Source organism: Vibrio sp. B4-6, from assembly GCF_963888245.1.
GTDB classification, from domain to species: domain Bacteria; phylum Pseudomonadota; class Gammaproteobacteria; order Enterobacterales; family Vibrionaceae; genus Vibrio; species Vibrio anguillarum.
In genome coordinates this window covers 115,344-572,497 of the sequence record NZ_CAWPIM010000011.1, presented here as the reverse complement: position 1 = coordinate 572,497, position 457,154 = coordinate 115,344, and the positions used below count along the sequence as shown (strand labels likewise).

407 protein-coding genes, 20 tRNA genes, 1 other RNA gene, 4 pseudogenes and 1 other annotated feature (1 of these 433 only partly in view) are annotated in these 457,154 nt (G+C 44.8%); of the genes and pseudogenes, 160 read left to right on the top strand and 272 right to left on the bottom strand.

Annotation, left to right across the window (positions count from 1 at the left end; translation table 11 throughout):
• Positions 1–132: 132 nt before the first annotated feature.
• Entirely contained in the window at positions 133–2,469 is a 2,337-nt protein-coding gene (locus tag AACV20_RS05620) for an AAA family ATPase (RefSeq protein WP_170907017.1), read from the top strand.
• Between the two features lie 12 nt (positions 2,470–2,481).
• Positions 2,482–4,371 (top strand): nuclease domain-containing protein, encoded by a 1,890-nt coding sequence (locus AACV20_RS05615; RefSeq protein ID WP_170907016.1) that lies wholly within the window; start codon positions 2,482–2,484, stop codon positions 4,369–4,371.
• A gap of 435 nt (positions 4,372–4,806) precedes the next feature.
• Here the strand turns inward: AACV20_RS05615 and AACV20_RS05610 are convergent, their stop codons facing one another.
• The 3 genes from AACV20_RS05610 to AACV20_RS05600 all read right to left on the bottom strand — a co-directional run bounded on the left by AACV20_RS05610 (position 4,807) and on the right by AACV20_RS05600 (position 7,841).
• Entirely contained in the window at positions 4,807–5,670 is an 864-nt protein-coding gene (locus AACV20_RS05610; RefSeq protein ID WP_170907015.1) for a DMT family transporter, read from the bottom strand.
• Positions 5,671–5,829: 159 nt separating this feature from the next.
• A complete protein-coding gene (locus AACV20_RS05605; protein WP_170907014.1) occupies positions 5,830–6,438 on the bottom strand; it encodes a bifunctional 4-hydroxy-2-oxoglutarate aldolase/2-dehydro-3-deoxy-phosphogluconate aldolase in 609 nt (202 codons plus the stop codon).
• A 26-nt stretch (positions 6,439–6,464) separates the two neighbouring features.
• The gene (locus tag AACV20_RS05600; protein WP_026027816.1) at positions 6,465–7,841 is read right to left on the bottom strand and encodes a GntP family permease; all 1,377 of its coding nucleotides are present in this window, start codon (positions 7,839–7,841) and stop codon (positions 6,465–6,467) included.
• Between the two features lie 160 nt (positions 7,842–8,001).
• Between AACV20_RS05600 and AACV20_RS05595 the strand changes: the two genes are divergently transcribed.
• A complete protein-coding gene (locus tag AACV20_RS05595) occupies positions 8,002–8,535 on the top strand; it encodes a gluconokinase (RefSeq protein WP_013856467.1) in 534 nt (177 codons plus the stop codon).
• Positions 8,532–10,343 carry a phosphogluconate dehydratase gene (edd, locus tag AACV20_RS05590; RefSeq protein ID WP_094125134.1) on the top strand — a complete coding sequence of 604 codons (1,812 nt, stop codon included), beginning with the start codon at positions 8,532–8,534 and terminating at the stop codon, positions 10,341–10,343. The genes AACV20_RS05595 and edd overlap by 4 nt, the downstream gene beginning before the upstream one ends.
• 70 nt (positions 10,344–10,413) lie before the next feature.
• Here the strand turns inward: edd and AACV20_RS05585 are convergent, their stop codons facing one another.
• Positions 10,414–11,421, bottom strand: a complete 1,008-nt coding sequence (locus AACV20_RS05585) for a substrate-binding domain-containing protein (protein WP_026027817.1) — start codon at positions 11,419–11,421, stop codon at positions 10,414–10,416.
• A gap of 322 nt (positions 11,422–11,743) precedes the next feature.
• On the opposite strand from AACV20_RS05585, the gene AACV20_RS05580 reads away from it, so the two are divergent.
• Positions 11,744–12,232 carry a hypothetical protein gene (locus tag AACV20_RS05580; RefSeq protein WP_010319103.1) on the top strand — a complete coding sequence of 163 codons (489 nt, stop codon included), beginning with the start codon at positions 11,744–11,746 and terminating at the stop codon, positions 12,230–12,232.
• 69 nt (positions 12,233–12,301) lie between these two features.
• On the opposite strand, the gene AACV20_RS05575 is transcribed toward AACV20_RS05580, so the two are convergent.
• Complete coding sequence (locus tag AACV20_RS05575; RefSeq protein WP_094147482.1) at positions 12,302–12,868, bottom strand: phosphoribosyl-AMP cyclohydrolase; 567 nt, start codon at positions 12,866–12,868, stop codon at positions 12,302–12,304.
• Between the two features lie 176 nt (positions 12,869–13,044).
• Here AACV20_RS05575 and AACV20_RS05570 point away from each other — a divergent pair, with 176 nt between their 5' ends.
• The 5 genes from AACV20_RS05570 (at position 13,045) to AACV20_RS05550 (ending at position 22,315) form a co-directional block, all read left to right on the top strand.
• Positions 13,045–14,640: a sensor histidine kinase gene (locus tag AACV20_RS05570; protein ID WP_170907013.1), complete on the top strand. Its 1,596-nt coding sequence runs from the start codon at positions 13,045–13,047 to the stop codon at positions 14,638–14,640.
• A complete protein-coding gene (locus AACV20_RS05565; RefSeq protein ID WP_170907012.1) occupies positions 14,637–15,338 on the top strand; it encodes a response regulator transcription factor in 702 nt (233 codons plus the stop codon). The genes AACV20_RS05570 and AACV20_RS05565 overlap by 4 nt, the downstream gene beginning before the upstream one ends.
• A gap of 215 nt (positions 15,339–15,553) precedes the next feature.
• A complete protein-coding gene (locus AACV20_RS05560; protein ID WP_170907011.1) occupies positions 15,554–19,375 on the top strand; it encodes a PAS domain-containing hybrid sensor histidine kinase/response regulator in 3,822 nt (1,273 codons plus the stop codon).
• Positions 19,365–20,309 carry a diguanylate cyclase domain-containing protein gene (locus tag AACV20_RS05555; protein ID WP_170907010.1) on the top strand — a complete coding sequence of 315 codons (945 nt, stop codon included), beginning with the start codon at positions 19,365–19,367 and terminating at the stop codon, positions 20,307–20,309. The genes AACV20_RS05560 and AACV20_RS05555 overlap by 11 nt, the downstream gene beginning before the upstream one ends.
• Positions 20,310–20,656: 347 nt before the next feature.
• Positions 20,657–22,315 carry a putative transporter gene (locus tag AACV20_RS05550; RefSeq protein WP_026027818.1) on the top strand — a complete coding sequence of 553 codons (1,659 nt, stop codon included), beginning with the start codon at positions 20,657–20,659 and terminating at the stop codon, positions 22,313–22,315.
• A gap of 107 nt (positions 22,316–22,422) precedes the next feature.
• On the opposite strand, the gene AACV20_RS05545 is transcribed toward AACV20_RS05550, so the two are convergent.
• A complete protein-coding gene (locus AACV20_RS05545) occupies positions 22,423–23,007 on the bottom strand; it encodes a LysE family translocator (RefSeq protein WP_013856459.1) in 585 nt (194 codons plus the stop codon).
• A 105-nt stretch (positions 23,008–23,112) separates the two neighbouring features.
• Here AACV20_RS05545 and AACV20_RS05540 point away from each other — a divergent pair, with 105 nt between their 5' ends.
• Both AACV20_RS05540 and AACV20_RS05535 read left to right on the top strand, forming a co-directional pair.
• Positions 23,113–23,556 (top strand): Lrp/AsnC family transcriptional regulator, encoded by a 444-nt coding sequence (locus AACV20_RS05540; RefSeq protein WP_019280913.1) that lies wholly within the window; start codon positions 23,113–23,115, stop codon positions 23,554–23,556.
• Positions 23,557–23,719: 163 nt separating this feature from the next.
• Positions 23,720–25,357 (top strand): phosphoethanolamine transferase, encoded by a 1,638-nt coding sequence (locus AACV20_RS05535; RefSeq protein WP_170907009.1) that lies wholly within the window; start codon positions 23,720–23,722, stop codon positions 25,355–25,357.
• Between the two features lie 29 nt (positions 25,358–25,386).
• Here AACV20_RS05535 and AACV20_RS05530 read toward each other — a convergent pair whose 3' ends face one another.
• The 7 genes from AACV20_RS05530 to AACV20_RS05500 are packed head-to-tail and all read right to left on the bottom strand — an operon-like array spanning position 25,387 to position 31,747.
• Positions 25,387–26,799: an ATP-binding protein gene (locus AACV20_RS05530; RefSeq protein WP_017047058.1), complete on the bottom strand. Its 1,413-nt coding sequence runs from the start codon at positions 26,797–26,799 to the stop codon at positions 25,387–25,389.
• Positions 26,789–27,445 (bottom strand): response regulator, encoded by a 657-nt coding sequence (locus AACV20_RS05525; protein WP_013856454.1) that lies wholly within the window; start codon positions 27,443–27,445, stop codon positions 26,789–26,791. Before AACV20_RS05525 ends, AACV20_RS05530 begins: the two co-directional genes overlap by 11 nt.
• Positions 27,446–27,448: 3 nt before the next feature.
• Positions 27,449–28,078: a tetratricopeptide repeat protein gene (locus AACV20_RS05520; protein WP_170907008.1), complete on the bottom strand. Its 630-nt coding sequence runs from the start codon at positions 28,076–28,078 to the stop codon at positions 27,449–27,451.
• 27 nt (positions 28,079–28,105) lie between these two features.
• On the bottom strand, positions 28,106–28,903 hold the full coding sequence (locus AACV20_RS05515; protein WP_170907007.1) for an SDR family oxidoreductase: 798 nt from the start codon (positions 28,901–28,903) through the stop codon (positions 28,106–28,108).
• Complete coding sequence (locus tag AACV20_RS05510) at positions 28,893–29,627, bottom strand: TenA family transcriptional regulator (RefSeq protein WP_017047062.1); 735 nt, start codon at positions 29,625–29,627, stop codon at positions 28,893–28,895. Before AACV20_RS05510 ends, AACV20_RS05515 begins: the two co-directional genes overlap by 11 nt.
• Position 29,628: 1 nt before the next feature.
• Positions 29,629–31,128, bottom strand: coding sequence for an AMP-binding protein (locus tag AACV20_RS05505; RefSeq protein ID WP_170895374.1), 1,500 nt, complete (start codon positions 31,126–31,128; stop codon positions 29,629–29,631).
• 10 nt (positions 31,129–31,138) lie between these two features.
• Positions 31,139–31,747: a thermostable hemolysin gene (locus AACV20_RS05500; protein WP_371319555.1), complete on the bottom strand. Its 609-nt coding sequence runs from the start codon at positions 31,745–31,747 to the stop codon at positions 31,139–31,141.
• A 377-nt stretch (positions 31,748–32,124) separates the two neighbouring features.
• Between AACV20_RS05500 and AACV20_RS05495 the strand changes: the two genes are divergently transcribed.
• Entirely contained in the window at positions 32,125–32,610 is a 486-nt protein-coding gene (locus AACV20_RS05495; protein ID WP_170895372.1) for a VOC family protein, read from the top strand.
• 127 nt (positions 32,611–32,737) lie between these two features.
• Here the strand turns inward: AACV20_RS05495 and AACV20_RS05490 are convergent, their stop codons facing one another.
• Both AACV20_RS05490 and AACV20_RS05485 read right to left on the bottom strand, forming a co-directional pair.
• On the bottom strand, positions 32,738–33,637 hold the full coding sequence (locus AACV20_RS05490; RefSeq protein ID WP_017045111.1) for a LysR family transcriptional regulator: 900 nt from the start codon (positions 33,635–33,637) through the stop codon (positions 32,738–32,740).
• Positions 33,638–34,243: 606 nt separating this feature from the next.
• Positions 34,244–35,455 carry an alpha/beta hydrolase gene (locus AACV20_RS05485; protein WP_170907006.1) on the bottom strand — a complete coding sequence of 404 codons (1,212 nt, stop codon included), beginning with the start codon at positions 35,453–35,455 and terminating at the stop codon, positions 34,244–34,246.
• Positions 35,456–35,601: 146 nt separating this feature from the next.
• Between AACV20_RS05485 and AACV20_RS05480 the strand changes: the two genes are divergently transcribed.
• Complete coding sequence (locus AACV20_RS05480; protein ID WP_170907005.1) at positions 35,602–37,266, top strand: mechanosensitive ion channel family protein; 1,665 nt, start codon at positions 35,602–35,604, stop codon at positions 37,264–37,266.
• 21 nt (positions 37,267–37,287) lie between these two features.
• On the opposite strand, the gene AACV20_RS05475 is transcribed toward AACV20_RS05480, so the two are convergent.
• Together AACV20_RS05475 and AACV20_RS05470 are read right to left on the bottom strand one after the other, a co-directional pair.
• Positions 37,288–37,932: a transglycosylase SLT domain-containing protein gene (locus AACV20_RS05475; RefSeq protein WP_170907004.1), complete on the bottom strand. Its 645-nt coding sequence runs from the start codon at positions 37,930–37,932 to the stop codon at positions 37,288–37,290.
• A complete protein-coding gene (locus AACV20_RS05470) occupies positions 37,904–38,671 on the bottom strand; it encodes a transporter substrate-binding domain-containing protein (protein WP_170907003.1) in 768 nt (255 codons plus the stop codon). Before AACV20_RS05470 ends, AACV20_RS05475 begins: the two co-directional genes overlap by 29 nt.
• 141 nt (positions 38,672–38,812) lie before the next feature.
• On the opposite strand from AACV20_RS05470, the gene AACV20_RS05465 reads away from it, so the two are divergent.
• The 3 genes from AACV20_RS05465 to AACV20_RS05455 are packed head-to-tail and all read left to right on the top strand — an operon-like array spanning position 38,813 to position 40,589.
• On the top strand, positions 38,813–39,370 hold the full coding sequence (locus tag AACV20_RS05465) for a DUF2589 domain-containing protein (protein WP_170907002.1): 558 nt from the start codon (positions 38,813–38,815) through the stop codon (positions 39,368–39,370).
• Between the two features lie 32 nt (positions 39,371–39,402).
• Positions 39,403–40,284 carry a DUF2589 domain-containing protein gene (locus AACV20_RS05460; protein ID WP_170907001.1) on the top strand — a complete coding sequence of 294 codons (882 nt, stop codon included), beginning with the start codon at positions 39,403–39,405 and terminating at the stop codon, positions 40,282–40,284.
• 20 nt (positions 40,285–40,304) lie between these two features.
• Positions 40,305–40,589, top strand: coding sequence for a hypothetical protein (locus AACV20_RS05455; RefSeq protein ID WP_170907000.1), 285 nt, complete (start codon positions 40,305–40,307; stop codon positions 40,587–40,589).
• Positions 40,590–40,697: 108 nt separating this feature from the next.
• Here the strand turns inward: AACV20_RS05455 and AACV20_RS05450 are convergent, their stop codons facing one another.
• Both AACV20_RS05450 and AACV20_RS05445 read right to left on the bottom strand, forming a co-directional pair.
• Complete coding sequence (locus tag AACV20_RS05450; protein WP_170906999.1) at positions 40,698–41,081, bottom strand: Mor transcription activator family protein; 384 nt, start codon at positions 41,079–41,081, stop codon at positions 40,698–40,700.
• Positions 41,082–41,387: 306 nt separating this feature from the next.
• Complete coding sequence (locus AACV20_RS05445) at positions 41,388–41,780, bottom strand: hypothetical protein (protein WP_170906998.1); 393 nt, start codon at positions 41,778–41,780, stop codon at positions 41,388–41,390.
• A gap of 900 nt (positions 41,781–42,680) precedes the next feature.
• Here AACV20_RS05445 and AACV20_RS05440 point away from each other — a divergent pair.
• Positions 42,681–43,307 (top strand): hypothetical protein, encoded by a 627-nt coding sequence (locus AACV20_RS05440; RefSeq protein ID WP_170906997.1) that lies wholly within the window; start codon positions 42,681–42,683, stop codon positions 43,305–43,307.
• Between the two features lie 173 nt (positions 43,308–43,480).
• Here the strand turns inward: AACV20_RS05440 and AACV20_RS05435 are convergent.
• The 4 genes and pseudogenes from AACV20_RS05435 to AACV20_RS05420 all read right to left on the bottom strand — a co-directional run.
• A pseudogene (locus AACV20_RS05435) lies at positions 43,481–43,678 on the bottom strand (TnsA endonuclease N-terminal domain-containing protein); the annotation flags it as partial.
• Positions 43,679–43,797: 119 nt separating this feature from the next.
• Positions 43,798–43,894: signal recognition particle sRNA small type (gene ffs / locus AACV20_RS05430), an RNA gene on the bottom strand.
• 173 nt (positions 43,895–44,067) lie between these two features.
• Positions 44,068–46,134, bottom strand: a complete 2,067-nt coding sequence (locus AACV20_RS05425; protein ID WP_094123714.1) for a GGDEF domain-containing protein — start codon at positions 46,132–46,134, stop codon at positions 44,068–44,070.
• Positions 46,135–46,217: 83 nt separating this feature from the next.
• Positions 46,218–46,961: a hypothetical protein gene (locus AACV20_RS05420; protein WP_017045285.1), complete on the bottom strand. Its 744-nt coding sequence runs from the start codon at positions 46,959–46,961 to the stop codon at positions 46,218–46,220.
• Between the two features lie 69 nt (positions 46,962–47,030).
• Between AACV20_RS05420 and AACV20_RS05415 the strand changes: the two genes are divergently transcribed.
• A complete protein-coding gene (locus AACV20_RS05415) occupies positions 47,031–47,333 on the top strand; it encodes an MGMT family protein (protein WP_010319991.1) in 303 nt (100 codons plus the stop codon).
• Between the two features lie 115 nt (positions 47,334–47,448).
• On the opposite strand, the gene AACV20_RS05410 is transcribed toward AACV20_RS05415, so the two are convergent.
• Positions 47,449–47,880: a YbaY family lipoprotein gene (locus AACV20_RS05410; protein WP_026028281.1), complete on the bottom strand. Its 432-nt coding sequence runs from the start codon at positions 47,878–47,880 to the stop codon at positions 47,449–47,451.
• A gap of 146 nt (positions 47,881–48,026) precedes the next feature.
• On the opposite strand from AACV20_RS05410, the gene tesB reads away from it, so the two are divergent.
• Positions 48,027–48,887, top strand: a complete 861-nt coding sequence (gene tesB, locus AACV20_RS05405; protein WP_017045284.1) for an acyl-CoA thioesterase II — start codon at positions 48,027–48,029, stop codon at positions 48,885–48,887.
• Between the two features lie 19 nt (positions 48,888–48,906).
• Here tesB and AACV20_RS05400 read toward each other — a convergent pair whose 3' ends face one another.
• A complete protein-coding gene (locus tag AACV20_RS05400; RefSeq protein WP_010319994.1) occupies positions 48,907–49,368 on the bottom strand; it encodes an Lrp/AsnC family transcriptional regulator in 462 nt (153 codons plus the stop codon).
• 119 nt (positions 49,369–49,487) lie between these two features.
• On the opposite strand from AACV20_RS05400, the gene AACV20_RS05395 reads away from it, so the two are divergent.
• Positions 49,488–50,555: a PLP-dependent cysteine synthase family protein gene (locus AACV20_RS05395; RefSeq protein ID WP_013856440.1), complete on the top strand. Its 1,068-nt coding sequence runs from the start codon at positions 49,488–49,490 to the stop codon at positions 50,553–50,555.
• A gap of 57 nt (positions 50,556–50,612) precedes the next feature.
• On the opposite strand, the gene AACV20_RS05390 is transcribed toward AACV20_RS05395, so the two are convergent.
• Positions 50,613–51,482, bottom strand: coding sequence for a Tim44 domain-containing protein (locus AACV20_RS05390; RefSeq protein ID WP_170906996.1), 870 nt, complete (start codon positions 51,480–51,482; stop codon positions 50,613–50,615).
• Between the two features lie 178 nt (positions 51,483–51,660).
• Here AACV20_RS05390 and AACV20_RS05385 point away from each other — a divergent pair, with 178 nt between their 5' ends.
• From AACV20_RS05385 to AACV20_RS05370, 4 genes are all read left to right on the top strand, one after another.
• Positions 51,661–52,257 carry a TetR/AcrR family transcriptional regulator gene (locus AACV20_RS05385; RefSeq protein ID WP_013856438.1) on the top strand — a complete coding sequence of 199 codons (597 nt, stop codon included), beginning with the start codon at positions 51,661–51,663 and terminating at the stop codon, positions 52,255–52,257.
• Between the two features lie 9 nt (positions 52,258–52,266).
• Entirely contained in the window at positions 52,267–54,138 is a 1,872-nt protein-coding gene (locus AACV20_RS05380; RefSeq protein WP_170906995.1) for an MFS transporter, read from the top strand.
• A gap of 98 nt (positions 54,139–54,236) precedes the next feature.
• Positions 54,237–54,635, top strand: coding sequence for a thiol-disulfide oxidoreductase DCC family protein (locus AACV20_RS05375; protein WP_017045280.1), 399 nt, complete (start codon positions 54,237–54,239; stop codon positions 54,633–54,635).
• A 5-nt stretch (positions 54,636–54,640) separates the two neighbouring features.
• Positions 54,641–55,351, top strand: coding sequence for an SDR family NAD(P)-dependent oxidoreductase (locus tag AACV20_RS05370; RefSeq protein ID WP_170906994.1), 711 nt, complete (start codon positions 54,641–54,643; stop codon positions 55,349–55,351).
• On the opposite strand, the gene menE is transcribed toward AACV20_RS05370, so the two are convergent.
• The 6 genes from menE to AACV20_RS05340 form a co-directional block, all read right to left on the bottom strand.
• Complete coding sequence (gene menE, locus AACV20_RS05365; protein WP_170907023.1) at positions 55,298–56,809, bottom strand: o-succinylbenzoate--CoA ligase; 1,512 nt, start codon at positions 56,807–56,809, stop codon at positions 55,298–55,300. The genes AACV20_RS05370 and menE overlap by 54 nt on opposite strands.
• On the bottom strand, positions 56,800–57,798 hold the full coding sequence (gene menC / locus AACV20_RS05360; RefSeq protein WP_170906993.1) for an o-succinylbenzoate synthase: 999 nt from the start codon (positions 57,796–57,798) through the stop codon (positions 56,800–56,802). Before menC ends, menE begins: the two co-directional genes overlap by 10 nt.
• 93 nt (positions 57,799–57,891) lie before the next feature.
• On the bottom strand, positions 57,892–58,758 hold the full coding sequence (menB, locus tag AACV20_RS05355) for a 1,4-dihydroxy-2-naphthoyl-CoA synthase (protein WP_026027256.1): 867 nt from the start codon (positions 58,756–58,758) through the stop codon (positions 57,892–57,894).
• Between the two features lie 45 nt (positions 58,759–58,803).
• Complete coding sequence (gene menH / locus AACV20_RS05350; protein ID WP_170906992.1) at positions 58,804–59,592, bottom strand: 2-succinyl-6-hydroxy-2,4-cyclohexadiene-1-carboxylate synthase; 789 nt, start codon at positions 59,590–59,592, stop codon at positions 58,804–58,806.
• A complete protein-coding gene (gene menD, locus AACV20_RS05345; protein ID WP_170906991.1) occupies positions 59,582–61,297 on the bottom strand; it encodes a 2-succinyl-5-enolpyruvyl-6-hydroxy-3-cyclohexene-1-carboxylic-acid synthase in 1,716 nt (571 codons plus the stop codon). The genes menH and menD overlap by 11 nt, the downstream gene beginning before the upstream one ends.
• The gene (locus tag AACV20_RS05340) at positions 61,294–62,601 is read right to left on the bottom strand and encodes an isochorismate synthase (RefSeq protein WP_170906990.1); all 1,308 of its coding nucleotides are present in this window, start codon (positions 62,599–62,601) and stop codon (positions 61,294–61,296) included. The genes menD and AACV20_RS05340 overlap by 4 nt, the downstream gene beginning before the upstream one ends.
• Before the next feature lie 217 nt (positions 62,602–62,818).
• Between AACV20_RS05340 and AACV20_RS05335 the strand changes: the two genes are divergently transcribed.
• The 3 genes from AACV20_RS05335 to AACV20_RS05325 all read left to right on the top strand — a co-directional run bounded on the left by AACV20_RS05335 (position 62,819) and on the right by AACV20_RS05325 (position 66,123).
• Positions 62,819–64,033 carry a pyridoxal phosphate-dependent aminotransferase gene (locus AACV20_RS05335; protein WP_170906989.1) on the top strand — a complete coding sequence of 405 codons (1,215 nt, stop codon included), beginning with the start codon at positions 62,819–62,821 and terminating at the stop codon, positions 64,031–64,033.
• Between the two features lie 121 nt (positions 64,034–64,154).
• On the top strand, positions 64,155–64,739 hold the full coding sequence (yfbR, locus tag AACV20_RS05330) for a 5'-deoxynucleotidase (RefSeq protein ID WP_170906988.1): 585 nt from the start codon (positions 64,155–64,157) through the stop codon (positions 64,737–64,739).
• Between the two features lie 58 nt (positions 64,740–64,797).
• Positions 64,798–66,123, top strand: coding sequence for an anti-phage deoxyguanosine triphosphatase (locus AACV20_RS05325; RefSeq protein WP_170906987.1), 1,326 nt, complete (start codon positions 64,798–64,800; stop codon positions 66,121–66,123).
• Between the two features lie 49 nt (positions 66,124–66,172).
• Here AACV20_RS05325 and AACV20_RS05320 read toward each other — a convergent pair whose 3' ends face one another.
• Complete coding sequence (locus AACV20_RS05320) at positions 66,173–66,781, bottom strand: tRNA-uridine aminocarboxypropyltransferase (protein ID WP_013856425.1); 609 nt, start codon at positions 66,779–66,781, stop codon at positions 66,173–66,175.
• A gap of 3 nt (positions 66,782–66,784) precedes the next feature.
• Between AACV20_RS05320 and rrtA the strand changes: the two genes are divergently transcribed.
• Positions 66,785–67,378, top strand: coding sequence for a rhombosortase (rrtA, locus tag AACV20_RS05315; RefSeq protein WP_017048557.1), 594 nt, complete (start codon positions 66,785–66,787; stop codon positions 67,376–67,378).
• 65 nt (positions 67,379–67,443) lie between these two features.
• On the opposite strand, the gene sohB is transcribed toward rrtA, so the two are convergent.
• On the bottom strand, positions 67,444–68,505 hold the full coding sequence (sohB, locus tag AACV20_RS05310) for a protease SohB (protein ID WP_170906986.1): 1,062 nt from the start codon (positions 68,503–68,505) through the stop codon (positions 67,444–67,446).
• A 90-nt stretch (positions 68,506–68,595) separates the two neighbouring features.
• On the opposite strand from sohB, the gene AACV20_RS05305 reads away from it, so the two are divergent.
• Positions 68,596–69,339 carry a YciK family oxidoreductase gene (locus AACV20_RS05305; RefSeq protein ID WP_170906985.1) on the top strand — a complete coding sequence of 248 codons (744 nt, stop codon included), beginning with the start codon at positions 68,596–68,598 and terminating at the stop codon, positions 69,337–69,339.
• 131 nt (positions 69,340–69,470) lie between these two features.
• Here AACV20_RS05305 and AACV20_RS05300 read toward each other — a convergent pair whose 3' ends face one another.
• Both AACV20_RS05300 and mlc read right to left on the bottom strand, forming a co-directional pair.
• Positions 69,471–70,415 (bottom strand): chemotaxis protein CheV, encoded by a 945-nt coding sequence (locus AACV20_RS05300; protein ID WP_013856421.1) that lies wholly within the window; start codon positions 70,413–70,415, stop codon positions 69,471–69,473.
• A 90-nt stretch (positions 70,416–70,505) separates the two neighbouring features.
• The gene (mlc, locus tag AACV20_RS05295) at positions 70,506–71,723 is read right to left on the bottom strand and encodes a sugar metabolism global transcriptional regulator Mlc (RefSeq protein ID WP_170906984.1); all 1,218 of its coding nucleotides are present in this window, start codon (positions 71,721–71,723) and stop codon (positions 70,506–70,508) included.
• Positions 71,724–72,002: 279 nt separating this feature from the next.
• On the opposite strand from mlc, the gene pyk reads away from it, so the two are divergent.
• Positions 72,003–73,451 carry a pyruvate kinase gene (gene pyk / locus AACV20_RS05290; protein ID WP_170906983.1) on the top strand — a complete coding sequence of 483 codons (1,449 nt, stop codon included), beginning with the start codon at positions 72,003–72,005 and terminating at the stop codon, positions 73,449–73,451.
• 18 nt (positions 73,452–73,469) lie between these two features.
• Here the strand turns inward: pyk and AACV20_RS05285 are convergent, their stop codons facing one another.
• Together AACV20_RS05285 and cydH are read right to left on the bottom strand one after the other, a co-directional pair.
• A complete protein-coding gene (locus AACV20_RS05285) occupies positions 73,470–74,669 on the bottom strand; it encodes a patatin-like phospholipase family protein (protein WP_170906982.1) in 1,200 nt (399 codons plus the stop codon).
• Between the two features lie 18 nt (positions 74,670–74,687).
• Entirely contained in the window at positions 74,688–74,777 is a 90-nt protein-coding gene (gene cydH, locus AACV20_RS05280) for a cytochrome bd-I oxidase subunit CydH (RefSeq protein WP_094123948.1), read from the bottom strand.
• 134 nt (positions 74,778–74,911) lie between these two features.
• On the opposite strand from cydH, the gene AACV20_RS05275 reads away from it, so the two are divergent.
• The 3 genes from AACV20_RS05275 (at position 74,912) to AACV20_RS05265 (ending at position 77,529) form a co-directional block, all read left to right on the top strand.
• Positions 74,912–75,496, top strand: coding sequence for an outer membrane beta-barrel protein (locus AACV20_RS05275; protein WP_170906981.1), 585 nt, complete (start codon positions 74,912–74,914; stop codon positions 75,494–75,496).
• A gap of 477 nt (positions 75,497–75,973) precedes the next feature.
• Entirely contained in the window at positions 75,974–77,434 is a 1,461-nt protein-coding gene (locus AACV20_RS05270) for a sodium-dependent transporter (protein ID WP_017045264.1), read from the top strand.
• Positions 77,434–77,529, top strand: a complete 96-nt coding sequence (locus AACV20_RS05265; protein WP_010319106.1) for a MetS family NSS transporter small subunit — start codon at positions 77,434–77,436, stop codon at positions 77,527–77,529. The genes AACV20_RS05270 and AACV20_RS05265 overlap by 1 nt, the downstream gene beginning before the upstream one ends.
• A gap of 363 nt (positions 77,530–77,892) precedes the next feature.
• Here the strand turns inward: AACV20_RS05265 and ptsG are convergent, their stop codons facing one another.
• The 14 genes from ptsG to yceD form a co-directional block, all read right to left on the bottom strand.
• A complete protein-coding gene (gene ptsG / locus AACV20_RS05260; protein ID WP_013856413.1) occupies positions 77,893–79,323 on the bottom strand; it encodes a PTS glucose transporter subunit IIBC in 1,431 nt (476 codons plus the stop codon).
• Positions 79,324–79,750: 427 nt separating this feature from the next.
• Positions 79,751–80,536, bottom strand: a complete 786-nt coding sequence (locus AACV20_RS05255; protein ID WP_017049100.1) for a TatD family hydrolase — start codon at positions 80,534–80,536, stop codon at positions 79,751–79,753.
• Positions 80,527–81,513 (bottom strand): DNA polymerase III subunit delta', encoded by a 987-nt coding sequence (gene holB / locus AACV20_RS05250; protein ID WP_170906980.1) that lies wholly within the window; start codon positions 81,511–81,513, stop codon positions 80,527–80,529. The genes AACV20_RS05255 and holB overlap by 10 nt, the downstream gene beginning before the upstream one ends.
• A 9-nt stretch (positions 81,514–81,522) precedes the next feature.
• Positions 81,523–82,167, bottom strand: a complete 645-nt coding sequence (gene tmk, locus AACV20_RS05245; RefSeq protein ID WP_017049102.1) for a dTMP kinase — start codon at positions 82,165–82,167, stop codon at positions 81,523–81,525.
• The gene (gene mltG, locus AACV20_RS05240; RefSeq protein ID WP_170906979.1) at positions 82,164–83,180 is read right to left on the bottom strand and encodes an endolytic transglycosylase MltG; all 1,017 of its coding nucleotides are present in this window, start codon (positions 83,178–83,180) and stop codon (positions 82,164–82,166) included. Before mltG ends, tmk begins: the two co-directional genes overlap by 4 nt.
• Positions 83,177–83,974 (bottom strand): aminodeoxychorismate lyase, encoded by a 798-nt coding sequence (pabC, locus tag AACV20_RS05235; RefSeq protein ID WP_170906978.1) that lies wholly within the window; start codon positions 83,972–83,974, stop codon positions 83,177–83,179. The genes mltG and pabC overlap by 4 nt, the downstream gene beginning before the upstream one ends.
• A gap of 77 nt (positions 83,975–84,051) precedes the next feature.
• Entirely contained in the window at positions 84,052–85,296 is a 1,245-nt protein-coding gene (fabF, locus tag AACV20_RS05230; RefSeq protein WP_170906977.1) for a beta-ketoacyl-ACP synthase II, read from the bottom strand.
• A 90-nt stretch (positions 85,297–85,386) separates the two neighbouring features.
• The gene (gene acpP, locus AACV20_RS05225) at positions 85,387–85,620 is read right to left on the bottom strand and encodes an acyl carrier protein (RefSeq protein ID WP_014204679.1); all 234 of its coding nucleotides are present in this window, start codon (positions 85,618–85,620) and stop codon (positions 85,387–85,389) included.
• Positions 85,621–85,854: 234 nt separating this feature from the next.
• Positions 85,855–86,589 carry a 3-oxoacyl-ACP reductase FabG gene (fabG, locus tag AACV20_RS05220; RefSeq protein ID WP_026027249.1) on the bottom strand — a complete coding sequence of 245 codons (735 nt, stop codon included), beginning with the start codon at positions 86,587–86,589 and terminating at the stop codon, positions 85,855–85,857.
• A gap of 19 nt (positions 86,590–86,608) precedes the next feature.
• Complete coding sequence (gene fabD, locus AACV20_RS05215; protein ID WP_115339171.1) at positions 86,609–87,532, bottom strand: ACP S-malonyltransferase; 924 nt, start codon at positions 87,530–87,532, stop codon at positions 86,609–86,611.
• A gap of 63 nt (positions 87,533–87,595) precedes the next feature.
• A complete protein-coding gene (locus AACV20_RS05210; RefSeq protein ID WP_010319117.1) occupies positions 87,596–88,546 on the bottom strand; it encodes a beta-ketoacyl-ACP synthase III in 951 nt (316 codons plus the stop codon).
• A 5-nt stretch (positions 88,547–88,551) separates the two neighbouring features.
• On the bottom strand, positions 88,552–89,577 hold the full coding sequence (gene plsX / locus AACV20_RS05205; protein ID WP_170906976.1) for a phosphate acyltransferase PlsX: 1,026 nt from the start codon (positions 89,575–89,577) through the stop codon (positions 88,552–88,554).
• A 9-nt stretch (positions 89,578–89,586) separates the two neighbouring features.
• The gene (gene rpmF / locus AACV20_RS05200) at positions 89,587–89,757 is read right to left on the bottom strand and encodes a 50S ribosomal protein L32 (RefSeq protein WP_010319119.1); all 171 of its coding nucleotides are present in this window, start codon (positions 89,755–89,757) and stop codon (positions 89,587–89,589) included.
• A 33-nt stretch (positions 89,758–89,790) separates the two neighbouring features.
• The gene (gene yceD, locus AACV20_RS05195) at positions 89,791–90,315 is read right to left on the bottom strand and encodes a 23S rRNA accumulation protein YceD (RefSeq protein ID WP_010319120.1); all 525 of its coding nucleotides are present in this window, start codon (positions 90,313–90,315) and stop codon (positions 89,791–89,793) included.
• A 146-nt stretch (positions 90,316–90,461) separates the two neighbouring features.
• On the opposite strand from yceD, the gene AACV20_RS05190 reads away from it, so the two are divergent.
• A complete protein-coding gene (locus tag AACV20_RS05190; protein WP_170906975.1) occupies positions 90,462–91,046 on the top strand; it encodes a Maf family protein in 585 nt (194 codons plus the stop codon).
• Positions 91,047–91,141: 95 nt separating this feature from the next.
• Here the strand turns inward: AACV20_RS05190 and rluC are convergent, their stop codons facing one another.
• Complete coding sequence (rluC, locus tag AACV20_RS05185; RefSeq protein ID WP_029189776.1) at positions 91,142–92,089, bottom strand: 23S rRNA pseudouridine(955/2504/2580) synthase RluC; 948 nt, start codon at positions 92,087–92,089, stop codon at positions 91,142–91,144.
• A 615-nt stretch (positions 92,090–92,704) separates the two neighbouring features.
• Here rluC and rne point away from each other — a divergent pair.
• Both rne and AACV20_RS05175 read left to right on the top strand, forming a co-directional pair.
• Positions 92,705–95,797 (top strand): ribonuclease E, encoded by a 3,093-nt coding sequence (gene rne / locus AACV20_RS05180; RefSeq protein WP_170906974.1) that lies wholly within the window; start codon positions 92,705–92,707, stop codon positions 95,795–95,797.
• A gap of 122 nt (positions 95,798–95,919) precedes the next feature.
• Positions 95,920–96,795: a DMT family transporter gene (locus tag AACV20_RS05175; protein WP_170906973.1), complete on the top strand. Its 876-nt coding sequence runs from the start codon at positions 95,920–95,922 to the stop codon at positions 96,793–96,795.
• A 122-nt stretch (positions 96,796–96,917) separates the two neighbouring features.
• On the opposite strand, the gene adhE is transcribed toward AACV20_RS05175, so the two are convergent.
• On the bottom strand, positions 96,918–99,590 hold the full coding sequence (gene adhE, locus AACV20_RS05170) for a bifunctional acetaldehyde-CoA/alcohol dehydrogenase (protein ID WP_013856398.1): 2,673 nt from the start codon (positions 99,588–99,590) through the stop codon (positions 96,918–96,920).
• 628 nt (positions 99,591–100,218) lie between these two features.
• Between adhE and AACV20_RS05165 the strand changes: the two genes are divergently transcribed.
• The gene (locus tag AACV20_RS05165; protein WP_010318853.1) at positions 100,219–100,857 is read left to right on the top strand and encodes a YchE family NAAT transporter; all 639 of its coding nucleotides are present in this window, start codon (positions 100,219–100,221) and stop codon (positions 100,855–100,857) included.
• A 113-nt stretch (positions 100,858–100,970) separates the two neighbouring features.
• Here AACV20_RS05165 and asd read toward each other — a convergent pair whose 3' ends face one another.
• A complete protein-coding gene (gene asd, locus AACV20_RS05160) occupies positions 100,971–102,101 on the bottom strand; it encodes an aspartate-semialdehyde dehydrogenase (protein WP_170906972.1) in 1,131 nt (376 codons plus the stop codon).
• Positions 102,102–102,523: 422 nt separating this feature from the next.
• Here asd and nhaC point away from each other — a divergent pair, with 422 nt between their 5' ends.
• The gene (gene nhaC / locus AACV20_RS05155) at positions 102,524–103,960 is read left to right on the top strand and encodes a Na+/H+ antiporter NhaC (protein WP_017048541.1); all 1,437 of its coding nucleotides are present in this window, start codon (positions 102,524–102,526) and stop codon (positions 103,958–103,960) included.
• 109 nt (positions 103,961–104,069) lie between these two features.
• Here nhaC and AACV20_RS05150 read toward each other — a convergent pair whose 3' ends face one another.
• Entirely contained in the window at positions 104,070–105,266 is a 1,197-nt protein-coding gene (locus tag AACV20_RS05150; protein WP_170907022.1) for an Hpt domain-containing protein, read from the bottom strand.
• A 173-nt stretch (positions 105,267–105,439) separates the two neighbouring features.
• On the bottom strand, positions 105,440–106,441 hold the full coding sequence (gene yejK / locus AACV20_RS05145) for a nucleoid-associated protein YejK (protein ID WP_017042553.1): 1,002 nt from the start codon (positions 106,439–106,441) through the stop codon (positions 105,440–105,442).
• Between the two features lie 84 nt (positions 106,442–106,525).
• Between yejK and AACV20_RS05140 the strand changes: the two genes are divergently transcribed.
• The 3 genes from AACV20_RS05140 to AACV20_RS05130 all read left to right on the top strand — a co-directional run bounded on the left by AACV20_RS05140 (position 106,526) and on the right by AACV20_RS05130 (position 108,719).
• Positions 106,526–106,750 carry a YejL family protein gene (locus AACV20_RS05140; protein WP_013856392.1) on the top strand — a complete coding sequence of 75 codons (225 nt, stop codon included), beginning with the start codon at positions 106,526–106,528 and terminating at the stop codon, positions 106,748–106,750.
• 24 nt (positions 106,751–106,774) lie between these two features.
• Positions 106,775–108,580: a DUF3413 domain-containing protein gene (locus tag AACV20_RS05135; RefSeq protein WP_017049110.1), complete on the top strand. Its 1,806-nt coding sequence runs from the start codon at positions 106,775–106,777 to the stop codon at positions 108,578–108,580.
• Positions 108,581–108,642: 62 nt separating this feature from the next.
• Positions 108,643–108,719 (top strand) — tRNA-Pro (locus AACV20_RS05130).
• Positions 108,720–108,772: 53 nt separating this feature from the next.
• Here the strand turns inward: AACV20_RS05130 and AACV20_RS05125 are convergent.
• Complete coding sequence (locus tag AACV20_RS05125; RefSeq protein ID WP_170898681.1) at positions 108,773–111,082, bottom strand: FdhF/YdeP family oxidoreductase; 2,310 nt, start codon at positions 111,080–111,082, stop codon at positions 108,773–108,775.
• A gap of 10 nt (positions 111,083–111,092) precedes the next feature.
• Positions 111,093–111,983, bottom strand: a complete 891-nt coding sequence (locus AACV20_RS05120; protein WP_170906971.1) for a formate dehydrogenase accessory sulfurtransferase FdhD — start codon at positions 111,981–111,983, stop codon at positions 111,093–111,095.
• A gap of 585 nt (positions 111,984–112,568) precedes the next feature.
• Between AACV20_RS05120 and AACV20_RS05115 the strand changes: the two genes are divergently transcribed.
• A tRNA-Ser gene (locus AACV20_RS05115) sits at positions 112,569–112,659 on the top strand.
• A 225-nt stretch (positions 112,660–112,884) separates the two neighbouring features.
• A complete protein-coding gene (locus AACV20_RS05110; RefSeq protein ID WP_026027246.1) occupies positions 112,885–113,112 on the top strand; it encodes a hypothetical protein in 228 nt (75 codons plus the stop codon).
• A gap of 74 nt (positions 113,113–113,186) precedes the next feature.
• Here AACV20_RS05110 and AACV20_RS05105 read toward each other — a convergent pair whose 3' ends face one another.
• Together AACV20_RS05105 and AACV20_RS05100 are read right to left on the bottom strand one after the other, a co-directional pair.
• Positions 113,187–115,139, bottom strand: coding sequence for a DNA topoisomerase III (locus AACV20_RS05105; RefSeq protein WP_170906970.1), 1,953 nt, complete (start codon positions 115,137–115,139; stop codon positions 113,187–113,189).
• 84 nt (positions 115,140–115,223) lie between these two features.
• Entirely contained in the window at positions 115,224–115,556 is a 333-nt protein-coding gene (locus tag AACV20_RS05100; RefSeq protein ID WP_010318865.1) for a Grx4 family monothiol glutaredoxin, read from the bottom strand.
• A gap of 241 nt (positions 115,557–115,797) precedes the next feature.
• Here AACV20_RS05100 and sodB point away from each other — a divergent pair, with 241 nt between their 5' ends.
• The 3 genes from sodB to AACV20_RS05085 all read left to right on the top strand — a co-directional run bounded on the left by sodB (position 115,798) and on the right by AACV20_RS05085 (position 117,868).
• Positions 115,798–116,382, top strand: coding sequence for a superoxide dismutase [Fe] (gene sodB / locus AACV20_RS05095; RefSeq protein WP_010318866.1), 585 nt, complete (start codon positions 115,798–115,800; stop codon positions 116,380–116,382).
• Between the two features lie 122 nt (positions 116,383–116,504).
• Entirely contained in the window at positions 116,505–117,008 is a 504-nt protein-coding gene (locus tag AACV20_RS05090; protein ID WP_026028396.1) for a VC2046/SO_2500 family protein, read from the top strand.
• Positions 117,009–117,241: 233 nt separating this feature from the next.
• The gene (locus AACV20_RS05085) at positions 117,242–117,868 is read left to right on the top strand and encodes an SDR family oxidoreductase (protein WP_370685854.1); all 627 of its coding nucleotides are present in this window, start codon (positions 117,242–117,244) and stop codon (positions 117,866–117,868) included.
• A 33-nt stretch (positions 117,869–117,901) separates the two neighbouring features.
• On the opposite strand, the gene AACV20_RS05080 is transcribed toward AACV20_RS05085, so the two are convergent.
• The 23 genes from AACV20_RS05080 to sixA all read right to left on the bottom strand — a co-directional run bounded on the left by AACV20_RS05080 (position 117,902) and on the right by sixA (position 139,349).
• Positions 117,902–118,666 carry an MlaA family lipoprotein gene (locus tag AACV20_RS05080; RefSeq protein ID WP_013856383.1) on the bottom strand — a complete coding sequence of 255 codons (765 nt, stop codon included), beginning with the start codon at positions 118,664–118,666 and terminating at the stop codon, positions 117,902–117,904.
• Positions 118,667–118,735: 69 nt separating this feature from the next.
• Positions 118,736–119,953, bottom strand: coding sequence for a c-type cytochrome biogenesis protein CcmI (ccmI, locus tag AACV20_RS05075; RefSeq protein WP_013856382.1), 1,218 nt, complete (start codon positions 119,951–119,953; stop codon positions 118,736–118,738).
• A complete protein-coding gene (locus AACV20_RS05070; RefSeq protein ID WP_094133616.1) occupies positions 119,953–120,450 on the bottom strand; it encodes a cytochrome c-type biogenesis protein in 498 nt (165 codons plus the stop codon). The genes ccmI and AACV20_RS05070 overlap by 1 nt, the downstream gene beginning before the upstream one ends.
• Positions 120,450–121,001 carry a DsbE family thiol:disulfide interchange protein gene (locus tag AACV20_RS05065; protein WP_013856380.1) on the bottom strand — a complete coding sequence of 184 codons (552 nt, stop codon included), beginning with the start codon at positions 120,999–121,001 and terminating at the stop codon, positions 120,450–120,452. Before AACV20_RS05065 ends, AACV20_RS05070 begins: the two co-directional genes overlap by 1 nt.
• Entirely contained in the window at positions 121,002–122,957 is a 1,956-nt protein-coding gene (locus AACV20_RS05060) for a heme lyase CcmF/NrfE family subunit (protein WP_088732737.1), read from the bottom strand. It lies immediately after the preceding gene.
• Entirely contained in the window at positions 122,954–123,439 is a 486-nt protein-coding gene (ccmE, locus tag AACV20_RS05055; protein ID WP_170906969.1) for a cytochrome c maturation protein CcmE, read from the bottom strand. Before ccmE ends, AACV20_RS05060 begins: the two co-directional genes overlap by 4 nt.
• A complete protein-coding gene (gene ccmD / locus AACV20_RS05050; RefSeq protein WP_013856377.1) occupies positions 123,436–123,642 on the bottom strand; it encodes a heme exporter protein CcmD in 207 nt (68 codons plus the stop codon). The genes ccmE and ccmD overlap by 4 nt, the downstream gene beginning before the upstream one ends.
• Positions 123,643–123,644: 2 nt before the next feature.
• Positions 123,645–124,397, bottom strand: coding sequence for a heme ABC transporter permease (locus AACV20_RS05045; protein ID WP_019280903.1), 753 nt, complete (start codon positions 124,395–124,397; stop codon positions 123,645–123,647).
• A gap of 111 nt (positions 124,398–124,508) precedes the next feature.
• Entirely contained in the window at positions 124,509–125,177 is a 669-nt protein-coding gene (gene ccmB, locus AACV20_RS05040) for a heme exporter protein CcmB (RefSeq protein WP_013856375.1), read from the bottom strand.
• The gene (gene ccmA, locus AACV20_RS05035; RefSeq protein ID WP_029189773.1) at positions 125,174–125,797 is read right to left on the bottom strand and encodes a cytochrome c biogenesis heme-transporting ATPase CcmA; all 624 of its coding nucleotides are present in this window, start codon (positions 125,795–125,797) and stop codon (positions 125,174–125,176) included. The genes ccmB and ccmA overlap by 4 nt, the downstream gene beginning before the upstream one ends.
• A gap of 211 nt (positions 125,798–126,008) precedes the next feature.
• Positions 126,009–126,509 (bottom strand): DUF2802 domain-containing protein, encoded by a 501-nt coding sequence (locus AACV20_RS05030; RefSeq protein ID WP_202598892.1) that lies wholly within the window; start codon positions 126,507–126,509, stop codon positions 126,009–126,011.
• The gene (locus AACV20_RS05025) at positions 126,509–127,003 is read right to left on the bottom strand and encodes a chemotaxis protein CheW (protein WP_013856372.1); all 495 of its coding nucleotides are present in this window, start codon (positions 127,001–127,003) and stop codon (positions 126,509–126,511) included. Before AACV20_RS05025 ends, AACV20_RS05030 begins: the two co-directional genes overlap by 1 nt.
• Positions 127,004–127,043: 40 nt before the next feature.
• Positions 127,044–128,033, bottom strand: coding sequence for a chemotaxis protein CheW (locus AACV20_RS05020; protein WP_017048525.1), 990 nt, complete (start codon positions 128,031–128,033; stop codon positions 127,044–127,046).
• Positions 128,023–128,799 (bottom strand): ParA family protein, encoded by a 777-nt coding sequence (locus AACV20_RS05015; protein WP_026027244.1) that lies wholly within the window; start codon positions 128,797–128,799, stop codon positions 128,023–128,025. Before AACV20_RS05015 ends, AACV20_RS05020 begins: the two co-directional genes overlap by 11 nt.
• A gap of 10 nt (positions 128,800–128,809) precedes the next feature.
• Positions 128,810–129,925 carry a protein-glutamate methylesterase/protein-glutamine glutaminase gene (locus AACV20_RS05010; protein WP_094125773.1) on the bottom strand — a complete coding sequence of 372 codons (1,116 nt, stop codon included), beginning with the start codon at positions 129,923–129,925 and terminating at the stop codon, positions 128,810–128,812.
• A gap of 25 nt (positions 129,926–129,950) precedes the next feature.
• Positions 129,951–132,245 (bottom strand): chemotaxis protein CheA, encoded by a 2,295-nt coding sequence (locus AACV20_RS05005; RefSeq protein ID WP_170906968.1) that lies wholly within the window; start codon positions 132,243–132,245, stop codon positions 129,951–129,953.
• A gap of 9 nt (positions 132,246–132,254) precedes the next feature.
• Positions 132,255–132,971: a protein phosphatase CheZ gene (locus AACV20_RS05000; RefSeq protein WP_017045236.1), complete on the bottom strand. Its 717-nt coding sequence runs from the start codon at positions 132,969–132,971 to the stop codon at positions 132,255–132,257.
• A gap of 57 nt (positions 132,972–133,028) precedes the next feature.
• Positions 133,029–133,397 (bottom strand): chemotaxis response regulator CheY, encoded by a 369-nt coding sequence (cheY, locus tag AACV20_RS04995; RefSeq protein WP_033197405.1) that lies wholly within the window; start codon positions 133,395–133,397, stop codon positions 133,029–133,031.
• Positions 133,398–133,441: 44 nt separating this feature from the next.
• The gene (locus AACV20_RS04990) at positions 133,442–134,176 is read right to left on the bottom strand and encodes an RNA polymerase sigma factor FliA (RefSeq protein ID WP_010318887.1); all 735 of its coding nucleotides are present in this window, start codon (positions 134,174–134,176) and stop codon (positions 133,442–133,444) included.
• Positions 134,169–135,056, bottom strand: a complete 888-nt coding sequence (locus AACV20_RS04985; protein ID WP_170906967.1) for a MinD/ParA family protein — start codon at positions 135,054–135,056, stop codon at positions 134,169–134,171. The genes AACV20_RS04990 and AACV20_RS04985 overlap by 8 nt, the downstream gene beginning before the upstream one ends.
• A gap of 13 nt (positions 135,057–135,069) precedes the next feature.
• Positions 135,070–136,557, bottom strand: coding sequence for a flagellar biosynthesis protein FlhF (gene flhF / locus AACV20_RS04980; RefSeq protein WP_170906966.1), 1,488 nt, complete (start codon positions 136,555–136,557; stop codon positions 135,070–135,072).
• Between the two features lie 52 nt (positions 136,558–136,609).
• On the bottom strand, positions 136,610–138,703 hold the full coding sequence (flhA, locus tag AACV20_RS04975; RefSeq protein ID WP_170906965.1) for a flagellar biosynthesis protein FlhA: 2,094 nt from the start codon (positions 138,701–138,703) through the stop codon (positions 136,610–136,612).
• A gap of 181 nt (positions 138,704–138,884) precedes the next feature.
• Complete coding sequence (sixA, locus tag AACV20_RS04970; RefSeq protein ID WP_017049124.1) at positions 138,885–139,349, bottom strand: phosphohistidine phosphatase SixA; 465 nt, start codon at positions 139,347–139,349, stop codon at positions 138,885–138,887.
• 214 nt (positions 139,350–139,563) lie between these two features.
• Between sixA and AACV20_RS04965 the strand changes: the two genes are divergently transcribed.
• Positions 139,564–142,341 (top strand): insulinase family protein, encoded by a 2,778-nt coding sequence (locus AACV20_RS04965; RefSeq protein ID WP_170906964.1) that lies wholly within the window; start codon positions 139,564–139,566, stop codon positions 142,339–142,341.
• A 26-nt stretch (positions 142,342–142,367) separates the two neighbouring features.
• On the opposite strand, the gene AACV20_RS04960 is transcribed toward AACV20_RS04965, so the two are convergent.
• Positions 142,368–142,964, bottom strand: coding sequence for a VOC family protein (locus AACV20_RS04960; RefSeq protein ID WP_013856361.1), 597 nt, complete (start codon positions 142,962–142,964; stop codon positions 142,368–142,370).
• A 205-nt stretch (positions 142,965–143,169) separates the two neighbouring features.
• Here AACV20_RS04960 and argS point away from each other — a divergent pair, with 205 nt between their 5' ends.
• Both argS and AACV20_RS04950 read left to right on the top strand, forming a co-directional pair.
• Entirely contained in the window at positions 143,170–144,906 is a 1,737-nt protein-coding gene (argS, locus tag AACV20_RS04955; RefSeq protein WP_170906963.1) for an arginine--tRNA ligase, read from the top strand.
• Between the two features lie 83 nt (positions 144,907–144,989).
• A complete protein-coding gene (locus tag AACV20_RS04950; protein ID WP_013856359.1) occupies positions 144,990–145,418 on the top strand; it encodes an HIT family protein in 429 nt (142 codons plus the stop codon).
• Between the two features lie 112 nt (positions 145,419–145,530).
• Here AACV20_RS04950 and AACV20_RS04945 read toward each other — a convergent pair whose 3' ends face one another.
• The 5 genes from AACV20_RS04945 to znuA all read right to left on the bottom strand — a co-directional run bounded on the left by AACV20_RS04945 (position 145,531) and on the right by znuA (position 153,449).
• Complete coding sequence (locus tag AACV20_RS04945) at positions 145,531–145,761, bottom strand: FeoC-like transcriptional regulator (RefSeq protein WP_013856358.1); 231 nt, start codon at positions 145,759–145,761, stop codon at positions 145,531–145,533.
• Positions 145,758–148,031 carry a Fe(2+) transporter permease subunit FeoB gene (gene feoB, locus AACV20_RS04940; RefSeq protein ID WP_013856357.1) on the bottom strand — a complete coding sequence of 758 codons (2,274 nt, stop codon included), beginning with the start codon at positions 148,029–148,031 and terminating at the stop codon, positions 145,758–145,760. The genes AACV20_RS04945 and feoB overlap by 4 nt, the downstream gene beginning before the upstream one ends.
• Complete coding sequence (locus tag AACV20_RS04935; protein WP_013856356.1) at positions 148,031–148,258, bottom strand: FeoA family protein; 228 nt, start codon at positions 148,256–148,258, stop codon at positions 148,031–148,033. Before AACV20_RS04935 ends, feoB begins: the two co-directional genes overlap by 1 nt.
• Before the next feature lie 777 nt (positions 148,259–149,035).
• Complete coding sequence (locus AACV20_RS04930) at positions 149,036–152,398, bottom strand: AraC family transcriptional regulator (RefSeq protein ID WP_170906962.1); 3,363 nt, start codon at positions 152,396–152,398, stop codon at positions 149,036–149,038.
• A 172-nt stretch (positions 152,399–152,570) separates the two neighbouring features.
• On the bottom strand, positions 152,571–153,449 hold the full coding sequence (gene znuA, locus AACV20_RS04925; protein WP_170906961.1) for a zinc ABC transporter substrate-binding protein ZnuA: 879 nt from the start codon (positions 153,447–153,449) through the stop codon (positions 152,571–152,573).
• Between the two features lie 84 nt (positions 153,450–153,533).
• Here znuA and znuC point away from each other — a divergent pair, with 84 nt between their 5' ends.
• Positions 153,534–154,316 carry a zinc ABC transporter ATP-binding protein ZnuC gene (gene znuC, locus AACV20_RS04920; protein WP_013856354.1) on the top strand — a complete coding sequence of 261 codons (783 nt, stop codon included), beginning with the start codon at positions 153,534–153,536 and terminating at the stop codon, positions 154,314–154,316.
• On the top strand, positions 154,309–155,088 hold the full coding sequence (gene znuB / locus AACV20_RS04915; protein WP_170906960.1) for a zinc ABC transporter permease subunit ZnuB: 780 nt from the start codon (positions 154,309–154,311) through the stop codon (positions 155,086–155,088). Before znuC ends, znuB begins: the two co-directional genes overlap by 8 nt.
• Before the next feature lie 77 nt (positions 155,089–155,165).
• Here znuB and sucD read toward each other — a convergent pair whose 3' ends face one another.
• The 8 genes from sucD to sdhC form a co-directional block, all read right to left on the bottom strand.
• Entirely contained in the window at positions 155,166–156,038 is an 873-nt protein-coding gene (gene sucD / locus AACV20_RS04910; protein ID WP_013856352.1) for a succinate--CoA ligase subunit alpha, read from the bottom strand.
• Complete coding sequence (gene sucC / locus AACV20_RS04905) at positions 156,038–157,204, bottom strand: ADP-forming succinate--CoA ligase subunit beta (protein WP_013856351.1); 1,167 nt, start codon at positions 157,202–157,204, stop codon at positions 156,038–156,040. The genes sucD and sucC overlap by 1 nt, the downstream gene beginning before the upstream one ends.
• A 201-nt stretch (positions 157,205–157,405) precedes the next feature.
• Positions 157,406–158,614 carry a 2-oxoglutarate dehydrogenase complex dihydrolipoyllysine-residue succinyltransferase gene (gene odhB / locus AACV20_RS04900; RefSeq protein WP_088729033.1) on the bottom strand — a complete coding sequence of 403 codons (1,209 nt, stop codon included), beginning with the start codon at positions 158,612–158,614 and terminating at the stop codon, positions 157,406–157,408.
• Between the two features lie 30 nt (positions 158,615–158,644).
• A complete protein-coding gene (sucA, locus tag AACV20_RS04895) occupies positions 158,645–161,455 on the bottom strand; it encodes a 2-oxoglutarate dehydrogenase E1 component (protein WP_094129031.1) in 2,811 nt (936 codons plus the stop codon).
• Between the two features lie 89 nt (positions 161,456–161,544).
• A complete protein-coding gene (locus tag AACV20_RS04890) occupies positions 161,545–162,258 on the bottom strand; it encodes a succinate dehydrogenase iron-sulfur subunit (protein WP_013856348.1) in 714 nt (237 codons plus the stop codon).
• Positions 162,259–162,273: 15 nt separating this feature from the next.
• Positions 162,274–164,040 carry a succinate dehydrogenase flavoprotein subunit gene (sdhA, locus tag AACV20_RS04885; RefSeq protein WP_013856347.1) on the bottom strand — a complete coding sequence of 589 codons (1,767 nt, stop codon included), beginning with the start codon at positions 164,038–164,040 and terminating at the stop codon, positions 162,274–162,276.
• Positions 164,041–164,388 carry a succinate dehydrogenase, hydrophobic membrane anchor protein gene (gene sdhD, locus AACV20_RS04880; protein ID WP_010318675.1) on the bottom strand — a complete coding sequence of 116 codons (348 nt, stop codon included), beginning with the start codon at positions 164,386–164,388 and terminating at the stop codon, positions 164,041–164,043.
• A complete protein-coding gene (sdhC, locus tag AACV20_RS04875; protein WP_170895551.1) occupies positions 164,382–164,774 on the bottom strand; it encodes a succinate dehydrogenase cytochrome b556 subunit in 393 nt (130 codons plus the stop codon). Before sdhC ends, sdhD begins: the two co-directional genes overlap by 7 nt.
• A gap of 396 nt (positions 164,775–165,170) precedes the next feature.
• Here sdhC and AACV20_RS04870 point away from each other — a divergent pair, with 396 nt between their 5' ends.
• Complete coding sequence (locus tag AACV20_RS04870) at positions 165,171–166,460, top strand: citrate synthase (protein WP_017042719.1); 1,290 nt, start codon at positions 165,171–165,173, stop codon at positions 166,458–166,460.
• 85 nt (positions 166,461–166,545) lie between these two features.
• Here the strand turns inward: AACV20_RS04870 and AACV20_RS04865 are convergent, their stop codons facing one another.
• Entirely contained in the window at positions 166,546–167,301 is a 756-nt protein-coding gene (locus AACV20_RS04865) for a Nif3-like dinuclear metal center hexameric protein (protein WP_170906959.1), read from the bottom strand.
• 86 nt (positions 167,302–167,387) lie between these two features.
• On the opposite strand from AACV20_RS04865, the gene AACV20_RS04860 reads away from it, so the two are divergent.
• Positions 167,388–168,146: a DUF1853 family protein gene (locus AACV20_RS04860; RefSeq protein ID WP_170906958.1), complete on the top strand. Its 759-nt coding sequence runs from the start codon at positions 167,388–167,390 to the stop codon at positions 168,144–168,146.
• 68 nt (positions 168,147–168,214) lie between these two features.
• Here AACV20_RS04860 and pgm read toward each other — a convergent pair whose 3' ends face one another.
• Together pgm and seqA are read right to left on the bottom strand one after the other, a co-directional pair.
• Positions 168,215–169,861, bottom strand: coding sequence for a phosphoglucomutase (alpha-D-glucose-1,6-bisphosphate-dependent) (gene pgm / locus AACV20_RS04855; protein WP_026028060.1), 1,647 nt, complete (start codon positions 169,859–169,861; stop codon positions 168,215–168,217).
• A gap of 110 nt (positions 169,862–169,971) precedes the next feature.
• Positions 169,972–170,517 (bottom strand): replication initiation negative regulator SeqA, encoded by a 546-nt coding sequence (seqA, locus tag AACV20_RS04850; protein WP_010318681.1) that lies wholly within the window; start codon positions 170,515–170,517, stop codon positions 169,972–169,974.
• Positions 170,518–170,609: 92 nt separating this feature from the next.
• Between seqA and AACV20_RS04845 the strand changes: the two genes are divergently transcribed.
• The 3 genes from AACV20_RS04845 (at position 170,610) to fldA (ending at position 172,292) form a co-directional block, all read left to right on the top strand.
• Entirely contained in the window at positions 170,610–171,380 is a 771-nt protein-coding gene (locus AACV20_RS04845) for an alpha/beta fold hydrolase (RefSeq protein ID WP_017045728.1), read from the top strand.
• Positions 171,381–171,488: 108 nt separating this feature from the next.
• Positions 171,489–171,710 (top strand): DUF2788 domain-containing protein, encoded by a 222-nt coding sequence (locus tag AACV20_RS04840; protein WP_010318683.1) that lies wholly within the window; start codon positions 171,489–171,491, stop codon positions 171,708–171,710.
• Positions 171,711–171,758: 48 nt separating this feature from the next.
• Positions 171,759–172,292 (top strand): flavodoxin FldA, encoded by a 534-nt coding sequence (fldA, locus tag AACV20_RS04835; RefSeq protein ID WP_013856340.1) that lies wholly within the window; start codon positions 171,759–171,761, stop codon positions 172,290–172,292.
• Between the two features lie 66 nt (positions 172,293–172,358).
• On the opposite strand, the gene AACV20_RS04830 is transcribed toward fldA, so the two are convergent.
• Together AACV20_RS04830 and AACV20_RS04825 are read right to left on the bottom strand one after the other, a co-directional pair.
• A complete protein-coding gene (locus AACV20_RS04830; RefSeq protein ID WP_017048877.1) occupies positions 172,359–173,060 on the bottom strand; it encodes an LrgB family protein in 702 nt (233 codons plus the stop codon).
• A complete protein-coding gene (locus AACV20_RS04825; protein ID WP_013856338.1) occupies positions 173,057–173,503 on the bottom strand; it encodes a CidA/LrgA family protein in 447 nt (148 codons plus the stop codon). Before AACV20_RS04825 ends, AACV20_RS04830 begins: the two co-directional genes overlap by 4 nt.
• Positions 173,504–173,619: 116 nt before the next feature.
• Here AACV20_RS04825 and AACV20_RS04820 point away from each other — a divergent pair, with 116 nt between their 5' ends.
• Positions 173,620–174,504 carry a LysR family transcriptional regulator gene (locus AACV20_RS04820; protein WP_026028359.1) on the top strand — a complete coding sequence of 295 codons (885 nt, stop codon included), beginning with the start codon at positions 173,620–173,622 and terminating at the stop codon, positions 174,502–174,504.
• Here the strand turns inward: AACV20_RS04820 and AACV20_RS04815 are convergent.
• Complete coding sequence (locus tag AACV20_RS04815; RefSeq protein ID WP_010318688.1) at positions 174,501–175,019, bottom strand: DUF4442 domain-containing protein; 519 nt, start codon at positions 175,017–175,019, stop codon at positions 174,501–174,503. The genes AACV20_RS04820 and AACV20_RS04815 overlap by 4 nt on opposite strands.
• Before the next feature lie 214 nt (positions 175,020–175,233).
• On the opposite strand from AACV20_RS04815, the gene fcrX reads away from it, so the two are divergent.
• The gene (fcrX, locus tag AACV20_RS04810) at positions 175,234–175,683 is read left to right on the top strand and encodes a ferric iron uptake transcriptional regulator FcrX (RefSeq protein ID WP_010318689.1); all 450 of its coding nucleotides are present in this window, start codon (positions 175,234–175,236) and stop codon (positions 175,681–175,683) included.
• Between the two features lie 115 nt (positions 175,684–175,798).
• On the opposite strand, the gene AACV20_RS04805 is transcribed toward fcrX, so the two are convergent.
• The 3 genes from AACV20_RS04805 to fabB all read right to left on the bottom strand — a co-directional run bounded on the left by AACV20_RS04805 (position 175,799) and on the right by fabB (position 179,379).
• On the bottom strand, positions 175,799–176,812 hold the full coding sequence (locus AACV20_RS04805; protein WP_013856334.1) for an aspartate-semialdehyde dehydrogenase: 1,014 nt from the start codon (positions 176,810–176,812) through the stop codon (positions 175,799–175,801).
• Positions 176,796–177,941 carry a 4-phosphoerythronate dehydrogenase gene (locus AACV20_RS04800; RefSeq protein ID WP_026028062.1) on the bottom strand — a complete coding sequence of 382 codons (1,146 nt, stop codon included), beginning with the start codon at positions 177,939–177,941 and terminating at the stop codon, positions 176,796–176,798. The genes AACV20_RS04805 and AACV20_RS04800 overlap by 17 nt, the downstream gene beginning before the upstream one ends.
• Before the next feature lie 226 nt (positions 177,942–178,167).
• A complete protein-coding gene (fabB, locus tag AACV20_RS04795; RefSeq protein ID WP_017047845.1) occupies positions 178,168–179,379 on the bottom strand; it encodes a beta-ketoacyl-ACP synthase I in 1,212 nt (403 codons plus the stop codon).
• 127 nt (positions 179,380–179,506) lie between these two features.
• Here fabB and mnmC point away from each other — a divergent pair, with 127 nt between their 5' ends.
• Positions 179,507–181,534 (top strand): bifunctional tRNA (5-methylaminomethyl-2-thiouridine)(34)-methyltransferase MnmD/FAD-dependent 5-carboxymethylaminomethyl-2-thiouridine(34) oxidoreductase MnmC, encoded by a 2,028-nt coding sequence (gene mnmC / locus AACV20_RS04790; RefSeq protein ID WP_088732752.1) that lies wholly within the window; start codon positions 179,507–179,509, stop codon positions 181,532–181,534.
• A gap of 114 nt (positions 181,535–181,648) precedes the next feature.
• On the opposite strand, the gene AACV20_RS04785 is transcribed toward mnmC, so the two are convergent.
• The 3 genes from AACV20_RS04785 to AACV20_RS04775 form a co-directional block, all read right to left on the bottom strand.
• The gene (locus AACV20_RS04785; protein WP_026028358.1) at positions 181,649–182,173 is read right to left on the bottom strand and encodes an NADPH-dependent FMN reductase; all 525 of its coding nucleotides are present in this window, start codon (positions 182,171–182,173) and stop codon (positions 181,649–181,651) included.
• Positions 182,174–182,290: 117 nt separating this feature from the next.
• Positions 182,291–182,554: a YfcL family protein gene (locus tag AACV20_RS04780; protein WP_013856329.1), complete on the bottom strand. Its 264-nt coding sequence runs from the start codon at positions 182,552–182,554 to the stop codon at positions 182,291–182,293.
• A gap of 32 nt (positions 182,555–182,586) precedes the next feature.
• Positions 182,587–183,117 (bottom strand): elongation factor P hydroxylase, encoded by a 531-nt coding sequence (locus AACV20_RS04775; RefSeq protein WP_129532663.1) that lies wholly within the window; start codon positions 183,115–183,117, stop codon positions 182,587–182,589.
• A 234-nt stretch (positions 183,118–183,351) separates the two neighbouring features.
• Here AACV20_RS04775 and AACV20_RS04770 point away from each other — a divergent pair, with 234 nt between their 5' ends.
• The gene (locus AACV20_RS04770; protein ID WP_170906957.1) at positions 183,352–183,975 is read left to right on the top strand and encodes a trimeric intracellular cation channel family protein; all 624 of its coding nucleotides are present in this window, start codon (positions 183,352–183,354) and stop codon (positions 183,973–183,975) included.
• 152 nt (positions 183,976–184,127) lie between these two features.
• Here the strand turns inward: AACV20_RS04770 and aroC are convergent, their stop codons facing one another.
• Positions 184,128–185,213 carry a chorismate synthase gene (gene aroC / locus AACV20_RS04765; RefSeq protein ID WP_026028357.1) on the bottom strand — a complete coding sequence of 362 codons (1,086 nt, stop codon included), beginning with the start codon at positions 185,211–185,213 and terminating at the stop codon, positions 184,128–184,130.
• Between the two features lie 184 nt (positions 185,214–185,397).
• The gene (gene prmB, locus AACV20_RS04760) at positions 185,398–186,330 is read right to left on the bottom strand and encodes a 50S ribosomal protein L3 N(5)-glutamine methyltransferase (protein ID WP_170906956.1); all 933 of its coding nucleotides are present in this window, start codon (positions 186,328–186,330) and stop codon (positions 185,398–185,400) included.
• A gap of 63 nt (positions 186,331–186,393) precedes the next feature.
• On the opposite strand from prmB, the gene smrB reads away from it, so the two are divergent.
• Positions 186,394–186,924, top strand: coding sequence for an endonuclease SmrB (gene smrB, locus AACV20_RS04755; RefSeq protein WP_170906955.1), 531 nt, complete (start codon positions 186,394–186,396; stop codon positions 186,922–186,924).
• A gap of 56 nt (positions 186,925–186,980) precedes the next feature.
• On the opposite strand, the gene flhB is transcribed toward smrB, so the two are convergent.
• The 27 genes from flhB to AACV20_RS04620 form a co-directional block, all read right to left on the bottom strand.
• The gene (gene flhB / locus AACV20_RS04750; protein WP_013856323.1) at positions 186,981–188,111 is read right to left on the bottom strand and encodes a flagellar biosynthesis protein FlhB; all 1,131 of its coding nucleotides are present in this window, start codon (positions 188,109–188,111) and stop codon (positions 186,981–186,983) included.
• A gap of 9 nt (positions 188,112–188,120) precedes the next feature.
• Positions 188,121–188,903: a flagellar biosynthetic protein FliR gene (gene fliR, locus AACV20_RS04745; protein ID WP_013856322.1), complete on the bottom strand. Its 783-nt coding sequence runs from the start codon at positions 188,901–188,903 to the stop codon at positions 188,121–188,123.
• An 8-nt stretch (positions 188,904–188,911) separates the two neighbouring features.
• A complete protein-coding gene (fliQ, locus tag AACV20_RS04740) occupies positions 188,912–189,181 on the bottom strand; it encodes a flagellar biosynthesis protein FliQ (RefSeq protein ID WP_013856321.1) in 270 nt (89 codons plus the stop codon).
• Between the two features lie 11 nt (positions 189,182–189,192).
• Positions 189,193–190,092 (bottom strand): flagellar type III secretion system pore protein FliP, encoded by a 900-nt coding sequence (gene fliP, locus AACV20_RS04735; protein ID WP_038170156.1) that lies wholly within the window; start codon positions 190,090–190,092, stop codon positions 189,193–189,195.
• Positions 190,079–190,459, bottom strand: a complete 381-nt coding sequence (gene fliO, locus AACV20_RS04730; RefSeq protein ID WP_170906954.1) for a flagellar biosynthetic protein FliO — start codon at positions 190,457–190,459, stop codon at positions 190,079–190,081. The genes fliP and fliO overlap by 14 nt, the downstream gene beginning before the upstream one ends.
• 33 nt (positions 190,460–190,492) lie before the next feature.
• Complete coding sequence (gene fliN, locus AACV20_RS04725) at positions 190,493–190,903, bottom strand: flagellar motor switch protein FliN (RefSeq protein WP_013856318.1); 411 nt, start codon at positions 190,901–190,903, stop codon at positions 190,493–190,495.
• Between the two features lie 17 nt (positions 190,904–190,920).
• Positions 190,921–191,973, bottom strand: a complete 1,053-nt coding sequence (fliM, locus tag AACV20_RS04720) for a flagellar motor switch protein FliM (RefSeq protein WP_013856317.1) — start codon at positions 191,971–191,973, stop codon at positions 190,921–190,923.
• 7 nt (positions 191,974–191,980) lie between these two features.
• On the bottom strand, positions 191,981–192,481 hold the full coding sequence (gene fliL, locus AACV20_RS04715) for a flagellar basal body-associated protein FliL (RefSeq protein ID WP_017045735.1): 501 nt from the start codon (positions 192,479–192,481) through the stop codon (positions 191,981–191,983).
• Between the two features lie 33 nt (positions 192,482–192,514).
• Positions 192,515–194,560, bottom strand: coding sequence for a flagellar hook-length control protein FliK (locus AACV20_RS04710; protein WP_170906953.1), 2,046 nt, complete (start codon positions 194,558–194,560; stop codon positions 192,515–192,517).
• Between the two features lie 172 nt (positions 194,561–194,732).
• Positions 194,733–195,185: a flagellar export protein FliJ gene (gene fliJ / locus AACV20_RS04705; protein ID WP_013856313.1), complete on the bottom strand. Its 453-nt coding sequence runs from the start codon at positions 195,183–195,185 to the stop codon at positions 194,733–194,735.
• A 3-nt stretch (positions 195,186–195,188) separates the two neighbouring features.
• Positions 195,189–196,511: a flagellar protein export ATPase FliI gene (fliI, locus tag AACV20_RS04700; RefSeq protein ID WP_013856312.1), complete on the bottom strand. Its 1,323-nt coding sequence runs from the start codon at positions 196,509–196,511 to the stop codon at positions 195,189–195,191.
• Positions 196,511–197,314, bottom strand: a complete 804-nt coding sequence (fliH, locus tag AACV20_RS04695) for a flagellar assembly protein FliH (protein WP_094131604.1) — start codon at positions 197,312–197,314, stop codon at positions 196,511–196,513. The genes fliI and fliH overlap by 1 nt, the downstream gene beginning before the upstream one ends.
• Before the next feature lie 30 nt (positions 197,315–197,344).
• Positions 197,345–198,394 (bottom strand): flagellar motor switch protein FliG, encoded by a 1,050-nt coding sequence (fliG, locus tag AACV20_RS04690; RefSeq protein WP_013856310.1) that lies wholly within the window; start codon positions 198,392–198,394, stop codon positions 197,345–197,347.
• A complete protein-coding gene (gene fliF / locus AACV20_RS04685) occupies positions 198,387–200,129 on the bottom strand; it encodes a flagellar basal-body MS-ring/collar protein FliF (RefSeq protein ID WP_013856309.1) in 1,743 nt (580 codons plus the stop codon). Before fliF ends, fliG begins: the two co-directional genes overlap by 8 nt.
• A gap of 14 nt (positions 200,130–200,143) precedes the next feature.
• Positions 200,144–200,455, bottom strand: a complete 312-nt coding sequence (gene fliE, locus AACV20_RS04680) for a flagellar hook-basal body complex protein FliE (protein ID WP_026028064.1) — start codon at positions 200,453–200,455, stop codon at positions 200,144–200,146.
• An 84-nt stretch (positions 200,456–200,539) separates the two neighbouring features.
• Positions 200,540–201,949: a sigma-54-dependent transcriptional regulator gene (locus AACV20_RS04675; protein WP_170907021.1), complete on the bottom strand. Its 1,410-nt coding sequence runs from the start codon at positions 201,947–201,949 to the stop codon at positions 200,540–200,542.
• On the bottom strand, positions 201,949–203,007 hold the full coding sequence (locus tag AACV20_RS04670) for a sensor histidine kinase (RefSeq protein WP_013856306.1): 1,059 nt from the start codon (positions 203,005–203,007) through the stop codon (positions 201,949–201,951). Before AACV20_RS04670 ends, AACV20_RS04675 begins: the two co-directional genes overlap by 1 nt.
• 129 nt (positions 203,008–203,136) lie before the next feature.
• Positions 203,137–204,603, bottom strand: coding sequence for a sigma-54 dependent transcriptional regulator (locus AACV20_RS04665; RefSeq protein ID WP_017045739.1), 1,467 nt, complete (start codon positions 204,601–204,603; stop codon positions 203,137–203,139).
• A 248-nt stretch (positions 204,604–204,851) separates the two neighbouring features.
• Positions 204,852–205,262 (bottom strand): flagellar export chaperone FliS, encoded by a 411-nt coding sequence (gene fliS / locus AACV20_RS04660; protein WP_010318718.1) that lies wholly within the window; start codon positions 205,260–205,262, stop codon positions 204,852–204,854.
• A gap of 10 nt (positions 205,263–205,272) precedes the next feature.
• Complete coding sequence (locus tag AACV20_RS04655) at positions 205,273–205,578, bottom strand: flagellar protein FliT (protein WP_013856304.1); 306 nt, start codon at positions 205,576–205,578, stop codon at positions 205,273–205,275.
• Position 205,579: 1 nt separating this feature from the next.
• A complete protein-coding gene (gene fliD, locus AACV20_RS04650; protein WP_017047852.1) occupies positions 205,580–207,580 on the bottom strand; it encodes a flagellar filament capping protein FliD in 2,001 nt (666 codons plus the stop codon).
• Positions 207,581–207,602: 22 nt separating this feature from the next.
• Entirely contained in the window at positions 207,603–208,031 is a 429-nt protein-coding gene (gene flaG, locus AACV20_RS04645) for a flagellar protein FlaG (RefSeq protein ID WP_013856302.1), read from the bottom strand.
• A gap of 74 nt (positions 208,032–208,105) precedes the next feature.
• On the bottom strand, positions 208,106–209,236 hold the full coding sequence (locus tag AACV20_RS04640) for a flagellin (protein ID WP_047687803.1): 1,131 nt from the start codon (positions 209,234–209,236) through the stop codon (positions 208,106–208,108).
• A 285-nt stretch (positions 209,237–209,521) separates the two neighbouring features.
• Positions 209,522–210,655 (bottom strand): flagellin, encoded by a 1,134-nt coding sequence (locus AACV20_RS04635; RefSeq protein WP_170906952.1) that lies wholly within the window; start codon positions 210,653–210,655, stop codon positions 209,522–209,524.
• Positions 210,656–210,897: 242 nt separating this feature from the next.
• The gene (locus AACV20_RS04630; RefSeq protein ID WP_170906951.1) at positions 210,898–212,031 is read right to left on the bottom strand and encodes a flagellin; all 1,134 of its coding nucleotides are present in this window, start codon (positions 212,029–212,031) and stop codon (positions 210,898–210,900) included.
• Between the two features lie 125 nt (positions 212,032–212,156).
• Positions 212,157–213,059 (bottom strand): Dyp-type peroxidase, encoded by a 903-nt coding sequence (locus tag AACV20_RS04625; protein ID WP_170906950.1) that lies wholly within the window; start codon positions 213,057–213,059, stop codon positions 212,157–212,159.
• A gap of 65 nt (positions 213,060–213,124) precedes the next feature.
• Complete coding sequence (locus AACV20_RS04620; RefSeq protein WP_170906949.1) at positions 213,125–213,592, bottom strand: DUF2919 domain-containing protein; 468 nt, start codon at positions 213,590–213,592, stop codon at positions 213,125–213,127.
• A gap of 179 nt (positions 213,593–213,771) precedes the next feature.
• Here AACV20_RS04620 and AACV20_RS04615 point away from each other — a divergent pair, with 179 nt between their 5' ends.
• Both AACV20_RS04615 and AACV20_RS04610 read left to right on the top strand, forming a co-directional pair.
• On the top strand, positions 213,772–214,113 hold the full coding sequence (locus AACV20_RS04615) for a DUF2956 domain-containing protein (protein ID WP_170906948.1): 342 nt from the start codon (positions 213,772–213,774) through the stop codon (positions 214,111–214,113).
• 3 nt (positions 214,114–214,116) lie between these two features.
• Positions 214,117–214,470, top strand: a complete 354-nt coding sequence (locus AACV20_RS04610) for a DUF4156 domain-containing protein (RefSeq protein ID WP_170906947.1) — start codon at positions 214,117–214,119, stop codon at positions 214,468–214,470.
• Positions 214,471–214,490: 20 nt separating this feature from the next.
• Here AACV20_RS04610 and AACV20_RS04605 read toward each other — a convergent pair whose 3' ends face one another.
• Positions 214,491–214,778: a winged helix-turn-helix domain-containing protein gene (locus AACV20_RS04605; RefSeq protein WP_010318729.1), complete on the bottom strand. Its 288-nt coding sequence runs from the start codon at positions 214,776–214,778 to the stop codon at positions 214,491–214,493.
• A 203-nt stretch (positions 214,779–214,981) separates the two neighbouring features.
• Here AACV20_RS04605 and AACV20_RS04600 point away from each other — a divergent pair, with 203 nt between their 5' ends.
• Genes AACV20_RS04600 through AACV20_RS04585 form a run of 4 tightly spaced genes read left to right on the top strand, consistent with a single transcriptional unit; the run spans position 214,982 to position 217,347 of the window.
• Positions 214,982–215,329, top strand: a complete 348-nt coding sequence (locus AACV20_RS04600; protein ID WP_170906946.1) for an ArsC family reductase — start codon at positions 214,982–214,984, stop codon at positions 215,327–215,329.
• 16 nt (positions 215,330–215,345) lie between these two features.
• Positions 215,346–216,479, top strand: a complete 1,134-nt coding sequence (gene dapE, locus AACV20_RS04595; RefSeq protein ID WP_017045749.1) for a succinyl-diaminopimelate desuccinylase — start codon at positions 215,346–215,348, stop codon at positions 216,477–216,479.
• A 3-nt stretch (positions 216,480–216,482) separates the two neighbouring features.
• Positions 216,483–217,166 carry a M15 family metallopeptidase gene (locus AACV20_RS04590; protein WP_019281605.1) on the top strand — a complete coding sequence of 228 codons (684 nt, stop codon included), beginning with the start codon at positions 216,483–216,485 and terminating at the stop codon, positions 217,164–217,166.
• A gap of 1 nt (position 217,167) precedes the next feature.
• Positions 217,168–217,347: a DUF2897 family protein gene (locus AACV20_RS04585; protein WP_170906945.1), complete on the top strand. Its 180-nt coding sequence runs from the start codon at positions 217,168–217,170 to the stop codon at positions 217,345–217,347.
• Positions 217,348–217,390: 43 nt separating this feature from the next.
• Here AACV20_RS04585 and bamC read toward each other — a convergent pair whose 3' ends face one another.
• Both bamC and dapA read right to left on the bottom strand, forming a co-directional pair.
• Entirely contained in the window at positions 217,391–218,410 is a 1,020-nt protein-coding gene (gene bamC / locus AACV20_RS04580; protein ID WP_170906944.1) for an outer membrane protein assembly factor BamC, read from the bottom strand.
• A 51-nt stretch (positions 218,411–218,461) separates the two neighbouring features.
• Complete coding sequence (dapA, locus tag AACV20_RS04575) at positions 218,462–219,340, bottom strand: 4-hydroxy-tetrahydrodipicolinate synthase (RefSeq protein ID WP_026028067.1); 879 nt, start codon at positions 219,338–219,340, stop codon at positions 218,462–218,464.
• Positions 219,341–219,622: 282 nt separating this feature from the next.
• On the opposite strand from dapA, the gene AACV20_RS04570 reads away from it, so the two are divergent.
• The 8 genes and pseudogenes from AACV20_RS04570 to AACV20_RS04535 all read left to right on the top strand — a co-directional run bounded on the left by AACV20_RS04570 (position 219,623) and on the right by AACV20_RS04535 (position 228,393).
• Positions 219,623–220,165 (top strand): glycine cleavage system protein R, encoded by a 543-nt coding sequence (locus AACV20_RS04570; RefSeq protein WP_170906943.1) that lies wholly within the window; start codon positions 219,623–219,625, stop codon positions 220,163–220,165.
• 13 nt (positions 220,166–220,178) lie between these two features.
• A pseudogene (bcp, locus tag AACV20_RS04565) lies at positions 220,179–220,517 on the top strand (thioredoxin-dependent thiol peroxidase); the annotation flags it as partial.
• A 91-nt stretch (positions 220,518–220,608) separates the two neighbouring features.
• Entirely contained in the window at positions 220,609–222,012 is a 1,404-nt protein-coding gene (locus AACV20_RS04560; RefSeq protein WP_017048856.1) for a tyrosine-type recombinase/integrase, read from the top strand.
• Positions 222,012–224,360 (top strand): hypothetical protein, encoded by a 2,349-nt coding sequence (locus tag AACV20_RS04555; protein ID WP_170906942.1) that lies wholly within the window; start codon positions 222,012–222,014, stop codon positions 224,358–224,360. The genes AACV20_RS04560 and AACV20_RS04555 overlap by 1 nt, the downstream gene beginning before the upstream one ends.
• An 11-nt stretch (positions 224,361–224,371) precedes the next feature.
• Positions 224,372–226,567 carry a tyrosine-type recombinase/integrase gene (locus AACV20_RS04550; RefSeq protein WP_017048854.1) on the top strand — a complete coding sequence of 732 codons (2,196 nt, stop codon included), beginning with the start codon at positions 224,372–224,374 and terminating at the stop codon, positions 226,565–226,567.
• Positions 226,567–227,070 (top strand): hypothetical protein, encoded by a 504-nt coding sequence (locus tag AACV20_RS04545; RefSeq protein ID WP_017048853.1) that lies wholly within the window; start codon positions 226,567–226,569, stop codon positions 227,068–227,070. The genes AACV20_RS04550 and AACV20_RS04545 overlap by 1 nt, the downstream gene beginning before the upstream one ends.
• A 166-nt stretch (positions 227,071–227,236) precedes the next feature.
• Complete coding sequence (gene bcp, locus AACV20_RS04540; protein ID WP_017048852.1) at positions 227,237–227,701, top strand: thioredoxin-dependent thiol peroxidase; 465 nt, start codon at positions 227,237–227,239, stop codon at positions 227,699–227,701.
• Between the two features lie 38 nt (positions 227,702–227,739).
• Positions 227,740–228,393 carry a recombinase family protein gene (locus AACV20_RS04535; protein WP_017048851.1) on the top strand — a complete coding sequence of 218 codons (654 nt, stop codon included), beginning with the start codon at positions 227,740–227,742 and terminating at the stop codon, positions 228,391–228,393.
• A 73-nt stretch (positions 228,394–228,466) separates the two neighbouring features.
• Here the strand turns inward: AACV20_RS04535 and AACV20_RS04530 are convergent, their stop codons facing one another.
• Genes AACV20_RS04530 through AACV20_RS04520 form a run of 3 tightly spaced genes read right to left on the bottom strand, consistent with a single transcriptional unit; the run spans position 228,467 to position 235,669 of the window.
• Positions 228,467–229,189 (bottom strand): hypothetical protein, encoded by a 723-nt coding sequence (locus AACV20_RS04530; RefSeq protein ID WP_236732773.1) that lies wholly within the window; start codon positions 229,187–229,189, stop codon positions 228,467–228,469.
• Positions 229,092–235,382, bottom strand: a complete 6,291-nt coding sequence (locus AACV20_RS04525) for a hypothetical protein (protein ID WP_170906941.1) — start codon at positions 235,380–235,382, stop codon at positions 229,092–229,094. Before AACV20_RS04525 ends, AACV20_RS04530 begins: the two co-directional genes overlap by 98 nt.
• Before the next feature lie 14 nt (positions 235,383–235,396).
• The gene (locus tag AACV20_RS04520) at positions 235,397–235,669 is read right to left on the bottom strand and encodes a hypothetical protein (protein WP_017048848.1); all 273 of its coding nucleotides are present in this window, start codon (positions 235,667–235,669) and stop codon (positions 235,397–235,399) included.
• A 482-nt stretch (positions 235,670–236,151) separates the two neighbouring features.
• On the opposite strand from AACV20_RS04520, the pseudogene AACV20_RS04515 reads away from it, so the two are divergent.
• Positions 236,152–236,292 (top strand): annotated as a pseudogene (locus AACV20_RS04515) (thioredoxin-dependent thiol peroxidase); the annotation flags it as partial.
• Between the two features lie 81 nt (positions 236,293–236,373).
• Here AACV20_RS04515 and AACV20_RS04510 read toward each other — a convergent pair.
• From AACV20_RS04510 to AACV20_RS04500, 3 genes are all read right to left on the bottom strand, one after another.
• Positions 236,374–238,245 (bottom strand): methyl-accepting chemotaxis protein, encoded by a 1,872-nt coding sequence (locus AACV20_RS04510; protein WP_017048845.1) that lies wholly within the window; start codon positions 238,243–238,245, stop codon positions 236,374–236,376.
• Between the two features lie 213 nt (positions 238,246–238,458).
• The gene (locus tag AACV20_RS04505; protein WP_017042765.1) at positions 238,459–239,535 is read right to left on the bottom strand and encodes an AI-2E family transporter; all 1,077 of its coding nucleotides are present in this window, start codon (positions 239,533–239,535) and stop codon (positions 238,459–238,461) included.
• The gene (locus AACV20_RS04500; protein WP_013856280.1) at positions 239,536–239,763 is read right to left on the bottom strand and encodes a sulfurtransferase TusA family protein; all 228 of its coding nucleotides are present in this window, start codon (positions 239,761–239,763) and stop codon (positions 239,536–239,538) included. It lies immediately after the preceding gene.
• A 194-nt stretch (positions 239,764–239,957) separates the two neighbouring features.
• Between AACV20_RS04500 and AACV20_RS04495 the strand changes: the two genes are divergently transcribed.
• From AACV20_RS04495 to AACV20_RS04480, 4 genes are read left to right on the top strand one after another with little or no spacing between them, the layout of a single operon-like run.
• Positions 239,958–241,415, top strand: a complete 1,458-nt coding sequence (locus AACV20_RS04495) for a beta-barrel assembly-enhancing protease (protein ID WP_170906940.1) — start codon at positions 239,958–239,960, stop codon at positions 241,413–241,415.
• Between the two features lie 23 nt (positions 241,416–241,438).
• Complete coding sequence (gene arsC / locus AACV20_RS04490) at positions 241,439–241,789, top strand: arsenate reductase (glutaredoxin) (RefSeq protein WP_088732765.1); 351 nt, start codon at positions 241,439–241,441, stop codon at positions 241,787–241,789.
• A complete protein-coding gene (gene wrbA / locus AACV20_RS04485; protein ID WP_017042769.1) occupies positions 241,786–242,358 on the top strand; it encodes an NAD(P)H:quinone oxidoreductase in 573 nt (190 codons plus the stop codon). Before arsC ends, wrbA begins: the two co-directional genes overlap by 4 nt.
• A gap of 8 nt (positions 242,359–242,366) precedes the next feature.
• A complete protein-coding gene (locus AACV20_RS04480) occupies positions 242,367–242,792 on the top strand; it encodes a DUF2069 domain-containing protein (RefSeq protein WP_026028353.1) in 426 nt (141 codons plus the stop codon).
• A 101-nt stretch (positions 242,793–242,893) separates the two neighbouring features.
• Here the strand turns inward: AACV20_RS04480 and AACV20_RS04475 are convergent, their stop codons facing one another.
• On the bottom strand, positions 242,894–244,039 hold the full coding sequence (locus AACV20_RS04475; protein ID WP_170906939.1) for a DUF2066 domain-containing protein: 1,146 nt from the start codon (positions 244,037–244,039) through the stop codon (positions 242,894–242,896).
• 189 nt (positions 244,040–244,228) lie between these two features.
• On the opposite strand from AACV20_RS04475, the gene AACV20_RS04470 reads away from it, so the two are divergent.
• Entirely contained in the window at positions 244,229–245,488 is a 1,260-nt protein-coding gene (locus tag AACV20_RS04470; RefSeq protein ID WP_010320498.1) for a uracil-xanthine permease family protein, read from the top strand.
• A gap of 45 nt (positions 245,489–245,533) precedes the next feature.
• On the opposite strand, the gene ybaK is transcribed toward AACV20_RS04470, so the two are convergent.
• The 8 genes from ybaK to hemA form a co-directional block, all read right to left on the bottom strand.
• Positions 245,534–246,010, bottom strand: coding sequence for a Cys-tRNA(Pro) deacylase (gene ybaK, locus AACV20_RS04465; protein ID WP_026027304.1), 477 nt, complete (start codon positions 246,008–246,010; stop codon positions 245,534–245,536).
• Positions 246,011–246,116: 106 nt separating this feature from the next.
• On the bottom strand, positions 246,117–247,778 hold the full coding sequence (ushA, locus tag AACV20_RS04460; RefSeq protein ID WP_069212142.1) for a bifunctional UDP-sugar hydrolase/5'-nucleotidase UshA: 1,662 nt from the start codon (positions 247,776–247,778) through the stop codon (positions 246,117–246,119).
• A 361-nt stretch (positions 247,779–248,139) separates the two neighbouring features.
• Positions 248,140–248,991, bottom strand: a complete 852-nt coding sequence (kdsA, locus tag AACV20_RS04455; protein ID WP_026028071.1) for a 3-deoxy-8-phosphooctulonate synthase — start codon at positions 248,989–248,991, stop codon at positions 248,140–248,142.
• Between the two features lie 22 nt (positions 248,992–249,013).
• Positions 249,014–249,823, bottom strand: a complete 810-nt coding sequence (locus AACV20_RS04450; protein ID WP_170906938.1) for a SirB1 family protein — start codon at positions 249,821–249,823, stop codon at positions 249,014–249,016.
• 18 nt (positions 249,824–249,841) lie between these two features.
• Positions 249,842–250,225: a SirB2 family protein gene (locus AACV20_RS04445; protein ID WP_013856268.1), complete on the bottom strand. Its 384-nt coding sequence runs from the start codon at positions 250,223–250,225 to the stop codon at positions 249,842–249,844.
• Positions 250,210–251,091: a peptide chain release factor N(5)-glutamine methyltransferase gene (gene prmC, locus AACV20_RS04440; protein WP_017045760.1), complete on the bottom strand. Its 882-nt coding sequence runs from the start codon at positions 251,089–251,091 to the stop codon at positions 250,210–250,212. Before prmC ends, AACV20_RS04445 begins: the two co-directional genes overlap by 16 nt.
• A 4-nt stretch (positions 251,092–251,095) precedes the next feature.
• A complete protein-coding gene (prfA, locus tag AACV20_RS04435) occupies positions 251,096–252,184 on the bottom strand; it encodes a peptide chain release factor 1 (RefSeq protein WP_013856266.1) in 1,089 nt (362 codons plus the stop codon).
• A gap of 30 nt (positions 252,185–252,214) precedes the next feature.
• Entirely contained in the window at positions 252,215–253,474 is a 1,260-nt protein-coding gene (gene hemA, locus AACV20_RS04430) for a glutamyl-tRNA reductase (RefSeq protein ID WP_170906937.1), read from the bottom strand.
• 161 nt (positions 253,475–253,635) lie between these two features.
• Here hemA and lolB point away from each other — a divergent pair, with 161 nt between their 5' ends.
• The 21 genes from lolB (at position 253,636) to AACV20_RS04325 (ending at position 260,212) form a co-directional block, all read left to right on the top strand.
• Positions 253,636–254,268 (top strand): lipoprotein insertase outer membrane protein LolB, encoded by a 633-nt coding sequence (gene lolB, locus AACV20_RS04425; protein WP_094146826.1) that lies wholly within the window; start codon positions 253,636–253,638, stop codon positions 254,266–254,268.
• The gene (gene ispE / locus AACV20_RS04420; RefSeq protein ID WP_019280893.1) at positions 254,265–255,137 is read left to right on the top strand and encodes a 4-(cytidine 5'-diphospho)-2-C-methyl-D-erythritol kinase; all 873 of its coding nucleotides are present in this window, start codon (positions 254,265–254,267) and stop codon (positions 255,135–255,137) included. Before lolB ends, ispE begins: the two co-directional genes overlap by 4 nt.
• 29 nt (positions 255,138–255,166) lie before the next feature.
• Positions 255,167–256,111 (top strand): ribose-phosphate pyrophosphokinase, encoded by a 945-nt coding sequence (locus AACV20_RS04415; protein ID WP_010320509.1) that lies wholly within the window; start codon positions 255,167–255,169, stop codon positions 256,109–256,111.
• Positions 256,112–256,260: 149 nt separating this feature from the next.
• A complete protein-coding gene (gene pth, locus AACV20_RS04410; protein WP_013856262.1) occupies positions 256,261–256,851 on the top strand; it encodes an aminoacyl-tRNA hydrolase in 591 nt (196 codons plus the stop codon).
• 10 nt (positions 256,852–256,861) lie between these two features.
• Complete coding sequence (ychF, locus tag AACV20_RS04405) at positions 256,862–257,953, top strand: redox-regulated ATPase YchF (RefSeq protein ID WP_170906936.1); 1,092 nt, start codon at positions 256,862–256,864, stop codon at positions 257,951–257,953.
• A 282-nt stretch (positions 257,954–258,235) separates the two neighbouring features.
• Positions 258,236–258,312: transfer RNA gene (locus AACV20_RS04400), tRNA-Met, on the top strand.
• Between the two features lie 40 nt (positions 258,313–258,352).
• A tRNA-Leu gene (locus tag AACV20_RS04395) sits at positions 258,353–258,437 on the top strand.
• 25 nt (positions 258,438–258,462) lie between these two features.
• A tRNA-Gln gene (locus AACV20_RS04390) sits at positions 258,463–258,537 on the top strand.
• 81 nt (positions 258,538–258,618) lie between these two features.
• Positions 258,619–258,703 (top strand) — tRNA-Leu (locus AACV20_RS04385).
• A 25-nt stretch (positions 258,704–258,728) separates the two neighbouring features.
• Positions 258,729–258,803: transfer RNA gene (locus AACV20_RS04380), tRNA-Gln, on the top strand.
• A 78-nt stretch (positions 258,804–258,881) separates the two neighbouring features.
• Positions 258,882–258,958, top strand: a tRNA-Met gene (locus AACV20_RS04375).
• A 45-nt stretch (positions 258,959–259,003) separates the two neighbouring features.
• Positions 259,004–259,088, top strand: a tRNA-Leu gene (locus AACV20_RS04370).
• Positions 259,089–259,107: 19 nt separating this feature from the next.
• Positions 259,108–259,192, top strand: a tRNA-Leu gene (locus AACV20_RS04365).
• A gap of 24 nt (positions 259,193–259,216) precedes the next feature.
• A tRNA-Gln gene (locus AACV20_RS04360) sits at positions 259,217–259,291 on the top strand.
• A 72-nt stretch (positions 259,292–259,363) separates the two neighbouring features.
• Positions 259,364–259,448, top strand: a tRNA-Leu gene (locus AACV20_RS04355).
• A gap of 25 nt (positions 259,449–259,473) precedes the next feature.
• Positions 259,474–259,548: transfer RNA gene (locus AACV20_RS04350), tRNA-Gln, on the top strand.
• Between the two features lie 81 nt (positions 259,549–259,629).
• Positions 259,630–259,714 (top strand) — tRNA-Leu (locus AACV20_RS04345).
• 25 nt (positions 259,715–259,739) lie between these two features.
• A tRNA-Gln gene (locus AACV20_RS04340) sits at positions 259,740–259,814 on the top strand.
• An 80-nt stretch (positions 259,815–259,894) separates the two neighbouring features.
• Positions 259,895–259,979: transfer RNA gene (locus AACV20_RS04335), tRNA-Leu, on the top strand.
• Positions 259,980–259,998: 19 nt separating this feature from the next.
• Positions 259,999–260,075 (top strand) — tRNA-Met (locus tag AACV20_RS04330).
• Between the two features lie 52 nt (positions 260,076–260,127).
• A tRNA-Leu gene (locus AACV20_RS04325) sits at positions 260,128–260,212 on the top strand.
• Positions 260,213–260,384: 172 nt separating this feature from the next.
• On the opposite strand, the gene AACV20_RS04320 is transcribed toward AACV20_RS04325, so the two are convergent.
• The 15 genes from AACV20_RS04320 to AACV20_RS04250 form a co-directional block, all read right to left on the bottom strand.
• Positions 260,385–261,518: a flagellin gene (locus tag AACV20_RS04320; protein ID WP_026027393.1), complete on the bottom strand. Its 1,134-nt coding sequence runs from the start codon at positions 261,516–261,518 to the stop codon at positions 260,385–260,387.
• Positions 261,519–262,024: 506 nt separating this feature from the next.
• Complete coding sequence (locus AACV20_RS04315) at positions 262,025–263,164, bottom strand: flagellin (protein ID WP_017047296.1); 1,140 nt, start codon at positions 263,162–263,164, stop codon at positions 262,025–262,027.
• Positions 263,165–263,559: 395 nt separating this feature from the next.
• Complete coding sequence (gene flgL / locus AACV20_RS04310; protein ID WP_013856259.1) at positions 263,560–264,753, bottom strand: flagellar hook-associated protein FlgL; 1,194 nt, start codon at positions 264,751–264,753, stop codon at positions 263,560–263,562.
• 10 nt (positions 264,754–264,763) lie between these two features.
• Positions 264,764–266,638, bottom strand: coding sequence for a flagellar hook-associated protein FlgK (gene flgK, locus AACV20_RS04305; RefSeq protein ID WP_170906935.1), 1,875 nt, complete (start codon positions 266,636–266,638; stop codon positions 264,764–264,766).
• Positions 266,639–266,780: 142 nt separating this feature from the next.
• Positions 266,781–267,704 (bottom strand): flagellar assembly peptidoglycan hydrolase FlgJ, encoded by a 924-nt coding sequence (flgJ, locus tag AACV20_RS04300; protein ID WP_017045946.1) that lies wholly within the window; start codon positions 267,702–267,704, stop codon positions 266,781–266,783.
• 9 nt (positions 267,705–267,713) lie between these two features.
• Positions 267,714–268,805 carry a flagellar basal body P-ring protein FlgI gene (locus AACV20_RS04295; RefSeq protein ID WP_013856256.1) on the bottom strand — a complete coding sequence of 364 codons (1,092 nt, stop codon included), beginning with the start codon at positions 268,803–268,805 and terminating at the stop codon, positions 267,714–267,716.
• A gap of 47 nt (positions 268,806–268,852) precedes the next feature.
• On the bottom strand, positions 268,853–269,632 hold the full coding sequence (flgH, locus tag AACV20_RS04290) for a flagellar basal body L-ring protein FlgH (protein ID WP_017045947.1): 780 nt from the start codon (positions 269,630–269,632) through the stop codon (positions 268,853–268,855).
• A gap of 23 nt (positions 269,633–269,655) precedes the next feature.
• Complete coding sequence (gene flgG / locus AACV20_RS04285) at positions 269,656–270,444, bottom strand: flagellar basal-body rod protein FlgG (protein WP_010319379.1); 789 nt, start codon at positions 270,442–270,444, stop codon at positions 269,656–269,658.
• Positions 270,445–270,465: 21 nt separating this feature from the next.
• Positions 270,466–271,215 carry a flagellar basal-body rod protein FlgF gene (flgF, locus tag AACV20_RS04280; protein WP_026027903.1) on the bottom strand — a complete coding sequence of 250 codons (750 nt, stop codon included), beginning with the start codon at positions 271,213–271,215 and terminating at the stop codon, positions 270,466–270,468.
• A gap of 198 nt (positions 271,216–271,413) precedes the next feature.
• Positions 271,414–272,718, bottom strand: coding sequence for a flagellar hook protein FlgE (gene flgE / locus AACV20_RS04275; RefSeq protein ID WP_026027395.1), 1,305 nt, complete (start codon positions 272,716–272,718; stop codon positions 271,414–271,416).
• A gap of 43 nt (positions 272,719–272,761) precedes the next feature.
• Positions 272,762–273,469 (bottom strand): flagellar hook assembly protein FlgD, encoded by a 708-nt coding sequence (gene flgD / locus AACV20_RS04270; RefSeq protein ID WP_013856252.1) that lies wholly within the window; start codon positions 273,467–273,469, stop codon positions 272,762–272,764.
• A gap of 16 nt (positions 273,470–273,485) precedes the next feature.
• Complete coding sequence (gene flgC / locus AACV20_RS04265; RefSeq protein WP_010319383.1) at positions 273,486–273,902, bottom strand: flagellar basal body rod protein FlgC; 417 nt, start codon at positions 273,900–273,902, stop codon at positions 273,486–273,488.
• Positions 273,903–273,906: 4 nt separating this feature from the next.
• The gene (flgB, locus tag AACV20_RS04260; protein WP_013856251.1) at positions 273,907–274,302 is read right to left on the bottom strand and encodes a flagellar basal body rod protein FlgB; all 396 of its coding nucleotides are present in this window, start codon (positions 274,300–274,302) and stop codon (positions 273,907–273,909) included.
• Between the two features lie 266 nt (positions 274,303–274,568).
• A complete protein-coding gene (locus AACV20_RS04255; protein ID WP_013856250.1) occupies positions 274,569–275,396 on the bottom strand; it encodes a protein-glutamate O-methyltransferase in 828 nt (275 codons plus the stop codon).
• 10 nt (positions 275,397–275,406) lie between these two features.
• Positions 275,407–276,333: a chemotaxis protein CheV gene (locus AACV20_RS04250; RefSeq protein WP_013856249.1), complete on the bottom strand. Its 927-nt coding sequence runs from the start codon at positions 276,331–276,333 to the stop codon at positions 275,407–275,409.
• Positions 276,334–276,410: 77 nt separating this feature from the next.
• Here AACV20_RS04250 and flgA point away from each other — a divergent pair, with 77 nt between their 5' ends.
• The 3 genes from flgA (at position 276,411) to AACV20_RS04235 (ending at position 278,064) form a co-directional block, all read left to right on the top strand.
• Positions 276,411–277,157 (top strand): flagellar basal body P-ring formation chaperone FlgA, encoded by a 747-nt coding sequence (flgA, locus tag AACV20_RS04245; RefSeq protein ID WP_081245274.1) that lies wholly within the window; start codon positions 276,411–276,413, stop codon positions 277,155–277,157.
• Positions 277,158–277,286: 129 nt separating this feature from the next.
• Complete coding sequence (gene flgM, locus AACV20_RS04240) at positions 277,287–277,607, top strand: flagellar biosynthesis anti-sigma factor FlgM (protein WP_013856247.1); 321 nt, start codon at positions 277,287–277,289, stop codon at positions 277,605–277,607.
• Between the two features lie 31 nt (positions 277,608–277,638).
• Positions 277,639–278,064: a flagella synthesis protein FlgN gene (locus AACV20_RS04235; protein WP_013856246.1), complete on the top strand. Its 426-nt coding sequence runs from the start codon at positions 277,639–277,641 to the stop codon at positions 278,062–278,064.
• Between the two features lie 97 nt (positions 278,065–278,161).
• On the opposite strand, the gene flgP is transcribed toward AACV20_RS04235, so the two are convergent.
• Positions 278,162–278,593 (bottom strand): flagellar assembly lipoprotein FlgP, encoded by a 432-nt coding sequence (flgP, locus tag AACV20_RS04230; RefSeq protein ID WP_017043110.1) that lies wholly within the window; start codon positions 278,591–278,593, stop codon positions 278,162–278,164.
• 9 nt (positions 278,594–278,602) lie between these two features.
• On the bottom strand, positions 278,603–279,238 hold the full coding sequence (locus AACV20_RS04225) for a FlgO family outer membrane protein (protein WP_013856244.1): 636 nt from the start codon (positions 279,236–279,238) through the stop codon (positions 278,603–278,605).
• A 161-nt stretch (positions 279,239–279,399) separates the two neighbouring features.
• Between AACV20_RS04225 and AACV20_RS04220 the strand changes: the two genes are divergently transcribed.
• The 3 genes from AACV20_RS04220 to AACV20_RS04210 all read left to right on the top strand — a co-directional run bounded on the left by AACV20_RS04220 (position 279,400) and on the right by AACV20_RS04210 (position 281,336).
• Positions 279,400–280,533: a flagellar assembly protein FlgT gene (locus AACV20_RS04220; RefSeq protein WP_170906934.1), complete on the top strand. Its 1,134-nt coding sequence runs from the start codon at positions 279,400–279,402 to the stop codon at positions 280,531–280,533.
• Between the two features lie 54 nt (positions 280,534–280,587).
• Positions 280,588–280,664, top strand: a tRNA-Arg gene (locus AACV20_RS04215).
• Positions 280,665–280,829: 165 nt separating this feature from the next.
• The gene (locus tag AACV20_RS04210; RefSeq protein ID WP_026027396.1) at positions 280,830–281,336 is read left to right on the top strand and encodes a Fe3+-citrate ABC transporter substrate-binding protein; all 507 of its coding nucleotides are present in this window, start codon (positions 280,830–280,832) and stop codon (positions 281,334–281,336) included.
• 104 nt (positions 281,337–281,440) lie between these two features.
• Here the strand turns inward: AACV20_RS04210 and AACV20_RS04205 are convergent, their stop codons facing one another.
• Entirely contained in the window at positions 281,441–282,427 is a 987-nt protein-coding gene (locus AACV20_RS04205; protein ID WP_170898768.1) for an OmpA family protein, read from the bottom strand.
• A 259-nt stretch (positions 282,428–282,686) separates the two neighbouring features.
• Positions 282,687–284,114 carry a glutamate--tRNA ligase gene (gene gltX / locus AACV20_RS04200; RefSeq protein ID WP_017047302.1) on the bottom strand — a complete coding sequence of 476 codons (1,428 nt, stop codon included), beginning with the start codon at positions 284,112–284,114 and terminating at the stop codon, positions 282,687–282,689.
• Positions 284,115–284,352: 238 nt separating this feature from the next.
• Here gltX and AACV20_RS04195 point away from each other — a divergent pair, with 238 nt between their 5' ends.
• Both AACV20_RS04195 and AACV20_RS04190 read left to right on the top strand, forming a co-directional pair.
• The gene (locus AACV20_RS04195; protein WP_170906933.1) at positions 284,353–286,878 is read left to right on the top strand and encodes a heavy metal translocating P-type ATPase; all 2,526 of its coding nucleotides are present in this window, start codon (positions 284,353–284,355) and stop codon (positions 286,876–286,878) included.
• A gap of 13 nt (positions 286,879–286,891) precedes the next feature.
• Entirely contained in the window at positions 286,892–287,332 is a 441-nt protein-coding gene (locus tag AACV20_RS04190; protein WP_170906932.1) for a DUF411 domain-containing protein, read from the top strand.
• A 66-nt stretch (positions 287,333–287,398) separates the two neighbouring features.
• Here the strand turns inward: AACV20_RS04190 and AACV20_RS04185 are convergent, their stop codons facing one another.
• Both AACV20_RS04185 and AACV20_RS04180 read right to left on the bottom strand, forming a co-directional pair.
• The gene (locus AACV20_RS04185; RefSeq protein WP_170906931.1) at positions 287,399–290,050 is read right to left on the bottom strand and encodes a beta-N-acetylhexosaminidase; all 2,652 of its coding nucleotides are present in this window, start codon (positions 290,048–290,050) and stop codon (positions 287,399–287,401) included.
• Between the two features lie 699 nt (positions 290,051–290,749).
• Positions 290,750–290,826 (bottom strand) — tRNA-Pro (locus AACV20_RS04180).
• A gap of 275 nt (positions 290,827–291,101) precedes the next feature.
• Here AACV20_RS04180 and AACV20_RS04175 point away from each other — a divergent pair.
• Together AACV20_RS04175 and rluF are read left to right on the top strand one after the other, a co-directional pair.
• A complete protein-coding gene (locus AACV20_RS04175; RefSeq protein WP_010319399.1) occupies positions 291,102–291,242 on the top strand; it encodes a DUF3149 domain-containing protein in 141 nt (46 codons plus the stop codon).
• Positions 291,243–291,633: 391 nt separating this feature from the next.
• The gene (gene rluF / locus AACV20_RS04170; protein WP_170906930.1) at positions 291,634–292,611 is read left to right on the top strand and encodes a 23S rRNA pseudouridine(2604) synthase RluF; all 978 of its coding nucleotides are present in this window, start codon (positions 291,634–291,636) and stop codon (positions 292,609–292,611) included.
• A gap of 138 nt (positions 292,612–292,749) precedes the next feature.
• Here the strand turns inward: rluF and upp are convergent, their stop codons facing one another.
• Positions 292,750–293,376: a uracil phosphoribosyltransferase gene (upp, locus tag AACV20_RS04165; protein WP_026027908.1), complete on the bottom strand. Its 627-nt coding sequence runs from the start codon at positions 293,374–293,376 to the stop codon at positions 292,750–292,752.
• Between the two features lie 168 nt (positions 293,377–293,544).
• On the opposite strand from upp, the gene purM reads away from it, so the two are divergent.
• Positions 293,545–294,585: a phosphoribosylformylglycinamidine cyclo-ligase gene (gene purM / locus AACV20_RS04160; RefSeq protein ID WP_010320092.1), complete on the top strand. Its 1,041-nt coding sequence runs from the start codon at positions 293,545–293,547 to the stop codon at positions 294,583–294,585.
• Between the two features lie 3 nt (positions 294,586–294,588).
• The gene (gene purN, locus AACV20_RS04155; protein ID WP_013856233.1) at positions 294,589–295,230 is read left to right on the top strand and encodes a phosphoribosylglycinamide formyltransferase; all 642 of its coding nucleotides are present in this window, start codon (positions 294,589–294,591) and stop codon (positions 295,228–295,230) included.
• Positions 295,231–295,341: 111 nt separating this feature from the next.
• On the opposite strand, the gene AACV20_RS04150 is transcribed toward purN, so the two are convergent.
• Both AACV20_RS04150 and lpcA read right to left on the bottom strand, forming a co-directional pair.
• On the bottom strand, positions 295,342–296,175 hold the full coding sequence (locus AACV20_RS04150) for a class II glutamine amidotransferase (RefSeq protein ID WP_170906929.1): 834 nt from the start codon (positions 296,173–296,175) through the stop codon (positions 295,342–295,344).
• A 63-nt stretch (positions 296,176–296,238) separates the two neighbouring features.
• Positions 296,239–296,814 (bottom strand): D-sedoheptulose 7-phosphate isomerase, encoded by a 576-nt coding sequence (gene lpcA, locus AACV20_RS04145; RefSeq protein ID WP_010320095.1) that lies wholly within the window; start codon positions 296,812–296,814, stop codon positions 296,239–296,241.
• A 347-nt stretch (positions 296,815–297,161) separates the two neighbouring features.
• Here lpcA and fadE point away from each other — a divergent pair, with 347 nt between their 5' ends.
• Positions 297,162–299,606, top strand: a complete 2,445-nt coding sequence (gene fadE / locus AACV20_RS04140) for an acyl-CoA dehydrogenase FadE (RefSeq protein ID WP_017049704.1) — start codon at positions 297,162–297,164, stop codon at positions 299,604–299,606.
• Positions 299,607–299,699: 93 nt separating this feature from the next.
• Here fadE and AACV20_RS04135 read toward each other — a convergent pair whose 3' ends face one another.
• Positions 299,700–300,950 carry a TIGR03503 family protein gene (locus AACV20_RS04135; protein WP_170906928.1) on the bottom strand — a complete coding sequence of 417 codons (1,251 nt, stop codon included), beginning with the start codon at positions 300,948–300,950 and terminating at the stop codon, positions 299,700–299,702.
• Between the two features lie 8 nt (positions 300,951–300,958).
• Positions 300,959–301,702 (bottom strand): DNA polymerase III subunit epsilon, encoded by a 744-nt coding sequence (gene dnaQ, locus AACV20_RS04130; protein WP_013856229.1) that lies wholly within the window; start codon positions 301,700–301,702, stop codon positions 300,959–300,961.
• 56 nt (positions 301,703–301,758) lie between these two features.
• On the opposite strand from dnaQ, the gene rnhA reads away from it, so the two are divergent.
• Positions 301,759–302,226, top strand: a complete 468-nt coding sequence (gene rnhA, locus AACV20_RS04125) for a ribonuclease HI (protein ID WP_013856228.1) — start codon at positions 301,759–301,761, stop codon at positions 302,224–302,226.
• Here rnhA and AACV20_RS04120 read toward each other — a convergent pair.
• Positions 302,211–302,975, bottom strand: a complete 765-nt coding sequence (locus tag AACV20_RS04120; protein WP_013856227.1) for a methyltransferase domain-containing protein — start codon at positions 302,973–302,975, stop codon at positions 302,211–302,213. The genes rnhA and AACV20_RS04120 overlap by 16 nt on opposite strands.
• 36 nt (positions 302,976–303,011) lie before the next feature.
• Between AACV20_RS04120 and gloB the strand changes: the two genes are divergently transcribed.
• From gloB to AACV20_RS04105, 3 genes are all read left to right on the top strand, one after another.
• Positions 303,012–303,770, top strand: a complete 759-nt coding sequence (gloB, locus tag AACV20_RS04115; RefSeq protein WP_026027910.1) for a hydroxyacylglutathione hydrolase — start codon at positions 303,012–303,014, stop codon at positions 303,768–303,770.
• A 72-nt stretch (positions 303,771–303,842) separates the two neighbouring features.
• A complete protein-coding gene (locus AACV20_RS04110) occupies positions 303,843–305,414 on the top strand; it encodes a lytic transglycosylase (protein ID WP_170906927.1) in 1,572 nt (523 codons plus the stop codon).
• Positions 305,411–306,097 carry a YIP1 family protein gene (locus AACV20_RS04105; RefSeq protein ID WP_170906926.1) on the top strand — a complete coding sequence of 229 codons (687 nt, stop codon included), beginning with the start codon at positions 305,411–305,413 and terminating at the stop codon, positions 306,095–306,097. Before AACV20_RS04110 ends, AACV20_RS04105 begins: the two co-directional genes overlap by 4 nt.
• A 7-nt stretch (positions 306,098–306,104) precedes the next feature.
• Here the strand turns inward: AACV20_RS04105 and AACV20_RS04100 are convergent, their stop codons facing one another.
• The 21 genes from AACV20_RS04100 to rpsB all read right to left on the bottom strand — a co-directional run bounded on the left by AACV20_RS04100 (position 306,105) and on the right by rpsB (position 328,656).
• On the bottom strand, positions 306,105–306,947 hold the full coding sequence (locus AACV20_RS04100; RefSeq protein ID WP_170906925.1) for an endonuclease/exonuclease/phosphatase family protein: 843 nt from the start codon (positions 306,945–306,947) through the stop codon (positions 306,105–306,107).
• An 80-nt stretch (positions 306,948–307,027) separates the two neighbouring features.
• Positions 307,028–307,366 carry a nitrogen regulatory protein P-II gene (gene glnB, locus AACV20_RS04095; protein ID WP_026027912.1) on the bottom strand — a complete coding sequence of 113 codons (339 nt, stop codon included), beginning with the start codon at positions 307,364–307,366 and terminating at the stop codon, positions 307,028–307,030.
• 110 nt (positions 307,367–307,476) lie between these two features.
• Positions 307,477–307,788: a c-type cytochrome gene (locus AACV20_RS04090; protein ID WP_026028528.1), complete on the bottom strand. Its 312-nt coding sequence runs from the start codon at positions 307,786–307,788 to the stop codon at positions 307,477–307,479.
• A gap of 60 nt (positions 307,789–307,848) precedes the next feature.
• Positions 307,849–309,159: a tRNA lysidine(34) synthetase TilS gene (gene tilS, locus AACV20_RS04085; protein WP_170906924.1), complete on the bottom strand. Its 1,311-nt coding sequence runs from the start codon at positions 309,157–309,159 to the stop codon at positions 307,849–307,851.
• A 132-nt stretch (positions 309,160–309,291) separates the two neighbouring features.
• Complete coding sequence (accA, locus tag AACV20_RS04080) at positions 309,292–310,251, bottom strand: acetyl-CoA carboxylase carboxyl transferase subunit alpha (protein ID WP_013856219.1); 960 nt, start codon at positions 310,249–310,251, stop codon at positions 309,292–309,294.
• A gap of 47 nt (positions 310,252–310,298) precedes the next feature.
• Entirely contained in the window at positions 310,299–313,778 is a 3,480-nt protein-coding gene (gene dnaE / locus AACV20_RS04075; protein ID WP_017046604.1) for a DNA polymerase III subunit alpha, read from the bottom strand.
• An 81-nt stretch (positions 313,779–313,859) separates the two neighbouring features.
• A complete protein-coding gene (rnhB, locus tag AACV20_RS04070) occupies positions 313,860–314,471 on the bottom strand; it encodes a ribonuclease HII (protein WP_170906923.1) in 612 nt (203 codons plus the stop codon).
• Positions 314,472–314,517: 46 nt separating this feature from the next.
• On the bottom strand, positions 314,518–315,666 hold the full coding sequence (lpxB, locus tag AACV20_RS04065) for a lipid-A-disaccharide synthase (RefSeq protein WP_013856216.1): 1,149 nt from the start codon (positions 315,664–315,666) through the stop codon (positions 314,518–314,520).
• Positions 315,667–315,771: 105 nt separating this feature from the next.
• Positions 315,772–316,560, bottom strand: a complete 789-nt coding sequence (lpxA, locus tag AACV20_RS04060; protein ID WP_026027915.1) for an acyl-ACP--UDP-N-acetylglucosamine O-acyltransferase — start codon at positions 316,558–316,560, stop codon at positions 315,772–315,774.
• A gap of 1 nt (position 316,561) precedes the next feature.
• Positions 316,562–316,993, bottom strand: coding sequence for a 3-hydroxyacyl-ACP dehydratase FabZ (gene fabZ / locus AACV20_RS04055; RefSeq protein ID WP_026027636.1), 432 nt, complete (start codon positions 316,991–316,993; stop codon positions 316,562–316,564).
• A gap of 116 nt (positions 316,994–317,109) precedes the next feature.
• A complete protein-coding gene (lpxD, locus tag AACV20_RS04050) occupies positions 317,110–318,141 on the bottom strand; it encodes a UDP-3-O-(3-hydroxymyristoyl)glucosamine N-acyltransferase (RefSeq protein ID WP_013856213.1) in 1,032 nt (343 codons plus the stop codon).
• A 7-nt stretch (positions 318,142–318,148) separates the two neighbouring features.
• Positions 318,149–318,658, bottom strand: coding sequence for an OmpH family outer membrane protein (locus AACV20_RS04045; RefSeq protein WP_170906922.1), 510 nt, complete (start codon positions 318,656–318,658; stop codon positions 318,149–318,151).
• A gap of 15 nt (positions 318,659–318,673) precedes the next feature.
• Positions 318,674–321,106 carry an outer membrane protein assembly factor BamA gene (bamA, locus tag AACV20_RS04040; RefSeq protein WP_170906921.1) on the bottom strand — a complete coding sequence of 811 codons (2,433 nt, stop codon included), beginning with the start codon at positions 321,104–321,106 and terminating at the stop codon, positions 318,674–318,676.
• A gap of 48 nt (positions 321,107–321,154) precedes the next feature.
• Complete coding sequence (gene rseP / locus AACV20_RS04035; protein ID WP_170906920.1) at positions 321,155–322,513, bottom strand: sigma E protease regulator RseP; 1,359 nt, start codon at positions 322,511–322,513, stop codon at positions 321,155–321,157.
• The gene (gene ispC, locus AACV20_RS04030) at positions 322,510–323,718 is read right to left on the bottom strand and encodes a 1-deoxy-D-xylulose-5-phosphate reductoisomerase (RefSeq protein WP_170889642.1); all 1,209 of its coding nucleotides are present in this window, start codon (positions 323,716–323,718) and stop codon (positions 322,510–322,512) included. Before ispC ends, rseP begins: the two co-directional genes overlap by 4 nt.
• A gap of 48 nt (positions 323,719–323,766) precedes the next feature.
• Positions 323,767–324,609: a phosphatidate cytidylyltransferase gene (locus AACV20_RS04025; RefSeq protein WP_013856208.1), complete on the bottom strand. Its 843-nt coding sequence runs from the start codon at positions 324,607–324,609 to the stop codon at positions 323,767–323,769.
• 13 nt (positions 324,610–324,622) lie between these two features.
• Positions 324,623–325,378, bottom strand: a complete 756-nt coding sequence (locus AACV20_RS04020; RefSeq protein ID WP_047689282.1) for an isoprenyl transferase — start codon at positions 325,376–325,378, stop codon at positions 324,623–324,625.
• 95 nt (positions 325,379–325,473) lie between these two features.
• Complete coding sequence (gene frr / locus AACV20_RS04015) at positions 325,474–326,031, bottom strand: ribosome recycling factor (RefSeq protein WP_010320122.1); 558 nt, start codon at positions 326,029–326,031, stop codon at positions 325,474–325,476.
• A gap of 35 nt (positions 326,032–326,066) precedes the next feature.
• Positions 326,067–326,798: a UMP kinase gene (gene pyrH, locus AACV20_RS04010; protein WP_010320123.1), complete on the bottom strand. Its 732-nt coding sequence runs from the start codon at positions 326,796–326,798 to the stop codon at positions 326,067–326,069.
• A 152-nt stretch (positions 326,799–326,950) separates the two neighbouring features.
• Positions 326,951–327,796: a translation elongation factor Ts gene (gene tsf / locus AACV20_RS04005; protein WP_013856205.1), complete on the bottom strand. Its 846-nt coding sequence runs from the start codon at positions 327,794–327,796 to the stop codon at positions 326,951–326,953.
• A 128-nt stretch (positions 327,797–327,924) separates the two neighbouring features.
• Entirely contained in the window at positions 327,925–328,656 is a 732-nt protein-coding gene (gene rpsB, locus AACV20_RS04000) for a 30S ribosomal protein S2 (RefSeq protein WP_094500420.1), read from the bottom strand.
• Between the two features lie 384 nt (positions 328,657–329,040).
• On the opposite strand from rpsB, the gene map reads away from it, so the two are divergent.
• The 3 genes from map to AACV20_RS03985 all read left to right on the top strand — a co-directional run bounded on the left by map (position 329,041) and on the right by AACV20_RS03985 (position 333,137).
• Entirely contained in the window at positions 329,041–329,883 is an 843-nt protein-coding gene (gene map / locus AACV20_RS03995) for a type I methionyl aminopeptidase (RefSeq protein WP_017044011.1), read from the top strand.
• Between the two features lie 117 nt (positions 329,884–330,000).
• The gene (gene glnD / locus AACV20_RS03990) at positions 330,001–332,625 is read left to right on the top strand and encodes a bifunctional uridylyltransferase/uridylyl-removing protein GlnD (protein WP_170899988.1); all 2,625 of its coding nucleotides are present in this window, start codon (positions 330,001–330,003) and stop codon (positions 332,623–332,625) included.
• 128 nt (positions 332,626–332,753) lie between these two features.
• Positions 332,754–333,137 (top strand): DUF3461 family protein, encoded by a 384-nt coding sequence (locus AACV20_RS03985; RefSeq protein ID WP_026027637.1) that lies wholly within the window; start codon positions 332,754–332,756, stop codon positions 333,135–333,137.
• A gap of 144 nt (positions 333,138–333,281) precedes the next feature.
• Here the strand turns inward: AACV20_RS03985 and pgpA are convergent, their stop codons facing one another.
• From pgpA to AACV20_RS03915, 14 genes are all read right to left on the bottom strand, one after another.
• Complete coding sequence (pgpA, locus tag AACV20_RS03980; protein WP_047689286.1) at positions 333,282–333,785, bottom strand: phosphatidylglycerophosphatase A; 504 nt, start codon at positions 333,783–333,785, stop codon at positions 333,282–333,284.
• On the bottom strand, positions 333,782–334,756 hold the full coding sequence (gene thiL / locus AACV20_RS03975; protein ID WP_026027917.1) for a thiamine-phosphate kinase: 975 nt from the start codon (positions 334,754–334,756) through the stop codon (positions 333,782–333,784). Before thiL ends, pgpA begins: the two co-directional genes overlap by 4 nt.
• 123 nt (positions 334,757–334,879) lie before the next feature.
• Entirely contained in the window at positions 334,880–335,347 is a 468-nt protein-coding gene (gene nusB, locus AACV20_RS03970; RefSeq protein ID WP_013856197.1) for a transcription antitermination factor NusB, read from the bottom strand.
• Positions 335,347–335,817 (bottom strand): 6,7-dimethyl-8-ribityllumazine synthase, encoded by a 471-nt coding sequence (gene ribH, locus AACV20_RS03965; protein ID WP_026027639.1) that lies wholly within the window; start codon positions 335,815–335,817, stop codon positions 335,347–335,349. Before ribH ends, nusB begins: the two co-directional genes overlap by 1 nt.
• 208 nt (positions 335,818–336,025) lie before the next feature.
• Complete coding sequence (gene ribBA / locus AACV20_RS03960) at positions 336,026–337,135, bottom strand: bifunctional 3,4-dihydroxy-2-butanone-4-phosphate synthase/GTP cyclohydrolase II (protein WP_013856195.1); 1,110 nt, start codon at positions 337,133–337,135, stop codon at positions 336,026–336,028.
• An 88-nt stretch (positions 337,136–337,223) separates the two neighbouring features.
• Positions 337,224–337,880 carry a riboflavin synthase gene (locus AACV20_RS03955; RefSeq protein ID WP_010320134.1) on the bottom strand — a complete coding sequence of 219 codons (657 nt, stop codon included), beginning with the start codon at positions 337,878–337,880 and terminating at the stop codon, positions 337,224–337,226.
• Position 337,881: 1 nt separating this feature from the next.
• Positions 337,882–338,979: a bifunctional diaminohydroxyphosphoribosylaminopyrimidine deaminase/5-amino-6-(5-phosphoribosylamino)uracil reductase RibD gene (gene ribD / locus AACV20_RS03950; protein WP_170906919.1), complete on the bottom strand. Its 1,098-nt coding sequence runs from the start codon at positions 338,977–338,979 to the stop codon at positions 337,882–337,884.
• Between the two features lie 6 nt (positions 338,980–338,985).
• Positions 338,986–339,435: a transcriptional regulator NrdR gene (gene nrdR / locus AACV20_RS03945; RefSeq protein WP_010320136.1), complete on the bottom strand. Its 450-nt coding sequence runs from the start codon at positions 339,433–339,435 to the stop codon at positions 338,986–338,988.
• Positions 339,436–339,566: 131 nt separating this feature from the next.
• Entirely contained in the window at positions 339,567–340,817 is a 1,251-nt protein-coding gene (locus AACV20_RS03940; RefSeq protein ID WP_017049716.1) for a glutamate-5-semialdehyde dehydrogenase, read from the bottom strand.
• A gap of 13 nt (positions 340,818–340,830) precedes the next feature.
• On the bottom strand, positions 340,831–341,970 hold the full coding sequence (gene proB / locus AACV20_RS03935; RefSeq protein WP_038148735.1) for a glutamate 5-kinase: 1,140 nt from the start codon (positions 341,968–341,970) through the stop codon (positions 340,831–340,833).
• Positions 341,971–342,092: 122 nt separating this feature from the next.
• Positions 342,093–342,482 carry a sigma factor-binding protein Crl gene (gene crl / locus AACV20_RS03930; protein ID WP_026027640.1) on the bottom strand — a complete coding sequence of 130 codons (390 nt, stop codon included), beginning with the start codon at positions 342,480–342,482 and terminating at the stop codon, positions 342,093–342,095.
• Between the two features lie 100 nt (positions 342,483–342,582).
• The gene (gene frsA, locus AACV20_RS03925; protein WP_094166235.1) at positions 342,583–343,830 is read right to left on the bottom strand and encodes an esterase FrsA; all 1,248 of its coding nucleotides are present in this window, start codon (positions 343,828–343,830) and stop codon (positions 342,583–342,585) included.
• 88 nt (positions 343,831–343,918) lie between these two features.
• Complete coding sequence (tet(34), locus tag AACV20_RS03920; RefSeq protein WP_170906918.1) at positions 343,919–344,383, bottom strand: oxytetracycline resistance phosphoribosyltransferase domain-containing protein Tet(34); 465 nt, start codon at positions 344,381–344,383, stop codon at positions 343,919–343,921.
• 39 nt (positions 344,384–344,422) lie between these two features.
• A complete protein-coding gene (locus tag AACV20_RS03915) occupies positions 344,423–345,718 on the bottom strand; it encodes an NCS2 family permease (RefSeq protein WP_013856188.1) in 1,296 nt (431 codons plus the stop codon).
• Positions 345,719–346,604: 886 nt separating this feature from the next.
• Here AACV20_RS03915 and AACV20_RS03910 point away from each other — a divergent pair.
• The 4 genes from AACV20_RS03910 to AACV20_RS03895 all read left to right on the top strand — a co-directional run bounded on the left by AACV20_RS03910 (position 346,605) and on the right by AACV20_RS03895 (position 350,775).
• Entirely contained in the window at positions 346,605–348,077 is a 1,473-nt protein-coding gene (locus tag AACV20_RS03910; RefSeq protein WP_170906917.1) for an aminoacyl-histidine dipeptidase, read from the top strand.
• A 295-nt stretch (positions 348,078–348,372) separates the two neighbouring features.
• On the top strand, positions 348,373–348,813 hold the full coding sequence (locus tag AACV20_RS03905) for an ATP-dependent zinc protease family protein (protein ID WP_017049719.1): 441 nt from the start codon (positions 348,373–348,375) through the stop codon (positions 348,811–348,813).
• The gene (gene rimK / locus AACV20_RS03900; RefSeq protein WP_010320145.1) at positions 348,813–349,718 is read left to right on the top strand and encodes a 30S ribosomal protein S6--L-glutamate ligase; all 906 of its coding nucleotides are present in this window, start codon (positions 348,813–348,815) and stop codon (positions 349,716–349,718) included. The genes AACV20_RS03905 and rimK overlap by 1 nt, the downstream gene beginning before the upstream one ends.
• Positions 349,678–350,775, top strand: a complete 1,098-nt coding sequence (locus tag AACV20_RS03895) for a succinylglutamate desuccinylase/aspartoacylase family protein (RefSeq protein WP_088718002.1) — start codon at positions 349,678–349,680, stop codon at positions 350,773–350,775. Before rimK ends, AACV20_RS03895 begins: the two co-directional genes overlap by 41 nt.
• Positions 350,776–350,881: 106 nt before the next feature.
• On the opposite strand, the gene AACV20_RS03890 is transcribed toward AACV20_RS03895, so the two are convergent.
• The 13 genes from AACV20_RS03890 to AACV20_RS03830 all read right to left on the bottom strand — a co-directional run bounded on the left by AACV20_RS03890 (position 350,882) and on the right by AACV20_RS03830 (position 364,143).
• Positions 350,882–352,237: a sodium-dependent transporter gene (locus tag AACV20_RS03890; RefSeq protein WP_026027641.1), complete on the bottom strand. Its 1,356-nt coding sequence runs from the start codon at positions 352,235–352,237 to the stop codon at positions 350,882–350,884.
• Positions 352,238–352,363: 126 nt separating this feature from the next.
• On the bottom strand, positions 352,364–353,920 hold the full coding sequence (locus AACV20_RS03885; RefSeq protein WP_170906916.1) for a diguanylate cyclase: 1,557 nt from the start codon (positions 353,918–353,920) through the stop codon (positions 352,364–352,366).
• Between the two features lie 65 nt (positions 353,921–353,985).
• The gene (locus AACV20_RS03880; protein WP_088729108.1) at positions 353,986–354,729 is read right to left on the bottom strand and encodes a YggN family protein; all 744 of its coding nucleotides are present in this window, start codon (positions 354,727–354,729) and stop codon (positions 353,986–353,988) included.
• Between the two features lie 142 nt (positions 354,730–354,871).
• On the bottom strand, positions 354,872–355,936 hold the full coding sequence (dinB, locus tag AACV20_RS03875) for a DNA polymerase IV (RefSeq protein ID WP_088729109.1): 1,065 nt from the start codon (positions 355,934–355,936) through the stop codon (positions 354,872–354,874).
• 116 nt (positions 355,937–356,052) lie between these two features.
• Positions 356,053–356,286 carry a (Na+)-NQR maturation NqrM gene (gene nqrM, locus AACV20_RS03870; protein WP_013856179.1) on the bottom strand — a complete coding sequence of 78 codons (234 nt, stop codon included), beginning with the start codon at positions 356,284–356,286 and terminating at the stop codon, positions 356,053–356,055.
• 8 nt (positions 356,287–356,294) lie between these two features.
• Positions 356,295–357,302 (bottom strand): FAD:protein FMN transferase, encoded by a 1,008-nt coding sequence (locus AACV20_RS03865; RefSeq protein WP_088729111.1) that lies wholly within the window; start codon positions 357,300–357,302, stop codon positions 356,295–356,297.
• Between the two features lie 196 nt (positions 357,303–357,498).
• Positions 357,499–358,722, bottom strand: coding sequence for an NADH:ubiquinone reductase (Na(+)-transporting) subunit F (gene nqrF, locus AACV20_RS03860; protein ID WP_013856176.1), 1,224 nt, complete (start codon positions 358,720–358,722; stop codon positions 357,499–357,501).
• Positions 358,723–358,755: 33 nt separating this feature from the next.
• Positions 358,756–359,352: an NADH:ubiquinone reductase (Na(+)-transporting) subunit E gene (nqrE, locus tag AACV20_RS03855; protein WP_013856175.1), complete on the bottom strand. Its 597-nt coding sequence runs from the start codon at positions 359,350–359,352 to the stop codon at positions 358,756–358,758.
• Between the two features lie 7 nt (positions 359,353–359,359).
• The gene (locus AACV20_RS03850) at positions 359,360–359,992 is read right to left on the bottom strand and encodes an NADH:ubiquinone reductase (Na(+)-transporting) subunit D (RefSeq protein ID WP_013856174.1); all 633 of its coding nucleotides are present in this window, start codon (positions 359,990–359,992) and stop codon (positions 359,360–359,362) included.
• Positions 359,992–360,759, bottom strand: coding sequence for a Na(+)-translocating NADH-quinone reductase subunit C (locus AACV20_RS03845; RefSeq protein WP_013856173.1), 768 nt, complete (start codon positions 360,757–360,759; stop codon positions 359,992–359,994). Before AACV20_RS03845 ends, AACV20_RS03850 begins: the two co-directional genes overlap by 1 nt.
• Positions 360,749–361,993, bottom strand: coding sequence for an NADH:ubiquinone reductase (Na(+)-transporting) subunit B (locus AACV20_RS03840; RefSeq protein ID WP_013856172.1), 1,245 nt, complete (start codon positions 361,991–361,993; stop codon positions 360,749–360,751). Before AACV20_RS03840 ends, AACV20_RS03845 begins: the two co-directional genes overlap by 11 nt.
• Positions 361,994–361,998: 5 nt before the next feature.
• Entirely contained in the window at positions 361,999–363,339 is a 1,341-nt protein-coding gene (locus AACV20_RS03835) for a Na(+)-translocating NADH-quinone reductase subunit A (RefSeq protein ID WP_026027642.1), read from the bottom strand.
• A 495-nt stretch (positions 363,340–363,834) separates the two neighbouring features.
• Positions 363,835–364,143, bottom strand: coding sequence for a BolA family protein (locus tag AACV20_RS03830; RefSeq protein WP_026027643.1), 309 nt, complete (start codon positions 364,141–364,143; stop codon positions 363,835–363,837).
• A gap of 161 nt (positions 364,144–364,304) precedes the next feature.
• Here AACV20_RS03830 and AACV20_RS03825 point away from each other — a divergent pair, with 161 nt between their 5' ends.
• From AACV20_RS03825 to AACV20_RS03810, 4 genes are all read left to right on the top strand, one after another.
• Positions 364,305–365,435, top strand: a complete 1,131-nt coding sequence (locus AACV20_RS03825; protein ID WP_170906915.1) for a methyltransferase — start codon at positions 364,305–364,307, stop codon at positions 365,433–365,435.
• 24 nt (positions 365,436–365,459) lie between these two features.
• Positions 365,460–366,029, top strand: a complete 570-nt coding sequence (locus tag AACV20_RS03820) for a YajG family lipoprotein (RefSeq protein ID WP_026027920.1) — start codon at positions 365,460–365,462, stop codon at positions 366,027–366,029.
• A complete protein-coding gene (locus AACV20_RS03815; protein WP_013856167.1) occupies positions 366,029–366,574 on the top strand; it encodes a peptidylprolyl isomerase in 546 nt (181 codons plus the stop codon). Before AACV20_RS03820 ends, AACV20_RS03815 begins: the two co-directional genes overlap by 1 nt.
• Before the next feature lie 83 nt (positions 366,575–366,657).
• On the top strand, positions 366,658–368,049 hold the full coding sequence (locus AACV20_RS03810) for an AmpG family muropeptide MFS transporter (protein ID WP_026029152.1): 1,392 nt from the start codon (positions 366,658–366,660) through the stop codon (positions 368,047–368,049).
• 55 nt (positions 368,050–368,104) lie between these two features.
• On the opposite strand, the gene AACV20_RS03805 is transcribed toward AACV20_RS03810, so the two are convergent.
• From AACV20_RS03805 to AACV20_RS03795, 3 genes are all read right to left on the bottom strand, one after another.
• Positions 368,105–368,788 (bottom strand): ChrR family anti-sigma-E factor, encoded by a 684-nt coding sequence (locus AACV20_RS03805; protein ID WP_170906914.1) that lies wholly within the window; start codon positions 368,786–368,788, stop codon positions 368,105–368,107.
• Positions 368,785–369,387, bottom strand: a complete 603-nt coding sequence (locus tag AACV20_RS03800; RefSeq protein WP_013856164.1) for an RNA polymerase sigma factor — start codon at positions 369,385–369,387, stop codon at positions 368,785–368,787. Before AACV20_RS03800 ends, AACV20_RS03805 begins: the two co-directional genes overlap by 4 nt.
• A 162-nt stretch (positions 369,388–369,549) precedes the next feature.
• A complete protein-coding gene (locus tag AACV20_RS03795) occupies positions 369,550–370,125 on the bottom strand; it encodes an LON peptidase substrate-binding domain-containing protein (protein ID WP_026029151.1) in 576 nt (191 codons plus the stop codon).
• A gap of 328 nt (positions 370,126–370,453) precedes the next feature.
• Between AACV20_RS03795 and AACV20_RS03790 the strand changes: the two genes are divergently transcribed.
• The 4 genes from AACV20_RS03790 (at position 370,454) to csdA (ending at position 374,043) form a co-directional block, all read left to right on the top strand.
• Positions 370,454–371,242, top strand: a complete 789-nt coding sequence (locus AACV20_RS03790; protein ID WP_064625829.1) for a nucleoside-specific channel-forming Tsx family protein — start codon at positions 370,454–370,456, stop codon at positions 371,240–371,242.
• 103 nt (positions 371,243–371,345) lie between these two features.
• On the top strand, positions 371,346–372,236 hold the full coding sequence (gene panE, locus AACV20_RS03785) for a 2-dehydropantoate 2-reductase (protein WP_170906913.1): 891 nt from the start codon (positions 371,346–371,348) through the stop codon (positions 372,234–372,236).
• Entirely contained in the window at positions 372,233–372,832 is a 600-nt protein-coding gene (locus AACV20_RS03780) for a DJ-1 family glyoxalase III (protein WP_013856160.1), read from the top strand. The genes panE and AACV20_RS03780 overlap by 4 nt, the downstream gene beginning before the upstream one ends.
• Positions 372,832–374,043 (top strand): cysteine desulfurase CsdA, encoded by a 1,212-nt coding sequence (gene csdA / locus AACV20_RS03775; RefSeq protein ID WP_094129781.1) that lies wholly within the window; start codon positions 372,832–372,834, stop codon positions 374,041–374,043. The genes AACV20_RS03780 and csdA overlap by 1 nt, the downstream gene beginning before the upstream one ends.
• A gap of 34 nt (positions 374,044–374,077) precedes the next feature.
• Here the strand turns inward: csdA and csdE are convergent, their stop codons facing one another.
• The 4 genes from csdE to AACV20_RS03755 form a co-directional block, all read right to left on the bottom strand.
• Entirely contained in the window at positions 374,078–374,509 is a 432-nt protein-coding gene (csdE, locus tag AACV20_RS03770) for a cysteine desulfurase sulfur acceptor subunit CsdE (RefSeq protein ID WP_170906912.1), read from the bottom strand.
• A gap of 5 nt (positions 374,510–374,514) precedes the next feature.
• On the bottom strand, positions 374,515–375,324 hold the full coding sequence (tcdA, locus tag AACV20_RS03765) for a tRNA cyclic N6-threonylcarbamoyladenosine(37) synthase TcdA (protein WP_170906911.1): 810 nt from the start codon (positions 375,322–375,324) through the stop codon (positions 374,515–374,517).
• A gap of 90 nt (positions 375,325–375,414) precedes the next feature.
• Positions 375,415–376,518: a murein transglycosylase A gene (gene mltA, locus AACV20_RS03760; RefSeq protein ID WP_170906910.1), complete on the bottom strand. Its 1,104-nt coding sequence runs from the start codon at positions 376,516–376,518 to the stop codon at positions 375,415–375,417.
• Positions 376,519–376,587: 69 nt separating this feature from the next.
• Positions 376,588–377,055 (bottom strand): DUF2850 domain-containing protein, encoded by a 468-nt coding sequence (locus AACV20_RS03755; protein WP_017046570.1) that lies wholly within the window; start codon positions 377,053–377,055, stop codon positions 376,588–376,590.
• A gap of 151 nt (positions 377,056–377,206) precedes the next feature.
• Here AACV20_RS03755 and argA point away from each other — a divergent pair, with 151 nt between their 5' ends.
• Both argA and AACV20_RS03745 read left to right on the top strand, forming a co-directional pair.
• Positions 377,207–378,544, top strand: a complete 1,338-nt coding sequence (gene argA / locus AACV20_RS03750) for an amino-acid N-acetyltransferase (protein ID WP_026027647.1) — start codon at positions 377,207–377,209, stop codon at positions 378,542–378,544.
• A gap of 257 nt (positions 378,545–378,801) precedes the next feature.
• On the top strand, positions 378,802–378,981 hold the full coding sequence (locus tag AACV20_RS03745) for a hypothetical protein (RefSeq protein WP_013856153.1): 180 nt from the start codon (positions 378,802–378,804) through the stop codon (positions 378,979–378,981).
• 114 nt (positions 378,982–379,095) lie between these two features.
• On the opposite strand, the gene recD is transcribed toward AACV20_RS03745, so the two are convergent.
• The 4 genes from recD to AACV20_RS03725 all read right to left on the bottom strand — a co-directional run bounded on the left by recD (position 379,096) and on the right by AACV20_RS03725 (position 389,668).
• Complete coding sequence (recD, locus tag AACV20_RS03740) at positions 379,096–381,222, bottom strand: exodeoxyribonuclease V subunit alpha (protein WP_170906909.1); 2,127 nt, start codon at positions 381,220–381,222, stop codon at positions 379,096–379,098.
• Positions 381,219–384,836 (bottom strand): exodeoxyribonuclease V subunit beta, encoded by a 3,618-nt coding sequence (recB, locus tag AACV20_RS03735; protein WP_371319554.1) that lies wholly within the window; start codon positions 384,834–384,836, stop codon positions 381,219–381,221. Before recB ends, recD begins: the two co-directional genes overlap by 4 nt.
• 273 nt (positions 384,837–385,109) lie before the next feature.
• Positions 385,110–388,553 (bottom strand): exodeoxyribonuclease V subunit gamma, encoded by a 3,444-nt coding sequence (recC, locus tag AACV20_RS03730; protein ID WP_170906908.1) that lies wholly within the window; start codon positions 388,551–388,553, stop codon positions 385,110–385,112.
• A gap of 98 nt (positions 388,554–388,651) precedes the next feature.
• A complete protein-coding gene (locus tag AACV20_RS03725; protein WP_013856149.1) occupies positions 388,652–389,668 on the bottom strand; it encodes a TDT family transporter in 1,017 nt (338 codons plus the stop codon).
• 117 nt (positions 389,669–389,785) lie between these two features.
• On the opposite strand from AACV20_RS03725, the gene AACV20_RS03720 reads away from it, so the two are divergent.
• The 3 genes from AACV20_RS03720 (at position 389,786) to dapD (ending at position 392,356) form a co-directional block, all read left to right on the top strand.
• Positions 389,786–390,679, top strand: a complete 894-nt coding sequence (locus AACV20_RS03720) for a LysR family transcriptional regulator (RefSeq protein ID WP_013856148.1) — start codon at positions 389,786–389,788, stop codon at positions 390,677–390,679.
• 97 nt (positions 390,680–390,776) lie between these two features.
• Complete coding sequence (locus AACV20_RS03715) at positions 390,777–391,076, top strand: YebG family protein (protein ID WP_010318120.1); 300 nt, start codon at positions 390,777–390,779, stop codon at positions 391,074–391,076.
• A 248-nt stretch (positions 391,077–391,324) separates the two neighbouring features.
• Positions 391,325–392,356: a 2,3,4,5-tetrahydropyridine-2,6-dicarboxylate N-succinyltransferase gene (gene dapD, locus AACV20_RS03710; RefSeq protein ID WP_170906907.1), complete on the top strand. Its 1,032-nt coding sequence runs from the start codon at positions 391,325–391,327 to the stop codon at positions 392,354–392,356.
• A gap of 120 nt (positions 392,357–392,476) precedes the next feature.
• Here the strand turns inward: dapD and AACV20_RS03705 are convergent, their stop codons facing one another.
• Both AACV20_RS03705 and AACV20_RS03700 read right to left on the bottom strand, forming a co-directional pair.
• A complete protein-coding gene (locus AACV20_RS03705; RefSeq protein WP_170906906.1) occupies positions 392,477–393,661 on the bottom strand; it encodes an NnrS family protein in 1,185 nt (394 codons plus the stop codon).
• A 179-nt stretch (positions 393,662–393,840) separates the two neighbouring features.
• Positions 393,841–394,974: a GNAT family N-acetyltransferase/peptidase C39 family protein gene (locus tag AACV20_RS03700; protein ID WP_170906905.1), complete on the bottom strand. Its 1,134-nt coding sequence runs from the start codon at positions 394,972–394,974 to the stop codon at positions 393,841–393,843.
• Positions 394,975–395,044: 70 nt separating this feature from the next.
• On the opposite strand from AACV20_RS03700, the gene AACV20_RS03695 reads away from it, so the two are divergent.
• The 4 genes from AACV20_RS03695 (at position 395,045) to AACV20_RS03680 (ending at position 399,221) form a co-directional block, all read left to right on the top strand.
• A complete protein-coding gene (locus AACV20_RS03695) occupies positions 395,045–396,496 on the top strand; it encodes a RimK family protein (protein ID WP_017046561.1) in 1,452 nt (483 codons plus the stop codon).
• 66 nt (positions 396,497–396,562) lie between these two features.
• The gene (locus tag AACV20_RS03690; RefSeq protein ID WP_017046560.1) at positions 396,563–397,504 is read left to right on the top strand and encodes a zinc transporter ZntB; all 942 of its coding nucleotides are present in this window, start codon (positions 396,563–396,565) and stop codon (positions 397,502–397,504) included.
• A 10-nt stretch (positions 397,505–397,514) separates the two neighbouring features.
• Complete coding sequence (locus AACV20_RS03685; protein WP_170907019.1) at positions 397,515–398,066, top strand: gamma-glutamylcyclotransferase family protein; 552 nt, start codon at positions 397,515–397,517, stop codon at positions 398,064–398,066.
• Positions 398,067–398,222: 156 nt separating this feature from the next.
• Positions 398,223–399,221, top strand: a complete 999-nt coding sequence (locus AACV20_RS03680; RefSeq protein WP_026027964.1) for a substrate-binding domain-containing protein — start codon at positions 398,223–398,225, stop codon at positions 399,219–399,221.
• A gap of 69 nt (positions 399,222–399,290) precedes the next feature.
• Here the strand turns inward: AACV20_RS03680 and galM are convergent, their stop codons facing one another.
• From galM to galE, 4 genes and pseudogenes are all read right to left on the bottom strand, one after another.
• Positions 399,291–400,325: a galactose-1-epimerase gene (gene galM, locus AACV20_RS03675; protein WP_249929738.1), complete on the bottom strand. Its 1,035-nt coding sequence runs from the start codon at positions 400,323–400,325 to the stop codon at positions 399,291–399,293.
• A 33-nt stretch (positions 400,326–400,358) separates the two neighbouring features.
• Positions 400,359–401,507: pseudogene (gene galK, locus AACV20_RS03670) on the bottom strand (galactokinase); the annotation flags it as partial.
• Between the two features lie 189 nt (positions 401,508–401,696).
• Positions 401,697–402,749: a UDP-glucose--hexose-1-phosphate uridylyltransferase gene (locus AACV20_RS03665; protein ID WP_170906904.1), complete on the bottom strand. Its 1,053-nt coding sequence runs from the start codon at positions 402,747–402,749 to the stop codon at positions 401,697–401,699.
• A 54-nt stretch (positions 402,750–402,803) separates the two neighbouring features.
• The gene (gene galE / locus AACV20_RS03660) at positions 402,804–403,817 is read right to left on the bottom strand and encodes a UDP-glucose 4-epimerase GalE (protein ID WP_170906903.1); all 1,014 of its coding nucleotides are present in this window, start codon (positions 403,815–403,817) and stop codon (positions 402,804–402,806) included.
• Positions 403,818–404,109: 292 nt separating this feature from the next.
• Here galE and AACV20_RS03655 point away from each other — a divergent pair, with 292 nt between their 5' ends.
• The 5 genes from AACV20_RS03655 (at position 404,110) to AACV20_RS03635 (ending at position 410,288) form a co-directional block, all read left to right on the top strand.
• Complete coding sequence (locus AACV20_RS03655; RefSeq protein ID WP_017050437.1) at positions 404,110–405,420, top strand: MATE family efflux transporter; 1,311 nt, start codon at positions 404,110–404,112, stop codon at positions 405,418–405,420.
• 114 nt (positions 405,421–405,534) lie between these two features.
• Complete coding sequence (gene chrA, locus AACV20_RS03650) at positions 405,535–406,683, top strand: chromate efflux transporter (RefSeq protein ID WP_170906902.1); 1,149 nt, start codon at positions 405,535–405,537, stop codon at positions 406,681–406,683.
• Between the two features lie 224 nt (positions 406,684–406,907).
• A complete protein-coding gene (locus AACV20_RS03645; RefSeq protein ID WP_017046553.1) occupies positions 406,908–408,056 on the top strand; it encodes an HD domain-containing phosphohydrolase in 1,149 nt (382 codons plus the stop codon).
• Between the two features lie 176 nt (positions 408,057–408,232).
• Positions 408,233–409,921, top strand: coding sequence for an AMP-binding protein (locus AACV20_RS03640; protein WP_170906901.1), 1,689 nt, complete (start codon positions 408,233–408,235; stop codon positions 409,919–409,921).
• A gap of 154 nt (positions 409,922–410,075) precedes the next feature.
• Positions 410,076–410,288: a VF530 family protein gene (locus tag AACV20_RS03635; RefSeq protein ID WP_013856133.1), complete on the top strand. Its 213-nt coding sequence runs from the start codon at positions 410,076–410,078 to the stop codon at positions 410,286–410,288.
• Positions 410,289–410,456: 168 nt separating this feature from the next.
• Here the strand turns inward: AACV20_RS03635 and fusA are convergent, their stop codons facing one another.
• Together fusA and radA are read right to left on the bottom strand one after the other, a co-directional pair.
• A complete protein-coding gene (fusA, locus tag AACV20_RS03630) occupies positions 410,457–412,550 on the bottom strand; it encodes an elongation factor G (protein ID WP_017043055.1) in 2,094 nt (697 codons plus the stop codon).
• A gap of 162 nt (positions 412,551–412,712) precedes the next feature.
• Positions 412,713–414,092 carry a DNA repair protein RadA gene (gene radA, locus AACV20_RS03625; protein WP_013856131.1) on the bottom strand — a complete coding sequence of 460 codons (1,380 nt, stop codon included), beginning with the start codon at positions 414,090–414,092 and terminating at the stop codon, positions 412,713–412,715.
• A 191-nt stretch (positions 414,093–414,283) separates the two neighbouring features.
• Here radA and AACV20_RS03620 point away from each other — a divergent pair, with 191 nt between their 5' ends.
• Positions 414,284–416,629, top strand: coding sequence for a PilZ domain-containing protein (locus tag AACV20_RS03620; RefSeq protein WP_170906900.1), 2,346 nt, complete (start codon positions 414,284–414,286; stop codon positions 416,627–416,629).
• Positions 416,630–416,715: 86 nt separating this feature from the next.
• On the opposite strand, the gene serB is transcribed toward AACV20_RS03620, so the two are convergent.
• The gene (serB, locus tag AACV20_RS03615) at positions 416,716–417,696 is read right to left on the bottom strand and encodes a phosphoserine phosphatase (RefSeq protein WP_170889442.1); all 981 of its coding nucleotides are present in this window, start codon (positions 417,694–417,696) and stop codon (positions 416,716–416,718) included.
• Positions 417,697–417,882: 186 nt separating this feature from the next.
• On the opposite strand from serB, the gene AACV20_RS03610 reads away from it, so the two are divergent.
• Positions 417,883–418,500 (top strand): YtjB family periplasmic protein, encoded by a 618-nt coding sequence (locus AACV20_RS03610; RefSeq protein WP_026027378.1) that lies wholly within the window; start codon positions 417,883–417,885, stop codon positions 418,498–418,500.
• A 59-nt stretch (positions 418,501–418,559) separates the two neighbouring features.
• Here the strand turns inward: AACV20_RS03610 and deoD are convergent, their stop codons facing one another.
• From deoD to AACV20_RS03565, 9 genes are all read right to left on the bottom strand, one after another.
• A complete protein-coding gene (gene deoD / locus AACV20_RS03605; RefSeq protein ID WP_013856127.1) occupies positions 418,560–419,279 on the bottom strand; it encodes a purine-nucleoside phosphorylase in 720 nt (239 codons plus the stop codon).
• 79 nt (positions 419,280–419,358) lie between these two features.
• Positions 419,359–420,582, bottom strand: coding sequence for a phosphopentomutase (locus AACV20_RS03600; protein ID WP_026027379.1), 1,224 nt, complete (start codon positions 420,580–420,582; stop codon positions 419,359–419,361).
• Positions 420,583–420,603: 21 nt separating this feature from the next.
• A complete protein-coding gene (gene deoA / locus AACV20_RS03595; protein ID WP_170906899.1) occupies positions 420,604–421,965 on the bottom strand; it encodes a thymidine phosphorylase in 1,362 nt (453 codons plus the stop codon).
• 95 nt (positions 421,966–422,060) lie between these two features.
• Positions 422,061–422,837, bottom strand: a complete 777-nt coding sequence (gene deoC / locus AACV20_RS03590) for a deoxyribose-phosphate aldolase (protein WP_094147773.1) — start codon at positions 422,835–422,837, stop codon at positions 422,061–422,063.
• Positions 422,838–423,483: 646 nt separating this feature from the next.
• Positions 423,484–424,743 (bottom strand): NupC/NupG family nucleoside CNT transporter, encoded by a 1,260-nt coding sequence (locus AACV20_RS03585; RefSeq protein ID WP_017046545.1) that lies wholly within the window; start codon positions 424,741–424,743, stop codon positions 423,484–423,486.
• Positions 424,744–424,951: 208 nt separating this feature from the next.
• Complete coding sequence (locus AACV20_RS03580) at positions 424,952–425,740, bottom strand: TatD family hydrolase (RefSeq protein ID WP_170906898.1); 789 nt, start codon at positions 425,738–425,740, stop codon at positions 424,952–424,954.
• Positions 425,727–425,864, bottom strand: coding sequence for a hypothetical protein (locus AACV20_RS03575; protein ID WP_170906897.1), 138 nt, complete (start codon positions 425,862–425,864; stop codon positions 425,727–425,729). The genes AACV20_RS03580 and AACV20_RS03575 overlap by 14 nt, the downstream gene beginning before the upstream one ends.
• A gap of 16 nt (positions 425,865–425,880) precedes the next feature.
• Entirely contained in the window at positions 425,881–426,654 is a 774-nt protein-coding gene (yaaA, locus tag AACV20_RS03570; RefSeq protein WP_047691605.1) for a peroxide stress protein YaaA, read from the bottom strand.
• Positions 426,655–426,763: 109 nt separating this feature from the next.
• A complete protein-coding gene (locus AACV20_RS03565; RefSeq protein ID WP_013856119.1) occupies positions 426,764–428,188 on the bottom strand; it encodes an alanine/glycine:cation symporter family protein in 1,425 nt (474 codons plus the stop codon).
• Positions 428,189–428,898: 710 nt separating this feature from the next.
• Between AACV20_RS03565 and AACV20_RS03560 the strand changes: the two genes are divergently transcribed.
• Positions 428,899–429,078: a DUF3545 family protein gene (locus AACV20_RS03560; RefSeq protein WP_010318284.1), complete on the top strand. Its 180-nt coding sequence runs from the start codon at positions 428,899–428,901 to the stop codon at positions 429,076–429,078.
• Between the two features lie 50 nt (positions 429,079–429,128).
• Here AACV20_RS03560 and AACV20_RS03555 read toward each other — a convergent pair whose 3' ends face one another.
• The 3 genes from AACV20_RS03555 to nfo form a co-directional block, all read right to left on the bottom strand.
• Positions 429,129–429,680, bottom strand: a complete 552-nt coding sequence (locus AACV20_RS03555; RefSeq protein ID WP_017047477.1) for a hemerythrin domain-containing protein — start codon at positions 429,678–429,680, stop codon at positions 429,129–429,131.
• An 87-nt stretch (positions 429,681–429,767) separates the two neighbouring features.
• Entirely contained in the window at positions 429,768–430,448 is a 681-nt protein-coding gene (ung, locus tag AACV20_RS03550; protein ID WP_026027958.1) for a uracil-DNA glycosylase, read from the bottom strand.
• 271 nt (positions 430,449–430,719) lie between these two features.
• Positions 430,720–431,637 (bottom strand): deoxyribonuclease IV, encoded by a 918-nt coding sequence (gene nfo, locus AACV20_RS03545; protein ID WP_170906896.1) that lies wholly within the window; start codon positions 431,635–431,637, stop codon positions 430,720–430,722.
• A 298-nt stretch (positions 431,638–431,935) separates the two neighbouring features.
• Between nfo and grcA the strand changes: the two genes are divergently transcribed.
• The gene (gene grcA / locus AACV20_RS03540) at positions 431,936–432,313 is read left to right on the top strand and encodes an autonomous glycyl radical cofactor GrcA (protein WP_026027385.1); all 378 of its coding nucleotides are present in this window, start codon (positions 431,936–431,938) and stop codon (positions 432,311–432,313) included.
• 109 nt (positions 432,314–432,422) lie between these two features.
• Here the strand turns inward: grcA and thrC are convergent, their stop codons facing one another.
• The 4 genes from thrC to thrL form a co-directional block, all read right to left on the bottom strand.
• Entirely contained in the window at positions 432,423–433,706 is a 1,284-nt protein-coding gene (gene thrC, locus AACV20_RS03535; RefSeq protein ID WP_170906895.1) for a threonine synthase, read from the bottom strand.
• A complete protein-coding gene (gene thrB, locus AACV20_RS03530; protein WP_026027386.1) occupies positions 433,703–434,659 on the bottom strand; it encodes a homoserine kinase in 957 nt (318 codons plus the stop codon). The genes thrC and thrB overlap by 4 nt, the downstream gene beginning before the upstream one ends.
• 18 nt (positions 434,660–434,677) lie before the next feature.
• A complete protein-coding gene (gene thrA, locus AACV20_RS03525) occupies positions 434,678–437,137 on the bottom strand; it encodes a bifunctional aspartate kinase/homoserine dehydrogenase I (RefSeq protein WP_170906894.1) in 2,460 nt (819 codons plus the stop codon).
• A 29-nt stretch (positions 437,138–437,166) separates the two neighbouring features.
• Positions 437,167–437,284: a sequence feature (Thr leader region), on the bottom strand.
• Entirely contained in the window at positions 437,222–437,299 is a 78-nt protein-coding gene (gene thrL / locus AACV20_RS03520; RefSeq protein ID WP_100208354.1) for a thr operon leader peptide, read from the bottom strand. (Overlaps the previous feature by 63 nt.)
• A gap of 240 nt (positions 437,300–437,539) precedes the next feature.
• Between thrL and AACV20_RS03515 the strand changes: the two genes are divergently transcribed.
• Positions 437,540–438,043 (top strand): hypothetical protein, encoded by a 504-nt coding sequence (locus tag AACV20_RS03515; protein ID WP_170906893.1) that lies wholly within the window; start codon positions 437,540–437,542, stop codon positions 438,041–438,043.
• Here the strand turns inward: AACV20_RS03515 and AACV20_RS03510 are convergent.
• Positions 438,040–438,525, bottom strand: a complete 486-nt coding sequence (locus AACV20_RS03510) for a putative 4-hydroxy-4-methyl-2-oxoglutarate aldolase (RefSeq protein ID WP_010318275.1) — start codon at positions 438,523–438,525, stop codon at positions 438,040–438,042. The two genes, AACV20_RS03515 and AACV20_RS03510, sit on opposite strands and share 4 nt — an antisense overlap.
• 696 nt (positions 438,526–439,221) lie before the next feature.
• Here AACV20_RS03510 and arcA point away from each other — a divergent pair.
• Positions 439,222–439,938 (top strand): two-component system response regulator ArcA, encoded by a 717-nt coding sequence (gene arcA, locus AACV20_RS03505; protein WP_013856108.1) that lies wholly within the window; start codon positions 439,222–439,224, stop codon positions 439,936–439,938.
• Positions 439,939–440,030: 92 nt separating this feature from the next.
• Here the strand turns inward: arcA and AACV20_RS03500 are convergent, their stop codons facing one another.
• The 3 genes from AACV20_RS03500 to AACV20_RS03490 form a co-directional block, all read right to left on the bottom strand.
• Positions 440,031–440,477 (bottom strand): hypothetical protein, encoded by a 447-nt coding sequence (locus tag AACV20_RS03500; protein ID WP_013856107.1) that lies wholly within the window; start codon positions 440,475–440,477, stop codon positions 440,031–440,033.
• Between the two features lie 4 nt (positions 440,478–440,481).
• Positions 440,482–442,821 (bottom strand): aerobic respiration two-component sensor histidine kinase ArcB, encoded by a 2,340-nt coding sequence (gene arcB, locus AACV20_RS03495; protein WP_170906892.1) that lies wholly within the window; start codon positions 442,819–442,821, stop codon positions 440,482–440,484.
• A gap of 99 nt (positions 442,822–442,920) precedes the next feature.
• On the bottom strand, positions 442,921–443,856 hold the full coding sequence (locus AACV20_RS03490; protein ID WP_170906891.1) for a TIGR01212 family radical SAM protein: 936 nt from the start codon (positions 443,854–443,856) through the stop codon (positions 442,921–442,923).
• Between the two features lie 538 nt (positions 443,857–444,394).
• On the opposite strand from AACV20_RS03490, the gene gltB (AACV20_RS03485) reads away from it, so the two are divergent.
• From gltB (AACV20_RS03485) to AACV20_RS03465, 5 genes are all read left to right on the top strand, one after another.
• Entirely contained in the window at positions 444,395–448,942 is a 4,548-nt protein-coding gene (gene gltB, locus AACV20_RS03485) for a glutamate synthase large subunit (RefSeq protein WP_170906890.1), read from the top strand.
• The gene (locus tag AACV20_RS03480; protein WP_170906889.1) at positions 448,943–450,412 is read left to right on the top strand and encodes a glutamate synthase subunit beta; all 1,470 of its coding nucleotides are present in this window, start codon (positions 448,943–448,945) and stop codon (positions 450,410–450,412) included.
• 412 nt (positions 450,413–450,824) lie between these two features.
• Complete coding sequence (gltB, locus tag AACV20_RS03475) at positions 450,825–455,288, top strand: glutamate synthase large subunit (protein ID WP_170906888.1); 4,464 nt, start codon at positions 450,825–450,827, stop codon at positions 455,286–455,288.
• Positions 455,289–455,306: 18 nt separating this feature from the next.
• Entirely contained in the window at positions 455,307–456,719 is a 1,413-nt protein-coding gene (locus AACV20_RS03470) for an FAD-dependent oxidoreductase (RefSeq protein WP_026027954.1), read from the top strand.
• A gap of 140 nt (positions 456,720–456,859) precedes the next feature.
• Positions 456,860–457,154, top strand: the 5' portion of a protein-coding gene (locus AACV20_RS03465; protein WP_081244961.1) for a DUF1499 domain-containing protein. Its footprint extends 131 nt past the window's final position; 295 of the gene's 426 nt are visible here — the first part of the coding sequence; its start codon is at positions 456,860–456,862; its stop codon lies off the right edge, out of view.

The following is a 457,154-nucleotide window of genomic DNA, read 5'->3' as shown; positions in this document are numbered from 1 at the left end:
CAGATTCTGTCTTAATTGACTTTGCTGCTTCACGAGCAAAAGCTTCGAGTGCTTTCTTATCCATATTGTCCATCCTTAGCCTTTAAGGCTTAAGTTTAGACAGTTACACAGAATTCAGGACACTCTCCAGAAGTGACTCGTGCTAATAAGTCAGAAAGTAATCAGCAAAACTACATAGCATATTACAAGGCCGTACAGCCTGTTAAAAATGTAGATTTGCTTGAAGTACTAATAGCTCATAGTGATTTTACCCCTGATGAACCAGTGCTTTACTCGACTCACATTCCTTCAACAAATCTTATAATGCTTTCTACTAAAGTTGATGGAGAAGATTTTATTCAGGGGCCATTCTCTTACGATTCGACAGCTCAGGGTGAAGATGGTTACAAACTTATTTTGAGCTACCCATCAACACCTTTACCAGGAAAAAGTATCGGTGCTCACTTGATTGGTCGCCTACCCAAAGCACAATGTATAGACCAACTTGTTGAGATAACGTTCGGGGAACGTCTAACAACATTTTTAACCAATGCACCTGACTTTCTAAGTAAACTAACGCATAAAAATTACGTAGATATAATGGACTCTGAAACATTGCTTCGTAGCTATGTTGAGACATTGCTGAAAGATTCAGTCTTTCGTTCTTCTGGAGGACGACTAACTAAAAAGGGTATTGAATTATTACGAAATAATGTCAAAAACGGCAGGCAATTCGAGAAAGATCGACCACGATATCTTCGTACCGTAGGGTTACTCGCTGAAGCAGCCGAGTTTGATGCGAATATGACGAAACTTAAAGATGAACTGCTATCTATGCCTGAAGGGCAAAGGTTCTTAGAGGAGTTTCTCAACAAAAACGAGTCAGAATTCTATGAAAAGTACCGAGCTAATCACCTCCAACAGATCGAGCAAGATGCTAATACAAAGCGAATAGAAGTTGAACGCTTAGAAAGGAAGAGACAGACTCTTCTTGATGAACTCAAGACCATAGCACAGCAACGAAGTGAAAAAGAAGATGAACTTCGACAGATGGAAGAAAAGAAGAAAACAGAGCTTGAGGAACGAGTATTGCACGAGCTTAAGCGCCGCCACGCTGAGCTTCAAAAAGAAATTGGCGATAGAGAAACACTCTTATCAGAATTGAAGTCTCAGTATTCAGAGTATAAAACTTACCAAGAGTTACTAGATGCAATAGAACAAAAAAGAAGTGATTATCGCTCGGTAGATAGAATGATACAGGATAGTGAAAACTCTCTTGATAACTTAAAAACTCAAATAAAAGAATCTTCAGCAAAACTTACCGAACAGTTTGTAAACATAAAAGCTGGTTTTGAGGCTATGACACAATCTAATAAAGTCTCAAATACCAAATGGAATTTTCGTTCTCCTCAGATAAAACGTCTTGAAACAAGTAATACGGTAAAAGCACAACAAGAATATATTGAACGTTTAGACGAAGCTCTTTGTAGTTATGGTAGACACCTCGATACAGAGCAGTTAGTAAACCTTGTTACGACAATTGCTCAAAGCCAATTTACTATTTGCTCTGGCTTGCCAGGGACTGGGAAAACGAGCTTAATTAAGCGACTTGGTCAAGCAATGAATCTGGGGTACAGGCAACATACTATCTCAGTGTCTAGGGGGTGGATGTCATCTAACGATATTTTAGGATACTACAATGGTCTTTCTCACAGTTATCAACCAGCCGCTACTGGCTTGTGGGAGCTACTGTTAACAATGCAGGATGAAAAGCCTGATGAAGTATCTCCTTCAATATTGCTTCTCGATGAAATGAACCTTAGCTCTCCAGAGCACTACTTTAGTAGCTTCTTGGACTTAGCTGATGGAGAAAGCAGAAGAGAGATTTTCACTGGGTATCCAAATAAAGAGCGCCTAATTGTACCTGAGTACCTTCGTTTTGTCGGGACAATTAACAGTGACGAGACCGTACAACCTTTATCGCCACGTATGCTTGATAGAGCGGCAGTGATACCTTTTGATAATCTGATTAGTGATGCGTATTTTGAAAGTGCAGCTCACCAGAATGAAGAGCCGATGGAGCCAATATCTGCAAAAGATTGGCTATCTCTATTTGAAGGGAAAGGCTCGATACTTTCTGGAGAGCCTCAATCAATATTTAATGAAATAGTAAGTATTCTTGAAGATGAGCATGAAGAATTGGGTAAGCGAGTGCTTATTTCCTACAGAAAACGTCGTCTCATAGCAGATTTTGTAGATGTTGCTGGTTCTTTATTAGTCGAATATGAAGGGCCAATTACAGCCTTGGATAGAGCTATTCTTCAGCATGTATTGCCAAGTTTAAGTGGTTATGGTGGTGGTTTTGCCGAAAGGTTAAGTAGATTACATCAAGCATTGAAGAAATATGGTCTCGATATGTCAGCAAAATGTCTACGTAAAATCATTCTTGAGGGTGACGAAGCGCTTAACAGCTATCGCTATGTAGCTTAAGAGGGGCAAAGAATGTTGGATTTAACTATTGAAGTTGGTTCTGGACGTACATTTGAAAGCTATGATTGTGAACTTATAAGGCAAGGTGAAGCTGTTCATGGTGGTTGGTCAATACCTGAAGATGCGCAGATAGGTATTCAGTTAGTCACAACAGATAAAGCATTTAGCTTTGGAGAGCCGAAACTATATATCGGAGATGTTCTTCATGAGTTTGCACTAACTTCATCAAATGATGGTAAGCGCTACTGGAGCGTATTATTTGACGAAGATGATTTTTTTGGTGTGCCATTTCGTAATTTTGTAGGAAGAAGTGAGATTATTCTTACTTTTCAAAGCGCTGATATCCGCATTAGAAATTTTGTCGATATACAGGCAAATGTGGTGAATGCTGAGTTAGCTGAGGGGATGCTGACGTACTTAAATACCCATTACGACAGCATAGTATCTATCTGCTTTTCACGTTCAAAAATTAGTGGAGACACAGGAAAAGGAGATGAGGACTCATTAAATCGCTTAATCGAAGAAGCACAAAGTGGCATTGAACTATGTGAGTCCGTTTGGCCTGAACTTTTATCTAGAATTAGGGAGCGATGGGAGACACAGCTAAAGCCACAATCAAACTCACTGCCAAATTCACCAGAAGGCATAGCTTGGCTCACTCAAAATCCAGAGGGTATTCATTTTTGTAATCAAGAGGAACAGATGTTTAAACTTGGTTGCTATCCCGTAAGAGTCTCAAAAGGGGTCCGTGAAAACGTGATTCATAATCGAGACCTGCTGGAAAATAGGATTATTCATGGTTACTTAGCACACCTTGAACAAAAACTCAGCCAAGCTAGAGCTTCATTGGTGGAAAAACCTGTTGAAAAAGGTCGCAGAGGACCCAATTTTGATTTCGGCGAATATGTAAGTTTAGATTACATACTAAACAAGTATCGGACTCCTATTTTAATGGGGTTAGCTCATCGACTGGAGAATCTTATCTCTCGGGTAAAGTTATTGCGTAAGAGGTTTAGTTCCAAAGTTGAAATGCCAAAAAACTTAAAACCCATTCCTCCATGCGTGACACCATTTGTGGCTCGAACACCGAGTTATTTGAGAGTGTATGAGAAAATATCCAAGTGGTATGACTTTGGTAAGGTGAAGATCGGTGTTGGCGATTTACTCTTTGGCTTGCGTCATTTGAGCACCCTGTATGAATTTACTGTATTAACTCAATTGATTTCAGCTTTAGGTAAAACGGGTTTATCACTAATAGATAGTAGTTGGAGAGATTACAATGATGCCAAATTCGGAGGAGAGGAAAAGGCAAGGCCTGTTAGTGAAATTAACAATTATTTTCACTTTTCAGACCCATCAAGAAAAATGGAGATAGAGCTTTTTTATGAGCCTAAAATCTGGACAAAACACAAAGCCCAATGTGGTGATCCTGTAGATGTATGTATAGAGCACCAAGGTAAAGATTGGCAGCATAGAAAGCCAGATTATTTGTTGCGAGTATGGTTTGAAGGAGTTATTGAACCAGTTTTGATAATCATTGATGCTAAATTTTCATCAGCTTATCGAGTTAAACATGAGAAATTGCCAGAACTTGTCAACAAGTATCTACTTGGACTACATCAAAAAAAGGCCGATGGAGGCTACGGACAACTACCAATTCAAGCTGTTTGGGCTATTTATCCTAAAGGTAAAGCCGAAAAAATAGACTTTTATGCTTCTTATCATTCCTTAGGTGGCAGAGATTGTATTTTGCCATCATTGGGAGGACTTAGAGTTAAACCTGATGAAGAAGACCGACTGGTAAGAATGCTAGATAAGCTGCTAAAACAATTAGAAAACGAGTTTCGTAAAGCTGAGTCTGTACCGCATATTCGAGAGATACCAGAACTTCAAATTGCATAAACTTAACAGAAAGCTTTAGTGAGAGCTGGAGCTTTCGCTATGCTTTCTGTTTTTGGAACGCTAGATTTGTTGCGCTCAACTCAACCAGCTTTAAGAATCAAGTTACACGACTTAGCTATACCACTACTAATTCATTGAATGCTAATTTAGCAAAGTCATTGACTCGTTTTTGTCCAATTATGCTCTAGAGCGGAAGCTGACAACTGTTCTGTTCCTCCCCCTTTCAGGGGGAGGTTAGGAGGGGGTTAAAGAGCGTCAGCAACAAAACCTCCCCCTTCAAGAAGAGGGAATCAGTTTGTCCAAAAACGATAATCAAACGTGATGGCCCTACGCTATCAACGTGCGTAATGTCTGTTTTCTTCCTTAAAAGGTAAAGGAACTCAATGCTTCTTAGAGCTCTCTAGCAACTTAATTTCGCTTCACGCTTTGGCTCTTTTAACGATGACGAAAATGGCCCATTCGATAGAAAAGAAGCGAACAGAGCAGCAAGCCGCAGCCGAAAATCTTATTCGCTGGCATCGATTCATCATAAATCAGCACGCTCAGAACCAGTGTCCAGATTGGCTCAAGCAGCATTAATATCGCCGCATTGGTGGGGTTGGCGTGCTTTTGACCTACGGTTTGCATCAAATACCGCAAACTGGTGGCGAGTAATACGCTCAGAGCAAGCCACTTCCACGTCATCAAACTTATTTGATCTGGCCATGACTCAAACAGTAAAGAGAGTAATACCCCAAGGCAGCCGCCAACAAACAGTTGTAATGTAGTGAGCAACATCGGCGGCAGATTAGCCGAAAAACGACTGTTAAAGTTAAAATGCAATGCCAGGCTAAAGGCCGCAGCCATAAACCACAGCTGGCTAGTCGCGACGACCCACTCCCCGTTCCACGACAGTAAAAAAAGCCCAATCAGTGCAATGGGTAGCGACAACCAAAATGCGCGCGCCGGTTTAGTGCCAAACAGCGGCCATGCTAATAACGGAACAAACAGCATAGAGAGGCTCATGATGAATGCGCCCTCGCCTAGCGTGTCGCTAATGGAAATCGCGAGGATCCAGCAAAAAATCGAGCCACCTAGCAACACGCCCACACTCATCGATTTTAAACAATCGTGCAGTGAAGCTTGGCGCAGCGCTTTAAGACAAAATGGCAGTAGGCACAGCGACGCTAAAAGAAAACGCACGCCAATAAAGCCAAAAGGCGGTAGGCCTTGAATGGCTTGTTTGGAAAACACCCAGCCCGCAGCGGCCAATAAGGTCGTGATAACTAAAATTAATTCTGCGCGTCGGTTTGCGTACATAGCTTGGCTTATCGTGAAATGAGTAGGAGAACAATTGTAACGAGATTTTTGATCGCGCGTTACTCTCGATTACTTTTATCGTTAATGGTCGGAGGTGCGCATAAAAGGAGAAGACGGCTTACCGAAGCAAGCCGTTGTTCTTAAAGAAAATAGAAAGGGTTATAGCGCTTTCACCAATTCCGCAATTCCCTGCCAATCACCTTTATCCATTAGATCTGTCGGTACCATCCACGTACCGCCACACGCCACTACGGATTTAATCGACAAATAATCTTGAACGTTACTTGGGCTAACGCCACCTGTTGGCATGAAATTGACCGGATAAACCGCCGTCAATGCTTTGAGCATCGCCACGCCACCGGAAGGCTCAGCTGGGAAGAATTTCAATGTGCACAAACCCATTTCCATCGCTTGCTCAACCAAACTTGGGTTGTTGACGCCCGGAACAATTGCCACATGACGCTGTTGGCAATATCTCACCGTGGTTGGGTTAAAACCGGGGCTGACTACAAAATCCACGCCCGCCTCAATGGCTTGATCTACTTGCGCCGTGGTCAGTACTGTCCCTGCGCCAATCAGCATCTCTGGGTAGGCGGCACGCATCAAACGAATCGATTCTGCAGCCGCTTCTGTTCTAAAGGTCACTTCCGCGCATGGCAACCCATTTTCAACCAATACTTTGGCCAAAGGGACCGCTTGGCTAGCATCATTAATCGCAATCACAGGGACGATTTTGATTTCTTTCAATCGTTGTTCAAGAGTTTTCATTTCATAACCTTATAGTAAAACGCTTTTTATAATAAGAAACTTAGGACAGCGACAATCACAAACGCGATGCTACCAAGCAGTGTTTCCATCACAGTCCAAGTTTTGAGTGTGGTTTTCTCATCCATTTCCATCAAGCGAGAAACCAGCCAGAAGCCTGAGTCATTAAAGTGAGATAGTACCGTTGCACCACCAGCAATCGCAATCACGATAAAACATAAATCCAACTCACTCAAACCCGTGGTTTGTGCCACAATTGGCGCAATCAAAGCGGCGGTGGTGGTTAATGCAACGGTGGCAGAGCCTTGCGCTACACGTAAGCAAGTTGCGATAACAAACGCCGCGACTATGATAGGCATGCCTGTATCGGATAACACGTCGGCCAATGCTTGGCCAATGCCACTGGCGCGCAACACACCACCAAACATGCCGCCCGCACCTGTCACAAGAATTACCGCACATATAGGCGCTAACGAGTCACTGCACAGTTTTTCCAGCTTGTTCATTCCAAAATCTTTGGCAAACACCAGTAAACAAGTTAGCAGAGTCAACAACAGTGCCACCGGGGTTTTACCCAACATGCGTAAGAATTCAACCAATGGCGCTTTGCCGTCAATCACGCCTGCTACCGCAAGGGTATTAAGACCTGTATCCATAAAAATGAGCAGCACAGGCATCACTAAAATCGCTAACACCGTGGCAAATTTTGGCAATTTATTTTCATCAATAATTTGCTCGGTATTAAAAAACGCTTTAGAGAGTGGAATATCAAATTTCTTACCCGCATACAGGCCAAAGAGGTAAGCGCCAAAATACCAAGTAGGAATCGCGACCAAGATACCAACAATCAGCAACAGACCAAGATCAGCACCTAAAAGATCTGAAGCCGCAACTGGCCCAGGATGAGGCGGCACAAAGGCATGCATCACGGCAAAAGCACCGGCTGAAGGTAGCGCGTATTTCAATGGTGAGCCACCAAAGCGCTTCGCTACACTAAAGATGATCGGCATCATCACGATCAATCCCGCATCAAAGAAGATGGGAAAACCAAACAGTAATGAAGCAATACCCAGTGCAAACGGCGCTTTTTCTTCACCAAAGCGGCCTATCAAGGTATCGGCCAGCACTTTAGCACCGCCCGTCACTTCTAAAATTTTGCCAATCATCGCACCTAAGCCGACCAGCAAAGCAACGGACGCTAGGGTTCCACCAAAACCAGACATCATGGTTGGGACCACTTTTTCCGCCGCAACGCCGGTGGCAATTGCAGTGCCGAGGCTGACTAAGGTTAATGAAGCGAAGGCGTGTATCTTCAACTTCATGATTAAAATCAGTAGTGCTGCAATCGCACATCCCGCGATTGCTAATAGGTAAGCAGGGTTACTGCTTTGAGTCATCAATTCCATGTTCTTCACCTTATATCACGTATTGTTTTGTTTGTGTTTCAGTTCACAAATCTCTAAGTTACGGGTAACATGTTACCGATAACATGGATAAGATAAAGTCATATTTCCAAGTGAATTTAAAAAATGAGATCCAGCTCAGAATACCACTCAAGGAGTCCGTATGACTGGTAGTAGCATTATTGTAATGGGCGTATGCGCCTGCGGAAAAAGTACTGTAGGCGCGAAACTGGCCCAGAAATTAGGGGCGAAATTCATCGACGGTGACGACCTTCATCCAAAAGCCAATATTCTCAAAATGGCAGGCGGAGAGCCGCTAAATGATGACGATCGCAAACCTTGGTTAGAGCGCATCCGTGACGCGGCTTTTAGCTTAGAGAGTAAAAATGAGCACGGCGTGATTGTTTGCTCTGCGTTGAAAAAAACCTACCGCGATCAAATCCGTGACGGTAACCAAAATGTGACCTTTCTCTTTCTCGATGGCAGTTTTGATTTAATCATGAAGCGCATGCAAGCGCGTAAAGGCCACTTTATGAAAGCGAACATGGTGGAAAGCCAGTTCAATACGTTAGAGCGCCCCGACAACGAAGTGAAAGTCGCTATCGTTGATATCGATACGGATATTGATGAGGTTGTAGAGCGCGCCCTAGTGGCATTGCGCGAGCTCACTTTAGATGGTCAAAAGGTGTCAGCATGAGTACAGCCTTAAACCCAACCATCACAGCCGTCACCGAACGAATTATTCAACGCAGCCGTACTTTGCGTGATGAGTTTCTCAACCGCGCCAAGGCACAGCAGCACAGTGGCAAGGGTAAAGCGTCACTCTCTTGTGGTAATTTGGCTCATGCCGTCGCCGCCTCTTGCTCTCAAGAAAAAGCGCACATTCTCGATTTAACGCGTTCTAACTTAGCCATTATCACAGCATACAACGACATGCTTAGCGCGCACCAAGTGTATAAAGATTACCCTGAGCAAATCAAAAAAGTGCTCGCCCCATTTGGCCACACGGCTCAAGTTGCTGGCGGCGTTCCTGCGATGTGTGATGGCGTAACGCAAGGCCAAGCAGGCATGGATATGTCGTTGTTCTCACGCGATTTGATTGCACAAGCCACGGCATTTTCACTCAGCCACAATATGTTTGATGGCACATTACTGCTCGGTATTTGCGATAAAATTGCGCCCGGACAACTGATGGGCGCGCTGGCGTTTGCGCACCTACCAACGGCTTTTATTCCCGCAGGGCCAATGTCCACTGGCATTACTAATGATGAGAAAGTCGATGTTCGCCAAAAACACGCGGCAGGTTTGGTTGATGATAGCGCGCTGCTGAATATGGAGTGCGCTTCGTATCACTCCCCGGGCACTTGCACTTTCTACGGCACCGCCAATACCAACCAATTAGTGTTTGAGGCGATGGGTTTAATGCTGGCAGGGTCAGCGTTTGTCGCTCCCTTTTCCCCACTGCGCCTTGCATTGACGCAACATGCCGCAATCCGCCTTGCCGCCATGAGCGATGGCACGGCGCATTTCCGTCCACTTTATGAGGTGGTGACCGAAAAAAGCGTGGTCAACGGCTTGGTGGCTTTGCTCGCCTCTGGTGGCAGTTCAAACCATACCATTCATTTACTGGCTGTTGCTCGCGCGGCGGGTATTGTGCTGACTTGGCAAGATATCAGTGATCTATCTGACGTCGTTCCTCTTGTGGTGAATGTTTACCCCAATGGTTCGGCGGATATCAATGAATTTGAGCTCGCAGGCGGCGTACCCATGTTGATGACGCGTCTGCATCAAGCGCAATTACTTCACAGCGACGTAAAACCCGTGTTTGGTGAATTTGCAGATCAGCTAAAATCACCGCAATTAGTGGGCCATACGTTAGAGTGGCAAGCGTGTACTCAAACTAAAAACCCCTCGGTAATCGCCCTACCTGATAAGGTATTTCAGCGCTCTGGTGGCATTAAAGTGTTATCGGGTAACCTTGGGCAAGCGGTGATCAAAGTCTCTGCCGTGGCTGAGCAACATCGCATTGTTGAAGCGCCCGCCAAAGTGTTCGCTTGCCAACATCAGGTTGAGCAGGCGTATCAACGCGGCGAGCTCAATCAAGATTGCGTGGTTGTAGTCCGCTTCAATGGGCCAGCAGCCAATGGCATGCCTGAGCTGCATAAGTTAATGCCGATTTTGGGCAACTTACAAAAAGCGGGCTATCAGGTTGCGTTAGTGACCGATGGTCGTTTGTCCGGCGCTTCTGGCAAAATTCCTGCGGCTATTCACGTCTCACCGGAAGCATTAAGAGGCGGCGCAATTGCGCTTATTGAAGAGGGAGATAGGATCCGCGTCGATGCGGTGACAGGCCGATTAGAGAACTTAACGCCAACCGAAGGCCGCGATATCGCCACTTGTGATACTGAACTCACACAGCAAACTTGGGGGCGCGATCTGTTTAAAGTGTGTCGAGATAATGTCTCTGCCGCCAATCAAGGGGCTTCGTTCCTCTACCCAAATTGATACAACATGAGTTTGATGTAGCCATTGAAGTGACAAACCCAACCACTTCAATGGCTGAATAACAAGCTGACTACAGGCTCTCGCCATCGGTGACACTAAAGCCTAAGTCGAACACTTTCTGCTCAATCACTTCACCAGCCAGTGCGGACAATAATAGCTCAGCACTTTTCTTGCCAATCTCAAACCGAGGCGTTTCTACACTGGTTAGCTTTGGCGAAATCGCTTGACCTATATCGAGCGCGTTATACCCCACGATTGCAATATCTTGAGGAATCTTCAGCCCTCGATGTGCACACTTCATCATGGCACCAATTGCAATGTCATCATTAGTACAGAAGATGCCATTGATCTCTGGCCTCTCTTCTAGGGCTTGTTCGAGTAAATCACCGCCGAGAGTAAAACTTGAATGCTCTTGAGTTAGGATATGAACTGCGGTTAAGCCTGCATCTTGCATTGCACGATCATAGCCATTCATCCGCAACTGCGTTCGAGTATCAAGACGCGCACCGAGATAGGCAATATGCTGTTTGCCACTGTCGATCATCTGCGTCACCACATGATACGAGGCCTGTTCGTGATCCAACCCCACCGCCATATTGATCGGCTTGTCTGGCAGCTCCATCGTTTCAACCACTGGCACACCCGCCGCTTTTAGCATTTGGATGGTACGTTCGGAGTGGTGCGTTTCGGTCAAAATAAGACCATCGACTTGATACGACAGCAACGAGGCAATTTTTTCCTCCTCCTCTTGTACGTTATAACCAAAGTGGGCAATAAGTGTATCGTAACCTCTTGCTTTGGTTACCGACTCAATCCCTTGAACTAAATTGGCAAACACTTGGTTTGACAAGGAAGGCAGAAGAATACCAATCGCCTTACTTGACGATTTCGACAACATCGCCGGGGCGCGATTTTGTATATAACCTAATTCTTCAATCACTGCGGCAATTTTTTCTTGGGTTGCCAATGCGACCGAATTGGGGTCGCGTAGAAAACGGGAAACGGTCATTTTCGTCACCCCCACGCGGTCTGCGATATCTTGCAGGGTAGGCCTAGTTTTACGTTGCATACTGCTCATTTTTATTCTGTTTTCCAACTGAATGTTACCGTAACATTAAACCTCATGACGACTGTGCATTTCAATCTTTATATCACCTCGCTAAGCTCATACACACAGAGGCAATGGCGTAATTTGTGTGACCAACTCGCACAATTATCAACAAACTCATTAATAATCCCTAAAATGGGCTTGCTTTCTTGCCTCCTCACCCCAAAAAAGAGAGTAATGTGAGGCAGAAGCTCTCCTTTTCATGGATCTTTGATTCATCGCAAGGCGCTTTTCCCCCTGCCAGATTAATTAATAGCTTCTGATTTTGAAGCTGCATTCTAAGGAAATAATAATGTCTGATACACCCACTACCGTTGAATATACCGTTGAAACCCTAAAGCCTGTTGTTGAATCTTCCGGTTCTATTTGGGGTTATGTGGCGGGCGGTGTCGTGCTTGCAGTCGTTCTTGGTTACTTTGCTTTTAAAAAGCTCAACAAACCGGCCTTTGTCATTAAGCAAATGCGTAAACGTAACCGCAAAGAGATGAAAAAACATGGTGTGGAAAGTGCCGAGGCGATGGTCGATCTCGATCTTCTACTCGATGCAGTACAAGAGTACGCCACCCAACAAGCGATGAGTGGCACAACCATGGTACAGTTGTTAGCACCATTAAATGACGCCAATAAAATGAAATCCGCAGGAGATTTCTATCATTCAATGGCCTACATTGCCAAAAGCATCAATAACCCGACGCTGGCTAAAACATTACAGAACAAATCAAAACAGGTTCGTTCAAGCTCGCCACTGATGGCTGGCCTGCTCAAGCGTGCTGGCGTTTAACTGGCACAACAGAAAGGTCTGCGATGTGGGTGTATTACCATCACCCACATCTAAAAGCTTTCCCCTCAATTAAGGTTGAAAAGGCAGTGATGAATGGTGCAGAACAATTCGCAGTTGGCCCTGTTCATCTTTCTTAAATGCCCAGCTTTTATCCACCACGGTTTGCTTTCCTTTATTGTCGATGAGCTTAACATGCCCCATGGTTAGGGCTACATCGCCGTTGATATAGACTGCTGCATTATCAAAGCTGTACTCCTTCCAACCTTTTAGTGCAAAGCCAGAATCTTGTGGGTATTGCTTATCACTGCCGACAAAATACGATAGTGCTCCGTCCGCTTCTGTACGAAAGGTTTGCTCCCCACTGGCAAGCGTAGGTTTGAAAAGCACCGCACCTTGTTGATAGCCATACGCTTGGTCTAACACTTGCTGTGCCAATTTCTTCGCTTCAGCATGACCTTTTTGTTCATAAGTCTGGCTGATCTTGATTAACGCTTCTCCCCAAGCTTGCTGGGCATCAAGCACCTCTTGGTGGTTAATGTTGTTATTAACTAATACGTTAGAAGCTTGAGCGGATAGCGGTAACAACCCGCAGAGTAATAATGCTGAAATAGAAATTCTTTTATGTGTACGTTGCATGATGAAGGCCTTATCTAATTATCTAGTTGATGGGAGTAATGTGGTTGATGGGAGTAATTTACGGCCTCTCGATGAACCTAAACCATGCGCTTAGATTAACTTCAGATGAATATTCTTTACCCAATACCAACGGATCGCTTACTCTGCTCACCTATTGAATTTATGCGGCGATCATTATGTTTCGTTATCAATTATCTCTCGTACTGGCTCTGTTGCTCACCCTAATCTTAGCCCAAGCTGGCACCGCTTTATGGTCAAATAACGTCGCTAATGAGCACATTCAGCGCGGACAGATCTCCAATCAAATCTTGCAAAGCTTTATGCAGTTGAGCACGGAAAAACAGCAGTTGAAAATTTGGCTTGCCGAGTATTTATTGACGAAAGATGGCAGCACGCTCAAACGAGACATGCGCTTTTCAAAGATTGAAGATTTGCTCAGCGAGCTCTATTTGCTAACCGAGCAAGCACAACAACACGGTATCACCAACCAAGACTTTGCCGAGATCACTCAGCAAATCAAAGTCATTTCTCTCTTTGAAACTAACTTTGGACGATTAAAAACAGCGCTTCGATCCTGGGAAATCGCAAAAATCACAGACAATAATGATCGCTGGCTTTTACTCAGTGACACCTTTGATAAAGTGGATAATACCGACCTACGCCAGCTGCTGAATCAAGCTATTTCTCTACAGAAACAACGTACTGCACGCTATGAATCGGCAGCGATGAAATCATTATCTGATGTAGAAAATGTCATTGTAACCTTATCATTACTAGGGGTAGTCTTTGGCTTGCTACTCGGAGGCTGGTTACTGCGCACCTTATCCAAACCGTTAGCGGAACTGCTAAAAAGCACTTCAGCTTTAGAACAAGGCCATCTTAACCATCGAGTATCGGTCAGCGGGCCAAGTGAGCTCAGAACCCTAGCGCAGCATTTTAATCACATGGCACAAAGCCTTGAAAATGCGCAGCAAAAAGAGATCGCTTCGCGTCAACTCATTGAGCGAGAAGTTACTGCACGCACCCAAGAACTCGCCAATGCACTCGAAACATTGGAGCAAGCTAAACGCCAGCAGAAAGAGTTTTTTGCGAACGTCAGCCATGAATTGCGTACTCCCGCAACGGCCATTTTAGGAGAAGCGCAAATTACCCTTCGCAGTCGTCAAAATAGTGATGAAGAGTATCGACAAACGCTACAGCGTATCAATGAATCGGCAACCCACCTTTCCTACCGGATCGACGATTTATTGTTGCTGATCCGTCAAGATGAAAAGCTGTTCCAACCGGCTCTTAGCCCTATCACCTTAGAGAGTCTATGGCAGTCGGTGACGAGACAAGCCACCCTTTTAACTCACGCGCATCAAGTGCAACTTGAATGTCTTCACCCACAACAGGCAAACTGGCAAGCTCGGATCTTTCATACTGATTTAGATAAGCTACTGATGACCGTACGAATTATCGTCGATAATGCATTGCGCTATGATCCACATCACCAGCCTATTACGCTCACTCTGCTAGTTGAGCCCCAGCAATTTCATCTTCAATTGCAAGATCACGGTATTGGTATTGACCAAGAGGACCTCGCACAGATTTTCCAACGCTATTTTCGGTCCGAAAACGGCAAACGCTATCGCCCTGATGGCTTAGGGATTGGTTTAACGCTGGCTTATAACATTGTGCAGCAGCAACACGGAACCATCGCATTCCAAAGCCAACTGGCTCAAGGCACAACCGTTACACTTACCTTTGAACTGGAAGAGGAAGAATCATGAGAATTCTTTTAATTGAAGATGATGCCAGAATTGCCAACTTTATTGAGCGAGGGCTCAAAGCAGAAGGTCACCACATTCAGCGACTAAATGATGGGCAATACGCACTTGAAACACTCATAAGCGGCGAGCCCGATATTTTAATTTTAGATCGAATGCTTCCGCACACCGATGGATTAACTCTTTGTCAGCAAATACGTGAAGCCGGTATTGATGTGCGAATTTTGATGCTTTCTGCACTGGGCGAAGTTGAAGAACGGGTTCGGGGCCTACGCATTGGTGCGGATGATTATCTGGCAAAACCTTTTCATTTTGAAGAGTTACTGGCTCGCCTAGATGCGCTGCAACGTCGACATTCTGACTCTGCGCCAATGCCCACTCTACACATTGCAGACTTAACGCTCTGCTTATCAACCATGGCCGTAACACGGGCAGGGCAAGCCATTGAGTTAACCGCCAAAGAACTCTCCATATTAGAGCTATTGATGCATAAACCCGGTCATATTTTTAGCCGAGAACGGATTCTTGCTAATGTTTGGGGTCTCCATCAAGATCCCCTAACCAACGTAGTCGATGTGTATATGCGTCGTCTACGCAAAAAAATTGATGACCCTTTCTCATCAGCACTGATTAAAACTAAACGCGGTATGGGCTATTTTCTCGATAAAAATAGTGGTGAGCAACGCACAGGAAATGTATAAATTTAACCCTTATCTAACAAAATAATCCGTTATCTAGAAAATTTAATATTCGTTCCAGTGCACAAGTTTGCATATCTATAGTGGATAGGGAATTGGCGCATCTACGGCATTTCTATCCAATTAGAAATATCCTGCTAAAGTTGTTATAGGTATCTTAAAAAACATAAAAACAAGTGATAATACGATAAAAAGCATGTAATTAGCAGGGAAAGGTAATGGATCTATCAAAAGAAAAACAACCCAGAGCCACTTTGAAATTAAATAAAACCATCTTAAACGCACTTTGGCTGCCTTTGCTTATTCTTGTCTTTGGTTTATTTGCCGCAAGTCACTTTAATCAAATGCATAAAACGGAGCGAATTGAACATATACGGCATGACTTATCTTCACGATTACAGCAGATTAGTAATGGGGTAGCAGAAAAGGTTACGCTATATCAATACGGGATACGTGGCTTTAGAGGCGCGGTGATGACAGCTGGAGTCGATGCATTTGATTATGACCAGATGTTTCGCTATACCCAGACCCGTGACTATCCAAAAGAGTTTCCGGGAGCTCGTGGCTTTGGATTCATCCGTTTTGTTGAACCGGAGCAAAAAGAAGCCTTCATCGAACAAGCTCGTCGCGATAGACCCGATAAAACCTTCAATATTCGCTCGCTTTCAGAGCATAATAGCAGCTTGTTTGTTATCCAATACATTGAGCCCGAAGACCACAATAAACAGGCGATCGGCTTAGATATTGGTTCAGAGGCAATGCGTCGAGCTGCCGCCTTAGAGGCTGCCAAAAGTAACGCTGTACGCCTTACCGCTCCTATTACTCTCGTGCAAGCCCATAAAAAAACACAGCAAGGCTTTCTGATGCTAATGCCAGTGTACAACACAAATAAAATAGCGGATTCATCTTCTATAGAAGAGCGATTAAGTAAGCTGAGAGGCTGGAGCTATTCCGCTATTTTGATAGATGAAGTATTAAGTGTTGTGGCTGGCCTCAATGACGAGGTTATTCTAACCATCAGTGATATCAATGACGATAATTCAAAGCATTTTTTCACCCGCGGCTTAATTCAAGATAAGACCTCTTATCAAGTAACTCAAACTATTGATTTGTTTGGGCGTCAATGGGAACTCAATCTGATTGCTACCAACAAGTTTATTGAATCTCTACCATTAGATGCTTACAACCAAACTTATCAAGAGATCTTAACGGCCACATTATTGCTTATGTTGACTGTTTTTATCATTCAAATGATGCGTTCTCGTCGAGATCAGTTAGCCAAACACAAAATAGAGATCGCTCAAGCAAGGGAAGCCGTACTGACAGAAACCAATCTTCAACTAGAAAAATTGGTCAACCAAAGAACAGAGGAGATTTCGCAAGCGAATGCTCTACAGCGCAGCATTTTGAGCAGTGCTGGTTACGCTATTATCGCGACGGATCTAGATGGATTAATCACTATATTTAACCCCTCTGCAGAAAAACTGATCGGTTACAGTGCCAGTGAACTGGTGGGGAAAAAAACACCGGCGATATTTCACCTATCTGAAGAGGTAGCTCGACGAGCAAAAGATCTATCGTTAGAACTAGGAGAAACTGTAGAAGTCGGGTTTGATGCTTTTGTCGCTAAAGCAAAATTAGGCAAATCCGATATTAATCATTGGACTTACATCAGTAAAAACGGCCAACACATTCCGGTTAAACTTTATGTCGGTGGATTAATAGATGACTACGGTCAGTTAGTCGGCTTCTTAGGTATTGCTCATGACTTAACGGAACAGCTACAAAAAGAGAAAGAACTCGCGGAAGCCAAAGAGCAAGCGGAGTACGCAAACCGAGCTAAGTCTGATTTTTTGGCGAATATGAGCCATGAAATTCGAACCCCAATGAACGCTATTTTGGGGTTATTACAGATGACTCTCAATACCGATTTAAGTAGCCAGCAGATCGACTACTTAAGTAAAACACAAAGTGCAGCCAAGTCTCTACTCGTTCTTTTAAACGATATTTTAGACTTTTCTAAAGTGGAAGCAGGAAAGCTTGAATTAGAGCAATCTTCATTTTCACTTCCAGATCTGTTACAAGAAACGGGGATACTACTGTCGTCAAGCCTTCAAGAGAAAGCCATCGAGATCATTTATGATGTTGCGCCTGATGTTCCAACCATCTTGATCGGCGACAGCCTACGCTTACGACAGATATTATTAAATTTAGCCGGTAATGCCATTAAATTTACTGATGCAGGTGAAATAAAAATATCCATAGGAACACAGAAAATATCAGAAAATAATTGCACCTTGCTTTTTAAAGTGTCAGACACTGGCATTGGGATGACCCAAGAACAGAAAGCAATTATCTTTAATGGATTTAGCCAGGCTGAGTCGTCAATTAGCCGAAAGTATGGCGGTACAGGATTAGGTTTATCGATCGTAAAACGGCTAGTGAGCCTGATGCAAGGTGACATTAGCGTAACCAGCCAACTTGGTAAGGGGAGTGAATTTGCGTTCACCATTACATTAAACTTCGCGCCTGTTTGTAATGACATTTACTCGCATCTTACACAGGGTTTAAACATATTAGTGGTAGAAGATAATGAAACCGCACGTTTAATTCTTCAAGACATACTCCAAAAACTAGGCTGCCAAGTGTTTGCTGCGCCCAACGCCGATGAAGCTTTAGCACAACTACACAACTTAGCTCAACAAAACGAAGTGATTGATCTCGCATTTGTTGACTGGAAACTTCCTGATATGGATGGCTTGGCTCTTACTCGATCCATCAAAAACCAGAAAAATCTCAAAAAAATACCTTTAGTCATCATGATTACGGCTTTTGGCCTAGAAATTCTCGACAAACATTTAGAAGACACCCATGAACTTTTAGAAACCGTGCTGATAAAGCCAGTAACGCCAGAGCTAATCAAACAAACCATTATCAATGTACTGCAAAGTAAAGATGCAGTATTTGCAGAAACATTCCATCGAATAAATTCAAACGATAGCTTATCTGGTATCAGCATATTGCTGGTTGAAGATAATCCGACCAATCGCTTGGTCGCAACCGAATTACTCAGCGAACGTGGCGCAACAATTATCGAAGCTGAGGACGGCTTTAAAGCACTAGATATACTGCAAAATCAGCAGTTTTCCCTAGTACTGATGGATATTCAAATGCCCGGTATGGATGGTTATGAAACGACTCGTAAGATCCGACAAGAGATGAAGTTTCATCAACTTCCAATATTAGCAATGACAGCTAATGCTCGCCCTGAAGATAAAGCCACCTGTTTAGCTGCAGGTATGAATGACCATATTGCGAAACCTTTCGAGATCAATGATGTGGTTAAAAAAATTCAACACTTCGTAACTCAAAAAACGCTCCCAGCAAAACACCAAGTGGTAGCTCCCCATAATCAAAAAATATCGACACCAGCTCAAGAATATGCAGACAAACATGGTATTAAACTCAATCAAGCGATAAATCGAATCGGCGATTTATCCGTTTATCTAAAAGTAATCAATCAATTTGTCATTGATATGCAAGATGCTATATCACAACTGCAATCTACTGAAATTGCCACTGATGTCGCATTGCGTATCTACCACAGTTTAAAAAGTGGTTCAGAAAGCTGTGGACTTACACAATTGTCGGAAAAGTTAGCAAAAGCTGAGCTCGAATGTTCAATAGCAACCACAGAGATGATGAGAAGAAATAGTAGCTTATTGGCTGACGTACTATTTGCCCAATCACAACTCAGATCATTGATGAATTTACTCAGCAACGAGCAACTAACGACTACAACACCAGTTGCCATGGATAAAGCAATATTTAGAGAAAAACTGCTCATGCTCGGGAGATGTTTCAACACTTCAAATATGGAAGCGACGACATTATTTGAAGAAATCTCAGCACAATTAAATATGATTGATGAAGAGTTAACAAAACAACTTGCAGAACAAGTACAAAGTTTGGCGTTTGAACAAGCAACTGCAATACTAAAAGAAATCATGAAAAACAAAGAGTTTTCCGATGCTATCTAATTACGGTTTACTAAACTTCAACAAGAAAACTGACTTCACGGTACTCATCGTTGATGATCAGCCGACTAATATTCAGCTCATATATCAATTATTGAAAGATGACTATCAGATATTGATGGCGACATCTGGAACGCAAGCCATCAACGTTTGCAAAGAAAGTCAGCCCGATTTGGTGCTACTCGATGTCATCATGCCAGAAATGGATGGCTTACAAACCTGCCGCTTGATCAAAAATGACCCTACGATCGCTGATATACCTGTTATTTTTATTACCGGATTAACCGCCCAAGAAGACCAAGATGCATGTTGGGAAGCAGGCGGTGTTGATTTTCTAAAAAAACAATTTAATATCAATACGTTAAAAAACAGAATCAAGGCTCATTTAACCCTAAAGCACCAAGCAGACCTACTGAGATCATTGGCATATTTAGACGGCCTTACCGGTCTTAATAATCGCCGCTATTTCGATCAACACTTAAAGTCTCACTTAGCGCAAGCTTACCGAAAAAAACAGCCTCTCTCGTTATTGCTGATCGATATTGATTATTTTAAACAATACAACGACACATTTGGCCACCTTGAAGGTGATGATTGTTTAAAAAAAGTCGCCACTACTTTGCACCAATGTTGTCGAAGACCAACCGACATCGCTGCACGGTATGGTGGTGAAGAATTCGCCATGATTCTTCCTGAGACGGACCAAGAAGGTATTTGGTACGTTGCTAACCTTGTTCAAGATAAAATCAAAACACTGTGTATAGACCACCCAGCGGCTGAAAACGGTTTTTTAACCATCAGCATTGGAGGCACAGTCGACTTAGAAGGTTCCCATTCACCAGAGCAGTTAATTAAATTGGCTGACAACATGCTCTATCAAGCGAAAAACACCGGACGAAACCAAACGAATATCACTAGTGAAAAGAGTACAGACTAGACAAACCAACACTTTCTTAACATAAGAAAAGATAAGGCTAGCTTTTTGGGAAGTGTGATTTTATTAACTCTTATCTAACAATTACTTATCTGAGAAATTTAATATTCGTTCCGGTGCACAAATTTGCATACCTATAGTTAACATTTGTAGTCCATTACAGTATTACTGGTCATAAGTTCAGGGCAACCACAAAACGACATCGAGAGTTCATTTCACTAGGTGACTTCTCAATGCCGTATTTGAACCCTCCAGCTGTAGACATAACCACTAACTGAGTTCTTACGCCTACCCCTGCCGTTCATTAAGCTTGCCCACCAGCCGTTTTTTAATTGTTCAGGAGACTCATCATGAGTGACATTGCACTTTCTATCAGCATTCTCTCGCTGGTAGCTGTGCTGGGTTTGTGGATAGGGAATTGGCGCGTCTACGGTGTTGGTTTAGGGATCGGTGGGGTGCTGTTTGGCGGCATTCTCGTCGGCCACTTTACAGGCATGTGGGGTGTGGTTCTTGACTACAATACGTTGCATTTTATTCAAGAGTTCGGCCTTATCCTATTTGTGTACACCATTGGTATACAAGTCGGACCCGGTTTTTTCTCTTCACTTCGAAGCTCAGGACTAAAACTCAACGCCTTTGCCGCACTGATTGTGTTGCTGGGCTGTGTGGTGACGGTCGCGCTTTACTATCTGTTTGATGTGCCTTTACCCGTTATTCTTGGTGTATTCTCCGGTGCAGTCACCAATACGCCATCATTAGGTGCGGGGCAACAAATCCTGACTGAGTTAGGTGGCCAAGAGAACATGCTTGACCTGACGGGTATGGGTTATGCGATTGCTTACCCCTTTGGCATATGCGGTATTTTGCTTACCATGTGGCTGCTCAGAATTGCCTTTCGTGTCAGTGTTGACGCTGAAGCCGAAGAGTTTGAGATCCACAACGGCCACAAAAAAGAGAGCTTGCACACCATTAACGTTGCGATTAAAAACCCCAACTTAAATGGCCTGCTCTTAAAAGACATTCCCGCGCTCAGTGATGGCGATATTGTGTGCTCGCGCCTTAAACGTGGTGAACACCTTTCAGTACCCAAACCCGATTCACGAGTTGAAGTGAATGATTTGCTTCATCTGGTCGGCGATAAAAAAGCGTTAGAAAAAGCACGCTTGGTGATTGGCGAAGAGGTTGATGCATCACTTTCGACACGCGGCACGGAGCTGCGAGTACAGCGCTTAGTCGTCACCAACGAGATTGTGCTTGGTAAAAAGCTGCGCGATCTGGATTTAAAAGAGAAATACGACGTCGTAGTTTCGCGTTTAAACCGTGCCGGGGTTGAGCTTATCCCAACCAGTCAATCTACCTTGCAGTTTGGCGACATTCTCAATTTAGTCGGGCGTCAAGAAGCGATTGAAGCGGTCAGTGGCATGGTCGGCAACGCGCACCAAAAATTACAGCATGTGCAGATGCTACCAGTCTTCGTTGGGATTGGACTTGGGGTATTACTCGGATCTATTCCGTTTTATCTACCGGGATTCCCCGCCGCCATTAAGCTCGGCTTGGCTGGAGGACCGCTGATTGTCGCACTGGTTTTGGCGCGTATCGGCAGCATTGGCAAAATGTATTGGTTTATGCCGCCCAGCGCGAACCTTGCTCTACGAGAAATTGGTATTGTGCTGTTTTTAGCCGTGGTCGGGTTAAAATCTGGGGGCAATTTTGTTGAAACCTTAGTGCAAGGCGATGGCGTCAGTTGGATGGGCTACGGCATGTTGATCACGGGTATTCCATTGATCACTGTCGGAATACTGGCTCGTGTTTTAGGCCATATTAACTATCTCACCATCTGTGGCATGCTAGCAGGTTCGATGACCGATCCACCTGCTCTTGCTTTTGCGAATGCGCTGCACGAAAGCAGTGGCGCTTCTGCATTGGCATACGCCACTGTCTATCCGTTAGTAATGTGCCTACGCATACTCTCACCGCAAATATTGGCGTTAATTTTATGGGCAATATAGCGAACGGTTAATATCAGGCAAGCTAGATAAACAAAGTGGGTCGCTCAGTACCCACTTTCTTTTGCTGCGTTGATAATGCTCCCACACAGCAACGTCTCACCGAATCCCTACAGCATAGGAACAACGGACAGTAGCAACAACGCGCCCATCGCGCCGTTAAACCAGCGGACATAACTTGGGTGATTCATCCAGTGGCTCAACTGTTTACCCGCCGCAGTCCAAACACTGACCGACGGAATGTTCACCAAAGCAAACACCAATGAAATCAGCATTAACTGCGCCCAACTCGCACTTTGGTTAAATACACTCACCGCAGTCAGCGCCATCGACCAACCTTTAGGGTTGACCCATTGAAACAGTACAGCCGAAACAAATGACATCGGTTGATACTGCTTCTCTCCCTGCGAAGGGTTACTCAGCGCAATTTTTATCGCCAAATAGACCAAATAAATGGTGCAGGCAATTTGCAAGCCTTGTTGCAACATAGGATAACGATGGAATAAACCCGTTAACCCAACACCAACCAATAGCACCATAATGCTAAAACCAAACGTTACACCAAGCATGTGCGGAATAGTGCGCATAAAGCCCACATTCGCACCGGATGTCATCAGCATGATGTTGTTTGGACCCGGTGAAAAGGTCGAAACAAAAGCAAAAGCCACCAGTGGCCACCATTGTGTGTAATCCATCTTCTTTCTCTATTTAATAATGATGAACAAATAATAATGGTATCGACTGGCAATATTGTGCTTATATTGGCCAATATCACCAATATTGAGCAATAAAAAGCAACCATGGACAGATTTGACGAGAGAATATTGCAAGAGCTACAACTTGATGGCCGAGTCTCGAATGTAGAACTAGCTGAACGCATCGGCTTATCGCCCTCCGCCACGTTGCGCCGTGTGCAGGATCTCGAGCGTAAGCAGATCATTAAAGGCTATCGAGCGGTCTTAAATAAAACCCAACTTGATGTCGGGTTTGTCGCTTATGTGGCAATTGGCTTAAACAGCCATACGAAAAAAGCGCAGCTCAGTTTCGAAGAACATGTGCGCTACGCCAAGGAGGTGGTCGAATGCCACAACATTACCGGGATGAACGAATATTTGCTGCGTGTCGAAAGCAAAGATCTCAGCGCTTATAAACGTTTTCACGCCGATGTGCTTGGTGAGTGCTTAACGGTGAAATCGATCACCACCATGGTGGTCATGGACTCTCCTAAAGACGAACGGCAATAGTGTGATACTCCATCACTTTTAACGCTCAACAAAGCACGAAGAAATTACCAACCAAGCGCAACAAGACGCATATCACATATTACCCAACTCATTAAGTTTCTTAAGTCTTTATTAAGAAAAGTTCTTTATAGTTATCATAACGTTTATAGTAGAACCGCATGTTATGGAACCCACAATGAAAAATCCTCGCTTCTCATACGCAAGTATTACCTTGTTGCTTGCTCTCTATTTCAGCTTGGTACTCAACATCCCTATTTATGCCAAATTGGCACAGATTTTTTCGGCTGCTGAGCAGTTCAATTGGGGGTTTGCGTTCTCAATACCGATTTTTTTCTTTTTGGCGCTGAACGTTATTTTCCAACTGTTTTCGTGGCCTTATTTTCTAAAACCTTTTTTTGCGGTCTTACTCATCCTTTCTGCTGTGGTGAGTTATGCGAGTTACAATTACGGCACGATTGTCGACCGAGACATGTTGATCAATGTCGTTGAAACCAATAGCAGTGAGGCAGGCTCTTATGTCAGTCTCTATTCCATTGTCTGGATCTCAGCGTTGGGCATCCTCCCTGCCGCTCTATTACTGCTTTCGCCACTTAAAGTAGAAAAATCCATTTCCCGCTTTTTAGGCTATAAAGCGCTATCAATATTGCTCTCTTTACTCGGCATCGTCATTATTGCGGCGCTGTATTATCAGAACTATTCGTCGGTTGGACGCAACAATAGTTACCTCAAGAAAATGATCATCCCCACTCACTTTGTCTATAGCGCTTATGGTCTTGTGAAAGATCGCTATTTTACCGAGCCCGTGGTGTATCAAATTATCGGCGCTGATGCGCAGCAGCAACCGAAAACTACCCATAGCCGTGATGCAGAAAAACCAACCTTAGTCTTATTTGTGCTAGGAGAAACGGCTCGCGCACAAAATTACCAATACTACGGCTACACACGTGATACCAATGCTTATACCGCGCCTTATCAGCCTATATTTTTCAGTGATGTCGCCTCTTGTGGTACTGCGACAGCGGTCTCTGTACCTTGTTTATTTTCCAATATGGATCGTCATAATTTTGATCGTACCAAAGCGGATAACCAAGACAACGTCCTCGATATCTTGCAGCGCGCAGGCGTCGACCTCTTATGGAAAGAGAATGATGGAGGCGATAAAGGCGTCGCGAAAAATATTCCGCAGAAAGAGCTGGATAAAACTGCGCGAGAAGGCCGATGTGACGGCAGCACTTGTTATGACGTCACAATGCTAGACAACTTAGATGAAGAAATTGCCAACCAAACCGGTAACCGAATGATTTTCATGCACATTATTGGAAGTCACGGGCCAACCTACTTTAAGCGCTATCCTAAAGAAATGGCGAAATATCAACCTGATTGCCCAAGAGCGGATATTGAAAATTGCAGCGTTGAGCAGATAGTGAATACTTACGACAACACTATTCGTTACACAGATTTTGTTTTGGCGCAGCTGATTGAAAAGCTAAAGTCACTGCAAGCTCAATACAACACCGCATTGATTTATGTCTCCGACCATGGGGAATCGCTGGGAGAAAATGGACTGTTCTTACATGGCATGCCGTACAGCCTAGCACCCGATTATCAAACTCAAGTACCGCTTTTAGTCTGGTTATCTGACGAATTCGCCCGTACGAAAGGCGTGAATCAAACCTGTTTACGTCAAACAGCCACTCAGCCCTATGCTCACAGTAATCTCTTTCACTCTTTACTTGGCATTATGGATGTATCAACCAATGCATACGAGAAAGCGCAAGATATTTTTGCGCCATGCCGCTAAAGAGTATGGATAAAAACAGAAGAGATCCGTTAACTTAGATGAAAACAAACCCTGAAGATGTTGCTGTCGTTGTGTCTCGGCAGCAACTCGACGGTGGCATTATGCAGCGCGGCGATATCACGGCAAATCGACATTCCAAGCCCTGCCCCATCGCCTTTTTCACTGTTAGCTCGATAAAAGTTATCAAATATTTTTTCTCGGGCTTCGTTCGTGATGTTGGGGCCGCTATCAGTCACATTCACTTGAATAAACTGATCATCGCCATGCAACGTAATATCAATGTGACTGTGTACGCCAGAATAGCGCATCGCATTATCGATTAAGTTTTTAAACAACACGCCGAGTAATAGCTCGTCGCCTTGAACCGACAAACTCTGCCCTTCAAAGCTCAATTGTTGGTCGTGCTTTAACGCTAACGGCGCAAGATCTGCGATAACTTGCTTAATAGAGACTGAGAGATCGACCGTTTGTGATGACAATTCCATAGTGCTTTCTACTTTGGCTAACATCAACAACTGATGAATAAGGCGGTCAGTACGCTCAATACCCTTAAGAATCATGTCCAAATCATATTTCAGTTGCTGCTCATTCTGGCTGAGCATCGCGTTTTCGGCATTTAATCTCAATACCGTTAGTGGTGTTTTAAGTTCATGAGCAGCCATGCGTGTGAAGCGTTTTTCTCGCTGCCAAGCCAATTCTAATTGAGCCAACAGTTGGTTGAGTGTCTCTACTAATGGTGAGAGTTCGGTGGTTTGTTCTGTAACGTAAATGCGATCCAACTTGTGGACACTGCGAATGGCAATCGCCGATTTTAGCTCTTGCAGTGGTTTGAAACTTCGGCCAATAAGCATCACCAGCACCAAGATAACGCATGGGATCAGGATCAATTGCGGCAATGCGGTCGACAGTGCAATTTCATTGACCATTTCATCACGAATACTCTGTTTTTCCGCAACGAGAATGTATTCAGAGCCGCGATCAGGATGAGGTTGCGCCAATTGAAAATAACGCCATGTTTGACCATCAATAGTGACACTGCCAAATCCATCATTGCTGGCATTAGTGCTAAAGGCGGGTTGCTGGCTATCAGAGCTGTACATCAACTGACCATCTCGATAAAACTGAAACAGAATGTACCGCTCATAAGGGTGACCATACTGCGTTGCCATCTCCTTGTTGGCTTGCGAAAGACGTTCAATGCTTTGCATCCACTGATCAAACTGTTGATGAAGATCGGCATTGTCTCCTTCTTTTATAGAGACAGAAGTCGCCATCAACAGTAATTTTGCCGATTGACCTAAGCGCGCATCGTAGACTTCTCCAATTTCATGATGTGCCGTAGAAAAACTGAAGTAGAGAGAAATAAGCAGTAAACTACCGCTTAACCATACAGCCGACTGTGTTAAACGACGTTTAATCGAAAAGACTTTTTTATTTTTCAATCATATACCCCACACCACGGATATTTTTGATGACATTTTCTGGCATTTTTTTACGCAAGTTATGAATGTGAACTTCGATAGCGTTGTCACTGCTGCCTTCGTCCCAGCCATGAAGCGCTTGTTGCAATAGCTCTTTGCTCATCACTCGCCCTGCTTGAGTGATCAAACTGGCGAGAATTTTATATTCATTGCGCGTCAGTTTGAGGGGTTGCTGACGATATTCAATCTCCTGTTTGGAAAGAGAGAGGCTCAGATCACCAATCGAAATCAGAGCCTCGGCGCTGCCCGAGCTGCGACGAATGATAAGCCGTAAACGTGCCAATAGCTCTTCTAGCGCAAAGGGTTTGCCAATGTATTCATCGGCTCCACCATCTAACCCTTTGACGCGATCGCTAATATCATCACGCGCCGTTAGGATCATTACAGGCAGCGAATAACCGGCGTTTCTAATGCCACGCAACACCTCAAGACCATCCATATCCGGCAAGGTTAAATCCAAGATCACCGCCGAAAACTGTTCAGTTTTGAGCGCACACGCCACGCCGCCACCTTTTTCTAGCCAATCCACCGTATAACCTTGGCGAGTCAACGCCACCTGCATTGACTCGCCCAGTTGTTTGTCATCTTCGACTAATAATAAACGCATACGTTATTTTAAATTCTCCAACAAAAGAGCAATTTCTTGCTGACGCCCAGCATCGGCAAGCGCTCTTTGTGGCCTTGCTGGTGCTTGTTGTGCTTGTAACAGGTACTTTCTTGCTTCATCGGTTCTGCCTTGCTCGGCAAGAAAATCACCGTAAAAATAGTTGGCATCAATTCCTGTCGGGTTAATCAGCAGTGCTCTTTGTAGCAACTCTTCCGCTTTAACGTCGTCGCCAAAAGCCACTGGCCAGCCGGGCACTTTGTAATATAAGGTGCCTAAACTTGTAAAAGCCGAGCCATCTAAAGTATTAGGCGCTTGATCGATAACCTCTTCGTACAATAATTTCGCCTCTTTCACTAAAGATAGCGCACCCAACCCACCTTTTACGCCCGCTAATGAGGATTTATTGATGGCAAGCCACACTTTAAGTTCTGGGCTGTTGCTTGATTGCATCTCTAAGGTGTTACGCATAATGACACGCTCAAAACAACGTTCTTGATCATCGCTCGACTTCATTTTGTATTGGCATTTGGCCCAATCAGATTGAACCTGAGCTAAAGGAGTGATCGCAAAAGCGGGTGTCGTGCTTACCGCAAAGATGACCAATGCACTGGCCCATTTAAACACAGTTTTCATATGTTGTTCTCCTTGAATTATCACGCTTTAACGGTTCAAAAAGGCAAGAATGGTCGCTTGCTGCTTTTTAATTGCCGACGAAATCACTGCTGGCCATAGTTGATTTAATCGCACCAACACTTTTTCAGGCCAGCCAATCCAGCGAGTTGTTGATTCGTTTTCGAGCATACTAAGCACATGTTGGGCAACAACCTCTGGCTCATCACAGTGATTGCCTACGGCTTGGTTGAACTGGTTCACCGTGTCATTATTTAGCTCGGTATTGGTCGCTCGCGGCGCTAGGTAAAGTACCTTGATACCCGTCCCCTCAAGCTCACGCTGCATCGCTTCACTAAAACGGTGCAACCCTGCTTTGGTAGCGCAGTACGTGGCATAACCCGGGTAACCAATAGCCCCTAAACTTGAGCCAATATTTAAAATAATCCCCGGTTTATTCAACCAATGTATCGCCGATTGAGTCAGTTGCATTGGAGCAAGTAAATTCAAATGCAGCTCCTGTTGCACTGAAACTGCGGTTCGTCTGGCTAATAAGCGAAACTGGTTAATGCCCGCATTATTGATCACCACACTGATTCGTTTCTGGCCCATAAAAAAGCGCTGAATGAAGGTGTTGATCTGCTCTATTCCTGACTCTGTGCTTAAATCTGCACTCAAAATCAGATGCTTCTCAGGCATGGGTAGCGTTTGCCGAAGTTGCTCGAGTTTTTGACCATCACGAGCCACCAGAACTAGACTGGCTCCTTGCTTAGCAAGCAGCAATGCGATGCGTTGCCCGATACCACCGGAAGCGCCGGTGAGTAAAACATGTCGATGATTAAGATCCATATTGCGACCTTACACCTTGCGAAGCTAAATCTTGCGAACCTGCATGCACCATTGACTCGCAAGGAAGCGGTAGTTCTCGCAGCATCTGCCCATACAGATCAAACACCATGTTTGCAGAGCGGATGATGGCCTCTTGGTCGGATACACACTGAATGTTGTTCATTAACGATTCAAAAAAACGGATGTGCCCTTGGTCAAGTTCACTGTGCGAAGTGAGATAGGTCATCGCCGCATCAGGAAGCGCCAAACGCTGTTTGACTAACCGTGCGATATTCCCACCGACACCCACACTGGTTCCTTCAAGTACCCACACCATGCCAAATAAGCTCAACGGGTTAGCGCGATCAATCTGGTGATAGAGATACGCCACCATGAGTTCGATGGAAGCGCTGACGCGCCCAGCGCCCTCATTATGACGCACTGCATCCACATCACCACCGCACGCTTTAATATCGTTCAAGATCCACTCTTGGTGGCCTTTTTCTTCATCGATGTACTCGGCAATCGCCGTTCGTACCCACTCATATTCATCGCCTAAGCGGCTGCCACATGCCATCAGCAGTGGCACCGTATGTTTGACATGGTGATAAGCTTGAGTGAGAAAACGAATATACATCTCTAGGCTGATCTCTCCTCTTGCGCAGGCATCAAATACCGGAGCTTGCAACATCTGCTGCTGTGCTGGCTCAGTTTGTGTTTTTAAAATATGGAAAAATTTGCTCATTTTAAAGCTCCTCAGCCATTGAATAGAAGGAAGGAATAGAGATAAAAACCGTCTGTGGATTAGTGGTGTGGCGCGCCAAGCGAGCCTCTTGCAATGCGTTTTCAATAGCTAAGCGTTTTGGGCGACCATTAGCGGTCAGCCACTTTTGCCAGCAATGAGTATCGCTCACCAACCAAAGCTGCGTGATGTGTGCGTAATCGGGCAACACGCTATTGAGCTGTTGCACGCGCGTAACGAGATCAGGTAAAGGACTGTCACTGACGGCCGTGAGGCCTGCCTGCCCGTCGCCCACCACCACAAATCGATGGTGTGCAATCAAAGCCAATGCTTGAGATTCAATCCATTCAGGGGCCACGTTACGCCCAAAACTGGTAATGATGAGGTTCTTTTTACGCCCGATGATGGTTAAAAAACCCTCATCATCGATTGTGGCCATATCGCCAGTTGACAACCACTCGTGGCTAAACGGCTCACCTAAATACCCCAAAGCCGTGTTACCTTTAACTAACAATTCGCCATCTTGTGCCAGCGAAACCTGAAGATGAGACAGCACCTGTCCGCACGACCCCGGCTTATTTTGTTGGGGTGTATTCATACTCACGACCGAAGCACTTTCAGACAAACCATACCCTTCAAAAGCGGGAATGCCGAGCTGGCGAGCTGCGTCAATTAATTGGGGAGCCACTCGCGCCCCGCCCACGGCAACCCAGCGTAAAGGCAGCGCAAGAGCTGGGCTCCGCTTGACGACTTCAATTAATGCCAGCAATAGCGCAGGCGTTAGCACCAAGCTTGACGGCTGAAACTGTTGTAGTGCGAGTGCGAACGTTGCACCACAGAACTGGCTAGAACCAGTCAAACCTACTTCGCTGCCACAGACAACTGTCGATGTCACACCCAGAACCAAAGGAACATACACACCCGTGATGTTTTCTAACAAGGTTGAGAGAGGCAGCATCACGAGGTGACGCTCAACTTGCGCGGACATTTTCTCTGCGATCGCCAGCGTGACCGCTTGCATGTTTTCGTCACTCAAACACACCCCTTTCGGCGTTCCGGTGGACCCAGACGTAAAGGTGATTTTTTGCGTCAAAGGCAACACCTGTGCTGATGGATTCGCCAAATAGACAAAAGCAGGTAGATGACTGAGCGTTGAGAAAGGTTCACCTAGCGTTTGCCAATCACCTAAGCAAACATCCACACCCGATTCATACAGTAGGTGTTCAACCTGGGCCTTACTAAAGAAAGTAGGTACAGGAACGAGCACTATTTTTGCGTGCATGGCCGCAAGGTCGATGATCACCCAATCCAAACTATTTTCAGCTTTTAATGCAATACGCTGAACCTGCCACTGGCACAATGTGCGTGCTGTGGCTTCCACTTTTTCTAAGAGCTGTTGATAGCTCAGCGCTATCTTTTCTTGTTTGGCATTGTGCCCAATGAAGGCAATGCTATCTGGCTTTTGCTGCGCATGTTGATGAAGCGCCGATAAAATTCGGTTCATAGCAAAGGCCTCACGCTTGTTTTTGGTTTAAATGAAATCGATTGAGCAACGCCAGCCCCTGCGCCAAATTTCCCGCTAAAATTCGAGGGCTGTGTTGGTAATAACTGCCCCAAATTTGGTTGGCGTTAGGAATGCAAGATGCTGACGCTTTCGCGATCAATGTCGGTTGTAAACCAAATCGACGCATCAAAGCATGCAGTGGATCCGTTGCTGTAAAAACGCACCATTCATACCCTAAATCAACCAGCTGTTGCGCGATCAAAGTAAAGTGCAGCGCCGATAAACCACGACCAAAAGAGGCCAGTTGGCCAAATTCAATCAAAGCACTTCGGGATACTCGGCAATCAAAACGCTGCGATAAAATTTCATCGGCAGGTTGGTCAAGGTATTGTTCGAGAAATAGAGGCTCTTGCTGCGCTACGCGAAAACCACATACGGATTTCATTTCGTCATGATCAAGCAAAGCTAAATAAGAAGGCATAAAAGTAATAAGGCGTGCATCAAACGCTTGCTGATAACGCTCGCGCACAAGGTGTATGGCTTCCAACCAGCGAGGATGAGAAGGATCAATTACGGCCAATTGCAGATCAGATGCTGAGCGTATGGTTTTCATCGGCATTTCCTTTTTGCTTACTCTGTAAACAAAAATAACGGACGTAACTTAAGAATCCCTTAATAAGAGATTTTTTCTTCAACTCAATGGATGAGGAGCCGTTGAATATCCGATACCACTTAGCTCACTAACAAATGTGTGGCCAAATCTGAACTGAACGATTTTTCTAAATTAGCCTGTCACGGATTGGCTTAGATACGGAAAATTATCATTTTCTACTATCGCCATTTGTATTGGTTCTAACACGGTGACATCTTGCGTTTCGCTTATAATTATAATTTATCATTTTTATAATTACTGATAATTTTATTTAATTCATCAATCTCCATATACTCCCATCTATCGAAACGAAGCCAAAAAATCAAAGGTATTAGGAGCGAATTATGAAAATGAATCACGTCGGTATTATGGTTGGCGATATGGATAAAGCTGTTGAGTTCTACACTCAGGCTTTAGGTTTAAAAATCGTTATGAATAATACACAAGTTATTGAAGAGCGAGAGTCAGCGATTGGCCGCATGTGTATTGCTGTTTTTGGTGAGGGTTTCAAAGGTTTCAATATTGCACATCTAGTAACAACTGATGGTATTGGCGTTGAACTGTTTGAAATGAAAGAGCGCGAAGAGCGCCACGAAGTAGACTTCTCTCGCCTTGGTATCTTCCACTTCTGTCTACAAACCGACGACTTTGAAGGCGCTATTAAGCGCATTGAACAATATGGCGGTAAAGCGCGTATGGATATCATGCGTTACCACCCAAAAGATGATAACAAGCTCGCTAAAATGGTTTATCTAGAAGACCCATTTGGCAACCTATTTGAGCTTTACTCGCACTCATACGAAGAAACTTATGCCTCTGATTACGAATAGTTGATCTGTGATGCATTAATAAAATTTCAAAGGCTGGTAGCACAACCAGCCCTTTTTGGTTTCTATTGCAAGGTCAGCTATGAAGCTTTAATGCCAATATCATCTGCTTATGTGGAGCTCAATCAAGTCAAACAGCCTTAAAAGAGTGATCAATAACGTCAATGACTTGCTCATAACGCCTAGCAAGAGGTGAGTTAAGTTTGCTAACCAAGTAAACAGGTTCTTGTATGTCTTCGGTAATGTTGAATATTTTTAGCTGCTCTTTATCCGCGAACAAGTTAACGCACCATCGAGGAACCACTGTAAAACCGATCCCTTTAGCTATAGGAACTAATATTTGGTGCACTTGGTTAATATAGCTTTGCGTCGAAACATCCTCCAAATCGACTAGACGAAGCAAATCATTATTCGCTTGATTGACATATGTTTGGAAGTAGTGAGCGAAATCTGGATGACGAACGACTCCCAATTCTATTAACAAGTCATTTATAGGCAAGCTTTCGTCTGCGGACAGTGGCAATACAAGAGCAAGACACTCCGCACCAACAATACGGCTCGCGAAATATTTAGGGTTAGGTTCTTTTGTCACTAGACCTATATCCAGTTTCCCCTGCAATATCTGCTCAAATATACGATGGTTTGGCGTTGCTTCTAACTCAATGGATAAGCCTGGATAGCTCACTTGCAAAGAAAGTAATTGTGAATAAATCAGCCACGCGAAAGTCCCCGAACAGCCTATAGTACAGCGACCACGGAAAGGTTCGTCGTGTGCCAGATTCTGTAATAACTCAAACTCTTCTTCAAAGTGTTTGACAGCATAATCGTAAACTTTCCGCCCATAGATTGTTAACTCAAATTTCTTGTTAAATCTCTTTATCAAAGGATAACCGCAGGCAGCTTCTAGTTTATTTATGTGCTGGCTTACCCCAGGTTGCGTCATATGGAGTAACTCAGCCGTTTTAGTAAAGTGCCCAATATCGACTAATGTTTTAAAAGTGTTTAACCAAATAGGATTGAGCATAGTCATAAACCAATAGTTATTAATAAATCAACTTTCAATAATAATTGATTATAAATGAATCAGCATGTCTTTGGACAAAATGTATGTTTCAGATTGCAATATGATAAAACATTATTGCATTAGCTTTTGAAACGAAGAAATCGGGAGTGTACGGATAAAGTTTGTCAGCGACAAAAAGTGCGAAGAGTACGCTGATCACGAAAGAGTAATGTCCAATCTCTTTCCGACTCTCGCTGCCATTTTGGCTACAGCGTATTAACCACTTCCGCAGCTTCATCATATAACGCACCTTACATGGATTCACATTACATTCATCATATTGACTCCCTAGCACTCACCCGAATTGTGGTTCTCAGGAGGAACATCCTCTCGCGATTCCGTTCCCACTCAGCCTAACGTCTGAGTTTCGTTACATTGTCGGTTCCGCTACTTTATTCAGGAACCTAGGGTCATCTGGTGATACCGCTAGACCAGTCAGTCTCAGAGAAACATTGCCTTTCAGCGAATAGCGAACGTCTTCTTGTATAAAGCCTTAACAGAGCCAACGTTCGGCCAATCGCTAGTCTAGCTTAATTAGAATTCCACTCTGTGAGTTCGGGACCTAAAACGAATTCAAAACACCGACATCATGATAAATTCGTGTAAAAAACCCTCAAATTCTCGACCGCTGAAATCATTGTGATTGGGTATCAACTCAGGCTCAACGCTCACAACAAGGTAAGGCGTTCGAGTCACACCTTCATATCGGCTGATCAGCTCTGCTTCACTGAAATGGATGGTTCGCATCCCCTGTTCCCACTGTCTGCGTGCGTATAACGCCATATCACCGCGACTTTTCCTCATACCGGCAGTATTAGGGGACACAACAAGCTCGTGGCTAATATAGGGCTTAAAATGACCAATGGCCATTCGCGCAGCACTGTTCTGGTTGACTAACACCGATTCTTTGCCAATCTGAGTTTTCATATAGCGGGTCGATTCAAAGCTCCGCGTCAGGGTATTGCCCATAGGAAATGCATACTTCGTAGCCCAATCATTTTGGGAGGTAAAAATGGCCAGAGTGGGTTTTTGACCGGCTAGAAAATGATTGTAGCGATCTTTCATATCATGGAAATGTGCGTACTTAAGAGCATCAAACGCGGGGTTAATCAAAATAGTCAGATCCCCGATCCCTTTGGTCGCCTTATCCACATTGCTTGAGTCCACCAACTGCTGTGAAAACAGCTTATTGAGTGCAGTGAACACGATTGCTCCTCCAAAACTGTGTCCTAACGTTACCAGCTTAGTATCGGTAATGCTTTGCTTTTTAAGAGCATTTAGATAAGAAAACAGTTCAATTAAGCTGCCGTCAGCCACCCGTTTTGCAGCACTTTGTCGATCCCAGAATGTCGTGTGTTCTAGGATAGGAATATCCACAGAACGCCCGCGCCAACCCACATAGATCCCTAACAAGCTCCAACGATTGTTATCCAATGCCTGACTCATCTTTGCCAATTGCTGTTTAAAGTTTGCCACATTTGAATCGGCATAGCTGGCATTATGTTGCCAGCCATGCACATAGACGTAAATCAACAAATCTTTGTCCCGACTCGTTTGTTTAGCATGACGCTTAATCAGTTCAAACTGTGCCCGGTCCCAGAACATACCCTGATCATCCATTTCTATATAGCCCAATGTATACGGGGCGTGACCAGATTCATGATACAGAGAACTACGATGGCACTCCGTCTCTTTGCAATCATTCGGGTGGTAGTTTTGCTGCTCTAGGCATCCGGTTAACGCCAGTAATACCAACCACGTTCCCAGTTTTCGCTCTACAGTCATGGTTATTCCTTATTTGTTTGATGGGCTAATCTCATCAAACCTGCCACTGGAATACCTTTTGGAACTGAATCCTAGGGAAACGACTACCGCTGCCTTCCTTCACCTTTCCTACCTAGCGTAATGCTTTTCACCTATGGAGATCACCAATGATAAATCACCCATCTCTGTCCTTACTCATACTTTACCTGCTGATTGGCTTGTTCCCTGCCCACGCGTCGGCGGACGATGACCCTGTTGCGCCTCACTCAAGCTTTCCACTGGCTCCAGCGGATACTCGCAGTCCATATTCCACCCTCACCAGTTTTCTTTTGCTTACCGATGAGGCCAGCGACCTGCTGCAAGCCATGCTTAAGAGCGGGCCGAGTCGCACCGACTCGTTTAGCCCCGAGCATGAACGCAAGATAGAGACACTGGTCGAGCGAGCTCAGAGCTGTTTTAACCTAACTAATTATCCCAGTGCATCTCGCGAGCGGATCGGGTTAGAGTCAGTACTGCTGCTGCATGAAATTCTCAAACGGGCTCCTCCAGTCGACCTCACTCAAATCCCCGGAGCCCCCGAACGCCAGAGCGAACCACTCCCCACCCGCTGGCGCATTCCAGCAACGCAAATCTCGCTCGTGAAAAACGCTCTCGGAGACTATCAAATCGCTCCGGGCAGCATCGATGACCTGAGACAGTACTATAAGCAGGTGTCGCACCTGCCAGCGACCGATCCTTCAGCAATGGATTTGTATCAGTTTTTTGAGTCGAGCCCAGGCACGTTAGTTCCGCCAGAATGGTTCTACTATCTGTCATCCCTGCCTGAACCTCTGTTTGTGCTCTACGGTGAGCAGGCGGTGTGGCAATGGCTATTTTTTGTGGTCCTGACCGCTGCGGCTCTCAGTCTCGTGTATTGGATAGGGCGCTACAGGCAATGGCTAAAGAAAGAGGTCATCGGCGCGATCGGTCTGGCGGCCAGCATCAAGGTTTATCAGTGGTTGCTAGCCTCCCAGATCAATATCGGTGGTGAGTTGATGCATCAACTCACCTTGATATGTGAGCTGCTTATCTGGCCGTTGCTCGCATTGGCTGTCTACCAGGGGGCATTTCGTCTGGTGAACACCTTGGCGAGTCTTGGGGTTCAAGACTCTCTTGAGCAAAGCATGGTCAAAGTCCTTAGTACTATTGTTAGCTTTGTCGCCGCCATAACAGTGGTCAGTTACGGTGCCACACGCATTGGTATACCCGTTTACGGTATCGTCACCAGCCTGAGCTTGGGCGGCATGGCCATCGCCTTGGCAATCCGACCGACGATGGAGAACTTCATTGGCGGCGTGATCTTGTATCTGGATAAGGCGATTCAGGTGGGGGATTACTGTGAGTTTGAAGACGTGGCAGGGACAGTCGAGTCTATCGGTATTCGTTCGACCAAGGTTCGAGCCTTAGATCGCACTCTTATCACCATCGCCAATGGCAGCTTGGTGCGCATGAAACTGACCAACTACAGTCGTCGAGATAAGTTTCATTTTCGTACCACCTTATCCGCCAGTTATCAGACCAGAATGGAGGCGTTAGATCAGGTAATTGAAGCATTGAGGCGCTATCTGGAGCATCACCCCAACGTTGCGCAACAGCCACTAAGGGTCAACTTTACCCGCTTTGCGGACTGCGCCTTAGAGATTGACATTCACGCTTATGTCTATGCGCTCGACAGAAGTGCGTTTCTCAATACTCAGCAGACCTTGCTGTTCGATATGGCTGCAATCATGGCTGAGCATGGTATTGACTTCGCTTACCCGACCCAAACCTTGTACCTGAAAAACGCCAGTTAACATCCGACACCCTGAGGCGGATCATACCCCCTCAGGGTGACTATTCATCGCCTGTTTGTAATGCGTATAGCGATTAAAAATTCGCTGCACATAATCACGCGTTTCACTCCCCCGACAATACCCATATTTGACATACGGCTTAGTGTAAACCTGTTGTTGTTCCAATCTAACGATGTAGTTCTCCACACTACCGAACCACTTATAAGGGTCACCACCGTCATGGCGGGCAATGCGCTGCGCATCAAGCACGTGTCCGATCCCTGCGTTGTAGGACGCAAAAGTAAAAGCCAAGGCTTCTTCAGGTGGCAAATCTTTCCAATAGTGCTGATACAGCCAAAGATTGTATTTGACCCCACCCTCAATATTTTCCGCCGGATCAAACACATTCAATACCTGCATATCGGTCGCGGTTTCACGCATCAGTTGCATGACTCCTTTTGCCCCAGCAGGTGAGCGGGCATCCGCTTTGAATGCAGATTCAGTGTACGCCTGAGCCGCTAACCATAACCAGTTGAACGGCGGCTCGGAGTATTTTTGAAAATAGTGATCCCACGGGCTGATTGTCTGGCCGTCTTTTGGCCTAAGATCGATCTGCTGGGACTGATAAGCAGTGATGATCGCCTGTGCCCGTGATGACTCAAGCCATTGATTGATTGATTGATGCAACCAGGGCTTCGGAATGCAGGTTTAATGCAAATGCAATATCCCGTGGATGACCAAACACAATCGGTGAGGCCAACGAAGGATACTGTGCGTTTGGGCTTCGGGCGATATGCTCATCGGCAATCGTGTAAGACCATTCTCCATCCGCCACCCCTTTAATGATTTCCAGAGTGGAAAGCCGGGCAGGCAAGAGTTGGGTAAACACCTCAATTACCGTGCTTAAGGAGTCCAGTTCATCTTCGTATACCGACCCTTTACTCGCCGACACCGTTTTATGTTTCAGTTCACTTAGGCTATTAACACGATTATCCTGACGCTGTATTAGCACTTCTCGCGTTTGCATGATAGGTGCTGAAAACACGACAAATTGTGCGCGTTCTAAAGTGGGGGTCAGATCTGCCGCAACCAGATCTACCTTGCGGTTAATCAGCGCATAAAACAATCCATTCAGATCGTTTTCATACACCACCTGTAAGTGCAACCCCATCTCTTCCGCGTAGATTTTGAGTATCTCGCATTCCAACCCTCTGAGTTTGCCCCGTTTATAAAAACACCCCACTCCATTGAGTCGTGTCGCCACCCTAAGTACGCCCGACTTTTTGATTCGTTGATAAGCAGATTGGTCAGATCCGTTTTCGTCCGTGTAGTAGATCACGTCTGGTTCAAGCAAGATCGGATACGCCACCCAAATTACCCAGCCCATACCGGCAAACAATAAGCTCAACCAATACTTGTTTCTCATCCTCTATTCCTCACGTCACAGTTTGACTTTCACTTTATCGAACTGCGCTTATTCCTGGATTGGGGAAACAATTCCGGCTGCTTTGTGCAGAGGGTAGCCACTATTCTAGAACCATCGTCAACACAATAGGGCTGAGATCACATGAGGATTTTTAACAAAAACAAACCCATTTCACCGCAACACCTAGACGGCATCGTCCGCGGTCTGAATTACGTCGCCAACTGCGCCAGTGATATGAGCCTGTCTCATTATCAGAATCTGATTAAACAGTACTTCGACTACGACCAGAAAGACGATGTGTACACCCCAAAAGTCGTCAAGTTGATGCTCGATAAAGAGCATGAGATCAACATGCCACTCATCGCTGTCACCGACGCTAAAGGTCTGTATCTTGATGAATTGGAAGTGGATTTTTCAGTCAGAGTCACCGGGGTCGACAGCACTCAACTGGAAGAAGGGTTACAGCAAAACTGTCCTCAACTGCTTGTAGACATCGCCCCAAGACAACGCGAGCAATCAGGACGGGATAAAGACATCATTGACTTTAAAGTGAAATTTAAAGCCAGTGACGCACCGGAATGCGTGATGAAAGTAATCGATAAATACAATTCTCAAATCACACCCACCTTGGTCGGTGAAGACGGTTCCGATACGCCGCCTGCAGAGGCAACCTCTGCGGCAGCATACCCCGAGGTATAACGCCTCAATCTTAAAACAAAGAGGAAATCAGTATGGCTTTAGAAAGCATGCAAAACCAATTTTCAGGCCTTCCAATGGAAAGTTTGATTGGTACTCCACTCAAGGCAGCCTGTGATGCCCAAGTAATGTTGGCACAATCCACCGTCAACTTTATCCGCAACGTCGGATTTGAAGGGGATAAAACCCGTACCGCCGACTTCTCATACACCCGCTATGTGGTGACAGGGAAAGATGGTCTGGGTAACGACATCATCGATAAAGAAGACATTGGTCTTGAAGTGCCAGTTTTGTCAATTGTCAATATTCCCAGCCTGATGGTTGACGAAGTGGACATCACCTTCGATATGGAAGTGAAGTCAGCCGAATCATCGAAAGAAACCCAAGATACCAAAGGGGAGTTTTCGGCCAAGGCGAAGCTTGGCTGGGGACCTTTCAGTGTCACGGCAAATGTATCCGGTAGCGTAGCGTCACACAAAGAAAACACCCGTTCGAGCGACAACTCGGCGAAATACCATGTGCAGGTGCACGCCTCGCAGGCTGGTACACCGGAGGGTCTGTCTCGTGTTCTGGATATCATCCAAGATTCGGTGGCGCCTAAATCAGTCAATGGTCCAAATCAAGCCCTATTGAAAGATCAAGCGATTGACAACGCATCGAAAGAGGTGATCAAGGCACGTAAAGACCTGGAACAAGCCAATTCCGATCTTGAGTTAGCCTACATGGTGTTGGAACAGGCTAAGGCCTCTTCGGCCTCGCCACAAACACCTTCTACGGGTAACAACCAAGCACCGGCGACCAATCAATCATTAGGATCTGCCGAACAGGACGTGGCAGATAAGAAAGTCGCGCAAGGCAAAGCAGAAATCGAGCTGAAAACCAAGCTCAACGCCCTTCAAGCGGCGGTAAACAAGTAATCACAATAAGGAAATAAGTCATGGTCAAACACAGCGGTACCACGGACACTCTGGATCTGGCGGAAGTTCGCCACATAGAACGAATCGTTGTCGGGCGTTACAACCCAAACAACCCCGACGATGAGGGGTTTATGAAGCGGCAAATCGACAAACTGAATCAATGTCTCAATGCCAGCCCGAAAGGGACACTGATCGGTAAAGATACTGGATTCACAGTGATCAAGTTTGGTGAGAATACCGTTGTGTCCCAACAAGTGGCCTATCATATTGGTTTTAAGAGAAAGCCAACCAGTTTGCCACAATAAGGCTTATTTATTATGATTTTATCCCCACCTACCGGCGGGGATTTTTTATTTATCGTGTCCGTTATGTGGCAAAGCGACCGCTCAATACTGAGCCCTTTACCCCACGGGTTACTTGTTTTTGATATTGCCGATGTGGCGGATGCTTAGATTATACTTTAGCGCTAATTCTGAGCGTGACGCCCCGTCTCCACTGTCCTGTTTGATCTGCAAATTGCGTATCTGTCGGTCAAAGTGCTCACGTTTAGGCACCTCTAGCGTGATCCCGCCAAAGTGGGCGCATAAGACGGCCAGATTTTCAGGTTTTACCGCCGTTTTTAAGCTCGTTCGCTGTGGGCTTTTGGCGATATACTTTATCTGCCCTCCGAACTGACAAATAAACTGATAGGCTTCATTGACGCCGAGGAGCTCGATCAGTTCCTGAACCTGCTTTGGCATAATGGTAGTATCGATACTATTCAGTGTTGAAGTTTGTGTTTCGTTTGAACTTTTCATTCTCTTATCCTTATTACCTAGTCTAAGTGAATAGAAGCAAGATTTAGGGCTGAGAACTATAAGGAAAAAACTCCTTAGTAATTAAAAATCATAAGCTTAGAGCGATATTCACATCACATTATCGTCTACTTATCACGACATTTCTATTAATAGCAGACCCGACAGATTCTTTATCAGGCAGTGACGTATTTTGTAAGGGTGTGACTTGACACGGACAAGGAGATATAGTCCCAATAAAATCAGTCCTGGTATTGGTTATGAGGGCAAAAAAAGGCGGCATGTGCCGCCTTTGGGGGACGTGGAAGGTTACGCCAGGATATTACGGAAGGCGATGTTCACACCGTGGAGCCCGCCATGGCCGTCGTCTATGAACTTCACGCCTTCTGGACACTGATCTTCTTTGACCTCTCCTGAAGCATAAGTAAGGCTTGGCCCATTAAACATTGGGTTGTTACGATCATATGAGAGAACAAATACCAGTTCACCGTCTTGCTTCTCCTCAGGAGCTTCCGATTTCAGCTGTTCGTAAAGGGTATTTAGCGCATCTGCGACTTCATTGACATCTCCAAGCAAGTAGCCCTTAATTTGATCGACTGCATGGCGAAGCGCACAAGAAGACGGTTCGACGATACTGTTTGGATTAAACACCATTTCGCCATTCGTCACTGTCGGTCTTACTTTAATTGTATTGATAGTCATACTAAACCTTGTGAGTTGTTGATAAAAAACACTTACTACTCAATCAAGCCGATAAACGGAGTTTCACAATAAGTCGTCTTATCATCGCCCCATCTCCTCTAAAAAGTAATAAGGAACTCATTCCGCGCCATATTCCCGTCTAATTAGGCTCGGTGTCTTTATCGCTCTTGTCTTTTTCTACTGTGACAGGCTTACCTGATATTGATACCCAGTTAGAGTTGCCATTTGCTTTTTAGGGTCTGGTTAGTCAATGGTTGATAAGAACTTCGTGTACAAAAGCCGTCTGACTGGTCGGTGTGATCTCCCAGTCAGTTTCGAATGAGCACTCACACACATTTCACTCTGGCTGTTAAAAAGCCAGCCCTATCCCACATCAACCGCACAATGGCTTAAGAGTGACAATTACTCATTTAAACGTTCTGAAAAGCTTCATGTACGTGCTATGTAATTGAGAACCGGACGTAATATCTAACGTATCAATCCCATCAAATAACGTTTAGTCTAAAGTTCACTCTGGAGCGTGAAGCTGCAAAGTCGTATTTCTCTTTTAGTTTATCGACTGTCCAATACAACTGTTCATCAGACTTTTTATTTAAGACCAAACTCAGCGTGTAACAGTTAGGCTCACCGACGTCTCTTTCTTCACACCTCAGAGACAGCAGCAATGCTCGCGACGGTATTATTGTGCTCACCACCAAGAAGATGCCCCCGCAGATCCTCGGCTTCACGGGAGGCACTCTTAAGTGGTTTATCAAATCATGTTGTTTTCGGTATGAGGAAATTCTTCCCTCTTTCCTCACAAACTACTAACAGCATAATTTCAGTAGTCTTTTGAAAAAATTCAAAGAAAGGCTACACCCTAGAATCAGGAAAACGTCTTGACTATTTAAGGAACACACAATGGAAAAATTTAATAGTTTTGAAGAAGCGCAAGAAAGGGCACTTACTTTGCAAACTGGGAAAGTTGTAACATCTATCTTATGTTTTATCGCCGATAACAAAAAATACAGCAATAACTATTTTTTGTTTCATTCTGTGGCAGGCCACCTACAACAGTTGATCAAAAAGAACAAGGACTTATGGACTTTTGGAAACGGCGGTGTATACGATAGTATTGAGGAAAGAGACCGAGCGTTACTGGAAGCTTATCAACAAAGCGTAGACGATCCTCAAATGGAATTTGATGCTCCAGGGCACGCAGAAGAGTATTTAATTCATCACTTTGAACAGTGCTTAGAACAGTGCAATGATCAGAGCATAAAGGACGTACAAATATATTTAAACTACAGTCCATGCTCGGGTTACGATAATAAACCGAGTGATGGTGATTCACAAAACAATACTCCAAGTGGTTGTTTAGGGAAGCTCGCAAATTTGGCCAATCAACATGGCAGTTTGGAGTTCTCAGTTATTTACAATAAAGACTTTGGCAACGTCCAACAAATTGCGAATGCTATCGGAACGTCTTCAGAAGATATTCTGAATGGTTTTGAGTTGCCCCATAACTTGAAAGTAATGAAGTTGTAAGCTTCATGCTATAAGCTAAAGCTCGTTAACGGGCTTTGGCTTTCAATGGAAGGCACGAATTTTAATGCTACGTTAAGCAGTACAACCACCTTATTTACATCGATACTCGATGCGTCAACGAGGTGCATTTTAACACCTCTAATCAGGTGGCCAAATTCACTGTGCCACTACAATCGGCACTTGCGGTTATTGAACTGATAGTGGAAGCCAAAAGGTTGAGAGGTAAAACTCTTGATATTTGGGTTGTATTCGAGGTGAAAACAGAAATCGAATTCCAAAATGGAAAGAGTGCGAACAACAGCATCGTTCTTCAAGCTCATGAACTTACAGATGTTGTGTACGTGAGATGATTTCTTAGTTTGGTCAAACATAGCCAAGTCACTTTTGTTGTAAACCTACAACAAAAAAATAGACTATGAAAACTTATGTTGCAAATATGAAGAAAGCCTGCAATTTATGCGAACATATATTGCAGGCTTCAAAAGGGTGGAGGCCCCAGCCACATCCCGGCACACACGTCGCCTGCTGCGGCTGCTCCCTTCCGGGCCTGACCGAGTTCACAAGTTAGTGTTGCGGGAGGACCAGAGCCTCCATTGATTTGTTTTCTTGGCTTGCTAGCCAAAGAGTGCGGCGATTATCAAGCATCATAGTAATGATTGCAAGCCGAAATCCCAATGGATGGAAGCTTTTTGTTTTAAGTGAACACCATTTGAGCAAATCTTCTATTTTCTCTTCTACTCAATAAAATAGGTGGACTATTTTAGCTCTTGTTTGAACTTCTGATTATCTTGAGAAGAGGCTTTGTATTATCTCGTTGGCCGCTACCGTGGTGCTTACTTTGGTACATGGCAATATCAGTTTGGTGCAATACTTCTTCCAGGCTCATGAAATGATCTCTGTAATTCGACACACCAATCGCCACATTGACTTTTATGTTTAAATTTCGAGCAGAATCGCTGTAGGTAAAGGACTCTAACTGCATTAACACAGGCTCAAGCTCCTCATCACTATATTGCCCAATCAGGATAAACTCATCACCCCCGATTCGGTAACTACGACCACGCCAAATAGAATCGATACGGCTGGCAAGTGCTTTCAACACTTCATCCCCCACTTCATGACCATAGTTATCGTTTATCGGCTTAAAGTTATTCACATCTAAATAAATCAAGGTTAGATCGCTGTTTAAGCCTCTCGAATAACGGCGATATAAAGCTCGGCGATTACGCAGCTTGGTTAAATTATCGGTAACAGATTGTGAGTGTAGATAGAAAGCGACCACTAACAAGAAGCCAAATACCAACGTAAACAGCCATTGAGTGTGGCGTGAAAAAGTTTTCTCGGCCGCTAACGTTGCTCGCCAATTCGGTTGATAATCATAGGTGTTGATGATTTTCTGCGTATCAATCATCTTAATAGCACGAGTAAATAAAGGAGCCAGCGAAGCGCCCATGCTATTTTTGGGAAAGCCCATTGCAATCTCAGACGAGTAAAAACTGCCGATAAATAGATCTTCCTCCAACGGCAATAAGTTATCCGCTTCGCGCAATATTTGGTTAAAGTTGGCACGGTTTAGAACGATGTAATCGACCTCCTTACCGAGCAAGGCTTTGACCAATTCATTTTGAGTTTTATAAACATGTAGCACTTTATTGGGCAGCATTTTTCCTAACAGCTCTTCAAAGAAATCTTCTTTAATCACGCCGATGCGCTCAACAATTAATTCCGACACATTGCTGTAAACATTGTCTTTGTAATTTTCACGCTTAATCAAGACGGCTTCAGGCTGGTAATACGTGTCACTAAAATAAACGTCGGATTTTCGTTGTTGAGAGACGGTAACTGGTACTAGGATATCAATGCGTTTATTGACCAAATCGGCATACATACTCTCCCACGTTTCGTCTGGCTGGCTGGCCAGTTCGCATTTGAGCAACAGAATGTCACATGCTTTAAAAACAATGTCCGCGTTTATTCCTTTCACTTTACCATCGTGCTGATACTGAGCAAATTGGCTGATGTTCTCCAATTTTACTTTTAACGGTCGCTGCACGTTTAAGCCACTATCGATGACTGATTGACGCAACGCCTGCTTGCGGATATCAAATTGGTATTTTTGTACTGATTCTCTAAGCAGTTTTTGTACCGACGCTGAGTGTACATATTCTTGAATTTTGTTGAGTAATAAAGTGTTGTGCCCTTTTGGCGTAATAATGGCAACCGGCTGAATAGGCAGTTGGTCATTAAGCAATTGCGCATCGAGCCCTGCCATCAACATCGGCTTTAATTGATTAATCGCGTCTACGACCACATCGACTTCAGCCGTGCTTAAAAGTTCTTTGGCACGCCGAGCACCATCATACTCAATCTGTATAATATGAGGAAAATAAGCGGCAATCAGCTCACCATAAATCGTTCCTTTGGGAACCCCGACCCTCGCCAGATCGGTTAACTGTACGTTGCTGTGGCTAAATGCATAGGTGTATTCAATATTGGTAGGACTAGAGAAATCAAAGCGTTGAGCACGCTGTTCGGTGTAAGTCACATTGGCTGCAAAATCGCTCTCCCCTTGTTCGATAGCGGTCAAGATCGCATCAAAGCTGGGGTAATTAACATAGTCAATCTCAAGGCGAAATTGGTAAGCAATGGCATCAAACAAAATACGCGTGACAACATCGTCCGCTTCTGTCGCTACTCGATATGTTTTAGCGTTGATTATGGGAGCACTGATGACGCTGTGTGCCGCCGTTGCTAGCCATAAAAGACCTATTAGCCGAAATGCACGAACCATGACGTTTATATTATTGTAATGAGAGGTGAGCATCATATACTAATGCTCTATATATGCATAAGAATGAAGTCACAACTTCACCCACAACATGCTCTAATCTACATTCAGTTGTGTTCTGGTCATTCGGTATTCTCTTCGGTGCTCTTGAGTAGATAATCAGTCATCCAAGCAGTAGCCAGTAAACAGATCCAAACCACGAATACTGGGTTTGGTACATCACTTGTGGGCGAGACGACTAAGCTTGCAAAGCCTACCGTTGGAAGTGTCCAGCATAACAAACCATTCCAATTCACTGCGACTGGTTTGGATTGGGTTAAACTTTCCATCGACGCCATAATGCCAGTAATGCTTAACGCAACTAACACCGCATACGAAAAATCGGCCATCCATAGCGGTAGCAGTAACCCTAACGCCCACCAACGGTGCTTATTGGATGGTTTCCAGTGCGCAACCGACCACCAAACAACGATAACAGAAAGAGTCTGAATAACAGTCAGCCAGCCTGTACCGCCTAATTTCCCAGCCGATTGAGTAACGATGATACCGACTTGCAACGTCAGTACGATCAACGTGCTCACTAAGATAACGCCCATGCTACTGCGTTTAGAAAAGGCCACCGTCAACAAAGGCAGCAGCACCCAAACACTGACAGAAAGAGCGATTGGCTGATAAGATAAAGTGAAACCATAAGCGGTCATTGCAGCCAATAACAACACACCCGCGACGCCCCCTTGCGGTAAAATCCACAGCGCAGGGATCACGATGGCCAGCACGGGGATGTCCCCTTCGCTTAAACCTATGGCTCTTGCACAAACCACAGCCAACAAGGTTGTGATTAAAAATTGAAAGGTAGAAAATAGCATGCCCTCTCCTTATACCGTTCCTTGGTAACTATCGAACTAGGACACTGCTAGTATGGACGAATTGTCAGCATGAACCAATTTTTAGCGCAGATTTTTGCAGTTATACATCAAATTCCCGCGGGAAAAGTGACAACCTATGGGGAAATTGCTCGTTTAGCAGGATACCCCGGCTACGCACGCCATGTTGGAAAAGCATTAGGTAACCTACCTAAAAACAGCCGATTACCTTGGTTTCGTGTGATCAACAGCAAAGGAGAGATTTCGCTAAAAGGAGAGGATTTATTACGTCAACGACAAAAATTGATCGCCGAAGGCGTCGAAGTGAACGAGCATGGCAAAATAAAACTTCGATTATACCAGTGGCGCCCCTAAGCCCCTTTCGGTCAAGCGCCTTTCCCGCTTATCTAGCTCGGGAAAGGGCTGTTTTACTATTTCTTGTTTTACTGTTTTTTATAGTATTGCGTCTATTTTATTGCTTCTGTTTTTACTACTGTTTAACACCAACCAAACGCAAATCAACCCGTTTAGTGTTATTATCATCAGTAATCACGGCGTAATGGGTATCCGTAATGAAGCGCAGTTTTCCATCTACTTCGATGCGAGCACTGACGCTGTAACGGTGGCGAGCATCAATTTTTCGGTTGTCGAATGCCAAGTCAAACTCAAGCGGCACTTGCATCCCGTTAGTTTCAAAGCGGTGTTTTGCGATCACTTTAGCGGGTGCATCAGCCAATGAAACATCTTGCAAAGTGATAGTGACAAGCGCCTTATCCGGCAGTGCAATACGCTCACGGTACGAAACCGTACCCATGATCGATTGAATATTGCTCTCGGAAGAGGTTGGTTTTGGCGCTGACTGGCAACCCACAAGCATTAGACCTAAAACAGACGACATAATCAGCAACAGTGCCTTTTTCATAAGGATAAAACCTCAGTTATGGTGTTAGATAGGTGATGATTATAGGTTCGGTTTTATCTGCTGTCATGGTCGTCCATTTGGTATTAACAAGATATTGACTTAGTCAACAATGATAATAATTACATTAAGAATCTCGGTGAGGGTCTATGAGTAAACCATTAAATGAACTATTGGATTTGCTGCAACTGGAAAAGCTAGAAGAAGGTTTATACCGAGGTGAGAGCGAGAACTTAGGTCTGCCACAAGTGTATGGTGGGCAAGTGATTGGCCAAGCACTCTCGGCGGCTCGCTATACGGTTGATTCCGACCGCACTGTTCACTCATTTCATAGCTATTTTCTTTACCCCGGAGATCCTGAAAAACCAATCATTTATGATGTTGAGAATTTAAGGGACGGACGCAGTTTCAGTACCAGACGAGTCAAAGCCATTCAGAATGGTCGGCCGATTTTCTATCTCACTGCTTCTTATCACGGTGAAGCGCCCGGTTTTGAACATCAAAACACCATGCCTGACATCCCTGGTCCTGAAAATTTTGCCTCTGAATCTGAACTGGCGGCCCAGATTGCACACTTATTACCTGAAAAAATAAAAAAGGGTTTTTGTGGCGAAAAAGCGATTGAGATGCGTCCAGTGACCGTAATTAACCCGCTAAAACCACAAAAAGCGGAGCCAAAACAGTACCTGTGGATACGCGCTAATGGTGAGTTGCCAAATAACCAACTCATCCATCAATATTTGCTCGGTTACGCGTCTGATTGGGGGTTTTTAGTCACAGCGTTGCATCCTCATAAAGTCTCTTTGATGACACCTAACTTTCAAGTCGCGACGATTGATCATTCGATTTGGTTCCATCGCCCATTCAAAATGGATGAGTGGTTGCTCTACGCAATAGAAAGCCCTACGGCCAGCAATACCCGTGGTTTAGTGCGTGGCGAGATTTACAACCGCCAAGGAGATTTAGTCGCAACAGCAGTGCAAGAAGGTGTGATGCGCTTCACCAAATAAAAAGACTCGGACGAGCAGGCTATGCCAGAGGCAATTGGGTAGTGTACTTCAATGACTCCATTGCAAAGGTTGAAGTCACGTTATTAATCCCTTTCACGCCATTGACCAGTTTTTTATAAAACTGGTCAAAACACTTCATGTCTTTGACCAACACTTTCATCATGTAATCGTACTCACCCGCCATTCGATAAAACTCCATCACCTCAGGGTACTCAGACACAGTCACGACAAAATGGCTGTACCATTCGTGCGAGTGATCGCTGGTCTTAATCAACACAAACGCGGTAAAACTCAAATCTAATTTTTCTGGGTCAAGCAGGGCAACTCGCTGCGCAATCACGCCAGATTCTTCAAGCTTTTTCAACCGCTTCCAGCAAGGTGTGGTGGTTAAGTTCACCGCTTCAGCCAAATCATTTAGCGACAAAGTGCTGTCTTGTTGCAGTAATGAGAGGATCATGCGATCAATTCTATCAAGCTCCATAGCTTCCCCAAAATAAGAGAATAATTTTCTCTAAAACTACAAAATGACAGGCAACATAGCAAAACTTTTCTCTCAAATTAAGGGTAAATTACCCTCATAATAACGATGGAGAGAGAACCATGTGCACCGATCATCAATGGATTAACAACGCAATTCGAAAAATAGAAGCGGACTACCAACGTTCGGCCGATACTCATCTGATCAAGCTCGATTTGCCTTGTGTCGCTGGGGTCGATATTTATCTCAAAGATGAAAGTACGCATCCTACGGGTTCACTCAAACACCGCCTAGCCCGTTCTCTTTTTCTGTATGCCATCTGTAACGGCTGGGTTGGCCCTGAAACTACTATCATTGAATCTTCATCGGGCAGTACTGCGGTATCAGAAGCTTATTTTGCCCGTTTACTAGGCTTGCCTTTTATTGCTGTAATGCCCAAATGTACTGCACGTAAAAAAATTGAGCAGATTGAGCTTTATGGCGGCCAAGCGCATTTAGTCGATCGCTCTGATCAAATTTATGCCGAATCACACCGCTTAGCCAAAGAACTGAATGGCCATTATATGGACCAGTTCACTTATGCTGAACGTGCGACCGACTGGCGTGGTAATAGCAATATTGCCGACAGTATTTTTAACCAAATGCAAATGGAAGATCACCCCGTTCCGACATGGATTGTAATGAGCCCGGGCACAGGCGGAACCTCAGCAACTATAGGCCGCTTTATTCGCTACCAAAAACACAATACCAAACTGTGCGTCGTCGACCCTGAAAACTCGGTATTTCATGATTATTTCAAAAGCCGAGACCCAAGCTTAACCTTGCAGTGTGGTAGCAAAATTGAAGGAATTGGTCGTCCACGAGTTGAACCGAGTTTTATTCCCGGCGTAGTCGATGAAATGCGCACCGTTGCGGATGCCGCCAGTGTCGCTACGATCTATTGGTTGGAAAAACTACTCGGCCGCAAAGCAGGCCCCTCTACCGGCACCAATCTTTATGGGGTTTTGCAAATTGCCAGTGAGATGAAACAACGAGGTGAAACAGGCTCCATCGTGACGCTGTTATGCGACAGCGGCGAACGTTATTTAGATACCTATTACTGTGCCGATTGGGTGAAAAGCAATATTGGTGATTTAACACCTTATCTTTCAAAATTAGAAGCCTTTGAAACAACGGCTAAATTAGCTTAGTGACCTAGCAAAACGCCCAAGACAAACTTGGGCGTTTTGGATGCATCGTGAAAAGTCTTAGCCTTGAATGCCGACAATCAACCAAGGTGCATTAGGTACGGTTAAATCACGCTCTAAATGCCACACATCATTAATATCTTCTTCAATGCCTTCCACGGAATCGCGGTAGCGGCCAGTAAACTGCAAACTCAACTGCGCTTTACTTGCATCGTAATCGGCGCGAACGACTTCAGCGTCTACGTACATCACATCTGTGTGCTGTTCACCGTTTAGCTTTGCGCGCTCTTGTTTTAAATCTTCAAACAAGCTCGCCGATACGTATTCTTCAACAGTTTCAAGTTGGTTATGGTTCCAAGCACCTTGCAAAATACGGTAGTGTTCGCGCGCACCATTAATGAAAGCTACCTTATCAAAATCGGCTGGATAGTTATGTGGGATATCGCTGTGTGCATTCGCTCCAAAACCACCCGTGGCTTGAGGCTGTTGTTCAAAATTGTGCACGTTAGGCTGTTCAAACTCCGTCCGGTTATTCACGCCACCAAACGCAGGCTGCTGCCGATTCATGCTACCCTGCTTCGCACCAAGCATACCGCGCATCAGTTTAAAGAGCACAAAAGCAATCAGGCCGAAGATCAGAATATCCATAAATTGGATACCCTCAAACGCGCCGCCAAAGAAAGCCGCTAGTAGACCACCTGCGAGTAAACCACCCAGTAATCCGCCCATCAGACCTTTTTTGGTCGAACCAGCTTTACCTGCTTGATCTTGCTTAATGGTGTCATTTTTTTGAGTCTGCTGTTTGGGAGCTGGAGCCGTTTTATAGCTTTTACCAAACGATTTACCACCGCCAAATTTCTTTGCTTCTGCTATCGGTGTGATCGCAACAGCAACCATCAGCAGTGCTACAAGGGAAAAAAAACGTTTCATGTTTTTCCTTAGGGTTATAATTATTGAGGCTTACTCATCATAACCACTTCGGATAGACAAGAAAACCGTTGCTTCTCGCAGACATGTATCAGAATATTGCAAATTAACCGTCCATAAGTTGACGCTTATACACCACCCCACTAGAATATCGAACGTTGTTCATAATTGATACGTAACCATGGCCAGACGAAACGATCACACCCGAGAAGAACTGATTGCATTGACACTCAAGACCGCGAAGCATTTTCTTCAAAATCACACTTATCACGAGCTCAGCCTGCGTAAAATCGCAACCATGATTGGCTACGTACCTAGCACTTTGGTCAATGTCTTCGGCAGTTACAATCTTTTATTACTGCATGTGGTAGCTCAAACCTTGGATGAACTCTCTTCACAAGCGAAAAAAGTGGTGGGTAAGTGTAGCGATCCAAAAGAAGCGTTGTATAAATTGGCCTATTGCTACCACGATTTTGCTCAGTTGCACCCCAATCGCTGGCAACTTATTTTTGAACATAATATGAATGGTGAACTACTTCCCCAGTGGCAAGCAGAGCGCATCGACAACATGACCGCCATGCTTGAAGGTTTATTGACCATCCTTGCTCCACAACACTCGCAACAAGAAGTGCTGCAAGCAAGCCGAGTCCTGTGGTCTGGCGTACATGGTATTACCTTATTAAGCGTAGATGATAAATTTTTCGCCGCCGAACCCATCGATGGGAAAGAGCTGATTGAAAACCTACTCTCAAACTATCTTAATCACTGGGCGCGATAAGGACCATCAATGAGTCAATCTCAATCTTCATTGCTGACTCAGCAACGATTTCTTCCGTATTTCATCACCCAGTTTTTTGGCGCATTTAACGATAACATCTTTAAAAATGTCTTGCTGCTATTGGTCGCGTTTGCTGGAGCGAACGTGTTACCGGTTTCCAGTAATTTATTTATTAACCTTGCTGCAGGGCTATTCATTCTTCCTTTTTTCCTTTTTTCTGCCTCTGCTGGTGTGCTTGCTGACAAGTACGAAAAATCCGCTTTCATTCGTAAAGTGAAATTGGCTGAAATTGGCATCATGTGTCTTGGCGCGATCGGTTTTATGACCGAGAGTTACGCCATTTTACTGTTATTACTGTTTTTAATGGGGACACAATCGGCCTTTTTTGGTCCAGTCAAATACGCTTTATTGCCGCAGCAACTCAAGCCGAATGAATTGGTTCCGGGCAATGCGTTAGTGGAAACAGGCACATTTTTAGCGATTTTATTAGGCACATTGGGGGCTGGGCTCATTGCCTCGATGCCCTACACTAAATACGTGGCTGCTGGCGCGGTGGTGCTATTTGCGTTGTTAGGCTATTTAGCCAGCCGTCATATTCCTAAAGCCCCTGCTTGCGCACCCGATCTCGTTTTTCGCTGGCAGCCCATTAAGCAAACCAAGCAGACCATTGCGATTGCCAAACAAGACCGTACTATTTTCCAATGCGTAATGGCGATCAGTTGGTTCTGGTTTTTAGGTGCCGCCTACTTAACTCAATTTCCAAATTTCACACATCACTATTTATATGGCGCAGAGAGCGCCGTTTCTTTTTTGCTAGCACTGTTTTCTGTTGGCATTGCCACTGGCTCATTGACCTGTGACAAATTATCGCATCATAGAATAGAGATCGGTATCGTTCCTATCGGCAGTTTTGGCATTACATTATTTGGCTATTTAATGGCAACCTCCGTGCCAGAAAAATTACCTCAATTTACTGATTTTTATAAATTTATCAGCTACCAATCACTATGGCCGATGTTTCTTTTCTTATTGTTGATTGGCGTCTGCGGTGGCATCTTCATTGTGCCTTTATATGCGCTAATGCAGCAGCGTGCTAAAGTCACTCAACGCGCACAAGTCATTGCCGCTTTAAATATCTACAACTCACTGTTTATGGTGGCGAGTGCACTATTAGGGATTATCTGTTTGAGTTTTCTTGAGCTTACGATCCCTCAGTTCTTCATTATATTAGCTTTGCTTAATGGCTTTGTTGCACTCTATTTATGCTACCAAGTCCCGGTCTTCTTGGTGCGATTTCTAATGTGGATGCTCACGCATACCATGTATCGAGTCAGCCACAAAAATCTTCATCACTTACCTGAAAAGGGCGGAGCACTGCTGGTGTGCAATCATGTTAGCTATATGGATGCACTGTTGCTGAGCGCGGTTTGTCCTCGCTTAATCCGTTTTGTGATGGAAGAGGATTATGCCAATTTGCCGCCACTTCGTCGCTTTTTGAAACGTGCAGGCGTGATACCTATTTCCGCAACGCGTCGCGGTTCTATCCGCCAAGCCTTTAACGATGTAGAACAAGCATTGGCAGAAGGGCATATCGTCTGCATTTTCCCAGAGGGACGGTTAACCGCGGATGGCGAAATCAGCGATTTCATGCGCGGGATGGATATTATTTTAAAACGCAGCTCTGTGCCTGTCATCCCCATGGCATTGAAGGGGTTGTGGGGAAGCTATTTTAGCCGTGCCAAAGGGCGCGCCTGCTGTGGACTACCGACTCGTTTTTGGTCACATATAGAAATTGAAGCTGGCGAGCCCGTCCCCCCCAAAGAGGCAACAACACAAGTGATGCAACAAAAAGTCGCCAAACTCAGGGGGGATTGGCGTTAGATTGGGATTGAGTGCAAACCAAACACTAGCTTGATCTTATACTGAAGAGTGAACGTACAAATATGTTATTAACGGGCTGTTAGGCTGATGACATACACATGAGTACCCCATCTTTAGTGATTTTTTTCGATGCGCAGTGTCCTTTGTGCTGCAATGAAATGCGTTCATTAAAAACCTTCGATCACCATGGTCGGGTTCAGCTTATCGACATAAATGACGCCGATGCTATGCGTAGCTTTCCTTCTATCGACAAAAGCAAGGCGTTATCGATATTGCATGGCTTAGACCAACAAGGCAATCTGCTTTATGGGCTGGATGTGACCGTTCTAGCTTGGCGTTTAGTCAACAAACATCGCTGGTTATTCATCACGCGCTTGCCCATCCTAAAATGGATTAGCGACCAAATTTATCTCCTTTTTGCAAAACATCGCATGTCGATATCTCGCTGGTTTAGTCATGCTCAATGCCGTAATGGCGTTTGTAAAAACAGAGAGTGATAACAATGAAATACCTCATTATTGGCGCCTCAAGCATCATCGCCCAAGCTTTTATAAGGGAGCTCAAAGCGCAGACTTTAGCGCCAGAAATCGTTACCGTCTCAAGACAAAAATATCTCGCCCAATCCTCAAGCGAACATTTTCCAACCGACTACAGTATCGAATCAACGGCCTTGATCGCCAAAACATTGGCCGACATCGGGCATAAGTTTGATCAAATTGTGTTTTTTAATGGGCAACTACACAACGGCACCTATACACCAGAAAAGCGTATCTCAAGGTTTGACGAGTCTTACTTTCAATGGCTTTTACAATGTAACGTTTTGAGCCAAGTGCGTTGGTTTCAATATTTACCATCACTTATTGATCGTCAATCTTTTGCAAAAATTACGGTTTTTAGCGCGCGGATAGGTAGCTTAGAGGATAACTACAGTGGCGGCTGGTACAGCTATCGGATGAGTAAAGCGGCGCTAAATATGGCGACGAAAAGCTTTGCGATAGAGCTAGCTCGCACTCATCCCAACACACAAACTATTCTGTTTCATCCGGGAACCACCGACACCCCGCTTTCTAAACCATTTCAGCGTAATGTGGCTAGCGATAAGCTCTTTGAACCGGAGTTTGTGGCTAAGCAACTTTATCAACTACAGCAAAAGGAAATGTTAAATAAGCCCGTCTGTTTTGTGGATTGGCAGCACCAGACCATCAAATGGTGATCGCTCATCATTGAGTAGTCGATAACGCAGCTGATGTTCGGTGAGCCACGTTTTTAAGGTCTTGCGCGATATTTTAATACCCGTTTCGCTCAAGTGATTTGGTATTAAAAAATAATCGATGGGATATTTAAATCTTTCAAGCCTGCCATTGAGCCACTGCTCTAACGCCTCTTTTTTAGGCATAGTTTGGCATTGCAACAAAGCAACGCTGCGCGCGCCAAACTCATCATCATGAACAGGGATCACCATCGCTAAAGCAATGTCGGGGTGGTGAGATAATACCGCTTCAATCTCTTCACAATGAATGTTTTCGCCTCCAGAGATAAATTGGTTATCAACGCGGCCAATAATGCACAGCTCATCATTCTGCCAATGGCCAAGATCTTGGCTGTCGAACCATCCTTGTTCATCGATAAGAGGCGTGATTAAGCCTTGTTGGTAATAGCCACTGGATATGGTTTCACCGCCAATGAAAATACGCTGACCTTGTAGCTTCACTTGCCGTTTAGGTAGCAAGTGGCCAACACTCTGGCTTGCGTTAACACGTTTTGCTGTGACAGTGGAAGCTGCTTCCGTCATACCATAACCCACCCAAGTTTCAATGCCATGCTTTGCCGCCTGCTGGGCGAGATGGTTTGGGATATGGCCTCCGCCAAGCAGCACGTGCGTTAATGCGAGCGGTGTTTTACTGTCTAATAAACGCTTCAGTTGAGTAGCAACCAATGAAGCATGCGTAACATGAATTATATCTTGGGTGAGATCGCCGCTGCCGACTTTTAAGCAAGCACCAGCTACTAGCCAGCGATAAATAATGGCTAACCCAGACACATGATACATCGGTAAACTCAGCAGCCACGTATCATGGCAACTAAATGAAAATACCTCAAGTAAGCCACTGGCTGACGACCAATGCTGCTGAAAAGTATGAATAACGGCTTTAGGAACCCCAGTAGAGCCAGAAGTAAAGATGATTGAGGCAAACTGTGTCTCAGCCTTGTTTACCATAGCGCTCGTGGGCGGCGAAACATGTTCGTTAGTAATATGTTCATGAGTAAAAAGCTGGATGTTAGCCTCAGCGAGCAATGAAGTTAGCTCACTCTCCTCAAGCTTAGCTCCTTCACCTAACCATAACCAATGTGGTTGATTCTCTCCGTATAAGGTACTGAGTTTCTGTTTCAGCAGCATCACAGGTTGTGGCATGGTGATGGCGCAGATCACGCCAAGTTTTAACGACGCAAGGTAGATGAACACTAACTCAAGGCTGTTCTTACCCACTAACGTCAGCACATCTTGGTTCTGCAAACCTTGCTGCTGCATTGCAAAAGCATAAGCGTCAATACGGTTCGCTAACTGCTGCCAAGTGTAGGTTTGATTCGCCGTACGCAATGCGATCGCGTGCGGCGAATACAAAGCATGTTGTTGCCACGGCTTTTGGCAAAAGGAAACGCCTACTCGCATTGAGATTGCCAAACCACCGTTTGCTGTGCGAGCGTTTGTATCGGCAATGCGCTGTTGGGCCATGCGCTTTCGAGTTGTGCTTTAAACAAACTAATCGTATCTAGCCCCGGAATTTCATTAGGCAGTTGCCACTGCGCAAAACGAGCTAATTGGCAAAGCCCTAAGCTCGATTCGATGCTAGAGCTAATAACGGCTTGAATGCCTAATGTTTTAGCTTTTTCAATCAAAGCGATACAGCGCTGTACCGAGCCAATCAAGGTCGGTTTAATCACAATGGCTTTCGCTCCCGTCAGATCTTCTAGCTGAAAATCTGCACGGCGAACGGCTTGCTGTAAGGTTTCATCCCACGCAATCGCAATACCCGTATTGATAGCAAAAGCCAAGCTGTCACTGGGAGATGGACACGGCTCTTCCAAAAACGCAATGCGTTGACGCAGCGAAGGAGAAACATATTGGGCAAATTTTTCAGCTTTAGCGGGTGTCCAAGCTTGGTTAGCATCAAGACGCAATTGCAAATCAGGCATGGATTCTAAAAACAGATTTACGATCATCCCATCGCGAATCGCTTCGTACAGCCCAACTTTAATCTTCGCAACTCTATGATCGCCCGGTAGCGCGTTCAGAAGCGGGATCAGTTCATCAGGGTCTCCCGAGCACAAAGGTGCTGCGTGATAGTGTCCGGCTTGAGGCAACCCACCATCCAGCTCTAACTCCGCCATCGACAAACCAAAGGCAACAGAAGGAAAAAGATCATCATAGGTAATAAGCTCACCACTAACCCAAAGCTGAAGCTGCGCTATTAACTGCTGCTGTGCTTGCTCAAGTGACTCTAAACTGAAACCGGGTAATGGGGCAACTTCACCCAACGCTGAACCGTGATCATCTTGTAATTCAATAATCAGACCTTCACGTTCTACCAGCTTCTGATTGCGGAGAATAACGCCGCTATCCATCGGTAAACAGTAGCGATACAGTGTTGCTCTGCGCATAATTTCAACCTTTTGTTCGATATTCGACTTTGTTCATTGAGACCACTAGCCCAAATCATCACGGAAAATGGATGATTTGAGCCGATTTTACGCTTAAGGATTACGAGGGAATTTATTGAAATCAGGGCGGCGTTTTTCATTGAAGGCATTGCGCCCTTCTTGCCCTTCTTCTGTCATATAGAACATCATGGTTGCGTTACCCGCCAGTTCTTGCAAACCTGCTTGGCCGTCACAATCTGCGTTGAGCGCTGCTTTCAAACAGCGCAGCGCCATAGGGCTATGCTGCAATACTTCACGACACCAGCGAACCGTCTCTTTTTCTAAATCAGCTACTGGCACAACCGTGTTGACCAGCCCCATGTCCAACGCTTCTTGAGCATCATAAAAACGGCAAAGGAACCAAATTTCACGCGCTTTTTTCTGCCCAACGATACGGGCCATGTAAGACGCACCCCATCCACCATCGAATGAACCCACTTTGGGTCCTGTTTGACCAAACTGGGCATTTTCTGCCGCTATAGTTAAATCGCACATCATATGCAGCACATGGCCACCACCGACAGCCCAACCAGCCACCGCCGCAATTACAGGTTTCGGACAGGTACGAATTTGGCGTTGGAAATCGAGCACATTGAGATGATGCGTACCGGACTCATCACGATAGCCGCCGTAGTCGCCACGAATTTTTTGATCGCCACCAGAGCAAAATGCCGCTTCACCAAGACCAGTTAGAATGATCACGCCAACTTGCTCATCATAACGCGCATCGGCCAGCGCACTGATCATCTCTTTAACCGTTTGTGGGCGAAAGGCATTACGCACCTGAGGGCGGGCAATCGTAATTTTGGCAATGCCATCTTGCGATTTGTGATAGTGAATATCTTCATATTCGGCGCTGCAGTCACTCCAGATGACTGGTGCGTACAATTCTTGTTCAGTAATACCGACTGTTTTAGCCATGGTGCTTTCCATTGTTCTATTAATTATTGTTTTTGAACCAACGCGTTAGCATTGGCTGATAAATTCTTGAATAAGATGAGCAAATACTTCGGGCTGCTCATAATGGACATTATGCCCTGCAGCCTGCACTTGGCGATATTCGAAGCCGCTTTGCTGTGCCAGATGAACAAACTTACTGTCCTTCTCCCCACAAATATAGACCATTGGCAATGCGACTTGCTCAAGTTGTGCGAGCAGATAAGGCTGCTTTGCCAATGAAGTCGAAAGTAGCATGTGAGCCACTGCCACCCCAAGATTAGCACTGCGTTGAGTGACTAAAGTTTGTCTTTGCTCATGATTTAATGAAGAAAAAACGGGTTGATGATACCAATCGACCAAAACTCGCTCAATCTGCTCAGTTTGGAAACGATGTGCCCAATGGTGATCATTTTTCAATCGTTGTTCACGTTCAAAAGAACTCTGCAAGCCGAAGTGGCCACCCTCAACGATCAAACCTTGAATATTCAACGCCGAAAAACGCTGCATCGCCACGCCATACATTGCCAGCCTTCCACCAAGTGAATAGCCCACCAATACGATAGGTGTTTTTTCGCCAAGCTGCTTAAGCACGGTTGCAGAAATGTGAGCGCAGCACTCATCAAAATCATCACATAAGAGAGACTGACTACCGCCATGACCGGGAAGATCAATCCATAATTGCGAGTATGGCGAAAGGAAAACCGCCGTTTTCGACCAATCTCGCCCACTGCCTAGTAAACCATGTAGAAAAACCACCACAGGCTCGACCGACGTCGAACCTGTGGTGGTGCTGCAATAAAAACGACTACAAAGCATAAACTTGCTGGGTAAATTGTGTGATTTGCTCACCAGCTTGCCCAGACGGCGTGGTCACTTCAACCAATAAGGTGCCAGTACCCTGCTGTAAATGTTCACGGACCAAGCTTTGATAAGCAGATAAGGTTTGCGGACAAGCATAACCTAAACGAAACTGCCGTGCGGCGTGTTCAAATTGGTAGCCATGGGGCATTTGGTACAAGGCGGTTTTGTGTGTTTTGGGAACGGGTAATAGATCAAAAATAGCGCCACCATCATTATTCACCACCACCAGCACCAGAGGCGTGCTGACTTGGCTAAGCAGAGCTAGAGAATTCAGATCATACAGCAATGACGTGTCACCAATAAATACCAACATTGGATTATGATTGGCTCGTTGTACTCCTGCGGCGGTTGCCACTAAGCCATCAATGCCCGAAGCGCCTCGATTGGAGTAAACCGAACGTCCCTCAATTTGAGCAAACATATCGGCTAAACGGACGAACAAACTGTTGCCGATAAATAGGTCGGCCCCTTCGCTACGCTCGGCCATATCGAGCGCTAAACCAATCTCTGTAATGGAAGAGTCACCGTTCAAATGTAATTTAGCCAGTTGGGCAATCTCTTGCGCCACACTTTTTATCCGATCCGACCAACCCGCTTGCGCCGCACCTAAAGCCGTTAATTTACCAATATGCCGATCGACCCAGCACGCAATATCAGTGACAAACTGCTGTTGCATCAGATGGTTTTGATTATTACGTGCCATTTGGGGTGAAACGTAAATATACTGCACGTTACCCGTGTGGGCATGGCTAGCTAGCCATTGAGTAAGCCGTTTTGAGACCAGCCGTGAACCGAATTGGATCACCACCTCACTTTCACTAAGCAGCTCACGTGCTCGCGCATTTTGCAACCATAAATCAAAATGCGCCCATTCGCTGCTCACGCCTGATTGTGGATCACATAAGACTGGCCAGCCAAGTTTGTTGGCAAAATGCTTGGCCTTCTTCGCTTCAGCTAACGTCAACGACCCAAGAATCACCAGCCCTTTTTTACTCAGCCATGCACCATCATCTAACGTTTTGGTTTGGGTTTGGTACTGGCGAGAGCTGAATGCTTGCTCACGCTGATGCCACGCTTCAATCACAGCTAAATAGTCCGCGTAAAGATCTACATCATGTTCGGCATAAAGTGGTTCGGGAAAGGGACAGTTAATATGTATTGCACCACCCATATAATCTTGGTTGGCCATGGCTTCATCGACTGTGGTTAACAACCAAGTCAATGGAATAGTCGTCGATGGACTGGGTAGATTCACCGCCTGCGTGACATGTGATGAGTAAATACCTACTTGATTGATTGCTTGATTCGCACCGCATCCCACGAGCTCAACGGGCCGGTCAGCCGTGAGTACAACGAGTTTTTCACCCGTGAGGTGTGACTCAGCAATCGCTGGCAGTAAATTAGCCGCCGCCGTGCCAGAAGTGACAATCACCGCAACTGGCTTTTGGCTCGCCTTAGCAAGACCTAAAGCAAGAAAGCCCAGCCCACGCTCATCAAAGTGAGTATGGATTGAAAGCTTGTGATTGGCGGCCGCCTCTAAGGTCAAGGGTGTCGAGCGTGAACCTGGTGCAATACAGATCTCTTGCACCCCAAGTCGAGTAAGCTCCTCAAGTAGCGTTTGGCTCCAAATTCGGTTCAGCACTGCTTGGTCATGCTTCATGACGCCACTCCTAAAGGAAAATGGTCGCTGATCAAACTCAGTAAGGTTGCCATTTTTTTGTCTAACTCTTGCCATTCATGCTCAGCAACTGAACCTGGAACAATGCCCGCTCCGGCAAACAGTTGGACCTGATTATCCACCAGCAAAGCGCTGCGAATCGCCACACAAAACTCCGCTTGTTGATGGCTAAAATAACCGACTGAGCCGGCATACCAACCACGTGCAAAAGGCTCATTAGCCTGAATAAAATCCATCGCCGCTTTACGCGGCAGGCCAGCCACGGCTGCGGTCGGTTGTAACGCGTTCAGCAGTTGTACACCATTCACACCCTTTTTCAGCTGCGCATGGATACCCCGTTTTAAATGTTGCACTTTGCGCAAACGCACTAAACGGACGTCCTGTTCAACATCAACCCTTTCAGAATGAGGCGTTAACCGTTCAATAATGTCATCCACTACATATTGATTTTCATTAAGATTTTTACTGTCTTGAGTAAGCCAATGAGATAACTCCATGTCTTGGCTCGCATTTTCTCCCCGACCTATAGTTCCCGCCAGCGCTTCGGTATACAAAGTCTGCCCTTGACGAGCGTACAAACGCTCAGGTGTCGACCCCATAAAGCTGTGTTTTTGATCAAATGCTAATAAAAAATGAAAACTGTGATGATTGTGCGCCGCACTTGCCTTAATCAACTGCGCCGCGCTTAACGGCTTATCTAAACTGAGTGTCGTTTGCCGCGCGAGCACCACTTTCTTAAACGCTTGATGATCAATTCCCTCAAGCACTTGATTGACCAACTGCTGCCACTTCACCTCATTAGGTTGATGGGTGACCTGTTTTATATGTGACGTCATACCACGTAACGGACTAACTTCAAGTTGCAGTTTATGCAGTGCGACCAAGGTTCGTTGGCGTTCAGCGGTAATATTCGCCGCCAATGACCATTGACCATCACAGCAAATCAGCTCAATTTGCGGTAAAAAGAAAAATGAGGATAGACAACGGCGATTTTTGTCCGTATGCCCATCAAAAGAACGTCCACCCCAAACTCGCTGCTCCTGACCAAGAATAGCGTAGGCAGGTTCAGCCTCAGAAAAAGTATACAGCTGACCTAATGCCACGACTTCTTCGCGCGTATCGCGTGACTGCCAATAAAATTTAGGGAAAATGGGTTGCGCTTCAAGCCAATCAATTGGCGCGAAAGGGGGAGCTTCTTGCAGTATTTGTACAAAACGAACGTCATCATCCTTCGCGTCGTTTATTTGCTCGATTAACCGAGCAATAGCTTGATGAAAATGCGACAAATCGACCTCGAAAACATTGAGACACGGGCTCTACTGACGGCTACTCTATTTAGAGAGGGAAACGAAATCAAGGTTACGAGTTATCTTTTGCAGATTCCTGTGATAACGGGCATCCTCATCTGTATCCTAAAAGCGTACAGTGGCAGATTTTTATTCTATCAAACATCAATTTAGTGTAGTTTAATAAAGAAATTATTTATTTTTCAGGAATTATACAATGCAAAATATCGGGATGTCGTCAAAACTCGACAATGTCTGCTATGACATTAGGGGTCCTGTACTCAAACATGCTAAACGCATGGAGGAAGAGGGGCATAAAATACTGAAGTTAAACATTGGTAACCCCGCTCCATTTGGCTTTGACGCCCCAGATGAAATCCTAGTTGATGTAATCCGTAATCTGCCTACTTCACAAGGCTATTGCGACTCAAAGGGGATCTATTCCGCGCGCAAAGCCGTGGTGCAACACTACCAGAAAAAAGGGCTACGTAGCCTAGATGTAGAAGATGTTTACATCGGTAATGGTGCTTCAGAGCTTATCGTGATGGCGATGCAAGCGCTGCTTAATAATGGCGATGAAATGCTTGTCCCTGCTCCTGATTATCCATTATGGACCGCTTCGGTCGCCCTCTCCGGTGGCACTGCTGTGCATTACTTGTGTGATGAAGAAGCCGATTGGTATCCTGATCTCAACGACATCAACAATAAAATCACGCCCAAAACACGCGGTATTGTGTTGATCAACCCCAATAACCCAACAGGTGCTGTCTATAGCCGTGATTTCCTGCTGGAAATTGTTGAGATTGCCCGAAAGCATAAATTGATCATTTTCGCCGACGAAATCTACGACAAAATCTTATACGATGGTGCAACCCATACGCCCATTTCAACACTGGCTGATGACGTTTTAATGGTCACTTTTAACGGCCTGTCAAAAGCGTACCGTGTGTGCGGGTTCCGTGGTGGTTGGATGTTCCTTACCGGGCCAAAACACATCGCCAAAGGTTATGTGGCTGGTTTGGAAATGCTTGCCTCAATGCGTTTGTGTGCCAACGTGCCCATGCAGCATGCGATTCAAACCGCATTAGGTGGCTATCAAAGTATCAATGAGCTGATTTTACCCGGCGGCCGACTGCTCGAACAGCGCGACCGCGCGTGGGAATTGATCAACCAGATCCCCGGCGTCTCATGTGTCAAACCTAAAGGAGCCATGTATCTGTTCCCGAAAATCGACACGAAAATGTACAGCATTAAAGATGACCAAAAAATGGTGCTCGACTTCTTAAAACAAGAGAAAGTGCTATTGGTTCAAGGAACGGGCTTTAACTGGCCAAAACCGGACCACTTCCGCATTGTCACCTTACCGCATATTGAAGATTTGGAAATTGCCATTGGCCGCTTCGAACGTTTCTTATCGACCTACAGTCAGTAGCATTCTGGCGTAAACTTCCATATGCTAAACGGGCGCACTTTTCGATACTGAAAGTGCGCCCGTTTTCTTTGAATCGCCAATTTTTCTCTTGGCCCCCGACACAGCAAGGATGTTTATTGCAATGAAAGAGAGTCACTTTTTTGCTCACTTAGCCCGAATGAAGTTAATTCAACGCTGGCCTTTAATGCGATCGATCTCCAGTGAAAATATCTCTGAACACAGCCTACAAGTGGCATTTGTCGCTCACGCTTTAGCCGTAATCAAAAACAAAAAATTTGGCGGCAAGGTCAACCCTGAACGGATTGCGATTTTAGGTATGTACCACGATACCAGTGAAGTGTTGACGGGCGATCTTCCAACACCAGTTAAATACTACAACCCCGATATTGCGAAAGAATACAAAAAGATAGAAGCCGCCGCCGAACAAAAACTGCTCTCGATGTTGCCTGAAGAGCTGCGTGAGGATTTTGCTCCATATCTCGTTTCAGACGCCACGCACCCTGAAGATGTGGCGATAGTCAAACAGGCAGATTCACTCTGCGCCTATCTCAAATGCTTAGAAGAACTCAGCGCGGGCAACCATGAATATGCGCTGGCCAAAAAACGTTTAGACGTCACCTTACGAGATCGCCATACACCTGAGATGGAGTATTTTCTCAATACCTTTGCCCCTAGTTTCGAATTAACGCTGGACGAGATCAGCTAACTCACGCTAAGTTACTTGTTAAGTGTTTGAAAAACATAAATGTACTGCAGGAGATGGCATGGATATATCCATTGACCCCAAATGGCTTGAACGCCAAGATGATGAGCATAAAATCCGCCGCGATGATCACCGCAGCCCTTTCCAACGCGATCGGGCACGCATTCTTCACTCGGCAGCATTTCGTCGCTTGCAAGCCAAAACTCAAGTACATGGCACTAGCTTGAATGATTTCCATCGCACTCGCCTCACTCACTCCTTAGAAGCCGCGCAACTCGGCACTGGTATAGTGGCGCAAATTAAACTCAAGCAACCAGAGTTTCGTGATTTGCTGCCTTCGGATAGTTTGATCGATTCCTTATGCCTAGCGCATGATATCGGTCACCCTCCTTATGGTCATGGCGGCGAAGTGGCGCTCAATTATATGATGCGCGATCACGGCGGCTTTGAAGGTAACGCGCAAACCTTTCGAATTGTGACCAGCTTAGAGCCTTACACCGAACACCATGGTATGAACCTGTCACGTCGCACTGTGCTGGGGTTATTAAAATACCCTGCGCTGCTGAGCCAAACTCGCGCCGTACAGCAACCCAATGCAGTCGCTCACCAGCGTCAGTTGAAAGCTAAAGAGTGGTCGCCTGCTAAGGGAATATACGATTGCGATCACGCGATTTTTTCTTGGGTAACAGAGCCGCTCTCTGCGCAAGATAAAGCCCTACTCAGTCAAATGCGTGGTCAGCCCGCAACGCCTTATCAACATCACAAGACTCGCTTTAAATCACTCGATTGCTCAATCATGGAGCTGGCCGATGACATTGCCTACGGCGTGCACGATTTAGAAGATGCCATCGTGCTTGGCATGGTGACTCGCCAACAGTGGCAAGAGGCCGCGGCCTCGAAGCTGGCCGAATGCGGCGATGCGTGGTTTGAAGAACACATCGCTTCCATCAGTGAAATGCTGTTTGCAGGCAAACATTACCGTCGTAAAGATGCGATTGGCGGGATTGTTAATGCGCTACTGACTAGCATTCATATTCAAGCCGTTGATGCGCATTTTGAGAATGAACTACTCGCCTTCAACGCCTATTTAGAACCCAATATGGCCGCCGCGCTGGAAGTACTGAAATCATTTGTGAACCAATATGTGATTCAAATTCCGCAAGTGCAGCGTTTTGAATACAAAGGACAACAGATCATCATGGATCTGTTTGAAGCGCTAAGCGCCGATCCTGAACGCTTACTGCCAGAAACAACGCGCGGTAAATGGCAAGCCCAAGCCAGTGAAAACGATGGTATGCGCGTTATCTGTGACTATATTTCGGCTATGACCGATGGCTATGCGCAAAGGCTCCATCAACAACTCTTCTCTGCTCATAATCACTATTAATGGCTGGTTGAGTGATAGCTTCTGCCATCATTACTCACTGATATAGCGGTTACTCGCTGATATAGTTTTGCTTAAAAACCCCAGCTGGCATTTGGCTAATTTGAAAGGCAACCATCGCATCAAAAGCATCCAGGAGCGGTTGAAAATTTTGCCGAGGCTCAAGCAATGACAAGATATGAAAACCAGCTTCAACGGTTGATAAGCTGTTTTCACTCGGTGCCTTGCGAATACGATAATTGCCTTTGAGATCGGTCGGCAAGTGCAAACACGGTAGCGAATGTAAATTGCTCGAGAGTTGCCACATTTTATACGCTTTCTTCCAAGTACCATCGAGTAAAATAACTCGTACTTTTCTGGTATCAGCATTGATATTCATAGCCGACACGGGCTGCGCAGTCTCATGCGGGTAAAGTACATAGTTGAGCACATCCGGCTCAGTTAAGCACTCATTCAGCTGAGTGTGCTGGCTAAAATCTTCGGCAACAAAGCGCCTGCAATTCGCTAAAGATAAATCGAGAATTCGGGCTGTGCCCATTGGGCGATGTTCTTCTGTCGGATGTTGAAGAATGATAAGCTCGACCGACGAGGAAAGCGGTACGATCAAAGAACAGATGCAGGCTTTTCGCGCTTTACCACATTGAGAACAGTATCGAGACATAACGTGAATTACTTTCGCCTTTGCTTACTAAACATAAACCATCAAAAAAATCGTTATTTTGCACTACTTGCTATCAGCTTGGTCTGCTTGGGGTTACAATGGCCGCCACTGGCCGCCCTTAGTGCGTGGAATCGGCCTGCCATTGAAGCGGGCCAATGGTGGCGGATCCTAACAGGAAATTTCACACACACCAACTTTACGCACCTTGGTATGAACCTCGCAGGGCTGTGGATTATCCATTTTGTGTTTCAGCCGAGCAGTAAAAAATGGTTAATCAGCCTTCTGGCAACCAGCCTGATGGTAGGCGTCAGCCTTTTTTTGAGCCGTATGCAAGTCTATGTCGGCCTTTCAGGCGCGCTCCATGGAATGTTTGCCTATTTGGCTCTACAAGAAGCACTGCAAGGGCGTCGCAGCAGTTGGCTGTTAGTGGTTGGTGTTATTGTCAAAGTTGTCTGGGAGCAAATTTTCGGCGCTTCAAGTAACACCAGTGAGCTTATTAATGCACGCGTGGCTATCGAAGCGCATTTAGCAGGCATGTTGGCCGGGTTGATACTCGCCATCGGTGAATGGCTGAGATCAAAAAAAGCGGAGAAGTAACGCACTTCTCCGCTTAATACTCTCTTGAAAAATAATCTGCCTGCTTCGAGAAAGACGCGCCTAACTTAAACGATTGGCCGTTGACCGCGACTGATCAATTTCAGAAGCACGCCATCGGCCGCTTCACCCGCAACGCCAGCCAATTTATCAGTCAGTTTTTTCTTCTGCACATAATGGATCGCCAGTACCGTTTTATCTTTACACGCAGCAACCACTAAGTCGTCAGAAGTTTTGATCTCATCGACTAAACCGAGCTCTTGAGCTTGAGTCCCAAACCAGTGTTCGCCAGTGGCCACTTTCTCAAGGTCAAGCGCTGGGCGATGCTCGCGGATAAAATCTTTAAACAGTTCGTGAGTCTCTTCGAGTTCTTGCTTGAACTTATCGCGCGCTTTATCACTGTTTTCACCAAACATAGTCAGCGTGCGTTTGTATTCACCTGCGGTCAACTGTTCAAATTCAATATCATGTTTTTTAAGCAGTTTATTAAAGTTAGGTAGCTGTGCAATAACGCCAATGGAACCGACAATCGCAAAAGGAGCGGCCACAATTTTATCAGCAATACACGCCATCATATAACCACCGCTGGCGGCCACTTTATCAACTGCGATGGTTAGGGGTAACCCAGCTGCTTTAATGCGATCGAGCTGCGAAGAAGCCAAACCATAACCATGCACCATGCCACCGCCAGTCTCTAAACGCAGCAACACTTCATCACCTTGACGAGCAACGGCGAGAATGGAGGTCACTTCCTCGCGTAGCGAACTCACTTCTTTGGCATCAATACTGCCGTTGAAATCCAAGACAAAGAGATGCGGTTCACGTTTGGTATCTAACGCTCCCTCTTTGGCCGCTTTTTTGATCGCTTTGTCACGTACTTTGTTTTTCTCTTTTTCGCTTTTCTTTTCTGCTTTATCGCGAGCCTTCAAGAAAGCATCATCATGCAGATGCTGTTCCATCTGCTCGACCATTTCTTTATGACGCTCGGTTAAATTCACCACTTCCAGCTCGCCTTTCTGCGCGCTGTTTTTTCCGCCCACTGATTTCACAATGACCAATAGCACAACAAGAGCGACGACGATTGTCGCAATCTTGGCCAAAAATAGGCCGTAGTCCAATAAAAATTCCAACGTCCTAATCCTCATAGGTTTTAATTTGGTGTATTGTAACCACCTTGTCACGAAGACTTAAAGCAAATCATAACAATAAGGAAGCACAAGGTGGATTATTCAGTTTCTGCAGATGCCCTCAAAGATAGAGTCATTTTAGTTACAGGTGCTGGCGACGGTATCGGTAAACAAGCCGCCATCAGCTATGCAGCCCACGGCGCAACCGTCATTTTGCTCGGCCGCACGGTGAAAAAGTTAGAACAAACTTATGATGAGATAGAAAACGCTGGCTACGCAACACCTGCGATTGTTCCGCTGGACATGAAAGGAGCCACCAAGCAACATTACCTCGATATGATCGATACCATTGCAGATCAGTTTGGTCGCTTAGATGGTGTGCTACATAACGCGGGTCTTTTGGGTGTGATCAGCCCGTTTGAGCAGATCGGTGAAGATTCTTATGACGATGTAATGCAGGTCAACGTCAAAGCGCAATTCTTACTCAGCCAAGCGGCGCTGCCATTGCTGCACAAATCTCCAGATGCGCGGATTGTATTTACGTCTTCAACCGTAGGCCATGATGGTCGTGCTTTTTGGGGCACTTATGCTATGTCAAAATTCGCCACAGAAGGGATGATGCAAGTGCTAGCTGATGAGCTAAGCAACACATCAATTCGAGTGAATGCAATTAATCCCGGTGGCACGCGCACAGGCATGCGCGCCAAAGCTTATCCCGCTGAAGATGTGGAGTTGTTGAAAACGCCTAAAGATATCATGCCGCTTTATCTCTATTTAATGGCGCCGGAAAGCCAAGCCGTGAATGGTCAATGTATTGATGCACAACCGAAAAAGTAATGGCTTAGCTTTTTCTTAATATTTCAATGCCTTGCCTCATCAGCAAGGCATTGTCGTTTGAGGTGAACGTTACTATTTCATGTCGGCACATTACATTAGAGACGACTTTATTGTAATGATGGCTAAAAATCTTACGAAAGCACATCACGTAATCGGTCTTGTGCCACTTGTACTAATAAATCGGGTTGGAATTTAGAGATAAAACGATCACAACCCACTTTTTGTACCATGGCTTCATTAAAGCTGCCACTGAGTGACGTGTTTAACGTAATAAATAGTGATTTCATTCTCGGATCATTACGGATCTCGGAAGTCAGTTTATAGCCGTCCATTTCTGGCATTTCAGCATCGGTGATCATCAGTAAAAGCTCACTCGTTACATCTCTTCCTTCATCGCTCCACGACTTCAGAAGATTCAATGCTTCTAAGCCATCTCTGCATTCGACAATTTCCAAACCAAGCTGTGAGAGCGTCCCTTTTATTTGGTTACGAGCCGTTGAAGAATCATCCACAATCAGAATTTTTCGCCCGACCATCTCCGCAACCAAATCATGATCAAGAATGCCTTCTGAGATAGAAACATCATAATCAATAATCTCAGCTAACACTTTTTCAACATCAATGATTTCAACAATATGGCTACTGTTGACCTCTTTAACATGGGTGATAGCGGTAAGGTAATTAGACCGGCCAGCTAAACGCGGTGGTGGCTGAATTTCAGTCCATGCGGTATTGATAATATTGCGAACTTGCCCAACCAAAAAACCTTGAATGGTTCGATTGTACTCTGTGATGATGAGGTTCTGTTCCTGGCTATCCAAGCGAGATGGAGGAAAACCGATCGCACTGCGCAAATCAATGACAGGAACTGGCACTCCCCTCAATGAGGCTACACCCGTAATATTATGATGAGAACCGGGCAATTTCGTTAACTGAGGAACTTTGATCACTTCCCTCACCTTAAATACATTGATCGCAAAAATTTGCCGGCTATTTAAGCTGAATAAAAGCAACTCAAGTCGATTCTCTCCGACAAGATTGGTGCGCTGGTCAACCGTATTTAAAACACCTGACATACGAAATCCCGAAAATTATAGTGAACTCACATAACAGTATAGCCATATGGGTTAATTGTAAAAAATATAAATGATCTAACCGCGAAAAAATTAACCTTCGACAACTTTCATCAGCAAAAGTCCATCATAGAGAGCTTGTTTAATCAAAGCCGCACCGGGCATGGTTGCCTGTTTATAAAAACGTGATTCCACTAATTCGAGATCTTGATGATAGACAGGTAAGCTCTGCTCTTCGATGCATTTTTGCAATGCAGGGTATAACACGTTCTTAGCTTGGTTGATAACACCACCGATAAGAATTTTTTCAGGGTTAAATAGGTTGATCACAATTGCGATTGCGGCCCCTAAATAACGCCCTAGTTTCTCTATCACATCCACCGCTAATGGGTCACCCTCTGCTGCGGCCTCACAGATATCTTCAATAGTGATTTCACTGTGCTCAGTCAATGATGAAACCTCACCGTTTGCAATACGCAGCGCCACTTCTTCACGAATTGCTTGCGAACTGGCGACTGTCTCCAAACAGCCAATATTGCCACAATGGCAACGTTTACCGTGCGGATCAATTTGGATATGACCTAACTCACCGATATTCCCGTGCCGACCTTGCAGCACCCTTCCATCAAGGATAATGCCGGCCCCTAAACCGTGGTGAATAGAGATAAGAACTGAATTTTCATTGCCTTGCGAATGGCCAAACAACTTTTCAGCCAGTGCCCAAGCTCGGGTATCATTCGCCACAAATACAGGTAGGCCCGTCGCCTTATAAATTTCAGTACCAAGAGCCAGATTTTCCACATTGTAATGAGGCATCTGCAGTACAATCCCTTGCTCTGAATTCACTAAACCGGGCAAGGTAATTGCGATACTCGTCACTCGATCCAATTGCGACGAGTAGGTTTGAAAAAACTCTTCAATTTCGTAAAGCAACCTAGCGAGCACGTCATCTTGGTCTAGCTCATGGATCTCAATTTTGGTGTCGATCAACACTTCACCACCCAACTCATGCAGGGCAATAATTAGGTAACCACGCCCTAAACGCATGGATAAAAATTGCCATCCCTCATTATTGGTTTGTAAACCAACGGCTGGGCGGCCACGGCTGATCGCTTCTTGTACTGTCGTTTCATGGATTAAATGAGCTTCAATTAACTCACGAGTAATTTTGGTAATACTTGCCGGAGCAAGCTCACTCTCCTTCGATAAATCGATGCGAGAAATGGGACCTTTTTGGTCAATGAGTTTATATACACGACCAGCATTGACCTGTTTGATATGATCAATATGGCCTGGTTGCGCCATATACATTGGGAGCTCCAGAAATCAATAACATGCCAATTTTTTTACTTTGCGAAGTAATTGTGAAGCGCTTTAGTATATTGCCGTGACAAGCATCACGGATATACCTAGATCTTCGTGTATTTAGCCAATAAACTGCCATTTGTTTACATTCAAAAAATATGAAACTCCTCTTTTTTTGTGACAAAAATCATCTGACACCTGTCGATAAATTTCACTCTTATTCCCTTTCTTTCGCCAGATCTTGCATATACTCAATCTAGATTCCCGCCCCATCAGGAGAACACAATGACCGCTGTGTTAAGAAGAACAAAAATCGTGACTACTTTAGGCCCATCAACAGACAAAGGCGAGATATTAGAGGCGATTATCAAAGCTGGCGCAAATGTTGTGCGCATGAATTTTTCACATGGTAGCTCCGAGGACCATAAACTGCGAGCGCAACGAGTAAGAGCTATCGCTGCTAAGTTGGGTCGCCATGTTGCTTTACTTGGTGATTTACAAGGACCAAAAATTAGGGTCTCTACATTTAAAGAAGGAAAAGTCTACTTAAATGAAGGTGACCGATTTGTTCTTGATGCAGAGCTCCCCCCAGGGCAAGGTGACCAAGATTCGGTTGGCATTGACTACAAAAAACTACCACAAGATGTGCAACAGGATGACTTGCTGCTATTGGACGACGGACGAGTACAACTACTCGTCACAGCAGTCGATGGTGCTAAAATACACACCATAGTCACCATCGGTGGTCCACTTTCAAATAACAAAGGCATCAACAAAAAGGGTGGCGGTTTATCGGCGGAAGCGCTGACCGAAAAAGACAAACGAGACATACTACTCGCCGCCGAAATACAGGTTGAATATCTGGCCATTTCATTTCCTCGCAATGGCGAAGATATGAAATACGCTCGCCGCCTCGCTCGTGATGCAGGCCTTGAGGCCAAGCTCGTGGCGAAAGTGGAACGGGCAGAAACCGTGGCCAGTGATCACAATATTGATGACATCATTATGGCCTCTGATGTGATCATGGTCGCTCGTGGTGACTTGGGGGTAGAAATTGGTGATCCTGAGCTGGTTGGTGTGCAGAAAAAACTGATCCGCCGCGCTAAGGCACTCAATAGAGTAGTGATCACAGCAACACAAATGATGGAGTCAATGATAGAGAACCCAATGCCAACCCGCGCGGAGGTAATGGATGTTGCCAATGCGGTGCTTGACGGAACCGATGCGGTGATGCTTTCAGGTGAAACTGCTGCTGGTAAATACCCAGTAGAAACGGTTCGTTCGATGGCCGAAGTGTGTGTCGGCGCGGAAAAAATGATCGAAGCTAGCCAACAAAATTACCGAATCGATACTTCGTTTGTGACTGCTGAAGAGACCATTGCGATGTCCACTATCTATGCGGCCAATCACATGGAAGGAATCAAAGCCATGGTGACTCTGACCGAATCAGGAAGAACAGCGCTTATGACCTCACGCTTAAATTCTGTACTGCCTATCTTTGCTATGTCGCCCAATGAACGAAGTTTAAACCGCTGCGCTCTATATCGGGGAGTCACACCCGTCTATTTTGATACCAAAGCAGATACTGGTTTTGATGTGGCCGTTGCAGCTCTCAATACGCTTAAGGAGAAAAAATTGTTAGAGTTCGGTGACTTAGTGATCATCACTCAAGGTGACATTATGGATGTCGAAGGGTCAACCAACTGCATGCGTATCCTGCCGGTCCTTGAATAACCAGTGCTCCCCGTTGACTTAATGGTCGCGGGGAAAATAATCCGATGATGCAATACGGGACTGATATGCCGACTGCGCTTGGTTAAATTGGTCGATAAAGCGATAACCCGCCGTCAGTCCCAGCTCATAATCATAAAGCAGATCTTCTTGACTGCTTAAGAGAGATCTTGACCTCAGTGGTTCGCTGGGCACAATCTGTAGGATGTAAACATCATCTGGCGGCGCACGCAAAAATTCTTGAGTAAGAGAATAAGTTTGGTAATGCACCATTAACATATCCGCTAACCCCGAATCAAACTTGTCACCAATTAAATGACTCAAGCGATAAATATCATCAGCGCCAAATAACCAGCGTCCACCATTGAGTAGCTCCAAATTCATTTGCTCACGTTTTTGTAGCTTAGAACGTTCTATTTGTTGATGGAGAAGACCACTCCACTCTTGCTTCCAGTAAGACAATTTTTGTCGCCACTGACCTTGAATATTTTGCAAAGGTTCATGTAACCAATGAGCCTCGTTGTAAGGCTTAGCAGAAGGCAACGGCTTCATCGGTAACCCACTCTCTACCGCGTCGACATCAGGGCATTCAGTGCGGATTACCGCGACAAAACGGGCACCTCTACGCCATGCCTCCTGAACTGGAATTGATGCCGATACTCCACCATCAATATATAGGTCATCACCCAGCTTGACTTCATGCGGATATAAGCGGGGAATCGCACAGGTGGCAATCAACACCTCTCGCCAGTTACTTTCTAATATCGGGAAATAATGGTCGTGTAGTGAGTGTGCTGAGGTAACAGCAGCATAAGCTTTTCTTTTCGCAAGGACTTGGGCTCCCATATCGACATCCAACCGATAAGGAAATTCCGATATGCGATCTAAAGCCCAATCCAAGTTCATGAACTGCTTACGCCGAACGTAGCTAAATAGATTAAAAAAATTAGCATCCGTGGTGAGTTCTAAAATAAAAGCCTTGCCTAACCCATGCTGACGGCATAGGTAAGCGCACAAATTCAATGCACCTGCAGAGGTGCCATAAAATTCATCAAAGGGGTCAAAATTGGAAAGAAGGAACGCATCTAACACACCTGCGGTAAAAATACCTCTTTGGCCACCACCTTGGGTAACCAATGCATTTTTTCCTCCAATGTACTTCGAGAACCGATCTAAATCCGCTCTCGTCTCTTTATCAGAGATAGTTCCACTAGTGTTCATCAGCAGAACCCTCGTTGATTAATGGCTGATAGCGATCAAACCAAAACCGACGAGAATAGTAAAGACCGTTGCAGTAATCACTAATGCATATTTTAGATCAAGTTCCATAGCCACCTCCTATCAGATAACAAAGTAATAACATCAGTGTGAAGTATCTTCAAGAATCGTTGGTTTTTCGTGCACAATTATGGAGTTACCATCACAATAACCTAATCGTTAAAAAGTGGCTTAGGTTAATAATTATGCATCAATACAATAAAATCATTCTTATCATAGGAGCTTTATCTGCTCCCTATGCACAAGCGCAAGTCATCGTCTCTCCCTTTTTTGGGTATATCATTGGGGGCGAAGTCGAGGATCAAGCCAGCAATGAATACGATTTAAAAGCTTCCTCTGGTTATGGCCTCGCTATAGAAACTGATTACGAAAAAGGCCGAATTGGTCTGTTTTATGCCACTCAAAACACCTCTATTGAAACCATTAACGCGGATGCCAACATCCATTATCTCCACTTTCAAAGCAGTATTTATTATCCGACAAGCCAACAATTGACCGCTTATATAGGCCTAGGTATCGGTGGTTCTTATACGGATGTTGACTGGGCTAAAGATAAATATGGTTTTTCTTCAAGCTTGTTTGGGGGTTTTGAGTATGCCTTTACCGATAACATTGCGCTGAATAGCCAAGTGCGTTGGTTAGGTACCTCTGTTGACAACGAAACTTCAGCAACCTGCACACTGCCCTCTTCAGAAACGTGCGCGATTCGTTTTAAATCTGATTGGATCAATCAATTTTCGGCTAATATCGGCCTAACAGTTCGTTTTTAAACCAAGATAAAATTGTGGTGTGATTCACTAGTGAGTGTATGTTTTTCAGTCATACACTCTTCGACAAAAAATAGTTTTATCATTTATATTTTTTAGACAACGAAGTTATAAATTCCATTCTTATTAAAAAATGACGTTCATTCCACCTAAATACCAATTAATTAACAACTAATACACCATCAAAAAACCAGAGAATAACATTTACAATCTATTGCCTTAACTTAGATTAGTCTGTAGTCTCGAACCCATGCGTAGCTGATTATTTCAGATACAGCAAACACACATCGAACTATTAAGAACAATATTCTGAGTTCTCGGAAAGCTGACAACATATAACACTAACTTTTTGCCAGTTCATGGATGATGGCGCAAATATTCACGGTCTACTTAGTGTACCGATAGTATTCATCACTCCAACACTGGCTCCGCAGCCGAAGAGAAGCTTCATACCTCAGGGAAGTCGTAAAGGAGTAAACAATGAAGCGAGAACAATGGGGATCCCGTGCAGGGTTCATTCTGGCTGCCGTAGGTTCGGCTATCGGTCTTGGAAACATATGGCGTTTCCCTTATATGGCTTATGAGAATGGGGGTGGTGCATTCTTCATCCCTTACCTTTTCGCCATGATCACAGCGGGTATACCGTTTATGATCCTAGAGTTCAGTATGGGTCAAAAGCATCGCGGTTCAGCACCAGCCACACTGGCTAAAATTCACGCAAAATTTGAATGGTTAGGTTGGTTCCAAGTAGGGGTTGCCGCTATTATTGCTGTGTATTATGTGGCCGTTATTGGCTGGGCTATTTCCTACTTTGGTATGTCGTTTACACAAAGTTGGGGAACCGATACTAATGCTTTCTTCTTTAGCAACTATTTAGCACTAGGCGATAATTCACCGACCAATCTCGGTAGTATTCAATGGAAAATCGCTATTGCAATGCTGATTGCATGGGCCATTACTTATGCTGCTATCGTCGGTGGAGTGAAATCTGGAATCGAACGCGCTTCAAAAATCATGATGCCAATACTGTTTATCATGGTACTGCTTTTGATTGGCCGCATGATTTTCCTACCAGGTGCATTAGATGGTGTGAACTACATGTTTGAGCCTGACTTTGACAAGATCTGGGATGTGAAGGTTTGGGCTGCTGCTTATGGACAGATTTTCTTCACCCTAAGTATTGGTTTTGCCATCATGCTGGCGTATTCCAGCTACCTTCCTGAGAAATCAGACATAACGAATAACGCCTTCATGACAGTATTGATCAACTGTGGTTTCTCAATTCTGGCGGGGATTATGATTTTCTCTGTTCTTGGCTACATGGCTCATGAACAAGGCAAACCGTTGACAGAAGTCGTGTCTGCGGGCGTTGGGCTTGCATTCGTTACGTTGCCAGCGGCTATCAACCTATTGCCAGCGCCCTATATTCTTGGGCCAATCTTCTTCTTTGCACTTGTTGTTGCAGGCCTAAGCTCACACATATCAATCATTGAAGCCGTCACCTCAGCCGTCATCGATAAGCTAAAATGGAGCCGTAAAAAGGCCGCTAATGTAGTTATCAGCGTAGGGTTTTTGGTTTCAATGGCCTTTGCGACCAACGGTGGCCTGTTGCTGCTCGACCTTGTCGACCACTTCGCAAACAACGTGGGCATTATGGCGAGCTGTCTAGTGGAACTTACGCTCATGGCATGGCTATTTAAGATTTCTGACGTACGCAAATACGTGAACAGCATTTCCGATTTCAATATTGGCGTGTGGTTTGATATTTGTCTGCGCTTTATCTCACCTGTAATTTTGGCCATTATTGTCGCCACAAAACTGAACGCTCTATTCACAGAAGGTTACGGTGGTTATGACCTCACCCTAGGATGGGTCATGATCGGGTTACTATTCGCTATAGGCGTAACAATCAATGCAACAAGCCGCAAGGAGTGCAACTAATGACGACAAGTGCAATTATTATGATGATTATTGGTTTGGGCATTACGTGGGGTGGCGCCGCCATCTGCATTAAAAAAGCCATGAACAAACAATAATCCTGTTGATTCTAAAAGCCGATGTCATCATCGGCTTTTTTTATGCCTGTCGACAACCGCTACACCTGCCTCTTGAAGCCAAACCTATTCATGCCACCCAAACCACAGCAAAATTAAACAAGTGATGTGAATAAAGGAATAGAGCGAAATAGCCCTTACTTGATTATCGTTTGAGATAAATAGAAAGTTAAGTCAACAAGCCAAGCGTGAGATCCGTCTTATCGCCGCAAGCGGACAACTCAACTAATAAATGAGATGGCAATGATCAACTTATAAAAATAGGGGATGGCTGATGAACGAGTTAGCGGCAAAAGAAAAGGAGGCTTTCGCCTCCTTTTTTATAGGGGAATGAAAAGATATGAATTAACCGTGATTACGGATCCACTCATCCATTTCAGTTTTAAGGTTGTCAGACTTAGTACCAAAGATAGCTTGAACGCCACCCGATACAACAACAACACCCGCAGCACCAAGCTGTTTCAATTTCTCTTGGTTTACTGCTTCTGTTTTAGCAACAGAAACACGTAGACGAGTAATACATGCATCTAGGTTAGTGATGTTTTCTTTACCACCAAAGGCCGCAACAAGTTCACCAGCTAACTCACTGCCTGTAGCAGAAGAAGCTTCTTCAGATTCATCTTCACGACCTGGAGTTTTCAGGTTCATCGTACGGATAACGAAAGTAAACACGACATAGTATAGAACTGCATAAGCAATACCTAGACCAACCAATAGCAACATGTTTTCAGCACGAGGAGATTGAACAACAAAGTCAATGAAACCGTTCGAGAACGTGTGACCGTGAACAACACCTAGAGCGTTAGTCAATACATAAGCAAGACCAGCTAGCAAAGCATGAACAACATAAAGTACTGGAGCGATGAATAGGAACGAGAACTCAATAGGTTCTGTGATACCCGTTAGGAATGAAGTCAATGCAGCTGACGCCATTATACCCATTACTTTGGCACGGTTTTCTGGTTTAGCACTGTGTGCAATTGCAATTGCTGCAGCTGGAAGACCGAACATTTTGAATAGGTAGCCACCCGCTAGTTGACCGAAACCGTTACCTGCAGCGCGAGACGCATCATCAGCAGTCAAGAAACAAGTCATGATACCGTGAACGGTAGTACCTGCATTGTTGGTACATGTACCTGCTTCATAGAAGAAAGGCACGTTCCAGATGTGGTGAAGACCAAATGGAATCAATGAACGCTCAACAACACCGTAGATACCAAATGCGGTTACTGGGTTTTGGTTAGCAGCCCAATCAGAGAATGTTGCGATAGCTGAACCTACAGGAGGCCAAATGATAGATAAAACAATACCTAGAGCAATCGCAAGGAAACCCGTAATGATTGGTACTGCACGTTTACCCGCGAAGAAGCCAAGATATTCAGGAAGTTGAATTTTGTAAAAACGATTGAATGCCCAAGCAGCAACACCACCTGCAAGGATACCACCAAGAACGCCTGTCTCGATGTTATCAACACCCATTACGACTGCCATTACTTTTAGCGTCGCAACCATGATGCCATAGCCAACAATTGCTGACAGGCCTGAAACACCATCGTTATTCGTGAAGCCTAATGCTACACCTACTGCAAAGAGTAGTGCCATTTGACCAAAAACCGAACCACCAGCTTGTTCCATTAAATGTGAAACAACTTCTGGTAGCCAGCTAAAGTTCGCTGCACCCACACCAAGCAAAATACCCGCAACTGGTAAAACTGATACTGGAAGCATCAGAGCCTTACCAACTTTCTGCAGGTTTGCAAAAAGGTTTTTAAACATGTTTATGCTCCTGATTAAGTTATTAGAATTGTTTGGGTTCTAACGGCACACCCCCGTAGCCTAAATGTTAGCACCCAATGAAAATGTAACCACATATCGCATTATATTTTTCGCCTCTAAATATATCTTGATGCCACTCAAACTTTCTAGTTAGTAACGAAATTTTGTTTCAAAACAATAGACCGATCACAATGCGGGAGGGTGTAAACACTGCCAATCAATTAATATAACTCCATGTTTTATAATGACATTGTTAACAATACCATTAATTTCACAGAGTGAATAAAATTAGCGCACTTGTTATTTTTAGTAACAAAATTACAATTTTAACTTTCAAGCTTATTTTTTCAACAGATTAAGTAAACAAGGTAATAAGTTGTTAATTATCACGCTAACTTGATAAAAAATGCCGTCTTACACGCATTTCTCACGACAATTCAACTTTCCGTCGCAAAAAAAGATTTTGGTAATTTTCGGTCGTTTTTTCTTCAATTACTTTTAATGACAGACTTTTTAGCTGTGCAATATAAGCAGCAACCTCAACAACGTAGGCTGGCTGATTTTGCTGACCACGGTGTGGAACCGGCGCAAGATAAGGGGAATCAGTTTCAATCAGCAAGCGTTCCAAGGGCAGCGCCTTCACAACTTCTTTCAATTCTGTCGCTTGTCTAAACGTGACAATTCCTGAGATAGAAATATAAAAGCCAAGCTCCATAGCGGCTTGTGCAAAGGCAAGATCTTCAGTAAAACAATGGATAACACCACCGCACCTTTCTGCCCCACCATCACGGAGCATTTCAAGAGTATCAGCCCGGGCATTTCGTGTATGAATAATCAAAGGTTTGTTAAGGGCAACGGCGGTTTCAATGTGCTGTGAAAACCGTAACTTCTGTAACTCAGCCGTTTCCGGCTGATAGTGATAATCTAGCCCCGTTTCGCCAATCGCCACCACTTTGGGATGACTCGCGTATTGATGGAAGCGGGTCAATTCAAAATGACTTTCAACGTCAAGTGGATGAACACCACAAGAAGCATGAACATTATCAAAGGGCTGAATAAGCTCTAACATTGGTTCAAAAGAATCCAGCGTTACGCCAACAGAAAGCAATTGCTTAACATTGGCTTGACGAGCTTTTTCTACTACATCAGCAACATCGATATGGAGCGTATCGTAATCAAGTTTATCTAAGTGGCAGTGCGAATCTACAAACATGTTTTCTCATCATTAAAGTTAAATAGCCAATCGCTGATCAGTAGCTCGCTATTGAGCCCACTAAACGTCTTTAGTTCTTCCATTAAACGAGTTAATGCCTTGGTTTGGCGATAAAGTACTGGGTAGCTGATCTGTTTTGCTAATCGAAGGCTAATAGGAAGCTGCTGCTGTTCAACCACGCCAAATTGTACCTTTTGCGTATCGGTCAACATGGTCCACAACCAAGCCAAATATTGGGTAGGCGCCTCATTAATCTGCTTCACACAAGCGGAAATATCGGCACTGGCATCGGTTAAGCAATGAGCAATATTTTGCTCAAAAGCCTGATATTTTGCTAACTCTCCCGATTGAATAAACGCCAACGTATTTAGTGGTGAATAACCATTTAAATGCGCCACATAAGGAGGGACAGGTTGCGATGTCTGTTCACTTAACCAATGCGAGACTTGTTCACTGCTCGGTGGTGTCAGCACCGTTTTTTGACAGCGACTGATAATGGTTGGGAGTAATGGGTTGATACGAGAGGCGACAAGTAAGAAAAAACAATTGCGCCCCGGAGCTTCTAACGTTTTGAGCAGTGCATTCGCTGCTGATTCATTCATGGAATCGGCGGGATTAATAACGATAAAACGAGCACCAGAAAGCTGCGCCGATTCTTGAGCCAACTTATTGCATTGCCTAATTTGATCAACGGTAATCGCCTTCCCCTCTTTTTCAGGCGAGATCAGATGAAAATCAGGGTGACTACCAGACTTCATCAATTCGCAGCTATGACAAAACCCACACGCTTCTGAATGGCTATGAGAACACATCACTGCTGCACTCAACTTCTCAATGAGCCGTTCAGCGCCCAGCCCTGAGGGAGAAACGAGTAAGCTCGCCGCAGGGAACTGCTGGTTATTGAGGCTGGTTTGCCACTGAAGCCAATAGCCTGCTAACCAAGGATACAGATCATTTATCATCAATTTGTTACTCAATGTTTAGCCCTAGTTTCTCTCTAGCATATTGGTTTCTAGAAACTGGTTTAACGCTGCTTTGATAGAGAATGCCACCGCTTCTATTGTTTGTTCAGCATTAATCACGACCACGCTTTTATCTTCCTTAGCTAGGGCAAGGTAACGTTCACGCGTGCGCTCAAAAAAACCAATATCCATTTTTTCGATACGATCAAGCTCACCTCGGCCTCTTGCTCTTTCTAAACCGATGCTCGGATCTAGGTCCAAATAGAGAGTAAAATCTGGCTTAAAATCACCTAGCGTTACCTTTTTAAGGTTTTGCATCGTTTCTAGCGGAATTTGCCTCCCACCACCTTGGTAGGCTTGAGAGGACATATCATGGCGATCACCAACCACCCACGAACCAGCCGCAAGTGCAGGCTTAATCACATTTTCAACCAATTGAACACGAGCGGCGTACATTAATAACAGCTCAGTCATATCCTGAAGCACTTCACCTTCATGCTCTTCTTTGACTAAGGCGCGCATTTTTTCTGCTAAAACAGTCCCGCCCGGCTCACGAGTATGAGTGATATTTGTCACGCCGAACTCAATAAGTGTTTCTCTAATGGATTGAATAGCAGTGCTTTTTCCTGCGCCTTCTAAACCTTCTACAACAATAAATTTAGCATTCATGACTGGGTTCTTAACTGTTTTAAATAAGCGCGAACAGCGCGATTATGTTCATTCAATGTTTTAGAAAAAACGTGTCCACCAGAGCCACTGGCAACAAAATACAAATAATTGCTCTGCTCTGGGTTTAATGCCGCTTTGATTGAGGCTTCCCCCGCCATCGCAATAGGCGTAGGAGGTAAACCAAAAATAGTATAAGTATTAAATGGCGTCGGTGTTCTTAAGTCTTTTTTACGAAGATTACCATCGTAGGCATCGCCAAGCCCGTAAATGACCGTAGGATCAGTCTGTAGCCGCATCCGTTTATTGAGTCGATTGACAAAAACGGAGGCAATGCGCCCTCGCTCTGAAGCAATAGCCGTTTCCTTTTCAATAATTGACGCCAAAATCAACGCTTCATAAGGCGTTTTAATTGGCAGATTTGGCTGGCGATTGGCCCAATGTTGATCGAGTATTTTCTCAAGACGTCTATTGGCCCTTTTTAGGATCTCAAGATCGGTCGTTCCAAAAGGGAAATGATAAGTCTCCGCTAGAAACAATCCTTCAAGCTTTTGCTGCTCAATGCCTAATTTTTGGGCAATGTCGGCTTCTGCCAAATCAGCTATCGTGTTTGTCACGCCTTCGGTTTGTGCAAGCAGAGATCGCCACTCATTAAAGCGGCTCCCTTCGACAAAGGTAATAGAGAACTGATGCTCTTTACCGGATATCACGTCACTTAAGAGATCGATCAATCGATCTCCGGGTTGTACTTGGTAAGTTCCCGCCTTAATTTTGGTTATTTCAGGATGCAGACGTCGCACTAACTTGTACATCGAAAAATCCGTTATCCATTTTTTCTCATTCAACAGCGTTAATACGCCATTAAGGCTCGTACCTGATTTTATGGTCACGACTTGCGATGAAGGAAGCGATAGAGGCTGTTCTAAATAAGCATCTACCTGTCGCTCAATGTAGAAATATCCAGCTCCAACGGCGATAATGATCAGTAGTAATACAACGAGAATTCGATTAATCACGAGTTAAAACGCTCCTGAAAATAGCGTGTTATTTTACCAATAGGGAAAATCGTATTTGCAATTGCCGTGACAGGCGCAACGCCTAATAAGGAGTTAGTAATAAACACTTCATCTGCCGACAATAACTCTTCTAATGAGAATGCTCTCACCTCAACCTTGAGATCGGTAGCCGCCGCCAATAATACACGACGAATAACCCCAGCTACGCCTGCATTGTCTAAGCTTGGCGTACATAACCTACCCCCTGACACCCAAAAAATATTTGCAACCGTAGTTTCTATGACATGCTCATTGATGTCTAGCGCGATGCCGTCAGCGTACCCTTTTACATCCATCTCTGACTTTAATAAGACTTGTTCTAGTCGATTGTTATGTTTGTGACCCGCCAATAATGGCGAGAGTCCCATCCGCTGTTGGCAAACACCAAGCTCGATACCATCAGCTATCCACTGAATATAATGGGCTGGGTACTCAAAGGTACTGATAGTGACTTGAGAATCGCCAACGTTAGCAGGGCTATAACCCCGACCACCTTGTCCGCGGCTAATATGAATTTTCACACCGGATTTTGCGGTACTAGGAACGATCGTTGAGAGCCAATGTTCAACTTGCCGCCAATCAGGGGCGGGAATAGCTAAACACCGCAAACAAGATTCCATGCGTTCAACGTGCATATCCCAATATTGAAGCTCACCAGCGCAAACGAGAATCGTTGTGAAGCAACCATCCCCATACTGAAAAGAGCGATCAGTAAGAGATAGAGTGTCACTAGGTTGTCCATTTACCCAAAACATCGTGCTTACCCCACAAAAAGAAACGGCTCAATGCTAAGCATCAAGCCGTTCAAACTCAAGTGTCACAACCACAATCATTAGATTTTTTTGAAAATCAACGAGCCGTTCGTACCACCAAAACCAAAAGAGTTACAGATTGCATATTCCATACCTTCCACTTTGCGGGCAGTGTGTGGAACAAGATCAATGCCTAAACCTTCTTCTGGATCATCAAGGTTAATGGTTGGTGGAACAATTTGGTCAACTAATGACATAACGGTGATAATGGCTTCAACAGAACCAGCCGCGCCTAGCAAATGACCAGTCATAGATTTAGTAGAAGAGACAAGAACTTGTTTCGAACCTTCTTCACCTAAAGCGCGCTTAACACCTTTAATTTCCGCAACATCACCAGCTGGAGTCGAAGTACCATGCGCGTTGACGTAACCGATTTGAGTACCTGTTACGCCCGCATCACGCATCGCGGCTTCCATCGCTAACGCACCGCCTGAACCGTCTTCGCTTGGTGAAGTCATGTGATAAGCATCACCAGACATACCAAAGCCAACTAACTCAGCGTAAATCTTCGCACCGCGTGCTTTAGCATGTTCATATTCTTCAAGAACCATAACACCCGCACCATCGCCTAGAACAAAGCCATCACGGCCCTTGTCCCAAGGACGAGACGCTTTTTGCGGTTCATCATTACGCGTAGACAATGCTTTTGCTGCGCCAAAACCCGCCATGCCAAGTGGTGTCGATGCTTTTTCTGCACCACCTGCCACCATCGCATCGGCATCACCGTATGCAATCATACGTGCCGCATGGCCAACGTTATGTAAACCTGTTGTGCATGCAGTAGAAATAGCGATATTTGGACCACGAAGACCACGCATGATAGACAAGTTGCCTGAAACCATGTTGACAATCGTTGAGGGTACAAAGAACGGGCTCACTTTACGTGGGCCTTTTTCTACCAAGGCATGATGGCCAGTTTCAATCAAATCAAGACCACCAATACCAGAGCCGATAGCAACACCGATTCTTGGGGCATTTTCTGGAGTTACTGTGATACCAGAATCATTAAGTGCTTGGATACCCGCCGCAATACCGTACTGGATAAAGAGATCCATCTTACGGGCATCTTTTTTAGACATATACTCTTCGCAGTTAAAGTCTTTGACTAGACCTGCAAAACGAGTTGAAAAATTGGTGGTATCAAAATGTTCGATATTAACGATACCGCTTTGACCAGCTAGCAGGGCTTTCCAAGAAGATTCTACAGTGTTGCCTACCGGTGACAACATACCCATGCCAGTGACAACGACACGACGCTTGGACACGATCATATTCTCCGGAGTTGAAAAGTTCTATGAGAGGTATAGAAGAGTTAGAAAAACTCAGGCGGCCAGAGGGCCGCCTGGGGAGAGATATTACTGAGCGCTGTTTACGTAGTCGATTGCAGCTTGAACAGTAGTGATCTTCTCAGCTTCTTCATCTGGAATTTCAGTATCGAATTCTTCTTCTAGAGCCATTACTAACTCAACTGTATCTAGAGAATCAGCACCTAGATCTTCTACGAAAGAAGCTTCATTCTTTACTTCTGCTTCGTCTACACCTAGCTGTTCAACAATGATTTTCTTTACGCGTTCTTCGATGTTGCTCATGTTTTCTTTTCCTTTACAGATTTCGCCTAATGCGATGGTTCCGTAGTTTATTCTAACTAGGGAAAGTTGCAAGTGGGTCATTGCTGGTCAAACCACAATTTTACCGATTTTAACCGAAATTAAGACCATTTTTGACTTAAATCATGCACAAATGTTGCGCATATAGTTAGCAAGTTTTACACGTTGTTGACAATAGCAAAGCCTTTATTTCATCAATAACGTTCAAAAACCAACTTATACCATGTACATCCCGCCATTTACGTGCAAAGTTTCACCCGTAATGTAGGCAGCCTCTGGAGAAGCTAAAAATACCACTGCCGACGCAATTTCGCGTGGGTCGCCTAAGCGGCCAGCTGGCACTTGGGCTAGTGTAGCAGTACGTTGGTCATCATTCAGCGCTTTTGTCATATCTGTTTCGATAAAACCTGGCGCAACTGTGTTAACCGTCACACCACGAGATGCAACTTCACGAGCCATAGACTTAGTAAAGCCAATTACGCCCGCTTTTGCCGCTGCGTAGTTGGTTTGACCAGCGTTACCCATAGTACCGACAACAGAGCCCACATTGATGATGCGACCATTGCGCTTTTTCATCATGCCACGTAGCACCGCTTTCGATAAGCGGAAGATAGACGTTAAATTGGTATCAATAATATCTGACCATTCATCATCTTTCATGCGCATTAAGAGATTATCACGAGTAATCCCGGCATTATTCACAAGAATATCGATCACGCCAAACTCGTCATTGATGGTTTTCAGCGTCGCTGCGATAGATTCCACATCCGTCACGTTCAGCGCTAGGCCTTTACCATTATTACCAAGATATTCACTGATTGCCGCTGCACCGCTTTCGCTAGTAGCCGTGCCGATCACTGTTGCACCGCGTTCAACTAATAATTCAGCGATCGCTCGGCCAATACCACGGCTTGCGCCAGTCACGAGAGCAATTTTGCCTTCTAGGTTCATCATCTATTCTTTCCTTTGATTACTTAACGGCATCAAGTGAAGCAATGTCATTCACTACTGCTGATTCAAGCGATTTAATAATGCGCTTAGTCAGGCCTGTCAAAACTTTGCCTGGGCCAACTTCAAGCAGCTTTTCTATGCCTTGCTCATTCATCAACTGCACACATTCTGTCCAACGAACAGGGCTGTATAGTTGACGAACTAACGCATCTTTAATTTTGGCCGGATCAATTTCTGCTATTACATCCACATTGTTGATAACCGGAATTTGTGGTGCATTAAATTCAATCGATTGTAATGCAACCGCTAACTTGTCTGCTGCTGGCTTCATTAAAGCACAGTGAGAAGGAACAGAAACTGGCAATGGCAGCGCGCGCTTTGCTCCGGCCTCTTTGCATAACTGACCTGCACGTTCAACCGCATCTTTGTTGCCTGCGATGACAACTTGGCCTGGCGAGTTAAAGTTAACTGGTGAAACCACTTCACCTTGAGCAGCTTCTTCACACGCTTTTGCTATCAGCTCATCATCAAGACCGATAATAGCCGACATCGCACCTACACCTTCCGGAACGGCTTCTTGCATTAACTGACCACGCAGCTCTACTAATTTGATGGCTTGCTTAAAGTCAACTACACCTGCACACACCAGTGCGGAATACTCACCCAAGCTATGGCCAGCAAGCAAGGCTGGCTGCTCTAAACCTAGGCTTTGCCATAACCGCCAAAGGGCAACAGAAGAAGCGAGTAATGCCGGTTGAGTACGAGAGGTTTGGTTAAGATCTTCTACTGGGCCATTTTGTACCAATGCCCATAAATCATAACCCAGCACTTCAGAAGCTTCGGCAAATGTCTGTTGAATGACATCATACTGCTGACCAAGTTCCGCAAGCATACCAACTGATTGCGAGCCTTGACCTGGAAATACGATAGCAAACTTGCTCATTGTTTGTTTCCTTAAGTAAAAACAAGAGGTTGAACCAACCCCTTAAAATAAAAATCTATCCGCTTAAAACTTAACGAGTGCCGAGCCCCAAGTAAAACCACCACCGAAGGCTTCAAGCAATAACGTTTGACCACGTTGAATTCGACCATCTCGCACGGCTTCATCGAGCGCGGTTGGGACGGTAGCAGCAGACGTATTACCATGGCGATCAAGCGTTATGACAACTTGGTCAAGTGACATCGATAGTTTTTTCGCGGTCGCGGAAATAATGCGATAGTTAGCTTGATGAGGCACTAACCAATCTAATTCTGATTTGTGCATGTTATTGGCAGCAAGCGTATCTTTAACAAGCTTAGAGAGTTGCGTCACAGCCACTTTAAAGACTTCATTACCCGCCATATAGAGCCATTTATCAGCATCACCACCACGCTCTGGAACAGGTAAACTCAAGAGCTCGCCAAACTCACCATCAGAATAGATATGAGTCGACAAAATTCCTGGCTCTTCACTTGCACCAATAATGACGGCGCCTGCGCCATCACCAAATAAAATGATTGTCGAGCGGTCTGTTGGATCGCAGGTTTTAGACAAGGCATCAGCACCAATGACAAGAATGTTTTTACACATACCCGATTTGATGTGTTGATCTGCAATCGATAATCCATAGACAAAGCCTGAACAGGCAGCCGCTAAATCAAAAGCAGGACATCCTTTGATACCAAGCTTACCTTGCACCTGACATGCCGCCGAAGGAAATGCATGGCTACTACTGGTTGTTGCAACAATAATCAGATCAATATCGTTTTTATCAATGCCGGCCATTTGAATGGCATTTTGCGCTGCATAGAAAGCCATATCCGCAACGGTTTCATTCTCCGCGCAAATGCGGCGCTCACGAATACCAGTACGGGCAATAATCCACTCATCGCTTGTCTCTACCATTTTCTCTAAATCTGCGTTGGTACGCACCTGAGATGGCAAGTAGCTGCCAGTACCTAAAATTTTGCTATACATGAAGACTAATAATGCCTCTCGAGTAAAACCGCTTCCAAACGATCGCTTATACGGCTGGGGACTTGTCGTTTGACCTCGTGTACCGCTTCGGAAATCGCATTCACGACGGCGAGTACATCAGCACTTCCATGACTTTTTATGACAATGCCGCGCAATCCTAACAAACTTGCGCCGTTATACTGGTCGGGGTTCAATGTTTTTAGTTCAGTAAATAATGAAGAAAACAGTTTTCGTGCAATCCAACCCTTTATGGATGAGCCCAAAAGTTGGCTTTTTAACTTATCAATAAAGAGTTGTGCTGTGCCTTCACATGCTTTCAGGCAAACATTACCGACGAAACCATCGCAAACAATCACATCAGCGACATCATCCAACAACTGATTACCTTCGATATAGCCGATATAGTTGACGGCCTGAGTTTGATTCAGCATTTCAGCGCAACGCTTCACTAAATCATTCCCTTTAATCTCTTCCGCACCAATATTAAGGATGGCAACTTTTGCAGAACGGCCTAAATGCTGTTCGGCCAGCGCACTCCCCATGACAGCAAATTGAAACAGAGAATCTGCATCACTTGATACGTTCGCACCCAAATCCAGCATCCAAGTGCGTTGACCTGAAGCCGTCGGCAATGCCGATACTAACGCAGGACGATCAATGCCGGGCAGCAATTTCAAACGAAAACGAGATAACGCCATGAGCGCACCCGTATTACCACCACTGACACAAGCATCAGCACCGCCATCAGAAACTAGGTCAATTGCGATGCCCATTGAACTTCCAGCACTATTGCGTAAGGCCAGAGAAGGTTTTTCGGAATTAGAAATAACGCGGTCACTGTGCAAAATACTCAAGCGAGTATTAAGTTCATAACCTAATTGAGATAATTGATGTGTGATCAAGACTTGATCACCAACGAGGATCACTTTGAGCTCTGGGAAATGCGACAGTGCCTGCACGGCGGCAGGCACTGTTACGCGAGGACCGAAATCCCCGCCCATTGCATCAAGTGCAACGGTTAAATATTGCAAAGGTCAACCTTACTTGCTGATAACCTTTTTGCCACGGTAATAACCGTCAGCAGTCATGTTGTGACGTAGGTGAGTTTCACCTGAAGTCGCATCTACAGATAGTGCAGATGTAGTTAGCGCATCATGTGAACGACGCATGCCACGACGTGCGCGTGATTTTTTGCTCTTTTGTACGGCCATTGACCCTACTCCTTTGTCTTAACCTATAACGAATTATCGTTTTAAGTTTTTTAAAACATCAAATGGATTCGGCTTTTCTTCCGCTAGTTCTTCTGGAAGTTCACCAAATACTAAATTGTCTGAATTAACGCTACATTCCGCTCTATCGTGCATTGCTACTTGTGGCAGATTAATGATGAACTCGTCTTCAACTAATTGTACAAGGTCGATCTCACCGTACTCATTCGGATCTACCAAATCGTACTCTTCCGGTGCGTCTTCATCCGTTTTACTCCCCAAATAAGGAGTATACTTGAATTGGACTTCGCACTCATGTGCGAAAACCTTGTTACAGCGTTGACACTCTAAATCGACAGAGATGTTAGCTTTACCAGAGATAACAACTAGTCGCTGTTCATCAAGCCCAAATGACAATGAGACTTGTGCGTCGCGTTTAACGCCTGCGACTGATTCTTCTAAACGCTTAAAAAGACTGAGTTGGATGATACCATCACAATCAAGTCGTTTTTGAGCTGCTTTAGCCGGATCAATCGATCGCGGTATTTTTACCTTTTGCATAGGGCGCGAATATTATCTTCCAAATCGGTTTTAGTCAAAGAAAAAGGCAAAAAAGTTCGTTTTTTCCCCTTTCCACTGAGAGAATTATGTACAGCATGTCTGATTGATATATGCTGCGGTAAAATTCGCAGCAATTCTAAATCAAAATGCAAAATTACCAACTAGTTTTAGCATCTACTTCGCCGTTTCGGCAGCAATTACTTAAAAAGCTGGATTTACCTTTTGTTACCTGCTCGCCTAATTGCGACGAAACTCCGTTACCTGGTGAGCCCGCACAAGATCTGGTGACTCGTTTAGCGGAAACGAAAGCAAGATCTTGCCATCCAAACCAACCCAGTTTAGTCATCGGTTCTGATCAAGTTTGCGTGATTGACGGTGAGATTATTGGCAAACCTCATACTCAAGAACAAGCCATTAAACAGTTACTCAGACAAAGTGGAAAAGCCATCACTTTTTATACTGGGCTTGCGGTTTACAACTCCGTCTCCCGCCAATGCACGGTCACCGTAGAACCCTTCACGGTTCATTTTCGCTCTTTATCTACCGAGATGGTGACGGCTTACGTGGCAAAAGAACAGCCACTACAGTGCGCAGGCAGCTTTATGTGTGAGGGCCTAGGCATTGTACTTTTTGAACGTTTAGAAGGTGATGACCCTAATAGTTTGGTTGGGCTACCATTAATTAAGCTAGTCTCAATGCTTGAGTCTCAAGGCATTACCGTTTTAGGATAATGATTAACAGTGAGCGCCTTGATCCGCGCTCACTTTTATACCATGACTTCGACCATTACTTTATGTTTCTACTCGTTACCGAATAGAAGCTGGCCTTAAGCGTTTCTCAATTTGACTAATGCTTGCTCTAGTTGAGTATCGAGTGGTGCATTAATGTCCATTAACGCCTCTGTCGAAGGGTGAATAAAACGAATATTGGCCGCGTGTAAGAATAATCGGTCAATGCCAAACTGTGCGGTATATGCGTCAAAACGGCGGTCACCATAACGATCATCCCACGCAATCGGGTGCCCTGTATACTGAGTATGAACGCGGATCTGATGAGTACGGCCAGTGATCGGACTGGCTTGCACCAAAGTTGCTTGTGCAAACTGTTCAAGGATCTTAAAGCGCGTTTCCGATGCTTTACCGTTTGGATTGACTCGCACAATGCTGTTCACTTCATTTTTCAATAGTGGCGCATTCACGACTTTACAGCTGCTTTTCCATTGCCCCATAACTAAAGCAAAGTAATATTTTTGAATCGTTTTTTCTCTAAACTGGGCTTGGAGATGGCGCAGTGCGGAGCGCTTTTTAGCCACTAATAAAATGCCCGACGTATCGCGATCGATACGGTGCACCAATTCCAAAAAGCGAGCTTCTGGGCGCAATGCCCGCAGCGCTTCAATTGCGCCAAATTTCAAACCACTCCCACCATGAACAGCCGTACCGGAAGGTTTATTCAGAATAAGTAAGTGCTCATCCTCAAAAATAATGCAGTGTTCTAGCTCGGCGACTTTACTCAATTTGGTATTGGGTGTGTTGCTCTCTTGATCCGACTGTTCGAGAGTCACTGGTGGTATTCTCACCACATCACCAGCCGATAACTTATATTCTGCTTTGATGCGTTTTTTATTTACACGAACCTCTCCTTTGCGCAGGATTCGGTAAACCATACTTTTGGGAACGTTTTTTAATTGGTTACGCAAAAAATTGTCAATGCGTTGACCAGCCATATCTTCATCGATATCGATGAGCTGGACTTGGGTTCTAATTTCACTCATGGGCGCCATTGTACCACTGTAAATTGTTTAAATTCACATTTTCTTCGCCCCAAAAAAGAATATTTTCATCTGCTGTTTAATGGCAAATTGGCGAGAATTACACCAATTGAAATGTGACTGTGGATAAAATTAAATATTACCCATTACAATTCTTACTTTAACAACTAAAACTCTTTGATAAACATTAAATTAGCCATCTAACTTTTAGACCTATTCTCATTTTTTTGACCTGTTCATAACAAAGCAGATTGCTGTGTTTACCTGTCACTGCTATAGTTCACAGCTGCAATGAATGATTCGGTGATTTTTTATTCTTTACCGTCCATTTTTGAGCAAAATAGTGAGTAGACTGCTAAGCGTCAATGTGCTGCACATGGCGTAAGACACTATTGAGCGAAGCTATCTTGTTGCTCTACTCATCGTCATTTCATGTTGAGTATTTTCCGCCAATACGCGGATCGCAGGCAATCGTGTGCGTGCGATAACTGAAGTGCCCTAGAGCATCCCCTCCAGCCGGGAGGCTGCACCTTTTAGTCATGGGATCTGGCACCGTGAAAACGAAACCCAGCAACAAGTCCAATAATCAAAACTAAAGAAAGATAACGAGATTTTTAAATGAAAAGAATGCTAATTAACGCAACTCAAAAAGAAGAGTTGCGTGTCGCGCTGGTTGATGGCCAACGACTTTTTGATCTAGACATCGAAAGTCCAGGGCATGAATCTAAAAAGGCGAACATCTATAAAGGACGTATCACCCGTGTTGAACCGAGTTTAGAAGCTGCATTTGTTGATTACGGCGCTGAACGTCACGGTTTCCTTCCTCTCAAAGAAATTGCCCGCGAATACTTCCCTGATGGCTACACTTACCAAGGCCGTCCAAACATCAAAGAAGCGCTTAAAGAAGGCCAAGAAGTTATTGTCCAAGTTGAAAAGGAAGAACGAGGCAGCAAAGGCGCTGCGTTGACCACTTTCATTTCTCTTGCTGGTAGCTACCTAGTTCTTATGCCAAACAATCCTCGTGCCGGTGGTATTTCACGCCGTATCGAAGGCGATGAGCGTACCGAATTAAAAACCGCATTGAGCAGTTTAGAGCTTCCTCAAGGCATGGGCCTTATCGTTCGCACTGCAGGTGTGGGCAAAAGTGCGGAAGAGCTAGAGTGGGACTTAAACGTTTTGCTCAATCACTGGAGCGCAATCAAACAGGCTTCCGATTTGCGTCCTGCACCGCTACTTATTCACCAAGAGAGCAACGTCATTGTACGCGCAATTCGTGATTATCTGCGTCGTGACATTGGTGAAATTCTAATTGATAGCAACACAATTTATGAACGTGCCCTTGAGCACATTCGTTTGGTGCGTCCTGATTTCGTGAGTCGTGTAAAAAAATACGACGGTGAAGTACCCCTATTTAGCCATTACCAAATTGAAAGCCAAATCGAATCAGCTTTCCAGCGTGAAGTGCGTTTGCCTTCTGGTGGCTCTATTGTTATCGACCCAACCGAAGCATTGACCTCAATTGATATCAACTCTGCTCGTGCAACAAAAGGCGGCGATATTGAAGAGACGGCGCTTAACACCAACTTAGAAGCAGCCGATGAAATTGCTCGCCAATTACGTCTGCGCGATTTGGGCGGATTAGTGGTTATCGATTTCATCGATATGACTCCTGTTCGTCACCAACGTGAAGTAGAAAACCGTTTACGCGATGCTGTACGCCTAGATCGTGCTCGCGTACAAATTGGCCGAATTTCACGTTTTGGCTTGTTAGAAATGTCGCGTCAGCGCTTGAGCCCATCACTTGCCGAAGCAAGTCACCATATCTGCCCACGCTGCTCTGGTACCGGAGTGGTTCGTGATAATGAATCTCTTGCGCTCTCTGTTTTACGTCTCATTGAAGAAGAAGCACTAAAAGATAATACCGCTCAAGTTATGGCGGTGGTTCCCGTTCCTATTGCATCTTATCTACTCAATGAAAAACGTCGCTCAATCAATCATATTGAACGCATTCAAGAAGTCGAGATCACCATTGTCCCTAACTCTGAAATGGAAACGCCTCATTTTGAAGTGATCCGTGTCCGTGAAGGGGAAGAGCAAGAAATACTCTCTTACTTAGTGCCAATGAAACTAGAAGCACTGAAAGAAGCAGAAGGTAAAGAAAGCTCAGATATCGATTTCAAACCAAAACGCATTGAAGAACCAGCGTTGAAAGGGTTTGCTGCTCCAGCACAAACTATTCCAGCTCCAACACCTAAAGCAGAGGTAGCGGTTCCAGTCAAAGAGATCGCTGTTGAACCAGGTAAACCAGGTCTATTTGGCCGCATCGTTAAAGCTCTTGGTAGCATCTTCTCAACCACCACGGAAGAGGTGAAAACTGAGGAAGAGCAACAAAAACAAGAAAACGAACGTAGCCAAGCACCACGCCAGCGTCGTGATCGAAATGACCAACGTCGTCGTAACGGACGCGGTGAAAATGTTAATCGCGACAACACAAACCGTGACAGAAACAAACGTAAACCTGTCAATACCTCTGCTCTTGTTGAAGAAACACAAGACAAAGAAATTGTTGCTACCAACGAGCCTCGTAAGACACAAGCTCGCAAGCCAAAACAAGAGCGCCGCAACAAGCGTGATGACAGCAAATCTGAAAAGTTAGCGGAGCAAGGGCTACAACTTGCGGCTGAAGCGCAAGCCGTTACCTTGACAGCGAATGAAGATAAAACGGAAGAGAAAACGGCAAAAGTCAAAGAGCGCCGTCAACGCCGTAAGTTAAACAAACAAGTTCGCGTAAAAGATCAAACCGCAGCTCAAGAACAACCACAACCAGAAGCTGAAATGTTGATCAATACAACCCCGGCAGCAGAGGTTATTGAAGCCGTAAAAGCTGAAACAGCACAATCTGTTGAGACATCGGTTGTTACACCAAACGACGACAATGAGAATGACGATCAAAATCAACGTCGCAATCGCCGCTCCCCTCGTCATTTACGAGCCAGTGGTCAACGTCGACGCCGTGGTCGTGATCGTCGCCCTAACCCATTCCGTTTACGCAAAGGTGGGGTTGCCTCTCCTGAGATGGCAATGGGTAAAGTGATGCCTCGCTATGACCTCTCTAAACCTGTGTATCAAGCACCGGTAACAGAGCAAGTCGCAGCGGTTGAACCTGTTCAACAAGTGGCAGATGTCGTAGATAACAATACCGAGATAACGTTAGGTGGTTTTGCTTTCCCTGAAATGGCAATGGGTAAGGTCATTATTCGCCACGAAGAGAACCAGAGCGTCGTTGAAGAACCTGTTACAGTCTCTTTGCAGGACGCTATTGAACCTCAAGTACCATCGACAGTGGTAACAGAATCGGTTTCAGTCACAGAATCGGTCACTGTAGAAGCCGTTATTTCAGAGCCAGTGATCGCAGAAGTTGTTATTGAAAAGACTACCGCTATTGAGCTCGTTGTCGAAGAAAAAGCCACGACAGAGAAAGTACCAACATTGAAGGTTGAAGCAGTAACTAAGGCACCTGAAGCCGTATTACCTAAAACAATCAAAGCGCATGCATTCTCTCCGATGACCAAAGCCTCAGGCTCTTTATTGCTCAAAGAGATTGAAATCGTATCAGCACCTTTCCATGCTGAACGAATTGCAACTCGTGCAGCAGGCAGCCAGTCAGCGCAAAGTCAAGCTGGTGCGGCAATGACTAAACCACAGTATTAATCTCTGAACCGAGTTTAAATACCATTAAAGGGCTGCATTCGCAGCCCTTTTTATATTCCGCTTGCCCAATATCTCTGCATCTCATAGCATTGCCTCTTTCTTGTCACTCAAAATGGACTTCCATGACTTGGATCTTATTCACCCTTCTGGCCGCGTTCATGCAATCTTGGCGCAATGCATTCCAAAGTCGCTTAGCAACTGAGGTCAGTACTACTGGTGTTACCCTTGCCCGCTTTCTTTGGGCTGGCCCTATCGCGGCTCTGTATCTCATCACTTTGTATCATTTCATACCCTCGAAATTACCTACATTGTCATTGACCTTTATCGCTTTCATTATCGGCGCGTCATTGATGCAAATCATCGCGACTGCGCTCATGGTTAAGCTTTTTAAATTAAATAACTATGCTGTAGGTGCTGGGCTAGCCAAAAGCGAAGCCTTAGTTGCCGCTATTTTAGGGATGATTTTTTTTGGGACTCATTTGACAGGCTTGGGCTGGATTGGCGTCATCGTTGGTGGCATTGGTGTATTTTTGATGAGCACGCACGGCAATATTAAACAGCTTTCAATGCCAACTGTTTTACTGGGATTAAGTTGTGGTAGTGCCTTTGCACTCACTTCATTGTGGGTACGTGAAGCCAGCTTAGCACTTGGCTTACCCTTTCCACACAGTGCTGCTTGGGTATTATTGTTGGTCATTTCACTGCAGACTTTATTACTGCTAATTTACCTAATGGTGACCGACAACAACTCATTAAAACAATTATGGGTAAGACCTAAGCTAACGCTATTAACCAGCACAAGTAGCTGTCTTGGTTCTATTGGTTGGTTCAGTGCAATGTCTCTTCAAACCGTGCCTTATGTAAAAACTTTAGGCCAAATTGAGATCTTTTTTACGATGTTAATTTCTATTTTTTGGCTAAAACAATCGGTGAAAATTAAAGATGGGCTGGGGCTTGTTCTAGTCGCAATTGCCGCTATCTTAGTCATGTGGGGATAAATCCCATCCACGCTTTGATGATGAAGTTACTCGATACAAAAAAAGCCTCACCAGACGGTGAGGCTTTATCTTTTCCCGATAGAGATTGTTTCGTGCTAGCGAAAATCTCTCAATAACTCAGCTTACTTTTTCTTTGCTGGCTTTTGGTCATCTTTCTTCTTGATAACGGTAGTGCCTTCGAAAGTTTCACCTTCAACAAACGCTGTACCATAGTAAGCCGCAAGAAGTACTTCTTTTAGCTCAGAAATCAGTGGGTAGCGTGGGTTTGCACCAGTACATTGGTCATCAAACGCTTCAACTGATAGCACGTCAACTTTTGCGAGGAAATCCGCTTCATTCACGCCAGCCGCTTGGATAGATAGCGGGATGTCGAGATCTTTCTTCAGCTCTTCCAACCAAGTCAGTAGACGTTCAATCTTCTGAGCAGTACGGTCGCCCGCTTGGCTCAAGCCTAAGTGGTCAGCCACTTCAGCGTAACGACGGCGTGCTTGTGGACGGTCGTATTGAGAGAACGCAGTTTGTTTGGTTGGGTTATCATTCGCGTTGTAGCGCACAACGTTAGAGATAAGCAATGCGTTAGCAAGGCCGTGCGGGATGTGGAACTCAGCACCGATCTTGTGCGCCATAGAGTGACATACACCTAAGAACGCGTTAGCAAAAGCAATACCTGCGATAGTCGCTGCATTGTGCACTTTTTCACGAGCAATTGGGTCTGCTGCGCCATTTTTGTAGCTTGATGGTAGGTACTCTTTCAGCATCTTAAGTGCTTGTAGAGCTTGACCATCAGAGTATTCGTTCGCAAGAACAGATACATAGGCTTCAAGAGCGTGAGTCACAGCATCGTAACCACCAAATGCCGTTAGAGACTTAGGCATATTCATCACAAGGTTCGCATCAACGATAGCCATGTTAGGTGTTAGCTCATAATCCGCTAGTGGGTATTTAGCACCTGTTTTGTCGTCTGTTACAACGGCAAATGGTGTGACTTCTGAACCTGTACCTGAAGTAGTCGTGATACAAACCAATTCTGCTTTTTGACCCATTTTAGGGAACTTGTAGATACGTTTACGGATATCCATAAAGCGCATTGCAAGCTCTTCAAAGTGAGTTTCTGGGTGCTCATACATAACCCACATGATCTTCGCCGCATCCATTGGTGAACCACCACCAAGTGCTAGAATCACGTCTGGTTGGAAACTCTTCATTGCTTCAGCGCCTTTCTCTACGACAGATAGAGTTGGATCAGCTTCTACATCAAAGAATGTTTGAACTTCCATACCGTTTGACTTCAGCAGAGTCACTACGTCGTCTGCATAACCGTTGTTGAATAGGAAACGGTCAGTAACTAGGAATGCGCGTTTTTTGCCTTCAAGATCGCTCATAGCGATTGGAAGGCTACCACGACGGAAGTAAATTGACTTAGGTAGTTTATGCCACAACATGTTTTCAGCTCGCTTCGCAACAGTTTTCTTGTTGATTAGGTGCTTAGGACCTACGTTCTCAGAAATCGAGTTACCACCCCAAGAACCACAACCTAGCGTTAGAGATGGTGCAACGTTAAAGTTGTAAAGGTCACCGATACCACCATGAGTGGTTGGGATGTTTACAAGAATACGCGCCGTCTTCATTTTGTCACCAAAGTAACGGATACGGTCTGCATTAACGTCTTGGTTAGTGTATAGACCAGAAGTGTGGCCGATACCGCCGATTTCTACCATTCTTACTGCTTGTTCTACCGCGTTCTCGAAAGAAGTCGCGCGGAACATGCCAAGTGTTGGAGAAAGTTTTTCATGTGCGAATTCATCGTCATAAGAAACTTCGCCAATACCTTCACCGACAAGGATTTTAGTATCTGCTGGAACTTTAACGCCCGCCATTTCAGCGATGGCTGTTGCTGGTTGGCCTACGATTTTCGCATTTAGTGCGCCATCGATAAGCAGTACCTTACGTACTTTGTCTGCGTCTGCTTTACTTAAAACATGCGCTTTATGGCTCGCGAAACGTTCTTTTACTTCGTCATACACTTCGTCCATAACGATAACCGCTTGCTCAGAAGCACATACCACACCGTTATCGAATGTTTTAGACATAAGAACAGAAGCAACTGCACGTTTGATGTCTGCCGTTTCGTCGATTACAACTGGAACGTTACCTGCACCTACACCGATTGCTGGTTTACCTGACGAGTAAGCTGCTTTCACCATGCCAGGACCACCTGTTGCAAGGATAAGTGCAATACCTTCGTGCTTCATTAGCGCGTTAGATAGCTCAACTGAAGGTTGATCAATCCAGCCGATGATATCTTTTGGCGCGCCAGCTGCAACTGCTGCATCTAACACGAGTTTAGCTGCATCGTTAGTTGAATTTTTCGCACGTGGGTGTGGCGAGAAGATGATACCGTTACGAGTCTTCAAAGAGATGAGAGATTTGAAGATTGCAGTAGAAGTAGGGTTAGTGGTTGGAACGATACCGCAGATGATGCCTACAGGCTCAGCGATAGTCATCGTGCCTAGGTTTTTATCTTCTTCAAGAATGCCACACGTTTTTTCGTCTTTGTATTTGTTGTAGATGAACTCAGACGCAAAGTGGTTCTTGATTACTTTATCCTCAACAATACCCATGCCTGATTCCGCTACCGCTTGTTGCGCTAGAGGGATACGAGCTTGGTTAGCTGCTAATGATGCTGCGCGGAAAATTTTATCTACTTGCTCTTGAGAGTAAGTAGAGAATTCTGCTTGAGCCGCTTTAACGCGCGCTACTAGAGCATCAAGTTCAGCTAAATTAGTTACAGGCATAATGGATCTCCTAAAAATAGAAAAATGTTAAAAACTCTTTATTAAGTTTGCAGCTTTGTGTTTTTGTTTTTCTCAACAGCTTAAACAATGACAGACTTAGTAAATTGCTTTCAGGACTGAGTATAATATTTCAGAGTGTGAAAAAAATTGACTCAGATCAGTTCTCAAAAACTAATTACCCAATTAGGGGTAACCACCCTACAAAACCGCCTACAAGACACTGAAAACAAACAAAAAACATATAGATAATTAAATGAATAAAAAACATTTACTTAAACAACGAAAACTATAAAAACTACAACAATCTGTAAAAAAGTTTCATTTTTGAGCGATAGATGAATGAACACACCTCATTTTACGTGCTACTGAGAGTATATCGACTCTCACTTTTACCACCAGCTAGGAGCACTAATTTTATTAAAAATGTGCAGATGTTAACAGTTGAGCAAAAAACAACACCACTCACATACATTAGAAAAACAATTGTAAAACGTTTTCTTCATTGAATTAGTTTTTTTCAGCAATAAAACCCCAATCGCTTTAGTTTTTTTCATTCGTGCTATCCTTTGCTTTCGCTTACATTAGCCACGTAATATTTCATCGAAATGATCCATTAGAGATAAATGCCATGCAAACCTTTGAGTTAGCCATTTTCCTGCAGTTTTTCTTAGGCCTTGTAGCCGCTGTGAACCCCGTGGGGATTATGCCAATATTTGTCTCTCTCACTGGGCATATGACGCAAGAAGAGAAACACAAAACGGCGGCTACAGCGAATATTGCTGTGGCAATAATTTTGATTACCGCACTGCTTGCTGGGCAGATGTTACTGGATATGTTTAGTATCTCTTTAGATTCGTTTCGAGTAGCTGGTGGCCTATTGCTGCTGAGCATCGCGTTTTCGATGATGAGCGGTAAATTGGGTGAAGATAAACAAAACAAACAAGAGAAATCTGAATACATTAGCCGTGAACAAATTGGGGTTGTGCCACTCGCTATGCCTTTAATGGCAGGACCGGGTGCCATCAGTTCAACCATAGTGTATGGCTCTCGCTACCCAAGCATGTTCGATACCGTGGGCATTATAATCACTGTGGTGTTATTTAGTTTAAGCTCTTGGCTGCTGTTTCGCTCAGCGCCCTATATTGTCCGCTTCTTAGGTCAAACGGGTATCAACGTGATTACGCGGATCATGGGTTTGATACTCGGCGCACTCGGTATTGAGTTTATTGCCAATGGGCTCAGAAATTTATTTCCTGGCCTTGCATAACCGCGGTTAACATCGTCACTGTTACTACAGACAAAAAGCATAAAAAAAGGGCGCTTTGCATAAAGCGCTCCTTTTGTATTTTTACTCAGGTAGTTTTAAACCGAGATCCATCTTTACTGTTTTTCAGCCAGAATGATCCGCAAAGTACGGCGAAGCGGCTCAGCAGCTCCCCACAATAATTGGTCACCCACCGTAAACGCATTTAAGAAATCATCACCCATAGACATTTTACGCAAACGTCCTACGGGAACTGACAAGGTACCAGTGACTTTGGCAGGGCTCAATTCACGTGCGGTAATATCGCGCTCGTTTGGAATAACTTTCACCCAATCATTGTGCGTAGCGATCATCTCTTCGATTTCATCAAGCGGAACATTTTTCTTCAGCTTGATGGTTAATGCTTGTGAGTGGCAGCGCATTGCGCCAATACGAACACAGGTTCCATCAATCGGGATCGGTGACGATTGAAGTCCCAGAATTTTATTAGCTTCAACGCCCGCTTTCCACTCTTCTTTGCTTTGACCATTGTCGCGTTTGACGTCAATCCAAGGGATTAATGAACCCGCTAGTGGTGCACCAAACTGCTCGGTAGGAAAAGAAGGTGATCGCATGGTTTCAGCCACTTTTCTGTCAATATCAAGAATTGAGCTCGATGGATTAGCCAATTCAGAGCTCACCGCATCGTTAATTACTCCCATTTGCGAGATCAACTCGCGCATATTTTGAGCGCCAGCACCCGAAGCTGCTTGGTAGGTCATTGCGCTCATCCACTCGACCAAACCTTTCTCATAAAGGCCGCCTAATGCCATAAGCATTAAACTGACTGTGCAGTTACCGCCCACAAAGGTATTGGTTCCTGAATGGATGCCGTGCTGAATTTGTGTCAAGTTGACCGGATCTAAAGTGATGATTGATTGTTTATCCATCCGTAAGGTAGATGCAGCATCAATCCAGTAACCTTTCCAACCCGATTGACGCAGAGCTGGGTACACTTTTTCAGTGTAGCTACCACCTTGACAGGTGATGATGGCATCTAATTGTTTGAGGCTATCAATATCGTAAGCATCTTGCAGTAACCCTGTATGATGATTGCCTTTCTTAGAAGGCACCGTTGGGGCAGGAATACCAATTTGAGATGTGCTAAAGAAAACCGGTTCGATCAAGTCAAAGTCATTTTCTTCAACCATACGCTGCATCAGTACAGAACCGACCATACCACGCCAACCCACTAAACCTACTCTCATCGCGCTCACTCTCCATGTATCTAAAATGAAAATTTATTGCTCCATCTATAAGTGGTTCAGCATAAAATCTCAAGACTTTCTTAGTAAAAGTGGTAACTTTTTCTTTCTGCGTAGCCAGTTTTGTAAAAAACACATTCAAGCCTAAAAATCACTCAACCGCACTATGATTCAGCATTCAATAATCAACGAAACGCTAAATAATCACGTTCTTGTTACACAAAAATCCCACACTACAAAACATTTCTAACCATTAAATTTAACTATTATCAACATTTAACATCGAAGATTAACCACTTGAACGACATAAATCACATCCGAGGTGTTTGATGTCGATATATTATGCTAACTATTGTAAAGTGCGATCGAACTCAATAAGGGCACCGTTCTGTCCTTAGATCATAAATCTGACAAGAGGCTCTTTTATGACGCAAGCCCCTCAACGCCTACCTAGCTTAATTCAAGTAATTATTGCTCTAGGCTTGTTTTTGTTACTCGCGTTTTCGTTTACAGCTCAACTCGATCTCCCTATCCAACTGGCCTTATACATTGGCTGGTTCATCATTATTGTGCTCGGTGTTCGTTTAGGTCACCAATATAAAGAATTAGAAAAAGCAGCACTGAATGGTATTTCTAATGGTTTAGGTGCCGTGTTGATACTTTTAGCTGTTGGCGCATTAGTTGGCACTTGGATCTCCGGCGGGATCGTGCCGACCATCATTTACTACGGTCTTCAAGCAATCCATCCTTCTATTTTCCTTCTTGCAACGATGATCATCTGTTCTCTCACCGCTTTAGCAACTGGAACCTCATGGGGTGCAGCTGGTACCGCGGGGATTGCCATGATGGGGATTGGTCAGGGTCTTGGCGTTCCAGCACCAATCACCGCTGGCGCAGTACTTTCAGGTTGTTACTTTGGTGACAAAATGTCGCCATTATCTGATTCCGTTATTCTGGCGTCTTCGATGTCTAACGTTGAAGTGATGGAGCACATTAAAGGTATGCTGCCGATAGCGCTTATCAGCTACGTGATCACGGGTATCATGTTTACCTTATTTGGTTTCCACTATGCGGGTAACGTAGACATGTCTCAAGTACAAAGCGTGATTGAGGCGATGGAACAGCAGTTTTACATTACCCCATACTCTTTTGTGCCAGTGCTGATTGTACTTGGCTTGCTTGCGATGAGAATGCCTTCGTTTCCTGTAATTAGCTTTGGTTCTTTGCTGGGCATTATTTGGGCTGTGATGATTCAAGACGTAGACTTCTTGCAAGCTTTCAATACCGCATGGGCACCTTACAATATTGAATCTGGCGTTGGCTTCATTGACTCAATCTTAAACCGAGGCGGCATGTCCTCTATGCTTGGTTCTGTTGCCGTGATTGTCTTTGGTCTCGGGTTTGGTGGATTGCTAGATAAAGTGGGTGTGCTTGAAACCATCGCAAAACTGTTTGAGCGCCGCGTGACAAGCGCAGGTTCACTGGCAACCAGTACTATTGGTACTGCATTTATGGGCAACGTTTTTGGCTCAGCCATGTATGTTTCACTCATCCTGACCCCTAAAATCTGTGCCAAGAACTATGACCGTTTAGGCTATCAGCGTAAGAACCTATCACGTAACGCTGAATTTGGTGGCACGCTCACCTCCGGTATGGTGCCATGGAGCGATAATGGCATCTACATGGCGAGCATTCTAGGCGTTGCAACGCTCTCATATGCCCCCTTTATGTGGCTAAGCTTTGTCTGTATTTTGGTGACCATTTTTACCTCTTACATGGGTTGGTTTGTTGATAAATGTGAACCTACTGCACCAGCAGACAGTGCTGAACAAGCACCGGTTCTCAACCAACAGTCAGCCTAGCAGAGTATTGCAAAGGTCATTGAACTAAAAAACCATTAAAAAGAGCTCAACTGAGCTCTTTTTTACTACAAGCAGAATCACCATTTAAAGCTGACACGATAGAACTGGCTTATCGTTTTCTTTGATCAAGGTAGTGTTGCGCACTGGCTATAGCGGCCGCTAATTGCGTCGTTAATAACTCCAATTGCTTCTCCGTAGGTCGTTGCTTCTGACTAAGTCGCAACTCTATTTCTGACGCTATCTGCTTGAGTGAACGGCAACCAAGATTGCCCGCGACGCCTTTCAGGCTGTGTGCTCGGCGCTGCGCCTCCTCCAAATCAGAATGCACCAATCTTTTCAATTCAGTTGCATCATGCTGATGATCTTGTATAAATACGCTCAACAGTAGAGTGACAGACTCAACATCGCCATTGAGAGTTATGAGCATGGATTCAATATCGATGGCCAAATCATCAGAAAGATCCGATGTTTCCACCTGTGGTTCTTCTGTAGACAAAACACGACTGGGATTTATCTCAGATGACGCATCCTCTTTCGCAGCGCTGGGAACTTTATTAACATGAGAACGAGTTAAAACTGATGACCGAAACATCAACCAACCCAGCAATAGCATAACACCACCACTTAACCCCGTGACAAGATAAGCATAGATGTTTAAAAGACGATGGTATTGGTTTTCAACATGGATAAGCTGATTGTAAATAGAGTGATTGATTAAATTGTCGACCAAACGTGCACCTTGGGCGTATTGATTCAGTAAATCAGACGCTTGTGCTAATGTCTGCTCTAACTCTTTTTTCTGAATGGCTGGTAAAGATTGCCCATCCATATAGAGTTTATCTAATGCTCGATAGATCCCCGGATTTTGCTCAGTGTCACTGAACATCGCTTCAAATACATAAGCGCCTAACACCACATACATTTGCTTGAGTTGTTCTGAATTAGTGGGATTATCGCGCAGCACTTGTAGGCGTTCAACCAAGGGTTGAATATTAAGCTCAATCGACAAATACGATTTGGTCAGTGTGATATAGCGATCAGTCACATGAAGCAATTGCTGAATATCTGGTCGCCATGAAAAATCTCGGTGCTCAACTTCCAGCTGTAGCCTAAGTGAATAGAGTAGCTGTACATTCAGCGCGATATCATTCGCTCGCGTCGAACGATAAGGCTCTTTAAAATAGAGTGAACTTTTAAGTTCTTCAACACTGTAATGTAACTCTTTCACCGCATGCATGGCTTGGTAGCTTAAATGGCTTTGCCAAAACACAAGACCAACGGAGATTAACCAACCAAACAGAATCACTCCATACGATCTCACGCTGAATCGTTTTGATTTCTTTTGCCCAAACACTGTGATTACCAATTTGTACTTGTAATTAATACAAGCATAAACCTAAAGTTTGGACCGTGCTGAGTTGTACATCGGGAGAAAAGACAAAAAAGAGAGCCATATCAAGCTCTCTTAGTGGTAAACGATTAACGCTGGCGCGTTAACTGTTCTCTTAAATTCGGTGGCGTGCCTTTGATGGTTAACGTGTCGCTTTCAGGATCATAAAAAATACGCTCTCCCAATAACAAGCTATCAAAGCTCACATTCAAACCGCCCCCTGCACCGACAAACTTGGTCAGTTTACGCACGGTAGAACGATCACCAGGAAAGCTCTCTTCCAGTTCATAGCCATGTGCCTGCGTATATTCGAAAAAACCCGTGCCGTCTTGGCTAGCAGGTAATTCACCAGACAACTCACGAATATGAACCTCTTCACCGGCTTTAATTTGCTCATTGCAGTAATCGTAAACCTGCTTCTTGTAACCGATCGCTTCATCTTTTTCTAGCTTAGAATCCGTGCAAAAATCCTGTACAGCTTGCATCAGTACTTGATTTTGCACTTTGGTATCTAACCCGACATCGGCTTGCAGAAAATCAAGAAAGAAATCCGACACTTTTCGACCAACGCGACCTTTGATATAGGCAAGGTAGCGGTTTGAGTTTTTGTCCGTTTCAAAACTTGAGAGGTCAAGACGCGCCGCGATATCCATTTTGTTGATATCAAGATAATCTGTCGCGCTAATGTCGAGCCCCTCTGTTACTTTCAAACTTTGGTTGAGAGGTAAAAGCCCAATAAATAGGTAATCAGTAGCCAGTGACTGATATTCGGCCATCACTAAGATCCCTTCATCAGCAAACGGATACTTTGATAATTCATCTTTCAGCCGTTGAGCACTGATTTGTGAAAAATCGTAAAAATCACGCTCACCTTGACGAAGTTCTTGCAACCAAGTTTGAAAATCACTGTCCGACTTAAACGAACCAAAACCTTTGCTCGCTTTCGAATTAAACACGCGATGCAACTCAGCCACTAAATTTTCGGCAGACGTATCATTATCTAAAGATTGAGAGCGGTATTTAACCACCAACTCATCTTGCTCGTTTTTGCTTAATTGGTGCAAAATCACGTTGGAAAGGTGAAGACTCATAGTGAAATTATCATCGTTCTGGTTTCAGTTGTAAGGCATTGTAGGTTATCATAAGCCGCTTTTACTATCATCATTAGAGTCTTTATGCCTATTACATCTAAATACAGCGACGAAAGAATTGAAAATATCCTGACAGAAGTTGCTGCCATCCTCGCTAAACATAGTGCTTCCCCTGAGCTTACTCTCATGATTGCGGGAAACATTGCAACGAATGTCTTAAACCAAAACGTTGCCGCTTCACAGCGTAAGGCGATTGCGGAAAAATTTGCTCAGGCATTGATGTCGTCTTTAGAAACTACTACTCACTAATAGAATGCATAGATAGAAAATCACATGGCAGATAGCGAAAATACATACGGTGAACGCGTATCACGGTTGGTTGGTTGGGGGCATTGGTTTGCTTTCTTCAATATCATTGCAGCAATGCTTATTGGTACTCGATATATCGTACAATCACCATGGCCTGAAACCTTGTTGGGGCAGTTTTATTTAGCTGTGTCTTGGGTCGGCCATTTTGGATTTTTGGTCTTTGCACTCTATCTGCTGGTTTTATTCCCTCTGACATTCATCATTCCGTCGCGCAAACTATTTCGCTTCGTGGCGGTCTGTTTTGCAACGTTAGGACTCACACTCTTATTAATCGATACCCAAGCTTATCAAGCAATCAACCTGCACTTAACACCGATTGTATGGGAACTGCTTTTTAGCGATGAGACCAGCGCTATCACCGCCGACTTACAGCATCTGTTTGTGGTCATGCCGCTCATTTTCCTCTTACAACTTGGGCTTTCGGAGTGGGTTTGGCGTAAGCAGCGAAAACTATCGCATAAACACGTTGGCCGGCCCATCGCGGCGGTATTTTTCATTAGTTTTATTACCAGCCACCTTATTTACGTTTGGTCTGATGCGTATTTAGAAACATCAGTGACCAGCCAAAAATCAAACTTCCCGCTCTCGTATCCAATGACGGCAAAATCGTTCATGGAAAAACACGGTCTATTTGATCGTGATGTGTACTTAAAGCGTTTGAAGGATAATGAAGAGAACCTTAACATTGTTCGTTATCCTCTTGAGCCTCTTCAATTTGGCCGCAGAGCAAATAATCTCAATATTTTGCTAGTGAGTGTCAATAATTTAAGAAGTGATGTGCTGACAGCTGAAATCATGCCCAACACTTACCAATTTGCGACAGAAAATTTGAAGTTTAATAATCATTACAGCTCGAGTAATGACATGTTTGGGATCTTTGGCTTATTTTATGGATTGCCAAGCAGTTATGCCAACGCCATTCGTTCACAAGGTACCCCTCCGATACTGATAGATGTATTGAAAAAACAGAATTATCAGTTTGGCCTCTTTAGTGGCGATAATTTTGACGACACCTTATACGAAGAGACGATTTTCCGCACTTTAACGGTCTCTAAAGCTCCTTTTGATCAAGAATCGAGCACAGATAACCAAACTATACAACGCTGGCATAAATGGGTATCCGAGCAAACCGAACAACCCTGGTTCAGCTATTTGGAATTGACGACCGTTGACAACTTTAATGACTTTGACCCTCGGTCAAGTAAAGGTAGTGCCAGCGATCGCCTGCGTGCTGGTTACAATAACTCGGTCAATGCAGCCGACCAAGAAATAGGTCTGCTGCTCACTAAGATTGACGAATTACAATTGCAAGACAATACGCTGATTGTGATCACCTCAAATCATGGCGCGGAGTTTAACGAGACAAAAACCAACAGCTGGGGTGCTAACAGCAATTACAGCCGATACCAGTTACAAGTGCCGATGATCATCCATTGGCCTGGGAAAATGGCAGGGGAATACTCACACCGTTCAAGTCACTTAGATTTTTCAGTCACGCTTTTACAGGATCTGTTAGGTGCTTCATCCAACCCTATTGAATTTAGCAGTGGTAGAAACTTGTTTGATGAAAACAAAAGGAAGTGGATTTTAGCCGGTGATGCCCGTGAATTAGCTTTGATTACCGATACCCAAACGACTCTCATTGATAAATTTGGCAACTTCAAGCTGTTTGATGAAAACTATCAACGTCAGAAAGACTCTAGCCCAGCGTTACCAGTACTGATGCAAGGCTTAACTGAATTGCAGAGATTTTACGCCAAAGATAATTAAATCAGGTCGTTAGTAAGATTATCTCTTGACGCTAAAGGGATAAATGATTAGATTACGCCAATCGGACTGTAGCGCAGCTTGGTAGCGCACCGTCATGGGGTGTCGGGGGTCGGAGGTTCAAATCCTCTCAGTCCGACCATACACCTAAAAAAGAGAGCTTCGGCTCTCTTTTTTACTTTAGTATCTGATTTTTTAGTCTGTTTGAACTAACAGTGGTGCAACTTTGGTTGGGTGAATGACAACGGCAATAGATTTTGATGTCGGGGTATCACTAAAGTCGCCTTTACTGCTCAATGGAATGAGTGCATTTGCCTCAGGGAAATAGGCCGCTACATTCCCTTGAGGAATTACATAGGCGACCACTTTGAAGCCCAAAATTTCACGTTTAATACCATCATCCCACAGTGTCTCAATATCGACTCGTTCACCCGCTTTTAATTGCAGCTGCTCAATATCTTTTTCATTCATGAAGATGACATTACGTTCGCCAAATACACCTCGGTAACGATCATCCAAACCGTAAACCGTGGTGTTGTACTGATCGTGCGAACGCATCGTCTGCAACACAAAAATCGGTTTCTTGGTCATCTGCTGAGTTTTAAGCGGAACGATAGATTCAGGAAGTGCATTACTGCTTATCTGCGCTTTTCCTGTGGGCGTTTTCCAATTAAATTCACGCGCTGAATTACCAAGATAAAAACCGCCAGGCCCTTTGAGCCGCTGATTAAAATTGGCAAATCCTGGGATAATCTTTTCAATCAAATCTCGAATGTTATCGTAATTATCGGCCATGGATTGCCAATCGATTGGATTTCCCTCCCCTAAGGTCGCTTTTGCCATTCCTGCGATAATGGCAGGCTCTGAGCGCATCATCTCTCCTGTAACATCAATTCGCCCAGAAGAGGCATGAACCATGGAGAATGAGTCTTCAACGGTAATTTTCTGTGGCCCCTGAGCCTGAATATCAATATCTGTCCGACCTAAACAAGGCAGGATCAACGCATCCTTGCCCGGGTTGACATGGCTCCGATTCAGTTTAGTCGCAATGTTTACGGTCAGATTACAGTTTTTCATTGCTTGTGCGACACGCTCGGTATCGGGCGCAGCAGCAACGAGGTTTCCTCCTAAACCGATAAAGACTCTACTTTCACCCCGTAGCATCGCCTCAATTGCATTAACTACATTATGGCCATGCGCTTTTGGTGGCGTAAAGCCCAGTACTTTTTCAATATTGTCGAGTAGAAATGCAGGCGGTTTTTCATTAATTCCAACCGTGCGGTCACCTTGCACATTTGAGTGGCCACGGACAGGACATACCCCAGAACCATCCTTACCAATTTGGCCAAACAGTAATTGTAGATTGACCAACTCTTGTATGGTTGCCACCGAATGCTTATGCTGAGTCACCCCCATTGCCCAAGTTACGATCACGCGTTTAGCGTCTTGGTAAATATCTGCCACCAGCTCTAGATCTTGTTGCGTGAGCCCAGATTGTTCAATAATACTTGACCACGGCGTAGCCTGCACCATGGCTAAATAAGACTCCATCCCTTCGGTATGCTGGGCAATGAAATCAAGATCGAATATCGATTCACCGCAGGCCTGTGCTTGCTGATGACGAGCAAGAAGAATTTTCACCAAGCCACGAACCGCCGCCATGTCTCCGCCTAATTTAGGAGTGAAATAATGGCTAGTGGTCGGTGTTGAACCATTGCTTAACATTTCAAAAGGATTTTGCGGGTTAGTAAAACGCTCCAATCCTCGCTCTTTTAAATTATTAAACGCAACAACCCGAGCTCCACGCTTATAGGCTGACGCCAGTGTTTCCAACATACGAGGGTGATTCGTTCCTGGGTTTTGTCCAAATAAAAGAATCGCATCGGATTCTTCAAAATCCTCAATAGTCACAGTTCCCTTACCAATGCCAATCGAGCGAACCAAGGCGACGCTCGTCGCTTCATGGCACATGTTTGAGCAATCAGGAAAATTATTGGTACCAAACCGGCGCGCAAACAACTGGTATAGAAATGCAGCTTCATTACTCGCGCGGCCTGATGTATAAAATTCCGCCTGATTTGGACTAGCGAGTTGATTGAGGTGTTGTGCAACCAGTGCAAACGCCTCATCCCAGCTGATTGGCTCATAGTGATCCGTTTGAGCGTTATAGCGCATTGGTTCCGCTAAACGCCCTTGAGATTCGAGAAAATAGTCACTCTGCTTATTGAGCCAAGTGACCGAATATTGCTTAAAGAAATCCGCCCCAACGCGTCGAGAAGTGGCTTCCCAGTTGACGGCCTTAGCGCCATTTTCGCAAAAACGAAAACGCCCTGGGACATGTTTTTCACCCCAAGCACAGCCCGGACAGTCAAAACCATGGTCTTGGTTGGTTTTTAAAAGATTGGAAATATTTTTGGCAACATTATGACTTTTCAATAGATGATGCGCGGTGCTTTTTAGCGCTCCCCAACCACCAGCCGAACCGGTATACTGTTTAATACTCATATTCTTCTTCTCACTCTTTCACTGACTGCAAACGTGCATGACCATGGTATATATTGAACTGATTTTTTTTGATAAAACCAATCAGTGTCATATCGAACTGACGCGCCATATCGAGCGCTAAACGTGATGGCGCACCAACAGCCACCACCACTGAAATGCCAGCAATAGCCGCTTTTTGCATTAACTCAAAACTCACTCGGCCGCTAAGAATCAATACCCCTTGCGGGTGCCAACGTTGCTCACTCAAAATTCGACCAATCAACTTATCCACTGCGTTATGGCGACCCACATCTTCGGCAACGGCAATCAACTCGCCATTCACGAAGTAACCCGCACCATGCACCGAACCCGTTTTTGCAAACAGTGGTTGATGAACAAGAAGCAGATTAGGAAGCGCAATAACAACATCAGAAGAGAGCCATTTCGGGCTATCATCAACACGAATTTCTCGCCTCAAACTCAAGGCTCGGATGGATGTCATACCGCAAATGCCACAGCTCGACTGGCTCATATAACGACGGGCCTGATGCTGAATCACATCAGTGTATGGATGATTGAGCGTGACCAACCAGTGATTCTGGCCATGGCGTGATTCGTCGTCAACCAATTCCATATTGAGTATATGGTCATATGAATCGATCACTTGCTGCGTGTAAAGTAAGCCACTGATGAGATGAGCATCGTCACCGGGCGTTCGCATTGTCATGCTCCACTCTTCGATATGCAGCTTGTTAGTAACCGTATCATTCCATTGCAAACTGATTTGTAAAGGCTCTTCAATAGCAAGAATATCGTATTCATTTTGAAACCCTATTTTGGAATCAAAACGTTGGCGATAAATGCGTTCAGTCCCCTCAGGTTGAGCATCATGAGGGTCATTGGTTGTCGTTTCTTCTAGCATGGTTCTTTTTATTGACTGATTTCAATCATCAGCATAGGTGAGTGCAAGATAAACTCCTGCAAACACTCTGTACTTAATGATTGGAAATGGAAGCAGTGCCTTAAACACAGGAAGCTGCAAATTACTCCTCACCTTGCGCAGGGTCAAGAAAGCCATCTTTTGGCTATGGTTCAGGTTTAGTACCATTTCCCTGCCAGTTTTAGCTTGTTACCCGTCATTCCCAGAGGTTTAAGTATTATATGAACATAAAAGCATAAAAAAGAAATAACATTCCATTTATGAAACTCTGGTAGCCTGATACTACAAGAGAGCATCAGGCTCTTGGTAAACCGTTGCTAATACATAATCGATTACCCCGCTTCAATACGACTTTCTGTATAAACACCGTAAGAATTCACCGTTAAGCCAGCAACCAAATAAAAAAGGCGCCATAACGAAGTACGCATTAATGTACGTTTTTTCTCCAACAAGGCGCTAAGAATCAAGCCATTAGTGGAAAATTATCGTCAATTGTATACAAAATCAGCAAACGATCAGCTCAAGACTTTACAAAGTAAAATGGCCTCGCTATTATGCGCACCACACGGAGAGATGGCTGAGTGGTTTAAAGCACCGGTCTTGAAAACCGGCGATGGTTAATAGCTATCCTAGGGTTCAAATCCCTATCTCTCCGCCACTTTTAAGAAAAGCCGCTGTTTTTACAGCGGCTTTTTCGTATCTGATTAACATCATTTTCTCATACTGATTTTTTATTCCACGCACCAGTTGCCATTCATTAGATAAGTACCCTCTCCATTCATCACATACCAAAGCTGTATTTTTTATAAACTGGCATCAAATATGCTTTCCATTATTCAACGGTTATGTCGTAATTAATGGCATGGTTAGAGAGGAGAAGTGTATGAGCCATCTCTATAAGATTGAATCCTACAGTGAAGAAGCGGTCAGCTCGATTGCCCAGTTTATCCGTTCTAAAGGTGGAAGATGCTGTATTGCTGGTTTTGCCGTGATAACAAGCCACCCTTTTCAAGAGCGCGAGGCGTGGTGTTTACTGCCACTTGTCGGCAAAGTGACTGATAATGTAACCGATTGGGATACCAGCCTTTTTTATCGAAAATGTGATAATTAGCTCGTCAGGTCGGTGAATATCTTACCTAATTCGCAGGCCTCAGCTTACTTAGCGACCGATTCTTTGATGTCATTTTATTGAGCCGAATTACGTTGATAACGCGTGGTTTTGCTGGATTTACGTGTCTTTCGTTTGAATGCAGGGCGCTCCACTTTGGGCAATGAGCGAAGCGACTCTGGCACTGCGCCCGATTTCGCCTGTTCCATGATCTGAATAATGCGCTCTTGCAGCACTTGCATAAAGGGTTGATACGCTTGCCCACGTTCAGCCATCGCTTGCAATTGATGCTCCCAATGGGCGGTCATATCAGGATAAGTTGATTCATTTGGCAGCGCATGAATTAAACCCCTTCCCGCTGGCGAGCTTAGGATCAGCTTACCTTGACGTGTTAAGAGTTGCCGCTTGAATAAAGTGTCAAGGATCCCCGCTCGCGTCGCTTCCGTACCCAAACCATCGGTTTCACGTAAGATTTTTTTCAGCTCTTTATCTTCAACATAGCGAGCAATTCCCGTCATCGCTTGTAGCAAAGTCGCTTCAGTAAAATGACGAGGAGGCTCGGTTTTTCGATCGTGAATCTCCCCTTCTCGACACGTCAGCACCGTCCCTTTACTCAGTGGTGGAACGGCATCGACTCCGTTCTCTTCTTCATCGACTTTACCTAACAAACTCTTCCAACCGGTTTCAACCAGTTGTCGCCCTGACGCAACAAAAAAGCCACCCGCAATATCAAACACCAGCTTGGCTTCCGCGTACACGGCGGCGGGATAAAATTGCATCAAGTATTGGCGCGCAATCAATTGGTATATTTTCATCTCATTTCCCGACAAGGCATTGACGGATGCCTGCTTTGGTGTGGGAATAATGGCATGGTGCGCGTCCACTTTCTTATCGTTCCATGCTTTGGATTTAAGGGCTAAGTTTGCGCCACTGACCGCCGTTAACAACTCTTTGGCGTTGCACGTGATAGCTTGAGTTACTGACGAAGCTTGAGCGTAATGTTCTTGTGGTAAGTAACGACAATCTGAGCGCGGATAGGTGATTAATTTATGCTTCTCATACAGAGATTGGCAAGTGTCTAACACTTGCTGGGCGCTCATTGCAAAGCGCTTCGCTGCATCAATTTGCAGTGCAGATAAGGAATAAGGTAACGGCGCGGCTTGCTTAGTTTGCTTTTGTTCGGCTTCAATCACTATGGCGGGTTGCCCTGCGATGCGCTGTGCGACATTTTCCACCAACTTGCGGTTTAAGACTCGCCCTTCTTCATCTTGCCACGGCTGGCAAGCATCGCTGGGTTTCCAGCGCGCACGGATATCAAACGCCACTTGATCAGTTTGATAAGGGATTAACGCATGTAATGTAAAATAGTCTCGCGGGATGAAGTTTTCTATCTCCTCATCCCGACGTACCACAAGCCCTAGAATAGGAGTTTGTACCCGTCCAACCGACAAGACACCTTGATAGCCCGCTTTCTGCCCCAGCAAAGTATAAGCCCGTGACATATTCATGCCATACAACCAATCGGCTCTTGAACGCGCGAGCGCTGAAACCGATAAAGGGATGAATTCGCGGTTACTGCGCATCTGTTTCAGTGCACGCTGCACGGCTGGAAGGTTTAAATCGCTGATCAGTAGCCGCAATGCTTGCTCTTTTTTACTTTGGCTTACTTTGCAATAATCAATCACTTCATCAACCAATAGTTGCCCTTCGCGGTCCGGGTCTCCTGCATGGATAATTTGCGATGCTTCTTTCAAAAGCTGACGAATCACAGTCAACTGTTTGCTCGATGTTTTGCGCGGTCTAAGCTGCCACTGTGAAGGAATGATAGGTAAGTCGAGTAAATTCCACTTTTTATAGCGTTCATCATAAACATCCGGCTCAACTTGCTCGAGTAAATGCCCAATACACCAAGTAACGATGTCGCCATTCGCACAACGAATGAAACCTTGATCTTTCTTGTGTGGTTTCGGCAGAGCATCGGCTATAGCGCGCCCTAAGCTGGGCTTTTCAGCAATGAATAAACGGGTCATAAACTCAAATCAACGCAAAAAAATAAGGCCACATTAACCAATGTGACCTTAATAAATCAAGAAAAACTGTTATTTTATACAGTATTACTCTTCATTGCCTGCACGTGCAGCGGCTTCTTTCACTAAAGGTTGCAGTTCGCCTTTTTGGAACATTTCGATAATGATGTCACAACCACCAATCAACTCACCTTCAATCCACAATTGTGGAAAAGTAGGCCACTGTGCGTATACAGGCAGCTCAGCGCGGATATCTGGGTTTTGCAGAATATCCACATAAGCAAATTTCTCACCGCAAGCCATCAAAGCCTGCGCAGCTTGAGAAGAGAATCCGCAACTTGGTAGCTTAGGAGAGCCTTTCATGTATAGCAGAATGGCATTTTCTTCAAGTTGCTGTTTAATTTTATCAATAGTTTCCATTGCTTCCTCTTAATGGGATAGTGCGGTTTGTTACTGACATTCTAAATCATTAATAGAGAATAAAAAGCACATATTATTTATGGATATCCTGCCTATACAACAATTTTCAATATTAGGACTTTTAATAAAGTAAAAACTTGCTAAAATACCTTCAAGTCAGTCGTATCGACGAATATCATTATAATATCTGGAAGCTACTGAAAGAGACTTTCACTCTTTCTACACAACGGAGAATCGAGCAATGTCATTCGAATTACCAGCTTTGCCTTACGCTAAAGACGCTCTAGAACCACACATTTCAGCCGAAACACTAGATTTCCACCACGGTAAGCACCACAACACTTACGTTGTGAAGCTTAACGGCCTTATTCCTGGCACTGAATTTGAAGGTAAATCTCTCGAAGAGATCATCAAGACTTCAACTGGTGGTGTATTTAATAACGCCGCTCAAATTTGGAACCACACCTTCTATTGGCACTGCCTTGCACCAAATGCAGGTGGCGAACCAACAGGTGCCGTTGCAGACGCAATCAACGCCGCATTTGGTTCTTTTGAAGCTTTTAAAGCAAAATTCACTGACTCAGCGATCAATAACTTTGGTTCATCTTGGACTTGGTTGGTGAAAAATGCGGATGGTTCTTTAGAGATCATCAACACTTCAAATGCAGCCACACCACTGACTCACGAAGGTGTGACTCCGCTACTGACGGTTGATCTGTGGGAACACGCTTACTACATCGATTACCGTAACCTACGCCCTGACTACATGAATGGTTTCTGGGCACTGGTTAACTGGGCATTCGTTGCAGAAAACCTAGCAAAATAACCTTTTCCCCTTGGATTGGTATTTAGTCATATGAAAAGCCTGCTTTATCGCAGGCTTTTTTGTTATTTTATCTAAAGTTATCTGCTTTCTCGCCGCTAAAAGTGCATCGGTTGGAGAGGCAAATGCAAGTACATACATTAGATAAAGCCAGTATTATAAACGAGCTTCAATTTGGCTCGGGGCTAAGCCATGCTGTCCAGCAAGGACGCCGTGCGGACTTTGCACTCATACTGTCGATGTTTTCTAACGATGTACGCGACAACACTCCTGTTGAACGTATTGAAAACCCACCTACTAGCGATGAATTGTTACGTAAGCGATTTGAGCTTACGGAGCCTCAAGCACTGCGTTCCGACCAAAGCTCTTACGCTGTTTCAGCAAAACAGGCCGAGCTTTTCCATCACGGAGGACTCGCCAGTGCGAAACTCAGCCACTACTTGACTCCTGAAGTACTCGCCTATTTGCCTGAAGATACGCATGATTTACCCGAAGAGGTATATCTTAATCTGTCAGGACATGAGCGAAGGCATCTTGCCTCCCCCTCAAACGTTGAGCTCTTAGTTGCCGATCTGTCGGTTCAACTCACCGTTGCCCACCGGCGAGATCAGATCCGCACCCAAGTTTGATGTCTTGTATGTAACACAAAACGACATTCTCTAGATCAGAATGTGAGTATGACCAAAAAAAACACATACCACGCTCGCTTAGGCTGAGTAATTTGATGTTATTCACACCCTACCCACAGTTAATCAACCATCCTATTGAGACTAAATCCCGCTACAACAATAAAACAAACAATAGGGTGAGGCACCCAATGGATATAAAAAGTGCAATAATATTAATCACTTCAGCAAGTTCGATGCTTGGTAGCACGCTGGCCGTTCATTTCGCACATTTAGGTGCAAAAATTATTTTGTGTGACCAAGACAAATTTGGATTAATGGAAACCTTTGCTCGTTGCAAAGCGATCTCTCAGGATGTTCATTATTACCACACACCAGATTACTCTTTAGAAACGATCCATCGGCTGTTCGATTTTATTGATCAAACCTATCATGGGGCACCGGATGTGCTGGTCAATAATTGGCCAAATGCATCCCTCCCCCCCTTGATAGGTGAACAACGAGCTGAAGTCTTTCTTCAGAAGCTCGCCATGATGGCCTCAACTTTATTCACTTTTGGTCAAGCAAGTGCTGAGCGAATGCGTATTAACAACAAACCAGGTGTGATTGTGAACGTCATTTCTCAAAATGATGAGTATGACCTAGCGGGAATTGAAAATGCGAATTCTATGGTTTCTGGTTTCACGCAGAGTTGGGCAAAAGAACTAACCCCTTTCAACATAAGGGTCGGAGGCGTAGTGCCTAGCGCAAAAGGTGATGTAGATGAGAAGCCCCATTGGGCTGAGCTGCAAGATGAATTGATCCGCAATACGGAATACATCGTCGCTAACGAATACTTTAGCGGACGTGTGATGTCGGCCTAGCTAGCAGTACAAGGCCGACCTACATGGGTATGATTAAAACCCTTCTTCCAGATAATCGTCAAGATACTCTTCTTCCGATTCATCATACGTTTGGGTATCAATTTCTGCTTTAAAATCTTGGCGTTGTAAATAAACATCGCGAGTTAATGAATATGGATCTGGGGAGTTTTCCAACGTCACTTCTTGGGGAACGAGCCTTGCTCGGGTCTCCAATCCTTCCAGAGCCCATTTGCCTAGGCCAGCCCAGACATTGAGATAAGAAAGTGGTACATACAAGCCATCCACAACATCTGTGGTTTCTCGAATCGTGTAGGGCCCGTATCCAGGAATCATTAAATATGGACCATTACCAACACCATAATGACCTACCGCATCACTAAACGCTTTTTCATTGTGTTTGGTGATGCCCGCTTCTGACGCAATATCAATCATCCCAAACAGGCCTAAGGTGCTATTAATCCAAAAGCGGTTAAAGTGGTCAACGGCTTTCGTGCCATTACCCATCAATATGTTGTTGATAATGCTTGAAGGTTCATCAAGGTTTGACAGAACATTGGCGATCGTTTTTCTAATTGGGTGTGGAATGTAATCCACGTAGGCAATCGCAACAGGGCGAACCAAGTATGGATCGATATAATCGTAGTTGATTGTCCACATTGATCGGTTAAAAACCTCAAAAGGATCGCCCGACTGCGTTTGATTTGATTCGGCTGACGTTGAATCCGGAGCGCTTGCACACCCTGCTAATACGAAAAGGAACAGCATAGGGCATATCAGTCGGGATAGGCGGCTTATCATTATTTATTTCCATGTATAAAGGCCGATGAGACATCGGCCTATCAATACGTTAATTGTATATAAGTGCTATTAATACTGCTTATTGATCACAACTTCAACAGGTTGACCGAGGCTCATGGGAGCACTTTCACCAAACCAATCACCTTGTTTGGTTGAAACATTGCCATCCGTATCCAAGCGTACTCGAACAATAAGCTGTGCAAGGTCGGATAACTTCCGCCCTTGAACCATGCTATTGCTATCATCTAACACAACCTTAATAGGGAATTGAGTCAGTGGATAACGCGCTGCGGCAACAGGCATAGGTGCACCATCAGAACTGTGCACAGAGACTATGAGTACTGCATTTTGTTCAAGAGTCACACCATCACCGAGTGAGATGGTGACAGGAACCATTTTCCCATCGATAGCTTTAGGCTGCATTTTGCTTTGTGCTCTTTCAATACTGCGCGAAAGCATCTCATAACGGCTATCTTCAGGGCCAATCATCTGCTGCATTAATCGCCAATACTTCATCGCCGCTGGGTAATCCTGGCGTTCAAACGCATCAAACGCAAGTAGTGAAAACACGCGTAGATCAACATAATCTTGTTGTACTAATGCCGTTAAAATTTCACGTGCTTGATTTTGGTCAAGCTCATCTTGTGACAACATTAATGCTTGCGCATAGCCCAACTTCACATCTGCATCTTTTGGATCTAACGCATACGCTTTCTTCATTGAGCCAATCGATGTTTCTATATCTCTGTTAGCAAGTCCAATACGTCCAAGCAGCAACCACCCGGTCGCATCTTGAGGCTGATAATGCAGACGAGTGCGCAGCGCCAGTGTGAGATCATTCATCTCATCATCACTTAAGGCAGCACCTTCTGGTGACATCATTTTTTTTGAGAGTGCAGGTAAGTTAGCGTTCACTTGCTGCCACTGCTCTACTTGACTAGCCGCGCCAAATTTTAGGTAAAAGCCATAGCTTAAGATGACGACCAATAAAATCGAGGGGATCAAAACAACCATCGGTGACACATGTGAAGAATTTCCTTGCACCGATTGCGCAGGAATATCATCCAATAGCGACTGTTTCAGATCAGCAATCAGCTCTTGTTCGCTGTCAACCAACCCTTCTTGCGTCTCTTCGTGTAACTCTGCAAGGCGGTTTTTAAAGATCGCTTTGTTCAATTCGTCACGCAGCGCTGCATCGTTGTTCGCTCTGTTTTTGAGGATCGGCAGTGCAATGAAGACACAACCAAAGAAGGTCAGAATGAGGGTAGATAACCAAAAAAACGTCATTATTGTTTGTCTCCATGCTTCTCATCATCAACCGCGTCTTCGGCGAGCAACTGATTTAATCGCTCTTCCTTTTCGGCATCCCAAACTTCACCACTTTGAGCGATTGATGCTTTACGACGTTTGCTGCGTAATACAATAAAACCAAAACCCAGAAACACCACACTCAAAGGACCTAGCCATAAGATAGAAGTCGCCAAAGTCAACGGTGGATTATAGGTCACAAAGTTGCCGTAACGTGCAATCATGTAGTCAACAATGTCTTGTTCAGACTTACCTTGCTTGGTCATTTCATAGACTTTATTACGTAAGTCCTGTGCTAATGCTGCATTTGAGTCGGCAATAGTATTGTTTTGACACTTTGGACAACGCAATGTATTGCTCAACTCTTTGAATTGCTGCTCTTGCTGTGGATTATCAAACTCGTACACTTCAATTGCAGATTGCACAGAAAATACCAAAGCAAAGCTAGCAATGATCGATAATATAAAACGCTTCATTACTTCGCTTCCTCTAGAAGTTTCTGATACATAGGTTGCAAAGTTGTTTGCCAATTGGTTGGATTAACATCCCCCACATGGCGGTAACGAATAACGCCGTTGGCATCAATGAGAAAGGTTTCCGGCGCACCGTAAACGCCGAGATCTAACCCTAGCATACCATTACCATCGAACAGGCTGATCAAGTAAGGATTACCTAGCTCATTTAACCATTGAACCGCTTTATCTCGTTGATCTTTATAATTTAAACCTATAATTTTTACACCATCACCCGCCAACCGATTGAGATATTGATGTTCGGCATAGCAGGTCGGGCACCAAGTTGCCCAGACGTTCAGCAGCAAAGGCTCCCCTTTAAATATCGCTTGGTCATACAGCTTGCCGGGTTCGGCTAAATCTTCCAAACGAAATTCAGGCACAGACTTACCAATCAGAACCGACTCCAATTTTGTGGGATCATCACCTTCGGTATTTTTGACCAACTGAGTAACAAACACGGCAACTAGACCAAGAAAAGCCACCAATGGAATAAATAGAATTTTCTTGTTCATCTACGCCTCCTGTTGGGAGCTTTTTCTAAAGCGGTAGCGTTTGTCACTGATGGCTAACGCACCACCTAATGACATCAATAAAGCACCAGCCCAGATCCAACGTACAAATGGTTTGTAATAAATTCGGATCGCCCATGAACGACCATCTTCTAATCGCTCACCCATTGCAATGTACAAATCGCGAGTGATGCCACGATCGATGGCCGCTTCAGTCATCATTGACTTGGCAGTACGATAAAAGCGTTTTTCCGCATGGAGTGTATTCACGTATTGCCCATCCTGCGTAATTTCAAAATCGGCAATATAACCATCATAGTTCGGGCCATCTTTATCTCTTAACCCTTTGAAATAAAATTCATATTGTTGGATTTCAAAAGATTCTCCAGGCGCTAGACGAACATCACGCTCGATACTGTAGTTTTGCACCATCGCAATACCAATCACAGTAACGGCAAGACCAACATGGCCTAACATCATGGCCCAGTGGCTACGTTGTAGTTTAGTCACCCCTATCATGAAGCTATGACGATGTGTCGCACGTTGGTGCAACTCGACAACGTGTAGCAAGATGATCCAAAAGGCCATGACCCAGCCGATAAATGCCATCAAGCTAAAGCGTTCAGCTAGCAGGTACACCATAACCGCCGAAAGAATCAACGCCATCAGGCCACAAATCAACATCGGTTTCAAAAGCTTGGAAAAATTATCGCGTTTCCAACGGATCAGTGGACCGATCCCCAGCAAAAATGCAAATGGCACCATTAGCCATGCAAACAGCATGTTGAAGAAAGGCGCTCCTATTGATACGGAACCAAGGCCAATCTGCTTGTGGATTAAAGGTAACAAGGTGCCAACCAACACCACCACCAATGCAGCGATTAATAAGATGTTGTTGGAGAGCAGCGCATTTTCACGCGAGATCAATTCAGCATTGCCACGGACGCGCACTGCCGCACCTTTAACGGCAAACAATAGCAGTGAGCCACCGATGACAAACACCAAAAACCCAAGGATAAACAGGCCACGAGCGGGATCGGATGCAAATGCGTGTACCGAAACCAAAATACCAGATCGCACTAAGAATGTGCCCAGTAAACTGAGCGAAAATGCTGAAATTGCCAGTAACACTGTCCAAGCTTTGAATGTGCCACGTTTTTCTGTCACAGCAAGTGAGTGCATCAATGCCGTTCCCGCAAGCCATGGCATAAACGACGCGTTTTCTACTGGATCCCAGAACCACCAGCCACCCCAGCCAAGTTCGTAGTAAGCCCACCACGAACCTAGCGCGATGCCTAATGTCAAAAATAACCACGCCGCAGTTGTCCAAGGACGAGACCAACGGGCCCATGCAGTATCCAAACGCCCAGTCATCAAAGAGGCTATCGCAAATGAGAATGCGACTGAAAAACCAACATATCCCATGTATAACATGGGTGGGTGAATGATTAGCCCAGGATCTTGTAGCAGCGGGTTTAAGTCACGACCATCAATTGGGAAATAGGGTAAGGTGCGTAAAAATGGATTCGAAGTCACGATGACAAACAGCAAGAATCCAACGCTGATCAGCCCCATAACGGATAAGACTCGCGCCACAGATTCTTGAGGCATACCACGGCTAAAGGTAGCCACCGCCACAGTCCATCCCGCTTGAATTAAAACCCACAGCAATAATGAACCTTCATGCGCCCCCCACACCGCTGTTAGACGGTAATACCAGGGTAATTGACTATTCGAATTACTCGCCACGTATTGTACCGTGAAGTCATTGACATAAAATGCCCACAACAAAATGCTAAATGATACCAATAGCAATGAAAACATTCCCCATGCTAATGGCCGCGCAGTATTCATCAGCATGGTATTGTTTTTAGAAGCACCAACAAGTGGAAGTAAGCTGAGTAATATGGCAAGCCCAAGTGAAACAATAAGGGCAAAATGTCCTATTTCAACAATCATTGAGCACTTCCTTGTTTTTGTTCCGAGCTATAGGTTAACGGCTCATGCGTTTTCTTCATTGCTTCAGCAATTTCCGGTGGCATATAGTTTTCATCATGCTTGGCTAGCACTTCAAATGCTTCCACTGTGGTGGCATCTTTCAATACGCCTTGCGCAACAATACCCTGACCTTCTCTAAACAAGTCGGGTAAGATGCCTTCATATTCGACCGTCACATTTGGACCAACATCGTGGAGCTGAAATCTTACTTTTAGTGAACCCGGATCTCTTTTCACAGAGCCCACCACCACCATGCCGCCAATGCGTAGCCGTTGACTCACTTCTGGCTTTGTCCCATCGGGTTTACCGTGTACAAGCTCGGTCGGCGTATAGAAAAGGTCCATATTTTGATTGAGTGCATACAACATCAAACCAATGGTGGCACCAGCCCCAATAATCAATGCCAAAATAATGGTGAGTCTTTTTTTACGTCTTGGGGTCATAAGGTGTTCTCCATATGCTTTGCAGCATCAATTCTGGCTTGGCGTTCAACCTTTGCTTGCACATCTTGCAACAAGGTTTTGCCACGCTTGATGCTGAGCATCAGTAAAATAAACATGGATAAAAAGGTAATGCCAAATGCACTCCATACATAGGCGGAGTAACCGCCCATCGCCAAGAAATCACTCAAAGAGTCAAAATGCATGATCAGTTACCTTTCTGTGTTTGAAGGGTTGCCAATTCGATAACCCAAGGGCGATGGCTCTCTTTACTGATAATTTCATTGCGTAAGCGGACCATAGTGACCGCAGCAAAAAAGAAAGCAAAACCAAAAATATTGAGCAGCAGTGGCCACAACATGTCACTGGATATGGAAGGCTTTTCAAATTTAGTAATCGTGGCACCTTGGTGCAGGGTATTCCACCACTCAACGGAGAAATGAATGATAGGTAGATTGATCACACCAACGATGGCCAGCAGACCTGCGGCTTTTGCGGCTGTTTTTTGATCATCGAAAGCGTGGTAAAGCGCAATCACTCCCAAATAGAGAAACAGTAAAATGAGCTCAGACGTCAGACGAGCATCCCATACCCACCAAGTTCCCCACATCGGTTTACCCCAAATGGCTCCAGTAATTAACGCAATAAACGTAAATACCGCACCGATGGGCGCCATTGCAGCAGCGGCCATGTCTGACAGTTTTAATTGCCAAACTAGACCAATGAAAGCCGCAATCGCCATCGACATATAAATGCCCATTGACCAAATGGCAGAAGGGACATGAATGTAAATGATTCTGAAGCTGTCGCCTTGTTGATAGTCTGCCGGAGCATAAGCTAAACCAAGGATATTACCGACTACCAGGCATAAGATAGCGAGCCCTGCAAACCAAGGCAGGAACTTTCCACATAGCCGATAGGCGGATTCAGGCTTTGCATAGGGATGGAGCCATTTCCACATTGTATTGTCTCACTCTTACTTCATTGCTTCTGAGCATGTGTCTGCTCAGTTTATTGTGTTGTTGATACGCAACGCTCAAATGCATTGCTGAAAATATCGTTCGTACTTAATTTAGTTAACGCTGACTCTCAATGCTGCGCTAATAGCAAATGGAGTTAATGTTATCGCGCCCATAAACATTGCCCCCAAAACAGCCAATTGACCGTTGTAGAGCATGCCAAGCGATGCTGCATCAATAGCTGATGTAGCGAAGATTAAAATCGGGATATACAAGGGTAAGACCAGTAGGCTCAGCAACACGCCACCTTTTTGCAAGCCTACGGTCAATGCAACACCAATAGCACCGATAAAACTCAACGTTGGCGTGCCAATGAACAAAGTCAATACAACTGCAAGCCACGTATTAAAATCTAATGACAATAATACGGCTAACAATGGGCTAATTAAAATTAAAGGCAGTCCAGTCAATAACCAATGAGCCACGACTTTTGAAATAACGACTATGGGTAATGGCACTGGGATCAGCATCATTTGTTCAAGTGACCCGTCTTGAAAATCATCGCGAAACAGACGCTCAAGTGATAGTAGCGCCGACAGTAACGCCGCAACCCAAACAATACCTGCAGCGATACGGGCGAGCAAAGCAGGCTCTGGGCCGATACTCAGCGGGAATAGGGTGATCACTATGATAAAAAACCACAGTGGATTAAAAATATCGGCTTGACGTCGAAAGGCGATCAATAATTCACGACGGATGATCATCCCCATGGTCACGATCATGACTCATGCCCCAATTTAATTTTTCGCAATTGCGGATAGTTAGCAAACATATCTTGGTGTGTGGTCAATACAACAATGCCACCTTGTTGCGCATGCGCTAGAAATAAGGCTTCCAACACTTTGACACCTTGCTTATCAATCGCAGTTAACGGCTCATCTAAAATCCACAACTTTTGTTGACTGAGCCACAAACGAGCCAGCGCAACTCGGCGCTGTTGTCCGGCAGAAAGCTGGCCTGCAGCCACGTCTTCTCGGCCAGCTAAACCCACTTTAGCCAAGGCTTGATATATCTCTTGAGAAGACGATTCTGCATTATGCACTGATTGATAAAAATGAAGATTCTCGAATGCCGTCAAATCGCGCTTAACCCCAGTTTGATGACCAAGAAACAGTAAATCTTGGTGGTAATCATCACGATTAGACTCAATATTCATGCCATTCCACAAAATAGAACCATCCTCTCTATCACCTAACCCGGCAACAATTCGTAGCAAGGTCGTTTTACCTGTGCCGTTCCGTCCTTCAATCTGCACCAATTCGCCAGCATGAATCACAAAGCTAAGTGCTTCAAACAGAACTCTTTCATCACGAATTGCGGTCAGGTTATTTACTTCAAGCATGTGCATCTAAATCGAGAAATTTGAGCCGCTATATTAGCACACCACACCTAAGACAAAACATAATAAGACTATTACCAGTCACGAAACTAGGTAAGAAACTGTTAATTTTTAATTATTTTCTGTCTCATTTACTACTTTATAGTTACATTTATCCACATTCAAAACTAGAGAGGGAAGCCATTGGCTTCCCTCTCTAGTTTCGCTCTTTCGACTATTTTTTTGCAGGTCGCCTCGTACTTTGCACCGGCTCGCGACCTTCCGGGTGACTACTCAGTGGCGGGATGCTTTCATGTCCTGCAATTTTCTTCTGCAAGGACATCATCAACTCAGCTTCAGCTTTAGGTAGCTCACACTCTTTAATAAGCTCATTGATGTCAGCACCGAGTTGGACCATTTTTGTCGCTCGGCTGTATAAACGCCCATCCGTATCAACATGTTCCAATTCAGTAATTCGCTCGTTTAAATGCTGGATGAGATCCTGCTGATCCGTCACTTTTTGGCCAAGACCAATAGCAACTGAGCGTATTTCCAACAGCTGTCTATTCGCCTTTTGCAACTCCTTATCTAACGATCGGGCTTGTTGTCTTTGGTGATCAATCTGTTGGGCAAGTCCCTGACGTACACGAAGTAACACCAGCAACAAAAATACAACAACAAAAACCGCGCTCCCTATAAGAATAACAGGAGCACTGAACAACATAGCTTCGCTCATTATAGGTGGACCATCTCGTCCCACTCGTCTTCAGTTAGCAGTTTATTCAGGTCAACAAGGATCAATAGCTTACCGTCACGGTTGCTCACGCCTTGGATAAACTTAGCGCTCTCATCGGTACCAACACTTGGTGTAGTATCGATTTCAGAAGAACGTAGGTAAACTACTTCCGCAACGCTATCGACTAAAATACCAATCACTTGGCGCTCAGATTCAATCACAATAATGCGTGTATTATCCGTGATTTCACCTTGCATTAAGCCAAAACGAGATCGTGTATCAATGACGGTCACAACATTACCACGTAGGTTAATGATGCCAAGAACATAATCAGGAGCACCTGGTACCGGTGCAATTTCTGTATAGCGGAGTACTTCACGTACCTGCATTACATTAATTCCGTATGTTTCTTCTTCTAGTTGGAACGTCACCCACTGAAGCACTTCGTCGTTAGACTTGTCTTTTCTTACTTCTACTTCGTTAGTCTGAGACATACCTTTTCCTCTCTAAGTCGATTCCGACATCAATGTATTATTATTTCTCTAGTGCTTTTACATCAAGCCCTGCATTAAGCATAGCTATCAATGCTTCAACATGGATCAAAGCACACATTTTTTCTTTTACCATTCCAGCAAGCCACGGCCTTTTGCCTGCCTGTTCTCGCCAGCGGACCTTCTCTGAGCTTAGCAATTCTGTACCCATAAGCTGAGTACTTGCTAACCCCCACATACTGTCACCAAGCATGACGATGTATTGATAACCTTCTTTGTAGCTATCATCATGGAGCTTTTCTGCCATTACCCATTTTGCCGTATCGACAACATCTAGCTGATTATCTTTATTCGTTTGCAGTCCAAGGTACCAAGCAGGTCGACCGATTAAATGATTGAGCGTTGCCATACGGTGGATCCCCCCAAGTTCATCAAGAGGCACCGCAAACGTCACACCATTCACTTCAAAATAGAGCACTTGAAAATCTCGTGTTCTCGCAGTGCTTTGCCATGTACCAATTCCAGAGTAGCCCGCTTGCGTTTCAAGTTCGACTTCAGCCGTCGGTTGCTCAACCACTTCCACGTCAACAGCAAATTCTTCAACAGTGTCTGCCGCAGTCAGAATTTCAACTTCAGGTTCTGTTTCCAAAGTATCGGCGGGAATATCCCATTCTTGGATCTCTTCAACAATTTCAGCCACTGGTTGAGTTTTTAAAGCGATCTGAACGGTGTTTTGCTCCATGATCTCTTCCAGCTCTAACTCTGCCACTGGATTACTTGATTCTAGCTGGCTTAATAAGCGCTGCACATCATCTAAATTCGGCAGCTCAAACTCAACCACTTCAGCATGGTAATAACTTTTTTCCGGTACAGATTGCACCGATGTCGAAAGCGCTAGCTCAGGTTCAGCAAGGGACAATTCTTTTTGCTCTTCCGCTTTCAGCTCAAGTTCAATCGCTTCTTCATCTAGTAACGCTGTAAAGTAGTCATCGAGTGCTTGTTCACTGGATAAAAATGGCCCACTACTCATCAATAGCTAGCCTCTCTAAATAAATCAGCAACTGTTTATAAGCAAAAACACCACGGCTACCTTCAGCAAAATGAGAAGCAGGCAAGCGCTTTAAACTCGCATCACGAAACTTGGTGTCTATAGGTACAGCAGAGCTCCAAACTTGCTCTGGGTAATCTTTTTTAAGTTGATTCAGCGTTTGCAAAGAAGCCCGGGTTCGCTTGTCGTACATAGTCGGTACGATAGTCACTTTGAACGATCGGCTACGAGATTTTTGCATGATGGCTAAGGTGCGAATCATCCTTTCGAGCCCTTTCATAGCCAGAAACTCAGTCTGCACTGGAATTAAGATACGATCGCTGGCGGCCAATGCATTAACCATCATTACCCCTAAGATTGGAGGACAGTCGATCAATACGTAGTCATAATTATGGCGCAATGCAAGAAGCGCACGTTTCAAAATCAGCCCCATCCCACTGCGGTTGCCCATGACTCTATCTAAAGTGGCTAGAGACATATGGGCAGGGATGAGATCAATGCCTTCAACATCGGTTTTTAGGATAAGAGGGGTAACGCTTTGCTCTGTTAACTCACGTTGCTGAAATAGGTCAAACAGGCTGACGGGCACGCCATCAGAATCATAACCTAAGTATGTAGTAAGCGAGGCGTGAGGGTCAGTATCGACCAACAGCACTCTTTTGCCTTGCTGACTTAGCAAACCGGCAAGCGTAATTGTTGTGGTTGTTTTACCCACACCGCCTTTTTGGTTTGCAATACTCCATACAATCATTGAACTTCCTTTATGCGAGGCCAACTTCAACTAACATTCGTTCTGATATACGCTCTAACGGTAAATCTTCAGACGAGATCCCCGCTTTTGCGACAGCTTGCGGCATGCCATACACCACGCAACTTTCTTCATCCTGAGCCCAAATGGTTGCCCCTGCGGCTTGTAACATTCGAGCCCCTTCACGACCATCGGCTCCCATACCAGTCAATATCATTGACAGCACTTTATCTGCATAGATCTTCGCCGCAGAACCGAATGTTATATCAACACACGGCTTATAGTTCATACGTTCGCCACCATCGATAATGCGCAATTTAGCACTACCCGGACGGCCCTCAATCATCATTTGTTTACCACCCGGAGCCAAATAGGCAACGCCTGGGCGCAATGCATCACCATCTTCTGCTTCTTTCACTTCAATTTTACACAGTGAGTTGAGCCGGTTTGCAAATGCAGCAGTGAAAGTGGCTGGCATGTGTTGAATGAGTACGATCGGATGCGGATAATTCGCAGGTAACTTCGTCAATATTTTTTGTAACGCAACCGGGCCCCCTGTAGAGGTACCGATAGCGGTCAACTGATATTTTTTACCTGTAGCTTTAAAGCGAGCCAATGTGCTCATTGATTTCGGCGCAGGGGAACTCGCCGTTGTAGCTGCTGTTCTATTGGCAAACGGCGACGATGTGCTCGGCACTGGGCGTGAAACCAAAGGTCTTCTCAGCATCCCTTTTTTGGACGCGATTTGAATAACCCGTTGTTGTAATAAAGCGACTGCCTCATCACGGTTACGGGCAATATCTTCAAATTTTTTCGGTAAGAAATCTAACGCTCCAGCATCTAAAGCATCTAGCGTTGCTTTGGCACCATCATGAGTCAGCGATGAGAACATCAAGATTGGGATCGGGTTCGCAGCCATAATTTCACGGACAGCAGTAATGCCATCCATAACTGGCATCTCAATATCCATTGTGATGACATCAGGCTTTAAGATTCTCGCTTTTTCTACGGCTTCTTTACCGTTAGTTGCAACATCAATCACTTCTAGACGGGTGTCAGAGTTAATAATTTCACTCACACGCCGTCTAAAAAAGCTCGAATCATCAACGACTAATACTCTAATCGCCATGGGTGTCCTTATATTGTGTGCTCATTTAAATGCGGGAAGCAGCAGCATACTGCTTAAGCAAATCTGGCACATCTAGTATTAGTGCAATATGTCCATCGCTGGTAATCGTTGCCCCAGCCATACCCGGTGTTTTTTGAAGAAGCTTATCTAGTGGTTTGATTACCACTTCTTCTTGGCCAATTAAGGTATCAACCACAAAACCAACTCGCTGGCTACCAATCTGAACAATAACAACATGTCCATGACCTTTACGCAGTTCTATTTTACCTGCTTTAGGTGCTAGCCAATTCTGTAAGTAGAAGAGTGGTATCGATTTTTTACGTACTATGATGGTCAGTTGTCCATCAACGACGTTCGTCCGGCTAAGATCAAGGTGGAAGATTTCATTCACGCTCGCAAGTGGTAGAGCAAATGGATGCCCTGCGACCCCAACCATCAATGTCGGTAAGATAGCGAGTGTTAGCGGCACTTTGATCGTAATCTTAGTCCCTTTGCCCATCTCAGAATCGATGTCAATTGAACCATTGAGTGTATTGATGGCTGTTTTTACAACATCCATCCCAACACCACGACCAGAAATGTCTGAAATTTGCTCTTTACTGGAGAATCCCGCCATAAAGATTAAGTTAAAACACTCTTTATTGGAGAGACGCGACGCCGCATCTTCATCCATCATGCCTCGTTTAACCGCAATACTACGCAGCTTATCTGGGTCCATACCGCCGCCATCATCGACGATAGCTAGCTCAATATGATCACCTTCTTGCGAAGCTGAGAGTATGATTTTACCCGTGCTTGGCTTTCCAGATTTGCTACGCACATCAGGCATTTCAATGCCGTGGTCAACTGAGTTACGCACTAAGTGGATCAATGGGTCTGCAAGCGCTTCGACCAAGTTTTTATCAAGGTCTGTTTCTTCACCGCGCATTTCAAGCACGATGTCTTTTTTCAGAGTACGTGCAAGGTCTCGAACCACGCGAGGGAAACGACCGAACACTTTCTTAATCGGTTGCATGCGCGTTTTCATGACAGCGCCTTGCAAATCCGCAGTAACTACATCAAGGTTAGCCACCGCTTTTGCCATCTCTTCGTCGTTGCTATTAAGCCCTAAACTCAGCAAGCGGTTACGCACTAGCACCAATTCGCCAATCATGTTCATAATGATATCGAGCGTTGATGTATCAACACGGACTGTTGTTTCCGGCTGAGTTTGCGCTTTTTTAGCCACAGCAGGTGCTGATACTTCTTTTTTCTCAGCCACTGCAACCGGAGCTTTCGCCGGGGAAGAGGCGGCTGGAGCCGTTACTTTAGGCTGAGGAGCAGGTGTAGGTTTCGCCGCTTCAGCTTTCGGTTTTGCGGTCTCTGTTGGTTTTACAGGCTCTGCTGGCTTCACATTTTCAGAAGCAGGTCTGGTTGCCATTTCCAACTCTTCTGGCAATGGCCCTTTTCCTGAGCCATGCAGCTCGTCAAGAAGCTTTTCAAACTCCTCGTCCGTCATCAAATCATCGCCACCACCAGCAGAAGCTTTAGGTGCCGCTGTTGATTTAGGCGGAGTAGTTGGTTTCGCTGTAACCTCAGGAGCGGGTTCAACGGTTGGAGCTTTGCCTACGCCGTGCAGTTCATCAAGCAGCTTTTCAAATTCGTCATCCGTAATGTCACCACTAGCAGCCACTGATGCACTTGGGGCTTTAGGCGCTGGGGCCGCCGGTGCGGCATTTTCAGAATGAGCATTAGGCGCGGTGCCCTTACCATGTAATTCGTCTAACAGTTTTTCAAATTCATCTTGCGTGATTTCATCGATAGAATTTGACGCGACAGCCTTTGAGACCACTGGTTGAATGACTTCCGGTTCAGGCGCTTCGATAGCGGCCTCTTCCTCGACTTCAACTTCAGCAATAACAGGCTCCACTTCGTCAATTTCATCTTCAGAAGCAGGACGACACAATTTATGAAGTTCATCGAGTAGAGCGGGATCTGCAGGCTCTAAGGGTTCTTGATCTTGAACAGCGCGAAACTGTGCGTTAACGGTGTCTAAAGCTCGTAACATCGTATCCATCAAGCTCGATGTTACACTTCTTTGGCCATTGCGTAAGATATCAAATACGTTCTCGGCACCGTGGCACGTCTCAACCAGCTCGGTGAGGGCAAGAAACCCGGCCCCACCTTTAACGGTATGGAAACCGCGGAAAATCGCATTTAATAACTCCCTGTCTTCGGGGTTGTTCTCAAGTTCAACCAATTGCTCTGAGAGCAATTCGAGAATTTCACCTGCTTCAACCAAAAAGTCCTGAAGAATGTCGTCGTCTAATTCGTAGCTCATACGTTACCCCTAAAAACCAAGACTCGATAACAAATCATCGACTTCGTCTTGAGATGAAACCGCATCGGCTCTTTCATGAGGGTTCAAAATAGGACCTTCAGGTTCGATAGATGGGTTCTTCTTGTCTGTTTTTTGTTCTATTTGGTTAGCCCCAAAGGCAGTGAGAATCTCAACTAGGCGTTTCTCAACTTCATTAACCAGCGTAATAACACGCCGAATTATTTGGCCAGTGAGATCTTGAAAGTCTTGAGCCATCAATATCTCAGTTAGCTGACCTCGCAATTCGCTGCTGTTGCCTTCAACTTGTGATAGTAGATCATCAATACGGTGACAAAGTGCTTTAAACTCAATGAGATCAATACGTCCATGCATCAACTCATTCCATTGTGGACGCACTTTTAACAGACCTTCGTGAAGGCTGTCAGCGATCGGCATACATCGATCCACTGCATCCATTGTTTTATTCGCAGCCACTTCCGTTTTATCAATTACGTATTGAAGACGATCCCTTGCATCTGGAATTTCGTCATTTGCAATCTCAGCCATCCGTTCATCAAGGTTGAACTGTTTGAGCGATTCATGCAGTTCCCTTGTCAAAGTGCCTATTTCTTGCAGCATTGGATTGCTTGCTTTGTCGTAGGTCTCTTTAAAGAGTTGATTCGCCTGATCTTGCTGTCCATTTTCCAGTAGCTGAACGAGTTCTTTTGCTTGTTCTAATGAAATCATCGATTAGCCTTTTCGCGCATAAATGAATAGAGCACCTTTTGTCTGTGACCACACGCTTTATAAACGCTCGAAAATTTTATCCAGTTTTTCTTTAAGCGTAGCAGCAGTAAAAGGTTTTACGATATAACCATTCACACCTGCTTGAGCAGCCTCGATGATTTGTTCGCGTTTTGCTTCTGCGGTGATCATCAGAACAGGCAGATGCTTAAGTTCTGCATCTGCTCGGATATTTTTCAACAAATCGATGCCTTGCATGCCCGGCATATTCCAGTCTGTAACCACAAACTCAAAATCACCTTTCTTTAGCATAGGCAACGCTGTCAGGCCATCATCTGCTTCTTGGGTATTATTGAAGCCCAAATCACGAAGTAGATTCTTAACAATACGGCGCATTGTTGAAAAGTCGTCAACAATAAGGATCTTCATGTTTTTATTCAAAATTGCCTCCACTGAGCTCGAAATCAGTGATATTAGTCATTTTGCGTCCAAGAACTTAACTTCGTTCTTAGTCGCTGCATAGATTGGCTTAGTATCTGGCTAACGCGGGATTCGCTAACACCTAGAACTTCACCAATTTCTTTTAAGTTTAGCTCTTCATCATAATAGAGCGAAAGTACCAAAGCTTCACGTTCTGGAAGTGATTTTATTGATTCAACCAATGCTTTACGAAACGATTCATCGGCGACTCCCTTAAATGGCGAGTTGTCTTCATCGTCATCCAGAGGAGAAATTGCATCATCAGAAATACCTAAATCTTCGATTCCGACAATCCGTGAGCAATTAATGTCAGTTAATACAGTATGGTACTGATCCAGCGACATGCCTAAATACTTCGCAACTTCTGTATCAGTTGGGTTTCGGTTTAGCTCACCTTCTAGAACTGAAATTGCATGGGTTATCTCTCGGTTGTGTTTATGAACCGAGCGTGGAACCCAATCACCACGCCGAATATCGTCGAGCATAGCTCCACGAATTCGAATTCCTGCGTAGGTTTCAAAGCTTGCACCTTTACTCCCATCATAATTTTTTTGTGCTTCAAGTAGGCCTATCATACCGGCTTGTATTAGATCTTCGACTAATACGTTTGGTGGCAGGCGACCTGCTAAATGGTGTGCAATACGCTTAACCAATACAGAGTATTTTTCTAAAAATGCTTGTTGGCTCTTTAGGTTTCCGTGTTGGTCATAAGTAAGCGCTTTATTCACCGAATGGTTCCCCTACACTTTCTGCTCTATTTAGCAAACGCTCGACAAAAAATTCCAGATGGCCTGTCGGCGTTCTTGGAATTGGCCACGTTAACGCTTTACTTGCCAACGAGCTGATTGCCAGTGCCGCAGGTGACCGTGGAAACGCATCGACCACTATTTTTTGTTTTTTTACTGCTTGGCGCACTTTATCATCCAAAGGTATGCAAGCAACAAGTTCAAGGCTCACATTTAGGAATCTTTCTGTCACTAAAGTTAATTTAGCAAATAATTCCCGTCCTTCACGATAACTTCTCACCATATTGGCCACAATTTTAAAACGTTGCACTTGGTGTTCACGACTTAAGAGCTTGATCAGCGCGTAGGCGTCGGTGATGGATGTCGGTTCGTCACATACCACGATCACTACATCTTGTGCGGCGCGACAGAAGCTCACGACCATATCAGAAATACCTGCGGCTGTATCGATGAGCAGAATATCCATCTCATCTTCTAAACTGCCAAAGGCGCGTATTAAACCAACATGTTGGGCGTGTGACAACTCTGTCATCGACTGTGTGCCCGAGGTTGCTGGAATTATTCGTATCCCAAAAGGCCCCTCGACGATGGCATCTTTGAGTTCACACTCGCCAGCCAGTACATGCCCTAAGTTTCGCTTCGGGCGTATGCCAAGCATAACATCCACGTTAGCTAAACCTAAGTCTGCATCCAACACCATGACTTTTTTGCCTTGACGAGCCATGCAGATCGCCATGCCGAGTGTCACGTGAGATTTACCCACACCACCTTTACCACCAGTCACAGATATGACTTTGGTCAGTGACGGTTGAGTTAAGCGGCGTAAACCGCTCGCTTGGTCATATATCATATTATTCGCCATATTTGTCCGCCGCCTAGAATCTCTCGGAGTCGCTGCTCCAATAGTGAGGTTCATTCTCTGTCGACTTCTCTAGCAATTCGTTTGCCTTTGCAACCATGTACTTCGGCTGGGCAATCACAATATCTTCTGGTACACGCTGGCCATTCGCAATGTAAGCAACGGGTAGTGCGTTTTGAACCACGACACTCACAAATTCCCCTAAGCTCAGTGACTCATCAAGCTTAGTCATAATGCACCCTGAAAGAGGGATCCTTCTAAAGTGCTCGATTGTTTCTTGTAATACTTTTCTTTGTGCCGTTGCAGGCAGAACAAGGTAACTGTGGATGATTTCGCCACTCTCTTGCATCAGGGTATCGAGCTGCTCTGATAACCGAACATCACGCTGCCCCATCCCCGCGGTATCAACTAAAATTAAACGCCGATTTCTTAGCTGATATATTACATCGGCTAACTCACTGGAATCTTTAGCAACTCTTACTGGACAACCCATGATTCGGCCATAAATAGAGAGCTGTTCATGAGCACCGATACGGTAGGTATCTGTGGTGACTAGAGCGACGTTATCAGCGCCATACTCCATAGCGGCGCGAGCGGCTAGTTTAGCGATGGTGGTGGTTTTACCAACCCCTGTTGGGCCTAATAGCGCAACCACACCACCACGTTTCAGAATATCTTGTTTGGAAACAGGGACTTGATCAGCCACTAAGCCAAGCAGTGCCTTCCAAGCTTTAGTTGGAGCAGTATCTTCTGGGATATAGCACGCGAGCTGGTCAGCCAGTTCTTGTGAAACCCCCATGCGCTCAAGTCTTTTAATGAGCATGGCACGCAAAGGCTCTCGACGCTCAACTTCTTGCCACATTAATCCTGAAACTTGATGTTCTAACAGGCGGCGTATTGAGGTCATCTCTTCACGCATGTTTTCCAGCTCTGGGTTCGAAACACTCGCCTCTTGCGTTGGGTAACGATCATAACGCGATGGATCTAACTTCGGCGTTTGACGGGTGGACGCTCTTCTATCCTCTGCAATTAACTTCGCTAATGGCGAATCGGCTCGTAACTCTGCATTACCGTGTACTGAGTTGGTGTTAGATGAACCTGATTGACGTTGCAATAATGCAGAGAGCGAATCTTCATTTTCGGCGTGATAGTCCGAATCTGAGCCACTTGGTGCGCTGTACTGCTTTAACATATTTGCAAAACGTTTGGTCATTGAACGCCCAGTGTCTGCGCTGTTTTGCAGGCTGACTCGATCATCATCCAACTCACGAGAGGATTTGTTCAAAGACGGGGGGACTTGGGTGTAACCTTGTTGTCTAGGCTGCGAATTATAGCGCTTGGCACTGTTTTGCTGGGTGGGCTGTTCACCATCCACAGCGGCAACGATTTCCACACCACCCGCGACTTTTTTATTCGACATGATCACCGCTTCCGCACCAAGCTCTTCTTTCACTTGCAGCAGCGCTGTTCGCATATCTTTGGCAAAAAATCGTTTTATTTTCAAAGCAGATATCCGTGTTAAATGGCTAAAGCCCGATTAGGTAACAGCAGTTTCGTTAGTTACCAACGGCTTGAACAATCCGAATTTGTTTCTCGTCAGGTATTTCTTGATAAGAGAGCACACGCAAATTAGGTATCGTGTTTTTCACAAACTTCGCCAAAGTTGAACGAAGCACACCAGACGTGAGTAACACGGCGGGCTCACCTTTCAATTCTTGTTCTTGCGTTGCATGGCTCAGTGCAGCTTGTAGACGCTCTGCTAAGCCTGGCTCAATACCTGCCGATTCTCCTCCTGACGCCTGCATGGTTTGATGCAATATTTGTTCCAGCTCAGGAATTAGTGTTATCACTGGTAGTTCAGGTTCTATACCATTGATTTCTTGGACGATTAAACGCTTCAATGAGATTCGAACGGCCGCCGTTAGGATGTCAGGTTCTTGACTCCGCCCAGAATACTCCGCCAAGGTTTGTATTATGGTTCGAATATCTCGGATTGGAATCGCTTCATTGAGTAGGTTTTGCAGTACCTTAACGACTGTACCCAACGGCAGTTGATCTGGAACGAAATTTTCAACTAGCCTTGGCGCTGAGCGACCCAGCATTTCAATTAAGTTTTGAACCTCTTCATGACCAATCAGTTGCGAGGCGTTATTAGTGAGAAGCTGACTCAAATGAGTGGCGAGTACGGTCGATGAGTCCACAACTGTGTAACCGAGAGCTTGTGCGTGTTCACGTTGTTCTTCACGGATCCAAACCGCTTCAAGGCCGAATGCAGGGTCGAGTGTGCGTTCACCGTCAATAACACCATAGACTTGACCAGGGTTAATCGCCAGTTCTTGATCTGGGCGGATCTCCGCTTCACCAACAGCAACCCCCATTAAGGTAATGCGATAACTATTGGGTGTTAATTCTAAATTGTCACGAATATGCACTGCGGGGATGAGAAAGCCAAAGTCTTGCGACAGTTTTTTCCGAACACCTTTTACGCGTTCGAGCAGCTCTCCACCTTGATCTCGGTCCACCAGCGGTATCAATCGATAGCCCACTTCTAAGCCAATCACATCAACGGGTTGAACATCATCCCAAGAGAGCTCTTTTTGAGTGGCTGCTTCGTTGTCCACTTTTGCAGGCAGTTTCTTTTCGTCGGCGGTTTTTTTCTGTTTGCGTATCATCCAATACGCGCAACCACCCGCTAACGCGGCTAGCAGTAAAAAAGCAAAGTGAGGCATACCCGGTACAATGCCCATGATGCCGAGAATACAAGCGGTAATCATCAATGCTTTAGGGTTGTCAAACAGTTGGAAGACGACTTGCTCTCCCATATCTTCATCGGTATTTTGACGGGTAACCATCATGGCAGCGCCAATCGAAAGCAGCAATGAGGGGATCTGAGCCACTAAGCCGTCACCAATGGTCAGCAGTGTGTAGATTTGGATCGCTTCTTTAAAACCCAACCCATATTGCGCCATACCAATCGATAAGCCGCCAATAATGTTGATGAACAAAATTAAGATCCCAGCAATCGCATCCCCTTTAACAAATTTTGACGCACCGTCCATTGAACCGTAGAAATCCGCTTCTTTGGTTACTTCGAAACGTCGTAGCCGCGCTTGGTCTTGATCGATTAAACCCGCATTTAAGTCCGCATCTATGGCCATTTGCTTACCCGGCAAGGCATCTAGGGTAAAGCGAGCACTCACCTCAGAAATACGTCCCGCACCTTTGGTTACTACCATGAAGTTGATGATCATCAAGATCAAAAACACCACTAAACCGACGGCGTAGTTACCACCGATCACCACACTACCAAACGCTTCAATGACGTTACCAGCCGCCCCGGGGCCTTCATGACCATACAATAAAACCACACGGGTTGAAGCGACGTTCAAGGCTAGTCGAAGTAAGGTTGCAATAAGCAAAACCGTAGGAAAAGCAGCAAAATCAAGCGGTCTACGGGTATAGACAGTGACGAGTAACACAACCATCGATAAGGCAATGTTAAAAGTGAAAAACAGATCCAATAGGAAGGCCGGGATCGGTAAAACGACCATAGCCAACGTGGCCAATACCATAACCGGCGCACCGATTGCTGGCATACTTCGCTGCGGTATTGATGGCAATTTATCTGCAAATGGGAGAGTAAATTTCATAGGTTAGCAAGCAATCTGTTGATAAATATCTATAAATGCGACAATGCGTTAACTCGGCGATGCAATTTTTAGTCCAGTAAAACAGTCAAAATAATGGCTACATTAGTAAAGGCAATAACCCTTCACTTAACGTAGCCTAGTTATTCAAATTACGTGAACTTCTTTTACTTTGAATCGTGGTTTAAGGATTAATACTCCAGATCTGCTGTCCTTTACGCAACTCTCTATCATATTCGATACCAATCAGACCGGATGTGGGGAACATTGGAGGGACTAAATCGGTAACAAATTCAGCCGCGAGATAGCCAACTAACGGTAAATGAGACACCAGCAGCACTGATTCGATTTGTTCTACATCGGCCAAGGCAGAGACATACTCAAATACCACTTCCGCTTTCCCATAAGGTGTGATGTCATCACAGGTCACAACCTCATCGGCATTAAAATAAGAGGCTATCGCAGCCCAAGTTTGCTGCGCCCGTAAGTAAGGGCTTACCAATACTTTATCTACATGGCGAAGATCTTGCTTTTCACAAGCACGAGCCACAGCAACAGACTCACGAAGACCTCTTTCGGTTAAGGCCCTTTGTGCATCACTCGCTGCATAATGTTCAGCTTCTCCGTGACGCATAATAAAAATCTTCATTACTCATTCCTAGTGGTTATTATCTATGCCGTCTAGGCGGCTTTATTCTCGATTATATCAGGCAACCAAGCAAAGACTTCGACACTGTTAACAGTCTATTAAAAAGTCTCCTGAAGGACTAAAATGGCACTTCGCTCATAAAATCATTGCTTGAAATTTGCACCTAACCGTTTCAACGCCATAATTAAAAAAGCCTTTTCTGTGGAGAGTCACTGTGCATTTAAGCCCTAACGACACCAACCAATACCGCTACATTACGTTAACTAATGGTCTGAGAACATTACTTATTCAAGCGGATGATGCACAAAAGTCAGCCGCTGCTTTAGCGATTAATGTGGGGCATTTTGATGACCCTGAAGACAGAGAAGGTCTTGCCCACTATCTGGAACACATGCTGTTTTTAGGCACAGAAAAGTACCCGAAAATTGGTGAGTTTCAAAGTTTTATTAATCAACATGGTGGCAGCAATAACGCATGGACTGGTACAGAGCACACCTGTTTTTTCTTTGATGTAAGCCCAAATCATTTTGAAAAAGCCTTGGACCGATTCAGCCAATTCTTTTGTGCCCCCTTGTTTAATGAAGAAGCCCTGGATAAAGAACGCCAAGCGGTGGATTCTGAATTTAAACTCAAACAGAATGATGATTCGAGAAGGCTCTATCAGGTTCAAAAAGAAACCATTAATCCGCAACACCCGTTTGCTAAATTTTCAGTGGGTAATTTAGAAACGCTGTGTGATAGAAATGGTGTCTCTATCCGTGAAGAAATTGTCCGTTTTCACCATGAAAATTACTCGGCTGATTTGATGACGCTCTCGCTAGCGGGCCCACAGACACTTGATGAGTTAGAGCAGTGGGCAAGAGATGAATTTTCCTCCATCCCAAATAAACAGCTCGGCCCGAAAAAAATAGAGGTGCCTTTTGTTTTAGACGCGCACCGAGGCGTCTTGATTCAAATCGAGCCACGAAAAGAGATCCGCAAACTGATTTTAAGCTTCCCAGCCCCAAGCGCGGATGACTTTTATCATATCAAACCTCTCTCTTATTTCGCCCATCTCATCGGTTACGAAGGTGAAGGCAGTTTAATGCTGGCATTAAAAGAGAAAGGTTGGATCACGTCCTTATCGGCTGGAGGCGGCGCGAGTGGCAGCAATTATCGTGAGTTTTCGATAAGTTTTAGCCTGACACATGAAGGCGTAAAACAGGTCGATAACATCATCCAGTCACTCTTTACTCAGATTAAATTAATCGCAGAGCAGGGGCTGAACGAATGGCGTTACCTTGAGAAAAGAGCGGTGCTTGAATCGGCTTTTCGCTTTCAAGAAACGACAAGGCCATTAGACATGGTCAGCCATTTAGTGGTTAATATGCAGCACTATCAGCCGCAAGACACTATCTATGGCGATTATATGATGGCGGGCTACAACGAATCGCTACTTAAGCAAGCTCTTCATTATTTGACTCCTGAAAACCTACGCGCCACGTTAATTGCTAAAGATGGGTATTACGATAAGAAAGCGAAATGGTATTTTACACCCTATTCAATTACTCCATTATCGGCGTCACAACTTGCAACATTCGCAACCCCTTGCGACATTGAAACAAACTTACCGCCACTCAATCCTTTTATCTGTTACGACTTAGACCCAAAACCGTTAGAGCCTTCAACGCCTTTACACCCGGAAATCATTGAAGAGTTACCAGGCTTTCGTTTATGGCATCTACAAGACCATGAATTTAGAGTGCCTAAAGGGGTAATTTACATCGCGATTGATAGCCCCATCTCGGTAGCCACTGCTCGAAATATTGTTAAAACCCGTCTCTGTGTGGAAATGTTTTTAGACTCGCTGGCCACGGAAACTTACCAAGCAGAAATTGCTGGGATGAGTTACAACATGTACGCTCATCAAGGCGGCGTCACCCTGATGCTTTCTGGTTTTAGCGAAAAACAACCACAGTTAATGAAGATGATTCTCGCACGCTTTGCTAAACGTGATTTTAGCCTAAAACGCTTTAACACCATCAAGCAACAACTGCTTCGTAACTGGCAAAATACCACTAAAGATCGTCCAATTTCGCAGCTTTTCAATGCAATGACGGGTATTTTACAACCCAACAACCCTCCTTATGAAACGCTACTTGGTGCCTTAAAACAGATAGAAGTCGATGAACTCAGTGATTTCGTTGAACAAATATTAGCGCAACTTCATGTTGAGATGTTTGTCTATGGCGACTGGTTAAGAAGTGATGCACAAGCGATGGCAGATACGCTTAAAAATGCATTACGAGTCAAAGATCAACAGTACGAGGAATCATTAAGACCACTCGTCATGCTCGGAGAGAGTGGGACTTTTCAAAAAGAGGTTCACTGCGATCAAGAAGATTCTGCTGTGGTGGTCTATTATCAGTGTAATGATGCCGCACCGCGCAGCATCGCCTTATATTCATTAGCTAATCACTTGATGTCCGCTACATTTTTTCATGAAATTCGCACTAAGCAGCAACTTGGTTATATGGTCGGAACGGGCAACATGCCATTAAACCGTCACCCAGGCATCGTACTCTATGTCCAGTCACCGAATGCTGCCCCTTATGAGCTGATTAGCGCTGTAGATGAATTTTTAAATGCTTTTTACATGGTGTTGCTGGAGCTCAACGAATACCAGTGGCACAGCAGTAAGCGCGGTTTATGGAATCAAATTTCAACGCCCGACCCCACCCTTCGCAGCCGTGCGCAAAGACTTTGGGTTGCTATCGGCAATAAAGATGCCGGCTTTGATCAAAGAGAGCAGGTTTTGAGTGAACTGAAATCACTCAGTCGCAGTGATATGATTCGCTTTGTGGTCAATGAGCTAAAACCAAGGACCGCCAATCGACTGATCATGCACAGCCAAGGAAACGCACATCAAACGGTTCAGAAACTCAGTTTAGGGCAAGAAATTGGCTCAATTGAAGCGTTCCAGCTTCGGCCTAAAAGCTATAACTTAGGATAACCGTACTTCATCACCATCAGAGCAATTTATCTTTGCTCTGATTTTACGATCTCTTTTAAAGAGTGGGGATGCAGTTTAATGCACACGCCTTGCCACTTAAATGCAACCGTCGGGTTATGTAATCGCTCCCCTTCCCCTTTTGGACTGGACAATTTAACTTGAACACCTTGAATGTCTAATGTTGTCCAGCATTCTTTTAATCGTGGGTAAATCGACAGTATATCCTGCAAATAGGCTTGCGCGGTTTGTGCCTCAGATGGCACCACAAATTCCACATGCTCCCAGCTCTGCTCTGGGTAAATTTTCCCCTCGGCAGGGTAAGGCAATTCCAAACATTCTATTGACCAACCATTAGCCGATAGTGGCACCGCAAATTCAATCACAATGATAGGACGGCCATTTATCTGAGCACTCGATATTTCTCGCCCTTCCTCCAGCCATGCCGCATGTGCTAATGACGCTAATTTACGATCATTAATGCGCAGTGCAATGTGGTCAGCTTGATTTGTGGATAAATCAATATGCAAAATTTTGGTTAATTCTTGAATTTTATGCATAAATTTATCTAAATTCTGCTTAAGCTGTTCAGGATGAAGCGCTGCATTCTTTAATGGTTCAAGCATTTAAATAGTCCAAAATGATGATTATCGTCTAATAGTACCAACAACTCTTCGAAAAGTAGAAAATTTCCTAATTTAGTCCCTATAAGCGCCTCAATAAAATTGGTATTATGTGCGCCAAATGATGAACAAAATTAAGATATGTATTGGCACTAAATGGTGAATAAAATGCATACCTTTGCAATTCCAAGAATTAAAGGAAACGCGTGTGAATATCCAAGCACTGATTAATGACAAAGTATCTCAGGCTCTTGAAGCCGCAGGCGCACCAGCTGGCAGTCCTGCTGCTGTTCGCCAATCGGCCAAAGCGCAATTTGGTGACTATCAAGCCAATGGCATTATGGGCGTAGCTAAGCAACTGAGTACCAACCCGCGAGAATTTGCTCAAAAAGTATTGGATGTTCTGGACCTCGATGGCATTGCGAGCAAAACGGAAATTGCAGGCCCAGGTTTTATCAACATTTTCCTCAGTGAAGCGTTTCTTGCTAAACAAGCGGATATCGCCCTAGCAGATGAGCACCTAGGTGTAACCAAAGAAGCGCAGAAGACGATCGTCGCAGACTACTCAGCGCCTAACGTTGCCAAAGAGATGCATGTAGGCCACTTACGCTCAACCATCATTGGTGACGCCGTTGTACGTACCTTGGAATTTTTAGGCCATAAAGTGATCCGCGCCAACCACATCGGTGACTGGGGCACGCAATTTGGTATGTTGATAGCCAACCTTGAACGTGTGCAACAAGAATCTGGTAACGAAGTTTCAATGGAACTTTCCGATCTTGAAGCTTTCTATCGTGAGTCAAAAAAACTCTACGACGAAGATGAAGTGTTTGCCGCTAAAGCACGAAATTATGTGGTCAAACTACAAAGCGGTGACGAATTCTGCGCTCAAATGTGGAAAAAATTGGTGGACATCACCATGATCCAAAACCAGCGTAACTATGATCGTTTGAATGTTTCGTTGACGCGCGATGATGTGATGGGCGAAAGCATGTACAACGACATGTTGCCCGGCATCGTAGCCGATTTAAAAGAAAAAGGTTTGGCGCAAGAAGATGATGGCGCACAAGTCGTTTTTCTTGAAGAATACAAAAATAAAGATGGCGAGCCGATGGGCGTTATCATCCAAAAACGTGATGGCGGCTTCTTATACACCACAACCGATATCGCGTGTGCAAAATACCGTTATGAAACCTTGGGTGCGGACCGTGTGCTGTACTTTATCGACTCGCGTCAACATCAACACCTAATGCAAGCATGGACGATTGTCCGCAAAGCGGGCTATGTACCTGACGAAGTGACTCTTGAACACCACGCCTTTGGTATGATGCTAGGCAAAGATGGCCGCCCGTTCAAAACTCGTGCTGGCGGTACTGTTCGTCTGGCCGATCTTCTCGATGAAGCGCAAGAGCGTGCCGCTAAATTAATTGAATCCAAAAACCCTGATTTAGACGCCGCAGAAAAAGCGAACATTGCCAATACTGTCGCGATGGCCGCAGTGAAATATGCTGATCTTTCTAAGCACCGTACTACCGATTACGTGTTTGACTGGGACAACATGTTGGCATTTGAAGGTAACACTGCACCTTACATGCAGTATGCCTACACACGTGTCGCGTCAATTTTTGCTAAAGCAGGCGTATCGATGGATAACCTGACGGGTGAAATTAAAGTCACACAAGAGAAAGAAAAAGCTTTGATTGCGAAACTTCTGCAGTTTGAAGAAGCGGTACAAGCTGTTGCCCGCGAAGGCCAACCTCACATTATGTGTAGCTACCTATTTGAATTAGCTGGCCAATTCTCTAGCTTCTATGAAGCATGCCCAATCTTAGTCGCTGAAGATGAAAGTGTGAAACAAAGCCGCCTAAAACTGGCTGCGTTGACAGCAAAAACCATCAAGCAAGGTCTGTCGCTACTCGGTATTGATACATTAGAACGTATGTAACGACAGCTATGAGTGAATGAAAGGGTTGACCATGGTCAGCCTTTTCTTTTATCGGTGATAACATCCGTGCAAGTGAGATTGACATGAATTTTGAACTCCACCCGCAACTGGCCAAAGACACTTCCGTCATTGGTGAATTTCCTCTTTGCTTAGCCTTACTCCATAAAGATAATGCCGTACCTTGGATTATTCTGGTGCCTAAACGTGCCAATTTGAAAGAGCTGCATCATCTACCAATGCAGGAACAGCAACAATTTTTATGCGAATCTCAAGCCGTTAGCCAAGCTCTTGAAGCCACGTTTTGTCCAGATAAACTCAATTTAGGTGCGCTGGGTAACATGGTTCCTCAGCTCCATATTCACCATGTTGCTCGATTTAAAAATGACATAGCATGGCCTGGGCCTATCTGGGGCAATACTCAAGGGATAGTGAGAGCCGAACAAGAACAGCAAGCGATCTTAACCAGAATCCAAAATGTTCTATCACTGAGTTCTATTTTTAGAAAAGGATAAACGTCGTCTCTCACACCATATATTAGGTAAAAGATAGATTGGGTAAAAGTTTGAAAGCCGCTGACATCAGCGGCTTTCGTTTATCAGACAGAATGCCTAGCATCAATTATGACTAAAGTACGACAGTCAAAGACAGCCCGTTATTTCGGTTAAGCCCATAACGCACTCTTGTTACGCGGTGAGCCTTGTTGGTATCGATAGTGCGCGACAACACACCTTTTCGTATCCACACGGCTAACATAGCGTCAACGCCATCCTCACTGAGCGAAAACTTTTTCGCAATCGCCGAGCGGCTAACGATCCCATTCTCTTCAATGTAGCGCTTTAACTCATTTAATATCATGCCACTTGTACCTCAAGCACCGTTTTCTGCTGGAGTCCTTTTCGCTTAAGCATTTTAAAGGTCAACAAACTCGCCATAACAATGGCAATAATCCACGTTAAACTTTCAACTGGGGTTTCAGTGATCCTTGTCGCTTGGTAATAAAGCGCAGCGCCACCATACGCAAGCCCCATCGTCCATACTGCGATAAAACGAGCGTAATTCGCACCAAACTCACGAACATAAGCCCCCATGGCTGCAACACAAGGCGTGTAAAGCAAAATGAAGATAAGGTAGGCAAATGCGGCATGACCAGTGACAAAGTGCTGTTTCAAATTACCAAAGATTGAGGCATCTACGGCTTGCTCTTCAGCCACTGCGCTACTGTCTGTCAAGTCTCCGACTTCGATACCGAGCGGATCAGAGAAGCTTAATCCCGTTAGGTTTTCTGGAATAGACATAACCGCTTCTTGTAGGCTCGCCATTAGGTCATATTCACTTTCATCACCTTCAGCAGAGGTATATAAATTGTTTAATGTTCCGACTACCGCTTCTTTTGCAAAAATACCCGTGATGATACCCACTGTCGCTGGCCAGTTATCTTGATTGATACCAATAGGAGCAAATACCGGCGTAACCACTTGAGCCACTTTTGATAACACGGAGTTGTCACTATCTTCATTACCAAAGCTGCCATCAGTACCAACTGAATTGAGGAAGCTTAAGATCATAACAACGATGACAATCGTTTTCCCTGCACCGAGAACAAAACGTTTTAATTTCTGCCATGTTTTGATCATGACGTTTTGTACCGTTGGGATCTCGTAATCTGGCATCTCCATGACTAGGCTGTCGCTTGAACCCGGATAGAGCGTATGCTTCAAAACCAAACCAGTGAACACTGCGGCTAAAATGCCCAACAAATAAAGAGCAAAAACTACATTTTGACCGCTTTCAGGGAAAAACGCCGCAGCAAATAGCGCATACACGGGCAAACGTGCACCACATGACATAAAGGGTGCCATCGATGCCGCTAATTTACGTTCACGTTCTTGATCTAGAGTTCGGGTCGCCATAATCGCGGGAACGTTACAACCAAATCCTAAAACAAGCGGAACAAACGCTTTACCCGGTAGGCCTATCTTCTGCATCACTTTATCTAAAACAAAAGCCGCGCGAGACATATAGCCAGAACTTTCGAGTACAGCTAAAAATAAGTACAAACAAGCGATAACTGGGATAAATGTGGCGACGGTTTGAATACCTCCGCCAAGGCCATCTGCTAATAATGTCACTAGCCAAATAGGCAAATGATCATCCAGTAAGTAGTGCCCGCCATCAACCAATAACGCCCCGACGCCAATGTCGAAGAAATCAATGAAAGCGCTCCCAATATTGATCGAGAACATAAACATTAAGTACATAACCACAAAGAAAAACGGTACACCCACCCATTTATTTAAAATCAGCTTATCTGCTTTTTGTGTAAAACTGTGGCTTAGTTTCCCTTCGGTTTTGCGGATCTGCTGGCACTGTTCATGCAAAAATGTGTATTTGGTATCAGCGACATGCAGATCAATATCCAAACCACTTTGCAATTGCTCTTTCTGGATAAGCTCACGCTGCACTTCTGGTAATCCATTAATCACCAAAAGATCATTTTCTAAAGCACGAATAGCCAATGCGCGAGGTGCCACTTGCTTATGTTGAAAAATAGTGGCTAATTTTCCGATCGATTGTTCAAATGCACTACCGTAATCCAATAGCAGTTCTTTAAGAGCTACGCCTTGCAGCAGTACTTTATGCAGCTTTTCTTTGAATCGACTCACCTGCTCTTTACTGGTAGCCGAAAGCATAAAAACGGGGCAACCTAGAACTTTCTCAAGTTGTTGAATGTCTAGGCTTTGACGCTCTCTTTTTAAAGCGTCCATTTTATTCAAAACCACAATCATTGGACGCCCGAGCTCTCTCAATTGAAGCGTCATATAGAGACTGCGCTCCAAACACGTCACGTCCACAACGTTAATGATTAAATCAGCAGGATGTGTAAGAACCGCTCTAGAGGCAATGGATTCGTCAATGCTGTTACTGTCATTCCCGCTGTCAAGTGCGTAGATGCCCGGCAAATCCGTTAGTATGAATTCATCTCCAGAATGAGTGTAGCGACCCGTTTTTTTCTCAACTGTAACACCAGCCCAGTTACCGACTTGTTGCTTAGAACCAGTCAGCCCATTAAATAACGTTGTTTTGCCACTATTAGGGTTACCAACGGTTAGAATTTGATATCGCACTACGCTCTCTCCACTTCAATACAAGCGGCTATATTTTCACGTACCGCTAAAGAGACGCCTCTCACTTCAAGTTGAAGTGGATCTCCCATAGGAGCTCTTCTGATTAACGTAACAGTAGTTAGAGGCAGCAAGCCCATCACCATCAATTTTTTACGAATGTCATTTGGAAGTTGATTGAACGCGACAATGCTCGCACTATCCCCTTCATTTAATTGAGATAATTTCATCTATCTTGCTCTCAATGGTAGTGGTAATGAGAAATATTTTTATTAACAGGCGAATGATACACGCGCTAACCCTCTATTTTATTGCGTGAAATCAAAGATTGCATAAATCCATCACGTTGTTTTCGGTAAATAAACTGACGTTAAAAACGTTAAAAAATTATCAGGCACAAATGAGCTCAACATAAAAAAATAAACAAAAACAGGAAAAGCCAAAATAAACCATTAAAATCAATCAGTTAATGTTAATTATGTATTTTGTCGTTTTTCTTATACTAGGTTGTCGTTAATTTTATAAATGAAATAAGTCCTTTGCCATATAGTAAATCCATCGAAAGGAATTACTCCTTAGATACAAATTCCAGAGGTGGTACGGGTGTTACTCGTATCACTCCGGCAGCAAGCGAAGGTGTCATTGACACCCGTGGTATAGTCCCCCCGGCTATACCACGATCTTTTTTTTCTACTCATCTCATCTTTACCGCAACACAATCACCGACCCAGCCTGTTTATTGAGTAACTGCTATTCCCAAAATAAATTGATATTACGACTTTGAGTATTAATGAGTGTATCTACGCAAGCATAGACAAATATGCGTAGCTAACACAGCAGCCAATCTAATCAAGAAGGGAGATACAGCTTGATTTCAGGTCGGCGGAAAGTGAGTTCATCTCCACACACCTGAATAAGCTTTGTGATTAGGGTGACTGAATGTCGCGAACATCGCTGCAACTTCAAGTCTTCAAGTAGGAAAGTTATCACTATTATCAGGGGCGGTATTACTCGTTATCATCAACAAATTGGGTTGGCGATAAACCGAAGTGATGTTTAAATCTTTGGCTGAAATAAGACGGATCATTAAACCCACAATCAAAAGCGACTTGGGCGACTTTTCCTCCTGCGAGCAAATATTGGCACGCTTTCTCTAAGCGGATCTCATTTAGATACTCTTTGAATGTTTTATTGGTGATCGCTTTAAAACGACGCTGCAAACTACGCTCCGATACGAAGAGTGATTTGGCCGCACTAGAGGTACTAAATTCAGGATCTGAATAGTGATTGTGTACCAATTTTTCGACTTTTTTAAGCCACTCTTTTTCCGTTACATCAATAAACTTGTCCTCTGAATGCTCCTCTACGACGATCATTTCAGGTGCATCACTCACAAGCTCAACTGATGGCCAAGAAAGCTCAACTAAATTTCGTTCTGGCGATGAAAAAATATGTATTTCCCCACCACTGCGCTGTACTAACAGTTGCATCTCCTCTAGTTCAAAACCAGAGATACGCTTATCACTATTGATGGATTGCACCTGATCGCCACAGTCAATCATCACAATAAACAGTCTTTTCTCCCTTTCATAACAATGAATTTGTAGCTCTTGATTTCTATAAAGACGTTTTACCGCATCAGACAGTAGCGTATTGAAAATGATGTCTAGGTTAAAATGGGCAGATTCAATATAAGCTTGTTTAAGCTCATTGTTCACCGCCAACGAAATATTCGCTTTCGCGAACTCTTCACGCCATCCGTCCACACAAGAGTTCAAGATTATCGATAGGTCGTAGAGCAACTGAGTCGCTGTTTTATCATTTCTTACGTTACGAAGTAACGCCAGTTCACGTTTTACTTTTAAAGCTAAAGACTCAAGTCGCGCGAGTTGATGGAGTTGGGAGCGATAAATCAGCTGATTTAATGTAGGAGTAATAGAATCTAACATCTGTTCAACAACGATATGGCGAATTTGTAATTGCTTGCGCAACTGCTGGTTATTAGTCAAAACAATTTTGCTTTGATGCCGTAGTTGATCCGTTTTCAAGGCCACCTGAGCTTTTAACTTTCGGTTTACTTTGGTAACCCAACGAGAACGCCACCATGAAGCAAAAGCAATAAGGCCTATAGAAAGGCAAAGGTAAAGAACAATAGCCCATGAAGACCAATACCACGGGTTATCCACAATAAATGATAGACTGTTTATCATACTGTTTTGCGGATTTGGACTGTAATTTCTCACTAGCAAACGATAGTGTCCAGGTAACAGGTGATCAAGTGTCAACTGAGCGCTTTCTAATCTCTGCCACTCCTTATCCCCTGCAATACGATACTCCAATGATAAGGCTATCGATTCTGGCAATGCACCAAACAAAAAGCTTATCGAACTTCCATATTCCAATTCTAGTGTCTGAAAACGACCACGACCGAACATGACAGGAATGTGATCGACATTCACTTGGCTAAAGATAATATTGGTATTAGGAGGGGTAGCAACCGTGAGTTCAGAGGACCATGCTGTCACTAAGCCAAAACGGGAACCTAGCAGCAACTGCTGTTGGTTATTGATAATACTTGATTCGCAAACTCCACTTTTAAATTCATTATTCATCAATCCGTGTGGATCACCAAAATGCTTTACCATCTCACCCATAGGATTGTAGAGCGAGATTCCTTGTGAGGAAGTCAGCCAAATACCGTTGCCCGTTTCAGTTAAACATTTGGGGCTAATATTCTCTTCAACCATATCAATAGATCGAATATCACTACGATCATGTGCCAAAACAAAGACGCCATAAGCACTAGCAAACCAAACATCACCCTTGCTACTCTCAAATATATCAATGCTTTGTCCATAATGACTAGTCGCTCGGAGAAAAACAATTTTGCCTTTGTCAAAAAGATAAACACCATGGTCAGTGCCGATAAATACCCCTCGCCGAGTTGACTTAAGTTTTATTATTTTTGCAGGCAAAAATGCATCAACAAACCATTCAGAACCGAAATCGGTTAGCGAGTTATCGGTCAACTGATATGACCACAAATGGTTACCTGTTGCTCCCCATAACAGTCCTTCATGATCAAATTCAAGGTGTTTAGTATCATTCGAACGCAGCTTCATAGGTAAAACGCTCGTTTCTATCATCTTTTTTGTCTGCAAGTGATAAATAACGATGCCTGTATGTGTAGCTATCCATAGAGAATGATCATCTATTTGAGCGACATCATGCACTTCTCCAGGGAAAATAAGTTTAGGCTCTTGCCAATCTTCAGCATCGACTTGGTACAACCCTTGTCGAGTTAAAAACAAATAGCCTTTATTATCTGACCTTGTCACAATTTTTGTTATGGGATTATTGTTGAGCTGTGCAATGGAATGGCGCTTAAATTTTTGTCCAAACAGAGAAAAGTAGCGAACACCTTTATCCGTTGCGATCCAAATCCCACCTTGTAAGTCATTGACCAATGAATAAATTTTATTGCCTGGTAACCCATTATTGTCTTGGTCATTACTTTCTAACTTGACGGTTTTACCTGTCAAAAACGAATGAACAAATAATCCATCTTCAGTACCAATCCAATACTCTTGATCTGTCTCAGCAACAGATAATACATGGGAATCTCCAACCAACTTTTGTTGGCGCTTTGGGTCCTCGACATCAATAATCAGCCCACCATTGAGCGTTCCAATCACAAGTTCTCTACGTTTCTCGGAAAAATAGAGTTTCTCAATGAAGTTTTTACCAGAGCTGAGCACGTGAGAAAAACTCTCTCCATCTGACAGATAGACTCCAGCATTAGTGGCTAATACCCATTTAGAAAGCACAAACTTCGCATCATTAACGATCAATCGACTAGCTTGATTTAATTGATACATTTCTTTAAAAGAATAAGTAACTAACTTGTGGGTTTGCGCATGGTATGTATAAAAGTGCGTCTCATCGGCTAACCAGATGAAATTACCTGACGAACCTATTTTTTTTATGATGATTCCAGGCGTTAAGCTAAATACTAATTCGCGATCTTGTGCGGGATAAGTTCGATAAAGTTCATTATCAATGAACGTCCAAAAAGCGTTATTAAGATAGGTAATATTTTCGCTCTCTTGTGAGAGCACTGAGCCACGCCGGGGAAGGATGTTTTGTCCATCAAAGAAAACCACTTTGCCATGCACATCGTGTATCCAAATTCCCCCTTCTTCACCTAAAAACAAATTTTGTGCGGCAAAAATTTTTCCTTGAGCCTGAGCTGGCAATGGATAGAAGATAGAAGGTGCTTTGTCTAGAGCTTGTGTCCCCTGCGCTAATAAAAGCGTCAGAAAACCCAAGATCCAGAGCAAAGGTTTAAAATAGTCGTTCTTTCCTTTCAACAGACAGAGCCTCAATCAATTGCACGCCAAATTGCAAACTGTTTTTTCGTGGCGATAATTATCAAAACATTCTAACCAAAGATAAGGCTTTTTGAAGCTAAGAAAGCGACAATTTGTGAATATTTATCCTAGATTTCAGTACAGATCGTACAACATACAATACAGCGTACATCTATTGAGACAAACAAGTGTAAAAGTTGTTGCTCAGCTGATTTAACAGCTCAAAATAGCTGCCACTTTTCACTTTGATATCTGCGCCTAATGGATCAAGTACTCCTATTTTGACCTCTGTACCACGAGTCACAGTATCAATCACCGCAGGAGTAAACTGAGGTTCTGAAAAGACACACTTTGCTTCATTATTAATAATGGAATTTTTAATGGTGATGAGGGTTTTAGCACCCGGCTTTCTGTCAGGGCTAACGGTAAAATGGCCGAGGTTATTCAAATGGTATTGCTGTTCAAAATAGCCGTATGCATCATGAAAAACATAATATCCTTTATCACTAATTTTGCTCATTTTCTGCGTGATTGCTTGATGGGTCGAATCTAATTGAGCTAAAAAGCGGACTAAGTTTACTTTATACTGCTCGGCATTAGCGCTATCACTTTTCACTAAACTTGCGGTAATCGCCGCTGCCACTAGCTTGGCTTGATCGGTTCCAAGCCAAAAATGTGGGTCATACATACCATGGTGATGCCCATCATGATCGTGTTGTTCGCCACTGAGCTCTCTCAGTGTCAGGCCATCAATTTGGCTGATGGTCAAAACGTTGTGGTGACTCGCTAATGTCTTACTTAAGAATGGCTCAAGGTCTTTTCCATACCAAATCACTAAATCCGCCGCTCTGATTTTTTTAACATCAGAAGGGCGCAACGCATAGTCATGCGGTGAGGTATTTGCCCCCAGTAGTACTTCTGGTTCATTCACATCGAGAGTCAATTCATATGTAATCATCTGAATCGGCTTAATGCTGGTCAAAATGACCGTAGACCACGCCAAAGGCGATAATGTTATTAAGCAAAGAAGGAGCATAATCTGACGCAACATGATGGTTTTTCCATTCGGTATATAGCGTTAAAGGGAACGAAATGTTACATTATAACACTTCCGAATTGCAAATAAGTTCCATTCATGTCCAACTTAATTCAGCTGCAAGGCATTTGTGTCGAATTCAACAACCGCCGTGTTTTGGACAATGTCAGTATCAACCTAGAAAAAGGGAAGATTACCACACTGATAGGTCCTAATGGTGCGGGCAAGTCGACGCTCGTTAAAGTATTGCTCGGGCTACAGCCCGTCCATAGCGGAACGATGACGCGCGTAAAAAACCTTAAAATTGGTTATGTTCCTCAAAAGTTAAAACTTAATGACGCGTTACCACTCCCCGTTAAACGATTTTTAAGTTTGGCCGGACGTTTTAGTCAACAAGAGTTGCTAGACGCACTCAGACTAGTCGGGGCCGAGCATCTTCTTGATTATGATATGCATAAGCTGTCCGGTGGTGAAACGCAACGGATTCTTATCGCCCGTGCATTGCTACAGCGCCCAGATATTCTAATTCTTGATGAACCAGCCCAAGGTGTTGATGTGCAAGGGCAAATTGATCTGTATGATCTTATCGATGCCATACGACATCGTTTCGGCTGTGGTGTCTTCATGGTCTCTCACGATTTGCATCTGGTGATGGCAAAAACGGATGATGTTATCTGTCTTCATCACCATGTTTGCTGTTTCGGTTCACCTGCAACGATTACTCAACACCCAAGCTATATCGCATTATTTGGTACGCGCAATCGCGAAGCCTTAGCTTTTTACCATCACAAACATCAGCATCATCACGACTTAGCAGGCCAACCTGTGAAAGGAGATGCAACTTGCTGTTCAAATCATTCACACGGTCACCATCATGATTGAATTTCTTCTTCCATCAATATTAGCAGGCCTTGGTATCGCCGTTATCGCAGGTCCCCTTGGGTCATTCGTGGTTTGGCGAAAAATGGCTTATTTTGGCGATACCCTCGCACACGCCTCGCTGATGGGATTGGCGTTAGGCTTTTTGCTTGATATCAACCTTTATCTTGCGTTGCTCGTTTGCTGTCTTGGGCTTGCAATCATTTTGGTTACTATGCAGAAACAGCAGCTTGTGGCGACAGACACTTTGCTCGGCATTCTCGCTCATAGCTCGTTATCCATTGGTCTCATTGCAGTAAGCTTCCTTGATAACGTTCGCATCGATTTAATGAGCTATCTCTTTGGCGATTTATTGGCGGTAAGTTTTACTGATTTAGCCTTCATTTGGGGGGGAGCGATTGCAGTAAGTGCACTGCTATTTCTTTTTTGGCGGCCATTACTTTCAACTACAGTGAACGAAGAACTTGCGTTTGTTGAGGGCATCCACGTTGATTTAATGCGTTTGCTGCTAATGCTATTAATTGGGGTGGTGATTGCACTAGGAATGAAATTTGTTGGTGCTCTGATTATGACATCGCTGCTGATTATTCCCGCGGCGACCGCTAGGCGACTCACAAAAACCCCAGAGCAGATGGCAATATTGGCTTCTTTGGTCGGCGCTTTAGCTGTGCTGGGCGGGCTAATCCTCTCGTGGCATTTTGACACACCTGCAGGCCCTTCGGTTGTCGTGACGGCTACAACGATGTTTATGTGCAGTCAACTTGTAAAACGCTAGTATCAAAACCTATTGAATCTAAAGTAAAAACCCCGAAACAAGGTTCGGGGTTTGTCTTCAAACTGAGGAAGGCGTGATTACCAACCCGTCACTTCACGCAATGCTTTTCCGATATCAGCAAGGCTTTTGACAGTTTTCACACCCGCGGCTTCAAGCGCTGCAAATTTCTCATCAGCTGTCCCTTTACCACCAGAAATGATAGCACCAGCATGGCCCATCCGTTTACCCGGAGGCGCTGTCACACCAGCAATATAAGACACAACCGGTTTCGTGACATTCTCTTTAATGAATGCCGCGGCTTCTTCTTCGGCTGTACCACCGATCTCGCCAATCATCACAATCGCTTCAGTTTCAGGATCATCTTGGAATAGTTTCAAGATATCAATGAAGTTAGAGCCCGGGATTGGGTCACCGCCGATACCAACACACGTTGACTGACCAAAGCCTTCATCTGTTGTTTGCTTAACGGCTTCATAAGTTAGCGTTCCTGAACGAGAAACAATACCCACTTTTCCTTTCTTATGAATGTGGCCTGGCATGATGCCGATCTTACACGCATCCGGTGTAATCACACCCGGACAGTTCGGGCCAATCATACGCACACCAGTCTCTTCGAGCTTCACTTTTACGTCAATCATATCGGTAGTCGGTATACCTTCAGTGATCGTCACAATAAGTTCAATACCAGCGTCAATTGCTTCTAAAATAGCGTCTTTACAAAATGGTGCAGGTACATAAATAACGGTTGCCGTTGCACCCGTTGCTTTCACTGCGTCACGCACCGTATTAAATACAGGCAGACCAAGGTGAGTTTGACCACCTTTACCCGGAGAAACCCCACCGACCATTTGTGTACCGTAGGCAATCGCCTGTTCGGAGTGGAAAGTTCCCTGACCACCAGTGAAACCTTGGCAGATTACTTTGGTGTCTTTATTAATAAGTACCGACATTATTTACCCTCCGCCGCAGCAACAACTTTCTGAGCTGCGTCCGTTAACGACTCAGCTGCAATGATATCAAGACCAGAATTTGCGAGTACTCCGCGTCCTAATTCCGCGTTTGTACCTTCCAAACGCACGACTACGGGAACCGTTACACCAACTTCTTTCACCGCACCGATAATGCCTTCTGCAATCATATCGCAACGTACGATACCGCCGAAAATATTCACCAATACGGCTTTCACGTTGTCATCAGACAAAATGATTTTGAACGCTTCAGCAACACGCTCTTTGGTTGCACCACCACCAACATCAAGGAAGTTTGCAGGTTTGCCGCCATGAAGGTTAACAATATCCATGGTGCCCATTGCAAGGCCAGCACCGTTCACCATGCAACCAACATTGCCATCAAGAGCAACATAGTTCAGTTCCCACTGAGCAGCATGAGCTTCGCGCTCATCTTCTTGTGAGAGATCGTGCATTTCGCGAAGTTTAGGTTGACGATAAAGTGCGTTTGAGTCGATGTTGATCTTGCCATCAAGGCACAACAAGTTCCCTTCAGCGGTGACAACTAATGGGTTGATTTCTAGCAATGCAAGATCATACTGGGTAAACATAGCGCCAAGACCTAGAAAGATCTTCACAAATTGCTTAATTTGGTCGCCTTCCAAGCCAAGTTTGAAAGCAAGTTCGCGGCCTTGGTAGGCTTGCGGACCAACCAAAGGATCAATCGCGGCTTTATGAATCAGCTCCGGAGTCTCCTCCGCTACTTTTTCAATTTCCACGCCGCCTTCTGTTGAGGCCATGAACACGACACGACGAGTCGCACGATCGACGACTGCGCCTAAGTAAAGCTCATTCGCGATATTAGAGGCTTCTTCAACCAAAATTTTTGATACTGGCTGGCCATTTGCGTCCGTTTGATAAGTAACCAGATGTTTACCTAGCCATTTTTGAGCAAACTCTTTGACACCATCTTTAGTGTCGTGCAACTCAACGCCACCCGCTTTACCGCGACCACCTGCATGCACTTGACACTTAACAACTTTCTTCGCTGTACTAATCCGACCCGCCGCTTCAAAAGCTTCTTGTGGAGTATCACAGGCATAACCTTCCGGTACAGGCAAACCGAATTCTGCAAACAGCTGTTTGGCTTGATATTCATGCAAATTCATTATGTTCTTCCGTTTGTTTATCCCTTAGGGGATTTATTATTTCCATAAAGCGGCAGCTATGCTGCGCCATATATCTGTAGGGTGCTTCTCAAATTAAGCGGCTGCAATTTATCCAAGAGGATAGCTTGTAGCCTTTTGCTTAAATGAAGGCTAGACGTGAGCCTGCCTAGCCTTAAATTCACTGAACAACGTTCAGTGAGGTTACACGTCCAGTAGCAGACGTGCTGGATCTTCAAGTAGCTCTTTTACTGTCACAAGGAAACCAACTGACTCACGGCCATCCACCAAACGGTGGTCGTAAGAAAGTGCTAGGTACATCATTGGTAAAATTTCTACTTTGCCATCCACAGCCATTGGGCGGTCTTGGATTTTGTGCATGCCCAATATGGCCGCTTGCGGCGGATTGATGATCGGTGTTGACATTAACGATCCAAACACACCGCCATTCGTAATTGTGAAATTACCGCCAGTCAGTTCTTCAACCGTCAATTTGCCATCTCTTCCTTTGAGTGCAAGCTCTTTGATGCCCTTCTCAATTTCGGCAAGGCTTAGCGTATCGCAATCTTTAAGAACCGGAGTCACTAAGCCACGAGGCGTTGAAACTGCCATGCTAATATCAAAATAGCTGTGATACACAATATCTTGGCCATCAATAGATGCATTCACTTCTGGGTAACGCTTTAACGCTTCTGTTACCGCTTTCACGTAGAAAGACATAAAGCCTAAACGAATACCGTGTTTCTCTTCAAACAGACCTTGATATTGCTTACGCAGATCCATGATAGGCTTCATGTTAACTTCATTAAACGTCGTCAACATCGCCGTGCTATTTTTTGCCTCAAGCAGGCGCTCCGCAACACGTTTACGCAAACGCGTCATCGGTACACGTTTTTCACTGCGCGCCATCGCAACGACAGGCTCAGGTTGATTTGAAGCAACTGCTGACGCTGATTTTGCGGCCGCTAGATGAGCATCAATATCTTCACGCGTGATACGCCCACCCACACCAGAGCCTTTCACTTGGCTGGCTTCCAAACCATGCTCGGCGAGTAAACGGCGTACCGCAGGGCTAAGCGCATCATTCGTTTCGTCTGTCAGCGTGGCTTTGTGGCGTTTATCAGGAGACGGCTCTGTATCGTTGGTGGTATCTTTCGTCGGTTCACCTGCAACGGCACCGGGTTTCAATTTCGCCAATAACTGTTTCGAAAGCACCGTCGCACCTTCTTGCTCGATAATGGCTTCGAGAACACCCGCCTCAGGCGCTGGCACTTCAAGAATTACTTTATCAGTTTCAATCTCAACGAGTACTTCATCACGAGCGACGGCTTCACCTGGCTTTTTATGCCATGTCGCGACTGTTGCATCAGCCACTGATTCAGGTAGATCTGGAACCAGAATTTCAATTGTCATAATCTGTGTCTTCCTTTTACTTCTAGTTCGTTAAGCTAGGGTCAGAGCGTCTTCAATCAACGCTTTTTGTTGTTTCAAGTGTACCGACATATAACCAACGGCTGGTGATGCTGATGCAGGGCGACCTGCGTATTTCAGATCAGCACCGGCTGGAATGGCAGAACGGAAGTTATGTTGGCTACTGTACCAAGCACCTTGGTTTTGAGGCTCTTCTTGGCACCATACATAGTCAACAACATTAGTGTATTGAGCGATAGCCGCTTCCACTTCTTCTTTCGGGAATGGATATAGCTGTTCAATACGGACGATAGCAACATCACCTTGTTCGTTATTGCGGCGCTGTTCAAGCAGGTCGTAGTAAACCTTACCAGAGCAGAACACAACACGTTTGACATTCGCTGGGTTGAGATCGTCAACTTCGCCGATAGCCGGCAAAAACGATCCGTCAGCCAAGTCTTCCAGTGTTGATATACATAGTGGGTGACGCAGCAACGATTTTGGTGACATAACGATCAATGGTCGACGCATTGGGCGAACAACCTGACGACGCAGCATGTGGTATACCTGCGCTGGCGTAGAGGGAACCACCACTTGCATGTTTTGTTCGGCGCACAGTTGCAAATAACGCTCTAGGCGTGCTGATGAGTGCTCCGGGCCTTGCCCTTCATAACCATGAGGTAGCAGCATGGTTAAACCACACAAACGCGCCCATTTTTGTTCACCGGAAGAGATGAACTGGTCAATCACGACTTGAGCTCCATTGGCGAAATCACCAAACTGAGCTTCCCAAATCGTCAAACCACTCGGCTCCGCTGTCGCGTAGCCATATTCAAAAGCTAGCACTGCTTCTTCCGACAAAACCGAATCCAATACTTCAAAAGGACCCTGTTTATCATGGATATTCGCCAATGGAATATAGGTACTTGCGTCACTTTGGTTATGCAATACCGAGTGACGGTGGAAGAAGGTTCCACGCCCAGAGTCTTGCCCCGAAATGCGGATTCGCTTTCCATCATCAACTAAGGTTGCATAAGCCAGCGTTTCAGCCATACCCCAATCGAGAAGCTTCTCTCCATTAACCATCGCTTGTCGGTCGGTATAGATTTTATCCACACGACTTTGCAGTTTATGGCTTTCTGGATACTGACAAATTCGGTTACCTAGCTCTTTTAAACGCTCAAGGTCAACTTTACTATTCCATGGCATATCCCATTCATGGCCAATATACGGTGACCAATCAACAGAATGCAGTGCCATTGGACGCCACTCTTTCACCACGACTTCACCATGGTCCAGAGCATCACGATATTCGTTGACTAACTGTGTGGCAATCTCGATATCAAACTCACCACGCTCTATCAAAACATCGGCATAAAGCTTACGCGGTGTAGGATGCTTTTTGATCTTTTGATACATCAGCGGTTGAGTTGCGTTTGGCTCGTCGGCTTCGTTATGGCCGTGACGGCGATAACACACCAGATCAATGACGACATCACGCTTAAATTCATTACGATAATCGAGTGCAATGCGGGTGACGAAAGCAACTGCTTCTGGATCATCAGAATTGACGTGGAAAATGGGGGCCTGAACCATCTTAGCGATGTCAGTACAATACATAGTCGAGCGTGTATCACGAGGGTTTGACGTGGTAAAACCAACTTGGTTGTTAATAACAATACGTACCGTCCCTCCCACGCAATAACCACGCGCTTGAGACATGTTAAATGTCTCGGCAACGACACCTTGGCCAGCGATAGCAGAGTCACCATGAATCGAAATAGGTAGCACTGTCGAACCGTCTTCATCTCCCAATCGATCTTGTCGAGCACGAACTGAACCAATTACGACTGGATTAACAATTTCAAGATGCGAAGGGTTAAATGCTAAGGCTAGATGCACATCACCGCCGGGTGTCGCAAAGTCAGCAGAGAAACCTTGGTGATATTTAACATCACCCGTTCCCCAGCTTTCACCATGCTTACCCGCAAACTCGTCGAACAGATCTTGAGGTTTTTTACCTAAGACGTTGACGAGCATGTTAAGACGACCACGGTGCGCCATACCAATCACAACTTCACGCATACCTGTGCTACCAGCATGACGGATCAACTCTTTCATCATTGGGATGAGCGCGTCACCACCTTCCAAAGAAAAACGCTTAGCACCGGGGAATTTCGCGCCTAAATAACGCTCAAGTCCTTCTGCGGCTGTCAATTCTTCGAGGAAAATTCGTTTTTCTTCTTTGCTGAAAGAAGGTTGACCAACGACTGATTCAAGACGTTGTTGTATCCAACGCTTTTGTTCAGTGTCGATAATGTGCATGTATTCTGCACCGATGGAACCGCAATAGGTTTTGTTGAGGGCTTGATAAATGTCTTTCAATTTCATTGTCTCTTGCCCGATAGCAAAAGAGCCGACATTGAAAGTTTCTTCGAAGTCACCTTCGTTAAGATTGTGGAACGCTGGGTCTAATTCTGCCACTAATGGGCGTTGCCATAAACCTAGGGGGTCGAGTTGAGCCGCTTCATGACCGCGAAAACGGTAAGCATTAATCAGCTGCAAGACTCTTACTTGCTTAGCATCGACATCTGGATCACTAACTTGGACATTGTAATGCTTTGTTTCTTTCGCGAGTCGTCGGAAGTAGTCACGGACACGTGAATGTGGCTGTTCAACCACATTGTCAGCTTGCGCAGGCAAGCCATCAAAAACACGTTTCCACTCCTCACTTACCAGATCAGGATCACTTAGATACAGTTCGTAGAGGTCCTCTACGTAAGTTGCATTGGCGCCAGCCAAGTGTGAAGACTCGAGCCATGCCTTCATCACGCCGTTGTGCATATTTTCCCTTAACCAGTAGTTTTCACGTTTGCTTCGGTCTATGCCGAGCTATAAAAGGCAGGTCCGAAGACCTGCAATTTTTATTCATTTTAAACCGAACGGTTCACAAGCATTGATTTGATATGTCCAATGGCTTTCGTCGGATTTAATCCCTTAGGACAAACACTTACACAATTCATGATGCCATGGCAACGAAAAACGCTAAAAGCATCATCAAGATTAGATAAACGTTCATCTGTTGCGGTATCTCGGCTGTCAATTAGCCAACGATAAGCCGCCAACAAACCTGCTGGGCCGATAAACTTATCCGGGTTCCACCAGAAAGAAGGGCATGAAGTTGTGCAGCAAGCGCACATAATGCACTCATATAAACCGTCTAAATGCGCTCGCTCTTCTGGTGATTGCAAGTTCTCACGAGCCGGAGGCAAGTTTCCGTCAGTCACAAGGTAAGGTTTAACCTTCTCGTAATTTTCATAAAACTGGGCCATATCGACAATTAAATCACGGACGACTGGTAGCCCCGGCAGAGGTCGAATAACAATCGTGCCTTTGGCCAAAAGCGCGGATAATGGAGTGATACACGCTAATCCATTTTTACCGTTCATGTTCAAACCGTCAGATCCACACACTCCTTCACGGCACGAGCGACGAAAAGCAATGGTAGGATCTTGCTCTTTCAGCAAAATGAGTGCATCCAACAACATCATGTCAGAGCCCTCTTCGACTTCAAGCAGATAATCCTTCATGTAAGGCTTTTGATCGACATCCGGATTATAGCGATACAAAGAGAATTTCAATTTCATAATAGTGCCTTCTCCTTAGTATGTGCGCGCTTTAGGCGGAAACGCTTCACGATAAATTGGTTCCATATTTACGCTACGCTTCGACATGCTTTCAGTCTCAGGGTTGTAAATTGAATGGCATAACCAATTAGCATCATCGCGTTCAGGATAGTCAAAGCGAGCGTGGGCTCCACGGCTTTCGGTACGATAATTTGCAGCAACCGCGGTAGCAAATGCTGTTTCCATCAAGTTTTCCAGCTCTAAACACTCGATCCGTTGAGTGTTGAACTCGGTTGACTTGTCTGAAAGATGTGCGTTCTTCAAACGTTCACGAATCACTTTAAGCTCTTCAAGACCTTTAGCCATCGCTTCACCTTCACGGAACACCGAGAAGTTATTTTGCATACAACGTTGCAGATCTTTACGAATTTGCGCGGGATCTTCACCACCTGTACTGTTTTCCCAGCGGTTGTAACGTTCTAGCGATTTTTCAATGTCCGCTTCTGTGGCAGGTTTTGCGTCCGCTTGCTTTTTCAACGTTTCGCCCAAATGCAAGCCTGTTGCTCGGCCAAAGACCACTAAATCCAGTAGAGAGTTACCACCCAAACGGTTCGCGCCATGCACCGATACTGATGCAATTTCACCACACGCAAACAAACCTTGAACTTCCACATCAGCACCTTTAGCATCTTGCTTAATCGCCTGACCTGAAACTTGAGTCGGTACTCCTCCCATCATGTAGTGGCAGGTTGGGATCACTGGAATCGGTTCTTTAACTGGATCGACGTGAGCAAACGTACGTGACAACTCACATACGCCCGGCAGACGAGATTCCAGAGTTTCTTTGCCAAGGTGATCCAGTTTAAGCTTGATGTGTGGACCCCATGGACCATCGCAACCACGACCTTCACGGATCTCAATCATCATTGAGCGGGCTACTACATCGCGACCAGCCAAATCCTTCGCGTTTGGTGCATAACGTTCCATGAAACGTTCGCCATCTTTATTTAAAAGATAGCCACCTTCACCACGACACCCTTCCGTCACAAGAACGCCAGCACCAGCAATCCCTGTTGGGTGGAATTGCCACATTTCGATATCTTGCATCGGGACGCCAGCGCGGATAGCCATACCCACGCCATCACCCGTATTGATGTGCGCGTTGGTGGTTGAAGCATAGATACGGCCAGCTCCGCCAGTCGCTAATACTGTGGCTTTAGATTTGAAATAACAAACTTCGCCTGTTTCCATACACAAGGCGGTACAGCCAAGTACTGCACCCTCTTCATTTTTCACTAAATCAAGTGCGTACCACTCAGAGAAAATAGTGGTCTTATATTTAATGTTTTGTTGATACAAGGTATGAAGTAGTGCGTGACCAGTACGGTCAGCGGCAGCAGCGGTTCGAGCCGCTTGTTCACCGCCAAAGTTTTTGGATTGCCCACCAAATGGGCGCTGATAAATGGTGCCATTGTCAAAACGAGAAAAAGGCAAACCCATTTTCTCTAGTTCAATCACCGACTCTGGACCATTCTTACACATGTACTCGATAGCATCTTGGTCACCGATATAATCGGAGCCCTTTACCGTGTCATACATATGTTGTTCCCAGTGGTCCTCATGCGCGTTGCCTAACGCAACGGTAATACCGCCTTGAGCCGAAACCGTGTGAGAACGTGTTGGAAAAACTTTAGAAAGCAGAGCACAGGATAAACCTTGCTCTGAAATTTGCAGTGCTGCACGCATGCCGGCACCACCAGCGCCGATCACTACGGCATCAAATTCACGAACTGGAATAGTCACTTACGCACCCCACAATACAAATAAGCCAGAGAAGAAGTATCCAAAGAGCACTGCGATAACGACCAATTGCAGGCCACCACGCAATTTAGAACACTTAATGTAATCCGTTAATACTTGCCATAAACCGATCCAACCATGGATAAGGACAGAGACTAACGCCAGCATTGTGAAGACTTTGGTAAAGGTTCCACCAAAAAACTGTGTCCATGAAACATAGGAGATATCACCAGAGAAAGCACAGAAGCTGACTAGGTAGATAGTATAAAGAGTCATAATGATCGCAGAAGCACGGATCAGCAGATAATCATGCACTCCGTTACGACCAAAAGAAGAAACATGTTTTACCATACCAATACTCCCGCTAAAACTGAAAGCACTGCTGTTGCGATGAAGGCGATTTTGGCACTCATAGCCCCTGACTCCAACTCTTCAAAGTGGCCCAGGTCCATCAGCAAATGGCGTATACCACCTGCAATGTGGTAAGACAGCGCTGTTAAAATTCCCCATAAAATAAATTTTGCGAAAAAGCCATTCACAATGTTGCTGGCTTCCATAAAACCTACCGGAGAACTTAACGAGAGGGAGAGTAACCACAGCAAAATTCCGACCGCAACGAACATCATCACCCCAGACACTCGGTGTAGGATGGATGCTATCGCACTGATCGGAAAGTGAATGGTCTGTAAATCTAAATTAACAGGTCTTGACTTTCTTTCTTTCACGGGCTTGCTCACTCAGCTCCATTGAGCATTTATAGTTATAAATGAATTTTGGTTGTAAAACCCACAAAAGTTAACATTATTTTAACATAAAGAGCCCGATATCGCGCAGTTAAATGTAATAATTTCGTTAACAACAAAGACAGAATGCAATACTGAAATACAGTTTCTAGCCTTTTATTTATAAGGTGTTCACCAAAATTTTCAGTGCCACTATACGACTCGCAACATTCTAATACAATTGATGTAACAATTTTTGCTACACAGAACAGATTTTTAACTTTATATGTATAAAAAATCAAAACAAGTGCACACATCAGACGAGAAAAATTGACTTTAATTAAGAACACACGTAAAAAAATGTCACACAAACATCCTGGACGGATTAAATAATAAACAAAGGAGATTGTTATGGCAGATAAGAAAGCGACCCTTCATATTGAAGGTAAAGCGCCAATCGAGCTGCCGATTATGGATGGGACTGTAGGCCCACAAGTAATCGACGTTCGTAAACTAGGAGCCAACGGATACTTCACTTTTGACCCTGGTTTTCTTGCCACTGCATCTTGTGAATCTCAAATCACTTATATCGATGGCGAAAAAGGGGTGTTACTGCACCGCGGCTTCCCTATTGATCAATTAGCCAATAACGCTGATTACTTGGAAGTTTGTTATATTCTTCTTTACGGTGAAGCCCCTAATCGTAAGCAATATGAAGAGTTTAAACATACGGTGACGCGTCACACTATGGTTCATGAGCAAATCGCAAGTTTCTTCCACGGTTTCCGCCGTGACGCTCACCCAATGGCTGTAATGTGTGGTGTGGTTGGAGCGCTTGCCGCGTTCTACCATGATTCACTTGATATTAATAATGATATACACCGAGAAATAGCGGCTTACCGCCTACTCTCAAAAATGCCAACATTGGCGGCGATGTGCTACAAGTATTCTGTCGGCCAACCATTTATCTACCCGCGTAATGACTTAAGCTATGCCGAGAACTTCCTACACATGATGTTTGCAACGCCGTGTGAAGAGTATGAAGTGAATCCTGTGGTTGCACGCGCGATGGATAAAATTTTCACACTGCATGCCGATCATGAACAAAACGCGTCAACCTCAACGGTTCGCCTTGCCGGTTCTTCTGGTGCTAACCCGTTTGCCTGTATTGCGGCTGGCATTGCCTCTTTGTGGGGGCCTGCTCATGGGGGTGCTAACGAAGCCTGTCTGCGTATGCTAGAAGAGATAGGCAACGTTGATAACATTCCTGAGTATGTCGTCAGAGCAAAAGATAAGGATGATCCATTCCGCTTGATGGGTTTTGGTCACCGAGTTTATAAAAACTACGACCCAAGAGCGACGGTAATGCGTGAGGCTTGCCATGAAGTGCTCAAAGAGCTGAATATTCAAGACCCACTGTTAGATGTGGCGATGGAACTTGAGCGCATCGCGCTTTCTGACGAATACTTTGTTGAGAAAAAACTCTACCCTAACGTGGATTTCTACTCAGGCATTATTCTGAAGGCTATCGGTATTCCAATCTCCATGTTTACTGTTATCTTCGCAATGTCTCGCACTATCGGTTGGATTGCCCACTGGAATGAAATGCACAGTGATCCAGATAATAAAATTGGCCGTCCTCGCCAACTTTACACTGGTCAAAAAATGCGTAACTTTAAACCGTTACACGAACGCGAATAGCAAACCCAGTCATAGTACTTAATAGAAAAGAGCGAATTCCCACTCGCTCTTTTTTCATTGGATGCATTGATCAGAAACAAACCCGCTACACAGGGTTATTGATATCGATAAACTCAACCTCAAAGCCATATTCGCTCGCTAACCATTCTCCCAGTGCCTTAACGCCATAACGTTCTGTGGCATGGTGCCCTGCAGAAAAATAATGAATATTTTGCTCTCTTGCTGAGTAGGTAGTCCGCTCTGATATTTCACCAGAGATGAACGCATCTAATCCGTGCTGCGCCGCTAGATCGACGTAATCTTGCCCACCACCAGTACACCAACCCACCGTTTTGATGATTCTGTTTGAGCTCGGATCTACGTGCAGTGGCCGTCGTTGTAAAGCTTGCTCGATTCGTTGACTGAGCTCATCGGCTGTCAACGCTTGTTCAAAATGGCCGAACATGGCGACCGACTGCGGGTGCCCTTCTAATCCGCCATCAACATGAATCCCCAATAAATCAGCTAGCAATTTGTTATTACCTAATTCTGGATGGATGTCTAACGGCAAGTGATATGCGTATAAATTTATATCATTTCGTATCAAAGCTCGGATCCGGTGGCCTTTCATTCCACGGATGGACTCAGGCTCACTTTTCCAAAAATAACCATGATGTACTAATAAAGCGTCAGCATTTCGTTCAATTGCTTGTTCAATAAGCGCTTGCGAGGCCGTCACACCCGTCACAATCTTTTTGATTTCAGTGCGACCTTCAACTTGCAATCCATTAGGGCAATAGTCTTTAATCAATTGAGGATTAAGCTTTTGATTGAGCAGAGCTTCAAGTTTTAAATTATCCATCTTTCATTCCAAAATTGAGTTTTATCATTAGCGTGGTTATAACAATTTCAGGCTAGAATGTCGAAAAATAAGGACGAGAATAATTAATGACAATGGACCTCAACACACTGGCACACTGGGTGTCGACAACCCCTACTCTTTTCCAAGGAGAGGGAGTGGTCGCGGCGCGTACCCCTTTTTTACCCAATGTTCCGACATTGAAAGAAGAATATAGAGGGAACCCTAGATTAGGCTTTCTCTACCAGCATTTATGTTCTTTATTGTTTACGCTAAACCCCACTTATTCCGCCGTTTCTGAAGAAATTCAATTGAACGAAGCAGGAAGTACACTAGGTTCGCTAGATTTTGTCATCAAAAATAAACGCAGTCAGCGTTATGAGCATTGGGAAGTCGCAGTGAAGTTTTACCTGCTACATCAAGGGCTGTGGTATGGTCCCAATGCTCAAGATCGATTAGATCTCAAACTTGAACATATGTTGAACCACCAATTGACCCTTTCCCAATCAGCCCAATTTAGTGCGGCTTACCCACTTTGGCGTGACGTTAGCCGTCATTTACTGATGCAAGGGCGCTTGTATGTAAACCCTTTTCACGATGAGCCTGTTCCTAGTGAATGCCTAGGTTATAAACTCAATCTGTCACAAATTGCTGGTTTTTGGTGTTATCAAAGCCAGTCACATCAAATAGATGAAGCATTATTCTTACTGGAAAAGCCTCAATGGATTAGCGGGAAAGGTAAAAACTGCACGCGTTACACAGCAAATGAAGAGCATGGTTTTGTGCATTGCCAAAGTGACAGAGGAAAGTTCTGGTTCATCGTTCCCGACAGTTGGCCTCAGCTTTAACCAAGATAATAGACGACTAAATATAAAATAGGCGGCCTCTGGCCGCCTATTTTAATTGATAAGTTTGCTTACAAACCAGCGTCGGCAAAGACTTGATTAACAATCTGTTGCGCTTCCGCTTCGATTTGCTTGAGGTGCTCATCGCCCTTAAAACTTTCACAATAGATCTTATAAATATCTTCTGTGCCTGATGGACGAGCAGCAAACCAGCCATAATCAGTGGTCACTTTTAATCCACCGATGGCTGCGCCATTACCGGGAGCATGCGTCAAGCGGGCTGTGATCTCATCTCCCGCTAATGTTTGCGCAGAGACCATCTCTGGTGACAATTTGCTCAGCACTGCTTTTTGTGGGCCATTTGCGACAGCTTGAATACGACTATATTTAGACTCTCCATGTTTCGCGGCCAGATCTTCATAATATTGCTGCGGATTTTTACCTGTGACAGCGGTGATTTCCGCCGCCAGTAAGCAAAGGATAATACCGTCTTTATCCGTTGACCAAGGCGTTCCGTCTTTACGCAGGAATGACGCACCTGCGCTCTCTTCACCACCAAAACCGAAGTGACCACTGTATAAGCCATCAACAAACCACTTAAAGCCGACAGGTACTTCACACAGCTCACGGCCAAGATCGGCGACCACACGGTCAATCAATGCACTTGATACTAACGTTTTACCAACAGCTACTTCTTTACGCCATTGCTTGCGGTGACGATACAGATAATCGATGCATACGGCTAAGAAATGGTTTGGGTTCATCAAACCTTTCGGAGTGACAATGCCGTGGCGGTCGTAGTCAGGGTCATTACCAAACGCGAGATCATACTGATCTTTTAACGCTAATAACCCCGCCATTGCATAAGGAGAAGAACAGTCCATACGCACTACACCATCTTTATCGAGTGACATAAATTGGAATGTCGGATCCACCGCTTCGCTCACCAGTGTTAAATCAAGCTGATACGCTTTGCCAATTTGACGCCAATAATCAATACCACTGCCACCGAGCGGATCAACACCCAGTTTTAGATTGGCTTTTTGGATGGCCTCCATATCAATCACATTCACTAAGTCATCAATATAAGGTTTCACAAGATCAACTTGTTTAAACAGCGGCGATTGCTTTGCCGACATAATAGGCAGACGCTTCACGCCTTGCATGCCTTCTGCAATGATCTCATTGGCACGGTTTTCAATCGCTTGGGTGATTTCCCCTTCAGCAGGGCCGCCATGGGTAGGATTGTATTTAATACCGCCATCTTGTGGTGGATTATGAGAAGGCGTGATCACAATGCCATCAGCTTTTTGCGCGTGCTTCAAGTTATGAGTCAAGATTGCGTGTGAAATACCCGGCGTTGGCGTATAGCCATTATCCTGTTGAACGATCACTTCAATTTCATTAGCGATCAGTACTTCAAGTACACTAGAAAAAGCAGGCTCAGAGAGTGCGTGCGTGTCTTTTCCGACAAAAATCGGCCCAGTGGTTCCTTGCTGAGCGCGCACTTCTGCTACCGCTTGAGCAATAGCAAGAATGTGGTTTTCGTTAAATGTCGATTTATCCGCGCAACCACGATGCCCCGAAGTACCAAATTGCACTTTATGGTCTGGGTTAGCCGCATCAGGTTGAAGTAAAAAGTAGTTTGCAACGAGCGCAGGGATATTATGTAAGTCTTCCTGCCGTGCTTTTTGTCCGGCGCGTGGGTGCATAGCCATTTTTGACATCCTTTCTTAAAATAACAACGAAATAAAAAGCCTCATGATACGGACTTAGTGGTCCGCAGTATGAGGCTTGAATCAGATTTTTATCTATGAATGGGCACAAATCAGATTGAGTGCGTCACTTTCTCAATAATGTCACTCGGGAAATTCATCAATACCATCAGCTGCTCGATCATCTGTTGTTTGCGGCTAGTATTGTTATTGGTAATGACCCAAAATGGTGTGTTTGGAATCGCTCTTGGCTTGGTTGTCTGCCCACTAGCAAGCAAGGTTTGCTCGTTGTCAGCAAAATACACACGCTTACGTCCTTTCACTAAGGTCGCTTCAGCAAAACTTACTGGATCGATACGGTATAAGGTTGAAAGCACCAACATAAAACGATCAATTGCTTTTTTCAAAGCCGCAAATTCATCAGAAATGAGCAAAGAACGCATCTCTTTTACGCTATCAATCTGTATCTCTTGTACGGCATCTTTACTCACAACAATGCCCTTGGGCTCGGTACTTACTTGCGTCACGACCGCTGCTGCAGACACTTTACCGTCAACATTGAGCAAACGGCGTAAAATATCCGACGCGCTTTCTCCAATATGTTGGGTTTGGCTGGCAATATAACGGTATAGATCCTCATCAACCTCAATTGTTTTCATTCGCTTTTCACAATCTCAATGTTTAAACTCTGAGGGATTATAGCGAGATCTTCACTGATACTCTACGTTAAACCAATCACTAATAAGATAAAATGTCAGCACTTCTTAATTACAAACTCGAAGGTGAAGGTCACACCGTTGTTTTGATCCATGGTTTATTCGGCAATTTAGACAACCTAGGTTTACTTGCAAGAGACCTAAAAGCCGATCACCAAGTATTGAGTATTGACTTGCGTAATCACGGTCAATCATTTCACAGTGAGGAACATGATTACGCGAGCATGGCATTCGATGTTGCTAGTTTACTCGAAGAGTTAGCTTGTGATTCTGTCACGCTGATTGGCCATTCAATGGGCGGTAAAGTTGCCATGAAGCTAGCTGACATCGCCTCATCCAAAGTCGCCAAACTGGTGGTTTTAGATATGGCACCTGTCAGCTATCAGCATCGGAAACATGATAACGTACTGGCGGGGCTCAACGCGGTTATTGCACAGCAGCCTACCTCGCGAGCAGAGGTCATGGCCATTTTAGCGCAACATATTGAGCTAGAAGGCGTACGACAATTTCTCAGTAAATCGTTATTTAAACGAGAAGATGGTGTAATGAGCTGGCGTTTTAATGTCCCCGCCATTGAAAAAAATTACTGGAATATTTTAGGCTGGGAACCAATCCCTTGCAGCTCTGTTCCAACCTTATTGGTTAAAGGCAGCAACTCTGACTATCTACTAGCGGAACACCAAGAAATGATCCAGCAGCAGTTTAGCCAAGCGAAAGCACACGTCATCGCCAACACAGGGCACTGGCTACACGCAGAAAAGCCCGTTGAAGTTTTACGAGCGATCAGAAAGTTCATTGGCAGCTAGCCGCTTTACTGTGAAACAACAAGTGTGAAATAGGTACCAATGCGCGCATTAACTTTGACGAATAACAGTGTTATAGTGCGCTCAAGCAAATTGGCATAAAGGATACCCATGCTGTACGACTACATGAACATGCTTGAGTCGATTGGACTCGATCTTCTTTTTGCGTCTATATTTTTTCTTATCGGTATGGCAATAAAAGATGTCCTTAAGCAAGGTAATGTACCGCCATTTGGGCGCCGTATTGTATGGCTAGTTCTGTTTTTAGGTTGTGCTGGCTTTATCCTTAAAGGACTTATCCAACTCAGTTGGGAAGGCACCGGACTGGGGTAAAGAACACGCTCATCCGCCAGAAAATGACAAATTAAAGGTAATGATTCTATGGCAAGTGTAGGCCTCTTCTTTGGTAGCGATACCGGTAATACTGAAGCCGTTGCGAAAATGATTCAAAAGCAACTGGGTAAGCAGCTCGTTCACGTTCAAGATATTGCGAAAAGCAGCAAAGAAGACATTGATAATTTTGACTTATTGTTACTGGGTATCCCTACTTGGTACTACGGTGAAGCGCAGTGTGATTGGGATGATTTTTTCCCAGAATTAGAAGCGATCGACTTCTCGACGAAATTAGTTGCTATTTTCGGTTGCGGCGATCAAGAAGACTACGCTGAATACTTCTGTGACGCGATGGGTACAGTGCGTGACATTATCGAAAGCAAAGGCGCAACGATTATTGGCCACTGGCCAACTGAAGGTTATGAATTCGAAGCCTCTAAAGCCTTGGTTGCGGGTGACAATAGCCACTTTATTGGTTTATGCATCGATGAAGATCGTCAACCAGAGTTGACTGAACAGCGCGTCAGCACATGGGTTAAGCAGATTTATGAAGAGATGTGTTTAGCCGAACTTGAAGGCTAATCTCTTAAACATAAAAAATCCCCTTGCGAGGGGATTTTTTATTGGTCCATGTTCAAGCACTTTGCTTTACCAAAGTAGAAGACCGATAAATGGAGCAAGCAACACAGTGACCATGCCCGCAATCATCATCACCACACTCGACACTACCCCTTCAGCATTGCCAATTTGATACGCTTTTGCCGTTCCTGCACCGTGCGCGGAAGCGCCAAGACTGGCTCCTTTACCAAGCCCAGAGCGAATGGATAATAACGCTAACACCACTTCACCTACCGCCATGCCTATCACCCCAGTAAGTACCACAAACAGAGCAGTCAGATCACTTTGCCCACCAATTGACTTCGTCGCCTCAACAGCAAAAGGCGTGGTAATCGAGCGCATCGCTAAACTGCGCTGAAGCATATCGGGTAATTCAAACCAACGAGCCAACAAAACCGTGCTCCCCACAGCCACCACAACCGATACGATCACTCCCACGGATAGAGAGAGCCAGTGGCGCTTGATCAACAATCGGTTGTCATAGACAGGAATAGCAAAAGCCACTGTCGCCGGACCAAGTAGCCACAATAACCAATGAGATTCTGCCATATAGGTTTGGTAAGGGATGTGAAAGATCATCACAACAGCCACTAACAATATAGGGGCCAATAGCAGCGGCATTAAGAAAATAGAACGTTTACGTTGATAAAGGCACTTGCTGCCATAGTAAAAGGCCAAGGTTAACAGCAAGCAAAATACACCAAGCAGCGTTGAGGTAAGTAGTGAGCTCATGATGAACGCTCCACTTTAGTTAGGCGTATTGCCCGGTTGCTTTTTCTACGCGCTAGTATCAGCTCTAAACGATACATTTTATCAACGGTCCAAGCAGTAATAGCAATGACCATGATGGTACTGATGACAAGTACCGCCATAATTCGTAACCCTTGCTGTTGCATTAACTCTTGATAGTTAACGACCGCAATGACCGCTGGTACAAAGAACAACAGCATTTCCGCCAATAACCAAGTTGCTCCCTTGCGCAGCCAATCAACTTTTACAACTCGCATAATCACTAAAGTTAACAGCAATAGCATGCCAGTTAAATTTGCTGGTAAAGGAATATGAAAAGTGCTGACTAGAAAATCCGCCAAAAACCAGATCATTGATAGCGCAACAACTTGTACCACTGTTTGCAGATTGTTTTTTACTCTTTGGCTGTTTCTTATTCTTTGCATGATGAGACTAATGCCGTTTTGTGAAATTAGTCACATTATATTAAGCCATAAAACCATCGTAAAATGACTTTTTATTATCATTTTCATGCCAAAATGGAATGATAAAAGGAGATATTATGGATATTAAAGCACTGCGCTATTTTGTTGAATTGGTCAATCAACAAAGCTTTACCCGCGCATCCGAGCAACTGTTCGTCACCCAACCCACCATCAGTAAGATGATCCGCAGTCTAGAGCAGGAAATTGAACAGCCACTATTACATCGTGAAGGTCGACGTTTCTGGCTTACCGATGCAGGAGAGGTTGTCTATCAAAGAGCGCTAGAGATCTTAGCGCAGATGTCTCAGTTAGAAGCCGAATTGGTCGATCTCAATCAGGTAAAGCGGGGACAACTGCATCTCGGTATTCCACCAATGGTTGGACACCTTTACGCAGGTCTGATCCGCCAATACCGTCAAACCTACCCTCATGTAGAGCTCACCATCGTTGAGTATGGCGGACGTAAAATAGAGCAAGCTATCCTCAATGGCGAAATTGACGTAGCCGTCACCATGCTTTCGCCTCATCCGATTGATAATCTGCGGTCACTCTCCTTAGACAGTTACCCCATTTGCGCCGTACTCCCCGATTCATCTCCTTGGAAGCAGCAAGAAGCCATCGGTTGGGAGCAACTACAAAATGAGCCATTTTACCTCTATACCCATGATTTTACGCTGAGTGACTACATCCACTCATTCTGCCTACAACACGGATTTACACCACAAGTTGCAGCGCGCAGTAGCCAATGGGATTTTTTAGTCGCGTTGGTCAAAAGTGGCGTAGGCGTTGCCTTTCTACCCGAACCACTTTGTCGACGAATTCAAGGAGAAGGCGTCTTAGTCAAACCGATGACACCCAGTATTGATTGGCACTTAGGATTAATATGGCACGCGGAACGGTACGTTTCTCGCACCGCCGAAGCTTGGATTGAGCTGTGCCAAATGCAGAACGAACAGCCTTAGCGATCACAAAAAGTAACCATTTTGTCTGCATCACTCTCTTCTCTATATTTAGGTTTTTTGCGCACGTACAATTTACGTTGCACTTCAGAGACCACTTCGCCTTTGGCATCCTTAACATGGATAACAAATTCCGGAAAGCATTTATCCCCATTGGCCGTGCTCACTAAGATTGAATCCAGTTGGTCTTGCGTTATCAGAAACTCCGCATACAAATCAGAATGGCCCGGTTTGATAAAGTTGATGCTGGCCTCTTTGTCCCATACGTAATATTGCTCACCCAAAATCCCCATTAACATCAACGAGTAAACAGGGTCAGTAAGAGAGAAAATGCTGCCACCATACTGAGTGCGATTGGCATTTTTGTTCCACCACCGCAGCTTTAGGCGCATTTTCACCTGACGGAAGTCGCTACTAATTTCATCAATGTGGATACCAGCTCCCCAAAAAGGAGGCCAGCTATTTAACGCCCACTTAACAATATTTGGCTTATAAAATCTTGCTAAAGAGTGATTCATTCCGTGCTCACCTTTTAAACCTATCGACTCAATCACTAATAAATGTTACGCAATTGTAACTGGTAAGAGCTGTTATATCAGTGATATTGCGCGGCTTTGTGACAAATATAAAGTAACCCTTTGAACTTCGTGGTTTATTGTTAGCAGTGACTCCCCTATAATGATCGCAATTATGAATTCTGTTAACTGCTGCAGATCATCAACAGGAAAGTGTATGTCAGATAATAACCAAGCGCTCAAGGATGCAGGTCTTAAAGTTACCCTTCCTAGGCTAAAAATTTTAGAAGTGCTACAGCAGCCTGAATGCCAACATATCAGCGCTGAAGAACTGTATAAGAAATTGATTGATCTTGGTGAAGAAATCGGTCTTGCGACTGTTTATCGAGTATTAAACCAATTTGATGATGCGGGTATTGTCACTCGTCACCATTTTGAAGGTGGAAAATCCGTTTTTGAACTTTCAACACAACACCACCACGACCACTTAGTGTGCTTAGATTGTGGTGAAGTGATTGAGTTTTCAGATGAGGTGATCGAACAACGCCAAAGAGAGATTGCCGAGCAATATAATGTACAGCTCACCAATCACAGCCTTTATCTATATGGTAAATGTGCCGACGGCAGTTGCAAGCAGAACCCTAACGCGCACAAGTCAAAAAGATAGCCATCATTCTCAGCCTTGAGCTGGACGATAATAAAAAAGCCGGGTGAATCAATCACTCGGCTTTTTTGTGTAGAGAGAAAGGAGTGGTAAGCCACTCCTTTTTACTAGGTATTAATTAGAAATAATCTCGAATCAACACTTCCGCAATTTGTACCGCATTTGTTGCAGCGCCTTTTCTCACGTTATCTGCCACTACCCACATGTTAATGCCACTGTGGTGACTGATATCGTTGCGAATACGCCCTACAAGAACCGTATCCTTCCCTCCCGCATCGCGAACTTGCGTGGGGAAATCATTCCCGCTGAATACTTCAATACCTTCAGTTTTCTCTAATAACTCAATAACTTGCTCAGCATCAATCGGTAAGCGTGTTTCAATATGCAGTGACTCAGCATGGCCGTAAAAAACTGGCACGCGTACACAAGTTGGGTTGACCATAATGGTTGAGTCATTGAATATTTTTTGCGTTTCCCACACCATTTTCATCTCTTCCTTGGTGTAGCCATTATCCATAAACTGGTCGATTTGTGGGATGCAGTTAAACGCAATTTGCTGGCTAAACACATCAGGATCGGCCGAAACACCGTTTAACAGCCTTGCGGTTTGTCCCGCCAACTCATCAATGCCTGACTTCCCAGCTCCTGAAACGGACTGATAAGTTGATACGTTAATTCGCTCGATACCCACAGCGTCGTGAATCGGCTTTAACGCCACCAACATTTGGATGGTTGAGCAGTTTGGGTTCGCAATAATATTGCGGTTACGGAAATCCGCAATCGCTTCAGGGTTCACTTCAGGCACAACAAGTGGGATATCGTACTCATAGCGGAAATGTGAGGTGTTATCGATGACTACCACGCCTTCTTCTGTGGCAATAGGTGCCCATTTTGCGGACAATTCACCACCAGCGGAAAACAGTGCAATCTGAACTTGTGACCAATCGAAATCTTCAACATTTTGTACTTGTATGGTCTTACCATTGAAGCGGTAGAATTTACCTTCACTACGCTCACTGGCAAGTAGGTAAAGTTCACCAACGGGGAATTTGCGATCTTTGAGCACTTCAAGCATGGTTTCACCAACCGCGCCGGTTGCTCCTAAAATAGCGATATTAAATTCTTGGCTCATTTGTTACCTCTGTTTTAAAACCTAATTTAGCTAAGGGAGTGAGATCACACGACTCACTACCGACGACAGTCATCGCGCTATATTCTCTTCTATCCCAATAAAGTTTACGCATTTGATCAAAAGCACCTGGTTTGCCAATTTCACGGCGAAACAAGGCGTCATCTTTGCGTACGTCATAAATCAATTGGGTTAAACTGTGTAATGTTTCCTCATCCCAACCGCGTGATAAATACACTTTGGCAATGGGAGTCTCGGGTAATAAACTACTGGCATTCGCGCAATGGTCATCGCCAAGATACTCACAAAAACTATTGAAAATCATGGTCGTGCCTCGGGCTTTACCTTCTAACCCATAGCCAGCCACATGCGGCGTCGCAAAGGCGAGCAAAGGCAGCAGTTCCATATCCACTTCAGGTTCAAATTCAAACACGTCTAAAGCGGCAATAAAACCATCATTTTTCTGTAGGCGTTGTTTCAGCGCTTGGTTATCCACCACAGGGCCACGAGCCGCGTTGATCAAGATCTGATCACTGCGCAACTGGGCAAGTCGAACTTCATCAATCAAGTGATGAGTCGGCCATTCACCACTTTTAGTAATGGGTGTATGCAGCGTAATGACATCCGCTTTATCAAGTAAAACATCAAGATGAGTAAACTCGCGGCAATCACCTTGTGCTTGTTTTGGGGGATCGTTGAGCAGCACATTAATGCCAATCCCCGCTAAACACTCGGCTAAATAGCTGCCGACTTGACCAGCACCAATAATGCCAACGGTTTTCTCTAAGGCAGAAAAACCATGCTGCTGCGCTAGCACCATCAATACACTGAAAACATACTCAGCCACTCCCACCTTATTACACCCCGGTGCGGCAGTAAAAAAGATGCCTCTTTCAGCCAAAAGCGCTTGATCAACGTGGTCCATACCTGCCGTCGCCGTACCAACAAACTTTAATTTATTGGCTTTCGCTAATAATGCTTGATTTACTTTCGTAACAGAACGAATCATCAAGGCGTCAACGTCGATAAGATCATCAGCCGTTAAGCTTCTACCGGGTTTCAACACCACCTCACCAAGCTGGCTAAATAACGATTCAGCATAAGGCATGTTTTCATCAATAAGGATTTTCATAGCGGAGTTCACAATTTTCGAAATTGAAGGAATTGTGCAGAAAAGCGCACAGACTGTCGAGAAGAAATCCCGCTTTCCATAAAAATGCCCGGCTCCTCACGGAAACCGGGCAAAAACCCAGAACAAAAGGATCCCGTCCCGCTCTCCATGGGACAGAGTCTGCGTCTGTTCGATCAGCTAAGCTGACCCGCTCTGGAAACCTTTTTATTAGAGGTGTGTAGGCGCATTAGCCTTGATACTTTTTGATCACTAGCGTCGCGTTCGTACCGCCAAAACCAAAACTGTTAGACATCACACTGGTTAGCTCTTGCTCGCGCATTTCGGTCACAATATCAAGGCCATCAGCCGCTGGATCTAAATTGTCAATGTTGATGCTTGGCGCGATAAAGCCGTGGTGAAGCATCAAGGTAGAGTAGATGGCTTCATGCACACCTGCCGCACCCAATGCGTGGCCAGTCATTGCTTTTGTTGCCGAGATAGCTGGGCTGTTGCCAGCGAACACTTCTTGAATGGCACCCAACTCTTTTACATCACCGACAGGTGTGGAAGTACCATGTGTATTGACATAATCCACACTATCTACCGCTTGCATTGCCATCTTCATGCAACGCACAGCGCCTTCACCTGATGGAGCCACCATGTCGTAGCCATCGGATGTCGCACCGTAACCGACGATTTCACCGTAAATTTTTGCGCCGCGAGCCAGTGCATGCTCAAGCTCTTCAACCACAACCATGCCGCCGCCGCCTGAAATCACGAAACCATCGCGGTCAGCATCGTAAGTACGTGACGCTTTTTCTGGTGTTTCGTTGTACTTAGTTGACAGCGCACCCATTGCATCAAACATCATAGTTAAAGACCAATCGAGCTCTTCACCACCACCTGCAAACACAACATCTTGCTTACCCAATTGGATAAGTTCCATTGCGTGACCAATACAGTGAGCCGACGTCGCACAAGCGGAGCTCATGGTGTAGTTGACGCCACGGATTTTAAATGGCGTAGCAAGACAGGCTGAAACAGTCGAAGACATAGTACGTGGAACCATGTAAGGACCAACGCGCTTCACGCCTTTTGTGCGCAATGTGTCGACAGCAATAACTTGGTTATACGACGACGCACCGCCAGAACCAGCCACAATACCAGTGCGGTCATTAGAGACCTGCTCTGGTGCTAAACCTGAATCGGCAATCGCTTGTTCCATTGATAGGTATGCAAACGCGGCCGCATCACCCATAAAACGCATCTGTTTGCGATCAATATGGTCAGCAGGGTTCATTTTCAGGCTACCCCACACTTGAGAGCGTAAACCGTTCTCTTTGAACTGCTCAGAAGCGGTAATACCTGATTTGCCTGCTTTTAGAGACGCTAAAACTTCTTCGACGTTGTTACCGATACTTGAAACAATACCCATACCGGTGATTACGACTCGTTTCATGTGACATTCCTATAATTCAAAATTCGCTTAGATAATAACTAAGAAGAATAACAAAAGTGGTCAGCTTTCCCAGAAATTCGTACAATCTCGAGCTATATATCGCCCGATTTCACAGAATTACACCATTATGACCAGCATAACCAACGCAACACTGGGTTGGAATGAAGCGGGCACACCCGTTTCCGACCAATTCGATGACGTTTACTTTTCCAACGTTAACGGCCTAGAAGAGACGCGTTACGTGTTTCTTTCCCAAAATCATATACCACAAAGATGGCACCAATATGACCAAAAACGATTCGTCATTGCCGAAACGGGGTTTGGCACTGGGTTAAATTTTCTCGCTGTATGGCAAGAATTTGATGCGTTTAGGCAACAAAACCCAAATGCGCCATTGCAAGCGCTGCATTTTATCAGTTTTGAAAAATATCCGCTCAATAAACACGACTTGATAACAGCGCACCAAGCGTGGCCTGAATTAGCGACTTATGCGAAAAAGCTTCAACAACACTACCCGATTGCAGTACCAGAATGTCATCGCATTGTTCTTGATGATGGCGCCATTACCCTTGATCTTTGGTTCGGTGATATCAAAGAGTGTATGCCGCAAGTTCCCACAACCGAGCAAGGCGTGGTAGACGCATGGTTTTTGGATGGTTTTGCTCCCAGTAAAAACCCTGAAATGTGGAATCAAACGCTGTTTGAGAATATGGCCAAACTGGCGAAACACAAAGCCACGTGCGCCACTTTTACCGCCGCAGGTTTTGTACGACGCGGATTGATAGAAGCAGGCTTTTCGATGAAAAAAGTGAAAGGCTTTGGCACCAAAAGAGAGATGATTGCTGGTCAACTGGAACACAAAACGCCGTACAGCAATATAAAACCTTGGTTTGCGATTGCGCCGACGACCAATGTTACCGACGTGGCGATCATCGGCGGCGGCATTGCTAGTGCCACATTAGCTAAAATGCTCAATCGCCGCGGTATCAATGTCAGCCTGTATTGCGCCGATCCTCAGGCCGCTCAAGGTGCTTCAGGTAACCGACAAGGTGCGGTTTACCCACTGCTGAATAAAGACCACAGTGGTGTATCGCGTGTTTTTGCGCCCGCTTTTCTGTTTGCTCGGCAATTTGTTGAGCAAATGGCGCAAACCGTCCCTTTTGATCATGATTGGTGTGGTGTGACCCAATTGATGTGGGATGAAAAATCGACCCAAAAACAGATGGCGATGCTTGAAGGGAAATTTAACCCTCAGCTAATGCACTACTGCGATCAACAAGCAACGTTACAAAACGTCGGCTTACCGACTGACATGGTCAGCTTACATTACCCACTCGGAGGATGGCTTTGCCCTGCTCAACTGACACAAGGCCTGTTTGACCAATTAAGCCAAAGTGAGCGATTCAACGCCTATTTCAATCACAAGGTGGAGTCTTTGCGCTGGGATGAAATACAACGGCAGTGGACATTAAGTGTTAATGGTAGCGAAAAGCACCATCAGTGTGTGGTCATTGCAAACGGACATCAATTTGACCATTTCGAGCAAACACAAGCGTTGCCACTTGGCAAAGTGAAAGGACAAGTAAGCCATATTCCAACCTCAGAAACATTGCAAAAGCTGAGCAGCGTGTTGTGTTACGACGGCTATATGACACCGCACAACCCCAACACTCAACAGCACTGCATTGGCGCAAGCTATGACCGAAGTCAAACCAACCAAGCATTCGATGCGGCGGCGCAGCAAGAGAATGGACAACGCTTAACCCGTTGTATTAACGACCAAAACTGGACACAGCAAGTCGATACATCTAGCAATCAATCTCGCCAAGGCGTTCGCTGTGTCAGCCGCGATCATTTGCCGTTTGTCGGGAATGTGGGCAACTTTGAACAGATCAAACTCGACTACCAGCCGTTAACGTCCCAAGATCCGCAACAGACTCCATCTGTGGCTCACTATCCTCATTTGTACTGCATGCTCGGGCTAGGATCGCGAGGGCTAAGTTCTGCGCCATTAATGGCTGAGTTGCTGGCTTCACAAATGAATGGCGATCCGCTACCACTTGCTGTTGATGTACTCGAAACGCTTCATCCAAGTCGAATGTGGGTGAGAAAACTCAAAAAAGGCAAAGCCATCACCGAACGTACTCTTCGATAAAACCCATCATAGAAAAAAGCCTTACTTATCCAGCAAGGCTTTTTTAATGCTCACTTTTTCACGCGAAAAGGCGTGAGACTTAAGGTGAGACGAACTTAAAACGAGACAAGAAAGCTATACGAGCTTCGCAATCGCGTCTTTCAATTGTGCCGCCACTTCTGGATTAGTCACTTGACCCGTAGCCAAGTCAAAATTGTCATAAAAACTCGGTACCGAGACAGACGCTTTTACATTACCACCAAAATAAGGAGCAGAATTATTTGCCGCCGCCAAAACCGATTGCGCGCCACCAGGACCAGGAGAGCTGGCTAGGTAAACAGCAGGTTTACCTTTGAATAGTTCACGGTCAATGCGTGTTGCCCAGTCAAATAAATTTTTGTACGCCGCTGGGTAGTGACCATTATGCTCAGCAAAAGAGATAACAAACGCATCCGCTTGAGCAAGGTCACGCAGAAAAGCTTGAGCACCTTCGGCTTGGCCAAGCTCTTTTTCAAGATCTTCGCTAAACATAGGAACGGTATAGTTGTTAATATCAAGCACCACCACGTCTGCACCTTCAATGAGGTGAGCGGTGTAAGTGGCCAATGCTTTATTGATTGAAGTTGAGCTGTTTGATGCTCCAAATGCGATGACTTTCATGGTGTTGCCCTTGTGTGTTCGAATATGGCTTAAGCATAGCGATCGCACAAATTAACAACAACCATAAAAATTTTACGGACTCATTCAAAGAATTCGAATGAGTTAAGTGTGCTCATCTTAAGCTTGGTTGTGAAGCTCGGTCCATAAATCGAACACAATCACGCGGTCTGCAGGCGTAAGCTCTGTGCGCGCTTGCTCTAGGCTCTGCTCAATTCGTGCTTTAAACAGAGATAGATCGTCAATTCCTTCATCTTCACACGCAGCTGCAGACAAAGAAATATGACCTCGCAAATAACCACCTGCAAACAATTCATCGTCCGATGCCGTCGCAATACGTGCATCAATCATTTCCAGCAGTTTTTCTTCAAATCCAATAATCATACAACTCTCATTTTCTCTTATTATTTAGCCAGTTACCTGATAATAAAGTACTCTAGCCTTAATTCTGTCGTACCATAAAAAGCACGTAATGCATCTGACAGCATCTTCACTCGGGGTGGAAGCCCAACCTGTATGATAGCGACTACCTCACGATGTACCTGAGTCATAAAGGCGATGCGGTCTGGTTCAAAATCGCCGTGTAGGTTGTCACAACTCACAGTAAAAGGAAAGCCAGCACTGACCGATAAAATCCATTCATACGCTTGAGGGCGAACCTCTACTTTTTCAAATTCGGCTTGGACTTGCGCGGTTCGCCCGTCTGGTTGATACCAATAGCCAAAATCTTCCATCAATCGCCGTTCAGGCCCGGCGACGCACCAATGCGCGATTTCGTGCAGTGCCGAGGCAAAGAATCCCCGTGCGAAAATGATGCGGTGATGATTAATTTGCGCATCAGCAGGCAAGTAAATCGGCTCATCACCACCGAGCTCTAAACGCGTATTGAATGGATCAAAAAAAGTGTCATTGAACAGGGAGATCAAGTCTTGGTAGTGATGTGTCATCGCTCAGTCATGCAGGCAAAAATTTCTCAACGCATTCTCTTATTTTTCTGTAGTCAGGTAAAGCCATTCAATCGCCTCACTTCATTAGTTTTATTAATCGGTCAAACGGTTTCTTGGCATAAAATCTCATTCGCCATCGCCTGACTTTACTACTACACTTGCGCCTCCATTTTTAAGTTCAACCGCTTTCTCGGTTCTTATATACCTAAGGAAGTGCTGTCGGAGTACCGCATTATGTTGCTCAGTGTTTTATATATTATTGGTATTACTGCCGAAGCGATGACTGGCGCATTGAGTGCAGGCCGTCAAAAAATGGATTGGTTCGGTGTGATGTTAGTAGCGAGTGCCACTGCGATTGGAGGCGGTACGGTGAGGGATATTTTACTCGGCCATTATCCGCTAGGTTGGGTGAAGAATCCGGAGTTTTTAGCCATTACCTGTATCGCAGGCGTTCTCACCACAGGCTTAGCTAAATGGGTAATCAAACTCAAAGGGTTGTTCATTCGTTTAGATGCATTGGGGCTAATTGTGTTCAGTATCATAGGCACAAAAGTCGCAATGGGCATGGGGTTGCATCCCGGTATTTGTATGGTTTCTGCGTTGGTCACTGGGGTGTTTGGTGGGTTATTACGCGATTTAATCTGCAGACAAACGCCACTGGTACTGCATGAAGAGCTCTACGCTTCGGTTTCATTAGTCGCTTCAGGGCTTTATTTAACCTTGCTCGCATTCGGCATCAATGATGTCACCAGCACGATAGTAACGCTTATTGTGGGTTATTTATTGCGTATGGCGGCAGTGCGTTTTAAATGGCGTTTGCCTTCTTTCCAGCTTGATGCTGAAAATCAGATTCATTAGCCACAATCCAATGTTAGATATTTGGTTAGATGAGCTGACTTGTTTCGATAAAAAATTCATTCAGCCGCGGAAATTGGCCAAACAGAAAATTGCTTAAAACAAAAGCGCCCTAACAAGAAGGGCGCTTTTCATTTTAATTCGGTTATGCTGGATTAGATTTTAGGCGTTTCTGTTTGAACCGCAAAATTCTGCCCGCGATGACGAAGTAAGTGGTCCATCAACACAATCGCCAGCATTGCTTCGGCAATGGGCACGGCGCGAATACCAACGCAAGGATCATGGCGACCTTTCGTGATAAGTTGTGTGGGTTCACCCGTGCGAGTAATGGTATCGCCAGGTACTGTAATACTTGACGTGGGTTTAAGCGCAATACTGGCAACAATATCTTGCCCAGTCGAAATACCGCCTAAAATACCGCCGGCATGATTTGAGCGAAAGCCGTTCGGTGTTAGAGGATCTCGATGCTGGCTGCCTTTTTGCTGCACGACATCAAAACCGTCACCAATCTCTACCCCTTTCACCGCATTAATGCTCATCAAAGCATGCGCAATATCCGCATCTAGACGATCAAATACCGGCTCACCTAAACCAACAGGCAGGTTGGTCGCGACAACTTGAATCTTTGCACCGATCGAATCACCTTCTTTTTTCAAATCACGGATCAGTTGGTCGAATGCCGCAACTTTGTCTGCATCTGGACAGAAAAAGGCGTTATTCTCAATTTCATTCCAATCCACTTTATCGATACAAACATCACCCATTTGTGACAAGTAAGCGCGAATTTCAACCCCAAATTCTTGTTTGAGATATTTCTTCGCAATGGCTCCCGCTGCCACTCGCATCGCTGTCTCACGTGCTGATGAACGGCCACCACCACGATAGTCGCGAATGCCATATTTTTGATGGTAGGTATAATCGGCATGACCGGGGCGAAACTTGTCTTTAATGTCTGAATAATCGGTTGAACGTTGGTCGGTATTTTCAATTAATAGACCAATCGATGTACCTGTGGTTTTCCCCTCAAATACACCAGAAAGAATTTTGACTTCATCCGCTTCACGGCGCTGCGTTGTATAGCGAGATGTGCCAGGACGGCGACGATCTAGGTCTATCTGTAAGTCAGCTTCTGTAATTTCTAAGCCCGGAGGGCATCCGTCGACGATACATCCTAGTGCGATACCGTGACTTTCTCCGAATGTCATCACCCGAAAATGTTGTCCGATACTGTTTCCTGCCATTACTTCCTCAATATTGATGACACAGAGCGACATGCTCCCTATCACCGCTTCATTCTATTGTTCGTGGATTCATAGTGGCTTTATTACGAAATGATGTAAAGCCCCAAAATAAAGCAATGTGTATTTTTCTAATGGATAAAAAAACGCCAGCACTGTGGCTGGCGTTTTTCTTATGCGTACGGCATTAGTCGATATAAAGCGCAAAGTCGCTAGCGCAATCAACCAACTGCTGGCGAGTCAGCATGAATACGCCATGCCCACCATTTTCAAACTCAAGCCAAGTAAACGGAATGTGGTCGTATTGGTTCATCATATGCACCATCGAATTGCCCACTTCACAGATCAAAATACCGTTATCGGTGAGGTACCCCGCCGCATTGGCCAAAATACGACGCACCAATTTCAAACCATCGGTACCGGCGGCTAAGCCGAGTTCTGGTTCGTGTTTGAACTCTTTGGGCAAACTATTCATATCTTCTTGATCCACATAAGGTGGATTCGACACGATTAAGTCATATTTCTCTTTTGGCAAATCGCGGAATAGATCGGAACGGATCGGGAAAACTTGTTGATCCATACCGTGATCTTGAATATTTTGCTCTGCCACTTGCAGTGCGTCGGTTGAGATATCAATCGCATCCACTTCAGCATCAGGGAACGCGTGGGCGCACGCAATGGCGATGCAACCGCTGCCAGTACACAAATCCATAATGCGTACAGGCTCGTCGATCAACCAAGGTTGGAACTGCGCTTCAATCAATTCGCCAATCGGTGAACGTGGCACCAGTACTCGCTCATCCACATAAAACTCAAGGCCACAGAACCACGCTTTATTGGTTAAATAAGCGATAGGAGTACGTTCATTAATACGCTTAATCACCCGTTCAACAATACGCAGACGTTCACTGCCTGTTAAACGAGAATTCAGTACATGCGGAGGAACATCAATCGGAAGATAGAGTGTCGGTAGGATTAGCTGAACGGCTTCATCCCACGCATTATCGGTCCCATGACCATAAAATAAGTTGGCGGCATTAAAACGACTGACCGTCCAACGAATCATATCTTGAAGCGTGTGAAGTTCAGAAACCGCCTCTTCTACAAAAATCTTATCCAAAATTGCCTCCGAAAAGCGCTACAATACTGCCAATATCGATCTGTTAGAAAATGACCAAACCCAATGAGCCAAAAAGAGACCGAACACGATGACGCTTTCGACTTGTTTCGGGATGCAGTAAAGGGCGTTAAAAAGTTGCGACAGGATACCATAATCCAGCCGCCAAACAGAAACCCCAAACAAAAAGAAATCCGCCGTATTGCGCGGGAAGCCAGCGATACCGAATTTTATTTTTCCGATGAGTTTATACCAAAACTCAGCGATGAAGGCCCGACGCTCTATGCTCGTGATGATGTGTCGAAATATGAAGTTAAACGGTTAAGACGTGGCGTCTATGTGCCGGATGTATTTTTGGATATGCACGGCATGACACAGCAAGAAGCGAAACGAGAGCTCGGGGCGATGGTTGCTTATTGTGTGAAAGAAAATATTCACTGCGCTTGTGTCCAACATGGGATCGGTAAACACATTCTCAAACAAAAAGTTCCTCTCTGGCTCGCTCAACATCCTGATGTGATGGCGTTTCATCAAGCCCCCCTTGAATTTGGCGGGCATGGCGCGGTATTGGTGCTGCTTTCTATTCCTGATAAGTGATTTAAACTGACGCTAACTTCAGCATTAACGCTTTTGCTCCAGCATAACGATGAGGATTAATGTCGTAAATCCGGTGGAATCGGCATGTTATTTTCATCGAGTTTGGGTCTTTGGCCACCGCGTTTACGATACTGCTTAAGCTGAAAGACATAAGCCAGTACCTGCGCAACCGCCACGAAAAGCCCGTCGGGGATCTCCTGCTCAAGATCGGTTGTGTGATAAAGCGCTCGAGCCAAAGGCGGTGCGGGGATGATGTGTATATCATGCGCACGTGCTACTTCACGAATTTTCATCGCCATGTGATCGACGCCTTTAGCCACCACAATCGGTGCTTTATCCGTATTTTGTTTATAGCGCAGCGCAACTGAGAAGTGTTCTGGGTTGGTGATGATTACATCCGCTTGTGGCACTTCCGCCATCATCCGCCGCTGAGCCGCTTCACGCTGCAACATCCGAATTCGGCCTTTAACCTCAGGTTTTCCTTCCGTATCTTTGTATTCGTCTTTTACTTCTTGCTTGGTCATTTTTAATTGGTCAGCGTGCTGCCAGATTTGGAATGGGATATCGATGGCGACCACGACCAATAAAGAACAACTGATCAGCAACACGAAGTTGAGTAAGATATCGAGCGCATGGAAAATATTTTGTGGATAGACATCCATGCTCAGTTGAAATAGATCTTCTTTCGATGCATTGATCAGATAAAAAGCAACGCCAGAAACAAGCAGTACTTTTAAAATGGACTTAAATAACTCAACCCAACTTTGCAAACCGAACATACGTTTTAAGCCACTGAGCGGGTTCATTTTGGAGGGCTTTGGCATCGCAGCTTCGACAGAAAAGTTAATTCCACCAATGCCAGCCGCGCCAATTAATGCAGCAATAAATAACGTGATTAAGATAAGCGAGAGTGGCAATATCAGGGTCGCAAGAGAACCAGCCGCAATATCAAACAACTTTCCGAGATCAAACACTTCTTCTCGGCTTAAGTTGAAGATTCGACCCATCAAAGCGTACAAGGCTCGGGCTAACGATTCGCCAAACCACATCAATGCAATCGCACCCACTACCAGTACCGAAACGGACGCTAACTCTTTTGAACGAGCGACTTGACCTTTTTTTCGCGCCTCGTCCAATCGCTTGGGCGTGGCGTCTTCGGTACGTTCTTGACCGTCTGACTCTGCCAAACGCGCCTCCTAACAGTTCATACGGATAAGGCGACAAATTTGTTGCTCGCCTTCTAACCAGAATAGTTCGTAGTGACTATACAGGCCGCCTAAAATATACCAACAGAGTAACAAGCCGACCAAAAGCGCAAACGCAAAACCCAACGAGAAAATGTTGAGCTGAGGGGCTGCACGAGTCATCACACCAAATGATAAGTTGACGGTTAATAGCGCAATGATGCCAGAAAGAGACATACTCAGCGCCACTTTAAACATAATTCCCAGCCACAATGCGAGCTCACGAAAATCCACGGTCGTTAATGCCCCATCGCCAATAGGCAAGGTTTTGAAACTGAATACCACCAGTTGGATCATCTTTAAATGACCATCGGTTGCTAAGAAGAACAAGGTCGCTAAAAACATAAACAGTTGACCAAGCAGAGGGGTGTTCTGCCCGTTTACGGGGTCGACCATTGAAGCAAAACCTAAGCTGGCTTGCATACCCAATATTTGGCCAAGCATAACAAAGGTTTGGATTATAAACTGGGTGATCATGCCCATTGCAACGCCAATAATAATCTGCTCAAAGGTGGTCAAAAAACCTTTAAATGAAAGTAGTTCAACGGTCTCTGAAACGGCAGGAATCGCGGGCATCACGGCGAAGGTAATAGCCAAACCTAAGTAGAGCCGCACTCGGGTCGGAACAAAGCGGGCCCCAGTGACTGACATCACCATCAGCATGGCGGAAATACGAGTGTAGGGCCAAAAATAGCTAGCAATCCACTCTAAAACGAGGCTTGTTGGGTACTCCATTCAAGCTCCTAGTACAGCACCTGTGGTAGCCGTTCAACGATAGAGAAGAAATACTCCATCAACATCTGCGTCATCCAATGGGCAAAGAACATCAGTGCCAGTAACGTCACAATGAGACGCGGTAAAAAGCTCAACGTCTGTTCGTTAATTGAGGTCGCGGCTTGGAAAATGGCGACCACTAAACCAATCAACAAACTCGGGATGATGATGGCGCACACCATGATAAGCACCATCCACAGTGCGTCTCGAAACAGCTCAACAAAGACTTCAGGAGTCATTCGCGCCCCCGCTATAAAGCAAAACTGCCGGCTAGCGTTGAGAGGATCAAGTTCCATCCATCCACTAGTACAAACAGCATGAGTTTAAAAGGCAGCGAGACGATCATCGGCGAAAGCATCATCATACCCATCGCCATCAAAACAGACGCCACCACTAAATCAATGATTAAAAAGGGTAAAAAGAGCATAAAGCCGATTTGAAACGCCGTTTTTAGCTCCGAGGTGATGAACGCAGGGATCAGCACCGCCATCGAGACCTCTTCAGGATTGGTTGCGTCAGAGCCCGATATCTCAACAAAGGTTTCTAAATCTTTGACTCGCGTCTGTTTCAGCATGAAGGCTTTTAGTGGCTCTTGAGCCGTATCAAACGCTTGACGCGCCGTCATCTGCTCATTGAGATATGGCTGCACAGCTTGCTCATTAATGGCGTTGATGACTGGTGACATAATGAAAAAAGTGAGAAAAATAGCGATGCCGATAATTACTTGGTTTGACGGCGTTTGTTGCAGGCCCATTGCCTGGCGCAAGATCGACATCACAATCACGATACGTGTAAAGGAAGTCATCAAAATGACCATGGCAGGCAAAAAACCCAACATGGTCATCAAGGCTAAAATTTGTAGATTGATCGAGTAATCTTGACTGCCATCTGAATTGGTCGTCATGGTAAATGCTGGAATACCGCCACCACCACTGACGCTACCAGCGGCTATCGTTTTAGAGGCGCCACTGTCTTTATTCATCGCCGTTACTGTCACCGTTTCTGCGCCTACGGCGCTGGAAGGAATTGGTGTGGCTAACTCTTGCTCTGAAAACGCAAACGGGGTAAACAATAATGCCACCAGCAACATAGAAAGATGCCATAGATGAGCAAGGTAACCCAATGAGGCCGTGCGACTATTTCTTGTCATTTTTCTTTAGCAGCTGAGTCAGTTGACCGGCAAACGGACTGACCTCAGCCTCCTCCTGTTTGAGTGGGGCATCTAATTTTGCGATCAATTGGACGGATTGTGACGTGACTCCGACGAGAAATTGTTCTTCTCCCGCTTGCACAATAACGATACGCTCTTTAGTACCCACTGGCAGTTGACGTACAATGCTCAACCCTTTTTGATTACCGAACGTGGGCACTCGCATTCGTTTTAACACCCAAGCCAAAAAGAGAATTAGCGCAATAACGAACAAAAGCGACCCGAAAGTGGTCGCTAAATCTAAGTGATCATTCGTCGCTGCCATCGCTTGGCTTGAACAGAGCAATAAACCGATCAGTTTTTTCATCCAAATACTTCTTTTTCGTAAGCTGACGTTATGCTAACGCAGCTTTTTAATACGCTCAGTCTGGCTGATTACATCGGTTAAACGAATACCGAATTTATCGTTAACCACTACCACTTCTCCATGAGCAATCAAGGTGCCGTTCACCATCACATCCAATGACTCACCCGCGATGCGATCAAGCTCAACCACCGAGCCTTGGTTCAATTGCAGTAAGTTACGAATGCTGATCTTCGAACGCCCCACTTCCATCGAAATGGTCACCGGAATGTCCATGATCGTATCAAGTTTGCGGCGCTCATCTTCGGTGATCGGTGGTGAAGTGTCTTTTAATTCATCAAGAGGCGCGGCCAGAACTTCATCTACATCAATACTAGGCGCGGATGGGTCTTCCCCTAATGCGGCTGCCCATTCGTCTGCCAATCTTTGGTCGTCACTTGGTTCCATCTTCGTTACCTACTCTATTATTCTTCGTTATCTTCTTCGTCATCATCTTCAAATTCAGACATGATGTCTTTACCTAAAAAGGCGAGATCCGTTTTTACTACATCAGGGCGTTTAATTTTTTCAGAGACTTGAACCGCCAGTTTTTCACCAGAGCGGCCCATTTTCACTCGGTAAGTAGGCAGCTCTTCAACAAACATCGTTGCGTTTTTGGGCATTTTAATTGGGATGATATCGCCTACTTGTAGATCCATTAAGTCACGCAATGAAATGTCTTGTTCTAATAAATTGACTCGGAAATTGACGGGTACATCCATGATCTCTTCGCGCAGTGCAGAACTCCAACGTACATCGGTTTCCATTTTATCCGACTGAACACCCGCATCGAGTAACTCACGAATGGGTTCAACCATCGAATAAGGCATGACCACGTGGAAATCGCCGCCGCCGCCATCGACTTCGATATGAAACGAGCTCACTACGATCACTTCCGTTGGGCTGACGATGTTAGCCATACTTGGGTTCACTTCTGAATCCAAATATTCAAACTCAACGCCCATCACCGGTGACCAAGCTTCTTTGTAGTCACCGAAAACAATTTTTAACAGTAATTGAATGACACGTCGTTCTGTTGGCGTAAATTCGCGCCCTTCAATTCGAGCGTGGAAACGGCCATCGCCACCAAAAAAATTCTCTACCAAAATGAACACCAAGCGCGCTTCCATCGTGACCAACGCGGTCCCTTTTAACGGACGAAAACGCACCATGTTCAAACTAGTCGGAACATAAAGCGTATTTTGGTATTCACCAAACTTCATCATCTGTACGCCGTTGATCGACACTTCAGCCGTTTTACGCAGCATGTTGAACAAACTAATACGCATGTGACGAGCAAAACGTTCGTTGATAAGCTCCAGCGTAGGCATGCGCCCACGGACAATACGGTCTTGTGAAGAGAAGTCAAAGTTAATCGCCGATTTATCGGCAACATCGTCATCGTCTTCCGCCTCATCAACACTGTCTACACCATGAAGCAGGGCATCAATTTCGTCTTGGCTTAATAAATCAGTCACTTCTCACCTACTGCATTACAAAATCGGTAAACAACACTTTTTCGATCACAGGTTGCCCAACCGCTTTAGTGAGTGCCGCTTTAATGTCATCGGTCGCCTTATCTCTCAGCTCAATTCGCCCGGTAGGGCTACGAAGCTGTTCCACAGTGGCAGACGCAAAAGTGGCCAGTAAAGAGCTTTCCACTAAAGGTGAATGGTAACGTGCAAGGCTTTCGTTTTCTGAACCTCGCACCATCAACTGCACTTTGATTTGCACCAAACGATCTTTCTTATCACCTGTGACGTTAAACACAAACGGCTGTGCAATATTAACGTAAGCCACAGGATCCGTTGGCAAAGCTTGCTGCGCTGCGGGGGCTTGCTCACTCGTGGCTTCACCCTCATCTCCGCTCATCAAAAAGAAAGCTGCACCACCACCACCAAGCAGTAACACTACGGCAGCAATAATGATAATCAGCAGTTTTTTCTTCCCTTTGGGGGCTTCCGCGCCTAACTCTTCATCGGCCATAATGTTCTCTATGTCGTTATTTTTAATATTAGTTTAAGCGTAATAACTGATTCCATCACGCTTTGATGCGACATTCAAATCAAGTTTGACGTCTGTATCAAGGTTTTCTTCGTCTAAATAGCTTCCGTTGCGCGCCAATTGACCAGATTGGGCATCCCCGTCGGCAGTGTAGCGCGCTTGTTGCTGACCAGCGCTCTGTTGTTGGACAGAGGTCTCACCCAACTGCACACCTTGTTGTGCCAACATTTCTCGTAGCCTTGGCATAGATTGTTCAATCACATCACGTGCTTGATGGTTAGCGACCGTAAAATGAACCGTCGTATGATCACCATTCATATTCATACGAATTTGTAAACGCCCCAATTCCGGTGGATCTAAGCGAATATCGACATGTTTAAGGTTTTTCGACATCATCATTTGCAGCCGCTCCGCCATTTGCTCACTGGCCATTTCTCGGTTAAGTAACAAAGGAGGCTGTTGCGCGGCTTGCAAGTTGTCAGCACGGCTCTGCGTCGCGTTCAAACCATGTTGCCCCAAAGCACTCGAAAGCTGCTGCGCTAATGTGCCCTCTTTTGGCTCTTGAGCCGACCCTGCATCATTCACACCCGATAACGCTTTCGCGCCTAATCCGGCTTTGAATAGCGCGGGGTTGAGTGGCAATTCTGCATGGGTTGCAGCTGGTATCGCGGCCGCATTCGCTAACTGTTGTATTTGTACATTGGATAACTCATTGCTTGCTGTCACAAGAGGTGACGATGCTAGTGCGGCTTTATCTGCCGCCGCGGCAGCCTGCATGGTTTGAGATTGTTGCTGAGCTAAGGCTTGCTGAACAGAATGGGCTAATGAAACCGGCGTATTTTTACCCTTGAGGACCGTTTCACTTTGTGCCACGTCTAGAGGTAATGCTTGCCCTTCGGCAACAACTGTGTTCGCCCAAGGAATGGCAGCGGCAGTCAATAACGCCTCTGTGGGCAGTCCTTGCTGATCATTTTCCGAATCGGTTTGAGGTGTATTCGTAGATGGAGAGAGTGGCAACTTGCCCTCTGCTAAATTTGTTGTCAATTGTGAATCAAGTGCTTGCGCTTCAACCAAAGGTGATGGCTCTATGGGCATGGTGTTGTCACTTTTTGCCACCGCGTTAACTGCTGCATCGCCAACTTCAGTTGTGGCAAGTAAAGTGGCCTCATCTTCTATCGCTTGCGACAAAGCGCTTGCTTGCACTGACTTTGTATCTTGAGGCGGCTGAATGAATTTTCGGACTGATTCCGGCAGGATGAGTTCACCATTCTCTTCAGTCTCTGCGTTTAAGCTTGATGCCGTAGGTGAACCTTCCGCAGCCATCAAACGCTCTTTGCCCTGCTGAATAGGCAGCACACGCTCTGCATCTTGTTCCGTGATGTGCTGATCAGATAATGGAGCTTGCTCATTCACTGACGCCGGTGCTACTGGTTCAGTAGTGGGTTTAGCGAATGCATCCTGTGCTGATATTTGCGCAGCCGCTGGCGCTTTTTGCTCCACTTGATCCGAGGAGTCACCTGCGTTGTCGTCGATTTGCACGTCTACCGGATGAGTGTTTTGTGGCAAGGTTTTGCCGTTTTGGTCAGCAAGTGCTTGATTGGCGCTATTTAAACGGCCAAGGATTTCATCGCCATCGCTCATCACTTGTGCTGTTTTCTGCTGAAGAGCGGAGTCATCAACCTCTGCTGAAGGGGGTGATTTTGTTTGCGCGGTATCAACATCGGCCTCTTCACTCAATGCCTCACCAAGTTCTTTATCTAACAAGGCATCGCTACTTTGGGCTGCCACGTCATCGGTGAGCACAGCTCCCTCATCAAGCGCCTTAAAGTCAGTTTCTGCCGAAGATTCAGTGCTACGACCCATAATGAGGGCGGTCAGTTTTTCAAAAAAACCTTGAGATTCAGAACCTTCACTCACCGCATCAGAGCCTGCTTTACTCACGCTGGCCATTTTAGAGGTGTCGGATGGTGTTGTAATATTTACATTCATATCCATGATGCTCGCACTAAAAACAGAGGATGACGCGGATTCATTATTGGCCAGTAAGTCATGTTTCATCATTTTTTGACGATGGCGCAGTGGATTAACCTAATGAACTCCGTGATTAGTCAGAAGCAAGAAATGAGCCAAGCCTTCAATATCGATAAGAAAGTATGACACCCATCTTATTGGACACGTTGACGACTTGAGGCGTCAGTGACTTAAAACTTATTTTGATTAAAACTTATGTTGCTTAAAACTTGTGTTGATTAGAACGTTGCCGACTAAAGAGCAGTGTAGAAAACTCATCCATCTGCTTTTGCTCTCGTTTATCTTGCAGACGTTGCGCTTCTATCTGTTTTTTTTCAATGAGCCATTCGTAAGAGCGTCGCTGTTTTCTCACTTCCATCCAATGCTCTTGGCAGTTATCTACCTGATTTTTGAAGTGTTGTTCTGCATCTCTTTGTTTGACAAGGGTTTCATCTAACTGGGTAAGAAATCGGTTTAAGTGTCCATATTGGCTCGCCGTCAAACCTGACATGCCGCGCTCCATAAGCTGCTGACAATAATCAAGACGATATTGCTCAATCTGCGCCAACTGCTTGTAATAACTCTCTAGCTCATCACGCGATTTAGATAACGCCATCACGGCTTTTTCTTCTTTGTCTTTGGCTTGATCAAGCAGAAACTCGAGTGCGTTATCCATCGATTACCCCACTTGCAAAACGTGCTTGAGCATATTGACGCACATGTCGTAAGGAACCGAATCCTTCATCCCTTGCTGCAAATATTCATCCAGCCTAGGTTTTAGCGTAAATGCACTGTCAATCGCAGGGTCCGTCCCCGGCTTGTAAGCACCGATAGAGACGAGATCTTGATTTTTCCGGCAGATGGAGAGTATTTGACGCACCGCTTTCGACATCAACAGATGTTCATCGGTGGTGATTTGTGGCATAACACGACTGACCGATTTCTCTACATCAATCGCTGGGTAATGTCCGGCATCAGCCATTTCACGTGATAAAACAATGTGACCATCAAGAATGGCTCGCGATGCATCAGCGATCGGGTCTTGTAGATCATCCCCCTCGGTGAGCACGGTAAAGAAAGCGGTAATCGATCCTTGGTGAGGACCGCCATTTCCCGCTCGTTCAACCAAGGCGGGCAGTTTAGCAAACACCGATGGCGGATAACCTTTTGTGGCTGGCGGCTCACCCACAGATAACGCAATTTCACGTTGCGCTTGGGCAAAACGAGTCAACGAGTCCATTAGTAGCAATACATCTAACCCTTGATCACGAAAGTATTCCGCAATCGCTAACGCGGTTTGACAGCCTTTTAAACGCATCAGCGGTGAGGAGTCCGCAGGCGCGGCTACTACAACTGAACGTTGACGTCCATCAACGCCTAAAATCTCTTCTATAAACTCTTTTACTTCGCGGCCACGTTCACCAATCAGCCCCACCACCACCACTTGAGCGGTTGTGCCACGAGTCATCATGCCAAGCGTTACCGACTTACCGACACCAGAACCGGCAAATAAACCAATCCGCTGCCCTTTACCCACCGTCAGTAAACCGTTGATCGCTTTTAGGCCAACGTCCAGAGGTTCTGTTATGGGTTTGCGAGCTAATGGATTGATGGGGTCAGCATTAAACGATGCGCGCTTTTCGGTATAAATAGGCCCCAGCCCATCGAGTGGATTACCGACACCATCAATCACCCGTCCAAGCAGCTCCATCCCGACTGGTAGGCCAGCGTCCCCTGTCATTGGGGTAACTTTAGCTCCGGGCAGTACGCCTGTTATCTGTTCGCTGGGCATCAGATAGAGGTTATCGCCAGAAAAGCCAACCACTTCCGCTTCCATTTCTCCGGACATGGTTTCTACTTTACATAAGCTACCAATAGGGGCTTTACAACCGGTAGCCTCAAGGGTTAAACCAACCACACGGACCAGTTTGCCAGATGCCATTGGGCGGCAGGTTAACCCTTCGGTTTTATATTGACTAAGGCGATCGGCAAGAGACAACACTATTGATCACCTTGTTGGTGACGATTGGTGCCACAAAAACTTTTCAACACGCTACGAATGCGATCTTCCATTCGATAATTCACACTCGATTCACCTGCTTCAATCTGGACGTCACCGCGATTTAATGCCGGCTCTTTGACCAATGTCCAGTTTCGGAAATCCAGCTCTTTTTCGCCATAAGCAGAATGAATCACTTCAACATCTTCTGGATGGAGTTTTAATGTGATGGCATGACCGGATACAGGCAGGGATTCAACCGACGATTTGATGGTATCTAAGATCACTTGCGGATTAGTTTGTACCTCAACGTGAACGACTTCTTTGACCAAGGTTAAAACCATATCGACCAGCTGTTTTTCGACTTGGGCATTCATCAACTCTAGCGGTTGAGCAAATTGATTGGCAAGACCAACGAAAATATCAACCTGCTGCTGGATGAGGGTTTGCCCTTCAGCGACACCCTCGGTTTTGCCTTGCTCAACACCTTCTTGGTGTCCTGCAATCAGCCCTTCTTCTTTGCCTTTTTCATAGCCTTGTTTGAATCCGGCTTCTTGGCCTTGGTGCAAACCTTCTTGATAAGCCCCTTGTTTGATCTGGCCAATCTCTTCTTCGCTGAGTTGCAGCGGCTCTTCGACCACTGGCTCATCAAAACTTGGCATCCAACCGGGGTCGTAGTTCATTGCCGTTTCTTTGGCTTTTTTATTGATCTCTGCGCCGTAGTCCGGCAACCCCCACTTTTTGGCTTGTTCAATATTAGCGTCTGCATCTAAACGTAAAAAGCCGCGTTTTCTTTCTCCAGACATAATGCTACCTATTGTTGAGTCAGGGTTAGATTATAAGAATTCGTCTGCGCCGCCAGACAGCATAATTTCGCCACTGTCGGCCATACGACGTGCAATCGCCAGAATCTCTTTTTGCGCCGCTTCGACATCTGATACTTTAATCGGAGGCATGGCTTCCAGATCATCTTTCATCATCTCAGCTGCACGTTTTGACATGTTTTTGAAGATCTTCTCGCGCAATGCGTCATCAGCACCTTTAAGTGCTTTTTGCAGTACATCTTGCGGTACATCACGCAGCAATTTTTGAATGCCTTGGTCGTCCACTTCGACTAAGTTCTCGAACACGAACATCAGATCTTGGATCTGCGTTGCCATGTCTTCATCTTGCTCACGCATCTGATCCATGAGGATGCCTTCGATATTGTTATCGAGGTAGTTCATGATATCAGCCGCGGCTTTCAAGCCACCAATTTTCGCCGCTTGCGCGCCCGCTTGACCGGCAAATTGTTTCTCCATGATTTCATTCAACTCAGCCAATGCCGAAGGTTGTACTTCTTCAAGGTTGGCAATGCGCATTAATAAGTCTAAACGGTCACGTTCAGCAAACTGTGCCAAAATTTCAGCCGATTGATCCGGTTCTAAATACGATAAAACAATGGTTTGGATTTGTGGGTGTTCATTAACAATGATGCTCGCCACTTGTCGTGGGTCCATCCATTTCAATGAATCCAACCCTTTTGAACCCGTGCCAAGCAAAATTTGATCGACCAAGTTATTGGCTTTATCGGCACCTAATGCAGCGATAAGCGCGTTACGCATAAAGTCTTCGCTGCCCATACCGATATTGGTGTATTTCTGAATATCTTCGAGGAAAGCACGATGCACCGCGCCGACTTTCTCTTGGCTAAGCTCTTTCGCTTTCGCCATCGCGCTACCGACTCGTTGTACCTGTTTAGGTTCAAGATGGCGGATGATGCCAGCGGCGTCCTCTTCGTTTAAGCTCAACAACAAAATAGCCGCTTTTTCATCACCAGAAATTGTTGAAATATCAACCGATGATTCTGTCACTTCTGTTCCACTCTTATTTTTATTATCAGGCATTTTGCATCCAATTCTTCACTACTTGAGCCGCAAGTTCAGGCTCATTGGCCACCAGAGCACGCACCGCTTTCAGTACATCCTCATCCTTGTGTAAGTTTGGCAAATCAATACCGGAACCAAACTCAAAGAGATCACCGCCGTCAATACCACTGCCAATTAAACTGGTTTCACCATCAGCACCAATGGGTAAACCATCAGGTCCGTACATTGGGTCATCATCATCCGCAGCAGGGTTGAGCAGTTTTTTCAGCGCAGGGCGAACCAGCACCAGCACCACAACCACAATAACCAAGGCACTAGCAAACCAGCGTACCCAATCGTTGAAGTTTGGATGCTCCCAAATAGGGACATCAACCATTGATTCAACTTCAGGCACGGCAAATTGCATGCTCAAGACATTCAACAAATCGCCACGGTTTTCATCAAAGCCAACCGTCCCAATCAATACTTGTCGCACGGCGCTAATTTCACTTTCGCTCAAGGGAGTATAGGTGACTTCGCCAGTCTCTGGGTTAACCGATGGTCGGTTTTTAATCGCCACCGCAACGGTCTGACGATTCACCACACCCGATTGTTTGCGTTCATGACTGATGGTGGTATCGAGTTCAAAATTGCGCGTGGCTTCTTTGTGCACAGAACCTTGCCCAAGAACCGAGCCATCTTTCATCTGCGCGACGTCTTGTGGGATCGAAGCATCCGCAGGTGGCTGATTACTTAATGCACCTGGAACGCCAGCCACCACATTGCCGTTGTTATAGTCTTCAAGCGTATATTCGCTGCGTGTCGCTGGCGTATTCGGGTCAAAGCGTTTACGCGTTTGTTCAATGGCACTGAAATCCAGTTGGATATCCACTTGGGCGGTGTAATTACCAAAACCTAGAATAGGGATTAATACCGAATCAATTTTGTCACGCAGCGCCTCTTCTTGCTTGCGTTCAAGTTCTTGTTCTTTACGACGGGCTGACGACACAGGATCTTGAGAGCCTGAGCTAAGCAGCCGACCATGTTGATCAGTCACGGTAATTCGATTGGGTTTCATCCCTGGCACGGCACTGGCGACCATATCGACAATAGAGTCGACCTCTTCTTGTTTAAGGTTCGCGCCAGTTCGCAAGGTAAGAAATACGGAGGCAGAAGCATCTTGGTTATGACGAACAAATACGCTTTGCTTAGGCAGCGCCAATAACACACGAGCTTTGTTGACGAGCTTCATCTCTTCAATCGCTTTCGCAAGCTGACGTTCACGGCTAAGTTTAAGGCGCTCTTGCTCAAGGCGCTGAGAAACACCAAAGCCCATGTCTTGCATCAAGATTTCATCGCCCGCTTGCTTGTTTTGATTTAACCCTGCACGGACGAGGTTGAGTTTTAAGCTGTTGTATTCACTGGATGGCACTAAGATAGTATTACCATCTAATTTATAGGTCAGTTTCTGCTGATCAAGATAATCGAGGACAGGAATAAGTTCTTCGGTTTCATAAGCGCCAAGCGGGCGCATTTCAGGTTCTCGAACCCAAAAGAACAACATGACAATCAGTGCCACACAGATGGAAATAGAGAGGACTAACACCACCTGGCGCAACAAGTCCAAGTCGCCCATCGCAAAATCACTTTTGGATGAACTCTTCTCTTCAAGATCTGGGTTTTGCGTGTCCATGTCTAGATCTGAGCTCGCCATTAAAGCGTGGTCAGAACCACTGGTCACGGTAAGATCGGTTGTTTGCTTATCTTCTGCCACGGCGGCTACCTAATTTATACGGGCATATTCATGAGTTCTTTGTAGGCGTCGACAAGTTTATTTCGAACTTGAATCGTCGCTTCAAAGGCTACACTCGACTTGTTACGAGCAATCATCACATCCGATAGTGAGACATTTTCATCTCCCCGATCAAAGCGGGTTTGTAAATTACCTGAGGTCTTTTGCAAACTGTTCACGTTATTAATGGCTTTGGAAAGCATGTCGCCAAAATCAGCACTCACACTTTGTCCAGTTGCCGTAGGACGAGCATTGGTTGCTTCCAACATCATTGTTTGCATTTCGCTGTTTAAACCATCAAGTCTCATTGCTACCTCTAACGCCAAATCTTTGACTGCTGTGCTGCTTCTTTCTGTGATGCAGCAATTTATATGCCATCACCCACTTTGGGGTTAATTCGGGATATCAATTCCTGCATCACGCATTTTTGCTAATTTATAACGCAGTGTCCTAGGGCTAATTCCGAGCTTATCTGCCATCTCTTTACGGCGGCCTTGGCACTCGACTAAAGTATCCATGATAATGGTGTACTCTTGATCTCTCAGCTCATCACCCAATGCAGCGCCATTGTTATTAAACAGCTTGTTCACTTCGGCTTGTGCTACAGGCTTAATCTCTGGTGTGGCAATATCGCTGCGCTCTACGACTTGTTGCAGGCCGCTAGCATCTTGCCAATCAACCCCTTCCAACAAGATATGTTCACTTGCAATGTCTCCTTGCTCGCTCAAGATCAGCGCGCGTTGCACGACGTTATCAAGTTCACGGACGTTGCCCGGCCAAGCGTAACTAAGCAACTTGTTAATGGCTTGCGGCGCGATACGAGGCACAGGTAAACCAAGCTTAGTGCAGTGACGCTCTACAAGGTGGTGAGCCAGCGGTTCAATATCCCCTTTGCGGTCACGTAGCGCTGGCCATGAGATTGGGAAGACGTTGAGGCGATAATATAAATCATCACGGAAATTGCCTTCCTGCACATACTGCTTTAGGTCGCGGTTGCTGGTCGCCAATACGCGGACATCAAGCTTAATGCTTTTACGCCCCCCCAAGCGTTCCACTTCACGCTCTTGGAGTACACGCAGCAGTTTTGCTTGTAGGTTCAGATCCATCTCGCTGATCTCATCGAGTAAAATGGTCCCACCTTGTGCTTGTTCAAATTTACCCGGACAAGCTTGTACCGCACCTGTAAATGCCCCTTTTTCATAACCAAATAAGGTGGCTTCGAGCATGTTGTCTGGAATGGCGGCGCAGTTGATCGCCACAAATGGCCCATCTTTACGCGGAGATGAGTTATGAATGTAGCGAGACATAACCTCTTTTCCTGAGCCGCTTGGGCCCAAAATCATGACGTTAGCATCGGTTTTTGCCACTTTGTCGGCAAGTGACAATAAGCGCAGGCTTTTCTCATCGGCAACAATCGCATCACCATTATCATCCGATTTCACTGGCGCGTAACGGCTAACCATGTTGAGTAGCACTTCGGGGGCAAAGGGTTTTGCCATGTAATCAATGGCGCCCTCTTTCATCGCCGAGACCGCATCTTCAATATTGGCGTACGCCGTCATCAGCAACACGGGTAAATTGGGCCAGTGCTGTTTGATGTTGCGCAGCAATGCAAGGCCACCCATGCCAGCCATTTGAACGTCAGAGACAACAATATCAACAGGATGTGCTTTGAGTTTAATCAGTGCATCTTCGGCGCAATCAGCTTCCAGCCATTCATAACCGGCCAGCGCCAAAGTATCGACTAACGCTTCGCGTAGACCTTCATCATCTTCAACGATTAAGACTTTGCTTTGAGCCATCATCCTTCTCCAGTCTCTGTTGGTGAAGAAGGGGCATGACGCTCGAGTGGAATGCACATAGTAAAGCAAGCACCCTCCCCTTCTTCTGAAATTAATTCCAATCGCCCATCATGGGCGCGGCAGACCATTTGTACCACAGCTAACCCTAACCCCGTTCCTTGTGAGCGAGTGGTAAAAAACGGTTCCATAATTTTACTTTGCAGCGCAGCAGGGACTCCCGGGCCACTGTCTTGTACCGAGATTTTCAGCTCACCATTTACCGGGCGAAAAAAGACATCAATTTGCGACGCCTTACCCGCAATTTGTATTGCGTTCATCACTAAGTTACTCAGTGCAGAGGCAATGGCATTTGCATTGCCTAACACCACTGTCCCTTCTTGTTCCACTTCCTGATGATAATCAATTGCGCTATTTTTTAATGCCGTTTCCACCATGGGAACAAATTCGCTGACCAAGTCTGTCACTGTAAACGGCTGAATGACTTTATTGTCACCACCTTTGGCAAACAACAACATATCATTGACTTGTTTTTCAAGATCATGAAGCCTATCCATCAGCTTAGACTGAAAACGCTCTCTTGTAGCGTTTGGCAAGTTAGGCGCACCTAAATTTGAGGCATAGAGCATGGCACTGGATAACGGTGTGCGAACTTGGTGTGCCAAAGACGCCACCATTCGACCGAGTGAGGATAAGCGCTGTAAATCACTGATGCGTGATTGAAGTAACCGAGTTTCGGTTAAATCGGTGATTAATATCAATTGGCCTGTTGCTGATGCTGAAATGGCTAATCTAACTTTACGACCATTGCGCAGCGAGATTTCATGCCCATCATCTTCTCTCGGCGCAAAAGCACTTTGAATGACGGAATACCATTTTTCACCCGCCAATGGGACTTGCAATAACCGCTGAGCTTCAGGGTTAGCTTCTCTGACTACGCCTTGAGTATCGAGCAAAATGACGCCAGCAGGCATCACATCAAGAACCTGTTTATAGCGCTCAACTTGATCCTCTACAGAATCTAAGTGAGATTGATTAATGGGTGTGTCAGGAGACTGCATGTCGAAATTCTACCTATAAAACAACAATAGCCTAACACGCAAAATACATGCCAGGCTATTTTTCTTTAAAATCAAAGAATTAATCCATTGCCAATATATTGACTAAACTTTACCCATGCTGTTTTTTAATCACCGTTGCATATTGTATTTACGCATTTTTTCAACCAAGGTCGTACGGCGCATACCCAGCATATCAGCGGCACGCGCTACCACTCCGCCTTGAGCTTCAAGGGCTTGGTTGATCATATTGACTTCCAAGTCCGCCAATAGCTCTTTCAAATTCACGCCTTCAGGAGGTAATGACTGCGGTGCGTTGAGATTTTCGTGCATCTCTTCGACGTCTTCAAAACTGAAGTTTTCAGAGAAAATACCCGCCAGCACATCACGTTCTTGGTCTTCAACTGAGCCATAGGAGCTGTGCTCTGGTTGGAATTCTGGAATATCACTATAGCGGTATTTAGTTGGTAAATGATTGACGTCGACGAGACTATTTGGATAGAGAATGATCATCCGCTCAACTAAATTCGCTAGCTCACGAACATTGCCCGGCCAATTGTGTTCCATTAACGAATTGACTGCTCGCGGGGTAAAACAAAATGGCTGTCCACCTTCCGCTTCCATACGTGTCATGAGTTCTTGTAACAGCAATGGGATGTCGTCTTTGCGATCTTTTAGCGCTGGCATTTCAATTGGGAAAACATTGAGTCGATAGTAAAGATCTTCACGAAATGATTCATCATCAATCATGTTTTCTAAATTGCGGTGAGTCGCTGACACCACACGCACATTCACTTTAATGGTGGTGTTACCGCCCACACGTTCAAAGCAGCGTTCTTGTAACACACGCAACAACTTTACCTGCATCGACATCGGCATATCACCGATCTCATCGAGAAATAAAGTACCGCCTTCGGCAAGCTCAAAACGACCTTTACGCGCGGTTATCGCTCCGGTAAACGCCCCTTTTTCATGACCAAATAATTCACTTTCAAGTAAATCAGCCGGAATCGCACCACAGTTAATCGGCACAAACGGACCGTTGCGGCGTGCAGAATGATAATGGATGTTACGCGCAACCACTTCTTTGCCCGTTCCAGATTCACCTAAGATCAACACATTAGCTTCTGTGCCTGAGACTTGCTCAATCAAATGGCGAACTTCTTGGATACCATGACTTTGGCCTACAAGGCTACGAAATAAGGTATTCTTACGCGATGTAGAGGGAACTTGCACGCCTTTGCGTCCTAAAAATTCTTTGCAATGTCGTAATGCGTCACTCAGTTGAGGGTAATTAAGAGGTGACTCAAGTTCACCGACGTATTGAGTAAATTCTTCCAATGAATATGGCTGCTTGTTTGCCATTAGAAGTGGAATATAATTGGCCTTAGTCAACCACTGAGCTATCTCATCAGTTAACTGCTCACTTTTTAGCGATCCAATAATGCAGCCCCCCCACAATCTTGAACAATCAATATCCTTGATTTGGGATGACTCGATCGCCTCGCAGTGCTCTCCAACAAATTCTAAAATGTTACTTAGATTGAGACGGATCTGCGGATCGTCTTCTATCACAAGCAGTTTTGCTAAACCTTGCATAGGTGAGAATATTTGCCTTAAATCAGAGAAATTGTGGCCGCACTTCTGAAAATCGTTATTCAGTTTTGTTTTTCTATAATCACTTGATTAAACGATAGACAATTTGTGGAATTCAGCAACAAAAAAAGCCATTAGGCTAGTAATGGCTTCTATTCTATGGAATAAAAAAAATAAGGCAACCAAGCAATGAGCTGGTGTGACATCAGTTAAAACTTTAAAAAATAAGTGCCTAAAGTTTTATAAATAACTTATATGCCCACTTCGCTTGCCGTTAGATTGTGGTATTCAGGAGGGATTTGATCCCATGCTGATTTAATTTCTCGAATGATGTCGATCACATCATCCAGTGGTTGCGGGTCATTCTGATGATTCGCTTCGGTGATCTGAGTGATCATAAATTCATAAAGCTGATCTAAATTTTTTGCAATATCCCCGCCATCACTCATCGATAAGCAACTGCGTAAGCTAATAATGATATCCAATGCTTTACCAAGGCGTTCACCCTTACTTGGAATATTCCCCTGTAGCATTGCTGCTTTTGCTTGAATAAGGCGTTCAATGGCACCCGCCATCAACATTTGTACGACTTTATGCGGCGAGGCCGCACTGAGCTGGCTATCCACTGATACCTTTTTGTATGCCTGTAAAGAACCGCGCATAGTCTTCCTCTTATAAAAACTTTTTGTATTGCTGAACGGATTTATTACCGTGTCGGTATTTTTGGAGCGTTCTACCGATCTCGACCGTTTTTGACTGCATCAGTTCAACAAGATGTTTAGTTTCATCAATAGCCTCTCGCCATTGGCTCGACATTGCAAACTGTGGATTTTCTGACGCATGCGTCAGTAAGTTTTGCAATATCCGTTCCCTTTTATCGACAAGATGATTGATTTCTTCAGTATTAATTTCATCAATGACAAGCATTGCTCTTATTTGGTGATCTAGATCACTTAAAAGGTCGAGTTGCTGTTCCATATCAGCCGCCTAACGCATTCATCATACCAGCTAATTGGTTCTGCATTTTACTGGTCGCGTCTTGCATTGCTGAAAACTTAGAATGCGTTCGCTTCTCCAAACTGTCCATGCGGCGATCGAGTGCCGCTTGGTCGTCCGCCACACGGTAGTTGCGTTCTACTAAGCTTTTTTCGCGTGTGCGAATCGACCCCGTAACCCCCGTCATGCTCTGAATAGCATCTTCAACCCGTTTGGCAAATCCTTGGTTTCCACCAAAGAACTCACCTAGCTTATTAAAGTTGTTATTGAGTTGGCGATCTAGCATGTCGTAGTTAATTTCAAGTGTCCCTTGGCGTGTGGTGGTAATACCAAACTCAATCAGACTTTTGATCTCTTCTGGAGCCTGCTCAATTCTAGTCGAAAAAACACTACGTAGGCGGGAATCTGCACTGCGCACAATACTGTCACCCGCCAGTGGCCCAGCTTGGCCAGTCCGAGGGTCAACGCCTCCAAGTTCTTTAGAGACCTGATAAAACTGATTATACGCCGCGACAAATTGTTCAATATCATCGCGCACGGTTTTGCGGTCATATTCGATGCCAATTTCAGCTGGTGGTTTGCCTTTGGCCGTTTGCCCTTTAAGGGTCAAATCAACCCCTTCAATCGCATCTTCAATCACGTTGTTGTTGCTAGAAAGGGTCGCCACACCGTCCAAAACCACCACAGAATCTTGGCCTGCTTGTACTTGAGTCATACCTTGATAGGCGTCAAACGATGCTTGTGCCGCTCTAAGTTCAGCATCTGCTTTGTCCACTTTATCTAAATACTCACGCTCTTGCGGGTCAAGCTTTTCACGCTCTTTCTGCTTGGCTTGCTCTGGCGTCAGTTCACCACTACGCACCGCCGCCGCAACCGCGGCTTTTTCAGCTGCTAATTGCTGTTCAAGCTTGGCTTGCGCTTCTTTGGGGGTTACATAGGAGTCAACCAAAGTACCAGAAGCAGTATTAGTCCAACCGGGCACATCTGGCGCTTTTTCTAACGCGGTCGCATCAAGCTCTGGCTCAGGTTCATAGTAGGAATCGAGTAAGGTGCCAGAGGCGGTTTCAGTCCACCCTGGAATACGATCTTGCGGTTTCAGATATTTATTGGCAGCAACACCGGCGGCGGCAGCAGCTTTGACGGCGGCGTCGGTTAATTCACCGGCAGCATTAGCGACTTTACCGTCGGCAGCTACTTGCCCGGCGACTTCTTGAACACCACTCGCCATACTTTGGTCAACTTCGCGTGCCGCCGCACCTATTTTCTCGGCGACTTTTGCAGCGATAGCTTGTTGAGCTGGCGTGAGTGGTGCAATGATTTGTTGCGCCGCAGCGCGTGCTTTTTCTAAATCTTTAACGCGTTCTTCCAGCGTTTTGTACTCTAGATTTTTGAGCGGATTTCCGGCATCAGACTGAGCATTAATTTTAATGTCATGATCTTTTCCAGATAGATTAGAGGCCACAATCAAACGTGGCCCTTCAACATCATTGATTACCGAAGCACGAACTCCGGGATTGGTTTTAGTGCTGTTAATACCGCGAACGATATCAATCAATTTTGAATTGGCTTGGACATCAACATCAAACTTCTGATCACCAAGTGAAATCTGCAGCTTACCAGGACCAAACTTTGCCTCTTTCTCTAAAACATCCGAGGCAACTTTATGGCTCTGTGCAAGCTGCAACACATCGATAGCATATTTACCTGCTATTGCGTCAGTGGTGGCTGTCGCGGAGACGACATTTTCATCAGTAGTATCGACTTTTCGCAAAGCGAAAGCCTTCTCCTGACGAAAATTCGTCATAAGATTTTTCATCGTATCCAGCGACTCTTTGAGCCGGCCGTAGGCACTGATACTGGCATCAATTTGGCCAAGCTCATTATCAATACGTTGCTGCTTAGGAACGCGCTCTGCATTGACAATTTTGCTGACCAAGGAATTGATATCCATGCCAGTATTCATACCCATCGGGCCTAAGCTCATTAAATCACCTCAAAAACTACGATTACACCTTAGCAACCAATAAACCTGTACTGTGGTCTTTTTGTCTGGCAAGGCGTCGCAAAACCTCTAGCATTTCCTCGTTCGGGATCTGACGAATAATGTCACCAGTACTGGCTTCATAAATCGTCACAACATCCCGTCCTGATTCTTCATCGACTCTAAACGCTAAGTCTTTGTTGATAGATGAGATAAATTCATTCATCTGCTCTACCATCTTGGCTCTTTCCGATTTGTTGATCTGCTCTCGTTGCTGTGCAAGCTCGATTGCCGCTTCAACGCTTTGGTTTTGCCTATTTCTTAACTGTTCAGTACGATTCACCTCATTTTGTTTCGAGGAAGCGCGTGTCGCGCCATCGTTTTCTGAAGCAAATTTAATGCCACTTTGCGAGCCGTAAGGCTGGATGTTCGATGTGTAGGATGGTATTTCCATAACAATCTCCCTTCCACCTCATAGGTTGGCAGTGAAAACACTGCTTTCCCCACAAAGCTCCATTCGCCTATCGGTTAACCCAATAGACTAAGAGCTGCAGATGGTGACTGCTTCGCCTGTGCCAAAACTGACGTACTCGCTTGCTGCAAAATCTGCGACTTCGTCATTTGGGTTGTTTCACGGGCATAATCAGTATCCTTAATTCGACTACGAGAAGCGTTGACGTTCTCGTTGATGTTATCAAGGTTACTGATGGCATGACCGAAACGGTTCTGGAATGCACCTAACGAGGCACGTTGGCTATCAACGGCCTTTAGTGCACCATCAATCAAAGCTACAGCTTCCTGGGAGCCGCCAACCGTTGTGACATTGATGTCTTTGACGGTTACGTCTTTACCTGCAGCAAAACCAATTTCAGTACCCAGTCCACCACCAATAGTGACATCGCTTGAGACTTTTTGATTGGCGGCAAACAGTTGCAGTTTACCTTCATCACCGACTGAAGCTTTGATGTCACCATTTTGACCATTAATGTAAGTAGCGACCTCTTCTAAGTCATCACCCACTTTAGCGTTAATGGTGACTTCGCGAGCTTCTCCTTGTTTATCAGTATAGCTCAGAGTCAGATCCGTCGCATTGGTGACTGACCAGTCAGGCGCTTTGCCATTTGTCGCGACATAGCTCTTACCGCCCATCGCTTTTGTGTCAGAACGCATGTCGCTCATGGAAAGCATCACAGCTTCACCAGAATCGGCACCAATTTGGAAAGATTTATTACCAAACGAACCATTTAGCAGTTTATTACCACCAAACGAGGTTGTTTCAGCAATACGGTTTAATTCATCATTGAGTGCTGAGACTTCCTCTTGGATCGCTTGGCGTTCTGAACTTGAGTTAGAACCGTTTGCTGATTGTAAAGAAAGATCTCGCATACGTTGCAAGATGTTGGTGGTTTCATTCATTGCACCCTCTGCGGTTTGTGCAATGGAAATACCATCATTTGCGTTTCTTACCGCCATATCTAAGCCACGACTTTGTGACGTTAAACGGTTTGAGATTTGTAGACCCGCTGCATCATCACGCGCGCTATTGATTTTATAGCCCGATGACAGACGCTCCATCGATTTCTGCGTACCATCGGCGGCGTTATTTAAGTAACGCTGTGCGGTCATTGCAGACACGTTAGTGCTTACATTAATTGCCATATTGATCTCCTTAGGCATTGTGTTGATGTACTTCCGTGTCTCTCACCTCACTTCGGTACACCTCATTTCTCTCGTATCCTTTAACGGCGAAAGATTTATATCCTTTAGAAAAAAATAAGCCTTTTTTTAAAATTTATGCAGCGAGCATGAGAAATGTGATTAGCGTCAAAAAGTAAGAAAGATAATGCTGCATCGACTAACACTTTTTCCACTTTACCACTAAGCAAAAAAATCCAGCCGAGGCTGGATTTTCATTAAGGGTTACTCTTGAGCTATTGGGCTCTTTTAGCCAAGTAAGCTAAGTGCCGCTTGTGGCGCTTGTTTTGCTTGAGCAAGCACTGAGCTTGATGCTTGAGAAAGAATTTGCGACTTAGTAAGCGCTGTTGTTTCTTTGGCAAAGTCAGTATCTTTAATACGGCTCTTAGAAGCACTCACGTTTTCGTTAATGTTATCTAAATTGCTGATTGCATGGCTAAAGCGATTTTGGAATGCACCTAATTGTGCGCGATGGCTATCTACAAATTGCAGTGCAGCATCAACAATGGCAACCGATTCTTGCGCACCGCCAACAGAGGTTACGTCAATAGTATCAACAGTAACCGTTTTACCTGCACCGATACCAAGCTCACCAGCAAGACCACCAGCAAAAGAGACCGGCCCTTCAACTTTATTGCTACCAGCAAAGACTTGCAGTTTGCCATCTTGATCAACAGAGGCTTTCACCATATCTGTTTGACCATTGATGTAAGTCGCTAACTCTTCAATATCATCGCCTTCTTTTGCTGAGATATCGATGGTTTGATCTATACCTGAAGTATCCTTCAGTGTGATTTGTAGATCGTTGCTGCCAGCTTGAACTGACCAATCTTTATCTTTGCCGTTCGCCGCTTGGTAGCTTGTGCCGCCCATCATGGTGTTATCACTGCGCATATTATTTAGGCTAAGCATAACCGCTTCACCGTTATCAGCACCAATTTGGAAGGATTTGGTTGCAAAAGTACCGTTGAGTAATTTATTACCACCAAATGAAGTGGTTTCTGCGATACGGTTTAACTCGTCATTCAGAGCGGTGACTTCTTCTTGAATTGCCACACGCTCTGACTTTGAGTTTGAGCCGTTAGCTGATTGTAGTGACAAGTCACGCATACGTTGCAAAATGTTGGTCGTTTCATTCATCGCACCCTCAGCGGTTTGTGCAATAGAAATACCGTCATTCGCATTACGTACTGCTACGTCAAGACCGCGGCTCTGAACATTCAAACGGTTAGAGATTTGTAGGCCTGCCGCATCATCTTTTGCGCTGTTGATTTTAAAGCCAGAAGATAGGCGTTCCATTGATGTTTGTTGTGCATTGCTAGCGCTGTTTAGGTAACGCTGTGCTGTCATCGCTGATACGTTGGTATTTACATTAACTGCCATGGTGATTACTCCAATTGATTTTCCGATGTTTCCGGTTTCCGACGTCTCGGAAAACCAAATAGTTCTCTCAAAGTTACTTTTTATAACGGCGGTATTTTCCAAAGCTTGAGGATTTTTTTTCAATTTTCTTAAAAAAAATATGTTTAGTGTAAAAACAGGACGAGAGGTCAAAAACCCACCAAAAAGGTAATAATTTCGCTAAAGATTTTTTAGTAAAAGTCGATAATTGTTGCTTTTTATCGCTAGCGAAGTAAGGCCAATGCTAGGTTTGGCTGTTTTTTGGCTTGCGCAAGAATAGAGGTACTGACTTGTTGTAGGATTTGCTGTTTTACCATTTGGGTGGTCTCTTTCGCATAGTCCGTATCTTTAATTCGACTGTTTGAAGAAGCGAGGTTTTCATGTACGTTGTCGAGATTGTTGATAGCGTGGTTAAAACGGTTTTGCAACGCGCCTAACTCAGAGCGATGGCTATCAACGTACTGCATTGCGGTATCAATGACGGCAACCGCCCGCTGCGCACCACCGACTTCGGTAATATCAATAGTGTCTACTGCTTCATATCCCGTCACATTCATTTGCAACTGATTGGCTAAGCTACCTTTAAAATCAATAGTCCCAGAGGTTTCTTTACCCGCCATGAACAGCTGTAGCTGTCCTTTGTCGTTGACTGACGCCGATACTTTATCGGTTTGCCCATTGATGTAGGTTGCCAACTCTTCAATATCGTCCCCTACTTTTGCTTGGATTTGAATGTTGTGCTGTTTTCCCTTGGCATCGGTATAGCTCATGGTGAGCTGCCGATTATCTTGTGTCACCCGCCACTGGCTATCCGCCATGCCTGCCGCAACATAGTTAAAGCCCCCCATATCCAAACTGTCTGAACGCATATTTTTTAACGAAACTTGCACTGCTTCGCCAGAGCTCGCCCCTATCTGAAATGAGGATTGACCAAACGAACCGTTCAGTAACTTACGACCACCAAAAGAGGTGGTTTCAGCAATTCGGTTTAATTCATCGTTCAAGGCGCTCATTTCTTCCTGTAAAGCTTGCCTATCCGCTTTACTGTTCGCGCCATTCGCCGACTGCAAAGAGAGATCTCGCATACGCTGAAGCAGGCTGGTGGTCTCTTGCATTGCACCTTCAGCAGTCTGCATGATTGAAATGCCATCATTAGCATTGCGTACAGCGACATCTAAGCCCCTCATTTGCGACTCAAGGCGATTCGAAATTTGTAAACTCGCAGCATCATCTTTGGCACTATTAATACGCTTCCCGGAAGCAAGACGCTCCAAAGATTGATTCAACATTTCGCTTGCTGAGCCTAAGTGGCGCTGCGCAATCAAAGCGGAAACATTGGTATTAACGGTAATTGCCATAACAGACCCATGCCATAGAATGAATGATCTCTTTATCGGACAGTAGACGCTTTTCTTTACATAAAATGCTTAAAAAAGAAAAACCGAGCACAAGGCTCGGTCCGATAGTAGGTCAGTATTGAAACTTACTTTAGTTCAAGATGTTGCAGCATCTCAGCTGAAGGGGCAAAAAAGTACGCACCCGTTACGGCCTTGGTAAAGCGCAGCAGTTGATCTGTTTTGCCATCCGCCACACCATACATACTTTCCAACATCACTTTAAAGTTATGCAGCGTATGGCAATAAGCAATGAATAGTAAACCGTGCTCACCACTCACCGTACCGTAAGGTAAGCTATGACGAACAATTTTTAGCCCTTTTCCCTCTTCTTTGATATCGACACGGCCAACGTGAGACGCTGTAGGTACATTATCAAGCTCAATCGAATCAGGCTTAGTGCGCCCAATCACTTTTTCTTGCGCCGCCACATTTAAGCGATTCCAAGCTGGAAGGTTATGCACAAAACGCTGCAACATCACATAGCTGCCACCAGCAAATTCACCATCAGCAATCAGTGCCACTTCTTGACGTTTTCCGGCTTTAGGGTTTTCAGTGCCATCGATAAAGTCAGTCATATCTCGCGCATCTAAGTAACGAAATGAGTAGGTTTCATCCACCATTTCAACCAACTCAGCCACGGGTTCCATCCATTTACGCAACACATAAAACAGCAAGTCATGACGCTGAGAATGGCAGTGAATCAACACATCCACCTCGGTACTTGGTGCTATGGTGTCGCCTTTACCAAGCTCAGGAAAATCAATCAGCTCTTGTGGTATGCTTTGATTTAAACGCTGCCAAAAGGTGCGAGTAAACGCGACCGACACGGTTAATTCAGCGCCGGGTTGATGTTGATTTATCTCATTGACTAAAGCGGGCAATGCTTTTAATTGCGCTAAAACATGCGCCGGATTTTGCTTTACTTTTAAAAGGCTAAATAGTGCAAACGGACCTGCTTCAGGCAGAATCGCGGTTTGAGGTTGTGTCATAAAATATCCTCACTTACTTATTTTTGCTCAGTGTAATTCAGTTTTTGGGGCGACCTTGATTGGGATCACGCCTTGTCTATGAGCGGGATAGAAAAACAATCACGCACACTTTTACTCTTCAGTAGATATAGACCAAACCATAACAGCACCAACAGTGTGCTTGCATTGGCCCAATTAAAAACGCCGTGCTCCAAATAGATATGATAAAACGTTTGTATAAATTGCAAGATAACCATAAGTAACGTCAGCGGTTTTCCCATGCTGACTATGCGGTTTAGCCACGATCGTTCAGGAGCACGTAAGCTGATAAGCCACATCAGAATGATACTTGGCAACCCCATAATCAACCCCAAATAAAGCATCGAATGGTCTGGGTAAACAATGGTTAAAATCGTCGTGCCATTATCTCGGCTTGCTCCTGCCACCACGAAAACAATCCAAGCTTTTGCCAAAAATAACCAACCAAGCCAGATAAGTTTAGGGGCTTTAAGAAAACCATGTTGGTCGTATCGCTCTAACGCATAACGCATCAATACCTTCGCTCTTTTAAAAAAACGTTTTTACTTTAGCGAATCGATTTCAAATAGCTAGCCAGATCTTTTGCTCTTGACCAGTTTCTAACTTGAACATCACGCATAGTGATCAATCTCAATAGTGAAGGATGACGATACGTGATAGGGTGAGCGCCTGTCTATAGCCGCTTGTAAACGTTATGAATAAAACGATTATTCCCTCAGAACAAACTCAGCAACAAGCCATGAAAGTCGCCTTAGCCACTCAAAAGCAGGGGCAAACGAAAGAACAAACCAAGCAGATCGCTCAAGGCATCGAGAAAGGCATAGCCTTGTATAAAAAGCAGCAAAAAGAGAAAAGCCGACAGGCAGATAAAGCTAAAAAAAGAGCATTGCAGCTAAAGAGAACCGCACTAAATACGGAAGGAGAACCCGCACATATTGAAACTGCATCCAGCTTGGTATCGACCTCATGGTTACCTTGGGTACTGCTGATCGTGAGCTGGCTTGGTTTTATCTCTTATCTAGTTCTGAAAGGTTAACTTATGAAAAGACTATCTATATTATTGCTGGCAGCGCTAATGATAGGCTGTAGCTCATCACATAACCCACTCCTAAACGATGCAGATCGCATCCAGATTCGTACTGATGCCGGATTTGATGCTGGTCAGTGTGACTGGTTAGGGGATGTGACAGGCAGTGAAGGTTACTGGTTCAGCTCTTGGCTCATTCCCAATGACAAATTAATTCGAAGGGCAGTAAACGAGCTAAAAACTCACGCTCATCAACTGGGAGGCGATACAGTAACGCTCGACTACTCCAATTATTTCAAAACCTCCGTCACGATTTTCGGTACTGTTTATCGTTGCTTACCCAATGTGAATATGAAAACACCATAAAAAAGCCAGCAAATGCTGGCTTATGCACTAAATCCAAGGCTAGTCGCAATATCACAGCGACGATCTAATACCCATTGACTATCAAATGGCCCCCAATCAGAGAGTTGATAGTAACCATCATTGTGACGCCTTCCATCTTGAACAAACATCAGTTCAATCCCTATTCCTGGCAGTGCTTTCAGGACATCCTGAATCGTACGGCGAGGCCACCCCGTTTTTTCGATGAGTTTGGGCACGTTTGGTCTTTCAAGGCTTTCTACTAACAAAGCTAAATACAGTCGCCTTGCAAAAACAGGACTCAGTTCCATTGACACCTCCTATTACTGTGCCGCTTCATTATTTCTGTTTTCACATTTAGAGTGTTGCGTTCGATCAATAACTTTCCAATCGTAAGCAACTGAAACACATTTTTTTTAAACAACGAAATAAAAGCATCTCTATTTTGTAAGCCACAGCGCTTCCTGATAGGATTTGACCATTAAAAAAATAATACGCCTCAACAAGGATTTTTATGACGATCACCATGTATGGCATTCCCAACTGCGACACCATTAAAAAAGCACGGAAATGGTTGGAAGCTGCGGGGGTGGATTACCAATTTCATGACTACCGCAAACAAGGTATTGATGCCGAGCTCGTGGCTCAGTTTTGCCAAGCACTTGGTTGGGAAAATGTACTCAATAAACGCGGTACAACCTTTCGTCAGATCACGCCGTCACAAAAAGAGTCGTTAGATGCTCACAGTGTTGTGACTTTGTTGGTTGAACAACCAGCTATGATCAAACGACCTATCTTATTGGTCGATACCCATTACCATCTCGGTTTTAATGCTCAGCAATACGCTGCTATTTTCTCTTAATACAAGGATTTCAAGGATGACAGACAGCCCTGTACTGGCGCTCGCAAAAGATCTCATTAGTCGCCAATCAGTAACTCCTGAGGATGCAGGTTGCCAAGACCTGATGATTAAACGCTTACAAGCACTAGGGTTTGAAGTGGAAACAATGGTCTTTGAAGATACCACTAATTTTTGGGCTCGCCGCGGCACTCAATCGCCTCTTTTTGCCTTTGCTGGCCATACGGATGTGGTTCCCGCGGGCCCTTTAGCGCAGTGGCATACAGCGCCGTTTGAACCGACTGTAATTGATGGTTATTTACATGGGCGCGGGGCGGCAGATATGAAAGGCTCGCTTGCTTGCATGGTTGTCGCTGTCGAGCGCTTTATTGAACAGCACCCTAACCATCAAGGTTCGATTGCCTTTTTGATCACTTCAGATGAAGAAGGGCCATTCATCAATGGCACCACTCGCGTAGTCGATACGTTAATGGCGCGTAATGAGCCAATTGATATGTGTATCGTCGGTGAGCCATCGAGTACATTAAATGTGGGCGATGTGATAAAAAATGGCCGTCGTGGCTCAATTACAGGCGATCTACAGATAAAAGGGATTCAAGGACACGTTGCTTATCCTCACCTTGCTAATAACCCGATTCACCAAGCCTTGCCTGCGTTAGCCGAACTTGCGGCAATAAAATGGGATGAAGGGAACGCTTATTTCCCACCGACCAGCTTCCAAATTCCAAACTTGCAAGCTGGCACGGGAGCATCAAACGTCATCCCCGGTGAGTTTGACGTGCAGTTTAACTTCCGTTTCAGTACCGAGTTAACCGATGAAGAGATCAAGCGCCGCGTGCATTCTATCTTAGATGCCCATGGATTGGATTATGAATTACGCTGGACATTAAGCGGCCAACCTTTCTTGACCGATACGGGCTCATTACTGACTGCCGTCGTTAAAGCCGTCGATGAGGTGAACCACAAATCCCCAGAGCTATTGACGACAGGGGGCACATCTGATGGACGCTTTATTGCCCAGATGGGCGCACAAGTGGTCGAACTTGGTCCTGTTAACGCGACAATTCATAAAGTTAACGAGTGCGTTAAGATTGCCGATTTAGAGAAACTGACGGATATGTACCAAAAAACCCTAGAGAATTTATTGGTGTAACCCATGACTCCAGAGCAGTTGACCGGACAAACCGACTCCCATTTAACATCAGTGCTGATTGGGCAGAAATCTTTCTTGGTTCACCCCGGGGTGATCCAAGATTTGCTCGCTCTAAAGCAAGCGGCTGACGACGCTGGTTTTGATTTCCATATCGCCAGTGGGTTTCGTGATTTTGAACGCCAGTTGAACATCTGGAATCGGAAAATGTCAGGGCAAGCCGAATTACTTGATAATAACAGTCAACCGGTAAACCCTGCTCAGTTAAGCGAAGAACAAAAGATATTCACGATTTTGCGCTGGTCAGCGCTGCCCGGTAGCAGCCGCCACCATTGGGGGTGTGACTTTGATGTTTTTGATCGCAAAGCATTACCGACAGGTGTCACACTCAAGCTTGAACCGTGGGAATATCTCTCAGGCCACCAAGCTCCTTTTTATCAATGGATGAAAGAGCATTTACCTAAGTTTGGTTTTTTCTTCCCCTACCAAGGAAAGAAAGGCGGTGTTGCGTTTGAACCTTGGCATATTAGCCACAAAACAGCGGCTAAAGACTGTCTTAACCTGTTGACGCCAAGCATATTGGCGACACAGCTTGAAAACATGCCGCTCCTAGGTGTGTCGACGGTACAAGAGAACTTAGATCGGATCTACACTCAGTACATTGTTAACATCAGCCAACCGGAGTCCTGATATGGAATTCATTACCAACCCTTGGGTTATCACTATTGTAATCTTAGCGGTGTTTATCGGTAATATTGCCGCGCTGAAATACACGGCTAACATGAAATTTGGCTTGAAAGGGAAAAAGAGTGATCTGGATAAACTCAACGAACTTGATAAGCACGAAGACTCAGATTCAGAGCAAAAATAAAGGGACTTTCGTCCCTTTATTTTTCATGGATTCGTCATCACAATTACTGACGCTCGGCAATCGCCGACAGTACAGGCACCATATCTTTCAATAGCTCTTCTTCCACCGGTTTGCCAGCTGAATTGGTCACGTTGATCGAGGTACGGTTGCCTAGATCACCTAATAAGAAGGTGTAAGTTCCACTTTTCAGCGAGATAGGTTTCACGCCAATGTCTTGCCAAAAAGCGTCATCTGGCGCGGAGTATTTCGCTTTTATTGTACCTTGAGATTGGTTGCGCTCTTCGAGCGCAAAACCGATCTGCGGCATAAGATTAGGCAAACGTTGCCACAGAACATCGTAAGAGGTACGAGCAATAATTACAGGGAAACCACTACGGTCACTGCCCATCGTAATGGGGATCTGTTTAACCAACTGTTGAGCTTTACGTGCTGCTTCTTGACGTAGATCGGTATCGTAACGAGCCGTGACCAAATTGGTCATGAACGCATTATAACGCTCTTTATTGGTGGCACTCACTGACATCTCTTTGCCACCTTCACGCCAACCAGTCAATGAAATCTTAAAGCCAAAACGATTATTCGCCATTACCCGTGAGATTTGGTAGCGGCTACCAATCTCAACTTCTTCATCTTCGGAAACCCAAGTCACCCAATCAGTATCAATCTGGTTTTCACTTTGTGCAGCGATACCAATATCTCGCTCTTTAAGCATGGCTAACGCAGTTTGCCACACCTTATCGGCTTCATCTTGCTTGATCATCCATAATGTCACTTCGCCATTTTGGCGCTCGGCACGCGCGCCTGGGATCAATTCTAATACTTGTTGAGGAGGACGAATATCCACAGTACGGCCAATACCACCTTGGAAGTCACCTTCAGGAATCTGGTAATTAGGGTAAAACTGCGGAGTGGCTCCTTCAGGAAGTTGCCACTCTTTTAGAGCCGGGGTTTCTAAATAAGCAAAATCATCTTTTGCTTGGCGACGCTGAGAAGCGTTACCAGCACATGCGCTTAAAACAAAAACAGCTAGTGAACTGATAACTAGCTGATGAGTAAATTTCATTCAAACTCCTAGACTGCCGAGGAAAAAGCCTCGGCACAATATTGAATCGATTTAGAAGATACAAGCTTCGGTCATGGCTTGGGCAACCGTTGAACGTACAGGTTCAGACAGTTCAGTCAAAGGTAGACGTAGATCACCATTTGTAATCAATCCCATTTTGTGAGCAGCCCATTTCACTGGAATCGGGCTCGACTCAACAAACAGACCTTTATGCAAAGGCATTAAACGTTGATTAATAAGCTCAGCCTCGTCGAATCGGCCTTCTAATGCTAAGTGCATCATCTGCGCCATATCTTTAGCGGCAATATTATTCGTCACCGAAATAACACCTTGTCCACCTAATTTAACGAACTCCAAACCTGTCGCGTCATCGCCACTTAATAAAATAAAGTCTTTTCCACAAAGCTCACGATGAAGAGCCACTCGGCTCAAATCACCCGTTGCATCTTTCAAAGCGACAATCGTTTTAATTTCAGCAAGGCGAGCGACGGTTTCAGGACGCAAATCCACCGCTGTACGGCCTGGTACATTATAGAGAATCTGAGGGATATCAGTCTCTTGAGAAATTGCTTTGTAGTGTTGAAATAAACCTTCTTGGGTTGGTTTATTGTAATAAGGAGTCACACTTAAACAGCCAGCAATACCTGTGTTATTTAATAAACGGCTAAACGTTACCGCCTCATGAGTAGCATTCGCACCCGTTCCCGCAATCACAGGAATACGTCCTTCGGCAAACTCGACGGTTTTTGCGACAACTTTGACATGCTCTTCAACGGTTAGCGTGGCAGATTCACCCGTTGTTCCGACGGCAACAATGGCGTCAGTTCCGGCTGTCACGTGAAAGTCCACCAGCTTCTTCAAACTAACAAAATCAACCTCACCATCATGATTAAACGGTGTAATGAGCGCTACGATACTTCCTGAAAACATGTCCATCTCCCTAATTTGTTACTTTCTGCATGGTACTGTAAGGCGATTGAAAAACACAAGGGATTAAATTCGCTTAATCAGCCCATTTGGATGAATATTTATCAGATGTTAGAGGTTTAACAAACAACATCAATTAAGGGCAAACTTTATAGCGGATCTGAATATGTCGATGTCAACAACACGTTATTTTCAAGACGGAGTTCTTAAAAAGCTATTCCACCACCGTTCCTCTATAATTTAACTGTGATAACATGCCCAAAACGATAAAAGTGAAGCGATATTATGACTCAGCATCTAGTGATCACTGCTGTAGGGACAGACCGCCCTGGTATCTGTAATGAAGTGGTACGTTTAGTTACGCAATCAGGCTGCAATATCATCGATAGCCGAATTGCTTTGTTTGGCAAAGAGTTCACGCTCATCATGCTGGTCTCTGGCAATACAAACCACATCACCCGAGTAGAGACAACCTTACCTTTATTAGGCCAACAACATGATCTCATCACCATCATGAAACGTACATCACCTCATGATTATCAAGATAATGCCTATACGGTTGAAGTGTTTGTTGAGTCTGAAGACAAAATTGGCCTAACAGAGAAATTCACTCAATTTTTTGCCAATCGTAATATTGGTATGGCTTCACTGAGTGCGCAGACGATTCATAAATCGAAGTTACATCTTGATCACGACCAATTTCATATTGCCATTATCGCCAGTGTCGATTCAGGGTGTAACTTAATGCAACTACAAGAAGAATTTGACAGTTTATGCAAGACATTGGATGTACAAGGTTCGCTCAACTTTATAAAAAACAGTCAATAAAAAAGGAAGAATAATGAAAACGCTTACTGCAGGTGCAGGCACGCCAGCACCTGCTTTTTCACTTTTAGATCAAGATGGAAATACCGTTTCCCTTGCTGATTTCTCAGGGAAAAAGGTGTTGTTCTACTTTTACCCTAAAGCCATGACACCAGGTTGTACTGTTCAGGCTCAAGGCCTTCGAGATGTAAAAGCGGAACTCGATGCTCACAACGTAGTGGTACTCGGAGTCAGCACCGATCCCGTGAAGCGTTTAGGTAAGTTCATTGAACGTGATCACTTAAACTTTACTTTATTATCCGATGAAGACCACGTGGTTGCTGAGCAGTTCGGCGTATGGGGTGAGAAGAAGTTTACCCTTATAAAATTTTCATGACAATAAACCTTGATGATTTTTTATGACAAACCTATCTTTGATATGTGGGTAACATATTGAGGGCTGTTTTGTGATAGAAACGCATGAAGACAAATATTCTGATATTTATGATGACTACCAACTGCTTTCCATCGAGGTAGATACATTAGCAAAGCTAAAAATTTCAGCGAGTATCGATACTGAATCTGGAGAGGTGACGCACTCTCCCAACCTTTCCCCTTCCGAACTGGAATCCAGCCTGAAGAAAACAGATATCATCATTGCACCTGATGGGACGGTTGTTTACCCACAAGCCCTATACCTCATGTATAAATTACGTGGTGAAGGGAAAGTCAAAGACACTGGGTCGATTGCAAAAGGCTTGTTAGCTTTTACTCGTTATTTAGATTCCACTCACTACTCTCAAGTTGATGAAGATGGTAATGAAATACCACCTGAATATCTAACTTATAAAACCCTATCCAAGTATGAAGAAGAAGGTGCACCTTGGCGATTTGCGAAGTTTCTACTTGCTAACTGCAATAATATTGAAGGTGCAAATGGCGATGAAGCTTTTAGTTTATCTACCGCTAGAAGTTATATGAGTGCCGTTATTGGATTCTATAAGTGGATGCAAAAATACGGCTACATCAAAAATGACGATAAGAATGTTGTTACCCACTACACAACTGGAACAGTGCATCAAGAGTTAAATCAGCACGATATGTTGGCTCATACAAAGTCAGGCTCTAACCGTACTTATGAAACGTCTAATCTCATGAAGATGTTTCCCAAAAAACAAAACACTCCCACCCATAAAAAGCTAAAGCCCATGCACCCTGAGCACAAGGCTTTATTTAATGAACATGTAACTTCACTCCCAAAGGCGACAGGATTAATCTTTCGGCTATGTGTCGAGGCTGGGCTAAGAATTGACGAAGCTATTCACTTCCCCGCTCACGACATAGGAAAGGCTGACTACAGTGATTTAGATGCAGTACCAGTCAAAATTACTCGCACAAAAGGTAGTAAGGAACGTACCGTAGAAATTCCCATTGAACTGTACGAAGAACTAGAGATATATAAAGAAAGTAACACACGACTTACGAACCTAAACAAACGCAATGAGCTTGTTCAGTCAGGTGAGATGTTAGATGCCGTAGAGTACCTCTTTATTTCAAATAAAGGGACTCCCTACTCAGGCAACACTTTAGAAACGCACTTTTCAAACCTTCGAAAACAGATACGTGAAGTAGACTCTTCTTGGTATTACAGGATTCATGATTTACGTTCTACCTTTGCAACTCATTGGCTTTGGCAGGAGTCGCAAAAGCGTGCCGTTGGCTATGACTTCCTGATGGATGAACTAGCTGAATTAATGGGACACGCAAGCACGTCAACCACTGAGAAATACATTAAGTTCATGAATAAACTTGACGACCAAGTCAACATGGCTAAAGCGAAAAACCGCAAAATAAACGGAGGCTGGGCGTAATGGCGAAAAGTAAAATTACCAGACAAACCAATTCCGTTAAACGTGTGCGCAATAGTCAAAATGTTGTGCCTTTGAATCTGACGATTCCTTATAAAAATACGACGTTAAGTAAACCAAAGCAGTTCGATGTTTCTCACTTATTGCATTTAGGGTGTAACAAAGAAAATGAGAAAATAAACAGCCGAGCAGTATTTATTAGGCGGTTTTGCGAGAAAGCCAACCAACATGTCGATAATGGTAAATCAGCAAGAACCGCCACTAGATTCTACGATAACTTGCGTTCCTATCTTGCTTTTTGTGATGCGGTAAATGTTGAGCCATTTACCGAAAGTGGGTATTTGAAGTTTGCTGGCAATGATGGTGAATTAAGGCATCGTATCAAGATGTTTAGTCCTTCAAAACACCTATGGGAATACAATCATGGTGATGAGCTAGGTATTAAAGAATCTTCAGCTCCGACTACACTTTCATCCCTTCGTAATGCGCTCGATTGGTGTGGCTTCCCAGCTTCTTCATGGGCTTTGCATCATCGGGGGTTTGCAGGAGAAAAAACGTCACATAAGGGATATTCAGAGGAAGAAGAAGAGCTTCTTGTGACACGTTTGAGTCATTTATTCTTCACTCTCGCACCACAGCTTATTGCCGCCAAAGAAAACAATACACCTTTGCCAGAAGCGCTTCCTATTATTATTGCCCTTGGCGAACATGAAGAAGTGGTTTCAATCCCTACATCATTGGATTCTAAATGGGGCGGAACAAGTAAAAATGGTACAAACATTAATGCTAGAGCAGCTTTTAATCTTACGATGGGCGCTGCATATCATTTGATGTGCTATTTCACCTCACTGAACGACAGCAACATTCGAAATATTGCCCACCCAATTAAAGTTCATACAGAAGAGCGAGATAAGAGCCTGCAAGTTGTGAAAATCTCAAGCTATAAGCCCAGAGCGGACAAAGAGGTCGATGCTCTATTGGTAGGTGAGCAATTTGACGTTGATAAGCGCGATGGAGTGAAGTTTATTCGATTACTCGAACGACTATCTAAGCTGTATGGCAATAGTGAAGATGGCTCTGAGTTAATTTTCACCCTCAATAACAACGCTGATGTGAATCATACCTTTGATTTGAAAGAGATAAATAAAAAGCTCGTTAACCAACTACAACTGTTATCTCCGTATCGGGCTGGCAACCTACCTTGGTTTAAAGAGCTGTTTTACGCCTACCGAAACCAACAAACAATCACGTTAAAGAAAGTCGATAATCACCTAGGTCGCACTGTTGTTCATAAAGAAACACAAGCAACTAACAAAGCCAAGGCAGGGCAAGGGGCAACCAATAGCGCCTACTGTATTTTGTCTTGCTATACAGACTTGCCACTTAAAGGTATTTTACTTCCACTCACGTACTCTGAAAGAGATAGTGATGGCAATGTCACCATTTATTTTAACTATAGAAATGGCATAGGTGGTTTCTTTAAAGTACCAGCTTCTGATTTAGCTTTAATCAAAGATATTGAGCAATCTTCTAAAGAGAGAGCAGACAAGCAGCCAAAGAGATATGAACGGCTGCTTTTAGCACGAAATGTTGGTAATACCCCTAAAGACTGGGAAGGTATCAGCCCTATTTCACCACATTTAATGCGCACTTGGTCTGTTGAGCCAAACCATTATTATATCTCTCTTCAATCGAGTCGCTGGCGAGAAATGACCAGTAACCAAGCCTATGCCGAAGGTGGAATTCAAGGCGCTCAAAGCTTACTCCAAAACGCGAAGAAAACGTTAGAGAGAAGTTACCTTAACGGGCATCCATTACTAAATAAAGTCATCCTATCTCAGAGTATAGAGGTCATTGAAAACCTCGATGATGAAACGAGCTTAGAGCAAGCAAAAGATATTGTGGTGAAAAGGCGTGGCATTCCGATGTTGTCACACGATGAGTGGGAAAAAAAGCGCACAGCAGGGAATGCTAAAACCAACCCCAATGGTCTAACTTGTAATGGGCAACAAGCCATTAGTGATGGCAAAAACACGCAGCGAGAAACAAACTATGCAGTAGGCCTAAGCTTACCTTGTGCTGAATTTGATATGTGTTACAAGTGCCAATCAGCCAAGGCGGTAGATGACGTTGAAGCTGTTTATAAGCTCATTTCATACATAGATGTTCTTAAAGAAACACTTGATATGTACCCTGATGCGAAAAGTGATATTCATGAGAAAATTGAACAGTTTGAATATACGCTAGACGGGGCTAGTGACGATGTGTATGACGGGGCTATGAAGCGATTTAATTCCCAAGGTCGTCACCCAAGAGTCTATCTCGATCACGCTCTTTTATCCATATACTGACGGAGGCTAAAATGATAAAACTCACTGACCTAGAGCATCAAAATAAGCTTCTTAAAGCACAAGAAAATGTTGGTGCTCATGCAAATTACTTAATGGATGTTTTAAAGCCAGCTATTGAGCGTGGTGATTGGGATGAGATCGAAAGCCTTGAGATTGGCTTTACTGTTACGGGTAAATCATTAGGTAAAATTGGTGATGATGAAGCCTGGAGAAACCTACAGCCTTATTTTGAGCCAAGAGCAAAGCGAACCTTAACCATTGATTTTACGCTCGATGGTAAAGTTATTGAACGTAACCTAAAAAATCAGCTTAAGACCCTCCTACTAAAAATGATGTGGCTATCACCTCATAACCATTCATTTTCGACTCTTAAAGAAGCATTAGTAGACCTAAAGAAAGTCATTACCCCACTTTTAAATGAAGGGTATAACACCTTATCGGCTTTAAATTTTGACCGACTCGAAACTTGGGTGCTAACGGGTTTTACCAGCATCGACTTTGAAAGATCTGATATTTACACCGGACTCAATCGCCTCTACAAAGAAGCCAGAGGTTTGCCGTTTGAAGTCAACCTAAACAAAAAGCTTACCGCCTCTGACTTTGGTTTAGTAATCAAAGAAGCTGAGCAATTTACCGTCATTCCTCAGAGGCTCTACTATCTGGGTCTTCAAAGGTCAGAAGCCCTTATTAATGAAGCTTATGCCCTACGTGATGAGCTAGAGCAATTGGCAGAATACATCGCCACCTACTTTGATAAGGCGTATGAGGGTTATGCTAAGTATCTTGTCAGTGATGAAGCCAGATTAAAAAACGGTAATATTCAATGGTATTTAGGGAAATCGTCCAAAATAAATACAAAGCGTACATTTGCTTTTCAAGAAGCCTTTGCAACGCTTAATTCTCCAAATGAAGAAGAGACACTTACTCTCATACGTCTTCATAAACCAGAGATAAAGAACGACTACATTGATAAGTTCCACACCGAACGCCAACTAGCAATTGGGCAATGGTCAATCACGGGACTTACAGAAGCTCGATCGCTTTTTACAAAGCTCAATGGTGGCTGCCTATGGGGTTTAATGGCTCGAACAGGAATGAGAGCCGATGAGATGTATGACCTAAACACAGTTCAGGGCTGCACGACTGAGATAATAAAAAGACAGAAGATACACGTTATCCATGCCAACCTATCAAAGACAGCTAAAGGCTCTCAATCAAAGCAAGATGAATTTGTCACTACCGAAATCGGCATGAAAGCGTATGAGGTTCTTCAAGCGCTACATGCACCACTAAGAAAACTTCATCCTGACTCACAATCTTTTTTCCATAAAATAAAAGAGGATTGTAGTGAAGTAACTAAGATTCAACTAGGGAAACATTCTCAAGCTTGGTTTGAAAATGCTATGGGCGAAGAACTTGCGCTAACCAATGAAGACATTATTGACCTAAAAACATCTGACCCAAATTTATCGTTTGAAGTGGGTGATGATTATAAATTTACAGGGCATCAACTTCGCCGCTCTTTTGCTTACTACTTAATTGGTTACGAGCTTTGTAACTTTCCGCAACTGAAACAGCAATTTAGTCATGTGTCTATGGCAATGACCCGGCACTACGCTAAGAACGCCAGTAAATTCCAAAAGATTAGACAAAAGAAAAAGACTCTTGCTAACGAAATTGATGAAGAAAGGATCGACCAGAAAGCCCGTGTTTATTTGAGCATCTATCAAAAACTGGCAAACAAAGAGCGAGTTGCAGGAGGCAAAGGCAAAGAGTTTGCTAAGAATATGATGAAAACAGACCGTAATTTATTCAAGGATAAAGTGGATAACGATAGACTGTCTCTAAGCTATTGGAAAAAGCAAATTAGAACTCAAAACCGCCACATTCATGCTGTTGCCCCAGGGGTATATTGTACTTCGACTACCTGTGGTTTAAGAACGCTAGTTAACCTGATGGAATGTGTAGACTGCAAGAATGATTACATCGTTGATGCCGTATTTGCCGAAGCAAAGCGTAAAGAAGCTGAAATCCACATGCTTTATGATATTGAAAACAACGAACTCACCCCTCAAACCGCCTCAGAATCTTACATAAAAGTTCAAGCAGCTGAACGCATTATGGGTGATTTAGGTATCGACTATGAGCCTGTCATTTTTCCTGATGAAGTTAAGAACTTACTTATCCCATACGGAGTGATTTCATAATGTCACAGATAACCAAAAATAAGCTAATCAAAGCATTGGAAAGACTGTTGGATGGTGATGTAGCGAAGTTGACATCGAGAGAGGTGCGCAATAAAGCTCGAAAGGGCAAGCTCAAAATCAACAAAAGCAATGTTGAAAAAGAAGCGGGCCTTTCCCCTGGCGCACTCAGAAGGCATAACGACGTCGTTTTAATGATAGAAAATAAATCATTAGAAGTACAAGTTGATCAGGATGAAACCTCTGACGCCCCTATTGAAGTACTTCAAAAAAAAATAAAGGCACTCAAAGGAGAAAGAGCACAGGCAAATAAGAAGAAAAAAGAGTATTACGACGAAGCTCAAGGCCATAAAGAGGCGTTAGCTGTTCAAGCAGCCACTCATATTAAGGTCGTTCAAGAACTAATGGAGATGTTACATGAAAGTCAGCGAGAGAAAGCGATGGATAAAATCGTATCGTCTCGTTTAGACAATGTTATTGCACCCCAATTTAGAAAACCAAAGTAGCGTTTAGCGCTGCAACTAAAAAACGTACTGTTTAGTGTGAACACTAGACAGGACACTAAATTAACGATAAAAACGCACACTCTAACGTAATAAAAATGCACTAAAAAGGACATAGCGAATAACGCTACGCCAAATACCATTAATTGAGAAAGTAAGGACAAAACCAATGGCAATCGAAGCTGGACAAATCGCACCAGATTTTACCCTAAATGACCAAGACAATAACCCAGTGACGCTATCTGAGTTTCAGGGAAAAAAGGTACTGCTCTATTTCTACCCACGCGCTTCAACACCCGGCTGCACAGTTCAGGCTAAAGGGTTACGAGATACTAAAGCTGAGTTAGATGCCCACAATGTTGTTGTTCTTGGTGTCAGCCCAGACACACCGCAAAAATTAACTAACTTTATCAACAAGCAAGAGCTTAACTTCACTTTGCTAGCCGATGAAGACCACACAGTTTGTGAAAAGTACAATGTTTGGCAACTCAAGAAATTTATGGGCCGCGAAAATATGGGGGTAGTACGAACAAGCTTCCTGATTGATGAGTCTGGTAACCTTGAGCATGTATTTAACAAGTTCAAGACCAAAGATCACCATGAAGTCGTATTAGACTACCTAAACAGCAAATAAGCTTCCATGAGCAATTAACTCTTAACTTGGGGACAGGCATGATTGGCTACATTCGAGTATCAGATTCACAAAGAGCCGATGGCGAATCACAAAGAGAAGCTATCAAGGCGTACGCTGCTAAACGTGGCATACAAATAACGGATTGGATAGAAGAGCACGTGTCTGCCACCAAGACAGAGTTGAGTGAGCGGAAGTTATTTTCTCTCATCACCTCTCAACAAAGTATCATTGTATCGGATATCACTCGGTTGGGTCGCCATAAAGTTATGGAGCTAGTAGGTGCCATTGGTCAAATAGCCTCTTATGGTGAGCTACATTTAGCATACAACGACACCATCATCAGCTCAGAGAACGTTGATAATGCTGAAATCATTTTTACAGTTATTGGGCAGTCTTTTGCCAGCGCTGTAGAAGCCCAGAAGCGCTCTGAGCGAGCTAAAGCTGGGCACGCTAAACGTAAGGCCAAAGGGCTATCATCTGGCCGTCAGAGGGGACAGAAGGTGAAATCAAGGCTTGATGAGCATACAGCGTTTATATTGAACCTTCTCGACACCAAGACCACCAAAGCTGAAATTCTTAGGCAACTAAACGAACGTGGTGTATCGATTTCTCGAAGTCGATTCTACTCTTGGTTGGAAGCCCGTGGGCTTCATAACAAAAAAGCTGAATTTCAGGTGGACATGTTCTCATAGCAAGCCTAGTTTGCCTGACGTCCCTCACTTTTCGCAAACTCGTTTTTGCCCCAAAGTGTGTTAATGTATTACTTTACTTGTCAATGATAGCAATATCTTTTTGGTATTTTTCTATAAACACATCGCAAATAGATTTTAGTGCTTTAACTTTTTCTATTTTTGATTGAATCGCTTTTATTTCATTTTCTTTTGAATTAGCTTCTTCATCAGAAATAAAACTGAGCATTATTCTAATATCTTCACCCGTGTCTTCAGGTGCTAGCTTCAGTACCTTCTTAGCTCTCTCTGAAATAGCTGAGGCAGCAGCTGAGTTAAAGCTTTCTGAAACTAGCTCTTTTGCTACTTTATCGATAGAGATGGCTATATCAACCCATTGTTTGCTTTCAGCTGTTTCTTCAGGATCTATTTGATGATCAAATTGTGAAAATTCATTGAAGTATGGTTTTTGAGACGAGTTATCTAACCTTGAAAGACCTCTGAAAACAGAATCAAATTCGCTAAATGGGTTAATACCCCTAGGGAGCTCAGAGCGATGATGCCAAAGCTTAAAAATTGCATCTACACATTTCCTTTCAGCTGACTCCTTTTCTTCACCTTGACAGTTTTCTGACTTGTGAATATTTTCAGCAATATAATGTACTAACCAGCGGGCTGGAGTATTACAGTCAATTATCATGCCTAGCTCAGTGATGATAGCTTTACCTAAGTTGATAACTTCTTGATTGGTAATCTCTGATGACTCCATCTTTTGAGAGAGTATACAAGTTGCAATATGGTCCCGGGTATTTGACATCATCTGGTACATCCTTATCGTGAGTTGAGCTTTGGCGGTTAATTGATACTTCCAAAATTAGTGATAATTTAGTTTTAACGCATAAATGCTTTAATATATCTAAAGACAGATAAAGCCTATTACCGTCGCGAATTATGTTGTCATTATAACGGTCATTACTGCGTGTATCGGTCCATGTTTCAGAGAACCCCTGAGAATTTCCTTTATCATCCAAGTATGTTCTTGTAAGTAAGGAATAATTTAAATTGAGTAACTCTTCGTATTCTTTACTGATTCTTCGTATTGGAAACTTTAGCTCCCCAGCGTAGGGATCTATTTCATCCAGTTTTTTATACTCGTCAGGTTCAATCAACCAGCCTTTCATTTTGAAACCAGAATCATCTAATTCGAACCGTTCCTCGTTATAGGAAGGTAATTTGTAATCGTGAGGATTTCTGCATGAAACTAGAGCTTTTAACAAGGAGGCTGAATTGTTAACGGATACTAGTGCGCTGGAGATATTGTAGGTTTCGTTGTTGCCGCTACCATCATTGTCAGACCAAGAACCTGTAACACATATAAATGTTCTGCCATCTTTACTTAATAGTAGTCCTTCGAGAAAGTCACTATATTCAATTTCCCATCTCCATGAGTCAGTAGCTTTTTTGCTTAGCCACTCCCTTCTTACTAAAGGTGCAGGATCTCTAAGGTCTGCCAAAAGATAGCCATTATCCATCGATAAAAGGTGGCCAGAAATCCAGTCAGCCCAAAGGTCATCTTCCCAGTCATACTTACCTTCAACTACAGGGTGGCTTTTGAGTAACCTTGATGCCATTGTGAAAATGACGTGATATCCCAAGTAGAAATCATATGGCTGAGTCGACGGTATAGAGCTGTGTCTTGCATGTGTTTCTTTATGACCATGAGGACGTGGATCTTTAATAAACCTTTCGTCCAAAGTAACTCCCCATTCATTAACTACTATGTTAATCGCAGTCTGTTTTAATTCTTTAACAGATATATTAAACACATTTGCTAGTGGCTTGAGCCAGTACTCTTGGAAGTCTAGAAAAAATGATAGTTCGGTTAACTCTTTATCAATATTAGAAATATTAGCTGTTGCAAATTTATTAGTTTCTTTTTGTATATTCTTACTAAATGTACTAACACCTACCGTATCTAATTTGTCTTTTTCATTAGGGAGATAAATACCTTTCCTTTGTTTTAATAAGCATTGAGATATCCTCACTGCATAATGCTCTAATAAAATATGGTCTGCATTTAGCGCTTGGTTTAGAAAGAATGCACTATGTTTAAACAAAAGCTGAACATTTGATTGGGCACCTCTGTAGATAGCAATCATAAAATATAATTGAGCATGAAACTTATAAAATGGGTAACGTGTTGAGCCAAAGGCTCCTATCTCATCTCTATCGAATAAAGCAACCATTGAATCAATGATTTCTTCGCAGTTAAGTTCTACAAGACGGTAGATGATGTGGACTGCTTCCCATCTAATTTTTGATGTGGGGTTAGCTAATATTGACCAAATAAAAGATGCATAGGCTTCTGTATTGTATTCAGGAGGAGTCAATACTCTCGACCAATAACCATCGCCATCATCTTCATCAACGTGCAGTTCGACCCTTTCTAAAGCGTAAGCTAAAGCTTCTGTAGCTTCGGAAGAAGTCAGTTCTTGTGAGAGAACTGTAATAACAGAAAAAATAAATTCAGCATCGTCAAAATCGCTTATATTCTCTAATGCTTTTTTTATACCTGAAACCCTTAGTTTTGAAAAATCTTCTTCTAGTTTAAATCGTGAAGTCCAGTGCTCAGGCCACCAAGGGTTTGAGACTGTAACTGCATTTAATTGTGTGTACAGATCAAAGCCTTTTATCCATAACTCTTTCACTCCTTCTCGTTCAAACCACTCTTGAGGTGTATTTTCCAAAGCATTTAATAATTCGTAATTTGAAGAAAAATTACATTGTAAAATTGCTTCTAAAACATCGACTGCTGCTAGGATTGGCGCTCTTGCAAATAGTTGACTCCAGAAACATTCGTCATAACTTTTATTCTTCAAAGCTTTAAAGCTTACAAGTGAGGCTCCAATTTCCTTAGAGCTTATAAAGTTGTTTGACTTAAATACTTTGTTCCAATCTACTGGTTCAAATTCTTCTTCTGATTGGTAATGCTTTTGAGTTGGTCGTACTGGAGTGTGTTGTTTGTCAAAATATTGAATTGCCTCATTAAGATCTTGAGATGATAACTCAAACTCGGCACCAGCATTTTTAATAGATAACAATGAAGATATAGATAACCCTTTGATCAAGGCTTGTTGAGCAGCATCCTTAAAAATAATATTTCGAATTTCTTGGTCTTCAGCAACTCTTAAGCATTGACAGGTAAATTCTGCATATCCATTATTGTCAATTAACCCTTGGCTAGCCCATGCTTCTTGAGGTTTCAATGCATTACAGGAGATTGAGTTCGATATCACTGTATCTTCGAAGGGGCCCCAGTATGTAACTTCTCTTTCTATCCACCTAGCCATAATTGCAAATGAGGATGGTGCATTCATATCATGGATGGCTTTAATTGTTCTCTCTAACGGGAAATGGTCAGACATATACTCATAAAAGATTTCGGTGCTACGAGAAAAGCGATATGTCAATTCAGCAGAGCAACCACTTGCAGCGCTATTCTCAGCCAAACTTAAAATAGCAAAGTGTCTATGTAGGACTTCATTTCCAAATTTGGAGGTAGCTTCAATTGCTTTGTTGAAATATTTTGCTGATAACGCTGGAGTTAATGAACATAAGGCTGTAGCAATATCAATATATGAACTTGCTTTGCTTTCAGCCCCTTCTTTATTGTGATTCAACATAGTCTCGGCTAACGCGTTTTCATATATATCTGATAGATGAAACAAGCTTGCTACACGGCAACTAAAATATAGACCTTGGAGTAGCAATTGATAAGGTGCGTTCTTGACTATGTTTGAAAGTAGTAATTTTCGTTGTTCCTGATTTACACTTTTAGAGTAGAATATGCTTTTTTGTTTTAGTTTGTTAACAAACTCAGGAATGAAATTTTGGCGTTTATAGGAAGCGGGAAGGTGTTTTTGAACTTCATCAAACGTGCTTCTGAATTCTGTCTCGAAATCATTAATTTTATTAGTTCTGGTACGAATTAGAAAACGCTGTGCGGGCACCATTGCTGATAAAGTTTTTTCGTATTTATCCTTATCCTGTTGTTGTGTATAGTTTAAGTTTTCGGATAAGAACTCTTTAGGAAAGGTTTCTATTTCTGGTAGTGTCTCACCAGTCAATTCTTCCATTAAAGCTACAGATTCAATGAATTCTATTAGGTCATCATTGTGATAAGAAGAAGGGTTTGCGTACCAAGTTTTTGGCTCTAATTTTACATGACGAAGCAGTAACTGATTTAGTTTAGTGCCATCGTGCCCAATAGCGAAACAATACTCGATAAATACTAGTAACTCTTGAGTTGGAATAATTTCATTAGCTTTTTCATTTAGCTTATTTGATGGGCTCTCTATATTTTTCAAACAACTCAAAAGAATTTCTTCATCTATAGAATTTTGTGTTAAAAATAATAAGTTTATAAAGTTAATGCACAAATAACTGTATTCTTTAGAAAAGAGGGCGAGTTGTTGTAAATCTTCAAATCTAGATGTGTCGAGTAAGCTCTCTGCAAAGATACTTATAGCGTTTTGAACCGCTTGTGTAGGAGCAAAACTTAATATTCGATTAATTGCTTTCTCAGGACCAAGTAGGTTTAAGTGGACAGTAAAAAGCAAGGCAACATCTTCAGCAGAAAGATTTTCCTCATGCCTTTTTCGTTTATCTTTTGCTGTTGTTTTTAAGTAGGTATTTAACCAGTTTTCTGCTGCTCTTAGATAACTTAGTGCTTCGCCTTTAAATTCCCCATGCATTGATAATAGGGCTGATTTGTAAAGATTTTCAGACCCCTTCCATCCGCCAGATAATCGCCCTTGAAATGCTAATTTTTGAACTTCGGTAGGCGATTGAACCATACCAATTAAGGTTACATTTTGATTTAATAATTCTATTTGCCTTTGGTCACCAGCGAACTCTTCTCCAGTTCTCAATGCTAACTTAATAAATGAAAAATAATCTTCCAGTTGTATGGCTGATTTCAATGCAGCATTTAGTCGTGATGTACTGATGCTTCTAGCGTCCACTGGATTGCCTTTAGGCAAGAATTCTTCTGAAAGTGCTAGCTCTATTAAGTCCTCGAGATTTCCCCCTGCCAACATTAGGTAGGGTAAACATTCAGATACATAGCTGTTTGAATTTGCTATTTCTTGTATGTTTTCTACAAACTCTTTAGCTTGCTCAGATGTAGAAGCAAACTGTTTCCTAAACCATGTTTCAGTTGGTTCGTCTCTAAACTGAATACACTTATCGATTAATATTAAACCACGGCCAAAATCACTGATGAAGCTTGTAATTTCGTCTTCAGAAAGATTAGAGAGTTTTGATATAACGTCTATGGGAATAAATGGAGGTAAACTAGCTAAAGCTGTACAAATCAGATCGATTTTTAAGCCTTCTGTGGCGGTATTTTTATTTTTTAGTCCTTCAATTGCATTATTTAGCTGAACCTCTATTTGAGCGTCTACAGTGGTTAGGGTTGGTCCTAAGTTTTGTAGCATATCATTCAAAGATACAGGAAACTCTTCTATAGCGTATGCTTGAACACGAGGATTACCTCCTGATAAACGGTGAAATTCTTTGCCATGCTCTTCTGTGGCATCCGAATAATAATGTTTTAAATGAGCGAATGATTCACTTTCAGAAAATTCTCTTAATTCAAATTGAACAATTTCGTTTCTGGGCTCTAGCAATTCAATTCGCTCGGTTCGGCATAATGCAATAACAGTACAGCCATCGATCATTAAATCATTTAGTAACTGAGTAACAATTGAATTTTCAGCTTTTTCCTTAGCAGCCATGACCGCATTATCTGCGGCATCTATAAAAATATATAGATGTGCCTGTGTATTTGCTCTTTTTAAGCATTTCACTGAGGATTCTAAGCAAGAAATAAACTCTTGCATTAATCGCTCTTTGTTTTTTCCATTTGCAATTAGAGGTTCGCATAGACCATTAATTGCTAATTCATTAGCGATTTGAACTAATACTTTATCAAAAGAGTGTCTTGGGCTGTTAATTGAACGATAAAGGCCATCACCGAAGCAATCGTAAACAATAGAGTGAGAATGAGAGGGGATTATTGTATTGGCTAGCCTAGCCATTACTGTTTTACCAACTCCGCCACGAGCATGAATTATCGAGTTTTTGTTTTCGGTTAGTATTGATTGTAAAATTGACTCTTGGTAGTTTCTGAGGTTACTTGGTATGAAGGCTTCAAATTTTGGAGGTGATGGGAATATATCATTATAGTGCTCTGCACCAAATCTCACTTCTAAATCATGGCGCTTTATCATTGCGTATTCACTTAATGACCCTTGTGATATTAGGTATACAGCTAAAGCCTTAGTTAGCTCACTTACACATTCTATATTATCGGGAGTAATGTGCGGCATTGCATAGCTTTGGTTGTTTAAAGTTTCTACAGTCGAGCTAGGGAAAATATTGCTGAGAGTAGCCACTTTAAAATTAGTAAATGAGTCTTTTTCTTTATTAAATAACTTTGTTTTGAATTCTCCAGAAACAGCCTTTGAGTAAAAATCATTAACCGGCTTTGAGAGCACCTTATTAGATATAATTTGGAAAGATAAATCCGGTTTCGACTCTTTTGACAATATTGAAATAATGGCTTTTAGGTCGTTTTTATCAATATCGCCACCAGTTGTTTTAAAGTGAAGTAAGCTTATATTTTTAGCTGCATCATTCAATACAATTACGTTAACGCCACTCTTATTTTGAATAAACTTTATTTTTAAATTTTTTTGAGGTTGTTTAGAAGGCGATAGTAACTTTAAGCATTCGTGCGTTGCCCACAGTAATGGGATTTTGTTGTTATAGCTATCAAAGGCACTAGCTTGCGCTAAAAATGTTGCTTGTGCGAATGACTTTTGATCAATGTTAATTTCTGAGTTTTCGATATCACCTGTAAATATAGGAGCATTGATATCTCTGCCTGCTGCAACCGAGCGCCCCTTAGCTATGACTTTGGCAATTAAATTTTGCATCTGCTCAACCATCCCATTAGTCCTATTTAAGCTAAAGCTAAATAAGAAATATATAAAGTAGCGATGCTAACCAAAAGTGCGATGATCGTGGCGATATTGGCAAGTAGTCCTAATACGCTGGTTTGATTGGAGTTTATATCCCCAGTCATTATCGGAGCATTGATATCTCTACCAACACTAACTCCTCGATTTGAAGAAAGTATTTTTGTTGAGGTGCGTTTTAAAATAAATAACGCAACAACCACAGCTAAAATTGTGAGGGTTGGGTTTTGGGCTAAAAATGTTATTAGCTTTTCCACAATTTAAAATCCTTTATTTGACGTTTTCTTGAAAACATAGCTATATAGCTTACCGAGTTACATTGGACTTCAAACTATTCAGAGAACTGATTAACTTGATGGCTACGCAGTTAAGCTCAATTTTAAAACACTTCGATATTATGAAACAAGCCTATTATTGCTTCATCTATATTCGTTTCCGTTATGAAGAGAAGTTTAAGCACGCTCGTTTTTGTCCACAAGTAAGTTACGGACTCCGAGCCATGCTTGTGATCACCAAGCGATTCTGTCGCAATGACAATTAGCTTGATCTGTAGCATTACCTAAGTTTTTTATGACAAGTGTTCGCTTGGAAAAGCGTCAAAACAGCCCGATTCACAAAAAATTATGACAACTGCTATAATTAGAGTTCAAAAAGAAAGTTTATTAACCTAACTCACTGTTAAAAATAGAGTTTGTCAATAATCGTCAAAATTTAGGTCTTAGAATATTCCCAAGGGTGTCGCTTCATGGGCAAAGTTTATGATGGTCTACACCGGATTAGCTTTTTAATTAACGAGCAAGGTATCATTGAACAGGTTTTTGATAAATTCAAAACCAAAGATCACCATGAAGTGGTGCTTGATTATCTAAACGCCCAATAATCAAAACTCGACTGAAATAAAAAATGCCAGTTCTTAATACTGGCATTTTTGTAACGCGACTAATCAAAAGTTGATGTGTAATTACACAATAAACTTATTGAGCAGGGCATCTTGCTCACGAACGTTTTCCGTTTGAACCTGCATTGCGATATTGGCTTCTTCAGCAGATTGTGCCACTTGCGTCGACAAATCTTTAATCTTCACTGTATTGGTGTTGATCTCTTCAGCCACAAGGCTTTGCTCTTCTGCCGCAGATGCAATTTGGATATTCATGTCCGAAATCACTTGTATCGCATCACGAATACGGTTCAATGCCGAATTTGCCGTTTTCGCTTTATTCACCGCATCAACAGCCGTCGTTTTACTTTCATTCATAGCCGAAGAAACCGAACTCGCTCCTGCTTGTAATTGCTCAATCATACTGCGAATTTCGGTGGTCGATTGCTGAGTGCGCTGAGCTAGTGTACGCACTTCATCAGCAACAACGGCAAAGCCACGGCCAGATTCACCCGCTCGAGCCGCTTCAATGGCCGCGTTTAAGGCAAGCAAGTTAGTTTGATCAGCAATGTCATTAATCACTTTCAAAATAGTTTCAATATTCGCCGTCGCGGACTCTAGGCCTTTCACCTCTTCCACCGCTTGGTCAATGCGGGCCGATAAATTGTCGATCGACAATGTCGTTTCACTGACCACACTGGAACCATCTTGCGTTGCTTCATCGGCTTCTTTCGCCGCTGCTGCTGCACCTTGCGCATTATTGGCAACTTCTGTCGATGTCACCGCCATTTCGTGCATTGCGGTTGCAAGCTGCTCTAGCTCTTGTAACTGAGTACGCATTGCTTCGGCCGATTCATGAGCTCCCTGTACCGTAAGCTCTGTACCACGCATGATCTCTTCACCAATCGCTTTTGATTGCGTGATCTGCTTTTGCAGCGTCTCAGTAAAGGTATTAAACCCTGATGCGAGTTGAGCAAACTCTTGGTCCGTATTGGTATCCAAGCGTTTGGTTAAATCCCCCTGCCCTGAGGCGACATCTTGAATCGCTTCATTGAGCACACCTAATGGACGCATTAACACTTTAATCAGTAGCGTCAAACCAATCACACTCAACACAAGCCCAATTAACGTATAGATAATAGAGCTATTACGTAATACGCCAATCGCATTGAAGGCGATGGATTCATCAACAATCGCACCGATGTACCAGTTCTCACTTGGAATATGAGTGAAGCTGACGAGATAACGGGTACCATCAATTTCAATCTGTTGGTCTCCCTCTTTCAGAGTCACTTGCGGTAAATAAGTCGATAACTTCTCACCATTATTTTTGGTATCAGGGTGGGCAATCGTCGCTCCGTCACCTGAAACAATAAAGAGGTAACCCGCATCGAATAAATTAATAGAGTTCACCAATTCAGCTAAACCCGTCAATTCCATATCGTAGAACATGGCACCAGAGAATCGACCTTGATCGTAAATAGGCGTACCAATAGAAATGATCACATTTTTGGTAGAAATATCGACATACGGTGCTGTAACGATAAGTTTTTTCGATGCTTTAGCATCCACAAACCAAGGGCGCTTGCGAGGATCGTAGTCACCGCTTGGTTCCCAACCGTCATCATTCTCCACCACTTTACCATCAGATTCATACCCTAACCCTATGGCTAAAAAGCTTTTTTTCAATTTCGGCTTTTCAAGAATATTTTTAACGTAATCCCGGTTGAGCGGATCAAGCTCAATCACTTCAGTCGTCGATTGAGCCAAGGTTTTTTTACTTTCCATTTCAGAAACAATGGTGTTTTTGACCCCAGCTTCCATTTCACTCAGACTTTTTGTAACTAGGGATTCTATTTCCGAGCGCACAATGCTCAGTTGCTGAATGGAAATAAGCGAGACGGTAACAAGCAGAAGTGCAGAAGAAGCTGCAACTATTTTTTGGCTAAACTTCATAAGTATCCCTCATTGATGCCAAATTAATTATCATTTTTGTGGTTATAGTTAGTTATCGCCAAGTTACAAAAAATCTATAGCTTTTTTACACATCCACTTAGTTCAGTCTAATCAATATTTACTATTTGGCAAAAAAAAGCCTAAAACGATTACGGTTTAGGCTTCCTTAGAGATTCTGTTTACTCTCTATTTTTTATTTATAATTCAGTGATTTTAGGGTGATTCAGCCTCAACAACAGGTTCATCAGTGCTGGGCAAAGCATGCCATACTGCTTTTACTAGAGTGGCAAGAGGAATTGCAAAAAATACGCCCCAAAACCCCCATAGCCCACCAAAGACTAACACCGCGACAATGATAGCAACGGGATGTAGATTTACGGCTTCAGAAAATAGAACGGGAACCAATACATTTCCATCCAAAGCTTGGATGATGCCATAAGCAATTAATAATGTGTAAAACGGCGGAGTCATGCCCCATTGGAAGAGACCGACGATGGCAACTGGCACCGTCACAGCGGCCGCGCCAATATAAGGGATCAAAACCGATAGACCCACAGCCACAGCAAGTAACACAGAATAACGTAAATCAAGAATGGCGAAAGTGACGTAACTGATACTACCAACAATCAGTATTTCTAACACTTTTCCACGGATGTAGTTTGAGATTTGTTGGTTCATCTCTTGCCATACTTTAGCCGCGAGTTTACGGTTGCGTGGCAATAACCCACTGGTCATTCGCAGCATTTCATTCTTATCTTTCAATAAAAAGAAGACCAGCAACGGCACTAAAATGAGATAGACACCCAAGGTGGCCAAACTCACAAGAGAAGCAAGTGACCCTTTAACGACACTTTCCCCCATACCTAAAGCCTGGTTCTTCGCATTACTTATCACCGACTCAACAATCTGTAAGTTATCGAGTTCAGGGTAACGTTCAGGAATACTCAAAATGAAACTTTGCAACCCTGCATACATGTTAGGAATGTCATTGATTAAATTACCAACCTGTTTCCAAATGGTTGGTACTAAACCAAAGATAGCCAGCAGCATCAAACCGACAAACAGCAAAATCACCAAAATTACGGAAACGGACCTAGGAAGCCCAAAACGGCGCAATTGCATTACTGGCCACTCAAGTAAATACGCCAGCACAATGGCTACAAGCAGCGGCGCAATCAAATGACCGAAGAAATATATCGTTACAAAACCAAAAAACAGAATAGCAACCAGACTAACGGCATGAGGATCAGAAAAGCGTCTTTGATACCAACGAGTTACCATTTCAAACATTTAATCGAGTTCCTTAATTACTTTTAGCCAAAAATAGTCGGGTGACGTGTTCCACTGGCAACGAAAGCCATGAGTAGACAAATATTTTTCTATATCCTGTCCTGAGCTGACGTCGTTAAGCCAAATGTCTAATACCTCACCCAAAACCAATTGAACAGTGTGACGCTTCGCAAGTAATAAAGCCATCGGACAACGCTGCTGGCGTAAATCCAGAATATTTGGTTCCATTCTTCTGCTCAATGCTTAATATAGGCCTGCCATTGTATCGAGTTTTGACTGGCATGCCAGTGTTTATCGATACTCAAACACCGGCTGGCTTACTCTTCTCTCACTACAATTTTTGGCCGCTATTTTGAGTTGGAAACCAATTCACACATTCAATGTCATACAGACAAGAAGCTCACGGAATATCACTGACAAATATGAAGTTTAAACGCGCTCGATCCTTACTTTGCCTCTGTATTACTGTGGCGATAAACGCCCCTTCCTTGAGCTATGCCGATACCATAGAGCTACCGGACATTGGGACAGTAGCAGGTTCGACCTTGACGATTGATCAAGAGCTTATTTATGGCGATGCTTATATGCGCATGCTGCGTAACAGCCAGCCTATCGTCAATGATCCGGTGATAAACGAGTACATCGATAGCCTAGGGCATAAATTGGTTGCCAATGCCAACGATGTAAAAACGCCGTTCACCTTTTTTATGATCCGCGATCGCAATATCAATGCGTTTGCCTTCTTTGGCGGTTATGTTGCGTTGCACTCTGGGTTGTTTTTGCATGCTCAAACAGAAAGCGAACTCGCTTCGGTTCTTTCGCACGAAATTGCCCACGTCACGCAGCGCCATTTAGCACGCAGTATGGAAGACCAAGCCAGACGCTCACCAGCAACAATCGCCGCATTGGCAGGCTCTTTGTTACTGGCCATTGCGGCACCTGAAGTGGGCATTGCCGCCATTACCGCCACCACCGCAGGCAGTATGCAAAGCCAAATAAACTATACGCGCAGTAATGAAAAAGAGGCTGACCGATTTGGTATTGCAACGCTAGCCAAAGCGGGGTTTGATGCCCAAGCCATGCCAAGGTTTTTTGGCCGCCTCGCTGATGAATATCGTTACGCTAGTAAACCGCCACCGATGTTACTAACCCATCCGCTGCCAGAAGATCGTATTACCGACAGCCGTGAGCGCGCCCAACACTACCCGCCTATGCGCCTTCAACCTTCATTGGATTACCATTTAGCACGCTCGCGAATTGTTGCTCGCTATGCTGGGATTGATAATGAAGCCGCTCTTGATTGGTTTAAGCGTGCGGAGAAAAAAGAGAGTGCGACTCTCGCGCCAGCCTTTCAATATGGCAAAGCCTTGGTTTATCTCGATAGCAAGCAATTTGATAAATCAGAGGCGATTTTATCAAAGCTGGTTGCACAAGACCCAACAAACAATTTCTATCTTGATGCGATGGCCGATCTCGATATCGCTCTAAATCAAGCGGCCAAAGCCCAAACCTTGCTCGAGAAGGCGCTTAAACAGAAACCGAACAATCCAACCTTAACAATTAACTACGCCAACAGCTTGTTAAAACAAGATAAATTGTCTGATGCCATTCGGATATTGCAGCGTTACACCCATGACAACCCTAATGATACCAACGGCTGGCATTTGCTATCAGAAGCGAATATCGGCATTGGCAATAGCCAAGAAGATCTCGCTGCGCGGGCGGAGCTTCTAGCGCTCAAAGCCAATTGGAATAAAGCGATTCAATATTACACTCAAGCAAGTCAACTCGCCGAACTTGGCAGCTTAGAACAAGCTCGCTACGATGCACGCATTGACCAATTGATGGTGCAACGAGACCGATTCTTATCACTCCAATAATCACAATACAACGAGGAGAAGTTATGTCAGTCGTGATTTATCACAACCCTAAATGCTCAAAAAGTCGTGAAACTCTGGCACTACTAGAAGACCGCCAGTTAAAGCCACAGATCATCAAATATTTAGACCAAACCCCAACCATCGAACAGTTGAAAACCTTGTACGCTCAACTCGGGCTACAACAGGTTCGTGATATGATGCGCACAAAAGAAGATCTCTATAAAGAACTTGGCCTAAGTGATGATGCACTTACTGATGATCAACTATTTTCAGCCATGGCCGCGCACCCTAAGTTGATTGAGCGTCCCATTGTTGTCGCCAATGGTAAAGCGCGCCACGGCCGTCCACCAGAGCAAGTACTTGAGATTTTATGAGTATTAAAGTCGTCGTACTTTATTACAGTAGGCACGGTTCAACGCAAGCACTGGCACGACAAATCGCACGCGGAATTGAAGCACAAGGCGCGACAGCGCTCTTGCGCACCGTTCCGGCGCTAGACAACCATGCAGAGCAAACGACCGATCCCTACCTGACTCTGGATGAGTTAAAGCAATGTGATGGTTTGGCTTTTGGCAGCCCAGTCTGGTTTGGCAATATGGCCGCGCCACTGAAGCACTTTTGGGACCAAACGACCCCTTTATGGATTAGCGGCGCATTAATTGATAAACCCGCTTGCGTGTTTACTTCTTCATCCTCTTTGCATGGCGGCCAAGAGAGTACGCAACAGAGTATGATGCTGCCACTGATGCATCATGGCATGTTAATCGTTGGCATCCCTTATTCAGAGCCTGCACTGCATACCACAACCTCTGGAGGCACGCCATATGGTGCAAGCCATGTCGCAACACACTCGCCACAACTCACTACGCACGAAAGTGAACTGGCTAAAAATTTAGGAAAACGGCTGGCAATGCTAGCCAGCCGATTAAAGGACAGATTATGACGGCAGAAATGATGCCAAACACCAAGCAGTACCGATGGCTAGCTTTACTGAGTAACTTATCCCTAATTATATGGGTGGTTTTATGGCAATTCTCGCTCTCTCCTCACCCTCATCTTAATCATGTTGCATTGGCCATTGCATGGGTTATCCCACTGCTTTTACCATTACCGGGAATTTTGGCCGGAAAACCCTACACTCACGCCTGGGCCAACTTTGTTTTAATGCTCTACTTTCTACACGCATTGACGCTGATTTATGTTGATGGAGGGGAGCGCTGGTTAGCGGTAGTGGAACTGCTACTGACATTTGCCGCTTTTGTCGGTAATACCTTGTATGCTCGCCATCGCGGTAAAGAGCTCGGACTGAAACTCAAGCGTCTATCTGAAGTCGAAAAGCAAGAGAAAGCCAATTTTACCCACGATAATCAACCATAGAGTCAATCCATGACAGGATTGCCTATTCTTCTCATGCAAAAAGAGCCCTGATGGGCTCTTTTTGATTATCTCAGCATTTGTTCAAGGGGTGACTGAGTACTTTACGCTTGCCACTCAAAAGAGAGTACTCGCTTCACTGGTTCAGTGATGGCCTGAGATAATGACGGTTCAGGTGTGACTTGCAAAGAGCCTGACTCCACAGCAGAATCATCAACCTCTGCTGCTGGGGTAAGCTGTGTTGGCACACTCTCTGGCTGTGGGTCGTCAATTTTAGCGACTTTGCCCATGCGTAGCACTTCTTGCTCAAACTCAGACTCTGAAGCCAACAAATGCACTTCGAAAGTAATTTCCTCACCTTGAATCTTGAGAATGTCCAAAGAAGCAACAGAGCTTAAGCGCTTCAACTTATTCTCCAAGGTAAAGAAATCCATTGCATCATCAATCGGGCTAAAACGAGCAAGCAGCGAAGAAGAGGATTCACTGGCCACGATAACCGAGCTCTTTCTTGCATAGTAATCACTCAATTGATCGATCATTTGTTCAATGGCATCGTCACCAGACGCTTGACCAGACAGTGGCGCTTTCGTGGCTTGTGCCATTTGAGCGGCGGGTTGATCATACAAACTCCAACGCACACCATTACTTTGCACTCTGACCACCAATACCGCATCGGTTGGATAACGTTGGCTAGCCATGCTGATAGGCTGCACGAAACCGCCCCACAAATCCGAGACTTCCACACCGGTAATATCATCAAAATCACCCACAGGCACTGTGATAGGCAAACCGCGAGTTTGAGTCGCGCCTTTAAGCTGTTTTAACGTACTCGTGTCAGAATGCTCCCAAGCGATACTGCGGTCATAACCTGACTCTTCAATCAACCAGACTAAAACATTAGCTCGGTTTTCAGGCCAAAATGGTAATTGAGCTTGAGTTAATAATGTGCGGATATGCGGTGCGCTAAACCCCATGACAATCGAAGATTGCGCCCCATTTTGACCATAACTGATTTGCGCTAAATATTGCGAATTCTGCCTTAAGGCTTTTTTAATCACCTCATTGTTCACCGCATTCCTATCACCCGAAGCTCGAACAATCACTTCGCTCATCCCTTTGATACGAGCATTCGCGTCGGCATTGTTTTGCTGTTGATCAATCACGACTTCGGTATGGTATAAGTCGACCTTGGTTAAGGCATAAGCAGGGAGAGTGAGTAAGCTCATCACCAACATAGCTAAATAGCGCATACTGTTCCTATGATCTGTTTTGTGAACGTCGATGATAAGCAACTATCCGGTCCGCGGCAAGGAATCCACGGCAGAGTTCGGTGATAATTTCATCAACATTTGTGACTTTATTTGATCTAGTTTCAATGGCAATCGTTTGCAAAAGTGATAGAATCCCGCGAATTTTTATTTTGCTTCAGGGAAATCATGATGAAAAATGCCATCCAAGGCGCACAGATGCTCTTCGTCGCATTTGGTGCGCTGGTTCTTGTCCCGCTGTTAACTGGGCTTGATCCTAACGTTGCACTATTTGGCGCCGGTGTCGGTACCCTTTTATTCCAACTTATTACTCGCCGCTCTGTCCCCATCTTTCTTGCTTCTTCTTTTGCCTTTATTGCACCGATTATGTTTGGCATCCAAACTTGGGGCGTTGCCTCGACGATGGGCGGTTTAGTGGCCGCTGGTTTTGTCTACATACTACTGGGAGCGATCATCAAAGTCCGTGGCGTAGAAATCATCCACAAAATTTTACCTCCTGTGGTCGTTGGCCCGGTGATCATGGTGATTGGCTTAGGCCTTGCGCCTGTTGCTGTAAACATGGCGCTAGGTAAAACTGGAGATGGTTCGGTACAACTGATTAGCTCAGATGTAGCGATGTGGATCTCTTGCGTTTCACTGTTAACCACCATCACGATTAGCGTTTTTGCCAAAGGTTTTCTCAAACTGTTGCCGATCTGCGGCGGTATTTTTGCAGGCTATCTTTTGGGCCTCTATTTTGGTGTAGTGGATTTTACTCCTGTTACGCAAGCGGCTTGGCTGTCAATGCCGAACTTCACTTTCCCTGAGTTCAACATCAACGCGATCTTGTTCATGATCCCGGTTGCAATTGCTCCGGCAGTCGAACACGTGGGCGATATGCTCGCGATCTCAAACGTCACTGGAAAAGATTACATCAAGAAACCTGGGCTACATCGCACCATTGCGGGTGACGGTGTTGCCACCATCGCAGCCTCTATGCTGGGCGCGCCACCAAACACTACATACAGCGAAGTGACAGGCGCCGTAATGCTGACGAAAGCCTTTAATCCAGTAATCATGACTTGGGCTGCGATCACCGCGATTGTATTAGCATTGGTTGGTAAGCTGGGCGCGCTACTGCAAACCATTCCAATTCCAGTAATGGGCGGCATTATGATTTTGCTGTTCGGTTCAATTGCAACGGTTGGCCTAAACACACTGATTAAAAATCATGTCGATCTTCACAAGTCTCGTAACTTAGTGATTGTGGCAGTGACATTAGTGTTTGGTATCGGCGGCATGGCCTTTGGTATCGGAGAGTTTAGCCTACAAGGTGTCAGCTTATGCGGTATCGTAGCCATTATTCTAAACTTGATCCTTCCTAATGACTTAGGAGAAAACCATGTGGTGGATAACGCCCAGATGGAAGAAGAGATCAAACTGAAGAACTAATTTTGCCAGTCAATCCGGCCTCACTCGAGGCCGGATTTTCATTCTCTATTCTTGACACAATTCAACAAACTCACCTCGCGTTAATAACGCAAGATCGCTCGGTGCCAATTCAATCTCTAAACCGCGCTTACCTGCACTGACACAGATGGTCGATTGATCTTCTGCGCTGAGATGAATGAAGGTCGGTAGTGCTTTTTTCTGCCCAAGTGGGCTAATGCCACCGACCACATAACCCGTGGTTTTTTGCGCTATGTCTGGATTAGCCATTTCCGCTTTTTTCGACTTAGCCGCTTTGGCCGCACGCTTTAAGTTTAATTTTTGATCAACAGGAATAATCGCGACAGCGAGATTTTTCGGCTCGCCATTTAAGCAAAACAGCAGTGTTTTAAACACTTTTTTCGGATCTTGTCCCAAAACCTCAGCCGCTTCTAAACCATAACTGCTGTGATTAGGATCATGTTGATATTGATGGAGAGTGTGAGGAATTTTTTTCTTTTTCGCCAAATCAATCGCAGGTGTCATCGTGCTTATCTCAAAATAACCATTAGTGCCGATAAAAAAGCGATGCCTAAGCACCGCCTTTAGTTAAAATGATTGCTCACAATGAGTCAAACTCTTTATCGCGCTATCACTTATAGACAATTTCGCCCGCTGGCGCATATTGGTTCACATCAATTGGACTGTGTGCTTCGAGGTAATCTTTCAATACTTCCGCGTCCACAAACCCCGTATTCACATAACCTGGATGATCGGAGATTTTTGGATAACCATCACCACCTGCTGCATTGTAGCTAGGCACGGTGAAGCGATACGTTTCGTCCAAACGGAGCTGCTTATCACCAATAAAGACATTCGATACCTTACCATTGGCCACTGTCATCGAAATCCCCGCGAATTGTACATAAGCGCCAGAATCAACAGGTTTGGTCGCCACTTCATTGAGGTAATCCAACACTTCAGCCCCGGTCATATCGGTATAAGTGAGAATATTGGCAAAAGGTTGTACTTTGAGCACATCTTTATAAGTAATTTTTCCTGCATCAATCGAATCACGCACGCCACCAGAATTCATCACCGCAAAGTCGGCTTTTGCGCGTTCCATATGAGAAAGTGCAATCAAACGACCTAAATTGGTTTGTTGGAAACGCACAACGTTGCGATCCCCTTCTAACTTGCCATTACTTTGTGCAATGACCACATTCAGTTTCTCTTGACCTTGTTCTTGATATGGGCGCAAAAAGTTAAGCATTTCTGGATCTTCAGCGATTTGATCTTGAATCAGTACGCGCTTACTCTCGCCATTCACTTTCACTTTTTTCTTCAGGTTTACGGGGATCAGGTTGTAGCTCACCATGTTCAGTTCACCATTACGGAATTCGTAATCCGCACGGCCAACATACTTACCCCATTCATGCGCTTGCACTATGTAAGTACCGTTTTGCATATCAGGCTTACATTCATCTCCCGGATGGAAGTTTTTCTTCACCACATTAGGGCCTTCCATGCAGACAGGCTCTTGAGAGTGGCCGCCGACGATCATATCGAGAGAACCTTCATCCAAGTATCGTGCAAGCGCAACATCACCCGGTGCATTCACACCACGTTGGCCATTTTCATAATGGCCCATGTGGGTAACGGCAAAAATAAGGTCCGGCTTTTCCGTTTTCTCAATTTCTGCGATCAGTTTTTTCGCTTCTTCTTTTGGATCTCTAAACTCAATACCACCAATATATTCAGGGTTGCCGATTTTAGCGGTATCTTCAGTCGTTAAACCGATAACCGCTATTTTGACGCCCTGTTTATCAAACATTTGGTAGGCTTGGAATAGACGTTTTCCGGTCGCTTTATCGTAAATGTTGGCCGACAGCATTGGGAAATTCGCCCACTCTTTTTGCTTAAACAGCACCTCGAGCGGGTTATCGAATTCATGGTTACCTAACGCCATCGCATCATAACCAATCTTGCTCATGCCTTTAAAATCAGGCTCTGCATCTTGCAGATCAGATTCAGGAACTCCGGTATTAATATCGCCACCAGAAAGAAGCAGTACGCTGCCGCCTTCAGCTTCAATATCAGAGCGAAGATCATCGATCAGCGTTTTACGTGCCGCCATACCATACTCGCCATATTTGTTTTGCCAGAAACGACCGTGGTGGTCATTAGTGTGTAACACGGTGAGTTTATAAGTCGTATCTTCCTTCCACTCATGAGTGGGTTGAGTTGCGCAACCCATAAGGGCTGTAAGAATGGCCGCGCTGAGCGCTGTTTTTAGAATAAGACGTTGTTTCATTATCATACCTTTGAACTTGAAAAATCCACTGCTTGTGAGGGGGAGGTTATGGTCAACGTTGCAAACACAAAATCAAGCCATACCGATAAACTTGACCCAGTTTAAATTAACATCTCAAAGGTGACAGATTGATTTCATATTTATGTAGAATTGATCACTATAAAATCAATTCAAAAATGTAACGGTTGCCACAGGTTACACGTGAAATTTTAATGGATCACAGGCAATCGTTTTCTTTCCTAAACACGAAAAAATAAGGAAAAGTGAGCACTTAGACAAGATAAACAAGTTTGGGAAAACATTCGATAAAATTTGACCACCTTGCGGTGGCCAAATTATGAGTGGTAGATCCAACAAAAAATCAGCGGATATCGATATGAGCAAAGCTCTTGATCAAATCATCTAACGCTTTCATTTGTGCAAGGAAAGGTTCAAGTTTATCCAAAGGCAGTGCCGATGGACCATCGCAACGCGCTTTATCTGGGTTTGGATGCGCTTCAATAAAAAGGCCCGCAATCCCGGCAGCAAGACCTGATTTTGCTAACTCAACTGTCTGCTCACGACGCCCACCAGAAGCTGCGCCAGAAGGGTCGCGCATTTGCAGTGAATGGGTCACATCAAAAATAATTGGGCTGCCGTTTGATACTTTTTTCATCACACCAAAACCCAACATATCAACGACCAGATTATCATAGCCATGGCAAGCACCACGTTCACACAAAATCACTTTGTCGTTGCCGCACTCTGCAAATTTTTCCACGATATTGCCCACTTGACCAGGGCTCATAAATTGTGGTTTTTTCACGTTGATCACTGCACCTGTTTTCGCCATCGCTTCGACAAGGTCAGTTTGACGAGCAAGAAACGCTGGCAGTTGAATCACATCAACCACCTCAGACACAGGCTGAGCTTGAGCTTCTGTGTGTACGTCAGTGATAATTTTGACGCCAAAGGTCTCTTTTAGCTCTTGGAAAATTTTCATTCCCTCTTCCAAGCCGGGGCCACGATAAGAGTGAACAGAGCTGCGGTTTGCTTTATCAAAAGAAGCTTTAAACACATAAGGGATGCCGAGTTTATCGGTCACTTTCACGTAATGCTCACAGATTTGCATCGCTAAATCACGGGATTCAAGGACGTTCATTCCAGCAAACAGAGTAAACGGTTTGTCGTTGGCAACGGGAATATCACCCACGTGGACGATTTTTTGTTCCATTTTATTCTCTCTCATTTAGCGGTTAATGCAGCGTAATAGCTTCAAAGCTTAATGCATTAACTTGATTTTTTAATAACTCAGCCGCCGGATCATTCGGGCAATGCTCAATAAAGTATTGATAATCGGATAAGGCAATTTGGTGACAATCCAGTTGCTGATAGATAAAGCCGCGATCGCGGATTTCATACGGATCATCAGGAACAAAAGTCAGCGCTAAATCAGTACAACGCAGCGCTAAGGTATAACGCTCTTCTCTTAATAGTGCGCTCTTTAGTAGTGCCAGCCAACGACCGATCACCGTCGGATTATCTGTCACTTCCAAATGACTCGATTTCAGCTTAGACAAAACCCCTTTATGCCCAACTAACCACGCTTGCAGTATATGTAATGAGACGGTTTCACCAGTAAAAGGGTTAATATAAATCGGTGATTCATCGCACCAATGCAACTGCAATAAAAACTGTGTGGGAAAGGTAATACCTTGTAAAGGAAAGCCTAGCTTGCGCGCAAAATAGAGCAACAGCGCACCTAAACTGACGGGAATACCTTTGCGGTGCTGCAACACTTTATCGATAAAGGCATTACGTGAATCAAAATAAGCCTCTCTGTCACCGCGAAAACCCCATTGTTGGTAAAACAGATGCAACAACGCTTCGAAACGCTGTTTGTCATCCTGTTCATTAGCTAACTCGTGTTTTGCTTGTGTAAGCAAACGGGCCAACTCTTGGCGTGCCCATTCATCCTCAGTTTCAGGATTGACGGCCTTGTTTAAGATCAGCGCCCCTTCCACCAATTCCATTGCATCAAAATCTTCATCGAACCATTCAAACATAATGCCGCTCGGATGCTGTTAGCCTAAAAACATAGCCGTTTTTACGATGGCGATTTTTCCCGCCATAGCAAGCCAACCTAATGCGCCCAAAAAAGCAAAGGTACGCAACAGCTTATTCCTACCCAGTTTGAGCGCAAAGAAGCCCAGCGCAATGTACGCCATCACACAAGTCAGCTTCTCAGTTAACCAAGGTGCGGCTGGGGTAAATGGGATAAAACCAGACATCACAATCAACGCGATACCCGATAACAACAACAGCGAATCGTTAATATGAGGAAAACGTTTCAAAAAAGGGTGTTGCAGCCATTTGGAATCCATCATCATCAAGGCATAACGTACCGACAACAATAGTGCACTGATCGCAATGGTCAGTAGATGAAAATGTTTTAATCCTTCGTACATGATGCTCTCTCTTCTGAGTGCGAATATTGACCCAGTGTCACTCGGTCATTACCCGCATAATCCTTTTCTGTCACTACATGGTGATAGCCGAGTGACTCAAATAACGCTCTGACTGCCGCCCCTTGATCATAACCATGTTCAAACAGCAGCCAGCCTTGTTGCTGCAAATAGTGACGCGCATTCTCTGCAATGTGTTTAATGTCAGCCAAGCCTTTGTCTTTGGCCACCAGCGCACTTAAAGGCTCAAAACGTACATCCCCCTGCGTGAGATGGGGATCATTTTCTTCAATATACGGTGGATTGGAGACAATTAAAGCAAACTTTGTACCGAGCTTTAAAGGTTCAAACCAACTGCCTTGTAAAAATGTGACATTGGTAATAGTTAAACGCTGCGCGTTTTCCAACGCTAAGGCTTGCGCTTCTGGGCGCAAGTCGATACCAACCACATGACGTTCAGGTAGCTCGGACGCTAGCGCTAATGCGATTGCGCCAGTTCCTGTGCCTAAGTCCAAAATATCCCCTTGCGTCTGCTGGCTTTTTTCTAACGCAATTTCAACCAAGCGTTCAGTATCCGGCCGAGGAATTAATGTCGAAGGCGAAACTTTCAGTGGCAGCGACCAAAACTCACGTTCCCCAACCAAATAGGCCACAGGCTCCCCCGTCACTCGACGCGTAATCAACGAGCAAAATTGCCGCGACTGCGTTTCGCTTAAGGTCTTTTCAGGCCAAGTCAGCAGATAAGAACGTGGTTTATCCAGTACATGGCAAAGCAGCACCGCTGCATCCACAGAAGGCGAATCACTGCCGCCTTCTTGGAGTTGAGCAATCGCGGCTTTCAACGCATCATCAATACGAGATAACGTCATGGGATCAGTGTTGATCGGCAAGAGCGGCAAGTTGGTCTGCTTGATATTCTTGAATGATTGGATCAATCAAGCTTTGCAGATCCCCTTCCATCACTTCATTAAGACGATAGATGGTTAAGTTAATACGATGATCGGAAACGCGACCTTGCGGGTAGTTGTAAGTACGAATACGGTCGCTACGATCACCAGAACCCAGTAGGTTACGACGAGTATCGGACACTTCGGCTGCGCGCTTCGCTTCTTCCGCTTGTGCAATACGAGCGGCCAAGACGGCCATAGCTTTGGCTTTGTTTTTGTGCTGTGAACGCTCGTCCTGACACTCAACTACCGTGCCTGTTGGTAAGTGGGTAATACGGATCGCAGAGTCGGTGGTGTTTACGTGCTGACCACCCGCGCCCGATGAGCGGAAAGTGTCAATTTTCAGATCGCTAGCTTTAATTTCTGGAATTTCGGCTTCAGGAATTTCGGGCATGATCGCGACGGTACAAGCGGAAGTATGCACACGACCTTGAGATTCCGTGGCCGGAACACGCTGTACGCGGTGACCGCCTGATTCAAACTTAAGCACACCGTAAGCGCCATCACCACTCACTTTAGCAATCACTTCTTTATAGCCGCCATGCTCAGCATAACTAGCGGACATAATTTCGATACGCCAGCTCATCTTCTCAGCATAACGGCTATACATACGGAACAGATCGCCAGCAAAAATACCCGCCTCATCACCGCCCGCCCCTGCACGAATTTCTAAGAAGCAGTTGCGATCATCGTTCGGATCTTTTGGTAGCAGCAGAATTTGCAATTCATCAGTGAGACGTTCAATCGTCGCTTTGGCTATTTTGATTTCCTCTTGAGCCATCTCACGCATCTCGGCGTCTTCTTCTTTGGTCATCTCTTCCGCGGCAACCAAATCCTCTTGCGCTTGTTGGTAAGCTTGGAAGCATTTAGTGACTTCCTCAAGCTGAGAGTACTCTTTTGACAAAGTACGGAATTTGTTTTGATCACTAATTACGGTAGGCTCGCCAAGCAGGCGCTGAACCTCTTCGTAACGCTCAACAAGGGATTCAAGCTTAACTAAAATCGACGCTTTCATAGTTTCTTCTTTAATTCGGAGTGACGGATATTATCGAGGGTCGTCAAGACCCAAACTTTGTCTAATCACGGCCAATTTAGCCGGTTCACCTAACTCGGCAGCGCTTTGCAATGCTCGGGTTGGTGTGTGGATCAATCGATTGGTGAGTTTGTTACTTAACTCAAGTAACACTTTTTCAGGATCGCCCCCTGCAGCCAGTGCCTGCAAGCTTTTACTGAGCAATTCTTGACGAATTTCGTTGGCCGATTGACGGTATTCTCGGATGCTGTCTACCGCTTGCAAGGAACGCATCCAGCTCATAAAGGCTGCGCTCTCTTCACTGACAATCGCTTCAGCTTGAATGGCTTCAACTTTACGCTGTTCCATATTGCTGTCTACAATCGACTGAAGATCATCAACCGTATACAAATAGGCATCGTTTAAATCACCGACCTGCGATTCAATATCACGAGGCACGGCAATATCAATCAATAACATGGGTTGATGGCGACGCACTTTAATCGCACTTTCTACCATCCCTTTGCCAATAATCGGCAGTGGGCTAGCGGTGGAACTGATGACGATATCCGCGTGGGCGAGATAGTCAGGGATCTCATTGAGTGCAATCACTTCAGCATCAAACTGCTGTGCAAGCCCCATCGCTCGCTCGCGGGTTCGGTTGGCAACTATCATGCGTTTACATCGATGGCTGGCTAAATGCTTCGCAACCAGTTCGATGGTTTCACCCGCTCCAACCAACATTACCGTTGAATCAGAGAGTGATTCAAAGATCTGCTTTGCCAACGTACAAGCAGCATAAGCTACAGATACCGCACTGCCGCCTATTTCGGTTTCGGTGCGCACACGTTTAGCTACCGAGAATGCTTTTTGAAACAGTTTTTCAATCGCTGAATCAGCCGCGTTATGCTCGCGAGCATCCGCATAGGCTTGTTTCACCTGCCCTAAAATCTGCGGCTCACCCAATACCAGTGAATCCAGACCACAAGCCACTCGCATCAAATGACGAATAGCGGCTTGTTCTTCGTGTACATACAAACTCGGTTTAAGATCTTCAGGATTCACATAATGGAACTGAGACAACCAATCGATTAACTTACTTTTGCTCGATGATTTTACATCACAATAAATTTCCGTGCGATTACAGGTAGAGACAATAACGCTACCTTGAACGCTGGAACTGGACGCAAGTTGTCGCAAGGCTTCTGATAATTTATCAGGACCAAACGCCACTTTCTCTCGCAGTTCTACCGACGCTGTATTGTGATTTATTCCAATAGCAAGCAAGGACATCTATAGAGGTTTCTCGGTTCAGGAAATGTAAATAGGAGCAGAATTTTACTTGATGCCCTGTTTTAATGAAAGGGCAACAGGGATTTGTTTTCCCGACTTCGTGATATCAATGATATAGTGAGGCGTTTTTACGGCATTCACTGTGTAAATAATGGGCAGATATGACACGCGCAAATAGACTGATTTTAACTCTCCTCACTCTGCTAACACTCTTTGGTTGCACAAACTTACCCTCAACAAGGGTCGAGAGCGTCGGCTGGCAGCAACACCAACAGCAATTGCAAACGATCCGCGAGTACCAAGCCAGCGGAAAACTCGGCTATATATCACCACAACAGCGCCAATCCCTCAATTTTCATTGGCAAAAAAACGCCGACCATAGCCAGCTTCGTCTCTCAACATTTTTAGGGCAGACCGTTTTAAATCTCTCCATCTCGCCTCAGGGCGCCCAGGTCAAAACGTATGATGATCAAATTATCGATGCGCAGAATGCGGATGCTTTAGTTTACGAGTTAACTGGGTTATCGATCCCCATTGAGCAGCTACAAGATTGGCTGCTTGGGCTACCAACCGAGGCGGATGGTTTTCAATTGAATCAAAATAATTTGTTGGCATCGTTAGATAAACAGCTAGGGCTTAGCCGCTGGCACTTGGAATATTTGAACTACCAAGCTTATCCCTTCGCATCAACATCCGCTTCTTCCACTTCAGTGCCACTTCCTGCCAAACTGAAGCTGACTCAAGATCAAGTTTCATTAAACCTCGTCATTTCAAAGTGGACCCTAACGCCATGATTTGCACCCCAACCCACTGGCCATCACCCGCTAAGCTCAACCTGTTTCTGTACATCACCGGGCAAAGAGCCGACGGATATCATGAATTACAGACACTGTTTCAATTTCTCGATTTTGGTGATGAGTTAACCATTACCGCCAATCAGTCTGGCGAAATAACTCTCACACCAGCCATTGCTGGCGTTGCGCTACAAGACAACTTGATTTGGAAAGCGGCCATCGCCTTACAAAAGGCAAGTGGATGCCGCTATGGCGCGAGCATTGAATTAAATAAAGTTTTGCCAATGGGCGGTGGCATCGGTGGCGGCTCTTCCAATGCTGCAACCGTGCTTGTTGCACTGAACTACTTATGGCAAACCAATTTATCACAGCAAGAACTCGCTACGCTCGGTTTAACACTCGGGGCGGATGTTCCCGTTTTTGTCCATGGCTTTGCCGCATTTGCTGAAGGCGTAGGTGAAAAACTGACCCAAACCGAACCAAAGCAAAAATGGTATTTGGTGGTTCGGCCTAATGTGAGCATTGCAACGAAAGATATTTTCACTCATCCCCAATTGATAAGGAACACGCCAAAACGAGCGCTAGCAACGCTTCTCGAACACCCTTACGAAAACGATTGCGAAAAAATTGTCCGAATGCTGTACCCAGAGGTTGATAAGCAACTTTCATGGCTGCTACAATACGCGCCGTCAAGATTGACTGGGACGGGATCTTGCGTTTTTGCCGAATTTTCTAGCAAAGTAGAAGCGGAAGCTGTCCTTGCCAAGCTCCCTGACACAGTCTTCGCGTTTGTCGCCTTAGGGTGTAACATTTCGCCACTGAAAAAGACTCTGGCTGAATACCAATTCGCCAACACCCGACCTATTTAAAAACTGGACGCAACCCTGAGGTTTCCACCGTGCCTGATATGAAGCTATTTGCTGGTAACGCCACACCTGAACTAGCCCAACGTATTGCTGAACGTCTATACATCTCTCTTGGTGATGCTACTGTTTCTCGTTTCTCCGACGGTGAAGTTGCAGTGCAAATCAACGAAAATGTTCGTGGTAGCGATGTATTTATTATTCAATCTACTTGTGCTCCTACTAATGACAACTTAATGGAATTAGTAGTGATGATTGATGCAATGCGCCGTGCTTCAGCAGGCCGTATTACTGCTGTCATCCCATATTTTGGTTATGCCCGTCAAGACCGCCGAGTGCGCTCTGCTCGTGTACCGATCACTGCAAAAGTTGTTGCAGATTTCCTTTCAAACGTTGGTGTTGACCGCGTTTTGACCATCGACCTTCACGCAGAACAAATCCAAGGCTTCTTTGACGTCCCAGTAGATAACATCTTTGGTACGCCGGTGTTGCTTGAAGATATGAAAGCGCGTGGGTTAGAAGATCCTGTTGTGGTTTCACCTGACCTTGGTGGCGTGGTTCGTGCTCGTGCGACTGCAAAAGCATTAGGTGATATCGACATCGCAATCGTTGATAAACGTCGTCCACGCGCCAACGTGTCTGAAGTTATGAACCTGATTGGCGATGTTGATGGTCGCGATTGTGTGATCGTCGATGACATGATCGACACTGGCGGCACTTTGTGTAAAGCCGCTGAAGCGTTGAAAGAACGTGGTGCAAAACGTGTGTTTGCTTACGCAACGCACGCGGTATTCTCAGGTAACGCAGCGAAAAATATCAAAAACTCAGTACTAGACCAAGTTATCGTCACAGACTCGATCACCCTATCTAAAGAGATGGCGGCAACCGGCAAAGTGACACAATTAACCTTGTCTAGCATGCTTGCTGAAGCGATTCGTCGCATTAGCAACGAAGAGTCTATTTCTGCCATGTTTAATTAAAACTCAGTTTATTTACTGATTTTTAAATGCTTTTAAAGCACTTCATTGAAAAATGAGGTGCTTTTTCCTTTGTTATTTTAGCGCCTCGCACCCTTTCCCTTTTGTGTGCTATCATACCGCGCTTTTGATATTGCAAAGAGATCCTAACCTTGAGCCAACCAATCAAACTTCTTGTCGGGCTAGCGAATCCTGGCCCTGAATACGCCAAAACGAGGCACAATGCCGGCGCTTGGGTAGTAGAAGAATTAGCCCGAGTTCATAACGTCACCTTGAAAAACGAAGCCAAATTCTTCGGTTTCACCGGACGTATCGTGGTTAATGGTGAAGATCTGCGTTTATTGATCCCAACAACTTTTATGAATTTATCCGGTAAAGCCGTGGCGGCCATCGCCAAGTTTTACCAGATAAAACCAGAAGAGATCATGGTGGCACATGATGAACTAGACTTACCTCCCGGGGTAGCTAAGTTCAAAATGGGCGGTGGTCATGGCGGGCATAATGGCCTTAAAGACACCATCAGCAAACTCGGCAATAACAAAGAATTCTACCGCCTGCGGATTGGTATCGGCCATCCGGGGCACAAAGATAAAGTAGCAGGCTATGTTTTAGGTAAAGCACCCGCCAAAGAGCAAGAGTGCCTAGATGCCGCGGTTGACGAATCGGTTCGTTGCTTCGACATTTTACTAAAAGATGGTCTAACTAAAGCACAAAATCGCTTACATACGTTCAAAGCTGAATAAGGTTACAGTCATGGGTTTTAAATGTGGCATCGTGGGTTTACCAAATGTGGGTAAATCAACATTATTTAATGCACTAACTAAAGCGGGCATCGAAGCAGCAAACTTCCCGTTTTGCACTATCGAACCAAACACGGGTGTGGTTCCTGTTCCAGACCTTCGTCTCGATGCGTTAGCAGAAATTGTAAACCCTCAACGTATCCTTCCGACGACAATGGAATTTGTCGATATCGCAGGCCTAGTGGCTGGCGCGTCAAAAGGTGAAGGTTTAGGCAACAAATTCCTTGCAAATATCCGTGAAACAGATGCGATTGGTCACGTTGTTCGCTGCTTCGAGAACGAAAATATCGTTCACGTAGCAGGCAAAGTATCGCCAATTGAAGATATTGAAGTAATCAATCTAGAGCTTGCCCTTGCCGACCTTGATAGCTGTGAACGCGCCATTCAACGTCAAGCAAAACGTGCCAAAGGTGGCGATAAAGACGCTAAATTTGAAATCACCGTATTAGAGAAGCTACTCCCTGTATTAACGGAAGGTGGTATGGCTCGCACGGTTGAACTCTCAAAAGAAGAGCTAGCCGCCGTAGATTATCTCAACTTCTTAACGTTGAAACCAACCATGTATATCGCCAACGTGAACGAAGATGGCTTTGAAAATAACCCGTACCTTGATGCTGTCAGAGAGTTTGCAGAAAAAGAGAACAATTCTGTGGTTGCTGTTTGCGCAGCCATTGAAGCTGAACTATCTGAACTTGAAGAAGAAGATCGCGCCGAGTTTTTAGCCGATTTAGGCATTGAAGAACCCGGTCTAAACCGCGTGATTCGTACCGGTTACGAACTGCTAACGCTGCAAACCTACTTCACCGCAGGCGTAAAAGAAGTGCGTGCCTGGACGATTCCGGTCGGTGCGACGGCTCCGCAAGCGGCGGGTAAAATCCATACCGACTTTGAACGTGGTTTCATTCGCGCTGAAGTTGTGGGTTATGATGATTTCATTCAATATCGCGGCGAAAATGGAGCTAAAGAAGCGGGCAAATGGCGCTTGGAAGGTAAAGAATACATCGTAAAAGATGGCGATGTTATCCACTTCCGCTTCAACGTGTAAATAACTCGTTAATCAGCCATTAATACACCATTAAAGCCGACAGATTCTGTTGGCTTTTTTGTTTTTTTCTCAAAATCAACCTTAGCGACAAGCAAGGAAAAATCAATAAGCTTAATGATTTATTAACCGTTTTTGATCACAAACACGTCTCTTTGTTCAAAAAAAGTTCGAACGGTTGGTTTCAAAGAATTTATTCAAAAAAACTATTGACGCTCTAGAGCCATATCCGCATAATGCGCTCCGTTCTCGACATTAAGGCAAACTTAAAGAGAGAATAAAAATGGCTACGTAGCTCAGTTGGTTAGAGCACATCACTCATAATGATGGGGTCACAGGTTCGAATCCCGTCGTAGCCACCATTTCCTAAGTGTTTTTCTTATAAAAATATTTAGGAAAGTTGCGGAAATGGCGAAATTGGTAGACGCACCAGATTTAGGTTCTGGCGCCGCAAGGTGTGAGAGTTCAAGTCTCTCTTTCCGCACCATTATTTAGATGAGCAATCATCTTGTAGGGCTATCGCCAAGCGGTAAGGCAGCGGCTTTTGATGCCGCCATCCCCTGGTTCGAATCCAGGTAGCCCTGCCAATATTGAGATGACTAGCGAATAAACTGGTCATAACAACGATTCAATGAATACCAATATTCACTGAATCTACAGGTTAAGTTGCGGAAGTGGCGAAATTGGTAGACGCACCAGATTTAGGTTCTGGCGCCGCAAGGTGTGAGAGTTCAAGTCTCTCCTTCCGCACCATTATTTAGATGAGCAATCATCTTGTAGGGCTATCGCCAAGCGGTAAGGCAGCGGCTTTTGATGCCGCCATCCCCTGGTTCGAATCCAGGTAGCCCTGCCATTATTCAAATGGGTCAGTGTTTAAAAAACCATTGGCACATGAGTGTGGATTGTATTATATTGTCTCGCTCAAAAAGATGGCTACGTAGCTCAGCTGGTTAGAGCACATCACTCATAATGATGGGGTCACAGGTTCAAATCCCGTCGTAGCCACCATAATTTAGTTGTTAGCGAAAGTTGGCAACACATAGATATCGAGCTGCGGAAGTGGCGAAATTGGTAGACGCACCAGATTTAGGTTCTGGCGCCGTAAGGTGTGAGAGTTCAAGTCTCTCCTTCCGCACCATCTCGATAACTAAAAATTTGCGGAAATGGCGAAATTGGTAGACGCACCAGATTTAGGTTCTGGCGCCGCAAGGTGTGAGAGTTCAAGTCTCTCTTTCCGCACCATATTTAGATGAGCAATCATCATGTAGGGCTATCGCCAAGCGGTAAGGCAGCGGCTTTTGATGCCGCCATTCCCTGGTTCGAATCCAGGTAGCCCTGCCATATTTCATATGGCTAGCGATAAGCTACCCATAACAACGATAAATTGAGTAACCAATCCTCAGTTTATCTACAGCGGAAGTGGCGAAATTGGTAGACGCACCAGATTTAGGTTCTGGCGCCGTAAGGTGTGAGAGTTCAAGTCTCTCCTTCCGCACCATTATTTAGATGGGCAATCATCTTGTAGGGCTATCGCCAAGCGGTAAGGCAGCGGCTTTTGATGCCGCCATTCCCTGGTTCGAATCCAGGTAGCCCTGCCATATTTCATATGGCTAGCGATAAGCTACCCATAACAACGATAAATTGAGTAACCAATCCTCAGTTTATCTACAGCATAAGTTGCGGAAGTGGCGAAATTGGTAGACGCACCAGATTTAGGTTCTGGCGCCGTAAGGTGTGAGAGTTCAAGTCTCTCCTTCCGCACCATTATTTAGATGAGCAATCATCTTGTAGGGCTATCGCCAAGCGGTAAGGCAGCGGCTTTTGATGCCGCCATCCCCTGGTTCGAATCCAGGTAGCCCTGCCATTATTTGTAGGGTTAGCGATAAGCTGACCGTAAAAAGATAAGCTGAATTAATAACATTCGGTTTATTTAAAGAATACGCTGCGGAAATGGCGAAATTGGTAGACGCACCAGATTTAGGTTCTGGCGCCGCAAGGTGTGAGAGTTCAAGTCTCTCTTTCCGCACCATGATTTAAGATTGTCAAATGGCTACGTAGCTCAGTTGGTTAGAGCACATCACTCATAATGATGGGGTCACAGGTTCGAATCCCGTCGTAGCCACCATTTATAACGATAGTTTGAATAACCAATGTTCAATCTATCTACAGTACAAGTTGCGGAAGTGGCGAAATTGGTAGACGCACCAGATTTAGGTTCTGGCGCCGCAAGGTGTGAGAGTTCAAGTCTCTCCTTCCGCACCATCAATTCAAACCCAGCTTAGGCTGGGTTTTGTTTTATTAGCCTCATAACAATATATCCTTTCCTCCCGTTTTAACCGTTGATTCATTTTTCAGATCCATTCTTTGATCACGTGAAAAGTGAGGCATAAAAAAATCCAGCCGAAGCTGGATTTTTAATTTAAAAGTTAACGACTTAACCAAGCAAACCAAGAGCAGCATTAGGCGCTTGTTTAGCTTGTGCCAACACTGAGCTTGATGCTTGAGAAAGGATCTGCGATTTAGTCAAGGCAGTGGTTTCTTTCGCAAAATCAGTGTCTTTAATTCGGCTCTTAGAAGCATTTACGTTTTCGTTGATGTTATCTAAGTTGTTAATCGCATGGTTGAAACGGTTTTGGAATGCACCCAGTTGAGCACGATGGCTGTCTACAAATTGCAGTGCCGCATCAACAATGGCCACTGATTCTTGCGAACCACCTACAGAAGTGACATCAATGGTATCGACTGTCACATCTTTTGCTGCTTGGAAACTCAGTTCACCCGCTAAGCTGCCACCAAAGGTTGCTACGCCATCAATGCGGTTGCTATCAGTAAAGATTTGCAGTTTGCCTTCATCGTCAACAGAAGCTTTTAACATGTCGGTTTGACCATTGATGTAAGTGGCCAACTCTTCAATGTCATCACCCTCTTTTGCGCTTAGGTTGATGGTTTGCTCACCGGTACGTTTGTCGGTCAACGTAATGGTCAGATCATTCGCTCCGGCTTGAACTGTCCAATCTTTATCTTGACCATTTGCTGCCTTATAGCTTTTACCACCCATCAATGCATTATCGCTGCGCATATTATTCAGGCTAAGCATTACTGCTTCACCGTTATCCGCACCGATTTGGAACGATTTAGTATCAAAAGTACCGTTGAGCAGCTTATTACCACCAAATGATGTAGTTTCAGCAATGCGATTGAGTTCATCATTCAGCGCAGTGATCTCTTCTTGAATCGCTACACGCTCGGACTTAGAGTTCGAACCATTTGACGATTGTAGAGATAAGTCACGCATACGTTGCAAAATGTTGGTGGTTTCGTTCATTGCACCTTCAGCTGTCTGCGCAATTGAAATGCCATCATTTGCGTTGCGCACGGCAACATCTAAGCCTCTGCTTTGAACGTTCAAACGGTTAGAGATTTGCAAACCTGCTGCGTCATCTTTTGCGTTATTAATTTTGAAGCCTGATGATAAACGTTCCATTGATAACTGTTGCGCATTGCTAGCACTGTTTAGGTAGCGTTGTGCTGTCATAGCTGAAACGTTAGTGTTTACATTAACCGCCATAGTGGTTCTCCTATTGATTTTCCGACTTAGCGTCATAGACAAACGGTTTCCGACGTCTCGGAAAACCAAGTAGTTCTCTCAAAGTACTATTATTAGCGACTGCGGTTAGGAATCCTTTAACGGGAAAACGACGATTTCGTAAAAAATAGCCAATATCGATTAAAAGTGGGATAAACGCTGCAAAACTGGCTGAAATACAAAAATAGCATTAAAGATTTGACGCGATTGGTCGGCTTAACGGGCGATTGAAGAGCATTGATAAGAGCAAGAAGTTATAGATAAAGAAAAGCCCCTTTTCCTTTGAGAGAACCGGGGCTAGTTGGTAGCCAGAGCCAATGTGGAGATCAGAGAAATGAACACATTACCGACTGACCGGGGCGTATGATTATCTATGACTATAAAGCAGGGTACATCTTGAGAGAGCTTTATATTCGGCCATAATCATACTTTGCCAAGGATTCCTTCACCTAACCCACGTCTGAGCTGTTGGATGAAGGGTCCTAACATTACTGCAATAGTGACATTGCAGAATTTGGCAACTGTTTTGCTTGAGCGAGAATCGAGGTACCCGCTTGTTGCAGAATCTGTGCTTTCGTCATTTGCGTGGTTTCTTTCGCAAAATCTGTATCTTTAATTCGACTGTTGGATGCTTCAACATTCTCTTGGATATTGGCCAAGTTGTTGATGCTATGGCTTAAACGGTTTTGCTTCGCACCGAGCTCTGCTCGTTGTGAATCCACATATCTCAACGCAGCATCCAGAACGCCCACTGCATTTTGAGAGCCACCAACTGAGGTGATATCAATATCTTGAACCGTCGTCTTAACGCCCGGTCCGCCGTTTAGGCCAAGTTCGGTTGCCAAACCACCAGAGATGGCAAGGTCACCTTGTAAATTCGGTTCTGCGGCAAAAATTTGCAGTTTACCGTCTTGATCAACCGATGCTTTAAGCTTATCGGTTTGACCATTAATGTAAGTCGCTAGCTCTTCAATATCATCGCCATCTTTGGCTAACACATCGAGAGTAACAAGCTCACCTGCCTGGGTGGTGAATTCAAATTTCAAATCACGCGCGCCCGCTGGCACTCCCCAATCCTTGTCCTTTCCTTGCTCTGCAAGGAACGATTGGCCACCCATACGGAAGTCATCAGCACGTATGCTGGTAAGCCCCATAATGATCGCCTCACCTGAGCTCGCACCAATCTGGAACGATGCTTCACCGAACGAACCGTTGAGCAGTTTACGTCCACCGAATGAGGTCGTTTCTGCAATACGGTTTAACTCATCTTGCAAGGCGGTCGACTCTTCATTCAAAGCTTGTCGCTCTGACGCCGAGTTGGTGCCGTTTGCTGATTGAAGAGCAAGATCACGCATACGTTGCAAGATACTGGTCGACTCATTCATTGCCCCTTCCGCAGTCTGAGCAATCGAAATACCGTCGTTGGCATTACGCATTGCCACATCTAGGCCACGAGACTGAGCGGTTAAGCGGTTTGAAATTTGTAAGCCTGCCGCATCATCTTTAGCGCTGTTGATTTTATTACCTGATGATAAACGTTCCATCGAGGTATTTAATTCACCCGTCGCTTTATTAAGGTAACGCTGAGCAGTCATTGCTGAGACGTTAGTATTTACTGTAATGGTCATAGTTTGCTCTCCTAGTGAGTTCGCAAGCTTTTTGCGAAGCGGCCAGCTTTACTCTCATTTGGAAGCACTGACCGTGAACTTGCTAAATCCGCTATTTGCCGATTTAAAAACTTGTTGTATCAACTCTGATATAGACAATTCAATTAGTATGCCAACTTTTAAAACATCTGATATTAAAATTAATATTCTTTGTTTTTTAATCACTTAGAAGAAATTCATTCATTCTATCTTTGTGAGTGAGCATCCAGTTTTTTCTCGTTAGCAACAGAGTTGCCACTTTCGTTTGCCGCTCTATTGCCTCTTTATCTCTCGATAATAGATGAGCAATTTCCAGGCCAATTTTTCAACACATTCCACTCTTCGCGCATATGGCTTAGCACATAAGGCATTGAAGATTAGATATAGTTGAAAAGGGTCAAATCTTTCGTTTTACCAAAAGCCAGTTGTGAAGCCTGCAACGCACGTGAATTCTCATTAAATTCAATCACCGCTTCTGCGTAATCGAGATCTTCAAAGTTACTTTTTGATTTCGCTAAACTGATTTTGAAATCTTCATGCTGTTCTTGTTGAATATCTAAAGTGCTCAAGCGTGCACCGACATCAGTACGCACTTTATTGAGATGAATAAAGGCGGCATGAAACTCTTCCGTAATTTGATGCAGTTTCGCTGTCGTCGACGCATCCGATACGGAGCCTTGCGAGAGCTCAATCGCGTCTTTATAGCTATCAAATAAGGTAAAGGTTGAACGCGGCTCTAGGCTTAACACATCACCTTTCGAGATTTGCCCTTTTACGTGCACCGTCAGATCTTGATATCGAATGCCTTTTTGTGGATCAAACTCATCGGCCTGTACCACGCTGCCATCTTTCTCTAATTGGTAACCATATTTGCCGTTAGCCATATCAACAAACGTCACGGTATAGCGTGATGTATCATTCGAGTCTAAATTGGTTGCACGCTCGAGCAGTAACTCTGAACCTTCGTTTAATTGATAGTTTGGTTCGTAGTTACCAAACGGGTTATCAATCTCCATAAACACTTTATTACCCGGATTATTGAACGGGATCTCTAAGCTGTTGGAGATACGCATTTTGCGCTGATAATCATCGCCGGAATAAGTCACGTTACTGGCATTATCTCTAAAAAATGGCTGATTCTTCGGCTTGGTTCCGGCAAACATGTAGTTACCGGACTCATCTTGCGTATTTGCTAGTTCAATTAAGTTGTTGAACATCTCTTGCAGCTCACGCGCTTTCGCTTCTCTATCTTCTGGAGAGAATGAGCCGTTAATCATTTCCATGACAGTACGCTTTGCCTCATCGGTCGAGCTTTCCGCATTGGCAATGATTACTTCTTGATGTTCTAAGCGGTTTCGAACCAGCACTATTGCATCAAGATATTGGCGTAATTGCTCTTCTTGCTGCCCTACTTTTTGGATGTAATGAGTGGCTAATGGACTATCGCTGGCCGAAAGCAACTTTTTACCTGACGCTAGCTGCGCTTGGTTATGATGGATCTTTGATTCTTGACGGCGCATATCGTTTTGCACCGATTGATAGTTATGGAAGCTCGATATTCTGGTTAACATTTATCGCCTCCTATCTCAGCTGCAAAATCGTGTTGAAAGTATCATTAGCCACCTGCATGATGCGTGAGGAAGCCATATAAGCTTGTTGGAACTTCATCATGTTCGCGGCTTCCTCATCAAGGTTGACTCCGGAAATGGACGCAATGCGCTCCTGCGCTGACTCTTTTTCAAGCCTGGCCACGTCACTTAAGCGTGACGCGGTAGCCAGCTGCAAACCAAAATCAGTATTGAGATCGTGATAAACCCCGAGCACGGTTGTTTCACCGCCATTGAGTTTTTTCTCCGTTTGAATTTGCTGCATCTTACGTAAATTGCCGTTATCACCTTCTGAGGGGACAAGGTTTGCCGTAAATTTATCATTGGGTAGCGCGCCAGCCGTCAATTCAAACGTTGTACCAAGCACAGTAATCGAATTCGATGGTGGGTAGGCCTGTGGTTCTAGCAGCACGTTGCCTTTGGTATCCGTGACCGCAAATTGATCGCCCGTTGGTGAGATCACCACTTCAAATTCACGCAGCCCACCTGCCGATAAAATATTAAATTTTGCCTGCCCTTGGGCAAAAGTAGTGGAGGCTTCATAACTTTGTGCGGCAATGGCTGTCGGATCGTTGGTCGCCATTTTCATAATAGCGGCACCATTACGCGTTGGACGCAGCAATATGCGCTCCCCGGCTTGAGGGGCGTTGCGAATCTCAACTCGCATTCCATCTAAAAATAAACTGCTGCCAACGACCGGAACGTTAACCCGCTCGCCCGTTGGCTTTAATACGGTATAATTGCTGCCGTTGTACTGTAGGGAGTATTCACCACTTTTCAACGCTGAAGTATCTTCGATATAGACCGCCATATCGGCTTTTGAATTGCCAGCGATGATCGCTCGCGAGCGGGCATTGACTTCAGAGTTCACATCCGTAAACAACGCTCTTCCCACATTGCCACGTAAGTCCAAGCCTTGTGATTGCAACTTGTTAACTTCATAAGAGAAAGATGTTGCCATGCGGCCAAGTTCATCCATTAGGTAAGGAATGTGCTTATCTCGCATCGTAAACAGCGCACTTAACTTACCACCAATATCCTCAGTGGTAATGATCTTGATCCCTTTGCCTTCAATCATGGCCAAGCGGCGCTGACTCACATCAGGATAACCATCAACCATCTTCATTTGGCTGGCTTCTGTACCTGAGACGAGCGTGTGCCCGCTCCCGATATGGATGTTAAACCCTTCAGCATTTTTACGTGGCGTCACGGTGACCTTGGTGTATTCAGACAACTCAGCCACCAATTTTTCATGCTGGTCCATTAAGTCATTGTGAGGACCAGGAGTACGCATCATTAAGCGTTGTAAATCTCGCAGCTCAAGCGCCAATTGGTTAATACGCTCAACGGCAACATCTAGCCCTTTGTTGGTCGCATCAGATTGGCGGCGAATGTTCTCGTGAAAATCATTCATGTTTTGAGTGATCAGATCCGCTTTCTCAAGTACAACTTTACGCGCACCTACATCATTCGGGCTGTCGGCGAGGGTTTTGATCGCATCAAACCATTCGTTTAAGTTTTCAGGGATTTTTTTCGAGGCCACTGACGACAATAACTTTGAGAGCATGTCTAAATTTTCTTCGTCGTCACGCTTAAAGGAAAAGCTAGTGGTAGATAGGTTTAATTCATTAACGGCAAATTGATCCCATGAGCGGCGAACTTTTTCCACATGTACGCCCATACCGTAGGTTTCACCACCGTATTGGCGAGGCGTATTGGTCCCTTGGATCACAGACTGACGGCTGTAACCTTCTGTATTAACATTAGAAATGTTATGACCTGTGGTGCTGAGTTGTCTCTGAGCGGTAAGTACACTTTGGGTACCTAGATTCAGAAGATCCGACGCCATACTGCCCCCGAAAACCTAATCAAATCAGTGGTTACTGAATATCTAAGTTAGTAATTGCAATATGTATGCCAAAGGAGTTTCAAAGAAGAGATTAGACAAAATAAAGGAAAGATAAAAGCCAGCAAGGCTGGCTTTAGAGGGGTTATTCCATTGCTTCAATTTGAGATTTTACTCTCAGCACTTTTTCAGCATAGTACGGGTCCGTCGCGTAACCAGCAGCGTGCAGGCCACGAATGAAAGACTCATCGCTGCCATTATGGTTCAGCGCCACGGTGTAGCGCGGATTGTCATTGAGAAAACGAACATAGTCATTAAAACTGTCTTGATAATTTCCATAAGAACGGAACGCAGCTTTTTCCATCACTGGTGTATTATCATGATATTCAAGAGTTTGCGTCGCCACTTTCTCACCTAACCAACTTTTATCCGCTTTGATGTTGAATAAGTTATTACTGCTACCACGAGCATTTTGAACAACTTTTTGTCCCCATCCGGTTTCTAATGCCGCTTGAGCAAGTAGCAGTGAAGAGTCAACACCTAATGCCCGCGCTGCTTTTTCAGCATAAGGTTTCATTGAAGCTACAAACGCTTGCGGCGAATCAAATCGACTCGATTCGACCTTGCTAGGTTCGATCGTTTCTTGCGTTGAGAGGCGGCGGTTGTTACTGCGTTCGATACGGCGCATGGCTTCTTGGAAACCATCTTGCGTCGGGTCGGTTATTGATGGATCGTTTTTCGAGGTGCCGTTAGCCTGACTGAGCTGCGCCACAATCATATCGGCAAGCCCTAAAGAACCGGAGGCACTGAGCTCGCTCGACATTTGTTCATCAAGCATTTGTCGATAGAAATCTTCGTTTTGGCTGTTGAACATCTCAGATTTAAAATCGGCATTGGCGTCTCGCATCGATTTGAACAACATTGAGGTAAAAATCGCTTCAAACTGTTTGGCTGCGGCCTTGAGCGCCGCTGACTCGCCTTCTTTATCACCGGTTTTTGCTTGCTGACGTAGCTTATCTAAGCTAGCAATATCATGAATAAAGCCAATATCATTGGGATTATTAATCATCTTCCTCTCCTAGATAATGATCAGTTGGCCTTCAATCGCGCCAGCTTGTTTCAATGCTTGCAAAATCGCCATCAAATCTGAAGGAGCTGCTCCCACTTCGTTGACCGCGCGCACTAAATCATCCAAGGTCAAACCCGGTTCAAATTTAAACATTTTACCTTGTGCTTCAGACACTTCTATTTGGCTATTAGGCACCACAGCTGTCTGACCACCCGCTAACGCATTGGGCTGACTGACATTCAAATTCTCTTTAATGGCAACAGTCATACCACCGTGCGTCACCGCAGCAGGTTTTAAGCGCACATGCTGGCCGACAACAATAGTTCCCGTTCGTGAATTAACGATAATTTTGGCTGAGCCATCCGCTGGATCAAACTCAACATTTTCGATTGCAGAAAGAAACGCGACGCGCTGCCCTACATCTCGCGGTGCACGGATACGTACTGACGTTGCATCAACCGCGGTCGCCATCTCTGGGCCTAAGAAGTTATTCACTGCATCTGCCATACGTTGCGCTGTGGTGAAGTCAGATTCAAGCAAATTGAAGGTAATAAAATCGCCACGGCTAAAAGGTGTTGGTACTTCGCGTTCCACCATAGCGCCGCCTGAAATCAGGCCAACCGTTGGGTTATTGCCGACAATTTTAGAACCATCAGCACCGGTGGCACTAAAACCACTGACCACTAAATTACCTTGGGCCACGGCGTAAATTTGACCATCCAACCCCTTAAGGAAGGTTTGCATTAGAGTGCCGCCACGTAAACTTTTAGCAGAGCCGATAGAAGAAACGGTGACATCGACACTTTGACCTTGCTTGGAAAACGCCGGTAATTCGGCCGTGACAATCACGGCGGCAACGTTCTTTGTTTTCGGTTTAGTGCCCGGCGGCAATTGAATGCCGAAATTTTGCAACATGGCGTTAAAACTTTGGTCGGTGAACGGTGTCGATTCACCCGTTCCCGGTAGCCCAGTGACTAGACCATAACCCACTAATTGGTTACTCCGCACGCCCGCAACTTGAGAGACATCTTTGATACGGGCCGCTTGTGCATGGGTTGCGATGAGCAACAGACTTAAAACAAGCAGGGTGAATTTTTTCATGGTCTAGTACCTTAATTTCTACGTTTCTTTACGCCAGAACTCCGGCGTTACAGAGAGACATTAAAGAATCGTGCCAAGAATCCAGGTTCTTGCATATCTTGATTGGTGCCTGTGCCTGAATATTGGATGCGTGCATTAGAAATACGAGTAGAAGCAATGGTGTTGTCAAAGTCGATATCATCGGGACGAATGGTACCGCTTAAGCGAATGTATTCATCGCCAGTGTTCAGTGTGAGCCATTTTTCACCACGGATGACTAAGTTGCCGTTGGCGAGTACTTCAATCACTTCAACCGTGATCGAACCAGAAATACTGTTACTTTGGTTGGCTGCAGAACTGCCATTGAACTTGTTGTCATTTTTCAACGCATAAGAGAAATTGTAATCACCCACAGTGAGATCTTTACCGCCGACAGCGAGTGGATCCATAGACGCATCATTGGATTTGGATAGATCCGCATCAGCACTCTTGGCCGCTTTAGTACTTTCATCAAGATTGACGGTAATAATATCGCCAATGCCACGCGGTTTTGAATCATCATAAAGACTGTTCATTTGTGCCAAATTAAACAGTGAACCAGTTTCCGCGGCATAATGTTCCGGTTTCTGTTTTGGGTGAATGGGGGCCCAAGCAGGATCACCGGCTACGGGATCGGAACGCTTACGCATTGAGTCCAGTAAACCAGAACCTTCTTCTGCAGACTTATCCCCTTCAACCGCGTCCACCACGGTTGTACCTTGAACCACTTCAGGAGTATCGACCGGTGGCGGCATTAACGAGCAACCAGACAAAGCAGTAACCAATACAAGACTCAATAGACGTTTCATCGCAGCATTCTCTTAGTTAATGATTAGAGTTGTTGGTTCACAAAACTCATCATCTTATCGACTGCTGAGATGACTTTTGAGTTCATTTCGTAAACGCGTTGCGCTTCAATCATGTTGACCAACTCTTCTGTGACGTTCACGTTAGAGGTTTCAAGCATGGATTGACGAACATCACCGAGGCCGTCAAGCCCTGGCACCCCTTCTTGTGGATCACCACTAGCACCGGTCGGTAGATACAAGTTTTGACCAATCGGCTCTAGACCGCCTGGGTTGATAAAATCAACCGTGGTAATTTGTCCAACCACTTGGTTATTTTGCTGGCCACGAAGCCTAACTGACACTTCACCATCATTACCGACAGTAATAGAGATTGCATCAGGTGGAATAACAATTTCCGGCTCTAAATTATATCCAGCACCGGACGTCACAATCGCCCCTTCGTCGTTGAGGGTAAATTGACCATTTCGGCTATAAGCGATATTGCCATCTGGCATCAGGATTTGGAAAAAGCCGTCACCTTCAATCATCATATCGAGGCTATTGGTCGTGGTTTGTACGTTGCCGTGGGTATGCACTTTTTGTGTTGCCACGACTTTAGAACCCGCACCAAGCATCAAACCGCTTGGCAGTTTGGTATTTTGCGAAGATTGACCGCCCGGTTGATTAATATTTTGATAAAACAGATCTTCAAATACCGCACGACCCTTTTTAAAACCAATAGTCGAGGCGTTCGCTAGGTTGTTTGAGATAGTGGCAATATTGGTTTGTTGGGCATCAAGCCCGGTTTTACTTACCCATAATGCAGGTTGCATAGTAATCTCCTTTAACGCTTATCAGCTCATACGAAGCAATGAATCGGATGATTTGTCCATCTCTTCTGCGGTGCTCATCATTTTGACTTGCATTTCAAATTGACGTTGTAGCTCAATCAAGCTAGTCATCTCACCCACCGCATTGACATTACTGCCTTCCAGCGCACCTTTTAATAGCTTTACGCTAGCATCTGCTTCGAATGCTGCATTAGGATCTTTAGCACGGAATAAACCATTCGTATCTTTGTATAGGGATTGATTATTGGGTCGAACCAGTTTAATTCGGCCTACCACTTCCATCGCATCGGCTGGAGCGCCTTGCGGACGAACGGAAATAGTACCGTCATTACCGATTTCTACTTTACTCAATGGAATAGGTAGAGTGATTGGCGCGCCCGTTCCATCTAGCACTAGATGGCCGCTACCATTTATGAGCATGCCATTTTGGTCAATGCTTAGGTTGCCACTGCGGGTTAACCCCTCTTTGCCGGTTTTATCCATCATGGAAATCCAACCGTCACCTTGAATGGTGATATCGAGATCGCGCCCTGTGGTAATGACACTGCCTTGCGCAAAATTATGTCCCGGACGTTCTGTCATGCTAAACACGCGGCTCGGTAACCCTTCGCCATAAGCTTGCATTGAGCGAGCTTGCGCTAAATCAGCACGGAACCCCGTGGTACTGACGTTTGCTAAATTGTTCGCTCTTAATTGCATGGCTTGCATGTTTTGCTTTGCGCCACTCATGGCGAGAAACAGTGCGCGATCCATAATCTGCTCCAATAATCATCGTTCGATCATTAAAAGCAATTGACGTGCCAACTTATATTTAAATTAAAAATCAATAAGTTAAATGTAATTGCACAAAAAATAGGGAGGATATAACGAAGATTGCCGCGAACAGATGGCAACAATACCAAGCTAACATTGCCGCTAACTTGGTATTGCCATTGGATGACGTTAAAAGAATTAACGGATCTGCAGTATGTTTTGTTGTAGCTGGTTGTGAACTTCAAGCGCACGCGAGTTCGCTTGGAAGTTACGCTGAGCAGAGATAAGATCCACCAGCTCTTGAGTCATATCAATGTTGGATTGTTCAATAACACCATTGCTGATGGTACCAAATGAGCCTTTGTTTGATTCACCCCAAATTTTATCACCGGAGAATTGAGTCGAATCCCACTGCGTACCGCCTTTTTTATCTAAGCCTTGTTCATTGGCTACGCGGACAAGCCCCACACGTCCTAGAATGGTATTTTGACCATTTGAGTAAGTGGCTAGCACACTGCCATTTTCATCGAAATCGATCTTCGTCAAAAAGCCCGTGGTTGCGCCATCTTGTACAAATTTAGTCAACTCAAATGGAGCGGCAAATTGCGTAGCCGAATCGAGACTGAACGACAATGTTTGGTTGGCATCAGCACCGTTGAGTTCAACTGGGTTTGCCCCCAAACCTAAAGGCTCGGTTACAATTTGCTGACCATTATTCATGCTGGCTAGCGTACCATCATTATTAAACTTCATGGTATGCCCAATATGACCCGTCGGCGTAGTAGCATCACCACCAACTACATTGATTGGTTTTTCACCAGTTTTATCCGTCACGGTGTAATAGGTTTGCCATGTGTTAGCTTGCGTCTGATCTTTGAGGTAATAGGATGTCAACTTATAAGGCTGACCCATCGAATCGTAGATCGTAGATGAGGTGGTACGGTTGTACGTCTCAGGATCAGTAATATCAAATAAGGTTGGGTCTTTTAACTTACCATTAGCTGGCAAGTTCGCGCCAAGTTCAACATTGGCTGTCTGTTTAGGTTTACCAAACTGAGCAGGAATATTGATAGGTTTTGGCTCATACGAAAGAACATCACCAGTATCAGGGTTAACATCATAGCCAAGCAAAAACTCGTCATTTGACGTTACCATGTAATCATTTTTATCGAGGTGGAAAGCACCATTTCTGGTCAACTCATTTTGTTGAGGCGTCAGCTTATCTTTCGCAACCGCAAAGAACCCCGTTCCCGCAACGCGCAAGTCCATCGGGTTATTAGTATAAATACTGGAACCTTCGTGGAATTGTTGTGCCACTTTGTTCGCCTGAACACCTTGACCAGGAGTGGTTTTGGAGTTGGTAAACAATGAGGTTGAGTAAACATCACCAAACTCAGCACGCGACTCTTTAAAACCAAAGGTATTCGCGTTAGCAATGTTGTTACTGGTGGTGTTCAGATCTAACTGAGCTGCGGATAAACCGCTTAATGATATATACGACATTCCAAAATCTCCTATCTAGCTAGCATATCTACTCTATAAAGAGTTACGCTTTGCCAACTTCTAGTACTTCAGCAAGTTTAACTGGCGATGTAAATCCAGCCAGATTGAGCAGTACGTTACCATCACCTTTACCCAGCAGAACGCTATTGACGTTTGCGTAAGTCGATACCGCAAACTCCTTGCTTTCTCCATCGAGCAAACCCGAAGCTTTCACTTGGTATTTGCCGCCCGGCAATGGATTACCGTTTTGATCGTTACCGTCCCATTCAACGCGATTATCACCGGCTGATTTAGCCCCGACATCAAAGGTACGAACCAATTGTCCAGCTTCATTCTCTATTCGGACAAACAAGTTCTCTAAACTTTGAGGAAGTTTGACCATCGCAGCCATCCCAGCACCCTCTTTTTTGATCCCTGCCGCTCCCGGGACTAAGACATCACGGCCAACCAGTGATGAAGCCTGTAGAGCTTGGTTGGATGTCATCGACGAGTTGAGACTCTCAAACTGAGTGTTCATTTTGCCGATACCATCAACTGTGGCAAATGACGCCATTTGGGCGATCATCTGGTCATTACTGACCGGTTTAAAAGGATCTTGCTGAGCCAGTTGTTTGGTGAGTAACGATAGGAAGTCTTCTTGTTTAAGATCTTGCTTCCCCGTTGTCTCTTCTGTTTTCTTTTGGTCTTGAAGACTTTTCAGCTGGTCAATATAAGACAAGCCGCTTTGACCAATGTTATTTATTCCGGCCATACGCTACCTCCTTATCCTATTGACCCATCTGCAGCGTACGCAGCAGCATTTGTTTACTTGCATCAGCCACCTGCACGTTCGTTTGATACGAACGAGAAGCCGAAATCATGTTAGCCATCTCTTCCATCACATTGACATTAGGCTTGTAAATATAGCCTTCATCGTTGGCAAGTGGGTGATCTGGGTTATATTCTGCGTTAAGCGGTTTATCGCTTTCAACAATACCTAATACTTTTACAGGTACATTATGATCACGGTTATAACGCGCTTTACTTAACTCTGCACCAAACACCGCGTGACGCGCTTTGTAAGTATCTTTCGCCGAACTACTCACACTATCCGCATTGGCTAAGTTACTTGAGGTCGTATTTAGACGAACAGATTCAGCACTCATTGCAGAACCAGTCACATTGAACACATTAAATAAGCTCATCTACTTATTCCCCTTTGATTGCTTTCGTTAAGTTCTTGAATTTACTTCCTAAGAAGTCCAGTGAGGCTTGGTGTCTGATCTGGTTTTGCATAAACAAGTTACGCTCTAAATCTACGTCAACCGTGTTGCCATCACCCGTATCAGGTTGAGTCGGAATTCGATAGAGACTCTCGCCAGTTACTTTCGTGGAGGCAGATATATGCCGACCATCCGTACGGCTAAGACCAATGCTTGCCCCTGAACTTGCCGCCTGCAATGCTTTTTGAAAGTCCATTCCTTTTGCTTTAAAGCCCGGTGTGTTCGCCTGTGCAATATTGGTGGAAATCACCTCAGCATTGCGCTCACGCACACCAACCGTGTGTTGGTGAATACCTAATGCGTTGTCAAAAGAAATAGCCATGTTTGCCTCTACACTAAAAACTGACTGTTACTACTCATATTAAAAGCAATTAACGTACCAACTTAAAAAAACGAACCGTGTTTACAACAATTTTATCTAAATAAGAATCCGTCGAAATGTAAGCAAAATATACGCCGCTTTATCCACTTGTCGCCCACAACTTCAGTAAATCTCACCAATCAAAACGATATTAGGGGAAAGAAAAAGCCCAGCAAAAGCTGGGCAAGTAACTAAACGTAAGCAAGTAACTCAACGTAAGAATGTGGCTATTTGAGTTTATAAATGATGCCAGGGTTACAACGAACCATTTCAAACTTATCGGTCAATCCTGTCAGTGACTCCGATGCGCCGAGCAATAGATAGCCACCGGGGTTTAAGCTACTAGCCATTTGATTTAATACTTTCGACTTCATATCAGGTGAGAAATAAATCAAAACATTACGACAGAAAATAATATCGAATTTACCCAATAAGGCATAGCTCTCCATTAAGTTCTGAGGACGGAAGTTAACTAAACGCTTAACGTTATCTTTGATTTTCATTCGGCCATCACCAGCATCCTCAAAAAAGATTTTGCGACGCTCCGGCGATAACCCTCTGCCAAGTGCTAAATTGTCATAAATCCCCGCTTTACACATATCCAGCATGCTGGCAGAAATATCCGTCGCGGTGATGGCTACGCTCGGTAACATACCCGGCTTGCGCTGTTGAGTTTCGAGCACCGTCATCGCCATTGAGTAAGGCTCTTGACCTGAAGAGCTTGCCGCTGACCAAATTTTTATAGGGCGTTTATTTGCAGCGACCTCGGGTAATAGACGTTCCGCTAAAACGGTGAATGGGTAAGCATCACGGAACCACAGTGTTTCGTTGGTGGTCATGGCATCGACCGCTGCAACTCGTAGCTCACGGTTTCGCCCCGTAACCACATCACGTAACAAGTCAGAAAGAGAGGTTAACTTGAATTTAGCAACCAGTGGACTTAAGCGACTTCTCACTAAGTACTGTTTGCTATCTCCAAGTACAATCCCGCACTGAGATTCCAAAAAACGGCTGAAATCGCGATATTCTTGATCGCTTATAGTTATAGCAGTCATTAATTTCTCTTTAGTTAACTAGTGCAGCTTTCACCGCATTCCCAAGCTCATCAGGGTTGAATTTAGCAATGAATGAGTTTGCACCCACTCGCTCAACCATGGCTTGGTTAAAAACGCCGCTCAGTGAAGAGTGAAGAATAACGTATAGATCTTTCAAATCTGAATTTCTACGTATCTCTGCTGTTAATGTATAGCCGTCCATTTCAGGCATTTCAATATCAGAGATCACTAAAGATATTTGATTGTAAATTGGCCCTTCTGCTGCCATCTCGATCAATTTTTCATACGCCTCTTTACCATCTTTAACAGCAACGACTTCAAAACCTATCGATTCTACTGCTCTTTGAACCTGTTTACGCGCAACGGTTGAGTCATCGGCAATTAAAATTCGACGGATGATCTCTTTTTCTGTTTCTACTTGGGCGATAGATTCACCAATCGATGAATCCATTGTCTCATTAACCGGAGAAATCTCTGCCAAAATTTTCTCTACATCGAGAATTTCTACCAATTCGTTATCAATATTGGTGACTGCGGTTAAGTAGTTATCTTTGCCTGAGCCATCAGGTGGAGGAAGAATGGCTTCCCAGTGCATGTTTACAATTCGATCCACCGAGCTGACCAAGAAAGCTTGGATAGATCGGTTGAATTCAGCAATGACCACAAAACACTTATCAAGGTCCGCGGTGGGACGTCCGCCCACGGCCAAACTCAAATCAATGACAGAAACGGTTTGACCACGAATATGAGCAACACCTTTGACTAGGCGATGTAAATTGGGCATCAAAGTTAACTTCGGGCACTGGAGTACCTCTTTAACTTTAAATACGTTGATACCATAACGTTGCCGTCCCATTAGACGAAACGTTAAGAGTTCTAATCGGTTTTGACCAACGAGTTGCGTACGCTGATTCACAGAATCAAGAATACCCGTCATAAGCTCATCTCCATCTCAAACTTTTATGCAAAAAAGTGGTAGTCTACTACAGGCTATGAAGAAACCAGAGAAACAGAATGATGCATACAAAAATATGTTTACATCTACTTTCCATAACTAAGTGTAGAGCTTTCTATAGAAATTTTTATCTCTCTATCGGCTTTTTATTGTTTTTCTTTAATTTTTCTCTTCATTCTGCCACTTTGCCGCAAGTTGAAGCCATTCAACAAGCTGCGGAACAACATGTTTTAGAAACTATTGAGTGGCCTCCCAGCGGGGAGTTAAACGTAAAAGCGGCAAATGTTGATGACCGAATTTATGCCACCGACTGCCCCACACCGTTATCGACCTCTTCCTCATCCAGTAATGGTTCTGCAAGTAATATCACAGTTCTGGTTGAATGCATTGAAGATAACTGGAAAATTTATGTTCCTGTAAGACTGACCATTTCACTGCCACTTGTCACCGTTGCCGTACCCATTTCTCGTGGGCAGCAAATTACGCAGCAAGATGTCTTGATTACAATGGTAGACTTACACCGCTTCAGACGACAAGGTTTTTCCGATATAAATCGTATCGTCGGAGCTAAAGTGAAAAAAAACATGCGTATTGGCGATGTAGTTGAGCAAGATGATATATGCGTCGTATGTCGTAATGAAAACGTTATTATTCAAGCAGTCAAGCAGGGAATGATCATCACAACCAAAGGAACCGCTTTAAGTGATGGTATTTTTGGTGAGCAGATAAAAGTGAAAAATGATAAATCAAACCGTATAATAGATGCACAAGTAACCGGTATTGGCGAAGTCACGGTTCAATTTTAACGCTTTCATTACACATTCTAAATGTGTTTACGTTGTTAAGAAAGTGAAACAGAAAAAAAAGCTAAAGTAATCACAAGCACCGTCGATATTGACTGTACAGGTTTCCATTATTATTAATAAGGCTCACATATGGCAGGTATTGATAACATACGTTCGGGGCAAACATTAACGACGACAAATCGTAGTAATGCTCGTACTGAATCGAATGCATCTCCATCGACATCCGGCTCGGTCACTCGTTCACCCCAAAATCAAGATGCGGTATCACTTAGTACCCAAGGTAAGGCCATTGGTGAAATGCACAACCAAATGGTATCTCAGCCAAGTTTTGATAGTGCCAAAGTCGCTGCAATTAAAGATGCGATAGCCAATGGCTCATATAGAGTCGACCCAGAAAAGTTGGCTGATAATATGATTAAATTTGAAAAAGAGTTGGGTGGTTTTAACTAGCCCTACTTTTGACTAATTAAGGCAACATACAATGGCTGTATTAAAAGACTTAGTCGATTTCCAATTGAAAAATGCACTAGAACTCTCTTCGCTACTTGAACAAGAAAAGTTAGCAATTACGAGCCGTTCATCAAGTGAAATCGAAGCTATTGCCAAACAAAAGATGACCTTAGTTGGACAACTTCAACAAACTGACCTCCGAATTGCGAAACATCCCCATGTCGTGAGCCTGGCTGAAGATGTACTCCTGTCGCAAATCGTTGATCAGATTCGTTCCATTGTTCACGATTGCCAGCAAGCAAACCTTGTTAATGGTGAAGCGCTACAACGTGCACAACTCAGTTTTAATAAACTCAATAATTTGATGCAGCAAAGCCACGGAAAAATTGGCATGACGTATAACGCTGGTGGGCAAACCCACACTGTGTCCACTTTAGGGACCAATATTAAAGCGTAATCAACATGCAGCTGAGTTACTAAACTTTTAAGCTGAAACGAATTAAACAGAAAAGCGGCAAACTTTGCCGCTTTTTCGATCTGGAGAAAAGGAAGATTTAGAAGAGTGTTTGTTGACGTTTTTCTGGTACTTGCTGAACTTCTCCGTAGTCACGCAGTTTATCCATCTTACGGATATCGAGACGTAACTCAGTGACATAACTGTCACCCACCTTATAACTGCGGACCACTTCTGCTCCGCGGATAACACCATCAACCGCTCCCGACGTCAGCTCTGTGCCCAATCGCTGATCTTGTAGTTCAGCACGACCACTCACTCGCATTCCATAGACTTGCTCTGCCAGTTCGCGATAAGCATCGATTTTAGAGGCACGCATTGCACGGACTTGCTTTTCATCCACACTGCGCCCAGTTTGCTCACTGATATTGGCATAACCTACCGCCGTCAACCATTCATCAGCGCGCATGGTTTGCAATGGCTGGCAACCCACCATCATGATAGTCACTAGAAGTAATAGCCATTTTTTCATTGGTTTCTCCTATGGACGCAAGATAACAGTATACGGCTGCTTAATCGTAGGGTCAGAGCGAATTAACACACCATCTTGTGTACGGATACTGTTGAGCGTATCAAGATCACGACCAATACGATCGGCAGGCAAGAAGCCTTGTGCGGTAGCAACCACAACACGAGACTGCATTCCCACAACACGAGCATTGACTAATACACCGCCTTCTTGACGAAGCATTGTCCCTGTCAGTATGTATTGGATTTCTTGCTCTTGAGCGAGGTCTTTCCAGTCACGACTGAAAGCAAAATCACCTTGCTGCGTTACCTGAATCGAGCCTGTGGTTTTGAAATCAACCACTTTAAATCCTCGACGCTGAAACTGATGGATAAATCCTTCAGAAACCGAGTTACCCAACCAGTTAGTCGCGTCCATACTTTGCAGGTCCACGAACGATGTTACAGCAATAGGAGTGCGAGCAGAAACACTAGTATTGGACACCATCAAATCTTCTGTCATGCTTTCAACAAAGAAGTCCAACGTGTGACGTGGGCTCTCCATTAGCATAAACTGTGAACCATTGTATGGCTCTTTACCGTTATAAATCGGGGCGTAGGCACAAGCAGTTAACAAAACTGCTGGCACTATCGAAAGCCATTTTTTCATTCTCTTATCTCCAGATATACTGAGGCAATCTTGATTCCAAACTTCAGATTCAAAAACTTGGAACACTCTTTGCTTTTCAAAACTTGTTACACTTTCAAAACGCACCGCCTACATCAGCTAAGATTTTAAAAGCAAAATTTATACCCAACTGGTAAATAACAATGAAAAAAAATATTTCTGCTTTATTTTCAATATGTTGTGCGATTACCTTTTCTCAAGCCGTTAATGCTGCTTGGTATGAAGTGACCGGATCGTCAGCCATTGTTTCCTCAGAGGAAGTCGCTCGCCTCAATGCATTGGAAGATGCCATCTATAAGGCGGTAAACTTTGCCGGGGCAGACATCGGTAGTATCAGTAACTTGCGACCACTGCTGGAATCAGACCGTAAAGAGTACCAGTTTACTAACCATGAAGTACGCTATGTGTTAGTTGAAGAGAATAAAACACGTCGGGGAGTGATGTATGTTAAAGCTCGAATTGATATTTATCCTTCGGCAACAGGTTGCCACGTTAGCCAATATAAGAAAACGTTTTTAGTGGGCAACATTGATCTTGCATCGCCACAACAGGCGGTTATGGGGCAAATTTACAGTGTGGGAGATGATTTTGCACAGGTACTCAACCGCCAACTCGATCAAGAATCTCGCAGTTTTGTGTCGGTTGGCACCACAGATTATGCAATTGAAAAACAGCACCCAGAACGCTTAACCATGATTGCAGAGGACACGGGGGCACAGTACATTTTGGGGGGAACCATCACCGATTTAACTGCCACGATAGAGCAAAAATTACTCGCCGATGATGTGATTAACCGTCAATTTGCTATGCAAATCCAAGTGTTTGATGGCAAAACAGGCCAAGAAGTCATGACTAGACATTATAGAGAAGTCGCTAAATGGCCCTTCGCCAAAACCAGTCAGATAGATACGCGCAGTGCTCGTTTTTGGGCTTCAACCTTTGGCAGCATGATGCTGCGCGTCAGCCGAAATATCATGCTTGATCTTGAATCCGAACTTTCATGTAAAATAACACTCCCCGAAGTGGTTGCTAAATATGGTAACATCATCACGATGGATCTAGGACGTGTGCATGGCGTTAAAACCGGTGACAAATTGCAGCTGTGGCATACAGGTTCATTCATTGATCAGAAAGGACTACCACGAAATAAAGTGACTCAAAGTGATATTACCCTTACGGTTACTCGCGTCTATGAAAACGAAGCGGAGCTGAGTGTTGATCAAGAAAATCTCGCCTCTAGCATACAAATTGGCGATGTTATGCACAAACAGCTTTAATTTTCGTTTTAACTAGTTAACTTCACAAAATTATTGAGTAAACTAGCTCACCTTGCTCCCGTAGCTCAGTAGGATAGAGCGGCCCCCTCCTAAGGGGCAGGCCACAGGTTCGACTCCTGTCGGGAGCGCCATTTTGATAAAGCCTCAACACCCAACCGGTATTGAGGCTTTTTTTTCTGACGAAAAATTGACCTAATATTGATTTGAGCCACTACTATTCATATACAGTGATTACTGTAAGTTCTACGTCAAATAATCTAGAATTAGTATTAACAGATTTATCGATAGATAAGATCATGAAAAAGAGTAATCTAATCACGAATACTGGTCACCGCTTTATCTCTAAAGCAAAGACCGCCTATAAAATTCATATCCATACGCCGGACGATACGGTGTTGCACCGTTCTGTCGGCTACATACGTATTGGTGAGAAAAAGGGGCTTAAAAAGGCGATAAAGCTGCGTAATGAATTAGGTTCAGAGATGTGGGGCAAACATTGGCGTCGTCTGCTCAAAGATCCCTATTTGATGACTCGTCTACCACACAGTTTAGAACCTAAAATCATATACAAACCCAGACCAACGCTCGATAACCCGGAAGCTCGGGATCCTTGTTATATCGCGGCTTGGAGACACTATGATGAAAAAGGTAACTGTATATTTCAAAGCGTCGTTTGTTCGATCAACAAGCATGGCAAGCTTGCCGCTTATACCAAGACGAAAAAGGCGCTATTAGAGGCTTATAAAGAAGACTTGGATATTCTTATCTACATGGGCCGATTGAATAGTATTGATTTGAAATAACGTGGCGTGATACCGGAGCGGTTAGAGGCTCAAATCCATTGTTTTACAAGAAGAAAGCCCGCGTTTTTCACGGGCTTTCTCTATTTTCTAATACTTAAGCGTTATTATTTCACTTCATAATCAAAGCTTGGAATAACGATATCAACACGACGGTTTTGCTTTCGACCTTCGACTGTATCATTCGATGCGATTGGGCTATTTTCCCCTTCACCTTTTACGGTAAGACGGTTCGCATCCACACCTTTAGCAATCACAACATCAGCAACAACTTGTGCGCGTTTTTCTGATAGTTTCTGGTTGTAAGCCGCAGCGCCAGTTGAGTCAGTATGACCAATAATTTCAGCATCGGCTTGTGGGTAAGCTTGCAAATATTTCACTAGTTTATCGAGCTGGTTAGTACTCTCTGCTGTTAGCTTAGTACTGTTATGGGCAAAGCTACTGCTGTCCAAACGTTGAAATGGCACATGCTTAACAACCGTTTCAGGTTCTTGGGGAATAACGACTGGCTCAACCACTGGCTGTACAACTTCTTCAACAAACACCTCTTGCACGATGACTGGCGCAGGTTCTGCTTTACTTCCACCAAATTTATACGAAACACCTAAGGTAGCCGAGTTACCTGCCGCTCGGACAAGATCGTTATTAATATCGGTGAGGCTTTGATATTCCAAGCGTAAAGTGACGTTATTATCGGTGTTGAACTCAATACCAGCGGCACCTAAATATGAGTAATCATCTTTATTGCCATAATCAACATAAGCACCGCCGACTTTAGCATATAAGGCAATGGCATCAGTCAAAGGAAGGCTGACTTTCGGTGCGAGTGTAATGGCCGTTACTTTTTCATCATTCAGCCCCGCACCACTAAATTTGCCCAAGTAATCGTAACCTGCCTCTAATGAAAGCCAATTAAACGCTTGGTAACCAAGGTAAGCACCGACGGTAGAAGATTCATCTTCACACACATCTCCAGCACGACAAGCGTCATCAAGCCAAGATTTACCAACTTTAGCACCTACGTATACTTCAGCCATTGCGGCAGAAGATGCAAAAACAAGCGCCATTGAAACTGCTGCTGCTAACTTTTTCATACTTTTTCCTTTCCTATTTATCGTTATCATAATGCGGTTGCGGTACCCAAAAACGGTTTACTTTTCGCCTACACACATACCTGCATAACTCGGAACCACTATACTGTATCTAAAGAAAGCTTAAATAGCGCATTAGTTTATTCTCTGTCATCGTTTTGTGAAATATTGTCAGTGCTCTACACCAAAGGATTTAACAAAGCCGATATAAAGAAAAACCGCAGCATAAGCTGCGGTTCAAAGCGTTGTTCGTATGATTGACTTATTGAGCGTTCGCTTCACGCTCAACAATAAAGGCCAATGCCATATTGATACGAGCAATGACACGCTCTTTGCCGATCAGTTGCATAACAGCATCAACCGATGGCGATTGACCACCGCCAGTGACAGCAACGCGCAGCGGCATGCCTATTTTACCCATACCGATTTCAAGCTCTTCACACACTTGAGCGATGACAGCGTGCAGGTTTTCCGTTGTCCAGTCACTCAATGCTTCTAATTTGCTTAAAGCAAGTGCTAGCGGCTCTTTCGCCACACCGCGCAAGTGTTTTTTCGCCGCATCAGCATCAAACTCAGCAAAATCTTCAAAGAAGTAACGAGATTGAGCAGCAAGTTCAACCAAGGTATTGCAGCGTTCACCAACCAGTTTAACGATCTCAGCTAATGCTGGGCCGTTGTCTTTACTTATGCCTTGTTGCTCAAAGTGCCATTCAAGGTGTTTTGCAACATATTCAGGCTCTGATGTTTTAATGTAGTGATTGTTCAGCCACAACAACTTATCAGTATTAAATGCAGATGCCGATTTGCTAATAGCATTTAAACTGAAGAACTGAATCATCTCTTCACGCGAGAAAATTTCTTGGTCGCCATGAGACCAACCTAGACGAACTAAATAGTTATTCAGTGCTTCAGGCAGATAACCTTCATCGCGATACTGCATCACAGAAACAGCACCATGACGTTTAGATAGCTTCGCGCCGTCGTCACCTAAGATCATTGCGCAGTGCGCAAACACAGGTACAGGAGCACCTAACGCTTCGTAAATGTTGATTTGACGAGGTGTGTTGTTGATGTGATCTTCGCCACGAACGACATGAGTAATCCCCATATCCCAGTCATCCACCACCACACAGAAGTTATAGGTGGGTGAGCCATCGGTACGGCGAATGATCAGATCATCCATCTGGCTGTTGGAGATTTCGATACGACCGCGGATCTGGTCGTCAAAAATTACGCTGCCTTCTTTAGGATTACGGAAACGGATAACACACGGATCCCCTTCTTTTGCGGCGTCGTTAACCGCTTTGATTTTTGGGTGATCAGCATCGTAGCGCGGCATCTCTTTGTTCGCTTCTTGCTCGGCACGAACTTCATCTAACAGCTCTTTAGAGGCGTAACATTTGTAGGCTTTATCTTCAGCAAGCAGCTTATCGACAACTTCATTATAACGATCAAAATGTTTAGTTTGGAAATATGGGCCTTCATCCCAATTCAAACCTAGCCAAGTCATACCTTCAAGAATCGCGTCTACGGCTTCTTGCGTCGAGCGCTCTAGGTCGGTGTCTTCAATACGCAAAACAAACTCACCACCTTGGCTTTTTGCATAAAGCCAAGAGTAAAGTGCAGTACGCGCACCACCAACGTGAAGATAGCCTGTCGGGCTAGGAGCAAAACGAGTTTTAACCGTCATTTGATTTCCTTAGGGATAAAAAGACAGCGGAGAACATGTCCACTGCAAGTACCAGGATAAAAAGTGGCGACATTTTACCACTGACGGCTAAATCTACAATCCTCGATTGCCTTTCGTTTTTCTGCACTCAAGAATAACGCTTAAAATTCGCTTAACTTTCCTTTAGTGGAACTTGACCTTGCCCTAAAGGTAAGGTTTATGCTTCTAGCTATTGAGTTGGTTTACGGGGAATTTTTCAATGAAACGCTTTCAATTGCCTTTATCAGGGCTGAAATGCATGGGTTGCGCGAAGAAACTTGAGCAGTATCTCAAGCAAGAATTTGAGGTACAAATCCACCAGCTGTCACCCACATTCATCGAGCTGAGCACTTCGGCCTCTTTAAATGAACTCATCGCCGCTATCGAATCCTTAGGCTATCAAGCCTTGCTCAGCACAAACAGCGATCCTCTGCCCTCGTCGCAACCCACAACCTTGGTTAGCGATACACAGCCACTCGCACAAGAGACTGAAGTATCAACAGCGGGTTTGGTTAGTACCCACTTACTGATCCAAGGAATGACTTGCGCAAGCTGTGTCTCTTCGGTGGAAAAAGCACTTCTAAGCGTTAACGGCGTACAAAAAGCGCAAATCAATTTAGCTGAACAAAGCGCCTTAGTGCTCTCGCAAGCAGATATCGCTGACCTTGAACTACAATTACTCAATGCCATTACTCATGCAGGCTACCGTGCAGAGCGAGTCGATGACCCAGTCCAACAACAACAAAAACAAAAACAGCAATCACGTGATTTACAAAAGCAGCATAAAACCAATGCATTACTCGGTTTAATGATGGGTATTCCGTTAATGCTTTGGGGCCTTTTCGGTGGCAACATGATGATTGTGACCACTCAACAGCAAATATACTGGGGCGGTATCGGCATTGTGTGTTTGGCTCTATTAGCCACCGCTGGCCGCCACTTTTTTAGCCATGCTTGGCTTGCGTTAACCCATAAGCGCGCCACTATGGATAGCTTAGTCGCCCTAGGAACCGGATCGGCTTGGGCCTATTCAATGTTGGTAGTGATTTACCCAACTTGGTTTCCCATAGCCTCGCGTCATGTTTACTTTGAAGCCAGCGCGATGATTATCGGTTTGATTTCACTGGGCCACTATATTGAGGCGAAAGCCAAAGCGAAGACAACCCAATCCTTACAAGCCTTAATTAACTTACAGCCACAACAAGCAACACGCATCACGGCGCAAGGCGATCAACAGATTGCGGTTGAATTAGTACAACTTGGTATGCAACTGCGCATAAAACCGGGAGAAAAAGTGCCGATAGACGGCAAAGTCCTCAGCGGAGAATCTTATGTTGATGAATCCATGCTCACTGGCGAGCCGATCCCCGTCCTAAAAGTGGCAGGCGATGCCATTGCGGCAGGCACCATCAATCATGATGGCAGCTTAGTCATCGAAGCCACTGGCGTAGGGGCGCAAACCATGCTCTCGCGCATCATCCAAGTGGTGCGTCAGGCGCAAAGCAGTAAACCAGCCATTGCCAAACTGGCAGATCAGATATCCGCTATTTTTGTACCGACAGTGGTTATGATTGCCCTGTTTTCCGCTCTGATTTGGTACTTTGTAGGCCCTGAACCTAAGGCCAGTTATATGCTAGTGGTTGCGACAACAGTATTGATCATTGCCTGCCCTTGTGCCTTGGGTCTAGCTACTCCACTCTCGGTTACAGTAGGAGTTGGCAAAGCCGCTGAAATGGGTATTTTGATCAGAGATGCCAATGTATTGCAATCGGCAAGCAAAATCACCACTGTAGTATTTGATAAGACAGGTACGCTCACTCAAGGCAAGCCAACCGTTCAGAACTTAGTCACGTGGGGAATTGAAGATAGCAAATTGTTAACCCTTGTTTACGCTTTAGAACTGCGCTCTGAACACCCTCTTGGCAAGGCTATCTGCCATTATGCGCAACCGCTGGTATCAACCAGCGCCACAGTCGAGCAATTTACCAACCTAAGAGGCAAAGGACTAATGGCAAACATTGGAGGCGATTCCGTCGTCGTTGCCTCTTTATCGCACCTTGAATCGCTGGGCGTTCCTCTTACTCAAGCACAAACAACCATTGAACACTACGCAGAGCAAGCTTGGACGCCAGTCGCGGTTGCCATTAACGGTGAACTCAAAGGCCTCATCGCAATTGCTGATCCAATCAAACCTAACGCTGCACAAGCTATCTGCACACTGAACAAAATGAACATTCGTACCGTGATGCTAACCGGAGATAACCAAAGCGTGGCCACTGCAATAGCCAAACAGCTAGGCATACAGCAAGTGATCGCTCAAGTACTTCCGGATCAAAAAGCACAAAAAATCATACAGTTACAAGAGAAAGGCCAAATCGTCGCCATGGTCGGTGATGGTATTAATGATGCGCCAGCCCTTGCGCAAGCCGATATTGGTATCGCAATGGGCAGTGGTAGTGATGTCGCAATAGAGAGTGCGCAAATGACATTGCTCAACTCCTCACCGCTTGCCATAGTCAATGCTATCGCTCTTTCTAAAGCGACGGTAAAAAACATGAAGCAGAACCTATTGGGCGCGTTTATTTATAACACCTTCGGCATTCCCATTGCCGCTGGCGTGCTTTATCCCGCTTTTGGCTTTTTACTCAGCCCTGTAGTTGCAGGAGCGGCAATGGCTTTGTCCTCAATCACAGTCGTGAGCAACGCTAACCGCTTGCGTCTATTTAAATCTCCTTTTCACTCTTAGAGGTTAGATAAAAATGAAAATGATCACAGCCGCTATGCTTAGCACCTTGTCTCTTATGAGCTACTCCGCATTCGCCACGGTGACCAATTACAAATCCCCTTATTGTGGCTGCTGTACTGAGTGGTCCACTCACATGCAACAAGCAGGATTTAAGGTTAACGAGCAATTGCAAGAAGATATGACGGCGATAAAACAACAATTGGGCATTACACCCAAGCTCGCCTCTTGCCATACAGCCGTTATCGACGGCTATGTTTTCGAAGGTCACATTCCAGCCACAGACATTCAAGCCTTTCTCGCTAATCCACCGAAAAATGCCAAAGGGTTAGCCGTGCCCGGCATGCCAATCGGCTCTCCAGGTATGGAATCTGGTGATAAGAAAGAAGCCTATTCGGTTTTTGCTTTTAACGAGCAAGGTCAGGTGTTTGAGTTTGCTCACCACGAAGGTAATTGATTTTATGTAATAAAGCCTCCGACAGATGCGGAGGCTTTCATTTGAGTGCCTTGATATGGCTACGAGTTATTTAACGCTAGTTACTCGGCTGACCCGCTCGCCTGAAGCAGAGATAGAACGGATCCAGACCTCACCGGACACCTTCGGTTGTTCAATGCTCGAGTAAGTAAGCCATTGTTGACCATCTAATGAGTATTGCAGCTCAACGCCTGGGAATGACGAATTCATCGACAATGTACCCGCTTCAATCTTAGCTCCGGGAATTGGCAGGCGATAATCAATGCCAGCTTTTTCCAGTTTCGCCAGCTCACGTTGTCCAACAATATTAGCAAAACGAGTCCAATCTTGATTCAGTGCAGACTTATTGACTAAGTTCGTTTGCTGAGAGTATTCAACCCCTACTTTGTAGTCGTTTTCCCACTCCGCTTTATGCCAAGCACGCTCGGCAGCCGCTAACACTCGAGGGAAAACCATATACTCATACTGCTCATCATTACGAACCGTTTCTGACCACAATTGAGCTGACAAGCCGTAGAATGGTTTCGACGTCACCTCTCCTTTACCGACAAAACCATTACCATCACGATCTAATGAAGTTTCAGCGTTTTGCGGCATATTTTCCGGTGCAAAACCAAACATTTTGCGCGTATCGGTCGCACGGGTGGCCCAGTAATAACCGCGCTCTTTAGGATCCGCCTCATAAGGCATATCCATGTAGACATAATCAGGGTTAGAAACAATTACGTCGTAACCTTGTTTTGCCCATTCATAAACAGAGCTTGTACCGCCCCAATAGAGGACATCCCAAAAGTTCACACGTGTATTGCGCGTGGCAAAAGAGGATTCTCCCTCGCTGTATTTCAAGCCATCTTGCCATGCTTGGAAATTCTCAATCCCTTTATCGGCGACAATTTCCGACACTTGCTCAGCAAAATAACTCGGTAAATGAGCAAAGTCACTTACTACTCCTTGGCTGACTAATGCTTGGCACTGTGGCGATTTCGCAAATGGTTTATCTTGTTGTGAAAGATCTAAGTTACCTTTCCAACTGACTTTTTCCGTCGCATTAATATCTTGGAAACCCGCGCCCAATTTGATGTTTTTCGCCTCATCGCCACCAAAATGCCAAGTCGATAAAGGCATGCCCGCATCACTGTGCATCAAGGCCACTTCAGTGATCACCTTATCCACAAAACGTTTAGACGAGTCTAAACAAGGGTTAATAAAACTCTGCTTATCATAAAACTGAACCGTCGTAACATTGGAGCTGTCTTGAGGATCCATCAAGCGATACTGGCTAGCCTGTTCGGTTTTCCCCTCTTGGCTCAAACGATCAAAACGAGCCTCCATTGAAACAACCGCAGAGCGAGCATGGGCTGGCATATCAATTTCAGGAATCACTTCAATATTGCGCGCTTTAGCGTGCTTGAGGATTTCAATGTAATCGGCTCGACTAAAATAACCTGAGCCAAAGTTATCAGAATTTGGACCGGAGCCAAGCTGTGGCAGCAAGCAGTTTTTCTCATCTAAATCAAAGCAGCGCTGCCCACCAATGTCGGTCAATTCAGGTAAGCCCGGAATTTCTAAACGCCAACCTTCATCATCGGTCAAATGAAGATGTAATTTATTCATCTTATAAGCAGCCATTTGATCTAACGTGGTCAAAATCGCTTGCTTAGAATGGAAGTTACGTGCGACATCCACCATCACACCACGGTAATCAAAACGTGGAGCATCTTCGATGCGGATCGCTGGCAGCGCTGTGACATTCTGGCTATCCACTAAACCCAAAATAGATTGAACGGCGTAGAAAGCTCCCGCCTCATCAAATGCACGAATAGAGATAGCATTCGGTGCAATCTCCAACTCATAAGCACCCGATGTCGCCATCTGGTCAGAAAATTCGCTCGGTGTAATCGCAACACCAACCGCCAACTCTCCATCAAGCTTCAGCCCAATCGTTTTAGCACGCGCCTGCAATGCTGAAAACTGATCCGTCGCAAAGTCCTTCACATCAAGCTTAAGGCCGCGATTAATGTCAACAACACCTTGACCGAGCGTTGTTTTTAGAGGCGTTGGTAACAGAGCCGTTGATACATCTTGCAGTGATACATCGCTATTTCTCTCAAATCGGCTGATGGCCGTGGCAAACACATTATTATCGCTGGCGGTGCGTTTTATATTGTCACCCTCAAGCCCACGCACAAATGACGACGTATCCTCTGTGTTGAGAGATACAATAAGTTTAGGCTCTGTATTGGGCGCCGCAACGAATGCACGCGGCATAAAGTCCGTTTCAAACAACTGCCAATATTCAGCGACCAGAGGCAAAACAACCTCTTCGCCCGCAGCAAAACCATCAAATTTATCAGTAGGTTCAAGCTTATGTAAATCACCCGTTAAACGGGTAATTTTGAATTGATCATTTTCAACATCCAGAATCAGTCGAATACTGTGGAAATAGATAGCCCACTGCTTTGAATTCACGGCTTCACCTTGGTTAACCAAGGTCATGTTCACTTTATTACACGATGTCCATTCTGCTTCGAGAGCCTGACATGCCAATCCTTCATCTGCCCCGTGATTCGTTAATACGGTGTAATGAATATCCAAATTTTCCGCCAGCGCATCGACTACTTTCTGCTCTGGTGATTGCAACAAAGAGCAACCTGATAATGTGGCGATAACCGAAACAGCAATCAAACTAGGTTTCAACATTTGACTCACCCTACCTTTAAAATAAAAACCCAATATCCTGTTAAAAGGACTCAAAACAGCAACAAGCATAAAGGCTTGTGACCTAAGGCATTCACCATACAAGGAGTTATTTCTAAGCGTAAAATAATTAGCTAAACGAAGTGATCCAGTTCAAATCCTCTAAAATACAATCAAAACAAAACCATTTAAAATCAATAGATTAAACTTGACGTCAAAACCGTAATTTATTATTTGACGAGTTTAACTTGAGAAAGATCACATGAAAATGCATAACAAAAATGAATTTATGAATAGAGATCACTACTCACTACAAGGCGAGAAGTTCATTAAAGGGGTTTGGCAGGTTAAATCGTGATATAGGTCATAAATTGTAATGACTCATCAAACGTCAAAATGCGCTAAAGTGACGTTTTTTACACATCCTAATGCTATTTATTATCGTGGAATATTGACTGCTATTTTCAATAGTTGAATTTGCTCGGAGAAGGGTGAACAGTGAAAGAGGCGAACCCTTTTCTCTTTGGTAACGAAAACTTACCGTTTCCAAATGTAACAAAGCCCCGCATTACTGCGAGGCTTTTAATGTGGTCGGTGAAGAGCCAGATAATGAAAGAGGCGACCCCCTTTCTCTTTGGTAACGAAAAAACTTACCACTTCCAAATGTAACAAAGCCCCGCATTACTGCGAGGCTTTTAAAGATGGTCGGTGAAGAGGGATTCGAACCCCCGACCCTCTGGTCCCAAACCAGATGCGCTACCAAGCTGCGCTATTCACCGAAATTTTTGCTCTGCACTTAGCGAGCAGTTCCGAGCTTTTTGCCTAGAACGGATGCGTATATTACTCATCTAAAACTAAGACGCAAGCCTTTAATCTTATTTCCATCAAATAACAAACTCATTGGCTAAATCACCATCAAATACACATAAAAACGTGACTAATTACACACCAATAGAAACATCAAGTTAACCTATGCAACATAATTGATCCAGATCAGTGTCAACAAACAGAGCAAACTTTAACTTGGCTGTGTCTTCGAAACTTTGGAGGAAACATGGACTTTTGGCTTGATCTCCTATTTGGTAATGCTGTGGGACTGTCTTCAATGATAGTAATCTTTGGTGCTTTTGGTCTTATGCTGTTTTATGGCGGTTTCTTCATTTATAAAGTGATGAATGACAAATCTCCTCACTAGATCGCTTAGCACCTATTGAAAAATAGTGTGACGCTATGCACCGGGGTGGATTATCTGTCTGCTCCGGTTTTTTATCGCGTTAATAACTCTATCTTCTTGATGAATGGCATCATTCGGCTACTCAAGATCGGTTCGATAAGAACACCTGTCTCAAAATAGTTTCCATTTTCTCATACAAATAAAAGCATTCCCTCTTCGCATAAATAAAGACGTCAATGCCGTCTATATCTTGTTGAGGAAAAGTGATGGGGAAAGGCTGGAAACCATGAGTGTCATTAAAAACGCCTTGGTTAATTAATATTAACTGCTAAAATATCGCAACGTTAATAGGCAACACTTAGAGTGTTGCTTTCTTTTTATTCACCGCCGTTGGGAAACGTAAGAGCAATCTATGTCACAACAAGCCACCATTCGTTTAAACAAATACATCAGTGAAACTGGTTTCTGTTCTCGTCGAGAGGCCGATAAGTTAATTGAACAAGGCCGAGTAACCATCAATGGACTATTGCCGGAAATGGGCACTAAAGTCACGCCAAACGATGATGTTTGCATTGATGGTAATCCATTAAAATCAAAAGAAAAACCGATATATATTGCCCTTAACAAACCGACTGGAATCACCTGCACAACAGAGCGCGATATTCCAGGTAACATTGTTGATTTTATTGGCCACCACAAACGTATTTTCCCGATAGGTCGATTAGACAAACCATCTGATGGGCTGATCTTTCTGACTAACGATGGTGACATAGTCAATAAGATATTACGTGCTGGTAATAACCATGAAAAAGAGTACGTCGTCCGAGTAGATAGACCCATCACCGACGAATTTTTACATAAAATGGCCTCTGGCGTGGAGATTCTTGATACGGTGACACTGCCTTGCAAAGTAACCCAAGAAACGAAGTTCTCCTTTAGAATTGTGTTAACACAAGGGTTAAACCGTCAAATTCGTCGTATGTGTGAGGCCTTAGGTTACGAAGTGTTTAAACTACGCCGAGTTCGTATTATGAACATCAGCCTAGACGGCATCCCTAATGGTGAATGGCGTTATTTAAGCGACGAGGAAGTCGCTGAAATATTAGCAATGTGTGAGAGTTCTTGCGGTACGGAAGGCGCGTCCAAGCTTGATGTGACGGGTAAGCGTATTCGCAAAGCTACCGATGCAAAACTGTATGATAGTCGTGAGCAAAATCAAACCTCGACGGCACGCAGAAATCAAAAGCCAAAAACGTTCCAAGGACGCAATGCCGATGAGTTTCGCCATGCTCCAAATACAAAAAGAGCACCGCGCCGACCCACAAATTCATCACAAGGTGCGCCAGCTAATAGCCACAGAAAAAGCAGTACGTTAAGTCTTAAAAAATAATCATCGAACAATGCGTTAATTCTGTTGAGCAATAAAATGACCGTAATGACGCATCACTGAAGCAACTATAAAAAACCGAAACAACTATAAAAAAGGAGAAACTTTCGTTTCTCCTTTAAGACAGTATAAAATTAACGCTTATTTCGTACCAAAAATCTTATCGCCAGCATCACCAAGACCAGGAACGATATAACCTTTATCATTCAATTTCTCATCAATTGCCGCCGTATAGAGCTCAACATCAGGGTGCGCTTTTTCTAACGCCGCGATGCCTTCAGGCGCTGCAACTAAAACGAGAATTTTAAATTGGTTACAGCCGCGCTCCTTGAGCAAATCGATTGTCGCAATCATGGAACCGCCAGTTGCCAGCATTGGGTCAACCACAAGCGCAATTCGCTCCTCAATATTAGAAGCGAGTTTGTTGAAATAAGGGACAGGCTCAAGCGTTTCTTCATCACGATAGATGCCAACAACACTAATCCGCGCACTTGGAATGTGCTCCAAAACGCCGTCCATCATGCCAAGACCAGCACGCAAAATAGGTACTACCGTTACTTTTTTACCTTTGACTTGATCAATTTCAACTGGGCCATTCCAGCCTTCAATCGTCACTTTTTCTGTTTCAAAGTCTGAGGTTGCTTCATAAGTTAGTAGGCTACCCACTTCTGTAGCTAACTCACGAAAACGCTTAGTGCTGATATCCCCTTCCCTCATTAACCCAAGTTTGTGCTTAACTAGAGGGTGTTTAACTTCAACAACTTTCATTTTCATCTCCGACGACATTTAAACAAACCTTCGAATTGTACACACTTTTTATGCTAATTTCAGTGCCAATTATAAACAAAAAAACTGACGCAAACGTTTTCCTTTTTGTTTTAAGCCCTGTTAGAATAGCGCCGTTTTCATATCCAACTTATGACCGAGGACTTCCCCGTGAGCGGTAATAACACTTCTCTTAGTTACAAAGATGCTGGCGTAGATATTGATGCAGGCAATGCACTTGTTGAACGAATTAAAGGCGCCGTCAAACGCACTCGTCGCCCTGAAGTTATGGGTGGCATTGGTGGTTTTGGCGCGCTTTGCGAGCTACCAACCAAATATAAACATCCTGTTTTAGTCTCTGGCACCGATGGAGTTGGCACAAAACTTCGCCTCGCATTGGATATGAATAAGCACGACACCATTGGCATTGACTTGGTTGCAATGTGTGTTAACGATTTGATTGTTCAAGGTGCTGAACCGCTTTTCTTTTTGGACTACTATGCCACGGGCAAATTGGATGTAGATACAGCTGCTGATGTGGTGTCGGGTATTGCCGATGGTTGTGTGCAAGCAGGTTGCGCTTTAATCGGTGGTGAAACCGCTGAAATGCCGGGTATGTACGAAGGTGAAGATTACGATGTCGCTGGCTTTTGTGTCGGTGTGGTTGAAAAAGAAGAGATCATCGATGGCTCAAAAGTAGCAGCAGGTGATGCTCTGATTGCGGTTGGCTCTAGCGGCCCCCACTCAAACGGCTATTCATTAGTTCGCAAGATCCTCGAAGTATCAGGTGCCGACAAAAATGAAGACTTGGCTGGCAAAACGATTGGTGAGCACTTACTGACACCAACCAAGATTTACATCAAATCAGCGCTTAAGATGATCGCCGAGCACGATATTCACGCCATTTCGCACATTACTGGCGGTGGTTTCTGGGAAAACATTCCTCGCGTTCTTCCGCAAGGGACGAAAGCGGTGATTGACGGCAATAGCTGGGAATGGCCAATTATTTTCCAATGGCTGCAAGAAAAAGGGAATGTAACCACTCACGAAATGTACCGCACATTTAACTGTGGTGTCGGACTGATTGTTGCGCTTCCAATGGATCAAGCACAAGCGGCAGTTCAATTACTGCAAGCGGAAGGCGAAAATGCGTGGGTTATCGGTCATATTGCTGAAGCTCAACTCGATGAAGAGCAAGTAGAGATCAAATAACTGATGAAAAGTATTGTTGTTTTAGTTTCAGGAAATGGCACCAACTTACAGGCTATCCTTGATGCGTGTGAAACGAAAATTAAAGATGGCAAAGTAACGGCTGTTTTTTCAAACAAAGCAACTGCTTATGGCTTAGAACGAGCTAAAAAAGCAGGTGCGGCGGCGGTGCATATTGACCCAAATGCCTTTGACACGCGAGATGCGTTTGATGCGGTATTGATGGAGCAAATTGACCAATACGCGCCTGACTTAATCATTCTTGCTGGCTACATGCGTATTCTGAGTGGTGAGTTTGTGCGTCACTATTTAGGACGGATGCTCAATATTCATCCTTCTTTACTTCCTAAATATCCTGGGTTGAATACCTACCAACGCGCGATTCACGCGGGTGATGAAGAGCATGGCACCAGTGTGCATTTTGTGACTGAACAACTTGATGGTGGCCCAGTCATTCTACAAGCAAAAGTGCCTATTTTTGATGAAGATACCGTTGAGATTCTGACTCAACGTGTCCAAGCTCAAGAGTATCGAATTTACCCACTAGTGGCACAATGGTTCGTTGAAGGACGCTTGGAAATGCGTGAAGGTAAAGCCTATTTAGATGGCCAATTACTTGGCATGCATGGTTATGCTTTCGATGAATAAATCGTATCTCTGAATAGTGCGAAAAAGGTTGCCTCAACAGCAACCTTTTTTATTGTCATCTCAAATACGATTCAAACAGCAGTAAATAGAACAAGCTTAAAAATAAAAAACTTAAATGGGTGCTTGGCAGCCTGGCTTTGCCGCGGCAAACGAAATGTCAGCTAAGGACTGCGCATTGCCATCAACGTATTCGCCATAATGGAAAATCGCATATTCGCCTGGCTTCATTCGTTGCCAAGTTTCATTTCCCGTCAGTGGCTGAGTCGCAATCACTGACACAACATCATCAGGCGTTGTTTCTTCTTGAAAGTTAATCTCGACATCTTCATCAAGTAAACTTGCTTTCCCAAAGGGGGCGCGTCGAGTAATCCAGTACAGATGATTCGTGCAATAGGTCACCACAAACTCACCGTCAGAAAGTAGCATATTAAACACACCTTGTTGCTTAAGTTGATCGCAACACTTCGCAACGAATTGAAACATGCTGAGCATATCTTGAGGCGGTTCAGGATAACGCGCTTCTAACTGCTTTAACAACCAACAGAAAGCTTGCTCGCTATCCGTTTCACCAACAGGGCGATAGCGCCCAGTTTCTAGCTGCTGGTGATCCGTCAATTGTCCATTGTGAGCGAACGTCCAATATCTCCCCCACAATTCTCGAGTGAATGGGTGAGTATTTTCCAAATTCACCCCACCCCGATTTGCTTGACGAATATGGCTAACCACTGCCCGACTTTTTATAGGGTAACTCTGCACAAGCTCTGCAATTTTTGACTGAAAGCTAGGGTTAGGATCTTTAAAGGTACGAAACCCCTTCCCTTCATAGAAAGTGATTCCCCAACCATCACGATGCGGCCCCGTGTTGCCGCCACGCTGAATCAACCCAGTAAAACTAAAGCAAATATCAGTCGGCACATTGGCACTCATACCGAGCAATTCACACATGGTTTAATGCACTCCCTTTTACAACCACAAACACATTAAAAGAAAAGAACGATGTTGAACTTCTTACGCCATCTCTTTTTCAATCAGTTGGATAACGATGTGGATGATCTTGATATGGATTTCTTGGATACGATCCGCGTAGCCGAAGTGCGGGACACGAATCTCGATATCCGCTAAACCTGCCATTTTCCCACCATCTTTACCGGTCAGTGCAATGGTCTTCATCCCTTTGGCTTGGGCCGCTTCAATCGCTTTCAAAATGTTCCCCGAATTACCAGAAGTCGATAGGCCAAACAGGACATCGCCTTTTGAACCCACCGCTTCCACATAGCGAGAGAATACAAAATCGTAACCAAAATCATTGCTAACGCAAGACAAATGGCTTGGATCGGAAATAGCAATACCAGGATAACCCGGACGATTCTCGCGATAGCGCCCCGTTAGCTCTTCAGCAAAGTGCATTGCATCACAGTGGGAACCGCCATTACCGCAAGAGAGCACTTTCCCGCCTTGCTTAAATGAGTCGGCAATCAGTTTTGCGGCGGCCTCAATTTGAGCGATGTTATGCTCATCATTAAGAAATTTGTTTAGCACGTCAGCCGCTTCGGTCAATTCACTTTTAATTAAATCCTGGTACATAGATATATTCTCTTTTTAATCTGTTTACCGATAGGCTCCATCAATCAAGAGCCAGTAACAGGCTTGAGTTTACCCAAACCATCCTTTCTGTCGATAGTTCGACTTCAAGAATTGTTGTTTTCTCCCGCTTCCCACTCCAGAAAGCCCTCTATGGGTTATTTATTTTGAGGTTTTGCCCTACATGGATCACTTTTTGAACAATACAAGGTTTTACATTTCGTTAATAATTTGATTACACTTAGCACTGGTTAGACCACTTACACAAACGAGACGACTAACAACACTTTCCAATGCACTGAGAAAAATCAGCCGCAATGGCGTGAATACAGTCTCAAAGGAATGAAATTATGGACATCTTGCTCTCTATACTTGGTTTTCTCACCGTGTTCGGTGTGTGCCTCTACCACCGAATGTCACTTTTTAGCGCATTAGTTGCGCTAACGGTAACCATGGTGGTTCTTACCCTGCTGGATTACACCGGGGTGATTGGATGGTTGCTATATTTAGCGGCTATCGCTTTATTAGCCGTTCCCTCTATCCGTCAAAGCGTGATTAGCGAAAAAGCATTAACACTGTTCAAAAAAGTGCTGCCTGCAATGTCACAAACCGAAAAAGAGGCATTAGATGCAGGAACCGTTTGGTGGGAAGCTGAACTGTTTAAAGGCAAACCGAACTGGAACAAACTACACAAAATTGCAGCGCCGACATTAAGTGCACAAGAGCAAGCTTTTATTGATGGACCAGTCAACGAAGTGTGTGCCATGGTTAGCGATTATCAAGTTACGCATGAATTAGCCGACTTACCTCCTGAGGTTTGGCAATATTTAAAAGATCATAAATTCTTCGCCATGATCATAAAAAAACAATACGGCGGCTTGGAGTTTTCAGCTTATGCACAATCCATTGTGCTACAAAAGCTAACGGGTGTATCTGGAGTGCTTTCATCCACCGTTGGTGTACCGAACTCTTTAGGCCCGGGCGAACTTTTACAACATTATGGTACTGAAGATCAGAAAAACCATTACCTGCCACGTTTAGCGGAAGGTAAAGAGATTCCCTGCTTTGCATTAACCAGCCCAGAAGCGGGTTCCGATGCAGGTTCAATTCCTGATTTTGGCGTGGTATGTAAAGGGAAATGGGAAGGAAAAGAAGTGTTAGGGATGCGCCTAACGTGGAACAAGCGCTACATCACGCTCGCCCCGGTTGCAACCGTATTAGGCCTAGCATTCAAACTGCGCGATCCTGACGGCTTACTTGGGGATAAAACAGAGCTTGGCATCACTTGTGCGCTCATCCCAACCCACTTAAAAGGAGTTGAAATTGGCAATCGCCACATGCCATTGAACGTTCCATTCCAAAATGGTCCGACACGTGCTAACGACTTATTTGTGCCGCTTGATTTCATTATTGGCGGACCAAGCATGGCAGGACAAGGCTGGCGTATGCTTGTAGAGTGTTTATCGGTTGGACGTGGTATTACGTTACCTTCTAACTCGACGGGCGGAATTAAAACTGCGGCGCTAGCAACAGGAGCTTACGCTCGGATTCGTCGTCAATTTAAGCAACCAATTGGCCATATGGAAGGTGTCGAAGAGCCATTAGCACGTTTAGGTGGTAACGCTTATGTGATGGATGCGGCGAGCAATTTAACCGTAGCTGGTATTGATCTGGGCGAAAAACCCTCGGTCATTTCCGCTATAGTCAAATACCACTGTACCCACCGTGGTCAACGCAGCATTATTGATGCAATGGATATCGTGGGCGGGAAAGGCATTTGTATTGGTCCTGCTAACTTTTTAGCTCGCAGCTACCAAGGTGCACCGATTGCCGTAACCGTCGAAGGGGCCAATATTCTGACTCGCTCAATGATCATCTTTGGTCAAGGCGCTATCCGTTGTCATCCTTATGTTTTAGAAGAAATGAACGCCGCTTATTCACAAGATTCTGATGCCGTTGAGAAATTTGACGCCGCTCTTGCAGGTCACGTCAGCTTCACCATGAGTAATCTTGTGCGCAGTATTTGGTTTGGTGTCACCGATGGTTTGGGTTCATCTGCACCGACTAATGATGCAACTAAACGCTACTACCAACAACTAAACCGTTACAGCGCTAACTTAGCACTGCTTTCTGATATTTCGATGGCTGTATTGGGAGGCTCTCTCAAACGTAAAGAGCGCTTGTCAGCACGCCTTGGCGATATTTTGAGCCAACTCTACCTCAGTTCTGCCACACTTAAGCGTTTTGAAAATGATGGTCGTCCCGTGGAGGATCTTCCTTTGGTTCATTGGGGTCTACAAGACAGTTTGAAGCAGACGGAAGTCGCCATTGATGAATTCTTAGCCAACTTCCCGAATAAAGCGATTGGTAAGGTACTTCGTATATTGTTGATGCCGATTGGTCGAGTACGCAAAGCACCTAGTGATAAATTAGATAGCCAAGTTGCGCAGATCCTGCAAACACCGAGTGAAACTCGTTCACGCATCGGTCGCAACCAATATCTCGCCCCAACGGCGCATAATGCGGCGGGTAAGATTGAACAAGCACTGGACATCATTTTACGTGCAGAGCCTTTGTTCGATAAAGTGTGCAGCGTCACCAATCAACGCCGTCCATTTTTGCGTTTAGATGAAGTGGCCGCCATTGGCTTACAACAAAAAATTCTAACCGAACAAGAAGCACAGCTATTAACGGAAGCTGAGGCTCATCGTTTGTATACCATTAATGTCGATGATTTTGCGCCACAGGAACTGGCCGCAAAGCCTCAATATCCGGCAATAAATGATGTTGCGTAAGTCAATCTATTGAATGTCAAAGGGCGCTTTAAGCGCCCTTTTCTATGACTAGAATACAGAATCAAGAGGTTGCCAACTCGGCAACATCCCTTGTTATTTCTTCGGCATATTCAACTGTAATTCGGGTTGCAACGTCTTTTTCGCTTTAATCTTACGCATCACAAACCACGCCAAAAGCCCAATCAATATCGCACCAATATTACCAATAACAATGAACATAATACTGCGACTCGTTGCCTCTTCTCTCATCTGAATAATAAGTTGCTCCTGTTCAAGCCTACGCTGCTTAATCTCTTCTTCCATCTGCAAACGGCGAGTCTCCTCAATGTTAACATCATCCACCACGCTGTAAGTACGCTCTGAAAGTGGGAAATAAAGTGGGCGCTGGCTAGCGAGCTCTGTCGCATACAACCTTCCAGACCAACGATAGTTACCGTTATCCCCTTTATATGGAATTTCCAAATTAAGCTTGAGTGACTCTTTTCCGGATAGTCCTTCAGTAGCAAAAATATCATCATAAATATTGGCATGCTCAATATGCGCTGCTATCGATCCGGGCTCAACCATGCCTAACTCGCCTGCAAACACAATTTGGTGCGGCGCGCCATCTACTCGGGACTGGATAAAGGTAGTCGACACTGGCGTAGGGTAAACTAACACTTCTTGCTCTTGAGCGCGTAAAAACACGCCGTTACCAGAGGTGATCCTAACGCGATACTTACCCGGCACGGGAGTGATAGGTAACGCAACCGTAAATACACCATCACCAGGACGTTCATCTAAACCACGTCCATCATCAGCAAATTCACCAATCACTTCCGGTAATGGACGCGCTTCTTTAATCAGATCTTCTTCATTTTCAACGTATTTAGTAAAGGTTACTTTTAAGTTGACTCTATCGAGAAAGTCTCTCAACAATAAAGGCTTACCGTCGGAGGTTAATCGCGCGGTAAATTTTATCACTTCACCAAGGTATAAGCGCGTAGGAAACAGATCAGTATCAAGTTGCAGATGAGAAATAAGCTTGATGCTATTTTGTGAGGAAACCTTGCCTATGGCCTGCCAAGGGCCAGGCATTGGCTTATCAATTGAAATAATATCCATTGTGGGTTCTTGATACCAACGCACATTATCGCTATGTTGCCAAGCGTAATATTTCTTACCATCAGGCCGCACAAGCACCACGGGTTGGGATGACTTTTCGCGATACACAACAAAAGTAATTTGTGAAATGGTTGGATCCACACGGAAACGATTGTCGAGCAGCGACATCGAGGAGGAATTCACCGCAAAAACGCCTGTACTCCACATCAGCGCAATCACTGCTGCCATTATCCTCAACATATTTTCTCCTACTGACGCCAAAGGCAGCTTCCGCTCTTTTCGACTAGATCCAATCTTTCTTGGTGTGCTTGTAATTCATCGGCACAAGCCTGCAAAACCTTTAGCTTTTTCCGACCTGCGACAGCTCGTTTTATTGACTCTCCTCCCACACTGCCATCACTGCGCGTTCCGGCACTGAACTGTAACGAGGTTTGCCCGCCAGTCATCAGCAGATAAACGTCCGCTAATATCTCCGCATCGAGCAATGCACCGTGCAAGGTACGATGTGAGTTATCGATACCATAACGATCACAAAGTATATCCAAATTGTTGCGTTTGCCGGGAAAAATACGCTTTGCCATAGCAAGCGTATCGGTCACTTTGCAATACTGCTCCGTCTTACCGATTTTAGCGTCGAGCTTGCGAAACTCGTAATCCATAAAACCGACGTCGAAGGGAGCGTTGTGCGCCACCAGCTCAGCCCCCTTGATGAAATCTAAAAACTCTTGATGCACATCGCGATATTGCGGTTTGTCCATCAAAAACTCATCGGTAATACCGTGGATTTCGATCGCTTCTAACTGAATCTCACGATCGGGCTTCAGGTAGACATGGAAGTGGCGGCCTGTCAGCTTGCGGTTGATAATTTCAACGGCACCGATTTCAACAATGCGGTGTCCTTCATAGTGAGGGCCGCCTTCACGGTTCATACCCGTGGTTTCCGTATCGAGAACGACGATACGTTGGGATTGGGAATTGCTGCTAGTATTCATAAGGATATGTATGTCAGACTATGCCAATAATGTGCGTAACCTAATAGTATCAAATCATGACAAAACAGGTGGAAATTTTCACTGATGGATCTTGCTTAGGTAATCCTGGCCCGGGTGGTTATGGGGTTGTCCTTCGTTACAAAGAAACCGAAAAAACGTTAGCCAAAGGCTACCGACTCACCACTAACAACCGAATGGAAATGTTAGCGGCAGTGGTTGCACTGCAAACACTGAAAGAGCCATGTAATGTTATTCTCACCACAGACAGCCAATACGTTCGTCAAGGTATTACTCAGTGGATCCACAACTGGAAAAAACGCGGTTGGAAAACATCGGATAAAAAACCAGTGAAGAATGCCGATTTATGGCAAGCACTTGATAAAGAAAGCGCCCGCCACACCATTGACTGGCGCTGGGTGAAAGGCCATGCGGGTCATCGTGAAAATGAAATGTGCGATGAATTAGCACGCAATGCAGCAGAAAACCCAACCGAAGACGATATTGGGTATCAAGCATCCGAATAAGGGTCACAGGCCTTATCTTGGTTCTGAGTTGATAAACGGTAGTTCAGGCTAACTGGCGAAAGACGCCGTTTAAAACGCCAATGAGGTTTAATCGGTTTCAAGGGATAAGTACGTTTGCGCGCTACGATGAAATACAGGCTACCAAATGGAGCGGCCCAGTCGCCAATACCATTTTCCAACCACGCCCACATGGGTTGATATTTTTGCATCGGGAAAAGGGCATATTGGTCACAGTCAATCACTTGATAGTTCAAGACACTCAGCCAGTCCTTAATCCGGTTAGCGGTAAACATACGACCGCTCCAAGGTAAGTTATGTTTTCGCCAAGGCATCAAACTTGCGATCCCCGTAAAACTGATTGGATTAAACCCCGTAATAATGATGTAGCCATCATCCATCATCACGCGATCAACTTCGCGTAAGATACGGTGCGGATCGCCACAATAATCCAGTTGGTGCGCTAAAATAGCCACATCAAAACTCTTTTCAAGAAAAGGCAGTTCGTAGCTATCGGCAATCACCGTATGGAGTGGGTTTTCAATATCAAGATGAACTTGGTGTTGAATATTGCAGTTGCAACTGGCAAGCTCACAACTCAAACCACCGAGCTTAAGCATATGATAGCCAAATAATTTAGAGCACCATTCATCAAGCCGAGTCTGAATAGAATCACTAACCCACTGGCCATTTTTAAGTTGGGACCAAGAATGAGGCTTATCTAATTTTTTTTCGCTACGCGCTGGCTTCATCGATAACCTATTTCACCTCGGTGATTGGAGATACTCATGTTACAGATCAAAAGCATACCCGCATTTAATGATAATTACATCTGGCTGATCCAAAATAGCGATCAGCGTTGTGCTGTGGTCGATCCCGGTGATGCAGCACCAGTGCTTGAGTACCTCTCGAAGCATCAATTAACGCTCGAAGCAATATTAATTACCCACCATCACCATGATCACATTGGTGGTGTTGCAGAACTGGTTCGCCAGTTTCCCAGCATTAACGTTGTTGGTCCCGCTCATGAACCTATTCCTACCTTAACGCACGCGGTTGAAGCTGGCGATCAGCTAGAACTATTCGATGAAATCTTTATGGTGCTTGATCTCGCAGGACACACAAAAGGTCACATTGGCTATGTCGGTGACAATAAACTGTTTTGTGGCGATGTACTGTTCTCCGCAGGGTGTGGCCGTGTTTTTGAGGGCACAATGGAGCAAATGTTTACGTCACTGTGTAAACTTGCCGCATTGCCAGAAGAGACTGAGGTCTATTGCGCGCACGAATATACCGCAAGTAACGTCGCATTTGCTTTAGCCGTTGAGCCCGATAATGACCAACTTCAACAGTATCGAGATACCGTCAACCGGCTCCGAGCCCAGCAGAAATCGACATTACCGACCACGATCCGCCAAGAAAAATGGATCAATCCATTTTTACGGACCCAGCAAGAGAGTGTGATGAAATCCGTCGCGAATCGTACTCAACAAACCGATCCTCTATCAATTTTTACCGCGTTACGTGAGTGGAAGAACGAATTTTGACGATTTGCTGCTTGTCATAGCAATAAAGTGCCAAGTATTATCAGCAGCCATTAAGTCAAAGGGCTGAGATAGATGCGATTTCAATTTAGCTGGGTGATGGCGCTCTTGTTAGCGGGGTGCCAAATCACTCAGCCAACAGACCAAACAACAGCGCCAAATGCCAAAGAGGCAAATAGCCCTCAGATTCAGACACAAAAAGAGATGGCTAAACAAAAGTCGTCATCTGCAAAAAATACAACGCCGAAAGTGATCACGCCACAAAAGCAAGCGGACGTATGGCAGCGCATCGCAATGCAGTTGTCGATGGATATCCCAGATCATAAATCAGTGAATTATTATCGAACTTGGTACCTTAAACACCCTAATCACCTACAAACTGTTGCCGAGCGAGCAAAGCCATTTCTTTACCTTATCACTGAAAAAATTGAGCAGCGCGGCTTACCACTTGAGTTAGCACTCTTACCCATTGTTGAAAGCTCGTTTGATGCCTTTGCCTACTCACACGGTAGCGCTGCGGGGCTGTGGCAATTTGTGCCGAGCACGGGAGAGATGTATGGCCTAGAGCAAAATTTTTGGTATGACGGAAGACGAGATGTAGACGCCGCCACCGATGCGGCTTTGGATTATCTCACTGCATTAAATAAGCGTTTTGATGGTGATTGGAGCCATGCGATTGCCGCCTATAACAGCGGTGGTGGGCGGATCTCTAGCGCGATTCGTAAAAATCACAAGGCTGGTAAACCAACCGAATTTTTCTCACTCGACTTACCCGATGAAACCACAGGCTACGTCCCTAAATTACTCGCACTGGCCGATATTGTTGCCAATCAAGAAAAATATGGCATTGAAATCCCAGCAATCGCTAACAAACCAGTGTTAACGTTAGTCGACCCTCAAGAACAGCTTGATCTTGCCATTGCCGCCAATTACGCCGGAATGAGCGTGAAAGAGTTGCAAAGTTACAACCCAGCTTACAATCAATGGGCGACCTCGCCGACGGGACCTCATCAACTGCTTATCCCAGTAGATAAAGTGGAACGCTTTGCTCAGAAAGTTGAAGAGAATCGCGGTAAGGGGATGAAGTTAGTACGCTACAAGGTAAAATCCGGCGATAGCTTGAGTGTGATTGCTCAACAGCACAATACCACCAGCAAAGTGATTCAGACGGCCAACAATCTCAATGGCAACGTCATTCGCGTTGGGCAGTATTTAATGATCCCAACATCCGTAAAAGACGAAAAAGCATACGCACTCAGTGCCAGTAACCGCTTGGCAAAAACGCAAGCGATGGCCCGTGGTCAGTATAAGCTGTCTCATACGGTAGCCAAAGGTGATAGCTTATGGAGCATTGCCAAACAACACAATGTTTCCCACCAGTCCTTAGCAAAATGGAACGGTATGGGGCCAAGAGACACGTTGAAGATTGGCCAAAAACTGGTCATTTGGAAAAATAGCAGTGAGGGCGCCATCATTCGCACTGTCTTTTATCAAGTGCGTAGCGGCGATACACTCAGCGCCATCGCTAATAAGTTTAAAGTCAAAAGCCTCGACATTGTAAAATGGAACGAGCTTGCAAACCAAAAGTACTTAAAGCCGGGTCAAAAACTCAAGCTCTACGTCGATGTCACTAAGGTCAGTGTATGAATCCTTCCAGTAACCCGTTAATCATGTTGGTGGATATTTTCCGTTCCCCCACGTCTTGTTTTTTAGCCCTTTATCAACGCGGCATGTGGGGTTGGCAACCTTATCTCTTTTTAATCCTGAGTCCCTTTCTATTTTGGGGGGCTTATTTTGACGTGGTTAACCTTGAATGGTTAAAAGCTGGGCTCTCGGCGCAGTTGGCTATGATCAACCCCGCTCAGCTTGAAATGTTAGATGCCAACACCTTGATGGCAAGCGAAATTATCAGTGATGTGGTAGGCCGCACGCTAACGATTTTCATGTTGGCATTGTGGTTCAATTTGGCGGCCAAGCAGAGCCAACATCAGCACGGTTTCTGGCGTTGGTTTGCCGCAAGTGCTGTCATCACTTTCCCAGCCGTGTTGGGCGATCTCGCCAGTTACGCGAGCTTATTACTCAAACATGGCCACGTGATGACTTACGCTGCTGACCTTAACAGTTTAAATGGCCTAATTAAGTTGCCACTGACTAATGATTGGTCTCAATTTGCCAGCTCCTTCCCACTGCTTTTGCCTTGGTACATCGTACTTGGCTACGCGGCGGTGGGCGCATGGACAGAGCTGGAACGCGGCCAAGCTCTGGTGATTTCGGCGCTGCCTTGGATTGGCTATTACCTGATTTGGGCGCTGTACATCGCCATCAGTTAGAAAGTGGTTATAAACTAAAACTCGCCAATAGTGGGTTATGATCAGAAGCGTCCGTTACGGGCGCTTTTGCATTGAGCAGTGTTAAACCATGATAAAAAAGATGATCAAGCACCAAGCCCGTCACAAACTGAACACGGTGATCGGGTTCGAACAACACTTCCTTTAAACCCACACGATTTAATGCAGCGGTTAATGTGTCCATTCTTGCTTGACTCCAGCTATTAAAATCGCCACCGACAATCACCGGCCCTTGATGTGTTTTTAATTGAACGAGTAACGCTTCCAGCTGATTGGTATACTCTTGCGTTCCATAGGTAAAGTTCACTGCATGCAGGTTTACAACCGCCAGAGTCTGACCATCACTTAAACGATACAGGGCGTAAATCGCCGATTTGGGTAAGCGCAACCAAGGCTCTAATTCGGTGTAAGCACACGCTAATACTGGCATCTGCCTGCCAAGATTTAACACTCCGGCTGATTCACCAAAAACACGAAAAGCATCCGCTTGCGTCCCCCCCCACTGCTTTTGGCTGATCCACTCTTTCAATGACAAGGTCATGCTCGCTTCTTGTAGCAACACCAATTGAGCATCTTGGCTGAATTTATCCAGCTCACTTTGCCATGTTGCTCTATTTTGTTTATAGATATTCCAAACCAGTACATTAAGCTGACCACGCACATCAATTGCGCGAGCGTTTGGATTATCGTAACAAATCAGTGGAGATGAAGCGTTTTTCCCATCAATAGTCAACAATTGCGGCGTTGAAGGAATAGTAAAAATAGAGAAAAAACTAATCACAGTCGCGGTAATCAGCAACAGCGGCAAAACAAGCAGATATTTTCTTTTCATAACGTTCAACAAAATTGGTAGGGATGTATTAATAAAGAGACAAAAAAGGAGCCATTGGCTCCCTTCTTCTCGGTGTACGGCTAAATAGCGTCTTCGTCTTCTTCACCGGTACGAATTCGTACCACTCGTTCAATATTGGTAATGAAAATTTTACCATCACCAATTTTTCCCGTTTGCGCCGTATCAATAATGGTGTCAACGCAGCGATCAGCGACATCGTCAGTCACCACAATTTCAAGCTTCACTTTAGGTAAGAAATCCACCATGTACTCAGCGCCACGGTACAATTCAGTATGCCCTTTCTGACGACCAAATCCTTTTACTTCAGAAACAGTCATACCCGTGATCCCGACTTCAGCTAACGCTTCGCGGACGTCATCAAGTTTAAATGGCTTAATAATGGCTTCGATTTTTTTCATGTTCATCCCTTACACTTTGGTCAATTGGTGGCATTATCTGCTAGCAAAAAAAAACAATCAATAAAAAGCCCAAGCAACGCTTGGGCTGATTGAAACCCGTTCACTGTCATTTACTTAAGACTTGCGAAATAGGCCGCTAAGTTTTCAATATCGGCATCACTGAGCATTGCCGCTTGCGCTTGCATTACGACGGCTAAACCACCATTACGCTCTTTATTCTTGTAGGCTTTAACTGATGAGATAAGGTATTGCTCATTTTGCCCTTTTAGATTTGGGTACCCCGGAATAAGGGCAATACCGTCTGCGCCGTGACACGCCGCGCAGATAGCCGCTTTGGCTTGCCCTGCGGCTGGGTCTCCAGCAAACGCACTTCCCGCTAACAACGTTAAACCCATAACTATTCCAATCGCGACTTTTTTCATTGCTCCACCTTTATGTCCATATTCATGGTATGTTTTATACGAATTTTGCATGAAAAGCGTTCATTTGTCCCAGATGAGTTCACAATCTTGCCCACTGAAGTCACGATCAACAAATAAATTTGCAATCGCAACCACTTGATTCCGATGCATCAATATTGGCGTTCTTCGTCGTAGCCAACTGGGCACGCCATACTCTTGGAACAATTTTTTTAGCTTTCGACTTCCCACTCGTCCTGAAGGGCATGCTGCCAGCCCTTCAGGATTAAACGTAACGCTTAATTGATGACAATCATCAGGCAAGGCTATTCCCTTGCTAGCACCATGAGACGATAACCTAAGATTTCCTAGTCCATCAGGCAAGGTTAATGATTGATCGGGCACAATCATCGCCTGCCAATCTGAAATGTCTTGATAAGTTTGGATGCAATATAGCTTTTGGTCAAAGCGGCGGATCTCACTTTGCCCTAGTTTAAGACGAGGATTCGCATCAATACGCGCAGACGCCACTTGTTGCCAAATCATCGCTAAATGTTCTTGAGTCGGCATTAGCTCCCCCAATTGAGCAAGCCACATTCTTAGCAATTGATAGCGTGCTAATTCGCTGCGATGAGAAAGCGCGGTAATTGATAAACTACCATCAGGCATTTTTGCCTCTTGCATTGCCTCTTGTAGCAGCTCTTCAAGCAACACCTGCTGCTGAGCACACAATGTCGCACTACGAGCAACCGCTTGGTGAATATGCGGCCAGCGCTGCGTAAGAACTGGCGTGATGTGATGGCGGATAAAATTACGATCAAAACGGGTATCTTGGTTACTTTCGTCCTCGACCCAATCCAAATTCTGGGTTACGGCAAAGCTTTCGATCTGTACGCGAGTCGCCGCAAGCAAAGGACGGACGATTTTCCCCGCGCCAAATGGCATCGCTTGTGCCATCGAAGAGAGTCCTTTGGGTCCACTACCACGCTTTAACGCGAGCAAAAATGTCTCGATCTGATCATCGCTATGCTGTCCAGTTAGCAACAAATCGTCAGTGTTAATGTATTTCGCTAAAACTTGGTAACGCGCCGTACGCGCCAATGACTCCACACTTTCACCGCTAGCGGTATCGAGTTGCACCCGTTCAATAAAAAAAGGGATCGCGGCGTGTTGGGCCCAGCGCTGGCACTGTTTGGCCCACTCATCGGCATGTTGACTTAATCCATGATGAACATAAACAGCGCAGCACTCACAGGAGGTTTCGTCACGATATTGCGCCAATAGTTCAAGCATCACCCGCGAGTCCATGCCACCACTAAAACCCAAGACTAATTGGCTGCTTGCTAAGCGATGACGATTGATAACGTGTGAAAATAGCGAATAAAGTTCAGACATGGGTTTTCAGTGCTAAGAGGAATTGATGCCAGTTTACCTTGAAACGCGCCAAGCAAACCAGTCCTGAAATCGGGCTAATAAAAAAGGGCTGGACAGAATCCAACCCTTTTTATTTATTGTCCGCTCTGCTATTTAGCAGTAGCCGTAGTTCATCAAACGTTGATAACGACGAGCCAATAATGCTTCTTCATTCAGCGGCTCTAAATCAGCAAGCTGTTTTAGCAGTGTTGCTTTCATGTTGGCGGCCATTTGTATTGGATCGCGATGCGCGCCACCTAATGGTTCTTCGATAATTTCATCAATCAGCTCAAGCTCTTTTAAGCGAGGAGCGACTAAGCCCATCGCTTCAGCCGCTTGCGGCGCTTTATCTGAATCTCGCCACAAGATTGAAGCACACCCTTCTGGCGAAATTACCGCGTAAGTGGAATATTGCAGCATGTTCACGTAGTCACCCACGCCAATCGCCAAAGCACCACCAGAGCCACCTTCACCAACAACATTACAAATTACTGGCACTTTCAAGCCTGACATCACTTTTAGGTTTGTAGCAATCGCTTCAGATTGGCCACGTTCTTCAGCGCCAACACCAGGATAGGCACCTGCGGTATCGATGAAAGTAATAATAGGCATACCAAAACGTTCAGCCATTTTCATTAAACGCAGTGCTTTACGATAACCTTCTGGTTTTGGCATTCCGAAGTTACGTCTTACTTTTTCTCTCGTTTCACGTCCTTTTTGGTGACCAATCACCATCACCGGACGTCCTTCTAAACGAGCAATGCCGCCGACAATCGCTTTGTCATCAGCAAAAGCGCGATCACCAGCCAACTCGTCAAACTCAGTGAAGACATGGTTGATGTAATCAAGCGTGTAAGGGCGTTGTGGATGGCGTGCCAATTGAGCTACTTGCCATGCCCCTAAATCACCAAAGATTTTCTTCTTAAGCTCTAAGCTTTTCTTTTCTAGCTGTTCGATCTCTTTGTCGAGATCAACGGACTTATCACCACCATGGCGAGACACGTCGCGTAGCGCCTGAATTTTAGCCTCAAGTTCAGCAATTGGTTTTTCAAATTCTAGAAAATTTAGGCTCATCTACCGATCCTTTTATACTCAGCGTTCAACATATTTGACGCCAAATTTTAGTTAAATTCGAGTTCTACCTGATCTTTGCCAAGTAGCTGTTTCAATTCGTCTAACAATGTATCACTTGGGGTTACACGCCACTGCGTACCAAGAGTGAGTCGCACTCTCGCCTCTGCGCGTTGGTAGTATACATTGACAGGTATAGTCCCTGCTCGGTGAGGCTCTAAGATCTGACTAAAGCGCTCAAAAAACTGGCTGTCTATCTGTGATTGTTCAATCGATATCGACAAGCCACGGGCATATTTTTCACGCGCACTGCCCAAGTCCATGACTTCGCGCGCCGACATTTTAAGGCCACCATTGAAGTCATCAAAGCTGACCTGTCCAGAAATCACTAAAATTCTATCTTTTTCTAGCAGCTCTGCATACCGCTCTAACGCATCAGAGAATAACATCACTTCCATACGTCCTGAACGATCATCTAACGTCATGATGCCAATCCGCGTACCACGCTTGGTGGTCATGACTTTAGCAGCAATCACTAACCCCGCTAAAGTGACGGATTGATCGCGTCGCGTTGGTGTGGCATCTTTTAGTCGACAACTGGTGTACTTAGCAAGTTCCTTAATATGTGCGTTTATTGGATGCCCGGTCAAATAAAGGCCTAATGTATCGCGCTCACCTTCAAGCCAAACTTTCTCAGGCCACTCGGGGACTTGCGTATATTTATGTTCTACTTCTTCTGGCGCATCAGTCAATACACCAAACATATCAACCTGACCAAAGGCTTCAGCTTGGTGGAATTGGCTGGCCGCTTTCACAGCATCATTTAATGAGGCCATCATGGCAGCACGGTGTGGGCCTAAACGGTCCAAAGCACCCGCATAAATAAGCTTTTCAATCACACGCTTATTGACTTTTTTCAAATCAATTCTGGCGCAAAAATCAAACAAATCTTTAAAATAGCCGCCGGCTGTGCGCGCTTCTAAAATCGCTTCAATCGGCCCTTCACCCACACCTTTGATCGCGCCAATACCATAGACAATCGCGCCATTTTCATCGACGTTAAAGCGGTACAAGCCGGCGTTAATATCCGGTGGTAACACTTTAAGATTCATGCGTAAACATTCATCCACTAAGCCAACCACCTTTTCGGTGTTGTCCATGTCGGCCGTCATTACTGCCGCCATAAATTCGGCTGGGTAGTGGGTTTTTAACCATAAGGTTTGATAAGAAACCAGAGCATAAGCCGCAGAGTGCGATTTGTTAAACCCGTAACCGGCGAATTTTTCTACTAAGTCGAAGATTTTCATCGACAATTCGCCATCCACGCCGTTTTTTATCGAACCTTCTTCAAAAATCGCCCGCTGCTTGGCCATCTCTTCTGGCTTTTTCTTACCCATCGCACGGCGCAGCATATCCGCGCCGCCTAGTGTGTATCCGGCTAGGACTTGGGCGATCTGCATCACTTGCTCTTGGTACAAGATGATGCCGTAGGTTGGGTCTAGAATTTCTTTTAATGACTCATGTTGCCATTTTTCATCTGGGTAGGAGATCGCCTCTCGGCCATGTTTACGGTCGATAAAGTTATCCACCATCCCCGATTGCAAAGGCCCTGGGCGAAACAGGGCCACTAGTGCAATGATATCTTCGAAGCAGTCTGGCTGGAGACGTTTGATCAGATCTTTCATGCCGCGCGATTCTAACTGGAATACCGCCGTGGTTTCAGAATTTTGCAATACACGAAATGAAACTGGGTCTTCTAACGGGATAGCTTCAATACGAACGGGCTCTTTGCCTTCTCGTTGTAAGCGCGGGTTAATCAGCCCTAGTGCCCAATCGATAATGGTTAAGGTACGTAGACCTAAGAAGTCAAACTTGACTAAGCCTGCGGTTTCAACATCGTTCTTATCAAATTGAGTAACGGGGAAATGCCCTTCAGCATCCGCATAAATCGGCGAAAAGTCGGTAATTGTGGTTGGGGAGATCACTACCCCACCCGCATGCTTACCAGCGTTACGCGTGCAACCTTCTAGAATTCGGCACTTATCAATCAGCTCTTTGACGTCTTCGTCATTGTTGTACAGCTCAGGTAACGCGGGTTCAGCCTTAAACGCCTTTTCGAGTGTCATTCCTGGATCTAGTGGAATAAGCTTTGAAATGCGGTCGACAAATCCAAACGGATGACCAAGCACGCGTCCCACGTCACGAATGACCGCTTTGGCAGCCATAGTACCAAAGGTGATGATCTGTGATACCGCATCACGACCATACATTTCAGCAACGTGATCAATAACTTGGTCACGTTTATCCATACAGAAATCGACGTCAAAATCGGGCATTGATACCCGTTCTGGGTTCAAGAAACGTTCGAAAAGTAAATCATATTGTAGTGGATCTAAATCGGTGATTTTGAGCGCGTAAGCCACCAATGAACCCGCACCCGATCCGCGCCCCGGTCCCACCGGAATATCGTTATCTTTTGACCACTGGATGAACTCCATCACAATCAAGAAATAACCGGGGAATCCCATGTTATTAATCACTTCGAGCTCAATTTGCAGCCGTTCATCATATTCAGGGCGACGTTGTGCGCGAACCTCAGGATCGGGGAACAGAAATTCAAGACGCTCTTCAAGGCCTTCTTGTGATTTCATCACCAAGTATTCGGTTTCTTTCATTCCTTCCGTTGGGAAGGCGGGCAAGAAATATTCCCCCAAACGGACGGTAACATTACACCGTTTGGCAATCTCAACACTGTTTTGCAGCGCTTCAGGAATGTCGGCAAACAGCTCACACATTTCCGCTTCGGTGCGCAAATATTGCTGTGGGCTGTAATTTTTTGGCCGACGAGGATCTTCCATGGTGTAGCCATCATGAATCGCTACTCGAATTTCATGCGCTTCAAAAAACTCTTCGCTGAGAAACACCACTTCATTGGTTGCAACGACGGGCAGATCGTTATTTTCAGCCAATTCTAGAGCAAAGTGCAGATAGCTCTCTTCGTCGGCTCGCCCTGTGCGAGTCAATTCAAGGTAAAAACGATCGACAAAATGAGTTTGATAAAACTCGACACATTTATCTACTAACGCCTGATTACCTTTAAGCAGTGCTTTGCCTATTTCACCACTTTTTCCACCCGAAAGCACAATCAAGCCTTCGGCATATTTCACTAGCCACGCTTTATCAATCACAGGTAGGTGTTGCACATGACCGCGTAGATAAGCATCGGAGATCAGTAAGGTCAGATTTTTGTAACCAACATTATCACTCGCTAGAACCGTCAGCTTGGTGAGCTCATCACCAAACTCCTCGGATTGCATGACAAAATCTGCACCGATAATCGGCTTTACCCCACAGTTATGAGCGGTACCATAAAATTTGACCAAACCACATAAGTTCGTGAAGTCGGTCAACGCTACGGCAGGCATCCCCATCTCGGCCACTTTTTTCACAAGCGGTGGCACTTTGGACAAGCCATCGATCATAGAAAAGTCGCTGTGGACACGAAGGTGGACAAACTTTGGTTCTGGCATGCAATAAAATCCTAGATGCTAGGTTTGGTACAAGATTTGGCGGTTATTCTACGCGAATCTGCTCGTGGCTGACACCCGCAATTAGTCAATTCCCAGCACGCGTTTCACTGGCTTAAAGCTTTTACGGTGCTCTGCGATGACGCCATGTTGTTCGATCGCGGCAAAATGCGCTTTAGTTGGATAGCCCTTATGTTGAGCAAAGCCAAATTGTGGGTACAATTTATCGAGCGCTTCCATCTCTTTATCGCGTACCACTTTAGCAATGATTGAGGCGGCGCTGATTTGCGCCACACGCATATCACCCTTGACGACTGCGATACCATGCATCGGTAATTGTGGGACACGGTTGCCATCAATTAAAGCCAAATCAGGTTTAATCGCTAGACCTGCAATCGCGCGTTGCATCGCCACCATAGTCGCTTGAAGAATATTAAGCTCATCAATTTCAGCTGGTGAACAGCGGCCAACAGACCAAGCGAGCGCCTTTTGTTGAATTTCAGGAAAAAGCGCTAGGCGTTTTTTTTCTGATAACTTTTTCGAGTCGGCTAAACCTTCAATCGGATTATTCGGATCCAAGATTACTGCGGCAGTCACTACGTCGCCCACTAATGGACCTCGGCCAACTTCATCCACTCCTGCAATCAAAACATAGCCCTTAGGGTATTCAAAAGGAGTCAGTGTTTGTTCTGCCATCTTGTCTATTTTCCTCTCGTTATTTTTCAATCGCTCTTTTTAATCGTTAACGGTTAATCAAGCTTAAAACTGCTTTGGCAGCTTGTTGATCCGCACCTTTGCGGATCCAGTGATGCATTTCAGTAAAACGTTCAATTAAAGAGGAATTATCACGGCTGAGCATGCTATCGACCGCAGGAAACAGATGTTGCGGGTCGCATTCATCAAGAATGAACTCAGGAACCAGTTCTTCTCCGGCTAAAATATTGGGCAGTGAAACAAATTCGGTTATCGCAAGCTTCTGAACCAACCATCCGGTAAGCCAGTTCACTTTGTATCCCACCACCATCGGCCGTTTGAGCAACATGCATTCCAGTGCGACTGTGCCAGAGGCAAGCAGCACAGCATCTGCAGCCGTGATGACATTACGCGCGGTGTCTTCAATAATAACAAAATCGAGCTCTGGGGCGATCTCCTGCCAAATGGTTTCAAACTGCTGTTTACGTTTGGGATTGACGGCAGCTACAACAAAACCAATATCAGGGTATTTCTGTTTGATTTGTCGACATGTTTCAATAAATGGCTTGGCAATTAAACCGACTTCTCCCCCTCGGCTACCGGGTAGCACAGCCAGCCACTGTTTATCTGTCTCTAATTTCAACAGTTCACGAGCGGCAATTTTATCGGGTTGCAGTGGAATGGCATCGGCCAGTGTATGGCCGACAAATTCGCACGCAACCTGATACTTGTCGTAAAACGCTTTTTCAAACGGAAGAAATGCCAGCACTAGATCGGTCGCCGCATCGATTTTAAAAATACGTTTGGGACGCCATGCCCATACAGATGGGCTCACGTAGTGGACGGTTTTGATGCCCGCTTTTTTGAGATCAAGCTCTAGTCGTAAATTAAAATCTGGTGCATCAATACCAACAAACACATCCGGCGGATTGGCTTTAAAATACTTCACCAACTGCGCTTTAACTTTCAGTAAACGCGGTAAGCGGCCAAGCACCTCAACCAGACCCATCACGGCTAGCTCTTCCATATCAAATAAAGATTCACAACCTTGAGCAATCATCTTAGGGCCACCAATACCGACAAATTGTGCATTGGGATATTGCTGCTTGATGGCTTGAATGAAGCCTTCTCCTAATGTATCGCCAGAAAGCTCTCCGGCAACAATACCGATTCTTAGGGGATTTTCATGTGAGTGCATATCGTTTCCTAACAGAATCCGCTCAGCCGTTATGCGGCATCAAAAAGACAAAAGATCGCTAAACAAGTAGCGATCTTCGGATATTAATCAAAACTCAGTGGCGAACTAACGAATAATGCCACGCTCAGTTTTTTCTAGTAAATCAGTAAAACGCTGAATCGATGGGTACTCTTTCGCCATCTCAACCAATATAGGTAAGACCTCTGCTTGCGTTTTACCTGATCGGTAAATCTCTTTATACGCTTTTTGTAGCGCGCGAATTTCGGCTTTTTCAAAACCATTTCGCTTCAAACCAACAAGGTTAAGGCCAAATGGTGAAGCATGGTTACCTTGTGCTAACACGTAAGCAGGGACATCTTGCACAACAGCAGAACAACCACCGATATAGGCATAAGCACCAACGCTACAGAAAGGATGAATCGCCGACAACGCCATAACACCGGCATAGTCACCGACCGTCACATGGCCGCCAAGAATTGCGTTGTTACCAATGTGCGTATGATTACCAACAATCACATCGTGCGCAATATGGGCATTCACACACAATAGGTTGTCGTTGCCAACAACTGTTTGTGTTTTATCTTGCATCGTACCACGGTGAATTTGCACCGCTTCACGAATAACATTGCGATCACCAATGACGACTCGTGTATCTTCACCACCATACTTCTTATCTTGGTTCTCTTCGCCAATGACGGCGTGAGGGAAAATACGGTTCTCTTCACCAATGACGGTGTTTCCTTTGATGACCACATGCGACATCACTTCCGTACCTTGGCCAATGCTTACCCCAGAGGTGATGTAAGTAAATGGACCAACAGTGACGTTAGCTCCGATGGTAGCGCCATCTTCAACCACCGCACTTGGGTGGATTTGTGCAGTTTCATGAATCATATTAAAACTCTCTACGAGCACATTTCATTTCAGCTGAACACACAACCTCACCATCAACTTTCGCTACGCCATTAAACAACGCAATACCACGACGCTCTTTAATGAACTGCACTTCGATGATCAGTTGGTCGCCAGGACCTACAGGCTTACGAAACTTCGCATTATCAATACTAGCAAAGTAATACAATTCGTTATCTTTCGGTGCACCAAAGGTTTTGAATGCAAGTAGGCCCGTTGCTTGTGCCATTGCTTCTAAAATCAGTACACCTGGAAAAATAGGTAACTGCGGAAAATGACCAGTGAACTGAGGTTCATTAACTGACACATTTTTCAAGCCAACAAGGTATTTGCCTTCTTCAAAGTCAATTACACGGTCAATCAACAGAAATGGGTAACGGTGAGGAAGCAGCCTCTGAATTTCAGTGATGTGCATCGTTTTCGTTTCAGTCGTCAAAGTCATATTCCTATACAGTAAAACTTTCAAAAATTATTTGGCATTATAGACGAAAAAGACTCGCAGTTGGCGAGCCTAATCGGGAAAAAGTAGAATTAGGATTCCGCTTCCTGCTCTAAGTACTTTTCAAGTGCTTTAAGTCGCTTGTGCATATCTTCGATACGGTGAACGCGAGCGGCAGTTTTACGCCATTCTTTGTTCGGTTGCAACGGAATACCAGAAGAGAACATGCCTTTCTCGGTGATGCTACGCATCACCATCCCCATGCCAGTAATGGTGACCCCATCGACAATCTCGATATGGCCATTGATGACAGTACCACCACCAATAATGCAATATTTGCCTATGTGGGTGCTGCCAGCAATGATGGTACCGCCAGCAATTGCAGTGCCGTAGCCAATACAGACGTTATGTGCAATCTGTAATTGGTTATCGAGAATGACGTTATCTTCAATAATCGTGTCATCTAATGCGCCACGATCAATTGTCGTGCAGGCACCGATTTCAACTCGATTACCGATCCGGACAGTGCCAATTTGCGGAATTTTAATCCACTCACCTTTCTCATTGGCATAGCCAAAACCATCAGAACCAATCACGGCACCTGACTGAATAAGGCACGCCGAGCCAATTTCCACTTCGTGGTAAACGCTGACATTTGCCCACAACTGGGTGTTAGCGCCAATTTTGGCGTTTTTACCGATGAAACAGCCAGCACCAATGGAGACGTTATCGCCCAGTTGCACGCCCGTCTCAATGACCGCGTTTGCACCAATAGAAACGTTCTGCCCTAGCTGGGCATCCGGTGCAACAACCGCAGAAGAGCTAATATCACTCGCAGGTCGCGGTGTCGTGTCCAGCGCTTGCGCCACCTTTGCAAAAGCAACGTATGGATCAGCGACAACCAAAACATTGGTTGTACACAATTCACGTTCACTAGCCTTGACCATAATCACCGTTGCGCGGCATTGACCAAGGTGTTTGTTATATTTGGGATTAGAGAGGAAAGTTACGTAACCTTCCTGCGCCTTATCCATAGGTGCGACAGCGGAAACTGTCGCAGAGCCATCACCAAACAGCTCTCCCCCGGTGATGGTTGCCAATTCGGCTAAAGTCAGTTTTGCCATAATAATATTATTTTAGTTGTTTAATTACTTTCTCTGATAGGTTGTAGTCCGACTTACCATATTGCATAGCTTGCACGTCAACAACGATGTCATAACCTTCTTTTTCCGCAACTTTCTTCACTGCGTCTTGAATCACCATGAAGAGTTTTTGCTTCTCTTCACTCTCACGACGCGCTGAAGCTTGCTCTAACGCTTGCGCTTTGATTTTGTACTTGCTGTCTAATTGACCAATTTCAATACGCAGCTTCTCGATCTCATCTTGACCTAGCAGTTCGCCATCACGTTTAAGTTTTTCAATTTTGGTTTTTGCTTCAGCTTGAATTGACTGTAGCTCTGCCCCTTTATCTTTAAACTCTTCTTGTAATTTTTGCAGCACAACTTCTCGTTGAGGTAATGCTTGGAATACTTGCGCGGTATTAATGTAACCTACTTTCTGCGCCGCCTCAGCGGCTTGCGCAAAAAATGATGAACTCAGTACAACTAGGCCCAATCCTGCCGCTTGAATCGCTTTTTTCAAAATACTTTCCTCTAATTAGAATGTTCTGCCGATCGTGAAAGTGAAGAACTCTTCATTATCACCTTCATAAATTTTAATAGGTTTGGCAATTGAAAATACCAATGGCCCCATAGGTGACATCCACTGTAGTGCCGCACCATAAGAGGAACGGTAATTCATTGGATCTGAGTAATCGTAATAATACTGATCACCATAACCGAGTTTCCCATCTTGGTAATCGAACTCTGTATCCCAAACGCTGGCCATATCGAAGAAGATGCTGGTGCGAATTTGGCTACGAGTTTCATCAGAGGCAAATGGCGTCGGTACAATCAGCTCTACGCTGGCCAGCGCGACCGCGTTACCACCGACAGAGTCATCTGTTGCGCTATAGCAGCGGTTGTTGCCACCATTATTGCCATTACAGCCTGTCGCATCGTTATAAATCGCTTTCGGTCCAGCCGAGTTAGAGCCAAAACCACGTAACGTGGTAAAGCCACCTGCATAATAGTTTTCATAAAATGGGAACAAGTTATCGTTACCATCCGTTTTCCCGTAACCATTACCATACCCTAAGCGTCCTCTTAGCAAGAGTGAAAACTCATGTTTTTTGGTTAATGGGAAATACTGGCGGACATCGTACTGCGCTTTGAAATACTTTACGTCTGAGCCCGGCACAGTCATCTTGTAGAAAGCGCGTTGGTGATTCCCCGCCGTTGGGAAAATGGTTCGGTTTAAATTATTGCGCGTCCATGAGATGTTGACGTCAAAGTCATTGGTGATCAAACTGCCATCATCGCTACGGTTACTCGCTTGAGACTGTAAGAACTGACTAACTTGCACATACTCATCGATATTACCGATCTTGTTGTGCGTGTAACCGATACCGAGGTCAAAACGGTTTAATTCGTCAAATGGGAAACCCCACGTTAAACTTGTGCCGTAACTTTCATTGGTATAATCAACAATACCTGCTTCAGAAGCCTCAAACTGGTTATAGAAAATCTTACCACCCAAACTGACACCATCAAGGTTCCAATAGGGATCACGGTAATCTAAACTGATGTTCTTTTGATAGTCGTTCATCATGGCATTGATGCCAACTCGATTACCTGAACCAATGAAGTTGTCTTGCTGTAAACCAACCTGAAAACTCACACCTGATTCTGTACCATAACCGACACCAAAGTTAACACTACCTGAGTTGGCCTCTTTCACGTTGTACACCAGATCGACTTGGTCTTCACTGCCAGGTACACGTACGGTTTGCACATCCACTGTTTCAAAGAAGCCAAGACGGTTCAAACGGCTCTTACCCGTATCAATCGCTTTAGAGCTCAGCCAACTGCCTTCCATTTGACGCATTTCGCGGCGCAAAACTTCATCTTTGGTTGAGTTATTACCGACAAAGCGAATATCACGGACATAGATACGCTTACCCGCTTCCACATGAACAACCAAGGAAACTTCTTGCGTTTCATCATTAAATTCTGGGATGGTTCGAACTTGAGGATAAGCATAGCCAGCTTCACCCAATACTCGTTTTACATCTTCTTCAAGCTTGGTCACCAGTGAGCCGTTATAGGTTTCCTCGGCTTCAAACGGGATCAAAGCGGTAAACTCAGCCTCTTTGCCAATCAGCTCTCCGCGAAATTTAACGTCTTTGATTTTATAAGGCTGACCTTCGCTAATGCCTAAAGTGATATAAACGCCTTTTTTATCAGGAGAAATAGCAACTTGCGTGGAATCGACTTGAAACTTTAAGTAGCCACGGTCGAGGTAGAAAGAGCGCAAAGCTTCAATATCAGCGGCTAAAACCTGCTTTTGGTATTTATCATCAGAGAGGAAATTCCACCACGCCACATCGACATTTAAATTGAAGCGTGACAGTAAATCTTGGTCACTAAACACTTCATTGCCAATAAAGTTGATTTGCTGAATTTTCGCAGAAACCCCTTCACTGAACACAAATTTAAGGTCAGCACGGTTGCGAGGTAAAGGTGTTACCACCGCTTTTACGGTCGCGTTGTACTTACCCACGCTGTAGTAAAAATCTTCCAACCCCTTTTCAATATTGCTCAAGGTCGTACGATCAAGCGCCTCACCGATGCGGATATTGGATGCATCAAGATTCTGCTGCAACTGCTCTTCTTTGATCGCTTTATTTCCAGAGAAGGAAACACTTGCAATGGTTGGACGTTCTTTAACCTGAACGATAAGAACGTTGTTGTCTCGTAATACTTTGATGTCTTCAAAGTTGCCCGAAGTGTAAAGTGCTTTGATAATATCCGCGACATCTTGTGCATCAACGGTATCGCCAATTCGAACGGGCATTTTAAGCAATGCAGCGCCGAGCGCAACGCGTTGAAGCCCTTCAATTTGAATATCCTGCACTACGAAATTCTCGGCACTATGTGCTGAGAGGCTGGTTGCCAATAGTGTCGCGAAAAGGATCTGTTTCATTGCCATATTTATTCTTGTTATTCCTTGCTACAACTTCTGCCTAATGGTTACAAATCACAGGCGACTAAAATCATTAAATATTGCCACAGCCATCAAAGAAAAGATGATCGCCCCACCAATTCGATATCCCATTTCTTGAATCTTCTCTGGGACAGGACGACGAATAACGGCTTCAATTGCAAAAAACAGTAAGTGTCCGCCATCTAACATTGGCAGTGGTACTAGATTGATAATGCCTAAGTTGACACTAATCAGAGCCAGAAAACCCAAGAAATAGACCAAACCATAGTCAGCGGTAGTTCCAGCTCCTTTGGCAATCGAAATCGGCCCACTCAGATTATTCAACCCCACATCACCGACCACCAGTTTTTTCAACATGCTGACGGTTAAGTTGATCACTTGCTGTGTTTTTTCAACCGCTTTTCCGACTGATTCAAATACACCATATTGCAGCTCAAATCGATAACTTTCCGGCCATTCTGCGACTTTAGGAGCGATTCCCGCAAAACCTATCGTTTTGCCTTGCGGTAACTCACGAACGTCAGGCGTAAGCTCGATAGTCAAGCGTTGTTCATCACGCACAACAACCAATGAAACTGGCTGATTGGGATGGCTTTGTATCAACTCCACAACTTGCTGCCAATGGTTTATCTTCGCACCGTTGGCTTCGATCAAGGTGTCGCCAACTTCTAACCCGGCCTTCTCTCCGGCGCTGCCTTGAGAAACATTGGTTAGCGTCAGCGATATTTCAGGGACAAATGGTTTAAAACCCAACGCTCCCATAGCAGACTCTGTTTCTGGGTTAAAGTTCCAAGAACGGATATCTAATGTTTTGATTTCATCCACACCAATTTCATTATTGGTTCCGACGGTGAGCGTTAATTGTTCATCACCAATATGGCTAATCAGCCCCATATTGACCGATTCCCAATCTAAGGTATTCACTCCTGAGACTGCTTTGATCTGCATTCCTGACTCTAAACCCGCTTGAGCGGCGATCGATTGCGGGGCAATTTCGCCAATCACAGGTTTTACCGCTGGGACGCCAATTAAGAACACGAGCCAATAGGCAAAAATGGCGAAGAAAAAGTTAAAAGCAGGCCCAGCACTCACGACAGCGACACGTTTCCACAATGGTTTTTGGTCAAAAGCTAAGGGTTTTAATTCAACTGGAACATCATCAACACGGCTATCGAGCATTTTAACGTAGCCGCCGAGAGGAATAATTGAGAGGTTGTACTCGGTGCCATCTTTGGCTATTCGGCTCCAAAGTGATTTACCAAAGCCAATGGAAAATTTTTCGACTTTAATTCCGCAGCGACGTGCTACCCAAAAATGGCCAAATTCATGCACAGCAACCAATATACCTAACGCAATGATGAAAGAGACGAAATTCCACAAAATACCACTCATAATAAATGCTCTTGTATGATTTGCTGGGCAATAGTGCGCGCCATTCTATCGAGCTCTAACAAGCTTTCCAAGTCATAGCAATGTAACTGAGTATGTGCTGCACACACTTTTGACAATACACGTTCATTAACTTGTGCGATATCGGTAAAACGAATTTGCTTATTTAAAAAAGCTTCAACGGCTATTTCGTTGGCTGCATTTAAAGAGGTGGTGGCATGTTGCCCTTGATAGCAAGCATCAATCGCCAATCCCAAACAAGGATAACGCTCGTAGTCCACATCCATAAAACTCAAATTACTTAATTTGGTAAAATCCAGTGCCGGAACACCCGCAGTAATGCGTTCTGGATAAGAGAGAGTTAAAGCAATTGGCGTGGACATATCGGGTTCCCCCATTTGCGCAAGCACCGAACCATCGCGGTACTGCACCATAGAGTGGATCACCGATTGTGGGTGGATTAACACTTTTAATTGCTGTTTCGATGCATTAAACAGCCACTTAGCTTCAATATATTCCAAACCTTTGTTCATCATGGTAGCGGAATCAACCGAAATTTTCGGCCCCATCGACCAGTTAGGATGAGCAATCGCTTGCTGTGGTGAAACATCAGCTAACGTGGATAAATCACTATAGCGAAAAGGGCCGCCAGAACCCGTGAGCAGAATATGTTGCACACCATGTTCTTGTAAATCACAGCGACCCAAAGAGCCTTGAATTTCAGGGGGTAAGCATTGAAAAATCGCGTTATGTTCGCTATCGACAGGGAGCAATTCAGCACCGTATTTTTCGACCGCATCAATAAACAATTGGCCAGACATCACCAAGGCTTCTTTGTTTGCCAGCAAAACACGCTTGCCCGCCTTTACCGCGGCCATGGTTGGTAACAAACCTGCTGCACCAACAATCGCCGCCATCACCGTATCCACCTCATCTAATGCGGCGACGTGGCACATGGCGTCTTCACCAAATAATACGGTTGTTTTTAAGTTCAGTGACTGCAATTGAGCTAAAAGCTCATCCGCCGCCTTTTGGTTTGCCATTACCGCATAAACTGGCTGCCAACGCTGACATAGCTCACGCATTTTATTGACATTATTTCCCGCGGCTAAAGCCACAACGGAAAAGTGTTCGGGATTTTGAGCCACGACTTTTAATGTGCTTGCCCCAATTGAACCTGTGGCCCCGAGAATCGTTAACTTACGCATAGCAACAACCGTGAATTAAGATTGGGGTAAGACAGCTTAACCCAAGCATTAGAAAATGAAATACAGTAGAGCAAAAACAGGAAATGCAGCCGTCAGGCTATCGATACGATCCAAAACGCCACCATGCCCAGGAATAATATTACTGCTGTCTTTAATTCCTGAAACGCGCTTAAACATACTTTCGACCAGATCACCGAGCACAGAGATAATCACAGTCGCTAATGTAATACCGACCATCGACAACGTATTTGTAAACCGAATATCAAACCAATCAGCAGTAAACCACGCCACAATCAATGCCGTAATAATGCCACCAATCAACCCTTCAATGGTTTTATTTGGACTGACTGCTGGCGCCATTTTGTGCTTACCAAAACTTTTGCCCGCAAAATAAGCACCACTGTCTGCAGCCCAAACAATTAAGCAGACAAATAGCACCAACTTAGCACCGTGGTATGGCTCACTCAAAAAGGCTTCTGCGCGTAAAAAAAGTACGCTCCAGAAAAAAGGAAGTAGCGTAAGCACACCAAAGAGGTGCCTAAGTAGATTGGATTTTTCCCACCATGGGCGGGATTTAGGATAGGTAATGGCTAAAAAGCTAGAAAACAGCCACCAAGCCACCCCAATACTTAATATCACATAGTGATTCGAGTTCATGCTGGCTAGGCTAACGGCATCAGGGGAAATCAATAGGTAACTTGCTCCACCAATAATAATGGCTGGCAACAGCGCCAGATACCTAGATGTCGAATCGATAAACTGCGTCCATTCCCATACACCGACGAGCGCCACAAGGGCCAAAACGGCCATAAATAGGGGGAGTGGCAGTTCAAAAATGCCCAGCATCACCAGTGGAGCTAATATGAGCGCCGTGATAATTCGTTGCTTCAAACTAATGGATCCTTTATCTCTGTTCCATCAATGCCTTAACCTGTTCCCCTGTGCAGCCAAAACGGCGTTCACGGTTAACAAACCAAGTCACTGCTTCAATTAAACTTTCTTCACCAAACTCAGGCCAGTAAATCGGCGTAAAGTACATCTCTGCATAGGCCAATTGCCACAACATAAAATTACTAATACGACATTCACCGCTGGTACGAATGAGCAAATCCACTTCAGGAATATCAGACATCGTTAGCGACTGTGTAATCAGCGTCTCGTCAATCTGATCAGGAGAAAGCTCACCGCTCGCCACTTTGACCGCGATAGAGCGCATTGCTTCTGTGATATCCCATTTTCCGCCATAGTTTGCGGCGATATTAACGACCATGCCACTGTTTGATGAGGTTAACTCTTCTGCCTGAGCTATTTTTGTTTGTAAGCGTGAGCTAAAACGTGTTTTATCACCAATGACTCTAAGACGCAGATTGTTCTTATGCAGCTTTTTTACTTCTGTGGATAGCACAGTAATAAATAACTCCATCAACACGCCCACTTCAGCTTCCGGACGCCGCCAATTTTCACTGCTAAAGGCAAACAAAGTAACGGCTTTAATACCCAATTTCGCTGCAGTAGAAATCGTTCTTCGGACCGCTGCTACACCATTCTTATGACCAAATACACGAGGTTTACCTTGTGCTTTAGCCCAACGGCCATTTCCGTCCATAATGATTGCGATGTGTTGGGGTAATACATCAGATGAGAGGGATGAGTTTTGCATAAGAAATTAATTGATTACCAAACTGATAGGGCAAAATAGCATAAAAAAACGCTGCACTGTGAGCACAGCGTTTTAGAAAGGCTAAAAAGAGCGAATTAAACTTCCATTAACTCTTTTTCTTTTGCAGCAAGAACTTCATCAATTCTCTTAATCGCTACATCGGTAAGTTTTTGAATCTCTTCTTGCGCTTTATGATCTTCGTCTTCAGAGATTTCTTTATCTTTCAGTAGAGCTTTTAAGTCGCCATTGGCATCACGACGAATGTTGCGAACTGCAACGCGACCACCTTCAGCTTCACCACGAACAATTTTCACCAAATTACGACGACGTTCTTCGGTCAGTGGTGGCAGTGGTACACGAATAACCGTACCTGCAGACATTGGGTTTAGACCCAAATCAGACATCAAAATCGCTTTTTCAACTTTTGGCGTCAACTCTTTATCAAAAACAGTGATCGCGAGAGTACGTGCATCTTCAGCTACAACGTTAGCGATTTGATTCAGCGGTGTCGAAGCACCATAGTAATCGACAGAAATGCCGGAGAGTAAACTTGGGTGAGCGCGACCAGTACGTACCTTAGAAAGGTTGTTTTTCAGGGCATCTACGCTCTTATCCATACGCTCTTGAGCGTCTTTCTTGATTTCGTTAATCACAAATATCACCTACTTGTTTTTTTGTTTTGGAGTGATTAGTCAGCGGTGCTAATTAGTGTACCTTCCGCTTCACCCATTACCACGCGACGTAGTGCGCCCGGTTTGTTCATATTAAATACGCGGATTGGCATTTTATGGTCACGCGCTAGCGTAAACGCGGCCAAGTCCATCACTTTTAGCTCTTTTTCAAGCACGGTTGTATAAGACAGCTTATCATACAGTTCTGCGTCTGGGTTTGCCACTGGGTCTGCACTAAATACGCCATCTACTTTTGTCGCTTTTAGAACCACATCCGCTTCAATTTCAATACCGCGCAAACAGGCAGCAGAATCAGTTGTGAAGAATGGGTTACCAGTACCCGCAGAGAAGATCACAACACGGCCTTGACGTAGTTGGCTGATAGCATCGGCCCAGTTGTAATCGTCACACACACCTTTAAGAGGAATGGCAGACATCACGCGCGCATTCACATAAGCACGGTGCAAAGCATCACGCATTGCCAAACCATTCATTACGGTTGCCAGCATTCCCATGTGGTCGCCCACAACACGGTTCATGCCCGCTTCAGCAAGACCTGCGCCACGGAATAAGTTACCGCCGCCGATGACAACACCCACTTGAACACCCAGTTCAACCAGTTCTTTTACTTCCTGTGCCATGCGATCTAACACCGCAGGATCAATACCAAAACCTTCTTCGCCTTGTAGCGCTTCACCGCTAAGTTTTAACAGGATACGTTGATAGGCTGGTTTAGGGTTCGTAGTCATGGAGCTTACCTTCCAAATAGAGAGTTGTTAATTAACAGTCATGATTTAAAACTGAATACTGAATTCTAAATCATCACAATTAGTCTCAATATGCCATTCGTAAAAAGACCGCAGCCTTGGCTACGGTCTCTTTTTAGGCAAAATCGCTAGGATTAACCTTTTTGAACCATTGCAACTTCTTCAGCGAAGCTAAGTTCTTGAGCTTTCTCAATACCTTCACCAACTTCTAGACGTACGAAGTTAGTAACGGTTGCGCCTTTAGCTTTCAGCATTGCGCCAACAGTTTGAGAAGGATCCATGATGAACGCTTGACCAGTAAGTGATACCTCACCTGTGAACTTAGTCATGCGGCCTTCAACCATTTTCTCAGCAATTGCTGCTGGCTTGCCAGATTGCATTGCGATTTCGATTTGGATTTCACGCTCTTTAGCCACAACTTCTGCTGGTACATCTTCAGGGTTCACGTACTCAGGTTTTGCAGCAGCAACGTGCATTGCTACGTGTTTGATGGTCTCTTCATCCGCTTCACCAGCAACCACAACACCGATACGGTCGCCATGGCGGTATGAACCTACTTTAGCGCCTTCGATGTAATGAACGCGACGGATAGTGATGTTTTCACCAATTTTAGCAACAAGAGCAATACGCGCTTCTTCAAATTTAGCTTGAAGTGCTGCGATATCTAGACGCTCAGCAAGTGCAACCGCTAGAACTTCGTTAGCGAACGCTAGGAAGCTTGAGTCTTTTGCTACGAAGTCAGTTTGGCAGTTCACTTCTAGAAGTGCTGCAAAACCATCAGCTTCTTTAATTAGGATAGTACCTTCAGCTGCGATGTTACCTGCTTTTTTCGCTGCTTTAGCTGCGCCGCTTTTGCGCATGTTTTCAATTGCTAGTTCGATGTCAGCGTTTGCTTCTACAAGCGCTTTTTTACATTCCATCATACCTGCGCCAGTACGCTCGCGCAGTTCTTTTACTAGAGCAGCAGTTACAGTTGCCATTCTCTATTCCTCAGTTGATTCTGGTGGTAAAAATCAGGGGCCGATTGTTTGGCCCCTGATGCTAACTATAACTTGTTCAATGCATCAATCGTGTGACACATATAATCAAGTGTGACTCAGAGCCGCTATTATTCTGCTTCTACGAAACCGTCTTTTGCAGCAGCAAGTGCAGCTGCATCTTTGTTACGACCTTCGTTAACCGTTTCTGCAACAGCATTTAGGTAAAGCTGGATTGCACGGATTGCGTCGTCGTTACCAGGGATAATGTAGTCAACGCCATCTGGGTTAGAGTTAGTATCAACAACAGCGTAAACTGGGATACCTAGGTTGTTTGCTTCTTTAACTGCAATGTGCTCGTGATCTGCATCGATAACGAATAGTGCGTCAGGTAGACCGCCCATATCTTTGATACCACCAAGAGATTTCTCTAGCTTCTCCATTTCACGAGTACGCATTAGAGCTTCTTTCTTAGTTAGCTTATCAAAAGTGCCATCTGTTGCTTGAATTTCAAGCTCTTTTAGACGCTTGATTGACTGACGAACAGTTTTCCAGTTAGTTAGCATGCCGCCCAACCAGCGGTTGTTAACGTAGAATTGGTTGCTTGCGATAGCCGCTTCTTTAACAGCTTCAGATGCTGCGCGTTTAGTACCAACGAAAAGAACTTTACCTTTTTTCTCGCCAACTTTGTGTAGCTCAGCTAGAGCTTCGTTGAACATAGGAACAGTTTTTTCTAAGTTGATGATGTGAACACGGCTACGAGCACCAAAAATGAATGGCTTCATTTTTGGGTTCCAGTAACGAGTCTGGTGACCGAAGTGAACACCAGCTTTTAGCATGTCGCGCATTGATACAGTTGCCATTTAAAAATCCTCTATGGGGTTAGGCCTCCACATTCCCCATGTATCCGACCCCTAACATCTATTCGGTTGTTGCCGATAGTTTTATTGTTGGAGCACCCCGGAACACGTGTCGGAATGTGTGTGATTTAAAGATAATGTGTTTAGAAAGGAAGGTGGGCTTCGTCATTTCAGAAGAAAACGCACTTCGATTCCGGCGCGCTTTATACCATATTTAGCCCTTCTCTGGCTAGAAAAAAATACGACACATCATGGCCTAGGTAAGCTGTAGTTATGCAAACAATTCTTACTTACCGACAGGGATCCCTTGCGATTCATCCATGCACTGCTAGAATAACGCCCATTCGCACAGTTAAGTGCTCAAGAATTAACGCATAGAGAAAGCCGATGTCTGTAAAAATCAAAACTGCTGAAGAAATAGCCAAAATGCGCGTCGCGGGTAAACTGGCTGCCGATGTCCTTGAGATGATTGAACCGCATGTAAAAGTGGGCATCACCACTGAAGAACTTGACCAGATCTGCCACAAGTACATCACTGAAGTACAGCAAGCTATTCCAGCACCATTGAATTACCACGGTTTTCCTAAATCGATCTGTACCTCTATCAATCACATTGTTTGTCACGGTATTCCGGCAACTCAAGATACGCAGTATGGGCAATTACAGCGTCCAGCGGTACTGAAAGAGGGTGATATTCTGAACATTGATATCACGGTTATTAAAGATGGCTACCACGGTGATACCTCAAAGATGTTCTTTGTCGGTGAAGTGTCGCCAGCAGATAAGCGCCTATGTCTTGTTGCGCAAGAGTGTCTTTATATCGGCATGAAGAAGGTCAAACCCGGAGTTCAATTGGGTGAGATTGGTACTGCGATCGAAAAACACATTAAAACCAATAATAAAAATAACCCACGCCTTAAATTTTCGATTGTGAAAGATTATTGCGGCCACGGTATTGGCGCTCAATTTCATGAAGAACCACAAGTAGTTCACTATAAAAACGGCGACAGAACCGTACTGCGTGAAGGGATGATTTTCACTATCGAGCCAATGATTAATGCGGGTAAATTTGGTTGCCGCCTTGATGATGAAGACAATTGGACTGTTTACACTGCCGATGGCAAAAACTCAGCGCAGTGGGAACACACCATTTTGGTTACCGCCACTGGCTGTGAAGTGCTGACGCTGCGTGAAGAAGAAACCATTCCGCGTCTGATGCATAACGCCTAATTACATCGAACCAAAACCTTATCAATCAATATCCCTCTTGCAGGGATATTTTTTTATCTGCAGTGATTTGATACAGTCAGTCTACGTTGTGACATATCACCAGCATGGATTGCCGTTATGCCTTTTCAGTCTCCCCTCACCTTTACTGACACACAACTCACTATCGGCGAGCTTAAACAGCAACTTGAACAGTTCACTCAGTATCAGAAACATCAATTTTTGCACCACCATCCGGTCAACGACCTGGTATTAGGCCGCTCTGAATATATGGACCAACTGCTCTACAGGTTATGGGAACATTACGCATTTTCGCAGGTTCCAGACATCAGTTTAGTGGCCGTCGGAGGCTATGGCCGCGGTGAACTTCATCCTCTTTCTGATATCGATATTCTGGTCGTCTCCAATCATACTTTACCCGCTGAACTCGGCAGTAAAATTAGCGAATTCATTACCTTGTTGTGGGATTTGCGTTTAGAAGTGGGCCATGCCGTGCGTACCGTGCAGCAGTGCGCTGAAATTGGCCGTGAAGATTTAACCGTCGCGACAAACTTACAAGAAGCTCGGCTATTATGTGGTAGCGAAGAGACATTTTATAAACTCAAGATGTTGATTCATTCCGAATCGTTTTGGCCAAGCGAAACCTTTTACCGCGCCAAAATTCAAGAGCAGCGCGACCGACACGCTCGTTACCATGACACCACTTATAACCTTGAACCCGATATCAAATCGACTCCTGGAGGCTTAAGAGACATTCATACTTTAAGCTGGGTGGCTAGACGCCACTTTGGTGCAACATCACTGCTTGAAATGAGTCGTTTTGGTTTTTTAACTGATGCTGAATATCGTGAGCTAGTAGAGTGCCAAGACTTTTTATGGCGCGTGCGCTTTGCGCTGCACATTGAATTAAAACGCTATGACAATCGGCTTATTTTTGCTCATCAAGCTCAAGTGGCAGAACATCTGGGCTTTACTGGTGAAGGGAATCGCGCAGTCGAGATGATGATGAAAGAGTTCTACCGTACGCTACGTCGTGTTGCGGAACTCAACAAAATGCTCCTGCGTCTGTTTGATCAAGCCATACTCAATAACGGCGAAGAAGCCGTGGCAGAAATTTTAGATGATGATTTTCAACGTCGTGGCAACTTAATAGAGGCTCGTAAACCCGCGCTTTTCCAAGCTCGCCCTGAAACGATCTTAGATATGTTTATTCATATCGCCAATGATTCCAGCATCGAAAGCGTCGCACCCACAACCATGCGCCAGTTGCGTACAGCCAGAAGGCGGCTCAATAAATTCCTGCACACCATTCCCGAAGCGCGTGAAAAATTCATGGCATTGGTACGTCACCCTAACGCACTACATCGTGCATTCAGCCTGATGCATAAATTAGGCGTGCTCGCCGCTTATCTTCCCCAATGGAGCCAAATTGTTGGACAAATGCAGTTCGACCTATTCCATGTTTATACGGTCGATGAACACAGCATTCGTCTTCTCAAACACATCAATACCTTTAGCTACGCACAAAATCACGATAAACACCCCATCTGTTGCGAAGTCTACCCGCGTCTCCAGAAAAAGGAGATGCTGATTCTGGCCGCTATTTTTCACGACATTGCCAAAGGGCGTGGCGGCGATCACTCTGAAATCGGTGCGGTAGAAGCCTATGATTTTTGTATTGAACACGGTTTATCAAAACCTGAAGCAAAATTAGTCTCTTGGCTGGTACAAAACCACCTCTTGATGTCGGTAACGGCGCAAAGACGCGACATTTACGACCCAGATGTCATTACCGAATTTGCCAAAAAAGTGCGCGATGAAGAGTATCTCGAACATCTTGTTTGCCTGACTGTCGCCGACATCTGCGCTACCAACCCTGAGCTTTGGAACAGTTGGAAACGCACCTTGCTGGCAGAGCTATATCACTCAACACAGCGGGCACTTAGGCGTGGGCTTGAAAACCCGGTAGATGTGCGCGATCGCATTCGCCACAACCAACAAATGGCATCCGCATTGCTTCGTAAAGAAGGCTACAGCGCACGCGAAATTGAAGTGCTTTGGCAGCGCTTTAAAGCCGATTACTTTTTGCGTCACACTCACAAGCAGATCGCTTGGCATTGTGAGCACCTACTCAAACATAGCGACCCAAGCCAACCGCTGATCCTGATGAGCAAAAAAGCCACTCGTGGCGGCACTGAATTGTTTGTTTACACTAAAGATCAACCCGCCCTCTTTGCGACTGTGGTTGCTGAACTGGACCGTCGAAATCTCAATGTTCATGATGCGCAGATCATGTCGAGTAAAGATGGCTACGTCCTTGATACCTTCATGGTACTGGATCAAAACGGCCATGCAATTGACGAAGAGTGTCACCCATCGTTGATCAAACACCTACTCAGTGGGCTAGAAACGGGTTGGCAGAACAAACTGAAATTGCGCCGCACGCCACGTAACTTGCAACATTTTAAAGTCAAAACTAAAGTCGATTTTTTACCCACCAAAAGCAATAAACGAACCTTAATGGAATTAGTCGCACTTGATACTCCGGGACTGCTAGCAACGGTCGGAGCCACATTTGCTGACTTAAACATTAACCTGCATGGTGCAAAAATCACCACCATTGGCGAACGAGCAGAAGACTTGTTTATTCTCACCGGTTCACAAGGCGGAAAATTGAGTGAAGAAGAAGAGTGCACGTTACGTGAAATGCTGATTAAAAATGTTTCTGAACTCGCGCCAAATTAAACGGAAAAGGAAAGCGATCTGGTCCACAACTTGAACCATTGATATCACGATGAACTATCTCGGGCGAGCATGGACTGCTACATTGAAATGGTTCATTGATGTGTCACAAAATACAATAGAGGTTGCCTATGTATCCCTACCTCACCGGTTTAGGCATTCAAGATCCTAAACAGATTGAGCGCTATTCACTTCGTCAAGAAGCCCATAAAGATGTGTTGAAGATTTACTTTCATAAGCAGAAAGGCGAGCTGTTCGCTAAAAGCGTGAAATTTAAATACCCTCGACAAGTAAAAAATGTATTGGTCGATAGCGGCAGCCATCAATACAAAGAGGTGACGGAGATCAACCGTAATTTAACCTTGGTGATTGATGAACTAAATAAAATCACTAAGCCGGTTCCTATGAGTGATCTCGATCTGAAGCAAAAAATATTGACTGACTTGCGCCATTTGGAAAAAGTGGTCACGAGCAAAATCGCTGAAATTGAAGCTGACTTAGAGAAGCTAAAATAGTCTCAAGACGGTAAAGTAACTTTAGATACCCAGAGCATCGAATAACCCTGTTTCAGATAACTCTTCACTGACAAAAAAGGTTCCCAAAGGAACCTTTTTTGTTGCTAAGTCTAAGCCGTCAATCAATATTGAACGCTGACCATGTTATAACCAACCCGCCCAAAAGCCGACCCAATACAGCGCAATCGCGGATACAACACCTGCCACAATATCATCGAGCATAATCCCCAAACCACCATGCACTCGTTTATCTAACCAACTGATCGGCCACGGTTTGAGCATATCGAAAAAGCGAAACAGCACGAATCCAGCCACCAGCCATTTCCAATCTAAACTGGGCAATTCAAACAGTGGCACGACTAGCATTGTTATCCAAAAACCAGCAAATTCATCCCACACAATCGAACCGTGGTCATGCACTTTCATGTCGTCAGAAGTCACTTGGCAAATTTTCACGCCCACCAAGCAAGCAAGCACAACCACAGCACAATACACTGTGATAGGTAGCTGTACTAACAGTAAATAAAAAGGCACTGAGGCAAGCGTTCCCATTGTGCCGGGCACGATAGGCGATAGGCCACTGCCAAAACCCGTGGCCAAAAGATGCCAAGGGTTCTTTAATGAGATTAATGCGATAGGGTTTGTCATCCGTTCACCTTAAAATGATCATAGCCGCTTAACTGCCAATTGAGTTTTTTGCCTTGATGCTGGAGCTCAAAAATACCCTGCGGACGAATTTGGCCAATGCAACTCACCTTACAACCACAATGAGCAAGCGCACTTTCGATGGAACCTCGGTTATGCTCTGGAACAGTGAAACACAACTCATACTCTTCACCGCTGGTTAGTGCATATTGCTGGGCTATTTGTCTCTCGCCCACAAACTGCAACAGCTCTTGCGAAATAGGCAACGCACCGACATCCAAACTCACCCCAACATTTGAACGATGCAAAATATGCTTGAGATCAGACACCAAACCATCGGAAATATCAATTGCAGAAGAAGCCAAATGAAGCAATGCTTGGCCAGCAAGAATTCTTGGCGTTGAGAGATAGTGACGCTTTTCAAGCTCTTGGGCAAAAGGTTTATGGCGTAAGCTTGGGTCAAGAATCACATCGAGCCCTGCTTGGCTATCACCAAGCTCGCCAGTGACGTAAACCCAATCTCCCACTTTGGCTCCACTGCGCAGCAGCGCCAATTCTTGTGGCACAAAACCTTGTACTGTCAAGGTAATGCTCAGTGGTCCTTTGGTTGTATCCCCACCAATTAGCTGAATATTGTAGTAATTCGCAAGTTCGAAAAAAGCATCACAAAAGGGTTTTAGCCATGCTTCATCGACACTAGGTAGAGTGAGTGCGAGCGATACCCAAGCAGGCGTTGCCCCCATCGCAGCCAGATCACTGATGTTAGATGACAATGCTTTATGAGCCACCCAAGCCGGATTCGCATCGGTTAAAAAATGAGTGCCTGCGACTAAGGTGTCGGTACTGATGGCGATCCGAACATTTTCTGGTGCTTTGACCAATGCACAATCATCTCCTAGAGCAAGAGAGACATCTTTACGTTGTGACTGACGGTTAGAGAAATAGGTATCGATTAAATTGAATTCACCGAACATAAAAAATTCCCTGCCCTGAGTTTTTATTATGTACATCATTTCTCATCGCTTAGGGCTTTCGCGGAGAAAGATCCGTCATAAAAAAGGTCAGCGAATGCTGACCTTTTATTTTAAAACGACTTATTATTTTTTGCGTACATGTGGGGCGGCTTTATCAAGCACGCCATTCACAAATTTATGGCTATCTTCAGCAGCAAATACTTTTGCTAACTCAATCGCCTCATTGATGACCACTTTATATGGCACATCATCGCGACGAGTCATTTCGTACATGGCTAAACGAAGTAACGCCAATTCCATCATGTCTAAGTCTTGCATTGGACGAGACACGAAAGGACGCAATTTGCTATCTAGCTCTGTGTGGCTTAGCACTACACCCGTGAGTAGATCACGGAAATATGCAACGTCGGTTTCTGGAGCCGCTAACGCTGGCTCAGCAGCATGATGCTCTTCTTCATCATACTTACCACCCGAGAGGAATTGCTCTTCGATAGTGGCAACATTTTCTTTTGTAATTTGCCAAGAATAAATTGCTTGTAGCGCAAATTGACGTGCATTACGACGTGCGGCTGGTTTCACACTGGCCCCCATTAGGAATCGATTTCTGAAAGAACGTTAATCATCTCAAGCGCGCTTAGTGCAGCTTCTGCACCTTTGTTACCAGCCTTGGTTCCCGCGCGTTCAATGGCTTGATCGATGGTATCAACAGTTAGAACACCAAATGCCACTGGAAGGCTGTATTCCAGAGACACTTGCGCCAAACCTTTATTGCATTCACTGCACACATAATCAAAGTGTGGCGTACCACCACGAATCACAGTGCCAAGAGACACGATAGCGTCGTATTTACCCGTTTTTGCTACGCGTTGAGCAGTAAGAGGTAATTCGACAGCACCAGGGCAGCGAACAACAGTAATATTGTCATCGCTAACTTGTCCGTGACGCTTTAAAGTATCGATTGCACCAGAAAGCAGGCTTTCGTTAATAAAACTGTTGAAACGAGAAATAACGATAGCAATTTTTGCATTTGGTGCGGGGAAACCACCCTCGATCACTTTCATAAGCCTTCCTTTAACTATATACACAAGTGAGAATCGCCGGATTCTAGCACAATTTTGTGAGCAATATCTAATGGAAATTCGGCTTAGACGGCAAACCAAGCGGCTAATCAGCGAAATAATAAAGGAAGCGTTAGGCTTCCTTTATTGGTTTTATTACGGTGTATTTTTAAATGTGACCTTAGGTTCTAAGCGCTAAAACGAGATGACATTATTGGCAAACATACTCAGTCACATTCAAGCCGAAACCGCCTAAAGCGTGATACTTTTTATTGGCTGAAGAGAGTAAACGCATATCACGAACACCTAAATCCGCCAGAATTTGTGAACCAATCCCCACACGGCGTGAAGTACCTTGTTTTTTCGCTAAAGTAGGCGCTTGGCCTTTGTCTTGTTGCTCAAACATTTTAACGCGATGGATCAATAAGTCGCTCGACTCTTCATTACCTAAAATGACCAATACGCCGCCCTCTTGGCCGATACGCTGCATCGCTTTATCTAAAGTCCAACTGCGTTCAGCATTGCGATCGCTACGCAGTAAATCGGTAAAGGTATCGTGCAGATGAACTCGCACCAATGGCGCTTGACCATCCAATGTGCCTTTTTGCAATGCGTAGTGGATCTGATTATCAATCACGTCGCGGTAAGTGATCAGTTCAAATTCACCGTATTCTGTCGGCAACTTGCACTGTGCAACACGCTCAATGGTCGTCTCCGTATTGTTACGGTATTCAATCAGATCGGCAATCGTACCGAGTTTTAAACCATGTTGCTCGGCAAACACTTCAAGATCAGGGCGACGCGCCATGGTGCCATCATCATTTAAAATTTCGACGATCACAGAGGCGGGCTCTAATCCCGCAAGGCGCGCCAAATCACAACCGGCTTCCGTATGCCCAGCGCGAGTTAAAACGCCCCCCTCTTGTGCAGCTAGTGGGAAAATGTGACCAGGTTGCACTAAGTCTGAAGCTTTCGCCTCTTTCGCCACCGCAGCTTGTACCGTCACGGCGCGATCGGCCGCTGAAATGCCGGTAGTTACGCCTTCGGCCGCTTCAATCGAGACGGTAAAATTGGTGGTGTATTGAGCATTATTATCCTGCACCATAGGAGCCAAGCCTAAACGCTGACAACGAGCTTTAGTCATGGTTAAGCAGATCAGGCCACGACCAAATTTAGCCATAAAATTAATCGCTTCAGGAGTAACGTGCTCGGCGGCCATGATCAAGTCACCTTCGTTCTCACGATCTTCGTCATCCATTAAGATGACCATTTTCCCAAGGCGAATATCTTCAATGATCTCTTGCGGGGTACTTATTGGCATACTCTATTTTCCTATCGCTGGACTATTTTCCGCACAGTCCCTGACTTAGATTTATCCACGACCGTGGTGGCATGGGACAATGCGCGGTTTACGCAAAACCATTTTGTTGTAAAAATGCTAAGCTAATTTTCGACTCTGGTGTCTCTTCATCTTGCTGGTTTTGCAGCAAACGCTCCATATAACGCGCGAGCACATCTACTTCCAAATTCACTTTACGCCCAACATGAAACGCATCAATGGTCGTTTCGGCAGAAGTGTGAGGCACTATGGTCAGCTTAAAGGCATTCTTTCTTAAATCATTCACAGTGAGGCTGATACCATCTACTGTAATTGAGCCTTTTTCAGCCACGTATTTATTCAATGCCGGTGGGATCGCTACCCAAAACTCTATCGAACGACCAACAGGATTACGTTCAATGATTTCACCAACACCGTCAACGTGCCCAGAAACAATGTGTCCACCAAAACGAGTGGTGGGCAACATGGCTTTTTCTAGGTTGACCTTGTCACCAACTTGATAGTGAGCAAACCCGGTTTTGTTGAGCGTTTCTAGTGAGAGATCCGCTGTATATTGAGTGCTGTTATAATCTACCACGGTCAAACAGACACCATTTGTGGCAATACTGTCACCAAGTTTGACATCGCTCATATCAAGATGACCGACTTTCACGGTCACACTGATGTCTTCACCTTTGGGTGTAATCGCGGCAAGTGTACCTACCGCCTCGATAATTCCTGTAAACATGCTATTTATCTTTTATTTTAGGTACGGCAATGATCCGAATATCCGGCCCAACTTGTCGTACATCTTTGATGATTAACTCTAGCGTATCCGCCATGGAAGATAGCCCCAAAGCACCAAATAGCCCCCGACCATCACTACCCATGATTTTAGGCGCTAAGTACAAAATGATCTCATCGACCAATTGGGCTTGGATCAGTGAACGAGCCAGTGTGGCACCAGCTTCTACCCAGAGATGATTCATTTGTGACTGCTCAGCTAAATAAGCGAAGGTATCCGCTAACTCAAATTGTGTCTGGTTGCTATTGAGCAATGACGTATGTTCAGTGCCAAGCACCAATACTTCACCGGAATGTTGATACAGCTTTAGACCATCATGGAGTTGGTTTTGCCTGTCAAGAATGACTCGCACTGGTTGGCGTAACTGATGTTGTGGGTAGTTCACTTGCACTGATGGAGGCAGTTCATCCCAACGCACAGTCAATGAAGCATCATCTTCAATCACTGTTTTGCTGGTCGATAAAATCCCACCCGCTTTGGCGCGAAATTTTTGCACATCTCGCCGCGCGGCCGCTGAAGTGATCCATTGACTCTGACCATTATTGAGTGCCGTTTGTCCATCAAGACTTGCGGCCATTTTCAATTGGACAAAGGGCATCCCACTTGTCATGCGTTTAATAAAACCCGGATTGAGCGCGATGGCATCCGCTTCTAACAAACCGACTTCGACTTCAATCCCAGCGTCACGCAACATTTGAATACCACGCCCAGCGACTTGAGGATTCGGATCTTGCATTGCGCAAATCACTTTCGCCACTTTGGCGTTAATCAAGCCTTCAGCGCAAGGCGGTGTACGGCCATGATGCGAGCAAGGCTCTAAAGTGACATAAGCAGTAGCACCTTGCGCTTGCTCGTTTGCCATGCGTAAGGCGTGCACTTCGGCATGCGGCTCACCAGCACGCGCATGAAAACCTTCACCAACAATCTGCTCTCCTTGAGTGATCACGCAGCCGACATTGGGGTTAGGTTGAGTGGTAAAAACGCCACCTTTGGCAAGCTCAATGGCTCGCGACATCATTTGATAATCAAAAGGAGTAAACATAAGCGATTAATCTTCCAGCTTCGCGATTTCTTCACCAAACTCACGAATATCTTCAAAACTGCGATACACGGAGGCAAAGCGGATGTAAGCGACTTTATCGAGTACTTTGAGCTGCTCCATCACCAAGTTACCAATCATTTTACTTGGGACTTCTCGCTCACCAGTGGCTCGCAACTGAGATTTAATCATACTGATTGCAAGCTCAATCGCATCGGCGCTGACTGGTCGTTTTTCTAATGCTCGCTGTATACCACCGACCATTTTATCTTCGTTAAACGGTTCACGATTTCCATTTGATTTGATAACTCTTGGCATCAAGAGCTCGGCCGATTCAAACGTGGTAAAACGTTCATTACATGCCAAACATTGACGGCGACGGCGCACTTGATGGCCATCTGCGACAAGACGAGAATCAATCACTTTGGTGTCGTTCTCTGAACAAAAAGGACAATGCATATCACCTCCATAGCAATGAGCATCAGTGTACCGGAATTAGTACGTAAGTTGAACGCAAAAGGGGCATCAGCCCCTTTTCAATCTCTATTTTGTTAACAACCACACTTTGCGTTATCCATAACGAAAAGAACTTAACGACGTGATAAGTAATTGGCTTTGCCAACCCACTTGTAACTGGTCAACTCTTCTAAGCCCATCGGCCCGCGAGCGTGCAATTTTTGGGTCGAAACGGCCACTTCAGCGCCTAAACCAAATTGAGCGCCATCGGTAAAACGCGTCGAAGCATTGACATACACTGCTGCAGAGCCCGCGGAATTAATAAACAGCTCTGCATTAAATAGGTCATTTGTCATGATCGCATCCGAATGGCTTGCATTGTGTTCACGCATATGTTCAATCGCTTGCTGCACGTCATCGACCACTTTGACGCCCAAAGTGTAACTTAGCCATTCGGTGTCAAAATCGCCCTCAACGGCCTCTCTCAACTGTTTTGCATGACTCATGCAGGCTTGGGCTTTTGGCTCGACAACGAAGGTCACTTGATCATTAAGTCGTAGCACCAGTTTTGCCAAAAATTCACTCGCAATCGCTTGATGAACCAGCAAAGTATCCAGTGCGTTGCACGCAGAAGGGCGCTGAATTTTGGCGTTTTCAATTACCTCGACTGATTTGTCCAGATCCGCCGATTGGTCAACAAAAATATGGCTAATGCCAAAACCACCAATAATCACTGGAATGGTGCTGTTTTCTTTGCACATTTTATGTAGGCTAGCGCCGCCGCGCGGAATGATCATATCAACATATTCGTCAAGCTTGAGCAGCTGTGAAACCAGTTCGCGATCCGGTTTTTCGATATACTGCACCGCAGCCGCTGGTAGTTGTGCTTTTTCTAGCGCCGATTGAATAACGTTGACTAGCGCCATATTGGAGAAAAAGGTCTCTTTCCCTCCCCGTAAAATACTGGCGTTACCCGTTTTTAAACACAATGCCGCAATATCAATGGTCACATTCGGACGCGCTTCATAAATAACGCCCACCACACCTAACGGTACTCGGCGGCGAGACAATGACAATCCGTTTTCAAGCACTCGGCTATCGATTTCACTACCGACAGGGTCATTGAGATTAATCACATTACGCACGTCATTAGCAATGGCTTGCAGGCGCGATTCATTGAGCAATAGGCGATCAAGCATGGCATCGTTCAACCCGGCTTCGCGGGCCAGTTCGATATCTTGAGCATTCGCTTTTAAAATCGCGGCGCTCTGTACCTCCAGTTCATCGGCAATGATCGCTAATGCATTGTTTTTTTGTGTCGTTGAAACGGTAGCGAGCTGGAAAGCGGCCTGTTTGGCGGCTTTACCCATTATGGTTAAATCCACTTTCTTTTCCTTACTATTCTTGGATCACAACAAGATCATCGCGATGAATGACTTCTGAGCCATAATCGTAACCTAAAATGCCTCCGATATCTTTGCTGTGTTTGCCCGCGATTTTGGCTAAGTCTTGGCTGGAATAAGCGGCGATGCCACGGGCAATTAATACGCCTTGTTTATCGGTTACTCGCGCCACTTCACCACGTGCAAAAGTACCACTGACATTCACTACCCCTTTCGCTAATAAGCTACTGCCATTCGCGACTACAGCGTTGACGGCTCCGCCATCAATGACAATGTCACCAGAAGCAGCAGGACCCGCTAAAATCCAGCGTTTGCGGTTTTCTAACGCTTCGGTACATGGCAAGAAACGGGTGCCTTGTGGCGCATCACTTAAAGAGTCAAAAATAACGTTGCTGGCACGCCCTGCGGCGATAATGACTTCAATCCCTGCACGACGAGCAATATCAGCGGCCTGAAGCTTAGTTGCCATACCTCCGGTGCCAAGCGTAGTACCACTACCCCCAGCGATTTTACGCAAGGTATCATCAATGGTTTTGACTTCTTTAATCAGTTCAGCGTTAGGATCTTTACGCGGGTCTGCGGTGAAGAGCCCTTTTTGGTCAGTGAGCAGCAATAGTTTATCGGCACCACATAAGATACCAACCAAGGCTGACAAATTGTCGTTGTCGCCCACTTTGATTTCACTAGTTGCCACGGCATCGTTTTCGTTGACCACAGGAATAATATCGTGCTCGACCAAAGCATTAATAGTATCTCGCGCATTCAAAAAACGCTCACGGTCTTCCAGATCGGCACGAGTCAGCAACATTTGACCGATTTTAATCCCGTAAATAGCAAAAAGAGATTCCCATGCTTGAATCAATTGACTCTGCCCAACCGCAGCAAGTAACTGTTTGCTAGCCATTGCGTTGGGGAGTGCGGGGTAACCTAAGTGTTCTCGACCAGCGGCAATTGCGCCCGACGATACAATCACCACTGAGTGGCCTTGCTTTTTCAGTTCAGCACATTGACGGACAAGCTCAACCATATGAGCTCTATCTAACGCCAAAGTACCACCGGTTAATACACTGGTTCCTAGCTTCACAACGATTGTTTGAAGTTGCACCGCTTTTCCGCTTTGTTGATTCGTTGTCATGATTTCTTCTGAAATGGAAAACACATAAGAGCTGATGTTTTAGCAATCAAAGCAATAATTCACAAGTAGAAAAGGTGCTAAAAAGCACCTTTTTCATCACGAGGGTAAGGGGATAACGAAAATCAGACGAATTCAGCGGAATCTTGTGCAATCTCAACACTCAATTCAAAGCGCTCATAGAGACTCGCTACCAGTTTGGCATGAAACTCTTCTTGGGTACGTTTGACTTCAGAAAATACGGATTTAGGAATCGCGTCGGCATCCCACGCGCCAGCTAAGTTGTAACGTCCTGTATGATACTTAGCCTCAAACCCTGATTCTTTCTTAGTAAGTTCCAGCCACCAGCCCCAAAACTCTCGTTTCTCTGGGGATTTTTTGTCATTAACGCAAGACGCAAGGCAATCAAATAAGTAGTGATCCTCACGACATTGGCCTTCTCGTAAATAAGGTCCAATAGCTTTTAAAGCAGACAATAAGCGATAATGAGTCGGGGTGTGGGTCATTTCTGACATATTGACTCTCCATTTCAATGTTAAGAACGATCATTATTTTTATTAATCATATGCTTGTTACCGCATACCAATATCATGCTTAACTAATTTAGTAGAAAAGTCACCTAAATAGCTCATCTTCTAACCACTTTATCGCTAAATCGAGGGATTGCTCATATCCTTGTGTAATTGTTTTGCTTTTTATCTGTTTCGCTTTGCCATATTCACTAAAAATTGCAACTAATTGATTATCTGAATAGGGTGAAATGGGATCACCTTCTAATCCTAAAGCCAAAATCGGAACTTTAGTTCGCCTACTGGTTAAAAAACCTTGCACTTTCAGTGACCACGCTCGCATCAACCCAGCAAGGCTATTAATATCCACCACGTCTTTACCTAAACGAGACGCCAGCACATCAATATACATTTTGGGCATTTTTTTCAATTTTTCTGGCGAAGCTAAAATATCGTGGATAGGTGCCCCTAATGAAACACAAGCCTTGATTTTATCTTGCTCTAGAAAAGAGAGCCTGATCATAGAGTTACCACCAAATCGAAATCCAACAAGCCCCACTTTTCGATGATCAACCCAAGGCAAGCTTTCCAGTTCATTGAGTACGGCTTGATGCAGACATGAAGAATCTTCAGTTAAGGGCCAATGGGAGCTATGACCTACGGAGGGCATATCAATGGTTAACATCGCAATATCTCTAGGCGCGAGATAATCTCTAAACAAACGCCACATATCCGTCTGCAAACTGTCTAAACCGGCGCTAACCAAAACGACCGGATGAGGCCTATCGGTATTGGGCAAATGCAAATTAGCGACTATTTTTTTGTTCTTATAGGGTACTTCAATCTGCTTAATCACATAACGAGTCAATTTGGCCGCTTCGTTATAAGCGCTGTTTGACAGTATCTGTGCCTGTAAGGATAAATTATCATTTTTTAGATGCGGATAACCAGCAATGCTAAAGCAGAGCGACGCGGAAAAAAGTTCATTGGCCGCCTCTTCGTCTTGCTTGTCATTAGCGCGCTTTTGGTGACGCATACCCAGCTTAGTCCACTCGTATGCCCAGTTACCACTGTGATAGCCCATAACCGTATCCAACCAATCCGCTTCGGTTCGCGAATGTTTCGAAGAGGCAATGCGGGCGAGAACTTCTTCTTGCTCTACAGGATCAACACCTTGCCATATCCACTGTAAACGCCTGAGATTTCGATACCAAACGTACCCTTCTTGTTGTTTTTTAAGATCCAAAATTTCTTGGCTACTTGGCATATAGCGAATTAATGCCGAGGTTTCTTGAGCTTGCTTGTGTTTCTGGAACAAGGTTTCAGAAAGATTTTGGCTGTTAGATTCAGACATAAGTCGATTCAATTGAGAGCGGTGCTCTAATAGTAATAAAAAAAATGGCCCGATAAAGGGCCATTTTCAAATAAACGCAAGAAAAGCATTACTTTTGTTTACGGTTAATCGGTTCTACGTATTGAATCGTCATATCCCATGGCTGCTCAATCCACGTATCTTGAGCAATATCCACAACATAATCATCTAACAAGCTTACGCCAGAAGGCTTCGCACACACCGCAATCAATTTCGCTTTAGGATACATTTCACGTAGCTTACGTGCGGTATCACCACTATCGACCAAATCTTCAACAATTAAGAAACCTTCGCCGTCACCTTCAGGTGCTTTGATCACTGTCATGTCACGCTGATGATCATGATCGTAACTTGAAATGCAAATCGTATCGACATGGCGAATACCTAATTCACGCGCCAATATGGCACCAGGAACCAGACCACCACGGCTCACCGCCCAAATACCTTTCCATTGCTCTGCAGGCATCTGTTTTTCTGCCAATTGACGACAGTAAGTCTGCATGTTGTCCCAAGTGATAACGAATTTATTGCTCATTGTTGTAAACCTAATTATTTAAATAATCTGTGTCGTTCATTACATTGCAGAGGCGATATACTTAAAGATGAAGATGGCTGACATCACCCACACACTCATCGATACACTGCGCCCTTTGCCACTAAATAGTTTGATAGCCGCATAAGCAATGAAACCAAGAGAAATACCTTCTGCGATAGAGAATGTCAGCGGCATTAATAAACAGGTAACGACGACAGGAGCCGCTTCTGTTAAATCGCGCCAATCAATACTGACCAAACCAGAAAGCATCAAAATTGCCACGTAAAATAATGCACCAGACGTAGCGTACGCAGGGATCATTCCAGCTAATGGCGAGAAGAATAATGCAAGTAAGAACAAAATGCCAACAACGACTGCAGTCAGCCCTGTGCGCCCGCCAGCAGCAACACCCGCCACACTTTCAATGTAAGAGGTTGTGTTTGATGTACCTAGCAGGGCACCGACTGACGTAGCAGTAGAATCGGCAAGCAATGCTTTATTTAGACGTGGAATTTTACCATCTTTACCAATCAAATCTGCTTTTTGCGCCACGCCAACTAAGGTGCCAGCCGTGTCAAATAGATCGACAAACAGAAACGCAAACACCACTGAGATCATACCCACTTCAAAAACGGCGGAGAAATCAAGCTGCAAAAAAGTTGGCGCAATACTTGGTGGTGCCGACATAATGCCATGCCACTGAACGTCACCAAACACTAAACCAAGGCCAGTAACCGCAAGAATCGCGATCATTACGGCACCCTTTAAACCACGATGAACCAAAGCAATCGTCAGGAAGAAACCTATCGCACCGAGTACAGCAGGAAGAGAAGTAATTGCGCCGACAGAAACCAAAGTTGCAGGGTTATCAACCACAATGCCTGCATTCTTCAGGGCAATAAAGGCAAGAAAAAGTCCAATACCGGCCGAGATCCCCGTTCGTAATGACATCGGGATCGAACCGATGATCCACTCACGGATTTTAAAGATACTAAGAAAAATGAACAGCACACCAGAAACGAATACCGCCGCCAGCGCAACTTGCCATGTATATCCCATGCCGAGCACAACGGCGTAAGTAAAAAATGCGTTTAACCCCATACCCGGAGCCTGCGCAATTGGGTAGTTGGCGACAAAGCCCATGATGAAACAGCCAATAGCCGCCGCAAGACACGTAGCAACAAATACTGCACCACGGTCCATGCCGGCATCCGCTAAGATCGCAGGGTTAACAAAGATAATGTATGCCATCGTGAGAAATGTCGTTATTCCTGCGATAACCTCAGTGCGCACGTTTGTGCCATATTCACTAAGTTTAAATAGCCTTTCGAGCATGATCGAGTCCTATAAGGGTAAAAAGTAAACGGTTGCGTAATCGATTGGCTGTGGATTATAGAGAGATCAGATCACAAATTCCAGATAGAATTAAGGCTGTAATATGCTTTTATTAATGGCTTATGAACCTAGTCGCGCTTCATTTCTTCAAAAAGAAAAAGCGGATTTCCATATCGTATTGCCATTGAGCCGTAAAGGAAGTGCTGAACATTGAGATAAAAAAACGCCACCTCATCTGAGGTGGCGGCGAATCATTTTAGCCAAACTGACTACAAAAAAATTCCAATATCTAGGGGGTGAACATACAGTTCAAATAACATGCTTAAAGTCTTAATAACCAAAGCTTGTTGGGTAAGCAAAGTTGCCAGTGTAAACAGACTTGTTTGTCCAGAACATTGCTGATGGTAAACCTTTCATAACTATCACCTTATAAAATCAATTGAACATAAATTTGATTTCTCGGTTCCATGGAGGCGATAAACGGACTCATCCTTTGAGCATTTTTTCTTCGCTTTCGAAGTTGGTTACAAATATACCACCAAGAAATTAAATTACAATATTTAGAGTGATAAAAATCACATAATTTTATTTTAATGATCTACATCAACAGATTTAAGTAATTAAATTACACAAATATCAGCAAAAAATGATTATTAGGCGGTAAGGGGAAGAATCTCATCGCCGATTGTGTCATCTCTTCTATACGCTACAGTCGATTTAATGTGACACCAATAAAACAATTCTCAAGCGGCGAGGCTACTCGCCGATTGTCGAGAGTGGTATGCTGTCCACCACTACAAGTCATGCTCAGATCTAGTCGATATCGCTACCAAAGAAACATTTCGCCTGTTCATGATCTGGCAAGCTCGAATAAAAGGAGTATTCCGTGTCTGAGTTCTATTCTGAAATCAGTAAATTGTCATCGGCACCCGTATGGCAATTTTTCGATAAAATCTGTTCCATTCCTCACCCGTCTAAGCATGAAGAAGCCTTAGCCCAACACATCATCCAGTGGGCGACAGAGCAGGGTTTAGCGGTACGCCGAGATCCAACCGGTAACGTTTTCATAAAAAAACCAGCGACAGCTGGCATGGAACATAAGAAAGGTGTGGTTCTACAAGCTCATATTGATATGGTGCCGCAAAAAAACGAAGACACGCAGCACGACTTTGCTAAGGACCCTATCCAACCGTATATCGATGGCGAATGGGTAACAGCCAAAGGAACCACTTTAGGTGCCGATAACGGTATGGGTATGGCAGCATGTTTGGCTGTTCTCGCGTCAAAAGAGCTCAAGCACGGTCCTATTGAGGTGTTACTGACGATTGATGAAGAAGCGGGTATGACAGGTGCTTTCGGCCTTGAAGCGGGTTGGTTAGAAGGAGAGATCCTGCTCAATACTGATTCAGAACAAGAGGGCGAAGTGTATATGGGCTGTGCTGGTGGTATTGATGGCGCAATGACTTTTAATATCCAACGACAAGCCATGCCTGCTGGTTACGTAACACATCAATTGATTTTGAAAGGGTTAAAAGGAGGTCACTCTGGGTGTGACGTCCATACTGGCCGTGGGAATGCTAACAAGCTACTGGCTCGCTTTCTTGCTAGTCACGCACAAGAACTTGATTTACGTTTGATCGAGTTTCGCGGTGGTAGCCTACGCAACGCCATTCCTCGAGAAGCGTTTGTCACCGTGGCCATTCCTGCCGAAAATGGGGTAAAACTGGATGAGCTATTTAGCACCTATACCCAGCTAGTGCAAGAAGAGCTTGGACGCGTCGAAACAGGAATTGTCACTTTCAACAACCCGCAAGACAATGCGGAAAATGTCTTCGCTCTTGTTGATCAACAACGTTTTATTGCCGCATTAAACGCGTGTCCAAACGGTGTGATCCGGATGAGCGATGAAATTGAAGGCGTGGTTGAAACCTCATTGAATGTCGGTGTGATTACTACACAAGAAAACTGTGTGACTGTGTTATGCCTTATTCGTTCTCTGATTGATTCAGGTCGCCAACAGGTTGAAAGCATGCTCAAATCCGTTGCTGAGCTAGCGAATGCGGAAATTGCCTTTACTGGTGCTTATCCGGGCTGGAAACCAGATGCCGATTCAGAGATCATGGCTATTTTCAGAGACATGTACCAAGGTATTTACGGTCATAAACCGAATATAATGGTGATCCATGCTGGCCTAGAATGTGGTCTTTTCAAAAAACCTTACCCAGAAATGGATATGGTTTCGTTTGGCCCAACCATTAAATTCCCTCACTCACCGGATGAGAAAGTGAAGATCGACACAGTCGACCTTTTCTGGGAGCAAATGGTTGCCCTACTAGAGCATATTCCAGCGAAAGCTTAACCCACTCTGATGTCGAATTCTTCAACCAGCGTGTAATAGCAAGTTGATGAATATCTTGCTTTGGCAGCGGAATTCGGCATCAATCCTTACCTCTTTTTCTATCAATTAATTTTATCGATAAGGCAAATTAATTTCATTAGCGCACATTTTTTGTGACTGCTAGAGTTCGCCCCCTTGAAGTTCCTAGAGTTATTCACCACACTCTCTTCAAGCGATAACACCATTTAAAAGTTGTATCGGGGATGCGGCTACTCCTTAGCGGCGTCTTACATTCTCCAAAAATATTGAAACTGCGATGAAAGAAAAAATGATTGTCGGATGGCGAGAAACTCTCAGCCTTCCAGGGTTAGGTATTGAGCAAATTAATGCCAAAGTCGATACCGGAGCCCGCACGTCGTGCTTACACGCATTTAAGGTAGAGAGCTTCACCAAGGAAGAGACTCTTTGGGTTCGCTTTTGGATCCACCCTGTGCAGCGCAATAATGACAAGGTCACAGTGTGCGAAGCTAAAGTCATTGATGAACGAATCGTCCGTGATTCCGGTGGCCATGAAGAGTCACGTTACGTTATTCAATCAGACGTCAGTTTGGGCGGCCAAACTTGGCCCATTGAAATAACGTTAACCAATCGCGAAAATATGGGTTTTCGTATGCTATTAGGTCGCACCGCAATGCACCGTCGAATTTTAGTTAATCCAACTAAATCGTTTTTAATCGCTTTCGAGGAGAGCAAATAATGAAAATTGGTATTCTGTCACGTAATGCTTCGTTGTATTCAACAAAGCGTCTGATTGAAGCGTGTAAAAGCCGTGGCCACCAAGTCAAAGTGATTGATGGGCTGCGTTGCTATATGAATATCAATTCTGAAAAACCCGAAATTCACTTTAAAGGTGAAGAGTTAGCGGGTTTTGATGCAGTCATTCCTCGTATTGGTGCATCCGTTACGTTTTACGGTACTGCAGTATTACGCCAATTTGAAATGATGGGGGTTTATCCCGTCAATGAATCTGTGGCTATTAGCCGTTCCAGAGATAAACTTCGCTCAATGCAGCTATTGTCTCGTCGCGGCATTGGTATGCCAATTACTGGTTTCGCCAGCAAACCCGATGATGTCAAAGACTTACTCGACATGGTCGGAGGAGCACCGGTAGTAATTAAATTACTTGAAGGAACTCAAGGCATCGGTGTAGTGTTAGCGGAAACACGCAAAGCAGCAGAAAGTGTGATCGAAGCGTTCATGGGCTTGAAAGCCAATATCATGGTGCAAGAGTACATCAAAGAGGCTGGTGGCGCCGATATTCGCTGTTTCGTTATTGGCGACAAAGTTATCGCAGCCATGAAACGGCAAGGTGCCGATGGTGAGTTTCGCTCTAACCTACACCGCGGCGGAACGGCCTCTTTGGTAAAAATCACCCCTCTAGAACGTAAGACGGCTATCGATGCGGCGAAGATTATGGGTCTCAATGTTGCGGGGGTGGATCTTTTGCGATCGGAACGTGGCCCATTAGTGATGGAAGTCAATTCATCGCCAGGTCTTGAAGGTATTGAAGCCGCTACTGGTAAAGATATCGCCGGGTTGATTGTCGAATTTATTGAAAAAAATGCGGCAACGAAAGGGACAAAAACACGTGGCAAAGGTTAGGAAAAACACAGCATTTCATTTCCTGGGGGATTCAGTTCCCCCAGGAACGCGCAAGGCAATGGAGCTAGAAGCGGCTAAGCTTTATACACACTCGCCACTCTCTATCCCTATCGAAATCATTAATGGAATATCCACTGGCCCAACCTTAATGGTCAATGCCGCCATCCATGGTGATGAACTGAACGGCGTTGAAATAGTCCGTCAACTGATCAACTCCATCGACCCGCAAAAACTAAAAGGGACACTGATTGTTGTCCCCATCGTCAATGCCTTTGGCTTTATTCATAAATCTCGCTACCTTCCTGATCGACGCGATCTCAATCGCTGTTTCCCTGGAAGTGAAACTGGCTCCCTCGCCTCTCGCATTGCACATACTTTCTTTTCCCAAGTCGCTTTACGTTGTGATTACATCATCGACCTGCATACTGGTGCTATTCATCGCACGAATTTGCCACAAATCCGCGCCGATCTCACTAATCCTGAAACCTTGCGTATTGCCCAAGCATTTGCAACCCCAGTGATCATCGACTCTCCACTGCGTAATGGCTCGCTCAGAAGTGAAGCAGAGAAATCAGGCATCACAGTATTAACTTATGAAGCAGGTGAAGCGCTAAAATTTGAACCTATTGCCATCAATGCGGGTATTGTCGGTGTGAAACGCACCATGCAAGCCATTGGTATGATGCGCAAAAGTCGCAAGGCCGTACCGACATCGATCATCGCAAAATCAACCAGTTGGCTCAGAGCCGAAAGCGATGGCATCTTGCGCACTGTGGTGACACTTGGTGACAAGGTCGAAAAAGGACAAGTGCTTGCCTATATCAACTCACCGCTTGGTCATGTTGAAGTAGAATTAAGAGCCAATAAGGGGGGTATTGTGATTGGCCAACAAACTCTGCCTCTTGTTAATGAAGGAGATGCCGTATTCCATCTCGCCTACTTCTCGCAAAGCGATGAGATGGTTGAGCAAGTCGTGGGCGATTTTATTGAAGAGGTCGCAGACAGCGATTTAGAACCTCTGACCACGGGACACTTGATGCCACCGTCGATGGTCTAAATTGTCGATAAGTCTAAACAATAGAGAAATATAAGTTCAATAATAAAGCCCTTATTCAAAGGGCTTTATGCTGTTTAAGCGTGGGTGGGAGGAAGAAAGTAATTCATTAACCGAACGAAGCCCAAATCACCGTAGCCACTAATACAGGGCAGACAAATTTCACGTACCAAGGCCAGATTTTACCAAACCAACCCAATTGGAACTCAGGGAAACCTTGTTCTAACTCTTTGACCTTCGCGTGACGACGCCATACCCAACCGCCAAATAGGCAGAACATCAACGCTGCTGTCGGCTGCAAATATTGCGTCGCAACCGTTGCCACTAAGCCAAATAGCGCACCAAAATTATAAACAATAACGACACTGACTAGCGCAATTAACGCGCCTAATACCCAGCTTGTTGGTGCGCGTTTCGTATTAAAACGCTCGCTGACTAAGGCTACAGGGCATTCCAGCATAGAGATAGAAGAGGTTAACGCGGCGATCGTCAGTAAAGTGAAAAATACGATAGCAAACACCTGCCCCATCCAACCAAGGCTATCAAACATCAATGGCAACACGGTAAAAACGAGCGTATCTGAATTTAGTAAAGAACCGTCAGCGGCATAGATTTCCACCCCTTTATGCATCGCAACAAACATCGCAGGCAGCACAACAAGGCCAGCAATGAAAGCCACGGCGGTATCAACTAAAGTCACATTTAGTGCCATCTTCGGCAGGTTTTCTTGCTTACTCAGATAAGATCCGTAAATCAACATCGAGCAGCCACCAATGGTTAATGAAAAAAAGCCTTGTCCCATTGCCGCCAGTAAGAGATGTCTGTCAAACACCTTTGAAAAATCAGGGACCAAATAGTGTTGTAAACCTTCCATCGCACCAGTTTGCATCATGATGTAAACAAACAGCACACCAAACAGTACAAACAATGCAGGCATTAAACGCGTTGACCATTTTTCAATCCCGTCTTTAACACCACCTTGCACGATTAGAATCGTCAAAATATAAAACACTAAGGTTCCGAATAAGTTACGCTCAACACTAAACCCTTTCAACCAAGCTGTGATTTCCACAAAACCCAATAACTCTGTCATCGCACCGAGTAAAAAGCAGATTAGCCAGCCACCGACGATGCTGTAAAACGCCAGTACCGCACTCGGAACACTCAAACCAATCCAACCGACAAAGCCACCGACCATTTTACCTAGTGGATGAGGCGTTAATGAGCGCATGCTATCAACAGGATTTGCTTGCCCAAAACGGCCTATCGCCATTTCAACCACTAACATAGGGAAGGCAACGACCATGATCATCACCAAATAAACCAATAAGAATGCGCCGCCGCCGTTGCTTGCCGCTTGGGTTGGAAAGCCCCAGATATTACCTAGGCCAACTGCCGCACCCGCCGCCGCAAGAATAAAACCAAGACGTGAACCAAAATGTTCACGAGAATCAGACTGTGTCATACCACTCACACAAATATCAATAGACTAGTTAGCTAGTACAGTAATGCAGGCAATCAAATAGAGCAATTACACTGCTTATTAATTAAACAAGCATTGCAAAAATAAACAGAATTTACTGCGTAAAGATTATTGAACAGGCAATGTTAACGGGAGATTAGAGGTGAATTTTTGCACGAGATAACGACCTCTTCCTTGTGCTTTGACTGCATAAAGTGCTCTATCAGCCACATGAAAGAAATCTAGATAGTGATTCAACTGTGGGGTATCAATTTCAACCCCTCCAACGCTGATTGAAAGCGTCTTCTTAGCTGGGGAAAATTGGTGGGTAATGCGCAGTGATTCAACCGATTCGATCAGTCGTTTAGCATAAGCTTGACCATCAATTTCGATGTCGCTCGCCAAAACTACACAAAACTCTTCTCCACCAAAGCGAGCAACCAGTTTTTCACCGCCAAAATCCAATTTTTTTAAGCTGGTCGCAACAGATTTCAATGCTTCATCACCCTCTAAGTGGCCGTAGTGATCATTGAACAATTTAAAATAGTCAATATCGATTAAAAACAATACGATATATCTAAATTGATAATCAACAATATAGCTTTTAAAGACCTTTTCTAAACGACGGCGGTTCGCAATACGTGTGAGTGGATCGTGCTCTGATTGCCATTTTAGTTCACGCCGACTGGTTTCCAGCTCCCATACTATTTGGTTCATCGTACGAGAAAACTCTTTCATTTCCTTCGATATGAAGGAGCGCTCACTGGGCATCTTTCCACCCGATGTTTTAAATTGATCCAGCACTTGATTGGCATCATTGATTGGCTTGACTACTTTATTCGCTACAACTAAGTTCAAGAAAAACATTAGGATAGAGAATGAAGCAAGCCCAGACAGCTCCTGCCATTGAATAAACGGTGGGACTTTAACGGTATGACTTATTTTAATTAATACAGTGAGGCGATTACGATAATCAAGCATTTCAAGGTAAGAGATATTATCTTCATGTGGCGCGGCAACGGTTTGATCATTAAGACTTTTGATCAGCATCACTTCCACATTCACCCCAGTTGCAATCACAAGCTCATTGATAAACTGTCCACTGATCCTTTTTAAAAAAAGTAAATAACCTTTGTCGCATTCCTTTGCGTCACTATTACAAACCCGAGAGGTTGCAACGATAAAAGGTTTGTCGTCTATCACGATAAAACTGAGATTCGGTTTGATGAAATCTTTTGGTGCTTTCATCGCGTCCGCTAAAATATCACCAAAATTATATCGAATCGCATCATAACTGGCTTCATGGCCAGTCTCATAGTCGTAGCGCTGGCCCCAAACTAATTGCACATCTGGATTAAAAATAAAAATACCGTCTAATGACTTGGATTCAAAGGTGTGAGTACCAATACTGTCGCGAATAAAATCATCATTAGGCTTAGCAATAAAATCGGCCATTTCATTCCATGCGGCATAATCAGCCAATGATGCCCCCATGTCCGCTTTTTGCATATTAAGAACAGTTCGAACTCGGTTAACCTCACCTCGTTGCAAGGAAAGAGCATCTTCAACGGCGCGATCATAAGACCACATAAACTTAAATAGCAGATAACACAAAATAAACAGCACAACGAAGGCTGTTGAAACTAATGCTGTTAACCGTCTCAAGCTAAAATTATTAAACAACATCCATACCAGTAAATTAACCTAACATCATAGACACAAATAAAGAGCACCGAATGTGCTCTTTAAGTTTAGATGGTAAAGACTTGATAATCTTTTAATACTGGTATTTTTTGGTGCAGTTGTTGTTCCTGCTCAACCATATCATTAAGAGACTCACAAAAATCACGACTCTCTTTTTGAATTGTGGCGGCGTTTTCTTGAATTCGCTCGGCTAACTTAACTTTTAAGTCCGCCATGGTATCGGTCAATTTTGTGATGTTTAAGCCACCCTCTTCTCTCATTTTCAGTGAAAGGGCATCGAAGGCGCCGGATATAAACTCTTTGTTAAATAAAGCTTTCGCTTTTTCAAAATCATCGGCCCAAGTTTGCGTCATTGATTCAAAAGTCTGCGCAGGGAGAACCAGCTCACCATTTTTGTAATAACGAGATTCAATATTGGCAAAAAAAGCTGCTATGGACTGCTTGGCGCTATCGAAGGCGTTGGGAGATTCAATACTTTTCGCAACATCATCCAAAATATCATTCGCCAACGCTAAGCCATCACTCGCCATCTGTTTTACTTTAGGCAATGAAGCATTCATGCTTTCTCTATACTGTTCAAGGGCCGTTTTCTGGTCACTGTCGAGCTCCATCTTTTCACCACGGATATAAAGATTGTTCTGTGTATCCATCAAAACAGTGTCGGTGCTCGTTTTGAGAATTTCAACCTTATCACCATCAAGGTGAACTTCATGGTTCACATCAACTCGGCACTGCGCTGCCCACAAAGGGGAGCTCAACAACATTAAAGTGACTAACACTACTTTTTTCATTGTTTTCTCTCATCGATCGTTTTATGACTAACCATATCAGGTGTGGATATTTGATGAGTTAGTATTTCTCGCTAGCAATATAAATGATTTCGACCTAAAAACCGTCAATTTAATGACATAAATGTTAGTTTGTTTCACTAATTTAAAAAAAACTGAGCTGCTTATTGAGCATTTCTGGCTTTAACATCACTTGTAAACCAAGTAAGCGAATTTCTCGCCCATTTTGCCGCAACAAAATATTCTCCAAAAGGGTTCGAAAATCATTGAGCTCTAACTGTGGATGAAGATGCTCAATCGTCGTAAGTTGAAAATCGGCAAACTTGACTTTGATCCCTTGTTTGACAATCGCCCCATCAACACTCGCTCTGTCTAACCTCGCTTTTATCTCTGGATAGAGATGATGTTCAATCACCTGCCAGCACTCTTCATAACTTGAGATATTTTGACTAAATGTTCTTTCGACACCTAATGATTTGCGCTCCCTCTCTGTCACGACTTCGCGATTATCAATTCCATGACTTTTCTTCCATAGTGAAGCGCCTAATCTGCCAAAGTTACGAAGTAGCTCTCGATAGTCCGTTAGCTTGATATCTTCACACTTATAAAAACCCGCTTGGTGCAACTTTTCCAGACTAACCTTACCGACACCGGGTATTTTCTCTAGCGGCAATGAATCGACCACCTGCTGTACTTTATCGGGTGGTATTACAAATTGACCGTTAGGCTTATTCATATCAGAGGCCACTTTAGCCAAAAATTTTACAGGTGCTACACCTGCAGAGGCTGTCAGTTGAAGTTCGTTATGAATATCATAGCGAATAGCTTGAGCTATCAATGTTGCGCTTCCTTGACATAGCGGTGAATCACTCACATCAAGAAATGCTTCATCTAATGATAACGGCTCAATAATGGAAGTATAACGTTCGAATATCTGTCGGATTTGAATGGAAATAGCTTTGTATACCGACATCCGCCCCGGAACCACCAGCAGATTGGGGCATAATTTTAAGGCTTGAGCAGTCGGCATTGCGGAACGAACGCCAAATTTCCTCGCCTCATAATTGCAAGTACTTAACACACCACGCTGCTTTTCATGACCACCAACGGCTAGAGGGCGATGCCTATATTCGGGGTTATCACGCATTTCTACCGCAGCGTAGAAACAATCCATATCAATATGGATAATTTTTTTGATTTTATTTTCCAATTCAAAACCATTAAAAGACTGTATACATAAACAGTATATTCTTGGTTTCTATGGATTGAAATGAATTGCTTTTAAAAATTAAAGAGCCTGCACAAAACAGGCTCTTTAATCGTAGCTCAGGCGATACGATCTTTTTCCCAATGCGCTAACTTTTCAGCTCTTGCTGCGGCCTTAGCTTCGCGTTTTTTACGTGCATCACAAGGCTCTGGGCAATTGCACACTTTTTCAATGCCAACAGCACCTAATCCACCACAACTGCCTTTGACTACTTTCTTTTGAAAGACATAGCCAACCGCCATCGCGGCAATGACACACAGAAATACACTGAATGTAATGAAAAAAGTATTCATAACTTAACTCACTTTTTATTTAGAAATGGCTTAAATGCGCTGGAGGCAATCTCTTCAAAACCTTGTTCTGTTTTCACAATCATGAACACAGGAATATTGTATTGCTCTGCAACCTCAATACCTTTCGTCTCTCCTAGTACCATTAATCCAGTCGCTAGGCCATCTGCCGTCATTGAAGATGCGTCCAAAACGGTAACCGATACCACTTTATTATGGATGGGTTTTCCAGTGATTGGATTGATAATGTGAGAATAACGCACACCATCTTGCTCAAAATAATTGCGGTAATCACCTGAAGTGGCAATTGCCAGATCACCAGGTTCAATGATCTCTTGAGCGGTACGTTCATCAACTGTCGGTTTTTCTATGGCGATTCGCCAAGGTACGCCTTCTCGATTTACGCCTTTTAAGCGCATCTCACCACCGACTTCAACCATGTAATTGGCAATGCCTTGTGATTGAATGTAGTCAGCGACCACGTCGACTCCCCATCCTTTCGCAATAGTTGAAAGGTCCACATAGAGATTAGGAAGATCTTTACTTAACGTAGTGTCGGTTGCGCTAAGATGCTCAATGCCTATGTTGGTTTTACGCTCAGCCAATTCTGCATCGCTTGGCACCACATCAGGACGAGCTTCAGGGCCAAAACCCCATAGGTTAACCAAAGGACCAACAGTGACATCCAATGCACCTAAAGTAAGACCGTTAAGACGCAGCGCTTCTTTCACCACGGTTGCGGTTTGAGAAGAAACCGTAAAAGGTTCCGTTCCTTGATATTGATTAAAACGGCTGAGCTCAGAATCTTTACGATAGGTCGACATTTGATCGTTCACTTCTTCCAATAACCGATCAACTTCCTTTTGGAGAGCCTCCGAGCTAGGGATACCTTCAGCTTTCAGGTACTTAATATTGTAAGTCGTGCCCATAGTAGGGCCACTGAGATGAACTTGCTCAACCGATTTTTCACAACCCGCCAAGATGAATAGAGAAGCTAACGCAACAAGCCATTTTTTCACTTGTTTACTCCTAAAAATGAAAGTGAATATAGAAAAGAAGTGGTTATAGAAAAGAAATTCCTACACCTATTTTCTATGTTAACTGAGTTGGAATTCAAAGCCACAAGGCAAAGGCAAAACTAAAACTAAAACTAAAACTAAAAAAACAATGGCTGACTCATCAGAGCCAGCCATAGGTTTTACTTACTTCAGTGAATTAACCACCGAAGTCATCAAGAAGGATGTTCTCATCTTCTACACCAAGGTTTTTCAGCATGCCAATCACAGCCGCATTCATCATCGGTGGACCACACATGTAGTATTCACAATCTTCAGGCGCTTCATGGTCTTTCAGATAGTTTTCATACAATACATTGTGGATGAAACCTGTGTATCCATCCCAGTTATCTTCAGGCATTGGATCAGAAAGCGCACAGTGCCATACGAAATTCGAGTTTTCAGCTGCAAGGCCGTCAAAATCTTCAACGTAGAACATCTCACGCTTAGAGCGCGCACCATACCAGTAAGACATTTTACGGGTAGATTTTAAACGCTTAAGCTGATCGAAGATGTGTGAGCGCATTGGAGCCATGCCCGCACCACCACCGATAAAGACCATTTCTGCATCCGTATCTTTGGCAAAGAACTCACCAAATGGACCAGAAATAGTACATTTATCACCTTCTTTCAGTGACCAAATGTAAGAAGACATCTGACCCGGTGGCACATTGGGATTATTAGGCGGCGGCGTAGCAATACGCACGTTTAGCATAATAATACCGAACTCTTCAGGGTAATTCGCCATTGAGTAAGCACGAATAATGTCTTCATCAACTTTTGACTCGTAGCGGAACAGGTTAAATTTGTCCCAATCGCCACGATACTCTTCTGGCACGTCAAAATCTGAATATTTGATGTGGTGTGCTGGCGCTTCGATCTGAATGTAACCACCAGCACGGAAAGGCACTGACTCGCCATCAGGGATCTGAAGTTTAAGCTCTTTAATGAAGGTGGCTTTGTTGTCGTTAGAGATAACGGTACATTCCCACTTTTTAACACCAAAAATTTCTTCAGGAAGTTCAATATCCATGTCTGTTTTCACAGCCACTTGACACGCTAAACGTTCACCCTCACGAGCTTCACCTTTAGTAATGTGATCAAGTTCAGTCGGAAGAATATCACCACCGCCAGATTTCACTTTTACACGGCATTGACCACAAGAGCCGCCACCACCACACGCCGATGATACAAAGACACCAGAACCTGCAAGTACGCTCAGTAGCTTACCACCTGGATTAGTCACAATAGACTTATCTGCATCACCGTTAATTGAAATTGTAATGTCGCCTGTTGGAACTAGCTTAGATTTAGCAAATAGAATTACCAAAACGAGTGCTAGAACAATCAGGGTAAACATCACTACACCAAGAATAATGTCCATTGACTATTCCTTAATTGTTGCGGTTTACCCGACTTACAGTTGAACACCAGAGAAAGACATAAAGCCTAACGCCATTAGACCCGCCGTGATGAAGGTAATCCCTAAACCACGTAAACCCGGAGGTACATCTGAATATTTCATTTTCTCACGGATACCGGCAAGAGCGACAATCGCTAACATCCAACCCACACCCGAACCGAAACCGTAAACGACGGATTCAGCAAAGTTATAATCACGCTGAACCATGAAAGATACACCACCAAAAATGGCGCAGTTCACTGTGATTAAAGGTAAGAAAATGCCCAGCGCGTTATACAAAGGTGGGAAAAAACGATCCAATATCATCTCTAAGATCTGTACCAATGCGGCAATAACACCGATAAAGGTAATGAAATTTAGAAATGTAAGATCAATATTTTCACCCAATGCACCTGGTTTAAGTAACAAGTTATAAACCAAGTTATTCACTGGTACTGAAATGGTCAGAACAACCGTAACCGCAATCCCTAAACCAAACGATGTCTTTACTTTCTTAGATACAGCAAGAAATGTACACATACCCAAGAAGAAAGAGAGTGCCATGTTTTCGATAAAAATCGATCGAACAAGCAAACTGATATAATGTTCCATAACGCCCTTACTCCTTCGCTTCTAGTTGTTCAGGTTTGAACGTGCGAATCGCCCAAATCATGAAGCCAATTAGGAAGAATGCCGAAGGTGCTAGCAACATCAAACCGTTAGGTTGATACCAGCCACCATCTTTCACAAGAGGTAGAACTTCCATTCCAAATAGCTTGCCTGAACCAAGAAGTTCGCGGAAGAAACCAACAGTGATCAATACAAAACCATAACCCAGACCATTACCGATACCATCGATAAAGGAAGGAATCGGTGCCGACTTCATTGCAAATGCTTCAGCACGGCCCATTACGATACAGTTAGTAATGATCAACCCTACGAACACCGATAGCTGTTTCGAGATATCGTATAAGTAAGCACGTAGGATCTGGTCAACAACAATAACCAATGAAGCAATGATCGCCATCTGAACGATGATACGCACACTGTTAGGTATGTGGTGACGAATTAACGAAACGAATAAGTTAGAGAAAGCCGTTACAAACATAACGGCTAGCGTCATAACAAACGCCGTTTCCAACTTAGTGGTTACCGCAAGGGCAGAACAGACACCAAGCACTTGAAGTGCGATTGGGTTGTTATCCAACACCGGCGCTAGAATGCTCTTTTTAATCTCTTTTGCGCTAGACATTAGTTCAAACCTCCGTCACGAACTTTTGCTAGGAATGGACCAAAGCCCATATCACCTAACCAGAAGTCGAAAGTGTGTTGAACACCGTTACTGGTCAGTGTTGCGCCAGAAAGTCCATCAACGCCATGCTCAGATCCGGCAGGAGCGCCACCTTTCACAACTTTAATTGCAGGTTGGTGGTTGTCATCAAACAATTTCTTGCCAACAAATTGAGCTCGCCATGATGGGTTTTCAACTTCACCACCCAATCCCGGAGTTTCACCTTGTTCGTAGTAAGTAATGCCGGAAACGGTATTACCATCGGTTTCTACAGCCACAAATGCGTACATCATTGACCACAAACCATTACCGTGAACGGGAACAATCACTTTAGAAATCTCGTCGCCACTTTTCACTAGGTAAACAACCCCAGTATTGGCACGACGAATAATCTTCGCTTTATCTTGTTCCGCTGTTAGCTTGATAGATTGAGCTGGGTCTTTAGAAGCTTTGCGTTGATCATAGGCCGTTGCATCGCCATCAACAAAGTTCCCGGTTTTAAAATCAATCAAACGAGGTTCAATGTATTTAGCAAAAAGCTCTGGCACGCTACCAGACTCGTTAATGCCTGCAACTTCAACAATCTTGCTTTGCTTATCAAGTACTGCGTTAACTTTTTGCTTGTCACGCAGGCCAACCGCTGCTGTCGATACGATGATTGAGCACACTAAGCTCAATGCGATAACAACAAACAGCGTTTTTTTAATGCTATCGTTATTACTTGCCATAGCGTGCTAGTCTCCGCTTGATGTTCTTCTCAATCACAATATGGTCAAACAAAGGTGCAAATAGGTTCGCAAATAAGATCGCCAGCATCATACCTTCTGGGTAAGCTGGGTTAACCACACGAATCATCACACACATTGCACCAATCAAAATACCGTATGCCCATTTACCTTTGTTAGTAAATGAAGCCGATACTGGGTCGGTTGCCATGAAGAACATACCAAACGCAAAGCCACCAAGTACTAGGTGCCAATGCCAAGGCATATTAAACATTGCATTTGTGTCTGAACCAATAACATTGAACAGCGTTGATATGGCAATCATACCTACCATAACACCCGCAATAATGCGCCATGAAGCAATGCCCATGTAGACAATAAATGCCGCGCCAATCGCCAGTGCTAACGTCGACACTTCACCGATAGAGCCAGGAATGTTACCAACAAACGCATCCATCCAAGTAATGGCTTCGCCAGTGACCTTATTGATCAGAGCACCGTTACCACCTTGAGCCCATTGGCTTAGCGCCGTTGCACCAGAAAAACCATCTGCAGCTGTCCAAACAACGTCACCAGAGATCTGTGCTGGGTAGGCGAAGAATAGAAAAGCACGACCGGCTAATGCTGGGTTTAGGAAGTTACGCCCGGTACCACCAAAGATTTCTTTGGCAACAACCACGCCAAAGGTAATCCCTAAAGCGGCTTGCCATAAAGGCAGTGTGGGTGGAACAATCAGAGCAAACAAAATTGAAGTTACAAAGAAACCTTCGTTAACTTCATGCTTACGCACCATACAAAACAGCACTTCCCAAAAACCACCGACCAAGAATACCGTGGCGTAGATAGGTAGGAAGTAAGTCGCACCGAGCAGCATCATACTTGCCCAACCGGCTTGCGTACTTAATGTACCGCCAAGCATTTCAGTTAGCCAATAGTGCCAGTTACCACTGATGACTGTCGCCAATTCAGCGCCAGAATACAGATGGTTAAGTGCAGTAATCGATTGGTGACCAACGTTATACATACCCCAGAACATCGCTGGGAATACCGCTAGCCAAACCATGATCATGATGCGTTTGAGGTCAACACTATCACGAACGTGTGAGCTTCGTTTTGTAACTAAACCAGGCGTATAAAAAAGCGTTGCGGCTGCTTCATACAAGGCAAACCATTTTTCATGTTTGCCGCCAGGTTCAAAATGATGCTCGATGTCTTCAAGAAACTTTTTAAGGCCCATGAAAATTACCCTTCCTTCTCAATCTTGTCTAGGCACTCACGAAGTAGCTGACCATATTCGTATTTACCAGGACATACAAAGGTACACAATGCGAGATCTTCTTCGTCCAGTTCAAGGGCACCGAGACGTTGAGCGCTATCGATGTCACCTGCACATAGGTCACGAAGTAGGAGCGTTGGTTCCATATCTAGTGGCAACACTTTTTCATAGTTACCAATAGGTACCATCGCACGATCACTACCATTGGTTGTGGTTGTCATGTTGAACAACTGACCTGTGAATAGATGACCAAGGAAAGAGCGAGTGACTGAGAATTTGTTCTTGCCAGGCATTGCCCAACCAAGAAAATCTTTGTCACGACCTTCACGCAGAACCGATACTTGGAGGTGGTAACGACCAAGATAAGCTACAGGCCCCGCCGCTTTCACACCAGAAAGTACAGAACCAGAGATGACACGAACTTCGCCCGGCATCAATTCGTTATCCGTTAACTCTTCGAGGCTAGCACCAATCTGAGTACGGACAAGACGAGGTTTGTTGACTACGGGTCCTGCAAGCGACACCACTCGTTGTGTGTATAGCTCACCGGTTAAGAACAATTGACCAAACGCAATCACGTCTTGGTAATTGATGCTCCACGCCACATTGACTGCATTTACTGGATAGAGGAAATGCATGTGAGTCCCTACAAGACCTGCAGGGTGTGGGCCATCAAACACATGTTCTTCAACGTTTGGCTGTGAAGAGCGTGGTAAGCTAGTACCAGATTTACAGACGTAAACCTTGCCCTCAGTCAGAGTTGAAAGGATATCGAGACCAGCGACGAATGCTTCAGATTGCTCATTAATGATCGTCTCAGGTTTTGCCGCTAATGGATTGGTATCCATTGCTGTCACAAAAATAGCCTGAGTTGAAGACTCAATTGCTGGAACCTTGCTAAACGGACGAGTACGCAACGCAGTCCAAAGACCAGACTCAACTAACTGAGTTTTAACCGTTTGACGGTCAATACTTGCTAGTTGGCTAGCTTCAAAGCTATCGAACGTGATTTGCTCATCACCTGCCACTTCAATCACAACGGATTGTAGGACACGTTTGGCGCCACGATTGACTTCGATAACCTTACCGCTTGCTGGTGAAGTAAATTTAACACCCGGATTCTTTTTATCTTCAAAAAGAATTTGAGCTTTCTTTACTTCATCGCCTACGCGAACATGCATGGTAGGACGCATGCCAACGTACTCTTCGCCAAGCAAGGCGACTTTAGTGATGGTCTTACCATCATTAATCACCTGGGAAGGAGTTCCTGCAATAGGAAGGTCCAAACCCCTTTTTATTGTAATCATACGCACTTGCACTATTTTATCGGGAAAAAGATTCTTTTAATTGCGTAAGTTCAAGGCTTGTTTATCTTTCATGGTCGTTCTTGATAAGAGGCCAAATGAAAGTTAAACCAGCCTTAGACACGACATTTCTGTGTCCGATTTTGGCTTGTTTTAAACGCCAGAACCGCAACATCCTTTTAATAACCTCATCACAAGTATGGTATGAGATCCATTAGGTGCAATAGTCTAGCATTTTTTCGGAACCTGATGCCATGACCAATCCTCTGATAAGTCGTTTTATTTGGAAGGATTTGAATCATAAAGGCTAGCGAATAGTCATAACTTTGAAGCATCGCACAAATAACCTATTCCTTACCCCTTATGAGTATTTATTTTTATTCACTACCTAAAACAATTTCTCTCAACTTGTTCATCTCGTCAATTTGTTTAAATACTGTTAACATTCCGCTCAAAAACAGAACAAGAGAACGGCATATTCAGACGGTTCTGAACGAGTTATTTTCCACCGCCCATACACATAGGACTATCAGGTACGCCACTAATTTGCGCCTGCCACTCTTGTGGTGTGTAGGTATGAATCGAGAGTGCATGAATGTGGTTCGCTAACTCTTCTGCCAACACTTGGTTAACCTGTCGGTGACGGCCAATCAAACGCATTCCTTCAAAACTGTCACTCACCACAATGACTTTAAAATGGCTTTCCGATCCTGAAGGCACATTGTGCATGTAGCTTTCATTTTCGACTTTCAAATAATCAGGGTGAAATGCTTGATGCAATTTTTGTTCGATTATGGGTTGGATCATACCGTTGCCTTTCTTCCTCAAATAAGAGCATGAGAACATATACGAGTGTAAAGAGATTTAAGTTTAACTAGCCTTATAGAATAGCGAAAGGTTTTGGTTCCTTGTTTCTACGCCATTTGAGACAATGCATCCGTAATTCTCACTACGACCTATAAAAAATTATGAAAACAGAGTTGGCACTGCATGATCGAACGTTGAGCTTGCACCGTTTCCCACATCGTTCAAACGAAACATTACAAGCTTGGGATGCGGGCGATGAATATGTGATTAATCATATTGAAGCGTTGAATTTAGCAATAGGCAAACGCATCCTTATTTTAAACGATCACTTTGGCGCTCTATCGTGTTGGTTTGCAGATAAGCACCACGTCACCATGATGAGCGACTCTTTTATTTCGCAACAAGGTACGTTAAACAATCTTCAGCGCAATCAGTGCCGCAACGTGCAATTGCTCTCAACAATGGATGCCATCCCTGAATCGGTCGATCTGGTGCTTTTTCAATTGCCCAAGAGCAATCGCCACTTGGTTTGGCAATTAAGCCAACTCCGTCAGTCCCTTGCCCAAGATTGCCCTGTGATAGCGGTCAACAAAGCGAAAGAGATCCACACATCAACCTTAAACTTATTTGAAAAGTATTTAGGTTCAACAAGCACTTCTCTTGCATGGAAAAAACACCGCCTCGTTTTTTCAGCACCGAACGTATCACCGATTGAAACGGTGGAACCCATAACTGAATGGGCCGTAGAAAGCGAATCCATCCGTCTAATAAACCTGCCGAATGTCTACTCAGGTGAGAGATTGGATCTCGGCGCACGCTTTTTTCTACAGCATCTTCCACAAGATCCTAAGTTACAGCACATCATCGACCTTGGATGCGGCAACGGGGTGTTATCAATCAAGGTGGGCCAACTCAATCCTCAAGTACGAATGACCTGCGTTGATGAAAGCTTGATGGCCATCGAGTCTGCAAAGCTAAATTTGCTGGAGAATTTAGGAGAAGATCGCAATATTCAATGCATTGCGAATAACTGCTTAGATGGTTTTCAACAAGAGAGTAGCTGTTTAGTATTGTGTAACCCACCATTCCATCAACAACAAGCTATCACGGATCACATTGCTTGGCAGATGTTCTGTGATGCAAAGCATGTTCTTAAAAAAGGGGGACGATTATTAGTGATCGGCAATCGCCACCTCGGCTACGATGTAAAACTAGCAAGATTATTTGGCCAAGGGCAGGTAAAAACTGTCGCGACCAACCATAAATTTGTTATCTTACAAGCAACTAAATAGGCAAGGATAAGAAAGGAAATGACCATGAAAAAACTGGTTCTCGCAGCCTCAATCGCATTACTCACCGCTTGTGCCGCACCTCAGCAACAGCAAATCAACTTTATGCCTACTGCAACGACCAGCAAAAATACGGTCGTCAACAATAAAGCCTTTACTCTGGTTAGCAAAGATGTTCGATCGGCGCAATATGTGGCTTTAGTGGATAGTGGCCGCTCTAATATTGAGCCAATTCATGCCAAACAAAATGTTCGCATTGCGGTTGAGAATGCGTTGGCAGAACAATTTAGCTCTCAAGGCTATCGCTTAACAGTGAACAGCGAAAACAATGTCACCGTTGAAATTGCAGAAGCACTAGTGACGGTAAAACACAGCGTCATGTCGAATGAAATGGATGGCAGTGTCACGCTTGAAATCACCGCGGAAACACCAAAAGGCAAATTGGTGAAAACGTTCAACGGAACGGCAAAACGTTCCGGTACACTCAGCGCTTCAAATGATGAGATTGAAATGGTGCTCAACGATGTCATGAACTTGGTACTTAAAGAAATTGCCAATGACAGCGAACTTAATGGTTATTTACAGGAGCGCTTTTAATGTTACGTTCTCTCGTTACGACATTAGCGCTCGTCAGTTGCACTGCGTTTTCGGCGCCCAACGTCCTAATTGAGACGAACTTAGGGTCATTTACTGTTGAACTTAATACAGAGAAAGCGCCAACGACTGTCGCAAACTTCGTAAAATATGTTGAAGATGGCAGTTATGTTGGCAGCCAGTTCCACCGCGTTATCCCAGGGTTTATGGCACAAGGCGGCGGATTTGATGCGGATTTAAAACAACTCACCACTTACGCTCCCATCAAAAATGAAGCGAGCAATGGGTTGACCAATGACACCGCGACGATCGCAATGGCCCGTACCAATGATCCTAACTCAGCTACTCGCCAATTCTTTATTAACTTGGTCGATAATGATTTTCTCAACTACAACGCTCGCCCACCGGGTTATGCAGTCTTTGGTAAAGTCACGCAAGGGTTTGATGTTGTGCAAAAAATGGCTCAACAGCCGACCAGCACGAAAGGGCGAATGCAAGACGTCCCCATCGAACCAATCGTTATTACGAATGTCACACTAGAACAATAACCATACCAACGCCGATTTATCGGCGTTTGATTTTATTGGGTCGCCTTTCGACCTAAGCTGCTTTACTGACAAGGATTCGCTGTATGCCATCAACCTCCTCCTCTCTCACTTGGATGGAAACTATCCGTAGCTATCTTGATAAACGCCTATTGTGGGTATTTATGATGGGATGTTCGAGCGGTTTTCCGTGGGTTTTGATTGGTTCAAATATGTCAGGATGGCTAAAAGATGCAGGCTTAACCACCGCTGCAATTGGTTATTTTGGTAGTGTCTTCGCAGTTTACGCGATTAATTTTCTATGGGCCCCATTGGTGGATCGCGTCAAATTACCCATTCTGACGCCATTATTAGGTCAACGCCGCAGTTGGGTATTTTTGTGCCAATCGATCATTTTGATCTGTACGTTGCTGATTGCGGGTGTCAATCCAGCCCAAAATTTGATGTTTACCTCAATGCTTGCCTTGGGCATTGCGATCGCTTCTGCCACTCAAGATATCGCGATTGATGCTTTTCGTATCGATACTTTCCCCAAATCACAAGCCAATAAGCTGCCACAAGCCTCCGCCATGGCCATCATGGGGTGGTGGACTGGATATTCTCTGCCGGGCTATCTCGCTTTTGTAAACGCCGATAGTATCGGTTGGAATGCCGTTTATTATGGCATGGCACTCTGTGTCGGGCTGTTAATGCTTTTCACGCTCTTGGTGGGCGAACCAAAAACACATCGCGAAGCGCTACAGCATCAAGCGGAGCTGCGACACAATCAGGTAGTTGGTTCGAAAGTCGTCGCGTGGTTCACCGTTACCGTAATCGAACCATTTCTCGATTTCTTCAAACGCAATGGCGCGCAAGTAGCACTAACCCTGCTGTTGTTTGTCTTTTTATTCAAGATTGGCGAAGCTTTTCTTGGCCGAATGTCGATTCCATTTTACAAAGAAATTGGCTTTAGCAACGAACAAATTGGTCACTACTCGAAGTTAATTGGTTGGGGAGCAACCCTATTCTTCACTTTGATTGGCAGTATGTTTAACGTGCGATTTGGTATTGTTCGCGGCTTGATGATTGGTGGCATCGCGATGTCTGCCAGTAATTTGATGTTTTCGTGGATCGCTCAAGTTGGCCCTAATGAGCATCTGTTCTTGGCGACCATAATTGTCGATAACTTTACCACTGCGTTTTCCACCGTGGCCTTTGTTTCGTTTCTTACTGTGTTAACAGGGCAGGCATTTTCAGCAACGCAATATGCGCTATTGGCCTCTCTAGGAAACTTTGGCCGCACCACGTTGGCCTCTTTTAGCGGAGAGCTGGTCGACTATCTCAATAATTGGTCACTGTTCTTTATTATTACTGCACTGATGGTAGTACCAAGCCTTATAATGCTCTACTCACTGCGCCATTATTTTGCTGATTTACTGCAAAAAGCTCGGCAGAGAGACATCGATGATATTGCCAAGCAAGGCATTGATAAGCGTTAGATGAAAAAAAGGTCGTACAATACGACCTTTTTTAATTTGATGTGCCCGCTATAGACTACGGATAGAGACCTTTACCAAATAAGTTAAACACTCTCGCAACACCTTGCGTAAACAGCATCGGCTCAGTTAGCACCGTTAAGCATAAACAATCTTCATCCACTTTGGTAAAAGGGCTGTGTTTAATACTCGCATCTCTTTGAATGAAATCACCCACTTTATAATGCCCATCTTCATCACTGAAGCCACCATGGAGCACCAAGGTCGACTCAACCCCTTTGTGTGTATGCTGAGGGATCTGCACGTTGTGATTGATGTACATCAGGTTCATGCGAGAGTCTTCAGCAATATCTAGATGGGCACTAAAAACTTTACCACCATAGCTGCGCCACTCGCCTTTGAAGCGAATGAGTTGGCTCAGCGTACTAGGCAGCATCACAACGCGATCATTGACTTTAATTTCTATCGACTCAGGCTTACGCAAGGTCGATGGGTGTAGAGTATCCAGCGCCGTGATCGTTTCAAACATCTGGTTTAAATGATCATCATTAGAAGCGGCCATTCTTTGTTGCGGTAACGATTGACTCAACAATGCTTCGGCGGCCCGAGTTTCTAAGTATTGAACCTGTTGACGACACTGAGTACAGAGTTCAAGGTGAGTGGCAATCATAATGCCATGCGCCGCATCAATTGAACCATTGGCATACTGCTGCAGTACTTCGTTGCTTGGATGGTGGCTCATAATTGCTCCGCTTGAATAGAATGTCTAAGTTTTTCAACGGCTAGTCGTAAACGCGATTTGACAGTACCGAGAGGAATATTGAACATCTCCGCAACCTGCTGCTGGGGCAGTTCTTCAAGATACACCGCCTTCACGATGGCTTGCTGAGCTTCAGGCAACAACGCCACAAACTTTAATATTTGCTCTTTTAACATGTCATGTTCAGGACAATAATGTTCAACCAAATCAGGTGGGCAGTAGTCAGTTGGCCAAATATCATCGGCATAAACATGTAACTCTCGTCCGCGCTGCTTACGCAGCAGATCAAAACACAAATTGCGTGCAATCGTGTAAACCCACGTCGAAAGCGAACTTTTTCGGTTATCGAATAGGTGAGATTTCTGCCACACCGTGGTCATGGTTTCTTGCACCATTTCTAACGCCACTTGCTCACTGCCTACATGCTTAAACGCAAACTGTTGTAAGCGAGGAGAGAAATAACGAAACACTAAGGCAAACGCCTGCTTATCACGTTGCTTGACACGTTCCATGCATTCAGCCCAGTCTTGCTTGGTGTAGCTTGGGCTTAGCGACACACTATGCTGAGAATCACTGCTCATGCTGCGCTCTTCCTTTAGGAGTAACCGTTGTTATTGGCATACAGTAGCCATAAACCTTTATACGTGAGTAATGCATACATCGATCACTCGTCGTATTCTTTTTTATACAAAGCCACTACTACAGAGCGACTTCTCGTTTAAGTTTACTGCACGCTTTCAAAGTTAGTGTGAGACTTCGATTACCTGCAATAAAAAGTCAACCGCACTGTGCGCGTCATCCTGCCTCATTAAATCATCAAATTGTTGAATCGAGATAGGGAGCAGTTCTAGCCATCGCTGCGCCACCCAACTGGCATCATCAAAAAAACAGTGCGAATAGAGCTCGCCAAGCTGAGGGAATTGTTGATAAACCGCTTGTAGCTGGTGGCTTAAATACCATTCGTGAGGTTCTAAATCTCTTACTGGCCAACTGGGCAATGACGTGACCTGAGCAACTCGCAGGCCATCAAATTCGCTCACTACTGACTCTATTTTAAAGCGCTCCATTCCCATCACGGTTAATCCTAACATCCCATTGTCGAGCGCTTCAAAATCAACAATCTTAACCAACATCCCAAATTTAGATAACTGATTTGCTTTATTGCCTTTTTTGTTATCAATCAAACAAATCCCAAATGTAGAGTCAGACTGGCTGGATTGAGTGACCATCCTCTTATACCTTGATTCAAAGATCCGTAGCTTCATTTTCCCTTCTGGTAAAACGATTGAAGCTAAAGGAAACAGCATCAATTTCTTCATCATTCATCACTCTTCATCATGCCCGTCAATAAATACGTTGAAGATTACAAAACGATCACTAACTAAAAATGTTGGTTTATCGATTTGCATAAAACAATACTAAAGCAAACGTTTAAGTGACTAAAATCACATTAAAGATGCAAGCGAACGAAATATTAATTTAGTTCCGCGCAAATATTCATTAACGTGACCGCAGTCACTAAGTTTGTTCACTTTTGCATTCGCAATCACTTTTAATTGAGATTTTTATCGTTATTATTCGGGCCAATTGAACGCACATCAGAAATATACGTGTGCTGAATTATGACAAACATAGAGAGTCCCCCTTATGCGTAAATCACTTCTAGCTCTAGGCCTAATGGCTGCAACTTCTGCTCCAGTTATGGCCGCTGACTATTCAGATGGCGACATCCATAAAAACGATTACAAATGGATGCAATTTAACCTAATGGCTGCAATCGATGAATTACCAGGTGAGTCATCGCATGATTACTTAGAGATGGAATTTGGCGGCCGCTCAGGGATTTTTGATCTGTACGGTTACGTTGATATCTTTAACCTGCTAAGCAACCCAAGCAGTGACAAAGAAGGTAAAGAAAAAATCTTTATGAAATTTGCACCTCGTATGTCACTAGATGCACTTACAGGTAAAGATTTGTCTTTCGGGCCAGTGCAAGAGTTGTATGTCTCTACGCTAATGGAATGGGGTGGTAACTCTGGCGTTAACACTCAAAAAGTGGGCCTTGGCTCTGATGTGAATGTGCCTTGGCTCGGTAAAGTAGGTTTAAACCTGTACGGTACTTACGATTCAAATAAGAAAGATTGGAATGGTTTCCAAATCTCAACCAACTGGTTCAAGCCTTTCTACTTCTTTGAAAACGGCTCATTTATCTCTTACCAAGGTTACATCGATTACCAATTTGGTATGGAAACAGGTAAAGGATACGCAACATCTAGCGATGGCGGTGCTATGTTTAACGGTATCTACTGGCACTCAGACCGCTTTGCTGTGGGTTACGGTCTAAAAGGTTACAAAGATATCTACGGTATCAAAGATACTGATGCCTTCAAGTCAACTGGCTTTGGTCACTACCTAGCTGTGACTTACAAGTTCTAATCGAACCTAAGTTTTGGCTAAATGGCGCTCTCGAGCGCCATTTTTATTGCTTTCCATTTCTACCTCATTATCCTTGGCGCAAAGTCAACAATGGAGAGGTTTTATGAATATCGTCGTGCTTGGGCCAGGCGCAGTTGGGTTGCTTTGGGCGACAAAGCTGCATGCTGCTGGACACCGCGTTTCATTATGGGGCAGACAATCTCAATCTTCACTTTCCATTGCTTTAGATAAACAGGCGTCTATTACCCTGCCATGCAATGATCACAGCGCGCTCTGCCATGCCGATCTCTTACTGATTACCGTTAAGTCTTGGCAAGTCGAGCAAGCGCTCACTCCGCTGCTGAATACACTCAATCGTGACACCATTTTGCTATTTATGCACAACGGCATGGGCGCGCTTGATTCGATGCAGGATCAACTGAATGACTTTCCTATTGTGCTTTCAACCACCACGCACGGTGCACTCAAGCCCTCAATGAACCAAGTGTTGCATACTGGCAAAGGCGTAACTCAATTAGGGGCTTACAACGCCCAAGGCAAGCAGTGTCAATTTCTAGTGGATGTACTTCAGCATGCATTGCCAGACGTAATGTGGAATAACACGATTGAAGAAGCACTATGGCATAAGCTTGCAATTAACTGCGCGATTAACCCGCTCACCGCATTAGAGCAATGTCGCAATGGTGAGTTAGCCGATGAACGCTTCCAACGGCCGCTGGAAAATATTGTTGCAGAAGTCGCCGATGTCATGAGCGCTGAAGGCTTTGCGATCACTCAATCATCACTGCTTGCTAAGGTTAAGCAGGTGATTCAAGCCACAGCAGAGAATTATTCGTCAATGCATCAAGATATTTTCTATCAACGTAAGACTGAGATAGACTTTATTACGGGCTATTTACTGAAGAAAGCAGAGCAACATCAGCTCGTAACACCAGAAAATAGTAAGCTATATCACGCCATTCAACAGATAGAACACCGCTGGAAAAGCCAATGAGTAAACGAATTTTAGTCCCGATAGCAACGGGCTGTGAAGAGATGGAAGCGATCACCGTGATTGATATGATGGTCAGAGCTGGCTATCAAGTCGTGGTTGCCAGTGCTAATCTCGACGGGCAATTGATGATGAAAGCCTCACGCGGAGTGACATTAACCGCAGACTGTAAACTGCTGGATGTGATCGATGAAGAGTTTGACGTGATTGCGCTGCCCGGTGGCGTTGGAGGCGCTGAGATCTTTCGTGACAATCCAGTGCTAATCGAAATGCTCAAGCAACAGCATAACCATGGTCGATGGTTGGCGGCTATTTGTGCCACGCCAGCCTTAGTTTTGCAACATCATCAGCTTTTCCCGCAAGCGATCATGACAGGGCACCCAGCTTTTCGCGATCATATCCCCACTGATTTATGGCGGGATCAACGCGTAACCATCGATACAAACCATCAATTAATCACCAGCCAAGGGCCGGGAACAGCACTTGAGTTCGCGATGGAGATCATCATATCACTCTCAGGTAAAGCACACGCATGGTCAGTTGCACAACCAATGGTGACACTGGCAGCATTGAATTATCACGAGTTAGGTGAGCAATAATGTTTGACGTGCAGACCATTCGCGACCAATTCCCCGCGCTCAATCAAGCCGTGGATGGCGAAACTCTGATTTATCTAGACAGCGCCGCTACCACGCAAAAGCCGCAAGTGGTGATAGATGCCATTAGCCATTACTACAGTACGCAAAATGCCAATGTACATCGTGGTAGCCATCGCTTAACAGCAAAAGCGACCAGCGATTTTGAAGCGGCGCGTGACACTATGGCTCAATTTATTGGCGCATCATCTCGTAAAGAGATTATTTGGACTCGCGGAGCGACCGAAGCGATCAACCTGATCGCGCAGACTTACGCACGTAATACATTGCAAGCCGGTGATGAGATTCTGGTCAGCGAAATGGAACACCACGCCAATATAGTGCCTTGGCAAATCGTCGCGGCTCAAACCGGAGCAAGCGTCGTCAAAGTCCCCATCACGCCAGAGTGCCACTTTGATCTTGAGGCTTTTCAAGCACGATTATCGAATAAAACCAAAATTGTCGCCCTAGCCCATACCACCAACGTGACGGGCACGCGCCAACCGATTGAAACCGTGATTAAACTGGCGCACCAAGTCGGCGCTGTGGTCGTGATTGATGGCGCGCAAGGAATTGTGCATGAAACCGTCAATGTGCGCGAACTCGATGCCGACTTTTATCTCTTTTCTGGGCACAAGCTTTACGCTCCCGCTGGCATTGGCGTTCTGTACGGAAAATTAGCGCTGCTTGAAACAATGCCTCCATGGCATGGCGGCGGCAAGATGGTAGAAAAAGTGTCGTTTGAAGGTACAACATTTGCCGAACTGCCGGGGAAATTTGAAGCAGGTACACCGAATGTCGCAGGGGCGATAGCCCTTGCCAAAGCAATCGAATGGTTACAAAACTGCAATCGGACGGCCGTAGAAACTCACCTGCATAGATTGCAAGCACGCACTTATCAAGCTCTGCAACAGCTCGATGATATTCGCGTGATCGGCTATCAACCGAATGCCAGTATTCTCAGTTTTGTGATGGATGGCGTTCATCATCAAGACATAGCCACCTTACTCGATCAGCAAGGCATCGCGGTTCGCTCTGGCCATCACTGCGCTCACCCATTAATGGATGCACTCGGGTTAACTGGCACAGTGAGAATTTCGTTTGGTATTTACAATACCGAACAAGAGGTTGAACAGTTGATCGCCGCCATCACTAAAGCGGTTGATATGCTGTAATAACTCCCCCCTTTCATCAAAAGGGGGGAGATGCTCAGCTTGGATCGATATTTTTTATCTTATCGACAATAGCTTTAAGGCCATTACCACGTGAAGGACTTAAATGGGCAATCAAGCCTATTTTTTCAAAATAAGCATCCACATCAAACGCTTGAATTTGTGCGTAGGTCTTGCCGTTGTACGCAGCAAGGACTAAAGCAATTAAACCACGCACAATCCGCGCATCCGAATCGGCACAGAAAGACCATATTTCTTGATACTCCTGCCCCACTAACCATACTTGACTCTCGCAGCCTGCAACACTGACTTGCTGCGATTTCAAAGCATCAGGCATCGTGGGCAATAACTTCCCCCACTGGATCACTTGTCGATAGCGATCTTCCCAGCCAGTAAAATTTTGCATGGTCGCCACAATGTCATCAGCGCTAATCTCACGACCAAAGGGGGAGGCAGGAAAAGGAGTCATTAACGTTACACCTTATGTTTCTGAATTAACTTTTCAACAATGCGCGCTACGGCAACAAAACCAAAGGTTGCGGTAACAACCGTCGCAGCGCCAAATCCGCTGGCGCAATCCATCCGCTTTGGCCCTTCTGCGGTTGATTTCACCGCGCACACACTGCCATCGGCTTGCGGATATTTGAGCTGCTCTGTCGAGAACACGCAATCAATACCAAACTTACGCGCAGGGTTTACAGGGAAATTATGGCGATGACGAAGCGTATCTTTGAGTTTTTTTGCCAATGGGTCTTGAATCGTTTTAGTTAAATCCGCGACCTTGATTTGAATTGGGTCAACTTGACCACCCGCACCACCGACGGTAATCACTTTAATTTTATTGCTACGGCAATAAGCCAGTAGTGAAGCTTTCGCTTTCAAACTGTCTATCGCATCAAGCACGTAATCGAACGTTTGACTCAAATAGCGGTGCTGGTTATCTGGCGTGATAAAGTCATCAATTAAGTGCACCACACACTCAGGGTTGATGAGCTTGACCCGCTCGGCCATCACTTCAATCTTACTTTGCCCAACCGTACCGCTCATCGCATGGATTTGACGGTTGATGTTGGTGACGCACACATCGTCCATATCAATCAGCGTTAACTCGCCAATGCCGGTGCGCGCTAATGCTTCGACTGCCCACGAGCCAACGCCACCGATACCAATCACACACACATGCGCAGCACGCAGTATTTCAACCTCACGATTTCCATAAAGGCGACGAGTGCCTCCGAAGCGTTGGTTGTAGCTATCTGAAGCGGGGGTATCGAGTTCACGCATAATTAAAAGTCCGATTGAAAGCGATAGAAAAATAAAGAGTGCGATTTATACGCACTCTTTATTTAAAAGTCTAGGTCGAAACCTGTGTCACTATTGTAGCTTTTCAGGCGGCAATGCCCAAGGTGCTTGTGTGGCTGAGTTTTCTAACCCCAGTTTCCAAACGCGACCAAAATGCTTGTAATGCCCTGCTTCCGTTCCGGCGCGCTCGCCCATGCCATGGTACAGATCGAGGTGGTTATCTTTTACCGCGCCGCCCGTATCTAGCACAATCAACATTCTCAACTGATGAGCGCCACTCCATGTACCATCGGCATTGAGCAGCGGCACTTCTGCTAAAATAGGTGTGCCCATTGGAAAGATGGAACGATCTCCGGCCACCGATGCCATCGGCAGGAGTGGAATACCGGCAGAGCCAGTGACGGGGGCTGCCGCTTTGGGCGCAAAAAAGACATAGGAAGGATTTTGCTCTAGCAGCTCTCTTACCGTCGGTTCATCATTGACTAGCACCCATTCCTTGATCGCTTTGAGTGACATTTTCTCTCGTGTCACTTCACCTCGTTCAATCAAGACTTTGCCAATACTGATGTAGGCTTTGTTATTCTTACCCGCGTAAGCGAAGTACTCAAGCGTATCGTCATCTTCAAAATGCACAAAACCACTGCCTTGCACTTCCATGATGAAAGGGTCAATCAGGTTAGCCGCATAACCTAACTCAAGCCCTTTTTCAGCTAACGCACCATCATAAATTTGCGCACGCGTTGGGCAATCGGCCGAACATTCAGGCAAACCAAATACGGGATATTTGAATATTTCATCCGGTTGATGGCGAAGCTCCATCACCGGAGAAAAATAGCCAGTGAAAAGCACATTACCTTTTTTATCGCCACCACCAAGCTGCGCCGCTTGTATTCCAAAATTCGCCAAATCTTGTGGATCACCACTTTGCAAAATCCATTCACTGATCTGTTGATACAAAGGTTGATAAATCGCTGCCATCGACGCCGAGCGAGTCACCACTTGTTCGCTCTGTTTGGAAAATTGCGTAAAGTCACGTGGCGTATTGGACTGCACCGTGTCTACTTTGTTGAGCGCTTTAGAGAAATCACCATCCAAATATTGCTGAGCACGGTCGGTCGGTTGCGCACAACCAAACAGCAGCAGTACTGCCGCAAGAGGAAAAATTTGCTTAATCACAGAAGTTATCCGTTATTTGAGTTGCTAAAAGCATGACAAACTCGCGCCTAAACCGCAATCAGCGAATTGTTAACGGAGGTTTTTTTGGTATTTTCCTGACAATCGGAAGGTTGGATTGTAGTGCGACGACGACATTTGCGTCATTTCAGTATTGCTATCATCACGCATTTTGTAACGATAGCTCGTATTACCAATTTGGTATTCTAAAAAATGACCATCAAACTCAAATGAAGTGGTGAGTACTCGGCCACTACTGATCACGCCTGCTTTCCCCAATTCAATTCGTTTGGCTGAATAAGGGGCAACATACTGCTCAACCCAAACCCCATACACCTCATCCTTTGGCGAAAAATAGTTTTCCAACCGAGTAAAGAGATCACCGTATAGCGACGCTACGGAAAGCAAGCCAATCATCACAACCAGCATCAAGCCTCGTTCAATGTACTTACGTCTTCGCAAGTTTGTGAACTGAGGCGTAGCCGTAAGGCCTACGTTTTTTGTCATTTTCATGCGACTCAACTCGTTGGTTTTGGCCATATTTCGCCTTTATTGGCAAGCAGTCTAACGTGTCCTAAATCAGAGATAAAATCGGCGATTGAATAATTGCACCAAACTCAAAAAACCACTTGCCGACACGTGAATAAAAAGTCATTATTTGAACATATTTAAACACCAAGGTGCTCTCAGAGTGAAAATTCGCAGTACAGCTCTCGTTAAAGGATTTAGACAATCTGCTCCCTATGTTAACGCTCACCGTGGTAAAACCATGGTGATCATGCTCGGCGGTGAAGCGATTGCCGATAAAAATTTCGCTAATATCATCAGCGATCTCGCACTGCTGCATAGCCTTGGTGTCAAAATTGTTTTGGTGCACGGTGCTCGCCCACAAATCAATCAAATTCTGGCGACACATCATTGCTCCACTCCTTATCACAAAGGCATTCGGGTCACTGATGAGGAAGCGCTCAGCTTAGTCATGCAAGCCGCGGGGCAGCTCCAACTCGCTATCACAGCACGCCTTTCAATGAGCTTAAATAACACGCCAATGGCTGGTACTCAGCTCAATATCGTTAGTGGTAATTTTGTTATCTCTCAACCATTAGGTATAGATGATGGTGTCGATTATTGCCACAGTGGCCGCATTCGCCGTATTGATATTGAAGGCATCAACCGTATGCTTGACCAAGGTTCGATCGTGCTACTGGGGCCTATTGCGAGTTCCGTCACTGGCGAATGTTTTAATTTGCTCTCTGAAGAAGTAGCCACACAAGTCGCAATACGCCTAAAAGCAGATAAGCTGATCGGTTTTTGCTCAGAGCAAGGCATTATCGATGAGCAAGGCAACGCGATTGCTGAACTGTTTCCATCTGATGTTGAACGGATAATGCAGCGTATTGAAGCAGATACCGACCAAGTTCAGGATAATAGCTCAGGTACCTCACGCTTTCTGCGAGCCGCCGTTTCAGCGTGCCGCGCAGGCGTGCCACGTAGTCACTTAGTCAGTTACAAACAAGATGGTGCTTTGATCCAAGAGTTGTTCTCTTTTGACGGGATCGGCACTCAGATTGTCATGGCAAGTGCCGAACAAGTCCGTCAGGCACAGATCGATGATATCGGCGGAATTTTCGATTTAATCCGCCCGTTAGAAGAACAAGGAATATTAGTACGGCGTTCACGTGAGCAGTTAGAGCAAGAGATCCACAAATTCACGATTATTGATAAAGATGGCTTATTGATTGGTTGCGCCGCGCTTTACCCTTACCCAGAAGAGGGCATGGCAGAAATGGCGTGTGTCGCTATTCACCAGGAGTATCGGGACGGCAACCGCGGTTTATTGTTACTCAATCACATGAAGCAACAAGCAAAATCGATGCGTTTAGATCGCCTCTTTGTTTTGACAACGCACAGTTTGCATTGGTTTAGAGAACAAGGTTTTTATGAAGTCGGTGTGGAATCGTTACCGATAACTAAACAGAGTTTGTACAACTATCAACGCCGTTCAAAAATTTTAGTACTGACGCTCTAACGTCAGGATATTGTATTTATTCGTTAAGTTATAGTGAATAGTTTATCTTTGATCAAGTGCAAACGTTTTCATTATTTTGTATACAAAATAAGCGCTTTATTTAACTTAATATTATGTGTAGAATCCGCCGACATCATTAATGATGTACATTTAATGAACAACACAGGAACTTGGCTTTATACCGATTGGTCAGATACCAGTGGGTCGGCTTGCACGGATTGCTTTTACTACGACACGTACTTAAGAGCAAAAATTCTATGAAAACTGTTATTTGTAACTCACTTCAAAGCTTTTGGGATATGGCTGATAACCAATTCCTTGAAGGCCAACATGTGCATTGCGTATTTCCCGTTAACGACAAGCTACGAGTCTTTATACTCAGCTCGCAAGATCGTTATAAAATCAGAAACATCTCTTTTACTCATGCTTTCGCATAGCAGCACACCAAATCAGTAATTGAGCTTCCCCCAAACAACGGAATGAATTGAACATACCATGTAAATTTCAAACTGTGTGGGGACAGCTCAAACTCGTTTATTCCAGTTGCTGATTTACGCTAGTCTCTTGTCTAATCTCGTAACTAAGCCGCTGGCTCGCTGCGTTTTTATCTTGAGCCCTCGTTTCATCGTTCCCATGTCAGCAAAAAGCATCAGCTGCTTCTTGGCGCGCGTAATGCCAGTATAGATAAGCTCTCTGGTCAATATCGGGCTAAAATCAGGCGGTAAAATCATCAGCGTTAGATCAAACTCACTGCCTTGTGATTTATGGATGGTCATCGCATAGGCTGTTTCGTGCTCTGGTACGCGGCTTGGTAAAATGGCTTTCACGCTACCATCTGGCAGCTCAAAATACACTTTCAAACGCGGTTCTTGCTCGCTCGTATCAAGCATGCATATGCCGATATCACCATTATACAAACCCAGCCCATGATCATTACGCGCCACCATCACGGGTCGGCCGTGATACCAAATCTCATCTTGAGTCTTAATCAACTTACGTGCGACCAGCGCACGTTCAATACGTTGATTCAAACCACTTACCCCAAAATCCCCTTCACGAATAGCGCAAAGCAAACGGCATTGATTAAAGCAATCCAATACAGCTTTGGCTTTTTGGGCTTGAGTTTCCGAAGCGTCAGCACCAGAATTCTCGATGCGCGTGAGATAACGACCATACTCCTTGACTAAGGTTTTCAGCATTAGGTTATAGCTTTCACTGCTGAGTGAGTGGTGCGTAATATCAGCATAATTACGTTTTAACACCTCATCCACCATAGCCACCTGCCCAGCATTAATCGCTTTTGCTAATTGACCAATGCCTGATCGGACATCAAAGCGGTAGCTTTTTTGCAGCATGCATAAGCTGTCTGAAATCGGGGTTGCGTTAGGGTGTGAATGAGCAATCAGTGTTTGATGGCCTGTTAACTTAGCTAGGTACTCGCTGTGCGTTCGGCTGTAGCCTAAGGTCAAAAATGAACAAATGTCCCCCAGCACAGCGCCCGCTTCGACTGACGCAAGTTGGTCTTTATCACCCAGTAAAATCAAGCGCGCGTGTTTGGGTAATGCCTCGATTAACTTGACCATCATCGGTAAATCGACCATCGATGCTTCATCAACCACCAATATATCCAAATGCAGCGGGTTACGCTGATGGTGACGAAACTCAACACTGTTAGGTATGACGCCCAATAAACGGTGAAGAGTGCTCGACTCGGTGGGAATCGCCGCTTTCAACGCCGGCTCAACCGCCAGTTCAGCCACCGCTTTACCGATCGATTCCGTTAAACGTGCCGCAGCTTTACCCGTTGGTGCGACCAATTTAATGGTGGGCGTCTCACCTTGCTGTTGGGCTTGGGTAATCAAAGCGGCTAGTAATTTGGTAACCGTGGTGGTTTTACCGGTTCCCGGCCCGCCAGAAATGACGGCAAAGCGGCGTGTCAGTGCCACTGCCGCTGCGACTTTTTGCCAGTTGATGCAAACGCTTTGCGGGATCAGCGTCTCTAATACTTCGAGTTCTTTCGCCGTACGTGCTTGGCTAATGACTTGATCAATCTCATTCCAATCAAGTTCATCGGCGTTGACCACATCCAGAAAATCACACACTTGTTGCTGGCGTACTGATGCATTTGCTGCCTCTGGCAATTGGTGAAGCGCATGGAGCAGAAAGTGGTATTGACGCGCAAACAGTGTATCGAGCAGCAATTTTAGCTTTTGGACATCAGTAGGCTTTAGGCTCATGGGTGTCCCAAAGCTGATTAAACGCTGTGCTAAGGTAACTTCATAATGCCAATAACGGTGTAGGTATAAACGTTGCCCATCAAACATTAAAGGCACCGCTTCCCCTTGTTGTCCGACTAAGTCTGAACGGTTGAGTAGCCAAGGCCAATCAATCGCCAATAGGTGCTGATTGACCGCCAATGCTGCCTCACCAAACAAGCCTAACTTAGCTGCGAGGTCGACACCCTGCGCCGTTGAAGCGTCCACTAAAGGTAAGCAGATATGCCCCTTGGCCAATTCAGCACTGACCACCGCGGCAATAAATCCGAGCGCTTGGCTATGTTCAGCGCCAAGTTGCTGCTGGCTTTTTTGTTCGATAAAACGCGCGAATTGGTAATCTAACTGACGCATAGCGCCTTTTTCCGCTAACTGCTTAAGCGTTGTCATTAGCGTACTGCTCATAAATCTAACTCCATTTGCCCCGCATCGGTCGCGCGAGTATCTACGGTTTCTCCATCAATCAATCTGTCCATCTCATCAAGCAGTTCAAAACTCGGTTTGGTTGAGAAAATCCCATGCTCAGACTCGCCATCCATGCCGCGTAAAAAGAGATAATAGACTCCGCCAAAATGGCGATGGTAGTTATAGTTTGCTAGACGACTGCGTAAGAATCGATGCAGCGCCAATGCGTAGAGTTGATATTGTAAATCATAGCGATGCTCTGCCATCGCCGCTTTCAAACGATCGCCATGATAGGCGCTCACATCATCCCCCAAATGATTCGACTTCCAGTCCAGCACGTAATACTTTCCTTGATGCTCAAACAGCAAATCAATAAAGCCCTTCAGCATGCCCTGCACAGTGTAAAAACCAAGATCTCCGGCTTTGGCCGACAGTGGATCATGGCGTTGAATGACACGGTTCAATGCTGGGGCGCTCAGTACTTCTATCGGTAATAGAAATTCCATTTCAACCAAGCGCTGAGTGGCGGTTTTTTGGTTCAAACGCAACGTTTTACCATCTAAAGGTGTCTGTAACACGGTATCGACCAGCGTTTGTAACACTGGTAACCATTCAATATCGATTTGTTCTCGCACCAGTAAATCCAGTATCACTTTTTGGTTAGCATCGCTGCTAGCAGGCTCAGTAAACTCAACCTCTTCAAAGAGAGAATGCAAAAAAGTACCGGGCGTTGCACCGCGTGGAAAAGTGAAAATGGAACGTTCAGGTTCAACCAGTAAAGCTTCCGCTTGCTCATCAACAGAGTCGATATCAAAGCCTGAGACTTCTAAACTCGCGTCGTGGCTAGCGTGTTTCACACCTTGTTTTACCAACCCAGAATAGCTGGTCATTCGCCAAAAACGGTCAATCTGCGCTTGCAGTGTTTTGGCACTCAATACCGGCGTCTCGACGCTCAACGCTTTAAACGGCTCTGGTTGCTCGGCTGGTGGCTCAGAAACACGAATGTATTGATTAGATTGAGCGTGCAACGCAGCGTTAAGATCGGCAATGCCTGCGGCTTGACCATTTTGCAGCAGATAGCCAATGGCACTTAAATGTACACCGGTTGGCTCTTTGGTGGAGCGGCCATTACGCAGCGGCGCAATGCCGATAAAACAGCCATACACAGCACGAGTCAGCGCTACATAAATCAAGCGCAGATCTTCCGCAAGCCGCTCTTTATCTGCTTGCTTGAGAGAAGCTTCACTGGCGGTAATATCCAGCACAGTTTCCTCATTCACGGCATCATGATATTTGCCTTCACTTGCCTCTCGATAGCTGACCACAAACGGCAGAAACACTAAGTCGTATTCCAAACCTTTCGATTTGTGAATAGTGACGATCTGCACCAAGTTGCGTTCGGATTCCAAACGTTGAATTTGATCATCACGGCCCCCTAGGCCATGCTCGGCGTCACTGATAGCTTGTGCCAGCCAACGCAGCAAACCGTGATCGCTATCAATCTCTTGTCGCGCTTGCTGTAGTAGCTCACCGATGTGCATAAAATCGGTCAGTGAGCGCTCACCTTGCGGCTCTTCCAACCAACGTTCAGCGACGTGACGTTTACTCATCACACTGCGCAACATAGGAAGCACGCCGCGCTCAAGCCACAATTGGCGATATTGTTTAAATTCGTTAACCGCGTTTTCCCATACCGATTCGTCGTTGTTTAAATCATCCAAGCTGGCAGCATCTAACGCGAAAAGTGGTGAGGCCAAACAGGCCCGCAAGGCGCGATCATGTTCAGGAGTCAGTACCGCTTGCAATAGACGCTGTACATCTTGTGCTACCTCGCTGCTAAAAACACTATCGCGGTTCGAGAGATAAACACTAGCAATGCCTTGCGTGGCGAGCGCCTCTTTCACCATACGACCTTCATTACCCGTCCGTACTAAGACTGCGATGTCACCAGCTTGCACGCTCTTTTGCCCTTTAGCAGTATCAAAGTACGCTTGTTGATGCTGCGCGGCGCTCAAAATACTCTGAATTTGGCTGGCGCACGCTTTGGCCATGCATTGCAGGTATTCGCCTTTTGGCAACGGGCTGTCTTGCGTTTCTTGCAGCCAATAGGTGAGCGCTGGTTGCACGGTTCCGTTAAGCCACCATTGACGCTGCTGCGCATTTGGACTGGCTTCAACGGGTAAAAAGGGAATGTCTTGGTCGTAGATAAAAGCACTATCAGGCGTACTAAAAATCTGATTGACGGCATTGACCATATTCGCGCTAGAACGCCAGTTGGTCCCCAAGGTGTAGTGTGCGCTCACCTGTTTACGCGCTTTGATGTAGGTAAAAATGTCTGCACCACGAAACGCGTAAATCGCTTGCTTTGGGTCGCCAATCATAAACAAACCGCATTCAGCCTTAGGCAGATAAATACGGCTAAAAATACTGTATTGCAGCGGATCGGTATCTTGGAATTCATCGATCATCGCAACGGGGTAAAGGCTGCGAATCCGCTCAGTCAGTATGCCCAGCTCATCATTATCTATCGCGGCAGAAAGCTGAGTGAGCAAATCATCAAACGATAACCACTGCTTTTGTGCTTTCGCTTTGGCAAGCATGGCTCGGCAATGAGTAATAGCGTGCGCCAGCAGCGGCGCTTCTAAGCTGATGGGTTGTTGCAAAAAGAGCTCAATGGTCGTGAACAGCGCATGTTGCGGGGGTTGACCTTTTTTCGACTTAGCCTCCAACGCGCTTTGTGCAAACTCTTGTAATTCGCTCGGTAGGTTCAATTCATGCTGTGGGTTGTTCGCCCACAACGCTAACCCTTCTAGCCGTTTCAGCAACGCTTTCTTGGTTGCTGCATGCAAATCTGAAGCTTCAATGCATGGCGGTAAATCATCGCATGAATCAAGCCACTGCTTTTTTAGCGACTCTATGCGTGACAGACACGATTGATAAAGCGCACTTAAATCGCCACTCATCGCTTCAACAGAGAGCGTTAGCGCCGAGCCAGTTAAATAGCCACTGATTTTTTCAAGCAGCGCCGCTGGTGATGACCATAAACGGCGCACTTCCGCAGCAAGCTGAATCGACAACGGATAGAACTGACGACGCCAATAATCCGCGACCACTTGCGCTTTTAGATGACTTTCATCGGTCACAAATTCGTTATTAAAACGGCTGCCCGATTCAAACGCATTTTGGGTGAGCATACGCTGGCAAAAGCCGTGAATGGTATAGACTGCCGCTTCATCCATCTGCCGTTCCGCTTGCAGTAATATTTGCGCCGCTTGCTTGTGATGACTGGTTTGATCAAGTAGCGGTTTGATAACAGGGTCATCACTGAAACCGCGCGAAAAAGCGATACGCGCCTCATGAATGCGCCGCCGAATACGGTCGCGAAGCTCAGCAGTGGCAGCTTCAGTAAAGGTAACCACTAGAATTTGATCGACCGTCAGTGGCACTTGATGACGTGACTTTGCATCACCATGCCCAAGTAACAGGCGTAAATACAAACCTGCAATGGTGAAGGTTTTACCTGTGCCCGCCGACGCTTCGATAAGCCTTGCACCGTGCAGCGGGAACGTAAGGGTATTTAATGGTGTTGTGACCGTAGCCGGGGTCATACTCATAAACAGTTAGCCTTTGAATACGCAAGCGAATGTGATCGCGCTTGAATAATGGTATGAATAATCAAAATAAGTTTATAAATTAATACGTTGTGAGATCTTTCTCACGGTTCGCCAAACGGGCAGCCTTTACTATCCGCGCCACGTGTTTCGTAAATCTCACGATGATGCGAACCAACCAAATCATGGTCCCTCTGACCTGTGGCCGTACAGAAAACGCCCTACACAATAATGATTGACTGGCGGCCACTCTACTTTCCAAGCAGTTATCCATCGCTAAACATCCTGCGCCACTTGAACCCACAATCGTGGCCCTTGCATCACCAACGTGGCCAATAAACGCACCTGCTCAGCTAAGGCTTCATTCCACTGCGGCCAAATACGCGCGATGTAAACATTGCTTCCTTCACCGTGGCTCATGTAACTTTCATTAAAGCTATCGGCCATTTTCTTGAGCGATTTATCGCGATCATCAACCCATTGACCACGGCTGAAGCCAGCTTCCACACAGGCTAACGCGGTTTTTGGAAAGTAAGCGAGCGGCGCTGTCATACCTTGATAAAACAAACCCACCAGTTCTGCGAGCAACGCTTTGGCTTGTTCGGTATCGGGCATGGGCGGATAAATAAAATGCTGCACACCTTCTTTACGATCGTAGCCCATCAAATGAGTAGGTTGACTTTCGCCCATCGCCGCTAGTGAGAGATGATCAATCCACGCAGCTAAATAGTCCTGCGCGCGAATCGAACCACTGCGGTAGCGCACTAAACCGGATTGATAGCGCTTAGTCAGCCACCCCGTCAGTTGTACGTTTTTGCCTTCACCAAACAATTCAAATCGCAGATCGATCTCTTGGTCATCAAGTGGCGAATGGCATAAGAAAGTGATTCTTTGCGCCAATTCTTGTGCTTGCACGCGATTAGTTTCAAATTCCAAGGCTCCAAAAGCACCAATCGGTAACTTTCCTTGCGCGCGCTGCTGGTCAATGAATTTCTCAAGGGCATGCGGTGAATTGGGTTGATCAAGCAGCAACTCTAGTAGTTCATCGCGTAACTGGTAGCTCTCCAAGCCATTTAAGGCAAAGGGTTCATCATCTTCCATGACCGGTAACGGAGGCTCGAACGTCACTTTGAGGCGATGGTTAAAGAAATATTGCACAGGCAAACGCCAAAACCGTTGCAGCTCAACCAGATCTAAACTGACAGGAAAGCTTGCCCCTTGTAAATAATCGCTCAGGGCGAGATTAAACTCACCACTGGCTCGCCCTTGCCGACTGGCGGCCGGTAGCCACTCTTTGGCATAGCTACCGGTTTTACTCAAAAAAGCATTAGGGCTAAAAGGCACCATGGCGTGAGTGGTCGTTAAAGCACAGGCTAAATTTTTGGCCGATTGATCGCTGCCAAGCGCTTCATCCCCGACCAAACAGTAATTTTGTTGGCAATACTCTAAAAGCTCAGAGACCAACACCGAAGGAACGCGTTCGGTATTATCTTGAATTGAGCGCCCGACGTAGCTGATGTACAAGGTTTGCTGCGCCGAGAGCATCGCTTCTAAGAACAAATAGCGGTCATCGTCACGCCGCGAGCGATCGCCAGCGCGGGTGCGACCGTTCATCAAATCAAACCCTTCGGCTGGCATAGTACGCGGGTAAACGCCATCGTTCATTCCTAGTAAACAAACGGTTTTAAAAGGGATGGAACGCATTGGCATTAAAGTACAGAAATTGACTTGTCCCGCCAGAAAACGCTGGCTGATGCGCGTACCTGACAATTTGTTTTGCAAATATTGAGTAATAATACTTGGCGCAAGTGCTTGCTCATAACCGGCCTCGGCCAGTTGATCTTTTAACTGCGACAAGGTGTCGCGAATCGACTTGAGTGCGAGCTCCCCTTCCAGCTCAACCTTGAAAAAAGCGCCAAGCATCTCACCGAGCAAGCGACGCCACTCGTCCACGCTTTGGGTTTGCGCTAACTGCTCTCGGTAATGGCTCACTTGCTGAATAAAGTGCGCTAATTTACCCGCCAATTCAGCGTTCATGCCTTGCACTTCATTATAAGGCGCGAGCGTCACTTCGCCTTGCGTAAATAAACCCGCTGAGGCAGGCATGGCATAACCAAGTAACATGCGCTCAATCCCGAACTGCCAAGTATTTTGTTCGGTCTGCGGCAACTCAAATTGTTGCGCGGTGCTAGCATTAAGCCCCCAGCGAATACCTGACTCTTCTACCCACAATTTGGCTTGCGCAAAGTCTTGCTCATTAAGCTCAAATTTTGCCATCATCGCAGGAGTTTCAAGCAGCTCTAATAACTCTGATGCTAGGCAGCGAGAATCGGGCAAATGCACTAATTGCATAAATGCCGCTAAGATCGGGCTCTCTTGATCTGCCGTACGGTCTGAAATGGAGTAAGGAATAAAGCGCTCACCCGGCGCGTTACCAAATACTGCCGCAATGGCTGGGCTGTAGGCATTGATGTCCGCCACCATCACAATAATATCGCGCGGTTTCAGTTCAGGGTCAGCATCAAACATTGCCAACAATTGATCGTGCAACACTTCCACTTCTCGCATCGGGCTATGGCAAGCATGAAGAGTGAGCGATGGATCATCCAAAGCAATCACTTGTTTGTGGTCGCTACTGTCCAGTTGACTATCATCTCGATGCTCTTGCAAATGTAAAATGTCGGCCTGCAACTGATGCAATAAGTTATCGCGTGGCAGATCAATAAAAAATTCGTGCTCTTCATTTTCCGTTTGGGAGAGTAAAAAAAGATTATCGCGCCCAAGTTTCCCCATCGAGGCTAATAACTCATTGCCAACCGCAGCTTCGGTATGCAATTCATCCACGAGGTTAGCTTCAATGTCGCCTTTAAGCGGCGAGCGTTGCCCTTCAAACTGAATCTCATCACCTTGTAAGGCGAACGTTTTACGTTGCTGACTGTGCAGTCTGGCGAGCGTTTTTCTATCTCGAAGATCGCCCCAATAATGCTGACAAGGGTTGGTAAACATCAAGTGAACATCAATCTGCTCGCCCAACGCTTTGAGTGCATCCATATAACGAGGCGGCAGTGATGAAATACCGAAAATAAACAAACGTTTGGGCAGTTTGGTTAAATCAACCGAGCCACGCGCAAGCTGATCAATAAAACTTTGATAGAGATTGGCACGATGGTAGTGCGACTGGCCTTGATCTAGCGTGTATTGATATAAGGCTTGCCATAATATCGGCTGCCATGGATGCTCATCGCCAATCTCGCTCACATCATCGCCCGCCTCCCACTTGGCAATCCAGTCGGGGCGGTAGACTAAATAACCATCAAAAATATCGGCAATTTTCTCGGCCAACTGATAGAGCTTGGAATGGTCATCATCCTGTTCAAGATAACGCTGCAGAGGAGCAAAGGGGTCGAGCGTGAGCAAGGTTGGCAACAGATGCATCAGTTTCCACGTCATCGCTTCTTTGTTAAAAGCACTGCGCTTAGGCACATCAGGTAGCACTTTAGTGAACATGTCCCAGATAAAGGTCGCCGGTAGAGGAAACTCAAGGTTCGCCGCCACACCGAGCTCTTTCGCTAAGGCCATTTTGAGCCATTGCGACATCCCCGGGCTTTGCACCAAGATCTGCTCTTTCTCAAAGGGGTTGGCTAACGGTGCACTTTTGATCAAATGCACGAGTAGGATCTTTAAGGTATCGACTTTATTGGAATGGTAGACAGTAAACAAAATGCACTCACGCTTTTCTTGTCACAATAAGGACTGAGATTAGCATAAGTGCATTCTATACTTGAGAATTTTATGTTTTGAATTGCCTAAACTGCAGGCTATTTCATTTCACAGTTCAATGCGTGTTCATCTTGCTCTTCTAGCTCATTCATGCTGCTGAGTAGCACGCGATGAGGTTGATAGAAATTTAAGTAACGAATAGCAACATAACCCACCACAATAGTTGCCACAATCAACTCTAACCCAGCTAACCAATGCACTTGCTGTACATACTCAGCACTCACCCCAACGGTTTCCATCCAATGTGTGAGTTTAAATAGCGCCGTTGCACCAATCACCATTGGGAAGGTAAACGCTGCGTAGCCTGGGCTAAAAGGCAAGCGTAATAATTTAAAGAAAGCTAAGTAGATAATCGTTGTCATTAACACGGCAATACCAAATAAAATGCCGATAATCACTGGCGATGGGTTAGCCGTGACAGTTAAGTAACCAGCCAATGAGAGGCTCGCTGGTGCCGCCAAAATAGCCATGGTTGGTTTTGCTGCATCTGGTACTTCATGTGTGAACATGAAACGGTAAATCATCATCGGCAGCATCACCGCATAAGCGACTAAACCGAACATCATGGTTGCATTTGCGATTGGTGCAAGTGCTGGGTTTCCAGAAAACGCCACGTCGGCCACAATAATACCCACAGGTGGAACGAACCAACTTGGCACCATGTGGTGAAGTTCAAAAGACTGCGCACGATGGTACAAAAAACTGACCAAGAAGATGATGTGTAAACCCACAGCAAATAGCCATAACGCATCACCGGCCATTGGGTAAAAATGGCCTAATGAATTGGAAACCACCATTGTGCCCATCGCAAAAGTAGGCACAACACTGCCCACGACCGGATGAGCGAGATCTTGGCGTAATAAGTGGCCATGAAAGAGAAATTTAAACGCAAGAACCACCAGCAACACGCTGGCAATAACGGCTCCACTTAATTGGCCATAACCTTGTAATGGTGCAAAGTTTTCCCAACTCCAACCCAAGCTTGCGATGCCTAGAGCTAAACCCGCCATAGGGGTTGGCGCACCCATAACTTTCGCTTTTGCTGCTCGAATCATATTGACCTCTCATCAGAACTAACAAAGTAGTTGTTCAATGTCGCTATCATACGCTTGCCTTTTGTTCTGATATATCTAAATATATAGAACACACGTTCAGATTAATTAAACAAAATTATGGCTGCCAATATTTCTCTTAAGCAATTGAAAGTATTCACTTCGATTACGCAACACAAAACCTTGACCCAAGCTGCAGAGGCGCTGTTTTTGTCAAAAGCGGCCGTGAGCATGTCACTGTCTGAACTGGAAAAACAGCTTGGGCATGCGCTGTTCGATAGGGTCAATAACCGTTTAATCCTCAATCAAGAGGGACAAAAACTGTTGCCGCTCGCCGATGAACTGCTAAGCCGTGCGAGCAACATCAACCAACTGTTTGACAGTGAGCAAACCCTCGCAGGCCAATTGCGCATTGGTACCAGTGATACGATTGGCAACCATGTTGCGCCTTATCTACTCAGTCAATTTCGCCAGCAAACCCAACACATCTCGCAAAGTTTGTTTATTTCCAACTCGGCGCTGATTTGCCAAAAGTTGGTCGATTACGAACTGGATCTTGCGTTAATTGAAGGAAAAACACTGCACCCAGAGCTGATTTCAACGCCTTTTTCACACGATGAAATGTGTATTATTTGCGCACCCGAACATCCACTCACAATGATAAATCAGCTCACCCTCAATGATTTCGAACAGAGCCAATGGGTATTGCGCGAAGCGGGTTCTGGCTCGCGAGAGTTTTTCTTACGGGCTATCGCACCACGACTTGAGCAGTGGCATGAAGCCTTTGAATTGAATACCACTGAAGCCTTAATCAACAGTGTTTCGGCAGGGTTAGGTTTGGGTTGTTTATCCACCCTTGCTGCGCATTCAGCATTGCAAGATGGCCGGGTTAAAAGACTCGATGTTCCGCTGGACATGAAACGCCGTTTCTGGCTATTGGTGCATAAAGAAAAATACCAAAGCCCACTGCTCAAACACTTTATTGAATTTTGTTATCAATGGAACAAAGAGTAGCCATCCATCTCTCACTTTTTCCTGCTCACCTAGACTTCATGGTTTAAAAACTGTATAAACAGCCAGTAGAATTAATGACTAAGTTAGAGGATTAACCATGGCTGTAATCGTCAAGTACGTGGTGGAACGCAACGGAGAAGAAAAGATGACTTTTACCTCTAAAGCAGACGCTGACGCTTATGACAAAATGCTCGATATGGCAGATGAGCTTTTCGAACTGTTAGGGAAAAGTGAGTTGCTAGAAGATGAAGCCAAGCAAGAAGCTTTGGCGATGTTCTTAGCGCAAAATAAAGAAGAAGTGCTTTACGCACTTGGCGCAAAGCGCAAGCCTGCACCGGCTAAGCCTAAAAAAGCCAAAGCGGTAAAAGACGAAGCACCAGAAGAAGATGCAGCTTAAGGCGATTAAACGCTTAACTTAAGATGATAGAACGTGAAAAGACCGCTGCTTCGTCAGCGGTTTTATATTTCTGTCTAAAGAAATACATCGCTAAAAAGACAAAAGGTATCGTTTTACGGACTTTCTCCCCTTTTACCCTTTCCTACCCCTGCCTCACTCTTTATGATGCTTGATAAATCGAGTGCGCCGCAATGATGCTCAACCTACGCTGGCGAGCGCATCAATAGTGACAACATGGAGATATCAAGATGGCTTACTTTGCACTTGCCTTTGGCACGGCAACCAAAAACCGTGATGGAAAAATTATTGAAGCGTTTTTTCCAGCGCCAATTCTCAACCCAAGTGACGCGCTAGTGAGCGAGCTTGCTCAAGTCTCTGATTATGGCGAAGGCAACCAGTATATCGACATTTCAACCGAGCAAAGCGCCCAACTCGCCGCGATATTTGCTCAACATGATCAGGCTAACAATGCCAGTTTTGCCGATAAAGCCGCTAACGCCTCACAATCACTGGTGCTGGTTATTTTAGCTTCCGACGAACAGCCCCAATCAGTCGCTGAAGGCTTTTTGAAGCTACAACTGATTTCACACCGTTTAGTGAAACCACACGGTACTGTGCTTGATGGTATTTTTGGCCTGCTGCACAACATCGCATGGACCAATGAAGGTCCTATCGATCTACCTGAACTAGCAGATCGTCAAATTGAAGCTCGCCTTGCAGGCCGAGCTTTAACGGTAGATTGTGTCGATAAATTCCCGAAAATGGTTGATTACATTGTCCCAGCGGGCATCCGTATTGCGGATACCTCGCGCGTTCGCCTTGGTGCGCACGTGGGCGAAGGTACCACTGTGATGCATGAAGGTTTTATCAACTTCAACGCTGGTACAACAGGCGTGAGCATGGTTGAAGGGCGTATTTCTGCTGGTGTAGTTGTTGGTAATGGATCGGACATCGGCGGTGGCGCTTCTATCATGGGTACGCTTTCTGGCGGCGGTAAGGTCGTGGTCTCTATCGGTGAAAACTCACTGCTTGGCGCAAATGCAGGCTTAGGTTTCCCACTCGGCGATCGCTGCACGATAGAATCAGGTTTGTATGTAACTGCTGGCACTAAAGTGCGTATGCTCGATAACCAAGGCCAAGAAGTGGAAATCGTCAAAGCACGTGATTTAGCTGGTGTATCGGATCTACTTTTCCGTCGCAACTCGATCACTGGTCAAATTGAGTGTTTAGCCAATAAATCAGCCGTTGAACTGAACAGCATGCTGCACAGCCATAACTGATCCAGTTTTTCTGATAAAAAGGCTTGGCGATGTGCCAAGCCTTTTTCTTTTGCGCGCTTTCTACTCCTAGGCTACTTTCTACTTTTTTATTTTGCTACTTCCACGTGACGAGCCAAACCGTTATCCCGGGTGGCCATCGACTCTCAGCGTCAGTAACATCGTGCCGAATTTCCACACAAACAGAGTAAAAGCCAATATCCAGAGTGCGGCGCTGATATTCACCATCAAAAAGAGTTGTGCTGGGAAAAACGCCACACCGAGGCTGCGTACCAATGCCGACATCATCAAAGCCGCAAACGCAATACTCATTTTAGGCCCTTGATAAATCGCCCTGCCGGTATGCCCCATGGTCACGCGTGCAATCATCGATAAAATCAAGCCTGAGATGGCTCCAATGGCAAAGAGATGGATCAGGTTATGAGTGACATATACATCATCAATCAACCCGCGCAGTAATAAGCTCAAAGGAATACAGGCATACGCGACGTGCAGCGACCAAACCAGAGGCTCACTCAATGTTAGCCATGGTTTCCAACGCATCCAACGTACCCACTGCGCTAACCCAGCCAGTAACATGATAGGCTGACCAATCTGCACCATCGTCAGCGGGAAGAAACTCAAAATAAACAAGGCCGCAATGGGCGCATTGGCTAACCAATCGAGCCATACCCATGGCTGTGCTTTTTCAAAGTTAAAACGCCTTGCGCTGAAGAAAGGGATCACACGTGCTCCCATGACCGATAGCAACAATGTGAACCACCACAACATCGCCTGCCATACCGCCGCCGAGCTAAAGGGCGGCATTCCTTTAATGGTGGCATAACTCGCAAAGTTCGCGCCGATCGCTAAAATAAACAGCGGTACAAAAAAGAGATTTTTCCAGCCTTTCGCTTGCACTACTCGGCAGCCAATTTCATAGGCTGAAGCGGCCAAAAAAAGCGCTTCGACGGAAGAGATGACCCACAAAGGTGTCGGCGTCCACAATAAGATTCGAGGCGCTAGCCACAAGGCGACTAACACGGCTAAGCGATAATGTTTAGTGCCATTAATGCCAGTCCAGTTCTGTACGGCAGTCAATAGAAAACCGACCACAATTGCCATAGCAAAACCAAACAGCATTTCATGTACATGCCACCACAGCGCAGGAACTTGCAATGTCGATGGCTGACCGGTTTGAAACATCCAGACCCATAACGTCACCGCTAAAACGGCATATACGCTACCAAGTAGGAAAAAGGGACGAAAACCAAGGCGCAACCAAGCGGGTATGCGTTGTTCTACTTTTATATCGGTAATATTGAGCACTGTGACCTCTTACGGCGGTGGTGGATATCATGACAGACGACCAACACCACAAGCACAATTCAAGCCAATAAAAATACCAAATAAAAACAACGCAATAAGAAACATCACTCAAAAAAAGAGTCATAACAACTCAAGAAAAAACAGTCATTATGACTCAATGAATTCACTTAAACTCTATCTTAACCAGTGGTTACACCAATAGCAGTGGTTACACGCATAGCACTGCGGTTCAAGCTAATCACCACACAAGCCGTCTGTTTTTGTTTACCAAAACCGATGATTTGTGACAGCGCTTTTTTGCCGACCGGAATGAAGGCAGAAGCCATCGCATCCGCTTCTGTTTCTGCATGTGGATCGTGAATGAAGAAGAATTTATCGCTCATACCACTGAGTACGATCCAATGCGGCTCTTTCTTACCATCGAAACGATAAGTGCTGATGAGTAGCAGCACACATGATCCTTCCGTCACCCACGCTTCCAGTTGCTCTTGACTCGGTGGTGCATCAATCATCGCCACATCTTGATGAGTAAGCTGCTCACAAAAATCAAGATGAACCAATTCGATAACTTGTTTTTTATTGGCATCTCGCACGCTATCAATAAAAGGCGTGCTTTTGGATTGGCTCCACAGCTCCACATGATAACCGCGTCGACTAGCAGCCAATGCCAACCCTTGGCCGCTGCACCCACCGTGCCCCGCCGCCATAAAAATCGTTGTCGCTTCTCGCCACAGTTGCAGCTCAGCGGTACGACTCGGCTCAAACGATTTAGACAAGCAAGAAAAGCTCATCAGCAAGCATGCCGCACCGCAAGTAAATGGCGTAGTCTGAACATAAAGTGGCATTGGCAATTGCACCTTAGGCCCTTGTGGCGACAAGCGTTTTTGCATCCGGCGTCCATTACACAAATCATCGTAATAATGGATAAGAAATTTCAGGGTTTTATAGCCCATTTTTTCATATAAATTTATCGCTGCCGTATTGTCTTCACGCACTTCTAATCGTAATGTAGTGGCACCTTGATCAAGAGCAGCACGCTCGCATTGCTCGACCAAATTTTGAGCAATCCTCCGGCCTCTGAAATCAGGTTTTACGGCAATCGAATACAACCTTGATAGCTGTGTACCTTGATGAAATAGTAGCAATGCATATCCAGCCAGCTCTGTGCCGGTATCGGCCACAAACAACACCGCTTGGTTGGAATGTAAAAAACGCTTCATTTGACGTGGAGAGATTTTATCTCCGTCAAACAGCTGTTGTTCTAACGCATTAAGAGCAGTGAGATCAGCACTTTTCGCAAGACGAAAGTCCATACGACGTCCTTAAGTGGTTGGCAAGATTGCGGCTCAATATTATTCCTATTGATTAAGGAAAAGAATAGCAATGGCAAACCTTTTGATCGTGACCGACCAGTCCAGTGACTGGCAACAATATTTCCCTTCAGAGCAAGTGGTAAGTGTAGACCAATACCTCAACAGTAATGGCACCCATACTCATCGCAGCCTGCAAGTGGTCAACCTGTGTCGCGATTATGGCTACATGAGCAGCGGCTATTACTGCTCGCTGATGGCAGAGGCACGCGGCCACCGCGTTATCCCTCGAGTGATGGCAATCAACGACATCAATCAACCCTTTTTACTCTCTTCTGGCTTATTGAAACTCAATAAACTGTGCGCCCAAACCGATTTTATACAGTGCAAAATTTATTTTGGCCGCACCGCAGAGAAAGGCTTGGATAAACTGGCTCGCCGCCTGTTTGAACAGTTTATGGTGCCCGTTATTGAGTTGGAAATGAACCGCGTTCAAGGGCAGTGGCAAATCAGCAAAATTGGCCCTTTCCCATTCCAAGATTTGAACGACCAAGAGCAAGATTTCTTCGTCGAATCATTAGAACTGTTTTCAACCAAAGTTTGGCGTAAACCGAAGCAAGAGAAAAAGTACCGTTACGATATTGCCATGCTGGTGGACGAAGAAGAGAAAATGCCACCTTCTGATCCCTCAGCATTAAAACGTTTTCGCCGCGCCGCAAACCGTTTAGGAGTCAACCTAGAAACCATTTCACCGGATGACTTATCGCGTTTGGGTGAATTTGATGGCTTGTTTATTCGCGCCACCACGAACATCAGTAATTACACTTACCGCTTTGCAAAAACGGCTGAGAAAATGGGCTTGGTGGTGATGGATGATTCTGAATCGATCATGAAATGCACCAATAAAGTGTTCTTAACTGAGTTGTTGCAACGCAACAAAGTGCCTGCGCCAAAAGGCGTGATTTTGCAAAGTTTTGATGAGCAATGGAAAAGCAATGTCATGCAGGAGTTGAGCTTTCCCATGGTATTAAAAATTCCAGATGGCGCATTTTCACGTGGCGTGGTCAAAGTACGCGACGAGCAAGAGCTGGAACGCGAAGCCGGCGCACTGTTTGAAAAAAGTGCTCTGATTTTGGCACAAGCCTTCATGCCAACTGACTTTGACTGGCGCATCGGTGTAATGAACCGCCAAGCCATCTTCGCCTGCAAATACATGATGAGCCGCGGCCACTGGCAAATTTATCAACATCACAACAGTGGCCGAGTCTCTTCTGGCGGCTTTGAAACCTTGGATTTAAAACAAGTACCTAAAAACGTGGTTGATGTTGCCTTAAAAGCGTCAAACCTTATCGGCAGTGGCCTGTACGGCGTTGACTTGAAAGAGATTGATGGCCAAGTTTATGTAATTGAAGTGAATGATAACCCTAGTATTGATCACCAAGTTGAGGATGCGTTTTTAGGCGATCTTCTTTACGATAGGATCATGACTGAGTTTCTGCGCCGTATTCAAATGCGCGGCTTCTGATCTCAATTGGTATAATCTACTGCTCCTCAATGCAGAGTCATTGAGGAGCAAGTTATAAGGATATTCATGGAATTTTTGATCGACCAGTGGCATTTTTCTGCATCCGCTCCGCAGCAAAAACTCAATAGTGCTTCACTGATTGAAGCCGGGAATTGGTATCACTGCCAACGCGATATTCCCGGTTTAAAAGAGTGGTTGCTGCAGTATCAGATCCCCACTTCAATTGTCGACAGCCTCTTAGCAGAGGACACTCGCCCACTGTTTGAGCAATACGATGATGATAACTTTTTACTGATTTTGCGTGGCGTCAACATGAACGACAACGCCAACCCAGAAGATATGTTGAGCGTTCGCATTCTCTATTTCAATGGCGCGCTATTTTCAACCCGAAAAATCCCGTCAAAAGCCGTCAATGTAATCCGTGACCTACTGCAGGCCGGGCAAGGCCCGCAAACCCTTTCAGATGTACTCGTGCAGATCATTGATGGTTTAAACAAAAACATCGATAACTACTTAAACAGCATTGAAGCGAAAATCACCCAATACGATAACGAGATTGAACTCAGTGACGAGCTGATGCAGACGCATAAAGCGCTGCTCAAAATCAAACGTTTTATCAAACCTCAGCAATACGCCATCGATGATTTCAGTGATTCCAAAGTCTCGCTGGCAAATGATAAAAACTTGCGTCTGCGCCACAGCGTTAACACCATCACGCGCATTAATGAAACCCTCGATTTTTACCTTGGTGAGCTCGAACTGATCAAAGGGGAATTACGTCAATATCATGCAGAGAAGATGAACCAAAACACCTATTTATTCTCGGTGATTGCGGCGATCTTTCTACCAACAAGCTTTTTAACTGGCTTACTTGGGGTTAATGTCGGCGGTATTCCCGGCACTGAATCCCCCGTTGCTTTTGCTCTCTTTTGCATCGCACTGGTTGGTATTTTTGGTTTAGAGTTTTGGATTTTGCATCGGTTACGTTTTTTCAATAAGGAGTCGTAATTCACTGATGATGTATATTTTTGGTTATGGCAGCTTGATCAACTCCGCTTCTCGCCAGTTAACAGGGCAAACAGGAAGAGCTATTCCCGTGGTCGCGCATGGTTTAGTTCGTTACTGGGGAAAAATTGATGAGAGCTACATATTGTCACCTTTGGTGGTGAATGAAGGACAAGGGCAAGTCAACGGCGTACTGCTGGAGATCGATGAAACCGCTTTGGCAGAATTTGACCGTCGAGAACGTGGTTATGAGCGAGTGCCCCTCAACGCTAATCAAATCGAGAGTAATGACGCTTTTAACCTCCAATGGCCGATTTGGGTTTATGTCAAAGAGGCACCAGAACCTCCCTGCGAGCGAAGCCCTATCGTACAAACCTATGTCGATACCGTGCTGGCTGGTTGTTTAGAGTTTTCAGAAACCTTTGCGCGCCATTTTGTTGAGCACACGGTAGGCTGGCAACATCCGCTGATTAACGATCGCCTCGCGCCGAAATACGGTAATTTAGCAGGGGTAGAACCCTGTCATCATGCGATCATTGATGAGCTGATGGCTACGGTCCGTTAGCGCCTTAGCTTTTATCCCAATTTTAAACGTTTACATTAATTAGAAGCCTTGATTTACCTGTATAGAAAGTCGTAATTATCACATTGATTGCATTGTTCGTTTGCCTTATTTACACCACCATTGTTAAATACAGCGAGCAATAGCAAGAGGTGTAATATGGCTACCATAAAAGATGTAGCTCGCGAAGCCGGTGTGTCAGTGGCAACGGTTTCACGAGTCATCAATAAATCCCCTAAAGCGAGTAAAACATCGATTGAAGCGGTCACCGCCGCAATGAGTTTACTTGGTTATCGGCCTAACGCCGCCGCACGAGCTTTAGTCAGCCAAAGTACCGACACCATAGGCGTGCTAGTCAGTGACGTTTCCGATCCTTTTTTTGGCATGCTCGTGAAAGCGGTCGATAATGTGGCTCATGACAATGGCAAGCATCTGTTGATTGGCAATGGTTATCACCGTGCTGAAGAAGAGCGCCAAGCAATTGAACTGTTGATCAACAGCCGCTGTGACGCTTTGGTGATTCACTCGAAAGGTTTATCGGATCAAGAATTGATCGACTACGCTGCCGAAGTGAAATCGATGGTATTGATCAATCGTCATATCCCGCAACTGGCTAACCGCTGCATCTCATTGGATAACTACAAAGGTGCTTATTTGGCGACTGAATTTTTGATCCGCCACGGTCATAAAAAAATCGCTTGTATTGGCTCTTCTCATTCGATTGAAGACGCTACAGATCGCGTAGCTGGTTATCAAGCCGCGTTGAAAGATCACGGTATTGAGATCGCTCCTAATTACATCGAGTTGGCCGAACCACACAGCGAAGGTGGCGAGCAAGCGATGACTCACTTGCTGATCCGTTCGATCGACATGACTGCCGTGGTCGCCTACAACGATAATATGGCAGCGGGCGCGTTAAATGTGCTTGAGGAGAATGGTGTAAAAAGCCCTGAGCAAATTTCAGTGATCGGCTTTGATGATGCGTTGATCGCACGCTACATTCGCCCAAGGCTCACCACCATCCGCTACCCAATCGAGATGATGGCTGAAAAAGCCGCTAAACTGGCACTCCAATTAGCCCGTGGCGAAACGATAGAAAAAGAACCGATGATTTTCTCACCGACTTTGGTGCGTCGAGATTCGGTAGAAAAAATCTGACGCACTCAGGTTACACTTTCACTCGCCACTTTGGGCATCAATACTCAACATCTAAGCGACGCACCTACCTTAAACGTCAAATTGGTAAATGGTAATATGAGTATATTCTTGCCCTGGCAGAGTAATACTGCTGGGTTGCTGCCATTCGGTATGATTGGGAGCATCCGGCAAGTATTGAGTTTCTAATGCGACCCCCGCATAGCCTTGATAAACCCCACCGCGCCGATTGGGCGTCCCCAATAGCCAGTTTCCACTATAAAGTTGTATGGCTGGCTTAGTCGTAAATACGCTCATGGTTACCTTTGCATCTGGTGATTTCAGTTGCGCGGCGCACACGGTTAAATCAGTTTTGTCGGGCAATAAATAACTGTGATCATACCCTTTGCTTGCTTGTTGCTGCTCATCTTTGAGTAAGTCACGACCTATTGATTTTGCAACGCGAAAATCAAAGGCCGTGTCGATGACAGATTTTGGCCCTGACAATGGGATTCCATGTGGATCTGTGGGTAAAAATTGATCGGCTTTTATAAAGAGTGAATGATCTAAAATCGTATGATCACTCTCTGCGCCTAGCAAATTAAAATAGGCGTGGTTGGTTAAATTAAGCGGCGTTGGTTTATCTGTGGTCGCTAAATAGCGGAGGATCAATTGATTCTGATCGTTCAGTTCATAGCTCACGGCAATGTCAACATTACCGGGAAAACCTTGGTCACCATCCGATGAATGGATTGAAAACGTCACTTGTTGAGCACTTTTGTGAGCAATAGTCCAACGACGCTGATCTAACCCTTCAAGACCGCCATGCAAACTATTTCCAGCTTGGTTAGTCGTCACTTGATAGCGTTGATCATTTAATTCAAATTGGCCTTTAGCGATCCGGTTGGCATAACGTCCCACAGTGACGCCCAGATAGCTTTGTTGTTTCTGGAAGTCGCTCATGGTGGAAACACCCAGCAGAACTTCTCTGCGTTTCCCATCCTTAAGCGCCAACTCACAACTGAGCCATGTTGCGCCAATATCCATTAATACTACGCGGCTACCAATGCGGTTAGTCAAACTGACAAGTTGTGCCGGGCGGCCATCATAGGCTACTTGCTGAGTCATAGTGTGAACAAGTGAAGATGTGCAGCAAGCCGCCACTAGACCAGCGCCCTCTTTTGCTTGGCAGACGTAAATCGACGCTTTGAGGCCAGTCGCCACTTCATATTTCTCATCGACAGCCGCTTTCACTGCATCAACCAATGTCGGTGGGACAAGTGCCACAATACAGCCACCAAAGCCGCCCCCAGTCATACGCACACCGCCTTGGTCACCAATCACCTCTTTGATGATATCAACCAAGGTATCAATCTCTTTGACCGTAATTTCAAAATCATCACGCATCGATGCGTGCGATTGAGCCATCAGCTCGCCCATGCGCTTCATGTCGTGGGCTCGCAGCGCTTGGGCCGCTTCAACAGTACGGTCATTTTCAGTAATGATGTGACGAGCACGTTTAGCCACCAACTCATCAAGCTCAGAAACTTTTTGGTTAAACTGTTCAATGCTTACATCACGCAGCGCTTTGACGCCAAAAATACGCGCAGCCTCTTCACACTGCTGACGGCGGGTGTTGTATTCGCTATCCACCAAGCCGCGTTTTTTATTGGAGTTGACGATCACGACTGCCATCTCTTCTGGCATTGAAACCGCTTGTGTTTCTAGGCTACGGCAATCTAAAAGTAGCGCGTGGTTTTCACGACCTTGCGCCGAAATCATTTGATCCATAATACCGCAATTACAGCCGACAAATTCGTTCTCGGCCTGTTGACCATTTAGTGCAATTTCCGCTTGAGAAATATCCAGTTGATAAAGTTCTTTAAAGGTTTGACCGATCACGACCTCAAGCGCAGCCGAAGAGCTAAGCCCCGCTCCCTGTGGAACATTACCGCTGACAGTAATATCCGCCCCAGTAAACGAGTACCCACGCGCAAGCAAACATTTCACCACGCCGCGAATGTAGTTCGCCCACATTTTGTCTTGTTGGAAAGTAATCTCTTGGGTGAGGTCAAACTCATCAAGTGCATTGCCATAATCAACAGATACGATGCGGACTAAATTATCTTCACGCTTGGCAGCCGCTACCACGGTTTGATAGTTAATTGCGCAGGGGAGCACAAAACCGTCGTTATAGTCGGTGTGCTCACCAATCAAATTTACACGGCCTGGCGCTTGGATGATATGACTAGGCGCGTAGCCCAACACTTGCTCAAAAGACGCTCTCACATTTTGGATTAAATCAAACATTTGCATTCCTAAACTCATAAACTGGTTTTCATTTCTCATTAACCACTTAGCGCTATGAAAAAAACTTTGTTAAGCCCAAGTCGTTGGAGGTGCAGCGAGGTGATAAGTAAATTCAGCCAATGAACATAGATTACCTATGTTCTTAGGGTGCGTTTACGCAGCAACAAGGCTACAACTGCACAGATGACGTTACTGCTCTTTGTAGTGAACATCACTTAGCTCGCGCAGACGCTGCGCCGCTTGTTCTGCGGTTAAATCTCGTTGGCTTTCAGCCAACATTTCATAACCCACCATAAACTTACGAATCGAGGCACTGCGCAGCAGTGGTGGGTAGAACAGTGCATGCAGTTGCCAATGGTCAATGTTCGTACCCTCTTCAAAGAAAGGCGCGTAATGCCAGCCCATAGAATAAGGGAAAGAACATTGGAACAGGTTGTCGTAACGGCTGGTCAGTTTTTTAATCGCAACGGCGAGATCGTCACGTTGCGCATCACTCAACTCACTCATGCGACGGATATGCGTTTTTGGCAGCAACATGGTTTCAAATGGCCATGCAGCCCAGTAAGGCACAACAGCCACCCAATGCTCTGTTTCCAGCACAATGCGTGAGCCATCTTTCAGCTCAGCTTGCACATAATCCACCAGCAGGTTACTACCCTGTTGTTGGTAATACGCTTTTAGGTTGTGCTCCTTGCGTTCAATTTCATTGGGTAAGAAGCTATTAGCCCAAATTTGGCCGTGTGGGTGAGGCTGGGAACAACCCATGGTTTCGCCTTTGTTCTCAAATGCTTGCACCCAAACGTACTCTTTACCTAACTCTTCGATTTGATCGTTCCACGTATCAATCACGCTGCGAATGTTGCCCACGGGTAACTCTGGCAGAGTTTTACTGTGATCTGGAGAGAAACAAATCACTCGGCTCAAACCACGCACACCTTGAGTTTTGAATAGAGGGCTATCGGACTCCGATGCATCTGGCGAATCTACCATCAGTGCTGCGAAGTCGTTGTTGAATACGTACGTACCTTGGTAGTCTGGGTTGACATCACCAGAAATACGCTCGTTTGTCGGACAAAGAAAACACTTCTCATCATAACTTGGCAGTTCATCTACCGCTGGCTTTTCATCAGCCCCGCTCCAAGGGCGTTTAGCGCGATGTGGTGAGACTAAAATCCACTGCCCCGTGAGTGGGTTGTAGCGACGATGTGGATGATCCACTGGGTTAAATTTAACATTCGACATATTGCTTACTCAATTATGCTATTTGATAGTCCGGCGCGTCACGCCGGATAAAAACTAGTACCCTTGCGGGTTATTGGATTGCCAATGCCATGTATCAGCAGCCATTTCATTGATACTGCGCGTCGCCTTCCAAGCCAGATCTCGCTCCGCTTTTGTGGTACTAGCCCAACACTCGGCAATATCACCCGGGCGTCGTGAGCAAATCTCATAAGCAATAGGAACACCACTTGCTTGAGCAAAGGCTGAAACTATCTCTAACACACTCGATCCGTTACCCGATCCAAGGTTGTAAATATGCCTTCCCGCTTTCATCGCAACCGTATTTAAAGCGGCCAAATGGCCATCGGCTAGATCCATCACATGAATGTAATCACGCACACCCGTACCATCCGGTGTGGGGTAGTCGCTACCAAATATGGATAACTTCTCGCGGCGACCTACCGCAACTTGGGCAATAAACGGCATCAGATTATTCGGCACACCTTGCGGGTCTTCGCCCATAGTGCCCGAAGGGTGAGCCCCCACAGGGTTGAAGTAACGCAGTAAGGTCACACTCCAATCTGGCTCAGCAACCACTAAATCCGATAGGCACTGCTCAATCATATATTTGCTACGACCGTAAGGATTGGTGGTTGATCCGGTTGGAGAATCTTCAGTTATCGGCACGATTTCAGGATCGCCATACACTGTCGCCGATGAACTGAATACAATACTTTTCACTCCAGCTTTACGCATACTGCGCGCTAGCACCAACGAACCATTGACGTTATTGTCATAATATTCGAGCGGTTTTATCACGGATTCACCGACGGCTTTTAAACCTGCGAAATGAATCACAGCATCAATATTATGTTCAGCAAATACCTTATCGAGAAAGGCCTCATCACGGATATCACCATGATAAAACACGGGCGTTTTATCTGTCAGTGCATGGATACGGCTTAATACTTCAATCTTCGCGTTAGATAAGTTGTCAACGATAATGGGGTCGATACCCGCTTGTATCATTTGTACACAGGTATGACTTCCGATATAGCCCATGCCGCCCGTCACTAATACTTTCACCATACTCTCCTATTGGGATACCGATAGAGGTTGATTCTCGCTCTTGAAAAAGTCTAACAGCCTTACTCGCTTTCAATCTGTGATCAAAACACCACAATGTAAACGTTTCCACGAAAACTCTAAAACAATTCCCTTCACTTAACTGATTTTATTTAAATTACGTATACAATACGCACAGGTAGGCTCTAGTGAGATATTTTGCAGCCCACCACCTTGCACCATCATCTTCTCTAGTTCGACTTACCTTGCTGAGTTTTAGCCCATGACCCAAAGCCGTGTAGAACTGAATAACCGAATGAATATCGTCACTTTGACTTGGCCGATCTTTATTGAGATTTTATTACGGACGGCGATTAACACCAGTGATGTGTTTATGCTGAGTAGTTATTCAGACAAGGCTGTATCAGCGGTTGGGGTTATCACTCAAATCAATTTTTTCTTGCTGATTGTCTCAATGATGGTCAGCAGTGGTACTGGGATCCTAATTGGGCAATACAATGGCTCTGGCCGCCAAAGTGAATCGGCACATGTTGGGGTGGCCAGTTTACTGCTTGGATTAATCATTGGCTCATCGCTCAGTTTAGCCGCTTATTTGAGCGCTAATTCAGTCATGAATGCCTACGGCCTAGAAGCGCAGGTTGCACAATATGGCTATGAATATCTGGTTATCAGTGGCAGCTTTACAGTAAACGTTACCATCGGCATTGTACTGGCGACGATTTTGCGCAGTAACGGCTACTCCAAAGCGCCGATGTTCATTAATTTATTTGCCGGATTATTGAATATAATCGGTAACTATATTGCTATTTTTCAACCCTTTGGACTGCCCGTCTACGGTGTACAAGGGGTTGCGATATCAACAGTGTTCAGCCAAATTGTCAGCACTATTTTGCTGTACTACACCGTTAAGTACTACCACATATCACTACCGGTGAAAGAGTGGAAAATCATCCCGAAGCCGCTATACCAGAAGATCATCAAGATCGGCATGATGAATGCGGGAGAGATTCTTTCCTATAACATGATGCAACTGACGGTGATTTTTTTCGTTGTAAAAATGGGTACGGCTTCACTGGCCGCGTTTACTTATGCGCAAAATATTGCCCGTCTCGCCTTTGCATTCTCAGTGGCTCTTGGGCAAGCCGGGCAAATTCAAACTAGCTACTACATTGGTAAAGGTTGGGTGGATGAGATTCTGACTAAAGTTCAACAATATTTTGTGGTTGGCTTTCTCGTCTCCAGCACATTGACGATCTCAATTTATCTACTGCGCGCTGACATCATCGCCCTCTTCACTTCTGATCCTGAGATAACGGCCTTGGTCGCAGGGTTAATTGCTGGCTCCATTGCAATGGAAGCCGGGCGCACGTTTAACCTAATTTTTATTGCCGCACTCAAAGGCGCAGGAGACATTCGCTTTCCAGTGCAGATGGGCATATTAAGCATGTGGACTTTTGGCGCAGGTTTAACTTACTTATTTGGCCTACATTGGGGATGGGGAGTTATGGGTGCATGGGTGGCCATTTCGGTGGATGAATGGTTTAGAGGCATCATCATGTTTAGGCGTTGGCGATCTAAGGCTTGGACTAAGTTTAAACTCAGTTAACCCATGCCTGTCTGTTTATCGTTTTTCTGCGGTTTACAAATGGTTAAGGATTAAATTTGAATCTGCTCAAACATCCTTTTAAAGTAGCGAAACAACGTCTCTTTAAGAGTGCTTATGCACATGTTTACTATTTTCAAAACTTTTTTTCTGCTTGGGTGGATAAGCTTTGGTGGGCCAGCCGCTCACATTGGTTATTTCCGCAATACATTCGTTGAAAAATTAAAATGGATTGAAGATAAAGAATACGCACAGATCGTTGCCTTAAGCCAGTTTTTGCCAGGGCCAGGTTCAAGCCAAGTTGGGTTTGCACTAGGATACCATCGTGGTGGCTTATTGGGTGGATGCGCCGCTTTTGCTGGTTTTACACTCCCTTCGGTTTTGATCATGGTTGCCCTTGCCATCGCCAGCAGCCAATTACTACAAACCCCCTTATTTCAAAACGTGATTCACGGCTTAAAACTGCTAGCCGTTGTGGTTGTCGCGGATGCCACATGGGGAATGTATAAAAACTTCTGTAAGAATCGCTTAACCGTTGGGTTGTGTGTGGCCACCGCTGTGATGCTGATTGTTACACCCAGTATTGGAACGCAAATCGGAGTTCTCATTGGGGCAGCGCTGATCGGAGTGAAATGGCTCCCTAGTCAAGATTTAGCCACTGAACGTTCATTTGTCCCCGCTTTCGTCCCTTTCGCTCTCTTTATTGGCTTACTGGTCGGTTTACCTTTTGCCGCCCACTTGATGCCTGAAATCGCTCTATTTAACCACTTTTATCAAGCGGGTAGCTTAGTGTTTGGCGGTGGGCATGTCGTACTTCCATTGCTGCAAAATTTGGTTGGCGACGCGCTTGACCCGGATCTGTTTTTAACAGGATATGCCGCAGCACAAGCGGTTCCTGGTCCAATGTTTACCTTCGCCACTTACATTGGTTACGCTCTACTACCACAAGCGCCAATCTTAGGCGCAACGCTGGCGACCATTGCCGTCTTTTTGCCGGGTTTTTTGTTACTGCTCGGCGTGCTTAAAAATTGGCAAGCCTTAGCAAACTATCGATCAGTATCAGGAGCAATCAACGGTGTTAACGCCGCCGTCGTTGGTTTGCTGCTCTCAGCCTTATATCACCCTGTATTTACAAGCTCGGTCAGCAATCATCTAGATATGGCGATCGTTCTGATCGGTTTTTACCTACTAAAACAGCTCAAACTGCCTATTGTCTGGCTGGTTATATTCTTTATGCTCAGTGGTATTGCACTTGGATTAAACTGAAATTGGCCATACGCCTTGTGACTAAAAATGGCGTCAAATAGCCGTATTTATCTAGTGACCCAGCGTCATCCAACGGCTTTCCAGTACCACCTCATATTGCTTGGTTATATAACCCATTTTTTAGTTAAATTTCACGCACGCATCGCTTATCTGTTCTAAACTTATCAATTAGAAGAGCCTCTCCATTTCAACCTTGGAGACCCTGTAGCGCAGAGGAACACGCGATGGATACGCATAGCAAAGGTTGTGAGCACGCCTATTTTCCACATGTTGGTCCACTCAATAAGCAACTGGCTAACATACACCAACGAATGCAAGTCAAAGTCCCAGAGATTGACCGTATCTCTTTTGCGCTATACGACCATCACCATGATAATTTGAAAACCTACGCCGACAGCACCTTTCACGGGGGCGAGCTTATACATTACGAGTTTCCACTTGCTGAGCTTCCAGTCCTTAAGCAATGCGCACAAAACGGCCAGAGTCGTAGCGTTGAAAATATCCCAATCCAATTGAAGCCAGACTATCCTCATACTCGCTGGCTAATTGAGCAAGGTTATTGTTCATCACTGGCGATTCCGACTTACCACCAGCAAGCATTTATTGGCTTTATTTTCCTCAACTCGTGTCAAAGCCATTTGTTTACCGAACAGGTAAAGCAGAATGTAGAACCTTTTATTGAGATGATTCGCTTTGCAGTTTGCTCTGAATACGATTTAGTCCACACTATTTTAGAGACTGTAAATTTGACTCAAGCGCGCTCCCCAGAGCATCAACTGGAATCGAAAGAGCATAAAGAACGTATTAGCTGTTATGCCAAAGTCATCGCTACTGAGGTTGCTGACATTTATCAACTGGATGATGAAACCATTGATAACATCATCCAGTTTTCGCGCTATCACGACATAGGCAAACTTGCCCTACCGACAAGCTTATTACTTAACCCAAATACATTAGATAAACCAGAGCGCGCTCAACTGTATAGCCACATAGAAAAAGGGATTGAAATCATTAATCAAATTATTGATGACATAGGTACACCTGATCACCCTTGCATATCCATATTAAAAGAGATCGTCGCTTATCATCATGAGTTTTTGGATGGCAGTGGCTATCCTTACGGCCTAATGCAAGACAATATCCCGATATCGGCACGCATTATTGCTGTTGCCAACGTCTTTGATGCCTTAACAAGCCATCGTCCATACAAACAAGCTTGGTCTGTTCCTTTTGCCCTTCTCGAACTGGAAAAAATGGTCGTGAGCGGCAAGCTTGATAAACACTGTGTCAATGCCCTTCGCTATCATCAAGATTACTTAAAACATGTGATTGATATTCACCCAGAAATCGACCCGAAGGATAGATTCAACTGAACAGAAATAAACGTCACTCTGAGTTAATAGTGTCAAAATAAGAAAGTGAATCCAGCGCGCAACTTTAACGTTTAGTAACTACAATCTTCTTTTACCTAACCATTCCACCATGCTAAAGTTAACAAAACATTAACATAAGAATAATAATATTTTTGCCAATAACATGGAGTTAGAGAATGATTCAGCCTAACGAGTTAAGCAAAGCAACTTGTGCTCTCCCACCACCGAATGAAATGATCTTGAAATGGGCAGCGGAACGCCCCAACCAAGTTTATTTAAGACAAATTATTAACCGAAAATTTGTTGAATACACCTATGCTGAAGTCGCCGATAAAGCACTCAGGCTCGCCTCGGCGCTACAAGCGCTAGGGGCAAAACCCCAAGATAAAATTGCACTCATTTCCAAAAACTGCGCTGAATGGTTTGTGTGTGATCTCGCAATGATGCTCGGCGACTTTGTCAGTGTTCCCATTTTTCCAACAGCTGGCGCCGATACCATCGAATACTGCCTCACCCATAGCGAAACAAAAATAGTCATTGTGGGTAAACTCGATAACGGCCAAGCCACCCAACAAGTATTGAGCCATTTGCCAGATATCATCAGTATTGCGCTACCCTATGATTCTGCTCCCACTTGCGATCACCTGTTTACAAAATTGATTGAGCACTATCCGCCAAGCACAGAACGCCCTGTACATCATGACAATAAGTTGATGTCTTTAGTGTATACATCGGGTACGTCGGGCTTGCCGAAAGGGGCTATGCTGACCTACGGTGCATTTAGCTGGTCAGCTCAGCAGCTTATAAACCACATTGGCATTCAAGAAAACGACCGTTTATTTTCCTACCTCCCTTTGGCTCATATTACTGAACGTGTTTATATTTTTGGCTCTTCCATCATGGGTGGGGTACAAACGGCTTTCCCTGAATCATTAGACACCTTTATTGAAGATGTCAAAATGCAGCGCCCGACACTCTTTATCTCAGTACCAAGGTTATGGACTCTATTTCAGCAACGCATTCAAGACAAATTACCGCAGAAAAAGCTCAATTTTCTGCTAAAGATCCCTTTTGTAAGCACGCTGATTAAGAAGAAACTTGCTGATGGCTTAGGGCTTGATCAAGCACGTGTGCTTGGTTGTGGCTCGGCTCCTGTATCACCGGCGTTATTAGAGTGGTATCACCAAATTGGGCTGAACATTACCGAAGCTTGGGGCATGACAGAATCTTTTGCTTATAGCACCCTGAACTACCCGTTTAGAGCCGACAAATTGGGGTCGGTTGGACGAGCTGGCCCAGGAATCGAACTTAAAATCGCTAATAATGATCATGAGATTATGGTGCGTAGCCAAGGACTATTTTCTGGCTATTATAAAAATGACATCGCAACTCAAGAGTCATTTGATAAAGAAGGATGGCTACATACTGGCGATATCGGTTTTATTGATGCTGAAGGTTATCTCACCATTCAAGGGCGCAAAAAGGACACCTTTAAAACAGCCAAAGGCAAGTTTGTGGCTCCCGTACCTATCGAAAATAAACTGTTCGAATACACTCGAGTCGAGATGATGTGTCTGATTGGCTTAGGGCTTCCCGCCCCTATTTTGCTGGTTGTTCCACATAATTTCCCTCATTTTGATCGCGTTCGTTATGAGCGTACTACTCAAAAAGTCATTAAGCGGATGAATGAGGAATTGGAGTCGCATGAGCAAATCAAAGGCGTGCTAATGATAAAGGAGCCATGGTCAATCGAAAATGGTGTCCTCACTCCTACCTTAAAAATCAAGCGGCATGTATTAGAACAGAAATATCATGAAATGGGGCACAATTGGCCAAAAGGACAACTGGTTGTTTGGGAAGAGTAATCCATTCTAATTGAGCAGGTTGGACTTAGCCTCTAACCTGCCAATACACCAAGTTTTCACACTAACAACCTCCTATATTGCCTAATATTTTGTCCTAATTTAACTCCTGTGCCTGCTATACTTAGCTTAAATAACGCTATTGAATAATTGGATCATGACACAAGATAATAACCCGCTGCATGGGGTCACTTTAGAAAAACTACTCACGGATCTCGTTGAATACTATGGCTGGGAAGAGCTCAGCTACATGGTCAATATTAACTGTTTTAAAAAGGATCCGAGTATTAAATCAAGCTTGAAATTTTTACGTAAAACTGAATGGGCACGTATTAAGGTTGAAGAAATCTATATCAACCTTAAGGGCTAACTAAACGATATGAATTGAGTGGTATAAACTACCTTCTCCCAGCAGTTTCCACTGTTATCGGTTCTGCTTTTATCGGTTTTTATGCCCTTTTCTATTTCGTTGTTACATAAAAAAGCCCCACCAATTTTCACTGGTGGGGCTTTTTACGTTCAGCTTAGCTTTTAAGAATTACTTCTTATCTGCTTCTTTACGTGCTTTAACGTCAGCAATAACTTGCTCTGCAACGTTTGCAGGACATGCAGCGTAGTGTGAGAACTCCATAGAGAACTGACCACGACCAGATGTCATTGTACGTAGGTGACCGATATAACCAAACATTTCAGATAGAGGAACGTTCGCTTTAATACGTACACCTGTTACGCCAGCTTCTTGATCTTTAATCATGCCACGACGACGGTTAAGGTCACCGATAACATCACCAACGTGATCTTCTGGAGTAAACACGTCAACGTGCATAATTGGCTCTAGAAGTTGAGCGCCAGCTTTAGGCATAGATTGACGGAATGCACCTTTCGCTGCGATTTCAAATGCGATTGCAGATGAGTCAACTGCGTGGAAGCCACCGTCGAACAGTTCAACTTCAACGTCTAGTACAGGGAACCCAGCAAGAACACCTTGGTCCATCATAGACTTAAAGCCTTTCTCTACCGCAGGCCAGAATTCTTTAGGTACGTTACCACCAACAACTACTGATTTGAACGTGAAACCTGAATTTGGCTCACCTGGTTTGATACGGTAGTCGATCTTACCGAACTGACCAGAACCACCAGACTGTTTCTTATGCGTATAGCTGTCTTCAATTGCTTTAGTGATAGTTTCACGGTAAGCAACTTGAGGAGCACCAACGATAAGATCAATGCCGTGTGTACGCTTAAGGATATCAACTTTGATATCTAGGTGAAGTTCACCCATACCTTTTAGGATGGTTTCGCCAGTTTCTTCATCAGACTCAACTTGGAATGATGGATCTTCTGAAACCATTTTACCTAGCGCAATACCTAACTTCTCAGAACCGCCTTTGTCTTTAGGAGCAACAGCGATAGAGATTACAGGCGTTGGGAAAATCATTGGCTCAAGAGTACATTCGTGTTTAGGATCACATAGAGTGTGACCAGTTTTCACGTTTTTCATACCAACGATAGCGATGATATCACCCGCTTGAGCGGAATCAAGTTCGTTACGATCGTTCGCGTGCATCTCAACCATACGGCCAATACGCTCAGTCTTACCAGTAGCACTGTTAAGAATGGTGTCACCTTTCTTCAGTTTACCAGAATAAATACGGATAAACGTTAGGGCACCAAAACGGTCATCCATGATCTTGAATGCAAGTGCGCGGAATGGTTCGTCAACAGAAACTGTTGCAACTTTACCAGTAGGCTCACCTGTTTCAGGATCAGTCAGATCTTGAGGTACAACTTCAGCTGGAGCTGGAAGATAATCAACAACGGCATCTAGTAGAAGTTGCATGCCTTTGTTTTTGAATGCTGAACCACAGAATGTAGGGAAGAACGCTAATTCACGAGTACCCTTACGGATACAAGCTTTTAGTTGCTCAATAGTTGGCTCTTCGCCTTCCATATAAGCCATCATTAGCTCGTCGTCTTGCTCTACTGCAGTTTCGATTAGCATTTCACGGTATTCTTCAACTTGCTCTACCATGTCTGCTGGAATTTCTTTGATTTCGTAGTTTTCTGGCTGACCTGAATCATCCCAAACGTAAGCTTGACGGTTTAATACGTCAACAACGCCAACGAATTCGTCTTCACGACCAATTGGAAGAGTCATAACAAGTGGGTTTGCGCCAAGAACTTTCTTCACTTGTCCTACAACGCGGAAGAAGTCTGCACCCATACGGTCTAGTTTGTTTACGAAGATCAGACGAGCTACTTCTGAATCGTTCGCGTAACGCCAGTTAGTTTCTGACTGAGGTTCAACACCGCCAGAACCACAGAATACACCAACACCGCCATCAAGAACTTTCAGAGAACGATAAACTTCAACTGTGAAGTCAACGTGCCCAGGAGTATCGATAACGTTAAAACGGTGATCTTTCCAGAAACAAGTCGTCGCTGCTGATTGAATTGTGATACCGCGTTCAGCTTCTTGATCCATGAAATCCATGGTAGAAGCGCCATCGTGTACTTCACCTGTACGGTGGATTTTACCAGTAAGCTTAAGAATACGCTCAGTGGTAGTGGTTTTACCGGCATCAACGTGCGCGAAAATACCAATGTTTCTGTATTTTGATAAATCTGCCATTGTCTTACTCTGTTAATAAGGTATAAAGTGCGCGCAGAGTATATCACAATCTGTCAAGACTGATACCCTTGCATACGCTTGCTTGAAAAAAAATATAGTACGGTTACGAACTGTCGGTGAAATATAGGTCATAACCGTAAAAGAGGCGAGTTTAATTAAGATTTATAACTCATCAAATGCTTCAATTGCTTCAGATAATTTCTTCACACCGTGCAATTGCATGCCCGGTATTCCACCTTTAGGCATATTCGCCATCGGAATAATTGCTTTCTTAAAACCATGTTTAAATGCTTCATTTAATCGCTCTTGACCACTAGGTACTGGGCGAATTTCTCCGGCCAAACCGACTTCGCCAAACACGACAACATCTTTAGCAAGTGGTTTATCTCTGAAGCTTGAAAGCAGTGCCATGAGAAGTGCTAAGTCGGCGCTTGTTTCCGTCACTTTAACGCCACCAACCACATTAACAAACACATCTTGATCGGACATTTGTAAGCCACCGTGCTTGTGAAGCACAGCCAATAATAAAGATAAGCGATTTTGCTCAAGCCCAACGGCGACTCGCCTTGGGTTTGCTAATTGTGAATAGTCAACCAGTGCTTGGATCTCTACTAGCAGTGGACGCGTTCCTTCCCATACAACCATCACCGAACTGCCCGAAGTATCTTCTTCGCCTCGTGAAAGGAAAATGGCAGAAGGATTACTCACTTCACGCAAGCCCTGTCCCGTCATGGCAAAAACGCCGAGTTCATTGACCGCACCAAATCGGTTCTTGTGACTGCGCAATGTACGAAAACGACTATCAGTCCCTCCGTCGAGCAATACCGAGCAGTCAATAATATGCTCTAGCACTTTTGGACCAGCCAAAGAACCGTCTTTAGTAACGTGTCCGACTAAAAATACGGCAACGTTATTTTGCTTAGCGTAGCGTGTGAGCGTTGTCGCAGACTCGCGCACTTGTGCCACCGTACCGGGAGAGGATTGGACGTCGGCCACATGCATCACTTGAATTGAGTCTATGACCATGATGCGGGGCTGCTCTTTTTCAGCGATTTGGCAAATGCGATCTACATTGGTTTCCGACAGCATTTTAAGCTTATCTTTAGGTAAACCAAGACGAGAGGCTCGCATCGCGACTTGCTGAAGCGATTCTTCACCCGTGACATACAAAGCAGGCATTGACGCCGCGAGCTGACACATGGTTTGCAGCAATAAAGTCGATTTCCCAGCGCCAGGGTTACCACCGATTAAAATCGCCGCGCCGGGTACGACACCACCACCCAATACACGGTCCAACTCTTTAAAGCCGCTAGAAAACCGTGGGACTTCCTGCAGATTAATATCCGACAGTACTTGGACTTGTGATTCCGTTACCGCCCCAGCGTAACCACCTAGTCGCTCATTACGTGCAACCTGCGGCGATGCTGCCAAGCGTACTTCGGTGATAGTATTCCATGCACCACAAGCACTACATTGACCTTGCCAACGCGGAAAATCTGCGCCGCAATCATTACATACATAGGCGCGTTTTGCTTTTGCCATGCTTCCTCAACAATTCCTGTTTCTTGTTGGTAACCTATACTTTTCAAGCTTAAAGATTAAACTGTTAAGTAATCATGAAGTGATATAGGTTGATTTACGTTTAAATAAAGGTTGAACCTTCGCAACAGATAACTAAAGATTATGATAACGATGCCGATTAATCTTTAAGACGGACACTCTAACAGAAAAGTATGCAGCAATCTGAAATTCTATCAATCGCAGAGCGTTTGATCCCAGCTTACCGTTCATCTGATTTTGAACATCTTCTTTCTCAAATGACAGAAGATGAATCCCCGTCAGCGAAATTACTGGTCAAAATGGAGCTCAATCGCATCATGGCTCCTTGTGTTAAAAGCATAGACTTGCGAGGTCGGGTACAAGGGGAATGCCGCGAATATGAATTAGATGGCCGCAAACATTGGTTCGACGATGTGGCCTTTAACGCCTATCACAAAGGGGTCAAAAAATTTGGTGCGTATACGGAAGGTGTATGGGAAGCATTAAACAATACGCCAAACAACTTCCGCGTGATGCAACAACGTGGTGCCCAAAACCCACAAAAAGACGGTGGTGGCAGTACGTTTTTTGAGGCTGAGCCAATTAAGCTTGGTTATGATCTCAAGCGTCAAGAAAATCGCTTAAAAGTCACCTCACAAGTTGAAATTCACCTACCTAGTAAACAGTTGGTCAATGGCCTCAGTGTTGATCTATCCGTTTCGGGTGCAAAATTTAAAGTTCCCGCCGCTTTTAACTACAAGCTTGGTGAGGTGATCCAAGTCTATTTTTCCGAACTCAACAAAACGTCAGAAGTGGTTGGACTGCACCACGCCATTGAATATCGTATTTTAGGTATTGATGAGTCTTACGATAACGATGCCGTGAAATTTCTGCGTACACTAAAACTTTCCGACACTAACATCATCGAAAAAGTGATTACTGAATCGCTGCAAAATAACACTCAAAAAGCGCGCCACGATAACCAAGATAAACTCATCCGAGCTCGAACCCGTGGTTACGAGCACACCTATTTAAAACACACCTGTAACTTACCAGTGTTTTTTAGTGGCAGTGAATTGAAGTTGGTGCTGCTGACTGAAAATAACCAACCGATCTGGCAATACTGGCACGACGAGCGTAATCAACAAGCACTCGGTTCGTTATTCAATAAAGAGCGGATGGAACAGTTAACCAAGCCGGGGATGCGGGGTAGCAATAATGTGCTTTATGCTTTTAAGCATGAACATCAGGAAAAAACGCTCTTTTTTTCAATGATGATGCCCGAGGCCAACCGTGAACAAAGAAAAATGTTTTGGCATGTTGGCGCTCGTCGACAAAGTTGGAAAGCGTTTCGCTTATTTGTCTTTGAACTCTCGGATGAAGAGCGTCAAGAACTTGCGGTTCATGCCCATGAATTGTCAGATCGCTCAAGCCACTTAACGCACTGTGGCGTTTTACAAGAAATTGGCGATGAGGATTCGGCAAAAGATTACCTATTGACTGACAAACCCAATTTACCCAATAGCGAACTCAATAAATTTCGTCATCCAAGGCAGATCATTGGCCAACCTACAGGCATTTATTTTGATGCTCGCTCGCGTAGAAAAGAGCCTCGTTACCAATTCAAGACACCGCTAACCATCACCTCAGACTCTGGAGTAAATGCAACAGGCCACACGATTGATTTATCCAAACGTGGTTTAAGTATTATTGTGGATACACCACTACCCGTGAAAGCAGGCGATAACGTCACCATCAATTACCACGAATTACAGCTTTACGACAAAAAGCTGCCACTGCATAGCCTTCCCTATAATGTCATTCGTATTGGGCCCGAAGGTCGGCGTCTACAATTGGTGATAGAAGAAAATATACATACCATCAAAACAATCGCTTTTTTCAATAGCATTATTGAAAACAATCAAGATAAGTTGTTACAGAAAGAAGAAGTGCTACCAAGTCATAACTTGCTGGAAGGGTTGCACAACATTTTGCTTGATAAGATGATAAGTTCGCCAATTTTCGTTGATAAACACGGTGCAAATTTACGCCCTAAAGTGATTGGCGTGAATTATCCCTTGCCGCCTCATCTGGTGTTACTGGCTAAATTAGGCCAAGAAAATCGCATCACGTTAGAGCCAATATTCAAAGGTCACACCAATACGCTACTGGCTAAACCGATGCGGCGCATTGAAGGAGCGATACCGCAATATCACGACGTTTATATTGCGGCAATCAAATTTGGCACGCGTATTCAATCAATCCAATCGAAATTATTAAGTGATTTTGAAAACACTAAAGAGCGTATTGATTTCATTCAAAAAGCGCAGCACATGGGTGAAATTTACATCTTGAGGATTTGCAGTGCACCCGTCTTTGACCCAATCACTACGCTGCTGCGCAGTGATCTCAATGAGTTGGCACAAATTAGTCTTCATCACGCTCGTACGCTAGAAAAAGAGATCACCTCAATCATTGGTTATGGAGAGGTGATCGATATTACAGAAGAAGTATTGATCCGCTTAGAGCTGACCTTGTAAAAGCGACTGACTTTTGTAAAAGAGAGTGTGGGTAAAAGAGAGAGTGGGCATCGCTCACTCTCTTATCTCTTGCTGTTGAGCTTTACTTAAGGCTTCACTTTCCAACTGAGTTTTTGCTGCTTCACCAATGAGGCAGAGAGAATACAGAGCACGCCACCAAGGCCTGCAAAACGGACCGCCGCTTGTGCTTTTTCTTCAACTTTAGGTTTAGCATGATAAGCAACCCCTAACCCCGCAGCAGCCATCATAACTAAATCATTCGCCCCATCGCCAACCGCGACAGTATTGTGCAATTCAATCTCATAACGTTGTGCTAACTCAACCAAAATATCGGCTTTGGTTTGTGCCGAAACGACATCACCTAGCACTTGACCAGTAAGCTTGCCATCAACAATTTCCAACGTATTGGATTGCGCATGATCAAGTTGCAGTTCGCTTTTTAAATAATCTGAAAAATAGGTAAAGCCACCGGATGCAATCGCCGTTTTCCACCCCAATGCATGCAGTGTCGCCACCAGTTCACGTAAATCGGGCATCATGGGTAATGTAGAGCGAACCGCTTCAAGAATCGACTCATCGGCACCAGCAAGCTTTCCAACCCGCTGACGCAAGCTTTGCTCAAAATCCAATTCACCTTGCATCGCTCGCTCAGTGACTTCAGCTACCTCCTCTCCGACACCCGCTAACTTAGCTATCTCATCAATGCATTCAATTTGAATCACCGTGGAGTCCATATCCATCACAATCAAACCCGGTTTAGAAAGGTCTGGTACTTCACACAAACGGGCATAATCAATTTCGAGCCCTTGTAAAATTTTCTCGTGCTCTGTCGTCAGCTCACCTGACATCAGCGCCACTTCATAATGCCCCACTTTCCACATATCGAGGACAGCGTTGTAGTAACCGGTAAAAAAGTCAATATCATCAAAGTGTTGAGTGGAGAGATAAGGTGCAAAAACAATCCAACTTGCTTTTGCTTTGTCAAATTGTGAAGAGAAACGAGTTTCAGGCAAGCGGTTGAGCAGCGTTGTGTGCCTTTTGATCGGCAATGTTTTGAGGGCATCCATGTTTATCATTCCTTAATCAATCCTTTCCTTCAGCCTGCTTAAACGCACCACAAGCAAAATGGGATCAACTCGATTCAATGCTCGAGTATCAATAAATGGGTGTATGCCCCTGACGTTACCCTATTGCAATTTAAAAACGCAAGTCTCAATATGAGTAAAGTTTTTATTTATCCAATCAGGTGGGTTATGGACGGCTCTTTATTTTCATTTCGCGTCGCAATTCGTGTGCTTACCGTCATTTTATTAGCAGGCATGTTCTTCTTTACCGTAAAAAACAGCGTTGTGATCAGTAAAGGTAACGAACGAATTCAGGCCAACCAACTAGAAACATTAACTAAGGTTTTGATTTCACAGGCATCATTATCTGCGGGCAGCATGATATCAGAGCAAGATCAAGAGCGCCTGCTAGCCCTTACCAACCAGTTAGCTCAAGACAAACTGGTGTTTGATGCCACCATTTATGATTCCGAAGGGGTCAAATTAGCCGCCAGCGATAACGCGTTAAGCGTACGCGAAGTATTAGGATTGGATACACCACTGCGCACGGCCAGCATTGGCCGTCAGCAACTGGTTGAGCCTGTCTATCATGAAAGCAGTATCATTGGTTTTATCCGCATTACTTTTGAAACTGGCCGCGTCACCGCAATTTCAGATCACCACTATCGTAAAAGTGATCGCTACATGTATCTCATGCTGCTAACCAGCTTTGTCAGCGGTGTATTGCTCACACTGCTACTGCTGCGCCGAAAGCCAAAGAGTGGTGGAGAGAACCTGCTGCTACAGAATGTGGATGATATGACCTAGCAGGCTTTGTAAATAAAAAAACCTCAGTTGCGACACTGAGGTTTTTTTATAAAAGAAGATTATTGAGCGTCGCCAATCAATACTGAATCTAACGCAATTTCAATCATTTCATTGAAAGTGTTTTGACGCTCTTCTGACGTCGTTTGCTCGCCAGTTTTGATGTGATCAGAGACAGTGCAAATCGTCAGTGCTTTTGCGCCATATTCCGCCGCTACGCCGTAGATTCCCGCCGCTTCCATTTCTACACCAACAATGCCGTATTTATCCATCACATCGAACATCTCTGGATCTGGCGTGTAGAAAAGCTCTGCAGAGAACAAGTTACCCACTTTCACGTTAATACCACGCGCCGTAGCCGCCTCTTCTGCGGCTTTAACCATTTTGTAATCGGCAATCGCAGCAAAGTCGTGGTCTTTAAAACGGATGCGGTTAACTTTGGAATCGGTACAAGCCCCCATACCAATAACAACATCACGCACTTTGATATCGTCGCTGACCGCACCACAGCTTCCGACACGGATCACTTTTTTCACGCCAAAATCTTTGATAAGTTCCGTCACGTAAATTGAGCATGAAGGGATCCCCATGCCATGGCCCATTACCGAAATTTTACGACCTTTGTATGTACCTGTATAACCAAACATGTTACGGACATCACACACTTGAACCACATCATCAAGGAAAGTTTCTGCGATGTATTTTGCGCGAAGTGGGTCACCCGGCATTAAAACGACGTCTGCAAATGCACCCATTTCAGCATTAATATGTGGAGTTGCCATTAAAAGTATCCTTTATCTAAATTGACCAAAGAATAGAGAGTGATCTCTCTATTCATCCTCAAAAAATGAATCGCTACGCTTACTGTAAGAAATTGGTGCCGTAATCCATCGCAGACGTACCGAAATAGTGCGCCAGTGACTGACCAATATCAGCAAACGTCTCACGGCGGCCCAATGAACCGGGGGCCACTTTATGCCCATAAATCAAGACTGGAATGTGCTCGCGCGTATGATCCGTACCCGGCCAAGTTGGATCGCAACCATGGTCCGCTGTAAGAATAAGTACATCGTCCTCTTCCATTAACTCAAGCACTTGTGGTAGACGCTTGTCAAAGTACTCCAGTGCCGCAGCGTAGCCCGCTACATCACGGCGATGACCATAAGCAGAATCAAAATCAACGAAGTTAGTGAAGACGATGGTGTTATCTTTCGCTTGTTTGATTTGTTCTAGTGTTGCATCAAATAAAGCCGGGATGCCTGTCGCTTTGACTTTATGAGTGATGCCGCAGTAGGCGTAAATATCAGCAATTTTACCAATAGAAACCACGTTACCTTGCTTCTCATCAACCAATTTTTGCAGCACGGTCGCCGCTGGCGGCTCAACGGATAAATCGCGACGGTTGCCAGTACGAGCAAATTCTCCCGCTTTCGGGCCAATGAACGGGCGCGCAATCACGCGGCCAATGTTGTAATCCGCCAATTCTTCACGTGCGATCTGGCAAAGTTCTAACAAACGATCAAGACCAAACGTCTCTTCGTGACAAGCTATTTGGAACACTGAGTCAGCTGAGGTATAGAAAATCGGTTTACCCGTTTTCATGTGCTCTTCACCCAAATCATCTAAAACCTGAGTGCCTGATGCATGGCAGTTACCAAGAAAACCATCCAAACCTGCGCGTTCAATAATGCGATCTGTCAGCTCTTTCGGGAAACTATTTTGCTTATCGCTGAAATAACCCCATTCAAACAGCACAGGAACACCAGCAATTTCCCAGTGACCCGAAGGAGTATCTTTACCTGATGAAAGCTCAGCGGCGTGGCCGTACGCACCGATAATATCAGCGTTGGCATCAAGCCCCGGAGCAAAACGCCCCGTTGACTCTTTATGCGCCATGGCAAGCCCCAGTTTCGATAAGTTTGGCAGCGTCAATGGTCCCTGGCGATCCGCATTATTCGCTTCGCCTTTAGCACATTGGTCTGCGATGTGGCCCAAAGTGTCAGCGCCAACATCACCAAATTGTGGTGCATCAGCGGTTTCGCCGATACCAAATGAATCTAATACTAAAATAAATGCTCTTTTCATTGCTCTCTCCAACCGATATTTTTATACGTCTTCTGCGCGAATTTGGCCGTAGACATCGGGTGTTGGTGTGTATTCTCCGCCAATTTGAATGGCGCTTTGTAATGCTTTGGCCGCTTGTTGCCATTGCGCTTCATTACGCGCATGGATCACCGCCAACGGCTTGCTGCTATCGGCAACTTCACCTAGGCGAATAAATTGGTCAAACCCAACCGCGTAATCAATAGTGTCAGTTGCGACGCGGCGTCCACCGCCCATCTCCACCACGGCCATGCCAATCGCGCGAGTATCCATTGCCGATACGGCGCCACTTTCTAGAGCGTAAACGGGCTTAACCAGCTCGGTTTTTTCAAGATAGTGATCGTAGTTTTCAACAAAATCAGCGGGGCCGCCTAACCCTTTGACCATTTTGCCAAAGCATTCAGCCGCTTTTCCGTTATTAAGAACGGACATCAGTTTCGCACGAGCATCATTGCTGTCTTTTGCTAAATTGCCTAACAACAACATCTCAACGCAAGAGGCCAAGGTAATTTCCAGTAAGCGAGGGTTGCGATATTCACCAGTTAAAAAGCGTACCGCTTCACGCACTTCAAGGGCATTACCTGCCGAAGAGGCCAGCACTTGGTTCATATCCGTCAAAATAGCCGTGGTTTTCGTACCGGCGCCGTTAGCCACTGCGACGATAGATTTAGCCAACTCTTCAGAAGCTTCGTAAGTCGGCATAAATGCGCCAGAACCGACTTTGACATCCATCACCAAGGAATCTAACCCAGCGGCTAATTTTTTAGAAAGAATCGAGGCGGTGATGAGTGAAATATTGTCGACCGTTGCGGTAATGTCACGTGTGGCGTATACGCGTTTATCCGCTGGCGCGAGCTCACCTGTTTGGCCGATGATAGCAACGCCCGCTTCTTTGGTTACTTGACCAAATACGTCATTACTTGGCGTGGTGTTATAACCGGGAATCGACTCCAATTTATCCAGCGTGCCGCCCGTATGACCAAGGCCACGCCCTGAAATCATAGGAACAAAACCGCCGCAGGCTGCAACCATGGGGCCAAGCATCAACGAAGTGACATCGCCTACGCCGCCAGTTGAGTGTTTATCAACGATAGGACCACCGAAGTTCATCGCATCCCAGTTGATCACCATTCCAGAATCACGCATGGCGCACGTCAGTGCAATGCGCTCTGGCATAGTCATTTCATTGAAGAAAATCGTCATGGCAAAGGCCGCAATTTGGCCTTCGGAGACGGTATTATTCGCCACACCTTGAATAAAAAAGTTAATTTCTTCGGTGGTGAGGATCTCGCCGTCACGCTTTTTGCGAATAATTTCTTGAGGTAAAAAAGGTTGAGTTGAATACATTAGTTGCCTCCCAAGCATGATGCTTTGGTCAGTAAGGTAAAGAGGTAATCGGGAGCTGATGGCTCAGCTCCACGAGTCAGACTTATTATTATCAGTCCTACTTCAGCGCATAATTAATACGCAGCTGGATCGGCTTTTTGGTCTGTTACTTCTAATGTATTCAAAAGATTGGTTAGCAGGCTTGAGGCCCCAAAACGGTAGTGCATGCTGTCGGCCCAATCTGCGCCAAGTAGCTCATCAGCCATCGCGAGATACAATGCAGCATCTTGCGCTGTGCGTACACCGCCCGCAGGTTTAAAACCTACAGTTTTGGCAACGCCCATATCGCGAATCACTTCTAGCATCATACGTGCGTATTCTGGTGTTGCATTCACAGGGACTTTCCCCGTTGAGGTTTTGATGAAATCAGCGCCCGCTTCAATACAGATTTGAGACGCTTTTTTGATTAATGCTTCTTCTTTTAGCTCACCAGTTTCGATGATCACTTTAAGCAGAATGTCACCACACGCGGCTTTACATTGCTTAACAAGATCAAAACCGACTTGCTCATTACCGGCGATTAATGCGCGGTAAGGGAACACAACGTCGACTTCATCAGCACCATACGCAACGGCGGCTTTAGTTTCCGCAATGGCAATCTCAATATCATCATTACCGTGTGGGAAGTTGGTAACGGTTGCGATACGAATCTCTGGCGTGCCTTGCTCGCGAAGTGTCTTCTTCGCAATAGGAATAAAGCGAGGGTAAATACAAATTGCAGCGGTATTACCTACAGCCGTTTTGGCATCATGACAAAGGGCAATCACTTTCGCATCCGTGTCATCATCGTTTAGCGTAGTCAAATCCATCAATTTCAGTGCACGTAGTGCGGCTGCTTTTAAATCGCTCATTTCTATCTCCGATCAATATATTCAAATAGTTCACTAGTAAACCACGCTCAGTGTTGAGAGCGAGATGGCTTGCTAGCCACAAATGAACGGACTTGGTTCCTTGAAGACTCGAAATGCACTTGCATTTCAATTGCTATCCCTGTCACCGCACAGTACCAATTTGGCCTATGGCACAACCATGATATGCCGCTTATTTGCACTCATCGCCGTGTCTAACGTATATCCGTGTGTAACTTATACCCGTATCTAATTTATATCAAAGCAACACGACATGATAAAACGGGCTGCCTTTGCGTCAAATCATACTCCATGTATTGATTGGCGCTAGCTGATATCTTCACTCTTCTATTGAAAATGAATCTCACTGATACAGTATAGATTTTCACTACAAAACTGTAGCGTCATTCATAGAGCAAACGGTTTGTATCTCAAAAAAGATCAGCGTCAACGATAATCTCGTTTACCGATAAACTCTGATCTATCCATTAAAAGCTAACTTATAAAAGAGAGCTTGAGGTGATAAACACTGACCACCCGACTAAAGAGTGAATCAAAGTATTCCTTTCGCCAAAACAAAAAAGCCCCGCAGCAATCTCTTGCTACGGGGCGATGTTAAACGGCGTCTATATCTCTTTCTCTTATTTAATTAGAAAGAAAGGAAGAAGCCAGCAATGGTTGCTGCCATTAAGTTAGACAGTGTACCAGCACAAACGGCTTTTACACCCATCTTCGCGATATCGTGACGACGGTTAGGAGCAAGACCACCTAAACCACCGAGTAGAATCGCAACAGAAGAAAGGTTGGCGAAGCCACACAGTGCAAATGAGATGATAGCTTGAGTTTTCTCAGACATCACCGCACCAGTAGCAGCAACGATCTGTGCGTTCTCACCCACGTAAGGTACGAAGTTTAGATAAGCAACAAATTCGTTTACAACCAGTTTTTGACCGATGAAAGAGCCCGCTAGCGTTGCTTCTTCCCATGGCACACCAATCAGGAATGCTAATGGAGAGAAAAGCCAACCAAGCAGTAGTTCTAGAGTCAGTTCAGGCATACCGAACCAACCACCCACACCACCAAGCATACCGTTAACTAAGGCGATTAGACCAACGAAGGCAAGTAGCATTGCACCTACGTTCAGCGCAAGTTGCAGACCAACAGAAGCACCACCAGCAGCAGCATCGATTACGTTGGCAGGTTTATCATTGCCATCCATATCGTTACCCAGCTCTTCATCTGGAGTATCGGTTTCTGGTTTGATGATTTTTGCAAACAGTAGACCACCCGGTGCTGCCATGAAAGAGGCTGCAACAAGGTACTCTAGCGGTACACCCATCGATGCGTAACCAGCAAGTACACCACCCGCAACTGAAGCCAAACCACCACACATTACTGCAAACAGCTCAGATTGAGTCATTTTAGGTACAAACGGACGAACCACGAGTGGCGCTTCTGTTTGACCTACGAAAATGTTGGCTGCAGCAGACATCGATTCTGCACGAGAGGTACCGAGTGCTTTTTGTAAACCACCACCTAGAATCTTAATTACCCATTGCATAACGCCAATGTAGTAAAGCACAGAGATAAGTGCCGAGAAGAAGATTAGAGTAGGTAGAACTTGGAAAGCAAAGATGAAGCCAATACCGTCAACTGAAAAGTTAACTAGGCTGCCGAATAGAAAACCAGTACCGTCTTTACCGAAGTCGATGACGTTTTGAACACCCGCAGAGAAACCTGCAAGGAGATCACGACCCCATGGTACGTAAAGAACGAAACCACCGATAATAAATTGGATAGCAAAAGCGCCACCCACTGTTCTTAGATTGATAGCTTTGCGGTTATCAGACAGTAGAACTGCAAGTCCTAGCAGAACTGCCATACCGACTAGGCTCATAAACAGGCTCATAGTTTATGATTTCCTTATTAGGTTATTGTTGGCGTGTTATAAAATGGAGCTCATGAAGCGGGGTGATTATACTCATCACCACTAAGATAAAGTAATGCCAGCCTCACACTTTCTTATAAGATTCACTGCCCATTCACTCATTTATGTGAGCACGTTCAATATTTACTGATACTAGAATCATTAAACCTACATTTCATTTCGAATTTATTCACACCAGAAAGAACAGAGAATGGCTGTTTTTCCACAAAACATCAGCAACCGTTTGCTCTGATTGGTTCTTCAGCAACGCAAGCGTTTGCAGGATAATCGGCAGTTTTTGTGGGTGATTCGCTTGCCCTTGAAAACCATTGAGTGGCATATCAGGAGCATCCGTTTCTAGCACTAAACTTTCGATGGGGAGTGCCGCAATAGTAAGACGGGTTTTGTTGGCTCTTGGATAGGTAATAACACCACCCACGCCAATCTTAAAACCCAGTTCAATAAACTGGTTTGCCTGTTGAACGCTGCCAGAAAAAGCATGCAGCACTCCACCTTGGTTAAATTGATGCTTTTTTAACAGTTGTATTAGGCGGTTGTGCGCTTTGCGGCTGTGTAATATCAATGGAAGTCTGGCTCGTTTCGCAAGCTCTAGTTGCATTTCAAACATTGTTTCTTGCAAAGCAGGAGCAATATCAGTCGCAAAATCTAAGCCACACTCCCCCAGAGCCACGCATTGAGCTGGTTTTTGAAGTAGCTTTTGCTCAAGCTCGTCGATATCCGCAGGGGAAGAGGTTGATAAAAAACAGGGATGGAAACCGAGAGCAAAATAGAGTTCAGGATAACCGTTAGCAAGCTCGGCCACTCGCTGCCAGTTACTTGGACCAACGGCGGGAATCACTATTTTCTCAACCCCCTGCTGGCGAGCTAAGTGTAAATGGTGTTCAAACTCACTCTCAAAGATAGAAAAATCGAGATGGCAATGCGTATCAAATAAACGCAGCTTCTTATTCTCGCTCACGTTCTTTACTCTGAACAGGATCTTGACGATAAGGAACACAGCTACGTTTTTTATCTGGTGTTAAACCCATGTTCTCACACCAGAGATCATAACGCGCAACCTGCTTTTTCAACCACTGCCACATAACCGCCTCTCTTACATCACTGCTCTTCGCGTTTAAAGACCAACTCAGTTGCTGATGACTCCTGTTCTACAAAATAGTAGCCAGCACTGTCAAACTGAGCCAATTGCTCTACAGAAGAGATTTGTTTATCGATAATGTAGCGCGCCATCATGCCACGAGCCTTCTTAGCATAGAAGCTAATGACTTTGTATTGCCCTTTCTTACAATCCTTAAATACCGGAGTAATGATGCTCCCCTTAAGCTTTTTCGGATTAACCGCTTTAAAATACTCGTTGGAAGCGAGATTAATCAACACATCATCGCCTTGCTCTTTCAGAGCTTGATTGAGTTTATCGGTAATGATATCTCCCCAAAACTGGTACAGGTTAGTCCCCCTCGGGTTATCCAATCTCGTGCCCATCTCCAAACGGTATGGTTGCATCAGATCCAGTGGTTTCAATACACCATACAAGCCAGAGAGCATTCTTAAATGCTGTTGGGCATATTCAAATCCGGCATCCGATAACGTTTCTGCTTCAAATCCTGTATAAACATCCCCTTTAAACGCCAAAATGGCGGGGCGTGCATTATCCAACGTGAAGGTTGGGCTCCACTGCGCAAAGCGAGCCACGTTGAGCCCAGCGATTTTATCGCTCACTTTCATCAACGCTGAGATGTCGGCAGGAGTCAATTGACGGCAAACATCGATCAACTGAGCTGAATGGTCAATAAGCTCCGGCTGAGTATATTTGCTTGTCACCAACGGGGATTCGTAATCTAACGTCTTGGCTGGGGAAACAACAATGAGCATAATTTTCCTTCCTTTCTATTCTTATTTTATGGCTCACAGAGTACAAAAAAAGCCATGCGGTGTCTGCATGGCTTTTTCAATCTATTTAATCGTCAGTAACGATAACAGGCTATTTGTTGTTGTACCAAATGCCATCTTCCAACTGAGATTTTAACTCAGGGTAATCATTAGCATCGAAGGTGGGAACCTTACCTGCTGCTAGCTGACGGTTATAATCTTTCGCAAGCTTAATCACAATGCCAGAGAGCAGAATGATCGCCACCAAGTTAACAATCGCCATTAACCCCATCGAGACATCCGCCATTGCCCATACGGTAGGCAAGGTCGCCAATGATCCAAACATCACCATGGCAAGGAAAACAATACGGAACAACGTTAACCCTTTCTTATTGTTGTGCTCTAAGAAAATCAGGTTCGTTTCGGCATAAGAGTAGTTGGCAATAATTGAAGTAAAGGCGAAGAAGAAAATCGCAAAAGCAACAAAAATCCCACCCCAACTGCCCACTTGTGAGCTTAATGCGCGCTGAGTCAGCTCGATACCGGTAATTTCACCGTGCGGTACATATTCACCCGACATCAAAATAATGGCGACGGTTGCTGAACAGATCACAATCGTATCAATAAAAACACCCAACATTTGCACGTAACCTTGAGAAGCAGGATGCGGCGGATAAGGCGTTGCAGAAGCCGCTGCATTAGGTGCTGAACCCATACCCGCTTCATTGGAAAACAGACCGCGTTTGATGCCGTTAATCATGGCTTGAGCAATCGCGTAACCTAAACCGCCTGCGGCCGCTTCTTGAAGGCCAAATGCACTTTTGAAAATAAGGCTTAATACGGCTGGTAGCTTTTCTATATTAGTGACCATGACAAACATCGCAATCGCTAAGTAAGCTAATGCCATGAAAGGTACAATCAACTCAGCGGTACGCGCAATTTTACGGATACCACCAAAAATGACGAAAGCCGAAATTGCAACGATGAAGATACCGACATACAGCGGATCAAATCCAAAAGCATTTTTCATAGCTCCTGCAATTGAATTAGCTTGAACGGCATTGAATACTAGGCCAAAAGCAATAATCAGGAAGATGGAAAACAGGACACCCATCCAACGCATACCAAGGCCTTTTTCCATATAGTACGCAGGGCCACCGCGGTAGTTACCATCTTTGTCACGGGTTTTGTATAGCTGAGCCAACGTACTTTCAGCAAATGAAGTCGCCATACCAAGCATAGCAATCAACCACATCCAGAAAATCGCGCCTGGACCACCCGCCGTTAAAGCAACGGCTACACCGGCCATGTTTCCCGTACCAACACGCGCAGCAAGGCTAGTACAAAGTGCTTGGAAAGAAGAAATACCGGCTTTATCTGCTTTGCGGCTGTTTTTCAACACACTAAACATGTGGCCGAAATGGCGAAATTGAATGAATCCTAGGCGAACGGTGAAGTACACACCAACACCGACTAAAAGATAAACAAGGATGGATCCCCAAAGTAAATCATTCATTAAATTGATTAAGTCTGTCACAAGAACCTCTCATAGAGTGATAGCGCTGACCTAAGCGAAAAGCTTCACGAAAAAATGCACATGCTGCGAGTCAACGTTCTAACCAGCATGTTTTTATCGATATTATGCAATGCATTTTATTCGTCCAAAAAGTGAGGAGTCTCAACTTTTGAAGGGGCAACGTATTTTTGACGGGCGGATAATGCAACCTGAAAGAACAAAAATCAATATGCAACAAGTTTAGTTAAAATGTTATTTTTCACTATAAAATCACCTTTGATTAACATTTAACAAACCAACACAGCAACATCCTAGCAACCAAAACAACCCAAACTGGAAACATTGAAAGATAAAAAACAACCATAAAAACCCAGTTGCACTCACTTAATCTCACCCCTTGAGAATAAAGGGCTAATCAGTTTCACCACTAAATCTTGCATAAATTTATGATAATTTTTTATTGAATGGTCATAAAACAACCAACCAGGCAATTGTAAATTTTCAAAACAACATTTATTTAACATTTCAAAATGCAAATAAAATCGTTTGCGTCGCTTAACCGCTCCCTTTTTGTACTAAAGAATCCCACTGAAACTGTGAAATTCTGGTCAAAATCCAATAAAAGGTTCATCAAAAGGAAACAAATGAGAAACAAATCATAGCTAGGCTAGCGAAAACTGTGCTATCTAGAGAGCACGACATGGCGTAATAACAACAACAAGAGGTTGCTTATGGAAAGCTTGCAATTTGACGAAATGTTGGAAATGGAAATCACAAAACTCCGCTCTAGTCGCACTAAACCAGTAAAAAGAATGTGGCGAGAAATTGAAGCGATTCAGGATCAAAAACGGTTACAAAGAGAATTGATGGAGATGGATGTCTGCTTCGAGGCTGATCAAATAAAACTCTGAGTAAAAAGGCACTTCAACAGTGCCTTTTTGTTTAACTGAATCAGCAGAGATTACTGGCACTCTTGTGCGGTTTGTCGAACTCGGTGAGCTAATTGTTGGTACTGCTCCGCAATTGTCTCACCAAATACTGGATCATCTTCGGATTGTTGCCAGCTCGCCTCCACAGCTTGCCAATCAGTCACATTAAAGGTGCGGCTGATCAAGGGTAAAACCGATTGTTCTTCTAACTCCAGATGACGCTTCTGGGAAGAAATAAATGCATCAAGCTGCTCGATGAACACGTGCTGTGGTACAACAGCATCTTGCAAAATCATATCGACAATCTCTAGAAAAGCATGAGTTTTCTCAGAAAGTTCTACATGTTCTCTCGCTAAATTTTGAATATCATTATGTTGACCATAATGATCAATATAATAGTGATAGAGAATATCTTCTTTGGGGTGGTGTACTGACTCTGAATGTGTCGCCAAGTAGTCAATAATCTCTCTCACTAAAGAGTAGTTGATACTTTGTTCATTACTCAATTGCCGTTGTTTATCTCGCAAAATGGCAAGCAAACGCGCCATATACCCGTGTTCTCTACGGATCCTTTCAATCATCATTGTGCTTCTCCATTACACTTATTTTAGATAAGTGTATAAAAGCTTCAGCGTGCTTGTTTTGACCCTGCTCGAAAAAACATCAATTAATCACTTATCCAATACGGGTTGCCAATTCACAGGCGCTTTTCCCTGCTCAATAAGCAATTGATTAGTCTTTGAAAAATGTTTACAGCCCAAAAAGCCTCGATGCGCAGAAAGAGGAGAAGGATGCGGTGCTACTAATACATGATGTTTACTGCGATCAATCATGCTGCCTTTCTTCTGCGCGTGTGAACCCCACAACAGGAAGACAACACCTTCACGCTGCTGATTTACCGCCTCAATCACCCGGTCGGTAAAGGTTTCCCAACCAGTATTAGCGTGCGAATGCGCCATACCTTGTTCAACGGTCAATACGGTATTGAGCAATAGCACCCCTTGCTCGGCCCAACTTTTTAGGTAACCGTGCTGAGGAGTAACAAAACCGGGGATATCTTGCACCAGCTCTTTGTAGATATTCACCAGTGAAGGTGGGGTTTTAACGCCGGGTAACACCGAAAAACATAACCCATGAGCCTGATTTGGCCCGTGATAAGGATCTTGCCCTAAAATCACAACCTTAACATCGCCAAATTCGGTAAAACGAAACGCATTAAACACGTCAGCAGCAGGTGGATAAATCACTTTCCCCGCCAGCCTTTCCTTTTCAACAAACGCTATCGTCTGTTGAAAATACTCCTGCTGTTTTTCATGGCCGATAACATCGTGCCAAGTCAATGATTGAGTCATAACAACGCTCTGCAAATTAACTAATTACAGCATTGTAACCATAAAAAGCCACCACTGCATGAGTCAATGTCACAGAGCTTTTGCCAGTTAATGTGATTTTTGTGGCGTTCGTGTATGCCCTTGACCGTTCACATGTCGGTTAGGTATAGGCAATCGGACTGGTGGTCGAGCTATTGATGGTGAACGTGAGATCATATGAAACATAGTGACATCCTCCTTCATTTTGACGCGGCTATGCCTTTGTCTTTATGAAAGAAAGATGCCAACTTATTTAAGATGCTACTGAATCCACCGATTGTGCGTGTAGATCTCTTAATGTTTGAATTTCTTGGGCCCAAATGTCAGGATCGATTGTCTCTAAAATCAATGGGATACCATCAAACCTTGCATCTTTGGCAATAAATTCAAAGCATGGCCAACCAATTTCGCCTTGCCCTAGAGAATGATGGCGGTCAACACGGCTGGCAAACTTTGCCTTTGAGTCGTTGATGTGCATTGCACATAAGTAGTGCATTCCCACCACGCTATCAAACTCTGAAAAGGTTGCCTCGCACGCCTCAACTGTGCGCAAATCATAACCTGCAGTAAAAGTATGACACGTGTCAAGGCACACACCTACTCGCGATTTATCCTCAACTTGCTGGATAATTTCGGCTAAATGTTCGAAACGCCAGCCTAGATTCGTCCCCTGCCCTGCGGTGTTTTCAATCACAGCAACGACCTCAGGCACGGCTTGATGTGCAAGGTTTATCGATTCTGCAATTGTCGCAAGACATTCACTTTCTGAGACTTGTTTAAGGTGACTACCCGGATGAAAATTCAGAAGCGTCAGCCCCAGTTGCTGGCAACGTTGCATTTCATCAATAAAAGCTTCGCGTGACTTAGCAAGCTTATCGGCTTCTGGCGCGCCCAGATTAATAAGGTATGAATCATGCGGCAAAATGTGTTCACTTTTAAAACCAAGCATGTGGCAGTTAGCCTTAAAAGCGCGAATGGTTGCCTCTTCGAGCGGTTTAGCAACCCACTGGCGCTGGTTTTTAGTGAATAAAGCAAATGCATTTGCTCCAATTTCTCTCGCTCTCAATGGGGCTTGGTCAACTCCGCCAGAGGCCGATACATGAGCACCAATAAATTTCATTCCACGGCCCTGAATTCTATTTGTCATTAAATCACTTTGTACTTTCAACATTGGACTTCAATTGTCTGATTTTCTGTTACTTAGGTCAAACACGCGCTAAAAATGTAGTAAAATTACAACAAAATAATATATAAAAAATATTTTATGCATTAAAAAAAAGTAGAACTCGTTGTTTTTAAATGCTTTATTGATTTAAATCAATAAAATAAACCCCACACTATCAATGTTTATCGTTGTTTTTTGACCCAAATCAATATTAATTTTAAGGATATTAGCTATATAATAACCAACTCAACAAAGTTAGAAAATAAACACCAATAACGCCACTTAAGTGGACTAGGAGATAGTGATGATTCAAGGCATTCAAATTACAAAAGCAGCAAACGACAACCTACTAAATTCTATCTGGTTACTCGATAATGAAAAGAATGAAGCACGTTGCGTTGCCGCTAACGCAGGCTACCAAGCAGATCAAGTTATCGCGGTCAGCGACCTTGGTGAGTATGAAAGCCGTGAAGTTGCGATTGAAACAGCACCTCGCATCGAAGGCGGTCAGCACCTAAATGTGAACGTTCTTAAGCGTGAAACTCTTGAAGATGCCGTTGCACACCCTGAGAAGTATCCGCAACTGACGATTCGTGTTTCTGGTTACGCTGTTCGTTTCAACTCATTGACTCAAGAACAGCAACGTGACGTTATCGCACGTACCTTCACTGAGACGCTATAATCATAGCGTTGATGAGAATATTCATATCCAAAAATGGCGCTCAATGAGCGCCATTTTTATCGTTAGAGGAATATCATCCTGACTTCAATAAGATTAAATCAGGATCTCTTTAAGGCTGAACGCGTCTTAACACCGTTTTTAGAGCGTCAAAATCATTGTCTAACTCTTCAGAAAGCAACGCCATCACTGCATGTTTTGCAAGAGGAGCAGGTAATTCAATGTCAGTGCCTAGCACATCGTCAACGACTTCTTTAAATTTGGCAGGGTGCGCAGTACACAAAAATAGCCCCGTTTCTCCCGCTTGTAACTGCTCATCCAAAACTCGATACGCAATGGCACCATGCGGTTCACATAAATAACCTTGCGCGTAAAGTTCACGAACTGAATCCGCACTTTGTGCATCAGATACCGCACCTTTACCTAAGGTATCTAGCCCCCAGCCCTTTAAGCGACAAAGCTCTTCGATGCGCGGCCAGTTGTTCGGCTGACTCACATCCATCGCATTCGATGTGGTCGCTACCGTGGGTTTTGGATCCCATTGACCCGTTTCTAAGTAACGAGGAACGGTATCATTGGCATTGGTTGCCGCGATAAAACGCTTGATAGGTAAGCCCAATGCTTTTGCCAACAGACCAGCGGTTAGGTTGCCAAAGTTGCCACTCGGTACGGAGATGACTAAGTTTTCACGCTGCGCTTTGCTTAATTGTGATGCGGCCTCAAAGTAGTAGCAAATTTGTGCCATTAAACGGCTGATATTGATTGAATTTGCAGAGTTTAAACCGATCTCTTGGCGAAGCTTAGCGTCATCAAAAGCCTGCTTAACTAACGCTTGGCAAGCATCAAAGTCACCATTTATCGCGACAGTGTGAATATTGTTGCCCAGAGTGCAGAAGAGTTTTTCCTGTAACGGGCTGATCTTACCTTTAGGGTAAAGTATCACGACCTTGATGTCTGGCATTCCATAAAAGGCATGAGCCACCGCAGCGCCAGTATCACCAGAAGTCGCGGTTAAAATGGTGATCTGTCCACCATTTGAAACGGCGGCCAGTGACTGCGCCATAAAGCGACCACCAAAATCTTTAAATGCCAGCGTTGGACCGTGAAAAAGCTCTAGAGCATAAATGCCGTCTTTCACTTGCTTAATGGGTGCTGGAAACTGAAAAGCCGCATCAACCATCGCATTCACTTGCTCTGCTGGTAATTCATCGCCAATTAAGGCGCTGAGAATTTTTGTACTACGAGAGATAAAATCTTCGGCTAGTAACGCGTCAATATCTTCAAACTGAGGCAACGCTGCTGGGAAAAATAGCCCTTGATTGCGTCCTAATCCTTGGCGTACGGCTTGGCCAAAAGAGACTTGTTCATCATTTTCTTTTATGTTGTAAAGCTTCATAGAGCACTTCCTGTAACGGTCGAGCCATTTTTGTCTAAGCGACAAATATGGACGAATCCTTCTTCATTTTGTACATAATGTTGTTCAAGCCAACGAGCAACTCGCTCGGCAACCTCTTTTTCTTTGCAAATACTGAACAGTGTTGGGCCACTGCCGGAAATGCCAGTGGTAAGCGCTCCGGCTGATGCAGCGTATTTACGCGCATCCGAAAAGCCGGGCAGAAGTTTCTCACGATACGGTTCAGCAATCACGTCTTTGATCAGTTTAGCCGCTAGCTCAGGCTGACCTGAGTGACAAGCATGAATGAAACCTGCAAGATGACGTCCATGCGCAATGATGTCCTGTCGACGATATTGTGAAGGTAAGATCGCTCGCGCTTCGGCTGTGGAAACTTTAATCCCAGGATACGCCATCACCCAATACCAATCGTCAAAACAAGGCACTTCTTGGCTGATGATACCTAGCTCTTCAAGCATCAATTGCACGCCGCCTAAGTAGCAGGGGGCAACGTTATCATAATGTATACCGCCTGAAATTTTACCTTCCATTTCGCCCATCAGCGCTAAAAGCTCAGTCTGATTAAGTGGGTTACCGTGAAACTGGTTCAACGCATCTAAAGCTGCAACAATTGAACAAGCACTGGAACCTAAGCCTGAACCAATCGGCATATTTTTTTCTAACGTCATTTGCAACGGCTTTACTGCAATGCTCTTTTTTTCAAGCTCTCTGGCAAAAACAAGCCAGCAATCGTAAACAATATTCTGCTTTGGATCTTCTGGCAGCTTGTCGACAAAGCGACCTGCTGTTTCGAGTACAAAAGGTTCGCTGCCCGCTTTAACTTCAACACGATCCCCCAATAAACTGCCATCAATTGGCGACACAGCCGCCCCTAAAACATCAAACCCAACGCTCACATTACCAATTGAAGCTGGGGCATACACCACCACACTCATGTCACTTGAACTCATCAATTAAACCCCTAACTTCCAGCCTAAGGTGCGCATCACATCAGAAAACACCCCTGCTGCTGTTACTTCTGTACCCGCCCCATAACCACGCAACACCAATGGAATCGGTTGATAATAACGGCTATAAAACGCCAGTGCATTCTCACCATCTTTGACTTTAAACATTGGGTCATTTTCATCGACCACTGCAATTTTCACCTTGCATTGGCCCTCTGATATTTCACCAACATAACGTAATACCTTACCTTCGGCTGCTGCCTTAGTGGATAGCTCTTGGAAATAAGCATCAGCCTGCGGCAAGCGCGCCATAAACTCTTCAACTGTACCCGAAATATCGAAACCCGGCGGCAAAGCAAGATCGACTTTTACGTCATCCAGTTCTAAAGGCATTCCCGCCTCACGAGCTAAAATTAACAGCTTACGAGCCACATCCATTCCCGACAGATCATCACGAGGATCAGGCTCAGTAAAACTTTTGTCTTTAGCCAGCTGCGTAGCTTGACTAAGTGTCATACCTTCATCCAGCTTGCCGAAAATAAACGAGAGAGAGCCAGATAAAATACCGCTGAATTTTTCCAACTCATCACCAGCAGCAATGAGATTTTGCAAGTTTTCAATCACAGGTAAACCAGCACCAACCGTCGTTTCGTACATCAGTTTACGGCGCGAGTTGCGCGCCACTTCACGCAGCTGGTGATAGTAGGCCATGCTTGCGGTATTGGCTTTTTTATTAGGCGTCACAACATGAAAACCCGCAGCCAAAAATTCGGCGTACTGGTTGGCAATCACTTCACTGGAAGTACAATCAACTAAGACAGGGTTAATGATATGGTTACGCTGCACTAGAGAGATAAGCCTTGCGAGGCTAAATTCTTCACTCGCGCTATGCATTCGATCACGCCAATGCTCCAGCGGCAAGCCTTCGCTATCCAGCAATAGTGCCTTACTATTCGCAAGGCCACACACTCGAATCACAATTCCTTTATCGGCTAGTTTGGCTTGCTGACGATGAATTTGATCAACTAATTCGCCTCCGACACCGCCGACACCGACCACAAACACATCCAAGAAATGCTTAGAATTGAAGAGATTTTCATGACAAGCCTTGATCGCTTCTGAAATTTTATCTTCTGGAATCACCGCCGAAATAGCTCGCTCGGAAGAGCCTTGTGCAATGGCAACAATATTGACGTGAACTTCAGCCAGCGATGAGAAAAATTGAGAAGCCACTCCGCGCGAAGTGCGCATGCCGTCACCAACCAGAGTGACAATCGCAACGTCATCCATAAACTCGACAGGCTCAAGTAGGCCATCTTTTAATTCCAGTTCAAACGCTTCCGATAATGCTCTTTTGGCAAGGGCTTTATCTTGCGCCTCAATACAGAAACTGATGCTGTATTCTGAAGAGGATTGTGTAATCAGCACAATAGAAACGCCTGCGGCAGACATCGCGCCAAACACACGGCTAGCCATGCCGACCATGCCTTTCATGCCAGGGCCGGAGACGTTGACCATAGTCAAATTATTGAGTGTAGTAATACCTTTGATAGCCAGCTTATCTTCACCAGTATCTTGACCAATCAGCGTGCCTGCGCCTTGAGGATTAAAACTGTTTTTGATAAGACACGGAATATGAAATTGTGCAATCGGTGCAATGGTTTTGGGATGTAACACTGACGCGCCAAAATACGAAAGCTCCATCGCTTCTTGGTAGCTGAGTGATTTTAATAAACGAGCATCCGCAACCAAACGTGGGTCACAGTTATAAACGCCATCGACATCGGTCCAAATCTCACAACAATCTGCACGTAAACATGCCGCAAGCACAGCTGCAGAATAATCCGAACCATTACGGCCTAGACAGACCAATTCACCCTTTTCATTACCAGCCGTAAAACCCGGCATAATGTTAACATGCGCTTGAGGAAGTGGATTTTGTTTGAAATTTTGCGTGGAGATCTCAACATCGACCATTGCCTCAAGGTACTCACCTTTAGCAAAAAGATATTGTACTGGGTCAATCAATGCAGCCGCTTGTCCTTTTGCTTCAAGTACCGCTTTCATCAGTTGGATAGAGACTCGCTCACCTTTACTGATAATGCGCGCATTGACGTTATCTGGGCACATACCGAGTAAATTAATACCGTGTACAAATTGACGCAGCTGAGACAGTGACGTTTTTACTTGATTGTCAAAAGCGGCCGAATCCACATTAGGTAATTGTGCTTTGATGCCAGCGAGTAGATCGAAAAATGAGAATTCAAGCTCCGCTATTTGGCGTTCTGCTTCGCCATTACGCAAAGCACTCTCAATAACTGCCACTAATTTATTGGTGGTTTTTCCCGGTGCAGAGAGCACAACGGCGACTTCTTCTTGTTGTACATTGTTAACGATGATATCTGCCGCCCTTAAAAAACGATCAGCATCGGCTAACGATGAACCTCCAAACTTTAATACTCGCATCCCTTCCTCCAAAACAGTTCAAATTGGTATAAAAAAAGGCCTGTATCTGGTGGGATACAGGCCTTTTTTGTAAAAACTTTTCGCTCAGCGGCCCGCCCCAACATGTGTCATGTCGGTAATAATAATGGTGGTTGTCATTACTACTAGGCTGCGCTGTAACATAGAAAAATTTAAATACTCGTGTGTTTAATTGTCTTTACGTTTACCTTACTTCGTCATCATTAGTCAACGAAAATCTGCTATTTTTTATAGTCATTCCGAATTAATCAAATTTAAAACCACCACACAAATAAGATACTTATTGCACATTAAGTGCAACCATTTTACACATAAGCAAATAACAAAATGCTATATATAACGCTGTCATCGTGTGAAATTTGTGCTTTAATTGTTGTTACCGCAGTGGACGCAGTAACTCAAAACAATAATAAGGAGAGGCAGATGAAACTAAAAGTTGCACTATGTTTATTTATGCTTGTCTCTTTATCTAGCATGGCCAATACCTTACCTGCACTTCCTTCTTCACAAAGCCAATCTCCACATCGCTTATTTCTTTCAAGCGAAAGTGATGGTCAACAATTTGATAGTTGGACTATTGATGGCGGTTATTCTTATAATCTTTTTGACAATTTAGATCTGTACATTGGAGCGAGAATAAATAATTCCGACTACGGCTCCGAAAGTGGTTTTTTAAGTGGCCTCAGCTACCAGCTAACCCCCAAATTATCACTAAAAAGCACCTTGCGTTCAGCCGCCAGTAATCCGAATGATACGAGCAGTGCCGATGCTATGGCGGCGGAGCTATCTAGCCGACTTCAACTGTCAGAAAACGTTGATTTACATGCCACCCTTGATTATCAAGAGTGGCAACAAGGCGTTCAATTTGGGGTGGGTTTCAGATTCTAGTGCCAGTCTAGCGCTTGAGTTGACGTTAAAACACCATTCCAATCGGCATAAACATAGTCACCCGGCTGAATCATCTGGTTGAGGATAGTCAGCGTCACATTAATTTCGCCTGCACCTCTCTTATCGGTCTTAAGTGGACAACTCGCTAACGCTTTCACGCCTAAATCCATTTGCGATAACGCAGCAACATCGCGTATCGCTCCATAAATGATGACCCCTTCCCAACCATTTTCAATCGCCATGATCGCCAGTTGGTCACCCAATAACGCTCTTTGACACGAACCGTTACCATCGACGACTAAAACTTTACCTTTACCATTTTGGCTTAATACGTCACGAACTTTAGAGTTATCGTGATAGCAACGCACGGTGACAATTTGCCCCCAAAAAGCACTCCTTAAACCAAAAGTTTGCAAAGGCAAATCCAATATATTGATTTGCGATTCAAATTTATCGCAAATATCTGGTGTGATATCTATCATCCTTCTTCCTTGATTATTGTTTATTATTTTCATCTGACACATTAGACGCGCTGTAAAACCACAGCTCAATGAACCATAATGCCAGATACTTTACTCACCTATTCATACAAACGATGCAAAGAAAAACCCGCTGAGAATGAGCATAACTTGGCGGCCAACTGCATTTAAAAGACTGAATATTCATATTGGTGACATCCATAATAGTGCGATATCCCCCGCTGTAAACGTTGATTTTTTACGCAATTCCCATTTTTTGACAAGTATCGAGTTAACAAGTTCTTTGCTGGTAAATTTCTATTTGAGGTAAAGCCCATTGCGCCTAATGCTACCATCCCCAGCAAAAATCCCCAAAAAGCATGCTATTTGCATGGGTAATGTGGTGTAAATTTACAACTGCTTAAGACGATTAATATTTGTTACATTAGAACTCTTGATGTAAATCAACAAAGTGATTGGAATTAACATTCTGCCGTTGTTAGCATGCTGTTAACATTATAGAATCCGCCTTAAAGACTAGTAGAACACGAGGGTATGGAGACCTCAATGCAAGATATGCCTAAGGACGGCGGGCAACTGAAGTAAGTGTTTTTTTCAAAACTTTAGTTTATTATCGGCAGCAGATTACCTGTATGTTGCAATTTTTTGCCTACAATTAATTCTATTAGCACAATTTTTTCACAAGTTTAGGTACCGCCAATGCAAACCCCGCAGATTCTTATCGTTGAAGATGAGCAAGTAACTCGTAACACTCTTAAGAGTATTTTTGAAGCAGAGGGATACGCTGTTTTTGAGGCCAGTAACGGTGAAGAGATGCACCATGTGCTGTCTGATAACCCCATTAACTTGGTCATTATGGACATCAATTTACCAGGTAAAAACGGCCTTCTGTTAGCTCGTGAGCTTCGTGAACAGGCTAATGTTGCACTGATGTTTTTGACTGGTCGTGATAATGAAGTTGATAAAATCCTCGGTTTAGAGATCGGGGCTGATGACTACATCACCAAACCATTTAACCCACGTGAACTGACGATTCGTGCTCGTAATCTTCTAGGTCGTTCAATGAATACCAATACGACTCAAGAAGAGAAACGCAGTGTGGAAAAATATGAGTTCAACGGTTGGGTATTGGATATCAATAGCCGCTCTTTAGTGAATCCGGATGGTGAAGGCTACAAGCTTCCTCGATCAGAATTCCGCGCTTTACTGCACTTCTGTGAGAACCCAGGAAAAATCCAAACTCGCGCAGATTTGCTTAAAAAGATGACTGGCCGTGAATTGAAACCACATGACAGAACAGTAGATGTGACGATTCGTCGTATCCGTAAACACTTTGAATCAGTCTCAGGTACGCCAGAGATCATCGCCACAATTCATGGCGAAGGCTACCGCTTCTGTGGTGATCTAGAAGACTAAACGTCTACCCCCAGATAGTTAGAAGCCCTTTAACCTCAGGTTAAAGGGCTTTTTTCATGGCTGACTACTGCGCGTGGAGCCGTTCTATAAATCTAATAGACTTTGTCGATGAAGACGCTCTTTTCGATAAGCCACTGCGCTGTTGTACCATCGCTCAATTGCAAAGCTACATTAACGGGCTTATCCACATTAAGCTGCATCGGCCATTCAAACACAACTTCCCATTGATCTTCACTTTGAGTCCGTAAATCTAACGATTCACTGCCCACCAGCCAATTTTTATCCCTTTGCTGGACCATCAACGCATCAATCGTTAAATTGGCAGGTAATATTGCCGACGAATCCAATCTTAATGTCCCATGCACAAGAGGTATTTCGCTCTCATTAGCTGTAGGCATTTGATTGATCCAAAGGTTACTTTTCAACCCAATGGTGATATTTGATATCACGGCACTGCTGTCCTGCAGCCAATTCACTTGCGGTGAACTACAGCCAGATAGTAGTGCCATGACTAATGAAGCCAACCCGATTTTTTTCATACCATTACCTTTGAGTTAACCATTGTTTCAAGACTTGAATATCGTGTTGATACCCATTTTTAATTTCATCTATCCAGTCACCAATATTTTCCCACCAAGCAGGTAGCTCTGGTGACTGCGCCTTTTGTGCGACGTTTTGGATGTGTTTCAAACCAATTGAACCCGCAGCACCCTTGATTTTGTGTGCTTCTGAAACAATGCCTGCTTGATCTTTTGCTACCATATTGGAATCTAGCACTTCAACATAACTGGGCATCATCTGCTCGAACATTTGGATACTTTCCAGCACAGGTTTTGGGCCAACAATATCGATATAAGACTCAAGCATTTCAAGATCGAGCAAATGCGTGTTCAACTCACTGTGTTCTTCTGAGGCAGCCTTAACCTTAGCGTCGGCAAGTTGAATCGCCTCACTATGGGTGAATTTTGCAATCACCTCTTGAATCGCCAGTACTGACAATGGTTTACTGATCGCGTCATCCATCCCTTTCTCTAGATATTCAGCTTTATTTTTCAATACGTTGGCGGTCAATGCAACAAGTGGCGGAAGGTTATCATAAGTTTCTCGATAAAACGTAGCGACATCAAACCCGGTCATGTCTGGCAGTTGAATATCGAGGAAAACCAGATCGTACTCTTGCGGCACAAATTTTTGTTTGGCTTCTTCACCTGTCATAGCGACGGTAACCGTGTGTCCTAAACTTTCTAGCAAAGAACGAGCAACTGTAATATTGAGCTCAATATCTTCAACCATAAAAATGGCTAAACTTTTTTGAGGAACGGGTAACGTTGGTTTGAATTGGGCATCTTGTGCCAAAGGCACACGAATTGAAACGGTGAAGGTGCTACCAAAGCCTTCTTCACTGCTCACAGAAATATCACCATCCATTAAGTTGATTAACTGGCGAGATACCGCTAAGCCAATCCCCGTGCCAACAGCGTGCAAATTGTCCTTACCCGATTTGACTTGGTAATACATGGCGAAGATTTTATCGAGTTCAGCTTCCGGTATACCAATGCCTGTGTCTTCAACTTCCATGGTAATGTGCGCAAACTTATCCTCAATGTCAGCGCAGACCGTCATGACGACGCCACCTTCTTTGGTAAATTTCATCGCATTGCTTATCAGGTTCCACAATACCTGACGCAGGCGCGTAGCATCCACTTCAATCGCAACAGGTAAATCACTGAGCCGTTCGAGATCAAACCTAAGCCCTTTTTGCTCTGCCATCAACGCCGAGATGCTTTCAATTTCAGCAACAAATTCTTCAAAATTCAACGGCGCTGGCAGTAGTTCTAGTTTCCGGCGGTCAAACTTATCCATATCAATGATATCGTTGAAGATATTACCTAACGTAATGGCACTGACATTAATGGTCTGCATGTACTTACGCTGTTCTGGGGTCATGGGGCTATCGAGCAACATACGGCTCAAACCAACGATACCGTTGAGTGGTGTGCGCAATTCGTGACTGATGGTCGAAATAAAGGTGGTTTTATCCCGGCTCGCTTTTTCCAAAGACTCTTGATTGCGTTTACGTTCGGTAATGTCTCGCCCAAAGCCCACCAACCCTAAGTGGCGGCCATCTTTGCTATAAAAAGGGACTTTACGCAGTTCAAAATAGTTTTTGCGGCCATCAGGGTATTCAAGCCACTGCTCATAAGTGATGGCTTGATTGTCAGCAAACACTTTTTCGTCAGTTTCAACGATCTGTTGCGCGACTTCTTTGCTATAGACATCCCACGGAGTTAACCCAACCAACTGATGCTCACGCTTGCCCGTTAGCTCTTCCATCGCTCGGTTGCAGCCAGAAAAAACGCCGTTCGCATTACGGTAGTAAATCAGATCAGGAGAGGCATCGATAAAAGAGCGCAATAAGGCGGTTCTTTCTGCCAATTCAAGCTGCGTTTTTTCGCGTTGATAGACCTCATTTTCTAAATCGGCCATCGCCTCTTCACGCGCTTCCTCTGCCTTAATTCGCTCTTCAATTTCTTGGTTGAGTTTTTCGATATTTTGCTGAAGCTTATAATTGAGCTCTTGATCGCGTGAGCGCATGTCTTTGAGCTTAGAAACCAACTTCGAGAGGCGTTGACGTGACTCTTCTAACTGATCGACCACCACTGAAAGGAAATAAACTGCCCAAGGCGTGATCAATAAACCAAAAAAGACGGAACGAACGATGTCGATATCATCAACATAACCATTGAGCACCAGCGTGATACCAACTTGCACCACCACTGCCAAGGCCACTAAAGCGAGCGCAAGAAGAATGGAGAAACGGAGAATGCCCAGTTTGACCAATAGGTCGACATAGTACTGGGCAAGGTTTTTCATGGGTTTCATTAAACACTTCCATGTAATAACAGTGCCACTAGTCTAACGCGTTTAACGTCGATTCGTCAGCCAAGTTAATCACAAGGATTTGCGAAATTGCTTGAATCTTTAGCTGTTTGGAAGCGTATAGACAAACGCTCGACTTAAGCGTGAGCCTTGCGCGCCACCTTGATTAAGTGCTCGGCCTATTTCGGTCATCGCAAGCCAACGATTTTCACACCACAGTGGCGCAAGCAGTGTCGGCCGCCGGGCGGCTGACGAGACTCGGTGATAAATGATCTCAGGCGGCGTCATTTGAATCAATTCACTCGCAATGGAAACATACTCTTCTAACGTTGGCGCTTGTAATTTTCCTGCTCGCCACGCTTTGGCCATCGTACTGCCTTCAACAATATGCAACCCATGTAACTTGATACCATCAGTGCCTACCGCTAAGACTTGCTTTAAGGTTTGAAGATTATCGGTACGCGTTTCTTTAGGTAGCCCCACAATGAGATGCGTGCATACTTTGATCCCCAAGGCTCGAGCGCGCTCAGTGATCAACGCATAACATTCAAAATCATGACCACGGTTGATCCGTTTGAGCGTTTGATTATTGGCGGTTTGCAAACCCAGTTCGAGCCAAATTTCAAAACCTTGTCGCACATAATCGGCCAATAAATCGAGCACAGCATCGGGTACACAATCAGGCCGAGTGCCAACGCATAACCCAACAATGTCAGCCGATTGAAGCGCTTGCTGATACATATTTTTCAACACCTGCACTTCCGCATAGGTACTGGTATAAGCTTGAAAATACGCGAGATATTTTTTGGCACGTTTGATTTCACCAGCGCGTTCTGTCAATTGCTGCTCAAGACTTTGGGCTTGTGTTTCTTCATCAGCAAAAGAAGCGACATTACAGAAGGTGCAACCACCTCGCCCAATCGTGCCATCTCGATTCGGACAGCTAAAACCACCATGCAGGGTCAGCTTGTGAACTTTTTCGCCATAACGGCGCTGCAGATCTTGGCCGATCGTGTTAACCAGTTGATGTAATTGCATTGAAGAAATACCGCTTATAGATAGTAATGAATCTCAGTTAGATTTATGTAACTAAATTACATCCCTGCAAAATAAATTCACAAAGAGTAGCCGTATCAAACACTCTCCAACCTAACAAAAATCAATAAACATTCATAAAAACAGCGTTATTTGCTTAATGTTGCACTAATGTTAAACGGTACATGCATTTTTAACGAAAAAAATGGGCGACTAAAATGAGTTTTCGTTGGAATTCCTATAAACAAAATTGTAGGATACTTACACATCCGCCCTATTTTTTGTGATATTCCTTACATAAATAGTTGTGGAAAAATCGGTGATATTCGCACCCCTCCTATACAAACCACTAGCAAGTGGCATAAATAAATTGAATATCACTAAGGAATGTTTTTCTCGCCATATTTTTCCGGCGAGAGACGGAAAGGATTCGAACCCGCCAACACAGGCAGGTTTAGATTGATAACAATTAAAGGACAAGTCGCATCGCTAAGTATGCCTTAGCACACGTGCGTCTAAATTGAACTGGAAGGATGTATCTATGGTAGATAGAGAGCAGGATTCACGAGGTCTATATACTCCTGAATTGGAGCATGACGCTTGTGGTATCGGTTTTGTTGCCCACCTGAAAAACCGTAAGTCTCACCAAGTAGTGACTCAAGCTTTAGACATGCTTGCTCGTATGGAACACCGTGGTGGCCAAGGCTGTGACCCATGTTCTGGTGATGGCGCAGGTATCTTATTACAAAAACCCCATGAGTTTTTACTTGAAGAGACCGTTAAACTTGGCTTGAAACTGCCTTCGTTTGAAAAGTACGGCGTCGGCGTGGTGCTGTTTCCAAGAGATGAGCACAAACGCGCCCAGTGTCGTGATATTTTAGAACGCAACGCCAAGAGACTCGATTTAGAAGTACTGGGTTATCGCGTTTTGCCAACCGATAACTCCATGATTGGCGCAGACCCACTTAGCACTGAGCCTCAATTTGAGCACGTTTTCATCTCCGGTGGCCCAAGTACCACCCCCGCAGAATTAGAGCGTAAATTGTACGTTCTGCGTAATTACACCGTTCGAGTCTGCTTAGAAAGTGTATCCAACATTGGTGATGATTTTTACATCAACTCCATGTCTTACAAAACCTTGGTGTATAAAGGTCAGCTCACCACAGAACAAGTACCACAGTACTTCCTTGATCTACAAAATCCGACCATGGTGACCGCGCTGGCGCTGGTGCATTCTCGTTTTTCGACCAATACATTCCCTAAATGGCGCTTAGCTCAGCCTTTCCGTTACATTGCGCACAACGGCGAAATCAACACAGTTCGCGGCAATTTAAACTGGATGAAAGCGCGCGAAGCGATCCTCGAATCAGATTTGTTTACACAAGCTGAAATCGACATGCTGCTGCCAATTTGCCAAGAAGGCAGTTCAGATTCCGCCAACTTCGATATGGCATTAGAGTTACTGGTTCTGTCTGGCCGCAGCCTGCCACACGCCCTGATGATGATGATCCCTGAAGCGTGGCAAGAAAATAAAAATATGGATCCAACCCGCCGCGCATTTTACCTATACCATGCTAACGTCATGGAACCGTGGGATGGCCCAGCATCAGTATGTTTTACTGATGGTGTACAAGTTGGCGCAACACTGGACCGTAACGGCCTGCGCCCATCACGTTATACCGTGACTAAAGATGATTTTCTGATCATGGCTTCAGAATCTGGCGTGGTTGAAATTGCACCAGAGAACGTGGAATACCGCGGCCGTTTACAGCCCGGACGTATCTTTGTCGCTGATTTAGAGCAAGGACGCATCATTTCTGATGAGGAAGTGAAAGACAGCATTGCGAATGCTCAGCCCTACGCCAAATGGGTTGAAGAGAACCTCCTCAGCTTGAAAAAACTGCCTGAAGCGAGCAACCAGTACAGTCAACCTGCTCCTGAGCGTCTAATGTCCCGCCAACAGTCGTTTGGCGTCAGCTCAGAAGAGGTGAATGAAATCATTCTTCCTTTGGCAAAAACCGGTTATGAACCGCTTTCGGCCATGGGGGCAGACTGGCCTCTGGCAGTGCTTTCGCATCAATCACAGCATCTCTCCAACTACTTTAAGCAACTGTTTGCTCAGGTCACCAACCCACCGATCGACCCGATCCGTGAAAGAATGGTGATGTCGCTCAATACTTACCTCGGTAAAGATCAGAACTTACTGACAGAGACGCCCCTGCACTGCTTAAAAGTCGAATTGGAATCTCCTGTTCTTTCCAACTCTGAGCTTGAGAAACTGCGCGCTATTGATAACGAACATCTGCAAGCGAAAACCTTAGATATCGTATTTCAAGCCAGTGAAGATCAAGGCAAATTGGAACGCGCGCTGAAACGCATTTGCCAATATGCAGAAGATGCGGTTATCGATGGTTACTCGATTATTTTATTGACCGACCGCGCGGTAAACTCAAACCATGCGGCAATCCCTGCAATGCTCGCTGTCGGTGCGGTTCATCACCACCTGATCCGTAAAGGCTTACGAGCTAAATGTGACATAGTGGTAGAAACCGGCGACGCGCGTGAAACACACCACTTTGCGACATTGATTGGCTATGGCGCAAATGCGGTTAACCCGTATTTAGTCATTGAAACCATTATCGATTTACAACGAGTTAAAAAACTCGACCCGACCATTGCAGCGAAAGATCTGTTTGACAATTACCGCAAAGGCATCAACGGCGGGCTACTGAAGATCTTCTCCAAAATGGGCATTTCCACACTGCAGTCTTACCACGGTGCGCAAATTTTTGAAGCGTTGGGCATCAGCAAATCAGTGGTAGATAAGTACTTTACTGGCACTGTATCGCGCATCCAAGGTTTGACCATTGATGACATCGCAAAAGAGGTGTTAGTTCGCCATCGCGTGGGCTACCCGACTCGCGAAGTTCCAGTGCAAGTGTTGGATGTGGGCGGCGTTTATCAGTGGAAACAGCGTGGCGAAAAACACCTGTTTAACCCAGAGACGATTTCGTTGCTGCAACAATCAACACGCAACAAAGATTATGTGCAGTTCAAGCAATACGCGAAGGCGGTAGATGACCAAGGCGACAACGCTGCCACGCTGCGTAGCCAGCTTGATTTTGTTAAAAATCCAGCCGGTTCGATTCCCATTGAGGAAGTGGAACCGATTGAACGTATTTTAAAACGCTTCGCAACCGGTGCCATGTCGTTTGGTTCAATCTCCTACGAAGCGCACTCAACGTTAGCCGTGGCGATGAACCGTATTGGCGCGAAATCCAACTCGGGTGAAGGCGGTGAAGATCCAGCACGCTTTGAACGCAAAGAAAATGGCGATTGGGAACGCTCTGCAATTAAACAGGTCGCTTCTGGTCGTTTTGGCGTGACCTCCTACTACCTCACCAATGCCGATGAACTACAGATCAAAATGGCTCAAGGCGCGAAACCAGGTGAAGGTGGGCAACTGCCGGGTGATAAAGTCGATGATTGGATCGGCGCGACACGCCACTCGACTCCGGGAGTCGGTCTTATTTCACCACCACCACATCACGATATCTATTCGATCGAAGATTTGGCGCAACTGATCTTTGATTTGAAAAACGCGAACCGTACAGGCCGCGTCAACGTGAAATTAGTTTCCGAAGCCGGGGTTGGTACTATCGCCTCCGGTGTGGCTAAAGCCAAAGCGGATGTGGTATTAATTGCTGGCTATGATGGCGGCACGGGTGCATCACCTATGTCTTCGATTCGTCACACAGGTTTACCTTGGGAGCTCGGCCTTGCTGAAACGCACCAAACCTTGCTTAAAAATGGCCTGCGTAATCGCATTGTGGTGCAAAGTGACGGTCAGATGAAAACACCACGTGACCTTGCAATGGCGACATTGTTAGGCGCGGAAGAGTGGGGAATTGCCACAGCTGCGCTAGTGGTTGAAGGGTGTATCATGATGCGTAAGTGTCATAAAAACACCTGCCCAGTAGGGATTGCGACACAAAACAAAACCTTGCGTGAGCGCTTTGATGGCCGCGTAGACGATGTCGTCACCTTCTTCCAATACATGGCGCAAGGCTTACGTGAAATCATGGCTGAACTGGGTTTCCGTACTATCGATGAAATGGTTGGCCAATCGCATAAACTGAAAGTGCGTGACAACATCAACCACTGGAAATACAAAAACCTCGATTTGTCACCAGTGTTGTACATTCAAGAGCCTCGTGCAGAAGATGGTGTTTATTGCCAAACCAAGCAAAATCATCATCTAGAAAACGTGCTAGATCGTCAGCTAATTCAAGTAGCCAACCCCGCGCTTGAGAAAGGCGAAGCGGTTAACGCAGTCTTCCCTATCGTCAACACTGACCGTAGCACGGGTACTATGCTGTCGAACGAAATATCGAAGGTATATAAAGACCAAGGTCTACCTCAGCCAATGAAAGTTAAATTCAACGGCTCCGCAGGACAATCATTCGGGGCATTCCTTGCTAAAGGGGTGACGTTTGAAGTGGAAGGTGATGCCAACGATTATTGGGGCAAAGGCTTATCTGGCGGTACGTTAGTGCTCTACCCTGACACGCGCTCAACCATCATTGCGCAAGATAATATCGTGGTGGGTAACGTCTGTTTCTATGGCGCAACTTCTGGTGAATCCTATATTCGCGGCCTTGCTGGAGAACGTTTCTGCGTGCGTAACTCAGGAGCTAAAGTGGTCGTAGAAGGTATCGGCGATCACGGCTGTGAATACATGACAGGTGGGGTCGCTGTGATCCTCGGTTCGACAGGACGTAACTTTGCGGCGGGTATGAGCGGCGGTGTAGCCTACGTGTGGGATCGAAATGGAGACTTCGAAACTAAGCTTAACGCTGAATTGGTTGATCTTGATCCACTGCAACAAGAAGATACCGATCTGCTACGTGAGATGCTCAACAAGCATGTTCAGTTCACAGGAAGTGAAGTGGCTCAGTTATTCCTTGATAATTTTGAAGCAAACCTTACCCAAATGGTAAAAGTGATGCCGCGTGACTACAAAGCGGTTCTTCAAAAACGCAAGGCTGCAGCTGCGCAAGTACAAACGGAAGAAGTGGAGGCCGTATAAATGGGTAAGCCTACTGGATTTTTAGAACATGGCCGCGAGCTGCCAAAAAAGCTCGCTCCAACGGTTCGCATTCAAAACAACCAAGAGTTTGTCCTCAACGAAGAGTTTGGTAGCAAAATTAATACTCAAGCGTCTCGTTGCATGGACTGCGGAGTACCGTTTTGCCATAACGGTTGCCCTATCGGTAACATTATTCCTGAATTTAACGATGCCGTTTATCGTGATAGTTGGGAAGAAGCTTGGAAGATCTTAAGCTCAACCAATAACTTCCCCGAGTTTACTGGTCGCGTGTGCCCTGCACCTTGCGAAAGTTCGTGCGTACTCGGGATCAACCAAGATCCCATTACCATCTGTAATATCGAAAAAACCATCGTAGAAACGGCTTATCGCGAAGGCTATGCCAAAGCGAAAAAGCCGCGTTCTCGTACTGGAAAAACCATCGCTATCATTGGCTCTGGCCCGGCGGGTTTGGCCGCAGCTGAGCAGCTGAACAGCGCGGGTCACTCAGTTACTGTGTTTGAACGTGATGAAAAAGTCGGCGGCCTGCTGCGTTTTGGCATTCCGGATTTCAAACTGGGTATGGACGTTATTGATCGCAAAATCAATTTGATGGCAGAAGCGGGCGTCAAGTTTGAAGTAAACGCACATATCGGTGTTGATATCAACGCACAGCAACTGCGCCAAGAGTTTGATGTCATCTTGCTTACTGGTGGCTCTACCGTGCCTCGTAACCTGCCGATTCCGGGGCGCGAGTTAAAAGGGGTTCATTTTGCGATGGAGTTTCTGGCACAAAATAACCGCCGCGCGAATAACATGGATCTTAAAACTGACGAGATCCACGCTAAGGGCAAACATGTGGTGGTGATTGGTGGTGGTGATACTGGTTCTGACTGTGTCGGAACCTCAAACCGACACGGCGCCGCAAGCATCACGCAAGTTGAAATCATGCCGATCCCAGCCAATAAACGCCCAGCCAATATGCCTTGGCCGCAATATCCAATGATTTTGCGCACCTCAACCTCCCACGAAGAGGGCTGCGAACGTCATTGGAATATTCTAACCAAAGAGTTCCTCGGCAACGAGCAAGGTCAAGTCACGGGGCTACGTGTTGCTGATATCGTTTGGCAAGATGCAAAACCGGGTGAGCGCCCGAACTTTGATGAAGTCGCGGGCAGTGAACGTATTATTGCGTGTGATATGGCTTTCCTTGCTATGGGCTTTTTACATCCAGAACCACATGGTGTACTTGCTCAGCTTGATATCAAGTTAGATGAGCGTGGTAATGTGGCAACACAAGGTTTTGCGACCAACCAAAAAGGTGTTTTCGCTGCAGGTGATATGCGTACAGGACAATCGTTAGTCGTACGTTGTATCAATGAAGGGCGCGAGTGCGCACGCGAGATCGACGCTTACTTGATGGGCAACACCAACTTAGAAGCGAAAGCCGACTCATTGATGCTTTCAGCCTAGTGCCTCGCGCTCTTTTTGCTGGTTCAAGGTGATCCCGAGCGCTAAGCAGCGATGATTCCTTCCAACGTTCTACTTTTTGGCCAGCATTTAATGCTGGCCTTTTTTATGGCTAATTCTTATTCCATGAGATTACCCACGTTAACAAACTGTAACAACAAAAATTCTATCTCATTGAATATATTATATTAATCCAGATGATTAGGTGGTAAATCCCATTGCAACATGATTTTTCACCAACAACTTGACCTTTTGCACCATAAGCTATAGGTTGTGAAGTCAGTGAAAATTAAAATAATCATTTTTGTTAAAATTTAAATCTAGAATGAACGCATAATTACCCACTTAAAACAACAAAAGTAGAATAGTTAGTCATTTACTGTCTGGATGACAGAGAAGCAAAGGGAGAATTGCAATGGCTCTATATGATCCAAGTTTAGAGAAAGACAACTGTGGATTTGGTTTGATCGCCCACATGGAAGGCCAAACCAGCCATAAATTAGTCAGAACCGCGATTTCAGCATTAGATCGCATGACCCACCGTGGCGGCATCGCAGCCGATGGTAAAACCGGTGATGGCTGTGGTCTATTACTACAAAAACCAGATAGTTACCTACGGCTCATCGCTGAAGAAAAAGGCTGGAAGCTCGCCAAACAGTATGCGATTGGTATGATTTTCTTCAGCCAAGATCCGGTCAAAGCGCAATCAGCGCGCGATATTATCAACAAAGAACTGGCGCAAGAAACACTCACAGTGACAGGTTGGCGAACCGTACCAACGAACCAAGCTGTACTTGGCCCTATTGCTGCCGAATCCGTGCCTGATATTCAACAAGTCTTTATTAGTGCTCCAGCGGGTTGGCGTGAACGAGACATTGAACGACGCCTTTACATTGCTCGCCGTCGCATTGAAAAACAGATCACCGAAGATCGTGATTTCTATATTTGCTCACTATCGACTCAAGTCATTGTTTACAAAGGCTTGTGCATGCCTGCAGACCTACCGCGCTTTTATCTTGACCTAGCTGATCTACGGATGGAATCAGCCATTTGCTTGTTCCACCAGCGCTTTTCAACCAATACTCAGCCACGTTGGCCACTGGCACAGCCGTTCCGCTACTTAGCGCACAATGGTGAAATCAATACTATCGAAGGGAACCGTCAATGGGCGCGAGCACGGGCTTACAAATTTGCCTCTCCCCTACTACCGGATCTGCAAACCGCCGCGCCATTTGTCAATGAAACAGGTTCCGATTCATCAAGCTTAGACAACATGCTCGATCTGTTTTTAGCGGGGGGAATGGATATTTTCCGTGCCATGCGTATGTTAGTGCCGCCGGCGTGGCAAAATCACCCTGATATGGACCCAGACCTTCGTGCCTTTTACGACTTTAACTCAAAACACATGGAGCCATGGGATGGCCCAGCTGGCATTGTGTTATCGGATGGCCGTTATGCTGCTTGTAACCTTGATCGCAATGGCCTTCGCCCTGCGCGTTATGTGATCACCAAAGATAAACTCATCACCCTCGCCTCTGAAGTCGGAATTTGGGATTACGCGCCCGATGAAGTGGCTGAAAAAGGCCGCGTTGGGCCCGGTGAACTGCTGGTGATCGACACCCGCCACGGGAAATTGTGGCAATCTAGTGAAATTGATAACGATCTCAAAAGCCGCCACCCTTATGGCGAGTGGATGAAAAATAACGTCCACCGATTAACGCCATTTTCTGAACTCAGTGACGATTTGGTGGGCGAGCGCAGCTTTGACAATGACGAGCTGAAAACCTATCAAAAACAGTTTGCAATGAGCAACGAAGAGATTGATCAAGTACTGCGCGTACTGGGAGATGTAGGCCAAGAAGCGGTGGGATCAATGGGTGATGATACGCCGATGGCAGTGCTCTCTTCGAAAGAGCGCTTGGTTACCGATTATTTCCGCCAAAAATTTGCCCAAGTTACGAACCCGCCTATCGATCCACTACGTGAAAAGCACGTGATGTCACTGGCAACCAGCATCGGCCAAGAGATGAACGTGTTCTGTGAAACCGATGGTCACGCTTATCGTGTTACCTTTGATTCACCTATCTTGCTCTATTCCGACATGCAACAGCTATTGGAGCTCAGCGACAAACACTATCGCAATACCATTTTAGACATCAATTACGATCCACAGCATAAGGATCTCAAGCAAGCTTTGCTCGAACTTTGCCAACAAGCAGAGGAGGCTGTACGCCAAGGATCGGTATTGATCGTACTATCTGACCGCGCTTTGCATAAGGATAAACTGCCGATCCCAGCGGCAATGGCCGTGGGCGCAGTACACACTCGCTTAGTCGAAGCCAATTTACGCTGCGATGCAAACATCATTATCGAAACCGCCACCGCACGTGACCCTCATCAATTTGCAGTCTTAATCGGCTTTGGCGCAACAGCCGTCTACCCTTACTTGGCCTACGAAACGCTCGGCAAAATGATTGATGATGGCACGTTGGAAAAAAGCTATCGCGAGGTGATGCAAAACTACCGGTACGGTATCGACAAAGGTTTATTGAAAATCATGTCGAAAATGGGCATTTCAACCGTTGCCTCTTATCGCTGCTCGCAGCTGTTTGAAGCGGTTGGCCTACATAGCGACGTAGTTCAGTTGTGTTTTAAAGGCGTCACCACGCGCATTCAAGGTGCTAACTTCGAAGACTTCCAACAAGATCTATTTAATTTAGCGCGCAAAGCGTGGACCAAACGTAAAACGCTCGAACAAGGTGGCTTATTAAAATACGTGCATGGTGGTGAATACCATGCCTATAACCCAGATGTGGTTGGTACCTTACAAGCCGCAGTTAAATCAGGTGAAAGCGCCGATTACCAAAGCTTTGCCCAGCAGGTCAACGCACGCCCCGTCGCGATGCTACGCGATTTACTGCGCTTAAAAAAATCAGCGACACCGCTACCACTGGAAAAAATTGAACCCAGTACGGAGCTATTTAAACGTTTTGATTCTGCGGCGATGTCGATTGGCGCCTTAAGCCCAGAAGCTCATGAAGCGTTAGCGACCGCAATGAACCGCTTAGGTGGCTACTCCAACTCTGGTGAAGGTGGAGAAGATCCACGCCGTTTTGGCACTGAACGTAACTCCCGTATTAAGCAGGTCGCATCAGGGCGTTTTGGCGTGACTCCGCATTACCTCACCAATGCTGACGTACTGCAAATTAAAGTGGCGCAAGGAGCGAAGCCGGGTGAAGGTGGCCAACTTCCCGGCCATAAAGTGACCGCAGAAATTGCCAAGTTGCGCTACTCAGTGCAAGGCGTGACCTTAATTTCGCCACCGCCGCACCACGATATTTATTCGATTGAAGATTTAGCCCAGCTGATTTTCGATCTCAAACAAGTTAACCCAAAAGCTTTGGTTTCGGTCAAATTAGTTTCAGAGCCGGGCGTTGGCACCATTGCCACTGGCGTTGCCAAAGCCTACGCCGATCTTATCACTATTTCTGGTTATGACGGCGGTACAGCGGCTAGCCCGCTCACCTCGGTAAAATACGCTGGTAGCCCTTGGGAACTCGGCCTTGCTGAAACCCAACAAGCGTTAGTCGCAAACGGCCTGCGCCACAAAATTCGACTTCAAGTTGACGGTGGTCTAAAAACAGGACTGGACGTGATTAAAGGCGCGATTTTAGGTGCCGAAAGCTTCGGTTTTGGCACAGCTCCTATGGTCGCGATGGGCTGTAAATTCTTACGGATTTGCCACCTTAATAACTGTGCGACGGGCGTAGCAACGCAAGATGAAACGCTGCGTAAAGAGTATTTCAAAGGCTTACCTGAGATGGTGATGAACTATTTCATCGGTCTTGCCGACGAAGTCCGTGGTTACTTGGCGCAGTTGGGCGTTGAAAAGCTCACCGATCTGATTGGCCGCACCGATTTACTAGAAGTACTTGAAGGGATGACCGCTAAGCAAAGCAAATTGGACTTATCCGGTTTATTGGAAGCGCCAGTATCGGCTCAGGGTCATCCGCTTTACTGGACTCAACCCAATACACCGTTTGATAAAGGACAACTTAACCAACAATTTGTCGATGACGCTTTAGCGGCAGTTGAAGCACAACAATCGATCTGCTTGTATTACAACGTACAAAATACTGATCGCTCGCTCGGTGCTCGCCTATCTGGTGAAATCGCCAAACGTTATGGTAACCAAGGCGTGGCCGCCTCGCCGATTAAAATTTATCTCGATGGCACAGCAGGTCAGTCATTTGGTGTATGGAACGCAGGTGGTGTTGAGCTTTACCTTACTGGCGATGCCAATGACTATGTTGGTAAAGGGATGGCAGGCGGAAAGCTGGTCATCAAACCCCACCTTGGTACCGCTTTTAACTGCAACGACGCTACGATCATCGGCAACACCTGTTTATATGGCGCAACGGGCGGCAAGCTGTTTGCGGCAGGCAAAGCGGGAGAGCGTTTTGGTGTGCGTAACTCTGGCACTATCACAGTTATCGAAGGCGCTGGTGATAACGCTTGCGAATACATGACCGGCGGAATCGTCGCCATTTTGGGTGCAACAGGCGTTAACTTTGGCGCGGGTATGACGGGCGGCTTTGCTTACGTGATGGATGAAAACGGTGATTTCCAAGGTCGAGTCAATAGTGAATCAGTAGAGGCTATTTCATTGCAAGATCTCTACATTCACCAAGAACATTTACGTGGTTTAATTGCCGAGCATTTGGAAGAGACGGGGTCGGTGCATGCTGAACAGATCTTAGCGAACTTTGATGAATGGATTCCAAAGTTCTATCTCATCAAACCCCAAGCGGCGGATCTGCAAACCCTACTCGGCCATCAAAGCCGCAGTGCCGCCGAACTTCGCGTTCAAGCGCAATAATTGGAAGGAGCCAGATTAATGAGCCAGAACGTATACCAATTTATTGATGTGAATCGAGTTGATCCGGCAAAAAAGCCGCTCACTATTCGCAAAATCGAGTTCGTCGAAATCTACGAACCCTTTACCAAACAGCAAGCGACCGCTCAAGCGGATCGCTGCTTAGATTGCGGCAACCCTTACTGCGAATGGAAATGCCCAGTACACAACTACATTCCGCAATGGCTAAAACTGGCCAACGAAGGGCGCATTATTGAAGCCGCTGAACTATCGCACCAAACCAACAGCTTGCCCGAAGTGTGTGGGCGAGTCTGCCCACAAGATCGCCTCTGTGAAGGCTCTTGTACCCTAAACAATGACTTTGGTGCGGTCACCATAGGTAACATCGAAAAATACATTAACGACAAAGCGTTTGAGATGGGCTGGAAACCAGACATGTCACACGTGGAGTGGACGGATAAGAAAGTGGCGATCATTGGTGCAGGCCCAGCTGGCCTAGCCGCAGCCGATATTTTAGTGCGCAACGGAGTAAAGCCCGTGGTGTTTGATCGCTATCCTGAAATTGGTGGTTTGCTAACCTTTGGTATTCCCTCTTTCAAACTTGAAAAAGGCGTAATGGAAAACCGCCGCCGCATTTTCAGTGAGATGGGCGTCGAATTTCAGCTCAACATCGAAGTAGGTAAAGACATCACACTTCAGACGCTGCTTAATGAATATGATGCCGTTTTTCTCGGTGTCGGGACTTACCAAAACATGCGCGCAGGGCTAGAAAATGAAGAAGCAAACGGTGTTTACGATGCTCTACCCTTCTTAGTGTCAAATACTTATAAAGTGATGGGTTTGGAATCACCCCAACCATTTATTGATATGGCGGGCAAAAAAGTCGTGGTACTTGGAGGCGGAGACACTGCGATGGATTGCGTGCGTACTTCCATTCGCCAACATGCCGCCAAAGTGATTTGTGCCTACCGACGCGATGAAGAGAACATGCCGGGTTCACGCCGAGAAGTGAAAAATGCCAAAGAAGAAGGCGTAGAATTTATGTTCAACCTGCAACCGCTCGCCATTGAGGTCAATGAACAAGGCCAAGTGAGTGGCGTTAAAGTGGTGCAAACCGCTTTAGGGGAGCCTGACGCCGCTGGGCGTCGCAAGCCCGAGCCCGTTGCGGGTAGCGAACATGTGTTGGCAGCCGATGCCGTTATTATGGCGTTTGGTTTTCAGCCACATGCCATGCCATGGCTTGAGCCATTCGGTGTTGAACTTGATCAATGGGGACGCATTAAGGCCGCGTCGCAGCAATCGTTCCAGTACCAAACCAGTAATGAAAAAATTTTTGCTGGTGGGGATGCCGTACGCGGCTCCGATCTGGTCGTCACGGCCATTGACGAAGGGCGCAAAGCCGCAGAAGGAATACTTGACTACTTAGGTCTTTAAGCCTTAACTGCTTAATATCCTTGAAGGATTCATGGTAACGTGAATCCTTTTTTCTTAGGCCATTTTCCTTCAGCCATCGACACTGCAGCTCGTTTGTATTTTGGCGATTGGTAATGAGGATTCATTTGATAAGGACTATCATGCGCGTAGTACTAAGTTTACTGATGTTTGCCACACTAACCGCTTGCAGCCAAGGAGTGACAACTATGACCGATCGCACTGCGACCCCTTGCGGAAATAAACCGAATTGCGTTTCGACTCAAGATGAGCGTAACGCGTTCTCGCTCTCTCCCTTTATCCTCAAAACAGGCGTCTCTTTAGATAAAATTGAAGCGGTTGCGCTTTCTATTCCTCGCTCTAAAACGGCGGTGAAAGAGGACAATTATCTCCGCATTGAATGCACCAGTCGTATTTGGCGATTTGTGGATGATCTTG

Bases quoted from the DNA above. Each gene is read 5' to 3' on its own strand.
- AACV20_RS05615 (WP_170907016.1), top strand. From the start codon at position 2,482: ATGTTGGATTTAACTATTGAAGTTGGTTCTGGACGTACATTTGAAAGC.
- AACV20_RS05610 (WP_170907015.1), bottom strand. From the start codon at position 5,670: ATGTACGCAAACCGACGCGCAGAATTAATTTTAGTTATCACGACCTTA.
- AACV20_RS05605 (WP_170907014.1), bottom strand. From the start codon at position 6,438: ATGAAAACTCTTGAACAACGATTGAAAGAAATCAAAATCGTCCCTGTG.
- AACV20_RS05600 (WP_026027816.1), bottom strand. From the start codon at position 7,841: ATGGAATTGATGACTCAAAGCAGTAACCCTGCTTACCTATTAGCAATC.
- AACV20_RS05595 (WP_013856467.1), top strand. From the start codon at position 8,002: ATGACTGGTAGTAGCATTATTGTAATGGGCGTATGCGCCTGCGGAAAA.
- edd (WP_094125134.1), top strand. From the start codon at position 8,532: ATGAGTACAGCCTTAAACCCAACCATCACAGCCGTCACCGAACGAATT.
- AACV20_RS05585 (WP_026027817.1), bottom strand. From the start codon at position 11,421: ATGAGCAGTATGCAACGTAAAACTAGGCCTACCCTGCAAGATATCGCA.
- AACV20_RS05580 (WP_010319103.1), top strand. From the start codon at position 11,744: ATGTCTGATACACCCACTACCGTTGAATATACCGTTGAAACCCTAAAG.
- AACV20_RS05575 (WP_094147482.1), bottom strand. From the start codon at position 12,868: ATGCAACGTACACATAAAAGAATTTCTATTTCAGCATTATTACTCTGC.
- AACV20_RS05570 (WP_170907013.1), top strand. From the start codon at position 13,045: ATGTTTCGTTATCAATTATCTCTCGTACTGGCTCTGTTGCTCACCCTA.
- AACV20_RS05565 (WP_170907012.1), top strand. From the start codon at position 14,637: ATGAGAATTCTTTTAATTGAAGATGATGCCAGAATTGCCAACTTTATT.
- AACV20_RS05560 (WP_170907011.1), top strand. From the start codon at position 15,554: ATGGATCTATCAAAAGAAAAACAACCCAGAGCCACTTTGAAATTAAAT.
- AACV20_RS05555 (WP_170907010.1), top strand. From the start codon at position 19,365: ATGCTATCTAATTACGGTTTACTAAACTTCAACAAGAAAACTGACTTC.
- AACV20_RS05550 (WP_026027818.1), top strand. From the start codon at position 20,657: ATGAGTGACATTGCACTTTCTATCAGCATTCTCTCGCTGGTAGCTGTG.
- AACV20_RS05545 (WP_013856459.1), bottom strand. From the start codon at position 23,007: ATGGATTACACACAATGGTGGCCACTGGTGGCTTTTGCTTTTGTTTCG.
- AACV20_RS05540 (WP_019280913.1), top strand. From the start codon at position 23,113: ATGGACAGATTTGACGAGAGAATATTGCAAGAGCTACAACTTGATGGC.
- AACV20_RS05535 (WP_170907009.1), top strand. From the start codon at position 23,720: ATGGAACCCACAATGAAAAATCCTCGCTTCTCATACGCAAGTATTACC.
- AACV20_RS05525 (WP_013856454.1), bottom strand. From the start codon at position 27,445: ATGCGTTTATTATTAGTCGAAGATGACAAACAACTGGGCGAGTCAATG.
- AACV20_RS05520 (WP_170907008.1), bottom strand. From the start codon at position 28,078: ATGAAAACTGTGTTTAAATGGGCCAGTGCATTGGTCATCTTTGCGGTA.
- AACV20_RS05515 (WP_170907007.1), bottom strand. From the start codon at position 28,903: ATGGATCTTAATCATCGACATGTTTTACTCACCGGCGCTTCCGGTGGT.
- AACV20_RS05510 (WP_017047062.1), bottom strand. From the start codon at position 29,627: ATGAGCAAATTTTTCCATATTTTAAAAACACAAACTGAGCCAGCACAG.
- AACV20_RS05505 (WP_170895374.1), bottom strand. From the start codon at position 31,128: ATGAACCGAATTTTATCGGCGCTTCATCAACATGCGCAGCAAAAGCCA.
- AACV20_RS05500 (WP_371319555.1), bottom strand. From the start codon at position 31,747: ATGCCGATGAAAACCATACGCTCAGCATCTGATCTGCAATTGGCCGTA.
- AACV20_RS05495 (WP_170895372.1), top strand. From the start codon at position 32,125: ATGAAAATGAATCACGTCGGTATTATGGTTGGCGATATGGATAAAGCT.
- AACV20_RS05490 (WP_017045111.1), bottom strand. From the start codon at position 33,637: ATGACTATGCTCAATCCTATTTGGTTAAACACTTTTAAAACATTAGTC.
- AACV20_RS05485 (WP_170907006.1), bottom strand. From the start codon at position 35,455: ATGACTGTAGAGCGAAAACTGGGAACGTGGTTGGTATTACTGGCGTTA.
- AACV20_RS05480 (WP_170907005.1), top strand. From the start codon at position 35,602: ATGATAAATCACCCATCTCTGTCCTTACTCATACTTTACCTGCTGATT.
- AACV20_RS05470 (WP_170907003.1), bottom strand. From the start codon at position 38,671: ATGAGAAACAAGTATTGGTTGAGCTTATTGTTTGCCGGTATGGGCTGG.
- AACV20_RS05465 (WP_170907002.1), top strand. From the start codon at position 38,813: ATGAGGATTTTTAACAAAAACAAACCCATTTCACCGCAACACCTAGAC.
- AACV20_RS05460 (WP_170907001.1), top strand. From the start codon at position 39,403: ATGGCTTTAGAAAGCATGCAAAACCAATTTTCAGGCCTTCCAATGGAA.
- AACV20_RS05455 (WP_170907000.1), top strand. From the start codon at position 40,305: ATGGTCAAACACAGCGGTACCACGGACACTCTGGATCTGGCGGAAGTT.
- AACV20_RS05450 (WP_170906999.1), bottom strand. From the start codon at position 41,081: ATGAAAAGTTCAAACGAAACACAAACTTCAACACTGAATAGTATCGAT.
- AACV20_RS05445 (WP_170906998.1), bottom strand. From the start codon at position 41,780: ATGACTATCAATACAATTAAAGTAAGACCGACAGTGACGAATGGCGAA.
- AACV20_RS05440 (WP_170906997.1), top strand. From the start codon at position 42,681: ATGGAAAAATTTAATAGTTTTGAAGAAGCGCAAGAAAGGGCACTTACT.
- AACV20_RS05425 (WP_094123714.1), bottom strand. From the start codon at position 46,134: ATGATGCTCACCTCTCATTACAATAATATAAACGTCATGGTTCGTGCA.
- AACV20_RS05420 (WP_017045285.1), bottom strand. From the start codon at position 46,961: ATGCTATTTTCTACCTTTCAATTTTTAATCACAACCTTGTTGGCTGTG.
- AACV20_RS05415 (WP_010319991.1), top strand. From the start codon at position 47,031: ATGAACCAATTTTTAGCGCAGATTTTTGCAGTTATACATCAAATTCCC.
- AACV20_RS05410 (WP_026028281.1), bottom strand. From the start codon at position 47,880: ATGAAAAAGGCACTGTTGCTGATTATGTCGTCTGTTTTAGGTCTAATG.
- tesB (WP_017045284.1), top strand. From the start codon at position 48,027: ATGAGTAAACCATTAAATGAACTATTGGATTTGCTGCAACTGGAAAAG.
- AACV20_RS05400 (WP_010319994.1), bottom strand. From the start codon at position 49,368: ATGGAGCTTGATAGAATTGATCGCATGATCCTCTCATTACTGCAACAA.
- AACV20_RS05395 (WP_013856440.1), top strand. From the start codon at position 49,488: ATGTGCACCGATCATCAATGGATTAACAACGCAATTCGAAAAATAGAA.
- AACV20_RS05390 (WP_170906996.1), bottom strand. From the start codon at position 51,482: ATGAAACGTTTTTTTTCCCTTGTAGCACTGCTGATGGTTGCTGTTGCG.
- AACV20_RS05385 (WP_013856438.1), top strand. From the start codon at position 51,661: ATGGCCAGACGAAACGATCACACCCGAGAAGAACTGATTGCATTGACA.
- AACV20_RS05380 (WP_170906995.1), top strand. From the start codon at position 52,267: ATGAGTCAATCTCAATCTTCATTGCTGACTCAGCAACGATTTCTTCCG.
- AACV20_RS05375 (WP_017045280.1), top strand. From the start codon at position 54,237: ATGAGTACCCCATCTTTAGTGATTTTTTTCGATGCGCAGTGTCCTTTG.
- AACV20_RS05370 (WP_170906994.1), top strand. From the start codon at position 54,641: ATGAAATACCTCATTATTGGCGCCTCAAGCATCATCGCCCAAGCTTTT.
- menE (WP_170907023.1), bottom strand. From the start codon at position 56,809: ATGCGAGTAGGCGTTTCCTTTTGCCAAAAGCCGTGGCAACAACATGCT.
- menC (WP_170906993.1), bottom strand. From the start codon at position 57,798: ATGCGCAGAGCAACACTGTATCGCTACTGTTTACCGATGGATAGCGGC.
- menB (WP_026027256.1), bottom strand. From the start codon at position 58,758: ATGGCTAAAACAGTCGGTATTACTGAACAAGAATTGTACGCACCAGTC.
- menH (WP_170906992.1), bottom strand. From the start codon at position 59,592: ATGCTTTGTAGTCGTTTTTATTGCAGCACCACCACAGGTTCGACGTCG.
- menD (WP_170906991.1), bottom strand. From the start codon at position 61,297: ATGAAGCATGACCAAGCAGTGCTGAACCGAATTTGGAGCCAAACGCTA.
- AACV20_RS05335 (WP_170906989.1), top strand. From the start codon at position 62,819: ATGCAAAATATCGGGATGTCGTCAAAACTCGACAATGTCTGCTATGAC.
- yfbR (WP_170906988.1), top strand. From the start codon at position 64,155: ATGAAAGAGAGTCACTTTTTTGCTCACTTAGCCCGAATGAAGTTAATT.
- AACV20_RS05325 (WP_170906987.1), top strand. From the start codon at position 64,798: ATGGATATATCCATTGACCCCAAATGGCTTGAACGCCAAGATGATGAG.
- AACV20_RS05320 (WP_013856425.1), bottom strand. From the start codon at position 66,781: ATGTCTCGATACTGTTCTCAATGTGGTAAAGCGCGAAAAGCCTGCATC.
- AACV20_RS05300 (WP_013856421.1), bottom strand. From the start codon at position 70,415: ATGTCAGGTGTTTTAAATACGGTTGACCAGCGCACCAATCTTGTCGGA.
- mlc (WP_170906984.1), bottom strand. From the start codon at position 71,723: ATGTATATGGCGCAACCAGGCCATATTGATCATATCAAACAGGTCAAT.
- pyk (WP_170906983.1), top strand. From the start codon at position 72,003: ATGACCGCTGTGTTAAGAAGAACAAAAATCGTGACTACTTTAGGCCCA.
- AACV20_RS05285 (WP_170906982.1), bottom strand. From the start codon at position 74,669: ATGAACACTAGTGGAACTATCTCTGATAAAGAGACGAGAGCGGATTTA.
- cydH (WP_094123948.1), bottom strand. From the start codon at position 74,777: ATGGAACTTGATCTAAAATATGCATTAGTGATTACTGCAACGGTCTTT.
- AACV20_RS05275 (WP_170906981.1), top strand. From the start codon at position 74,912: ATGCATCAATACAATAAAATCATTCTTATCATAGGAGCTTTATCTGCT.
- AACV20_RS05270 (WP_017045264.1), top strand. From the start codon at position 75,974: ATGAAGCGAGAACAATGGGGATCCCGTGCAGGGTTCATTCTGGCTGCC.
- AACV20_RS05265 (WP_010319106.1), top strand. From the start codon at position 77,434: ATGACGACAAGTGCAATTATTATGATGATTATTGGTTTGGGCATTACG.
- ptsG (WP_013856413.1), bottom strand. From the start codon at position 79,323: ATGTTTAAAAACCTTTTTGCAAACCTGCAGAAAGTTGGTAAGGCTCTG.
- AACV20_RS05255 (WP_017049100.1), bottom strand. From the start codon at position 80,536: ATGTTTGTAGATTCGCACTGCCACTTAGATAAACTTGATTACGATACG.
- tmk (WP_017049102.1), bottom strand. From the start codon at position 82,167: ATGAATGCTAAATTTATTGTTGTAGAAGGTTTAGAAGGCGCAGGAAAA.
- pabC (WP_170906978.1), bottom strand. From the start codon at position 83,974: ATGTTTTGGGTAAATGGACAACCTAGTGACACTCTATCTCTTACTGAT.
- acpP (WP_014204679.1), bottom strand. From the start codon at position 85,620: ATGAGCAACATCGAAGAACGCGTAAAGAAAATCATTGTTGAACAGCTA.
- fabG (WP_026027249.1), bottom strand. From the start codon at position 86,589: ATGAACCTAGAAGGCAAAATTGCTCTCGTGACTGGCGCAAGCCGTGGT.
- fabD (WP_115339171.1), bottom strand. From the start codon at position 87,532: ATGAGCAAGTTTGCTATCGTATTTCCAGGTCAAGGCTCGCAATCAGTT.
- AACV20_RS05210 (WP_010319117.1), bottom strand. From the start codon at position 88,546: ATGTATAGCAAAATTTTAGGTACTGGCAGCTACTTGCCATCTCAGGTG.
- rpmF (WP_010319119.1), bottom strand. From the start codon at position 89,757: ATGGCCGTACAAAAGAGCAAAAAATCACGCGCACGTCGTGGCATGCGT.
- yceD (WP_010319120.1), bottom strand. From the start codon at position 90,315: ATGCAAAAGGTAAAAATACCGCGATCGATTGATCCGGCTAAAGCAGCT.
- AACV20_RS05190 (WP_170906975.1), top strand. From the start codon at position 90,462: ATGCAAAATTACCAACTAGTTTTAGCATCTACTTCGCCGTTTCGGCAG.
- rluC (WP_029189776.1), bottom strand. From the start codon at position 92,089: ATGAGTGAAATTAGAACCCAAGTCCAGCTCATCGATATCGATGAAGAT.
- rne (WP_170906974.1), top strand. From the start codon at position 92,705: ATGAAAAGAATGCTAATTAACGCAACTCAAAAAGAAGAGTTGCGTGTC.
- AACV20_RS05175 (WP_170906973.1), top strand. From the start codon at position 95,920: ATGACTTGGATCTTATTCACCCTTCTGGCCGCGTTCATGCAATCTTGG.
- adhE (WP_013856398.1), bottom strand. From the start codon at position 99,590: ATGCCTGTAACTAATTTAGCTGAACTTGATGCTCTAGTAGCGCGCGTT.
- AACV20_RS05165 (WP_010318853.1), top strand. From the start codon at position 100,219: ATGCAAACCTTTGAGTTAGCCATTTTCCTGCAGTTTTTCTTAGGCCTT.
- asd (WP_170906972.1), bottom strand. From the start codon at position 102,101: ATGAGAGTAGGTTTAGTGGGTTGGCGTGGTATGGTCGGTTCTGTACTG.
- nhaC (WP_017048541.1), top strand. From the start codon at position 102,524: ATGACGCAAGCCCCTCAACGCCTACCTAGCTTAATTCAAGTAATTATT.
- yejK (WP_017042553.1), bottom strand. From the start codon at position 106,441: ATGAGTCTTCACCTTTCCAACGTGATTTTGCACCAATTAAGCAAAAAC.
- AACV20_RS05140 (WP_013856392.1), top strand. From the start codon at position 106,526: ATGCCTATTACATCTAAATACAGCGACGAAAGAATTGAAAATATCCTG.
- AACV20_RS05135 (WP_017049110.1), top strand. From the start codon at position 106,775: ATGGCAGATAGCGAAAATACATACGGTGAACGCGTATCACGGTTGGTT.
- AACV20_RS05125 (WP_170898681.1), bottom strand. From the start codon at position 111,082: ATGAGTATTAAACAGTATACCGGTTCGGCTGGTGGTTGGGGAGCGCTA.
- AACV20_RS05120 (WP_170906971.1), bottom strand. From the start codon at position 111,983: ATGCTAGAAGAAACGACAACCAATGACCCTCATGATGCTCAACCTGAG.
- AACV20_RS05110 (WP_026027246.1), top strand. From the start codon at position 112,885: ATGAGCCATCTCTATAAGATTGAATCCTACAGTGAAGAAGCGGTCAGC.
- AACV20_RS05105 (WP_170906970.1), bottom strand. From the start codon at position 115,139: ATGACCCGTTTATTCATTGCTGAAAAGCCCAGCTTAGGGCGCGCTATA.
- AACV20_RS05100 (WP_010318865.1), bottom strand. From the start codon at position 115,556: ATGGAAACTATTGATAAAATTAAACAGCAACTTGAAGAAAATGCCATT.
- sodB (WP_010318866.1), top strand. From the start codon at position 115,798: ATGTCATTCGAATTACCAGCTTTGCCTTACGCTAAAGACGCTCTAGAA.
- AACV20_RS05090 (WP_026028396.1), top strand. From the start codon at position 116,505: ATGCAAGTACATACATTAGATAAAGCCAGTATTATAAACGAGCTTCAA.
- AACV20_RS05085 (WP_370685854.1), top strand. From the start codon at position 117,242: ATGCTTGGTAGCACGCTGGCCGTTCATTTCGCACATTTAGGTGCAAAA.
- AACV20_RS05080 (WP_013856383.1), bottom strand. From the start codon at position 118,666: ATGATAAGCCGCCTATCCCGACTGATATGCCCTATGCTGTTCCTTTTC.
- ccmI (WP_013856382.1), bottom strand. From the start codon at position 119,953: ATGACGTTTTTTTGGTTATCTACCCTCATTCTGACCTTCTTTGGTTGT.
- AACV20_RS05070 (WP_094133616.1), bottom strand. From the start codon at position 120,450: ATGAAGCGTTTTATATTATCGATCATTGCTAGCTTTGCTTTGGTATTT.
- AACV20_RS05065 (WP_013856380.1), bottom strand. From the start codon at position 121,001: ATGAACAAGAAAATTCTATTTATTCCATTGGTGGCTTTTCTTGGTCTA.
- AACV20_RS05060 (WP_088732737.1), bottom strand. From the start codon at position 122,957: ATGATTGTTGAAATAGGACATTTTGCCCTTATTGTTTCACTTGGGCTT.
- ccmE (WP_170906969.1), bottom strand. From the start codon at position 123,439: ATGACCCCAAGACGTAAAAAAAGACTCACCATTATTTTGGCATTGATT.
- ccmD (WP_013856377.1), bottom strand. From the start codon at position 123,642: ATGCATTTTGACTCTTTGAGTGATTTCTTGGCGATGGGCGGTTACTCC.
- AACV20_RS05045 (WP_019280903.1), bottom strand. From the start codon at position 124,397: ATGTGGAAATGGCTCCATCCCTATGCAAAGCCTGAATCCGCCTATCGG.
- ccmB (WP_013856375.1), bottom strand. From the start codon at position 125,177: ATGATCGTGACCATGGGGATGATCATCCGTCGTGAATTATTGATCGCC.
- ccmA (WP_029189773.1), bottom strand. From the start codon at position 125,797: ATGCTTGAAGTAAATAACCTGACCGCAATTCGTGATGAAAGAGTTCTG.
- AACV20_RS05030 (WP_202598892.1), bottom strand. From the start codon at position 126,509: ATGAGCGAAGCTATGTTGTTCAGTGCTCCTGTTATTCTTATAGGGAGC.
- AACV20_RS05025 (WP_013856372.1), bottom strand. From the start codon at position 127,003: ATGTCTCAGACTAACGAAGTAGAAGTAAGAAAAGACAAGTCTAACGAC.
- AACV20_RS05015 (WP_026027244.1), bottom strand. From the start codon at position 128,799: ATGATTGTATGGAGTATTGCAAACCAAAAAGGCGGTGTGGGTAAAACA.
- AACV20_RS05010 (WP_094125773.1), bottom strand. From the start codon at position 129,925: ATGGCGATTAGAGTATTAGTCGTTGATGATTCGAGCTTTTTTAGACGG.
- AACV20_RS05005 (WP_170906968.1), bottom strand. From the start codon at position 132,245: ATGAGCTACGAATTAGACGACGACATTCTTCAGGACTTTTTGGTTGAA.
- AACV20_RS05000 (WP_017045236.1), bottom strand. From the start codon at position 132,971: ATGATTTCATTAGAACAAGCAAAAGAACTCGTTCAGCTACTGGAAAAT.
- cheY (WP_033197405.1), bottom strand. From the start codon at position 133,397: ATGAAGATCCTTATTGTTGACGACTTTTCAACAATGCGCCGTATTGTT.
- AACV20_RS04985 (WP_170906967.1), bottom strand. From the start codon at position 135,056: ATGGCGAATAATATGATATATGACCAAGCGAGCGGTTTACGCCGCTTA.
- flhA (WP_170906965.1), bottom strand. From the start codon at position 138,703: ATGAAATTTACTCTCCCATTTGCAGATAAATTGCCATCAATACCGCAG.
- sixA (WP_017049124.1), bottom strand. From the start codon at position 139,349: ATGAAGATTTTTATTATGCGTCACGGAGAAGCTGAACATTATGCAGCG.
- AACV20_RS04960 (WP_013856361.1), bottom strand. From the start codon at position 142,964: ATGCTTGAACCATTAAAGAATGCAGCGCTTCATCCTGAACAGCTTAAG.
- AACV20_RS04950 (WP_013856359.1), top strand. From the start codon at position 144,990: ATGAATTTTGAACTCCACCCGCAACTGGCCAAAGACACTTCCGTCATT.
- AACV20_RS04945 (WP_013856358.1), bottom strand. From the start codon at position 145,761: ATGATATTAAATGAGTTAAAGCGCTACATTGAAGAGAATGGGATCGTT.
- AACV20_RS04935 (WP_013856356.1), bottom strand. From the start codon at position 148,258: ATGAAATTATCTCAATTAAATGAAGGGGATAGTGCGAGCATTGTCGCG.
- znuA (WP_170906961.1), bottom strand. From the start codon at position 153,449: ATGTTGCGTCAGATTATGCTCCTTCTTTGCTTAATAACATTATCGCCT.
- znuC (WP_013856354.1), top strand. From the start codon at position 153,534: ATGTCCAACTTAATTCAGCTGCAAGGCATTTGTGTCGAATTCAACAAC.
- znuB (WP_170906960.1), top strand. From the start codon at position 154,309: ATGATTGAATTTCTTCTTCCATCAATATTAGCAGGCCTTGGTATCGCC.
- sucD (WP_013856352.1), bottom strand. From the start codon at position 156,038: ATGTCGGTACTTATTAATAAAGACACCAAAGTAATCTGCCAAGGTTTC.
- sucC (WP_013856351.1), bottom strand. From the start codon at position 157,204: ATGAATTTGCATGAATATCAAGCCAAACAGCTGTTTGCAGAATTCGGT.
- odhB (WP_088729033.1), bottom strand. From the start codon at position 158,614: ATGACAATTGAAATTCTGGTTCCAGATCTACCTGAATCAGTGGCTGAT.
- sucA (WP_094129031.1), bottom strand. From the start codon at position 161,455: ATGCACAACGGCGTGATGAAGGCATGGCTCGAGTCTTCACACTTGGCT.
- AACV20_RS04890 (WP_013856348.1), bottom strand. From the start codon at position 162,258: ATGAAATTGAAATTCTCTTTGTATCGCTATAATCCGGATGTCGATCAA.
- sdhD (WP_010318675.1), bottom strand. From the start codon at position 164,388: ATGGTAAAACATGTTTCTTCTTTTGGTCGTAACGGAGTGCATGATTAT.
- AACV20_RS04870 (WP_017042719.1), top strand. From the start codon at position 165,171: ATGGCAGATAAGAAAGCGACCCTTCATATTGAAGGTAAAGCGCCAATC.
- AACV20_RS04865 (WP_170906959.1), bottom strand. From the start codon at position 167,301: ATGGATAATTTAAAACTTGAAGCTCTGCTCAATCAAAAGCTTAATCCT.
- AACV20_RS04860 (WP_170906958.1), top strand. From the start codon at position 167,388: ATGACAATGGACCTCAACACACTGGCACACTGGGTGTCGACAACCCCT.
- pgm (WP_026028060.1), bottom strand. From the start codon at position 169,861: ATGGCTATGCACCCACGCGCCGGACAAAAAGCACGGCAGGAAGACTTA.
- seqA (WP_010318681.1), bottom strand. From the start codon at position 170,517: ATGAAAACAATTGAGGTTGATGAGGATCTATACCGTTATATTGCCAGC.
- AACV20_RS04845 (WP_017045728.1), top strand. From the start codon at position 170,610: ATGTCAGCACTTCTTAATTACAAACTCGAAGGTGAAGGTCACACCGTT.
- AACV20_RS04840 (WP_010318683.1), top strand. From the start codon at position 171,489: ATGCTGTACGACTACATGAACATGCTTGAGTCGATTGGACTCGATCTT.
- fldA (WP_013856340.1), top strand. From the start codon at position 171,759: ATGGCAAGTGTAGGCCTCTTCTTTGGTAGCGATACCGGTAATACTGAA.
- AACV20_RS04830 (WP_017048877.1), bottom strand. From the start codon at position 173,060: ATGAGCTCACTACTTACCTCAACGCTGCTTGGTGTATTTTGCTTGCTG.
- AACV20_RS04825 (WP_013856338.1), bottom strand. From the start codon at position 173,503: ATGCAAAGAATAAGAAACAGCCAAAGAGTAAAAAACAATCTGCAAACA.
- AACV20_RS04820 (WP_026028359.1), top strand. From the start codon at position 173,620: ATGGATATTAAAGCACTGCGCTATTTTGTTGAATTGGTCAATCAACAA.
- AACV20_RS04815 (WP_010318688.1), bottom strand. From the start codon at position 175,019: ATGAATCACTCTTTAGCAAGATTTTATAAGCCAAATATTGTTAAGTGG.
- fcrX (WP_010318689.1), top strand. From the start codon at position 175,234: ATGTCAGATAATAACCAAGCGCTCAAGGATGCAGGTCTTAAAGTTACC.
- AACV20_RS04805 (WP_013856334.1), bottom strand. From the start codon at position 176,812: ATGAGCCAAGAATTTAATATCGCTATTTTAGGAGCAACCGGCGCGGTT.
- AACV20_RS04800 (WP_026028062.1), bottom strand. From the start codon at position 177,941: ATGAAAATCCTTATTGATGAAAACATGCCTTATGCTGAATCGTTATTT.
- fabB (WP_017047845.1), bottom strand. From the start codon at position 179,379: ATGAAACGAGTCGTAATCACCGGTATGGGTATTGTTTCAAGTATCGGT.
- mnmC (WP_088732752.1), top strand. From the start codon at position 179,507: ATGACCAGCATAACCAACGCAACACTGGGTTGGAATGAAGCGGGCACA.
- AACV20_RS04785 (WP_026028358.1), bottom strand. From the start codon at position 182,173: ATGAAAGTCATCGCATTTGGAGCATCAAACAGCTCAACTTCAATCAAT.
- AACV20_RS04780 (WP_013856329.1), bottom strand. From the start codon at position 182,554: ATGATTATTGGATTTGAAGAAAAACTGCTGGAAATGATTGATGCACGT.
- AACV20_RS04775 (WP_129532663.1), bottom strand. From the start codon at position 183,117: ATGACACATCACTACCAAGACTTGATCTCCCTGTTCAATGACACTTTT.
- AACV20_RS04770 (WP_170906957.1), top strand. From the start codon at position 183,352: ATGTTGCTCAGTGTTTTATATATTATTGGTATTACTGCCGAAGCGATG.
- aroC (WP_026028357.1), bottom strand. From the start codon at position 185,213: ATGGCAGGAAACAGTATCGGACAACATTTTCGGGTGATGACATTCGGA.
- smrB (WP_170906955.1), top strand. From the start codon at position 186,394: ATGAGCCAAAAAGAGACCGAACACGATGACGCTTTCGACTTGTTTCGG.
- fliR (WP_013856322.1), bottom strand. From the start codon at position 188,903: ATGGAGTACCCAACAAGCCTCGTTTTAGAGTGGATTGCTAGCTATTTT.
- fliQ (WP_013856321.1), bottom strand. From the start codon at position 189,181: ATGACTCCTGAAGTCTTTGTTGAGCTGTTTCGAGACGCACTGTGGATG.
- fliP (WP_038170156.1), bottom strand. From the start codon at position 190,092: ATGACAAGAAATAGTCGCACGGCCTCATTGGGTTACCTTGCTCATCTA.
- fliO (WP_170906954.1), bottom strand. From the start codon at position 190,459: ATGAAAAAACTGATCGGTTTATTGCTCTGTTCAAGCCAAGCGATGGCA.
- fliN (WP_013856318.1), bottom strand. From the start codon at position 190,903: ATGGAACCAAGTGACGACCAAAGATTGGCAGACGAATGGGCAGCCGCA.
- fliL (WP_017045735.1), bottom strand. From the start codon at position 192,481: ATGGCCGATGAAGAGTTAGGCGCGGAAGCCCCCAAAGGGAAGAAAAAA.
- AACV20_RS04710 (WP_170906953.1), bottom strand. From the start codon at position 194,560: ATGATGAAACATGACTTACTGGCCAATAATGAATCCGCGTCATCCTCT.
- fliJ (WP_013856313.1), bottom strand. From the start codon at position 195,185: ATGGATAACGCACTCGAGTTTCTGCTTGATCAAGCCAAAGACAAAGAA.
- fliH (WP_094131604.1), bottom strand. From the start codon at position 197,314: ATGTCTGGAGAAAGAAAACGCGGCTTTTTACGTTTAGATGCAGACGCT.
- fliG (WP_013856310.1), bottom strand. From the start codon at position 198,394: ATGCCTGATAATAAAAATAAGAGTGGAACAGAAGTGACAGAATCATCG.
- fliE (WP_026028064.1), bottom strand. From the start codon at position 200,455: ATGAGACTTGATGGTTTAAACAGCGAAATGCAAACAATGATGTTGGAA.
- AACV20_RS04675 (WP_170907021.1), bottom strand. From the start codon at position 201,949: ATGGCTCAAAGCAAAGTCTTAATCGTTGAAGATGATGAAGGTCTACGC.
- AACV20_RS04670 (WP_013856306.1), bottom strand. From the start codon at position 203,007: ATGCAGTCTCCTGACACACCCATTAATCAATCTCACTTAGATTCTGTA.
- AACV20_RS04665 (WP_017045739.1), bottom strand. From the start codon at position 204,603: ATGCAAGGTTTAGCAAAACTGCTTGTGATAGAAGACGATCCGCAGATC.
- fliS (WP_010318718.1), bottom strand. From the start codon at position 205,262: ATGCGCGGTTCTTTACAGGCATACAAAAAGGTATCAGTGGATAGCCAG.
- AACV20_RS04655 (WP_013856304.1), bottom strand. From the start codon at position 205,578: ATGGAACAGCAACTCGACCTTTTAAGTGATCTAGATCACCAAATAAGA.
- fliD (WP_017047852.1), bottom strand. From the start codon at position 207,580: ATGAGCTTAGGCCCGATGGGTATGAATACTGGCATGGATATCAATTCC.
- flaG (WP_013856302.1), bottom strand. From the start codon at position 208,031: ATGGAAATACCATCCTACACATCGAACATCCAGCCTTACGGCTCGCAA.
- AACV20_RS04640 (WP_047687803.1), bottom strand. From the start codon at position 209,236: ATGGCAATTAATGTAAGCACTAACGTGTCTGCAATGACCGCACAGCGT.
- AACV20_RS04635 (WP_170906952.1), bottom strand. From the start codon at position 210,655: ATGGCAGTTAATGTAAATACCAACGTATCAGCGATGACAGCACAGCGT.
- AACV20_RS04630 (WP_170906951.1), bottom strand. From the start codon at position 212,031: ATGGCAATTACCGTTAATACCAATGTTTCCGCTTTGATTGCGCAGCGC.
- AACV20_RS04625 (WP_170906950.1), bottom strand. From the start codon at position 213,059: ATGACACAACCTCAAACCGCGATTCTGCCTGAAGCAGGTCCGTTTGCA.
- AACV20_RS04615 (WP_170906948.1), top strand. From the start codon at position 213,772: ATGAATAAAACGATTATTCCCTCAGAACAAACTCAGCAACAAGCCATG.
- AACV20_RS04610 (WP_170906947.1), top strand. From the start codon at position 214,117: ATGAAAAGACTATCTATATTATTGCTGGCAGCGCTAATGATAGGCTGT.
- AACV20_RS04605 (WP_010318729.1), bottom strand. From the start codon at position 214,778: ATGGAACTGAGTCCTGTTTTTGCAAGGCGACTGTATTTAGCTTTGTTA.
- AACV20_RS04600 (WP_170906946.1), top strand. From the start codon at position 214,982: ATGACGATCACCATGTATGGCATTCCCAACTGCGACACCATTAAAAAA.
- dapE (WP_017045749.1), top strand. From the start codon at position 215,346: ATGACAGACAGCCCTGTACTGGCGCTCGCAAAAGATCTCATTAGTCGC.
- AACV20_RS04590 (WP_019281605.1), top strand. From the start codon at position 216,483: ATGACTCCAGAGCAGTTGACCGGACAAACCGACTCCCATTTAACATCA.
- AACV20_RS04585 (WP_170906945.1), top strand. From the start codon at position 217,168: ATGGAATTCATTACCAACCCTTGGGTTATCACTATTGTAATCTTAGCG.
- bamC (WP_170906944.1), bottom strand. From the start codon at position 218,410: ATGAAATTTACTCATCAGCTAGTTATCAGTTCACTAGCTGTTTTTGTT.
- dapA (WP_026028067.1), bottom strand. From the start codon at position 219,340: ATGTTTTCAGGAAGTATCGTAGCGCTCATTACACCGTTTAATCATGAT.
- AACV20_RS04570 (WP_170906943.1), top strand. From the start codon at position 219,623: ATGACTCAGCATCTAGTGATCACTGCTGTAGGGACAGACCGCCCTGGT.
- AACV20_RS04555 (WP_170906942.1), top strand. From the start codon at position 222,012: ATGGCGAAAAGTAAAATTACCAGACAAACCAATTCCGTTAAACGTGTG.
- AACV20_RS04550 (WP_017048854.1), top strand. From the start codon at position 224,372: ATGATAAAACTCACTGACCTAGAGCATCAAAATAAGCTTCTTAAAGCA.
- AACV20_RS04545 (WP_017048853.1), top strand. From the start codon at position 226,567: ATGTCACAGATAACCAAAAATAAGCTAATCAAAGCATTGGAAAGACTG.
- bcp (WP_017048852.1), top strand. From the start codon at position 227,237: ATGGCAATCGAAGCTGGACAAATCGCACCAGATTTTACCCTAAATGAC.
- AACV20_RS04535 (WP_017048851.1), top strand. From the start codon at position 227,740: ATGATTGGCTACATTCGAGTATCAGATTCACAAAGAGCCGATGGCGAA.
- AACV20_RS04530 (WP_236732773.1), bottom strand. From the start codon at position 229,189: ATGATGTCAAATACCCGGGACCATATTGCAACTTGTATACTCTCTCAA.
- AACV20_RS04525 (WP_170906941.1), bottom strand. From the start codon at position 235,382: ATGGTTGAGCAGATGCAAAATTTAATTGCCAAAGTCATAGCTAAGGGG.
- AACV20_RS04510 (WP_017048845.1), bottom strand. From the start codon at position 238,245: ATGAAGTTTAGCCAAAAAATAGTTGCAGCTTCTTCTGCACTTCTGCTT.
- AACV20_RS04505 (WP_017042765.1), bottom strand. From the start codon at position 239,535: ATGTTTGAAATGGTAACTCGTTGGTATCAAAGACGCTTTTCTGATCCT.
- AACV20_RS04500 (WP_013856280.1), bottom strand. From the start codon at position 239,763: ATGGAACCAAATATTCTGGATTTACGCCAGCAGCGTTGTCCGATGGCT.
- AACV20_RS04495 (WP_170906940.1), top strand. From the start codon at position 239,958: ATGAAGTTTAAACGCGCTCGATCCTTACTTTGCCTCTGTATTACTGTG.
- arsC (WP_088732765.1), top strand. From the start codon at position 241,439: ATGTCAGTCGTGATTTATCACAACCCTAAATGCTCAAAAAGTCGTGAA.
- wrbA (WP_017042769.1), top strand. From the start codon at position 241,786: ATGAGTATTAAAGTCGTCGTACTTTATTACAGTAGGCACGGTTCAACG.
- AACV20_RS04480 (WP_026028353.1), top strand. From the start codon at position 242,367: ATGATGCCAAACACCAAGCAGTACCGATGGCTAGCTTTACTGAGTAAC.
- AACV20_RS04475 (WP_170906939.1), bottom strand. From the start codon at position 244,039: ATGCGCTATTTAGCTATGTTGGTGATGAGCTTACTCACTCTCCCTGCT.
- AACV20_RS04470 (WP_010320498.1), top strand. From the start codon at position 244,229: ATGAAAAATGCCATCCAAGGCGCACAGATGCTCTTCGTCGCATTTGGT.
- ybaK (WP_026027304.1), bottom strand. From the start codon at position 246,010: ATGACACCTGCGATTGATTTGGCGAAAAAGAAAAAAATTCCTCACACT.
- ushA (WP_069212142.1), bottom strand. From the start codon at position 247,778: ATGAAACAACGTCTTATTCTAAAAACAGCGCTCAGCGCGGCCATTCTT.
- kdsA (WP_026028071.1), bottom strand. From the start codon at position 248,991: ATGGAACAAAAAATCGTCCACGTGGGTGATATTCCCGTTGCCAACGAC.
- AACV20_RS04450 (WP_170906938.1), bottom strand. From the start codon at position 249,823: ATGTTTGAATGGTTCGATGAAGATTTTGATGCAATGGAATTGGTGGAA.
- AACV20_RS04445 (WP_013856268.1), bottom strand. From the start codon at position 250,225: ATGTACGAAGGATTAAAACATTTTCATCTACTGACCATTGCGATCAGT.
- prmC (WP_017045760.1), bottom strand. From the start codon at position 251,091: ATGACGTTATCTCGTATTGATGATGCGTTGAAAGCCGCGATTGCTCAA.
- prfA (WP_013856266.1), bottom strand. From the start codon at position 252,184: ATGAAAGCGTCGATTTTAGTTAAGCTTGAATCCCTTGTTGAGCGTTAC.
- hemA (WP_170906937.1), bottom strand. From the start codon at position 253,474: ATGTCCTTGCTTGCTATTGGAATAAATCACAATACAGCGTCGGTAGAA.
- lolB (WP_094146826.1), top strand. From the start codon at position 253,636: ATGACACGCGCAAATAGACTGATTTTAACTCTCCTCACTCTGCTAACA.
- ispE (WP_019280893.1), top strand. From the start codon at position 254,265: ATGATTTGCACCCCAACCCACTGGCCATCACCCGCTAAGCTCAACCTG.
- ychF (WP_170906936.1), top strand. From the start codon at position 256,862: ATGGGTTTTAAATGTGGCATCGTGGGTTTACCAAATGTGGGTAAATCA.
- AACV20_RS04320 (WP_026027393.1), bottom strand. From the start codon at position 261,518: ATGGCGGTTAATGTAAACACTAACGTTTCAGCTATGACAGCACAACGC.
- AACV20_RS04315 (WP_017047296.1), bottom strand. From the start codon at position 263,164: ATGACCATTACAGTAAATACTAACGTCTCAGCAATGACTGCTCAGCGT.
- flgL (WP_013856259.1), bottom strand. From the start codon at position 264,753: ATGTTAACCAGAATATCGAGCTTCCATAACTATCAATCGGTGCAAAAC.
- flgK (WP_170906935.1), bottom strand. From the start codon at position 266,638: ATGGCGTCGGATCTTCTGAATCTAGGTACCCAAAGTGTACTTACCGCT.
- flgJ (WP_017045946.1), bottom strand. From the start codon at position 267,704: ATGATTAATAATCCCAATGATATTGGCTTTATTCATGATATTGCTAGC.
- AACV20_RS04295 (WP_013856256.1), bottom strand. From the start codon at position 268,805: ATGAAAAAATTCACCCTGCTTGTTTTAAGTCTGTTGCTCATCGCAACC.
- flgH (WP_017045947.1), bottom strand. From the start codon at position 269,632: ATGAAACGTCTATTGAGTCTTGTATTGGTTACTGCTTTGTCTGGTTGC.
- flgG (WP_010319379.1), bottom strand. From the start codon at position 270,444: ATGCAACCTGCATTATGGGTAAGTAAAACCGGGCTTGATGCCCAACAA.
- flgF (WP_026027903.1), bottom strand. From the start codon at position 271,215: ATGGATCGCGCACTGTTTCTCGCCATGAGTGGCGCAAAGCAAAACATG.
- flgE (WP_026027395.1), bottom strand. From the start codon at position 272,718: ATGTCGTATATATCATTAAGCGGTTTATCCGCAGCTCAGTTAGATCTG.
- flgD (WP_013856252.1), bottom strand. From the start codon at position 273,469: ATGGCCGGAATAAATAACATTGGTCAAAGCGGCTTGTCTTATATTGAC.
- flgC (WP_010319383.1), bottom strand. From the start codon at position 273,902: ATGAGCTTATTTAATGTGTTCAATGTGACTGGTTCTGCAATGAGTGCT.
- flgB (WP_013856251.1), bottom strand. From the start codon at position 274,302: ATGGCTATTTCTTTTGACAACGCATTAGGTATTCACCAACACACGGTT.
- AACV20_RS04255 (WP_013856250.1), bottom strand. From the start codon at position 275,396: ATGACTGCTATAACTATAAGCGATCAAGAATATCGCGATTTCAGCCGT.
- AACV20_RS04250 (WP_013856249.1), bottom strand. From the start codon at position 276,333: ATGACGGGTATTCTTGATTCTGTGAATCAGCGTACGCAACTCGTTGGT.
- flgA (WP_081245274.1), top strand. From the start codon at position 276,411: ATGATGCATACAAAAATATGTTTACATCTACTTTCCATAACTAAGTGT.
- flgM (WP_013856247.1), top strand. From the start codon at position 277,287: ATGGCAGGTATTGATAACATACGTTCGGGGCAAACATTAACGACGACA.
- AACV20_RS04235 (WP_013856246.1), top strand. From the start codon at position 277,639: ATGGCTGTATTAAAAGACTTAGTCGATTTCCAATTGAAAAATGCACTA.
- flgP (WP_017043110.1), bottom strand. From the start codon at position 278,593: ATGAAAAAATGGCTATTACTTCTAGTGACTATCATGATGGTGGGTTGC.
- AACV20_RS04225 (WP_013856244.1), bottom strand. From the start codon at position 279,238: ATGAAAAAATGGCTTTCGATAGTGCCAGCAGTTTTGTTAACTGCTTGT.
- AACV20_RS04220 (WP_170906934.1), top strand. From the start codon at position 279,400: ATGAAAAAAAATATTTCTGCTTTATTTTCAATATGTTGTGCGATTACC.
- AACV20_RS04210 (WP_026027396.1), top strand. From the start codon at position 280,830: ATGAAAAAGAGTAATCTAATCACGAATACTGGTCACCGCTTTATCTCT.
- AACV20_RS04205 (WP_170898768.1), bottom strand. From the start codon at position 282,427: ATGAAAAAGTTAGCAGCAGCAGTTTCAATGGCGCTTGTTTTTGCATCT.
- gltX (WP_017047302.1), bottom strand. From the start codon at position 284,114: ATGACGGTTAAAACTCGTTTTGCTCCTAGCCCGACAGGCTATCTTCAC.
- AACV20_RS04195 (WP_170906933.1), top strand. From the start codon at position 284,353: ATGAAACGCTTTCAATTGCCTTTATCAGGGCTGAAATGCATGGGTTGC.
- AACV20_RS04190 (WP_170906932.1), top strand. From the start codon at position 286,892: ATGAAAATGATCACAGCCGCTATGCTTAGCACCTTGTCTCTTATGAGC.
- AACV20_RS04185 (WP_170906931.1), bottom strand. From the start codon at position 290,050: ATGTTGAAACCTAGTTTGATTGCTGTTTCGGTTATCGCCACATTATCA.
- AACV20_RS04175 (WP_010319399.1), top strand. From the start codon at position 291,102: ATGGACTTTTGGCTTGATCTCCTATTTGGTAATGCTGTGGGACTGTCT.
- rluF (WP_170906930.1), top strand. From the start codon at position 291,634: ATGTCACAACAAGCCACCATTCGTTTAAACAAATACATCAGTGAAACT.
- upp (WP_026027908.1), bottom strand. From the start codon at position 293,376: ATGAAAGTTGTTGAAGTTAAACACCCTCTAGTTAAGCACAAACTTGGG.
- purN (WP_013856233.1), top strand. From the start codon at position 294,589: ATGAAAAGTATTGTTGTTTTAGTTTCAGGAAATGGCACCAACTTACAG.
- AACV20_RS04150 (WP_170906929.1), bottom strand. From the start codon at position 296,175: ATGTGTGAATTGCTCGGTATGAGTGCCAATGTGCCGACTGATATTTGC.
- lpcA (WP_010320095.1), bottom strand. From the start codon at position 296,814: ATGTACCAGGATTTAATTAAAAGTGAATTGACCGAAGCGGCTGACGTG.
- fadE (WP_017049704.1), top strand. From the start codon at position 297,162: ATGGACATCTTGCTCTCTATACTTGGTTTTCTCACCGTGTTCGGTGTG.
- AACV20_RS04135 (WP_170906928.1), bottom strand. From the start codon at position 300,950: ATGTTGAGGATAATGGCAGCAGTGATTGCGCTGATGTGGAGTACAGGC.
- dnaQ (WP_013856229.1), bottom strand. From the start codon at position 301,702: ATGAATACTAGCAGCAATTCCCAATCCCAACGTATCGTCGTTCTCGAT.
- rnhA (WP_013856228.1), top strand. From the start codon at position 301,759: ATGACAAAACAGGTGGAAATTTTCACTGATGGATCTTGCTTAGGTAAT.
- AACV20_RS04120 (WP_013856227.1), bottom strand. From the start codon at position 302,975: ATGAAGCCAGCGCGTAGCGAAAAAAAATTAGATAAGCCTCATTCTTGG.
- gloB (WP_026027910.1), top strand. From the start codon at position 303,012: ATGTTACAGATCAAAAGCATACCCGCATTTAATGATAATTACATCTGG.
- AACV20_RS04110 (WP_170906927.1), top strand. From the start codon at position 303,843: ATGCGATTTCAATTTAGCTGGGTGATGGCGCTCTTGTTAGCGGGGTGC.
- AACV20_RS04105 (WP_170906926.1), top strand. From the start codon at position 305,411: ATGAATCCTTCCAGTAACCCGTTAATCATGTTGGTGGATATTTTCCGT.
- AACV20_RS04100 (WP_170906925.1), bottom strand. From the start codon at position 306,947: ATGAAAAGAAAATATCTGCTTGTTTTGCCGCTGTTGCTGATTACCGCG.
- glnB (WP_026027912.1), bottom strand. From the start codon at position 307,366: ATGAAAAAAATCGAAGCCATTATTAAGCCATTTAAACTTGATGACGTC.
- AACV20_RS04090 (WP_026028528.1), bottom strand. From the start codon at position 307,788: ATGAAAAAAGTCGCGATTGGAATAGTTATGGGTTTAACGTTGTTAGCG.
- tilS (WP_170906924.1), bottom strand. From the start codon at position 309,159: ATGTCTGAACTTTATTCGCTATTTTCACACGTTATCAATCGTCATCGC.
- accA (WP_013856219.1), bottom strand. From the start codon at position 310,251: ATGAGCCTAAATTTTCTAGAATTTGAAAAACCAATTGCTGAACTTGAG.
- dnaE (WP_017046604.1), bottom strand. From the start codon at position 313,778: ATGCCAGAACCAAAGTTTGTCCACCTTCGTGTCCACAGCGACTTTTCT.
- rnhB (WP_170906923.1), bottom strand. From the start codon at position 314,471: ATGGCAGAACAAACACTGACTCCTTTTGAATACCCTAAGGGCTATGTT.
- lpxB (WP_013856216.1), bottom strand. From the start codon at position 315,666: ATGCACTCACATGAAAATCCCCTAAGAATCGGTATTGTTGCCGGAGAG.
- lpxA (WP_026027915.1), bottom strand. From the start codon at position 316,560: ATGATTCATGAAACTGCACAAATCCACCCAAGTGCGGTGGTTGAAGAT.
- fabZ (WP_026027636.1), bottom strand. From the start codon at position 316,993: ATGCACATCACTGAAATTCAGAGGCTGCTTCCTCACCGTTACCCATTT.
- lpxD (WP_013856213.1), bottom strand. From the start codon at position 318,141: ATGGCAAAACTGACTTTAGCCGAATTGGCAACCATCACCGGGGGAGAG.
- bamA (WP_170906921.1), bottom strand. From the start codon at position 321,106: ATGGCAATGAAACAGATCCTTTTCGCGACACTATTGGCAACCAGCCTC.
- rseP (WP_170906920.1), bottom strand. From the start codon at position 322,513: ATGAGTGGTATTTTGTGGAATTTCGTCTCTTTCATCATTGCGTTAGGT.
- ispC (WP_170889642.1), bottom strand. From the start codon at position 323,718: ATGCGTAAGTTAACGATTCTCGGGGCCACAGGTTCAATTGGGGCAAGC.
- AACV20_RS04020 (WP_047689282.1), bottom strand. From the start codon at position 325,378: ATGCAAAACTCATCCCTCTCATCTGATGTATTACCCCAACACATCGCA.
- pyrH (WP_010320123.1), bottom strand. From the start codon at position 326,798: ATGACTACGAACCCTAAACCAGCCTATCAACGTATCCTGTTAAAACTT.
- tsf (WP_013856205.1), bottom strand. From the start codon at position 327,796: ATGGCAACTGTAACTGCTGCTCTAGTAAAAGAACTGCGCGAGCGTACT.
- rpsB (WP_094500420.1), bottom strand. From the start codon at position 328,656: ATGGCAACTGTATCAATGCGCGACATGCTAAAAGCTGGTGTTCACTTC.
- map (WP_017044011.1), top strand. From the start codon at position 329,041: ATGTCTGTAAAAATCAAAACTGCTGAAGAAATAGCCAAAATGCGCGTC.
- glnD (WP_170899988.1), top strand. From the start codon at position 330,001: ATGCCTTTTCAGTCTCCCCTCACCTTTACTGACACACAACTCACTATC.
- AACV20_RS03985 (WP_026027637.1), top strand. From the start codon at position 332,754: ATGTATCCCTACCTCACCGGTTTAGGCATTCAAGATCCTAAACAGATT.
- pgpA (WP_047689286.1), bottom strand. From the start codon at position 333,785: ATGACAAACCCTATCGCATTAATCTCATTAAAGAACCCTTGGCATCTT.
- thiL (WP_026027917.1), bottom strand. From the start codon at position 334,756: ATGTTCGGTGAATTCAATTTAATCGATACCTATTTCTCTAACCGTCAG.
- nusB (WP_013856197.1), bottom strand. From the start codon at position 335,347: ATGGGGGCCAGTGTGAAACCAGCCGCACGTCGTAATGCACGTCAATTT.
- ribH (WP_026027639.1), bottom strand. From the start codon at position 335,817: ATGAAAGTGATCGAGGGTGGTTTCCCCGCACCAAATGCAAAAATTGCT.
- ribBA (WP_013856195.1), bottom strand. From the start codon at position 337,135: ATGCCAATAAGTACCCCGCAAGAGATCATTGAAGATATTCGCCTTGGG.
- AACV20_RS03955 (WP_010320134.1), bottom strand. From the start codon at position 337,880: ATGTTTACAGGAATTATCGAGGCGGTAGGTACACTTGCCGCGATTACA.
- ribD (WP_170906919.1), bottom strand. From the start codon at position 338,979: ATGTTTACTCCTTTTGATTATCAAATGATGTCGCGAGCCATTGAGCTT.
- nrdR (WP_010320136.1), bottom strand. From the start codon at position 339,435: ATGCATTGTCCTTTTTGTTCAGAGAACGACACCAAAGTGATTGATTCT.
- proB (WP_038148735.1), bottom strand. From the start codon at position 341,970: ATGACAACGAATCAACAAAGCGGAAAAGCGGTGCAACTTCAAACAATC.
- crl (WP_026027640.1), bottom strand. From the start codon at position 342,482: ATGTCAGAAATGACCCACACCCCGACTCATTATCGCTTATTGTCTGCT.
- frsA (WP_094166235.1), bottom strand. From the start codon at position 343,830: ATGTCTGAATCTAACAGCCAAAATCTTTCTGAAACCTTGTTCCAGAAA.
- AACV20_RS03915 (WP_013856188.1), bottom strand. From the start codon at position 345,718: ATGCTCGAAAGGCTATTTAAACTTAGTGAATATGGCACAAACGTGCGC.
- AACV20_RS03905 (WP_017049719.1), top strand. From the start codon at position 348,373: ATGAAAGAAAAAATGATTGTCGGATGGCGAGAAACTCTCAGCCTTCCA.
- rimK (WP_010320145.1), top strand. From the start codon at position 348,813: ATGAAAATTGGTATTCTGTCACGTAATGCTTCGTTGTATTCAACAAAG.
- AACV20_RS03895 (WP_088718002.1), top strand. From the start codon at position 349,678: ATGCGGCAACGAAAGGGACAAAAACACGTGGCAAAGGTTAGGAAAAAC.
- AACV20_RS03890 (WP_026027641.1), bottom strand. From the start codon at position 352,237: ATGACACAGTCTGATTCTCGTGAACATTTTGGTTCACGTCTTGGTTTT.
- AACV20_RS03885 (WP_170906916.1), bottom strand. From the start codon at position 353,920: ATGTTGTTTAATAATTTTAGCTTGAGACGGTTAACAGCATTAGTTTCA.
- AACV20_RS03880 (WP_088729108.1), bottom strand. From the start codon at position 354,729: ATGAAAAAAGTAGTGTTAGTCACTTTAATGTTGTTGAGCTCCCCTTTG.
- nqrM (WP_013856179.1), bottom strand. From the start codon at position 356,286: ATGAATACTTTTTTCATTACATTCAGTGTATTTCTGTGTGTCATTGCC.
- nqrF (WP_013856176.1), bottom strand. From the start codon at position 358,722: ATGGACATTATTCTTGGTGTAGTGATGTTTACCCTGATTGTTCTAGCA.
- nqrE (WP_013856175.1), bottom strand. From the start codon at position 359,352: ATGGAACATTATATCAGTTTGCTTGTTCGATCGATTTTTATCGAAAAC.
- AACV20_RS03850 (WP_013856174.1), bottom strand. From the start codon at position 359,992: ATGTCTAGCGCAAAAGAGATTAAAAAGAGCATTCTAGCGCCGGTGTTG.
- AACV20_RS03845 (WP_013856173.1), bottom strand. From the start codon at position 360,759: ATGGCAAGTAATAACGATAGCATTAAAAAAACGCTGTTTGTTGTTATC.
- AACV20_RS03840 (WP_013856172.1), bottom strand. From the start codon at position 361,993: ATGGGCCTTAAAAAGTTTCTTGAAGACATCGAGCATCATTTTGAACCT.
- AACV20_RS03835 (WP_026027642.1), bottom strand. From the start codon at position 363,339: ATGATTACAATAAAAAGGGGTTTGGACCTTCCTATTGCAGGAACTCCT.
- AACV20_RS03830 (WP_026027643.1), bottom strand. From the start codon at position 364,143: ATGATCCAACCCATAATCGAACAAAAATTGCATCAAGCATTTCACCCT.
- AACV20_RS03825 (WP_170906915.1), top strand. From the start codon at position 364,305: ATGAAAACAGAGTTGGCACTGCATGATCGAACGTTGAGCTTGCACCGT.
- AACV20_RS03820 (WP_026027920.1), top strand. From the start codon at position 365,460: ATGAAAAAACTGGTTCTCGCAGCCTCAATCGCATTACTCACCGCTTGT.
- AACV20_RS03815 (WP_013856167.1), top strand. From the start codon at position 366,029: ATGTTACGTTCTCTCGTTACGACATTAGCGCTCGTCAGTTGCACTGCG.
- AACV20_RS03810 (WP_026029152.1), top strand. From the start codon at position 366,658: ATGCCATCAACCTCCTCCTCTCTCACTTGGATGGAAACTATCCGTAGC.
- AACV20_RS03805 (WP_170906914.1), bottom strand. From the start codon at position 368,788: ATGAGCCACCATCCAAGCAACGAAGTACTGCAGCAGTATGCCAATGGT.
- AACV20_RS03800 (WP_013856164.1), bottom strand. From the start codon at position 369,387: ATGAGCAGTGATTCTCAGCATAGTGTGTCGCTAAGCCCAAGCTACACC.
- AACV20_RS03795 (WP_026029151.1), bottom strand. From the start codon at position 370,125: ATGAAGAAATTGATGCTGTTTCCTTTAGCTTCAATCGTTTTACCAGAA.
- AACV20_RS03790 (WP_064625829.1), top strand. From the start codon at position 370,454: ATGCGTAAATCACTTCTAGCTCTAGGCCTAATGGCTGCAACTTCTGCT.
- panE (WP_170906913.1), top strand. From the start codon at position 371,346: ATGAATATCGTCGTGCTTGGGCCAGGCGCAGTTGGGTTGCTTTGGGCG.
- AACV20_RS03780 (WP_013856160.1), top strand. From the start codon at position 372,233: ATGAGTAAACGAATTTTAGTCCCGATAGCAACGGGCTGTGAAGAGATG.
- csdA (WP_094129781.1), top strand. From the start codon at position 372,832: ATGTTTGACGTGCAGACCATTCGCGACCAATTCCCCGCGCTCAATCAA.
- csdE (WP_170906912.1), bottom strand. From the start codon at position 374,509: ATGACTCCTTTTCCTGCCTCCCCCTTTGGTCGTGAGATTAGCGCTGAT.
- tcdA (WP_170906911.1), bottom strand. From the start codon at position 375,324: ATGCGTGAACTCGATACCCCCGCTTCAGATAGCTACAACCAACGCTTC.
- AACV20_RS03755 (WP_017046570.1), bottom strand. From the start codon at position 377,055: ATGGCCAAAACCAACGAGTTGAGTCGCATGAAAATGACAAAAAACGTA.
- AACV20_RS03745 (WP_013856153.1), top strand. From the start codon at position 378,802: ATGAAAACTGTTATTTGTAACTCACTTCAAAGCTTTTGGGATATGGCT.
- recD (WP_170906909.1), bottom strand. From the start codon at position 381,222: ATGAGCAGTACGCTAATGACAACGCTTAAGCAGTTAGCGGAAAAAGGC.
- recB (WP_371319554.1), bottom strand. From the start codon at position 384,836: ATGAGTATGACCCCGGCTACGGTCACAACACCATTAAATACCCTTACG.
- AACV20_RS03725 (WP_013856149.1), bottom strand. From the start codon at position 389,668: ATGATTCGAGCAGCAAAAGCGAAAGTTATGGGTGCGCCAACCCCTATG.
- AACV20_RS03720 (WP_013856148.1), top strand. From the start codon at position 389,786: ATGGCTGCCAATATTTCTCTTAAGCAATTGAAAGTATTCACTTCGATT.
- AACV20_RS03715 (WP_010318120.1), top strand. From the start codon at position 390,777: ATGGCTGTAATCGTCAAGTACGTGGTGGAACGCAACGGAGAAGAAAAG.
- dapD (WP_170906907.1), top strand. From the start codon at position 391,325: ATGGCTTACTTTGCACTTGCCTTTGGCACGGCAACCAAAAACCGTGAT.
- AACV20_RS03700 (WP_170906905.1), bottom strand. From the start codon at position 394,974: ATGGACTTTCGTCTTGCGAAAAGTGCTGATCTCACTGCTCTTAATGCG.
- AACV20_RS03695 (WP_017046561.1), top strand. From the start codon at position 395,045: ATGGCAAACCTTTTGATCGTGACCGACCAGTCCAGTGACTGGCAACAA.
- AACV20_RS03690 (WP_017046560.1), top strand. From the start codon at position 396,563: ATGGAATTTTTGATCGACCAGTGGCATTTTTCTGCATCCGCTCCGCAG.
- AACV20_RS03685 (WP_170907019.1), top strand. From the start codon at position 397,515: ATGTATATTTTTGGTTATGGCAGCTTGATCAACTCCGCTTCTCGCCAG.
- AACV20_RS03680 (WP_026027964.1), top strand. From the start codon at position 398,223: ATGGCTACCATAAAAGATGTAGCTCGCGAAGCCGGTGTGTCAGTGGCA.
- galM (WP_249929738.1), bottom strand. From the start codon at position 400,325: ATGACTCAGCAAGTAGCCTATGATGGCCGCCCGGCACAACTTGTCAGT.
- AACV20_RS03665 (WP_170906904.1), bottom strand. From the start codon at position 402,749: ATGTCGAATGTTAAATTTAACCCAGTGGATCATCCACATCGTCGCTAC.
- galE (WP_170906903.1), bottom strand. From the start codon at position 403,817: ATGGTGAAAGTATTAGTGACGGGCGGCATGGGCTATATCGGAAGTCAT.
- AACV20_RS03655 (WP_017050437.1), top strand. From the start codon at position 404,110: ATGAATATCGTCACTTTGACTTGGCCGATCTTTATTGAGATTTTATTA.
- chrA (WP_170906902.1), top strand. From the start codon at position 405,535: ATGCACATGTTTACTATTTTCAAAACTTTTTTTCTGCTTGGGTGGATA.
- AACV20_RS03645 (WP_017046553.1), top strand. From the start codon at position 406,908: ATGGATACGCATAGCAAAGGTTGTGAGCACGCCTATTTTCCACATGTT.
- AACV20_RS03640 (WP_170906901.1), top strand. From the start codon at position 408,233: ATGATTCAGCCTAACGAGTTAAGCAAAGCAACTTGTGCTCTCCCACCA.
- AACV20_RS03635 (WP_013856133.1), top strand. From the start codon at position 410,076: ATGACACAAGATAATAACCCGCTGCATGGGGTCACTTTAGAAAAACTA.
- fusA (WP_017043055.1), bottom strand. From the start codon at position 412,550: ATGGCAGATTTATCAAAATACAGAAACATTGGTATTTTCGCGCACGTT.
- radA (WP_013856131.1), bottom strand. From the start codon at position 414,092: ATGGCAAAAGCAAAACGCGCCTATGTATGTAATGATTGCGGCGCAGAT.
- AACV20_RS03620 (WP_170906900.1), top strand. From the start codon at position 414,284: ATGCAGCAATCTGAAATTCTATCAATCGCAGAGCGTTTGATCCCAGCT.
- serB (WP_170889442.1), bottom strand. From the start codon at position 417,696: ATGGATGCCCTCAAAACATTGCCGATCAAAAGGCACACAACGCTGCTC.
- AACV20_RS03610 (WP_026027378.1), top strand. From the start codon at position 417,883: ATGGACGGCTCTTTATTTTCATTTCGCGTCGCAATTCGTGTGCTTACC.
- deoD (WP_013856127.1), bottom strand. From the start codon at position 419,279: ATGGCAACTCCACATATTAATGCTGAAATGGGTGCATTTGCAGACGTC.
- AACV20_RS03600 (WP_026027379.1), bottom strand. From the start codon at position 420,582: ATGAAAAGAGCATTTATTTTAGTATTAGATTCATTTGGTATCGGCGAA.
- deoA (WP_170906899.1), bottom strand. From the start codon at position 421,965: ATGCTTGGGAGGCAACTAATGTATTCAACTCAACCTTTTTTACCTCAA.
- deoC (WP_094147773.1), bottom strand. From the start codon at position 422,837: ATGAGCGATTTAAAAGCAGCCGCACTACGTGCACTGAAATTGATGGAT.
- AACV20_RS03585 (WP_017046545.1), bottom strand. From the start codon at position 424,743: ATGAGCCTGTTTATGAGCCTAGTCGGTATGGCAGTTCTGCTAGGACTT.
- AACV20_RS03575 (WP_170906897.1), bottom strand. From the start codon at position 425,864: ATGTGGCAGTGGTTGAAAAAGCAGGTTGCGCGTTATGATCTCTGGTGT.
- yaaA (WP_047691605.1), bottom strand. From the start codon at position 426,654: ATGCTCATTGTTGTTTCCCCAGCCAAGACGTTAGATTACGAATCCCCG.
- AACV20_RS03560 (WP_010318284.1), top strand. From the start codon at position 428,899: ATGGAAAGCTTGCAATTTGACGAAATGTTGGAAATGGAAATCACAAAA.
- AACV20_RS03555 (WP_017047477.1), bottom strand. From the start codon at position 429,680: ATGATGATTGAAAGGATCCGTAGAGAACACGGGTATATGGCGCGTTTG.
- ung (WP_026027958.1), bottom strand. From the start codon at position 430,448: ATGACTCAATCATTGACTTGGCACGATGTTATCGGCCATGAAAAACAG.
- nfo (WP_170906896.1), bottom strand. From the start codon at position 431,637: ATGTTGAAAGTACAAAGTGATTTAATGACAAATAGAATTCAGGGCCGT.
- grcA (WP_026027385.1), top strand. From the start codon at position 431,936: ATGATTCAAGGCATTCAAATTACAAAAGCAGCAAACGACAACCTACTA.
- thrC (WP_170906895.1), bottom strand. From the start codon at position 433,706: ATGAAGCTTTACAACATAAAAGAAAATGATGAACAAGTCTCTTTTGGC.
- thrB (WP_026027386.1), bottom strand. From the start codon at position 434,659: ATGAGTGTGGTGGTGTATGCCCCAGCTTCAATTGGTAATGTGAGCGTT.
- thrA (WP_170906894.1), bottom strand. From the start codon at position 437,137: ATGCGAGTATTAAAGTTTGGAGGTTCATCGTTAGCCGATGCTGATCGT.
- thrL (WP_100208354.1), bottom strand. From the start codon at position 437,299: ATGTTACAGCGCAGCCTAGTAGTAATGACAACCACCATTATTATTACC.
- AACV20_RS03510 (WP_010318275.1), bottom strand. From the start codon at position 438,525: ATGATAGATATCACACCAGATATTTGCGATAAATTTGAATCGCAAATC.
- arcA (WP_013856108.1), top strand. From the start codon at position 439,222: ATGCAAACCCCGCAGATTCTTATCGTTGAAGATGAGCAAGTAACTCGT.
- AACV20_RS03500 (WP_013856107.1), bottom strand. From the start codon at position 440,477: ATGAAAAAAATCGGGTTGGCTTCATTAGTCATGGCACTACTATCTGGC.
- arcB (WP_170906892.1), bottom strand. From the start codon at position 442,821: ATGAAACCCATGAAAAACCTTGCCCAGTACTATGTCGACCTATTGGTC.
- AACV20_RS03490 (WP_170906891.1), bottom strand. From the start codon at position 443,856: ATGCAATTACATCAACTGGTTAACACGATCGGCCAAGATCTGCAGCGC.
- gltB (WP_170906890.1), top strand. From the start codon at position 444,395: ATGGTAGATAGAGAGCAGGATTCACGAGGTCTATATACTCCTGAATTG.
- AACV20_RS03480 (WP_170906889.1), top strand. From the start codon at position 448,943: ATGGGTAAGCCTACTGGATTTTTAGAACATGGCCGCGAGCTGCCAAAA.
- gltB (WP_170906888.1), top strand. From the start codon at position 450,825: ATGGCTCTATATGATCCAAGTTTAGAGAAAGACAACTGTGGATTTGGT.
- AACV20_RS03470 (WP_026027954.1), top strand. From the start codon at position 455,307: ATGAGCCAGAACGTATACCAATTTATTGATGTGAATCGAGTTGATCCG.